The organism is Streptosporangium saharense (genome assembly GCF_014203715.1).
GTDB lineage: Bacteria > Actinomycetota > Actinomycetes > Streptosporangiales > Streptosporangiaceae > Streptosporangium > Streptosporangium saharense.
The window spans coordinates 54,946-394,557 of sequence record NZ_JACHJP010000007.1 but is presented as its reverse complement, the minus strand read 5'-3'; the positions used below and the strand labels follow the sequence as shown (position 1 = coordinate 394,557).

The 339,612-nt window shown below is 70.0% G+C and carries 311 protein-coding genes, 4 tRNA genes, 1 rRNA gene, 1 pseudogene and 1 riboswitch (1 of these 318 only partly in view); of the genes and pseudogenes, 165 read left to right on the top strand and 152 right to left on the bottom strand.

Annotated features, from left to right (window positions below; genetic code table 11):
- Nucleotides 1–88 (top strand): 5S ribosomal RNA (rrf, locus tag FHS44_RS29305); the annotation flags it as partial.
- Between the two features lie 131 nt (nucleotides 89–219).
- Here the strand turns inward: rrf and FHS44_RS42455 are convergent.
- Nucleotides 220–687 carry an Lrp/AsnC family transcriptional regulator gene (locus FHS44_RS42455; protein WP_184720445.1) on the bottom strand — a complete coding sequence of 156 codons (468 nt, stop codon included), beginning with the start codon at nucleotides 685–687 and terminating at the stop codon, nucleotides 220–222.
- 120 nt (nucleotides 688–807) lie between these two features.
- On the opposite strand from FHS44_RS42455, the gene FHS44_RS29295 reads away from it, so the two are divergent.
- Both FHS44_RS29295 and FHS44_RS41185 read left to right on the top strand, forming a co-directional pair.
- Nucleotides 808–1,695 carry a phenylalanine 4-monooxygenase gene (locus FHS44_RS29295; RefSeq protein WP_184720443.1) on the top strand — a complete coding sequence of 296 codons (888 nt, stop codon included), beginning with the start codon at nucleotides 808–810 and terminating at the stop codon, nucleotides 1,693–1,695.
- Between the two features lie 277 nt (nucleotides 1,696–1,972).
- Nucleotides 1,973–2,797, top strand: a complete 825-nt coding sequence (locus tag FHS44_RS41185) for a serine hydrolase (RefSeq protein WP_312863852.1) — start codon at nucleotides 1,973–1,975, stop codon at nucleotides 2,795–2,797.
- On the opposite strand, the gene FHS44_RS29285 is transcribed toward FHS44_RS41185, so the two are convergent.
- From FHS44_RS29285 to hisN, 6 genes are all read right to left on the bottom strand, one after another.
- Nucleotides 2,770–3,489 (bottom strand): response regulator transcription factor, encoded by a 720-nt coding sequence (locus FHS44_RS29285; protein WP_184720439.1) that lies wholly within the window; start codon nucleotides 3,487–3,489, stop codon nucleotides 2,770–2,772. The two genes, FHS44_RS41185 and FHS44_RS29285, sit on opposite strands and share 28 nt — an antisense overlap.
- A gap of 24 nt (nucleotides 3,490–3,513) precedes the next feature.
- Nucleotides 3,514–4,290 carry a phosphate ABC transporter ATP-binding protein PstB gene (pstB, locus tag FHS44_RS29280; protein ID WP_184720437.1) on the bottom strand — a complete coding sequence of 259 codons (777 nt, stop codon included), beginning with the start codon at nucleotides 4,288–4,290 and terminating at the stop codon, nucleotides 3,514–3,516.
- A 15-nt stretch (nucleotides 4,291–4,305) separates the two neighbouring features.
- Complete coding sequence (gene pstA, locus FHS44_RS29275) at nucleotides 4,306–5,196, bottom strand: phosphate ABC transporter permease PstA (RefSeq protein WP_184720435.1); 891 nt, start codon at nucleotides 5,194–5,196, stop codon at nucleotides 4,306–4,308.
- On the bottom strand, nucleotides 5,193–6,173 hold the full coding sequence (pstC, locus tag FHS44_RS29270) for a phosphate ABC transporter permease subunit PstC (RefSeq protein ID WP_184720433.1): 981 nt from the start codon (nucleotides 6,171–6,173) through the stop codon (nucleotides 5,193–5,195). Before pstC ends, pstA begins: the two co-directional genes overlap by 4 nt.
- A gap of 4 nt (nucleotides 6,174–6,177) precedes the next feature.
- Entirely contained in the window at nucleotides 6,178–7,299 is a 1,122-nt protein-coding gene (pstS, locus tag FHS44_RS29265) for a phosphate ABC transporter substrate-binding protein PstS (RefSeq protein ID WP_184720431.1), read from the bottom strand.
- 345 nt (nucleotides 7,300–7,644) lie between these two features.
- The gene (gene hisN, locus FHS44_RS29260; RefSeq protein ID WP_184720429.1) at nucleotides 7,645–8,448 is read right to left on the bottom strand and encodes a histidinol-phosphatase; all 804 of its coding nucleotides are present in this window, start codon (nucleotides 8,446–8,448) and stop codon (nucleotides 7,645–7,647) included.
- A gap of 121 nt (nucleotides 8,449–8,569) precedes the next feature.
- On the opposite strand from hisN, the gene FHS44_RS29255 reads away from it, so the two are divergent.
- A complete protein-coding gene (locus tag FHS44_RS29255) occupies nucleotides 8,570–9,013 on the top strand; it encodes a DUF4442 domain-containing protein (RefSeq protein ID WP_184720427.1) in 444 nt (147 codons plus the stop codon).
- A gap of 11 nt (nucleotides 9,014–9,024) precedes the next feature.
- On the opposite strand, the gene rsgA is transcribed toward FHS44_RS29255, so the two are convergent.
- Together rsgA and aroA are read right to left on the bottom strand one after the other, a co-directional pair.
- On the bottom strand, nucleotides 9,025–10,038 hold the full coding sequence (rsgA, locus tag FHS44_RS29250) for a ribosome small subunit-dependent GTPase A (RefSeq protein WP_184720502.1): 1,014 nt from the start codon (nucleotides 10,036–10,038) through the stop codon (nucleotides 9,025–9,027).
- A gap of 40 nt (nucleotides 10,039–10,078) precedes the next feature.
- Complete coding sequence (gene aroA, locus FHS44_RS29245) at nucleotides 10,079–11,356, bottom strand: 3-phosphoshikimate 1-carboxyvinyltransferase (RefSeq protein WP_184720425.1); 1,278 nt, start codon at nucleotides 11,354–11,356, stop codon at nucleotides 10,079–10,081.
- A 60-nt stretch (nucleotides 11,357–11,416) separates the two neighbouring features.
- Between aroA and FHS44_RS29240 the strand changes: the two genes are divergently transcribed.
- Together FHS44_RS29240 and FHS44_RS29235 are read left to right on the top strand one after the other, a co-directional pair.
- The gene (locus tag FHS44_RS29240) at nucleotides 11,417–12,175 is read left to right on the top strand and encodes an SOS response-associated peptidase (protein ID WP_184720423.1); all 759 of its coding nucleotides are present in this window, start codon (nucleotides 11,417–11,419) and stop codon (nucleotides 12,173–12,175) included.
- 175 nt (nucleotides 12,176–12,350) lie between these two features.
- Nucleotides 12,351–12,683 (top strand): TraR/DksA family transcriptional regulator, encoded by a 333-nt coding sequence (locus FHS44_RS29235; RefSeq protein WP_184720421.1) that lies wholly within the window; start codon nucleotides 12,351–12,353, stop codon nucleotides 12,681–12,683.
- 3 nt (nucleotides 12,684–12,686) lie between these two features.
- Here the strand turns inward: FHS44_RS29235 and FHS44_RS29230 are convergent, their stop codons facing one another.
- Nucleotides 12,687–13,424 (bottom strand): class I SAM-dependent methyltransferase, encoded by a 738-nt coding sequence (locus tag FHS44_RS29230; RefSeq protein ID WP_184720419.1) that lies wholly within the window; start codon nucleotides 13,422–13,424, stop codon nucleotides 12,687–12,689.
- Nucleotides 13,425–13,704: 280 nt separating this feature from the next.
- On the opposite strand from FHS44_RS29230, the gene FHS44_RS29225 reads away from it, so the two are divergent.
- The 6 genes from FHS44_RS29225 (at nucleotide 13,705) to FHS44_RS29200 (ending at nucleotide 18,750) form a co-directional block, all read left to right on the top strand.
- Nucleotides 13,705–14,310 carry a sigma-70 family RNA polymerase sigma factor gene (locus FHS44_RS29225; RefSeq protein WP_184720417.1) on the top strand — a complete coding sequence of 202 codons (606 nt, stop codon included), beginning with the start codon at nucleotides 13,705–13,707 and terminating at the stop codon, nucleotides 14,308–14,310.
- Nucleotides 14,311–14,344: 34 nt separating this feature from the next.
- The gene (rsrA, locus tag FHS44_RS29220) at nucleotides 14,345–14,611 is read left to right on the top strand and encodes a mycothiol system anti-sigma-R factor (protein ID WP_184720415.1); all 267 of its coding nucleotides are present in this window, start codon (nucleotides 14,345–14,347) and stop codon (nucleotides 14,609–14,611) included.
- A 53-nt stretch (nucleotides 14,612–14,664) separates the two neighbouring features.
- Nucleotides 14,665–15,609 carry an NAD-dependent epimerase/dehydratase family protein gene (locus FHS44_RS29215; RefSeq protein WP_184720413.1) on the top strand — a complete coding sequence of 315 codons (945 nt, stop codon included), beginning with the start codon at nucleotides 14,665–14,667 and terminating at the stop codon, nucleotides 15,607–15,609.
- 233 nt (nucleotides 15,610–15,842) lie between these two features.
- A complete protein-coding gene (locus FHS44_RS29210) occupies nucleotides 15,843–17,192 on the top strand; it encodes an HD-GYP domain-containing protein (protein WP_184720500.1) in 1,350 nt (449 codons plus the stop codon).
- Entirely contained in the window at nucleotides 17,189–18,481 is a 1,293-nt protein-coding gene (locus FHS44_RS29205) for an HD-GYP domain-containing protein (RefSeq protein WP_184720411.1), read from the top strand. The genes FHS44_RS29210 and FHS44_RS29205 overlap by 4 nt, the downstream gene beginning before the upstream one ends.
- 56 nt (nucleotides 18,482–18,537) lie before the next feature.
- Nucleotides 18,538–18,750, top strand: coding sequence for a biotin/lipoyl-binding carrier protein (locus FHS44_RS29200; protein WP_312863850.1), 213 nt, complete (start codon nucleotides 18,538–18,540; stop codon nucleotides 18,748–18,750).
- Between the two features lie 8 nt (nucleotides 18,751–18,758).
- Here the strand turns inward: FHS44_RS29200 and FHS44_RS29195 are convergent, their stop codons facing one another.
- Complete coding sequence (locus FHS44_RS29195) at nucleotides 18,759–19,139, bottom strand: thioesterase family protein (protein ID WP_184720407.1); 381 nt, start codon at nucleotides 19,137–19,139, stop codon at nucleotides 18,759–18,761.
- On the opposite strand from FHS44_RS29195, the gene bsaP reads away from it, so the two are divergent.
- Together bsaP and FHS44_RS29190 are read left to right on the top strand one after the other, a co-directional pair.
- Nucleotides 19,099–19,347: a biotin synthase auxiliary protein BsaP gene (gene bsaP, locus FHS44_RS42835; protein ID WP_446697306.1), complete on the top strand. Its 249-nt coding sequence runs from the start codon at nucleotides 19,099–19,101 to the stop codon at nucleotides 19,345–19,347. The two genes, FHS44_RS29195 and bsaP, sit on opposite strands and share 41 nt — an antisense overlap.
- 248 nt (nucleotides 19,348–19,595) lie before the next feature.
- Nucleotides 19,596–21,224 (top strand): serine/threonine-protein kinase, encoded by a 1,629-nt coding sequence (locus FHS44_RS29190; RefSeq protein WP_184720405.1) that lies wholly within the window; start codon nucleotides 19,596–19,598, stop codon nucleotides 21,222–21,224.
- A gap of 30 nt (nucleotides 21,225–21,254) precedes the next feature.
- Here FHS44_RS29190 and FHS44_RS29185 read toward each other — a convergent pair whose 3' ends face one another.
- The 5 genes from FHS44_RS29185 to FHS44_RS29165 all read right to left on the bottom strand — a co-directional run bounded on the left by FHS44_RS29185 (nucleotide 21,255) and on the right by FHS44_RS29165 (nucleotide 26,762).
- The gene (locus tag FHS44_RS29185) at nucleotides 21,255–22,907 is read right to left on the bottom strand and encodes an acetolactate synthase (RefSeq protein ID WP_184720403.1); all 1,653 of its coding nucleotides are present in this window, start codon (nucleotides 22,905–22,907) and stop codon (nucleotides 21,255–21,257) included.
- 141 nt (nucleotides 22,908–23,048) lie between these two features.
- Nucleotides 23,049–24,044: a biotin synthase BioB gene (gene bioB, locus FHS44_RS29180; RefSeq protein WP_184720401.1), complete on the bottom strand. Its 996-nt coding sequence runs from the start codon at nucleotides 24,042–24,044 to the stop codon at nucleotides 23,049–23,051.
- Between the two features lie 31 nt (nucleotides 24,045–24,075).
- Nucleotides 24,076–24,792, bottom strand: a complete 717-nt coding sequence (gene bioD / locus FHS44_RS29175; RefSeq protein ID WP_184720399.1) for a dethiobiotin synthase — start codon at nucleotides 24,790–24,792, stop codon at nucleotides 24,076–24,078.
- 19 nt (nucleotides 24,793–24,811) lie between these two features.
- Nucleotides 24,812–25,531, bottom strand: a complete 720-nt coding sequence (locus FHS44_RS29170) for a GntR family transcriptional regulator (protein WP_184720397.1) — start codon at nucleotides 25,529–25,531, stop codon at nucleotides 24,812–24,814.
- Nucleotides 25,532–25,604: 73 nt separating this feature from the next.
- Nucleotides 25,605–26,762 carry an 8-amino-7-oxononanoate synthase gene (locus FHS44_RS29165; RefSeq protein WP_184720395.1) on the bottom strand — a complete coding sequence of 386 codons (1,158 nt, stop codon included), beginning with the start codon at nucleotides 26,760–26,762 and terminating at the stop codon, nucleotides 25,605–25,607.
- Between the two features lie 67 nt (nucleotides 26,763–26,829).
- On the opposite strand from FHS44_RS29165, the gene FHS44_RS29160 reads away from it, so the two are divergent.
- On the top strand, nucleotides 26,830–28,293 hold the full coding sequence (locus FHS44_RS29160; RefSeq protein WP_184720393.1) for a sensor histidine kinase: 1,464 nt from the start codon (nucleotides 26,830–26,832) through the stop codon (nucleotides 28,291–28,293).
- A 78-nt stretch (nucleotides 28,294–28,371) separates the two neighbouring features.
- Here FHS44_RS29160 and FHS44_RS29155 read toward each other — a convergent pair whose 3' ends face one another.
- Together FHS44_RS29155 and FHS44_RS29150 are read right to left on the bottom strand one after the other, a co-directional pair.
- Nucleotides 28,372–28,626 carry a WhiB family transcriptional regulator gene (locus tag FHS44_RS29155; protein ID WP_184720392.1) on the bottom strand — a complete coding sequence of 85 codons (255 nt, stop codon included), beginning with the start codon at nucleotides 28,624–28,626 and terminating at the stop codon, nucleotides 28,372–28,374.
- Between the two features lie 282 nt (nucleotides 28,627–28,908).
- Nucleotides 28,909–29,928: a diacylglycerol/lipid kinase family protein gene (locus tag FHS44_RS29150; RefSeq protein WP_184720390.1), complete on the bottom strand. Its 1,020-nt coding sequence runs from the start codon at nucleotides 29,926–29,928 to the stop codon at nucleotides 28,909–28,911.
- 77 nt (nucleotides 29,929–30,005) lie between these two features.
- On the opposite strand from FHS44_RS29150, the gene FHS44_RS29145 reads away from it, so the two are divergent.
- Entirely contained in the window at nucleotides 30,006–30,425 is a 420-nt protein-coding gene (locus FHS44_RS29145; protein WP_312863849.1) for a hypothetical protein, read from the top strand.
- Here the strand turns inward: FHS44_RS29145 and FHS44_RS29140 are convergent.
- From FHS44_RS29140 to sodN, 3 genes are all read right to left on the bottom strand, one after another.
- Nucleotides 30,422–31,201, bottom strand: a complete 780-nt coding sequence (locus FHS44_RS29140; RefSeq protein ID WP_221461415.1) for an RNA polymerase sigma factor SigF — start codon at nucleotides 31,199–31,201, stop codon at nucleotides 30,422–30,424. The two genes, FHS44_RS29145 and FHS44_RS29140, sit on opposite strands and share 4 nt — an antisense overlap.
- A gap of 17 nt (nucleotides 31,202–31,218) precedes the next feature.
- Nucleotides 31,219–31,644, bottom strand: a complete 426-nt coding sequence (locus tag FHS44_RS29135) for an anti-sigma factor (RefSeq protein ID WP_376771617.1) — start codon at nucleotides 31,642–31,644, stop codon at nucleotides 31,219–31,221.
- A gap of 193 nt (nucleotides 31,645–31,837) precedes the next feature.
- Complete coding sequence (gene sodN / locus FHS44_RS29130) at nucleotides 31,838–32,239, bottom strand: superoxide dismutase, Ni (protein ID WP_184720386.1); 402 nt, start codon at nucleotides 32,237–32,239, stop codon at nucleotides 31,838–31,840.
- An 89-nt stretch (nucleotides 32,240–32,328) separates the two neighbouring features.
- Here sodN and FHS44_RS29125 point away from each other — a divergent pair, with 89 nt between their 5' ends.
- A complete protein-coding gene (locus FHS44_RS29125) occupies nucleotides 32,329–32,634 on the top strand; it encodes a S24 family peptidase (RefSeq protein WP_312863848.1) in 306 nt (101 codons plus the stop codon).
- On the opposite strand, the gene FHS44_RS29120 is transcribed toward FHS44_RS29125, so the two are convergent.
- Nucleotides 32,601–33,134: a CGNR zinc finger domain-containing protein gene (locus tag FHS44_RS29120; RefSeq protein ID WP_184720382.1), complete on the bottom strand. Its 534-nt coding sequence runs from the start codon at nucleotides 33,132–33,134 to the stop codon at nucleotides 32,601–32,603. The two genes, FHS44_RS29125 and FHS44_RS29120, sit on opposite strands and share 34 nt — an antisense overlap.
- 290 nt (nucleotides 33,135–33,424) lie before the next feature.
- Here FHS44_RS29120 and FHS44_RS29115 point away from each other — a divergent pair, with 290 nt between their 5' ends.
- Together FHS44_RS29115 and FHS44_RS29110 are read left to right on the top strand one after the other, a co-directional pair.
- Nucleotides 33,425–34,615, top strand: a complete 1,191-nt coding sequence (locus FHS44_RS29115) for an NAD(P)-dependent malic enzyme (protein ID WP_184720380.1) — start codon at nucleotides 33,425–33,427, stop codon at nucleotides 34,613–34,615.
- Between the two features lie 298 nt (nucleotides 34,616–34,913).
- On the top strand, nucleotides 34,914–36,275 hold the full coding sequence (locus FHS44_RS29110; protein ID WP_184720378.1) for an NsdA family TPR-like regulatory protein: 1,362 nt from the start codon (nucleotides 34,914–34,916) through the stop codon (nucleotides 36,273–36,275).
- Nucleotides 36,276–36,437: 162 nt separating this feature from the next.
- On the opposite strand, the gene FHS44_RS29105 is transcribed toward FHS44_RS29110, so the two are convergent.
- The 5 genes from FHS44_RS29105 to FHS44_RS29085 form a co-directional block, all read right to left on the bottom strand.
- A complete protein-coding gene (locus FHS44_RS29105; RefSeq protein ID WP_184720376.1) occupies nucleotides 36,438–38,057 on the bottom strand; it encodes a trypsin-like serine peptidase in 1,620 nt (539 codons plus the stop codon).
- A gap of 509 nt (nucleotides 38,058–38,566) precedes the next feature.
- Nucleotides 38,567–40,186, bottom strand: a complete 1,620-nt coding sequence (locus FHS44_RS29100) for a trypsin-like serine peptidase (protein WP_184720374.1) — start codon at nucleotides 40,184–40,186, stop codon at nucleotides 38,567–38,569.
- Nucleotides 40,187–40,634: 448 nt separating this feature from the next.
- Complete coding sequence (locus tag FHS44_RS29095) at nucleotides 40,635–41,804, bottom strand: trypsin-like serine peptidase (protein WP_184720372.1); 1,170 nt, start codon at nucleotides 41,802–41,804, stop codon at nucleotides 40,635–40,637.
- A 135-nt stretch (nucleotides 41,805–41,939) separates the two neighbouring features.
- The gene (locus FHS44_RS29090) at nucleotides 41,940–43,106 is read right to left on the bottom strand and encodes a trypsin-like serine peptidase (RefSeq protein WP_184720370.1); all 1,167 of its coding nucleotides are present in this window, start codon (nucleotides 43,104–43,106) and stop codon (nucleotides 41,940–41,942) included.
- Between the two features lie 228 nt (nucleotides 43,107–43,334).
- The gene (locus FHS44_RS29085) at nucleotides 43,335–44,915 is read right to left on the bottom strand and encodes a trypsin-like serine peptidase (protein ID WP_184720368.1); all 1,581 of its coding nucleotides are present in this window, start codon (nucleotides 44,913–44,915) and stop codon (nucleotides 43,335–43,337) included.
- A gap of 318 nt (nucleotides 44,916–45,233) precedes the next feature.
- Between FHS44_RS29085 and FHS44_RS29080 the strand changes: the two genes are divergently transcribed.
- The 3 genes from FHS44_RS29080 to FHS44_RS29070 all read left to right on the top strand — a co-directional run bounded on the left by FHS44_RS29080 (nucleotide 45,234) and on the right by FHS44_RS29070 (nucleotide 48,015).
- The gene (locus tag FHS44_RS29080; RefSeq protein ID WP_221461414.1) at nucleotides 45,234–45,800 is read left to right on the top strand and encodes an SSI family serine proteinase inhibitor; all 567 of its coding nucleotides are present in this window, start codon (nucleotides 45,234–45,236) and stop codon (nucleotides 45,798–45,800) included.
- A gap of 355 nt (nucleotides 45,801–46,155) precedes the next feature.
- Nucleotides 46,156–47,049 carry a hypothetical protein gene (locus FHS44_RS29075; protein WP_184720364.1) on the top strand — a complete coding sequence of 298 codons (894 nt, stop codon included), beginning with the start codon at nucleotides 46,156–46,158 and terminating at the stop codon, nucleotides 47,047–47,049.
- A gap of 9 nt (nucleotides 47,050–47,058) precedes the next feature.
- Complete coding sequence (locus FHS44_RS29070; protein WP_184720362.1) at nucleotides 47,059–48,015, top strand: zinc-binding dehydrogenase; 957 nt, start codon at nucleotides 47,059–47,061, stop codon at nucleotides 48,013–48,015.
- A 6-nt stretch (nucleotides 48,016–48,021) separates the two neighbouring features.
- On the opposite strand, the gene FHS44_RS29065 is transcribed toward FHS44_RS29070, so the two are convergent.
- From FHS44_RS29065 to FHS44_RS29045, 5 genes are all read right to left on the bottom strand, one after another.
- A complete protein-coding gene (locus tag FHS44_RS29065) occupies nucleotides 48,022–48,732 on the bottom strand; it encodes a PadR family transcriptional regulator (protein ID WP_184720360.1) in 711 nt (236 codons plus the stop codon).
- Complete coding sequence (locus tag FHS44_RS29060; RefSeq protein WP_184720358.1) at nucleotides 48,729–49,526, bottom strand: DUF4097 family beta strand repeat-containing protein; 798 nt, start codon at nucleotides 49,524–49,526, stop codon at nucleotides 48,729–48,731. The genes FHS44_RS29065 and FHS44_RS29060 overlap by 4 nt, the downstream gene beginning before the upstream one ends.
- Nucleotides 49,527–49,596: 70 nt before the next feature.
- On the bottom strand, nucleotides 49,597–49,776 hold the full coding sequence (locus FHS44_RS29055; protein WP_184720356.1) for a DUF6104 family protein: 180 nt from the start codon (nucleotides 49,774–49,776) through the stop codon (nucleotides 49,597–49,599).
- 89 nt (nucleotides 49,777–49,865) lie between these two features.
- Nucleotides 49,866–53,534, bottom strand: a complete 3,669-nt coding sequence (locus tag FHS44_RS29050; RefSeq protein ID WP_184720353.1) for a multifunctional oxoglutarate decarboxylase/oxoglutarate dehydrogenase thiamine pyrophosphate-binding subunit/dihydrolipoyllysine-residue succinyltransferase subunit — start codon at nucleotides 53,532–53,534, stop codon at nucleotides 49,866–49,868.
- 170 nt (nucleotides 53,535–53,704) lie between these two features.
- The gene (locus FHS44_RS29045; protein WP_184720352.1) at nucleotides 53,705–54,370 is read right to left on the bottom strand and encodes a B3/B4 domain-containing protein; all 666 of its coding nucleotides are present in this window, start codon (nucleotides 54,368–54,370) and stop codon (nucleotides 53,705–53,707) included.
- Nucleotides 54,371–54,617: 247 nt separating this feature from the next.
- Between FHS44_RS29045 and FHS44_RS29040 the strand changes: the two genes are divergently transcribed.
- The 6 genes from FHS44_RS29040 (at nucleotide 54,618) to FHS44_RS29015 (ending at nucleotide 59,829) form a co-directional block, all read left to right on the top strand.
- Nucleotides 54,618–55,628 carry an ABC transporter substrate-binding protein gene (locus tag FHS44_RS29040; protein ID WP_184720349.1) on the top strand — a complete coding sequence of 337 codons (1,011 nt, stop codon included), beginning with the start codon at nucleotides 54,618–54,620 and terminating at the stop codon, nucleotides 55,626–55,628.
- A complete protein-coding gene (locus tag FHS44_RS29035) occupies nucleotides 55,625–56,413 on the top strand; it encodes an ABC transporter ATP-binding protein (protein ID WP_184720347.1) in 789 nt (262 codons plus the stop codon). The genes FHS44_RS29040 and FHS44_RS29035 overlap by 4 nt, the downstream gene beginning before the upstream one ends.
- Nucleotides 56,406–57,278 (top strand): ABC transporter permease, encoded by an 873-nt coding sequence (locus tag FHS44_RS29030; RefSeq protein WP_246436173.1) that lies wholly within the window; start codon nucleotides 56,406–56,408, stop codon nucleotides 57,276–57,278. Before FHS44_RS29035 ends, FHS44_RS29030 begins: the two co-directional genes overlap by 8 nt.
- Complete coding sequence (locus tag FHS44_RS29025; protein ID WP_184720345.1) at nucleotides 57,275–58,612, top strand: LLM class flavin-dependent oxidoreductase; 1,338 nt, start codon at nucleotides 57,275–57,277, stop codon at nucleotides 58,610–58,612. The genes FHS44_RS29030 and FHS44_RS29025 overlap by 4 nt, the downstream gene beginning before the upstream one ends.
- Entirely contained in the window at nucleotides 58,609–59,145 is a 537-nt protein-coding gene (locus FHS44_RS29020) for an NADPH-dependent FMN reductase (protein ID WP_184720343.1), read from the top strand. Before FHS44_RS29025 ends, FHS44_RS29020 begins: the two co-directional genes overlap by 4 nt.
- Nucleotides 59,146–59,322: 177 nt before the next feature.
- The gene (locus FHS44_RS29015) at nucleotides 59,323–59,829 is read left to right on the top strand and encodes a flavin reductase family protein (RefSeq protein ID WP_184720341.1); all 507 of its coding nucleotides are present in this window, start codon (nucleotides 59,323–59,325) and stop codon (nucleotides 59,827–59,829) included.
- A gap of 55 nt (nucleotides 59,830–59,884) precedes the next feature.
- Here FHS44_RS29015 and FHS44_RS29010 read toward each other — a convergent pair whose 3' ends face one another.
- Nucleotides 59,885–60,943 carry an NAD(P)H-dependent amine dehydrogenase family protein gene (locus tag FHS44_RS29010; RefSeq protein ID WP_184720339.1) on the bottom strand — a complete coding sequence of 353 codons (1,059 nt, stop codon included), beginning with the start codon at nucleotides 60,941–60,943 and terminating at the stop codon, nucleotides 59,885–59,887.
- Between the two features lie 467 nt (nucleotides 60,944–61,410).
- Nucleotides 61,411–62,052 (bottom strand): dioxygenase family protein, encoded by a 642-nt coding sequence (locus tag FHS44_RS29005; protein ID WP_184720337.1) that lies wholly within the window; start codon nucleotides 62,050–62,052, stop codon nucleotides 61,411–61,413.
- 219 nt (nucleotides 62,053–62,271) lie between these two features.
- Here FHS44_RS29005 and FHS44_RS29000 point away from each other — a divergent pair, with 219 nt between their 5' ends.
- Nucleotides 62,272–63,264 carry an AraC-like ligand-binding domain-containing protein gene (locus FHS44_RS29000; RefSeq protein ID WP_184720335.1) on the top strand — a complete coding sequence of 331 codons (993 nt, stop codon included), beginning with the start codon at nucleotides 62,272–62,274 and terminating at the stop codon, nucleotides 63,262–63,264.
- 460 nt (nucleotides 63,265–63,724) lie between these two features.
- On the opposite strand, the gene FHS44_RS28995 is transcribed toward FHS44_RS29000, so the two are convergent.
- Complete coding sequence (locus FHS44_RS28995) at nucleotides 63,725–64,810, bottom strand: alcohol dehydrogenase catalytic domain-containing protein (protein ID WP_184720333.1); 1,086 nt, start codon at nucleotides 64,808–64,810, stop codon at nucleotides 63,725–63,727.
- 2 nt (nucleotides 64,811–64,812) lie between these two features.
- Entirely contained in the window at nucleotides 64,813–65,007 is a 195-nt protein-coding gene (locus tag FHS44_RS28990) for a ferredoxin (protein ID WP_184720331.1), read from the bottom strand.
- A 196-nt stretch (nucleotides 65,008–65,203) separates the two neighbouring features.
- Between FHS44_RS28990 and FHS44_RS28985 the strand changes: the two genes are divergently transcribed.
- Nucleotides 65,204–65,836 (top strand): class I SAM-dependent methyltransferase, encoded by a 633-nt coding sequence (locus FHS44_RS28985; RefSeq protein WP_184720494.1) that lies wholly within the window; start codon nucleotides 65,204–65,206, stop codon nucleotides 65,834–65,836.
- Here the strand turns inward: FHS44_RS28985 and FHS44_RS28980 are convergent.
- The 6 genes from FHS44_RS28980 to FHS44_RS28955 all read right to left on the bottom strand — a co-directional run bounded on the left by FHS44_RS28980 (nucleotide 65,743) and on the right by FHS44_RS28955 (nucleotide 73,283).
- Nucleotides 65,743–66,597 carry an enediyne biosynthesis protein UnbU gene (locus FHS44_RS28980; RefSeq protein ID WP_184720329.1) on the bottom strand — a complete coding sequence of 285 codons (855 nt, stop codon included), beginning with the start codon at nucleotides 66,595–66,597 and terminating at the stop codon, nucleotides 65,743–65,745. The two genes, FHS44_RS28985 and FHS44_RS28980, sit on opposite strands and share 94 nt — an antisense overlap.
- Nucleotides 66,594–68,240 carry an FG-GAP repeat domain-containing protein gene (locus FHS44_RS28975; protein ID WP_184720327.1) on the bottom strand — a complete coding sequence of 549 codons (1,647 nt, stop codon included), beginning with the start codon at nucleotides 68,238–68,240 and terminating at the stop codon, nucleotides 66,594–66,596. Before FHS44_RS28975 ends, FHS44_RS28980 begins: the two co-directional genes overlap by 4 nt.
- A gap of 310 nt (nucleotides 68,241–68,550) precedes the next feature.
- A complete protein-coding gene (locus FHS44_RS28970; protein ID WP_184720325.1) occupies nucleotides 68,551–69,492 on the bottom strand; it encodes a DUF1702 family protein in 942 nt (313 codons plus the stop codon).
- Between the two features lie 729 nt (nucleotides 69,493–70,221).
- Nucleotides 70,222–71,262, bottom strand: a complete 1,041-nt coding sequence (locus FHS44_RS28965) for a prenyltransferase (RefSeq protein ID WP_184720322.1) — start codon at nucleotides 71,260–71,262, stop codon at nucleotides 70,222–70,224.
- A 31-nt stretch (nucleotides 71,263–71,293) separates the two neighbouring features.
- Nucleotides 71,294–72,007, bottom strand: coding sequence for a class I SAM-dependent methyltransferase (locus FHS44_RS28960; RefSeq protein WP_184720321.1), 714 nt, complete (start codon nucleotides 72,005–72,007; stop codon nucleotides 71,294–71,296).
- A gap of 31 nt (nucleotides 72,008–72,038) precedes the next feature.
- Nucleotides 72,039–73,283, bottom strand: a complete 1,245-nt coding sequence (locus tag FHS44_RS28955; RefSeq protein WP_184720319.1) for a glycosyltransferase family 4 protein — start codon at nucleotides 73,281–73,283, stop codon at nucleotides 72,039–72,041.
- Between the two features lie 267 nt (nucleotides 73,284–73,550).
- Here FHS44_RS28955 and FHS44_RS28950 point away from each other — a divergent pair, with 267 nt between their 5' ends.
- Nucleotides 73,551–74,579 carry a GDP-mannose 4,6-dehydratase gene (locus FHS44_RS28950; protein WP_184720317.1) on the top strand — a complete coding sequence of 343 codons (1,029 nt, stop codon included), beginning with the start codon at nucleotides 73,551–73,553 and terminating at the stop codon, nucleotides 74,577–74,579.
- Between the two features lie 46 nt (nucleotides 74,580–74,625).
- Here the strand turns inward: FHS44_RS28950 and FHS44_RS28945 are convergent, their stop codons facing one another.
- From FHS44_RS28945 to FHS44_RS28935, 3 genes are all read right to left on the bottom strand, one after another.
- Nucleotides 74,626–75,363, bottom strand: a complete 738-nt coding sequence (locus FHS44_RS28945; RefSeq protein ID WP_184720315.1) for a TraR/DksA family transcriptional regulator — start codon at nucleotides 75,361–75,363, stop codon at nucleotides 74,626–74,628.
- A 213-nt stretch (nucleotides 75,364–75,576) separates the two neighbouring features.
- Nucleotides 75,577–75,942: a hypothetical protein gene (locus FHS44_RS28940; protein WP_184720313.1), complete on the bottom strand. Its 366-nt coding sequence runs from the start codon at nucleotides 75,940–75,942 to the stop codon at nucleotides 75,577–75,579.
- An 80-nt stretch (nucleotides 75,943–76,022) separates the two neighbouring features.
- A complete protein-coding gene (locus FHS44_RS28935) occupies nucleotides 76,023–79,139 on the bottom strand; it encodes a bifunctional cytochrome P450/NADPH--P450 reductase (protein WP_184720311.1) in 3,117 nt (1,038 codons plus the stop codon).
- Nucleotides 79,140–79,214: 75 nt separating this feature from the next.
- Between FHS44_RS28935 and FHS44_RS28930 the strand changes: the two genes are divergently transcribed.
- Nucleotides 79,215–79,781 (top strand): TetR/AcrR family transcriptional regulator, encoded by a 567-nt coding sequence (locus FHS44_RS28930; RefSeq protein WP_184720304.1) that lies wholly within the window; start codon nucleotides 79,215–79,217, stop codon nucleotides 79,779–79,781.
- Between the two features lie 72 nt (nucleotides 79,782–79,853).
- Nucleotides 79,854–82,028 (top strand): SF1B family DNA helicase RecD2, encoded by a 2,175-nt coding sequence (recD2, locus tag FHS44_RS28925; RefSeq protein WP_184720302.1) that lies wholly within the window; start codon nucleotides 79,854–79,856, stop codon nucleotides 82,026–82,028.
- A 33-nt stretch (nucleotides 82,029–82,061) separates the two neighbouring features.
- Here recD2 and FHS44_RS28920 read toward each other — a convergent pair whose 3' ends face one another.
- The 5 genes from FHS44_RS28920 to FHS44_RS28900 form a co-directional block, all read right to left on the bottom strand.
- On the bottom strand, nucleotides 82,062–83,267 hold the full coding sequence (locus tag FHS44_RS28920) for a cytochrome P450 (RefSeq protein WP_184720300.1): 1,206 nt from the start codon (nucleotides 83,265–83,267) through the stop codon (nucleotides 82,062–82,064).
- Between the two features lie 176 nt (nucleotides 83,268–83,443).
- Nucleotides 83,444–84,436: an Lrp/AsnC family transcriptional regulator gene (locus FHS44_RS28915; RefSeq protein ID WP_513767268.1), complete on the bottom strand. Its 993-nt coding sequence runs from the start codon at nucleotides 84,434–84,436 to the stop codon at nucleotides 83,444–83,446.
- 78 nt (nucleotides 84,437–84,514) lie between these two features.
- Nucleotides 84,515–85,189 (bottom strand): FadR/GntR family transcriptional regulator, encoded by a 675-nt coding sequence (locus FHS44_RS28910; protein ID WP_184720295.1) that lies wholly within the window; start codon nucleotides 85,187–85,189, stop codon nucleotides 84,515–84,517.
- A 37-nt stretch (nucleotides 85,190–85,226) separates the two neighbouring features.
- Nucleotides 85,227–86,246 (bottom strand): MBL fold metallo-hydrolase, encoded by a 1,020-nt coding sequence (locus FHS44_RS28905; RefSeq protein ID WP_184720293.1) that lies wholly within the window; start codon nucleotides 86,244–86,246, stop codon nucleotides 85,227–85,229.
- Nucleotides 86,247–86,360: 114 nt separating this feature from the next.
- A complete protein-coding gene (locus FHS44_RS28900) occupies nucleotides 86,361–86,969 on the bottom strand; it encodes a TetR family transcriptional regulator (protein WP_246436230.1) in 609 nt (202 codons plus the stop codon).
- A 624-nt stretch (nucleotides 86,970–87,593) separates the two neighbouring features.
- On the opposite strand from FHS44_RS28900, the gene FHS44_RS28895 reads away from it, so the two are divergent.
- Nucleotides 87,594–88,028, top strand: a complete 435-nt coding sequence (locus FHS44_RS28895) for a hotdog family protein (protein WP_312863847.1) — start codon at nucleotides 87,594–87,596, stop codon at nucleotides 88,026–88,028.
- Between the two features lie 13 nt (nucleotides 88,029–88,041).
- Here the strand turns inward: FHS44_RS28895 and FHS44_RS28890 are convergent, their stop codons facing one another.
- Nucleotides 88,042–89,601 carry a hypothetical protein gene (locus FHS44_RS28890; RefSeq protein ID WP_184720289.1) on the bottom strand — a complete coding sequence of 520 codons (1,560 nt, stop codon included), beginning with the start codon at nucleotides 89,599–89,601 and terminating at the stop codon, nucleotides 88,042–88,044.
- A gap of 281 nt (nucleotides 89,602–89,882) precedes the next feature.
- On the opposite strand from FHS44_RS28890, the gene FHS44_RS28885 reads away from it, so the two are divergent.
- From FHS44_RS28885 to FHS44_RS28860, 6 genes are all read left to right on the top strand, one after another.
- On the top strand, nucleotides 89,883–90,986 hold the full coding sequence (locus tag FHS44_RS28885; RefSeq protein WP_184720287.1) for an ABC transporter ATP-binding protein: 1,104 nt from the start codon (nucleotides 89,883–89,885) through the stop codon (nucleotides 90,984–90,986).
- Entirely contained in the window at nucleotides 90,979–91,641 is a 663-nt protein-coding gene (locus tag FHS44_RS28880; RefSeq protein ID WP_184720285.1) for an ABC transporter permease, read from the top strand. Before FHS44_RS28885 ends, FHS44_RS28880 begins: the two co-directional genes overlap by 8 nt.
- Nucleotides 91,638–92,309 (top strand): ABC transporter permease, encoded by a 672-nt coding sequence (locus FHS44_RS28875; protein WP_184720283.1) that lies wholly within the window; start codon nucleotides 91,638–91,640, stop codon nucleotides 92,307–92,309. The genes FHS44_RS28880 and FHS44_RS28875 overlap by 4 nt, the downstream gene beginning before the upstream one ends.
- A 38-nt stretch (nucleotides 92,310–92,347) precedes the next feature.
- Nucleotides 92,348–93,280 (top strand): ABC transporter substrate-binding protein, encoded by a 933-nt coding sequence (locus FHS44_RS28870; RefSeq protein ID WP_184720281.1) that lies wholly within the window; start codon nucleotides 92,348–92,350, stop codon nucleotides 93,278–93,280.
- Between the two features lie 73 nt (nucleotides 93,281–93,353).
- Nucleotides 93,354–93,845 (top strand): flavin reductase family protein, encoded by a 492-nt coding sequence (locus FHS44_RS28865; RefSeq protein ID WP_184720279.1) that lies wholly within the window; start codon nucleotides 93,354–93,356, stop codon nucleotides 93,843–93,845.
- Nucleotides 93,846–93,943: 98 nt separating this feature from the next.
- Complete coding sequence (locus tag FHS44_RS28860; protein ID WP_184720277.1) at nucleotides 93,944–94,309, top strand: YciI family protein; 366 nt, start codon at nucleotides 93,944–93,946, stop codon at nucleotides 94,307–94,309.
- A 6-nt stretch (nucleotides 94,310–94,315) separates the two neighbouring features.
- Here the strand turns inward: FHS44_RS28860 and FHS44_RS28855 are convergent, their stop codons facing one another.
- Nucleotides 94,316–94,822 (bottom strand): MarR family winged helix-turn-helix transcriptional regulator, encoded by a 507-nt coding sequence (locus FHS44_RS28855; RefSeq protein WP_184720275.1) that lies wholly within the window; start codon nucleotides 94,820–94,822, stop codon nucleotides 94,316–94,318.
- 122 nt (nucleotides 94,823–94,944) lie between these two features.
- Between FHS44_RS28855 and FHS44_RS28850 the strand changes: the two genes are divergently transcribed.
- Nucleotides 94,945–96,225: a multidrug effflux MFS transporter gene (locus FHS44_RS28850; RefSeq protein WP_184720273.1), complete on the top strand. Its 1,281-nt coding sequence runs from the start codon at nucleotides 94,945–94,947 to the stop codon at nucleotides 96,223–96,225.
- Here the strand turns inward: FHS44_RS28850 and sppA are convergent.
- The 4 genes from sppA to glgB all read right to left on the bottom strand — a co-directional run bounded on the left by sppA (nucleotide 96,194) and on the right by glgB (nucleotide 104,164).
- Complete coding sequence (gene sppA, locus FHS44_RS28845; protein ID WP_184720271.1) at nucleotides 96,194–97,894, bottom strand: signal peptide peptidase SppA; 1,701 nt, start codon at nucleotides 97,892–97,894, stop codon at nucleotides 96,194–96,196. The genes FHS44_RS28850 and sppA overlap by 32 nt on opposite strands.
- Before the next feature lie 45 nt (nucleotides 97,895–97,939).
- On the bottom strand, nucleotides 97,940–99,844 hold the full coding sequence (locus FHS44_RS28840; protein WP_184720269.1) for a S8 family peptidase: 1,905 nt from the start codon (nucleotides 99,842–99,844) through the stop codon (nucleotides 97,940–97,942).
- A 164-nt stretch (nucleotides 99,845–100,008) separates the two neighbouring features.
- Nucleotides 100,009–101,619 (bottom strand): glycosyl hydrolase family 18 protein, encoded by a 1,611-nt coding sequence (locus FHS44_RS28835; protein WP_246436171.1) that lies wholly within the window; start codon nucleotides 101,617–101,619, stop codon nucleotides 100,009–100,011.
- A gap of 328 nt (nucleotides 101,620–101,947) precedes the next feature.
- On the bottom strand, nucleotides 101,948–104,164 hold the full coding sequence (gene glgB / locus FHS44_RS28830) for a 1,4-alpha-glucan branching protein GlgB (RefSeq protein WP_184720267.1): 2,217 nt from the start codon (nucleotides 104,162–104,164) through the stop codon (nucleotides 101,948–101,950).
- A 186-nt stretch (nucleotides 104,165–104,350) separates the two neighbouring features.
- Between glgB and FHS44_RS28825 the strand changes: the two genes are divergently transcribed.
- Nucleotides 104,351–105,082 carry a DUF4328 domain-containing protein gene (locus FHS44_RS28825; RefSeq protein WP_246436228.1) on the top strand — a complete coding sequence of 244 codons (732 nt, stop codon included), beginning with the start codon at nucleotides 104,351–104,353 and terminating at the stop codon, nucleotides 105,080–105,082.
- A 1-nt stretch (nucleotide 105,083) separates the two neighbouring features.
- On the opposite strand, the gene FHS44_RS28820 is transcribed toward FHS44_RS28825, so the two are convergent.
- The 3 genes from FHS44_RS28820 to FHS44_RS28810 form a co-directional block, all read right to left on the bottom strand.
- Nucleotides 105,084–105,584, bottom strand: coding sequence for a hypothetical protein (locus FHS44_RS28820; RefSeq protein ID WP_184720263.1), 501 nt, complete (start codon nucleotides 105,582–105,584; stop codon nucleotides 105,084–105,086).
- A gap of 230 nt (nucleotides 105,585–105,814) precedes the next feature.
- Nucleotides 105,815–107,044 carry a glycosyltransferase gene (locus FHS44_RS28815; protein WP_184720261.1) on the bottom strand — a complete coding sequence of 410 codons (1,230 nt, stop codon included), beginning with the start codon at nucleotides 107,042–107,044 and terminating at the stop codon, nucleotides 105,815–105,817.
- A gap of 274 nt (nucleotides 107,045–107,318) precedes the next feature.
- On the bottom strand, nucleotides 107,319–107,825 hold the full coding sequence (locus FHS44_RS28810; RefSeq protein WP_246436170.1) for a DinB family protein: 507 nt from the start codon (nucleotides 107,823–107,825) through the stop codon (nucleotides 107,319–107,321).
- Between the two features lie 384 nt (nucleotides 107,826–108,209).
- Between FHS44_RS28810 and FHS44_RS28805 the strand changes: the two genes are divergently transcribed.
- Genes FHS44_RS28805 through FHS44_RS28795 form a run of 3 tightly spaced genes read left to right on the top strand, consistent with a single transcriptional unit; the run spans nucleotide 108,210 to nucleotide 111,116 of the window.
- Entirely contained in the window at nucleotides 108,210–108,428 is a 219-nt protein-coding gene (locus tag FHS44_RS28805; RefSeq protein WP_184720259.1) for a hypothetical protein, read from the top strand.
- The gene (locus FHS44_RS28800; protein WP_221461410.1) at nucleotides 108,421–108,759 is read left to right on the top strand and encodes a hypothetical protein; all 339 of its coding nucleotides are present in this window, start codon (nucleotides 108,421–108,423) and stop codon (nucleotides 108,757–108,759) included. The genes FHS44_RS28805 and FHS44_RS28800 overlap by 8 nt, the downstream gene beginning before the upstream one ends.
- A 35-nt stretch (nucleotides 108,760–108,794) precedes the next feature.
- The gene (locus FHS44_RS28795; RefSeq protein ID WP_221461409.1) at nucleotides 108,795–111,116 is read left to right on the top strand and encodes an ATP-binding protein; all 2,322 of its coding nucleotides are present in this window, start codon (nucleotides 108,795–108,797) and stop codon (nucleotides 111,114–111,116) included.
- Between the two features lie 44 nt (nucleotides 111,117–111,160).
- Here the strand turns inward: FHS44_RS28795 and FHS44_RS28790 are convergent, their stop codons facing one another.
- Together FHS44_RS28790 and FHS44_RS28785 are read right to left on the bottom strand one after the other, a co-directional pair.
- A complete protein-coding gene (locus tag FHS44_RS28790; RefSeq protein ID WP_184720257.1) occupies nucleotides 111,161–112,279 on the bottom strand; it encodes a right-handed parallel beta-helix repeat-containing protein in 1,119 nt (372 codons plus the stop codon).
- Between the two features lie 370 nt (nucleotides 112,280–112,649).
- Nucleotides 112,650–113,378 (bottom strand): MFS transporter, encoded by a 729-nt coding sequence (locus FHS44_RS28785; protein ID WP_184720255.1) that lies wholly within the window; start codon nucleotides 113,376–113,378, stop codon nucleotides 112,650–112,652.
- 1,229 nt (nucleotides 113,379–114,607) lie between these two features.
- Here FHS44_RS28785 and FHS44_RS28780 point away from each other — a divergent pair.
- The gene (locus FHS44_RS28780; RefSeq protein WP_184720253.1) at nucleotides 114,608–115,111 is read left to right on the top strand and encodes an AfsR/SARP family transcriptional regulator; all 504 of its coding nucleotides are present in this window, start codon (nucleotides 114,608–114,610) and stop codon (nucleotides 115,109–115,111) included.
- A 41-nt stretch (nucleotides 115,112–115,152) separates the two neighbouring features.
- Here FHS44_RS28780 and FHS44_RS28775 read toward each other — a convergent pair whose 3' ends face one another.
- Nucleotides 115,153–116,151: a hypothetical protein gene (locus tag FHS44_RS28775; protein WP_184720251.1), complete on the bottom strand. Its 999-nt coding sequence runs from the start codon at nucleotides 116,149–116,151 to the stop codon at nucleotides 115,153–115,155.
- Nucleotides 116,152–116,256: 105 nt separating this feature from the next.
- Nucleotides 116,257–116,838, bottom strand: a complete 582-nt coding sequence (locus FHS44_RS28770; protein ID WP_184720249.1) for a hypothetical protein — start codon at nucleotides 116,836–116,838, stop codon at nucleotides 116,257–116,259.
- Nucleotides 116,839–117,237: 399 nt separating this feature from the next.
- Here FHS44_RS28770 and FHS44_RS28765 point away from each other — a divergent pair, with 399 nt between their 5' ends.
- Nucleotides 117,238–118,440 carry a serine hydrolase domain-containing protein gene (locus FHS44_RS28765; RefSeq protein ID WP_184720247.1) on the top strand — a complete coding sequence of 401 codons (1,203 nt, stop codon included), beginning with the start codon at nucleotides 117,238–117,240 and terminating at the stop codon, nucleotides 118,438–118,440.
- On the opposite strand, the gene FHS44_RS28760 is transcribed toward FHS44_RS28765, so the two are convergent.
- The 9 genes from FHS44_RS28760 to FHS44_RS28720 form a co-directional block, all read right to left on the bottom strand.
- On the bottom strand, nucleotides 118,434–119,990 hold the full coding sequence (locus FHS44_RS28760; RefSeq protein WP_312863854.1) for a copper resistance CopC/CopD family protein: 1,557 nt from the start codon (nucleotides 119,988–119,990) through the stop codon (nucleotides 118,434–118,436). The genes FHS44_RS28765 and FHS44_RS28760 overlap by 7 nt on opposite strands.
- Before the next feature lie 358 nt (nucleotides 119,991–120,348).
- Nucleotides 120,349–121,059 carry a YcnI family copper-binding membrane protein gene (locus tag FHS44_RS28755; protein WP_184720243.1) on the bottom strand — a complete coding sequence of 237 codons (711 nt, stop codon included), beginning with the start codon at nucleotides 121,057–121,059 and terminating at the stop codon, nucleotides 120,349–120,351.
- A complete protein-coding gene (locus FHS44_RS28750) occupies nucleotides 121,056–122,426 on the bottom strand; it encodes a pyridoxal-phosphate dependent enzyme (protein ID WP_184720241.1) in 1,371 nt (456 codons plus the stop codon). Before FHS44_RS28750 ends, FHS44_RS28755 begins: the two co-directional genes overlap by 4 nt.
- Complete coding sequence (locus FHS44_RS28745) at nucleotides 122,417–123,256, bottom strand: ABC transporter ATP-binding protein (RefSeq protein ID WP_221461408.1); 840 nt, start codon at nucleotides 123,254–123,256, stop codon at nucleotides 122,417–122,419. The genes FHS44_RS28750 and FHS44_RS28745 overlap by 10 nt, the downstream gene beginning before the upstream one ends.
- Nucleotides 123,250–124,284, bottom strand: coding sequence for an ABC transporter permease (locus FHS44_RS28740; protein ID WP_184720239.1), 1,035 nt, complete (start codon nucleotides 124,282–124,284; stop codon nucleotides 123,250–123,252). The genes FHS44_RS28745 and FHS44_RS28740 overlap by 7 nt, the downstream gene beginning before the upstream one ends.
- Nucleotides 124,284–125,327 carry an ABC transporter substrate-binding protein gene (locus FHS44_RS28735; RefSeq protein ID WP_184720237.1) on the bottom strand — a complete coding sequence of 348 codons (1,044 nt, stop codon included), beginning with the start codon at nucleotides 125,325–125,327 and terminating at the stop codon, nucleotides 124,284–124,286. The genes FHS44_RS28740 and FHS44_RS28735 overlap by 1 nt, the downstream gene beginning before the upstream one ends.
- A 241-nt stretch (nucleotides 125,328–125,568) precedes the next feature.
- The gene (locus tag FHS44_RS28730; RefSeq protein WP_184720235.1) at nucleotides 125,569–126,876 is read right to left on the bottom strand and encodes a maltokinase N-terminal cap-like domain-containing protein; all 1,308 of its coding nucleotides are present in this window, start codon (nucleotides 126,874–126,876) and stop codon (nucleotides 125,569–125,571) included.
- Between the two features lie 4 nt (nucleotides 126,877–126,880).
- Entirely contained in the window at nucleotides 126,881–128,584 is a 1,704-nt protein-coding gene (gene treS / locus FHS44_RS28725) for a maltose alpha-D-glucosyltransferase (protein WP_184720233.1), read from the bottom strand.
- Nucleotides 128,585–128,627: 43 nt separating this feature from the next.
- Nucleotides 128,628–130,715 carry an alpha-1,4-glucan--maltose-1-phosphate maltosyltransferase gene (locus FHS44_RS28720; RefSeq protein WP_184720231.1) on the bottom strand — a complete coding sequence of 696 codons (2,088 nt, stop codon included), beginning with the start codon at nucleotides 130,713–130,715 and terminating at the stop codon, nucleotides 128,628–128,630.
- 368 nt (nucleotides 130,716–131,083) lie between these two features.
- Here FHS44_RS28720 and glgP point away from each other — a divergent pair, with 368 nt between their 5' ends.
- The 15 genes from glgP to FHS44_RS28645 all read left to right on the top strand — a co-directional run bounded on the left by glgP (nucleotide 131,084) and on the right by FHS44_RS28645 (nucleotide 151,735).
- Nucleotides 131,084–133,666: an alpha-glucan family phosphorylase gene (gene glgP / locus FHS44_RS28715; RefSeq protein ID WP_184720229.1), complete on the top strand. Its 2,583-nt coding sequence runs from the start codon at nucleotides 131,084–131,086 to the stop codon at nucleotides 133,664–133,666.
- A 266-nt stretch (nucleotides 133,667–133,932) separates the two neighbouring features.
- Entirely contained in the window at nucleotides 133,933–134,172 is a 240-nt protein-coding gene (locus FHS44_RS28710) for a hypothetical protein (protein ID WP_184720227.1), read from the top strand.
- Nucleotides 134,169–134,882: an RNA polymerase sigma factor gene (locus FHS44_RS28705; protein WP_184720225.1), complete on the top strand. Its 714-nt coding sequence runs from the start codon at nucleotides 134,169–134,171 to the stop codon at nucleotides 134,880–134,882. The genes FHS44_RS28710 and FHS44_RS28705 overlap by 4 nt, the downstream gene beginning before the upstream one ends.
- Nucleotides 134,879–136,813: a M48 family metallopeptidase gene (locus FHS44_RS28700; protein WP_184720223.1), complete on the top strand. Its 1,935-nt coding sequence runs from the start codon at nucleotides 134,879–134,881 to the stop codon at nucleotides 136,811–136,813. Before FHS44_RS28705 ends, FHS44_RS28700 begins: the two co-directional genes overlap by 4 nt.
- A gap of 74 nt (nucleotides 136,814–136,887) precedes the next feature.
- A complete protein-coding gene (locus FHS44_RS28695) occupies nucleotides 136,888–139,047 on the top strand; it encodes an amylo-alpha-1,6-glucosidase (RefSeq protein ID WP_184720221.1) in 2,160 nt (719 codons plus the stop codon).
- Nucleotides 139,048–139,149: 102 nt separating this feature from the next.
- Nucleotides 139,150–140,217, top strand: a complete 1,068-nt coding sequence (locus FHS44_RS28690) for a glycosyltransferase family 4 protein (protein WP_246436168.1) — start codon at nucleotides 139,150–139,152, stop codon at nucleotides 140,215–140,217.
- Between the two features lie 52 nt (nucleotides 140,218–140,269).
- The gene (locus FHS44_RS28685) at nucleotides 140,270–140,611 is read left to right on the top strand and encodes a hypothetical protein (protein ID WP_184720217.1); all 342 of its coding nucleotides are present in this window, start codon (nucleotides 140,270–140,272) and stop codon (nucleotides 140,609–140,611) included.
- On the top strand, nucleotides 140,608–141,843 hold the full coding sequence (locus FHS44_RS28680; RefSeq protein WP_184720215.1) for a DUF6395 domain-containing protein: 1,236 nt from the start codon (nucleotides 140,608–140,610) through the stop codon (nucleotides 141,841–141,843). The genes FHS44_RS28685 and FHS44_RS28680 overlap by 4 nt, the downstream gene beginning before the upstream one ends.
- Nucleotides 141,840–143,411 (top strand): flavin monoamine oxidase family protein, encoded by a 1,572-nt coding sequence (locus FHS44_RS28675; RefSeq protein WP_184720213.1) that lies wholly within the window; start codon nucleotides 141,840–141,842, stop codon nucleotides 143,409–143,411. Before FHS44_RS28680 ends, FHS44_RS28675 begins: the two co-directional genes overlap by 4 nt.
- Nucleotides 143,412–143,462: 51 nt before the next feature.
- On the top strand, nucleotides 143,463–143,981 hold the full coding sequence (locus tag FHS44_RS28670; RefSeq protein WP_184720211.1) for a YbaK/EbsC family protein: 519 nt from the start codon (nucleotides 143,463–143,465) through the stop codon (nucleotides 143,979–143,981).
- Between the two features lie 131 nt (nucleotides 143,982–144,112).
- A complete protein-coding gene (locus tag FHS44_RS28665; protein WP_184720209.1) occupies nucleotides 144,113–146,272 on the top strand; it encodes a serine/threonine-protein kinase in 2,160 nt (719 codons plus the stop codon).
- Nucleotides 146,269–148,317, top strand: coding sequence for a serine/threonine-protein kinase (locus FHS44_RS28660; protein WP_184720207.1), 2,049 nt, complete (start codon nucleotides 146,269–146,271; stop codon nucleotides 148,315–148,317). The genes FHS44_RS28665 and FHS44_RS28660 overlap by 4 nt, the downstream gene beginning before the upstream one ends.
- 61 nt (nucleotides 148,318–148,378) lie before the next feature.
- Nucleotides 148,379–149,674 carry a serine/threonine-protein kinase gene (locus tag FHS44_RS28655; RefSeq protein WP_184720205.1) on the top strand — a complete coding sequence of 432 codons (1,296 nt, stop codon included), beginning with the start codon at nucleotides 148,379–148,381 and terminating at the stop codon, nucleotides 149,672–149,674.
- Between the two features lie 309 nt (nucleotides 149,675–149,983).
- Nucleotides 149,984–150,763 (top strand): electron transfer flavoprotein subunit beta/FixA family protein, encoded by a 780-nt coding sequence (locus FHS44_RS28650; RefSeq protein ID WP_184720203.1) that lies wholly within the window; start codon nucleotides 149,984–149,986, stop codon nucleotides 150,761–150,763.
- 18 nt (nucleotides 150,764–150,781) lie between these two features.
- Nucleotides 150,782–151,735, top strand: a complete 954-nt coding sequence (locus tag FHS44_RS28645) for an electron transfer flavoprotein subunit alpha/FixB family protein (protein WP_184720201.1) — start codon at nucleotides 150,782–150,784, stop codon at nucleotides 151,733–151,735.
- A gap of 87 nt (nucleotides 151,736–151,822) precedes the next feature.
- Here the strand turns inward: FHS44_RS28645 and FHS44_RS28640 are convergent, their stop codons facing one another.
- From FHS44_RS28640 to FHS44_RS28630, 3 genes are all read right to left on the bottom strand, one after another.
- Nucleotides 151,823–152,260, bottom strand: coding sequence for a BP74-related protein (locus tag FHS44_RS28640; protein ID WP_184720199.1), 438 nt, complete (start codon nucleotides 152,258–152,260; stop codon nucleotides 151,823–151,825).
- Nucleotides 152,261–152,450: 190 nt separating this feature from the next.
- Nucleotides 152,451–153,641 carry an MFS transporter gene (locus tag FHS44_RS28635; RefSeq protein ID WP_184720197.1) on the bottom strand — a complete coding sequence of 397 codons (1,191 nt, stop codon included), beginning with the start codon at nucleotides 153,639–153,641 and terminating at the stop codon, nucleotides 152,451–152,453.
- A 131-nt stretch (nucleotides 153,642–153,772) separates the two neighbouring features.
- Complete coding sequence (locus FHS44_RS28630; RefSeq protein WP_184720195.1) at nucleotides 153,773–154,279, bottom strand: TetR/AcrR family transcriptional regulator; 507 nt, start codon at nucleotides 154,277–154,279, stop codon at nucleotides 153,773–153,775.
- A gap of 112 nt (nucleotides 154,280–154,391) precedes the next feature.
- On the opposite strand from FHS44_RS28630, the gene FHS44_RS28625 reads away from it, so the two are divergent.
- Nucleotides 154,392–155,555, top strand: a complete 1,164-nt coding sequence (locus tag FHS44_RS28625) for a cysteine desulfurase family protein (protein ID WP_312863846.1) — start codon at nucleotides 154,392–154,394, stop codon at nucleotides 155,553–155,555.
- A 37-nt stretch (nucleotides 155,556–155,592) separates the two neighbouring features.
- Nucleotides 155,593–156,663 (top strand): tRNA 2-thiouridine(34) synthase MnmA, encoded by a 1,071-nt coding sequence (gene mnmA, locus FHS44_RS28620; protein WP_184720190.1) that lies wholly within the window; start codon nucleotides 155,593–155,595, stop codon nucleotides 156,661–156,663.
- A gap of 5 nt (nucleotides 156,664–156,668) precedes the next feature.
- On the opposite strand, the gene FHS44_RS28615 is transcribed toward mnmA, so the two are convergent.
- The 5 genes from FHS44_RS28615 to FHS44_RS28595 form a co-directional block, all read right to left on the bottom strand.
- On the bottom strand, nucleotides 156,669–157,376 hold the full coding sequence (locus FHS44_RS28615; RefSeq protein ID WP_184720188.1) for an RraA family protein: 708 nt from the start codon (nucleotides 157,374–157,376) through the stop codon (nucleotides 156,669–156,671).
- Between the two features lie 60 nt (nucleotides 157,377–157,436).
- Nucleotides 157,437–158,078: an MBL fold metallo-hydrolase gene (locus FHS44_RS28610; RefSeq protein WP_184720186.1), complete on the bottom strand. Its 642-nt coding sequence runs from the start codon at nucleotides 158,076–158,078 to the stop codon at nucleotides 157,437–157,439.
- A 20-nt stretch (nucleotides 158,079–158,098) separates the two neighbouring features.
- A complete protein-coding gene (locus FHS44_RS28605; protein WP_221461406.1) occupies nucleotides 158,099–159,169 on the bottom strand; it encodes a transglycosylase SLT domain-containing protein in 1,071 nt (356 codons plus the stop codon).
- Nucleotides 159,166–159,459, bottom strand: coding sequence for a prefoldin domain-containing protein (locus FHS44_RS28600; RefSeq protein ID WP_184720184.1), 294 nt, complete (start codon nucleotides 159,457–159,459; stop codon nucleotides 159,166–159,168). Before FHS44_RS28600 ends, FHS44_RS28605 begins: the two co-directional genes overlap by 4 nt.
- 116 nt (nucleotides 159,460–159,575) lie before the next feature.
- On the bottom strand, nucleotides 159,576–160,283 hold the full coding sequence (locus tag FHS44_RS28595) for a hypothetical protein (RefSeq protein ID WP_184720183.1): 708 nt from the start codon (nucleotides 160,281–160,283) through the stop codon (nucleotides 159,576–159,578).
- A 221-nt stretch (nucleotides 160,284–160,504) separates the two neighbouring features.
- On the opposite strand from FHS44_RS28595, the gene FHS44_RS28590 reads away from it, so the two are divergent.
- Both FHS44_RS28590 and FHS44_RS28585 read left to right on the top strand, forming a co-directional pair.
- On the top strand, nucleotides 160,505–161,008 hold the full coding sequence (locus FHS44_RS28590) for a hypothetical protein (RefSeq protein ID WP_184720182.1): 504 nt from the start codon (nucleotides 160,505–160,507) through the stop codon (nucleotides 161,006–161,008).
- A gap of 142 nt (nucleotides 161,009–161,150) precedes the next feature.
- Nucleotides 161,151–162,008, top strand: coding sequence for a helix-turn-helix domain-containing protein (locus FHS44_RS28585; protein ID WP_221461405.1), 858 nt, complete (start codon nucleotides 161,151–161,153; stop codon nucleotides 162,006–162,008).
- A gap of 67 nt (nucleotides 162,009–162,075) precedes the next feature.
- Here FHS44_RS28585 and FHS44_RS28580 read toward each other — a convergent pair whose 3' ends face one another.
- The gene (locus FHS44_RS28580; protein WP_184720181.1) at nucleotides 162,076–162,432 is read right to left on the bottom strand and encodes a hypothetical protein; all 357 of its coding nucleotides are present in this window, start codon (nucleotides 162,430–162,432) and stop codon (nucleotides 162,076–162,078) included.
- A 32-nt stretch (nucleotides 162,433–162,464) separates the two neighbouring features.
- The gene (locus tag FHS44_RS28575; protein WP_184720180.1) at nucleotides 162,465–162,797 is read right to left on the bottom strand and encodes a hypothetical protein; all 333 of its coding nucleotides are present in this window, start codon (nucleotides 162,795–162,797) and stop codon (nucleotides 162,465–162,467) included.
- Between the two features lie 234 nt (nucleotides 162,798–163,031).
- Here FHS44_RS28575 and FHS44_RS28570 point away from each other — a divergent pair, with 234 nt between their 5' ends.
- On the top strand, nucleotides 163,032–166,742 hold the full coding sequence (locus tag FHS44_RS28570; protein ID WP_184720179.1) for an nSTAND1 domain-containing NTPase: 3,711 nt from the start codon (nucleotides 163,032–163,034) through the stop codon (nucleotides 166,740–166,742).
- Here the strand turns inward: FHS44_RS28570 and FHS44_RS28565 are convergent.
- The 5 genes from FHS44_RS28565 to eccCa form a co-directional block, all read right to left on the bottom strand.
- Nucleotides 166,739–168,901, bottom strand: a complete 2,163-nt coding sequence (locus FHS44_RS28565) for an MMPL family transporter (RefSeq protein WP_184720178.1) — start codon at nucleotides 168,899–168,901, stop codon at nucleotides 166,739–166,741. The two genes, FHS44_RS28570 and FHS44_RS28565, sit on opposite strands and share 4 nt — an antisense overlap.
- 33 nt (nucleotides 168,902–168,934) lie before the next feature.
- A complete protein-coding gene (locus FHS44_RS28560; RefSeq protein WP_184720177.1) occupies nucleotides 168,935–169,489 on the bottom strand; it encodes a TetR/AcrR family transcriptional regulator in 555 nt (184 codons plus the stop codon).
- A gap of 175 nt (nucleotides 169,490–169,664) precedes the next feature.
- On the bottom strand, nucleotides 169,665–170,663 hold the full coding sequence (locus tag FHS44_RS28555) for a dioxygenase family protein (protein ID WP_221461404.1): 999 nt from the start codon (nucleotides 170,661–170,663) through the stop codon (nucleotides 169,665–169,667).
- Nucleotides 170,664–170,907: 244 nt separating this feature from the next.
- On the bottom strand, nucleotides 170,908–171,174 hold the full coding sequence (locus FHS44_RS28550) for a hypothetical protein (RefSeq protein WP_184720174.1): 267 nt from the start codon (nucleotides 171,172–171,174) through the stop codon (nucleotides 170,908–170,910).
- Between the two features lie 107 nt (nucleotides 171,175–171,281).
- Nucleotides 171,282–175,274 carry a type VII secretion protein EccCa gene (gene eccCa / locus FHS44_RS28545; protein WP_184720172.1) on the bottom strand — a complete coding sequence of 1,331 codons (3,993 nt, stop codon included), beginning with the start codon at nucleotides 175,272–175,274 and terminating at the stop codon, nucleotides 171,282–171,284.
- A 158-nt stretch (nucleotides 175,275–175,432) separates the two neighbouring features.
- Between eccCa and eccD the strand changes: the two genes are divergently transcribed.
- The 10 genes from eccD (at nucleotide 175,433) to FHS44_RS28495 (ending at nucleotide 184,123) form a co-directional block, all read left to right on the top strand.
- Nucleotides 175,433–176,872, top strand: coding sequence for a type VII secretion integral membrane protein EccD (eccD, locus tag FHS44_RS28540; protein WP_184720169.1), 1,440 nt, complete (start codon nucleotides 175,433–175,435; stop codon nucleotides 176,870–176,872).
- A 279-nt stretch (nucleotides 176,873–177,151) separates the two neighbouring features.
- Nucleotides 177,152–177,520, top strand: a complete 369-nt coding sequence (locus tag FHS44_RS28535) for a YbaB/EbfC family nucleoid-associated protein (RefSeq protein ID WP_246436166.1) — start codon at nucleotides 177,152–177,154, stop codon at nucleotides 177,518–177,520.
- Nucleotides 177,521–177,875: 355 nt separating this feature from the next.
- Nucleotides 177,876–178,184, top strand: coding sequence for a WXG100 family type VII secretion target (locus FHS44_RS28530; protein WP_184720167.1), 309 nt, complete (start codon nucleotides 177,876–177,878; stop codon nucleotides 178,182–178,184).
- A gap of 37 nt (nucleotides 178,185–178,221) precedes the next feature.
- Complete coding sequence (locus FHS44_RS28525) at nucleotides 178,222–178,530, top strand: WXG100 family type VII secretion target (protein ID WP_184720165.1); 309 nt, start codon at nucleotides 178,222–178,224, stop codon at nucleotides 178,528–178,530.
- 82 nt (nucleotides 178,531–178,612) lie between these two features.
- Nucleotides 178,613–178,999 (top strand): hypothetical protein, encoded by a 387-nt coding sequence (locus tag FHS44_RS28520; protein WP_184720157.1) that lies wholly within the window; start codon nucleotides 178,613–178,615, stop codon nucleotides 178,997–178,999.
- Nucleotides 179,000–179,010: 11 nt separating this feature from the next.
- Nucleotides 179,011–180,348: a hypothetical protein gene (locus FHS44_RS28515; RefSeq protein ID WP_184720155.1), complete on the top strand. Its 1,338-nt coding sequence runs from the start codon at nucleotides 179,011–179,013 to the stop codon at nucleotides 180,346–180,348.
- A gap of 25 nt (nucleotides 180,349–180,373) precedes the next feature.
- On the top strand, nucleotides 180,374–180,850 hold the full coding sequence (locus FHS44_RS28510) for a hypothetical protein (protein ID WP_184720153.1): 477 nt from the start codon (nucleotides 180,374–180,376) through the stop codon (nucleotides 180,848–180,850).
- A 13-nt stretch (nucleotides 180,851–180,863) separates the two neighbouring features.
- Nucleotides 180,864–182,198, top strand: coding sequence for a WXG100 family type VII secretion target (locus FHS44_RS28505; protein ID WP_184720151.1), 1,335 nt, complete (start codon nucleotides 180,864–180,866; stop codon nucleotides 182,196–182,198).
- Between the two features lie 14 nt (nucleotides 182,199–182,212).
- Complete coding sequence (locus tag FHS44_RS28500) at nucleotides 182,213–183,319, top strand: hypothetical protein (RefSeq protein WP_184720149.1); 1,107 nt, start codon at nucleotides 182,213–182,215, stop codon at nucleotides 183,317–183,319.
- Between the two features lie 60 nt (nucleotides 183,320–183,379).
- Nucleotides 183,380–184,123, top strand: a complete 744-nt coding sequence (locus FHS44_RS28495; protein WP_184720147.1) for a hypothetical protein — start codon at nucleotides 183,380–183,382, stop codon at nucleotides 184,121–184,123.
- Nucleotides 184,124–184,141: 18 nt separating this feature from the next.
- Here FHS44_RS28495 and eccB read toward each other — a convergent pair whose 3' ends face one another.
- Nucleotides 184,142–185,593, bottom strand: a complete 1,452-nt coding sequence (eccB, locus tag FHS44_RS28490) for a type VII secretion protein EccB (RefSeq protein WP_184720146.1) — start codon at nucleotides 185,591–185,593, stop codon at nucleotides 184,142–184,144.
- A gap of 203 nt (nucleotides 185,594–185,796) precedes the next feature.
- Here eccB and FHS44_RS28485 point away from each other — a divergent pair, with 203 nt between their 5' ends.
- Genes FHS44_RS28485 through FHS44_RS28475 form a run of 3 tightly spaced genes read left to right on the top strand, consistent with a single transcriptional unit; the run spans nucleotide 185,797 to nucleotide 187,324 of the window.
- Nucleotides 185,797–186,102 (top strand): hypothetical protein, encoded by a 306-nt coding sequence (locus tag FHS44_RS28485; protein ID WP_184720145.1) that lies wholly within the window; start codon nucleotides 185,797–185,799, stop codon nucleotides 186,100–186,102.
- Entirely contained in the window at nucleotides 186,099–186,899 is an 801-nt protein-coding gene (locus FHS44_RS28480) for a hypothetical protein (protein ID WP_184720144.1), read from the top strand. The genes FHS44_RS28485 and FHS44_RS28480 overlap by 4 nt, the downstream gene beginning before the upstream one ends.
- 5 nt (nucleotides 186,900–186,904) lie before the next feature.
- On the top strand, nucleotides 186,905–187,324 hold the full coding sequence (locus FHS44_RS28475) for a YbaB/EbfC family nucleoid-associated protein (RefSeq protein ID WP_246436211.1): 420 nt from the start codon (nucleotides 186,905–186,907) through the stop codon (nucleotides 187,322–187,324).
- Here the strand turns inward: FHS44_RS28475 and FHS44_RS28470 are convergent.
- Nucleotides 187,321–188,148 (bottom strand): hypothetical protein, encoded by an 828-nt coding sequence (locus FHS44_RS28470; protein WP_184720142.1) that lies wholly within the window; start codon nucleotides 188,146–188,148, stop codon nucleotides 187,321–187,323. The genes FHS44_RS28475 and FHS44_RS28470 overlap by 4 nt on opposite strands.
- On the bottom strand, nucleotides 188,145–188,444 hold the full coding sequence (locus FHS44_RS28465; protein WP_184720141.1) for a hypothetical protein: 300 nt from the start codon (nucleotides 188,442–188,444) through the stop codon (nucleotides 188,145–188,147). Before FHS44_RS28465 ends, FHS44_RS28470 begins: the two co-directional genes overlap by 4 nt.
- 154 nt (nucleotides 188,445–188,598) lie before the next feature.
- Here FHS44_RS28465 and FHS44_RS28460 point away from each other — a divergent pair, with 154 nt between their 5' ends.
- Nucleotides 188,599–189,012, top strand: a complete 414-nt coding sequence (locus FHS44_RS28460; RefSeq protein ID WP_184720140.1) for a YbaB/EbfC family nucleoid-associated protein — start codon at nucleotides 188,599–188,601, stop codon at nucleotides 189,010–189,012.
- Between the two features lie 72 nt (nucleotides 189,013–189,084).
- Here FHS44_RS28460 and FHS44_RS28455 read toward each other — a convergent pair whose 3' ends face one another.
- Together FHS44_RS28455 and FHS44_RS28450 are read right to left on the bottom strand one after the other, a co-directional pair.
- On the bottom strand, nucleotides 189,085–191,253 hold the full coding sequence (locus FHS44_RS28455) for a protein kinase domain-containing protein (RefSeq protein WP_246436164.1): 2,169 nt from the start codon (nucleotides 191,251–191,253) through the stop codon (nucleotides 189,085–189,087).
- Between the two features lie 120 nt (nucleotides 191,254–191,373).
- On the bottom strand, nucleotides 191,374–192,528 hold the full coding sequence (locus FHS44_RS28450) for a S8 family serine peptidase (RefSeq protein WP_184720138.1): 1,155 nt from the start codon (nucleotides 192,526–192,528) through the stop codon (nucleotides 191,374–191,376).
- 116 nt (nucleotides 192,529–192,644) lie between these two features.
- Here FHS44_RS28450 and FHS44_RS28445 point away from each other — a divergent pair, with 116 nt between their 5' ends.
- The 15 genes and pseudogenes from FHS44_RS28445 (at nucleotide 192,645) to ilvC (ending at nucleotide 214,474) form a co-directional block, all read left to right on the top strand.
- On the top strand, nucleotides 192,645–193,673 hold the full coding sequence (locus tag FHS44_RS28445; protein WP_184720137.1) for a methionine synthase: 1,029 nt from the start codon (nucleotides 192,645–192,647) through the stop codon (nucleotides 193,671–193,673).
- Nucleotides 193,674–193,834: 161 nt separating this feature from the next.
- On the top strand, nucleotides 193,835–196,015 hold the full coding sequence (gene ligA / locus FHS44_RS28440) for an NAD-dependent DNA ligase LigA (protein ID WP_184720136.1): 2,181 nt from the start codon (nucleotides 193,835–193,837) through the stop codon (nucleotides 196,013–196,015).
- 157 nt (nucleotides 196,016–196,172) lie between these two features.
- The gene (locus FHS44_RS28435; protein WP_184720134.1) at nucleotides 196,173–198,254 is read left to right on the top strand and encodes a putative bifunctional diguanylate cyclase/phosphodiesterase; all 2,082 of its coding nucleotides are present in this window, start codon (nucleotides 196,173–196,175) and stop codon (nucleotides 198,252–198,254) included.
- A gap of 148 nt (nucleotides 198,255–198,402) precedes the next feature.
- Nucleotides 198,403–198,702 carry an Asp-tRNA(Asn)/Glu-tRNA(Gln) amidotransferase subunit GatC gene (gatC, locus tag FHS44_RS28430; protein WP_184720132.1) on the top strand — a complete coding sequence of 100 codons (300 nt, stop codon included), beginning with the start codon at nucleotides 198,403–198,405 and terminating at the stop codon, nucleotides 198,700–198,702.
- A complete protein-coding gene (gene gatA, locus FHS44_RS28425; RefSeq protein WP_184720130.1) occupies nucleotides 198,699–200,189 on the top strand; it encodes an Asp-tRNA(Asn)/Glu-tRNA(Gln) amidotransferase subunit GatA in 1,491 nt (496 codons plus the stop codon). The genes gatC and gatA overlap by 4 nt, the downstream gene beginning before the upstream one ends.
- 52 nt (nucleotides 200,190–200,241) lie before the next feature.
- Nucleotides 200,242–201,330: an AAA family ATPase gene (locus tag FHS44_RS28420; RefSeq protein WP_184720128.1), complete on the top strand. Its 1,089-nt coding sequence runs from the start codon at nucleotides 200,242–200,244 to the stop codon at nucleotides 201,328–201,330.
- Nucleotides 201,327–201,893 (top strand): hypothetical protein, encoded by a 567-nt coding sequence (locus FHS44_RS28415; protein ID WP_184720126.1) that lies wholly within the window; start codon nucleotides 201,327–201,329, stop codon nucleotides 201,891–201,893. The genes FHS44_RS28420 and FHS44_RS28415 overlap by 4 nt, the downstream gene beginning before the upstream one ends.
- Nucleotides 201,894–202,064: 171 nt before the next feature.
- Nucleotides 202,065–203,570, top strand: coding sequence for an Asp-tRNA(Asn)/Glu-tRNA(Gln) amidotransferase subunit GatB (gene gatB / locus FHS44_RS28410; protein ID WP_184720124.1), 1,506 nt, complete (start codon nucleotides 202,065–202,067; stop codon nucleotides 203,568–203,570).
- 190 nt (nucleotides 203,571–203,760) lie between these two features.
- On the top strand, nucleotides 203,761–204,129 hold the full coding sequence (locus FHS44_RS28405; protein WP_184720122.1) for an SH3 domain-containing protein: 369 nt from the start codon (nucleotides 203,761–203,763) through the stop codon (nucleotides 204,127–204,129).
- A 241-nt stretch (nucleotides 204,130–204,370) separates the two neighbouring features.
- Nucleotides 204,371–206,455, top strand: a complete 2,085-nt coding sequence (locus FHS44_RS28400) for a VanW family protein (RefSeq protein ID WP_184720120.1) — start codon at nucleotides 204,371–204,373, stop codon at nucleotides 206,453–206,455.
- A gap of 431 nt (nucleotides 206,456–206,886) precedes the next feature.
- A complete protein-coding gene (locus FHS44_RS28395) occupies nucleotides 206,887–207,795 on the top strand; it encodes a 2-hydroxyacid dehydrogenase (RefSeq protein ID WP_184720118.1) in 909 nt (302 codons plus the stop codon).
- Nucleotides 207,796–207,972: 177 nt separating this feature from the next.
- Nucleotides 207,973–210,801 carry a putative bifunctional diguanylate cyclase/phosphodiesterase gene (locus FHS44_RS28390; protein ID WP_184720116.1) on the top strand — a complete coding sequence of 943 codons (2,829 nt, stop codon included), beginning with the start codon at nucleotides 207,973–207,975 and terminating at the stop codon, nucleotides 210,799–210,801.
- A gap of 291 nt (nucleotides 210,802–211,092) precedes the next feature.
- Nucleotides 211,093–212,847 (top strand): annotated as a pseudogene (locus FHS44_RS28385) (acetolactate synthase large subunit); the annotation flags it as partial.
- A gap of 73 nt (nucleotides 212,848–212,920) precedes the next feature.
- Nucleotides 212,921–213,445, top strand: coding sequence for an acetolactate synthase small subunit (gene ilvN, locus FHS44_RS28380; RefSeq protein WP_184720112.1), 525 nt, complete (start codon nucleotides 212,921–212,923; stop codon nucleotides 213,443–213,445).
- 39 nt (nucleotides 213,446–213,484) lie between these two features.
- Nucleotides 213,485–214,474: a ketol-acid reductoisomerase gene (gene ilvC / locus FHS44_RS28375; RefSeq protein ID WP_513767224.1), complete on the top strand. Its 990-nt coding sequence runs from the start codon at nucleotides 213,485–213,487 to the stop codon at nucleotides 214,472–214,474.
- Nucleotides 214,475–214,533: 59 nt separating this feature from the next.
- Here the strand turns inward: ilvC and FHS44_RS28370 are convergent, their stop codons facing one another.
- Nucleotides 214,534–215,334, bottom strand: coding sequence for a CAP domain-containing protein (locus FHS44_RS28370; RefSeq protein ID WP_246436162.1), 801 nt, complete (start codon nucleotides 215,332–215,334; stop codon nucleotides 214,534–214,536).
- A 208-nt stretch (nucleotides 215,335–215,542) separates the two neighbouring features.
- On the opposite strand from FHS44_RS28370, the gene FHS44_RS28365 reads away from it, so the two are divergent.
- Complete coding sequence (locus FHS44_RS28365) at nucleotides 215,543–216,910, top strand: MFS transporter (protein ID WP_184720104.1); 1,368 nt, start codon at nucleotides 215,543–215,545, stop codon at nucleotides 216,908–216,910.
- Here FHS44_RS28365 and FHS44_RS28360 read toward each other — a convergent pair.
- A complete protein-coding gene (locus FHS44_RS28360) occupies nucleotides 216,891–217,436 on the bottom strand; it encodes an FHA domain-containing protein (protein WP_184720102.1) in 546 nt (181 codons plus the stop codon). The genes FHS44_RS28365 and FHS44_RS28360 overlap by 20 nt on opposite strands.
- Before the next feature lie 88 nt (nucleotides 217,437–217,524).
- On the opposite strand from FHS44_RS28360, the gene FHS44_RS28355 reads away from it, so the two are divergent.
- The 3 genes from FHS44_RS28355 to FHS44_RS28345 are packed head-to-tail and all read left to right on the top strand — an operon-like array spanning nucleotide 217,525 to nucleotide 221,380.
- A complete protein-coding gene (locus tag FHS44_RS28355) occupies nucleotides 217,525–218,061 on the top strand; it encodes a PadR family transcriptional regulator (RefSeq protein ID WP_184720101.1) in 537 nt (178 codons plus the stop codon).
- Nucleotides 218,058–218,765 carry an ABC transporter ATP-binding protein gene (locus tag FHS44_RS28350; RefSeq protein ID WP_184720099.1) on the top strand — a complete coding sequence of 236 codons (708 nt, stop codon included), beginning with the start codon at nucleotides 218,058–218,060 and terminating at the stop codon, nucleotides 218,763–218,765. The genes FHS44_RS28355 and FHS44_RS28350 overlap by 4 nt, the downstream gene beginning before the upstream one ends.
- Nucleotides 218,762–221,380, top strand: coding sequence for an FtsX-like permease family protein (locus FHS44_RS28345; RefSeq protein WP_184720097.1), 2,619 nt, complete (start codon nucleotides 218,762–218,764; stop codon nucleotides 221,378–221,380). The genes FHS44_RS28350 and FHS44_RS28345 overlap by 4 nt, the downstream gene beginning before the upstream one ends.
- Before the next feature lie 43 nt (nucleotides 221,381–221,423).
- Here the strand turns inward: FHS44_RS28345 and FHS44_RS28340 are convergent, their stop codons facing one another.
- On the bottom strand, nucleotides 221,424–222,305 hold the full coding sequence (locus tag FHS44_RS28340; protein ID WP_184720094.1) for a hypothetical protein: 882 nt from the start codon (nucleotides 222,303–222,305) through the stop codon (nucleotides 221,424–221,426).
- Nucleotides 222,306–222,513: 208 nt separating this feature from the next.
- On the opposite strand from FHS44_RS28340, the gene serA reads away from it, so the two are divergent.
- Entirely contained in the window at nucleotides 222,514–224,103 is a 1,590-nt protein-coding gene (gene serA / locus FHS44_RS28335) for a phosphoglycerate dehydrogenase (RefSeq protein WP_184720092.1), read from the top strand.
- Nucleotides 224,104–224,602: 499 nt separating this feature from the next.
- Here serA and FHS44_RS28330 read toward each other — a convergent pair whose 3' ends face one another.
- Nucleotides 224,603–225,292 carry a C40 family peptidase gene (locus FHS44_RS28330; protein WP_184720090.1) on the bottom strand — a complete coding sequence of 230 codons (690 nt, stop codon included), beginning with the start codon at nucleotides 225,290–225,292 and terminating at the stop codon, nucleotides 224,603–224,605.
- Nucleotides 225,280–225,509: riboswitch (cyclic di-AMP (ydaO/yuaA leader) on the bottom strand. (Overlaps the previous gene by 13 nt.)
- A 133-nt stretch (nucleotides 225,510–225,642) precedes the next feature.
- Here FHS44_RS28330 and FHS44_RS28325 point away from each other — a divergent pair.
- Nucleotides 225,643–226,689, top strand: a complete 1,047-nt coding sequence (locus tag FHS44_RS28325; protein WP_184720088.1) for a 3-isopropylmalate dehydrogenase — start codon at nucleotides 225,643–225,645, stop codon at nucleotides 226,687–226,689.
- A gap of 184 nt (nucleotides 226,690–226,873) precedes the next feature.
- Nucleotides 226,874–227,968, top strand: coding sequence for a branched-chain amino acid aminotransferase (locus FHS44_RS28320; protein ID WP_184720086.1), 1,095 nt, complete (start codon nucleotides 226,874–226,876; stop codon nucleotides 227,966–227,968).
- Nucleotides 227,969–227,974: 6 nt separating this feature from the next.
- On the opposite strand, the gene FHS44_RS28315 is transcribed toward FHS44_RS28320, so the two are convergent.
- A complete protein-coding gene (locus FHS44_RS28315) occupies nucleotides 227,975–228,628 on the bottom strand; it encodes an O-methyltransferase (protein WP_184720084.1) in 654 nt (217 codons plus the stop codon).
- A gap of 281 nt (nucleotides 228,629–228,909) precedes the next feature.
- On the opposite strand from FHS44_RS28315, the gene cimA reads away from it, so the two are divergent.
- Nucleotides 228,910–230,490 (top strand): citramalate synthase, encoded by a 1,581-nt coding sequence (gene cimA / locus FHS44_RS28310; protein ID WP_184720081.1) that lies wholly within the window; start codon nucleotides 228,910–228,912, stop codon nucleotides 230,488–230,490.
- Between the two features lie 54 nt (nucleotides 230,491–230,544).
- Here cimA and FHS44_RS28305 read toward each other — a convergent pair whose 3' ends face one another.
- From FHS44_RS28305 to FHS44_RS28295, 3 genes are all read right to left on the bottom strand, one after another.
- Nucleotides 230,545–232,173, bottom strand: coding sequence for a heparinase II/III family protein (locus FHS44_RS28305; RefSeq protein WP_312863844.1), 1,629 nt, complete (start codon nucleotides 232,171–232,173; stop codon nucleotides 230,545–230,547).
- A gap of 393 nt (nucleotides 232,174–232,566) precedes the next feature.
- Entirely contained in the window at nucleotides 232,567–233,181 is a 615-nt protein-coding gene (locus FHS44_RS28300) for a cysteine hydrolase family protein (RefSeq protein WP_184720080.1), read from the bottom strand.
- Nucleotides 233,182–233,465: 284 nt separating this feature from the next.
- Nucleotides 233,466–234,419: a GlxA family transcriptional regulator gene (locus tag FHS44_RS28295; RefSeq protein WP_184720078.1), complete on the bottom strand. Its 954-nt coding sequence runs from the start codon at nucleotides 234,417–234,419 to the stop codon at nucleotides 233,466–233,468.
- A 71-nt stretch (nucleotides 234,420–234,490) separates the two neighbouring features.
- Here FHS44_RS28295 and FHS44_RS28290 point away from each other — a divergent pair, with 71 nt between their 5' ends.
- Nucleotides 234,491–235,087, top strand: a complete 597-nt coding sequence (locus tag FHS44_RS28290; RefSeq protein WP_184720076.1) for an HD domain-containing protein — start codon at nucleotides 234,491–234,493, stop codon at nucleotides 235,085–235,087.
- 47 nt (nucleotides 235,088–235,134) lie between these two features.
- Here FHS44_RS28290 and FHS44_RS28285 read toward each other — a convergent pair whose 3' ends face one another.
- Genes FHS44_RS28285 through FHS44_RS28255 form a run of 7 tightly spaced genes read right to left on the bottom strand, consistent with a single transcriptional unit; the run spans nucleotide 235,135 to nucleotide 238,236 of the window.
- Entirely contained in the window at nucleotides 235,135–235,509 is a 375-nt protein-coding gene (locus tag FHS44_RS28285) for an antibiotic biosynthesis monooxygenase family protein (protein WP_184720073.1), read from the bottom strand.
- A 41-nt stretch (nucleotides 235,510–235,550) separates the two neighbouring features.
- The gene (locus FHS44_RS28280) at nucleotides 235,551–236,114 is read right to left on the bottom strand and encodes a hypothetical protein (protein ID WP_184720071.1); all 564 of its coding nucleotides are present in this window, start codon (nucleotides 236,112–236,114) and stop codon (nucleotides 235,551–235,553) included.
- A gap of 5 nt (nucleotides 236,115–236,119) precedes the next feature.
- On the bottom strand, nucleotides 236,120–236,878 hold the full coding sequence (locus tag FHS44_RS28275) for a DUF6286 domain-containing protein (protein WP_184720069.1): 759 nt from the start codon (nucleotides 236,876–236,878) through the stop codon (nucleotides 236,120–236,122).
- On the bottom strand, nucleotides 236,875–237,294 hold the full coding sequence (locus tag FHS44_RS28270; protein ID WP_184720067.1) for an Asp23/Gls24 family envelope stress response protein: 420 nt from the start codon (nucleotides 237,292–237,294) through the stop codon (nucleotides 236,875–236,877). Before FHS44_RS28270 ends, FHS44_RS28275 begins: the two co-directional genes overlap by 4 nt.
- Nucleotides 237,291–237,479 (bottom strand): hypothetical protein, encoded by a 189-nt coding sequence (locus FHS44_RS28265; protein WP_184720065.1) that lies wholly within the window; start codon nucleotides 237,477–237,479, stop codon nucleotides 237,291–237,293. Before FHS44_RS28265 ends, FHS44_RS28270 begins: the two co-directional genes overlap by 4 nt.
- Nucleotides 237,476–237,742 carry an Asp23/Gls24 family envelope stress response protein gene (locus tag FHS44_RS28260; protein ID WP_184720063.1) on the bottom strand — a complete coding sequence of 89 codons (267 nt, stop codon included), beginning with the start codon at nucleotides 237,740–237,742 and terminating at the stop codon, nucleotides 237,476–237,478. Before FHS44_RS28260 ends, FHS44_RS28265 begins: the two co-directional genes overlap by 4 nt.
- Nucleotides 237,739–238,236 carry an Asp23/Gls24 family envelope stress response protein gene (locus FHS44_RS28255; protein ID WP_184720061.1) on the bottom strand — a complete coding sequence of 166 codons (498 nt, stop codon included), beginning with the start codon at nucleotides 238,234–238,236 and terminating at the stop codon, nucleotides 237,739–237,741. Before FHS44_RS28255 ends, FHS44_RS28260 begins: the two co-directional genes overlap by 4 nt.
- Before the next feature lie 244 nt (nucleotides 238,237–238,480).
- Between FHS44_RS28255 and FHS44_RS28250 the strand changes: the two genes are divergently transcribed.
- Both FHS44_RS28250 and gltX read left to right on the top strand, forming a co-directional pair.
- On the top strand, nucleotides 238,481–239,257 hold the full coding sequence (locus FHS44_RS28250) for a fumarylacetoacetate hydrolase family protein (protein WP_184720059.1): 777 nt from the start codon (nucleotides 238,481–238,483) through the stop codon (nucleotides 239,255–239,257).
- A gap of 28 nt (nucleotides 239,258–239,285) precedes the next feature.
- Entirely contained in the window at nucleotides 239,286–240,617 is a 1,332-nt protein-coding gene (gltX, locus tag FHS44_RS28245) for a glutamate--tRNA ligase (protein WP_221461431.1), read from the top strand.
- Here the strand turns inward: gltX and FHS44_RS28240 are convergent.
- Complete coding sequence (locus FHS44_RS28240; protein WP_184720055.1) at nucleotides 240,511–241,833, bottom strand: MATE family efflux transporter; 1,323 nt, start codon at nucleotides 241,831–241,833, stop codon at nucleotides 240,511–240,513. The genes gltX and FHS44_RS28240 overlap by 107 nt on opposite strands.
- Nucleotides 241,834–241,889: 56 nt before the next feature.
- Between FHS44_RS28240 and FHS44_RS28235 the strand changes: the two genes are divergently transcribed.
- Complete coding sequence (locus FHS44_RS28235; RefSeq protein WP_184720053.1) at nucleotides 241,890–242,429, top strand: PadR family transcriptional regulator; 540 nt, start codon at nucleotides 241,890–241,892, stop codon at nucleotides 242,427–242,429.
- Between the two features lie 7 nt (nucleotides 242,430–242,436).
- Here FHS44_RS28235 and FHS44_RS28230 read toward each other — a convergent pair whose 3' ends face one another.
- Nucleotides 242,437–243,885 (bottom strand): MFS transporter, encoded by a 1,449-nt coding sequence (locus FHS44_RS28230; protein WP_184720051.1) that lies wholly within the window; start codon nucleotides 243,883–243,885, stop codon nucleotides 242,437–242,439.
- Between the two features lie 149 nt (nucleotides 243,886–244,034).
- On the opposite strand from FHS44_RS28230, the gene FHS44_RS28225 reads away from it, so the two are divergent.
- Entirely contained in the window at nucleotides 244,035–244,367 is a 333-nt protein-coding gene (locus FHS44_RS28225) for an ArsR/SmtB family transcription factor (protein WP_184720049.1), read from the top strand.
- A 182-nt stretch (nucleotides 244,368–244,549) separates the two neighbouring features.
- On the opposite strand, the gene FHS44_RS28220 is transcribed toward FHS44_RS28225, so the two are convergent.
- On the bottom strand, nucleotides 244,550–246,526 hold the full coding sequence (locus FHS44_RS28220; RefSeq protein WP_184720047.1) for a M3 family metallopeptidase: 1,977 nt from the start codon (nucleotides 246,524–246,526) through the stop codon (nucleotides 244,550–244,552).
- A 173-nt stretch (nucleotides 246,527–246,699) separates the two neighbouring features.
- On the opposite strand from FHS44_RS28220, the gene FHS44_RS28215 reads away from it, so the two are divergent.
- The 3 genes from FHS44_RS28215 (at nucleotide 246,700) to FHS44_RS28205 (ending at nucleotide 247,000) form a co-directional block, all read left to right on the top strand.
- A tRNA-Gln gene (locus FHS44_RS28215) sits at nucleotides 246,700–246,771 on the top strand.
- 64 nt (nucleotides 246,772–246,835) lie between these two features.
- A tRNA-Glu gene (locus FHS44_RS28210) sits at nucleotides 246,836–246,911 on the top strand.
- A gap of 16 nt (nucleotides 246,912–246,927) precedes the next feature.
- A tRNA-Glu gene (locus FHS44_RS28205) sits at nucleotides 246,928–247,000 on the top strand.
- 147 nt (nucleotides 247,001–247,147) lie between these two features.
- On the opposite strand, the gene FHS44_RS28200 is transcribed toward FHS44_RS28205, so the two are convergent.
- Nucleotides 247,148–248,893, bottom strand: a complete 1,746-nt coding sequence (locus tag FHS44_RS28200) for a hypothetical protein (protein ID WP_184720045.1) — start codon at nucleotides 248,891–248,893, stop codon at nucleotides 247,148–247,150.
- 51 nt (nucleotides 248,894–248,944) lie between these two features.
- Nucleotides 248,945–249,661, bottom strand: coding sequence for an IclR family transcriptional regulator (locus FHS44_RS28195; protein WP_184720043.1), 717 nt, complete (start codon nucleotides 249,659–249,661; stop codon nucleotides 248,945–248,947).
- Nucleotides 249,662–249,730: 69 nt separating this feature from the next.
- Between FHS44_RS28195 and leuC the strand changes: the two genes are divergently transcribed.
- From leuC to FHS44_RS28175, 4 genes are all read left to right on the top strand, one after another.
- Nucleotides 249,731–251,110 (top strand): 3-isopropylmalate dehydratase large subunit, encoded by a 1,380-nt coding sequence (gene leuC / locus FHS44_RS28190; RefSeq protein WP_184720041.1) that lies wholly within the window; start codon nucleotides 249,731–249,733, stop codon nucleotides 251,108–251,110.
- A 12-nt stretch (nucleotides 251,111–251,122) separates the two neighbouring features.
- Nucleotides 251,123–251,710 carry a 3-isopropylmalate dehydratase small subunit gene (gene leuD / locus FHS44_RS28185; RefSeq protein ID WP_184720039.1) on the top strand — a complete coding sequence of 196 codons (588 nt, stop codon included), beginning with the start codon at nucleotides 251,123–251,125 and terminating at the stop codon, nucleotides 251,708–251,710.
- Nucleotides 251,689–251,943 (top strand): SCO5555 family protein, encoded by a 255-nt coding sequence (locus FHS44_RS28180; RefSeq protein ID WP_184720038.1) that lies wholly within the window; start codon nucleotides 251,689–251,691, stop codon nucleotides 251,941–251,943. The genes leuD and FHS44_RS28180 overlap by 22 nt, the downstream gene beginning before the upstream one ends.
- A 142-nt stretch (nucleotides 251,944–252,085) precedes the next feature.
- Complete coding sequence (locus FHS44_RS28175) at nucleotides 252,086–252,385, top strand: HU family DNA-binding protein (RefSeq protein ID WP_184720036.1); 300 nt, start codon at nucleotides 252,086–252,088, stop codon at nucleotides 252,383–252,385.
- Between the two features lie 106 nt (nucleotides 252,386–252,491).
- Here the strand turns inward: FHS44_RS28175 and FHS44_RS28170 are convergent, their stop codons facing one another.
- Entirely contained in the window at nucleotides 252,492–252,695 is a 204-nt protein-coding gene (locus tag FHS44_RS28170) for a hypothetical protein (protein ID WP_184720034.1), read from the bottom strand.
- A 24-nt stretch (nucleotides 252,696–252,719) separates the two neighbouring features.
- Complete coding sequence (locus FHS44_RS28165; protein ID WP_184720031.1) at nucleotides 252,720–253,478, bottom strand: TetR/AcrR family transcriptional regulator; 759 nt, start codon at nucleotides 253,476–253,478, stop codon at nucleotides 252,720–252,722.
- Nucleotides 253,479–253,710: 232 nt separating this feature from the next.
- On the opposite strand from FHS44_RS28165, the gene FHS44_RS28160 reads away from it, so the two are divergent.
- Nucleotides 253,711–255,168, top strand: a complete 1,458-nt coding sequence (locus FHS44_RS28160; protein ID WP_184720029.1) for an MFS transporter — start codon at nucleotides 253,711–253,713, stop codon at nucleotides 255,166–255,168.
- Nucleotides 255,169–255,238: 70 nt separating this feature from the next.
- Here the strand turns inward: FHS44_RS28160 and cofC are convergent, their stop codons facing one another.
- On the bottom strand, nucleotides 255,239–255,931 hold the full coding sequence (gene cofC, locus FHS44_RS28155; RefSeq protein WP_184720027.1) for a 2-phospho-L-lactate guanylyltransferase: 693 nt from the start codon (nucleotides 255,929–255,931) through the stop codon (nucleotides 255,239–255,241).
- A gap of 66 nt (nucleotides 255,932–255,997) precedes the next feature.
- On the opposite strand from cofC, the gene FHS44_RS28150 reads away from it, so the two are divergent.
- From FHS44_RS28150 to FHS44_RS28135, 4 genes are all read left to right on the top strand, one after another.
- Complete coding sequence (locus tag FHS44_RS28150) at nucleotides 255,998–256,726, top strand: lysophospholipid acyltransferase family protein (RefSeq protein WP_246436161.1); 729 nt, start codon at nucleotides 255,998–256,000, stop codon at nucleotides 256,724–256,726.
- 4 nt (nucleotides 256,727–256,730) lie between these two features.
- Complete coding sequence (locus FHS44_RS28145; protein ID WP_184720025.1) at nucleotides 256,731–257,741, top strand: NAD(P)H-dependent glycerol-3-phosphate dehydrogenase; 1,011 nt, start codon at nucleotides 256,731–256,733, stop codon at nucleotides 257,739–257,741.
- Nucleotides 257,742–257,861: 120 nt separating this feature from the next.
- Nucleotides 257,862–259,088, top strand: a complete 1,227-nt coding sequence (locus FHS44_RS28140) for a trans-sulfuration enzyme family protein (RefSeq protein ID WP_184720023.1) — start codon at nucleotides 257,862–257,864, stop codon at nucleotides 259,086–259,088.
- A 40-nt stretch (nucleotides 259,089–259,128) separates the two neighbouring features.
- Entirely contained in the window at nucleotides 259,129–260,238 is a 1,110-nt protein-coding gene (locus FHS44_RS28135; RefSeq protein ID WP_184720021.1) for a D-alanine--D-alanine ligase family protein, read from the top strand.
- A 1-nt stretch (nucleotide 260,239) separates the two neighbouring features.
- Here FHS44_RS28135 and FHS44_RS28130 read toward each other — a convergent pair whose 3' ends face one another.
- On the bottom strand, nucleotides 260,240–260,686 hold the full coding sequence (locus FHS44_RS28130; RefSeq protein ID WP_184720019.1) for a DUF3515 domain-containing protein: 447 nt from the start codon (nucleotides 260,684–260,686) through the stop codon (nucleotides 260,240–260,242).
- Nucleotides 260,687–260,703: 17 nt separating this feature from the next.
- A complete protein-coding gene (locus tag FHS44_RS28125; protein WP_184720017.1) occupies nucleotides 260,704–260,937 on the bottom strand; it encodes an Lrp/AsnC ligand binding domain-containing protein in 234 nt (77 codons plus the stop codon).
- A gap of 51 nt (nucleotides 260,938–260,988) precedes the next feature.
- On the opposite strand from FHS44_RS28125, the gene FHS44_RS28120 reads away from it, so the two are divergent.
- The 3 genes from FHS44_RS28120 to thiD all read left to right on the top strand — a co-directional run bounded on the left by FHS44_RS28120 (nucleotide 260,989) and on the right by thiD (nucleotide 263,961).
- Nucleotides 260,989–261,945, top strand: coding sequence for a thiamine-phosphate kinase (locus tag FHS44_RS28120; RefSeq protein ID WP_184720015.1), 957 nt, complete (start codon nucleotides 260,989–260,991; stop codon nucleotides 261,943–261,945).
- Between the two features lie 98 nt (nucleotides 261,946–262,043).
- A complete protein-coding gene (locus FHS44_RS28115) occupies nucleotides 262,044–263,096 on the top strand; it encodes a hypothetical protein (RefSeq protein WP_184720013.1) in 1,053 nt (350 codons plus the stop codon).
- A gap of 43 nt (nucleotides 263,097–263,139) precedes the next feature.
- On the top strand, nucleotides 263,140–263,961 hold the full coding sequence (thiD, locus tag FHS44_RS28110; RefSeq protein WP_376771616.1) for a bifunctional hydroxymethylpyrimidine kinase/phosphomethylpyrimidine kinase: 822 nt from the start codon (nucleotides 263,140–263,142) through the stop codon (nucleotides 263,959–263,961).
- Here the strand turns inward: thiD and FHS44_RS28105 are convergent.
- Both FHS44_RS28105 and rpmB read right to left on the bottom strand, forming a co-directional pair.
- Nucleotides 263,945–264,520, bottom strand: a complete 576-nt coding sequence (locus FHS44_RS28105) for a hypothetical protein (protein WP_184720010.1) — start codon at nucleotides 264,518–264,520, stop codon at nucleotides 263,945–263,947. The two genes, thiD and FHS44_RS28105, sit on opposite strands and share 17 nt — an antisense overlap.
- Nucleotides 264,521–264,638: 118 nt before the next feature.
- Entirely contained in the window at nucleotides 264,639–264,824 is a 186-nt protein-coding gene (rpmB, locus tag FHS44_RS28100) for a 50S ribosomal protein L28 (RefSeq protein WP_012894387.1), read from the bottom strand.
- A gap of 260 nt (nucleotides 264,825–265,084) precedes the next feature.
- Here rpmB and recG point away from each other — a divergent pair, with 260 nt between their 5' ends.
- The 9 genes from recG to FHS44_RS28055 all read left to right on the top strand — a co-directional run bounded on the left by recG (nucleotide 265,085) and on the right by FHS44_RS28055 (nucleotide 271,953).
- Complete coding sequence (gene recG / locus FHS44_RS28095) at nucleotides 265,085–267,256, top strand: ATP-dependent DNA helicase RecG (RefSeq protein WP_184720008.1); 2,172 nt, start codon at nucleotides 265,085–265,087, stop codon at nucleotides 267,254–267,256.
- A 330-nt stretch (nucleotides 267,257–267,586) separates the two neighbouring features.
- A complete protein-coding gene (gene rsmD, locus FHS44_RS28090) occupies nucleotides 267,587–268,156 on the top strand; it encodes a 16S rRNA (guanine(966)-N(2))-methyltransferase RsmD (RefSeq protein ID WP_184720006.1) in 570 nt (189 codons plus the stop codon).
- 16 nt (nucleotides 268,157–268,172) lie between these two features.
- Nucleotides 268,173–268,649: a pantetheine-phosphate adenylyltransferase gene (gene coaD / locus FHS44_RS28085; RefSeq protein ID WP_184720004.1), complete on the top strand. Its 477-nt coding sequence runs from the start codon at nucleotides 268,173–268,175 to the stop codon at nucleotides 268,647–268,649.
- A gap of 66 nt (nucleotides 268,650–268,715) precedes the next feature.
- The gene (locus FHS44_RS28080; RefSeq protein ID WP_184720002.1) at nucleotides 268,716–269,270 is read left to right on the top strand and encodes a YceD family protein; all 555 of its coding nucleotides are present in this window, start codon (nucleotides 268,716–268,718) and stop codon (nucleotides 269,268–269,270) included.
- A 1-nt stretch (nucleotide 269,271) separates the two neighbouring features.
- Entirely contained in the window at nucleotides 269,272–269,451 is a 180-nt protein-coding gene (gene rpmF, locus FHS44_RS28075) for a 50S ribosomal protein L32 (protein WP_179824792.1), read from the top strand.
- A gap of 209 nt (nucleotides 269,452–269,660) precedes the next feature.
- Nucleotides 269,661–270,395 carry a ribonuclease III gene (gene rnc / locus FHS44_RS28070; RefSeq protein ID WP_184720001.1) on the top strand — a complete coding sequence of 245 codons (735 nt, stop codon included), beginning with the start codon at nucleotides 269,661–269,663 and terminating at the stop codon, nucleotides 270,393–270,395.
- A gap of 36 nt (nucleotides 270,396–270,431) precedes the next feature.
- The gene (gene mutM, locus FHS44_RS28065) at nucleotides 270,432–271,298 is read left to right on the top strand and encodes a bifunctional DNA-formamidopyrimidine glycosylase/DNA-(apurinic or apyrimidinic site) lyase (RefSeq protein WP_184719999.1); all 867 of its coding nucleotides are present in this window, start codon (nucleotides 270,432–270,434) and stop codon (nucleotides 271,296–271,298) included.
- A complete protein-coding gene (locus tag FHS44_RS28060; protein ID WP_184719998.1) occupies nucleotides 271,295–271,570 on the top strand; it encodes an acylphosphatase in 276 nt (91 codons plus the stop codon). The genes mutM and FHS44_RS28060 overlap by 4 nt, the downstream gene beginning before the upstream one ends.
- Before the next feature lie 188 nt (nucleotides 271,571–271,758).
- The gene (locus FHS44_RS28055) at nucleotides 271,759–271,953 is read left to right on the top strand and encodes a hypothetical protein (RefSeq protein ID WP_184719995.1); all 195 of its coding nucleotides are present in this window, start codon (nucleotides 271,759–271,761) and stop codon (nucleotides 271,951–271,953) included.
- Between the two features lie 173 nt (nucleotides 271,954–272,126).
- Here the strand turns inward: FHS44_RS28055 and FHS44_RS28050 are convergent, their stop codons facing one another.
- Nucleotides 272,127–272,909: an alpha/beta hydrolase gene (locus tag FHS44_RS28050; protein ID WP_184719993.1), complete on the bottom strand. Its 783-nt coding sequence runs from the start codon at nucleotides 272,907–272,909 to the stop codon at nucleotides 272,127–272,129.
- 126 nt (nucleotides 272,910–273,035) lie between these two features.
- Here FHS44_RS28050 and smc point away from each other — a divergent pair, with 126 nt between their 5' ends.
- Together smc and ftsY are read left to right on the top strand one after the other, a co-directional pair.
- Entirely contained in the window at nucleotides 273,036–276,713 is a 3,678-nt protein-coding gene (gene smc, locus FHS44_RS28045) for a chromosome segregation protein SMC (protein ID WP_184719991.1), read from the top strand.
- Nucleotides 276,714–277,110: 397 nt separating this feature from the next.
- Entirely contained in the window at nucleotides 277,111–278,289 is a 1,179-nt protein-coding gene (gene ftsY, locus FHS44_RS28040; protein ID WP_184719989.1) for a signal recognition particle-docking protein FtsY, read from the top strand.
- A gap of 45 nt (nucleotides 278,290–278,334) precedes the next feature.
- On the opposite strand, the gene FHS44_RS28035 is transcribed toward ftsY, so the two are convergent.
- The 3 genes from FHS44_RS28035 to FHS44_RS28025 are packed head-to-tail and all read right to left on the bottom strand — an operon-like array spanning nucleotide 278,335 to nucleotide 281,278.
- On the bottom strand, nucleotides 278,335–279,162 hold the full coding sequence (locus tag FHS44_RS28035) for an ABC transporter ATP-binding protein (RefSeq protein WP_184719987.1): 828 nt from the start codon (nucleotides 279,160–279,162) through the stop codon (nucleotides 278,335–278,337).
- Entirely contained in the window at nucleotides 279,159–280,226 is a 1,068-nt protein-coding gene (locus tag FHS44_RS28030; RefSeq protein ID WP_184719985.1) for a FecCD family ABC transporter permease, read from the bottom strand. Before FHS44_RS28030 ends, FHS44_RS28035 begins: the two co-directional genes overlap by 4 nt.
- A complete protein-coding gene (locus FHS44_RS28025; RefSeq protein WP_184719983.1) occupies nucleotides 280,223–281,278 on the bottom strand; it encodes a FecCD family ABC transporter permease in 1,056 nt (351 codons plus the stop codon). Before FHS44_RS28025 ends, FHS44_RS28030 begins: the two co-directional genes overlap by 4 nt.
- Nucleotides 281,279–281,401: 123 nt before the next feature.
- Here FHS44_RS28025 and FHS44_RS28020 point away from each other — a divergent pair, with 123 nt between their 5' ends.
- Complete coding sequence (locus FHS44_RS28020; RefSeq protein ID WP_184719981.1) at nucleotides 281,402–282,400, top strand: ABC transporter substrate-binding protein; 999 nt, start codon at nucleotides 281,402–281,404, stop codon at nucleotides 282,398–282,400.
- 18 nt (nucleotides 282,401–282,418) lie between these two features.
- Here the strand turns inward: FHS44_RS28020 and cds1 are convergent, their stop codons facing one another.
- On the bottom strand, nucleotides 282,419–283,495 hold the full coding sequence (cds1, locus tag FHS44_RS28015; RefSeq protein ID WP_184719979.1) for an L-cysteine desulfhydrase Cds1: 1,077 nt from the start codon (nucleotides 283,493–283,495) through the stop codon (nucleotides 282,419–282,421).
- Between the two features lie 282 nt (nucleotides 283,496–283,777).
- On the opposite strand from cds1, the gene FHS44_RS28010 reads away from it, so the two are divergent.
- Complete coding sequence (locus FHS44_RS28010) at nucleotides 283,778–284,365, top strand: sigma-70 family RNA polymerase sigma factor (RefSeq protein WP_184720471.1); 588 nt, start codon at nucleotides 283,778–283,780, stop codon at nucleotides 284,363–284,365.
- Nucleotides 284,366–284,372: 7 nt separating this feature from the next.
- Here FHS44_RS28010 and FHS44_RS28005 read toward each other — a convergent pair whose 3' ends face one another.
- Nucleotides 284,373–285,209, bottom strand: coding sequence for a DMT family transporter (locus FHS44_RS28005; RefSeq protein WP_184719977.1), 837 nt, complete (start codon nucleotides 285,207–285,209; stop codon nucleotides 284,373–284,375).
- Between the two features lie 85 nt (nucleotides 285,210–285,294).
- Here FHS44_RS28005 and relB point away from each other — a divergent pair, with 85 nt between their 5' ends.
- The 7 genes from relB to fmdA all read left to right on the top strand — a co-directional run bounded on the left by relB (nucleotide 285,295) and on the right by fmdA (nucleotide 290,471).
- Nucleotides 285,295–285,870 (top strand): type II toxin-antitoxin system RelB family anti-toxin, encoded by a 576-nt coding sequence (gene relB / locus FHS44_RS28000; protein WP_184719975.1) that lies wholly within the window; start codon nucleotides 285,295–285,297, stop codon nucleotides 285,868–285,870.
- Between the two features lie 141 nt (nucleotides 285,871–286,011).
- Nucleotides 286,012–286,317: a hypothetical protein gene (locus FHS44_RS27995; RefSeq protein ID WP_184719973.1), complete on the top strand. Its 306-nt coding sequence runs from the start codon at nucleotides 286,012–286,014 to the stop codon at nucleotides 286,315–286,317.
- Between the two features lie 27 nt (nucleotides 286,318–286,344).
- On the top strand, nucleotides 286,345–287,217 hold the full coding sequence (locus tag FHS44_RS27990; protein WP_312863843.1) for a polysaccharide deacetylase family protein: 873 nt from the start codon (nucleotides 286,345–286,347) through the stop codon (nucleotides 287,215–287,217).
- 30 nt (nucleotides 287,218–287,247) lie between these two features.
- Nucleotides 287,248–287,883 (top strand): DUF2461 domain-containing protein, encoded by a 636-nt coding sequence (locus FHS44_RS27985; RefSeq protein ID WP_184719971.1) that lies wholly within the window; start codon nucleotides 287,248–287,250, stop codon nucleotides 287,881–287,883.
- Nucleotides 287,884–288,079: 196 nt separating this feature from the next.
- Complete coding sequence (locus FHS44_RS27980; RefSeq protein WP_184719969.1) at nucleotides 288,080–288,358, top strand: FmdB family zinc ribbon protein; 279 nt, start codon at nucleotides 288,080–288,082, stop codon at nucleotides 288,356–288,358.
- Between the two features lie 123 nt (nucleotides 288,359–288,481).
- On the top strand, nucleotides 288,482–289,129 hold the full coding sequence (locus tag FHS44_RS27975; protein ID WP_184719967.1) for an AmiS/UreI family transporter: 648 nt from the start codon (nucleotides 288,482–288,484) through the stop codon (nucleotides 289,127–289,129).
- Between the two features lie 94 nt (nucleotides 289,130–289,223).
- Nucleotides 289,224–290,471 carry a formamidase gene (gene fmdA / locus FHS44_RS27970; RefSeq protein ID WP_184719965.1) on the top strand — a complete coding sequence of 416 codons (1,248 nt, stop codon included), beginning with the start codon at nucleotides 289,224–289,226 and terminating at the stop codon, nucleotides 290,469–290,471.
- Between the two features lie 133 nt (nucleotides 290,472–290,604).
- On the opposite strand, the gene FHS44_RS27965 is transcribed toward fmdA, so the two are convergent.
- On the bottom strand, nucleotides 290,605–290,835 hold the full coding sequence (locus tag FHS44_RS27965) for a DUF397 domain-containing protein (RefSeq protein ID WP_184719963.1): 231 nt from the start codon (nucleotides 290,833–290,835) through the stop codon (nucleotides 290,605–290,607).
- A 497-nt stretch (nucleotides 290,836–291,332) separates the two neighbouring features.
- On the bottom strand, nucleotides 291,333–293,186 hold the full coding sequence (gene typA, locus FHS44_RS27960) for a translational GTPase TypA (protein ID WP_184719961.1): 1,854 nt from the start codon (nucleotides 293,184–293,186) through the stop codon (nucleotides 291,333–291,335).
- A 215-nt stretch (nucleotides 293,187–293,401) separates the two neighbouring features.
- Here typA and FHS44_RS27955 point away from each other — a divergent pair, with 215 nt between their 5' ends.
- The 5 genes from FHS44_RS27955 to FHS44_RS27935 all read left to right on the top strand — a co-directional run bounded on the left by FHS44_RS27955 (nucleotide 293,402) and on the right by FHS44_RS27935 (nucleotide 299,350).
- Complete coding sequence (locus tag FHS44_RS27955; protein ID WP_184719960.1) at nucleotides 293,402–294,163, top strand: alpha/beta hydrolase; 762 nt, start codon at nucleotides 293,402–293,404, stop codon at nucleotides 294,161–294,163.
- Nucleotides 294,164–294,249: 86 nt separating this feature from the next.
- The gene (gene pta, locus FHS44_RS27950; RefSeq protein WP_184719958.1) at nucleotides 294,250–296,289 is read left to right on the top strand and encodes a phosphate acetyltransferase; all 2,040 of its coding nucleotides are present in this window, start codon (nucleotides 294,250–294,252) and stop codon (nucleotides 296,287–296,289) included.
- Nucleotides 296,286–297,440 (top strand): acetate kinase, encoded by a 1,155-nt coding sequence (locus tag FHS44_RS27945; protein ID WP_312863842.1) that lies wholly within the window; start codon nucleotides 296,286–296,288, stop codon nucleotides 297,438–297,440. The genes pta and FHS44_RS27945 overlap by 4 nt, the downstream gene beginning before the upstream one ends.
- A gap of 516 nt (nucleotides 297,441–297,956) precedes the next feature.
- Nucleotides 297,957–298,868 (top strand): coiled-coil domain-containing protein, encoded by a 912-nt coding sequence (locus FHS44_RS27940; RefSeq protein ID WP_184719956.1) that lies wholly within the window; start codon nucleotides 297,957–297,959, stop codon nucleotides 298,866–298,868.
- Between the two features lie 71 nt (nucleotides 298,869–298,939).
- On the top strand, nucleotides 298,940–299,350 hold the full coding sequence (locus FHS44_RS27935) for a hypothetical protein (RefSeq protein ID WP_184719954.1): 411 nt from the start codon (nucleotides 298,940–298,942) through the stop codon (nucleotides 299,348–299,350).
- On the opposite strand, the gene FHS44_RS27930 is transcribed toward FHS44_RS27935, so the two are convergent.
- Nucleotides 299,336–299,683: a MerR family transcriptional regulator gene (locus FHS44_RS27930; protein ID WP_184719952.1), complete on the bottom strand. Its 348-nt coding sequence runs from the start codon at nucleotides 299,681–299,683 to the stop codon at nucleotides 299,336–299,338. The genes FHS44_RS27935 and FHS44_RS27930 overlap by 15 nt on opposite strands.
- 179 nt (nucleotides 299,684–299,862) lie before the next feature.
- Here FHS44_RS27930 and FHS44_RS27925 point away from each other — a divergent pair, with 179 nt between their 5' ends.
- The 4 genes from FHS44_RS27925 to FHS44_RS27910 all read left to right on the top strand — a co-directional run bounded on the left by FHS44_RS27925 (nucleotide 299,863) and on the right by FHS44_RS27910 (nucleotide 303,831).
- Nucleotides 299,863–300,762 (top strand): aldo/keto reductase, encoded by a 900-nt coding sequence (locus FHS44_RS27925; RefSeq protein ID WP_184719950.1) that lies wholly within the window; start codon nucleotides 299,863–299,865, stop codon nucleotides 300,760–300,762.
- A gap of 255 nt (nucleotides 300,763–301,017) precedes the next feature.
- Nucleotides 301,018–301,674, top strand: a complete 657-nt coding sequence (locus FHS44_RS27920) for a TetR/AcrR family transcriptional regulator (protein WP_184719948.1) — start codon at nucleotides 301,018–301,020, stop codon at nucleotides 301,672–301,674.
- Nucleotides 301,675–301,715: 41 nt separating this feature from the next.
- Nucleotides 301,716–302,123 (top strand): MerR family transcriptional regulator, encoded by a 408-nt coding sequence (locus FHS44_RS27915; protein ID WP_184719946.1) that lies wholly within the window; start codon nucleotides 301,716–301,718, stop codon nucleotides 302,121–302,123.
- Nucleotides 302,124–302,319: 196 nt separating this feature from the next.
- A complete protein-coding gene (locus FHS44_RS27910) occupies nucleotides 302,320–303,831 on the top strand; it encodes a peptidoglycan D,D-transpeptidase FtsI family protein (protein WP_184719944.1) in 1,512 nt (503 codons plus the stop codon).
- On the opposite strand, the gene FHS44_RS27905 is transcribed toward FHS44_RS27910, so the two are convergent.
- On the bottom strand, nucleotides 303,819–305,618 hold the full coding sequence (locus FHS44_RS27905; protein ID WP_246436201.1) for an ABC transporter ATP-binding protein: 1,800 nt from the start codon (nucleotides 305,616–305,618) through the stop codon (nucleotides 303,819–303,821). The genes FHS44_RS27910 and FHS44_RS27905 overlap by 13 nt on opposite strands.
- Nucleotides 305,619–306,015: 397 nt before the next feature.
- Between FHS44_RS27905 and FHS44_RS27900 the strand changes: the two genes are divergently transcribed.
- Entirely contained in the window at nucleotides 306,016–308,496 is a 2,481-nt protein-coding gene (locus tag FHS44_RS27900) for an ATP-binding protein (protein ID WP_184719940.1), read from the top strand.
- A 593-nt stretch (nucleotides 308,497–309,089) separates the two neighbouring features.
- Entirely contained in the window at nucleotides 309,090–309,866 is a 777-nt protein-coding gene (locus FHS44_RS27895) for an AMP-binding protein (protein WP_184719938.1), read from the top strand.
- Between the two features lie 290 nt (nucleotides 309,867–310,156).
- On the opposite strand, the gene FHS44_RS27890 is transcribed toward FHS44_RS27895, so the two are convergent.
- Nucleotides 310,157–311,137 (bottom strand): ArsR/SmtB family transcription factor, encoded by a 981-nt coding sequence (locus tag FHS44_RS27890; protein WP_184719935.1) that lies wholly within the window; start codon nucleotides 311,135–311,137, stop codon nucleotides 310,157–310,159.
- 65 nt (nucleotides 311,138–311,202) lie between these two features.
- On the opposite strand from FHS44_RS27890, the gene FHS44_RS27885 reads away from it, so the two are divergent.
- Nucleotides 311,203–312,384, top strand: a complete 1,182-nt coding sequence (locus FHS44_RS27885; RefSeq protein ID WP_184719933.1) for an MFS transporter — start codon at nucleotides 311,203–311,205, stop codon at nucleotides 312,382–312,384.
- 5 nt (nucleotides 312,385–312,389) lie between these two features.
- Here the strand turns inward: FHS44_RS27885 and FHS44_RS27880 are convergent, their stop codons facing one another.
- From FHS44_RS27880 to FHS44_RS27850, 7 genes are all read right to left on the bottom strand, one after another.
- Nucleotides 312,390–312,929 carry an RICIN domain-containing protein gene (locus FHS44_RS27880; RefSeq protein WP_221461400.1) on the bottom strand — a complete coding sequence of 180 codons (540 nt, stop codon included), beginning with the start codon at nucleotides 312,927–312,929 and terminating at the stop codon, nucleotides 312,390–312,392.
- Between the two features lie 138 nt (nucleotides 312,930–313,067).
- Entirely contained in the window at nucleotides 313,068–314,030 is a 963-nt protein-coding gene (locus FHS44_RS27875) for a LacI family DNA-binding transcriptional regulator (RefSeq protein WP_184719931.1), read from the bottom strand.
- Nucleotides 314,031–314,171: 141 nt separating this feature from the next.
- Nucleotides 314,172–315,521, bottom strand: coding sequence for a 3-carboxy-cis,cis-muconate cycloisomerase (gene pcaB, locus FHS44_RS27870; RefSeq protein ID WP_246436159.1), 1,350 nt, complete (start codon nucleotides 315,519–315,521; stop codon nucleotides 314,172–314,174).
- A gap of 256 nt (nucleotides 315,522–315,777) precedes the next feature.
- Nucleotides 315,778–316,257 (bottom strand): DUF6941 family protein, encoded by a 480-nt coding sequence (locus tag FHS44_RS27865; RefSeq protein WP_184719929.1) that lies wholly within the window; start codon nucleotides 316,255–316,257, stop codon nucleotides 315,778–315,780.
- Nucleotides 316,257–316,643, bottom strand: a complete 387-nt coding sequence (locus FHS44_RS27860) for a hypothetical protein (protein WP_184719927.1) — start codon at nucleotides 316,641–316,643, stop codon at nucleotides 316,257–316,259. The genes FHS44_RS27865 and FHS44_RS27860 overlap by 1 nt, the downstream gene beginning before the upstream one ends.
- A 39-nt stretch (nucleotides 316,644–316,682) precedes the next feature.
- Nucleotides 316,683–316,949, bottom strand: a complete 267-nt coding sequence (locus FHS44_RS27855) for a hypothetical protein (RefSeq protein WP_184719926.1) — start codon at nucleotides 316,947–316,949, stop codon at nucleotides 316,683–316,685.
- A 43-nt stretch (nucleotides 316,950–316,992) separates the two neighbouring features.
- Nucleotides 316,993–317,706 carry an HAD family hydrolase gene (locus FHS44_RS27850; protein WP_184719924.1) on the bottom strand — a complete coding sequence of 238 codons (714 nt, stop codon included), beginning with the start codon at nucleotides 317,704–317,706 and terminating at the stop codon, nucleotides 316,993–316,995.
- 141 nt (nucleotides 317,707–317,847) lie between these two features.
- Between FHS44_RS27850 and FHS44_RS27845 the strand changes: the two genes are divergently transcribed.
- On the top strand, nucleotides 317,848–319,308 hold the full coding sequence (locus tag FHS44_RS27845; RefSeq protein ID WP_184719922.1) for a benzaldehyde dehydrogenase: 1,461 nt from the start codon (nucleotides 317,848–317,850) through the stop codon (nucleotides 319,306–319,308).
- A 95-nt stretch (nucleotides 319,309–319,403) separates the two neighbouring features.
- Nucleotides 319,404–320,501, top strand: coding sequence for a glycerophosphodiester phosphodiesterase (locus tag FHS44_RS27840; protein WP_184719920.1), 1,098 nt, complete (start codon nucleotides 319,404–319,406; stop codon nucleotides 320,499–320,501).
- A 6-nt stretch (nucleotides 320,502–320,507) separates the two neighbouring features.
- On the opposite strand, the gene FHS44_RS27835 is transcribed toward FHS44_RS27840, so the two are convergent.
- Both FHS44_RS27835 and FHS44_RS27830 read right to left on the bottom strand, forming a co-directional pair.
- On the bottom strand, nucleotides 320,508–321,035 hold the full coding sequence (locus FHS44_RS27835; RefSeq protein ID WP_184719918.1) for a cysteine dioxygenase: 528 nt from the start codon (nucleotides 321,033–321,035) through the stop codon (nucleotides 320,508–320,510).
- Nucleotides 321,036–321,090: 55 nt separating this feature from the next.
- Nucleotides 321,091–321,978 carry an amidohydrolase family protein gene (locus FHS44_RS27830; RefSeq protein ID WP_184719916.1) on the bottom strand — a complete coding sequence of 296 codons (888 nt, stop codon included), beginning with the start codon at nucleotides 321,976–321,978 and terminating at the stop codon, nucleotides 321,091–321,093.
- Nucleotides 321,979–322,209: 231 nt separating this feature from the next.
- Between FHS44_RS27830 and FHS44_RS27825 the strand changes: the two genes are divergently transcribed.
- Complete coding sequence (locus tag FHS44_RS27825; protein WP_312863840.1) at nucleotides 322,210–323,163, top strand: LacI family DNA-binding transcriptional regulator; 954 nt, start codon at nucleotides 322,210–322,212, stop codon at nucleotides 323,161–323,163.
- Between the two features lie 63 nt (nucleotides 323,164–323,226).
- Here the strand turns inward: FHS44_RS27825 and FHS44_RS27820 are convergent, their stop codons facing one another.
- Entirely contained in the window at nucleotides 323,227–324,603 is a 1,377-nt protein-coding gene (locus tag FHS44_RS27820) for a carbohydrate-binding protein (RefSeq protein ID WP_184719913.1), read from the bottom strand.
- A 312-nt stretch (nucleotides 324,604–324,915) separates the two neighbouring features.
- Nucleotides 324,916–325,284, bottom strand: a complete 369-nt coding sequence (locus FHS44_RS27815; RefSeq protein ID WP_184719911.1) for a phage holin family protein — start codon at nucleotides 325,282–325,284, stop codon at nucleotides 324,916–324,918.
- 166 nt (nucleotides 325,285–325,450) lie between these two features.
- Between FHS44_RS27815 and FHS44_RS27810 the strand changes: the two genes are divergently transcribed.
- The 3 genes from FHS44_RS27810 to FHS44_RS27800 all read left to right on the top strand — a co-directional run bounded on the left by FHS44_RS27810 (nucleotide 325,451) and on the right by FHS44_RS27800 (nucleotide 326,664).
- Nucleotides 325,451–325,735, top strand: a complete 285-nt coding sequence (locus tag FHS44_RS27810; RefSeq protein WP_312863853.1) for a hypothetical protein — start codon at nucleotides 325,451–325,453, stop codon at nucleotides 325,733–325,735.
- 52 nt (nucleotides 325,736–325,787) lie between these two features.
- Nucleotides 325,788–326,186, top strand: a complete 399-nt coding sequence (locus FHS44_RS27805; RefSeq protein WP_184719907.1) for an OsmC family protein — start codon at nucleotides 325,788–325,790, stop codon at nucleotides 326,184–326,186.
- A gap of 404 nt (nucleotides 326,187–326,590) precedes the next feature.
- Nucleotides 326,591–326,664, top strand: a tRNA-Lys gene (locus FHS44_RS27800).
- A gap of 26 nt (nucleotides 326,665–326,690) precedes the next feature.
- Here FHS44_RS27800 and FHS44_RS27795 read toward each other — a convergent pair.
- The 6 genes from FHS44_RS27795 to FHS44_RS27770 all read right to left on the bottom strand — a co-directional run bounded on the left by FHS44_RS27795 (nucleotide 326,691) and on the right by FHS44_RS27770 (nucleotide 333,480).
- Nucleotides 326,691–327,167 (bottom strand): ABA4-like family protein, encoded by a 477-nt coding sequence (locus tag FHS44_RS27795; protein WP_184719905.1) that lies wholly within the window; start codon nucleotides 327,165–327,167, stop codon nucleotides 326,691–326,693.
- Nucleotides 327,164–328,132, bottom strand: coding sequence for a hypothetical protein (locus FHS44_RS27790; RefSeq protein WP_184719903.1), 969 nt, complete (start codon nucleotides 328,130–328,132; stop codon nucleotides 327,164–327,166). Before FHS44_RS27790 ends, FHS44_RS27795 begins: the two co-directional genes overlap by 4 nt.
- Nucleotides 328,133–328,154: 22 nt before the next feature.
- Nucleotides 328,155–328,796, bottom strand: coding sequence for a response regulator (locus tag FHS44_RS27785; RefSeq protein WP_312863839.1), 642 nt, complete (start codon nucleotides 328,794–328,796; stop codon nucleotides 328,155–328,157).
- A complete protein-coding gene (locus tag FHS44_RS41180) occupies nucleotides 328,790–329,764 on the bottom strand; it encodes a sensor histidine kinase (RefSeq protein ID WP_184719900.1) in 975 nt (324 codons plus the stop codon). Before FHS44_RS41180 ends, FHS44_RS27785 begins: the two co-directional genes overlap by 7 nt.
- Nucleotides 329,765–330,279: 515 nt before the next feature.
- Nucleotides 330,280–331,308 carry an aldo/keto reductase gene (locus FHS44_RS27775; RefSeq protein ID WP_184720461.1) on the bottom strand — a complete coding sequence of 343 codons (1,029 nt, stop codon included), beginning with the start codon at nucleotides 331,306–331,308 and terminating at the stop codon, nucleotides 330,280–330,282.
- A gap of 12 nt (nucleotides 331,309–331,320) precedes the next feature.
- A complete protein-coding gene (locus FHS44_RS27770; RefSeq protein ID WP_184719898.1) occupies nucleotides 331,321–333,480 on the bottom strand; it encodes an MMPL family transporter in 2,160 nt (719 codons plus the stop codon).
- Nucleotides 333,481–333,601: 121 nt separating this feature from the next.
- Between FHS44_RS27770 and FHS44_RS27765 the strand changes: the two genes are divergently transcribed.
- Both FHS44_RS27765 and FHS44_RS27760 read left to right on the top strand, forming a co-directional pair.
- Nucleotides 333,602–335,023, top strand: a complete 1,422-nt coding sequence (locus FHS44_RS27765; RefSeq protein ID WP_221461398.1) for an MFS transporter — start codon at nucleotides 333,602–333,604, stop codon at nucleotides 335,021–335,023.
- A gap of 124 nt (nucleotides 335,024–335,147) precedes the next feature.
- On the top strand, nucleotides 335,148–335,783 hold the full coding sequence (locus FHS44_RS27760) for a MerR family transcriptional regulator (protein WP_184719896.1): 636 nt from the start codon (nucleotides 335,148–335,150) through the stop codon (nucleotides 335,781–335,783).
- A gap of 74 nt (nucleotides 335,784–335,857) precedes the next feature.
- Here FHS44_RS27760 and FHS44_RS27755 read toward each other — a convergent pair whose 3' ends face one another.
- Genes FHS44_RS27755 through FHS44_RS27745 form a run of 3 tightly spaced genes read right to left on the bottom strand, consistent with a single transcriptional unit; the run spans nucleotide 335,858 to nucleotide 337,747 of the window.
- Nucleotides 335,858–336,883 (bottom strand): lactonase family protein, encoded by a 1,026-nt coding sequence (locus FHS44_RS27755; RefSeq protein ID WP_184719894.1) that lies wholly within the window; start codon nucleotides 336,881–336,883, stop codon nucleotides 335,858–335,860.
- Between the two features lie 26 nt (nucleotides 336,884–336,909).
- Complete coding sequence (locus FHS44_RS27750; protein WP_184719892.1) at nucleotides 336,910–337,338, bottom strand: MaoC/PaaZ C-terminal domain-containing protein; 429 nt, start codon at nucleotides 337,336–337,338, stop codon at nucleotides 336,910–336,912.
- Nucleotides 337,331–337,747 carry an FAS1-like dehydratase domain-containing protein gene (locus tag FHS44_RS27745; RefSeq protein ID WP_184719890.1) on the bottom strand — a complete coding sequence of 139 codons (417 nt, stop codon included), beginning with the start codon at nucleotides 337,745–337,747 and terminating at the stop codon, nucleotides 337,331–337,333. Before FHS44_RS27745 ends, FHS44_RS27750 begins: the two co-directional genes overlap by 8 nt.
- A gap of 198 nt (nucleotides 337,748–337,945) precedes the next feature.
- On the opposite strand from FHS44_RS27745, the gene FHS44_RS27740 reads away from it, so the two are divergent.
- A complete protein-coding gene (locus tag FHS44_RS27740; RefSeq protein ID WP_184719889.1) occupies nucleotides 337,946–338,704 on the top strand; it encodes an AfsR/SARP family transcriptional regulator in 759 nt (252 codons plus the stop codon).
- 40 nt (nucleotides 338,705–338,744) lie between these two features.
- Here FHS44_RS27740 and FHS44_RS27735 read toward each other — a convergent pair whose 3' ends face one another.
- Nucleotides 338,745–339,194 carry a MaoC/PaaZ C-terminal domain-containing protein gene (locus FHS44_RS27735; protein ID WP_184719887.1) on the bottom strand — a complete coding sequence of 150 codons (450 nt, stop codon included), beginning with the start codon at nucleotides 339,192–339,194 and terminating at the stop codon, nucleotides 338,745–338,747.
- On the bottom strand, nucleotides 339,191–339,612 hold the 3' portion of the coding sequence (locus FHS44_RS27730) for an FAS1-like dehydratase domain-containing protein (RefSeq protein ID WP_184719885.1). It continues 43 nt past the right edge of the window; only the last 422 of its 465 coding nucleotides appear in the window; its start codon lies off the right edge, out of view; its stop codon occupies nucleotides 339,191–339,193. Before FHS44_RS27730 ends, FHS44_RS27735 begins: the two co-directional genes overlap by 4 nt.

The window sequence follows — 339,612 nt, the reverse complement described above, 5'->3', positions numbered from 1 at the left end:
CGGTTACATTCCGAACCCGGAAGTTAAGCTCTTCAGCGCCGATGGTACTGCACCGGGGACGGTGTGGGAGAGTAGGTCGCCGCCGGACAATCTTTATAGGGGAGGGTCACCCGTTGACGGGTGGCCCTTCCTTTGTTTTCGTGTGTGGACAGTGTGTGGGGGGCTGCGGTCCCCCTTTTTTTGTGCCCAAAAACAGGGCCGTTCCCTGGACTGTGCTTTCTAGGTGTTCGGGGCGGTCTGTAGGAGGGGTTCGATTCGGTAGGGGACCTGGACGGACAGGGCGATCGTCGTGTCCGTGCGCTGCACCGCCGGCGAGGCCAGGATCCTGGCGATGATCTCCTGGAGGTCGGGGGTGCTCCTGGCGACGACGCGGCAGAGGAGGTCGGCCTGGCCGCTGGTGCCGTACACCTCAAGGATCTCTGGGACGGGGCGTAGGGCCTCGACGGCCTCGGCGAGGCGTCCCTGGGCGATCTGCAGGGAGACGAACGCCAGGATGGGGTAGCCGACTCCCTCAGGGGTCACGGTCGGGCCGAAGTCGGCGATCACGCCGCGGTTGATGAGCTTCTCGACACGGGCCTGGACCGTGCCTCTGGCGACGCCGAGCAGGCGGGCCAGCTCGGTGAGGCCTATGCGGGGGTTGGCGCGCATCGTCACCAGGAGGCGACTGTCAAGGTCGTCTATGGACACCGACTCAGACTAGGCGATATGACCAGTCATAGATAGGTCTGACCATGCGATCTTGCGCGGATCGCGTAGTAAAACTGCTCGCTCTTGTCAACGTTTCTTGGAATTGCTGTCATTTTGTATATGTTCGAAGAAGCACAGTACTTCGCACCGGTGGCGACCCGCGACGACGGCACGGTGGAGGTCGAGCTGGCCGCCAGTCATCCCGGGTTCGCCGATCCCGTCTATCGTGCGCGGCGCAACGCGATCGCGGCGCTGGCGGTCGACTATGTGCCGGGCACGCCTATCCCGACGGCCGAGTACACCCCGCAGGAGCACGAGGTGTGGGCGTTGGTCAGCCGCGAGCTGGCGACCAAACACCGCGTGTACGCGACGGCGGAGTATCTGGATGCCGTCGAACGGCTCGGTCTGCCCGGAGACAGGATCCCGCAGCTCCAGGAGGTCAGTGAGCTGCTGTATCCGCTCACCGGCTTCCGCTACATCCCCGCGGCGGGGTTGGTGCCGCTGCGTGAGTTCTACGGTGTGCTGGCCGACGGGTTCTTCCACTCGACGCAGTACATCCGGCATCACTCGACGCCGCTCTACACGCCGGAGCCGGACGTGGTCCACGAGGTGATCGGGCATGCCAACTCGCTGGCCTCGGACCGGTACGCGCGGCTGTACCGGGTGGCGGGTGAGGCGGCGCGCCGGGTCGAGAGCGACGCGGCGCTGGAGTTCGTCTCGAAGGTCTTCTGGTTCACCCTGGAGTTCGGCGTGATGACCGACCAGGGCGAGCTGCGGGCGTACGGCGCGGGCATCCTGTCCTCCTACGGGGAGATCGAGGAGTTCCGCGGGATGGACATCCGGCCGCTGGACATCGCTCGTATGGGCACCACTCACTACGACATCACGAAATATCAGGATGTTCTCTTCCGGGCTGACTCTCTGGACCATCTTGAGGACGTGGTCGGGGGATTCTGGGCCACGTGTGACGACGAGTCCATCGCCAGACTGGTCGCCGACGCCCGCTGAGGGAGCCGCTTCAACGGAGGGGAAGCCGGTCAAGGACTTGTCCACCCTTCGGGCTGGGTTTGTCCGCGTCGGCTTCCACCCTCGTCCCGTGGGATAGACCTCGATCATGGACTGGGGAAGCCCCGATCTGACGACGAGGATGACACGCCGGATCGCCCTGGCGGCTGCCGTACTGACAGTGGGGTTTACATGGGGATGCGGGCCCGTGGGCGGGATGTCCGCCAGAACTGTCACCTCTCCCACCCCGTCGGCAAGCCCAGCGCCTTCGACGAGTCCGGTGGTGCGGCAGAGGGCGCCGAAGGTCGTGGCGGCGAGGGTCACTCGGGAGCTTGACCGGTTCCTCTCCGGGCGGGGCGTGCGGGTCGCGGCCGCGGTGCGTGATCTCGGCACCGGGCGTTCGTACGTCTACCACGGTGAGCTGCGGCTGCCGACGGCCAGTGTCTCGAAGATGGACATCCTGATGGCGCTGCTGCTCGACACGCCCTGGCACGAGCTGGACGCGCGGGCCAGGCGGGACGCCGAGAGGATGATCCGGCTCAGCGACAACGCGGCGGCCGACCGGCTCTACGAGCGCATCGGCCTGCACGACGGGCTGGCGCGGGCGAACCGGAGGTTCGGGCTCGGGAACACCTACGCGCCGGCGGGACGGTGCGCGGGGGTGTACTGCTGGGGCATCACGCAGACGGTCGTGGCGGACCAGATCAGGCTCGTCCGGATCCTGGCCGGGCACGGGGACCTGCTGCCCGAGCGGGACCGTGAACAGGTGCTCAGGCTGATGAGGAACGTGGTCGCCAGACAGGCGTGGGGCATCAGTGCGGCGGCCTGCGACGGGAGCCGGGTGGCGTTGAAGAACGGCTGGCTGCACCACATGGCCAACAGGCTCTGGGCCATCGCCAGCGTCGGCCTGATCCGGGAACCCGGCCACGACTACGCCGTCGCCGTACTGACCGAGGACGGGGCGAGCAAGGCCGCGGGCATCGCGGTGGCGGAGGGTACGGCCAGGCGTGTCCTCGCGGCCTTCCGCGGCGGAGGATGCGCGAACGGCGCCGGTCGTCCGCCGACCGGCGCCGAGGATCAGACGGTCTTGTCGACCAGTCGGTAGCCGACGCCCCTGACGGTCTGGATCAGCTGGTCGTCGGTGTCGCCGAGGCGGGCCCGCAGACGTTTGACGTGCACCGCGATGGTGTTGGTCGAGGTGGTGTCCGTGGAGTTCCAGACGTGACGCATGATCTGCTCCCGGGTCACCGTGCGATGCGCGTTGCGCATCAGGTAGTGCAGCAGCTCGAACTCCCGCAGCGGCAGATGGACGGTCCGCCCGCTGACCTTGACCTGGTAGGCGTTGACGTCGAGCTCCACGTTGCCCACCACAAGCGTACGGCGCATGCCAGACTCTCCGGAGAAGGCGGCCTGTACCAGAGGAAGGAGTTCAGGCACGCGGTACGGCCGGGCCACACACGCGGTGGCTCCGGCCGAGAGTGCCTGTACGGCTTGCTCGGCGTGGTTGTCTCCCACGCCCAGCAGGACGGGTACCGCCCGCGACAGCCGTACGGCGCGGATGAACTCCACCGCGCCGATGATCGGCAGTGAGGCGCTGACGAGTACCACGTCGGGTTGGAGCGCCCCGGCCTGCAACAGGGCCTGGGCGCCGTCGGCGACGCCCATGACCTCGATTCCCTCGCGTTCGAGGGCGTTGGCCAGACCCTGGACCAGAGCCGATTCCGGATCCGCCACCAGCAGCAGGGGCGCCGTCCGGGTGTCCCCGCTCACCTCGGGTGCCGTCTGCGGCTGGATCACCCGGGTCCTCCTTATGGGGTTGGTTTATCCGAAGCGGCCGGTGATGTAGTCCTCGGTCGCTTTCTGGCTGGGGTTGGTGAAGATGCGGGACGTGTCGTCCATCTCGATCACGCGGCCCGGCTGGCCCTGACCCGCGAGGTTGAAGAACGCGGTACGGTCGCTGACCCGGGCGGCCTGCTGCATGTTGTGCGTCACGATGATGATCGTGAACTGGTTCTTCAGCTCGGACATCAGGTCCTCGATCGCCAGGGTGGAGATCGGGTCGAGGGCGGAGCAGGGCTCGTCCATCAGCAGGACCTCGGGCTTGACCGCGATGGCCCTGGCGATGCACAGGCGCTGCTGCTGTCCGCCGGACAGGCCCGCTCCCGGCTTGTTGAGGCGGTCCTTGACCTCGTTCCAGAGGTTGGAGCCCTTCAGTGAGGTCTCCACGATGTCGTCCATCTCGGACCTGGCGTACCTGCCGTTGAGCTTGAGGCCGGCCGCCACGTTCTCGTAGATCGACATGGTGGGGAACGGGTTGGGGCGCTGGAAGACCATGCCGATCATGCGGCGCACCGAGACCGGCTCGACGTCGGCGGCGTAGAGGTCCTCGCCGTCGAGCAGGACCTTGCCCTCGACGCGCGCGCCGGGGATGACCTCGTGCATGCGGTTCAGCGTCCGCAGGAAGGTGGACTTGCCGCATCCGGAGGGGCCGATGAAGGCCGTGATCGACTGGGGCTCGATCGTCATCGAGATGTCCTCGATGGCCTTGTGCTTGCCGTAGTACGCGTCGAGGCTCGAAACCTGGATCTGCTGGCTCATCTGCGACGTTCCTTCCTATCGCCTGGCCGGCGAGCGCCACCAGCCGATGAGGCGCGCCACCAGGTTGAGCAGCATGACGATCAGAATGAGGGTGAGCGCTCCGGCCCATGCCCTGTCGATGGCGACGTCGGTGGGACGGCGCGACTGGTCGAACACATAGAGGGGCAACCCCATCTGCGGCCCGTCGAAGGGGTCGGTGTTGATGGAGTCGGTGAAGAAGACGGTGAGCAGCAGCGGCGCCGTCTCACCGGCGACACGGGCGATGGCCAGCATGATGCCGGTCACGATGCCGGTGAACGCGGTGGGCAGGACGACCTTGACGATCGTCCGCCACTTGGGCACGCCCAGGGCGTAGGAGGCCTCGCGCAGGTCGTTGGGGACCAGCAGGAGCATCTCTTCGGCGGAGCGCACCACGGTCGGCATCATCAGGATCGACAGGGCCAGGGCGCCCGCGAAACCGGAGAACGGCATGCCCAGGGCGAGGATCCAGAAGGCCAGGATGAACAGGCCGGAGACCACCGAGGGGATGCCGGTCATGACGTCGACGAAGAAGCTGATCGCCCGGCTCAGTCGTCCGCCTCTGCCGTACTCGACGAGGTAGATCGCGGTGAGCAGGCCGACGGGGATCGAGATGACCGAGGACAGCAGGACCTGTTCGAGCGTGCCGATGATGGCGTGGTAGGCGCCGCCGCCCGCGTCCCTGGCACCGATGTTGCGCATCGAGTGGGTCAGGAACTCCATGTTGAGCCTGGCGAAGCCGTTGCTGAGCACGAGCCAGAGGACGGACAGCAGGGGCACGACGGCGATGGCGAACGACAGGTAGACGAGTCCCTGGACGATCTTGTCCTTGACGCGTCTTCCCGTGGAGATGCGCCGGATCGCGGGCGCGTGCTGGATCGCGGTCATGCGGCTGCTCCGGAGAACTCCTTGCGGCGGGCGACGATCAGGCGTGCCGCCGTGTTGACCAGCAGCGTGATGATGAACAGCACCAGACCGGAGGCGATCAGCGCGCCACGGCCGATCGGACCCGCCTCGGCGAATCCGTTGGCGATGTTGGCGGCGATGCTGTTGCCCTCGGGGGCGAGGATCTGGAAGCTGATGCCGAACGTCGCGGGGAAGATGAGGGCGACGGCGATGGTCTCACCCATGGCGCGGCCGAGGCCGAGCATGGAGGCGCTGATGACGCCGGGACGTCCGAAGGGCAGCACCGCGGTCTTGATGACCTCCCAGCGGGTCGCGCCGAGGGCCAGTGCCGCCTCCTCGTGCATCCTCGGCACCTGGAGGAACACCTCCCGGGAGATCGCCGCGATGATCGGCAGGATCATGATCGCGAGGATGATCGAGGCGGTCATGATCGAGTGTCCGCCGACCGAGTCGCCGCCGAACAGCGGGATGAACCCGAGGTATTCGTGGATGAACTCGTAGGGGCCCTGGACGAGCGGGACGAGGAAGATGACGCCCCACAGGCCGTAGATGACGCTGGGCACCGCGGCGAGCAGGTCGATGACGTAGCCCAGGACACCGGCCAGGCGGCGGGGGGCGTAGTGGGAGATGAACAGCGCGACCCCGACGGCCACCGGCACGGCCATGACCAGGGCGAGGAGCGAGCTGAGCAGGGTGCCGAACGCCAGGGCCGCGATACCGAAGGACGGCTCGGTGTTGTTCGGGGTCCAGGTGAGGGTCCCCAGGAAGCTTCCCTGGTTGGCCTGGAGGGCGGGAACCGCCTCGACGATCAGGAAGACGGCGATGGCCGCCATGATCGCGAGCAGGAGGATTCCGGCGCCCGTCGAGGCGTAACGGAAGGGAGCCTCACCTCGGCTGCGCCGCGAGGCGGACCGGCCGGTGGCCGACCCGCCGTCGCGAGTACGAAGTGACGTCGCCATCGACTTAGGAGATCGCCTCGACGGCGGTACGGACCTTGGCGACCAGCGTCGCCGGCAGCGGGGCGTAGCCGAGGTTGCCCAGCGCCTGCTGGCCCTCGTCGCTGGCGGTGTAGGTCAGGAACGCCTTGACGATCTTGGCCTGGTCCTCGGGGAGGCCCTTCTCGCAGGTGATCTCGTAGGTCACCAGGACGATCGGGTAGGCACCGGCCGCGCTGGTCGCGTAGTCGATGTCCAGCTTCAGGTCGTTGCCCTCACCGGCGATCTGGGCGGCCTCGACCGTCTTGCCCGCGCTCTCCGGGGTCAGCTCGACGAACTCGCCGGAACCGTTGGCGACCTTGGCCTTGGACAGGCCGGAGTTCTCGGCGTAGGACAGCTCGACGTAGCTGATCGCGCCGGCGCCGGTCTTGACCGCCTGTGCGATGCCGTCGGAGCCCTTGGCGCCCTGCCCCTTGGCCTCGGCGGGCCAGGCCTTGGCGGGCTCGTACGGCCAGCCGGCGGTCTTGGACAGGAACTTGGTGAAGTTGTCGCTGGTGCCCGACTCGTCCGAGCGGTGGAAGGCCTGGATCGCCGTCGAGGGGAGCTTGGCGTCGGGGTTGTCCTTCTTGATCGCCGCGTCGTCCCACTTGGTGATCTTGCTGTTGAAGATGTCACCGATGGTCTTGGGCGAAAGCTGCAGGTTGTCCACGCCGGGCAGGTTGTAGACCACGGCCACGGGGCCGATCACCATGGGAAGGTTGATCGCCTTGCCGGTCTTGCACCGGGCGTCGGCCTGGGCGGGCTCGCCCTTGTCGGCCTTGAGGGCCGAGTCGGAACCCGCGAAGGCGACCGTGCCCTGGATGAAGGCCTGGACGCCGGCGCCGGAGCCGCTCGGCTGGTAGTTGAGGCTGACCCCCGAGTTCGCCTGCTGGAAGTTCTTCTTCCACTCGTCGATGGCGTTGGCCTGCGCCGAGGAGCCGGCGGCGTTGATCGTGCCGCTGAGGCCGCCGCTGCCCGAACCGGCGGACGAGGGGTCGGTGGCCGGAGGCGCGGCGCTGTTGGTGGCGCCGTTGTTGTTATCGGTGCCGCACGCAGCGAGCGAGAGCGCGCCAACAAGGGTGACCGCGGCGAGCCGGCCTGCATACTTCACGGTTGGGTTCCTCCCACTAAGTCCTTCAACGTTCAGGAGGTTAGGGAGGCAAGGTGACTCAAAACCGGTAGAAAGATGAACGCAAAATGAATGCATCCGGTCGCTGTCGTGGCGGTCTCTTTGGCCGCGCTTGGAACGTTCTTCCGGTACGGCGGGCATGCGGCGGCCCAGGTGAATCGACCAGACGGGGTCTAACCGGATGAACGGTTCCTGGAGGGGCGTGAACGGCAGGCCAACGCGTCAGGTGAACGGCTGGTGATCACCGGGGCGCCCGGCCGTGGCTGACTGCCTCGCCGGGCGCGGGGAAACGGTCCTTCCTGGCGGTCGTGGCCGCGGGACCGAAAACTAGATGGGCAGGGTGAGCGGGCCGCCGCCGAGGCGCTTGAGGGTCTCGCTGTGCAGGGAGCCGTTGCTGCACACCAGGCTGCCGCCGTCCAGGCCGGGGACTCCGGACAGGTCGGTCCAGATGCCGCCCGCCTCCTCGACGATCACCGTCAGCGCCGCGATGTCCCAGGGGGACAGCTCGGGCTCGGCGGACAGGTCAACGGCTCCCTCGGCGACCAGCACGTGGGACCAGAAGTCGCCGTAGGCGCGGCTGCGCCAGACCGCCCTGTTCAGGTCGAGAAACTCGGGGAGCCTGCCCGCCTCCTCCCAGCCGCCGAGGCTGGAGTAGGAGAAGGAGGCGTCCTCAAGGCGGGTGACCGAGGAGACCTGGCAGCGGCTGGCCTTGGTGAGGCTCTTGCCCGTCCAGGCGCCGCTGCCACGGGCGGCCCACCAGCGGCGGCCGAGCGCGGGGGCGGAGACGAGGCCGACGACGACCCTGTCCTGGTCCATCAGGGCGATGAGCGTGGCCCAGACGGGGACGCCCCGCACGTAGTTCTTCGTGCCGTCGATGGGGTCGATGATCCAGGAGCGGGCGCCGTGCCCGGTGTTGCCGAACTCCTCGCCGATCACCGCGTCACGCGGCCGGGCCCGGCCGAGCGTGTTGCGGATGGCCTCCTCGACCGCGCGGTCGGCGTCGCTCACCGGTGTGAGGTCCGGCTTGGTCTCGACCCTCAGGTCCACGGCCTTGAAGCGGCGCATGGTCAGGTCGTCGGCGGCGTCGGCCATGACGTGCGCAAGGCGTAGGTCGTCGTTGTAGTCCGTCACGTTGGGCCACGCTATCGCGTCACCGGTCGGTTATAGGAGATGGGGGAAGATCCGGGGGAATTGTGGCGCGTCACGCGGATGGTCGGGAACATCGAGGGTTACCGACGAGTAGCATGCGGACATGACGTTCGACGTGGGTGCCTTCATGCTGCAGAGCGTTCCGTTCGCACGGACGCTGGACATCACCTTCGACAGGATCGAACCCGGGCTCGCGGTCGCGCGCATGCCCGACCGGCCCGACCTGCGCAACCACGTGGGCGGCCCGCACGCGGGGGCGCTGTTCACCCTCGCCGAGTCCGCCTCCGGTGCCGCGATGCTGTCGGCCTTCGGCGACCAGCTCACACGGGCCACCCCGCTGGCCGTTGGCGCGGCCATCCGCTACGTGAAGCTGGCGCTGGGCGAGGTCGTCGCCGAGGCACGCCTGGCGGCGTCGAGGGAGGAGGTCGTGGCCAGGCTGGACACCGGTGAGCGGCCCGAGTTCGAGGTCGCGGTCACGGTCAGTACGGCGGACGGCACCCCGGTCTGCGAGGTGGGCGTCACCTGGACCCTGCGTCCCAACCGCTGAGCCGTACGGGCTCAGTCGTCGTCGGCGGCGCCCTCGCGGCTGGCGAGCAGGCGGCGCAGTGAGACGAGGCGGACGGGGTCGGCGTGACCCGTCTCGACCCAGGCGTCGAGGGCGCACTCCTCACCCAGGTGGGTGCAGCCCTTCGGGCACTCGACGGTGCCCTCGACCAGGTCGGGGAAGCCCGCGAGGACGGTCTCGACCGAGACGTGCGCCAGCCCGAAGCTGCGCACCCCGGGCGTGTCGATGATCCATCCGCCCTCGGGCAGCTCAAGGGCGACGGCCGAGGTCGAGGTGTGACGGCCCCTGCCGGTCACCGCGTTGACGTGGGAGACGGCCCGGTTGGCGTCCGGGACCAGGGCGTTGACCAGGGTGGACTTGCCCACGCCCGAGTGCCCGACCAGCACGCTGACCCGGTCGAGGAGCCGCCGCCTGACCTCGTCGAGGTCCCCGCCCTTGTGCAGCACCACGTACGGCACGCCGAGCGGGGCGTAGAGGGAGACCAGCTCGCCCGGGGAGGCCAGGTCGGCCTTGGTGAGGCACAGCAGCGGCTCGATGTCGGCGTCGAAGGCCGCGACCAGCATCCGGTCGATCATGCGGGGCCGGGGCGGCGGGTCGGCGAGGGCCGTCACGATCACGAGCTGGTCGGCGTTGGCGACCACGGGACGCTCGATGCCGTCGGTGTTGTCGGTGTCGTCGGCGGAACGCCGGAGCATGGAGCTGCGGGGCTCGACGCGGACGACGCGGGCCAGTGTGTCGGAGTTTCCGGTGACGTCGCCGACCAGGGCGACCCGGTCACCGACCACGATGCCCTTGCGGCCCAGCTCCCTGGCCTTCATGGCGACCACGATCCGGTTGGTCTTCTTCCTGCTGGACGGCTCGACCAGGCAGGTGTATCGGCCCCGGTCGACCGCGATGACGAAGCCCTCGACCGCGTCCTCGTGCGCAGGACGGATCCGCGTCCGGGGCCGGGAGCCCTTGCCCGGCCTGATCCTGACGTCGTCCTCGTCGTACTCCCGTTTTCTCAGTTTCGCCGCCTCGATCCGCCCTCGGCCCGGTGTCCGGTCATCAACGCGACTCCCGCAGCATGTCGGCCCACATGGAGGCGAACTCGGGGAGGGTCTTGCCGGTGGTCGCGATGTCCTCGACCTCGACGCCGGGCACCGCCAGGCCGATCACCGCGCCCGCGGTGGCCATCCTGTGGTCGGCGTAGGAGTGGAAGACGCCGCCCTTGAGCGGACGCGGCCTGATCTCCAGGCCGTCCGCCGTCTCGTTCGCGTCGCCGCCGAGGCCGTTGATCTCGGCGACCAGGGCGGCGAGGCGGTCGGTCTCGTGCCCGCGGATGTGGGCGACGCCGCTGATGCGGCTCGGCGAGTCGGCCAGCGCGGCCAGCGCGGCGATCGTCGGGGTCAGCTCGGCCACGTCGCGCAGGTCGGCCTCGATGCCGTGGACGCTTCCGGTGCCGGTGACCGTCAGGCCGAGCGGGGTGTGCTCGACCGAGGCGCCCATGTCGGCCAGCAGGCCCCTGAGCTGGTCACCCGGCTGCGTCGTGCGCTCGGGCCAGCCGGGCACGGTGACCGAGCCGCCGGTGATCATCGCGGCGGCCAGGAACGGCGCCGCGTTCGACAGGTCGGGCTCGACGGTGAAGTCCCTGGCCAGGATCGGCCCCGGCTCGACCCGCCACACGTCCTGCTCGGAGTCGTCCACGTGCACGCCGTACTCGCGCAGCATCGCGACGGTCATCAGGATGTGCGGCTGCGAGGGGATGGGCGGGCCCTGGTGCCGTACCGTGACGCCCTTGTCGAAGCGCGCCCCGGCCAGCAGCAGGCCGGAGAGGAACTGTGAGGAGCCCGAGGCGTCGAGCGTGACCTCGCCGCCGGTCAGCGGGCCACGCACGGTGAACGGCAGCGCGTCGCCGCTCACCTGGGCGCCGAGGGCGCGCAGCGCGCCCAGGATCACTCCCATGGGACGCTTGCGCGCGTGCGGGTCGCCGTCGAAGGAGACCTCGCCGTCGGCCAGCGCTGCCATCGGCGGCACGAACCGCATCACCGTGCCCGCGAGCCCCACCTCGATGTGCGCCCCGGCGAGCACCGGGCCGGGGGTGACGGTCCAGTCGGCGCCGGAGGCGCTCTCGCCGGACGGGGTCATCGTGGCGCCGAGCGCCCGCAGGGCCTGGGCCATCAGGTCGGAGTCACGGCTGCGCAGTGCCCGCCGTACGGTGCCTGGGCCCTCGGCCAGCGCGGCGAGCAGCAGGGCGCGGTTGGTCACCGACTTCGACCCCGGTAGGGAGACGGTCGCGTGGACGGGCGCGGTCGCGGTAGGTGCGGGCCACAGCGGAGCGGACATGGGCAAAAGCCTACCGGGATGAGGACCCCGCGCCTTCGAAGGCGTGGCAAGGTGGGGGATATGTGCGGGAGATACGCATCTACGCGACCGAAGCAGGAGCTGCTTGAGGAGTTCGAGGTCGAACTGGACGGCGCCGCGGACGAGGACCTCGGGGCTGACTACAACGTCGCGCCGACCAAGCCGGTCTACGCCGTGCTCAGCCGTGTGCCCAAGGAGGGGCCCGGCGACCGGGCGGTGCGCCAGTTGCGGGTCCTGCGGTGGGGGCTGGTCCCGGCCTGGGCGAAGGACCCGTCCATCGGCTCGAAGATGATCAACGCGCGGGTCGAGACGATCGCGGAGAAGCCGTCCTTCCGCAAGGCGTTCGCCCAGCGCAGGTGCCTGCTGCCCGCGGACGGCTACTACGAGTGGGCGGTGCTCGACGAGGATGGGACGGCCAGGAGGCCGAAGAAGCAGCCCTACTTCATCCACCCCACCGACGGCGAGGTCATGGCGATGGCGGGGATCTACGAGTTCTGGCGCGACAAGGGCAGGGCCGAGGACGACCCGCTGGCGTGGCTGACGACCTGCGCGGTCATCACCACCACGGCACGTGACGAGCTGGGCGCCATCCACGAGCGGATGCCGATGCTGATCGAGCGGGACCGCTGGGCGGAGTGGCTCGACCCCGGGGTCCCCGAGGCCAAGGAGTTCCTGGTGCCCGCGGTCTCCGCGACCCTGACGGCCTATCCGGTCTCCAGCGCGGTGAACTCGGTGCGCAACAACGGCCCCGAACTCGTGGAGCCGCTCCCCGAGGAGGAACGCGGCCAGGCGCTGTTCTGAAAAATCTCGGTAAACGGTGTGGAAACCCTCCGTGGTGGGCATCCGCTGAGGGAGCGATGCCTCACGGCGCCACAGGTGGGGCAGCCGCCCGCAGATCCCATCGTCTTGCCGCCTGACGGGAGAAGTCGGGGAAATCCCTTCACAGGCCGCCCTCATCCTGCGGAGGTGCGGATTCGTGGACGCCACGACCGTGCGCATGCGCCTGGAGAGCATGCTCGCCGAGCTTGACCGGTCCATCGGGGTCCTTCGGGGGGATCCGTTGACCGGGTGGGAACGTTCCCCCGCAGACGCCGGGTCCGTCCTGACCGACGCCGACCGGACCCTGGCCATGCTGGAGGCGGCGACCGAGCAGCGCCGCGCGGTCGCCGAGGCGCTCAGACGCCTCGACGAGGGGAGCTACGGCCGCTGCGCCGACTGCGGCCAGGCCGTACCTGAAGGCAGGCTTGAGGCGCGTCCCGAGGCCGCGCGCTGCGTGCGGTGCCAGGCGCGGCGCGAACGTCGTCGCTGAAGGTCACACCCGCCTGGCGCTGGCGACCAGGTGGATGCCTACCGTGTCGTCGTCGTCGGGGTGGGCCTCAAGCTCGGTGTTGACCAGCCAGGTGAGCGCCCGTGAGTCGGAGGCCAGGACGTGGTCGACGGTCGAGGGGGACAGCACGGTGCGGGGCCGTATCCACTCGACCTCAAGACCGGCGTCGGTGAGCAGCTCGCGGAGCTGGCCGCTGCTGAAGCAACGGGTGATGCTGCCGTCCGGCCAGGGCACGAGCATGACCTCGTCGGTCTGGCGCAGGTGGGCCCAGTAGTTCTGCTCGGCGAGGATCGCCATCCCGAGCACCAGGGAGTCGACGCAGACGAGCGCCCGCCCGCCGGGGCGCAGCACCCTGGCGACGTCGCCCATCGCGGACTCGGCCATCAGCTCGACCGACATCGCGCGTTCCTCGGCGAGCACGGCGTCCATGCTCTCGTCGGGCAGGAAGCGCAGGTCGTCGGCGCGGACCTGGCGGACCTTCGAGACGTCGTGCAGCGCCTGTCCCTCGACGGCCCTGCGGAAGTCGACGACCTCGATCACCCGGTGCCCCGCCCTGGCGGCCTGGGCGGACCACCGGCCCCTGCCACCCGACAGGTCGAGGACGGTCGAGGGGCTCTCCGGCAGCCAGCGGCTCAGTTGCTCGGCGGCGACGGCTCGGTAAAAGGTCCAGTACGGCCCGAGCGTTCCTGAGCCGTTCAGCTCTTCGGCCGGGATGGGCAGCACAAGCGGCTCCTGGCGTCTGGTTTCCGGTGGTCTCCAGTACCTACCGGTACGTATGGTTTTCCCCACACCGGGGTGTTCGTCACCTTCTATCTTGTGGGAACAGATGGCCGGGCGGGGGTGTTGCAGCGGACAACACAGATCCTTTCGGGAGGTTGGCAAGCCGATGCTCGCCTTGATCGAACCCGTCGTCCGCCCCGGTGATCGGTCATTCCCTGCTGAGCGGGTATTCTCCGCTCAGTACGGCGTCCCGCGTCAGCAGGACTCCGGCGATACTAAGGGGGTGGGTCCGGTCCCTGCGACAGACGAGGAGACTCTGGAGCAGCGGAGCGCGCGGTTCGAACGGGATGTCATGCCCTATCTCGACCAGCTTTACTCCGCGGCCCTCCGGATGACCCGGAACCCGGCGGATGCCGAAGACCTCCTCCAGGAGACCTTCGCCAAGGCCTTCGCGTCCTTCCACCAGTTCCAGGAGGGCACGAACCTCAAGGCGTGGCTGTACCGCATCCTGACCAACACCTTCATCAACAGCTACCGCAAGAAGCAGCGGGAGCCCAAGCAGTCGGGCGCGGAGGAGATCGAGGACTGGCAGCTCGCCAGGGCCGAGTCGCACACCTCGGGCGGCCTGAAGTCGGCGGAGATCGAGGCGCTCGAACACCTCCCCGACAGTGACGTCAAGCAGGCGCTCGCCGCACTGCCCGAGGAGTTCCGCATCGCGGTCTACCTCGCCGACGTCGAGGGCTTCCCCTACAAGGAAATCGCCGACATCATGGGCACTCCCATCGGGACCGTGATGTCGAGGCTGCACCGTGGCCGACGTCAGCTGCGGACGCAACTTGAGGACTACGCCCGTGAGCGTGGTCTGGTCCCCGCGGAGGGTGCGAAGTGAGCGAGCACGGCGACTTCTGTGGCGAGGTGATCGCATGAGCTGTGGAAAGCCCCACGCCACCGACTGCCGGGACGTCCTGGAGAAGGTCTACACCTACCTGGACGGCGAGCTGGACGAGGGCAACTGCGCCGACATCCGCGTGCACCTGGACGAGTGCAGCCCCTGCCTTGAGGAGTACGGCCTTGAGCAGGTCGTCAAGCAGCTGATCGCCAAGCACTGCGGCTGCGACAAGGCCTCCGAGGACCTGCGGGCCAGGGTGCTCAACCGGATCGACCAGGTCCGCTCCGAACTGACGGGCTGACCTCCTAGGATCTCTCGTACGGCTGTGGCCACACGAGACACCTGGGGGTTGGCATGCGGATACTCGTCACCGGTGGGGCCGGGTTCATCGGTTCCACGCTGGTCGACCGGCTGCTGGCCGATGGTCACGAGGTCACCGCCGTGGACGACCTGTCCGGCGGTGACCGGGCCAACCTCACCGCCGCCGCGCAGAGCCCGCGCTTCGCCCTGCACGAGATGGACATCCGCGACCCGGCCCTGACCGGCCTGGCCGCCGAGTTCAGGCCCGAGGTGATCTGCCACCTCGCCGCGCAGATCAGCGTGCGCAAGAGCGTGGCCGACCCCGTCCACGATGCCAGGCTGAACGTCGAGGGAACCGCCTCCGTGCTGACCGCCGCCCACCACGGCGGCACCCGCAAGGTCGTCTTCGCCTCCTCGGTCGCCGTGTACGGCAGGCCGTCGGTCATCCCGGTCCCGGGGGACGCGGCCACCGACCCGCGCTCGCCGTACGCGGCCTCCAAGCTCAGCGCCGAGACCTATCTGGCGACCTTCAGGGCGTTGTACGGCATCGAGTACACGACGCTGGTGCTCTCCAACGTCTACGGCCCGCGTCAGTCGCCGCAGGGGGAGGCCGGGGTCGTGGCGATCTTCACCGACGCCCTGCTCAACGGCACCCCCACGGTGGTGTACGGCGACGGCACCCAGACCCGCGACTACGTGTTCGTCGAGGACGTGGTCGACGGCTTCGCGCGGGCCTGCGGGCAGGCGGGTGACGGTCGCAGGTTCAACCTGGGCACGGGCGTCGAGACGACGGACCGGGCGCTGCACTCCCTGGTCGCCGCGGCGGCCGGTGCCCCCGACACGCCGGACAGCGCCCCCGCCAGGCTCGGCGACCTGCCGGCGATGGCGGTCGATCCCGCCCCCGCGTTCGAGGGGCTCGGCTGGCGGCCGGGGACGGACCTGGCGGCCGGGCTGAAGGTCACGGTCGACTGGGCGAGGGCCCGGCACGCGACGCCGTAACCGGAACACTCGGATCGCGGGCCGTACGGGATGGTCTGTGATGGCTTGGGGTGATGGATTGGTTACGCTTTGCTTGCGATTCCACGTCTGCCGTTCTTGGCAAGGTCGACTTCTGTAGCCTGAGTGGGAAATCGACATGGAGGCAGCGCATGTTGAAGGAAACGGTCACCCCCATCCGACTGGGGATCTCCTGGACCTGAGCACGCGCGCGTAGGACCCCAAGGGTGGCCGCTTTGCGTGGACTGCCGTGGTTTGCCAAGGTCTATTTGGTCGCTGTGATCGGGGCGGCGTGTGCGCTGCTCGGATACAGCGTGGCGGGAAGCGATCGTCTGGAGTGGCTCGACTGGTCGAACCTCCTGGTGCTGGCCCTGCTGTTCCTGGTGTGCGAGTCGGTGCCGACGCTGCTGAACGTCAAGCAGGCCGCGGTCTCGGTCAGCTTCTCGGCCGCGCTCGCCGCCGTGGTGCTCGTCGGGCCGCAGGGCGCCGCGCTGGTCGGCATGACGGCCGTCTTCAGCGTGCGTCCCGGGTTGCCGCTGGTCAAGCGGCTGTTCAACGGCGCCCAGTTCGCCATCTGCGGTTACGCCGCGGGCTGGGTCTACGAGTCGCTCGGGGGTAAGGCCAGGCTGCCGGACATCGCCGGGTTTGACGCGCTGATCGTGCCGTTCGCCGGGGCCGCCGCCGTCTTCGTGCCGCTCAACTTCGTCCTCATCGCGATCGTCCTGGTCGTCACCGGGCAGGCCGACCAGGTGCCCCCGCTGCGGGGACTGGCCCAGTTCATGGTCTCCTACCTGGGGTACGCCACCTTCGGGCTGCTGATCGCCGGGCTGTGGGCCACGGTCAACTCGATCTCCGCGGTGCTCGTGCTGCTGCCGCTCTTCGTCGCCCGCTGGGCCTTCGGCCAATATGTCGCCCAGCAGCGTTCCTACGACGCGACGATCGCCGCGCTGTGTCAGGCTGTCGAGACCAAGGACTACTACACGCGCGGCCACTGCACCCGGGTCTCGCTGGCCTCGGGGATGATCGCCCAGGAGATCGGCATGGGCTCGGAGCGGCTGCGGGCGATCCGCTACGCCGGGATGCTGCACGACGTGGGCAAACTGGGCGTGCCGACCAAGGTGCTGCAGAAGGACGGGCCGCTCACCGAGGAGGAGTACGCGGCCATCCAACTGCACCCGATGCGCGGTCTGGAGATCGTGCGGGGCATCGACTTCCTCGACGAGGCGTTCGCCGGGATCATGCACCATCATGAGCGGCAGGACGGAAAGGGGTACCCCATGGGCCTGGCCGGGGAGGAGATACCGGAGTTCGCCCGGATCATCGCGGTCGCCGACGCCTTCGACTCGATGACCTCCGACCGCTCCTACCGGGGCGCCCGTCCCGTCGAGGTGGCCATGGCCGAGCTGCGCAAGGGCGCGGGAACCCAGTTCGACCCGGAGATGGTCGTCGCCTTCACCAGGGCCGTCGACCGGCACGGCTGGGAGGCGCCGCGCAAGGTCGTCGCGCCCCCCGAGGACGCGGCGGAGACGACCACCAAGGACCACGACGACCCGACGATGCCCATCCAGGTGGTGCCCGAACGGTGAGCAGCACCACCACGACCACCCTGGCCGCGAGGACGTTCCGGCGACTCGACTCCGGCCAGCTCCTGCTGATCTGCGCGGCCGGTCTGCTGGCCGTCGCCGGGGTGGCGCACACGGCCGCGACCGGCCTGACCGAGCCCAGGGCCGCCATCGGCTTCGGCGCGCTGATCGCGGCCGGTGAGCTGGCCAGGCTCACGATGCCGGGCAACAGGGAGGTCGCGCCGATCGGCGCCGCGGCGGCCCTTGGCTACACGCTGCTGCTGGACATGGGGGGCGTCCCGGCCAGGCACACGGCGTTGCAGGTCATCGCGGTGCTGACGGTCGGCATGATCGCCGGGGCGCTGCCGCACCTGGCGGTCGGCAGGCCGCCGAGCCCGGACGCCATGGCGCGCAGGCTGTTCACCGGCGCCCTGCTCGCCCTGGCCTACCGCCCGCTGGCCGGGCCGCTGTTCGAACTGGCCAAACGTCCGGAGGGCGGCTGGTGGCCGGCCCTCGGGGTGATGGCCCTGCTGGTCCTGGTGATGGTGCTGATCGACGTGCTGCTGGCCGCCGTCCTGCGGGCCGAGCAGGTGCGTGCCGCCTTCGGCGTCGCCGTACAGGACGAGCTGCGGATGGCGGCTCCGTTGTGGGCGGCGGTCGCCGCGTCGGGCATCCTGCTCGCGCTGGCCTCGCACAGCATGGACATGGCCGCGTTGCTGGTCTTCGCCGCGCCCCTGCTGGTCACCCAGGTGGCCTTCCGCAAGTACGCCGGGATCAGGGCGACCTACCTGCAGACCGTCAGGGCGCTGGCGCGGGTGACCGAGGTCGGCGGCTACGTCGAACCGGGACACTCCCACCGGGTCAGCCGCCTGGCCGTGGCGACCGGGCGTGAGCTGGGCATGGCCGAGCCGGAGCTGCTCGACCTGGAGTACGCCGCGCTCATGCACGACATCGGGCAACTGTCGCTGCGTGACCCGATCCCGGGTGGCGCCACGGTTCTCACCGAGCCTGACCAGGCGAAACGCATCGCCGAGCTGGGGGCCGAGGTGATCCGCCAGACCGGGGTGCTCGACCGGGTCGCCGAGATCGTCCGGCGTCAGTGCGACGGCTGCGCGGAGAACCCGCCCATGGCGAGCCGGGTCATCAAGGCGGCCAACGCCTACGACGACCTGGTCGGCGGCTCCGTCGACCGTGACCGGGCGGGGGCCGCGCTCGAACGGCTCCACCTGGGCACGGGGGAGGAGTACGACACCGAGGTCGTCGAGGCGATGACCCGTGTCGTCGGCAGGCTGGCCTGTCTCAACAGGCTCTGACCGTCAGACTGGGTGTACGGCCGAGTTCTGGATCACAGTGATGGATGGGAGTTCAGGTGGCTGAAGTGCACGCCGAGATGGTGGCCAGCGTCTGGAAGGTCCTCGTCGCCGAGGGCGACAGCGTCGAGGACGGTGACACCCTGGTCATCCTTGAGTCCATGAAGATGGAGATCCCGGTCATCGCCGAGGACGAGGGGGTCGTCGCCCGGCTCGGGGTCGCCGAGGGCGACGTCATCCAGGAGGGCGATCTCATCGCCGTCATCGAGTAGGTCGGGGGTCAGCGGGTGAGACCGGCGAGGAAGCGCTCGCGGTCGACGACCACCCGCTCGACCGTGCCCGTCGCGACGACGGCGTCGCGGTCACGGGCGGTGAAGACGAACGACAGGCGACGGCCCTCGACCGAGGTGAGCTCGGCGCTGATCTCGACGTGGGCGCCGATCGGGCTCGCGGCCAGGTGCTCCAGCGTGACCTTCGTTCCCACGGAGGTCTGGCCGGGGCCGAGGGCGTCGCCGATGGCCTGGACGGTCGCGCGTTCGGCGAGGGCGAGCAGCCGCGGGGTGGCCAGCACGGGGACGTCCCCGCTGCCGACCTTCATCGCGGTGTCGCTCCTCTCGACCATGATGAGCAGCCGGGCGCGCATACCGGGAGCGAGCGTCATGCGGGCCAGCATAGGGTCTGATCCCGTGACCCCCTACTGCGACCACTGCGGTCGTCCCACGGACGAGGGAGACCACGCGGCCTGTCTCGCCGCCCGCGCCTTCGAGCCGCCCCGCTACTGCTCCCGCTGTCGCCGCCGGATGGTGGTTCAGGTGACCGTGCGTGGTTGGTCGGCACGCTGTTCGGAACACGGCTCCCTGAGCGGCTGATCACGGCCTTCCTGACCTGCCGTTTCCCGGTTGTGGCCGCCAATGTGCCTTCGTTCTCCGGTAGGTAAAGCCACAATCTGTACAATTAGCGCAAAGATTTTGAGATTTGTGCGATGCTACGGCACGCGCCTTTAACGAGCTGTCCCGGCACACAGGGTTTCGTTACTTCGCCGTGACGTTGCCGCGATACAAATCCGCTTTGTTGGAGAGCCCTGAGGCGGGAGCGGAGAGGGTTACGGGGGATTTTCATGGTGGCCCAAGGCACGACGCTGGCGGGGCGGTATCGCCTGGATACCCGCATCGGCGCCGGCGGTATGGGCGAGGTCTGGCGTGGTGAGGACGTCGTCCTGGCCAGAACGGTCGCCGTCAAGGTGCTGCTGCCCGGCCGTACCGACGACCCTGGCTTCCTGGTGCGGTTCCAGGGCGAGGCCAGGGCGATGGCGACGATCAACCACCCCGGAGTGGTCGAGGTCTACGACTACGGGGTTCACGAGGTTCCCGGCGCGGGGGCGACGGCATACCTGGTGATGAAGTTCGTTGACGGGGAGCCGCTCGACCGGCTGCTCGCACGTCTGGGGAGCATCGCGCCGGGGGCGGCGATGGAGCTCATCGCCCAGGCGGCATTGGCCCTGCAGGCCGTACACGAGCAGGGCATCGTCCATCGGGACATCAAGCCGGGAAACCTGCTGGTCCGCTCGGACGGCACGCTCGTGCTCACCGACTTCGGCATCGCCAGGTCGGACGCGGCGAGCAGGCTCACGGACGCGGGCATGGTGCTGGGCACCGCCGCCTACTGCGCGCCCGAGCAGGCAGAGGGTGCGCCCGTCACCCCGGCGGTGGACATCTACGCGCTCGGGGTGGTGGCCTACGAGTGCCTGACGGGGCAGCGGCCCTTCGACGGTGACACGCCGGTCACCATCGCGCTCAAACACATCCGCGAGGCGCCCCCGCCGCTGCCGCCGCACATCCCACCCGGGGTGCGTGCCCTGGTCGAGCGGGCGCTGTCCAAGGACCCCGCCCGTCGTTTCCCGAGCGGTGCCGCGATGGGCGCCGCCGCGAGGCAGGCCGCCGCCCCCTCCCAGCAGTCCGGTACGGCGGGCACCCCACCCCCGGTCCCGCAGCTCGGACCACCGGGAACGGCACCTCCGACCCTGCCGCCGACGGGGCCGCTGACAGGGCCGCCCCAGGACGTCTCCCCACGGGGTCCGGCCACCGAGGTCGCCGCCACCGGGCGTGGCCGCCGGGCCTTACACAAGCCGCGGCGCAGGGGGGGAATGGTCGCGGTGCTCGCCCTCGCGGGGGTGGCGTGCGCGGGGCTCGTCGGGGTCGCGATCAACGCGATGGCCGCGGGGGAGACCACTCCGACCAAGGAGAACCTGGGCATGACGGTCCCAACCGTCACCGCCACGAAGCCTGCGACGAAGCCACCCAGGCACACGACCACCCCGCGGACGGCGACACCGACCCAGGACGACGAGCCGAAGCCCACTCCGACCCCGACCCCCACTCCGACGGAGACCGACTCCGCCGAGCCGGAGAAGACGCCGACGGAGAAACCGACGACCAAACCGACCGACGGGCCGAAGCCCACCTCGTCCCCCACCCACTCGCCGAGCGCGACCGCGACGCCGGTGGTGAAGAAGAAGGTGCCGAGCGTGATGGGCCTCAGCCAGGACGCGGCCAAGGAGGTGCTCAAGAAGGCCGGGTTCAAGGCGGCCTCCAGCATCGGCCCCGACGTCGACATCAACCAGTGCATGAAGGTGGTCGAGCAGCGGCCGGGCGCGGGGACCATGTGGGACGTGAAGCGGCCGGTGGACATCACGCTGGTCAACGACACCTGCCCGCCGAGCCCGACCGCGACCCCCACGGCGTCGTGACCTGACGGCCCCGACGCTCTCGGGGCCGTCTCAGACGCCGGTCGTGTTACGGGGGTAGGCGATCTCCGGGTCGGTCGCGATGTTCACCATGTACGGCACGCCGGAGTCGAAGGCCCTGCGCAGCGCGGGACCGATCTCCGCAGGGTCGGTGACCAGCTCACCGCCCCCGCCGAGCGCCGTCACCACCTGGTCGTAACGGCACTGCGGCTGCAACTCGGCGGCCACGTCGTAGCCGTACAGCATCCGCATGGGGTGCTTCTCCAGACCCCAGATGCCGTTGTTGCCGCAGATCATCACCACGGGCAGGCGGTGCCGTACGAGCGTGTCCACGTCCATGAGCGAGAACCCGGCCGCGCCGTCGCCGAGCAGCAACGCCACCTGGGAGGAGGGCCTGGCCAGGCGGGCGGCGATGGAGTAGCCGAGGCCGGTGCCCAGACAGCCGTAGGGGCCGGGGTCGAGCCAGTTGCCCGGCTGCCTCGGCTCGACGTACTTGCCCGCGTAGGAGACGAAGTCGCCGCCGTCGCCGATCACCACGGCGTCGTCGGCGAGGATCCTGTTCAGCTCGCCGTAGATCCGCATCGGGTGGATGGGGTCGGCGTCGGAGGCCAGCAGCTCGGCGTCCCCGGCGACCGCCGCGTCCGCGGCCTCCTTCAGCCTCGACAGCCACGGCGCGTACGCCTTGGGGGAGACGCCCGCCTCGCCGCAGGCCGTACCGAGACCCCAGAAGACCAGCGACAGGTCACCCGCGGCGGTGCCGGAGGGCTGCATGTGGGTGCCGAGCTGCGACGGCGCGTCGGTCAGGTGCACGACCCTGGCGAGCGGGGTGCCATTCTTGCCGCCGAACCAGCCGTAGGCGAGGCGGAAGTCCAGCGGGGCGCCCGCGACGATCACCAGGTCGGCCTGGGAGAAGGCCAGGCTGCGGGCCCGGGTGACCAGGAGTTCGTGGCCCGCGGGCAGGATGCCGCGGCCCTGCCCGTTGGGGATGACCGGCAGGCGGAACTCCTCGGCGAATCCTCTGGCGACCTCCTCCGCCCGGTCCATCCACACGTCGGAGCCGAGCACCAGCACCGGGCGCTCCGCCTGGGCGAGCAGGGTGGCGATGCCGGCGAGCGCGTCGGGGTCGGGTTCGAGTGGCGAGGGGGTCAGGGTCTCGGTCGCGTGGTCAGGCGGGGGAGCGGGGGCGAACAGGTCGTCCATGTGGAAGTCGAGGAAGACCGGCCCCCGGTGCGGGGCGAGGGCGGTCCTGAAGGCCATCTCCACGTCCTCGCCGACGGAGTCGGGTCCCGAGCCGGTGAAGGCCAGCTTGGTGATCGGCGCGAGCAGCGGCGGGTGGTCCATCTCCTGCAGCGCGCCCGAGCCCCAGCGCGACCTCGGCGCCCTGCCCCCCATGATCACGACGGGGGAGCCGTTGGCGTGCGCGGTCGCCACGCCGCTGACGCCGTTGGTGACGCCGGGACCCGCGGTGAGCACGGCCAGGCCCGGTCTGCGGGTCAGCCTGGCGGTCGCCTCGGCCGCGAAGACCGCGCTCTGCTCGTGCCGTACGTCGAGGATCGGCACGCCCTCGTGGACCGCTCCGTCGTACAACGGGAAGACGTGCCCGCCCGACAGGGTGAACATGGTCTCGATCCCGTAGGCCTTGGAGACGGCGACCGCGATGTCGCCCGCGTGCTTTGGAGACTCCATATCGCGCAACCTACCAGTCAGTCACTTAGCCGGACAGTGATTGGAATCCCTGCCCAGATTCCCCCCGAATAACGCGCTGACCACCTGTCACATGGGGGAATCCGCTCCCCGCGAGATGCCGGGAGCGGGTTCCCCCCGGGCTCACAGGGTCTCGGAGAGCGCCTTGATCGGCATCCGCAGGTCGGTCAGCAGACCGAGGTCCGCCTCGGGGGTACGGCCCAGCGTGGTGAGGTAGTTGCCGACGATGATCGCGTTGATGCCGCCGAGCATGCCGTCGCGGGTGCCCAGGTCGCCCAGGGTCAGCTCCCTGCCGCCCGCGTAGCGCAGGATCGTGCGCGGCAGCGCCAGCCTGAAGGTCGCGATCGTCCTGAGCGCCTCGGTGCCCGTCAGCAGCGGGAACGACTCGAAGGGAGTGCCGGGACGGGGGTTGAGGAAGTTCAGCGGGACCTCGTCCGGCTGCAGCTCACCGAGCTGCCCGGCGAACTCGGCCCGCTGTTCGAGCGTCTCGCCCATACCGACGATGCCGCCGCAGCACAGCTCCATCCCGGCCTCGCGGACCATCAGGCAGGTGTCCCAGCGCTCCTGCCAACTGTGGGTGGTGACGACCTTGTCGAAGTGCGACCTCGCGGTCTCCAGGTTGTGGTTGTAGCGGTGCACGCCCATCCCGGCCAGCTCGTCCACCTGCTCCTGGGTGAGCATGCCGAGGGAGCAGGCGACGTTGATGTCCACGGCCTGTCTGATCGCCTCGACGCCCTGGCGGACCTGGTCCATCAGCCGCCGGTCGGGGCCGCGCACCGCGGCCACGATGCAGAACTCGGTGGCCCCCGTCGCCGCGGTCTCCTTTGCCGCCTGGACCAGGGAGGGGATGTCCAGCCACGCCGCGCGGACCGGCGAGCTGAACTGCCCCGACTGGGAGCAGAAGTGACAGTCCTCGGGGCAGCCGCCCGTCTTGAGGGAGATGATGCCCTCGACCTCGACCTCGGGGCCGCACCACTTCATACGCACCTCGTGCGCGAGCGCCAGGAGGTCGGGAACACGCTCCTCGGGCAGCTCCAGGCATCGCAGAGCCTGTCCGGCGTCGAGCCCTCTGCCTTCCTCAAGCACCTGGACGCGGGCGATGTCGAGTATGTCGCTCATGCTGCTCCACTCTGAAGGCCGTCGTCTACGGCTAGAGCCTAAATGTGGATCTGAAGGCTGAGGAGTCGAAGCCGCCCCCCAACACGGGGGCCAAACCGGCGTGAGCCGTACGGGAAAAGGCCTCGCGGTCGAGGGAACCGGAGCCCTCGGGCAGCGCGCCCGCGAGCGGCCTGGCGGCCAGCATCTCCAGGTCGGCGACGTTGCACCGTTCGGCAAGACCGGGTTCGGCGGGCCAGGAGCCGATGACCACGCCCGCGAGGTCGAGGCCGCGTCCCGCCATCGCCTCAAGCGTCAGCGCGGTGTGGTTGAGCGTGCCCAGGGACGCCCGGGTCACCAGCAGCACCGGCGCGGACAGCGCCCTGGCGAGGTCGGCCAGGGTCGCCCCCTCCTCGTCGAAGCGGACCAGGAGCCCGCCCGCGCCCTCGACGAGCACCAGGCGGTGGGAGGCGGCCAGCTCCGCGACGCGGACGGCGGCCTGGTCGAGGGAGACCGGGGGCAGGCCCGCGACCCTGGCCGCCGCGGCGGGGGCCAGCGGGTCGGGGAACCTGGCCAGCTCGAAGGTGGTCGTCACCCCGGTCAGCCGGATGACGTCGTCTAGGTCGCCGGGATCGAGCGCGCCGACCCCGGTCTGCGCCGGTTTCACCACCGCGACCGAGGAACCCCGCTCCCTGGCGAGGGCGGCGACCGCGGCGGTGACGACCGTTTTGCCCACTCCCGTGTCGGTCCCGGTGACCACGAGGATGCTCATCCCCCACACCTTACGGACGTCAGGGACGGCGCAGGCGGGTGACGAACTTGTAGCGGTCTCCCCGGTAGAGGGACTGGGCCCACTCGACCGGGTTGCCGTCGGCGTCGAAGGCGTGCCGGGTGAGCAGCAGCATCGGCAGGCCCACGTCCACACTCAACACCTGCGCGTCGTACGGCGTGGCCAGCACGGTCTCGATGATCTCCTCGGCGTCCGTGAGCCGTACGTTGTAGGCGTTGTGCAGCGTCTCGTACAGCGAGGAGTGCACTTCCAGCTCACGCCTGAGCCGGGGGAAGCGCCGGGCGGACAGGTGGGTGGTGTCGATCGACATCGGCTCGCCGTTGGCCAGGCGGAGCCGGTGGATCCGCAGCACCCGGCCACCGGGGTTGATCGCCAGGCGTCGGGCCAGCGGTTCGTCCGCGGTGATGTAGCTGATGTCGAGGATCTTGGTGTCGGGTTCCAGGCCGACGGTCCTGAGGTCACCGGTGTAGGAGGTGAGCTGCAGCACCTGGGCGACCTTGGGATGGGCGACGAACGTCCCCTTGCCCTGGATGCGCACCAGCCGTCCCTCGACCACGAGTTCGGACAGGGCCTGGCGCACGGTCGTGCGCGACGTCTCGAACCGCACCGCGAGCGTCCGCTCGGGGGGAAGGGCACTGCCCGCGGCCAGGCTCTTGGTGAGCGCCAGCAGGCTGCGCTTGACGTCGTAATATTTCGGGATTCTGGGGGAATCTTCCGTCACGCTCGCACCTCGTCCGGAGGTTCGAGGCCGGCGGGACCCGTGTCCCACCCGCGGGCCCGCTCGTTTCGCTCACTCACATGGTCACCTTCATCTCGGCCACGGCGGTGAGCGCACCCCTGATCACCGCTAGATCGTCGGAACTCAGATTGGCCCGCGCGGTCAACCGCAGGCAAGAGCGGCCGACCGGTACCGAGGGCGGACGGAAGCATCCGACGCGCACCCCGTGTTCCGCACAGATGACGGCGGCCCGAAGCGCCGTCTCGGGTTGGCCGAGCACGATCGGGACGACCGCACCCGCCGGATCGTTGGTCTCCAGACCGAGGTCGCGGGCCAGGGCGGCCAGCTCCTTCGCTCTGGTGAGCACGTATCCGGGCAGTTCGGGCTGATTGTGAAGGATATCCACCGCGGCGAGTGCCGCAGCCACGCTCCCCGGAGCGAGCGCGGTGTCGAAGATGAAGGAACGGCCCGTGTTTATCAGGGTTTCGATGACCTCGGGGGCGCCGAGGACGGCCCCACCCTGGGATCCGAGGGATTTGGAGAGTGTGACCGTTCTCACAACGGTCGGCTCCCCGGCCAGGCCCGCGGCGTGCACCGCCCCCCGCCCCCCGGTCCCGAGGACCCCCAGGGAGTGCGCCTCGTCCACGACCAGCAGCGCGCCCTGCCGTACGGCTGCCGCGTGCAGATCGGCCAGCGGGGCCAGGTCGCCGTCGACGGAGAAGAGGGCGTCGGTGACCACGATCGCGTGCTCGGTCTCCCGGTCGGCGAGCGCCTTCTCGACGGCCGTCACGTCCCGGTGCGGGGTGACCGTCACGGGTGAGCGCGACAGGCGGCAGGCGTCCACGATCGAGGCGTGGTTGCCCGCGTCGGAGACCACCAGGGCGTCCCGGCCGAGCGCCGTGACGGCCGCCAGGTTGGCCAGGTAGCCGGAGGAGAACACCAGGGCGCCCCGCGCGTCCGTGAAGGCGGCCAGACGCTCCTCAAGGCGGGCGTGCAGCGCGGTCGAACCGGTCACCAGCCGGGAGCCGGTCGAGCCCGTTCCCCACTCGAAGGCCGCCGCGGACGCCGCCTCGGCCAGCCGCCGGTCTCCGGAGAGCCCGAGATAGTCGTTGGAGGCCAGATCGAGCAGGCTGTCGTCGCAGGCCCGGGGACGAAGGACCCGCCTGAGCCCCGCCGCCTCCCGCGCCACCGCGGCGGCGCGGAAGCGCGCCAGCGGATCGGGCCCATGTGTCATAGGGGCATTTTCCCAATGTGGTGTGCCCGATTCGCGTTGGGCCCCTCAAACCACGCATGATGCACGAGTGCCGACTCTAAGCGACCTGGCGGTTCGTCACACCGCGCTCGACGACGCGGACCTCGAGTGGATGCACTCGCTGGTCTCCGACTGGCAGCTCCTCGCCGACCTGTCGTTCGCCGACCTCATCCTGTGGATCCCGCTCCGGGAGGGCACCGGCTGGATCGCGGTCGCCCAGATGCGGCCGACCACGGGCCCCACCGTCTACCACGACGACATCGTGGGGATGACCGCGGCCAAGGGGGAGCGGGCGCTCATCGACACCGCCTGGAACGAGAGGCGCATCTGCCGCGAGGGCGACCCCGACTGGTCGAGCGGCGTGCCCGTGCGCGAGGAGACCATTCCCGTACGGCGCGCCGACCACTTCATCGGCGTGATCCAGCGCTCCACGAACCTCTCCTCGGCACGCACCCCGTCACGGCTCGAACTGACCTATCTGCAGAGCGCCTCCGACCTGGCCCAGATGGTGGCCGAGGGACGCTTCCCCTTCTCCGGCGCCGAGCCGATCCTGGTCCGCTCCCCGCGCGTCGGCGACGGGCTGCTCAGGCTCGACCGCGCGGGGCGGGTCACCTACGCCTCGCCCAACGCCCTGTCCGCCTACCGCAGGCTGGGGCTCAACGCGGACCTGGTCGGGGCCGAGCTCGGCCGTACGACGGCGAACCTGTGCTACTCCGACGAGCCCATCAACGAGAACCTGATGATCGTGGCCAGCGGCCGGGAGCCGAGGGAGACCGAGGTCGAGTCGGGCGGAACGGTCGTGCAGCTTCGGGCGATCCCGCTGGTCGTCGGGGGCGGGCGCATCGGCGCGCTGGTGCTCATCCGCGACGTGACGGAGCTGCGCCGCCGCGAGCGGGAGCTGATGACCAAGGACGCGACCATCAGGGAGATCCACCACCGGGTCAAGAACAACCTGCAGACGGTGGCCGCGCTGCTGCGGCTGCAGGCCAGGCGGCTGCAGGTGCCCGAGGGTCGCGAGGCGCTGGAGGAGGCGGTGCGCAGGGTCGGCTCGATCGCGATCGTGCACGAGACGCTGTCCCACACGCCGGAGGAGCAGGTCGACTTCGACGACATCGCCGACCGGGTGATCGCGATGACGGGGGAGGTCGCCGCCCCGGAGGCGCAGGTGGTGCCGCGTCGCATCGGGACGTTCGGGGTGCTGCGCTCGGAGATCGCGACGCCGCTGGCGATGGTCCTCACCGAGCTGCTGCAGAACGCGGTCCAGCACGGGCTGGCCCAGCGTCCGGGGAAGCTCCAGGTGATCGTCGACCGGGGTGCGGACCGGCTCGACGTGATCGTCTCCGACGACGGCAACGGCCTGCCGGAGAACTTCGACCTGGAGTCGTCGACCAGCCTCGGCCTGCAGATCGTGCGGACGCTCGTGGTCGGCGAGCTGTCGGGCAGGCTGGCGATCGAACCCCGCCAGGGCGGAGGCACCGAGGTGACGCTCAGCATCCCTCTCCCCGTGACCTGAGACCTCAGGGCCTGGTCATGGGGAGGGGGGCGCGGGAGCCGTCGTTCGGTTTGCTATGGTTCTGTCGGATCGCTGAAGTCAAGCGCTGATACGGGCACGGACGCGTGCCGTGCGACGCTTGAGGGCGCGGCGTTCGTCCTCGCTCAGGCCGCCCCAGACACCGGCGTCCTGACCGGACTCCAGTGCCCACTTCAGGCAGGCTTCGCTGACGCTACAGGTACGGCAGACCTGCTTGGCCTCTTCGATCTGCATCAGGGCGGGGCCGGTGTTGCCGATCGGGAAGAAAAGCTCGGGGTCCACGTCACGGCAGGCGGCTCGGTGGCGCCAGTCCATGCGTCCACTCCTTCGGAAGAGGAGCCCTTGGCTTCGGCTCCGGCGGTGTACTTTGTGAAGACTTTCACTAATCAGCGCGAATGATCACCCGAGCCTGGTTCGGTTCGGGGTCCCATTCACTTGATCGCCGGTGGCCCAGGAGCGATGTCTCCGCTCAAAGGTCCTACGTTCCGACGTCAATGTTGAGATTGTCAGCCACGCTCAGTACATGCAAGAGGTTTGGGAGAAGGTTTTGCCTGATATGCATGTCGGATGCGTCACACGATGACCGGATGTAACGGGTCAGACCACCACTTGTAATGCCTTCGGGATGGACCGGAAGGTCACCCGTTCGACCTCTCCGAGGTAGTCGCCGTCGAGCTGGAAGGCCACGGGCCGCTGCGCGCTCAGCGTGAACTCCCGCTCGTCGTGGAGTTGCACCAGGTGACGGCCGGTGGGCAGGGTCTCGCGCACGCCGATGATCTGCGGCATCAGATGGCACATCGCCGCGGGACCGAGATGCTGCAACCCCAGCAGGTCCAGGCCCGTTTCGAAACTCGCCCACGGCGTCGGGCAGACCGGCGTGGACCCCACGTAGGTCCAGGGCGAGGTGTTGGAGACGATCGCCATGAAGAGGCCGTCAGCGGGCGGAACCTCGGGCCCCTCGACCCTCATGGGGGCGTGCCGCCTGTCCGTCGACAGATAGTGGTGCAGCGCCGTGTTCACGTAGCGGGTGGGTGTGGCCTTGCGCCCGGCGCCACGCAGCCCCTCGACCGCCCTGATCACCTCGGCGTCATATCCGAGCCCGCTGCAGAAGGTGAAGTATCTGCGCCTGCCGTTCCAGGTCGCCTGGCCGAGCCCGACGGTCCTGCGCCTGTCGTCACGCAGGGCCTCCAGGATCGCGCCGACCGCCTCGACCGGATCGTTGGGCAGCCCGAGCGCCCGCGCGAAGACGTTGGCGCTGCCACCGGGGATCGTCAGCAGCGCCGGACGGCCCGCGGCCCCACCGCTCGCGTCGCCGTCATCGGAGCCGTCATCGGACGAATCTTCCCGTGGGGGAGTCTCGTCGTCGATCTCCTCGGTGACGTCCCCCGTGCCGAGCAGACCGTTCACGGCCTCGTTGACCGTGCCGTCACCGCCCAGCACGGCGACCACGTTGAAGCCGGAGCCATGGGCCTTGCGGGACAGATGGGCCGCGTGCCCGCGGTACTCGGTCTCCTCGACCGTCAGGTCCATCGTCGCGCCCAGTGCTCTGATCAGCACGTCCCGAGTCCGCTGGTTGGTCGTGGTGGCCTTGGGGTTCACCAGGAGCATCGCGCGCATAACGCCAGCGTATCCGCCGGGACCACGCCCACGGCGGCCAAGAAGGAAGCGAGATATCCCGGCGATAGGCTTTGGCCGTGCCGAATCCAGTGCCGGACCCCGTACCGGAGCACCGTCCGCTCACCCTCACCGTCGCCGCCGTCGTCATGGCGCTCGAAGGTGTCGTCACCCTGCTGCTCGGTGGCTACGTCGGCGTCGAGACGGTCGTCGGGCAGCCCTCCGACGCGGTGAGCTCGGCCTTCGTCGCGGGCTTCGGGATCCTGCTCGGCGCCGCGCTGCTCTGGGTCGGCCTGGGCATGCTGCGGACCGAGCGGTGGTCCAGAAGCCCCGGGGTGCTCGCCCAGATCTTCGCCGTCGTCGTCGGCGTCACGCTGATCCAGTCCGACCAGCGGACGATCGGCATCCCGCTGGTCGCCGTGGCGTTGATCGGACTGGTCGCGCTGCTGTCACCCCCGACGACCCAGGCGCTCTACGGGGAGCACCGGGACGGCGTCTAGTCCTCCGCCGTCAGCCCCTCACGGAGCTGGGCCAGAGTCCTGGCCAACAGGCGGGACACGTGCATCTGCGAGATGCCCAGCTCGGTGGCGATCTGCGACTGGGTCATGTTGCCGAAGAACCGCAGCAACAGGATGCGCTTCTCGCGAGGCGGCAGCCGTTCGAGAAGAGGCTTGAGCGACTCGCGGTACTCGACACCCTCAAGGGAGTCGTCCACGATGCCGAGGGAGTCGGCGACCGCGGGCGCGTCGTCGTCACCGGAGTCGGGCGCGTCGAGAGAGACCGTGGAGTAGGCGTTGGCCGACTCAAGCCCCTCAAGCACCTCCTCCTCGGTCATCTTCAGGAACGTGGCGAGCTCCCCGACGGTCGGGGCACGCCCCTCGCGCTGGGACAGCTCACTGATCGCCTTGGTGAGCGAGAGCTTCAGCTCCTGCAGGCGGCGCGGCACACGGACCGCCCAGCCCTTGTCACGGAAGTGACGTTTGATCTCGCCCACGATCGTCGGAGTGGCGTAGGTGGAGAACTCCACCCCACGGGCGAGGTCGAAGCGGTCGATCGACTTGATCAGACCGATGGTCGCGACCTGGGTGAGGTCGTCGAGCCACTCGCCCCGGTTGCGGAACCGGCGGGCGAGGTACTCCACGAGAGGAAGGTGGAGCTCGACGAGCTCGTCACGGATGCGCTGGCGCCGTGAGTCGTCGGGGGTCAACTCCGCCAGTTCCGCGAAAAGCAGGCGCGCGCGCACCCGGTCGGGCACCGCGTGGTCGCTGGCGGCCATGGCACGAGTCCTTTCCGTCACGCCGGCCTCGCCGCGCCTCGGCGCTTGCGTAGCACGATCGCCATGCGGTCGGGGGAGTCGGTTACGGCGTCCACGTCGTCGGCGAGCGCGGTGAGCACCATCCAGGCGAAGTCGTCGCGCTTCGGCGCCGCACTGCCGACCGTGCTGACCTCGACACTGACCTGCATCAGCTGCCCGGTCAGCTCGAACTCGGCCGTCAGGTCGGTGCCGGGGACGGCCTGCGTCAGCAGCATCGCGCACGCCTCGTCGACCGCTATCCGGAGATCCTCGATCTCGTCGAGCGTGAAGTCCAGTCGCGCGGCCAACCCGGCGGTCGCCGTACGCAGCACGGACAGATAGGCACTCGCGGCCGGCAGCCGGACGCTGACCACGTCACGGATCGCGCCCATGTCGACCGCGGGTGTCTCGGTGTGTTCGGTCACGTTCCTCCTCGCAGAGTCGCTGACTGCAACCTACAGCCCCACGACGGTGGTTGGCCCGCTTGGACTCGCGATCCGGGTGATTTGGCACCTCAAGAACACTTTAAGACACCAGAACGGGCTCCAAGAACAGGTCAGGCCCCGTGTGGTCGCACCCCACACGAGGCCTGGACGTGCCGATCATCGGGCTCCTGGCTCAGGCGGCCTTGGTCGCCCAGAAGATCTTCGAGATCTCGTCGATCTTGGCCAGGAGCTCGTCCGCCTGGGCCACGTCGACGGTGCCCTTGCCGCCCGCGGCGCCCGCGAGCTTGGTGGCCTCCCAGAAAAGCTGGTGAAGCTGGGGGTAGGCCTCCAGGTGCGGCGGCTTGAAGTAGTCGGTCCACAGCACCCACAGGTGGTGCTTGACCAGCTCGGCCCGCTGCTCCTTGATGATCAGCGCGCGGGTGCGGAAGACCGGGTCCTCGTTCGCGTTGTACTTCTCGATGATGGCCTTGACGGACTCGGCCTCGATGCGGGCCTGGGCCGGGTCGTACACGCCGCACGGCAGATCGCAGTGCGCGGACGCGACATGCCGGGGTCGCAGAAGTCGTGCAAGCATCGGAAAATCCTTCCTTGATGCTGAGATCAGCATGGTCCGTTACCGACCTTACTCGCCTTCAAATGCCGTATGGGATGGGGTTGAGCTCCGTGAGAGTGCGTGTCGAGGGAGACTCGATGCTGCCCGTGCTGCGCCCCGGCGACTGGCTCTGGGTACGGCGCGGCGCCCCCGTCAGGGCTGGGGATCTGGTGGTCGCGAGGCTCCCCTCCGACCCGGCGCTGCTCATCGTCAAGCGGGCCGCCTGGCGCGAGGGGGAGGGGTGGTGGCTGGAGAGCGACAACCAGCGCGCCCCCGGCCGCAGGGACAGCTGGGACTTCGGCGCCGTGCCCCCCTCGGCACTGGTCGGCCGGGTGGTGCTGCGTTACTGGCCGCCGCCCTTCCTGCGGGCCCGGTAGGCGGCCACGTTCGCCCTGCTGGCGCAGCGCTCCGAGCAGTAACGCCTCGACCGGTTCGACGAGGTGTCCAGGAAGGCCCTCCTGCAGGGGGCCGCCTGGCACAGGCCAAGCCTGCTCACCCCCAGGTCGGTCACCAGGGTGGCCAGGCCCATCACGGCCCCCACGGCGTACTGCTCCGCCGTACGGCCGCCTTCGGTGAGGTGCATGTGCCAGCGCTGGCCGTCGTGGCCGGAGATCTGCGGCTGCACCGGATGCCGGATCAGCAGGGAGTTGAGCCGCTCGACCACCTCGGCCTCGTCACCGGCCTGCGCGGCCTCGAAGACGGCGACCAGCTCCGCGCGCAGGTCCCGCAGCGCGTCGAGGTCACCGCGGGTGAGGCGCAGACCCGGCCGGTGACGACCGCCCTCCTCCAGCAGCGCGCGCAGGCCCTCCAGACCGGCCAGCCGGTCCGGATTGTTGATCAGCAGTACGGCCAGCTCGGCGTAGGAGGTCAGATCCATCGGACGGTTCCGTCGTAGTAAGCGTTGGCGACGGGGCCGCATCCTACAGGCGCGGCCCGCCCGTCACCATGTAACGAAAGAGGCCCTCCGCCATGTAACGAAAGTAAGTGGCCCCTGTCCCCTGGTGGGAGGGCGCGCTGTGGCAGAATCGAGCAACGGGTGACCCCCGTACCCCTCCAGACGGCCCCACGAGCAGGCCCCGAGCGACTACCGAAGCCCGGGCCAGGCCCGCGGTGGCGCGTCTAAGAAGGACCAATCCGTCTGAGTCTGACTGAACTACAGGGGTCGCTGTGGCTGTCACGCCATCTTCCATCTCTCTTGAATCCCTCGATCTCGATCCGGCCTTCGCCCTGCACCGCGGGGGCAAGCTGGAGGTCCGCTCGACCGTTCCCGTCCGCGACGCCGACGACCTGGCTCTGGCCTACACGCCCGGTGTCGCGAAGGTCTGCAGCGCGATCGCCGACGAACCCGACCTCGTCAACGACTACACCTGGGTCTCCAACGTGGTCGCCGTCGTCTCCGACGGCACCGCCGTGCTCGGCCTCGGGGACATCGGCCCCGCCGCCGCCATGCCGGTCATGGAGGGCAAGGCCCTGCTGTTCAAGCAGTTCGCCGGGGTCGACGCGGTGCCGATCTGCATCAGCTGCACCGGTGTCGACGAGATCGTCGAGACCGTCGTGCGCCTTGCCCCCTCCTTCGGAGGCGTCAACCTGGAGGACATCAGCGCCCCCAGGTGCTTCGAGATCGAGGACCGGCTGCGCGAGCTGCTGGACATCCCCGTCTTCCACGACGACCAGCACGGCACCGCGATCGTCGTGCTCGCGGCGCTGAAGAACGCCGCCCGGCTGACCGGGCGCTCGCTGGGCGACCTGCGGGCCGTGGTCGCGGGCGCGGGCGCCTCCGGCGTCGCCGTGAGCCGCATCCTCCTCAACGCCGGCATCGGGGACATCGCGGTCGCCGACTCCAAGGGCCTCATCCACGAGGGCCGCGAGGGGCTCAACCCGGTCAAGGAGGCCCTGGCGCGCGACACCAACAGGGCGGGCCTGCGCGGCTCGACCGAGTCGGCGCTGGCCGGGGCGGACGTGTTCGTCGGCCTGTCCGGTTCGACAGTCTCCGAGGAGGCCGTCGCCTCGATGGCGAAGAACTCCATCGTCTTCGCGCTGTCCAACCCGACCCCGGAGGTCCACCCGGAGGTCGCCAGGAAGCACGCCCACGTGGTGGCGACCGGCCGCTCCGACTTCCCCAACCAGATCAACAACGTGCTGGCCTTCCCCGGCGTCTTCCGCGGGGCGTTCGACGTCCGCGCCACGGCCATCACCGAGAACATGAAGGTGGCCGCCGCGGAGGCGCTGGCCTCCGTCGTCGGTGACGACCTGTCCGCCGACTACGTGGTCCCGAGCCCGTTCGACGAGCGGGTGGCCCCCGCGGTCATCGCCGCCGTCGCCGAGCAGGCCCGTCTCGACGGAGTCGCCCGCAGGTAGCGACCCCCAGTCTCAGACCCGTTCTGTCCGGGTCAGTCCTTCCCGTCCGCCGGCCGGGACCTGCACAGGTCACCCCCTTCCAGCTCCACCGGCGGACCACCCTCGTGGGGACGCCCCTCGCCCGATCGGCGAGGGGCGTCTTTTGCTTTGCGAATCCATGAGGAATGTTCACGGAATGTGCTATAAAAATGGCGTTCCGTTACCTACTCGCGTGAGAGGCATGCGGGGCGGGTTGCCGGTGGCCGTCACAGACGGCCGTGTCCCCAGTGCTCAGACAGTTCTCACGGTGAGGAGAGCGATGGAACGCGAGCCGAACCGCGCACTTCAGCGGCTTATCGCCGAGTCGGGTTTCACCCACAAGGGGCTTGCCCGCAGGCTCAACGACCTCGGGGTGACCCGTGGCCTGTCCGGCCTGAAGTACGACCACAGTTCCGTGCTGCGCTGGATCGGCGGCCAACGACCGAGAGGCCCGGTCCCCGTGCTGCTCGCGGAGATCTTCTCCCTCCGGCTCGGCAGGGCGGTCGGCGTCGAAGACCTCGGCCTGCCCGCCGTCTCCACCCCCACCGACCTGGGGCAGGAGTTCACCCACACGTGGCAGGAAGGGATCGCGACCGTGACAGCACTGTGGCGCGGGGACGTCGAACGACGCAGGTTCCTGCTCGACTCCACCTTCGCGATCGGCGCGGGCTCGACCGGTGCCCTGCGCTGGCTGACCCTGCCCGTCGAGGGACACCCCACGGCCAACGGCCCCCGGCGGGTCGGGATGGCCGACATCGCCGCGATCAAGGAGGTCACCCGGTCCTTCGGCGAACTCGACAACAGGTTCGGCGGCGGCAGGGTCAGGTCGGCGGTCGTGAAGTACCTCGACACCGCAGTCGCCCCGCTGCTCGGCGAGGGCTCCTACGCCGAGACGACAGGCAGGGCGCTGGCCTCGGCCGCGGCCGAGCTGACCAGGCTGGCCGGATGGATGGCCTACGACCTGGAGCAGCACGGTCTGGCCCAGCGTTACCTGATACAGGCGCTGCGGCTGGCCAGGGAAGCAGGCGACCACGGCCTCGGGGGAGAGATCCTCGCGGGGATGAGCCACCAGGCCCTGTACATCGGACAGCCCGCCCACGCCCTCGACCTGGCCAGGGCCGCCCAGCTCTCGGCCCGCCGCGCCGGGATCTACGCCCTGCTGGCAGAGGCCCACGTCGTCGAGGCCCACGCCCACGCCCTGCTTGAGGACCGTGTGGCCTGTGGAGCCGCCCTGCACGAGGCGGAGACGGCCTTCGACAGGCGTGAGACGGGGGAGCGGCCCGACTGGATCGCCTACTTCGACGAGGCCTATCTGTCGGCCAAGTTCGCCCACTGCTTCCGCGACCTAGGCGACGGGGCGGCAGCCGTACGGCATGCGCAGCGGTCGTTGGACATGGACGGCCGCTACGTCAGAGGTCGGATGTTCAACCTGGCATTGCTGTCAGCGGGGCTGTTGCAGAGCGGGGATCTGGAGCACGCCTGCGTCGCGGCGACCGAGGCGCTCGACCTGGCCGTGGGGCTGCAGTCGGCGAGGACCCGGTCCTACGTGGCGGACCTGCGCCGCAGGCTGGCCCCCTTCGCCGGGAACAGAACGGTCGCTGAGCTGGACGTTCGTGCAGGAGAACTCGTCTCCGCTCCCTGACAGGCATTCCTGACGTCGTACGGCGGGCAGGGGCGCACGGACTTTACAGCGGACATGACAGAAGAGACCCGGCGTGCGCATCGCCGGGTCTCTTCTGTGTGGAACAGGGTGAGCCGGAGGGCCTGGACCCTCCGGCTCAGTGGATCATCGGATCCTTACGGCTTACTTGTAGAGCTCGCCGTTCGGGCCAACGATCTTGCCGGACCAGGTCGCGGCGGCCTTCTTGTAGATGTCGGCGGTCTCGCCGTCGAAGTAGGCCGAGGTGACCAGGTCGTAGCGGCCGTTCTTGTCCTGGTCACCGAACTGGCTGGTGACACCGTTGACGAAGCCGAGACGCTTGGCGTTGTTGTACTTCAGGACCCAGGGGCCACCGTCGGCGCCGGGGGTGAGGGCACCCTTGACGCCGATGTGCTCCTCGATCTTCTGCGCGGCGGAGACGTACACCTTGCCGGAGGTCTTGCCGTACACCCACTTGGGGGTGATGCCGGTGTAGGGCTTGTCACCGTCGGGGTGCGGGCCCTCCGGGTAACCGAAGATGTACACGGCCTGGCCGGTCTTCTGGTTCCACGCGAAGCCCTGGCCACCGACGTTGTCACCGAGGCGACCGGCGTCCTTGGAGATCTCGATGTGGTAGGTCTTCAGGTACCACTTGGTGGTGGTCACCGTGGTGGAGTTGACCCACTTCAGGATGAAGTACTGGGTCTGGTACCACTCGATCTCGGTGCCGTTCTTGTCCTTCTTGGCGGTCAGCTCGCCCAGGAACTTACCGGCGGCCTTCTCCGCGAGGAGCTTCTTGTAGGTCTCCTGGCTGATGGAGTCCTTGTCCGCGTAGGCCTTCTCGCCGTTGTCGAACTTCGAGGTGAGGTTCGGGGCCTTCTGGTAATCGTAGGAGCTGACCTCGACGGTCAGCAGCTTGACGCCGTCCTTGCCCTTTTCGGTCAGGTAGGGCTTGACCGACTCCCACGTGAAGTGCTTCTGCGGGGGGTTGACGGTCTCGACCGTGGTCGCGACCGTGTCCTCCTTGGAGTACGGGCCCTCGGGGCCGTACTTGGCGAGGCCGGCGGCGCCTTCCTCGGCGGAGACTTCCTTGACGTCGACGTACTTCGAGCCGACGAACTTCTTGTACTCGTCCTGGGTGACGACCTTGTCGCCGCCGTAGAAGACACCGTTGTAGACGGTGACGAACGCGTAGTCGCGGTCGTAGTCCTCGTAGACGTCGAAGTCGTAGTGCGTCCAGGCGGTCTTACCGACGTAGATGCCGTAGGGGGTCTTGCCCTGGTAGTAACCCGGGACGAACACCCAGTTCTTCAGCACCTCGGCGTCGCCGACACCGGCGGTGTCGTAGACGTTGTGGGCGGCGGTGACGACCAGGTTGCGGTACTTCGACTGGATCGAAGCGCCGGAGGCCCAGCGGTTCTTGCCCTGCTTGTCGGTCCAGAACACCTTGCCGATGTTCTTCGGCAGGTTGATGTTCTTGACCTTGGACGCGACGACCTTCTCCTCGCCCGTCGGCAGCACGGAGCCGGGCTTGCCATCGGGGGAGTAACCGCCGCCGGACTTCCAGGAGGTCGGAGCGGCGTCGTGGTAGTAAGCCGTGGCGCTCTTCAGAGCGGCATTGTTGGACTCGGTCCAGTAGTTCACGACCGAAACCGCGTCAGCGTTGTTGTTCGCCAGCGGGTCGGTCGCCAGGTCCGGGGCGGCCTGGGCGGTGCCGGCCAGGCCAGCGGCCAGCAGACCAGTGGCGAGAACGGCGCCACCGGCAGGGAGGAGGATGCGCTTCAAGGGAACTCCTTGGTCTGATGTGGAACGCATCTTGCGTCCCATGCGTCAGTAAAGGGATAGCCAGGAACATACAGTGTCGATCTTGAAGAGCGGAAGCCGGTTGGCGAAGCCGCGAAGCGCCCAAACCTCCCGATATCATTCTGTTACCTTTATGGAGTCGTGTCGTCTCCCTGGTGGTTGCTGGCGATCTACAGTGTTTTTGCAGATCAACTTGACTATGTTGTTGGTGTGTCTGAAGTGGCGTATTCGTCCCAATACTTTGGGTTACATTGCTTGATGTGATGCAGATCACATCAATCTGATGGCACCGAATCCGGGCGATTCACGTCTAACGAGCCTCGCTCGGAGGGTCGTGAGCCACTGAACCTCGGTCGCGAAGGGCTCCTCCGGCACGAGTTTTTGGGCATGACAAAGGGGCCCGGTGTGCGCACACCGGGCCCCTTCGTTGTGGAGCTGGGTGAGTCAGGGGTTTGGACCCCCTGACTCGGAGACCGTCAGGTCCCTAGGGCTTACTTGTAGAGCTCGCCGTTCGGGCCAACGATCCTGCCGGACCAGACGTTCGCGGCCTTCTTGTAGATGTCGGCGGTCTCGCCGTCGAAGTAGGCCGAGGTGATCAGGTCGTAGCGGCCGTTGCCGTCCTGGTCACCGAACTGGCTGGTGACACCGTTGACGTAGCCGAGACGCTTGTTGTTGTTGTACTTGAGGACCCAGGGGCCACCGTCGGCGCCGGGGGTGAGAGCACCCTTGACGCCGATGTGCTCCTCGATCTTCTGCGCGGCGGAGACGTACACCTTGCCGGAGGTCTTGCCGTAGACCCACTTGGGGGTGATGCCGGTGTAGGGCTTGTCACCGTCGGGGTGCGGGCCCTCCGGGTAGCCGAAGACGAAGACGGCCTGGCCGGTCTTCTGGTTCCACGCGAAGCCCTGACCACCGACGTTGTCACCGAGGCGACCGGCGTCCTTGGAGATCTCGATGTGGTGGGTCTTCAGGAACCACTTGGTGGTGGTGGCGGTGGTGGACTTGACCCACTTCACGATGAAGTACTGGGTCTTGTACCACTCGATCTCGGTGCCGTTCTTGTCCTTCTTGGCGGTCAGCTCGCCCAGGAACTTGCCGGCGGCCTTCTCCGCGAGGAGCTGCTTGTAGGTCTCCTGGCTGATGGAGTCCTTGTCCGAGTAGGCCTTCTCGCCGTTGTCGAACTTCGGCGTGTGGTTCGGGGCCTTCTGGTAGTCGTACGAGGTGACCTCGACGGTCAGCAGCTTGACGCCGTCCTTGCCGTCCTTGGTCAGGTACGGCTTGACCGACTGCCACGTGAAGTACTTCTGCGGGGGGTTGACGGTCTCGACGTTGGTCGCGACCGTGTCCTCCTTGTAGTACGGGCCCTCGGGGCCGTACTTGGCGAGGCCGGCAGCGCCCTCGTCAGCGGAGACTTCCTTGATGTCCACGTACTTCGAGCCGACGAACTTGTCGTACTCAGCGGGAGTGACGACCTTGTCGCCGCCGTAGAAGACACCGTTGTAGACGGTGACGAACGCGTAGTCGCGGTCGTAGTCCTCGTAGACGTCGAAGTCGTAGTGCGTCCAGGCCGTCTTACCGACGTAGATGCCGTAGGGGGTCTTGCCCTGGTAGTAACCCGGGACGAACACCCAGTTCTTCAGCACCTCGGCGTCGCCGACACCGGCGGTGTCGTAGACGTTGTGGGCGGCGGTGACGACCAGGTTGCGGTACTTCGACTGGATCGAAGCGCCGGAGGCCCAGCGGTTCTTGCCCTGCTTGTCGGTCCAGAACACCTTGCCGATGTTCTTCGGCAGGTTGATGTTCTTGACCTTGGTCGCGACGACCTTCTCCTCGCCCGTGGGGAGGACAGCGCCGGGCTTGCCGTCGGGCGAGTAACCGCCGCCGGACTTCCAGGAGGTCGGAGCGGCGTCGTGGTAGTAAGCCGTGGCGCTCTTCAGGGCGGCGTTGTTGGACGCGCTCCAGTACTGAGCGACAGAGGTCGCAGCGGCGTTGTTGTTCGCCAGCGGGTCGGTCGCCCAGTCCGGGGCGGCCTGGGCGGTGCCGGCCAGGCCAGCGGCCAGCAGACCAGTGGCGAGAACGGCGCCACCGGCAGGGAGGAGGATGCGCTTCAAGGGAACTCCTTGGTCTGATGTGGAACGCTCTTGCGTCCCAAGCGTCAGTAAAGGGATGACTGAAACATACAGGGGCGATCTTCGTAAGCGGAAGTCTCTCCGTTCAGTAAAGTCGCCGGTCAACCCCTCCGGGACCGGTCCAAGGAGGCGCGGTGAAGGTGTGGCTCATGTGGCTCAAGTGAGGCATAGTGCCTATTTCGGCAGATCAGCGAAATGTTGATATTGAAGATCAAGATCGTTTTCCGGAGGGCCCTCCGGTTCCAGTCCCGGATGTTGTGTGACGCAGATCACAGTTTTCGATGGCACCAAAACGGCTCGAACTACGTCTAACGCGCCCGTAGTCAACCTGTCGTGGAATCGTCACTCACTGGGAAGTCGGACAAAAAGGACGCGAGGCCCGGCGGATGCCGAGCCTCGCGCTGTGTGAGGAGAGAAAAAGCCTCAGGTTCTACCGGTAGAGCTCCCCGTTGGGGCCGACGATCTTGCCGGACCAGACGTTGGAGGCCTTGCGGTAGATGTCGGCGGTCTCACCGTCGAAGTACGGCGAGGTGATCAGGTCGTAGCGGCCGTTCTTGTCCTGGTCGCCGAAGAGGCTGGTGACGCCGTTGACGTAGCCCAGGCGCTTGGCGTTGCTGTACCTGACGAGCCAGGGGCCACCGTCGGCGCCGGGGGTGAGGGCGGCCTTGAGGCCCACGTGCTCCTCGACCTTCTCGGCGGGCGAGACGTAGACCTTGCCGGTGGTCTTGCCGTACACCCACTTGGGGGTGACGCCGGTGTAGGGCTTGTCGCCGTCGGGGTGCGGGGCCGCGGGGTAGCCGAAGACGTACACGCCCTGGCCGGTCCGCTGGTTCCAGGTGAAGCCCTGACCGCCGACGTTGTCACCGAGGCGACCGGCGTCCCTGGACAGGCCGATGAAGTAGCTGCCACCCCTGGTCCACTTGGGCCCGGTGAACCTGTCGTACTCACCCTTGGTGACCTTCTTCTCGCCGTTGGCGAGGACACCGTTGTAGACGGTGACGAACGCGTAGTCGCGGTCGTAGTCCTCGTAGACGTCGAAGTCGTAGTGCGTCCAGGCCGTCTTACCGACGTAGATGCCGTAGGGCGCCTTGCCCTGGTAGTAGCCGGGGACGAAGACCCACCTGTCGAGGACCTTGGGGTCACCCACGCCCGCGGTGTCGTAGACGTTGTGGGCGGCGGTGACGACCAGGTTGCGGTACTTCGACTGGACCGAGGTGCCCGAGGCCCACTTCGCACGCCCGCCGGCGTCGACCCAGAAGACCTTGCCGACGGTCCTGGGCAGGTTGATGTTCTTGACGACGGCCGGGGCGGCCTTCTCCTCGCCGATGGGAAGCACGGAGCCGGGCTTGCCGTCGGGGGAGTAGCCGCCACCGGACTTCCAGGAGGGCGGGGTGCTGTCGTGGTAGTAGGCCGTGGCGCTTCTGAGGGCGGCGTTGTTCGACGCGGTCCAGAAGTCGACGACGGAGACCGCCGCGGCGTTGTTGGCGGCCAGCGGGTCGGTCGCCCAGTCCGGGGCGGCCTGGGCGGTACCGGCCAGACCGGCGGCCAGCAGACCTGCGGAGACGGCGGTACCGGCGACGGGAAGGAGGATGCGCTTCAAGACTGCTCCTTGCGCTGCTTGAGTGCAGGCATCGGAATCATGGGACGACAAAAACCTATGCAGACAGGTAAGGACAAAAGTTGATATAAGGCCGCCTTAAGGTTCTCTTAAGGTAGCCATAAGGCTCAGATAAGGTCAGAAGGCACGCTGTCGGTCGGCGTACTCGTAGACCACGTAGGTCGACTGGATGAAGTACGGCGAGGAGATGCGGTCGTACTTCTTGTCGGTGTCGGTGTCCCACGCGAAGCTGTTGACGCCGTTCAGATAGCCGACGCCCTGCTTGGGATCGTAGTAGATCAACCAGGGTCCACCGCTCGCTCCACCGGTGAACGTGCAGCCCAGCGAGATGCCCACCTCGACCAGCCGGGTCGGCGCCTTGGTCTGGTAGGTGCGCCCGTCACACCACAGCATCCGCTGCCCGTCGTACGGCCTGCTGCCGTCGATGTTGGGCGCGGCCGGATAGCCGAAGGCGAAGACGGACAGGCCGACGCCGCGGTTGACCATCAGGCCCTGGCCGCCGACGTTGTCCTCAAGACTGCCGACCGGCTCCATCTGGTAGGTGTTCGCCGTCTTGCCGGGCTTCCAGACGAACCCGTCGTGCACCGTCACGAAGGCGTAGTCGTAGTCGTAGTCGCCCTGGGCGGTGAAGTTCTCGTGCAGGTTGAGCGAGTGGCCGACGTAGATGCCGTAGGGCGTCTTGCCCTGGTTGTAGCCCGGGATGAAGATCCAGTAGTCGGCGGCCTTGCCCTGCTTGGGGTCGTAGGCGCAGTGCCCGGCCGTGGCGACCAGGTGGTGGTTCTTCGAGGCGACGGCCGAGGCGGAGCACCAGTACTCCTTGTTGCCGATCTTGAAGAAGACCTTGCCGACCGTGCGGGGGAGGTTGCTGTCCGAGGGCTGCTTCTTCGTCGGCAGGACGGGGCTGACGACCGGGGAACCCGCCTTGGAAGACTTGGAGGTGCTGTAGGTGACGGCCTTGACCGCCGTGCCGCCGCTGGCCGTACCGGACGGGGTCGGGGAGACCGGGGCGGATGAGGCCTTGCTGCCGTCGCTGGGCTTGACCTCGGGGGTCGCGGGGTTGTTGTTCTGTGCCTGCTTGAGCTTGGCGGGGCTCCAGTACTCGGCGATCCGCTTCACGTCCGCGCCGGTCCTGGTCAGCGTGACGGAGGTGATGCTGCTGGCCACGGCCTTCTCAGCCCGGGCGCCCGCGGCGTCGGCGCTCCCGGCGAACGCGGACACGACGAGCGCACCGGAGGCCACGAGGGCACTCAGGGTGGTCGTCAGCCGCCTCGCACGGGGGGACATGGCGGGCGTATTCCCTTCTGGGGATCAAGGGCCGAAAGCGGGTCGTAAGGGGTGATTTTTCCAGATCAATTTGGTTTTGGGCAGCTTGGTGGGGTGATCTGCTTTGACACCGCTGGCGGAAAGTTTTGCACTGCTACTGAAGAGAGTATGCATCTCCGGACATAAACCTCCCGTCAAGTGGGGGAAGACCCGCCCGAGGGCGGGTCTTCCCGTTCACGAGGTTCGCCCTCAGGTCGGGAACTTCCCGGTCCAGAGGTTGGCCGCGTACTTGTAGATGCCGTAGGTCTCACCGTTGAAGTACGGCGTGGTGACCCGGTCGTAACGGCCGTTCTTGTCACTGTCGAGCGTCAGGCTCACGACGCCGTTGAGGTAGCCGGTCCGCTTGCTGCTCTTGTACTGCAGCAGGAACGGGCCGCCGCTGGCGCCGGGGGTGAAGGCGCACTTGATGGCCTGCTGCTCCTCGGCCTTGAACTGCGCGACGACCGGGGCCGCGCCGGTCGTGCCGTAGCACCACTTCATGGTGTGACCGCTGTAGGGCTTGTCGCCGTCGAGGTGGGCCGAGGCGGGGTAGCCGAACGTGAAGACCTTCTTGCCGGTCTTCTGGTTCCAGCTGAAGCCCTGACCGCCGACGTTGTCGCCGAGACGACCCGCGTCCGCCAGGAGCACCACGTAGAACTTCGTGTGGAAGTAGAGCTCCTTGACCGTGGTCTTCACCCAGGTCTTCACGAAGTACTGGGTCTTGTACCAGGCGATCTCGGTGCCGTTGACGTCCTTGGTCGCCTCCAGCTTGCCGAGGAACTTGCCGTCGGCCTTCTCCTTGAGCAGCTTGTTGTACTGCTCCTGGCTGATGCCGACCTTGCCCTTTTCGTCACTGAGGCGCTCGAACTTGGCGCCGTTGTTCAGGCCGGTCGGGGCCTTGCTGTAGGTGTAGGAGTCAACCTCGACCGCGGTGAGCTTCACACCGTTGCGGCCGTCCTTGATGTAGTCCTCAAGGTACTTCGAGGCGTCGGCGGGCTTGCCGACCGTCTCGACCTCGGGGTCGGCGGTCTTCTTCCAGAACGGGCCCTTCTCGCCGTACTTGGAGTAGCCGGCCTCGTACTCGTCCTTGGTGATCGCCTTGTCCTCGGTGTACTTGAAGCCCTTGGCGGCCTCGTACTCCGAGATCGTGACTTCCTTGACGCCCGTCTGCTTGATGCCGTTGTAGACGTTGACGAACGCGTAGTCGTAGTCGTAGTCCTCGTAGACGTCGAAGTCGTAGTGGACGTTGACCTTCGCGCCGACGTAGATGCCCCAGGGAGCCTTGCCCTGGTAGTAGCCCGGGATGAACACGAAGTTGCTGTAGGGCTTGTTCGTGTCGGTGTCGTAGACGCAGTGCCCGGCCGTGGCGACCAGGTTGCGGTACTTCGACTGCACCGAGGTGCCGGAGCACCAACGCTCCTGGCCCTTGTCGTCGAGGAAGAAGACCTTGCCGACGGTGATGGGGAGGTTCAGGTTCTTGGACCTGCCCGCGCTCTTGCCGCTCTCCCCGGTGGGGGCGATGGTTCCGGACTTGCCGTCGGCGGAGGCCCGCGAGGCGCCGGTCCTGAGCTTGGCGGAGACGGTGCCCTCGGAGACGTAGGTCTTCGCCGACTTCAGCTTGGAGGGGGTCCAGTAGCCCGCGATGGCCTTCGCGTTGCCGGACGCGGCAAGAGTGATCGTCTTGCGGTCGGGGGCGGCCTGCGCCGAGGTCGCGAGGGTCGCACTGACCAGGGAGGTTGCCGCGACGGCACCGCCGAGGGGGAGGATCAGGTGCTTTGCTCGGAAGTTCAATCTAGCTCCTTCTTTGTCATGAGTCGCTCGGGACGCAACCCACGCATGCGTAAAGAGACAAGTGCTGACCGTACTAGGCAAAGAACGGTTAAAGGACTACAAAGCGGACATCACATGGGACCGATATGATTTCGTTACCAAACGGGTGGAACCGAATTCGCAAGATCCACGTCCGATCTGTCCTTCTTTGACGGAGACGGGCGCGGACGGGCGTGCGAGGCCATGAGCTGCGAAAACGCGAGAGTCGGTCGTTGCCGGAGCGGGATGGGTGCGGGAGGCTGAGCCGCACTCGGCGTCACACGACATTCGGGGGAATCCTTGCGACGTCTCACCCGCCTGGCAGCCGCCGGGCTCCTGGCCCTGTCCCTGACAGGCCCCCTGTCCGGTACGGCTGCCGCCTCGCCACCACCTCGCGAGCCCGACCGCACGACGGGCGGCCCCTCACGGCCGGAACCGCCCACGGGAGGACCGTTCCGACCGGCCCCGCCGTACCCGGGGGAGGTCGTGCCGATCGTTCCCGGGCCGGTCAGGCCGATCGGGGTCAGGCCACCGAGCAGGGCGAGGGCGTTCGTCCTCACCTTCGCCCGTGGCGAGAGTCCGACGCCGGTCACCCGGCACGTCCTGCTCACGTGCGATCCGCCGAAGGGCACGCATCTCGACCCGGTCGGGGCGTGCGGCGCGCTGGTCTCCGCCAAGGGGGATCCGGGGTCGCTCGCACCCCTGTCCGGCGTGGTCTGCACGATGCGGTACGACCCGGTCACGGTGACCGCCACCGGAACCTGGGACGGGAGGTTCGTCCGTTTCGTGAAGACCTACGGCAGCGGCTGCTCGCTGTACGCCGCGACCGGCGCGGTCTTCTCCTTCGGAGAGCGCTCACCGCGCTGAAGCGTTGACCCCGGTGCGGGACCGGCCCGCACCGGGGAAAAAACCATTCCCTCCACCGGAGAAAGAAAAAGCGCGACCTTACCAAGTGGTTGACGGAGAAAAGCCCACTTTATGGTCGCGAGCGGGTGGATCAGCAGGTGGGAGCACGTCCCAGGGCTGCCGGCCGTACCACGGGAAACTTCGGCACCACCCGCTTCTGCGGTATCCGTGGAAACCGCGGTCCCGATTCTCCCGCCCATGAGTGTCGCGAGACGGTGACACATCGGTTCCGATTTGTGATCGGGATGATCTAGGCGCGAGCGTCAAACGCCCCGAAGATGGGCGAAAGTCGTAATTTCGTGAAGGCAGTACGAACGTGGTCGGGGATCCGAACGACGTCATCGAGGCCGGGGGACCAGCGGGTTCCCGACGCTGGATCGGGATCGCGGTGCTGGCCGCGCTCGTGGTCGTCCCGGTCGTCAGTCTGCTGGTCAGCAGGGATCCCGGGCTTCCACCCGTCCCCGATCCACGAGCCACCGTTTCGGGCACGGTCTCCACACCGGTCGCTGCGGCGACCCCGACCAACGTGCTCTATCCCAAGCCACGCTCCAAGGGCGACAGGAAGATCCTGGACGTCGTCTTCCCCGACGGCACCAAGGCGGAGATCACCTATCCCGCCGACCTGCGCCTGGCCGAACTGGGCGTACGGCCCGCACGCGGCGGCTGGCTCGACGGCTACTTCAGCCTGTACCGGGAGCTGACCGTTCCCCCGGGAGGGCACGAGGAGGTCTCCCAGGGCGGTCCCATGATCCGCGAGCTGGCCGGCAACAGCACCCTCTGGCAGGCGGCGAGCCCCACGGAGGGGCAGGTCATGCTGTTCGACTTCACCCCCTGGTACGTCACGCTGCGCGACCAGAAGAACGGGATGACCTTCGAACAGCGGCAGTTGTGGGCGAAGAACCTGCACGGCGAAGTGACGAAGGACGGCTACCTCGTGCTGGAGGGCTCCTCTCCCGTACGGCTCGCCGAGCCGGGCCAGATCTTCAGGGGCGGGATCGCCGGGCCGCGGCTGTGGTTCGGCGGATTCGGCGGGCCGCTGGTCGTGGTCGCGCCCATGCCGCACTGTGACACCGCCTCGATCGGCCCGATTGAGGCAGGTCAGGGCGTCTCGAAGAGCGTCTGCAGGAACGGGGTCTACGTCGCCGCCTCTGGTGAGCGGGGAGTCGTGGAGCGGGTGATCGCCGAGGTCAGGGGCAAACTGGTTCGGTAGGGTGCGGCCATGTTCGCCGTAACCGCCACCCGGACCGACCCGGATGACCCGCTCGCCGGCCTCGCGCTCGGGCAGCGCCCCGACCCCGAGGCCCAGGACGGCTGGACCGTCGTCACGGTGCGGGCCGCCACGCTCAACCACCACGACCTGTGGACCCTCAGAGGTGTGGGGATCCGCCAGGAGAGGCTGCCGATCGTCCTCGGCTGCGACGCCGCGGGTGTCGACGAGGACGGCAACGAGGTCATCGTGCACGCGGTGGTCGGTGAGGGACCCGACGAGACGCTCGACCCCCGCAGGTCGCTGCTCTCCGAGGTCCACGACGGCACCTTCGCCGAGCGGGTGGCCGTGCCCCGGCGCAACCTGGTGCCCAAGCCCGCCGCGCTCAGCTTCGAGGAGGCCGCCTGCTTGCCGACCGCGTGGCTGACCGCCTACCGGATGCTGTTCGAGAAGGCGGGTCTGGAACCCGGCTCGACGGTGCTCGTCCAGGGGGCGGGCGGTGGCGTCGCGACCGCGCTGGTCGTCCTGGGCAGGGCGGGCGGCTACCGGGTCTGGGTCACCAGCCGCTCGGAGGACAAGCGGCGCCGCGCCCTGGAACTGGGCGCCGACCAGGTCTTCGACAGCGGCGCCCGGCTGCCGGAGCGGGTGGACGCGGTGATGGAGACCGTCGGCCAGGCCACCTGGGCGCACTCGCTCAAGGCGCTGCGCCCGGGTGGCCGGATCGTCGTCTCGGGTGCCACCAGCGGAGCCGTACCCCCCGCCGACCTCAACAGGGTCTTCTTCCTGCAGCTTTCGGTCGTCGGTTCCACCATGGGCACCCGCGAGCAGTTGGGCAGGCTGGCCCGCTTCCTTGAGCAGACCGGTGCCCGCCCGGTGATCGACCGGGTGCTCCCGCTGGCCGAGGCCCGCTCGGGGTTCGCGGCCATGCGGGACGGCGACGTCTTCGGAAAGATCGTCTTCACGCCGTAAGAAGGGTCAGCGCAGGGCTTCGCGGATGCGGCGGGCGGCGTCGTAGAGCGCGTCCTGCGCGGTGGCCAGTGTCTCCTCGGTCACCCTCCCCGCCGCCGTGTCCTGACGGACCTCCTGGACGAACTCGGCCAGCATCTGCCCGAGCTGGTCGTCGGCGTCCGAGGGGCCGTGACCGGTGAAGCTCTCCGCCCAGTGCTGCTTCCACTCGCGTCGCCACTCGTGGGCCTGGCGCTTCCACTCGTGTTTCTGCCGCTGCCACTCGGCCTTGTGCTCCCGCCAGGTCTCCCGCTGCTCCTGCTTGATCCGCTGCTCGTCCTGTTTGACGCCCTGACGCACCTCGCGGGCCATCTGGGTCAGCTCGTCACGCAGTGACCTGACGGTGTCGCGCACGTCCTCCTTGACCTCGCGGGCGATGTCGCGGACCGACTCGGAGATCTCCTGTTCGAGGTCGGCGAGTTCGTCACCCCTGGCGTTCAGCTCCTGCTCACCCTGCTCGGTGAGGGTGAAGACCTTCTTGCCGTTCACCACCTCGTGGGTGACCAGGCCCTCCTCCTCCAGGCGGGCCAGACGCGGGTAGATCGTGCCGGGCGAGGGCGAGTAGACGCCGAGGAAACGGTCCTGGAGCAGCCGGATCACCTCGTAACCGTGGCGCGGGCTCTCCTGGAGCAGTTTGAGGAGGTAGAGACGCAGCCGCCCGTGGCCGAAGACCGGGCTCATGCCAGTGCTCCCTTCAGCAGGGTGACGTCCGCGGAGAGGGTCGTCGCCGTCAGCGAGGCCATGCCCCCGCCGATCCGGCCACGCAACGACTTCGCTCCCGGCTGGCTGCCGTGGCGCAGCTCGGAGAAGGCGGTGTCGATCCTGCCCGAGGTCGAACGGATGGTGACGTCGGTCTCGACCGTGGGCGGAAGCCTGAGCACGATCTCGCCGGAGACGCTGTTCAGCGTCACGTGACCGGTCGGCGGAAGGTCCAGGTCCGCGGTGATCCGGCCGGAGACGGTGGTCGCGGTCAGGCGGCGGGGCGTGCCCTGGGCCACGGTCAGCTCACCGGAGACGCTCTTGAAGGAAAGGTCGCCGACCAGGCCGCGGCTCTCCACGGTCCCGGAGACGGTGTCGGCGATGATCTCGCCGCTGACCCCGTCGAGCACGATCTCGCCGTTGACGCTCTTGACCGAGGTGCGGTTCTCGAAACCGGCGACGACCGCTGAGGCGGAGACCACTCCCGCGCTGACCGGGCAGTCCTTCGGCACGGTCAGCGTCAGCGTGGTCTCCCTGCGCCCGGGTTGCAGCCAGCCGAGCAGACCCTCCCAGGTCAGGTCCTTGTAGGCGACGCTGAGCGTGCCGTCGTCGTCGTGCGTGACGATCAACGGCGGGGTGCCGATGTCGGTGACCTCAAGGGTGGGTGGTCCCTCGCTGGCCAGCACCGCCAGCCTGCCCGCCACAATCCGCACGTTGAGCTTGCGCACGGTCTCGAAGGTGAGCTGCTCGGGTTTTTCGATCGTCCACTGCCGCATGATTCGTGACCTCCTTATGGAGACACGATATGTCGCGTTGTAGGCAGTGGTCAAGATATATCGCGTTTGTCTACTCGTCTTCGTCGTCGTCCAGGCGGGCCAGCCAGGTCGCCAGCCGTTCCACCGGGATCTCGAACTCGGGGTTCAGGTCGACGAACTCGCGCAGCCGCTCGGCGAGCCAGGTCAGACTGACCTCCTCCTCGCCACGGCGCGTGACGAGCTCCTCGATGCCCCGATCGGTGAAGTACATCGTCGTCCTCTCTCAGCTCACAACGGGACCCAAAGGGGAAGTCCCCCACAGGATTCTCCTGCGGGGGACTTCCTCCATGTGCTTCGGCCCTAGTCGAAGACCTCGTTCAGGATCTGCTGCAGCTCCGTCTCGTGCGTGGAGTGCGAGCCGGTCGCCGGGGAGGAGTTCGCCTTGCGGGAGATCCGCCTGAGCCTGCGACCGCCGAACGCGTCGGGGTGCTCGACCATCTTCATGGTCAGGAACGGCCACGGGCCCATGTTGGCGGGCTCGTCCTGCGCCCAGGCCACCTCGACGTTGTCGCCGTAGCGGGCCAGCTCGGCCTGGAGCGGGTTCGCCGGGAACGGGTAGAGCCGCTCCAGACGGACGATCGCCACGTCGTACCTGCCCTGCTTCTCCCTGGCCGCGGCCAGGTCGTAGTAGATCTTGCCGGAGCACAGGACGACCTTGCGGACCTGCGCCGGGTTGACCGTGGTGTCGCCGAGCACGGGCCTGAACGACCCCGAGGTGAACTCGCTGACCGCCGAGACCGCGGCCTTGTGCCGCAGCAGCGACTTGGGCGTGAACACCACCAGCGGACGGCGCCGGTTCGACATCGTCTGCCAGCGCAGCAGGTGGAAGTAGTTGGCCGGCAGCGTCGGCTGGGCCACGGTCATGTTGTCCTGGGCGCACATCAGCAGGAAGCGCTCGATGCGGGCCGAGGAGTGGTCGGGACCCTGACCCTCGTAGCCGTGCGGCAGCAGCAGGGTGACGCTGGAACGCTGGCCCCACTTCTGCTCGCCCGCGGTGATGTACTCGTCGATGACGGACTGGGCGCCGTTGACGAAGTCACCGAACTGGGCCTCCCAGGTCACCAGGGCCTCGGGGCGCTCCACGCTGTAGCCGTACTCGAAGCCGAGCGCGGCGTACTCGCTGAGCAGCGAGTCGTAGACGTAGAACTTCGTGGTGCCCTCGTTGAACGTCTTGAGCGGGGTGTGCTCGGCACCGGTGATGCGGTCGACCAGCACGGCGTGGCGCTGGGTGAAGGTGCCGCGCCGGGAGTCCTGGCCGACGAGCCGGACCGGGTGGCCGTCGATCAGCAGCGAACCGAAGGCCAGGGTCTCACCCGTGCTCCAGTCGACGCGGTCCTCGGCGACCATCTGGCCACGGCGCTGGAGCACCGGCAGCAGCCGCGGGTGGACGGTGAAGCCCTCCGGCAGGTTGAGCTGCGTGTCGATGATCCGCTTGACCGTCTCCTCGGAGATGCCCGTCGGGGTGTCCTCGTGGGACCACGGGATGGTCTCCATGGTGTCGGGACGGGCGAACTCACCGGTCGGCTGCTTGACCGCCTCGCGGGTCTCGGCGAAGGCGTTCTCCAGCTTGGCCTGGTAGTCGCGCAGCGCGCTCTCGGCCTCCTCGACCGTGATGTCGCCCCGGCCGATCAGCGCCTCGGTGTAGAGCTTGCGGGTCGAGCGCTTGGCGTCGATCAGGTCGTACATCAGCGGCTGGGTGAAGCCCGGGTTGTCGGTCTCGTTGTGGCCGCGACGGCGGTAGCAGATCAGGTCGATCACGACGTCCTTGCGGAACGCCTTGCGGTACTCGAAGGCCAGGTTGCCGACCCGGACCACGGCCTCGGGGTCGTCACCGTTGACGTGGAAGATCGGCGCCTGGATCATCCGGGCCACGTCGGTCGCGTACACGCTGGAACGCGAGCTGGCCGGGCTCGTGGTGAAGCCGACCTGGTTGTTGACCACGATGTGCACGGTGCCGCCGGTGCGGTAGCCGCGTAGCTGCGACAGGTTCAGCGTCTCCGCGACGACGCCCTGGCCCGCGAAGGCCGCGTCGCCGTGGACGAGCACGGGCAGGACGCTGAAGCCCTCCTCGCCGCGTTCGAGCAGGTCCTGCTTGGCGCGGACCACACCCTCAAGGACCGGGTCGACCGTCTCCAGGTGGGAGGGGTTGGCCACGACGGAGGCCTTGAGCTTGGAGCCGTCGGGCGAGACGAAGTCGCCGCTGGCGCCCAGGTGGTACTTCACGTCGCCGGAGCCGTGGGCGCTGCGCGGGTCGATGTTGCCCTCGAACTCGCCGAAGATCTGGCCGTAGGACTTGCCGACGATGTTGGCCAGCACGTTCAGCCGACCGCGGTGGGCCATGCCGATGACGGCCTCGTCGAGGTCCTCCTCGGCCGCGGCCGAAAGCACCGAGTCGAGCAGCGGGATCAGGGACTCGCCACCTTCGAGGGAGAAGCGCTTCTGGCCGACGAACTTCGTCTGCAGGAACGTCTCGAACGCCTCGGCGGTGTTGAGCCGCTCCAGGATGCGCAGCTGCTCGGTGCGGTCGAGCTTGGCGTGCGGCCGCTCGACCCGCGCCTGGATCCAGGCGCGCTCCTCGGGGTTCTGCATGTGCATGTACTCCACGCCGATGGTGCGGCAGTAGGAGTCACGCAGCACGCCGAGGATCTCGCGCAGCTTCATCAGGGGACGGCCGCCGAAGCCACCGGTGGCGAACTCGCGCTCCAGGTCCCACAGGGTCAGCCCGTGCGACTTGATGTCGAGGTCGGGGTGCTTACGCTGCTTGTACTCAAGCGGGTCGGTGTCGGCCATCAGGTGACCGCGGACCCGGAAGGCGTGGATCAGCTCGATGACCCGGGCCGACTTGGCCACGTCGTCGTCGTGGGTGGCCGAGATGTCCTGGACCCAGCGGATCGGCTCGTACGGAATCCGCAGAGCCTCGAAGATCTCGTCGTAGAAGCCGTCCTCGCCCAGGAGCAACCGGTGGATCTGGCGCAGGAAGTCGCCCGACTGGGCGCCCTGGATGATCCGGTGGTCGTAGGTGCTGGTGAGCGTCATGACCTTGCTCACCGCGAGGCGGGAGAGCGTCTCGGGAGAGGCGCCCTGGTACTCGGCGGGGTACTCCATCGCGCCGACACCGATGATCGTGCCCTGGCCGGGCATCAGGCGCGGCACCGAGTGGACCGTGCCGATGGTGCCCGGGTTGGTCAGCGAGATCGTGGTGCCCGCGAAGTCCTCGACGCCCAGCTTGCCGGACCGCGCCTTGCGCACGATGTCCTCGTAGGCGACCCAGAACTGGCGGAAGTCCATGCCCTCTGAGGCCTTGATGGAGGGCACCAGGAGCTGGCGGGTGCCGTCGCTCTTGGCGACGTCGATGGCCAGGCCCAGGTTGACGTGCTCGGGCTTGACGAGCACTGGCTTGCCGTCCACCTCCGTGTAGGAGTGGTTCATCTCCGGCAGGACCTTGAGGGCCTTGATGACCGCGTACCCGATGAGGTGCGTGAACGACACCTTGCCGCCACGGCCCCGCGACAGGTGGTTGTTGATCACGATGCGGTTGTCGATCAGCAGCTTCGCCGGTACGGCGCGCACGCTGGTCGCCGTCGGCACCACGAGGCTTGCCTCCATGTTGGCGGCCGTACGGGCGGCCGCGCCACGGAGTCTGACTTCCTCGGTACCGGCGGGCAACGGGGTCTCCTGCTTGGGTCGGTCTGCCGGTGCTGAGGTGGGCTTCGGCGTGGGGGTTGCCGGAGTGGCCGCGGGAGTCACCGGGGCCGCAGCGGAGGTCGGGGGAGCGGGAGCGGCGGGAGCCGCCCCGGAGGGCACGGCTCTGCCGGCCCCGGAGTCAGGGCTGTAATCAGCGAAGAAGTTCCACCAGGCACGGTCCACGGACTCGGGATCCTGGAGGTACTTCTGATACAGCTCGTCGACCAGCCATTCGTTTTGACCAAAGGCTGCCAGCGGGTTTGTCCGCGACGACTCAGACGACACGGCGGAAATCGCCCTCTTCCGCAGATCGGCGTTGATGATAGAGAACCTGTCCAAGGCTACTCGCCCGGACCCGGACCTGCGCCAGTCTGACCGCAGCTCCCCGGCTGATCCTCTCAGGACAGCTCAAAACGGTCACCCCCGGGGGGTCCATCTGGGTGGTACGGGTCTGGTCACTCATGCTCGACGAGCCTGGACTCGACCGTGACGCCCGGCGTCACCGTCTCAAGCAGGGCGGTCAGTTCCTCGCCCGCCGCGCGCAGTTCGTCGAGGGACATCGGGGCCAGGCGTTCCAGCAGGAACAGCGCGTCGGTCGTCTCCTCGGTGATCCGGGTCCGTACGCACTGCCGCCAGTTCCACCGCCTGCAGGTGACGCCCAGGTCGTCGCGCCAGACGACCTCGCCGATCTCGGGGGTGTCGATCACGGTCTCGCCCTTCTCGACGACCTCGAACGGCTCGTCGCCCACGGCCCTGACCAGCCTGGCGGCCCCGGCGTAGCGGCCGAGGTCCTCTCCTCCGATGGGGAGCCCGTGCCTGACGCTCACCGTGTTGTAGGCGTCGACCACGAGGTTGATCTCCGGCAGCGGCATGCGCCTGACCAGCGCGTCGACGGACGGCCTCGTCCGCTGGGGTTTGGCGCCGAACGCACGGTAGGCCTCGCGCCAGGACTTGATCCTCGGGTCCTCGGCGGACACGGCCTCCTTGGCCGCCGTCGCCAGCCAGGCCCTCGACCTGTCGTCGGTCGGGCCGTTGCGCAGGCCGTACACCGTCATGGCCAGGACGGCGAAGTCCGGCCGCAGCGCGCTGACGGCGGGGTCGACCTGGATGTCCTCAATCACGGGTCTCAGTCTAGGTTGTCGCCTCCGTGCGCCCGCCGGGCATGACTGTCACATACTTCTCACGTACGATTCCATGCAAAACAAGTAGGAAATATTGACTAGGCGTGGAGTGGTGCGTAGCTTCTCCGGTATGGGCCTCTATCTGACCCGGTGTGCACATGTCGACTTCTGTCGCGTGTTCAGTGCTCAGTGTCCGTGATCACGAACCGACCCTCGTCCCCCCTCCTTCATCTCTCAGGAAACGTTCGTGATCAAGTTCAGAAACGTCCCATTTCTTGTGCTGCTCGCGCTCGGTCTCGCCGGTTGCGGCGCCGAGGCCGCGGCCAAACCCGGTGCGCCGGAGACCCTGGAGCTGCGCTACCAGGGCAGCGTCGGCGCCGTGACCTTCCCCGAGCTGGCCGAGGACCTCGGCTACCTCGCCCCTCTGAAGCTCAAATGGATCGGTAACACGATCTCAGGACCGCAGGACATCCAGGCCGCCGCGACCGGGCAGACCGACTTCGGCGGCGCGTTCAACGGCGCCATCATCAAGCTGGCCGCCGCCAAGGCGCCCATCAAGGCGGTCGTCGGCTACTACGGCAGCGACGCCGACAGCTACGTCGGCTACTTCGTGCCCGACGGCTCGCCGATCAAGGGTCCCCGAGACCTGATCGGCAAGAAGATCGGCGTCAACACCCTCGGGGCGCACCTGGAGGCCGTGCTCAAGGAGTACCTCAAGCGCGGTGGCCTGACCCCCGAGGAGATCAAGCAGGTCGAGCTGGTCGTCGTGCCCCCGATCAGCACCGAACAGGCGCTGCGCCAGGGCCAGATCGACGTGGCCGCGCTGAACGGCGTCCTGCGTGACACGGCCCTGCAGCGCGGCGGCATCCACGCCCTCTTCAAGGACATCGACCTGTTCGGCCCCTTCACCGCGGGCAGCTACGTGCTCACCGACAGGTTCGTCGCGCGCAACCCCAACACCACGAAGAAGTTCGTCGAGGCGGTCGCCAAGGCCGTCGAGTGGACCCAGACCCACTCAAGGGAGGAGTACGTCGCCAGGGCGGAGGCGATCATCGCCAGGCGGAACCGCAACGAGGACACCGCCGCAATCAAGCTCTGGAAGAGCAGCGGGGTCGCGGGCAAGGGCGGCGTGATCGACCCCAGGGAGTTCCAGATCTGGATCGACTGGCTGCAGCGCGCCGGTGAGATCAAGCCGGGTCAGGTCAAGACCGAGGACCTCTTCACCAACGCCTACAACCCGTTCGGAGGCAGGGGATGAAGCTCCAGATCCAGGGTGTCGGCAAGGAGTTCGCCGTCCGCGGCGCCGACCGGCCCTTCACCGCCCTCGACGACGTCAACCTCGACGTACGGGCCGGGGAGTTCCTCACCCTGGTCGGGCCGAGCGGCTGCGGCAAGTCAACCCTCCTTGACCTGCTCGCCGGGCTCGCCGTACCGAGCAGGGGCAGCATCCTTCTCGACGGGACCCTGGTCGAGGGGCCGGGACTCGACAGGGGAGTCGTGTTCCAGCAGTACGCGCTCTTTCCCTGGCGCACGGCGCTGTCGAACGTCGAGTTCGGCCTTGAGGCGAAGGCCGTACCGAAACGGGAGCGCGCCGAGCGGGCCAGGACCTATCTGGAGCTGGTCGGGCTGAGCGGGTTCGAGGAGCGCTACCCGCACGAGCTGTCCGGGGGCATGCGCCAGCGGGTGGCCATCGCCAGGAGCCTGGCCTTCGACCCCGACGTGCTGCTGATGGACGAGCCGTTCGCCGCGCTCGACGCCCAGACCCGCGAGTCGCTCCAGGAGGAGCTGCTGCGGATCTGGCAGCGGACCGGCAAGACGGTGGTGTTCATCACCCACGGCATCGACGAGGCCGTCTACCTCGGCCAGCGGGTCGCGGTCATGACCTCAAGGCCCGGCCGGATCAAGCGGGTCCTCGACATCGACTTCGACAGCCGCGAGGGCGACCTGCGGGCCGACGCCCGCTTCGGCGAGTACCGCCACGAGGTGTGGACCCTGCTGCGCGACGAGGTCGCCGCGGCGAGCGAGGTGGTCCCCGTTGGCTAGCGTCTCGGTCACGACGTCCCAGGTGCTCGCGCGCGAGGCGCTCCAGGAGGCGTCCCGTACGGCGGGCACCGCCCCCGGCCTCCTCACCCGCCTGCTGCGTGGTACGGCGCGCGCCGCCGTCGCGGTGGGCAGGCGCACGGCCGCGATCGTCGCGCTGGCCGCGATCTGGGAGGTTCTGCCGCGTCTCGACGTGGTCGATCCCACCTTCCTGCCGCCGCTCTCGCAGGTCCTGGTGGCCTGGTGGGACCTGCTGCTCTCGGGCGAGCTGCTCGACCACACCCAGGCCAGCCTGGTCAGGTCCCTCGCGGGATGCGCCCTGGCCATCGTCGCCGCCATCCCGCTCGGCCTGCTCATCGGGTGGTACCGGCCGGTAGCCGACTTCCTCAACCCGCTGCTCGAACTGTTCCGCAACACCGCCGCGCTGGCCATCCTCCCGGTGTTCGTGCTGATCCTGGGGCTCGGCGAGACGTCCAAGGTCTCGATCATCCTGTACGCCTGCGCCTGGCCGATCCTGCTCAACACGATCGCCGCGGTGCGCGGGGTCGATCCGCTGCTGGTCAAGTCGGCCAGGTCGATGGGGCTGCGGCCGTTCAGGCTGTTCCAGAAGGTGATCCTCCCGGCGGCGGTGCCGACCATCTTCACCGGCATCAGGCTGGCGGGGGCCTACTCGATCCTCGTGCTCGTCGCCGCGGAGATGGTCGGCGCGAAGGCCGGTCTCGGCTACCTGATCAACTACGCCCAGTTCAACTTCCGGGTGCCCGAGATGTATGCCGGGATCCTCACGATCTCGGTGCTCGGCCTGCTCCTCAACCTGCTCCTCGTCCGTCTGGAGCGCCGTTTCTCGACGTGGAGGGTCTCCCGATGACCGAGCGCAGGCTCCATCTCAACGCGTTCCTGATGGGCGTCGGCCACCACGAGGCCGCCTGGCGGCACCCGAGCGCCGACCCCGGGCTGATCGCCGACGTACGGCACTACCAGGAGCTGGCCAGGATCGCCGAGCGGGGCAGGCTGGACTCGGTCTTCCTGGCCGACGGGCTGGCCCTGTGGGGCAACGTCCGGCACAACGCCCTCGGCGGTCTAGAACCGCTCACGCTGCTGGCCGCGCTGGCCGCGGTCACCGAGCACGTCGGCCTGATCGCGACCGTCTCGACCACCTACAACGAGCCGTTCCACGTGGCGCGCAAGTTCGCCTCGCTCGACCACATCAGCGGCGGCAGGGCGGGCTGGAACATCGTCACCTCGGCGACCGAGGCGGAGGCGCACAACTTCGGCGTCGAGCGCCCCTCGCACGGCGACCGCTACGCCCGCGCCACGGAGTTCCTTGAGGTCGTCACCAAGCTGTGGGACAGCTGGGAGGACGGGGCGATCCTCAACGACCGGGCCACGGGCCGCTACGCCGACACCGGCAGGATCCACGCCCTCGACCACGTCGGGACCCACTTCAGGGTCAGGGGACCGCTGAACACCTCCCGCTCCCCGCAGGGCCACCCGCTGCTGGTGCAGGCCGGATCGTCGGAGGACGGCAAGGAGTTCGCCGCCCGCTTCGCCGAGGCCGTGTTCACCGCCCAGCAGACCCTGGCCGAGGGGCAGGAGTTCTACACCGACCTCAAGTCCCGTCTCGCCCGGTACGGCAGGAGCCCCGACGAGGTGCTGGTCCTGCCCGGCATCTCGCCGATCATCGGCTCGACCCAGGAGGAGGCTCTCAGGCTGGAGGGGGAGCTCCAGGATCTGATCATCCCCGAGTACGGCGTGCAGCAGCTTTCCACCATGCTCGGCGCCGACCTGTCCGGCCACCCGCTGGACGCGCCCCTGCCGGAGCTGCCCGAGCCCAGGGACGGCCAGCAGAGCAGGTTCAAACTCGTCACCGACCTCGCCAGGCGGGAGCGGCTGACCCTGCGTCAGCTGATCGGCCGTCTGGCGGGAGGCAGGGGGCACCGGGTGGTCGCCGGTACCCCGGAACTGATCGCCGACCAGATCCAGGAATGGTTCACCAGCGGCGCGGCGGACGGCTTCAACATCATGCCGCCCGTCCTGCCGAGCGGCCTGGCGGACTTCGTCGACCACGTCGTGCCCGAGTTGCAGGCCCGTGGCCTGTTCAGAACCGAGTACGAAGGCCGCACCCTGCGCCAGAACTACGGACTGGCGCGACCGGTGTCCCGTTTTGAGCAGTTCAAGCAGAAGGTATCGGTGGCCTCATGAGCATCGTGACAGTGGTGGGCAACCCGCGGACCGGGTCGCGCACATACACAGTGGCCGTCCAGGCGGCGCGGGCCGTGGCCGGTCGGATCGGCGAGGGGACCGAGGGGGAGGCGGGCGAGGTCGTCGACCTGTCGCTCCTGGCCCCCACGCTGCTCGCCCCACAGGCCTCGCCCGAGGTGGAGGCGGCCCTCGATCTTGTACGGCGGGCGAGCGTGCTGGTGGTAGCGAGCCCGACCTACAAGGGCACCTACACCGGCCTGCTCAAGGTCTTCCTCGACCGCCTTCCCGGCGGTGCGCTCACCTCGGTCGTGGCGCTCCCGCTGCTGGTCCTGGGCGACGCCAAGCACAGCCTGGCCGTCGAGGTGCACCTGCGCCCGCTCCTGGTCGAGCTCGGCGCGACCGTGCCCACCCCCGGCCTCGCGGTGATCGAGTCGCAGATCCCCGCCCTGGACGAGGTGCTCGACCCCTGGGCCGACAGGGTCGCCCCACAGGTGCGGGCGGCGCTTACGGCGATCTCGGCGGCCTCGGCGTGAGCGCGGAACGGGGGGAGTCCCCGATGAGCTCGGGAAGAGAAGGCGTTATGAATAGGTTGCGAATCATAAGCGTGGTTTACGCCCTGGAGGAGGAGAAGTGACCGAGCGGAACGTCGCAACCGGTTCCGGGGTCCTCTCCGGCGTTCCCGAGGAGGAACGGCGCCCGGGGGAGGACTCATGACCGAGACCCTGCCGGGACGGGCCGTGGACGCCGACCGTTTCCGCCAGGCGCTGGCCGTACACGCGGCCGGTGTCGTGGTGATCACCGCGCAGACGGAGGGGGTTCCCGTCGGCCTGACGGCCACGTCGTTCTCCTCGGTCAGCCTCGCGCCCCCGCTGGTCTCCTTCTACGTCGACCAGGCCTCGACCACCTGGCCCTCGCTCAGGCTCGCCGAGCACTTCGCGGTGAACGTGCTGGCCAGCGACCAGGCGGAGCTGGCCTCCAGGTTCGCCCGCAAGGGCGTCGACCGCTTCGCCGCCCCCACCGAGTGGTGGAACGGCCCCCAGGGGGTCCCGGTCCTCGGGGGAGTCTCGGCCCAGCTCGTCTGCGTTCCCCACTCGACCGTGGACATCGGTGACCACGTCCTCGTCGTCGGCCTGGTCACCGAGACCAACCTCGTCTCCGACGACCGTCCCCTGCTCTATCACCGGGGCAGGTTCGGCCGCTTCACGCCGCACACCTGACCGTCGGGCGGGGACGCCCCACCGGGCGCCCCCGCCTGTCAGGTCAACCGTCTTCTCACGCCAGCCGTACGGTGCCCCGCCCGGTGGGCAGGGGGAGGTCGAGGATGGTGCGGATGCCCGGCGGCGCCGCGCACAGGGCGGCCACCGAGTTGACCGCGTGCGCCGCGGCCCCGGCCAGGCCGTGGGAGATCTCGTCCACGGTGACCGTCATCTGCGGCACGCCCTCGATGTGGACGGTGAAGCCCGGTGCCGACCAGCGGTCGACCTTGGTGGCGTCCGCCTTGTAGACGCACTCGACGGTCATGAAGGGACGGCCCCTGACCAGCCCGCTGAACGTCCAGCGGGAGGCGCAGACCGTGCCCTTCCTGACCACGCCCGCGGCGATCTCGAACTCCTCTGAGGCGAGGTCGAACTCGTCGCTCTCCTCGACCTCGTCGAGGGCCACGCCGAGGGTGCTCGCCACGAGCTGGACGCTCTCGGCGAACAGCCCGCGCTGGTAGGCCCGGAAGGGGCGCACCGCGGCCGCGTAGTCCTTGGCCGAGCGGGTGAAGCCGAACAGGTCGACCACGAGCTGACGGGACGGGTGCCCCCTGAAGTCGGAGGACTCGCGGACGTAGACGTGGTCGATCCTGGTGGACAGGCCGCTCAGCGCGAGCGGGAGCATGTCGCTCACGAAGCCGGGGTTGATGCCGGTGCCGTGCAGGGAGGAGTTGCCCGCGGCGCAGGCGGCCTCGATGCGCCCGACCACCGCGGGGCCGTAACACCACGGGTAGACGAACCCGGTCGTGGTCACGACGTTCTTGCCCGAGGAGAGCAGGGCGCAGAACGTCTCCACGTCCAGGGACGGATCACCTCCGAAGGAGGAGGCGGGCAACGGCATGTGCAGCACGCAGTCGGCGTCGAGAGCGAGGATCCGCTCGACGTCGTCGGTGCACAGGACGCCGGTCTCGGGCAGTCCGACGAGCGGACCGGCGTCGAGACCGACCTTGTCGGGGTCGTAGACGAGCACCCCGGCGAGCTCGAACTCGGGGCGACGGATCAGGGTGCGCAGGGAGTATCTACCAACGGCGCCCGTGGCCCACTGGACCACGCGGAGGGGCGGCGATGGGGGCATGGGGGCCTCCAGCCCGGGGTCTTTGGGCAGGGCCGTACTCGGAGGAGTTGCATCGTTTTTACCCTCGCCCGGTAGGAGCAGAAACTTTAGCAGAAATTCATACGCTCGATCACTATCCGCGACGGTCTGACATCCTGTCGTTTTCCTCCATGCTTAGAAGGGCACGGATGCGACCATCATGGCCCATGACGTGCGAAGAAGGCACCGTTCGGGGTCTGGAAGCATGTTCTGGTGAGGCGTGGGCGATATCCCACCAAACATCTCTGATGCGACATTTCCGGCAGGCATCTTGCTTGACAAGCGCCTTGACAGACGATGTGTCACGGCCCTTCTGGAACGGTCCTGAGTTATGTCCTCCAGACGCCGAAGTTATGGACGGGGCCGGGTCGCCGCTCCGCCTGGCTACGGGATAGGCGGAACGACGACCCGGCCGGTCCAAGGAGGCCGTCAGGAGATCAGACGGACCGTCAGGGGACGTTGAGCACGAACTCGTAGGAGGCCGTACGCCCACCCGGCACGGTCTGCACGTTCATGAGGAGACGCGGGTCGTAGATCGTGTCGGTCTGGTTGCGCGGCTCACCCGGGAAGTAGAGCTGCGTGGTCAGGATGGGCCTGTTGGGCGCCTGCAGCTTCACGTGGATGTGCCGGGTCCGGCCCGGGTAGAGGCCCGGGACGATCGTGGTCAGCGAGAAGGCGCCGTTGGCGTCGGTGAACTGGTGGCCACGGAACTTGAAGCCGTAGTTGTCGTAGTTACCGGCGTTGTCGGCCTGCCAGAAGTCCAGCAGCACCTTCACCAGCGGCTTGCACGAACGGCTGTAGACACGGCCGGTCACCGTCAGCTTGGTGCCGCTCGCGCCCGCGGGGACGATGTTGCTGGTCAACGGAGAGTTGGGCTTGAAGTACGGCCCCTCCGTCTGCGCGATGGTGGTCGAGCCGCCGGGAGTGCAGGCCAGGGGCAGGGCCTGCCCCTGCAGCGCGGAGGCGGGACCCGCCATGGCGCCCGCGACCACCGGGGCGGCGATCGCGCCCAGGCCGACCGCCGCGACGAACTGCTTGCGGCTCAGGCCGGACTCCATTTCCTCTTCTGGGGTGAGAGGAATCTCGGACATCGAGGTTCTCCTTCGGCGAGGTGTGACCGTGCTTGGGGGGTGCGCACGGCTCCAGATGTGTATATCCATTCGCCTGACTGGCGAGGTTGACTCTAAGTGCCAGTCTTTTGTCAGGGCGTGCCGGGCATAACGCCATGTTGGATCTGAATGGGATTGCCGCCGAGTAGAAACCAGGGGTGAAGCTAGGGTCATCGCCTCATTAACGCCGAGGAGAGCGTCATGCCCACACTCGTCAGTACGGCCGGCCTGCCCCCGAGGGAGCAGGTCGAGTTCTGGCGTAATGTCGTGTCGGACGCCTTCGGCCCGCTACAGCTGCGGGCCGGGGACACCGGGGGATTCGCCGGCCGCATCGCGAGCCGTACCCTCGGCCCCGTCCAGGTCAGCGACGTACGCGCCCCCGCACACGTGGTCAGTCGTGCCGCACGGCACATCACCACAAGGGGAGGCAGGGAGAACTACAAGTTCTGCCTGCTGCTGCGGGGCTCCGGAGTCATCGAACAGGCGGGACGCCGCGTCGTCGCGAGCGCCGGAGACCTGGTCTTCTATGACCTCAGCCGTCCGATGGAACTCGTCCTCGACGCGCACCACCTGCTCGCCCTCACGGTGCCGCGCTCTGCCATCCCGTTACCTGCGGCCCACGTGGCCGACCTGGCGGGCACCCTGCTGGCCAGCAGGCAGGGACCGGGGAGACTGACCGTCTCCTTCCTGACCTCCCTCGCAGCCGAGGGAGACGCCGTAGACGGGCCACACGGCCAGTACCTTGGGGAGGCCATCGTCAACATGGTGACCTCGGCTCTGAGCGAGCGGCTCAGCGGTGAGTCGCCGGTGCCCGGCGCGGGTGCCGAGCTGCTGCAGTGCATCACCGACTGGATAGAGCGCAACCTGCACCGCCCGGACCTGTCGCCCGCGGTCATCGCGCACGCCCACCACGTCTCGGTGCGCCAGCTTCACCGGATCTTCCACGCGGCCGGCATGACCGTCGCCGCCCACGTGCGAACCCGCAGGATGGACCGCTGTCGCAGGGAACTGTCCACGGCCCACCTGCGGGCCGACCGGGTCAGCTCCATCGCGGCACGCTGGGGATTCTCCGACGCGGCCTCCTTCAGCCGGGCCTTCCGGCGGATCTACGGCTGCGCGCCCAGCGACTACCGAGCCGCCCTCGCCGACGAGGACGTCGAGGACGGCGGTACGGCCCAGCGCCAGCCCGCCTGACCGGCGGACGACCACTCGGGGACAGTGCCCTGACGCCCACAAGGCGAGAGAGCGGTACCCCGAGAACCCGCATCCACCCGGTGGGGGGCGGATGCGTGGGCACGGCCTGCGTTCAATCGAATGGATGGACGCAGGCCGTGTCCTGCTGTTTTTGCGCCGCCTGGCGGCGGCGCGGGCTTGGGCGCCTGAGGTCGGTGACTTCCCTCGTCGCTCCTCCGCTGCGCTCCGTCGCTCCTCAGTCCAGCTCACCGACGCGCCCAAGCCGGACACTCCTCACGCACAGCACCGGTAACCCCAAAGCCAACCCTTCACGGCTGGCGGCTGGCACCCCAAGCCAGAACCTTCAGGCGCGGCGCCGGTAGCCCCGGGCCGAAACTCTTCGTGTCCCGTATCTGTGTCCCAAAGCCGAAACTCTTTGCGCTGGAGATCGGTGGGGCCGTAAAGATGAGGGTTTTTCGGGCTAGTCCATGAGGATGATTTGGCGGAGGGGTTCGCCGGTTTTCAGTGCATTTATGGCTCCATTAAGGTTTGAGAGTGGAAGGCGAGTGGTAATCATGCTTTCCAGGTCAAGTTTGCCTGCTTTGTAGAGCTCCGCGAGGAAAGGGAAGTCCCTGCGGACGTCGGCTCCGCCGTACAGGGAGCTGAGGATGTTCTTGCCCTCGAAGAGCAGGTTGAAGGCGCTCAGCGGGACGAGGTCGTCGGCCGCGCCCGCGCCGACCACGATGACGTCGCCGCCGCGCCGGGTCGCCTTCCAGGCGGTCATGATGGTCGCGGATCCGCCGACCGCCTCGAAGCCGTGGTCGAACCCCCGGCCTCCGGTGAGCGTGCGGATGGCGTCGGGGAGTTGGTCGGGGGTGACGGTGTGGGTGGCGCCGAGCTCGCGGGCCAGTTCGTGCTTGGACTCCAGCGGGTCGATCGCCAGGATCGTCCTCGCCCCGCAGACGCGGGCGCCCTGCACCACGGACAGGCCGACGCCGCCGCAGCCGACCACGGCCACGGTCGAGCCCGGTCTGACACGGGCGGTGTTGATCGCGGCCCCGACGCCGGTCGTGACGCCGCAGCCGATCAGCGCCGCGATCTCGAAGGGCAGCTCGGGGTCGATCCTGACCGCGCCCTGCCAGGGGACGACGATCTCCTCAGCCCAGGTGCCGCACCCGGCCATGCCGTAGGCCGGGGTCCCGCCGTCGTAGCGGAAGCGGGCGTTGACGAAACCGTCCTTCATGTACGTCATGCACAGGAACGGCTGGTTCGCCCGGCAGTTCGGGCAGTCGTCGCAGGCCGGGGTCCAGTTGACGACCACGTGGTCGCCGGGGGAGAGCGAAGTCACCCGCTCGCCGGTCTCGACGACCACGCCCGCGCCCTCGTGGCCGAGGACGATCGGCAGCGGCATGGGCAGCACGCCGTTCATCACCGAGAGGTCGGAGTGGCAGACACCGGTCGCCCTGATCCTGACGCGGACCTCGCCGGGGCCGACGGGGGCGAGGGTGAGGTCGTCGCGGATGTCGAGGCGGTCGTCGCCGACGGCGTGCAGCAGCGCGCCGCGCACGACTAGCTGCCCTCGATGGACAGCGCGGCCTTCGGGCACGACCGTACGGCGTGCCGGACGCGGTCCCACGCCTCCGGTGGCGGTTCCGGCAGCAGCACGTGAAGGTGATCGTCATCGTCGAGCTCGAAGACCTCGGGGGCGAGGCCGGTGCAGACGGCGTTGGCCTCGCACACCATGGAGTCGACCGTGACCTTCATCGTGAACCTCCTACGCGCGGGACAGGTCAGAGAGGGAACCCGCCCCTGGATCAGACCGTAAGCCCTGCGTGGCCCGCCTCACCCCGAGGGGGCGCTGGTTCACGGTGCAAAGTAGAACATGTTGCATACCGACCGGCAAGGGTCGTTCGGAATGTTGTTCGGTCCCCGGTAGCCTGCTCCGGTGAGCGACGCGACCATGCCCCGGGACCTGCTGAACGCCGCCCTCGGCGCCAAGGGGTTCATGCCGCCCGACGAGGGTCTCGCCCTCTTCGAGACGGCCGTCGTGTACGGCTCGCGCGGCCCGATCTGCGAGATCGGCACCTACTGCGGGAAGTCGGCCGTCTACCTCGGGGCGGGGGCCAGGCTTGCCGGTTCCGTGGTCGTCACCGTCGACCACCACCGGGGCTCCGAGGAGATCCAGCCCGGCTGGGAGCACCACGACCCCACGCTGATGGACCCGCGCTTCGGCAGGATGGACTCCCTGCCGACCTTCCGGCACACGATCGCCGCCGCGGGTCTCGAAGAGGAGGTCGTCGCCGTCGTCGGCCGCTCTGAGCGGGTGGCCGCGATCTGGAGCACCCCGCTGGCCATGCTCTTCATCGACGGCGGCCACTCGCGGGAGCCGGTGACCGGCGACTACGAGGGATGGGCGCCGCACGTCGCCCAGGGCGGGGCACTGGTCTTCCACGACATCTACCCCGACCCGGCCGAAGGCGGCCAGGAGCCCTACCGCGTCTACCTGCGCGCCCTCGACTCCGGAGCGTTCCGGGAGGTCAGGCGGGAGGGCTCGCTGCGCGTCCTGGAACGCGTCGGCCCCGGAATCGGCTGACCCCGCCCACGCCGTACGGCCAGGCACACCCCCCGCAGCACGCAGACCGTCAGCAGGGCGACCGGGGGGCTGGGCAGCGCCAGATACAGCGCGGCGGCACACAGACCGAAGACGACCTGGTCACGCGGCCGGGACGGCGTCGTGCGGACGTCGGGCAGCACGAAGCAGGTGAGCAGGACGAACGCCGCGCCCGTCACCGGCAGCGGACCGAAACCCATGACCGGCCCGGTCAGGACCACCCCGCCCGTCCAGGCCAGCACCAGCGGCAGCCGCCCGGAAGGCCGCAGGCACGCCAGCCCCAGCGCCAGGAGCGCCAGCGGCACGAGCGGGTGCAGCGCCTCCGGCACCCACGCGGTGAACTGGTACGGCGGCGCCGTCTCGACCCCGGGGCGCAGCGAAGCGACGGTCACCCCCAGGGCGACCGGGTTCACGAAGGGCGTCCCCGAAGGCCCGGCCCGCAGGGCGTATCTGCTCGCGACCCCGACCAGGGCGGCCAGCGCGACCCCGGCCAGGTGGGCCCCGCCGTACAGGAGCATCGCGCACAGCAGGCCCTCGACGTAGGACGGCAGGAGGAAGGCGCGGTCGGTCAGGTAGCGGGGCCTGTCGCGAAGCGCCCACGCCCGCACGGTCTCCAGCGCCACCTCGGCGGCCACGCCGGTGAGGACACCCACGACCGGCGCGAGGTAGGCCTGCTCGAACCCGAGCAGGAGGTGCCCGGCGAGGGTCACCACGGTCACCGAGACCGCCAGGCGGCGCGTCACCGGCGCCTCACCTCCGACACGCCCCGCGAGGTCAGCAGGAGGTCGTGCCAGCCGGGGTCGAGGGAGACGGCGGCGGTGCGCGGGATACCGCACTCGTCACGCCAGGACAGGCTGACGGGCAGGGCGGCCTCGCCCGTGTCGGCCTCGCCGAGACCGAGGAGCAGCTCGGGCGCCGAGGAGGCGGGGTAGAGCTGCCGGGCGAGCGTGCCTCCGCCCGGCAGCCTGAGCCTGGCCTGCGCCCCGATCGCCGGACGGGTCATGCCGCCGGTAACCGTGCCGCAGGGACCGGCGGGCAGGCGGGGGCGCAGGCCGACGAAGGGGGCGGTGACGCCGTGGTTGCGGTACAGCGTGGCCGGGGTCGTGAGGCCGGAGACCGCGACGTCGAGACGGCCGTCGTCGTCCACGTCGCCGACCGCCAGGGCCGTCGCGTCGCCCCCCGGCGCCACCGGCCCCGCCACACCCGCGCCCCCGGCGAACAGGGCGACGCCCCCCGGCGCCTCGACCGCGTACATGATCTCGTCGTGGCCGTCGTTGTCGAGGTCGGCGGCCCTGACGTCCCACGATGGCCCGACACCGCCGAGCCCCAGCTCTCCCGCCCGGTCCTCGTACGGCGCCACGCCCGCGTGAAGACGTTCCCGCAACCCGGGAAGGGCCGTGGAGACGAAGACGGGGCCGCGTCCGACGAGGATGTCCTGGGTGCCGTCCGCGTCGAGGTCGGTGAAGGCGACCCCCGTGCCGGTCGAGGAGTCACGGCCGAGGACGGACGACCTCGGCGTGGTCAGGCCCCGGGTGCCCGACGCCGTCCGGAAGGAAGCCCTGCCCGGCGCGGATTCGTTGACCAGCAGCACGTCGGGGCCGAGGGCGTTGGCCACGTACAGCTCGGGCAGCCCGTCGCCGTCGAGGTCCTGGACGCCGAGCGCGAGGGTCCTGCCCGTCCGCCCGGCCTCGCCGAACGCGTCCTCCGCTTCGGTGAAGGCGCCCGTCCCGGTCCCGAGGTAGAGCCGCACCCCGCCGCCGTCGTGGGCGTCCGGTGCCCGGTCGCGTACGGCCCCGCCCGGGGGCAGGTGGTCGCCGACGACCAGGTCGAGGTGGCCGTCGCCGTCGAAGTCACCCACGGTCATGGCGGCCGTGTTCCACGGCTGTGGCCGTACGACCAGGTCGCGGTGGCCGAAGGCGGCGGCGGAGGGGCGGGTTCCCGGCAGGCGGACGAACAACGAGGGCGAGCGGCCCCGGTAGGAGACGACCAGGTCCTGCCTGCCGTCCTCGTCGAGGTCCGCGGGCAGGCAACCGGTCGGCGTCCCGCGCGGCCCGGGGGCGGTCAGCCTGAAGGGGCGGTAGCCGCCGTGCGTTCCCGGCACGGGCGCCACGCTCACCCCGCCGCGACGCGGATCCGTCAGGCAGACGTCGTCAGAGACGAGCTCACCGTCGAGGTCGAAGAGCGCGACCCCTGCGGCGGGACCCCAGCCCCCGGCCTGGCCGGGAGGACCGAGCCGGTCGGCGACGAAGGAGAAGGTGGCCGCGGGGGAGGGGCTGGACGGCTCGGCCGTCCCGGTCAGCACCCATCCGACGGCGACGACGGCCAGGGCTAGGAGGGGGAGCAGGGGGCCGGGCGGCACCGGGAGCATCGGGAGTGTCGAGGGCACAGCGGTCGCCGTGTCCCTGCGCCTGTCCGGGCGCGTCCGCGAGGTGGGGGTCGTGTCTCCACGCCTTTCGTGGGTGGTTGCCGAGTTCCTGTGTGCCTTTGGGGAGGACACCGTGGTTTCGCGTGCTTCCCGAGGCCGTGTCCCTCGCGTCTCCGGGGTGGAGGTCCGGTCCGTGTCCTTCCTGGGCGGCTGTTGGGGCTCCGCGTGTCTTCTGGGAGGGTATGTCCCGTTTTCGGGGTGGGTGTCGTTTCCGTGTGCCTTCCCGGGACGGCGTTGGGTTCGGTGCGCTCTCTGGGGGGAGCGGGTGGTGTTATGAGTCGCGGTTGCGTCTTGCCCAGGCCTTTCTGACTCCGGCTCGCCATGCCTGGTAGTGGTCGCCGGTGTGGGCGTTGTGGCCGAGGGCGACGAGCGCGGTGTCGGTCCAGTTGCTCGCCTCCTCGACGCCGACCTCGCACAGGGCGAGTACGGCGTCGGCGGTGTGCTGGGGCACGGTCCCCGAGATCAGGTGGGCCGAGCAGGCGAAGGCGGCGCCCTGCACGAGGTGGGCGCGGAAGCCGTCCTCCGACGCGGCGGCGCTCAGCCGTTCCAGCTCGCCGGTCCGCGCGCCACCCGCGTAGGTGGCGGCCAGCCCGATCCCGCTCCACAGGTCGGCGCGGCGGCCGAGCGGGAACTCGGCCACCCGCAGGATGACGTCCTCGACACCCGCGCACTCGTGGAACCAGAGCATCCGGCCGACCCCCTGGTCGAAGATCGCCCTCCTGGTCCGGTCGAGCAGGCCCGCCGTACGCTGACGTCCGACCGTCCTGTCGGCGGCGTGGAAGCCCTGGTGGAAGCCGAAGCCGTCGAAGGCCAGCCAGCGCAGCAGCGGATGGACGGAACGGATGCCCCACATCGGGCGCATCCCCAGCCGGGCGTACCCCCGGCCCGCACCCAGATGGATCAGGTGCGGGTAGCGCACGCCCTGGCCGCTGAGCAGGCTCCTGAGCCGCCTGCCGCCGGTCGCGGTGAGCACGTCGAGGGTCGCGCAGGCCATGCCCGCCCCCTCGTAGGCGTAGCCGCGCAGCTCCTCGCGCAGGTCGTCGATCCGCTCGGGCACGCCCGCGATCACCGCGTTGTGCCCGGCGACGTACGCCTGACCGGCGGTCTCCAGGTGCTCCCTGGCCGGGCCGAGCCGGAAACGCCGCACCCCGAACCCGATCCTGGCCGGGTCCTGCCAGAGCAGCCAGGGCAGGCCGCGTGGCCTTGGCGGCATCAGCTCGGCGGGGGACAGGGTGTCCGTCAGAGCGGGGAACAGGGCCGGGGAGTGGATGGGGCCGGTGGCATCCTCGGAAGGCTGCCCCTCGGAAGAAGACCTCTCGGCGGACGGACCTTCCGAGGACGACTCCTCGGCGGGCGGGCTTTCTGCGGCTGGCCTCGCGGACGGCCTGTCGGTGGGTGGGCCTGCAACGGCTGGCCTCACGGAGGGCGGGCCTTCAGAGAACGGCCTAGCGGAGGATGGCATCTCGACAGACTGGCCTTCGGAGAACGGCCTCTCGGTGGGCGGGCCTTCGGCGGATGGCCTCTCGGTGGGTGGGTCTTCAGCGGCTGGCCTCTCGGAGGACGGTCCCTCGGCGGACGGCCTGGCGGAGGATGGCATCTCGACAGACGGACCTTCGGAGAACGGCCTCGCTGAGGACGACCCCTCGACGGACGGGTCTTCCGAAGACAGGCTCGCGGAGGACGGTCCCTCGGAAGAGGGTCCCTCGGCGGGTGGGGGCTGCTCCGGGGGTGGTGTCTCCTCGGGTGTGTCCCGGACCTCGGTCTTCGGCTCCGGGGCCGGTTCGGCCTCCGCCGTACGGGAAAGGCCGGGTGCGACGACCGTTGTCGCGCCTCCGTCGCCCCCCGTGACCTCTCCCTTGCCCTCCGTGTCGCTCACGTGCCCGAACGTAGTGAGCCGTCCCCGAGCCTTCAAGCACCGCCTCGGATTACGGCGAAGAAACCGTCAGGCGGGGGAACCGGCGTGGCTGCAGCCGCAGTCCTGGGCCGGGCGCTCACCGAGGATGCTTCCCGCGTCCCTGAACAGGCCGGAGGCCGGGGTGTGGCCGTACAGGGCGTCGGCGGCGAGCACCACGGCGGCGGCGGTGTAGGCGGAGCGCTCGTGCGGGAACCACTTCTCGTTCGTGAACTGCCAGCCGGTCCAGTAGGAGCCGTCCTCGTGCCTGAGGCGCTGCATGTCGGTGAAGATCCGCAGCGCCTCCTCCCGGTCGCCGAGGGCGTCCAGGGTGAGCACCAGCTCGCACGACTCGGCGCCGGTCACCCACGGCTGGTCGGAGACGCAGCGCACCCCGAGGCCGGGCACGACGAAGACGGCCCACTCGGCGTCGAGCCGCGCCCGCGCGGCGGGACCCCGCACCGCGCCGCCGAGGACCGGGTAGTACCAGTCCATCGAGAAGCGGCTCTTGTCGGCGAACGCCTCGGGGTGGGCGGTGAGCACGTGGGCGAGCCGGTCCGCGGCCAGTTCCCAGTCGGGCTGCGGGTCGCCGAGGCGCTCGCCGAGCAGCACGCCGCAGCGCAGTCCCTGGTGGATGGAGGCGCAGCCGGTCAGCAGGGCGTAGGCAGCGGGCCTGCCGTCCGCGGCGCGTTCCCAGACGATCTCGCCCCGGGTCGTCTGCAGCCCGACCACGAAGTCCAGCGCGGACCTGACGACAGGCCACATCTCGCGGGCGAAGCCGACGTCACCTGTGACCAGCAGCTCGTGCCAGACGCCGACCGCGACGTAGGCGGCGTGGTTGGACTCCCCGCCGCGCTCCACGGCCTGGCCGCCGACCAGCTTCATCGGCCACGAGCCGTCGACGCGCTGGGTGCGCACCAGCCAGTCGTAGCCCCTGCGCACGGGGCCGGTCAGCCCGGCGACGCCCATGGCCATCAGGCACTCGACGTGGTTCCAGGCGTCCACGTGCCCCTCGGGCCACGGGATGCCGCCGTCGGCCTCCTGTACGGCGGCGATGCTCAGGGCGGTCTCGACGACCGGCTCCCATCTCACCGGCCGCTCCCGGTGGCGGGGCCGTACGGACTCATGCGGGTTTCCGCACGTAGAGCACCACGCTCTTGCCGATGAACGGGTTCAGCAGCGTCTCGGCGATCCGGGTGACGGCCGGGCGCTTCATGATGTCCCACACCAGCAGCTCGTGGTAGGCCTTGGCCAGCGGGTGGTCGTCGTTGCCGACGCCGACCGCGCACTTGATCCACCAGTACGGCGCGTGCAGCCCGTGGGCGTGGTGGTGGGAGCCGATCTCCATGCCGACGGCCTTCAGCTTCGCGCTCAGCTCGGCCAGGGTGTAGATGCGCACGTGCCCGCCGGGGGCCGTGTGGTAGGCCTCGTCGAGCGCCCAGCAGATGCGCTCCGGCAGGAAGCTAGGCACCGTGATCGCGGCCCGGCCGCCCGGCTTGAGCACCCGGAAGATCTCCCGCATCGCGGCCATGTCGTCGGGGATGTGTTCGAGCACCTCGGCGGCGATCACCCGGTCGAAGGTGGCGTCCTCGAAGGGCATCTTCAGCGCGTCGCCGGTCACGGTCTCGCCGACGGCGCCCTCGGGCACCTCGCCCTCCTTCTCCATCGCGGCGAACATGCCCGCGACGCCTTCGAGCTCCTCGGCGTCCATGTCGAAGGCCACCACGTCCGCGCCCCTGCGCAGCACCTCGAAGGCGTGCCGTCCCGCCCCGCAGCCCAGGTCGAGGACGCGCAGGCCCGGTCCTACGGGCAGCCGGTCGAAGTCGACGGTCAGCACTTGCCGCTCCTAGTGAAGAAGGTGAAGCCGGTCACCGGGGGCGGTGGGCGGCGATGGCCTCGCGGTAGGCGTCCACGGTGCGCTGGGCCACGACACGCCAGGTGTAGCGCTCCATGACCCGTTCGTATCCCCTGCGCCCGACCTCGGCCCGCTCTTCGGGCGAGTCGAGCAGGCGGCGCAGTACGGTGGCCAGCTCCTCGGGGTCGCCGGGCGCGACCTGGACGGCGGCGTCGCCGACGACCTCGGGAAGCGCGCCGGTCCGTGAGGCGACGAGCGGGGTGCCGCAGGCCATGTGCTCGACGGCGGGCAGCGAGAAGCCCTCGTAGAGGGAGGGCACGACCGAGACCTCCGAGGTGGCGATCAGCTCGCCCAGCTCGGTGTCGGAGATGCCGTGCACGAACGTCACCCGCTCGCGCAGGGAGAGTTCGGAGACGAGCTTCTCTGTCGGGCCGCCCGGGGTCGGCTTGCTGACCACGGTGAGGTTCACCTCGCGCTCGGTGGCGAGCTTGGCGACCGCCCGCAGCAGGGTGGCCACGCCCTTCATCGGGGAGTCCGCGCTGGCCACCGCGACGATCGAGCCGGGCCGTTTGGGCAGCTCGGGTCGCGGGTGGAAGTAGCGGGTGTCGACGCCGAGCGGAATGAGCCGCATGTTGGACTGCGGCACGTTGAAGTCGCGGTGGATGTCGGCCAGCGAGGACTCGCTGACGGTCAGGATCGGGTTCAGCCTGGGGGCGACCCTGGCCTGCATCCTGACGAAGCCGTACCACCTCCTGAGCGTGAGGCGCTTGCGCAGCGGTGCCTCACGCAGCTCGATCCTGCGGTCCACGCTGATCGGGTGGTGGATGGTGCCGACCACCGGGAACAGCTTCTGGATGTCGAGCAGGCCGTACCCGAGCGTCTGGTTGTCCTGCACCACGTCGAAGTCGCCGACGCGTTTGGCCAGCTCACGGCGGGCCCGCAGGGTGAAGGTCAGAGGCTCGGGGAACCCGGCGGTCCACATGGTGCCGACCTCAAGGAGGTCGATCCAGTCGCGGTACTCGCCGAGCTTCGGGGTGCGGAAGGGGTCCTCGTCGCGGTACAGGTCCAGGCTGGGGATCTTGTTGAGGACGACCCCCTCGTCCAGCTCGGGGTACGGCTGACCGGAGAAGACCTCGACGTGGTGGCCGAGGCCGACCAGTTCGCGGCTCAGATGACGAAGGTAGACACCCTGTCCGCCGCAGGTCGGTTTGCTCCGGTAGGACAGCAACGCGACCCGCAGGAAGTCCGCATCCGGCACGGCAACCCCTTCCTCAGCCTGTCCGGAAGGGGACAGGTACCGTGAAAGATGACCTCAGTATTCGGATCTTACCATTCGGTATCTCTCTTCCACCTAATGTGGAAACGGTGCTAAAGCCACTTCTGTCGCGCGCCAACTGCGGCGTCACACCAACCGAGCGACGTTCGGTGGAACGTGTTCTAGGGTACTGGGGCCCTGAGTCGTGTCCGGCGACGGGCGTGGCGGTACATTCGCCGTCACACGGCTTTCACGAGCGAGGAGGACGCGTTGGCCAGGCGCGCGCTGATCACCGGTATCACCGGGCAGGACGGTTCCTATCTGGCCGAGTGCCTGCTCGATCGGGGCTACGAGGTCTGGGGGCTCGTCAGGGGACAGGCCAACCCCCGCGTCTCCCGGGTGCGCAGGCTGTTGCGGGACGTCGCCCTCGTCCGCGGCGACCTCCTCGACCAGGGATCGCTGATCTCCGCCGTCGAGAAGGTCCAGCCCGACGAGGTCTACAACCTGGGCGCCATCTCGTTCGTGCCGATGTCGTGGGAGCAGGCGGAGCTGACCGGCGAGGTCACCGGGATGGGCGTGCTGCGCATGCTGGAGGCCATCCGGGTCTGCTCGGGCGTCTCCTCGTCGAGGACGCCCGCGGAGTCCGGCCAGATCAGGTTCTACCAGGCGTCGTCCTCGGAGATGTTCGGCCAGGTCAGGGAGACCCCGCAGACCGAGATCACCCCCTTCCACCCCCGCTCGCCGTACGGCGTGGCCAAGGCTTATGGGCACTTCCTCACCCAGAACTACCGCGAGTCGTACGGGATGTTCGCGGTCTCCGGGATCCTGTTCAACCACGAGTCCCCGCGCAGGGGAGCGGAGTTCGTGACCCGCAAGGTCTCCCTGGGGGCGGCCCGCATCAAGCTCGGGCTCGCCGACCACCTGCGCCTTGGCAACCTGGAGGCGTGCCGGGACTGGGGGTACGCGGGCGACTACGTGCGGGCGATGCACCTGATGCTCCAGGCCGGTCAGCCGGAGGACTACGTGATCGGCACCGGCCGTACGCACACGGTCCGCGAGCTGGTCGAGGCGGCCTTCGCCGCGGTGGGCCTCGACTGGGAGCGCCACGTGGTCACCGACCGCTCGCTGCACCGCCCCGCCGAGGTCGATCTTCTGTGCGCCGACCCGAAGAAGGCCCGCGAGCAGCTCGGCTGGGAGCCCTCGGTCTCGTTCGAGGAGCTGATCGCGATGATGGTCGAGTCCGACCTGAAGCTGCTGTCGGAGGGCGGCGACCCCGACCAGGACTCCTCCTGGCCCTGAGTCCGACGGGGACCCGTCCGTGGAGACGGGTCCCGGGTGTGGTTGGTCAGCCGTTCTCGTGGCGGCGCTGGCAGTTCATGCAGAAGCGCGCCAGCGGGCGGGCCTTGAGCCGCTCGAACGGGATGCCGGAGCCGCAGCCGTCGCAGCGGCCGTAGGTCAGCTCGGCGATCTCCTTCAGCGCGGTGCGCAGGACGGAGGCGCTGCGCTCGGCGGAGACGATGTCGGCCAGCAGACCCGACTTCTCCGACACCTGGACCGAGTCGTCGCCGACCGCGGCCTCAAGCTCGGAGAGCTGCCTGGTCCACCGCATGAGCTGCCCTTCGAGCTCCTCACGGATGGAGTCGAGCTGGACACTGCTGAGGTGGACGTCGGAGATCATGGTGTTCTGGTCCTTTCTGAGGTTCGGGAAGCTCGCCAGGGCCGGTCCGGCGGGGAGGACGCGCGAGGTGTCGCAGTCGTCGCAGTGCCGGGTGTGCGGCTCCTGCCGCAGCCGCCGCAGCGCGATGAAGACCCCGCACTGCTCGCAGGTGCCGTAGACCCCGAAGTCGAGCCGTTCGATGGCGGCCTCGATCTCCGTGGCGGTCCTCGCCGCGCGGGCGGCCCGCCTGGCGGACAGGGAGACCGGTTCGTCCCCGGCCCCCGTCCCGGTCTCGGGTTCGGTCTCGGTCATGACGTCCCGCGCGGCGGCGAGCCGCTCGTGCAGGAGGGCGCGCAGCTCCTCCAGATGTGTCGTGTGACGCTGGTAGTCCTCAAGCAGCCTGCTTGTCGACCTGATGTCGCCCATGGGACATCGACTCCTTGGATGACTCACGGCGGCATGGCCATGACATGGCCGCCACCGGGAAAGCCGGAACTCGAAACGGCTGTGGAACCCCGCCCTGGCCACCGCTCGACGCGGACTCGTCGGGGTAAGGGAGAACTCGTCAGAGCAAAGCTCGTCCAAGTACGAAAAAACGGGAAAAGGCGGCCTCAAGCCGCGTGTCCCCTGTGGTCACCGTCAGACGTACGGCGGGCTGCGTGAGGTGACGGCGCGCTGGACGTCGTGCCTGGGCGCCGCGGCGGGGCCGGTCGGAAGCCAGGCCGAGGGCAGCGGCCCGGGGGCCGTGACCACGGCGCCGACCGCGAGGGAGGAACGGAGCTGTCCCGGCGTCGGCAGGTGCTCGGTCCCACCGGCGAGCAGTCTCGGGGCGGTCGACCGGGTGGCCGTGTCGGCGCCGGGAACCCAGAAGCTGGTGCCCGTGTCCGTCGGTCTCCAACCACCGGACCACGGGGAGGGGGAGACGGCCGCCATCAGGACGACGAGGAGGAGACCCACCGCCATCGCCGCGGTGGGCCTGGGTGTGCCCCACCGCGGTTCCCTCATCACCTCGACCATAGTCGACGTTCTGCGAAAGAGCACTTCACATATGGGATGGAATGCCCTTTCCATCCCGGGAAGCAGGGTCAGGCGAAGACGTCCTGCTGGTAGCGGCCCTCGGCCTCAAGCTCACGCAGCCACGCCTCGCCGTCGCCCCCGGTCCTGCCGTGGTGGATCGCCGCCAGGGCACGCCGTACGGCGGGGGCCATGTGGAGCCCGTCCCCGCAGACGTAGACGTGGGCGCCCTGTTCGAGCAGCTCCCACACCCGGTCCGCCTCGGCCGTGACCGCGTCCTGGACATACTTGAAGGGGTGCCCTTCGAGCGCGGAGAAGGCCGTGTGCATCCGGGCGATCCCGGCCTCCTGCCAGCCGAGCAGCTCGGCGCGGTACAGCCAGTCGTGCTCGGGGTGGCGGCAGCCGTAGAAGACCTCGGCGGGACCGGAGGCCCCGGCCAGGGCCCGCTCCTCAAGGAAGCCGCGCAGCGGGGCGAACCCGGTGCCGGGGCCCACGAGGACCACCGGCGTCGCCGGGTCGTCGGGCAGCCGGAACGGCGGGCTGGGCACCCGTACGTATCCGTAGAAGACGTCACCGGGCTCCAGGCCCGCCAGATAGGCCGAGCACATGCCCCGGTAGGCGCCGCCGCCCGACCACGAGGGCCCCTCGACCAGGCCGACGGTGATCCTGACCCTGCGCGGGTCGGCCAGCGGCGAGGAGGAGACCGAGTAGTAACGCGGCTTGATCGGCCCGGCCATCTCCAGGAAGACCGGCAGCGGCAGCGTGACCGCCGGGAGCCGCTCAAGCAGCGTGAGCACCGAGACCCGCTTGGCGAGGATCTCGTCGGCGTAGGAGGCCTCAAGCTCGGCGAGCTGCCCCCTGGTCCACGGGCACCCGGTGTGTTCGGCCAGCGTCGCGAGGTCGGAGCGGGTCGCGACCTCCTGGAGCTCGGCGAACTCGGTCAGCAGCAGCCCTGCGGTCACCGGGGTGTCCACGGGCAGGTGGGTCGTGCTCCTGGCGCGCAGCCGTACGACCTGGTCGCGGGGGACGTGGAGCTGACGCAGCGCCCACTCGACCAGCTCGGGGGCGTTCTTGGCGAAGACCGCGATGTGGTCACCGGCCGTGTAGGACGTGCCCTCTGGCAGTTCGGCCACGATCGAGCGGACCCCGGGCCTGGGCGCCTCGCGGGAGAAGTCCCACAGGCCGGTCGGGTCGCCGGTCAGCTCCTCGGTCGAGACCACGGTCAGCGGGACCGCCTGCGGGGAGACGACAGCGGGACGCACGTCGGCCTCGGTGAGGACGTCCATCTCGTAGCGGGGACCGGCCTCGGCAGCCGACGCGCCGTACTCCGCCGCCAGAGCCGCCCACAGCGCGGCGGTCCACGCCGAGACGTCGCCGTCGAAGTCACCGTCGGCGTCCGCCTCCCCCCGCTCCACGAGGGGTACGGCTCCCGCCGCGGTGAGCTTGTCGAAGACGCGCCTGGGGAAGTCCTGGTAGGTCGGCCACTGGGTGTTGCCGCAGCCGAGCAGCGCGAAGCGCACCCCGTCCATGGCGGGCAGGGCCTCCAGGGCGTCGAAGCGCTGGGCGTTGTCCGGCGCCTTGCCGTTGTAGGTCGAGGTGATCACCACGAGCAGCCCCTCTGAGGGCGGCTCAAGATCGTCGAGGGTGGTCAGCGTGGTCGCGAAGCCGGAGCGCCCGGCGACCTCGGCCAGCCGTTCGGCGACGTCGGAGGCGGTGCCGAGGTTGGAACCGTACGCCACCGTGAGGCCGACTCCCGTCACGGCCACCTCGACCGGCTGTTCCTGGACGGTCTCGGCCGTCTCGGCCACGCCCCTCTCGTGCGCCCTGCGCTCCCGCACCCTGAGGGTGAAGTCCTCCGGCTTGAGGGTGAGCATCTGCTTGACCTTCATCCGGTAGGCGTCCGGGTCGGAGATCGCGAACCGCTGGAGCACCATGGCCAGCGCCAGCTTCGCCTCGGTCAGCGCGAACTGACGGCCGATGCAGGCCCGTTCGCCGTTGCCGAAGGGCTTGTAGGCGGCAGGGTGGTGGCCGGTCCTGTTCTCCGGGAGCCAGCGGTCGATGTCGAACTCCTCCGGCCGCTCCCACGCCCGGGGGTTCTTGTGCAGCGGTCCCAGCAGGATGACGGCCGTCTGGTCCTTGCGCACCGGGTAGCCGCCGATCTCGGTGTCCTCGAAGGACTTGACGGCGAACGCCGGGATCGGCGACCAGCTCCGCAGCGTCTCCTCAAGGATGCGCGGGATGACGTCGAGCTTCATGATCGTGTCGTAGGTCGGGACGGTGTCTCCGGGCAGCAGCCGGTCGACCTCGGCGTAGGCCCTGGCCAGCACGTGCGGGTTGCGCAGCAGGTTGTACAGCGCGAACGACAGCAGGCCGCTGGTGGTCTCGTGCCCGGCGATCAGGAAGGTCAGGACCTGGTTGCGGATGTTCTCGTCGGAGAGCCGCTCACCGCTGCGCGGGTCGGCGGCCTCAAGCATCAGGCCGAGCAGGTCCTTGGCGCCGCTCCCGCCCGTGCTCCTGCGCCGCCGGATGACGTCGTCCACCAGGTCCTGCATGACCTTGATGTCGGACCGGTAGGCCGTCTCCTGCTTCTTCTTGAGCTTCGTGACGAAGGGGAGCTGCCGGTTGCGGAGCATCGCCTCGGTCAGCGTGCGGCCCATCGCCTGCAGGAAGGGATGCAGCTCGGGTGAGTCGAAGGAGTTGAACCGGTAGTCGAACCCGGTGAGGGAGATCGTGTCCAGGGTGAGCCTGGTCATGTCGTCGGGGACGTTGACCTCGTCGGAGACCGCCCACTTGTCGACGAGGTTGCGCGCGACCTCCAGCATCTGCGGGAAGTAGGCCTTCATCGAGCGCTGGCTGAAGGCGGGCATCAGGATGCGGTGCGCGTGGCCCCAGACCGGCTCGTCGTGGCGGGCGGTGAACAGCCCGTCGCCGCCGAAGTCGCGGACGATGGACAGCGGCGGGTCGATGCCCTTGTAGAAGCGCGTCTCGTCGCACAGCTCGGCGACCAGGTCGGGGCCGTAGACGAACAGGACCTTGCGGCCGAGCAGTTCGAGCTGGAAGAGACCCTCCTCCCGGTACTCGGCGGCGAGCTTCTCGAAGTGCGCGTCGGGCGAGTGCGCGGGGACCTGGAGCGTGTTGCCGAGCAGTGGCAGCCCCTGGGGGGAGGGGATGGAACGCGTCGCCGACATGCGGACTCCTCCTTTACCAGGCGGCATCCGGAACCGCCAGCCATACACCGTATGTCTCAAGCTACCATACGGTGTATGGCAGTGAGCGCGCGAAGGGGACAACCCCTGACAATCCAGGAGATCTACACGGCTGTTCTGCGGATGGTGGGCGAAGGCGGGGTCGAGGGCCTGTCCATGCGGAAGCTGGCGGCCGAGCTCGACGTCAACCCGATGTCGCTCTACCACCACGTGGAGAGCAAGGACGCGCTGCTGCGCGGAGCCTGTACGGCCGTCGCCCAGGGACTGGCGCTGCCCCCCGACGACGGCACCCCCTGGCAGGAGCAGCTACGCGCGCTGGCCCACGCCTACCGCTCCATCGCGCTCTCGCACCCGGCCCTGTGGTCCTACGTCAACAGCCACCCCGACCTCGTCGAGCAGGAGGAGGGCATGTGGGTGGTCTTCAACCGGGTCCTGGTCGCCGCCGGAGTCCCCGCGGCGGAACTGCTGCGGATCCGCACGGTGCTCTACACCTTCGTCTCCGGCCTGCTGACCGCCGAGGCCGTTGGCCTGCTCGCCGAACTGGACCCGGCGGGGGACGCCGAGACCACCTTCGACGCCGCCGTGGATCTCATCCTGGACGCGCTGGAGGCCCGCGCCACCTGAAACCTGTCACAGCCGCCCGCTAGTGTCCCTGGAAAAGGCCCTTGTGAGAGACACGATTCCGGGGAGCGCACGGTGACCGTGCTCGCCACACCGCGTGCGACGGAGCTGGAAGCCTCCGTCGAGCAGCTCGTCTACGTCCGCGACGACGAGTACACCGTCGCGCGGATGAGCACGGACGACCCCCGGGACGGCCCGGCGAGCTTTGTCGCCTCGGGGCGGGCCCTGGCCGGGGTGCAGCCGGGCGAGACGCTCAACCTGACCGGCGAGTGGGACGAGCACCCCCGCCACGGCAGCCGCCTGCTGGTCACGCGGTGCGAGCGGGTCGTCCCCTCGACCGTGCGCGCCATCAGGCTCTACCTCGGCTCCGGCCTGGTCAGGGGCATCGGCCCCCGCCTGGCCCACGCCATCGTCAGCCACTTCGGCGAGCGGACGCTCACGGTCATCGACACCGAGCCGGAACGCCTCACCGAGGTCGTCAACATCGGCGTGACCCGGCAGGCGCAGATCGTCCAGGCGTGGGCCGAGCAGAAGGCGGTCGCCGAGCTGATGGTCGTCCTGCAGGGCTTCGGGATCAGCCCGCTGCTCGCGTCCAAGATCTACCAGGTGTACGGCAACGACGCCCGCGAGGTCCTCACCACCGATCCGTACCGGCTGATCGGCCAGGTCAGGGGCATCGCCTTCCACACCGCCGACCGCATCGCGCTGCGTTCGGGGGTGCCCGAGCACAGCCCGCGCCGTCTCCAGGCCGCCGTGCTCGACCGCCTGGAGACGGCCGCCGCCCGCGACGGTCACTGCTACCTGCCGCTGACCGTCCTGCTGCCCTCCGCCGCCGCCCTGGTCGAGCAGGAGGAGGAGTCCGTACGGCGGGCCGTCGACGCGCTGGCCGCCGAGCGCGCGGTCGTCGTCGAGGAGTCACCGGCGGGGCCGGGGCTCGTGGCCTACGCCAAGGAGCAGCACGGCCGCGAGGTCGCGTTCGTCTCGCACCTGGCCAGGCTGCTGCGGGCCAGGTCGACGCTGCCGCTGCGGCCCTTCCCCGACGACGGGGACCTGCAGGAGGACCAGCGGGCCGCGGTGAACCTCGCGTTGACCAGCACCGTCTCGGTCCTCACCGGTGGCCCCGGCTGCGGCAAGAGCCACACGGTCCGGGTGGTCGCGTCGACCGTGCGGGCGATGGGCGGCAGCGTGACCCTGACGGCGCCGACCGGCAAGGCGGCCAAGCGGCTGTCCGAGCTGACCGGCCTGCCCGCGATGACCGTGCACCGGATGCTCGCCCAGCGGCCCGACCCCGAGGAGGGGACCCTCTTCCAGCGGCTGCCGACCGAGGCGGACCTCATCGTCGTGGACGAGGCGTCGATGCTGGACCTGCAACTGGCCACCCGCCTGGTCGCGGCGATCCCCACGGGCACTCACCTGTTGCTGGTCGGCGACGGCGACCAGCTCCCCAGCATCGGCCCCGGCAACGTGCTCGGCGACCTGCTCGACGTCGAGGAGGTCCCGCGCGTCCGGCTGACCCACGTCTTCCGGCAGGCCCAGGACAGCGGCATCGTCCGCGCGGCCCACCGGATCAGGTCGGGACGGCTGCCCGACCTGCCCGGCGGGGGCGGCTTCTGGTTCGAGGAGCTGGACGACCCCGAGCGGGTTGCCGACCGGGTCGTCCACCTGGCGACCGAGGCCATCCCCCGCAAACAGGGCGTCGGCGGCGACAAGGTGCAGGTGCTGTGCCCGATGCGCAAGGGCGCCACCGGCACGGCCGAGCTCGGCCGCAGCCTCCAGGAGCGCCTCAACCCCGCACGCGAGGGTACGGCGGAGCACTGGTCGGGGCCGTCGGTCTTCCGGGTCGGCGACCGGGTCATGCCGATCCGCAACAACTACGACAAGGGCGTGTTCAACGGGGAGACCGCGACCGTCACGGCGGTGCTCCCGCAGGACCGGGTGCTTGAGCTGCGCACCGGCGACGGGGAGGCCGTCCGCTACACCTTCGACGAGCTGGACGAGCTGACCCACTCCTACGCGATCAGTGTGCACCGCTCCCAGGGCAGCGAGTATCCCTTCGTGGTCGCGCCGATCGTGGCGGAGGCCGGGGGAGTGATGCTGCGCAGGGGCCTGCTCTACACCCTGGTCACCAGGGCGAAGGCGTGGGTGGTCCTGGTCGGCCAGCGCGAGGCGCTCGAACTGGCCGTGCGCCGCCTCGGCCCCCGCCGCAACACCGGCCTCGCCCTGCGCCTCGCGCTGAGCCTGCGCTCCTGAGGGATACGGCGACCGCCGTACCCCTCAGAAGACTCAGGTGAGCGTGACCGGCAGTTCCTTGATGCCGTTGATGAAGTTGGAGCGCAGCCGCCGGGCGGGACCCGCCTGGGCCAGACGGGGCAGGCGCTCGGCGAGGACCTCGAAGAGCACCCGGAGCTCCATCCTGGCCAGGTGGTTGCCGAGACAGAAGTGGGCGCCGCCCCCGCCGAAGCCGATCTGCGGGTTGGGGGTGCGGCCGATGTCGAAGACCTCGGGGTCGGCGAACACGTCCTCGTCCCGGTTGGCGGAGCCGTAGAACACCACGACCTTGTCGTTCTCCCTGACCTCCTGCTCGCCGATCACCGTGTCGGCGGTCGCCGTACGGCGGAAGAGGTTGACGGGGGAGACCCAGCGGACGATCTCGTCGGCGGCCGGGGCGGCGAGCGCGCGGTCGGCCAGCAGCCGCCTCCACTGCTCGGGGTGCTCGAAGAATGCCAGCATCCCGCCCGAGGCCGCGTTGCGGGTGGTCTCGTTGCCCGCGACCACGAGCAGCAGCACGAAGAGGTCGAACTCGTTCTCGTCGAGAGTCTCCCCGGTGACGTCCGGCAGGAGCAGCCGGGTGGCGAGGTCCTCGCGGGGGCGCTCGCGCCGCTCGGCCGCCAGGGCGTTGGCGTAGGCGTACACCTCGGCCGCCGCGGCCTGACCCGCCGAGGGGCCGGAGGAGTACTCGGGGTCGTCGGCGCCGATCATCTGGTTGGACCAGTTGAAGATCTTGTCGCGGTCCTCGACGGGGGCGCCGAGCAGCTCGCAGATCACGTAGAGCGGCAGCGGGGCCGCGATGTCACGCACGAAGTCCACGGTCGGCAGGCCGGTGACCTCGTCGAGAAGTTGGTGGCAGATGTCGCGGATGTGCTGTTCGAGCGCGCCGATCATGCGCGGGGTGAAGCCCCGGTTGACCAGGGAACGCCGCCGGGTGTGCTCCGGCGGGTCCTGGTTGAGCATCATCAGCCGCTGGAGCTCGCGCTGCTCCTCGGGCATCTCGTCGAAGAGCGCGAGCCTCCTGCTCGACGAGAACAGGTCGGAGCGCCGTGACACGTGCACCACGTCGGCGTGCCTGGTCACCGCCCAGAACGGCGGCCAGCCCCGGTCCGGCTCGCCCTCGTGCAGGTAGACGGGCGCGTTGGCCCGCAGCCAGCGGAACTGGTCGTGGGGCGCGCCGTCACGCGCGTAGACGTCCTTGTCCACAAGATTGATGTCCATCGAGTCCCTCCTAGGGCGAACCGTACGTGTATCTCTCCTGTGGTGCGGCGGCCTCCCGGCAACGCGGACCGGTTGCCTCAACGAGGACACAGCGTTCCCGTCCGGTCAAGCCGACGCCGGGGGAGAGGAGGGTCTCCGAGATCCGGGGGCGACCGTTCTTGGGAGGTTCCCGCGGCTCAGCCGATCGGACCCGCCCAGCGGTCGACGAGGCCGTCCCGCTTGATGATGAAGCCGCGTTTCACCGGCAAAAGCGTCATGGTCGTCTCGATCGCCCTGATGCCGCTCAGCCCGCCGATCTCCCTGAGAATCTCGTAGAGCTCCGACCGGCCGGGGACGGCCACCTGGGCCACGAGCTGGTGGTCGCCCGCGACCGCCAGGACGTATCTCACCTTCGGCATCCTGGCCAGGGCGTGGCCGACAGCCTCGACCTCCCGCTCCGCGACCCGCAGCCAGAGCGCGGCCTCGATCGGCAGCCCCAGGTAGGCGGGCTCGATCTCCGCGCGGATGCGCAGGATGCCCCGGCGGAGCAGGGAGTCCAGCCTGCGGCGGGCTGTCGACTCGCTGATCCCGGTGGCCGCCGCGATCTCGGCGTGGGTGGCCCTGCCGTCCGCGGCGACCGCGGCGATGATCCGCTCGTCCTCGGCGGAGGGGGTCTCACCGGCGCGCTGGAAACGCTCGGGCAGCGGCGTCCACTGTTCGAGGAGTCCCTCGACCTCCTGCGGGGTGAGCACGTCCACGTGCCACTCCTGGGGAGTCTTGAAGTAACGCAGCGCGGGATAGGTCGTGCTCTCGACCACCCCGTCGATCGCGGGGATGTCCCGGAAGATCAGATCGACCAGCGCGTCGTCGGCCACGCACAGCTCGGCGGTGCAGTCCGCGGAGCCGGAGACCAGCGAGACGAACCGCGTTTGGGGCAGCTCGGCCAGCGCGGTGCCCACGTCGATCACCGAACCGGGCCGGCAGCGCAGCCTCAGGATCGCCGAGCCGATCCGGCGGTCGTCGACCACCCCGACGACGGACAGGACGCCCGCCTCCGTCAGCCGGGTGGCCCGCCTGGCCACGTTGCGGGTCGACTCGTCCAGCACTCTTCCGATGCGATCCCAGGTGGCGCGTCCGTTCACCTGAAGGGCGGCCACCACCCGTAAGTCAGCTCCATCGAGTGGCTGCATGGGGGTTCATCCTCGTCGTCGGGGGATTGTTCCGCCCCAAGAGTACGGCTTTGTGATCTTTTATGATGCGATATCCGCTCAGGCGAGCACGCTACGAAGCCACTCCTCGACTCCGGCAACATGGACCATGGCCCAGGCACGCGCGACCTCGGGCTGGCGGGCGGCGATGGCCTCGTAGATCGCGGTGTGCTGCTCGCGCGTCCTGGTCAGGGCGTTCTCCCTGGTCAGGGCCCGCCAGAGCCTGGCCCGGGTGGTCGGTCCCGACAGGCTCTCGATGAGGGAGCACAGCACCGCGTTGCCCGATCCCGCCGCGATGCGCCGGTGGAACTCCAGGTCGTTGGCGGTCAGCTGCTCCACGCTCGGGTTCTCCGGCAGCCGGGTGAGGATCTCGTGCAGCTCGGCGATCTCGGCCTCGGTCATCCGGGTGGCGGCCATCGCGGTCGCCTCGGGCTCCAGGATCCGGCGGACCTGGAAGAACTCCAGCGCCGTGTCGTCCTGGTGGAAGTCGACGACGAACGCCATCGCGTCCAGCAGCAGACGAGGCTCAAGGCTGGTCACGTAGGTGCCGTCGCCCTGCCGTACGTCCAGCACGTTGATCAGCGCCAGCGCGCGGACCGCCTCGCGCAGGGAGTTGCGCGACAGACCGAGCCGCTCGGCCAGGTCCGCCTCCTTCGGCAGCCTGCCGCCAGGGGGGATCTCGCCCTCCAGGATCATCTGCTTGATCCTGTCGATAGCGGTGTCGGTGACCGCCACGCCTCACCCTCCCTGGGCACGCTCAGACATCGGATGTCTATGAGTGTACGGCGAAGCGCACCATATCTCCCTTGGGGGCACGGCGGACCTGTCCCCGCACCTCAAGGGCGCGAAGGTGGGCGGCGGCCTCGGCGGCGGCCAGACCGCGCAGCATGGAGGGCAGGTCGTCCCAGGGGCGCTTCCAGGTCATCCTGGAGGCGATCTCCCAGATGGTGAGGGGCTCGCCCGCCTCGGCCAGCAGGGTGGTCAGGGCGGTGAGCTTCTCCTCGTGGTGCGTGCCGATCTCCCGCGCCCGCCCCGCCGTGTCCTGAAATATCCACTCATGGGCGGGGAGGGCTTCGAGCGTCCCCAGCCCCGCCACCTTCTCCAGCGAGGCCAGGAAGTCGCCGAGCGGGTCCATGTCGGTGCGGTCGTAGGGATAGATGCCGATGTGCGGGGTGATGCGCGGCAGCACGTGGTCCCCGGTGAAGAGCCGGTCGGCGTCCTCAAGGTGCAGGCAGATGTGGCCCGGGGTGTGCCCGGGAGTCCAGACGGTGCGGAGCCTGCGCCCGGGAAGATCGACCAGGTCGCCGTCGCCCAGCGTCCTGTCCGGCGTCGCGGGCGGCTCGGGTCGGTAGGCGGTCGCCGCCTCGACCTCGGCGGCGCCCGCCCCGGCCCGGCGCAGCATCCCGGCCCGCTCGACGCGCCGGACGCTCTCCCCGGTCTCGTGCATGGACCTGATCAGCGCGGCGTCGGCCTCGTGCATGGCGATCCACGCCCCCGACTCCTGCCGCACCTGACCGGCGAGCCCGGCGTGGTCGGGGTGGAAGTGGGTGACGACCACGCCCCTGACCTCGCGGATGTCCATGCCGGCAGCGGCCAGCCCGTCCCGCAGGGCGAGCCAGGCGTCGGGGTGGTTCCAGCCCGCGTCGACCAGCACCGGCCCCGAGGGGGACTCGAGCGCGTAGATCAACGTGTATCCGAGGGGGTTGCCGGGGATCGGCACGGGGACGCTCCACACCCCGCCGCCGAGGTCGGTGGGACGCTGTTCGCTGTACGGCCTGCGGAGGGATTTCAACGGTGACGCTCCCTGTCTGTCGGCGCCGTCCCGGCGGCTCCCACGCCCTCGGGCGCACCGCTCCAGAACGTTAGTCTGTTTCGCCTCGCCTGCGACAGTAACGCGTTCCACCTCTCACGGCGAAGGCGGGGTGGGGAAATCGGCGAGCAGCCTGGTCGCGGTGATCTCCAGATGGCGCTGGACCTGCTCGTAGGTCCGCTGCCCCCTGAGCATCGCCAGCAGCTCGTGCACCCAGACGCTCGCCAGCGATCCCGCCAGGACGCGCTGCTCCTCGCTCGCCGTCCGCTCGTCGAGGTCGTGCCCGGAGACGCGCAGCAGCAGGCCGGTCACGCGCTCGGCGAACGGGGTGTCGATCTCGGCCATGATCAGCGAGCGGACGAGGGCGTCGGCCAGTTCGGGCTCGCGCATCAGGCCGCGGGTCGCGCGCATCAGCACGTCGACGGCCCGTCCCGAGGGGGTGGAGGTGGCCGGTGGTCTGCGCTCGATGCTGCTCTCAAGGAGGTCGATCTCGTCGCTGACGACCGCGACGACCAGGTCCATCTTCGAGGGGAAGTAGCGGTAGAGCGTGCCGAGGGCGACCCCCGCGCGCTCGGCGACCGTGCGCATCTGCATGGCCTCGACGCCGCCTCTTGAGGCCAGGGCCGCGGCCGCCTGGACGATGCGCCTGCGCCGCTGGTGCTGACTTCGCGCGCGGACGCCGCTCGGAGCCGGTTCGCTCTGCATGCCGGGTGTCCCCTCGCTCGTGGCCGGTCCTGTGCCGCTCGTGGCGGGGGTCTCGCCGGGGCGCGGGGCGAGCGGGGAGCCCGTGGCCGCATGCGGAGTACGCATGAGAACACGTTATCTGATCTTCGCCCGCTTCGTTGGGTTACCCGTCAGTTACGGGGGATCTCTGTCCGCACATGTCACACGTGTTATGACAACATGCCGTCATCGTGGGCCCGGTATGGGCCGGGATGAAAAATGGAATTGGTTCTACTCGGGGGTGTGATGGCCCTCGGGTACTGGATTTTCGCCCGGAGGAGGGGAAAAACCAGCCCGACATCCGCGAGCCGTACCCTCCGGAAGGCGGGCCAGGGGGAGGGGCCGCCCTCTTCTGGAAAGGTTTGCCGGGGCGGACACCGGAACCCGGAACATACCGGGGGTGGCCGTTCCCGCGCCGCTCGGGCCGCCGGGCCGTACGGCGTGACACCTCGTGGGGACACGGCGGTCACGGCGGGGACCCGCGGCCTCGCCGTGTGCCGTGACCCCCGGCGCCGGGGCGTGATGGTAACTGCCGGAAGGTGCGTGGGCGGTGGCGGTGTCGTGGACCGCCCACCTGAAGGAGTGGGTATCGGTATGCCGTTGTGTGTGACGTACCGCCAGCAGGACGACGAGTCGGCCCGCAGGAGTGGGCCTCCTGAGGAGGGGACGGCCGTCGGGACCGTCCTGCCCGGCGCGACGATAGCGCTGACCCCGTCCGCGACCACCCTGGCGACGCCCTCGACGGCGGACATCACCCCGCTGCGCCGTACCCCCCTTGAGGGGCCCGCGGGAGGACCGCTCAACATCCTGACCACGATGGGGCTCGTCGAGCGGTACGTCACCGACTGGGCCGGTCCCGAGGCGCTGGTCCGCGGCATCAACGTCAAGCTCGGCCTGCCCGCCCAGACCGGGGAGACGCTGGTCCTCACCGGTACCGTCGTGTCCCGCGAGGGCGAGGAGTTCACGGTGCGGGTCCTGGGCGCGGTCGGCCCCGGGGAGCACGTCTCCGGCACCGTCCGCCTCGCCTTCCCCGACCACTGAGTACGGCCGGGCGTCAGGGCGTCAGCGGGGTGGGCATCGCGAAGAAGACGAGCATCGCGATCGCCACGCAGATCAGGCAGATCACGAAGCCGAACAGCTCCCACGCCCAGTCGTGACGCTGCTCGCCCCGCCTGACCCGCCCGCGCCTGCGGCGCGGCCTTCCGGTCGTGCGCGACGGGACCTCGACGGCGTTCCCGATGGCCTGTGCCTCGTCGGAGAGGGGGGCGGGCGCCACGGCAACGGTGTCGTCGCCGGGCGTGTCCGTCTCCTCCGAGCTCGGGTCCGGCCTCTTCGCGTGCCGGGCGCGGTCGCCGGGGGTGCCGAGCTCGTCGGCCCGCAACGGCCAGCCGGGCAGTGCGGGCCGTACCGCCTCGGGCTCGGGGAGAGCGGGGACTGCGGCGGCCAGGTCCTCGGCCCGCAGCGGCCAGCCGGGCAGCGCCTCGGCCTCGTCGGGCGGGGCCGTCTCCCTGGGGGCCGCGGCGACCAGTTTGTCGGAGTGCCGCCCCGGCCTCGGCTCCGGGGTGAACGGCTGGAACAGGTCCTCGGCGCCGCCCTCCCGAAGGGGCGCGGGCGCGTCGTCGAGCACGTCCCCCGGGATCGGGGCGGCCAGCGGCTTCGCCCCACGAGGCTTGGGCCGCTGGAGCTTGCGGCGGGGAGTGCGCGGGACGATCTCGTCGAGCGCGTTCAGCACCGAGTCCTTGAGCCTGGGCATTGGCTCGGTCGTCGCCTCGTGCGCGGAGACGACCTCGGGGTCGGGCGCGGAGAAGGGGTCGGGGAAGCGGTCCGGCGTGGTCGTGGCCGGGAAGAAGTCCGCGGGGGAGAACGGTGGCGGCAGCTCGGGCGCGGAGAAGACACTCGTGCTGGTCAGGGCGTCGGTCTCGGCGAGCGGCAGCGGCCAGGCCGGGGGCGTCGGCCACAGCGACCTGAGCGGCACCGAGGAAGTGGACGCCGGAGCGGGGGGAAGCGCCCTGGGGCCGGGAAGCCCGAGGACTGCCGCGCGCAGCACGGGGGGAAGGACACCCCACGGGGCACGGACGAGCACGTCCCTGATCGGGGCCACCCCGAGCGCGCCGAAGGCGTCGGCCAGGTGGGCCGGGACCCTGGCGGAGGCCAGGGCGAGTTCGAGGGCCTGGGCGAAACGGCGGCAGGCGCTCACCGTCAGCTCGTCGGCCGTGTCGGCGGCCACGTCGAGCACCCAGGACAGCTCGGCGGTGTCCATCTCGCACACGCCGGACAGGTACAGCACCTCGCGCTGGTGCGGGCGCAGGTCGCGCAGCACCCGGTCCACGAAGAGGGAGACCGGGTCGGTGCCGGGCTGCGGGGCGGCGTGGACGACGTCGCGCTGGTGGATCTCACGGCGGGCGAGCGCGTACAGCGCGGCGCGCGGCGGCTGCGCGGCGGAGAGGGCGTCGGGGGAGGGGACGGCGGCGAAGACGGCCGCCAGCGCCGTGGCGGCTGCTCCCGGATCACCGAGCTGGTCGTGGCAGTAGGCGAACAGCCCGGCGGCATGCGTGTCATAGAGCTCGGTGATCAGTTCGCCGCGCGAGCGCTGACCGAGGATCGGTTGGTTCACGAGACCGGTTCCTCTGGGGTCGTGGTGAGGAGCGTGGGCGAGAAGCCCGTGGTGCGTGTGACTGGAGGGGTCGATGTCCACGATATGGGTAATCGTGGTGAGACGCCGAGATTCTGGGCACTATTGGGCGCACTTTTGCTCGATATCTCATGACTCTGGGCGACGCGATCCGGGGGGAGCGGGTCGAATGTCGGAGGACCACCGTAGGCTGTCGGTCGGACAGATCATGGGGCAGTTGTGGCAGGGGGGCCGCGGCCCTGCCGAGAAGCATGAGGTTGCGCATGATCACATTTGACGAGGTCACCAAACGCTACGCGGACGGGACCGTGGCCGTCGATCGACTCACCCTCGAAGCACCCACCGGGGAGATAACGGTCTTCGTCGGTCCCTCGGGATGCGGCAAGACCACCTCGCTCCGCATGATCAACAGGATGATCGACCCCTCGGAGGGCCGCGTCCTCCTCGACGGCGTGGACGTCACGACCATCGACCCGCCGACCCTGCGCCGGGGCATCGGCTACGTCATCCAGCAGGCGGGCCTCTTCCCGCACCGCAAGATCGTCGACAACGTCGCGACAGTCCCCTACCTGCTCGGCTGGGACAAGAAGAAGGCCCGCGACCGCGCCATGGAGCTGCTCGAACGGGTCGGGCTCGACCTGAAGCTCGCCGGGCGCTACCCCTTCCAGCTCTCCGGAGGCCAGCAGCAGCGCGTCGGCGTCGCCCGCGCACTGGCCGCCGACCCGCCCGTGCTGCTGATGGACGAGCCGTTCAGCGCGGTCGATCCCGTCGTGCGCACGAGCCTGCAGGAGGAGCTGCTGCGGCTGCAGGCCGAGCTGAACAAGACCATCGTCTTCGTCACCCACGACATCGACGAGGCCGTCAAGCTCGGTGACCGGGTGGCCGTGCTGCGCGTCGGCGGCCACCTCGCCCAGCTCGACGACCCCGCCACCCTCCTGTCCAGGCCCGCCGACGACTTCGTCCGCGAGTTCCTCGGCCGCGACCGGGGCATCAGGCGCCTGTCGTTCGTCTCCGGCCACGAGGTGGGGCTGCGCGCCGACCTCACCGTGCCGGTCTCCACGGAGACGGCCGGACTGCGTGACACGGCCGAGCCCTGGCTCGCGGTGCTCGACGAGGACGGCAGGCCGCTCGGCTGGGCCAGGACCGATGACCTGCCCGCCTCGGGGACGCTGGCCGGCGTGCCGCTGGCGCCGTACGGCACGTTCGACAGGGGCCGTGACTCGCTGCGCGCCGCGCTGGACGCGACACTGCTGTCGCCCTCGGGGTGCGCGATAGCGGTCGACGACGCCGGGCGCGCCGAGGGCGTGGTCACCCGCGAGGCGCTGAGCGAGGCGCTCGACCGGGTTGCCGGGGGCGCCCATGCGTGAGGAGCCGCTGGTCCGCTGGGACTGGATCGGGCGCAACTGGCCCTCCATCCAGTCCCTGCTTGAGGACCACGTCGTCATGTCGCTGGTGCCGATCGTCGTCGGGCTGCTCGTCGCCCTGCCGCTCGGGCTTGCCTGCGTCCGCTGGCGCGGGATCTACCAGCCGACCATGAGCCTGATGAACGTGACCTACTCGCTGCCCTCGCTGGCCGTCTTCGTCATGCTCATCCCGGTCACCGGCCTGGCCACCAGGGCGACGGTCATTGTTCCCCTCGTCTTCTACTCGCTGGCGGTGCTGATCCCCGCGGTCGTGGACGGGCTCGGCTCGGTGCCCGACCACGTGCGTCAGTCCGCGGTCGCCATGGGCTTCACCCCGCTGCGCAGGCTGCTGCTGGTCGAGCTGCCGATCGCGGTCCCGGTGGTGCTCGCCGGGCTGCGGGTGGCCGCGGTCTCCAGCATCAGCCTGGTCAGCGTGGGCGCGCTGGTCGGCAGGGGCGGCCTCGGCTACCTGTTCATCGACGGCTGGCAGCGGCAGTTCTACACCCCGATCATCGTGGGCGTGGTGCTGGTCGTGCTGCTGGCCGCCATCGCGGACGCGCTGCTGGTGCTGGCGCAGCGGCTGCTCACACCCTGGTCGCGGGCGAGGGGGACTGCGTGAACTGGCTTGTCGACTTCTTCGGCGACCCTGCCAACTGGTCGGGTCCCGACGGCATTCCGGTACGGCTGACCGAGCACCTGCAGTTCTCCACGGTCGCGTTGCTGCTGGCCATGCTGGTCGCGCTGCCGCTCGGGCTGTGGATCGGGCACACCGGCAGGGGAGCGCTGCTGGTCGTGCTGAGCGCCAACGCCGCCCGCGCCCTGCCCACACTCGGCCTGCTGGTGCTGGTCGTGCTGCTGGCCGGTCTCAGCACCGACCTGCCGGTGCTGATCCCGCTGGTCGCGCTGGCCGTGCCGCCCATCCTCGTCAACACCTACGAGGGCGTCAGGGGCGTCGATCCCGACCTGCGGGACGCCGCGTACGGCATGGGCCTGCGCGGCGGCCAGGTCCTCGGGCGGGTGCTGGTGCCGGTCGCGCTGCCGCTGATCCTGCTGGGCCTGCGGCTCGCGGCGATCCAGGTGGTCGCGACCGCGACCGTCGCGGCCTTCGTCGGCCTGGGAGGGCTCGGGCGTTACGTCGTGGACGGCTTCGCGACCAACGACTACCCGCGCACGCTCGGCGGGGCGGTGCTCGTGGCCCTGCTCGCCCTGCTCGTCCAACTCGTCTTCGTCCTGATCCAGAGACTGCTGGTCTCACCGGGGGTGAGGCGGCGCAACGCCGTACGGTAATGTCTCCTTTACCTCCCGCCATAGAAGGGAAAAGCACGATGAAGCGCCTTTTCAGCACCGTGGTGGTGGCCCTCACCGCGGCGCTCACACTCAGCGCGTGCGGAGGTGGTGACCCGCTCACCAACACCTCCCCGACCCCGGCCGACTCCGGGGCCGCGTCGTCGTCAGGGGGCGGCGGGAGCAAGAAGGTCGTCGTCGGCTCGGCCAACTTCCCGGAGAACGTCCTGCTCGCCGAGATCTACGCCCAGGCTCTTGAGGCCAAGGGCGTCCAGGTCGAGAAGAAGCTCAACATCGGCAGCCGCGAGGTCCTCTACGAGCAGGTCAAGGGCGGTGGCCTGACGATCCTGCCGGAGTACATCGGCTCGCTGCTCGCCTTCGTCGACAAGTCGACGACCGCCAAGAGCAAGGAGGACATCCTCGCCGGGCTCAAGGAGAAGCTTCCCGCCGAGCTTGAGGTCCTCGAACCCGCCGCCGCGGAGGACAACAACTCGCTGACCGTGACCAAGGAGCTGTCCCAGAAGGTGGGCCTGACCACCATCGAGGACCTGGTCAAGGTCGCCAAGGGCTACACCGTCGGCGGTCCGCCGGAGTTCCAGGCCCGCCAGGAGAAGAACTTCAAGGACACCTACGGCCTGGAGTTCAAGGAGTGGAAGAAGACCGGTGACGCGACCGCCGACGCCATCAAGGACGGCACGATCCAGGTCGGCAACGTCTTCACCACCGACCCCAAGGTCATCATCAACGGCCTGATCTCGCTGCAGGACACCAAGCACGCCTTCGGCGCCGACAACGTCGCGCCCCTGGTCAACAAGGCCGGGGTTGACGAGACCGTCACGAGCACGCTGAACGCGGTCTCCGCCAAGCTCGACACGGCCGGTCTGCTCACGCTGATGAAGCGCGTCTCGATCGACAAGGACGACGCCGCCACGGTCGCCAAGGACTGGCTGACCCAGAACGGCCTCGCCTCCTGATCCACGGCCCCCGTCATCCGGCCCGTACCGCCCCGCGGTACGGGCCGGGTGCCGTTCTCGGGATGATTGCCCCATGAACGAGTTCGTCGAGGCCATGGGACAGGTGCCGACCGCCGTGACGGTCATCACGGTCAAGGATGACCGCGACGACGTGGGGGCGACCGTCGGCACCTTCACCTCGGTCTCGCTCGATCCGCAGCTCGTCATGGTGAGCATGGACAGTGGCGGCTACCTCAACGAACTGCTGCTGCGCCGCGACCGCTGGGCGGCCAGCGTGCTGTCGTCGGGGCAGAAGGCCATCGCCAGCCGGTTCGCTACCGCGGGCCGTCCCGGCGCCCGGCTCCTGCTGGCCGGGACCCCGCACCACCGGGGCGCGCTGAGCGAGGCGCTCGTCGTGGACGGCGGCGTCACCGCCCTGGAGGCCGAGACGCTCAAGGTCGTCCCCGCCGGGGACCACACCCTCTTCGTCGCCAGGGTCCTGGCCGTCGACTACGTCACCCCCGGTCTTTCCCCTCTCGTACGGCTGCGCGCCCGCTACCGCCCGGTCGGCGAGTCCACCAGATAGGCCAGGGCGGCTCCCTGGGTCGTGTCGATCTGAGGGACGCTCGTTCGACCTATGGGTGCGAGGGCCGAGAGGCGGTCCCGCCTGACGAGGAGGACACGATGGCGAAGTACCTGTTGATCATGCGGGGCACCGACGAGTCGAACGCGGCGATGATGGCCGACATCGACGAGCTGATGGCCACGACCCGCACCTTCATCGAGGAGACGATCAAGGCGGGCGTTCTCCTCGCGGCGGAGGGGCTGGACGACCCGGGCCAGGGCGTCGTCGTCGACTTCAGCGGCGAGACTCCGGTGGTCACGGACGGGCCGTACGGCGAGACCAAGGAGCTGTTCGGGGGTTTCTTCCTGCTCGACGTCGCCTCGAAGCAGGAGGCTGTCGAGTGGGCCAAGCGGGTCCCGGTGGCTCGCGGCGCCAAGATCGAGATCCGACGGGTGCCCGGGGACGACGAGGCCCCGCGGGCTTAGACGGTCTCAGGGGGCCGTCATGTCGCGCAGGCCCGCCTCCATGACCTCGACAAGCTGGGTGAGGCCGTCGATGATCTGGGCGCGCTGCTGGGGGGTCATGCCGCTGAGGAGGCGCACCTCGACGGCGAGCTGCTGGGGGAAGAGCGTGTTCACGACCTCGCGGCCCTCGTCGGTGAGGCGGACCAGGGCCGTCCTGCGGTCGGCGGGGTTGGCGGTGCGGCTGATGTAGCCCCGCCGTTCCAGCTTGGCCAGGGTCTTGCTCAGCGCGGCGGGGGAGCGGCTCATCTTTCTGGCGAGCTGCCTGGCGATCGTCGGCTGCTCGGTGTACCGGAGGATCAGCAGCACGTCCAGCTCGGGAGAGGTCACCGAGGCGCCGTCGAAGAGCGGTTCGACGGCCAGGTCGAGCAGTGCCTGGACCCGTTTCAGCGGGCCGACGACCTCCATCGAGGAGGTGTCGAGTCCGGGGTAGGCCTGCCGCCATCGCTCGTACACGTGGTGGGAGGGGGCTTGCATGAGCCCTCCAATTCGTTAACCTGTAAACTACTGATATCCGTTAACTAGTTAACTACCTGTTGCCGATGTCGCCCATCGTAGCGGCACCGCCTCCCCCGGTGGCGAGAAAGCAGTTCGCACCCATGCCCAAGGATCCCCTTCTCGTCGCCCCCGCGGCGACCGTTGAGCGATCGCAGGAACGCGTCGGGCGGCTGCTCGTCGTGCTCGCCGCGCTCGGCGCCGTCGCCCCGCTGGCCACGGACATGTATGTCCCCGGCTTCCCAGGCCTGGTGAGGTCCCTCGGCACGACCGGGTCGTCGGTGCAGCTTTCCATGACGGCCTTCCTCATCGGCCTGGCCCTCGGGCAGATCCTGCTCGGCCCGGTCAGCGACGCCGTGGGCCGTCGCCGGGTGCTGCTGTGGGGCTCGGCGCTGTTCACGGTGTTCTCGCTGGTCTGCGCGCTGGCCCCGAACATCGACGTGCTCAACGTGGCCCGCCTGCTCGAAGGTGTCGCCGGGGCCGCGGGCATGGTCGTCGGCCGGGCCGTACTCACCGACCGCTTCCACGGGACGCCCGAGGCGCCGCGCCACTTCGCGACCCTGTCGGTGATCGTGTCCATCGCCCCGATCGCCGCCCCGGTGCTCGGCGGGGCCATCCTCGGGTTCGCCTCCTGGCGGGTCGTCTTCGCCGCGCTCACGGGCTTCGGCGTCCTGCTGGTCCTGGGCGTCCTGGCCTGGGCGCCGGAGAGCCTGCCCGCCTCCCGCAGGCACTCGGGCGGGGTGAGCAGCACCTTCAGGGCCATCGGCGGGCTGTTCGGCAGGCGTGCCCTCATGGGGTACGTCCTCACCTCCTCCTTCTCCGGCGCTGCCCTGTTCACCTACATCGCGGGCTCGGCGTTCGTCTTCCAGGACGTCTACGGCGTCTCGCCCACCCAGTACAGCCTGATCTTCGCCGTCAACGCCCTCGGCATGCTGGTCGGCGGGATCGTCTTCGGCCGGATCGCCTCCCGCGTCGGGATCAACGCCCTGCTGGTCGCGGGCCTGGGCATCGCCTTCGTGGCGACGGCCGTGCTGCTCCTGGTGCTCGTCACCACCGGCGGCGGGCTCGTCGTCACCTGGGTCTGCCTCTTCCTGGTGATCATCGGCTTCGGGCTCGTCCTGCCCGCGAGCACGACCATCGTCCAGGCGCTCGGTCACGACGCTCCAGGAGCGACCTCCGGCCTGCTCGGCGGCACCCAGTTCGTGCTGGGCGCCGCCGCCTCACCGCTGGCCGGTCTGTTCGGGACCGACAGCGCGACGCCGACGGCCGCGGTCATGCTGGTCGCCCTGGTGCTGTCGGTCCTGGCGCTGGCGTTCGCCCGTCCGTGGCAGGGCCACGGTGAGACCGTACGGCTCAGCGGATCGTCCACGACCCCGGGAGCATGAGCGGCCCGTAGGACGGCAGGCCGAGCTCGGTCGCCAGGTGGGCCAGCGGCCCCCACGCCTCAAGCCGCAGCCGGGTCAGCGCGGCGGCCCTGTCCTCGCTGGAGTCGGCCGGGCGCAGGCGCTCGATCGGGTTGAGCCGGGGATAGCTGCGCACCGGGGCGTCATCGGCCAGGCCGCCCTTGCTCCTGGCCAGGGCGAGGGCGTCCTCAAGGCCGCCGAGCACGTCGACGAGCCCGCCCTCGTGAGCGTCGGCGCCGGTCCAGACCCGGCCCTTGGCGAGCTCGTGGACACGCTCACGTGACAGACCGCGACCTTCGGCCACCTTGTTGACGAAGTCGTCGTAGACCCGGTCGAGCCAGACGTTCACCCGCTCCCACTGGGCCTCGGAGAAGGCGTGCGTCGAGGAGAACATCCCGGCGTTCGCGCCCTCGCTGACCGTCTCCGAGGAGACGCCGAGCTTCTCCAGCAGGCCGCCGATGACGGCCTTGCCGCCGAACACGCCGATGGAGCCGGTGAGCGTGCCCGGCTGGGCCACGATCGCGTCCGCTGCCATCGAGACCATGTAGCCGCCGGAGGCCGCGACGTCGCCCATCGAGACGACGACCGGCTTGCCCGCCCTGCGGGTGAGCACGACCTCACGCCAGATGGCGTCGGAGGCCACGTAGGACCCGCCGGGGCTGTCGACCCTGAAGACGACGGCCTTGACGTGCTCGTCGCGCCGGGCGGCGCGCAGCGCGGCGCAGACGGTGTCTGACCCCATCGCCTCGCTCCCGCCGAGGGGGCTGCGCCCGCTGCGGCCAAGCCGGATGGGACCGCTGCCGTGGACCAGGGCGACCGTCTGGCTCCCCGGATGCGGGATCTTGTCCGCGATCGGCCCCTTGGCGTAGCGGCCGACGTAGAGCAGCAGGGACTCCTCGCCCGCCGCCTGCTTCACCTCGTCGTAGACCTCGTCGCGGTAGGCGAGGCGGTCGACCAGCCCGGCCTCGACCGCCTCGGCGCCGATGAACGGCCCCCGGTCGACCAGCTCCCTGACCTTGGTGGGTTCGAGGCCGCGTCCCTCGGCGACGCCCGCGACGACCTGCTCGACGACCGACTCGGTGATGCGGCCGAGCGACTCGCGGTGGGCGTCGGTCATGTGGTCCTGGGTGAAGGTGTTGGCGGCCGTCTTGTACTCGTGCCGCTGACCGAGTTGGTACTCCACACCGAGCTTGGTGAGCGTGCCCCGCAGGAAGCGCTGTTCGAGGGCGACGCCGGTCAGCCCGACGTCCCCCGAGGGCTGCAGGTAGACCCGCTCGAAGGCGGAGGCCAGGTAGTAGGGCACGGTGCCCGCCCCGAACTCCCCGAACGTCTCGGCGAAGGCGACCGTCAGCTTGCCCGCCTCCCTGAGCCGGGTCACCGCCCGCCGCAGCTCCTGGACCGTCGCCAGGCCGAGCGGCCGGGTGCCGATCTTGACGATCAGCGCCCTGACCCTGGGATCCTTCGCCGCGCGCCGCAGCCCGGACAGCACGTCGGCGAGGCGCGTCTTGCGCATGGACAGGATCGCGCCCAGGGGGTCGGCGGGAGGCCCCTCGAAGAGCCCCTCGGTGAGGTCGAGCTCAAGAACGAGCGGGGCGGTCCGCCGCTGCCTGAACCGGTCGACGGTGTCGATGATCACCTTGGTCGCATCCATGCTGACACCCTAAGCGACGTCTCCGCCCGCCGGGCCTTCGGAAACTCAGGTACGGCGGGCGTTGACACGTTTGCTCAGCAGCGAGGCCGACGCCGAGGGGAACGATCCCCGCAGCCGCCTGTCCTCGGCGACGGTGAGCGCGTCCCTGACCGTCGTGGTCCCGCTCACCTTGGCGGTGAGGTTGACGGAGCCGTTGGCCCAGTTCAGCCAGGCGGCCAGCAGTTCGCTCTCGAACGTCGAGCGCTTCGTCCTCTTGGCGGGCTTGAGCACCTTGCGGGCAGTCGCCGGGGTCGAGGCCCCGGTCAGCTCGGGGAAGACCCTGCTGGCCCTGCCGACCATGCCGAGATAGCACCGGAGTGTCGCGTCCGTCAGCGTCCCCTTGCCGGGACCGAACTCGGCGGCCCACCCGGCGGCGCTCAGCGTCTTCTTCGACGTGCCGCGCACGCACATCGCGGGCTTGGCGGGCGCCACGGGGGCCGGGTCCACCGGGCTCGCGGTCACGGTCACCGTGACGGTCACCGTCGGCAGCGGGATCGGCTCGGGCGCCTGCGTCGGCGCGACGGGCGGGGTCTGGGCGCCGGGGTCCGGGCTCGGGTCTTCCCCGACGGGGTCGCCGGGCTCCTGGGTCACCCCGGGGGAGGGGGCGGTGCCGGTGAGCGCGCCGTACAGGTCGAGGCGGGGGACGGTAACCCCCGCGTAGGCGATCGGGCGGCCGGCGGCGGTGAGCCTGCCGGTGAGCGCGTCGGCCGAGGCGTCCGCGCCGGTCTCCGCGGCCCGCTGCGCCAGTACGGCCAGCGCCCCGGTGACGTGCGGGGTGGACATCGAGGTCCCGCTGTAGATCGCGATCCCGCCACCGGGGACGGAGGAGTCGACCTCGACGCCGGGGGCGAACAGGTCGAGGACGGAGCCGTGGTTCGACCACTCGGGGACGCGGTCGGCGTCGTCGGTCGCGCCGACGGTCACCGCGCCGGACAGGCAGCCGGGCACCCCGGCGCCCACGGATCCCTCGTTCCCCGCGGCGGCCACGGTCGTGACGCCCCTGGCGCGCAGCGCGTCGAGGCGCCCCTTCATCTCCTGGACCTCGGGTTCGCCGTCGCAGGAGCCGTCGTAGAGGCCGCCGCCGAGGCTCATGTTGACCGCGACGAGGCCGGGGACGGTGTCCTTCAGCCGGGTGAGGTACTCCATGGCGAGCAGAAGCGAGGACTCGTAGGCCGTGATGCAGGGCGCACCGGTGTCGTCGCAGTCGTCGAGACGGCTGAAGACCTGGACGGCCACGATGTCCGCCCCCGGCGCGACGGCGTGGGCGATGCCCGTGACGTGGGTGCCGTGCTCACACAGGTTGACCTGGCCGTCCACACAGGCGGGGACGGTGGCGTCGGCCGCGCGCTCCGAGGTGTCGGTGCCCTGCCCGTTCTGGCACAGGGATCGGACGCCCTCGTCCACGACGGAGAAGCATGCCTGCCGTACGACCTTGCCGCCGAGAGCGGGGTGGGCGGCGTCGACACCGGTGTCGACAACCGCGATGGTCGTGCCGCGCCCGTCGGCTCCCTCCGCGTGGGCGCGGTCGGCCCCGACGAGCGTCAGGCCGGAGGCGAGCGAGCTGGGGGAGTAGGTGCGGTCCCTGCGGATCGAGACCACCCGGGGGTCCTTGGCCAGCTCGGTCAGCGACTCACCGGTGCCCTGCACGACGATGAAGGAAGTGTCGCCGGGCTGGAGCACCACGTCGGTCTCCGGCAGCGACCGTGCCTCCCCGGCGACCTGGTCGGCCTGGGCGGGGGCGGCCAGCTCGACGATGGCGCGGGCGCCGTCCTCGTCGGCGGCGAGCCCGGCCTCAAGCTTCGGCGCGGCCGGGGGTGGCTGTTCCTCGGCGAGAGCGGCGAGGGCATGGGCCGGTACGGCGGGGGCGCCGCTGAGCACGATCACCAGCGCCACGAGGGCTCGAAGTCGCACACGTCCTCCGGGGGGATCCGGACAGCTCCGGGCAGTTGATCATGCGCTATGGAGTCTAAATAGTGATTTGTCGCCCGTGAATAGCGTGTTCTGGATTTCTCAGTCCCGGACATGGCTCGACCCCCCGCGGCGTGTCGCACACGGAGGGCCGAGTGTCCGAAATATTACTTGAGTCCGTTGGCGAGTGCGGTGATGAGCTCACCGTTGGGGGTGTCGCCGCTGGTCTCCCAGAAGAACGCGCCACCGAGGCCCTGGTTCTTGGCCCAGGTCATCTTGCTGGTGATGGTGGCGGGGGTGTCGTAGCTCCACCACTGGCCGTTGCAGAAGGCGTAGGCCGTGCCGGCGATGGTGCCGTTGGAGGGGCACTTGGTCTTGATGACCTTGTAGTCCTCGATGCCGGCCTCGTAGGTACCGGGAGCGGCGCCGGTGGCGGTGCCACCCGGGGTGGACTGGGTCACGCCGGTCCAGCCACGGCCGTAGAAGCCGATGCCGATGAGCAGCTTGCTGGCGGGGATGCCCTTGCTCTTCAGCTTCTGGATGGCGGCGTCGGTGTTGAAGCCCTCCTTCGGAATGCCCGTGTAGGAGGTCAGGGGCGAGTGCGGAGCCGTCGGGCCCTTGGCGTCCCATCCACCGAAGAAGTCGTAGGTCATCGGCATGAACCAGTCGAGGTACTGGGTCGCACCGGCGTAGTCGGCGACGTCGATCTTGCCACCGTCAGCACCGTCGGCGGTGATGGCGGCGGTGACCAGGGCGCTGGAGCCGAACTTGGCGCGCAGAGCGGCGACGACCTTCTTGAAGGCGTCGGGGCCGCTGCTGTCACAGGTCAGGCCACAGGCGTTCGGGTACTCCCAGTCGACGTCGATGCCGTCGAAGACGTCCGCCCAGCGCGAGTCCTTGACCACGTTGTAGCAGGAGTCAGCGAAGGCGGTCGGGTTGGCGGCCGCCTGGGTGAAGCCACCGGACCAGGTCCATCCACCGAAGGAGTAGATGATCTTGAGGTTCGGGTAGGCCTTCTTCAGCTTGCGGAGCTGGTTGAAGTTGCCACGCAGCGGCTGGTCCCAGTTGTCGGCGACGCCGTCGACGCTCTGGTCGGCGGTGTAAGCCTTGTCGTAGTCGGCGTAGGAGTCGCCGATCGCGCAGCGGCCACCGGCGGTGTTGCCGAAGGCGTACAGCAGGTGGGTCAGCTTCGGCGCGGTGCCGCTGGTGACCAGGTTCTTGACGTGGTAGTTACGGCCGTAGACGCCCCACTCGGTGAAGTAACCGACGACCTTCTTGGCCCCGCCAGGGCCGGTCGGCGTCACCGTGGGCGTCACGGTCGGGGTCACCGTCGGCGTCACCGTGGGGGTCACGGTGGGCGTGACGGTGGGGGTGACCGTGGGCGTCACGGTCGGCGTCACCGTCGGCGTCACGGTGGGGGTGACGGTCGGGGTCGGCGTGGGGTTGGCGCCGTCACAGGCGCCGCCGTTCAACTTACAGTTCGTCACACCGGAGACACCGCCGGGAGAGCCGGTGAAGCCGAAGCTCACCGAGGCGCCCGCGGCCAGCGCGCCGTTCCATGACTTGTTGGCGAAGGTGTAGTGGTTGCCGCTCTTGGTCATGTCGGCGTCCCACGCGGAGGCGATCGACTTGCCGGCGGGGAGGTCGAACTCGACCTTCCAGCTGGTCAGGGCGGTCGATCCCGCCTTCACCGTCACGTTGCCCTGGAAGCCGGTGCCCCAGTCAGAGGTGGTGGTGTAGGTGGCGGTGGCGGAGGTGGCGGCCGTCGCACTACCCATCCCGATCCCAATCGGGACTAGCAGCGCTGTGGCTGCGATCAAGGAGCCGATGGTCATTCGTCGCAAGGGTCGCTCCAGGTCAAAGAGTTCCTAGCCCCCGAATTCATAGGAAAGTTTCCTATTAGTTTCCAGAGCGTAGGTTCTCCTCCGTGGGCGGTCAATGGCTCGCTGACCGATATAAGGCGGATTTAAGGTTCGTGGAAGCCTCGGCGGACCCGGCCTGAACGGAAAAGGGCCGGTCACACGCTGCGTGACCGGCCCGGCCCGGACGAAAAAATCTTCCCGCGACGTTGACGCGGCGGTTGTCCCGCCGGTCAAGGCGCCCGCGTCAGGGGCGGCGCTTCCCCCGCGGGGCCTCCTTCACGGTCTCCTCGGTGGCGATCTCCGAGACGGCCGGCCCCCCGTGCCTGAGCCAGACGGCCCCCAGCGGCGGCACCCGCAGCCGCGTCGAGTACGGCAGGCCGTGCCACTCCTCGTCAACCGCCTCGACCGCGCCCATGTTGCCCACCCCGCTGCCCGCGTAGTCGTAGGCGTCGGTGTTGAGCGCCTCCTCCCACGGCCCCGGCAGGGGCAGCCCGAGCCGGTAGTCCTCGTGCGGCGCGCCGGAGAAGTTGACGACGCAGGCCAGCGCCGAGCCGTCGGGGGCGTAGCGCAGGAAGGAGAAGACGTTCCCCTGGGCGTCGTCGGCGTCGATCCAGCGGAAGGCCTCAGGGGCGTCGTCCTGGGTCCACAGCGCGGGCGTCTCCCGGTAGATCCGGTTGAGATCGCGCACCAGCCGCTGCACCCCCTTGTGCCCGTCGAAGTCGAGCACCCACCAGTCGAGACCTCGGACCTCCGACCATTCGGACCCCTGCCCGAACTCACCGCCCATGAACAGCAGCTGCTTGCCGGGATGGGCCCACATGAAGGCGAACAGCGCGCGCAGGTTCGCGAACCGCTGCCACTCGTCGCCGGGCATCTTGCCGAGCAGTGACCCCTTGCCGTGCACCACCTCGTCGTGCGACAGCGGCAGCACGAAGTTCTCCGAGTAGGCGTACATCAGGGAGAAGGTCATCTGGTGGTGGTGGTACTGCCGGAAGACCGGCTCACGCGCCAGATAGGCCAGGGTGTCGTGCATCCAGCCCATGTTCCACTTGAACCCGAAGCCCAGTCCGCCGAGGTGCACGGGCCGGGAGACCCCCGGCCAGGCTGTCGACTCCTCGGCGACGGTGATGATGCCCGGCTGGTCCCGGTAGACCAGCGCGTTCATCTCCTTGAGGAAGGCCACCGCGTCGAGGTTCTCCCGCCCGCCGTACTCGTTGGGCGTCCACTCACCCTCGCGCCGCGAGTAGTCCAGATAGAGCATCGAGGCGACCGCGTCCACCCGCAGCCCGTCCACGTGGAACTCGCGCAGCCAGTACAGCGCGTTGGCGACCAGGAAGTTGCGCACCTCCCTGCGGCCGAAGTCGAAGACGTAGGTGCCCCAGTCGGGGTGCTCACCCCTGGCCGGGTCGGCGTGCTCGTACAGCGGGGTGCCGTCGAACCTGGCCAGTGCCCAGTCGTCCATCGGGAAGTGCGCGGGCACCCAGTCCACCAGCACCCCGACGCCCGCCGCGTGCAGGCTGTCCACCAGGTGACGGAAGTCGTCCGGGCTGCCGAACCGGGACGTGGGCGCGTAGTAGGAGGTCACCTGGTAGCCCCACGAGCCGCCGAACGGGTGCTCGGCCACCGGCAGGAACTCCACGTGCGTGAACCCCATGTCCACGACGTAGTCGACAAGCTCCGTCGCCAGGTCCCGGTAGGACAGGCCGGGCCGCCACGAGCCCAGGTGCACCTCGTAGACGCTCATCGGCTCCTTGAGCGCGTTCGCCTCCGCGCGCCGCCGCAGCCACTCCTCGTCGTGCCACTCGTAGGAGGAATGTTCGACCACCGAGGCCGTGGCGGGCGGGACCTCGGTCCGCCTGGCCATCGGGTCGGCCTTGGCCCGCCACACGCTGTCGGCGCCGAGCACGTTGAACTTGTAGTGCTCGCCCTCGCCGAGCCCGGGAACGAACAGCTCCCACACCCCCGACCTGCCCAGCGAGCGCATCGGGTGGGCGGTGCCGACCCAGTGGTTGAAGTCGCCGATCACCTGGACACCCCGCGCGTTCGGCGCCCAGACGGCGAAGGCCGTACCCTCCACGTCCTCGTGCCGCATGACCCGCGCCCCGAGCACCTCCCACAGCCGCTCGTGGCGCCCCTCGCCGATCAGGTGCAGGTCCACCTCACCCAGCGTCGGCCAGTGCCGATAGGAGTCGGCCATCTCGTACGGCTCCGCGCCCGGATAGGTGACCCGGAACCGGTAGTCGGGAATCTTGTCGACGCCGGGGACCGTCACCGCGAACACCCCGTGGGCCAGGTGCTCCATGTCATAGGTGTGATCGTCCACGACGACCTGGACCTTCTCGGCCAGCGGCCGCAGCGTCCTGACGGTCACGCCCCCGGCCCCCGGATGCGCGCCGAGGATCGAGTGCGGATCGTGGTGGGCTCCGCCCGCGAGCCGCTCAAGGTCCAAGTCCGCGTTCATGGATCACTCCCGTAGATCGGTATCCCCTAACCCTGCCCTACTCGGGCGTTACGACCCATGCCCTTGTCCGCTATCACCATGCGTGTCGCGAAAATGTGTGGATACGCAGTGAGAAAAGTCCCGATTGTCGTCCTAGGCGATGCGCCATACTGGCCGTTGGTTCCGATGATCATCCAGGGGGTGACGATGCACGGGAACACGGCGGGGACCCCCGTTCCTCCGCGCCCGCACCACTGGCCGCCGGCCGACGAGACGGCCTTCCCCCCGCCACCCCGTCCCCTGCGGCCCGTCAAGGGGCTGGCGACAGCCGTACTGGCGCTGCTCGGACTCGACACCCTCGCGGGCGGCGCGCTGGCGGTGGTGTCCGACCCCCTCGCCACCGCGGCCGAGATCGTGGGGGAGAGCGCGGTCCCGCTGCTGTCGAACTCCACGCTCCTGTTCGTCCTGACGCTCTCCCGATATCTCGTCCGTTTCTGCCTGATCGTCGTCTTCCTGGTCTGGCTGGTACGGGCCCGCCTGAACGCCGAGACCCTCACCCGCGTCCCGCACCGCTGGTTCAAGATCTTCATCGTGATCGGCTGGGTGCTGCCGGTCGTCGGCTGGTGGATCCCCAAACAGATCGTGGACGACATCTGGGCCGCCTCCCGCCCCGGCGGCGTGCGGGGGGAGAGCATCGGCAGGCAGCGGCACTCCTGGCTGGTGTGGGCCTGGTGGATCGCGTGGCTGCTGGCCTTCTGGGTGGTCCCGCTGTCGTCCGTGGCGCTGCGGTCCCTGGCCGGGCGCCCACCGGAGGAGGTGGGCGCGCTCGTCGGGTTCGGCCTCGACCCGTTCACCTGGGTGCCGACGCTGCTGGCCGCCGCCCTGCTGGCCCTCGTCGTGGTACGGATCACCCGCTTCCAGGAGACCCGGGCCCGATAGCTCAGCGGCTGCTGCCGACCCGGCCCATCGGGACGGGGCTCTGGCACGACCCCCTGATGAAGGTCTCGCCGTCGACCGCCTCCGCCCCCGGCAGCGTCTCCAGGTGCTCGAAGGCCGTCGCGTACGGCAGGGCCCGCTCCTTCGGGGCCGCGAGCCGCCGGGTCAGCCACTGCGCGAACCGCCCGTGGGCCGTGACCACCGTGGCGAAGGCCACCGCCAGCGCCGCCAGCACCGGCAGCCGCTCCTCACTGGCCAGCAGGATCGACTGGGCGTCGGAGAACCCGGTCCTGGCCGAGGCCCAGCCGGTGGCCACGACCGTCACCCACCTGCCGCCCCGCCTGACCCCGGGCCGCGCGGTCGCGGTGATCGCGGCCGGTACGGCGAGCACGACGAAGGCGACGACGATCATCACCGTCGCCCCCAGGGTGAAGGAGGTGTCCACGCCGACGGCGACCCCGCGCATCAGCAGCTGGGCCACGAGACCCCCAACCAGTCCGGCCACCAGCGCCCCTATCGCCGCAGCCCACACCACACGACCTTGCGCCACATCCCCATATCGCATTTAAAAGGATTTAGAGGGATTTTCCTGGCGTGGCAATCCCAAAAACAGATCCGGAACCTCCTTGTGACCCACCACTTTGGAACGGTCCCCCATTCGTGGTGGTCGCGAGCGTGTGGGACGCCTTCATCGATGGGCGAGCTCGACCTTGAGGGGCCGTGACCTCCGGGAGGTCAGCCTGCGGACCCGGTCAGGCCAAGCAGGAGCTTCGCGGCCCGGTCCGCCCCGTCGGTGCGGACCGTCCCGGCCACGACGGCCGCGCGGGCACCAGTCTGGGGGGCCAGGGCGATCTTGAGTGCGGCCGACAGTGACTCGGCGGTTGGCGTCGGACCGTCGTGTCCCGTGCCGATGCCCAGCTCGGTCACCCGGCCCGCCCAGTACGGCTGGTCCGCGACCTGGGGCACGATCACCTGCGGTGCTCCGGCGCGGGCCGCCGTAGCCGTGGTGCCCGCGCCGCCGTGGTGCACGACGGCGGCGACCCGGCCGAACAACGCCTGCTGGTTGACCTCGCCGACGACAAAACAGTCGTCCCGGTCGTCGATCGCGGTCAGGTCGGCCCAGCCGCTCCCGAGCAGAACCCGGCGGCCCCGCGCCCGAACCGCCTCGATGACGGCCCGGGAGATCTCCTGGGCGCTCGCGCCCCGCATCGGCATACTGCCGAAGCCCACGTACACCGGCTTCTCCCCGGCGGCCAGGAACGCCTCCAGATCGGCCGGAAGCGGCCGCTCGTCCGGCCGGATCCACGCGCCGGTCTGCGTCACGTCGAGCTCCGGCGTCTCCTGCCAGGGGCCCAGGACCGGGTCGGTCGCCAGGAACGGGCGGCCGGTGAAGACGTGGTCGCGGATGCCGTCCACCGGCGGTAGGCCGACCGACACCCGATGCCTGTTGATCGTCTCGCCGAACAACGCGTCCTTGTGCTCGGCGTCGAGGGCCCACAGCTCCCGGTTGCCGGTCACCCCCTCGGGGATCACCTGACCCGGCCAGGGGCGAGGCGCGTGATGGGATGACGGCAGGTAGGACGGGGAGAGGGACGTGAACACGTAGGGCACGCCCAGCTTCTCGGCCGCCGCCCGCGCACCGGCCACGGCGGGGAACGAGCCGGTCGCCACCACCGCGGCACGGTCCCCGGCCGCCCCGGTGACCGCCTCGTAGGCCATGGCGGTCAGCTCGGCGGCGATACCGGCCAGGCCCGCCTTCGCCTTGTCGGGGATCGCCCCCGTCGCCAGCGCGCGGATCGGCCAGCCCAGGGGAGTCAGCGGCACGCCGACACCGTCCAGCAGCTCCGCGAAGTCCGGAGGCGCGCACACCCGAACCTCGGCGCCGAGCGCCCGCAGCCGCACCGCCAGCCCCGCCATCGGCTCGACGTCCCCGCGCGACCCGTAGGTCACCAGCACAACGCGCATTCCACGGCCCCCGATCTCCGTACCTTCCGGTGTCGAAGGGGGATTGTGCTGCACCACCGGGGTCTTGTGGCAAGCCCCACCACCCGCTATAGCTTGGTAGTGACGGGAGGCATATATCCCCCTTGCCCTTTTGGTTTCCCTGTCCGGCAGGGGCCCTCTTCCGCCTCAGTTGACCGGGCTCACCCATACTCCCTACTGGCCAACTCCGCTACGTGTTCTGCTACCCACGACCAACAGCGCTGCCCGCCGTACCGGATCGGGTAGAGCGGGTGGGTCACTCGCCGACGGCGCCGTCGAGGCGTTCGCGGAGGAGGTCGGCGTGGCCGTTGTGGCGGGCGTACTCCTCGATCATGTGGACGAGGATCCAGCGGTGCGAGACGTCCTGGCCGTGGCGCTGCTGTTTTCCGATGGCGTCGAGCGGTACCCGGGCCGAGATCTCGCGGGCTACCTCGACCTCGGCCCGCCAGGTGGCGAAGGCCTCCTCCGCGGAGGCGGTGTCCACGTCGTTGAAGTCGGCGTCGTAGTCGTCGTCCCTGCGGTAGATGAAGGGAACGTCCTCGCCGTTCAGCACCCGGCGGAACCAGACACGTTCCACATGGGCCATGTGACGGACCAGGCCGAGCAGCGACAGGGACGACGGCGGCACGGAACGCTCACGGAGCCGCTCCTCTGACAGCCCGGCGCACTTGACGGCCAGGGTCTCACGGTGCCAGTCGAGCCAGCCGTCCAGCATGGCGCGCTCATCGGCGACGAACGCGGGGGAAACGCGGTTGTCGGTCAAGACTTGTGGTCCTCTCATCTGATCGGTCCGGATAACCACCGTCCAGAGTCTCACGGCGTCGTCGTACGGCTCGCAACCGCGGTCCGGGCACCGGTGGCTTTTCCGCTGAGATATCGCGAGCTTGATGCCTTCGGTGTCCGTTGTCTGCCGGAAAGGGGGCGGCGTCGGAATGTGGGGTGGGAAAAGGGCTTTCCTGGGGTGAATGACCAGGTGGGGAGGTGCGGTGATTGCCGGTTATTGGTCTGCTTTCATCCTGTTTAGGGCTAACCGTTTGTTTTTCCGGTGATGTTCGTAGGCGAGGGTGAGCTTTCCATTGTTCCGAAGGGCCGTCTCACATATGCTCCGTGCAAGTCACATGTACGGCCAAGCCGACTGGAGGCAGGCATGGCTCGTTCCTGGGAGGCTGACCCGTCCGCGTTGTTCCTGCGGGGGCTGGGAAAGTCGGCCAAGGAGCTCGACCATTCCGACGGTCGAGACGAGTGCCCCGAGATCTGGCAGCTCGACAACGGTGACATCGCGGTGATCGGCAGAGATCTCACCGCCGCCTACAGGTCGCGCCTGCCCGAAGGCGTCTCCTTCGCGCCGGGCATCGCCGATGTCTGACCTCCACGCTCCCCAGCCCATTCCCGCCCAGGGGGAAAGGCTCCTCAGAGAGGCCTACCGGCGCGACTTCCGGCAGCGGGAGGCGGTTCTCCGTGACCGCGACTCGTGGAAGCTCGAACGGCGCCAGCACGTCGAGGAGCAGGCCGTCCCCAGCTACGACGCCTCCCGCCTCGGCGGCCGGACCCTCTACCGCGTCCTCTGCACCGACGGCACCGCTCCCCGCCCCGTCAGGTGCTGGGAGGACTACATCAGGGGCCTCTACGAGACGGGCGAGGATGTCAGGTCCTACGTCGGCCTTTCCTCGTTCACGGCCGGGTCGAAAACGGAGTAGCCGTCAAAAAGTACAGAGAAGACGAAGAGCACCCCGTGTCGGGGTCCTCACGTGACGTCGTCCACGGCGGCAGGGTCAGGGGTGTCTCCCCGGCCCCGGTGCCGCGTCAGCTGCCCGCCGATGTGCGGGGCTTCGTCAACCGCGTCGAGGAGTTCGAGCGGCTGAACGCGGTCCTGACCGGTGAGGACGGTGACCCGCGCGTCATCTCGGTGTGCGTGATCGCCGGTACGGCGGGCGTGGGCAAGACCTCGCTCGCGCTGCGCTGGGCCCACCAGATCCAGGAGCGCTTCCCCGACGGGCAGCTCTACGTCAACCTGCGCGGCTACGACCCGGGCGAGCCGGTGACCGCCTACGACGCGCTGCACCGGTTCCTGGTCGCCCTCGGTGTCCGCGCTCCCTCGGTGCCGCAGGACCTCGACGCCGCGGCCGCGCTCTACCGCTCCCTGCTGGCCGGTCGCAGGATGCTCGTCGTCCTCGACAACGCGGCAATGGTGAGCCAGGTCCGTCCCCTGCTGCCCGGCAGCGCGGGCTGCCTGGTCGTCGTCACCAGCCGCAGCCGGCTGTCGATCCTCGCCGTGCGCGAGGGGGCGCACCGCCTGACGCTGGGCACGCTTCCCGAGGCGGAGGCGGTCGCCCTGCTGCGGGCCGTCACCGCCGGATACCGTCCCGAGGACGACGAGGCCAAGCTCACCGAGCTGGCCAGACTGTGCGCCCGGCTGCCGCTCGCCCTGCGGATCGCCGCGGAACGGGCCGTCAGCTACCCCCACATGCGGCTGGACGATCTGATCGCCGACCTGCGTGACGAGTCCGCCCTGTGGGACGCGCTGAGCACCGGCGACGACGAGGAGGCAGGGGCCGTACGGACGGTGTTCGCGTGGTCCTACCGCGCGCTGCCCGAGCAGGTAGCCCGGCTCTTCCGGCTGCTCGGCCTGCATCCAGGTCCCGAGTTCGGGCTGTACGCCGCGGCCGCGCTCTGCGGGCTGACCCCGAGCAGGACACGGCAGCTACTGGACTCCCTGGTCGGCGCCCACCTGCTCGAACAGGCGACGCCCGGCCGCTACCAGTTCCACGACCTGCTGCGCGCCTACGCCGCCGACCAGGTGCAGCGGGACGGCTCGTCCGACGACCGGGAGTCCGCGCTCCGCCGCGTCCTGGAGTGGTACCTGCACACCGCCGGTGCCGCCCAGAGCTGGATCAGCCCCGCAGAGGATCGCGTACGGCTCGCGCCCCCCGAGGAGGGTGTGCGTCCGCTGACCTTCGCCGACTACGACGCGGCCGTCGACTGGTCGGAGCGTGAGCACGCCAACCTCCTGCAGGTCGCCAGGACCGCGACCTCGGCCGGATACGACGAACTCACCTGGCAACTGGCGGTCGTGCTGGCGAACATCCAGCCGCCCTCGGCGCCGGTCGCCGACTGGCTCGAGGTCGGCAGGCTCGGCCTGACCGCGACGGAACGGCTGGGCGACCGGGCCGCGCAGGCGCGGCTGCTCACCGAGTTCGGCATCGGCTACGTCCGGATCAACCGGCTGGACGACAGCCTGGAGAGCCACCGCAGGGCGCTGGAGATCCGGACCGAGCTGGACGACCGGATCGGCCAGGCCCACTCGCTCAACCTCATCGGACTGGTCAACCTGCGCAGGAGGCGGTTGGACGACGCGGCACGGCACTTCGAGCGGGCCGTCGTCGCGTTCAGGGAGCAGGGCTCGGCGCACTGGGAAGCGACCACCCTGGCCAACCTCGCCAGCACCCACTACCACGCGGGACGGCTCACCGAGGCGGAGCAGGCCGTACGGCGCGCACTGGAGATGCACCGCTTCCTTGAGAGCAGGCGCGGGGAGGGCAACGCGCTGCGGCTGCTCAGCGACGTCCAGCGTGAGCAGGGCGAGGTCGAACCGGCCCTGACCTCGGCGCACGAGGCGGTGGAGATCGCCCTGGCCCTCAGGAACCACCGGCTTGAGGGCTTCTGGCTCATCGCCCTCGGCAACGCCCAGCGGGCGGCCGGGCAGTTCACCGAGGCGCTGTCCTCCTACCAGCGCTCTGCCACGCTCCACCGCCGCCTCGGCGACCGCAGCAGGGAGGCACTTGCCTGGTACGGCGTGGGCAGGACCTACCGCGCGCTCGACCGGCACGCCGAGGCCGCCGACTTCCACCGTCAGGCCGCCGCGGCCCACCACGCGCTCGGCGACGCCTGGCACGAGGCTCTGGACCTCGACGCCCTCGCCGAGGCCCTGGTCGAGGACCCGGAGGCGGCCAGGCGGCACCGGACGAAGGCGCTCGGCCTGCTCACCGACTACGACGACCCCCGGGCTGTCGCGTTCCGCCACCGGATCGAGCGGCGGATCACCTCGGACGACTGAACGGCTCCCGCCGTGCCAGGACGGGAGCCGCTCACCGGTCGGGATCAGGCGCAGGTGAGGCCAGACTTGGGCTTGGGGCCGCACGGACCCCGGTTGCCGCCGCCGTCCACGACCGAACCGGGTCTGGCCCAGATGAGGAAGCCGCCGTTGGCCAGGCCGATGTTGCCGGTCACGGTGAGGGTGGGCTGGGTGATGGCCCCGGTGAACAGGTGCAGGCCGCCGCGGACGGTGTTCCCGCCCAGGTCGGTGAGCTTGCGGGGAGAGGTGCCGTTGGCGTAGAAGACGTTGCCGGAGACCGGGTCGGGGTTGAGTCCGGCCAGGTTCTGGTTGACCAGCAGACCGACCGTCCTGTTGCTGTGGAAGACGTTGTTCTTCACGGTCGTGAGGCCGAACCCACCGGTGCTCAGCAGCCCGACGGAGTTGTTCATGAAGACGTTGCCGTCGAAGGTGGTCTTCTTACCGCCCCTGACCTCCAGGGCGGTGTCGGTGTTCCTGAAGAGGTTGTCCTGGAAGACGTCCTCTCCGGAGTCGGCGGCGACGGTCACCGGGAAGTTGTCGAAGACCGTCCCGTTGTAGACGCCCCCGGACCCGGCCGTCGTCAGTTTCCCGTCCGTCAGCGTGCTCGACGCCACCGTGATCCCGGGGGAGTCCTGGACGCTGACCTGCCCGTGCACGACACACTGCTCGACGGTCGCCGTGGACGCCACGACCGTCAGGCCCGTCAGGAGGCAGAGGGCCGGGTTGCTGCCGCTCACGGTCAGGGTCGCGTTCCGCGCCCGGGTCGCCCCCGCGGTGACCTGCACGTCCGAGAGCGTCGCCGCCGCGGTGCCGTCGGTGGTGGCCGGTTGCACGGTCACCGCATCCGCGCCCGTTCCCATGATCATGCCGTTCTTCACGGTCACGTTCGAGGCCCGTACGGTGAGACCGTTCCCGGCCAGGACGTGCCCGCCCAGGTCGAGGGTCACGCCGTCGGTGGCGATGGTCAGCCCGCTGTCCACGCAGAGCAGGTCGGTGGTGAGGGCGGCGTCCGCGGTCAGCGTGTCGCCGCAGTTCACCGCCGCCACGCTCGCCTGCGCCGGTACGGCCCCGGCGACCAGCAGGACACAGGCCAGCAGCGCCCCCGATCCGGATAAGATTCCCTTTGTTTTCCTTCCGTGATCCATGTTCACTTCTCCAGACTTTCGGTGAGTTTCTCCGTGTGCTTTTTCCGAGCCGATGAGAAGGTTTTTCCGGCTGGATGGACCACCGTCAAGATTGCCTCTCTCCCGGCGATCGCGGAAGTCAGTGAACTGGTTCTTCACGGTTTGTGGAATCAATCCGTTCCGGGGGTGGCGCCCGTGGCGTGTGTTGTGTCACGAGGACTATGGGGCAGCCGAAACACCTGGTGCGTCGCGGAGCCGTACGGGCGGTGACGGTGTGACCGGATTGGCCCCGGTGAGCGCCCGCCCCCCGGTTCGCGGCGGCCGTACGGCTCTGCCCTGGTGATTTCCTGGTTATCGCGAAACGCTATGGGAAAACCTTATGAACACTCATTCACCCCACGGTCCTCATTTTTTCTGAGCCTTTTCTGTGAAGGGTCGTACGGCCCCGCCGCAGGAGAAGACCGGTGACGAACCCGACGGCGAGCACCCCGGGATCGCGGACCACCTGGGTCAGTCTGGTCCGCAGTGTCGTCCAGTAGCCGGTTCCGCTCCGGTCGCCGTGCTCCGCGGGGGGCAGGTCGAGGCCCGTGACGAGCAGGATGGACACCGCGAAGGTGGACGCGTTCAGGCCGAGGGCGACCCGGGGATCGACGAGGGCCACGAGCACGCCACCGACCAGCGGCCCGGCCGCGTAGCCGACGTTGAAACAGACCGCCATCGCGGCGAAGGCCCGGGGCAGGTCCTCGGGGCGGACCATGCGCGGGATGGAGCTTCGCCCCGCGGGCAGGAAGATCGTGTTGAGGGCGGTCGCCACCGCCACCAGGGGGAGGTGCGTCGCGAGCCCGAACGGCAGGACGGCGGCCAGGAGGAAGGTGACCGCCTGTCCGGCGTCGGCCAGAATCATGATCTTTTTGGCGTCGAGGGTGTCGGCGAGCGCGCCCGCCAGGGGACCGGCGAGCCGGGGCAGCGAGAGAGCCAGCAACATGAGACTGACCGCCCCTGTCCCGTGCGGAGCACAGAGCACCACGAGGGCGACATGCGCCACCTGGTCCCCTCCGAACGAGGCGACCCTGGCCCCCCAGAAACGCCGAAAGTCCCGAGACTCAGGAAGAAAACCCATCGGCCGCCCTCTATAGACGATTACCGGAACTGGCCAGCGTATTGGTCCCCTCTCGGTTTGAGAGTGCAGGTCACGGGATCGCCGTAGCTGGCCGATCTCGACGGAGAAAAGAAGCCCCTCATGGCAGGAGGGGCAGTTAAGATTTGCACGTCTCCGGGAGTTCTGCTGTGTCGCGGTGATGTTGTCATCCCGTACGCTGAGCTCCTTGGTAGGAGGATCGCGCCTCGATTGAGCCGAGTTTCCGCTGCCTCAGCTTGGCCTGGAAAACAGTGTTGCCTTGTGTAAGAACGATGTCTACCTCAGCTCAGTCACTGGCATCGGGGCGGTCACCGCATGGTGCCATATCCGTGAGCAGTAATCCTGCTTCCCTGGCTTGGTATCCCACCCGGAGGTGGTTTCACGGACCGAGAAGAACACAGGTCACCATGTTGGTTTTCAGCGATCGTCTAACTCGGCGAACGTAAGCGGTACGGGGCGAACGTTCAAGCCATGACCGCCTCCGGCGACAGTCTGATCCTGGCCTTCGACCGAGGGCGCCGACGTGCTCACCTTAACTGCCAAGGATGTATCGGTAGGGCGATATTCGTCCTATCGAGACCGACACAAATTGGTCTCGTGGAAGGGAGCCAACTTTGTCGTACCCGGCTGTGTGTTTCCGTCGAGCAGGTGAACGCGCCGATGAAAGCCTGACATTTGCTGCGCGAACTCCGATGCTGCCATAGCGTGCACGCCAGATCACAAGACCGTCCCGGCCGACAGCTCAAGGAAATCTGCTATGGGACTGGCTTGCCAATTCCATCTGTCACTTGCGGATATGACAGTGGTATCAAAAGTGGTCACTGTGAGTGAGGCTTGGCAAGTGCCTAGATGGTAATGTAAATACTTGTGGGGTAACGTTCCCCTATATCGAGGTGTGCATGACCCTTTTCAGGATGCTTGGTACGGTTGACATAGGAAAAATTGGTAATCCACCTGCGTCGAAGCCTTCTGGGATACCCAAGGGATTGTTGCTTACCCTCCTTCTCACCCCAGATTCCTGGGTAATGCGGTCCACTATCATTGAGCTTCTCTGGGACAGACCGCCGAAATCCGCGGAGGCGAACCTGCGGACATACGTCTTTGCTGTACGGCGATGGCTGTCCGCTCACTCGTTGGAGCATCGACTGACCACCATCCGGGGCGGAGCCCATCAGCGTGCCGCATACCGGGTTTCAGTGGCCCCTGAGGATGTGGACACGATCATCTTCACCGAACTTCTGGAGAAGGGGCGACGACTGCTCCGAGGCGGCCACCGAGAGGAGGCAGCCAACACGCTGAATCGAGCGGAGTCGCTCTGGCGCGGTGCGGCGGGCGCGGACGCGCAGGGCTCTGAGCGCCTTCAGGCCAAGCTCGATCTGCTGAACGAACTGCGGATTGAAGCGTCCAGCCTGCTCAACGAGGCGATGATTCTGCTTGGTGATTTCAGACCGCTCAGCCATCGGATCGAAAATCTGCTCACTGAGCATCCGCTCCATGAACGGCTCTGGGCGCAGCTGCTGAGAGTCCGCTACCTCATGGGAGAGCCCACCAAGGCTCTGGACACCTATCGACGGGCGAGCATGACCCTCCGTGAGGAGCTTGACGTGACGCCGGGGCCACTCCTGCAGCGCCTTTACCAGGCGGTTCTCTCTCATGACGACGAGATGATGAGATTTCCCCGACGGTTGCCGATTCTCGGTGCGGAACAGAACTGACCAGCCTCGACACAGCCAATGCCTCTCGGCGACATCTTCTCTCACTCGGTTCTTTCGAGGCTTCCCAACCATCGTTCCCTGATTTGGCCGGAGTGGTCGTTGAGTACTTCTCGTGCTGTGGCGAGACGGGCTCGGAGCAGATCGGCGATCCAGTGCAACGATGCCTCGTTGGACTTTATGAGGCGTTGCTGATATTCGGAGTACAGCGCTTTTCTGAAGCCCCCGTAGTTGGTGGCCGACTGGCATCTCTCATCTGCAGCAGCAGTTTTTTTCTCGACCGTTTTCGCAGGTTCGTTCTCCCTGGTCGCCCATCGTGGGTCCTGTCGCGCGTCCGCCGGACGATCGTAGACGTAACCGGCCGCACGCATACAGGAACTCCAGGCCTTGTCGGCCGTACGCAGTCTGGCGTCGGCATAGGCCTGTTCCGCCGCGTCGGCGGCGAAACTTCCAAGTTGTCTATCGGCAAAGGGAGCCACTGGGGAACGCCCATCCGGGGAGACTTCTCCGCGGTTGAGCAGTCTTTCCACGGCGGAATTGCATCCGCCGGGCGGAACGTGTTTCCCGTTAGCTATTTTGACTTCTCCTGAGAAAACGGCGCCCTGTAACCCTCTGACTATAGGGAAAGGGCGTAGGCCACTGGCCGCGGAGGCCTCTTCCAGGAGCTGTCCCGGCGGTCCGGAATACCCGTAGCGACTCACCTGTTTTGCGCCGAGCCAGCCGAGGAAAGCCGCGTTCCTGGGATAAAAGACCGGTGTCTGTGCAGGCAGTGCTACCTTCAATCCGTACTGAGCCATGCATGCCACAAGCAGAGTCCCTCTGACCTGTTGTATGACCGTGCGTTCCTCGGCGTTGAGATCGTAGGCATCGAGGGGGAGCGTCAGATCGCGTTCGGATGTGATGGCGCCTACTGTTACGGGGATGGCGGTCTGCTGAACTGGGACCTGTTCTGGTGCGAGGACCGTTCCGCAGCCGTTTGCCATGAGAGTGACGATGGCCACTATTGCGAGGGTGACAGCGGCCCTAACCCCTGCTTTCGCCACACCTTGACCTTTCTGAACTGCGTTTTCACCGCCTGAAATCTTCGGGTGCCGAGCCGAAGCCACCGCCTTGGCCCGGCACCCAGGAAGTGCGATTAGCCAGTTCTCCTAGAAGGGGACTTTCGGGCCATACTGCCAGCCGAGGTGCTTTCCGTTTTCAAAGTCATATGGGTTGACGTGGCCCCGAATGTAGGTCGCCTGATCCTTCCTGACCGCCGAGGTATAAGCGCCATCAGTTGACAGGACAGTCCGGTACTGGTTTCCGTTCCAGCCGCACCAGTGAGGGTTTCCCGAATTGTCCCACCAGCCAGTGGTGATCTGCTCGTTCACTGCGGGATTGTAATACACATCTTTTGTCCAGCCATAGGTAGTTCCGCTTCTCGTGGTGGCAACTTTGACGTAGAGATCACTTGTCCCATTGGAATTGTAATGGGAGCCAGCGAGATTCGTTCCCGCGACGCCGAGGGTTTCCGGGTCGCTCACTCCACCGCTTCCACAGGTCACCGTCGCCGCGAGCAGCGAGGCATCCGCTCCGCCTGGACTGTCGCCCTTGGAAACGGGGGCCGGATCGGACACGGCCTGCTTGGAACCGGAGTCCGGGCCGTTGTCCGCGTATGCGGCACTCTGAACGCCGGCGACGGTGACGACGGTGAAGGCAAGGAGCAGAGCAGCTCCACGCTTGTAGAACATGGAAGTTCTCCTCGAAGGGAGGAATAGAGACGCCTGCCACTCTAGGAAGGAAGCGCATATAAAATGTACACAACGGTATGTAGTTGGTGTGAGTCAATGAGCGACGGGGAGGGGTGGGTGATGGAAGAAGCTGGTGAATGGATGAGGCTTGGCGTTTGGGCTGTGCAATATTAACTGATTTTGGATAATTAGTGTTCGCCGTCTCTCCTTTTTCTGGCCTTTATGTCCTGCTAGTTCAGGTCACAGGAGTGGTCGATGGAGTGTTGAGATGCGCTGTGCTGGCTCAGCGGTACGTCAGGGAACGTGCTCATGGGCCGAGGCAGGAAATGTCGGTGGGGGATGGCAGGGTTGGGGGACTCCGTACCGGTGGGCGGGAGCCCTGATCATGGAGGCACGACGATGACATCCTCTCCGTTGCGAGCGGGGCTCGACCGGGTGAGCCAGGCGATGGCCGCGCGGGTCGAGAAGGGCGAGTTGCCCGGCATGGTGCTTCTCGTCTCCCAGGGGGACGAGACGCTGGTCGAGCCGATCGGGGTGACGACGCTGGGCGGTGACGAGCCGATGCGGCGCGACACGATCTTCCGCGTCGGCTCGATGACGAAGGCGGTCCTCGCCGCTGCCACCATGACGCTGGTCGAGGACGGCACGCTGCGGCTGGACGAGCCGGTCGACCGGCTGCTTCCCGAGCTGGCCGGGCGCAGGGTGCTCAGGCGCCTCGACGGCCCGCTCGACGACACGGTCCCCGCGAGGCGCCCGATCACGGTCGAGGACCTGCTGACCTTCCGCATGGGCTACGGCCTGGTCTTCGGGACCACCCCCGACTCGCCGTATCCCACTGTCGATCTGCCCTACCCCGTCATCGAGGCGGCCAAGGAGCTCGACCTCGTCACCGGCCCGCCCGACCCCCGCACGCCGCACGACCCCGACGAGTGGATGAGGCGTTTCGGCACCCTGCCGCTGATGTACCAGCCGGGGGAGCGCTGGCAGTACAACACCGCGTCCCTCGTGCTCGGCGTGCTGGTCTCCCGTGCCGCGGGCACGTCACTCGGCGACCTTTTCAGGACACGGCTGTTCGAGCCGCTGGGCATGGCCGAGACCGGTTTCCACCTGCCCGCCGAGCAGCTCGGCAGGCTGCCGGTCCACTACATGAGCGGCCCGACCGGTGAGCTGACGCCGCAGAACCAGACCACCCCGGAAGACTGGACCAGAGAGCCCGCCTTCCCCTCGGGGGCGGCCGGTCTGGTCTCCACCGTGGACGACTACCTCGCCTTCGCCCGCATGCTGCTGGCCGGGGGATCCCACGGGGAGCGGCGGGTGCTGTCCAAAAGGTCCGTCGAGCTGATCACGACCGACCACCTGACGGCCGAGCAGCGGACCACCGGCGACATCGTGCTCGGAGGGCAAGGCTGGGGGTACGGCGTGTCCGTCGTCACCGAACCGGACGAGATCTCCGCCGTCCCCGGCCGCTACGGCTGGGACGGTGGCTACGGCACCGTCTGGTTCAACCACCCCGCGAGAAACCTGGTCGTCATGGCCATGACCCAGACCTCAGACTTCCTCTTCAACGGCTCCCTGGCCGACCTGGGCAGGCTGGATCAGTGAGTCCGGTAGGGGACGGTCAGCACGTAGGTCGCCGACTCGGTCAGGCGGACCGCCAGTCTGAGGTGCCACAGGCCGGGTCTGGGCACGCTCAGCCCACCGCTGGCGAACCGCCCCGCGCCGTCAGGGCGGAACGTGACGTCGATGGGGCCGAGCCGTTCCTCCGGCAGCGACAGTTGTCCGCTGACCTCGGTGACACGCTGGTCACCTGAAAAGGTGAACGCGACGCTCTGGGGGCCGGGAAGAGTCGGGGTGACGACCAGGCGCGCCCGCACCGGCCCCGCCTGGACCGTGGTCTCGAACGGCGGACCGTAGACGCTCACGGCGGGCGGCGACATCACCAGGGTCGAGGTCACGGCCAGCACGGCGAGGTTGAGGGCCAGCTCGACCGCGACGACCCGCCGGACCAGGGGCCGCGACGCGGTCTGGACCCGGCGTAGCGTCAGGCGTCTGACGACGGCCGCCGCGCTCAGCGCCCCGGCGAACAGCGCCAGCTTGACCAGCAGCAGCACGCCGTACCGCGTGCCGGTCAGGGCGGCCAGGGAACCCACCTCGCGCCAGGCCTGATACACCCCGGAGACCACCAGGACCCCCACCAGCGCCAACGCGACCGCCGACCAGCGTCGCAGGATCCCGTACGGCTCGGCGGGCGGGGCCAGCGCGAGCAGGACGAGCACGGCGAGCCCGCCGACCCACAGCGCCATCGCCGAGATGTGCGCGGTGAGGGAGAGCACCGCGAGCGGGGAGTCGTCGCCGTAACCCGCATGCCCGAGCGCGGCCTCGGTGGCCACGATCCCCAGGGCGGCGAGCCCACCCGCGACGGCGGCCCAGCGGCGTGGCAGGTGGCGCAGCGCCACGGCCCCGGCCAACAGCAGGACGAGCCTGAGCACCGTCAGCCCGCCGTACGCGTAACCCATGGTCGAGGCCAGACTGTCCCAGCGCAGCAGCGCCGCGAACCCGTCACCGGAGGCCCGCGCCCCCTGGGTGAGCAGCAGGACGACGCTCGCGGAGAGGACCAGCCACCATCCCGTCCAGAGCAGCCCCCGGGGCGCCCGGCGCCGCAGCGCGGCGGGCCACAGGACGACGAGGAAGAATCCGCCCCCGACGAGCGCCGCGAGCCCCACCGTCTGCGCGGTGTGGGCCAGCCCCGTCACGTAGTCGAGCAGCGGCGTGGCCCCGGCATCCGTGCTGGGAGCCGGGGCGTCCGGTGCCCGCCCGACGCCGAACTGCAGGGACCCGCCGACCGGATGGGTGTCGGCCGAGACCACGTGCCAGCTGACGATGTAGGTCCCCCCTGGAAGCCGGGGCCGCAGGCCGACGACCACACTCGACCCGGTCCGCCCGTTCCTGGCATCGGCCAGATCGACCCGCCGACCCCCCTCGTCCAGTACGGCTACCGCCGCCCTCTCGACCCGCACGGGCTCACTGAATTCCAGGGTGATCACGGCCGGGGACACGGGCAACGCGGCGTCGTAGGGCGGATCGCTGCGAAGGAGAAAGGCATGCGCGTACGCCGGGGAGACGCCCACCCCCAGGACGACGACCACGAGCACGACCAACGCAAGGAGGCGCCTCGCCGTACGGGCGGTGTCGCGATGAGTTCGAGCAGGTCGGAAGGCCGGGAGGTGTCGTGTCACCCGCTTCGCCGTATGGACGAGGAAGGAAGCGCGGTGACGAGTTCGAGTGGGTTGGAGGGCCGGGAGGCGCCGCATCATCCGCTTCGCCGTACGGACAGGGGGTGCGGGTGGGCAGCGCGGCGATGGGTCCGAGCGGGTCGGCGTGGGGAGGAGTCGCGCCGTACGGACAAGGAAGGACAGGCAAGGAAAGGCGGGGCGGATGATGTCGCGATAAGGCTGCGCAGGTCAAGGGCGGTGTCACGGCTGAGGGTGGCCGGTGTGGTGAGGTGTCGTGTCACGTGTCCTGCCGTACGGCGGGCGCCGAGGGCCGCGCGGACAGCGCCGTGGTCACGGCGACGACGAGGCCGAGGAGGCCGGAGGCCAGACCGGCCAGCCCCAGCCACAGCGCGGGACCGGCACCGGGATCAGCGTCGGGAGACGGCCGCCGGACACCGTGGGCCCCCAACGCGTGACTGCCCTGCTGGGCTCCCGGGGATTCCGAAGCGGAAGGGGGTGACAGGAACAGCACCGGGGCGGGGTGGTCGAGGGTGGTTGTGCCGTCGGCGGAGCGTTCGTCCCAGCGGACCGTCGTACCGTCGTCGTAGGTCTGCGTCGCCGCCAGCACCAGCTCGTCCGTCGCGGGCAGCGGTCCCGCCGAGAGCTGGAACTCCTCGAACTCGTCCGGCCCGATGCCCGTCCCGGAATCGGCGGTCCAGGTGACCGAGGTGACGGCCTCGCGCAGCCGCGTCAGACGGGCCTTCCAGCCGGGGTGGGGTTTGACCCGGACCACGGCGAGCGGTGTCTCCTCGGGCAGCAACAGCCGGATCTGGGTGGTCGCGGCCTTCGGCGACTCGTTGGGCACCCGGACCGTGAGGACGGCGAACCCGCCCTGTTCCGCGTGGTCGGCGACCACCGTGATGTGGGCGGAGGCGGGGAGAGCGGGCAGCGCGACCAGGGCGAGGACCGTCAGCGCCCCGACCACGGCCAGCCGAAGCAGGAGGTTCATCGCACGTGTTCCCTGGTGAGGAGCCCCTCCGCCCTGCCGTCCACCAGGACGACGACCACCTCGGCGGCCTTGAGGGCGTCGAGCGCCACGTCGGCGGGCTCACCCGCGCCGACGGCGGGTGGCGGTGCCTCCAGGTGGGCGCCGACCGGATCGGACGGGTCGGCCCCGCCCGTTTCGAGGAGCCGCCGCAGTCCGGCGGCCGAGACGCTTCCCGCGACCTCGGGGGCGACCACCGGGGGCTTCGCGGTCACCACCGGCACCGGGTGCGGGACGCCGTCGAGCGCCTCAAGCGCCTCCCGGACCGGCACGGCGCGGTGCACGTGCGGGAACCGGTCGCGGGGCGGCACCCGTTCGAGCAGATCCCGTACGGCGGGCCCGTCCCCTTCGTGGTCGAGGAAGCCGTAGTGCCGCATCCACCCGTCGTCGAAGACCTTGGACAGGTAGATGCGCCCCGAGTCGGGCAGCAGCACGACGACCAGGTCGTCAGGGCCGAGCCTCGCCGCCACCCGCAGCGCCGCGACCACGGCCGTGCCCGCCGAGCCGCCGACGAGCAGACCCTCCCGCCTGGCCAGGTCGCGGGCCGTCAGCAGGGACTCGCGGTCGGAGACGCGCTCGAAGAGATCGACGAGGTCCTGGTCGTAGGCCTCGGGCCACAGGTCCTCCGTCGTCTCGGGATGCCGGAAGTGCCCGACGCTCTCCACGAAGTAGGGCCGTCCCTCACCACCGGCGTAGACCGAGGACTCGGGGTCGGCGCCGACCACGGTTACCCGGCCCTGGCTGACCTCCTTGAGGTAGCGGGCGGTGCCGGTGATCGTCCCACCGGTGCCGACCCCGGCCACGAAGTGGGTGACGCGGCCGTCGGTCTGCCGCCAGATCTCGGGGCCGGTCGAGCGGTAGTGGGCCAGCGGGTTGAAGGCGTTGTTGTACTGGTCGGAGAGCCAGGCGCCGGGAGTCTCCGCGGCGACACGCTCGGAGACCGAGCGCACGTGCTCGGGATGGCCGATCGGCACGTTGCCCGGGCAGACCAGCACCTCGGCGCCGTAGGCGCGCAGCACCGCGATCTTCTCCGCGCTGCTCTTGTCGGGGATGACGAACACGCATCGGTAGCCGCGCTGCGCCGCCACCATGGCCAGGCCGACCCCGGTGTTGCCCGAGGTCGCCTCGACGATGGTGCTCCCCGGCCGCAGCAGCCCGCGCGCCTCGGCGTCCTCGACCATGGACAGCGCGATGCGGTCCTTCACGCTGCCACCGGGGTTGAGGTACTCGACCTTGGCGTAGACCGGGCAGGAGAGCCCCTCGGTGACCCGGTTGAGCCGGACCAGCGGCGTACGGCCGACGGCGTCCACCAGGGAGTCGATCACGTCCATGCGTCAGCGCCCGCGCCGAGGAGGTCCAGGATGTGACGGCGTTGCACCCGCAGCTCCGCCTCGTCGGTCAGCCGGGGCCGGGGCGCGGTGACCGGGACGTCGGCGAGGACCCGCGCGGGGCGGTCGGACAGCACGATCACCCGGTCGGCGAGCCGTAAGGCCTCGTCCACGTCGTGGGTGACGAGGATCGCGGTGAACCGCCTGGCGAGCCAGAGGTTCAGCAGTTCGCGCTGCATCGCGAGACGGGTCAGCGCGTCGAGCCTGCCGAGCGGCTCGTCGAGCAGCAGCAGTTCGGGCTCGTTCACCAGCGCGCGGGCCAGGGCGGCGCGCTGCGCCATGCCGCCGGACAACTGGCTGGGATAGGCGTCGGCGAACGCGGAGAGCCCGACCAGTTCGAGCGTCTCGCCGACCCGGTCGCGCTGCTCACCCAGCTTCCCCCTGGCCTGCGGGCCGACCTCGACGTTGCGGCGGACCGTACGCCAGGGGAACAGGGTCGGGTCCTGGAACACCAGCGCCCTGCTCGGATGGGGACCCTGGATGGGCCTGCCGTCAACGAACAACCGGCCCCTGGTGGGGGTCTCAAGGCCCGCGAGCAGCCGTAACAGCGTCGACTTGCCGCTGCCGCTCGGGCCGACCACGGCGGTGAACTCCCCGGAGCCGATCGTCAGCGTCAGGTCGTCGAGCACCGGCAGCGGCCTGCCGTGCAGGGCGTACTCGTGGGTGACCCCCGCGACGCGCACCCCGCCGACGGTCACCGTACGGCCCGCGACCTCGCCGCCCGCCGTGCTCCCGTTCGTCCCGCCCGCCCCGTTCACCGAGTTCCCTACCACCTGACCAGGTCCTTCTGCCAGCGCAGCGCCCGGCTGCGGAGTTTGAACAGCACGGTCATCGCGCCCGCGCACAGCACGATCATCAGGACGATGGCCCCGTACATCCGGGGATAGGCGGCCCAGCCCTTGGTCCACTGGATGTACCAGCCGAGGCCGTCCTTCACCCCCAGCATCTCGGCGACCACCAGCGTGATGAACGACGAGCCGAGCCCCATGAACAGCCCGACGAAGATCTGCGGCAGCGCGGCGGGTACGGCGACGCGCCACACCAGGTAGCCGCTGCCCGCGCCGAGGGTCTGGGCGACGTCGTAGTAGGCCCGCCCGACCCCGGAGATCCCCGAGCGTGTCAGCACCGTCACCGGGAACCACACGGCGATGGTCATCATGAAGACGCTGCCGCTGTAGGTGCTCGGGAAGATCACCAGGATCAGCGGCAGCCACGCCGTGGCGGGCACCGGGCCCAGGCTCATCAGGATCGGGTGCACCCAGTAGTCGGTCCTGCGCCACCACGCCATCGAGATGCCGGTCAGCACCCCGGCCACGGCCCCCAGGGTGAAGCCGATCACCAGCAGCCGCAGCGAGTTGAGGAAACTGCTGACCAGCAGGTCGTGGTCGTTCCACATGGCCTCCCACAACCCCTGCGGGGAGGTGAAGTACGGCACGCTGAGCCGGTCGGTCTTCGCGGTCGAGACCTCCCAGAACACGAACCAGTAGCCGGAGGCCGCGAGCCAGGGACCCCAGTGCCTGATCCGTTCCGCCACCCGCGCGACCAGCGCGAGGACCAGCACCGCAAGGGCCACCAGCGCCGCGACGACCCCCAGGGCCGAGGTGTACGGCACGTCCTGCCGGTCAGGGAGCAGGAGGGTCAGCGCCGCGGCCACCGCCCACACGAGCACCGCGAAGTAGGCGGCGACCGGCGGCCGGAACCCGACACCCCGCCCGCCCTTCCCGTACGGCCCCGCCGTAGAGCCGCCGGAGCCGCCGGAGTGCCCGGCCCGCTCGACGTCGCCGATCGCCGAGGCCGTCATCAGAACGAGAGTCCCAGGTCCGCGTACGCCTTCTCGGCGAGCTTGGCCACGTCCGTCTTCTTGTCCAGATAGCCGGTTCCCTTGAACTTCTCGACGCTTGGCCCGAGCTCCCCCTTCAGGCCCTTGGCCGACGGGTCGAAGGCGTAGGTGCGCAGCAGCGTCTCGATCGTCGCCTGGTCGGCCGCCACGTACTTCTTGTCCACCTCAAGCCTGGCCGTGGCAGTGATGTTGTTGCCGACCCAGCGGCTGCCCTCCGCCCAGGCCGTCACGAGCTTGCGCGCGGTCTCGGGGTCCTCGCGCAGCAGCCGCCCGTTGACGGCGACCGCGCAGCAGTAGTGCTGGGCGTTGGGCCCCTTGCGGTTGTTGGTGAGCTCGATCCCCTCGCCCCTGAGGGTCGGGAGCAGGGCGTTGGGATCGGAGGCGGCGACCGCCTGCACCTCGCCGGAGGCGAGCACCTGGCCGAGCTGGTCACCGGGGAAGACCCGCCACTCGACGTCTTCGGACGGGTGCAGTCCCGCGTCGAGCAGGTCGAGGGAGAAGAACGACATGGCCGAGTCGCCGATGGCGGCGACCCCGATCGTCTTGCCCTTCAGTTGGGCGGCCGAGGTGATGGAGCCGTCCTTGGGCACGATCAGGCGCAGGCAGCCCTCGTGCAGCCCGGCGGCCAGCTTGGCGTCGACGCCCTGCTCGATCGGCTTGAGCCAGCTGAACAGGATGCCGGGGGCGGCGTCGATCTTCCCCGCCCCGACGGCGTCCTTGATCTCGTCGGCACCGGTCTTGACGATCTCCACGTTGAGACCGTGCTTGGCGAAGATGCCCTGGGCGTGGGCGGCGTAGAGCGGGGCCTCGCAGACGCCTCCGCCGTACCCGATCTTGATGGTTCTGCCCGCGGCGGCGCGGGGGGCGGTCCTTGAACCGCTGGAGGAGGTCCAGACGGCCAGCAGCCCGCCACCGACGACGGTCGCCGCCGCGACCCCGCCGCCTACGAGCAGGGAACGGCGGGAGAAGGGATGTTCGTCCTGGGTTTCGGGGGTCTCTGACATCTCGCTGTCCTTTTGTGCTCGTACTGTCGGCGCTCTCACGTGGGGGAAGGTGACAGGAACGGCGGTCAGACAGGACAGAGGGCGCTCGCCACCCGGCAGAAGTCGATGTGGCCTCGCCGGATCAGCCAGGCACTGCGCATCATGTGATCAGGCTACGCACGGCCCCTCAGATTTACAAGTTTTCCTACCTGTTTAATTGGTATTTAGGATGGATGTACCTTTCACGCTTTCGCGGTGGGGCTCAGCGTTCGAAGGCGGCCATGGGGATGGGAAGCCAGGTGGGGCGGTTGCGGGCCTCGTAGCCGACCTCGTAGACGGCCTTGCTCAGTTCGAGGGCGCGCAGCAGGACGGTGTCCTGGGGGTGCAGCCTGCCGCCGCCCGCGGCGTAGCCGTCCAGGAAGGCCGAGCGGTTCAGCGTGGCCCAGTCGGCGGCCCTGGGGAGCAGCGCCGCGGCGTTCGGGTTGTCGGCGAGCAGGTGGCGGGCCGCGTACTCGAAGGAGCGCAGCATCCCGGCCACGTCGCGCAGGGGAGACGACAGCGCGCGGCGCTCGGCCAGCGGCTGGCCCGGCTCACCCTCGAAGTCGAGGACTACCCAGTCGGTCGTCGTGCGCATCACCTGGCCGAGGTGGTAGTCGCCGTGGACGCGCTGGACGGGCATCTCGGAGACCACGTCGGCCATCCGCTGGTAGGCGTCCTCGACCACCCGGGCGTGCTCGGCCAGCGCGGGCACCTCGGTGACCGCCTGGGCCAGGCGGCGACGCTGGTCCTCGACGAGCTGCTTGACGTCCTGGGACTCCATCACGTCGGTGGGGAAGGCGGCGGCCAGCTCGTGGTGGACCTCGGCGGTCGCCACACCCAGCCGGTAGGCCTCGGAGCTGAAGTCGCCCCCCGCGTGTGAGGCCAGGGGGTCGAGCGAGGCGTACAGGTCGCGGACGCTGGCCAGGGCCAGCGACCAGCCGTCGTTTGCGGTCGCCAGGAACTCCTGCGTCATCGCCAGCGTGGTCGTCTCGCCGTCGAGGTCGGTCTCGATCCACCCGTACGGCTGCGCGATGTGCCCGGCGCCGTGCCGGGCGAGGGCGGTGACGATCTCAAGCTCGGGGTTGGTCCCGGGGATGAGACGGCGGAAGAGCTTGCAGATGTAGGTCTCGCCGTACACCAGGGAGGTGTTCGACTGCTCGGCGCCGAGGACCAGGCTGCGCAGGGAGGTGTCGATCGAGACGCCGTCGAGGTGGCGGAAGCGTAGGGGTCCGAGGTCGCGTCCCTCGGCCATTCCGGTGAGCAGGGCCCCGGTGAGGTCGGGGTTGTAGACGGCGTCGTAGTAGTCGCCGCCTATCTTGGCGTGGCTGTAGCGGCCTGAGGTGTCGCCGTCGGTGCCGAGCAGGAGCTGGTAGCGGTCGCGCTCCCCGGCCTGGCGCACCGCGATGATCAGGTGGCGGAGGCCGGGGCTCAGCTCGACGTCGGACTCGACGCCGAGCTCGTCTATCGGGCGCCCCTTACCGGCGAACCATCGCTGATGGGTGATCCAGCCGGAAAGGAGCTCCGTCAACACGGTCTTACGCCTCCTGTGATGCGGGTGGCAGGGTGAACCAATAGAACCCATGCCCAGGAAGCGTCAAAAGATACGGAAGTTCGCCAATCGGCGGGAACGGAACTCCACCCATCGTCTCGACCGGGACAGATCCCTCGAAACGCCGCAGGTCGAGCTCGACCGGCTGCGGGAAGCGCGACAGGTTGTTCACGCACAGCATCCGGTCGTCGCCCAGCTCACGCACGTAGGCCAGGACGCTCGGGTTGGAGGAGTTCAGCTCGGTGTAGGCGCCGAGGCCGAAGACCGGGTGGCGCTTACGGATGTCGATCATGCGCTTGGTCCAGTGCAGCAGGGAGCCGGAGCTCTTCTGCTGCGCCTCGACGTTGATCGCCTGGTAGCCGTAGATCGGGTCCATGATGATCGGGAGGTACAGCCTGCCCGGGTCGCAGTTGGAGAAACCGGCGTTGCGGTCGGGGCTCCACTGCATGGGGGTGCGCACCCCGTCACGGTCGCCGAGCCAGATGTTGTCGCCCATCCCGATCTCGTCGCCGTAGTAGAGCACCGGCGAGCCGGGCAGCGAGAGCAGCAGCGCGGTGAACAGCTCGATCTGGTTGCGGTCGTTCTCCAGCAGCGGGGCCAGGCGGCGGCGGATGCCCACGTTGGCCCGCATCCTGGGGTCCTTGGCGTACTCGGAGTACATGTAGTCACGCTCGTCGTCGGTGACCATCTCCAGCGTCAGCTCGTCGTGGTTGCGCAGGAAGATGCCCCACTGGCAGTTCTCCGGGATCTTCGGCGTCTGGGCCAGGATCTCCGAGATCGGGTAGCGCGACTCACGCCGCACGGCCATGAAGATGCGCGGCATGAGCGGGAAGTGGAAGGCCATGTGGCACTCGTCGCCCCCGGTCGCGGGGTCGCCGAAGTACTCGACCACGTCGGCGGGCCACTGGTTGGCCTCGGCCAGCAGCACCCGGTCCGGGTAGATCCGGTCCACCTCGGCCCTGATCCGCTTGAGGTAGGAGTGGGTCCTGGGCAGGTTCTCGCAGTTGGTGCCGTCCTGCTCGAAGAGGTACGGCACGGCGTCGAGCCGGAAGCCGTCGATGCCGAGGTCGAGCCAGAACCGCAGCACCTCCAGCATCGCGTCCTGCACGTCCGGGTTCTCGTAGTTGAGGTCCGGCTGGTGGGCGAAGAAGCGGTGCCAGTAGTACTGCTGACGGACCGGGTCGTAGGTCCAGTTCGAGGTCTCGGTGTCGACGAAGATGATCCGGGCGTCCTTGTACAGCTCGTCGTCGTCGTTCCAGACGTAGAAGTCGCCGAACGGTCCCTGCGGGTCGTGCCTGGACGCCTGGAACCACGGGTGGGCGTCGCTGGTGTGGTTCATCACCAGGTCGGCGATGACCCGCATGCCGCGCTTGTGGGCCTCGTCCACGAGCTTCACGAAGTCTCCGAGGTCCCCGAACTCGGGGAGGATCTTCATGAAGTCCGCGATGTCGTAGCCGCCGTCACGCAGCGGGGACTCGTACAGGGGCAGCAGCCACAGGCAGTCCACTCCGAGCCACTGGAGATAGTCCAGCCGGTCGATGAGACCCCGGATGTCTCCGGTGCCGTCTCCGTTGGAGTCGGCGAAACCCCGGATGAGCACCTCGTAGAAGACGGCGCGCTTGAACCAGTACGGGTCGCGCGGCTTCTCCTCGTCGAAGGTGTTCGGAATTGGCTCAGGTACCTGACTCACCAGTGGACTCCCCGCTGTTTGCCGGTATGCGTACCCGGCCGGCTCACCGCTGGTTCGCCGTGGCACGCAGAGTGAAGATGTGTGCTGACTGGATATAAGGGTCGAGACGCACGTAGTTGGACTGCCGCCAGCGGTACGACTCACCGGATAGCTCGTCGTCCACGACGAACTCGGCGTTCCAGTCGAGGCCCAGGGCGGGCATGTCCAGCGAAACCGTCGCCTCGTGGGTGCGGTGCGGATCGAGGTTGACGACAGTCAGGACCACGTCGCCCAGGCCGTGCCGTCGTGTGGCCGTGTCGTGGGCGTCGGGCAGCCGCTTGGAGAAGCAGACCACGTCCGGATTGTCGACGCTGTGGAATCGTAGGTTACGCAGTTCCTGGAGCGCCGGGTGTGCTCTTCGCACCAAATTAAGTTGCGTGATCAGTGGAGCCAGGCTACGGCCCTCTCGCTCTGCACTGACCCAATCGCGAGGTCTGTACTGATATTTCTCACTATCTAGGTATTCTTCGCTACCCGGGCGAACTGGGACATTCTCCGCAAGTTCATAACCCGCGTACACACCCCACGTTGGCATGGCCATCGCCGCAATGATGGCTCTAATCCGGAATGCCGCGACTCCCCCATGCTGGAGGTATTCGTGAAGAATGTCCGGAGTATTCACGAACACGTTGGGCCGGAGGAAGCTCGACGTCCCGTGGGAAAGCTCGGTGAAGTACTCCTCGATCTCCTGCCGGGAGTTGCGCCAGGTGAAGTACGTGTACGACTGGTGGAAGCCGACCTTGCCCAGCGCGTGCATCATCGGCGGCCGGGTGAAGGCCTCGGCGAGGAAGAGCACGTCGGGGTCGGTCGCGTTGATGTCGGCGATCAGCCGCTCCCAGAACGCCACCGGCTTGGTGTGCGGGTTGTCCACCCGGAAGATCCGTACGCCGTGGTCCATCCACAGCCGGACCACCCGCTTGACCTCGGCGTAGATGCCCTCGGGGTCCTTGTCGAAGTTCAGCGGGTAGATGTCCTGGTACTTCTTCGGCGGGTTCTCCGCGTAGGCGATCGAGCCGTCGGCGCGGATGTTGAACCACTCCGGGTGCTCCTTGACCCACGGGTGGTCGGGGGCGCACTGCAGGGCCAGGTCGAGAGCGATCTCCATGCCCAGCTCACGGGCCTTGGCCACGAAGGCGTCGAAGTCCTCGAAGGTGCCCAGGTCGGGATGGATGGCGTCGTGGCCGCCCTCCTCGGAGCCGATCGCCCACGGCGAGCCCGGGTCGTACGGCTCGGGCGTCAGCGTGTTGTTGCGGCCCTTGCGGAAGCTGTGCCCGATGGGGTGGACGGGGGGCAGGTAGACGACGTCGAAGCCCATCTTCGCGACGGCCGGCAGCCGGTTCGCAGCAGTCTTGAAATTTCCGGACTTGGGGGCTGTGTCCTCTTCGACGATCGCCCCCTCGGAACGCGGGAAGAACTCGTACCACGACCCGTACAGCGCCCTGCGGCGATCGACCCGCACCAGCCGCCGCTGCGACCTGGTCACCAGCTCACGCAGGGGATGCGCCCGCAGCAGCTCCGCCGTCTCCGGCAACTGGGCCACCACGAAACGGGCCCTGGGGTCGAGCGCCGCGTCACGCAGCTTGGCCGCCACCGCCTGCAACGCGGCCCGGTGCCCGCACACGTGCGCCGACGCCGTCTTCTTGCCACCCTTGCCCGCCGGCTTCTTCGGTTCCTGGCCCGCCGGTGCGCAGTCCGCAGGCCGTACGGCCTTGGCGGCTCGGTCGAAGAGCCGGGCGCCCTCCTCGCACATCAGCTCGGCGTCCAGGTCACGGGGGATCTTGATGCCCGCGTCGTGCAGCCAGGTCGCCATCGGGTCGCCCCACGCCTCGACGCGGAAACTCCACTCGCCCTCTGCGGGCAACGTCACCTCGACGCCCCAGCGGTCGGTGCCCGGCGCCAGCTCACGCATCGGCAGCAGCGGGCCACGCACACCGTCGGGGTTCGTCAGCACGACACCCGCGGCGACCGCGTCGTGCCCCTCACGGAACACGACGGCGGTGATCTCGAAGGTCTCACCCGCGGCCGCCTTCGCGGGGTAGCGCCCGCACTCGACCGTTGGCTGGATGTCCTGGATGGGAATTCGTCCGATCATCGCGTCTCAAGGTAGCGACGGCACACCCGGTGCCGCCGAAAAAGTCGGCAAGGATAGATCTTCGATTCGTCAAAAGCCCCTGGTCACCGGCCTCGATGCAGGACAATACCCTGCCGCCGCACCGACGGTCGGTCACCCGGGGGGTGGGGCGTCGCGACCCACTGATGCGTTGCCCCAATAGTCCATCTTCATGCGCGTAGGTGGAAGAGTGCGGGACCTCTTACTGTTCGGCGAGTTGTTCCCGGGGAGTGGCCTCCCGGTCGATCAACTGCCCTTGGATGTGTTTGGAGCGGATTGATAGTGGTGAGGGGGAGACGCGTGAGTGTCCGGGTCGCCGTCATGGCGCTGAGTAACTAGGGTCTGGCAGCGTGAGAGCAATCCGTAGGTTCACTGTCCGCACCGTCCTTCCCCCGGAGCTGGCCCCCCTCGGCGAGCTTGTCCACAATCTGCGCTGGTCGTGGCACCCCGAAACACTCGATCTGTTCGCCGAGGTGGATCCCGCGACCTGGGACCGGGTCGGTTACGACCCGGTCGCGCTGCTCGGCGCCGTCGAGGCGAGCAGGCTGCGCGAACTGGCCGCCGACCGCCGCTTCCTCAGGCGGGTCGCCGACGCCGCCGACGATCTGCACGAGTACATGACCGCGCCCCGGTGGTACCAGACCATCCCCGACGCGCCGCGCGCCATCGCCTACTTCTCCCCGGAGTACGGCATCGCCGCCGCGTTGCCGCAGTACTCGGGTGGCCTGGGCATCCTCGCGGGCGACCACCTCAAGGCGGCGAGCGACCTCGGGGTGCCGATCCTGGCCGTCGGCCTGCTGTACCGGCACGGCTACTTCACCCAGTCGCTCTCCCCCGAGGGGTGGCAGCTTGAGCACTACCCCTCGCTCGACCCGGGAGGGCTGCCGCTGACCCTGCTCAAGGAGCAGGACGGCACCCCGGTCCGCGTCACGGTCAGCCTGCCCGAGCAGCGCCCGCTGTACGCCCAGGTCTGGGTGGCCCAGGTCGGCCGCGTCCCGCTGCTGCTGCTCGACTCCGACGTCGCCGAGAACGACAACGCCGCCCGCGACGTCACCGACCGCCTGTACGGCGGGGGCACCGACCACCGCCTGCTCCAGGAACTGCTGCTCGGCATCGGCGGCGTGCGCGCGATCCGGGCCTACTGCCGGGTCACCGGCCACCCCGAGCCCGAGGTCTTCCACACCAACGAGGGGCACGCGGGCTTCCTCGGTCTTGAGCGCATCCGCGAGCTGACCGAGGCCAGGCTCTCCTTCGACGAGGCCCTCGAAGCGGTCCGCGCGGGCACGGTCTTCACCACCCACACCCCGGTCCCCGCGGGGATCGACCGCTTCCCGGCCGAGATGATCGCCCGCCAGTTCGGCGGCGGCAACGCCTGGCCGACGGTCCCGGTCGAGCGCATCCTCGAACTCGGCGCGGAGGACGAGCCGGGCAAGTTCAACATGGCCGCGATGGGCATGCGCCTGGCCCAGCGGGTCAACGGCGTCTCCGAGCTGCACGGCGAGGTCAGCAGGGAGATGTTCCGCGGCCTGTGGCCGGGCTTCGACGCCGACGACGTCCCGATCGGGTCCATCACCAACGGCGTGCACGCGCCGACCTGGGTCGGCCGCGAGATCATGGAGCTCGCGGGCAGGGAGCTGCCGACCCTGGTCGAGCGCGCCCAGGGCTGGGAGGGCGTCAACAAGATCTCCGACGTGGACGTCTGGGGCATCAGGAACAGGCTCAGGGCCCGCCTGGTCAACGCGGCCAGGGAGCGGCTGCGCAGGTCCTGGCTGGCCAGGGGCGCCTCCCGCGCCGAGCTCGGCTGGATCGAGGACGCCCTCGACCCCAACGTGCTGACCATCGGCTTCGCGCGCAGGGTGCCGTCCTACAAGCGGCTCACCCTGATGCTGAACGACCAGGAACGCCTGCGCGAGCTGCTGCTCAACCCGGAGAAGCCGGTCCAGATCGTGATCGCGGGCAAGGCGCACCCCGCAGACGAGGGCGGCAAGAAGCTCATCCAGCAGATCGTGCGCTTCGCCGACAGCGAGGACGTACGGCACCGCATCGTCTTCCTGCCCGACTACGACATGGCCCTCGGCCAGTTGCTCGTGCAGGGCTGCGACGTGTGGATGAACAACCCGCTGCGGCCCCTTGAGGCATGCGGCACCTCCGGCATGAAGGCCGCGCTCAACGGCGGCCTCAACCTGTCGATCCGCGACGGCTGGTGGGACGAGTGGTTCGACGGCACGAACGGCTGGGCCGTACCCACCGCGGACGGGGTGGCCGACCCCGACCGCCGCGACGAGCTTGAGGCGCACGCGCTCTACGACCTGATCGACCACGAGGTGGCCGACCGGTTCTACGACAGGGCCTCGGACGGCCTGCCGCTGCGCTGGCTGGAGATGGTCAGGCACACCCTGACCTCGCTCGGCCCCAAGGTGCTGGCGGGCCGGATGCTCCGCGACTATGTGATCGGCCTGTACGCGCCCGCCGCCGAGTCCGCCCGCGCGCTGTCGGTCGACGGCTACGACCCCGCCAGGCACTTCGCCGCCTGGAAGCTGCGGGTCCACCAGGCGTGGCCGGGGGTGCGGGTCGAGCACGTCGAGGCGGCCAACCTGGGCGACACCCCCGAGGTCGGGGCCTCCCTCGAACTGCGGGCGACCATCGCCCTCGGCGAGCTGCAGCCGTCCGACATCCGGGTCCAGGCGGCCTACGGGCTGGTCGGGCAGCACGACGAGATGGTCGGGCCGTCGTATGCGGACCTGACCCTGGAGGCGGAGGCCGACGACGGCAGGGCCGTCTTCAGCGGGACGATCCCGCTCGACCGCACCGGCTCCTTCGGATACACCGTCCGGGTGGTGCCGGACCATCCGCTGGTGGCCACGCCCGCCGAGCTCGGCCTGATCGCGGTTCCCGAGGAGCCGGTCGGCATGACCAACGGCACCCTGCGGTGATCCCGGCCCCGTGACGCCCCGGACCTGATCCGGAAATCCGTCTTTCCCACCGCAACGCCGCAGCCTGCTGCTTTACTGGCATTACCGGTGTTCGTGGCCCACCGGGCCGCCCCCGCCTCCGACGCGGGCGTGGCCGGGTGGGGCCCCGCGCACCGCCGTGGTTCAGGTCGACTCCGGCCAAAGATTTCTCGTCGTCGAGGCCTTTTCAAGGCACGGGAGACCGGTGCAGGGCGCACCGGTCGTTCCGGGTCGAAGGGACGGTCTCGATGATGAGTGATCCGGTCGTTCTCGCCTTGGTGGCGGGCGCGGTCAGGCTGGTGGTCTCGGTGGTCCTGTACCGCATGCGTTCGACCGGCGGGAGTCAGGCGCGCGGCCAGGTCACGGTGGTACGGGTACGGGCCGGTGAGGGGCCCGTGCTCATCGGCCACAGGACGGGCGAGGGGACGCTCATCGTGTGTCTCCACGAGTCCCCGGCGTCCGGCCTCCGGCAGAGGGACGAACGATGACGGAACGGGACGTCGCACGACCGGAAGACACACGATCCGAGGACAGGCCGGACGGGTTCGGGGAGTTCTACCGCCTGACGTCCGCGCGCATGCTCACCAGGGCGACCATGATCTGCGCGAGCAAACAGGACGCCGAGGACGCCGTCGCCGACGCCTACCTGGAGGCGTTCAGGCACTGGGACAGGATCGGCGGCTACGAGCCGAGGGCCGCCGAGCGCTGGGTCCACACCACGATGCAGCGCCGCTGGTGGAAGACCGCCGGCAGACGCAGGCGGGGGGAGGCGCGGGAGCTCCAGGTGCCGGTACGGCCCTGCTCCACCCCGGAGGAGACGGCCGAGGTCTCCATGGTCCTGTCCGCGCTCGGCTCACTGGCCGAACGCGAGCGGATCGTGGTGCTGGCCCACTGCGTGTACGGCATGTCGCACAAGGAGATCGCCGAGCGGCTCGGGATCAGGAGCTCGCTGGTCGCCCTCGTCCTCTTCCAGGCACGCCGCAGACTCGAACGGCTGACGGGACTGAGCGGACGGCACGGGGGACCCGGCCAGCGCTTCGCCCGCCTGCTCGGCGTCCAGGACGGCGAACCGCTGGCCGTACTCCTGCGTGGGACCTGGGAGTGGCTGGGCGAGGCGTTCGAGGCGCAGGGCACCGCCCTCGACCGCGTCCGCGACGCGATCGAGGCGGCGCGGGACCGGCGCGGGGGGCGGCCGTGATCGTGGTGCGGGCGCTGCTGGCGCTCGGCCTGCTCGCGGGCCTCTACCTGCTGTGCCTGGTCCTCGTCCTGCTCGACGTCGGCGCCCTCGTCCTGCTCGTGTGGGGCGCCCTCGTCGAAGGCAGGCCGCTGCAGGCCGGGATGGTGATGACGGCGCTCACCACGATCCCGGCGCTGTGGGTCCTGCGCGGCCTGTTCGTCACCGGGGCCGAGGCCCCGGAGACCCCCGGCGGGGTGTCCGTCACCCCCGAACAGGCGCCCGAGCTGTGGGCCGCCGTCACGGAGCTGGCCGGGCGGCTCGGCACCCGCCCTCCGGCGACCGTACGGCTGACCGCCGAGGTGAACGCCGAGGTGACCGAGGAGACGAGGCTGCTCGGCCTCGTCGGCGGCAGACGGCACCTGTACGTCGGGCTGCCGCTGCTGGCCGGTCTGACGGCCGGTGAGCTGCGCGTCGTGCTCTGTCACGAGCTGGGCCACTACGCGCACGCCCACACCAGGCTCGGCGCGATCACCTACCGGGGCCACCTGGCGCTGCGCGTCACCCTCGACCGGCTCGAACGCTCCCGCAGCCCGCACCCGTCGGCACGCGGCGGCAGACGGCAGAACGTCCCCGTCTCCTGGATCTGGTGGCCGTTCGTCGGCTACGCGATGCTCTACTTCTGGATCTCCTCGGCCGTCAACCGGCGCCAGGAGCTCCAGGCGGACGCCGCGGCGGCGAAGATCGCCGGGGCCGGAGTCGCGGCCGAGGCGCTGTGGCGGGCCCTGGTCGTGCTGCCGGTCGCGTGGGGCGAGTTCCGCGGCGGGCACCTCGACCCCATGCACGCCAGGGGCTACCTCCCCGACGACCCGCTGACGGTGTTCGCCGCCATGCTCGCCGCGCCCGGCTACCGGGCCAGGATCACCGGGCTGGCACGGGCCACGCCGTCCGGCAGGACCTCGCGCTACGACTCCCACCCCAGTCTGGAGCGGCGCCTGCGGGCCCTGGGCGGGCGCGGGAAACCCTCGGGCGGGAGCCGTACCCCCGCGTCGGAGGCCGGGTTCGGGGTCGAGCCCGATACCGTACGGCACTGCCTGTTCCCGGGGGCCGAGGAGGGGCGGGCCGTGCTCGCGTGGGCGGAGTGGGTCGAGCTGACGACCGAGACCCTGGCGACGGAACCCGTGAGAGGCCTGGTCAGGGCCGCCCGCAGGGTCGGCGGCGCCGCGCGGCCCGCCCTGGCGACCGTCCTCGACCTGCTGGCCGACGGCCACGCGGGACGGCTGGCCTCCTGCCTCGACCCACCCGAGGAGAAAGCGGCTCTGGCCCGGCTGGACGCGGCGTTGTTCGCGCTGGTCGGGCAGGCCCTGGTGGTGCGGGGACGGGCCGTCTGGGAGACGACCTGGACCGGGCAGAGCCGCCTGGCCTGGACCGGGCGGGGCAGGGCGGTCGCGGCGGGCGTCACCGTCGGGGAGGTCCGCGCCCTGGTGACGGCGGCCGTCTTCGGCGGAGTCCGCGAGGTCAGGCGGCTGCGCCTGCGGCTGGGCGCGCTCGGGGTCGATCCCGCGGCCTGGCTCGGCCACGACGCCGAGGGGACGCGTCAGGCCGAGGAACCCGTCGCAACGATGAGCGTCACCGTGGCCGTTGACGCCGAGGAGAGCCAGGAGGACCGCAGGCAGTTCAGGCTCCGTCTCGCGGGCGCCGCGCTGGTCGGCGTCCTGTTCCTGGTGACCGCCCTGTCGTCGATGTCGGGCGACCACGAGGATTCCGAACCCGCGAGCCCTCCCGCCGGGGTGTTCGTGACGCCGTGGCGGGGGCTGAACCCCGGCCTGCCGTCGCCCTACGTCGTGCCACCGGAGCTGCTGAGGCCGGGACTCGACCCCGAGACCGCCAGACGTCTCGACGAACTCCTGGAGCGGGGGCTCGTCGAACACCACGAGGACGCCGGGAAACGTTAGCCCATCGCCCGGTGACACACCTGTGAACAGGCAAGACACGCCATGGAAGCGTTCTTTCCCCGAGGGGGCGGGGAATGGTGCAGGAAACGAGGACCTGGACCCCGGAGAGTGCATTGAACGCCTGGACGTTCGAAGGACAGCCCGGAGCACTGGGCGACACCACGGTGACCCTGGTCGAGGGGGGCTCCTTCTGCGTGTGCTCGCGGAGCGGCGACATCATCCAGGGCGGACCGCAGGGGGTCTACCACGCCGACACCCGGCTGCTGTCGCGCTGGGAGCTGCGGGTGGACGAGGCCCCGGTCGAGGCGCTCAGGGTGCTGGCGGGCGAGCCGTACCACGCGACGTTCGTGGGCAGGGCGGCGCCGCGTCCCGGGCGGGTCGAGAGCAGCCTGCTGGTGATCAGGGACCGCTACGTCGGCGGCGGCCTGCGTGAGGACCTGATCCTGCGCAACCTGTCCGACGAGCCCGCCGGGTGTGTGCTCGACGTGCACGTGGCCTCCGACGTGGCCGACCTGTTCGAGGTGAAGGCGGGCCGGATCAGGCACGTGACGGACGTGGAGGTGACGTCCGACAGGTCGGGGCTGTTGATCTTCTCGGCCACCAGGTCGCGCGGGACGAGGGTGGTCACCGACCCCGCGCCGTTCGCCGTGCCCGGCGTGCTCATCTACCGGGTCGTCGTGCCCGCCCGTGGCGAGTGGAAGGCGACCTTCCAGGTCAACCCGATCCTGGAGGGGGAGGAGTCGCCCGCCTGGTTCTCCACGCACCACCCGCTCGAACACGCCGAGCCCGCCAGGCGCCGCGCCGACTGGGAGCGGCTCAGCCCCTCCTTCACCACGACCAACCGCGCCCTGGCCCAGGTGATCCACCGCTCACGGGAGGACCTGGGGGCGCTGCGGCTCTTCGAGCCGGAACGCCCCGAGGAGCCGCCGACGATCGCGGCGGGCGCGCCCTGGTTCATGACGCTGTTCGGCCGTGACTCGCTGCTGACCTCGTGGATGGCGCTGCCGCTCGACCAGTCGCTCGCGCTGGGCACCCTGCGCCGCCTGGCCAGGCTCCAGGGCAAGGTGGACGACCCGCTCACCGAGGAGGAGCCGGGCAAGATCCTGCACGAGCTGCGCTTCGGCGTGCAGACCGGCGCCTCGCCGCACGGCGGCCACGCCTACTACGGCTCGGTGGACTCGACCCCGCTGTTCGTGATGCTCCTCGGGGAGCTGCGCAGGTGGGGGGTGCACGAGCAGGCCGTCGAGGAGCTCATGCCGTACGCGGACGACGCCCTCGACTGGATCACCAGGTCCGCCGACCCGTTCCTCTCCTACCAGCGCAGGACCGACCACGGCCTGGTCAACCAGGGTTGGAAGGACTCCTTCGACGGCGTCAACTTCGCCGACGGCACCCTGGCCCGTGCCCCGATCGCCCTGGCCGAGGTGCAGGGCTACGTCTACGCCGCCTACATCGCCCGCGCCCACTTCGCCCACGAGGTCGGCGACACCGACCTGGAGAAGGAGTGGAGCACCCGCGCGACCCGCATCAGGGAGGCCTTCAACGAGCGCTTCTGGCTGCCCGACCGGGGCTACTACGCCATCGGGCTCGACCACGCGGGACGGCCCATCGACAGCCTCGCCTCCAACATGGGCCACTGCCTGTGGACGGGCATCGTGGACGAGGACCGCGCCGCCTTGGTCGCCGAGCATCTGCTCTCCCCGGAGATGTTCACGGGGTACGGCGTGCGCACCCTGGCCTCCAACATGGGCGCCTACAACCCGATGAGCTACCACAACGGCTCGGTCTGGCCGCACGACAACGCCCTGATCGCGGCGGGCCTGATGCGGTACGGCTTCGCCGAGGAGGCCAAGCGGATCGCCTTCGGCCTGCTCGACGCGGCCGAGGTCTTCGGCTGGCGGCTGCCCGAGCTGTTCTGCGGCTTCGACCGCGCCGACTTCTCCTGGCCGGTGCCGTACCCCACCTCCTGCTCGCCGCAGGCGTGGGCGGCGGCGGCGCCCATCCACCTGGTGCGCACCCTGCTGCGGCTCGACCCGTGGATCCCCAGGGGCCGGGTGTGGGTCGATCCGGTCGGCCTCGGCAAGCTGCGCATCACCGGTCTTCCCCTTGACGACTCCCGCGTCACCCTCGACGTGGACGGCCCGAACGTGTCCGTCACGGGCCTTCCCGAGGGCGTCACCCTGATCAACGAGCCGCGCCGCCCGACGGCGGCCGCCCTGAGATACGCCCCCTGAGGTTCTTCACTCCACTCGGAATTCGGATTTCGGCGGGCCGGACGGCCGTAGGTGAGGTTGAGAATGATCGCCGCGACTGGTGTTTCCCGAAGGCGTGACGCGATGCGCGTCGTCATGATCGCACCCCCCTGGTACGACGTCCCACCCCTGGGCTACGGGGGCATCGAGGCGATGCTCGCCGAGCTGGTCTCCGGGCTGTCCCGCAGGGGGCACGACGTCACCCTGATCGGGGCGGGCAGGGCCGGGACGGCGGCCAGGTTCCTGCGCACCTACGACGCGGCGCCCTCCGAGCGGATCGGCGAGCCGATGCCCGAGGTGCTGCACGCGGCCAAGGCGTACGCGCTCGCCCTGGACATCGACGCCGACATCGTCCACGACCACTCGCTCGCCGGGCCGCTGAGCGCGGCGGCCAGGGCGGTGCCGACGCTGGTGACCTGCCACGGCGCGATCGAGGGCGAGTTGGGCGAGTACTACCGGGTGCTCGGCCCGGCCGTGTCGATGGTCGCGATCTCCGAGGCGCAGCGGCGCTTCGCGCCCGACCTCAACTGGGCCGGGGTGGTCCACAACGCCGTCGAGACGGCCTCCTTCCCCTTCAGGGAGCACAAGGAGGACTGGGTGCTGTGGCTGGGCAGGCTCAACGCGGACAAGGGGGCGCACATCGCCATCGACGTGGCCAGGGAGGCGGGCCGCGGGATCGTCCTGGCGGGCAAGCTCACCGAGCCCGCCGAGCACGACTACTTCGAGCGGGAGATCAAGCCCAGGCTCGGTCCCGACGCCGAGTACGTCGGGCAGGCCGACGCCGCCCGCAAGCGCGAGCTGCTCGCCGCGGCCCGCTGCCTGCTCTTCCCCATCCTCTGGGAGGAGCCGTTCGGCATGGTCATGATCGAGTCCATGGCCTGCGGCACCCCCGTCGTCGCCCTGAAACGGGGGGCGGTGCCCGAGGTGGTCGCCGACGGCGTCACCGGGCTCGTCAGGGAGACGGTCGAGGAGCTTCCCGAGGCCCTCGAAGCGGTCGGGGCGCTCGATCCGCACGCCTGTCGGGCCCACGTCGCGGGCAACTTCGACGTGGAGGTCATGACCGCGGGCTACGAGCGGATCTACCGCCAGGTCATCGCGACCCCGAGGGAGCCCGCCGGAGGAACCAGAGATCTGGCGTTGCCTGTGACCTGAAACGCTGAAGAGCGTCCTGGTAGATCGTATTTTGCCGGTATCGTGCCTGGCTATGGTGCGCTTAAGGAAGCGCGCGCTGCTGCCCGCCTGGCTGCGGCGCGCGGTGCTCGGCTGGTTCGACGCCCGCTACATCTCCAGAGCCGACCACCGGCAGGACATCAAGGACGCGCTCTGGGAGGTCCAGACGCTGGGCCGTGAGGTCACCGCGTTGCGCGCCGAGGTGGACAGGCTCAGGGCGCAGGTGGCCAAGGCGACCCCGGAGCAGGCACGGGTCAACCGCTGGGACGACGCCCACCGGCTGTCCCAGGAGACCGCGGCCGCCATGGAGCGGGTCCTGCAGAACGAGGTCCTCCTCTGGCAGGCCGTGGACAGCCGTGGGACGGGTGCCCCATGAGGGTGACCTGGACCACCGAGGGCGACGCCATGCGCCTGGACTTCCGGCTCGACGCCGAGGACTCCATCACCGGCTTCTGCGCAGACGGCCAGCCGCTGAAGATGGCCACGAACTCCTGCCGGGTCGAGCTGCCACGCGTCCCCCGCGAGGTCCACCCCGACCTGCGGGCGCTGGCGGCCTGGACTGTCGTCGCGCCGTGGACCCGCCGTACGGTCACCTTCGACGGGCCGATCTCGCCGGGCCTGGCGGCGGCCCTCGCCGAGGGCTGGGGTGTCGAGGCGGGGCCGGTCGGCGGGACGCCGCGCTCGGGAGACAGGCTGGCGGTCTCCTACAGCGGCGGGGCCGACTCGGTCGCGGTGGCCGCGATGCTGCCCGACGCGCCGTTCGTGCACTTCCAGCGGGTCTCCCACCCGCGCGTGCCCAACCGCTGGACCCACTACCGCGCCGACGTCCTGGCCCGCCTCGCGGAGAAGACGGGCAGGGAGCTGACCGTGGTCCGCTCCGACCTGGAGTTCACCCTCGCCGAGCCCCGCCCCGGCTACCCGGAGCACCACGCCGTCGCCGCGGGGGCGCTGCTGCTGGCCGACGAACTCGACCTCGGCGGCCTCGCCTTCGGCTACGAGCTCGGCTCGCGCTGGCTCGGCGGGGACCGCTACCTGCTCAGATACACCCCGGACAACCCGATGTGGGCGCCGCACGGCGCCTGGGGCAGGGCGTTCGCCGCGGCGGGGGTGCACATCGTGCTCCCGGTCGGCGGGGTGAGCGAGGCCGTGACCATGCGCCTGGCCCTGAACTCCTCGCTGCGCGAACAGGTCCGCTGGTGCCTGCGGGGCGTCGACGGCCCCTGCGGGACCTGCGGCAAGTGCCTCTACAAGGAGCTCATCCAGGCCGCCGTCGAACGCCGCCCGCTGCGCACCGCGGTCGGCCCCAAGCGTCCCGTCGCCCGCAAGTGGCAGGAGCCCCCGCCCTATGGCGGGCAGGAGATGATCGAGTACGGCTGCGCCAGGGTGCCCGGCGTCGAGGGCACGGTCTTCGGCAGGGCGGCCGGGTTCCTCGGCGCGACCGAGGCCTCCACGGCCTGGCTCGACCGCTGCTACCCCCCGGCCGTCGAGGAGATCCCCGAGCCGTGGCGCAAGCAGGTCCACGACTTCATGGCGGCCGAGGTCGGCTTCATGAGCAGGGACGAGGCCCGCCGCGTCGAGAGCTGGGGAACGGCCCAGGGGTCACGGTGAGCGAGCAGGGGACGCTGACCCGGAGGGCGTTGCTGGTCGGCGTCGGGGCTGCGGGCGGGGCGGGCGCCATGTACGCGGCCATGGGCGCGCTCGGCCTGGCCCCCGGCGCCCACGAGACCCGGCCCGAGGACTACGTGCCGCCCCGGGCCTCCGACTTCTCCCTCAGCGGCAGAGGCGCGGCGAAGGTCGTCGTCCTCGGCGCCGGGGTCGCCGGGCTGACCTGCGCCTACGAACTGGGCAAGGCGGGCTACGACTGCACGGTCCTGGAGGCCGCGGACCGGGCGGGCGGCAGGAACCTCACCCTGCGCCGGGGGGACCGGCTTCCCGAGAACGGCGGCCCGGCCCAGACTGCCGACTTCCAGGAGGGGACCTACTTCAACGCGGGCCCCGGCCGTATCGCGCCCTGGATGGTCGCCATGGACTACTGCCGCGAGCTCGGCGTGCCCATCGAGACCTTCGTCAACAACAACGCCTCCGCCTACGTCTACACCCACGGCATGAAGGCCCCGGTCAGGGCCAGGACCGCCCGCGCCGACATGTACGGCTACGTCGCCGAACTGCTGGCGAAGGCCAGCCACGCGGGCGCGCTCAACCGCAGGCTGACCAGGGACGACAGGGAACGGCTCGGCGAGTTCCTGCGCCGCTTCGGCGACCTCGGCCCCGACCTGTCCTACCGGGGCTCGACCCGCAGGGGCTTCACCGCCTACCCCGGCACCGACGACGGCGTCCCGCTCGGCGCCCCCGGCTCGCTGGCCGAGGTCTTCGCCGCGGGCATGGGCAGGGCGATCACCATGGACTTCGGCTACGACCAGGCGACGCCCATGTTCCAGCCGGTCGGCGGCATGGACGCGATCGTGAAGGCGCTCACCCGCGCGGTCGGCCAGGACCGGATCAGGACGGGCGCCCGCGTCACCGGCCTGAAGAACCTGCCCGACGGCGTCGAGGTGACCCACACCGGGGGCACGCTCCGGGCCGACTACTGCGTCACGACGCTGCCGCCGCACCTGATGGCCCGCGTCCCGCACAACCTGGGCGCCCAGGTCACCGCGGCACTGCGCACCCCGGTCCCGGTCGCGGCGGGCAAGATCGGCCTGGAGTACGGCAGGCGCTGGTGGGAGATCGACGAGCGCATCTACGGCGGCGTCACCGAGACGGACCTCGACATCACCCACATCTGGTACCCCTCGCACGGCTACCACTCCGCGGGCGGCCTGGTCGTCGGCTACTACAACACCGAGGAGAACGCCGAGCTGTACGGCAGGCTCTCCCACGCCGAACGCCGCGCCCGCGCCCTCACCCAGGGCAAGAAGATCCACGGCGAGAGATACCGCGCCGACCTGCGCTCCAGCGTCTCCATCGCCTGGCACAGGCAGCCGCACATCGAGGGCGGCTGGGTCCGCTGGCCCTCCTACGAGGGAGCCTTCACCCTGCTGCGATGCCCGGCGGGACGGGTCTACTTCGCCGGGGACTGGCTCACCCACCTGGTCGCCTGGCAGGCGGGGGCGATGGAGTCGGCGAGGCGGACGGTGACCGACCTGCACACCCGGGTCGTACGGGCCCCCGCCTGACCGGCCGTACAGTCTCAGGAACGAAACAGCGAGTGATTGGGGACAGGGGCCATGGGGATCGGAACGCTTGACTGGGTGCCCGCGGAGGAGCGGCTCGACCTGCTCGCCGAGCCGGTCGCGCGGGTGGTCGCCGGGCTCGGCGCCGAGGTCGCCGAGATCGACCCCGGCCTCGCCGACACGGCGGCCTTCTGCGAGCGGTACGGCGTCGGCATGGACGAGTCGGCCAACTGTGTGATCGTGGCCGCCAAGCGGGGCGGGGAGGTCCGCTACGCCGCGTGCATGGTGCTCGCCACCACCAGGGCCGACGTCAACGGCGTGGTCAGGCGGCACCTGGACGCCAGGAAGATCTCCTTCGCCCCGCAGGACGACGCCGTCGGGCTGACCGGGATGGAGTATGGCGGCATCACTCCGCTCGGCCTGCCCGAGGAGTGGCCGGTGCTGGTGGACGAGGCCGTCGCGGCCCATCCGGGGGTGGTGATCGGCAGCGGTGTGCGCCGGTCGAAGCTGGCGGTTCCCGGCTCCCTGCTGGCCGGTCTGAAGACCGCCCAGGTGATCAACCTGGCGAACTGACGCCGAAAAGAGATTGAGTGTTACCCCGGTTTGGGAAACCGTGGAGATCTGGCACACGTTATCCCATCGGAGAATATGGCCTGATGGTTCATCTCATGGGTGGGGTTTAAGCCGGTATGGTTTTTCATGCCATGAATCAGGACGACCGACTGGGCCCGTACCGACTGCTCCGGCGGCTCGGTGAGGGCGGCATGGGCGTTGTGCACCTGGCCGTCGATCCCCAGGGGCGGCAGGTGGCGGTGAAGGTCCTGCGCTCGGAGGTCGCCGGTGACGACGTCGCGCGCCGCAGACTCTCCCGTGAGGTCGAGACCATGCGGCGGGTGCGCACCGAGCACATCGCCGAGGTCCTCGACGCCGACGTGACGGGGCACCGCCCCTACATCGTGACCCGCTACGTTCCCGGCCAGCCGCTGGACGACCACGTCAAGCAGGAAGGTCCGATGGACCTGCCCGCGCTGCTCAAGGTCGCCTACGGCGTCGCGTCCGCGCTGGCGTCCGTGCACTCCGTCGGGGTGATCCACCGCGACCTCAAGCCCGGGAACGTGCTCATCCTGGACGGCAGGCCCGTCCTCATCGACTTCGGCATCGCGCAGGCCGTGGACGCGACCCGGCTGACCCAGACCGGCATGTTCATCGGCACGCCCGGCTACCTCGCCCCCGAGATCATCGAGGGGCACGAGGCCGGACCCGAGGTGGACGTGCACGCCTGGGCGGGCACGATGGTCTTCGCGGCCACCGGCCAGCCGCCCTTCGGCAAGGGCACGCTGGAGATGATCTTCTACAACATCACCGCGGGCCGGGCGAACGTGGACGCGGTCCCCGAGGCGCTGCGGCCCGTGCTGCGCGCCGCGCTCCAGCGCGACCCCGCCAGGCGTCCCAGGGCCGCGGAGCTGGCAGCCCAGATCGAACGGCTGATGGCGTCGTCCCCGGGACGGCCGAGCCCGCCCGACGACGTGCCCACGGTCACCGGCTTCGAGGGCCGCTCCACCGATCTCGGGCAGCCGACCGGCCCTTATGTGCCGACGGGCCTGGGCGCCACCCCGGGTGTTCCCCGGGCCACCGACCCCGGCCAGGCGACGGGCGCCTACGTGCCGACCGGTCTCGGTCCGCGCCCCGGCCCCGTCATCGACCCCGGGCCGCCGACCGGCCCCTACGTGCCCACGGGCCTGGGGCCCCGCCCCGGCGAGCGCCGTACGGGAGAGCGCACCGACCCCGGTGACGTGCCGACCCCGGTCGCCTCGCGTCCCGGCACGTCCAAGCCGTGGCCGCCGAACCCGACGCCGAACCCGGCCCCTCCGCCACCCGACTACGTCTCGCTGCTCGGCGAGCAGCAGCAGGGTGGCGACCCCTGGCCGACCCGCAGGGTGACCCCCGAGGAACTGCGCCAGGCCACGGCCCAGTCAGCGCCGCAGCAGGCTTTCCACGAGCAGCCGGGAGGCCTCTCCCCGGGCGGTGACGGCGACATCCCGACCCAGCGGGTCAGGCCCCACGAGCTTGAGCAGCTGCGCAACCAGATGCAGCGGCAGCACCCCCAGGGCCAGGCCTCCTTCGAGCGGGCACCCCAGCCGGGGCGCCACCACACCCCGCAGACCGCCGCCACTCCGCAGCAGCCCTACCAGGCGACGCGGATGCAGCCCTACCCGGAGGAGCGCCAGGAGTGGCGGCCCGCCGCTCCCAGCCCCGCGCCGCGGAGTTCCGCCGTGTACGGCGTCGCGGGCGCCCTGCTGCTGGTGGCCGTGACGGCCGCCGCGGTCATCGCACCCGTCCTGGTCGCCGTCGTCGTCATCCCGGCCGTGGTCCTGCTGCGCGCCGCCGACATCGCCCAGCCCGCGCTCAACGGCCGCAGGCAGGCGTCGGAGGGGGCCGCCGACGTCCTGCGGGTGCTCGGCCAACCGGCGGCCCTGGCCAAGTCGGCGGGCATCACCCTCGCGCTCGTACCGTACGGTCTCGTCCTCGGCCTCCCCGTGACGCTGCTGCTCACGGTGCTGGTCAGGACCCTGTCACCGGCCGCCGCGCTCAGCTGGGGCGCCGCGGTCGCGCTGTGGACGATCTGCGCCGGTCCCGGAGTGGAGGGCCCCAGACGGCAGATGCGACGTACGCTGGCATCACTGCTGCCTTCACGCGGAGCGGCCGTCGCCGTGACCTTCGTGCTGGGAGCGGTCGCCGTGTTGGCGCTTCTGCTGGCGGTCGGCACCTTCAGGGGAGGGGTGTCGCGGGCGCACTGGGCGCCCCTCGACGTCGGAACGGTGGTGGGGGAACTGCGCAATCTACGGGACAGGGCGACACGATGACGACGGGGGAGACGCAGGCTCCGGAGCGGCTCGGGCCGTACCGGCTGCTCAGGCAGATCGGCGAGGGCGGCATGGGTGTCGTCCACCTCGGGCTCGACGAGGACGGCCGCGAGGTGGCGGTCAAAGTCCTGCACCCGCACGTCGCGGCCGACCTCAAGGCCCGCGACCGGCTCACCCGCGAGGTCGAGACCATGCGGCGGGTGCGCAGCGGGCAGGTGGCCGAGGTGCTCGACGCCGAGCTGACCGGCGCGCAGCCGTACATCGTGACCCGTTTCGCGCCGGGCCGCACGCTTGAGGAGATCGTCCTGGCCGAGGGGCCGCTCGCCCCGCAGGAGATCATCAAGCTCGCCCGCGGCCTGTGCGCGGCGCTGGTGGCGATCCACGCCGCCGACGTCGTCCACCGCGACCTCAAGCCGTCGAACGTGATGATGGTCAACGGGGAGCCGCTGGTCATCGACTTCGGCATCGCGCACCTGGTCAACGCGACCCGGCTGACCCAGACCGGCATGTTCGTCGGCACGCCCGGCTACCTCGCCCCGGAGATCATCAGGGACTCCGAGATCACCCAGGCCGCCGACGTGCACGCGCTGGCCTCGACGGTCTTCTTCGGCGCGACGGGCAAGCCGCCGTTCGGCACCGGCAGCTTCGAGGTCGTCTGCTTCAACATCATGGAGGGCCGGGCCAACATCGACCTGGCCCCCGCCTGGCTGCGCGGCTGGCTCAGGCGGGCCCTCGCGGTCGATCCGAAGGCCAGGCCGAGCGCGCAGGCGCTGCTGCGGATGGCCCGCGACCTCGACCCCACGCTCACCGTCTTCCACGAGGACGCGCCGCCGAAGGCCAACGACGGCGGCACCAGGGTGCTCAGCGCCGACGGCACCCGCGTCCTGGACGGCCCGCCGCCGGTCGTGCCGCCGCCCACGGTTCCGCCCTCGACGCCGCGGCCCCCGGTCACCGGGACGCGCGTGCTGTCCGAGCAGTCCCCGGAGCGGCCCCCGGTCCCGCCGCCCACGGACGGCACCCGGGTGCTGCCGCAGGACGGGACCTACTCCGACCTGCTGCCCCCGGTGGAGTACGCCAAGCCGGAGCGGCGCGAGCGCAGGCCGCGCGAGGAACGTTCCGAGCCCCAGGCCGGGCGTTCCACGGCCGGGTCGCCGCCGCCGTACGTCCCGGCGACGCCTCCGCCGTACGTTCCCGCCCCGCTGTCCGTGCAGCGGCGGGTCGCGCCGCCGCCCTACCCCGACCAGCGGGTCGCCGGATACCCGGCGCCGCAGCCGACGGGGCAGGGCGCGCCGTTCGCCCCGCCCCAGCAGGAGCCCAGGCCGTACGTCCCGCCGCCCGCGCCGCAGCCCCTGCCGAGGGAACAGCGGCCCCGCTACCGCACGGGGCACCCGCTGGCCGCGGCGCTGCTGCTGACGATCCTGGTCGGCCTCGCCTGCGTGCTGCCCGTGGTGGTGAGCGCCTTCGCCCTGGTCGCCGTGCTCTGCCTGCGGGTGGGGGAGTACCTCTTCGGTGACCTGGCCGAGCGCCGTTCCGTGCGCGGCAACAGCGCCGCCGACCCGCTGCTCGCGCTGGTCGGCACCCCGTGGGCGTTGATCAAGGCGTTCCTCGCGACGCTGGTCACCGCCCCGCTGGCCGCGATGTTCGGCATGTGCGTCTGGGGCGCCCTGAGGTTCGTCGGGCACATGGGCCCCAACCCCGCGGCGGCCTACGCGGCGGGGGCGTTCGTGGCGGGGCTGTTCGTGCTCCCCGGCGGAGGTAAGCCGCGCAAGGCGGTCGCCCGCGCGCTGACCGGGGTGATCCGCAGCCCGGGGGCGGCGATGGTGACCACGATCATCCTGGGCACGCTCGCGTTCTTCGTCGTGATGGGCGCGCTGACGCTGGTCCCGTCCTTCGTCCCCTGGGAAGAACCGTCGAAGGTCGTCAAACAGGTGACGCGGGCCTGGCAGCAGCAGGTGGAGAACGGGCAGATGGGGGCGGTCGACCTCGTCCGAGGTCTGTTCAACGATCTGATGGACAGCCTGGGCCTCGGGTTCATCTCCTTCTGACTCCCCGTGCGGGAGCGGCCCGGCTGAGGCACGATGAGGGAGACTGGCCGGAAGGAGCCGCATGGGAGCGACCGAGGGTGACCGCCTTGGCCCGTACCACCTGCTGTCCACGCTCGGCGCCGGAGGTTTCGGCGAGGTCCACCTGGCGCTCGACCCCGACGGGCGGACGGTCGCGGTCAAGATCCTGCATCCGCACGTCGCGGCCGACGCCACGGCCCTGTCCCGACTCGCCCGCGAGGTCGAGACCATGCGGCGGGTCCAGGGGCCGCACGTCGCCGAGGTCCTCGACGCCTCGATGGAGGGCACCCGCCCCTACCTGGTCACCCGCTACGTGCAGGGCCGCCCGCTCAGCGCGCTGATCGCCGCCGAGGGCGCGGTCGTGGGTGACGATCTCGTACGGCTCGCGCACGGCCTGGCGCGGGCCCTGGCGGCCGTCCATGCCGCCGACGTCGTCCACCGCGACCTGAAGCCCGCCAACGTCATCATGGCCGACGGCGAGCCCGTGGTGATCGACTTCGGCATCGCCTCGGCCCTCGACTCCGCCTCGGTCACGGCCTCGGGGACGGTGGTCGGCACCCCCGGATACCTGGCCCCCGAGGTCATCGAGGGCGGCCAGAGCGGTCCCGCCGCCGACCTGTTCTCCTTCGGCACCACGCTCGCCCACGCCGCCACGGGACGGCACCCGTACGGCACCGGCCCGGCCTCCGCGGTCGGCTACCGCGTCGTCCACCACGAACCCGACCTGGAGGGGGTGCCCGGCTGGCTCGAACCGGTGCTGCGCGAGTGCATGCGGCGCGACCCGGCCGCCAGGCCCACGGCGGCGCAGGTGCTCGAACGCCTCGGGATCGAGGCCCCCGAGGTGGGCGAGGTGTTCCCACGGCCCCGGCGGGCCTTTGCCGTACCGGGCCTGGCCTCGGGTCCTTCGGGTTCCTCGGGTGGCGGCGCGGTGGAGACCGGGGTGCACGCGCTGAGCACCCGGCAGTGGCGTCCCGGGCAGCGTCCGCCGTCGAACAGGCTCTCTCCCGAGGAGGCGCTGCGGCGCCGCAGGGTCGTGGTGCACCGCCGCTGGGTCGTCGGCACGGGGCTGTTGACCGCGCTGGCCGCGGCGACGGCGCGGACCCCGCTGCCCGAGCTGTCGCTGTTGCTGCTGGTGTCCTACGGGCTGGTGGTGATCGTGGACGGGGGGATCGCCCTTCTCGCCCGCAAGGACCGGGGCCGGGCGATCGTCGATCTGGCGGGTGGCGCGGGAGCCGTCATACTCTGGGCCGTTCTGGGCACCTTCTTCAGCACCCTCACCCTCGCGCTCGCGCTGGGCACGGTCCTGTTCGTTCTGGTGGCCATCCTGGTGTCGAGCTGAGGGACGTGACCCCCGGCCGCAAGTTCCGGAACATAGTTCGGTATGGTGGGGGTGTGTGACCGGTTGGCCGGTGCGGCCGTCGGCGTCAGCCGTACGACCTGGGAGGTTGCTCCTAAGCTACCGATCGGTAACATGGTGCTGGAGGGCAGGGGCGGGATCTCCCGGCCGTGCCACCCGCTGCCGTTCCGCCCACGGGGACCTGGCAGTCTTGGCATCGCGTGCACGTGCCCCGCGTGCGCGTAGGGAACATTCGGCGCCAACCGCAACGACGCGGTGGCGCACGCGAACACGGGAGGTCGGCCACCGGCCATGAACATCGTCGTCTGCGTGAAGCAAGTCCCCGACACTGCGACCGAGCGCAAGCTGCGGTCCGATGACAAGACGATCGACCGCGACGCCGCCGACGGCGTCATCAACGAGCTGTGCGAGTACGCGGTCGAGGAGGCGCTGCGCCTGAAGGAGGCACACGGGGGTGAGGTGACCGTCCTCACGATGGGCCCCGACAAGGCCAGCGACACCATCCGCAAGGCCCTGGCCATGGGCGCGGACAAGGCGGTGCACCTGGTCGACGACGCGCTGCACGGCTCCGACGCGCTGGGCACCTCCTACGCCCTGGCGCAGACGCTCAGGAAGATCGGCTTCGACCTGGTCGTGCTCGGCTCGGAGTCGACCGACGCCCGCACCGGAGTGCTCGCCGCCATGCTGGCCGAGCGCCTCGGCGTCCCGCAGCTCACCTTCGCCAACAAGGTCGAGGTGGACGGGTCGGCGATCACCGTCCAGCGCGTCACCGACTACGGCTACGACAGGGTCGAGGCCTCGCTGCCCGCCGTCGTCTCCGTCGTCGAGAAGATCAACGAGCCGCGCTACCCCTCCTTCAAGGGCATCATGGCCGCCAAGAAGAAGCCGGTCGAGAAGCTCGGTGTCGCCGACGCCGAGATCGACGCCGCCCAGGTCGGCCTCGCGGGCTCCTGGAGCGAGGTGGCCGACTTCGCCGTCGCCCCGCCGCGTGCCGCGGGCACGGTCGTCAAGGACGAGGGTGACGGCGGTGTGAAGGCCGCCGACTTCCTCGCGTCGAAGAAGTTCGTCTGAGAACGGGGGTTGCTTGATATGTCTGAGATTCTCGTTCTGGTCGAGCACGTCGAAGGTCAGGTCAAGAAGGTCACGCTCGAACTGCTGACGCTCGCCCGCACGCTGGGCACGCCGTCGGCGGTCTGGGCGGGCCCCGGCTACTCCGCCGAGGCCCAGGCGAAGCTGGCCGAGCACGGCGCCGAGAAGGTCTACGTCGCCGACTCCGCCGACATCAGCGACTACGTCGTCGCCCCCAAGGCCGAGCTGCTCGCCCAGCTCGTCTCCGAGAAGTCCCCGGCCGCGGTGCTCGTCGCCGCGACGGCCGAGGCCAAGGAGATCGCGGGCCGCCTGGCGATCAAGATCGACTCCGGTGTGCTGACCGACGCGGTCGGTGTCGGGGACGGCCTTGTCGCCGACCAGTCGATCTTCGGTGGCGGCGTCAACGTCCACTCGCGCGTCACGAAGGGCACTCCGATCATCGCGGTCCGCCCCAACGCCACCCCGGTCGAGGCCGCGGCGGGCGCGGGCACCGAGGAGCGGGTCTCCGTCACGGTCTCCGACGCCGCCAGGGCCGCCAGGGTCGTGGAGCGGGTCAAGGAGGAGAAGGGCGCCCGTCCTGAGCTGACCGAGGCCGCGATCGTGGTCTCCGGTGGCCGTGGCGTGGGCTCCGCGGAGAACTTCGCGGTCATCGAGAGGCTCGCCGACTCGCTCGGCGCCGCAGTCGGCGCCTCCCGCGCCGCGACCGACGCGGGGTGGTACCCGCACCAGTTCCAGGTCGGCCAGACCGGCAAGACCGTCTCCCCGCAGCTCTACATCGCCGCGGGCATCTCCGGCGCCATCCAGCACCGGGCCGGGATGCAGACGGCCAAGACGATCGTCGCCGTCAACAAGGACCCCGAGGCGCCGATCTTCGAACTCGCCGACTTCGGTGTCGTGGGCGACCTGCACCAGGTCGTCCCGCAGCTGACCGACGAGATCAGCAAGCGCAAGTAGGGCAAGGAGCGGCGTCGCACCCGGGTGCGACGCCGTTTCCCTTTTCAGATGGAGTTCCCAGGCGTCCCCCGACGGCCTGGAGCCTTCTTAGGGGGCCGGGACCTCGCGCACGAGCTGTGAGCTCCAGGGGCACCAGGTGTTGCCGGGCAGGAACGCGCCGCCCACCTCGGACAGGTGCTCCTCGACGTAGCCGATCGAGGCGTCGCACACCTCGGTCGCGACCTCGAAGAAGCCGACCGTGTCGGGGTCGTAGTGGTAACTCCAGGCCGGGTTGTAGGACTCGGTCCCCGTGACGATCTTGCCGATGACGCTGGGGTTGTCGGTGGTCACGCCGTTCACCAGGTCCCTGGCGTGCTGGATCTTGGTGGCGTCGGTGAGCTTGAAGACGAACGTGTCGGTCGCGTCGGTGAACTCGAAGTAGGCAACGGAGTCCGTGGTGGCCTGCTGGGCCTGGGCCGCGGTGCCGGACAGGGCGAGCGTCGCGGCCGCGACGAGGGCGGTGACCACGGGAAGAACTGGTCGCACGGGTGTCTCCTGTTCTGACGGTTCGTGTTGACGACGTACTTGACAGGCAGTGCACTACCAGTCAGAACTGTAGATCAACGATCAACGAGACGTACAGGGGATTTCCCTCTTTGATCCTCTGTTCCGACGTTGTTCGCACGTCAGACATATACGGATTTTGGCCCTCCGGGATGCGGAGGGCCGGAATCCGTCAGGCGGCCATGGACAGCTCGCGCTCGCGTGTTTCCTCCTGGGCGGAGGGCGTGGCCGGGCGGGGCAGGAACCGGGCGGCCAGCGCGATCAGCACCCCCAGGACGACGGCGAGGCCGAGCGCGGTCCTGAGCGTGGTCGCGTGCGAGACGAACCCGATGATCACCGGGCCGAGCAGCAGCCCGGCGTAGCCCATCGCGCCGGTCTGGGCGATGGCCGGGCCGGGGTTGGCCGTCGCGCCACCCGCCAGGGACAGGGCCATCGGGGAGACCGTGGCGACCGCGACGCCGACCAGGAGCATGGCGCCGACGGCGACCAGGGCGGTCGGCGCGCTCAGCACCACGGCGAAGGTGGCCGCGGTGGACAGACCGGCGGTGACGAGCATGCCCCGGGCGCCGAAGCGGGCCCTGACCCGGTCGCCGGTGAGCCTGCCGAGAAGCATGCCCGCCTCGAAGACCGGGTAGCCCAGCGCGGCGACGGCCTCCGCGGCGCCCAGGGTGTCACGCAGGTACAGGCCGTTCCAGTCGGCGATCGTGCCCTCGACCATGAACGCGCAGAAGGCGATCACACCGAGCAGGTAGACCACCGGCGGCATCCTTCTGCGGCCCGCGGCGGCGGCCTTCTCCGACAGGACGGGGTCGGGCAGGTAGGAGCGGCTGACGAAGACCAGCACGGGGAGCGAGACGAGCGCCACCATGATCAGGTGGGTCGTGAACGACAGGCCCGCCGCGATGGCCACGGTGCCGAAGAGGCCCGCGGAGATCGCGCCGACGCACCAGCCCGCGTGCATGCCGTTCATCAGCGGCCTGCCGTAGGCGCGTTCGACCGTCGAACCCTGCGCGTTCATGGCGACGTCGACAGCGCCGAACGCCATGCCGAACAGCGCCGCGGCGCCCAGCAGCAGCGGATAGGTCGGAGCCAGCGCCAGCAGGGCAAGAGTTACCGCGCACAGGGGAGCGCCGACCCGCAGGACGCTCCGGCTGCCAAGCCGTGCCATCACCCCGCGCATCGACTGCATGGTGACCAGCGCTCCCAGCCCCCACACGAGGAGCGTGACGCCGATCGACGCCTCGGACAGGCCGAGTTTGTCGGACAGCGCCGGGATACGCACGGTCATCGACCCGCAGAGCAGGCCGGCCAGTACGAAGGTGAGAACCGCCCCGGTTCGGGCTGTCCTCAGGTCGCGGGTCATCACGGGATCCCTTCAAAGGAGGTTTCAACGGTTGTCAGGTGGGGACACACGAGTCGGTCGCTTCCGCACGCGGAAGCGACCGCCAGTGTTTTCGGGGTTTCCGGGGGTTTCCGGGGGTTCCGGGCCGCGCGTTACGCGGGCAGCAGGGCCAGCAGGCGCCGCTTCAGCTCGGTGTAGCGCTCGTCGTCGTAGAGGGTGGGGTCGTGGCTGGCCACGTCCCACACGCCCTCGCAGGCGAGACGCACGATCTGGGCGGCCGCCGGGTCGGGCTCGGTTTCGAGCCCCTCACGGTGCCAGCGGGCCATCGCCTCACGCAGGGGGGCGAGGAGATAGGGGTTGCCCGAGGCGCCGGTGACCACGGCCCAGCGCCGCAGCCTTCCGCTTCGCACGGCGGCGAAGGTGGCGTCCAGATAGTTCTTTGTGTAGGTGTCGTGCCCCTGGGCGGCGACGAGCTGGTCGAAGTCTTCGATCAGCCGCTCGACCATGCCTCTGATCAGGGCTTCCTTGGTGGCGAAATGGTAGAGCAACCCGCCCTTGCTGCAGCCCGCGCGCTCGGCGACGGCCGCCAGGGTGAGCGCCTGGGAGCCCTGGTCGCACAGCAGATCCTCTGCCGCGTCCAGTAGCTCCTCCCGCCTCATGCCAAGGACTGTACCGTCCGGACGGTACAGTGGTCAAACCGGGGGATGGGGTTCCCTCCGGGCATGGTTACCCTTGGAGGGCACAGGCGATCTGGGGAAGGGAAGTGCGGCAGTGGAGTCCGCCTATCTCGATCACGCGGCGACCACGCCGATGCTTCCCGAGGCGGTCGAGGCGATGACGGCTCAACTGGGCCGGGTCGGCAACGCGTCGTCGCTGCACACCGCGGGCCGCCGTACGCGCCAGGTCGTCGAGGAGGCGCGCGAGAGCATCGCCGAGGCGCTCGGCGCCCGGCCGAGCGAGGTCGTGTTCACCTCGGGCGGCACCGAGGCCGACAACCTCGCCGTCAAGGGCCTCTACTGGTCACGCAGGGCGAAGGGCGCCAACCGCATCCTGATCAGCGCCGTCGAGCACCACGCCACACTCGACCCCGCCCACTGGCTCGGCGACCACCAGGGCGCCGTCGTCGAACCGCTCGAAGTCGACGAGTACGGCCGGGTGCACCCGCAGACCCTGCGCGCCGCCATCGAGCGCGACCCCGGCAGTGTCGCCCTGGTCAGCGTCATGTGGGCCAACAACGAGGTCGGCACCGTGCAGCCGGTCAGGGTGCTCGCCGCGATCGCCCGCGACCACGGCATCCCCTTCCACACCGACGCCGTCCAGGCCGTCGGACAGCTCCCGGTGGTCTTCGCCGACGCCGGGGTCGACGCCCTCACCCTCTCCGGGCACAAGGTCGGCGGCCCGATGGGCACCGGCGCGCTGCTGCTGGCCAGGGGGATCGACCCGGTCCCCGTGCTGCACGGCGGCGGCCAGGAGCGCGACGTGCGCTCGGGCACCCTCGACGCCCCCTCGGTGGCAGGCATGGCCGCCGCGGTGCGGATCGCGGTCGCCCGCCAGGCCGAGACCGCCGTACGGCTGACCGCGCTCCGTGACGACCTGGTCACCAGGATCCGCCAGGCCGTACCGGACGTGATCCTCAACGGTGACCCGGTCAACCGGCTGCCGGGAAACGCGCACTTCTCCTTCCCTGGCTGCGAGGGCGACGCGCTGCTCATGCTCCTGGACGCCAAGGGGGTCGAGTGCTCGACGGGCTCTGCCTGCTCCGCCGGTGTGGCCCAGCCCTCCCACGTCCTGCTCGCCATGGGGGCCGACGCCGTCAGGGCGCGGGGCTCGCTGCGCTTCACCCTCGGGCACACCTCGACGCCGTCCGACGTGGACCGGGTCACCGGTGTCATCGCGGGCGTCGTCGAACGCGCCCGCAGGGCGGGCCTGACCTGACGGAGAGGGCTCTCACGCGGGTACGCTCAAGGGTGTTATGAGACTTCGCGTGCTTGCCGCCATGTCCGGCGGCGTCGACTCAGCGGTGGCCGCCGCCCGCGCCGCAGAGGCCGGTCACGACGTCACCGGCGTCCATCTCGCCCTGTCCGCGAACCCGCAGTCGCATCGCACCGGCGCCAGAGGGTGCTGCACGATCGAGGACTCCAGGGACGCCCGCAGGGCCGCCGACGTGATCGGCATCCCCTTCTACATCTGGGACATGGCCGAACGGTTCCAACGGGACGTGGTCGAGGACTTCGTCAGCGAGTACGCCGCGGGCCGTACGCCCAACCCGTGCCTGCGCTGCAACGAGAAGATCAAGTTCGAGGCGGTCCTTGACCGGGCCCTCGCGCTCGGCTTCGACGCCGTGGCCACCGGCCACCACGCCCGGCTGGTTGACGGCGTGCTCAGCCGCAGCCCCGACGAGGGCAAGGACCAGTCCTACGTGCTCGGCGTGCTCACCAGGGAGCAGCTCGGCCACGCCATGTTCCCGCTCGGCGACTCGACGAAGGCGCAGGTGCGCCAGGAGGCGGCCAGGCGCGGGCTCATGGTGGCCGACAAGCCCGACAGCCACGACATCTGCTTCATCGCCGACGGCGACACCCGGGGCTTCCTCGAAAGGCGTCTCGGCACGGCCCCCGGGCCGATCGTGGACGCCTCCGGCGAGGTGGTCGGCAGCCACGAGGGCGCCTACGGCTTCACAGTCGGCCAGCGCAAGGGCCTGCACATCGACCGTCCCGCCCCGGACGGCCGCCCGCGCTACGTGCTGTCCATCGAGCCGGTCTCCAACACGGTCACGGTCGGGCCGCGCTCGGCCCTTGAGGTCACCACGGTCGAGGCCGTGCGCCCGGTGTGGAACGGCCCGGTCGCCGCGCCGTACGAGCCGCTGGCCTGTATGGTCCAGCTTCGCGCCCACGGCGAGGTGTACGGCTGCCGCGTCCAGGTGTCCGGTGAGCAGGTCCACGTGGCGCTCGACAGCCCGGCGACCGGGGTGGCCGCGGGGCAGGCCGCCGTGTTCTACCTGGAGGACACCGTGATCGGGTCCGCCACGATCGCCAGGGCGGCCTGAGCCCGTCATTCCTCGATGGCTCCGCCGACCATGCGCAGGTGGGCGCGGAAGGTCAGGGAGGGGTCCTCGGCGCGGGCGGCGAGATAGGCGCCGAAGGCCACCTGCTCGCGCAGCGAGACGCCCTCGCGGATGCGTTCGGCCTGGCGTCGTTCGACGTCGCGGATCGCCTCGGCGAGCGTGAACAGCTCGTCGGCGCGGTCCGCGGGGACGAAGATCACACCGTCGTCGTCGCCGAGGACCAGGTCGCCGGGGCCGACCGTCCACTCCCCGACGACGGCGAACTCCAGCGCTCCCTCGGGACGCTCGTCCAGGCGCAGGGGACCGGTCGGGACCGACCCCAGGCTGAAGACCGGCAGCCCGATCGCCCGGATGTCGGCCGTGTCGCGGTGCAGCCCCCAGATCACGACCCCTTCGAGCCCGGCTGAGCGGGCTTCGAGGACCACGAGGTCGCCGATGCAGCTCTCGTCGAGCCGTCCGCCGTTGTCGGCGACCAGCACGTCACCGGGCGCGGACAGCTCGCACGCCTCAAGGAAGACGTCGACGCTGCCCGCGTGCCTGGCCGGGCGGACCCGTCCGGCCAGACGGCCGCCGGGCACCACGGCCCGCGTGCCCGCAGGGGCGCAGCGCACCGGGACCCCGGCGCGCAGGCAGCCGTCCGTCAGATGCGCGGTGGTCAGCGTCTCGAACCGCCGCCGTAGCTCCTTGGGGTCCATGCCGCCCTTCCTCTCGCTCGGGAGATCGCGTCGCCTCCCACGGTAGGGCCGGACCCCCGGCTAGGACAGGGTGACGGACTCGCCCGGCGCGAGGCGGCGGATCTCCGCGCCCTGCCTGTCGGCCTCCGTCTCCAGCCACCTGTCGACCAGGCCGAGTCCGAGGTCGTTGAGCAGGCCGTCGTGGGTGGAGTAGGCCCTGGCCGGACGGACCTCGCGGAGGTAGTCGACCATCTCGGCGAGTTTCATCCACGGCGCGTTGGTCGGCACGAGCAGGGTGGGGACCTCGGTCCCGGGCGGGGTGAACGCGTCGCCGGGGTAGAAGACCTCCTCGTCCACCAGGAATCCGACGTTGCTCACCACCGGTACGTCCGGGTGGTTGACGGCGTGCCACTCCCCGACGACCCGTACGGCGAAGCCCGCCGTCTCGAAGGTGTCGCCGTGCCGTACGGCATGGATCTTGGCCGGGACGTCGGTCAGGGTGGCGGCGACGGCCTCGTTGGTCCAGATCTCCAGGGACGGCTCGGCCTCGGCCGCCCTGCGCAGCCGTTCGGCCTCCACGTGGTCGAAGTGCTCGTGGGTGATGAGCACGGCGCGGGCCCCCTGGAGGGCGGACGCCTCGCTGAAGGCCCCGGGGTCGATCACCAGGGCCGAGCCGTCCTTCTCAAGGCGGACACACGCGTGCGTGAACTTCGTCAGCTCCATCGTCCCAGCCTAGGACTCGCTCAGTAGCCGACGTAGCCGGAGCCCGTCTTGCTGCCGACGACGCCGGGGACGTTCGAGACCGAGCCGTAGCGGCTGATCGCGTAGCGGACCCCGGCGATGATGTTGTCCACCGGGTTGTAGATGTCGCCGTGCCCGGCCAGCTTGTAGCTGTTGAAGGTCGGGTCGATGGTCTGCATCAGCCCCTTGGACGGGATGCCCGCGGCGGCGTTGGAGTCCCAGAGGTTGATCGCGTGCGGGTTGCCGCCCGACTCGTGCATGATGATCATGTTGATGTCGGCGGGGTTCATCTTCTCCGGCGGGTACCCGTGGGCCCTGAGGATCTCCAGCGCCTGGTCGATCCACTCCTTGAGCTTCCCGGACGGCGCCGGGCCACCACCGGGCGGGGGAGCGCCGCTCGGGCCGTAGCCCCCGGGGGAGGATGACACCCCCTGCTCGGTTTTCGGGTCGAGGTGCGGGCGGTAGCCGACGGTCCTCTCCCACACGACAGTACGGCCGGGCCCCGGGACGAACGACTGGTCGCCGGGGGCCGGGATGTCGGCGAAGGAGATCTTCCGCTCGGCCATGTGCTTCTTCACGTCGGTGAGCGCCTGGGTGACGGCCTTGTCGGCGGCCTCGACGTGCGGGCGGGCTCCGGCGACTGCGGTGTTGACCAGCGAGGTGATGTGCGGCTGGAGATCCTTCTCCTCGGCCTTCGGGTTGGCCCCCCGGTAGGAGGCGACGTCGTCGAGGAGGGTCGAGCAGATGGCGCGGACCTTCGCCTCCGAGCTTCTGAGCACCCTGGCCGCCGCGTCGAGGGTGTTGGCGCAGTTGGCGAGGGCGTCGTGCAGGCCGTCGGCGGCGCGGCCGTACTTGCGCATGTAGGTGTCGAAGGCGTCGGCGGACTCGCCCTGCCAGGCGGCGTCAACGGTGGTGACGGCGCCGCCGAGCTGCCCGGCGTACTCGATGAGTTTGCCCGCCGTACCACGCCAGCGGGTGGCGACCGCGCTGACGGCGTCGGCGTCGGCGTCTACCTTGTTCATGAGATCGGAGAGCGCGCTCCCGCCGGGGAGCGCCGAGACGGCCTCGGTCATCCCGCCCCGCCCGCGCGGTTGGCGGTACGGACGTTGTCCTCGATGTCGTTCAGGGCGTGCTCGACGTCCTTGAGCTTGCCGGTGACGTTCGCCAGCTCCTCGTCGATCGTCTTCTCGATCCCGTCGAGGGCCGTGGCCAGGTTGGACGCGTCGGTGAGCCTGCCGAACATCGTCGAGTCCGTGCCCTTCGCGGGATACGGATCTCCCAGGTCCCCGAACCGCCCGACCAGTTTCTTGACGGTCGTACGGCACTGCTCAAGCGCGTCGTAGTTGTAGTCGATCCCCGCCACTCCAGCGCCCCCTTAGCAAGACCGGCGAACCGATCATAAGGGGCAGATCGCCCACAAGGGGAAGGGCGGCCCCACCGGCACCGGGTGAGAACCGCCCGACCCATCTCGTCGTGCTGTTACCTGGCCGCGGTGACGGAGACCGTGGTGGTGTAGGTCCGGTACGGCGTGACCAGCTCGGTCGCCTCAAGCTGGTAGATGCCGGGGATGCACGCCCTGCCCAGGACGGGCAGCACGAAGCGGCCGTTGCGGTCCGCCCTGACCCGGGAGTTTCCTCCGAGGCTGGTCGCCTGGCAGGCCTCGTTGAGGCTGTTGCTGGTGAACCGGACGAAGCCGTTCTCGGCGAAGGAGTGGCCGGTGATGACGAAGGCGATGTTGCCGTCGGCGTCGGCGACGGCCGGGGTGGCCCTGATCGAGCGGAAACCGTTGTCGGGCTGCGACTGGCCGATGGTCACCCTGGTGGAGAAGGTGCGGTAGGGCGGCTGGATCTCGGTGGCCTCGATCCGGTAGACGCCGCTGACGCAGCCACGGGCCGCCCCGACGAGGTTGAAGTAGCCGTTGCGGTCGGTCCGCAGGATGATCCGCCTGAGGTTGGTGTCGCTGCACGAGGCGTTCAGCGACGTGCTGTTGACGGCCACCTTGATCAGAGCGGGGAAGGACCAGCCTTCGACGACGAAGGCGACGTCACCACCGGTGGTGGGGGAGACGACCGACGGTGTCGCCGTCAGCACGGGGTCCGCGTCCGCCTGGGCGGCCGATGCCGGGAGGGTGCCCATGAGGGAGGTGGCGGCGACAACGGCGGTGAACATGAGGCGCTTGAGATTCATGAATTCGTTTTCCTCGCGTTATTCTCGATGGTTCCTTGGTGCTCGTTGACGTGCACCAAATGATCTTCTTGGTGACCACCGGTTCAAGCCCGCTTTTGGCGGCAACGAAAACGAAAAAGTCTGTAAATAAATCGCCTGTTCCCCGACCTTTGTGACAAAGGCCTCGAATTTCATGCGCATGTCGATCGGCCTGCCGTACGGCGCGGAAGGACACTGGTCGTATGAACCGGCGTGATACGGGTGCGGCAGCGGAACGGGTGGAGTTCGCGGGTGCCGTCTACGGCTCGTTGCTGGCGGCCTCCGTGATCGCCGGGGCGACCGCGCAGGGCGGCCCACCACCGGCGGCCGAGCTGGTGACGCTGCTGATCAGCACCGGTGTGGTGTTCTGGATCGCCCACGTCTACGCCGAGATCATCAGCAGGGGCTATCCCGGCAGGCCGCTCACCTGGGCGAACCTGCGTTCGGCGGCCAAGGACGAGTGGCCGCTCGCGCAGGCCTCGATCCCCCCTGCCATGGCCGCCGCCTTCGCCTCGGGGCTTGGTGCCTCGGACGTGGTCACGGCCTGGGTGGCGCTGGGCGTCGCGGTCGCGGGTCAGGTCACCTGGGCCGTCACCGCCACGGTCAAGGCCCACTCCTCGACGGGCGTCGTCATCTTCTCCGGGGTCGTCAACCTCGTTCTCGGCCTGGCCATTGTCGCCCTCAAAGCCGTGATCGCCCCGCATTAATGCTTTCTGGATTAATCGGACTTTTATGGAGGTGTTGCCGTAGGGGCATTGTCGTCGTGGTCGCTGAACTACTCTCTGCGGAAGTTGCCTTTGGAAACTTCCTGAGGTAACTACCAAATCAAGTTACGAGAGGACGGAACAGTTGACCGCCGACACAAGTCCCACCGTGCGCAGGCGTCGTCTCGCTTCGGAACTGCGACGGATGCGGACGGAGAGCGGGCTGAGCATGCAGGAGGCCGCCGACCGCCTGGGTTTCGCGGCGGCCTCCATCAGCCGCATCGAGACGGGCAGCAGAGGGCTTCGGGTGCGCGACCTGAAGGCGTTCCTCGATCTGTACGAGGTCCCCGAGCAGGAGAGGGAGGCGCTGACCGTGCTGGCGAGGGAGGCGCAGCGGCGGGGGTGGTGGACGAGCTACGGTGACGTGCTGCCGGGTGAGCACGCGACCCTGATCGGCCTCGAAGCCGAGGCGACCTCCATCCGGGGATACGAGCAGACGCTGGTCCCCGGTCTGCTGCAGACCGCCGACTACGCGCGGGCCGTCATCGGGGCCTGTCGGCCGGACGGCACGCCGGAGGAGGTCGAGCGTCTGGTCACCGTCCAGATGGAACGGCAGCGGCGGCTCGTGGGGGACGGCCCGCTTGAGCTGTCGGTCGTTCTCGGCGAGGGGGTCCTCCGTCAGCACGTGGGGACGGCGCTGACCACCGCCGAGCAGCTCAGGCACCTCGCCGAGGCGAACCGGCGGCCGAACGTCGTGGTGCGGGTCCTTCCCTACCGGGCCGGGGCCCATCCGGCGCTGGCCGGGTCCTTCAGCGTCGTGGGTTTCCCCGAGGAGGGCGATCCGGACGTGGTCTACCTGGAGAACCTGGCCGGTGGCGTCTACCTTGAGGGGACTCCCGACATCACGAAATATGCCGATATTTTCGGTCGACTCCATGCCGCGGCCCTCAGCCAGGAGGACAGCGTGGCCATGCTGCTGGACGCGTCGGCGAACCTGGCATAGGAACGTTCGTCGGCCGACGCCGAAACCCCTGCGCGAGGCCCGCGTGTCCCGCGCAGGGGGCGATCGGCTAGCAGTCCTCGGAGGACGCGGCGATGTAGAGGCTACGGCCGGTGGGGACGGTCCAGGCCCAGCCGTAGTCGATGGTCTTCGCGGTGCGGCCGGGGACGTGGACGGGGCCGTAGTCCACCCAACTGGGAATGTCCACGCAGACGTATCTCCCGCCGGAGCACTCGTTGTAGACGTCGACCTTGTTCCAGCTGTTCTGCGTGTACCACGGCCCGTGCTGGACGCCGCAGGCCGCCGCCCCCGTCGCGCCTGTCGAGGACGTCGTGGCGGCGGAGGCCGCGCTTGTCGCCAGGCCGGTGCCGGTGAACGCGAGGACCGCGAGCGCGGCCACGGCGGTGATCCTGATGCCTGCAATCATGATTTTTCTCCTTTTTTGTTGAAATGTCGGGATTAGCAGCCGTAGACGCTGTTGCCCTCGTTGATCGAGGTGGGCGCGTAGGTCACGTCAAGCCACTCGTAGGCGTTGAGGGTGTAGCGCGGAATGGGGAACCAGGCGGGCCGGTCGGGGATGGCGATGCACACCGTCCGCCTCGCGCCGCACTCGTTCTGGAGAAAGACGTGGCGGTATCCGGCGCGGGTGTACCAGGGCTCGTGCTGGACGTTGCAGGCCGCCACGCCGGTCGCCGTGCCGGTCGTCGTGGCGGCGCCTGCGGTGGTGGGCGCCGCCGTCAGTGCCGCGGCGCCGGCGAGCGCCACCAGGCCGATCATGATCTTTCTTTTCATGTTCGCTTCTTCCTTGGCGTTCTGAGGTGTCCGCCCGCGTGGCCGATGTCGAAAAGGCGCGTGATTCACCGGGCGGAACACACCGGATATCCCGGGTCGCGACGTCGTCGCAGGCCGGGGGGCTTACGGCTTCGAGTCTTGGCGGCTCGGGAATTGTCCGGAACCCTCGTTCGTCACCACAGACAAACTTGATGTGCTGGTTTGCCGTGTCCGAACTGCATCCGGGGAGATGGGTTGGGGGAACGCGCAGGACGCCGTGAACGGCCGGTCGATCCCGCCGACGGTCCGGTGGCCGCCTTCGCCGTGGCGTTGCGCAAGCTACGCGAGGAGGCGGGCGGCCCGACCTACCGCGCCATGGCGGCACGCGCGCACTTCTCCGCCGCGACCCTGGCCCAGGCGGCGGCCGGGGAGAGACTGCCGACCCTGCCCGTCGCGCTGGCCTACGCCGAGGCGTGCGGCGGGGACGGCGAGGAGTGGCGGGCCAGGTGGGAGGAGGCACGGGCCGCCCAACGCGAACACGCGGCCAGGGACGGCGGGAGCGCGCGGGCGCCGTACCGGGGGCTGGCGAGGTTCGAGACCGAGGACCACGACTACTTCTTCGGCAGGTCCGCGCTGGTCGAGCGACTGGTGACGCTGCTGGAGACGCACCGGTTCCTGCTGGTCGTCGGCCCCTCGGGATGCGGCAAGTCCTCCCTGCTGCGCGCGGGGCTGGTGCCGTCCCTGCGCGGGCGCGCCGTACGGGTGATGACACCGGGAGCGCACCCCAGGCTGAGCGGCGAGGCCGTGGACGTGCTGGTGGTCGACCAGTTCGAGGAGACCTTCACCCTGTGCGAGGACCCGGCGGAGCGCCGGAGGTTCGTCGAAGAGCTGGTGGCGGCGGGACACACCCGCGTGGTGCTGGCCGTACGCGCCGACTTCTTCGACCGGTGCACGCACCATCCGGACCTGGTCGAGGCCGTCAGGGACGCCACCGTGCCGGTCGGGCCGATGAGCGGGGCCGAGCTGCGTGAGGCGATCGTCAAACCCGCGACGGCGGCCGGGCTGATCGTGCAGCGCGAACTGACCGCGCGGATCCTCGACGAGGTCGGCGGGCAGCCCGGCGGGTTGCCGCTGATGTCGCACGCCCTGCTGGAGACCTGGCGCCGCCACCACGGCAAGGCCCTGACCGTCGAGGACTACGAGGCGGCGGGCGGCATCCACGGCGCCGTCGCCCGCACCTCGGAGGAGCTCCACGCGCGGCTCACCCCCGAGCAGCGCGAACGGCTGCGCCACCTGCTGCCGCGCCTGGTCACCCCGGGGGAGGCGGGCGCCCAGGACACCCGGCGCCCGGCGAGGCGCGCCGAGCTGGTCACCGGACGGCCTGACGACCCGAGTCCGCTGCTGCTGGAACGGCTGGCCGACGCCCGCCTGATCACCCTCGACGAGGAGACGGCCGACCTGGCGCACGAGGCGCTGCTGACCGCCTGGCCCCGCCTGCGCGGCTGGGTCGAGGAGGACCGCGAACGCCTGCGCGTGCACCGCCGCCTCACCGAGGCCGCCGACGCCTGGCAGGCGCACGACCGCGACCCCGGAGGTCTCTACCGTGGCCTGCGCCTTTCCCTGGCTCGGGAGCACCTCGCCGGGCGGCTCGACACGCTCACCCCGCTCGAACGGGACTTCCTCACGGCCAGTACGGCGGGCCGCCGTGGCGAGCGCCGCAGGAGCAGGCTGCGGACCGTCCTCATCTGCGCGCTGGCGACCGTCCTGGTGATCACGGGGTCGCTGGCCTGGCAGCAGAGCCGCACCCACGACCGGCAGGAGCGCGAGGCGCACGCCCGCCGCGTCGCCGGGGCCGCCGCGAGCCTGCGCCAGAGCGACCCGAAGCTGTCCATGCGGCTCAGCCTGGCCGCGTGGCACCTGGCCGACCTTCCCGAGACACGCGCGAACCTCCGTACGGCCAGCCTCCAGGCACAGCAGGACACCTTCACCGACCCCCAGACCGGGCCGGGAACCATGCGCTGGCTCAGCCAGGACGGCCGGTCCCTGTTCAGCGTCGGCGCTGACCGGACCGTCCGCTGGGACCTGGAGACCCATCGGGCCGTCGCGACCACGCCGGGTCCGGCCGGGTGGCTGGCCGACACGGGGGAGGGCCGGGGAGACCCACCCTGGCTGCCCATCCTGCGGCCCGCCTCCGCCGAGGAGGTCAGGGTGACGCCGCGGGACATGGCGACCGGCCGCGAGGACCCGGCGCCGCTCGACAACGTCAACCGGGGGGTGGAGTTCTCCCCGAGCGGACGGCGCCTCGTCACCTACCGGGCGGACGGCTCCCGCTACCGCGTCCGTGTCTGGGACACCGCCACCAGACGGCTGGTCGTCGAAACGGACCTCCCGAGGAAGGAGTCCACCAGACGGCCGTGGGAGTGGCCGTCCGCCCTCATGTTGCTGCGCAGGACGCAGGACGGGCGCCAGACACTCGAACCGGACGCCCCGGACGCCGCGCTCAGCGCCGACGACACGACGATGGTCCTGTGCGTGCCCGGCGCGCCGGTGCGGGTGTGGGACCTCAGGACGGGCCGTGATCTGCACGTCCCGCGCCTGCCCGTGCTCTCCTTCAAGCAGTGCCAGGAAGAACGTCCACTTCTGTCCCCCGACGGGCGGCTGCTGGTGCTGGCCACCGGGGCCGAGGTCCGGCTCTGGGAGCTGCCCTCGGGCAGGGAGCTTCCCCGCATCGACGAACCCGGCGTGGACGAGATCGGTTTCAGCGCGGACGGCGCCTTCCTGGCGACGGCCAACGCCGACGAACTCCTCGTGTGGCGGGTCGACGTCCTGGACGCCCCGGTGTTCCGCCACCCGCTCGCCGGTGAGCACGCCTTCGACATCAGGATCGACCCGGCCGCCGACCGGGTGCGTTACCTCGCCGGGACGCCCAACTCCCGTTCGTGGCCCGCGACCGTCAGGACGCTGCGGCTGAACTCCGTCGTCAACGCCGACTGGCGGGACGAGAGCGCCACCTCCGCCCTCTTCAGCCCTGACGGAAGCACGCTCGCCACCATCTACGCGAACCGGGTCGAGCTCCGTGACGTCAGGACCGGACGGCGGCTTCCCGGTCCTCCTCCGGTCCCCTGTGAGACGCCGGATCCCGGATGTCACGTGATTGCGGCGTTCCGGCCCGACGGGAAGGTCCTGGCCTACGGTGACACCCACGCCAGGCCGTTCAGGGCCGAGCTGTGGGACCTCGCCGGGCGGCGCGTCGTCGGCAGGGCCGATCCCTCCACCGGCGCAGGGTCCCTCGCCTACACCCGGGACGGGGCGTCCCTGCTGGTGAGCGGGTCGCCCACGGGCGGCTCGCTCACCCTGTGGGACCTGGGCCGGGGAGTCGCGACCACGACCGTCCCCGGCCTCGACGGCAGGATCGCCCTGGACCCCGCCGGGCGGTTACTGGTCACCTCGGAGGGCCGGGTCGCCGACCTCGCAGCCGGGCGCGTCGCCGTACGCGCGAGTGGTCCCCGTCCGGCCAGCGCGCTGGCCTTCAGCCCCGACGGCAGGTTCCTCGCCGCCGGGGACCAGACGGGACAGACCGTCCTGTGGGACGGCACCGTACGGCGCCAGCTCGGTGGGCTGACCCCCACCTCGCCGGACGCCTTGAACTGGGTCAGCGCGCTGGCCTTCTCCGCCGACGGGAGCGTCCTCGCGGTCGGTACGGTCGGCGGTGCGACACAGCTGTGGGACACCGCGACCCGGCAGCCGGTCGGGGCGCCCATCACCACCCCGGCCGGGTTCGTCGCCGCGCTGGCCGTCGATCGCGACACCCTGTACGTGGCCGGGGAGCACGTTCCCCTCGGGCGCTACGACCTGAGCCCGGCCGCCGCGGCGGGAACCGTCTGCCGACGGGCAGGCCAGGGGCTCGGTCCCGATGACTGGGCGGCCTACTTCCCCGGCTACCCCTACCGGTCGACCTGCGCCTAGGACCCCGTGAGGACCGGCGGCACGGTCTCCTCCGTCCGGTGGTTGAGGCTCTCGCCCTCGATGTCGAGGTTGGGCAGGACGCGGGCGAGGGGCCGGGGCAGCCACCAGGCGGAACGGCCGAGCAGCGACATCACGGCGGGCACCAGCGTCATGCGGACGACGAAGGCGTCGATGAGCACGCCGATCGCCAGCGCGAAGCCCATGGACTTGATGATCGGGTCGTGCATGAAGACGAAGCCGCCGAAGACGGAGGTCATGATGAGCGCGGCGGCGGTGACGACGCGGGCGTTGTGGCCCAGGCCGTTCACGGTCGCCTGCTGGGCGGTGTCGCCGTGGACGAAGTCCTCCCGCATGCGCGAGACCAGGAAGACCTCGTAGTCCATGGCCAGGCCGAACAGGATGCCGATGAGCAGGATCGGCAGGAAGCTGACCAGCGGTCCCGGCCTGCCGACGCCGAGCAGGTCCGCCAGGTGGCCCTGCTGGAAGATGGCCACGGTGATGCCGAACGTGGCGCCGATCGTGAGCAGGAAGCCGAGCGCGGCCTTCAGCGGGACCAGGATCGACCGGAAGACCAGCAGGAGCAGCAGGATCGACAGGCCGACCACGAGCAGCAGGTAGACGGGCATCGCGTCGGCGAGCTTCGCCGAGACGTCGATGCCGATCGCGGTCACGCCGGAGAGCGCGATGTGGGCGCCCTCGATGCCGTTCAGCCGCTCACGGATGGTGTGCACGGTCTGCTCGGTCGCGGCGTCGGCGGGACCCGTCTTGGGGATGACGGTCAGCAGCGCGGTCGTGCCCTGGGGGTTGGCCTGCGGCGGGGCGACGGCCAGCACCCCCGGGGTGGTCTGGATGGCGGTCGCGGCCTGCTTGGCGGCGTTCGCGGTGGCCTGGGCGTCGTCGCCGGTGACGACGGCGATCAGACGGCCGTTGAAGCCGGGGCCGAACCCCTCGCTGATCAGGTCGTACGCCCTGCGGGCCGCCGAACCCTCGGCCGCGGTGCCCGCGTCGGGCAGCGCCAGGCGCATGTCCCTGGCGGGCAGGGCGAGCGCGCCGAGCACGATGACGGCGACGACGAGCACCGGGACGCGCAGGCGGGTGACGAGCCGTCCCCACCGGAAACCCATGGCCTCGCGCCCGTCACCTGAGTCGCCAGGCGCCTTTCCTGCTCGCTGTTTACGGGGCAGTACGCGCGCGCCCGCGAAGCCGAGGATGGCGGGCAGCAGGGTGAGCGCGACGAGTACGGCCAGCGCGACCGTCGCCGCGGCGGCCAGGCCCATGACGCTCAGGAACGGGATGCCGACCACGGCCAGGCCCGCGAGGGCGATGATCACGGTGGCCCCGGCGAAGACGACGGCGGAACCGGCGGTGCCGGTGGCCCGTCCCACGGCCTCCTCGGCCTCCAGGCCCTCCGCCAGGAACTGGCGGTAGCGGGAGGTGATGAACAGGGAGTAGTCGATGCCCACGGCCAGGCCGAGCATCAGCGCCAGGACCGGGGCGACGGTGCTCAGCTCGACCACGCCGGACAGGGAGAACAGGCCCGCCATCCCGGCTCCGACGCCGATCAGGGCGTTGAGCAGGGTCATGCCCGCCGCGACCAGGGAGCCGAAGGTGACGACGAGGACGACGGCGGCGACCAGGACGCCGAACGCCTCGGTCGAGCCGATCTCCACCTCGGCCTTCATGACCTCGCCGCCGTGCTCGACCCGCAGGCCCTGGACGGAGGCCCCGGCCTTCTCGTAGGCCGCGCGCTGGGCGTCGGTGACCTTGTCGAGGGGGCTGGCGAACTGGACCTGGACCAGCGCGTGGCGGCCGTCGGGGGAGACGGCGCCGACCTGGAAGGGGTCGAGCGCGGCGAGCACGCCGGGTACGGCGGCCGCCTCACGCACGATCGGCGCGACGGCGGCCGGGTCGAGTCTGCCGCCCTCGGGCGCGGCGACGACGATGGTGCCGGTCGTGCCGCCCGCCTGCGGGAACTGCCGCCGCAGGGAGTCGAGCGCCCGCTGCGACTCGGTGCCGGGCATGGTGAAGTTGTCGGTCGTCGGCCCGGAGAACGCGGCGGCGGCCCCGCCGAGCAGGGCGAGCAGGATCAGCCAGGCGGCGAGCACGCGCCCGCGCCTGCGGAAGGAGAACCGGCCGAGCCGGTACAGCACAGCAGCCATGGAGAAGGAGGGGTCCGTTCAGCGAGGTGGAACTCAGGGGTGGTCGGGCGCGCGGCCCAGGGTCCGTAGCGCGCCGCGGATCATCTCGGCGCGCAGGACCTCCTCGGGCACGCCGAGGTCGTCGGCGGCGGTGACGGAGACGGCGCCCAGGACCATGTGGGCGGCCACCGTGTCCGGGGGCGCGGTCGAGCCCCCGGCCAGCGCCGTCAGCAGCAGTTCGACGACGGCGGGGACGGCGCCGAGCGCCGGGTGGGTGGTCATCATGGGGATGTCCTGGAACAGGACCCGGACTTCGAGCCGGAAGCGCAGGGCCAGGTCCACGAAGCCGGTGACGGCCTCCCGCGCCGCCGCCGCACCGTCCAGGCCGGTGAGCCGGGCCCTCAGCGCGGCCAGGCCCTCGCCCGCCGGGGTCAGCAGCTCGGTGAGGATCGCGTCCTTGCTCGCGAAGTGGTAGAGCAGCGCCGCCTTCGAGCAGCCGGTGACCTGGGCGATGTCGTGCAGCGAGGTGCCCTTGTAACCGCTCTCCGCGAACAGTCGCAGCGCCGAGCGCAGGATGTGCTCGCGCAGCGCGGAAGGGGGACGTGCCATACCCCCACAATAACTGTCCGATCGGTCAGATCTGACCGATCGGACAGGAATACGGGTGTGATCTCTGACAAACCAGCCCGTCCTGGTGATCCACCCAGGGAACGCCCGGGACCGTCACGGGCGCCGGGCACGCCGCCGGTGGGATGCGGCGTGCCGGAGGGTCGGACGTTCGGCGTCAGGACCCCGGGGAGGGGGAGGGAGTGGGGGTCGGCGTCCCGGGAGGGGCGGTGGGGAACGGCGGGAAGGGGCCGCCCGGCCAGTCCTGCCCGTCGTGCACGGCGTCGGGATCGACGCCGAGGGTGATCGAGGCGCTGATCCCCCTGGCCACGTGCCTGCGGTCGTACTGCACGCTGAGCATGCCGTCGGCGGCGGTGTCGCCGGTGTAGAGCATGTCCTGCGCGTTGGTGGTGCGGGGCTTGGTGTTGGTCGAGTACGGCCTCAGCGCGGAGACTGCCTCGATGAGCTTCTCGGGGAAGTAGAGCTGGCCGGTGTGGCAGTCGTTGCCGCCCAGGTAGGCGCCGTGCCGGAAGACACCGTTGACGTGCACCTTGACGTGGATGTGGATCGCGCGGCCGATGTACCAGCCGGGGAAGGCGCTCCTGAAGGTGACCCAGCCGTTCCTGTCGGTCATCTGGAAGCCACGGAAGTAGGTGGTGCTGCTGTCGGGCTCGGCGTGCATGCCGCCACCGGGGCCACCGGTGGGGAAGGCCGTCGGGAACCCGGTGGGGGCGTCGGTCGGGAAGGCCGTGGGGAAAGCGGTCGGGAACCCGGGGCCGTCACCGGAGGAGGACTTCTCGTAGCTGGAGTAGATGCCGAGGGCGTCGCAGTGCCAGATGTCCACGGCCTTGTTGCGCAGCGGCCTGCAGTTCTCCGAGTCGACGATCCGGATGCGCAGCAGCAGCGGGACACCCGGCTTGTGCTCGGTGATGTCCGACCGGTACTTGTCGTAGTCCAGGTAGTAGGGACCCTCGATGGTCTCCTTGGACAGGGGCAGGCACAGCTTGCTCGTGGGGGTGGGGATGGTGGGAGTGGGGGTGTGCGCCGAACCGGCCGTCGTGCTCGCGGACGCGGAGGAGGCCAGGTAGCCGGCGCCAAGCCCGGCTGCGGCGATGCTGACCCCGCCCGCGATGAGGAGTTCCCGACGGTTCGGTTTCTGTGCGCTGGTTTCTTCCATGCGCACGAACATTAGGGGCGTTGTGTGAAAAAAGTCTAAGAAAAGGGGTGGGGATCTGAGGCGACGTAATGGAAATGTGATCCTCCCCGAAGTGGTCGGCGGAGGGTATTAATCAAATCTTATATATGAAAGATATGGTTCGGACGCTTGCGTTTACCCCATGTCAATACGAGGGTTTTTCCGCTGACATCCTGCCGGGGGCGCCCCGCCGTACCGCGTGGGAGGACGGGGCGCCGTGCTTCGCTCAGCCGCGCTTCCAGCGCCACTGCCCGTTGGGGTAGCGCGTGCACGTGTACCTGCGCTTGGTGACCTTGGCGTAGCCGTACCTGCCGTGGGCGGCGGCGGGGCAGTAGGCGCCGGGGGTGACGCAGTTCCAGTGGTTGCCGGAGCGCTGGTAGGTGCACGAGGCCGTCGCGGCGGCGGGCGCCGCGGTGGCCACCAGGGTGGAGGCGGTGGTGGGGACGAGCACGGAGGCGGCCAGGGCCGCGGAGACCACGAGACGTCTGAGCAAGGAGCGCTCCCAGCATGCGGGGGACGAACGGTGAACACTGAGGAGACGCTCCTTACATATCCCCAGGTTGGCCTATAAGTGTGTCCTTATTGGGACAATTTCAGGAGTCACTGGCCGGTCTCCTCGGGGGGTGAGAGGAAGGCCGTCTGCGTCAGGCGGGAGCCGTACCTCCGGTCGACGAAGTAACCCCGGCCAGGCGGCAGCGGATGGGGGCGGACATTGCCGAACAGGAAGCCCTCGTCCCTGTTGCCGGACAGGATCACCGCGGGGCTGGCCATGTCCTTGACCCGCTGGATGATCGGGTCGAACATCGCCCTGCCGACGCCGCCCATCGCACGGGACATCACCAGGTGCAGTCCGATGTCCCGGGCCTGCGGCAGCAGCTCGGCCAGCGGCAGCAACGGGTTGGAGGAGGTCGCGACCAGGTCGTAGTCGTCCACCACGATGTACAGGTCGCACCCCTGCCACCAGCTCCTGTCCCGAAGCTGCTCGGGGGTGAGGTCGGCCGGGGGCAGCCGCTTGAGCAGCGCGCCGCGGGCGTCGTTGATCAGGGCGGTCGCGGCGGCGCTTGAGGCGGCGTAGCCGATGCGGTGCTCGGTCGCCGCCGAGTCGAGCAGTGAGCGCCGGTAGTCGATCACGATCATCATGGCCTCCTGCGGCGTCTGCCGGGCGACCAGCCCCTCGGTGATGACGCGCAGCAGGTTCGACTTCCCGCTCTCGGTGTCGCCGACCACGATGAAGTGCGGGTCGGCCTCGAAGTCGAGCATCACCGGCGACAGCGTCGCCTCGTCGATGCCGAGCGGGATCCGGGCGCGCCCGGTCTGCTCCGCGCCGGGCAGGGTCGCCGCGGGCAGTACGGCGGGCAGCAGCCGGACCGGCGGGGCGGGCGGTCCCTGCCAGGCGTCCCTGACCGCGTGGACCAGGGCGCGCACCCCGGTGGACAGGTCGTCGGCCTTCCTGACGCCGTCGATCCTCGGCAGCGCCGACAGGAAGTGCAGGCCCTCCTTGGTGAGTCCCCGCCCTGGAACCCCCTCGGGCACGGCCAGCGCCGACTTGCGGTTGACCTCCGACTCGTAGGCGTCGCCGAGCTTCAGCTCGACCCTGGTGCCGAACAGGTCCCGGATGCCCGGCCGGAACTCCGACCACTTGTTGGTCGCGGCGATCACGTGGACGCCGTAGCCGAGGCCGCGGGCGGCCAGGTCGGTGATGACGGGTTCGAGCGACTCGAAGTCCTGCCTGACCGTGAGCCAGCCGTCCACGACGAGGAACACGTCGCCGTAGCCGTCGCCCTCCGCGCCGTCGGCGAGCCGCTGCCGGTAGGCGGTGATCGAGTCGATGCCCTGCTCGGCGAAGTCACGCTCGCGCCGCTGGAGCAGCGCGGCGACCTCGGCGACCGTACGGCGCACCCGGTCCCCGTCCAGGCGGCTGGCCACCCCGCCCACGTGTGGCAGCGCCTCAAGCGCGGCCAGCGAGCCACCGCCGAAGTCCAGGCAGTAGAACTGCGCCTCGCGCGGGGTGTGGGTGAGCGCCATGCCGGTGATCAGCGTGCGCAGGACCGTGCTCTTGCCGCTCTGCGTGCCGCCGACGAGGCCGACGTGGCCCGCCGCGCCCGACAGATCCAGCCAGAACGGGTCGCTGCGCTGCTCGAAGGGCTTGTCGATGACGCCGATGGCGGCGTGCAGCCTGCCCCGGCCCGCCCAGCTCGGCGTGCTCAGCCCGAGCTGCGGGGTGACCGAGAGCTGCGGGAGCAGGTGGGCCAGGGTCGGCGGGTCGCCGAGCGGCGGCAGCCAGATCCGGTGCGCGGCCGGTCCCTGACCGGTGAGTCTGCCGACCACCAGGTCGAGCAGGCTGGCCGCGCCCCGCTCGACGGGGATCTCCCCGGTCGTCAGCTCCTTGGGCGGCTCCTCGACGACGGGGACCGGAGCGAAGCCGGGACCGTACTCGACGACCTGCCGCAGGCCCGCGCTCCCGCCGCGCGCCGCGGAGGACATCGGGTCCGGCTGGTGGGGGCCGGAGACGTAGGCGGCCTTGAACCGCGTCATCCCGGTCGTTTCGAACTTCAGGTAGCCGTTGCCCGGCGCCGAGGGCAGCTCGTAGGCGTCGGCCACCCCGAGCACGACCCGGCTCTCCATCGCCGAGAAGGTCCGCAGGCCGATCCGGTAGGACAGGTGGGTGTCCAGGCCGCGAAGGCGTCCCTCCTCAAGGCGCTGGGAGGCCAGCAGCAGGTGCACGCCGAGCGAACGGCCGAGCCGCCCGATCATCACGAACAGCTCGATGAACTCGGGCTTGGCGGTCAGCAGCTCGCTGAACTCGTCGATGACGACGAACAGCGTCGGCATCGGCGCCAGGTCCACGCCCTGCTCGCGGGCCCGCTCGTAGTCGCGCAGGGAGGCGTAGTTGCCCGCAGAGCGCAGCAGCTCCTGGCGGCGGACCATCTCGCCGTGCAGCGCGTCGTACATGCGGTCGACCAGGGGAAGCTCGTCCTCAAGGTTGGTGATGACCGCCGAGACGTGCGACAGGGTGTCCAGGCCGAGGAAGGTCGCGCCGCCCTTGAAGTCGACGAGGACGAAGTTCAGGATCTCCGACGAGTGGGTGATCGCAAGTCCGAGCACGAGCGTGCGCAGCAGCTCGCTCTTGCCGGAGCCGGTCGCCCCGATGACCAGGCCGTGCGGCCCCATGCCGCCCTGGGCGGACTCCTTGATGTCCAGCTCGACCAGGCGCCCGTCCACCCCGAGGCCGATCGGCACCCGCAGTCGGTTGCGTCCCGCCCTCGGCCGCCAGGTCACCGCGGGGTCGAGCAGGGTTGGCTCGCCCACCCCGAGCAGGTCGGTGAGCGAGGTGTTGACCGCGAGCGCGTCCTGCGTCTCCCCGCCCTTGGCGGTCGAGGCGCGCAGCGGGGCGAGCTGCCTGGCCAGGCCCTCGGTGCGCAGGAAGTCGAGCCGGTCCGGGTCACCCAGCCGGGTCGAGCTGACCTTGCCCGCGTGGTCGATCTTGACCATGAAGAACCCGTCGGGACGCACCTCGATGCGCAGCGTGTTCTTCTCCTCGATCGGCCCCGCCGAGCCGGACAGGTCGATCACGGTGACGCCCTGGATGGCGTCCGTGCCGAGCTGCGAGTCGTGCGGCACGTGCCCCCCGTCCAGGATCAGCACGTGGTACGGCAGGGCGTCCGGCGAGGGTCCCGGCTTGAAGCGCGCCCGCTCCTTCAGCGTCCCGCCGAGCAGCCGGTCGAGCTCGGCGAGGTTGTCGGTCATCAGCCGCACCTGGCCCGCCGCGTCGGTCTCCTCGGGGTGCAGCGCGTGGGGCAGCCACTTGATCCACTCCCACTGGGCCATCCACTCCTCGCCCGCGCACACCATGATCCGCATGTCGTCGGGGGAGTGGAAGACGGCGGTCTGGGCGATCATCGCCCTGACCAGGTCGCGCACGGCCACCGGGTCACCGGTCAGGTTGACGCGGGCGAAGGAGTGCAGGGCGACGGCGACCGGAAGCTGGGAGACCGTCGAGTGCGCCCTGACGAACCTGCGCAGCGCGCCCGCCGCCAGGGCGTCCAGGTCCTCGACCGGCTTGGAGTCCGGCGGGATGAGCTGGATGGCGAGCTTCTGCACGCCGGTGCCGAGCCGTACGGTGCCGAAGTCGTCGTCGCGGGGACGGCGCTCCCAGAGGCGGGGGCCGAGGGCCACCCACCACAGGGAGTCGGGGGAGGGGCTGCTCCACTCAAGGGCCTCGCGCTGCTGTCTGGCTGCCCGCCGTACCTTCTTGCGGACCTGGGCGAGGTAGCGGAAGTAGTCCCTGCGCAGCCCGTTCAGCCGGTTCTTGCGCTCACCCGCCTGGCGGCCGAGCTGACCCACGGTCATACCCATCATGGAGACCGCGAACAGACCGCTGGCCACGTACATGATCGGGTTCCCGTTGCCGCCCGCGGTGAACATCAGGCCCATCCCCGCGGCGCCCGCGGCCATCGGCAGATAGGTGAGCAGACCGGTCAGCCCCTGCGGCTGCACCTCGGGGATCTCCGGGGGAGACTCCAGCAGAATCTCACCTCGTGGGGGCTTGGGCGGGGGACGGCGCTCGGGGCGCCGTACGACGACGATGCTCACCCTGGAGGTGCCTTCCTAGGTCGGTTTGTGCACATCTGTGGCGGAAGCGATTGCCGACGGATGTCGCGCGTGATCCCTACTCTCCCCGCTACCGTATCCGGCATATCGGTGGTTTCTGTGATGCTCCACGATGCTTGCAACCAAGAGGGAGGACGACCGTGAGGTCGCTGGCTCAGCCCCCCCAGGGGGCCGTCACACCGGGTCTCCCAGCTCAGACCGCCGCCCCGCTGCCTCCCCTGTGCCACGTCACGATCGTCGCCCCCCGCAGGAAGGCCGATCTGGCGCTGCCCGCGGACATCCCGCTCCCGCACGTCCTGCCGGGCCTGCTGCGCGCGATGGGCGAGGTGGGAGGCGAGTCCGCCTCGGCCCCCGGATGGGTGCTGCAACGGCCGGGCGGAACCCCCCTCGACATCGGCCAGAGCCTGGGCGCGCTCGGCGTGCTCGACGGGGAGGTGCTCTACCTGCGGCCCCGCGAGGCCGTGCTGCCCCCGGCGATGTTCGACGACGTGGCCGACGTCGTCGCCACCGGCTTCCGGCAGGCGCCCGGCGGCTGGGGCGCCAGGCACACCCGCCTGGTCGGGGTCGGGGCCGCGACCGCGCTGCTGACCGTCGGGGCGCTCGTCCTGCTGTTCTCCGGCCCGCCGTGGCGGGTCACCGCGGTCTTCGCCGGGGCCTTCGCGCTGCTGCTGACCGTCGCGGGCGGCCTGCTGTCCAGGGCGGTCGGTGACGCGCCCGCGGGCGCGATGATCGGCTGCGCGGCGTTGCCGTACGCCTTCCTCGCCGGGTTACTCGCGCCCGCGGGCGCCACGGGCCTGGGCGGACTCGGCTCGGCGCACATGCTGGCGGCCTTCGCGACGACGGGCCTGGTCGCGACCATCGCCACCCTCGCCGTCGCGGACGGCGTCCAGGCCTTCCTCGGCGTCGCCATCGCCTCGGCGACGGGGGCGATCTGCGCGGCCGTGGTGATGTTCACCCAGGCGTCCCCGGCCGGGGTCGGGGCGGTCGCCGCCGCGGTCCTGCTGGCGTGCGGGCCGCTGTTCCCGATGCTGGCCTTCAGGTTCGCCGGTCTGCCGATGCCCTCGATGCCGACCAACTCCGAGGAACTGCGGGCCGACAACCAGCGGATCGACGGCCCGTCCATCCTGGAGCGCACGGCCCAGGCGCAGCGCTACGCCACCGGCCTCGTCGCCGGGGTCGGCCTGGCCTCGGTGGTGACGCAGGTCTACCTGGCCTTCGACCCCGGCTGGGTCGCCCTGGCCACCTCGATCACGCTGTCGCTGACGCTCCTCATGCGGGCCCGCGTCTTCCAGGGAACCGGCCAGCGGCTCTGGCTGCTGCTCTCCGGCGTCTTCGGCCTCGCCGTACTGGCGTTCTCCAGAGCCATAACCGGCGGCGGCGTCGCCCTGGCGGTGGCGATGGGCCTGCTGTGCGTCGCCCTGGTGCCCGCGAGCATGGGCCTGTGGCTGCACTCCAGCAAACCCTCCCCGTTCTGGGGCAGAGCCGCCGACATCCTGGAGATCATCCTCATCGTCGCCCTCTTCCCCCTGGCCTTGGGAGTCCTGGACATCTACACCTGGATCCGAGGCCTTGCGGGCTAACAGTTCACGCCGCCGCGCGTGAAGGGTTGGAGGTACCGGTGCCAAGTGTGAGGGGTGTCCGGCTTGGGCGCGTCGGTGAGCTGGACTGAGGAGTGACGGAGCGAAGCGGAGGAGCGACGAGGGAAGTCACCGACTTCGGGCGCCCAAGCCCGCGACGCCGCCAGGCGTCGCAAAGCAAGCACTGCGCAAAGCAAGCAGGGAGCGATCATGACTTTTGGTGACTTCGCCAATATCGACGTTGAAAAGCTGCTGGCTGGAAACAGTTCGCAATTCCTGAAAATGGAGGGTCTCCAGCGGCAGATCGCCACGCTCGTCGGGCGTGCCCAGGACGAGGACGGCCTGGTCATGGTCGAGTACGCCGCCGAGGGGTTGCGGGAGCTCGAACTGCACCCCAAGGCCATGCGGCTCAGCTCGGGTGAACTCGCGGAGAGGATCAAGGCGCTCGTGCACGAGGCGTCCGAGGACCTGCGCGGACAGCTTGAGGAGGTCATGGGCGGGGCGTTCGGCGAGCGGGACAATCCGCTGCGGATGATCGACGATCCGGAGGAGGCCCTGGGGCGGGTCAAGGAGGCGGAGGCCACCTACGACCGGACCTTCCAGGACGTGATGGGGGAGCTCGATCGCATCCGGCGCCGTCTCGAACTGTGATGTCACGGATGCATCGTTCCAAATTACGGAACGTCGATGATTTTCGGCTGACTTCTTTCCGTGAGGGCATAGTCACGCACCTGTCTGGCCTGCCCGTTTATGCATTAGCGGCCAAATGTTTACTTTTCCGTAATATAAATACATGTTAGCTATGTGATCCATGATGGCTAGCATGCCGTCTGATGATGTTCGTCGGGGTAGTCCTTTCTGTCCGCTCGTGTGGCGTCTCTGTCCGTCCGGGTGGCATCGCGTGGGCCGTACGGTCCGCACGGGGGCGTGACACCACCACGGACAAGCAGGTCCTACGCCACGGAGGTAACCGATGTCGCTGGAAGATGATCTGAGGAATCTCGGCGTGAGCCCCGCGCAGATGAAGAAGGCGGGTGGGCTCGCCGCGGACACCGCGCAGTACGTCGAGGGCCTGCGCAAGGGCGTCCTGACGACCACGCAGGAGCTGACGGCCTCTGGCTGGTTGGGCGCGGCGTCGGCCAAGTTCCTGAAGGCGATGAACGAGTGGGACAGGCAGATGGCGCTCGTGCGGGAGGACCTGGACAAGATGAGCCGTGACCTGGGTGAGAGCTCCATCACCTACGCCGCGGCCGAACAGGACGTGGAGGCCGGTATGAACCGGGTCGACGCGCTCATCAACGCCAACGCCAGGTAACGACCCCCAACCCGCAGACGAGGACGGAGAAAACAGGATGTCCGGCTACGAGGACTATACGAAGGTCAACTTCGGAGAGATGGAGAGGGTTCAGGAGAACCTTCTCAAAGTCGTCACTGCCATGGACACGGCGACCGACGAGCTCATGACCAAGCTCGCGGCAGAGCTGGGACCGGCCTGGCAGGGTGGCGCGAGCGCCCTCTTCGAGGAGCACAGGAAGATCTGGGACGCCGCGGAGCAGGAGATGGGGCGCCAGCTCAACGAGGCCGCCCAGGCCCTGGGCACCGCCAACGCCAACTACAGGGCCGCCGAGGCGCGGAACAAGGCTATCTGGAGCAACCGCTGACACGGTTCCCGTGTGAGCCGACGCCCCCTGGCCGTCGCCGTACGCGACGGCCGGGGTGGCGCCGGGCACGCCGAGGAGAGGCATGAGCGCATCGGAGTGGCCGAGTCTGGACGACGTGGCGAACGTCACCGAGTTCGACACCTTCCAGATGAGGAAGGTCGCGCAGGAGCTTGAGGACTACGTCCCGGGGTTCACCGCCCCCGCGTTCTCCGAGGGCTACACGACGGGGTCGGCGGCCAGCGTCGAGACCAGCGGGAACCTGAGCGGCCACGAGGTCGGTGAGTGGCCCGCCGCGCGGACGTTCGGCAAGACGGTCGCCGCGGGGGCCGCGACGGACGGCAGGATCGCGGTTCTCGCCCAGGTCTACGCGGAGTTCGTCGCCCAGTACAACGAGGTCATCAAGGCGATCAGGGCGAGCGCGAAAGAGTACGACGGCGCCAACGCCGCCGGTGGCGCCGGGAACGGGTGACAGGGGGAGCAGTGGACACCCAGAAACGAACCGTGCGGGTCCGCTCGGCCGCGGCGCCCGTCCAGGGGGAGGTTGTCGATCCCTTCCCGGCGATCGACAACTGGCTCGCGAACACCTCGCCCGCCGACATCGAGAACGCGGGCTTCGGCTTCGCCAAGGGGGCCGCCACCCTCGAACTCGTCACCGGCGCCATCGAGCGCAACGCGGCCAAGCTCGCCGGGGTCTGGGGCGGCCCGGCCGCCGTCGAGACGCACAAGGCGCTGCGCATGCTGCACACGACGGGCACCGAGCTGGCCGCCGTGATGAAGGAGGTCGGCACCGTCCTGCGGCTGTACGGCGGTGTCCACCTGCCCGAGGCACGCGAGGAGATCGGGAAGCTGCGCACGACGCGCGCCGAGGCGCTGAAGGTTGGCCCGCAGCCGCCCGAGGCGGACGGGACGACCGCGGCGCGCGACCTCCTGAAGAAGCTCAACGGGCAGATCGTCGATCTCTACGCGAAGATCCCCGAGGAGTTCACCTACACCCTTCCCGCCGCCGCCGAGCCGCAGGGAACCGGTGGCTACACGAACACGAACTACTCCTCGGTGGGGCAGCCGACCGGATCGCGGGGCAACGGGAGCACCTCGCGGACGGACGTCGGGCCCTGGCAGGGAGGCGGCTCGTCGGCGGGCGACCCCACCGGCAACGGCTCGCACGGCCCCGGCGGCACCGACGGCGGCTCGAACGGTCATCCCGGTAACCCGAACAACCCAAACAATCCGAGCGACCCGGGCAATCCGAGCAACCCGGGCACCGGCTCCCCGGGAAACCCGGGAAACCCGGGAGACCCGGGATCGTCCGGCCCGGGCAACCCCGGTGCCCCGGGTGGCACGGACGGCTCCGCTCCGGGAACCGGCCCCGGAACCGGCTCGGGCTCCGGCGCGGACGGTACGGCCCCGCCCGTGATCGGTGGGAACGAGACCACCTTCGACGGCGTCAGCACCACCCACAGCCCGGGATCGACCGAGGTCGCGAGCTTCGTCCCCACCAACACGGTCGCGCCGCCCACGATCCAGCAGCCCACGGTCCTGCCCGTCACCCCGGTCACGACGTCGGGCCCGCCCCTCGCCCCCACGGTGATCGGCGGCCCCGGCTACGGAGTCGGCGGAACCAGCGGAATCGCGGGAGCCGTACCGGGCGGACTGTCCGCGACGGGCAGGGGCGGCGCGTCGATGATGCCGCTCATGCCGATGGGCGGCGGGGTGGGCGGTGAGTCCGAGGAGCAGGGCCAGGAGCGCACGACCTGGCTGTCGGAGGACCACGACGTCTGGAACTCCCGTGGCGACGTCATCCCCCCGGTGATCACCTGACCCGCACGTTTTTCGGAGGTACGGCATGGCGATCGAACTCGACCCCGACTGGCCCGGTCTGACCGTCAAGAGCGACAGCAGCGGCAAGGGCGGTCCCGAACTGGACCGCGCCGCGATCAAGGAGATCGCCGGGCAGTTGGAGAAGGCGCTGCAGAAGCTGACGACCGCGACGACGCCGCCCGCGACCGCGGTCGCCACGGCGAAGGGGCAGACCGCCGAGCTGCCGGGACCGCCCCCGGGGGCCGGGACGCTGCCCGACCTGCAGTTGCAGGCCGCGCTCAGCGACGTCCACCTCGGCAAGTGGATGACCGCCCAGCAGTTCACCATGGCGATCAACACGGCCTACTCGGTCCTCGTCGGGGAGCGGGGGCAGAAGAGCGGCCTGTACGCGGCGACGACCGAGCAGTACAAGGCCGTGATCGACACGCTCTACGAGATCGCCAAGTCCTACGACGGTGCCGAGGTGGCGAACGAGGGCACGGCTCCCAAGTCGGGCGCCTGACAGGGAGGCCAGCATGGCGCAAACAGGTTCCAATCGTCTCAAGTACGGCATCGAGCCGCAGGAGACGTCGCTGTCGATCACGCTCTTCGACAGCGTCATGGACCAGGTCAGGGACTGGGTCGACGACACCCACCCGGCCGCGGTGAAGCGGGCGGGTGACTACTACGTCGCCGCGCACGACCTGCTCCAGGACGCCGCGGTGACCCTCAAGCAGCGGGCGACCGACCTGGCTGGGAAGTACAACGGGACCGAGAGCGTCGAGGCCCAGAAGGAACTGCAGCGGCTGCACGCGAGCATCCGCGAGCTGGCGGGCAAGATGCGGCAGGTCGGCACCACGCTGCGCGGCTACTCCGAGACGCTCTCCTGGGCCCAGCGCAACATCGTCACCAAGCGGGGCCAGGACTCGCGCTCCGACCACGACACCGACTGGGCGGACAACATCCCGTTCTACGGCATGTACCGCGTCGAGGACCGGGCCAGGGACCGGTTCAACGAGATCAACCAGAAGATCATCCAGCACTACAAGGAACTGCCCGACGAGGTGCAGTACGCGCTGCCGACCCCGGTGCAGCTCCCGATGCCCAAATATGACGACGTCACCCTGCCGGGAGGGCCGAAGGGAACGGTCACCGGGCCGGGATCGGGCGGCTACGACGGCACCTCGACCCGGCTGTCCGTCAACGACCCCACCAACGGCCTGGGACTGAACGGCTCGGACCTCGGCGGTCTCGACGGCCTCGACGGCGCGGGCGGCCCCGGTGACCTGGGCGGTCCCGGTCAGGACGGTACGGACCCATCCGGGCAGGGGCCGGGCTCGATCGACGGGTTCCCGCCGGGCCCCGGGACCGACGGTTCGGGCTCGGGACCGGGCTCCGGGGTCGGCGGCCTCGACCCGAACGTCATCAACCCCGGGTCCCTTGACGGCTCCCTGCCGGGCGTCGGCGCGAACGGCACCGGCACCGGCACCGGCACGACCACCCTCGCGGGCCTGGGCGACCCCGCCAACCTGGGCCTGACGAACGGCACGATCGGGCAGCCGAACGGCCAGGGGGCCTACCCCTTCTCCAACGGCCTGAACGGCAACGGCACGGGAACCGGCCCGGGGATCGGTGTCGGCGTCGGCGCGCCGAACGGCATGGGTGGCACCGGGGGGTTCGGCGGTGTCGGAGGCGTCGGCGCGGCCGGTGGGCTCAGGGTCGCGGGCGCCTCGGGGATGCCCATGGTGCCGTTCGGCGCCGGAGGCGCGGGCGCGCAGGAGAACCAGGAGCAGGAGAGCACCACCTGGCTCCTGGAGGACGACGAGGTCTGGGGCAGCGGTGGCGACACCATTCCCCCCGTGATCACCTGATGTGAGGAGTGGGAATGGGCGACACGCCGCTGGGCGATCTCTCGCTCGGGGTCGGCGGTCCCGTCAAGGCCGTCTCGTTCACCGACGAGCAGCTGAAGAACCTCGGTACCGATTTCGGCAGCCGCGCCAAGGACGTTGACGGCCTCATCCACGGCACCGGTTCGATCGGCATCGACCCGCCCGCCTTCGGCGTGCTCGGCATGGGACTGAACTCCGCCCACGACCGCGCCCGCGACGGCGCCGTGAACCTCCTCAAGGTGGGCAAGGAGGCGATCGACTCCTGGAACGAGGCCCTCAAGAGCTCGGCCGCGAACTACAAGGCCGCGGAGGAGGCGAGCACTCCCAAGGAGAAGGGCCCCGGCGGACCCGGTGACCTGGGCGGTGGCCTCGGTGACCTCGGCGGCGGCCTGGGGGGCGGTGGTCTCGGCGGTGGCGGTCTCGGCGGCGGTCCCGGTGGCCTCGACGGTCTCGACAACCTCGACGACCGCCTCAAGAACCCCACTGACGACCTGAAGCTGCCCGGCGACGACCTGAAGTTGCCCGGTGACTCGGGCAAGGACCCCAACCTGCCCGATCCCGACCTGCCCGACGACCCCGGTAAGAACCCGAACCTGCCGGACCCCAACCTGCCCGATCCAGGCAAGACGGATCCGAACCTGCCGAACCCGAACCTTCCCGACCCCAAGCTGCCCGGCACCGACCTGCCCGACCCCAGCAAGACGGACACGAACCTGCCGGGACTCGGGGTGGACGACCCCACCAAGACGGCCCTGTCCTCCTACAACCCGCCCAACCTGGGCAACCCGGGCGACGTGACGACCACGCAGCCGAGGCTGCCCGGCACGACCACCTGGACGGGCGACACGGCGGGACCGGGCTCCTCCGGCAGGGCCGGTTCGTTCTCCGGCGTGGGCGGCAGCGGGTCCCTCCCGCTCGGCGGCCTGCCCGGCACCGGGACGGGCGGCGGTGGCGCGGGCGGCATACCGATGATGCCGATGATGCCCGGCGGCGGGGGCGGCGACCAGGGACAGGAACGCGAGAAGAGCACCTGGATGTCGGAGGACGAGGGCGTCTGGGGTGGCGACGAGGACATCGCCCCTCCGGTGATCGGCCAGGAATGAGACGTTTGATGCCGCGGAAGGGAACGGGCCGTGCCGTACGAGAGTGACCGATGGGGATTCATGGCGTTGATCCCCGCGGGGACCGCCGCCGCGGCCGTCCTGAGGCATCCCTCGGCCTACGCCATCGTCGCGTCGGTCGGCCTGCTGATCTCCAACCCCGGGGACATGGCGAAGGCGGCCGGGGAGTGGCGTGACCCGAAGGGGTCGGGCGGGGTCGACATCGACACGCTCAAACAGCAGTTGGTCGAGCTGAAGGAGAAGGCCAAGAAGGAGGGCAAGTGGGAGGGGGACGCCGCGACCCTCTTCACCGGCAACGTCGACGACTTCGTCGCCCAACTGGACAACGTCAAGAGGTTCCGGGAGGGGACGGCCGACACCCTCGACCAGACCGCGGCCCTCTACCACGGGACCTTCCAGTTCGCCACGCTCGTGATCGGCGCCCTGTCCACCGCGGCGGTCACCTCGCTCGTCCTGATGGCCTATCCGCCGTTGCGGGCGGGCCTGATCCTGGCGATCGACCGCTTCCTCAACGCCCTCGACGCCGCCCTCAAGGCCGTGCTCAGGAAGAAGCTGATGGCGGTCGGGGCGGTCGGCGTGGTCCTGATGCTGGTCAACGGCCTGCAGCAGGACCAGGCGCGGCTGTTCTACGGCATGAAGGCGATGCCGGAGCAGAAGGCCGACTTCACCCAGGTCAGCCTGCAGTACGACAAGAACACCGGACTCACCACGAAGCCGGACACCTCCGCCCTCCAGGTCCAGCAGCCGAAGGGCGGCGGCATCATGTCGAGCATCCTCGGCATCTGACGGGCTCTGACGGCGGCGTCACTGCCGCTGCTGGGTCCCGGGCGTCTGGGGCCGGTCGGCCTGCACCGGCTTCCTGGCCGCCGCGACGTCGAGCGCCGGTCCCTCGGGGATCAGGTGCACCAGGTGCGCGGGCAGCGGGGCGATGTCCTGCGTCGTGTAGCCGAGCCCGGTCAGCGCCTCCGGCGAGGTGACGGCGTGCCGCCGCCCCTGGTCGTCGAGCAGGTAGAGCGACCGGATCGCCTCAAGCCTGCCGTCACCGGGCAGCAGCCCCAGCAGGGCGCCCCCGCCGTACGGCAGGACCACCTGGTCGACCACGTCCTGGTTGAACCAGCCCTTCGGCGGCGCGGGGACGGAGACCGTGCTGCCGACCGTCAGCAGCGCCCTGACCGAGCCGCGTTCGGTGTCGGAGTAGACGGCGCAGACCGGGTCGGTCGGAGGCGGGGTGACGATCGTGGGCATGGCCTGCGGAAGGTCGCCGCCGCCCATCGAGGTCGCCGACCGCCTGGCCCCGGTCGCGGTGGCCGGGTCGAGCTCGATCGCCCTCACCGGTGCCCTGCCGTACGCCTTCTTGCTGTCGGGGTTCTGCAGGAGCAGGGCGGCCTGCGCGGGCGTGAGCGGCGCCAAGCCGTCGGCGAGCTGGACGTACCACTTGGCGCCTCCGCCCGCGACGGGCGGGACGGTGAAGACTTTGCCGACGACCGATCCGCGACCGTCGGGACCGCGTGTCTGGCGGCCGAGACCGGGGACCGAGGGGGAGCGGAAGTCGGGCCCCGTGGGCAGCGCGTTGAGCCAGGCCAGCGGGACCTGGCGGGGCCGCTCCTCGGTCAGCGCCCGCGCCCCCTCGGTGGAGACGCGCATCCGCTGGTTCGACCAGAGTAGCCAGGCCTGTCCGTCCTGCTCGACGAGCATGGCCTTGTCCTGCCCGATCGGAGCGCCGCCGACGCCGAACCCCCCGACCAGCGAGGTGTACGGCCTGCGCTCGCCGTTGGTGTCCGTCCCCTCGACCACGCAGGCCGACCAGGGGGAGCGGACCAGGCGGTCGCGGGCGGGCAGCGACTCGGGGGCGCCGGGGATGCCGACCAGCGTGCCGCGCGGGTAGCGCGACAGCGACGCCGAGCTGACCAGGCGCACCTTCACGTCCTGCTGGCCGACCAGCAGCCGCGCCGAGGCCATGTTGACGACCGGGATCATCGTGCCCTGGGGGGCGCTGTAGACGAACGTCGCGCCCGTCTCCTCCTCGACGACCACGGTTCCCGGGTCGGTGAGCGCGGTCGCGTTGCCGGGCCGCAGCAGGCCGATCACGCCGAAGACGGCGGCGACCAGGACGGCGACCAGTACGCCGCCGAACATCGCCACGTTGTGTCTGCGCATGGGTGATTCCGGCAGGTCGGGCTCGCCCTGGAGCAGGGCGGTGCCCAGACGCTGCGTCATCAGCCGGTACGCCTGGTAGAGGTCACGCCGGGTCTGCATCCCAACCCCCGTATCGCCGGATGCGTCCCCCCCAAGCATAGAAGGATGATCTTGAAGATGGTCCCTTTTGTGGTGGATGTAAACAGTTGTCGTCCAGGGCCTTTCCGATCATGGAAGGACCGTTGAACAAGGCCCGGGAAGACGCGGAAGGTGGGCCCGGCGGTGATAGGAGATACAGGACGACCGCTGATCAAGGAGGACACATGGCGCTGGACATCCATGTCACGTCCGATGCGATTCGGGCGCTGCACACCGAGGTGACGGACACCACCGTCCCCAAGGTCAAGGAGCTCGGCGGGCTGCTGGAGAGCACCGACGTCCCCTTCCCCGGCTGGGGCGCGGCCGGTGAGGTGGCGATCGGGATCCAGTACCGCAGGGTCCAGAAGCAGATGGAGGAGAAGTTCACCCAGGCCCTTGAGGTCCTGGCCTCCTGGCAGGAGGGTCTGCTGACGGCCGAGGCCAACTGGCGGACCGCCGAGTCGGCCAGCGGTGTCGTCGTCCGCCGATGAGCCCCTCCAACAGACCCGCCTGGAGTACGGCGACCCGCAGCGCCAAGGGCGTCGTCCTCCACTCCTCGAAGATCCTCAGCAGCCTGGAGAAGGGCGCGCGACTCGCGCCGACCCTGTGGGCGGGCGTGGCCATCGCGGGAACCGCCGTCGCCAACGTGCCGGGGATGGCCAACGCCTACAACAACTGGGAGTCGCTCCACTCGCGCCTGGACACCCTCAACAAGAGCTTCCTGGCCTCCCTGCGGGAGAAGGAGAAGGAGGGGTGGATCGCCAAGGACCGCGAGGCGTTCAACCACGCGGTCCAGCAGTACCAGGAGGCGGTGGAGAGCCTGCGCGCCTACGTCAAGGCGGTCGCCGGGATCGTGGACGAACTGGGTGACGCCTACCGCGCCTACTGGGCCGCGCTCGCCGCGCTGGCCGCGCGCCTGATCGCCCTCCTGCTGATCGCCGCCGCCATGCTGACGACGCCGTTCGCGGGCTCGGCCGCGCTCAACCTGAGGCTGCTCGGCACCCTGGCCAGCAGGATCATCGCCGCCTCGACCGCGGGGCTGGTGAAGGTCATCGCCGCGGGGGCGAGCAGCGTCTCGCTGTTCTTCTCCGGCAAGGCGTTCTGGCAGATGTTCAACCTCGCGCCGACCGGTGACGCGAAGGTGGACTTCACCCAGGCCATGATCGTCACCGGGAACCTGCCCTCCTTCCAGAAACCGCCCCCATCACGACCGGGGCAACCGGCCCAGCTCCCGCCCTCGGCGGGCTTCCAGTGGCTGGCCCCCAAGAGAGACCTTCCGGAGCCGTGACACAGATGAACCGCAACCTCGACGACCTGCGCCTGGACACCCCGGAAGGGCTCGACGAGTTCGTACGGCGCAGCGACGCGATGCTGAGCAGGCTCGGCGACGCCCACGCCGAACTCGACGCGGTCACCGGGGAGGGCGAGGCGGCCGACGGCATGGCACGGGCCGTGGTGGACTCCACGGGCTCGCTGCGGCGCATCACCCTCGACCCCAGGATCGCGCGCCTGGACGTCGCCACGATCGCCGAGGCGGCCACGGAGGCGGTCCGCGCGGCGCAGGCCGACGCGCGACGCCGTACCGAGGAACTGATCAGCGAGGCGACGGGCGGCGAGCCGGTCACGCTGGACATGGCCGCGGCCCGCCGCCAGCTTGAGGAGATCGGTGAGGACCTGGCCCGCACCCTGCGGGACCTGTCCGCGGGCTTCTAGCGCTGCGGCTGATTGCCCGTGATCTTGTCGAGCGTCGCGTCCACCTTGGGGTCGGGCTTGTTCGTCGCGGGCTCGCCCACCTCGCGCTTGGGGGCGATCCAGGACGAGGGCGGCTCCGTGGACAGGACGATCTTCTTGAAGTCGACCTTCGTGCCACCGGTCGGCGTGACGTTGTGCAGGTCGCTCATCCGCTCCATGAGGGAGGTCAGGGCGGAGCCCGCCAGGGCGAGATAGCTGCCCAGGAGCATCGTCATCTTGGCCGTGAGGCCGTTGACGACGTTGCCGAGCCGCTGGAGCTGTATCTGCGCGGCGGCGGCCGTGGCCGGGTTGGCCATGCTCATGCGCCGGGCGGCGACCGCGTAGAGCAGCACGGTGCCGGAGAGGGTGGCGATGCCCTTCCAGTAGTCGTAGTACGCCTGCCGGAGCGCCTCCATCCGGCCCTCCATGGTGTAGCAGACGCCGCTGAGCTTCTGCAGTTCGCCACAGAACAGGACTGTCGCGTTGAGGAACTCCTCCCGGTCGTCGGCCTGCCAGTCGGCACGGGTCAGGAAGACCGCGTTGCCGATGAGGGAGGGGTAGGCGACCTCAAGGGCCTTGGCCAGGGAGTTCCAGTTGGCCTTGGCGTCGTTCATTCCCGGGGTGTTGGCCACGGCCGTGGTCACGATGGCCACCGCGGTCGCCAGGCTGGGGATCAGCTGGTTGCTCGTCTTGAGCGTCTCGATGGCCTTCTGCGCGGTGGCCGCCATCTCCCCGCGCGCCGCCCACTTCGCCGCCCGCTCCGGGTGGACGAGACTGACCGTCGGAGGTGTCGGAGGCGTCGTCACGAATAGGTCACCTCGTTCGCCTTCTCGGCGTTCTTCCAGTTCTGCTTGATGGTCTCCAGGGCGGCGATCCAGGCGTCCAGTGCGCCGATCGCGTCCTCGACCATCTTCTTGATGTCCTCCTGCCTGGCGTTGTACACGCTGCCGAAGGGCAGGCCGAGCACCCCGAACCCGGGGAAGTCGACGTCGGTGCTGTCGACCTTCGTCTTGAGCTGCTGGAACTCCGGTATGACCCGTTCGGTCAGGTTGCGCTGGACGTTCGCGATACAGGCTGAGGTGACATGGATGTTCTGACTCATCCGCCGACGTACCCCCGATGGTTCAACCCTTGGACATCTGCTTGTTTCGTGTGTTTTGGGTGATCTTTACGGTACCGTGTGGGTTTTCTGGTGTCAGGAGTGATTTCGGTTATCTGATGTCACTCATCGTCAGGAGACCGTCAGGGGGAGCACGGTGTTCGATTCCGCCGACTTCGGGCTGGAAGACCTGGAACGCATCAGCAGGGACGCCGAGCGTCAGATGCTGCGTCTGGCCGAGATCGAGGGCGAGCTGGGTGAGGTGCGCGGCACGGGGACCGGCGCCGACGGACTGGTCGGCGTGACCGTCGGCCCCTCGGGCAGGGTCGAGAAGATCGACCTCAACCCCCGCGTCATGCGCCTGGACAGTCACGCCCTGGCGGAGGAGCTCATGCGGGCGGTCGGGGCCGCGGAGGACGACAGGGAGCGCAGGACGAGGGAGATCCTGGAGAGCGCGGGGCTCCCGGACACCCCGGTGAACGCGGACGACACGAGCGAGCGGATGGCGGTCGCCTACGAGTTCTTCGCCAACTCCGTCGACGCCCCCGACGGACGCTTCGAGCGCCGCTGACGGACCTCACGAAACAGTGGCCCTCGCCGATGCGATCGGCGAGGGCCACTGTTCTTTCTCAGTTGGAGTGTGTCATCCGCAGTTGGCCGGCGGAGCGCTGGCGCTGTCGGCGGGGACACCGCCGCTGAAGCTCACGCACTTGCCCTTGGCGGGCAGGATCACCGGACCCGCGTAGTACTTGTAGTCTCCACGCTCGGTCTTGCTTCCACCGCCGGTCACCGTCAGGGTGGCCCAGACCGGGGTCGCCTTCCCGATGTCGGTGCTCTTCATGGTGACCACGCAGTTCGCGCCGGTCGAGGAGTTGTAGAGCTGGTGGACGGTCCCGCCGTTGAAGGACGCGGAACGCTGCACGTAGAAGCCCGCCCCACAGACCTGCTGCGGGGTGTAGGGGTTGGCCTGCGGCTTGGGCGCCTCGGTCGGAGGCTTGGCCGGGGTGGGCTCCGCGGGCGGCTTGGGCGGGGTGGACGTGATCGGCTTCTCGGTCGGCCGCTCAGGAGTGGGCTTCGCCTCGGGCTTCGCGGTCCTGGTCGGGCGCGGCCGTACGGTCCTGGTGGGCTCGGGGGTCGGCGTCGGGCTCGCGGTGCGGGTGGGCGCCGCGCTCGCCGTGGGCGTCGGCTGGGGCGACGGAGCCGAGGAGGCGGTCGGACTGCCGCTCGGCGAAGGGGACGGGTCGGTGGTCGCGCTGGGAGAGGCCGTGGGGCCCTCACTGGGAGACGCGCTGGGCGACCCGCTGGGACTGCTGGGAGTCGCCGTGGGGGTCACGGTGACGGTGACGGTCGGGGTCGGCGTGTGGGCCGGGGTCGGCTCCGCCGTCTGGCTCGGCTTCTCCGTCGGCTTCGCCGAGGGCTGCGCGGTCGGCGCGGTGCTCGGCGGCGCGGGAACCGCGGTCGGCGGCAGCGGAGAGGCGGGCACGGTCGGTACGGCGGGCGGCGGGCTGGCGAACGAGGTCAGCGTCGGCACCGGCGGCTCACCCGTCGGCGCGTCCGTGGTCAGGTTCAGCGGGCCGACATCGGGAACCTCCGGGTCGGGCGTCGCACCCCACGGCACGGTCACCTTGCCCGCGGGGTCGTCGCCGGTGCCCTGCTGCCCGTTGCCGCCCGTGCCGTTCGTCGGGTACGGCTGCCGCCCCCCGGCCTGGTCGACCAGGGCGAGCGGGTTCCCGGCCGTCCCGTCGGCGGAGGCCTTCTCGACGTTGTTGAGCGAGGTGTAGTTCCCCGCGGCCCAGATGCCCGCCCCCGCCAGCACGGCGACCGTGCCGACGCAGGCGGCCAGCAGCAGCCCGCCGGGCTTCTTGCGCTCCGCGGAGGAGGCCGCGCCCTGCAGCACGATGGGCGGCTGCGCCGGAGCGGTCTCCTTGGGCAGCGGCGGCGCGCTCCAGCCCGCGGACACCGTCGGCTGCGAGGCGACGGCGTCCTGCTCCTGGGGTACGGCCCGCGCGACGGCGTCCCCGGTGATGGCCGTCCCGGTGAGGGCGGGCCGGTCGCCGAGCAGTTGCAGCATCGCGGCCTTGGTGTCGGGGCGCTGCTGCGGCTGCTTGTCCAGGCAGGCGATCAGGAGGGTCGTCAGCGCGGGCGTGAGCCCGGTGAGGTCGGGGGAGCCGTTCAGGACGGCCTGCGGGTCCCCGCCGAAGGGCGCCCTGCCGGTGGCGGCGTAGGCGATGGTCGCGGCCCACGCGAACAGGTCGGCCGGCCTGCCGGGAGCCGGGGCCGGGCCGCCGGTGAGGTTGGCGTGGACCACCTCGGGGGCGTGGTAGTCGGGCTCGGGGCCGCTGACGCCGAGGGCGGTGTCGCGGACGCGCGGCCCCTCCGCGCTCAGCACCACGGCGTCGGGGCTCAGCCCGCCGTGGGCGAGACCCGCCAGGTGGATGGCGGTCAGGGCGGTGAGGGTGCCGGACGCGAGCCGTTCGAGGGCGTCGGGGTCGAGCGGCCCGTCGGCGGTGACCGTCTCGCGCAGCGAGCGGCCCTCGACGTGCTCGTGCACGACGTAGGGGGAGTCGTCGAACCAGCCGACCTCGACGAGCTTGGCGGTGTGGGCACCGGAGATCCGCTTGGCGGCGTGCAGCCGGTTGGTGATCCGCTCCCGCGTCTGGGGGTCGGCCCCGGGCAGGGCGGGCAGGAGGCGGATGACCCGGGTGATCTCCTGATCGGGAAGCCGCCCCAGGTAGACGGTGTGACCGGCGGCGTCGCTGAGACGTCCGGTGAGGAGGTAGACACCAATCCGTTCTGGATCTTCAGGTGTCAATGGGTTGAAATCCCCCATCGGCCATCCTTCCAACTCAACTATCGATAAAGACTGCTATAGGTCGATCTAGGGCTATCAAAGCAAATCTGATCAGTGAAGTTCACATGTTTCACAGCTCTTTCACGTCTGTTCTCCCGGATGCCCTGGTCGCCATCCCCTCCGCCGCCCCTTCGGCACCGCGAACCGGAACACAAGAGCGAGCAGGGCTCCGGCGAGGCAGAGCAGGGCGACCCACAGCGTGATCGAGACGCTCAGCGCGTCCTCGGGGGGCGTGCGCCGGATCGCGTCGGCGGCCAGCGGGGCGGGCTCCTGCGGCGCCAGCGCCACCTCGTCCGAGGCCATGATGGTCGAGATCGCCAGCAGCGGGTTGACCATCCCGGCGCCGCTGCCCGTCCCCGAGGTGCCGTCCGCGGTCCGCGCGATGCGCCAGCGCACCTGGTCCTTGTTCAGCCCCGGATAACGGGCGCGCACCAGCGCCGCGACCCCCGACACGTAGGCCGCCGCGAAACTGGTGCCCTTCTCCTCCTCCACGTAGGACCGCCCCGGCCAGGTGCTGGTGATGTCACTGCCGGGGGCCAGCACGGTGACGGGGGTCGTGGCGTTGGAGTAGTCGGCCCTGCTCCCGTCCGGATTGGCCGCGCCGACCGAGATGACCCCGGGATAGGCGGCCGGGTAGGCCGGGGAGGGGGTGCCGTCCTCCTTGTTCACGTTGCCCGCGGCGGCGACCACGACCACGTCCTTGGCCAGCGCGTACGCGACCGCGTTGCGCAGGTCGGGCTGGTCGCTCGCCTGGATGGAGACGTTGATCACGTCGGCGCCGAGCTGGGTCGCCTTGACGATGCCCAGGGCCAGCCTGCCCAGGTCGCCCTCGTCCCCGAGGGGCTGCTTGAGGGAGATCAGCCTCGCCTCCGGCGCGACCCCCGCGAAGGGCACCCCCTTGAACCTGGCCCCGCCGATGATGCCCGCGACCGCGGTGCCGTGCCCGACACAGTCGGCCTTGCCGGTGCCGGTGAGGTCGATCGCGGTGACCCGGGAGAGCTGGGGATGCGTGACGTCCACGCCGCTGTCAACGATCGCGACTGTCACCTTCGCGCCCCTGGTCAGCCGCCACGCCTGCGACAGGTTGAGCCGCCGCTGGCCCCACGGCTCCGCGATGCTCGTCGTGCCGCGCTTCGGGGCGCACCTGGCGGGCTCCGCCGCGGCGGGAACGGCGGGTACGGCCGCCGCCGCCACGATCACGACGGCCGCGGCGATCCGTGCCGACTTCTTCACCATGTGTCCCCCAAGACCGGTGATGTCCGGCAGAACCCTACTGAACCCGATCAAGCGCCGTCACGGGGTCGGACGGTCCTAAGCTGACTGCCGGGACCGAACGAGGGCGGGGAACGGGCATGGAAGAGCAGGCTGCCGGCAACACGGCGGGATACCCGTGGGGCGAGGCGACCGCGACGGGCGTCGGGTCGCACCCGGGGGAGGACCACGAGGAGGCGGTCAGGGTCGTCCTCGGGGAGCTTCCCGGCCTGCCGTACCTCCCGGAACTGCCCGGCAGGGGCGTCGGCGCCGACATGGTTGGGCGGTCCGCCTCCCTGCTGGTGGAGCTGGCCGTCGAGGTCCAGCCCTCCGGGTGGCGCTTCGCCGACCGGCCGGGACGCGACGCCAAGCGGGCCCGCGACCACCTGCTGCGCGACCTCGACGCCCTTGAGGAGGCGGTCCAGGGATACCGGGGACCGTTCAAGATCCAGGTGGCCGGGCCGTGGACGCTGGCGGCGGCCGTCGAGCTGCGCCACGGCGACAGGACACTCGCCGACCCGGGCGCGGTGCGCGACCTGGCCGCGTCCTACGCCGAGGGGCTCGCCGCGCACGTCGCCGACGTGCGCAGGAGGGTGCCGGGAGCGACGGAGATCGTGCTGCAGCTCGACGAGCCCGGCCTGCCCGGCGTGCTGGCGGGCACGGTCCCGACCGCCTCTGGCTTCGGACGGCTGGCCGCCGTCGAGGCCCACGACGCCACCGAGCTGCTCGGCTCCGTGCTGCCCGAGGGGGTCTTCCCGGTCGCCCACTGCTGCGCGCCCGGGGTGCCCTTCGGCGTCCTGCGTGGGGCGGGCTTCCGCGGCGTCTCGCTGGACGCCTCCCTGCTCAGGAGGCGTGAGGAGGACGCGATCGGCGAGACCGTCGAGGCCGGGATCGCTCTCTTCCTCGGCGTCGTGCCCGGCGTGGACGCGCCGCTGCCCGACATCGGGGTGGTCGCCAGGCCGGCGGCGGAGCTGTGGCGCAGGCTCGGCTTCCCCGCCGCGACGCTGGCCTCACAGGTCGTGCTCACCCCCGCGTGCGGCCTGGCCGGGGCCTCACCCGCCTACGCCAGGGCCGCCCTGTCCACGTGCGTGCGGGCGGCCCGCGTGCTGCGCGAGGACCCCGGCGAGTGACCTCCCCGCCCGCCGTACGACTGCGGCGGAAGTGGTTCGCGGAGTTTGTCCGTGGAGGTCGTCCCCGGGGCTTGTCCATGTGCGGGTAACGGCGCCGCGCATTGTCGGTGGTCGGCGATAGCGTTCTCCTCGTTCGTGGTTGAAGAGGGGAGAGTCCTGCGATGGGCGCTGAGGTCGAGGGTGTGCCGGTTGCGGCGCTTGAGCGGCACGCGGAGCTGGCCGAGCTGGCCGAGGAGGCCAACTGGCGTTACTACGTGCTCGACTCGCCGACCGCGAGCGACGCGCAGTACGACGGGTGGATGCGCGAGCTGCTCGCCCTTGAGGAGGCGCACCCGTCCCTGCGCACGCCGGACTCCCCGACGCAGAAGGTCGGCGCGCCGATCTCCAGCGACTTCACCCCGGTCGCCCACCTGCAGCGGATGGAGAGCCTGGACAACGCCTTCAACGCCGACGACCTGGTCTCCTGGCAGGCCAGGGCCGAACGGCTCGCCGAGCGCGACATCGCGCCCTACCTGTGCGAGCTGAAGATCGACGGCCTGGCGATCGCGCTGGTCTACGAGAAGGGCCGCCTGGTGCGGGCCGCGACCAGGGGCGACGGCCGCGTCGGCGACGACGTCACGGCGAACGTGCGCACCATCGCCGACGTCCCCCACCGGCTCACCGGCCCTGACGTGCCCGACCTCGTCGAGGTCAGGGGCGAGGTCTACATGCCGGTCGAGGGCTTCGGGAAGCTCAACGAGCAGCTCGTCGAGGCGGGCAAGCCGCCCTTCGCCAACCCCCGCAACTCCGCGGCGGGCTCGCTGCGGCAGAAGGACCCCAGGATCACCGCGCAGCGCCCGCTGCACATGATCGTCCACGGGGTCGGCAAATGGGAGGGCACGCCGCTGCCGACGACCCAGTCGGCGGTCTACGAGCGGCTCAGGGAGCTGGGCCTGCCGGTCAGCGACCTCTACCGGGTCGTGGACGACCTCGACGGCATCAACGCCTTCATCGAGTTCTACCGCGAGCACCGCCACGACCCGGTCTACGAGATCGACGGCGTCGTGGTGAAGATCGACCGCATCGAGATCCAGCGCAACCTGGGCTCGACCAGCAGGGCGCCCCGCTGGGCCATCGCGTACAAGTATCCGCCAGAGGAGGTCAACACCAAGCTCCTGGACATCCAGGTCGGGGTCGGCCGCACCGGCCGGGTCACGCCGTACGGGGTGATGGAGCCGATCGTGGTCGCGGGCTCGACGGTCGAGCGCGCCACCCTGCACAACGCCTCCGAGGTCGTGCGCAAGGGCGTGCGGGTCGGCGACACCGTGGTGCTGCGCAAGGCGGGCGACGTCATCCCCGAGATCGTCGGCCCCGTCGCCGACCTGCGCGACGGCACGGAGCGCGAGTTCGCGATGCCGACGCACTGCCCCGAGTGCCACACGGAGCTGGCCTACGAGAAGGAGGGCGACGCCGACCTGCGCTGCCCGAACACCAGGGCGTGTCCGGCCCAGCTCCGTGAGCGCATCTTCTTCGCGGCGGGACGCAGGGCCTTCGACATCGAGGGGCTCGGCTACGTCGCGGCGACCGCGCTGACCCAGCCGCTGCCGCCGCAGGAGCCCCCGGTGCGCACCGAGGCCGACCTGTTCGACCTGACCATCGACAGGCTGCTGCCGATCAGGTCCGTCGTCCGCGACCCCGACACCGGCCTGCCCAAGACCGACCCGGAGACCGGCGAGCCCAAGGTCGTCACCTTCTTCGCCAACCAGAGCGGCGAGCCGAGCAAGAACGCCGAGAAGATGCTTGAGGAGCTTGAGCGGGCCAAGGACCAGCCGGTCTGGCGGGTGCTGGTCGCGCTCTCGATCCGGCACGTCGGCCCGCCGACCGCGCAGGCCATCGCCGCGGAGTTCCGCTCGATCGACGCGATCGCGCAGGCCACCGAGGAGGAGCTCGCCGCGGTCGAGGGCGTCGGCCCCCGGGTCGCGGCGGCGATCCACGACTGGTTCCAGGTCGACTGGCACCGGGAGATCGTGACCCGCTGGAAGCAGGCCGGGGTCCGCATGGAGGACGAGCCTCCCGCGGACCTGCTTCCGCGGACGCTCGAAGGCCTGACGTTCGTGGTGACCGGAACGCTCGCGTCCTTCACCCGTGACGAGGCGGGCGCCGCCCTTTCCGCCCGGGGCGGAAAGGTGTCCGGTTCAGTGTCGAAAAAGACCTCTTTCGTGGTGGTTGGGGAGAACGCCGGCTCCAAATATGACAAGGCAGTCAAGCTCAAAGTGCCGATTCTCGACGAGGATGGCTTGCGGGTCCTGCTGGAGGAGGGGCCGGAGGCGGCGGCCGCGGTGGCGGTGAAGCCGGAGGAGTGACCACGGGGGCGAGAGGCCGACCAGGGGAAACGACGAGCGGGGGCCGTTCCGTGCCGGGCGCTTCGAATGGCCGGTAACGGAACGTGCGCAATTGGTTCCGCGAAGTGGCCCAGAGGCCGTACTCTCCCATAGTGAACTAATGGGGGTTTTGTTACTCATGGCCGACCCAAATGACACGCGCGACACCGGTCCGCGTGTGGGCTCACCGTTGTGGGCCTATCTCACCGCCGTCATCACGATCGGGTTCGCCGCCCTCGTGCTGGCCCAGTTCCTGACGAGCCCCGCGCAGCTGACGGGGCTCGCGCGCAGCCCGATGTTCTGGATGCTGGCGGTCCTGGTCGTCCTGGGCGAGCTGCGCCCGGTGATGTTGTCGTCGTCGATGACGGTCGGGGGCACCTACCCGTCGACGATGTTCACCTTCGCGGCCCTGCTCCACTACGGGCTGCCGGTCGCGGTGCTGATGCAGGCGATCGGCATCGTCGTCAACAGCGCCGTCACCCGCAAGGCGTGGCACCGGGTCATGTTCAACGTCTCCCAGACGACGCTGGCGCTCACGGCGGCGGGGGTCGTACTCGCCGTGTTCTGCGGCCACTCGTCCTCGGCGATGTCCTGGGTGCCCGACGGGCGTGACCTGCTCGCGATCGGCCTGGCCGGGCTCGCCTACTTCGCGGTCAGGGCGCTGCTCGTCTCCTGCGCGGTCGCGCTGCACGAACGGCGCTCCGTCTACCGGGTGATCAGGACCACGATCGGCCACCAGAGCCTGGTCTACGCGGGCCTGCTCGGCCTGGCGCCGCTGGTCGTGGTCGTGATGAACGACTCCCCGGCGCTGGTCCCGCTCTTCCTCGCGCCGATGGCCGCCGTCTACTTCACCGCCACCCTGTCCGTACGGCGCGACCACCAGGCCACCCACGACGGGCTGACCGGGCTGCCCAACCGCAAGATGCTCGTGGTCAGCACCGAGGAGGCCATCGCCGAGGCCAGGACGGGGGAGAAGGTCGGGCTCTTCCTGCTGGACCTCGACCGGTTCAAGGAGGTCAACGACACCCTCGGCCACCCGGTCGGCGACCGGCTGCTGCAGATCGTGGCGCACCGGCTCACCCACAGCGTGCGGCCGGGCGACGTGGTGACCAGGCTCGGCGGCGACGAGTTCGCGGTGCTGCTGCCCTCGGTCAGGAACGCGACGGCGGCCAGGGAGGTGGCGGCGCGGCTGCGGGTCGCCCTCACCGAGCCGGTCAGGCTGGAGGGCATGACCTTCGACCTGGACGCCTCGGTCGGCATCGCCCTCTACCCCGACCACGCGCCCGACTTCGAAATGCTGATGCAACGTTCCGACGTGGCGATGTACCTCGCGAAGGAGGCGCGCACCGGCGTCGAGGTCTACGTCGCCGAGAAGGACCGCAACAGCCCCGAGCGGCTCAACCTCATGGGCGACCTGCGCCGGGCCATCGACCGCCGTGAACTGCGCCTGTACTACCAGCCCAAGCTGGAGCTGACCACCGGCCGGGTGCGCGGGGTCGAGGCGCTGCTGCGCTGGCGCCACCCGGAGCGCGGGATGATCTCGCCGGGGGAGTTCGTGCCGATGGCCGAGCAGTCCTACCTCATCAGGCACCTCACCCAGTACGTCATCGACGAGGCGCTCGAACAGGCAGCCCACTGGTGGCGGATCGGGCTGAACGAGCGGATCTCCGTCAACGTCTCGGCCCGTGACCTGCTCGACTCGACCCTCCCCGAGCTGCTGGAGATCGGGCTCGCCCAGTACCACCTGCCGCCGGAGGCGATCCAGCTTGAGGTGACCGAGCGCGTCCTGATGACCGACCAGGCCTACACCGCCGACGCCGTGCGCGCCCTGAACGCGCTCGGGGTCGAGCTCGCGCTGGACGACTTCGGCACCGGCTACTCCTCGCTGGTGCGCCTGCAGCGCCTGCCGGTCTCTGAGGTCAAGATCGACGCCTCGTTCGTCAGGAGGCTCGGCGAGTCCGTGGACGACGAGCGGATCGTCCGCTCCATCGTCGATCTGGTCCGCTCGCTGGGGCTGCGCTCGGTCGCCGAGGGCGTCGAGTCGGACGAGGTGGCCGCCCGCCTGACCGACATGGGCTGCGAGCTGGCCCAGGGACGGCTCTTCACCGAGCCGATGCCCGCCGCCGACGCGACAGTCTGGCTGAGCGAGCACCGGGGCAGGGCCGTACCCGACCTGGGGTTCCTGCCGGGCAGCGAGGTTCTCGACCCCCAGACTGCCTGATTCACCCCTCTCCCACGGTGTTCCGGTGGCACACGGGCCACGGGAACACCGTGGGAGGGGGGCGCGGGTTGTTGGGTCAGGCACGCCAGGTGACGAGCCCTAGGATGACAGTGTCCAATTGCCATTCACGAAACGGGTTCAACGACTCATGTCCGCCATAACCCGCGACGAGGTCGCTCACCTCGCCAGGCTGTCCCGGCTGGCGCTGGCCGACGAGGAACTCGACCACTTCGCCGCGCAGCTCGATGTGATCATCGGTGCGGTCGCCCGCGTCGCCGAGGTGGCGGCCGACGACATCCCGCCGTCCTCGCACGCGCTTCCGCTCACCAACGTCTACCGCCCGGACGAGGTACGGCCCGGCCTGACGCCGAAGGAGGCGCTGGCCGCCGCCCCCGCCGTCGAGGACGACCGCTTCCGTGTTCCGCGCATCCTCGGGGAGGAAGCATGAGCCTCGTCCACACCTCCGCCGCCGAGCTCGGCGCGCTGGTCGCCAGTGGTGAGGTCTCGGCCGTCGAGGTCGCCCAGGCCCACCTCGCCCGCATCTCCACGGTGGAACCGCAGGTCAACGCCTTCCTGCACGTCGACGCCGAGACGACGCTCGCGCAGGCCCGCGCCGTGGACGCCCGCATCGCGGCCGGGGAGCGCCTCGGCCCGCTCGCCGGTGTGCCGATCGCGCACAAGGACGTCTTCACGACCACGGACATGCCGACCACGGCCGGTTCCAAGATCCTTGAGGACTACCGCCCGCCGTACGACGCGACCGTGACCAGGCGGCTGCGCGAGGCTGGACTGGTGATCCTCGGCAAGACCAACCTCGACGAGTTCGCGATGGGCTCCTCGACGGAGAACTCGGCCTACGGCCCCACCCGTAACCCGTGGGACCTGTCGCGCATCCCGGGTGGCTCCTCCGGTGGCTCCTCGGCCGCGGTCGCCGCTTACGAGGCCCCGCTGTCCACCGGCACCGACACCGGCGGTTCGATCCGCCAGCCCGCGGCGGTCACCGGCATCGTCGGCATGAAGCCGACCTACGGTGGTTCGTCCCGTTACGGGCTGATCGCCTTCGCCAGCTCCCTGGACACGCCCGGCCCCTTCGCCCGCAACGTGCTGGACGCCGCGCTGCTGCACGAGGCCTTCTCCGGGCACGACCCGCTGGACTCGACCTCCATCGACGCGCCCGTGCCCTCGGTCGTCGAGGCCGCGCGCAACGGCGACGTCGCGGGGCTGCGCATCGGCGTGGTCAAGGAGTTCGGCGGCGACGGCTACCAGGCCGGGGTGCTCGCCCGCTTCCACGAGAGCGTCGAGCTGCTCGAATCCCTCGGCGCCAAGGTCGTCGAGGTCTCCTGCCCGTCGTTCACCACGGCGCTGCCCGCCTACTACCTGATCGCGCCGTCCGAGGCCTCCTCCAACCTGGCCCGCTTCGACGCCATGCGGTACGGCCTGCGCGTCGGCGACGACGGGACGCGCAGCGCCGAGGAGGTCATGGCGCTGACCAGGGCCGCGGGCTTCGGTCCCGAGGTCAAGCGGCGCATCATCCTGGGCACCTACGCCCTGTCCAGCGGCTACTACGACGCCTACTACGGCCAGGCGCAGAAGGTCCGCACGCTGATCGCCCGTGACTTCGAGGCGGCCTTCAACCAGGTGGACGTGCTGGTCTCGCCGACCACGCCGACCACGGCGTTCCCGATCGGCGAGCGCGCGGACGACCCCATGGCGATGTACCTCGCCGACCTGTGCACCATCCCGACCAACCTGGCGGGCAACGCGGCCATCTCGGTGCCGTGCGGCCTCGCCGACGAGGACGGGCTGCCCGTCGGCCTGCAGATCATGGCCCCGGTGCTCGGCGACGACCGCTGCTACCGGGTGGGCGCCGCCGTGGAGCGGGCCCTCGAAGGTCGCTGGGGCGGCAGCCTGCTGTCCAAGGCCCCGGTGCTCTAGGCGACAAGTAGCTACAAGCAGGGCGAGAAAGGAAAACAGGGGGAAAGGCGGCATGATCACTCGGATCGAGATAGACGGGTTCAAGTCATTCTTGAACTTCGTCCTCGACGTGCCGCCCTTCCTGGTGCTGGTCGGCCCGAACTCCAGCGGCAAGTCGAACCTGTTCGACGCCCTGGACTTCGTCGCCGCCGAGGTCACCGGCCAGGGCGGTCTGATGGCCGCGTCCAGGGGCCTGCCCGTCGAGCAGTTCCACCGGGTCGCGCGGGGGACGCCCGTGCCGGGGTTCGTCGTCTCCGTCGAGACCCTGCTCACCCCCGAGCCCGGCGCGCTGCTGCCGGTCAGGTTCGACGCGGGCGCGGAGATGGTCCTGAAGATCCCGAGGTCGAGCGGGGTCGTCGTCAGCCACGTGGCCAGCCAGCTCCCCGAGGAACTGCTCGAACTCATGGTCGAGGACCCCGATCCCGAGGTCACGCCGGGCCGTACGGTCTCGGCGTGGCGGCGCTACGCGCCCGTGCCGCAGGCCATGCGCAGGCGCTGGTCGGCGGAGGACCGGGGGCCGCTGGCCACCGACGGCCGCAACCTCGCCGCGGTGCTCGGGCGGATGGCCGGTACGGCGGCGCTCGCCGACCTGACGGCCGACCTCGCGGGCATCGTGCCCGACGTGGTCACGCTGGTGCCCAGGACCGAACGGGAGGACTGCTCCTTCGAGGTGGTGGTCGAGGGCCAGGGAAGCGTCCCGGCGCCCCTGCTGTCGGACGGGACCCTGCGGATCCTGGGCCTGCTGGCCGCCCTGCACGACCCGGAGCATTCCGGCACCCTGCTGGTCGAGGAGATCGAGAACGGCGTGCACCCGGCGCGGCTCGGCGAGCTGCTGCGGCGGATCAGGCAGCGGATCACCCAGCCGGGCGGCGTCGAGCCGTTCCGGCAGGTGATCCTCACCACCCACTCGCCGGTTGTGGTCGCCGAGACCTACCGGGCCGACCCGGACGCGCTGACCTTCCTGGACACCGCGGTCCGCGTCGATCCCGACCGGGACCGGGTCTCGCGGGTGACCGTGGCCAAACCCGTCCAGCAGGACGGCGAACCGGGCACGTTCGTCTCGCCCAGGCAGCTCGGCAAGTACCTCGGGACGGCGGCATGAGCCGCCCGCTGGTGCCCGGCCTGATCGCCAGGGGAGAGATCGAGGAGGGCTTCCTCGGCATCGTGATCTCCCGTCAGCTGCGCGAGCTCACGTGGATGTCCCCGCACACGGTGGACGTCGGGGCGACCGAGGTCGTCTCCTCCGGCAAGGAGAACGTGGTCACGGCGCTTGAGGAGCTCGCGGCCGACTGCCACCTGCTCTTCACCCACGACGGGGAGCGCGAACGCGGCAAGAGTGACGGCGTCCGCTACCACTCGCACTACCTGGTGCCCGTGATCGGGCTGGGGGAGACCGAGCGGTGGCCGCTGGCCGACCGGGGGATGTGGGCCAGGTTCGAGGGCAGCGACCTCGGCCTGCTGCCCTCCCGCCCCCGCGACGTGGAGCGGATCACCGACCCGGAGGCCGTGCTCGCCGCGACCGTCCCCCACAGGGGAAAGCCGGTCGGCGACTACCTTCGCTACGTGGGGCACAACGTGGACCTCGCCGTGCTGGCCCAGGTCCCCGGCTACGCCGACTGGGTCGCCGAGACGAGGAACGCACTGAAAGCACTTGGTTACCTGTGAGCGGGCGGGACCCCGGCACAGCGGGCGGAGCGGCGCACCGGACGTGGGCGCTCCGCGGAGGGAACGAGGAGGGTGATCGGCCGATGAGCGCGCGAGAGCCCGACGCAGTGGGCGGAGTGGCGCGCGAGGCGCGAGTCCCCCGCCCGGTCAACGAGGATTGGTGAACGACCGATGAGCACGGAAACGCTGATGCCGTACGACGAGGCGCTTGAGCGCTTCGAGCCGGTGCTGGGCCTGGAGACGCACGTCGAGCTGGGCACCCACTCGAAGATGTTCTGCGCCTGCCCGACCACCTTCGGCGCCCCGCCGAACACCCAGGTCTGCCCGGTCTGCCTGGCGCTGCCGGGCGCGCTGCCGACGGCCAACGCCGCCGCGATCGAGTCGACGATCCGCATCGGCCTGGCGCTCAACTGCTCCATCGCCGAGTGGTGTCGCTTCGCCCGGAAGAACTACTTCTATCCGGACATGCCGAAGAACTACCAGATCAGCCAGTACGACGAGCCGCTCTGCTTCGACGGCTACCTCGACGTCGAGGTGGACGGCAGGACGGTGCGGATCGAGATCGAGCGTGTCCACCTGGAGGAGGACACCGGCAAGTCCACCCACGTGGGCGGCGCGACCGGCCGTATCCACGGCGCCGACTACTCGATCGTCGACTACAACCGCGCGGGCATCCCGCTGGTCGAGATCGTCACCAAGCCGATCCCCGGCACCGACCGGCTCGCCCCCGAGGTCGCCCGCGCCTACGCCACCGAGCTGCGCGAGGTCATGCGCGCGCTCGGCGTCTCCGACGTGCGCATGGAGGAGGGCTCCATGCGCTGCGACGTGAACGTCTCCCTCATGCCGCGCGGCGCGACCGAGTGGGGCACCCGTACCGAGACCAAGAACGTCAACTCGCTGCGCAGCGTCGAGCGCTCGGTCCGCGGTGAGATCTCCCGCCAGGCCGCGATCCTGGCCGAGGGCGGCACGATCACCCAGGAGACCCGGCACTTCCACGAGGACACCGGCACCACCACCTCGGGCCGCTCGAAGGAGGAGGCGCAGGACTACCGCTACTTCCCCGAGCCCGACCTGGTGCCGATCGCCCCGGACCCCGCGTGGGTGGCCGAGCTGAAGGCGGCGCTGCCCGAGCTGCCGAGGGTACGGCGCCTGCGCCTCCAGCAGGAGTGGGGCGTGTCCGACCTGGACATGGAGTCGATGCACAACATCGACGCCATCGACCTGGTCGAGGCGACCGTCGCCGCCGGTGCCCCGCCCGCCGACGCCCGCAAGTGGTGGATGGGCGAGCTGGCCCGCAGGGCCAACGAGGCGGGCGTGCCGCTGGTCGAGCTGGCGATCACCCCCGACCAGATCGCCAGGGTGTGCGCGATGGTCGCCGGGGGAGCGCTGAACGACAAGCTGGCCCGCCAGGTGCTCGAAGGCGTGCTGAACGGCGAGGGCACCCCCGACGAGGTGGTCGCCGCACGCGGCCTGCAGATCGTCAACGACGAGGGTGAGCTCTCGGCGATCATCGACCAGGTGCTGGCGGACAACGCCGCAGCCGCCGAGAAGGTCCGCGGTGGCAAGATCGCGGCGGTCGGCGCCCTCGTCGGCGGCGTCATGAAGGCCAGCAGGGGCAAGGCGGACGCGGCCCGTGCCCGCGAACTCCTGCTGGAGAAGCTCGGCGTCTCCGAGTAACTTTTCCGCTGCTTTCGACTGGTTTCAGTCGGCGAAAGGTCCCACCGGTTCGGTGGGGCCTTTTTGTTATGTGGTAATCCACTTTTTCCCACTAAATGCGCATTGACTGGGGTTGTTAACTCCTTGCACAGTAATCACATTCGTCTCCCCCTTCTCTCTGGTGCCGCACAGCCCGAGATCGGAGAATTCCATGAAGAGACAACTGGCGCTGCTCGCCGTACTCTCGGCTGCCGTCTGCGGGACGTCGGCCGTCGTCACGCCCGCGCAGGCCGCCGTTTCCGCGACCGCGAGCGCCCGGGCGATCGACGCCGTCGTCATCGCCAACGGCGTCCGGCTGAGATCGTCCCCCAACGGGAGCTGGGTGATCGGTTACCTCTACTACGGGGATTACGGGCAGATCCTGAGCGTCAGCTCGGGCACCTGGTGTCAGTTCAGGCTCCGCGGAAGGTCGGCCTCCGGACTGCCCTCGGGAACCGTCGGCTGGGCGTCCTGCTCCTACTTCGCCACCGAGGACGGACTGCGTTTCTCGAACACGGCAGTCGACGCCCTCGGCTCCTGACCGGGCCGGGCCCCGCCGTACAGGACCATCTCCCGAGCCTGTACGGCGGGCCGCTCCCGGGGCGCGGGAAAGCACCTCCGCGGTGCCGGAAAAGACGGGAAAGGGCTCTTGCGCAGCACGAACCGTGCTGCAAACCCGCCATGCCGAGGTGATTTGTTACCACTCACCAAGGGTGCCTGCGGACGGTTGTGGTTTAGGGTTGCCGGAAGCGGTGGCCACGAAGCAGGAGGAGCCTGAGGCAGTGCGGAACGGAGCGTCGACAGATCCGCCGACAGACCCGTTCTCTGCGGTGCCGCTGCCCTCGCACCCCGTCCCTCCCGGCGCCCGCGACCCCTCGCAGCCACCCGGCAGCAGGCCCAAGGGCCGTTCGAAGCTGCCCCCCGGCGTCTCACCCGACATCTTCGGCCCGACCGGTTCGCCCGGCCTGCTCGGCATGGGCGGTGCGGGAGGCCAGCAGGGACCCGTGAGCCCCGGTGGCCCCGGCCTCGGCGCGCCGGGACCATCCGGTTCGCTCGGTTCGCCCGGTTTGCCGCCACCGACCCCCAAGCCGGAGCCGTGGCGGGTCGCGGCTCCCCAGAACCCCGCCCCCGGTGACGCCGGACCTCCCGGGCGAAGGCCGTCCCGCGCGGAGGGAACGCCCCCGCGCCGTCGCGGACGCGGCCTGCTGCTGGCCCTGGTGCTCCTGGTGCTCGGCGGCCTGGCCTACGTCGTTCCCGCGATCGTCATGGCCGGGAAGATGCTGCCCGGCACCAGCGTCAGGGGCGTCGACATCGGCGGGCTGACCGCGACCGAGGCCGCCGACCGGCTCAGGGACAAACTCGCCGCCCCGGCGGGCAGCCCGATGACCGTGCGGGCCGCGGGCAAGGAGTACACCCTCGACCCAGAGGAGGCGGGGCTTGAGTTCGACGTCGTCGCGACGATCGACCAGGCGCCCAGCGACTTCCCCTCGCCGGGAGAGGTCTGGCGGGCTCTCACCGGGACCGACGACCTGGGGCCCAAGGTCTCCGTCGATCCGGAACTCATGAAGACCGCCGTCAGGGGGCTGGCGAGGAAGATCGACCTCAGGGTCAGGGACGGCGCGGTCACCTTCAAGGACACGCGCCCGGTGGCCGTGGCCCCCAGGGACGGCCGCAGACTGGAACAGAAGGCCGCGGCGGACGCCATCGCGAAGGCCTTCCTCGGCACGCCGGGCACCATCGACCTGCCCGTCTCGGTGATCAAGCCCAGAGCCACCCCCGAAGCCGTCGAGAAGGCCACGACCGAGGCGGCCAAGGCCCTGTCAGGCCCGGTGACCCTGGTCCGCGGCGACAGACGGGCACAGTTGACGGTCGGGACCCTCGCCGCCCACCTGACCTACGAACCCGACGACACGGGCGACATGCACCCGGTCTTCGACGCCAAGGGCGCGGTCGCCGACCTGGAGAACGGCCTCGTCGATCCGGGGCTGGCCCCGAAGGAGCCCACCTTCGAGATCGTCGGCAACAGGCCGAAGCTGGTCTCCGGTCGCAAGGGCCAGGGCGTCGACACCGAGAAACTCGCCGACGACATGGCCGCCCTGCTCGCCAAGGGCGGCGAACGGACCGTCCAGGTCACGCTCACGACCGTCGAACCGAGGCTCACCGACGCGCAGGCGCGGGCCCTCGGCATCAAGGAGAAGATCAGCGAGTTCACCACGCCGTACGTCTGCTGCCCGCCGAGGGTGACCAACATCCGCACCCTGGCCCGCATCATGGACGGCTACATCGTCAAGCCCGGCGAGACCTTCTCCCTCAACGGCGTCATCGGCGAACGCGACACGGCCAGGGGATTCGTCCCGGCGCCGATGATCCAGGGAGGCAGGCTGGTCGACTCGGTCGGCGGCGGCATCTCCCAGTTCGTCACCACGATGTACAACGCCGTGTTCTTCGGCGGCCTCGAAGACGTCCAGCACGTGCCGCACGAGTTCTACATCTCGCGCTACCCGGCGGGCCGCGAGTCCACGGTCTCCTGGCCGGAACCCGACTTCCGCTGGCGCAACGACTCCAAGTACGGCGTGCTGGTGAAGACGTCCTTCACCAACAGCGGCGTCACGGTCGCCTTCTGGAGCACCAAACGCTACGACATCGAGTCGATCTCCTCGGAACGCTACAACGTCACCCCCTTCAAGAGCGTCACCGAGAGCGGCCCGAAGTGCATCCCCATGGAAGGCCAGCAGGGCTTCACGATCGACGTCTGGCGCATCTTCAAACAAGACGGCGAAGAACTCAAACGCACCAAACAAACCACCATCTACCGCCCCGAACTCAACCTAAAGTGCGTGACAGGCGGAACCCCCCAAACAGAGTAGCTGTGCCCCTTTGCGACGCCTGGCGGCGTCGCGGGCTTGGGCGCCCGAAGTCGGTGACTTCCCTCGTCGTTCCTCCGCTGCGCTCCGTCACTCCTCAGTCCAGCTCACCGACGCGCCCAAGCCGACACTCTTCACGCTTGCCACCGGTACCCCAAACTCTTCACTCCTGGCGCCGGAGGTATTCGAACCGGTTGTGTGGGGACTGCTTTTGACTTGGCCTTACCGGTGCCGTGCGTGAGGAGTTTGGCTTGGGCGCGCCGACGCTTGGACTGAGGAGCGAAGGAGCGCCAGCGGATGAGCGACGAGGGAAAGCGTTGGCCTCAGGCGCCCAAGCCCCGCGGCGCCGAAGGCGCCGCAAAAGCAAGCACAGCCCCGCGCCGCCGCAGGCGCCGCAAAACAAGCACCCCAGGCGCCGCAAATAAGCTACCCCCATGAAAATCTGGGTCCCCTCGCAGGCCGCCGCTGATGTTGTTCGTGATCTTCCCGGGGTGGAGTGTGTCGTCTACGACGGGACGGGGCCGGTGCCCGAGGGGGTCGAGGAGGTCGAGGTCTGGGTTCCGCCGTTGATCCCGCCCTCGCGGGTGTCCGGACTGCTCGGTGAGATGCGTGGGCTGCGGCTGCTGCAGACGGTCACGGCGGGGGTGGACGCCTACCGGCCGCATCTGCCGGAGGGCGTGGTGCTGTGCAACGCGCGGGGGGTGCACGACGCGGGCACGGCGGAGTGGGCGGTCGGGGCCATGATCGCGGTGCTGCGGGAGTTCCCGGGGTTCGTCGCGGCCCAGGAGCGGGGGGAGTGGACCTACCACCACACCGGTGTGCTGGCCGACTCGACCGTGCTGATCGTCGGGTACGGCTCGATCGGCCAGGCGCTGGAACGGCGGCTCGACGGGTTCGAGGTGGACGTGGTGCGGGTCGCGCGGAGCGCGCGGGAGGGCGTCCACGGTCAGGACGAGCTGCCGGAGCTGTTGCCGAAGGCGGACGTGGTCGTGCTGCTGGTGCCCGCGACCCCCGCGACCACGGGGCTGGTCGACGCGGCCTTCCTGGCGGCGATGAAGGACGGCGCCCTGCTGGTGAACGCGGCCAGGGGCGGGGTTGTCGACACCGATGCCCTGCTGGCCGAGCTGGAGCGGGGCAGGCTGGTCGCCGCGCTCGACGTGACCGACCCGGAGCCGCTGCCCGCCGGTCACCCGCTGTGGTCGGCGCCCGGGGTCTTCATCACCCCGCACATCGCCGGGAGCAGTCCCGCCTCAGGACGTCGTCTGCTGAGGCTGCTGCGCTCCCAGCTGCTGCGTCACCTCGCCGGGGAGCAGCTTAAAAACGTGATCACCGGTTCGTACTGACCGGGAAAGGATTCCCGACCGTGGCTGCCTCGTGACCTCGGGTGCGTACGGTGAACTACTGCGAGACCGATCGCTCGCGCGGTTATCGGATCGGTGACGACTCCGGCGTTGTCACCATCCGCGTCGACCGGAGAGCACACACTGATCGTGTGCTGTCGTGGACGCGGACGACGAAGGATGACGCGTTCTCGACGGCAACGCGCGCACGGCAAGCGGAGGACCGCCGCGCACGCGAGACGAACCGACACCGATGGGCAGACGACATTGATCCGCTGGCGTGACCCCCGGGTAGCGCTGACCGCCGCGGCCCTGACAGGCGTGGTGGGGCTGGTTGCCGCCCTTCTCACCGGTGCCGCTGTTGTGATCGTCGGTGCGGTCGCCGGCGTTACGGCCGCGGCCCTCGCGGCGGTCTCGCTGTTCGCCGCGGCCCGCCGTCCGTCCGAGCGCGCCAGCGCGCTCGCCTGGCGCTGGCTCGCCGCCGGCAGTGCCACCTGGCTGGTCGGCATCGGGGTACGGCCACTGGCCGACGGGACGCCCTTCGTGGTGACGTTCGCCGATCTCGTCCTGCTCGCGGGCACCGCGATGCTCGCCGTCGGCACCGGTCTGTGCGCGGTCAGGCACGCGCGTGGCCAGGCGCTGTTACGCGACCTCGCCGACGCCTACGTCTGTGCGGCCTCGATCTTCGTCATCGGCTGGGTGCTGCTGTTCGGCCCGGCCTACCGTGACGCGGGGGACGCGGGCACCTTCGCGGTCACCCTCGCCTCACCGCTGCTCTGCCTGGTCCTGGCCTGCGCGGTCGGTCCGGCCGTCGTGCCCGCCAGGCGTTCGGCCTGGCCGGTCGGGCTCGCGGCGCTGGCCGTACTGGCCGCTGTCACCGCGTCCGAGACCGTCACCGCGCTGGCCAGGCTGACCGGCGACGCGCCGCCGCTCGGCCAGGTGTGGCTGGCGCCCGCAGCCTTCCTGCTGCTCGCCGCTGTCGCGTGGAGCGACCGTACGGCCCGCACGGAAACCCCGGACGAGACGGCCTGGGACACCACCTCGGAGGAGACGGCAGAGGAGCCCGCGGAGGAAGCGGAGGAGGCCGCGGAGCCGGAGCCGGAGGAGGAGTTGGTCGGGCAGACGGCCTCCTCGCTGGTCTCGGCGGCGCCGCTGGTCCTGGTTGTGGCCGCCGCGATCGTCGTGCTCCTGCGGGTGCTCGGCGGCGGCGTCCAGGGGCCGGTGCCCGTGCTGGCCCTGGTGTCCGTCTCGGTGGTCGTCGTCCTGGTGCTGCGTCTCTTCGTGGTGCTGATGGAGATCGGCGGGCTGCGGCGCCTGGTCGACCTCGGGGAACGGCAGTTGCACGACCTGGCGGAGAGCACCGGGGATGTGGTCCTGCTGTGCGACTACGACGGCGTGGTGCGTGAGATCGGCGAGGGCGTCGAGACGACGTACGGCTACCGCCCAGAGGAACTGGTCGGCGGGCGGATCTTCGACTACATCCACCCCGAGGACGTGCCCGCCATCCAGGTGGCGATGCGCGCGATGAGCCTGGACGAGGAGCCGGAGGAGGGGGCCGGGACCTGCATGGTCGCCTGCCGGGTCAGGGCCTCGGACGGCACCTGGCGGCCGACGGAGTCGGTCGCGACCCGCAGGGTCCGCGGTGAGGAACTGCTGCTGGTGACCACCAGGGACGTCAGCGACCAGGAGGCCCTGCGCAACCAGGTCGCCCACCTGACCTTCCACGACGGCGTCACCGGCCTGCCGAACCGGGCCTACTTCGAGGAGCGCACCCGGGAGGTGCTCGCCCGTCCCGGCGTGTGCCCCGCCGCCGTGGTCTTCCTCGACCTGGACGGCTTCACCGCGGTCAACGACTCGGTCGGTCACGCCAGCGGCGACTACCTGCTGGGTCAGGCGGCCCGCAGGTTGCGCGCCGCCGTACGGGCCGATGACACGTTGGCGCGGTGGGGCGGGGACGAGTTCGCGGTGCTGCTCGAAGGGGCGGCGGACGCCCAGACGGCGGTGGACATGGCCGAGCGGCTGGTCCGTACGGTCTCCTCCGAGCCGTTCAGGGTGGCCGACCGCGACGTCGCGCTGACCGCGAGCGTGGGGGTCGCCTTCGCCGACGAGGACGTCTCCTCGGCCGACCTGATCCGCAACGCGGACGTGGCGATGGCCCGTGCGAAGGAGCTGGGAGGGCGCCGGGTCGAGGTGTTCGCCGCGCACATGCACACCGATGTGGTCCGGCGTCTGGAACTGGCCGCCGACCTGCAGCGGGCGCTGCTGGAGAACCAGTTCGCGATCGAGTACCAGCCGGTCGTCGATCTGGCCACCTCGCGCGTCACCGCGGTCGAGGCGCTGGTGCGCTGGTGGCGGGGGAGCGCGTTCGTGCCGCCTGAGCTGTTCCTCGGCCCGGCGGAGGACACCGGCCTGATCGTGCCGCTGAGCGAGTGGATCCTGCGTGAGGCCTGCCGGGAGGTCGCCACCTGGCACGCCTCCTCGTGGAAGATCGGCCTGTCGCTGAACCTGTCGGCCCGTCAGATCATGGCGCCGCGCTTCGTGGAGAGCGTCGAGTCGGCCCTGTCGGAGAGCGGCCTGCCGCCCAGCGCGCTGACCCTGGAGGTCATCGAGGAGATGCTGGTCGAGGACGCCGAGGAGATCGTCAACCGCCTGTCCGAGCTCCGCGAGCTGGGTGTACGGCTGGCCATCGACGACTTCGGCACCGGCTACGCCTCGCTCGCCCTGCTGCGGCAGCTCCCGGTCGACATGATCAAGATCGACCCCTCCTTCGTCTCAGGACTCGGACGCGACGAGACGCTGACCCTGCTGACCCGCACGATCGTACGGCTCGGCCACGACCTCGGCCTGATCGTGGTCGCCGAGGGCATCGAGCGCCCCGAGCAGCTCGAACTGCTGCGGGAGATGGGCTGCACCAGGGGGCAGGGCTTCCTGGTCGCGCGGCCGATGGCGGCACGCGGGGTGGACTCCCTCATGCACAGCGACATGCCGAGCATGCCGAGCGGCGTCTGACGGACCCGGCGTTCTCGCTGGTCAGCGACCCGGGGTGAAAAAAGCCCCGTCCAGGTTCCCACGCTTTTCCGTCTCGGATAATGAGACTCCCGTCCCATGAATTTGACGTGGGACCTGTGTGTCGGCCAAGGTGGACCCATGCATCACCGTGGGATTCTCGTAGTACTTCGCCGGCGCGCAGGCCGATAGCGAAGCACCTCGTCCTGCGCGCCGCCCCAGCTCCGCCATCCCAGGCGGGATGGGGCATTTTTTATGCCGTTGTAGAGCTCAACCCCATCACACACGCTCAGCCACACAAGGAACGAGCCGATGACCGAACAGATGACAGGAGCCCAGGCCCTCGTGAGGGCACTGGAGAACGTCGGAGTCGACACTGTGTTCGGGATTCCGGGCGGCGCGATTCTTCCCGCCTACGATCCCCTATACGACTCTGTCAAGGTCCGGCACGTGCTCGTACGGCACGAGCAGGGCGCCGGGCACGCCGCCCAGGGCTACGCCCAGGCCACGGGCAAGGTCGGGGTCTGCATGGCGACCAGCGGCCCCGGAGCCACCAACCTGGTCACGCCGATCGCCGACGCCTACATGGACTCGGTCCCGATCGTCGCGATCACCGGCCAGGTGACCAGCGCTGCCATCGGCACCGACGCCTTCCAGGAAGCCGACATCTCCGGCATCACCATGCCGATCACCAAGCACAACTTCCTGGTGACCGACCCCGCCGACATCGCCAGGACGATCGTCGAGGCCTTCCACATCGCGGGGACGGGTCGCCCGGGCCCGGTGCTCGTGGACATCTCCAAGGACGCCCTAACCAACAAGACCGTCTTCCAGTGGCCCCCGGTGATGCAGCTCCCCGGCTACCGCCCGGTGACCAGGCCGCACTCCAAGCAGATCCGCGAGGCGGCCAAGCTGATCGCCGAGGCCAAGCGCCCCGTCCTGTACGTGGGCGGCGGCGTGCACAAGGCCAGGGCGGCGGCGGAGCTGCTTGAGTTCGCCGAGCTGACCGGCATCCCCGTCGTCACCACGCTGATGGCGCGCGGCACCTTCCCCGACAGCCACCGCCAGCACCTGGGCATGCCCGGCATGCACGGCTCGGTGCCCGCCGTGGGCGCGCTGCAGCGCGCCGACCTGCTCGTCGGGCTCGGCGTCCGCTTCGATGACCGCGTCACCGGCAACCTGGACAGCTTCGCGCCGTTCGCCAAGGTCGTCCACGCCGACATCGACCCGGCCGAGATCTCCAAGAACCGGCACGCCGACGTCCCGATCGTCGGCGACTGCAAGGAGGTCATCACCGAGCTGATCAACGCGGTGCGCAACGAGAACCGCAAGGGCGACTACAGCGAGTGGTGGCGGCAGCTCGACGCCTACCGGGAGACCTACCCGCTCGGCTACACCGAGTTCGAGGACGGCTCCATCGCCCCGCAGTACGTCATGCAGCGGCTGAGCGCGATCGTCGGCCCCGACGCGATCTACACCGCGGGCGTCGGCCAGCACCAGATGTGGGCCTCCCAGTTCATCGGCTACGAGAACCCCGGCTCCTTCATCAACTCCGGTGGCGCGGGCACGATGGGCTTCGCCGTCCCCGCCGCGATGGGGGCGAAGATGGGCAGGCCCGACACCACGGTGTGGGCAGTGGACGGCGACGGCTGCTTCCAGATGACCAACCAGGAGCTGGCCACCTGCGCCATCGAGGGTGTGCCGATCAAGGTCGCGGTCATCAACAACGGCAACCTCGGCATGGTCAGGCAGTGGCAGACGCTCTTCTACAACCAGCGCTACTCCAACACCAACCTGCAGCAGGTCCGCCGCATCCCCGACTTCGTGAAGCTGGCCGAGGCCTACGGCTGCGTCGGGCTGCGCTGCGAGCGCCCCGAGGACGTGGACGAGGTCATCAAGAAGGCGATGGAGATCAACGACGTGCCCGTCGTGATCGACTTCGTCGTCCACGAGGACGCCATGGTCTGGCCGATGGTCGCGGCAGGGACCAGCAACGACGACATCAAGTTCGCCCGTGACATGGCGCCCCTCTGGGACAGCGAGGACTAGCGGTGGGCGAGCGGACCGACAGGCACAGCGGTGCTCCGGCGTACGGCCGGGCGAGCCGGGCGAAGGGAATGGCATGAGCAGGCACACGCTCTCCGTGCTGGTCGAGAACAAGCCGGGCGTGCTCGCGCGCGTCGCGGCGTTGTTCAGCCGTCGCGGATTCAACATAGACTCGCTGGCGGTCGGGCCGACCGAGCACGAGGACATCTCCCGGATGACCATCGTGGTCAACGTCGAAGACCTCCCGCTTGAGCAGGTCACCAAGCAGCTCAACAAGCTGATCAACGTGCTCAAGATCGTGGAGCTCGACCCGGCACAGGCCGTGCACCGTGAACTCACCCTGATCAAGGTGCGGGCCGACGCCGAGAACCGTTCGAGCGTGCTTGAGTTGGTCAACCTCTTCCGGGCGCGCTGCGTGGACGTGGCTCCGGACGCCGTGACGATCGAGGTCACCGGCACTCCGGACAAGCTGCAGGCCTTCATCAAGCTGCTAGAGCCGTACGGCATCAAGGAGCTTGTCCAGTCGGGCATGGTGGCCATCGGCCGCGGTGCCCGTTCCATCACCGACCGTTCTCTCCGGGCCCTGGACCGGAGCGCGTAGCCGTACGAGCCGTACGAGAAAACCCGAAAGGTTAAGCGAGTGACTGAGATCTTCTACGACGACCAGGCCGACCTGTCGATCATCCAGGGCCGGCACGTGGCCGTCCTGGGCTACGGCAGCCAGGGCCACGCCCACGCCCTCTCCCTGAGGGACTCCGGCGTGGACGTCCGGGTCGGTCTGCCCGAGGGCTCCAAGAGCCGCGAGAAGGCGGAGGCCGACGGCCTGCGCGTTCTCACGCCCTCGGAGGCCGTCGAAGAGGCCGACCTGACCATGATCCTCGCGCCGGACCACATCCAGCGCCACCTCTACGCCGAGCACGTGGCCCCGAACCTCGTCGAGGGCGACGCGCTGTTCTTCGGCCACGGCCTCAACATCCGCTACGGCCTCATCGAGGCGCCGCAGGGCGTGGACGTGGCCATGGTCGCTCCCAAGGGCCCCGGTCACCTCGTCCGCCGCCAGTACACCGCCGGTCGCGGCGTGCCCTGTCTCGTCGCCGTCGAGAAGGACGCCAGCGGCAACGCCTGGGACCTGGCGCTGTCCTACGCCAAGGGCATCGGCGGCACCCGCGCGGGCGCGCTGAAGACGACCTTCACCGAGGAGACCGAGACCGACCTGTTCGGTGAGCAGGCCGTGCTGTGCGGCGGCGTCTCCGAGCTGATCAAGGCCGGGTTCGAGACGCTGATCGAGGCCGGTTACCAGCCCGAGGTCGCCTACTTCGAGTGCCTGCACGAGATGAAGCTGATCGTCGACCTGATGTACGAGGGCGGCATCCACAAGATGTACTGGTCGGTCTCCGACACCGCCGAGTACGGCGGCTACTCCCGTGGCCCGCGCGTGGTGACCGACGAGACCAAGGCGGAGATGCGCCGCATCCTGGCCGAGATCCAGTCGGGCGAGTTCGCCAAGGAGCTCGTCGAGGAGTTCGACAGCGGCCAGAAGAAGTTCACCGCCTACCGCGAGGAACTGGCCGAGCACCCGATCGAGAAGACCGGCGCCAAGCTGCGTCCGATGATGAGCTGGCTCAAGTAGTCCAGACGACGCGAGGCCCGTGCCCCCGCGACGGGGGCACGGGCCTTTCGCGTGGGAGATCAGTGCTTGGCGAAGTCCTGGGTCCAGTAGGGGCCGCGTGAGCTGTTGGCCATGCCGATCCCGATGTGGGTGTAGGCGCAGTTCATGATGTTGCGCCGGTGACCCTCACTGTTCATCCAGGCGGTGACCACCGCGGCCGGGGTCCGCTGGCCCCAGGCGATGTTCTCCGCCCACGCCGACAGCGGACTGAAGCCGGACGCCTTGATCCGGGCGGTCATGGTCCTGCCGTCCTTCGAGGTGTGGCTGAAGTAGTTCTTGGCCGCCATGTCGGCCGAGTGCGCCTGGGCGGCCGCGCGGAGCCTGGGATCGTCCTTGAGCGCGGGGCAGCCACCGGCCTGCCGCCTGGCGTTGGTCAGCCGCAGCACCTCCTGGACGGGCTGGGGGATGGCGGTCCCCGCGGCGGCGGGGGCCTTCGCGGAGCAGGACAGGGTGGCGCTGCCCGAGCGGCCCGTGTTGCCCTGATAGTCGGTGACGACGGCGTAGTACACACCGGGGGCGCACTGCGCCGTCACGGTGACCCGCCCGTTGACGCCCCGCAGGGAGGCGCTCCTGACGACCGGGTCGGTGCCGGTCTTCTCCTGCATGATCCGGATGCGGACCAGGGCGCTCCCGGAGCACCCGACCCGCAGGGCGGAGGCCTGGATCCTGCCCGCGGAGGTCACGTAGGGGGCGTTGGCGTACACGCGGCACTCCGCCCGCTGCGTCGTCGTCGCGGCCTGGGCGCTCTGAACTGCGGTTACCGGCAGGCCGAGTGCCACCAGGCTCCCGGCACAGGCGAGTGCCCCCAGCGGTCTGCGCATGTTGTTTCCTCCAGATTGTTGGACACTGGATGGTTTCCGCATTCTGTCGGGGTTACGGGGCCCGTGTCACCAAGTTACGGAGAATAATCATGGGTTCCAGGTAAACCAGAGTGACCCACGAGGCGTCGGCGGGCAGCCGTACGACGATCCGGAAACGTTTCCGTCCTCAGGGCCCGCCGCCCGCGGGACCGTGCGCTTGAATGTGGCCATGGTCACGCCGGCGCCCGTCCCCGCACCCCTGGCCGTCCCCCGGGCGGTGCGTGTCGGCTACGGCGTCGGATCGGTCTGCACCGGGACGTTCTCCACGGTCCCCGGCCTGCTGCTGCTGTTCTACATGACGAACGTGCTGGCCGTTCCCGCGTGGGCCGCCGGGCTCGTGGTCTTCCTGCCCAAGGTGCTGGACCTGGTCCTGGCCCCCTGGGTCGGGCGGTGCTCCGACCACACGGTCTCCAGGCTCGGCGCGCGGCGCCCCTGGATGCTGGTCGGCACGCTGACCCTGCCCGTGGCCTTCGCGCTGACCTTCGCCGGGCCGCCGCTCACCGGCCTGCCCGCCGCGCTGTACGTCGCGGTCTGCTACCTGGCGACCGCGACCGCCTACGCCTTCTACGAGGTGCCCTACAAGGCGATGGCCGCGGAGATGACCGACGACTACCACGAGCGTTCGGCGCTGCTGCAGTGGAAGATGGTCTTCGTCGGGGGCGCGATCCTGCTGTCGGGCTCCTTCGCCCCGGCCATCGCGGGCGGCGAGGTCGCCGGTTACCGGCTGATGGGCCTGCTCGTCGCGGGCGTGCTGCTGGTCTCCATGCTCGCCTCCTTCTTCGGTACGGCCCGCGTCCCCGGCCCCGAGGTCACCGAGGCGCGTGGGGCGGGTCCCTCGATCAGGGCGCAGTTCGCCGAGGCCCGGTCGAGCGGGGCGTTCATGCCGCTGCTCGCACTCGGCTGCGCGCAGATGTTCGCCGCCGGGGTGCTGCTCGCGGGCGCGCCGTACTTCGCCACCTACATCCTGGGCGACCCGGGGGCCGTCACCACGCTCTTCATGTGCGTCGTCGGGCCGCTGCTGGTCACGATGCCGCTGTGGGTGCGGTTGTCCAGGCGCTACGACAAACGGGGCGCGATGGCCCTGGGCTCGGCGTTGTTCGCGGCGGGCGCGGCGGGAACGGCTCTCTCGGGAAGCCTGGGACCCGTGTACGCGCATCTGTGCCTGCTCGTCGTCGGTGTCGGCTACGCCGGGCTGCAACTGCTGCAGGTGTCGATGCTGGCCGACGTCGTGGCCCACGACACGCTGGTGACCGGTGGGCGGCGCGCCGGTTCTTTCACCGGGCTCTGGGCGGCGTGCGAGACCGTGGTCTTCGCGCTCGGCGCGCTCGTGCTCGGCTGGCTGCTCGGCGCCGCGGGCTTCGTCGAGTCGGGCGGGACGAACCCGGTCGCGCAGCCGGAGACCGCGATGGCGGCCACGCTGTACGGCGGGACCCTGCTGCCCGCCGTGTTCGCCGGGATCAGCCTGCTGCTGGCCCGGCGCTACCCCCTGACCGCGCAGGCGCTCGCGGCGAAGAGGGTCAGCCCAACTGGGGAGTGATCACCAGGAAGACGCAGTCGCCGAAGGACACGACGTCCCCGGGACGGACCTTCGCGGGGCCGACCAGCCGCCAGTCGTTGAGCCGGGTGCCGTTGAGCGAGCCGAGATCGACGACGATCCAGCCCTCCGCGTCACGGCGCAGCTCGGCGTGGACCCGGGAGACGGTCAGGTCGGCCAGGACCAGGTCGCAGGCCGAGCCCCGGCCGACCACGTAGCGGGTGCGGTTGTCCCCGGGCAGCGCGAGCCTGGGCAGCCTCGGGCGCCGCCAGGCCGACTCCACGCGTTTGGTGAAGTCGGAGGCGGAGGAGACGATCTCGGTGACCATCCGACGGAAGCGGCCGCGTTGCGGCAGATCAGCGACCAGGTTCTCGAGCTCGCCCTGACTCTGGGCGCGCAGGGCCATGTCCACCCGGCCGAGGAACGTGTCGTGCGAGAGGTGACCCTCGACGGCGCGGTCACGAAGCTCGTTGATCGCACGATCGCGGTCCCCGTCGGAGGCGCGGGCCGGGGGATGCGTCGAGCTCATCCCCCGAGTATCCGCCCCAGCGGTGGAACCTGTCCAGAATATGCGGATCTCTTGCGACAGCCATACCGGGTATGCATACTCAGTATTCATGGCGATCAAGCAAGGACTCCTCGCTCTCCTGAGCCGGGGACCCCGCTACGGCTACCAGTTGCGGGCCGAGTTCGAGGCGTCGACGGGGGCGACCTGGCCCCTCAATATCGGCCAGGTCTACACGACGCTCTCCCGCCTTGGGCGCGACGGTCTGGTCGCGCCGGGCGAGCAGGACGAGCAGGGGCGGGTCGTCTACACGATCACCGAGGCCGGTCTGGCCGAGATGGAGCGATGGTTCAGCACCCCCGTCGCCCAGTCGGACCGGCCTCGGGACGAGCTTGTCATCAAGCTCGCCATGGCGGTCGCCGCGGGCACCGACGTACGGCCCGTCATCCAGGCCCAGCGCGTGGCGACCATGCGCACGCTGCAAGGACTTACCCGTGCGAAACGGGCGAACGCGGAGAGTCCAGCGCAACGGCTGGTCATCGACTCCATGATCTTCCAGTCCGAGGCCGAACAGCGCTGGCTCGACCACTGCGAGGCCGTGCTCGCGGCCTCGTCCCAGACGCATCAGACGCAGGAGAGACAACCATGAGCTCAGAACCGGTCCTACGGCTCGCGGACGTGACCCGCGTCCACGGCGACGGGCCGCAGGCCGTACGGGCGTTGCGAGGGGTGAGCCTGGACGTCACAGCGGGGGAGCTGATCGCGGTGATGGGCCCCTCCGGCTCGGGCAAGTCGACGCTGCTCAATCTCGCGGGCGGCCTGGACACCCCGACCTCGGGCGAGGTGGCCGTCGAGGGCACGTCGCTGACGGGCATGCGGGCGGGGGACCTCGCCGGGCTGCGCCGCCGTCACGTCGGCTACGTCTTCCAGGATCTGAACCTGATCCCCTCGCTGACCGCCGTGGAGAACGTCATGCTCCCGCGCGAGCTGGACGGCGTCAGGGCGGGCCAGGCCCGGGGAGAGGCGAGGACGGTGCTGGCCGAGGTCGGCCTCGCCGACGTCGCGGACCGCTTCCCCGACGAGATCTCCGGCGGCCAGCGTCAGCGGGTCGCCATCGCCCGCGCGCTGGTCGGGCAGCGGCGGCTGATCCTGGCCGACGAGCCGACCGGCGCCCTCGACACCCCGACCGGCGACGAGGTCCTCCAGCTCCTGCGCACCCGCTGCGACGCGGGAGCGGCGGTCCTCCTCGTCACCCACGAACCCCGCTACGCCGCCTGGGCCGACCGGGTGGTCTTCCTGCGGGACGGGGAGATCGCCGACGCGACCTCCGCTCCCCTGGAGAGCGCCCGATGAGCGCCCTGCTCGCCGCGCTGCGGATCTCCCGCAGGGACATGTGGCGCGCCAAGGCGCGCAGCGCGCTCATCGTGGTCATGATCGGCCTGCCGGTCCTGGCCGTCACCGCCGCCCTCACCCACTTCGCCACCCGCGACCTGACGTTCGAGGAGCGGGTGCCCATGCGCCTGGGCGCGGCCGACGCCAGGGTGGCCGACACGAGGGAAAGCGTGCCGATCAGGCAGGATGTGACCGGCGGGAACTGGGAACCACGCAGTGACAAGCCGCTCGAACCGAGGTCCCGGGAGCGGATCCAGGCCCTGCTCGGTCAGGGGGCGCGGGTCATCCCGTTCCGCTCGACCTCCGACGACTACTCGGCGGGCGGTCGGTACACCGGCATCAACGTCGTCGAGCTGGACCTGCGGGATCCGATGACGAAGGGCATGTTCCCCCTGCTGCAGGGGCGCTACCCGCAGAGCGCCGACGAGGTCGTGGTCACCGCCTCCAGGAAGGTCTCCGTCGGGACGACGATCCGCTACACCCGCCGCGGCGTGCCGAAACACGTGGTGGGCAGGGTGGTGGACCAGCAGACCGAGTACGGCGGCTCGCTCATCGGGCCGCCCGGCTCGCTGTTCCCCGCCCCGTCCGGCGACTCCCACACGTGGGACACCTGGCTGGCCGACCTGCCGTCCCCGCCCACCTGGACGGAGACGCTCCGCCTCAACCAGGCCGGGCTCGCCGTGACGTCCCCCGCGGTGCTCGCCGACCCGCCGCCGGTGGGGGACGGCCCGGGGCAGGCCCTCGACGACCACATGAGATCGGCCTGGACCGTCTCGGGAATGGTCGCGGCCGTCTCGGGGATCGCGCTTGCCGTGATCGAGGTCGTGCTGCTCGCGGGCCCCGCCTTCGCCGTCGGCATCCGTCGCCGCCGTAGGGAGCTCGCGCTCCTGTCCGCGCAGGGCGCCTCCGCCCGCCACCTCAAGCTGGTCGTGCTGGCCGACGGGCTGACCCTGGGGCTGGTCGCCGCCGTCCTCGGTTCGGTCCTCGGGGTAGGCGTCGCCAGGGTGGCCGCGGCCGTCATCGGGATCTGGCCGGACGGTGAGCTGGGGCCCTTCGAGGTGCCCGTCGGGCAGATCGCGCTGGTCGCCGCGCTCGGCCTGGTCAGCGGGGTCGTGGCGGCCGTGGTGCCCGCCGTGCAGGCGGCCAGGACGGACGCGGCCACGGTGCTCGCGGGCAGGCGTCCCACGGCGCGTGACCGGGCGGGCCGTCCGCTGGCGGGCCTGCTCCTGCTCGTGGCGGGGACGGCGACGATGCTCTACGGGACCGTGAGCATCGAGGCGCCGATCTATCTCGGTGGGACGCTGGGGCTGCTCGGCCTGGTCATGGTGACGCCCTGGCTGGTCAGGCGGATCGGTGGACTGGCCGGAGGGCTCCCGCTGCCCCTGCGGCTGGCCGCCAGGGACGCCTCCCGCAACCGGGGTCGTACGGCTCCCGCCGTCGTCGCGGTGCTGGCCGCGGCCGCGGTGTTCGGCACGGTCGCCGTCGGCGTCACCAGCTCGGCCGCGACGGCGGCGCGGGGGCCCTGGCCCTACTACCCGCAGGGCACGACGATGGTCTGGGGGGACGAGGTCCCCAAGGAGACCTGGGACAGGATCAGGTCGCTCCTCACCGAGGCGTTCCCGGGGACGACGCCGATCGAGACCTACCAGGCCCTCGACGGCGAGGGCAGGGCGCTGGACTTCGGCATGGAGCGTCGTCTCTGTAAGAACTGCTTCCTGCGGTCGGGGCCGCTGCGTGCCCTGCCCGTCGGCGGCCCCGACCTGCTGCGCCTTCTGCTGGGCCGTACCGACCGGGTGGCGGAGGCGGCGCTGGCCGAGGGCAAGGCGGTGATCTTCGATCCGGGCGCGGTCGGGAACGGCGAGGTCCGGCTGAACGTCACGGCTTTCGGAGCAGGGGGCGACGAGGACCCCACGGTCACCATGCCCGCGGTCGGGATCACCGTCCAGGGGCCCGCCCCCGTGCTCGGGGTCGCGCCGGTGGCGGCGGTGACCGGGGCGGGCTACGTCCCCGGTCCCAGCGGGTTCGTCATCCGTCAGGACGGCGCCCGCCTCGACCCGGAGCGGGCGCGGCGGCTCAGGGAGTCGGTGCGTGCGCTCGCCCCCGATGCCGGGGTTGAGGACACGGAGAACGTCGAGTCCGACAGGTTCGATTTCACCCTGTGGGTCATGGGGGCGCTGGCCTCGCTCGTGGTGCTCGGCGGCACGCTCGCCGCCGCGGGTCTCGCCGCCGCGGACGCCAGGCCCGACCTGGACACGCTCTCCGCGGTCGGGGCCAGACCCCGCACCCGCAGGACGGTGGCGGCGGGGCAGGCGGTGTTCGTCGCGGGCCTCGGGGTGCCCCTCGGCCTGCTGATCGGCCTGCTGCCCGGGTTCGCCATGTCGAGCCAGACGGCCCTGCAGCGCGACGCTCACCCGGAGGCCGGGTTCAACGGGGTCGCCTATCCGGCACCGGGGATGGTCTTCAGCGTCCCGTGGCTCACCCTCGTCGCCGTCGGCGTCGGGCTGCCGCTGCTGGCCGGGCTGATCGCCCTGGTCTTCGCCAGGACCAGGGTCACGATGACCCGCAGGCTGGGCTAGGTGCTTGGCGGCCCGTCCGGTGACGGGCCGCCGAACGCCGTCGTCAGCCGGGGGTGTTGGCGCAGACCACGTGGGCGCCGATCTCGATCATCCGCTGCTCGCTGCGCGCGTCGGCGACCCTGGCCATCAGGATCGGCGCCTCGCTGGCGGCGAGCTGCGGCAGCCGGGCGCGCACCCCCCGGTGGATGTCCCTGACCACGTCCTCGGCCGCCGACATGTGCACCTTGACGTGCAGCATGATGCCGGGCGCCCCCGAGGAGGTCTTGGCCTCGGAGATCCACACGTGGTGGACGAGCGGGTAGTCGGCGAGCACGTAGGAGATCGCGAACCGCAGCGCGGGCAGGATCGGGTGCGTGCAGCGCCCGTAGCCCGGATCGACCATCTGCATCGGCCCGGAAAGGTGGGGCCGGGGCGCGGGGATCCACGGCTGGGCGGCGGGCGCGGCCGGCACGGGGGTGGGGCCGGTGCGCTGGCCTGCCGCGGGAGCCACCGGGGGCGCCGAGGCGCGGGAGACCGTGGCCATCGCCCCGGTCGCGTACGCCGTCGGGGCCGTGCTCGACAGCGCGGGCGTCGGCCCGGTGCGGGTGGAGAGCAGATGGCGCTGGAGATCCTCGATCGGTACGGCCGCGGCCGCCGGGCCCGCGGCGTCGATCACGATCTCGCGAACGCCGGTGACCCGCTGGATGTCGAGGATGGTGTCGGCGTCACACGCTGAGAGGGCGTGGTTGCCGCGGTGGCGCGCGTAGGTGCTCTGCGAGGTGTAGCCGAGCAGCACCCGTTCACCGGCCTGGGTCGTGCCGAGCACGACCGAGCGATCAGGGCGCACGGCCACGAGGAGCCCGAAGTCGGCCAGCGCCGCCAGCAGCCGGTGTGGACTGCCGTGTTGCGCGAGTACGTCGCCGAGAGCGGGGTTCCCGATGCTCATACAAGGAACCTTAGGTAGTGAACCACGGCTTATCAGGGTAATCGCGAAGTTTTATCTAGATCAAGACCAACATGAATTTTCTAGGCATAGAAGGTGTACGGAGTGGGTAACCGTCTCGGATCCCGGGACACTCGTGAACGCGTTCACAAGCGCAGATAGACTACGTGAGGTCCGTCCGCAGCCTCCACGTCTCCAAAGGATCCAGCCCGTGAACAAGCCCGTCGTACTGGTCGCAGAGGAACTCTCCGAGGCAGGTCTCGCCGTCCTGGGAGCCGACTTCGAAGTCCGCCACACCGACGGCGCCGACCGCGCCCAGTTCCTGCCCGCCCTCGCCGACGTGGACGCGCTCATCGTGCGCAGCGCCACCCAGGTGGACGCGGAGGCCATCGCCGCCGCGCCCAAGCTCCGCGTCGTCGCCCGCGCCGGTGTCGGACTCGACAACGTCGACGTTGAGGCCGCGACCAAGGCAGGCGTCATGGTCGTCAACGCGCCCACCTCCAACATCACCAGCGCCGCCGAGCACACCGTCGCGCTGATCCTCGCCTCGGCCCGCAACGTCGCCCAGGCCCACGCCGCGCTCAAGGGCGGCGAGTGGAAGCGCTCGAAGTACACCGGCGTCGAGCTGGACGAGAAGGTCATCGGCATCCTGGGTCTCGGCAAGATCGGCCAGCTTGTCGCGCAGCGCCTGCAGCCGTTCGGCGTCGAGCTGATCGCCTACGACCCCTACCTGCAGCCCGCCCGCGCCGCGCAGATGGGCGTCAGGCTCGCCTCCCTTGAGGAGGTCCTGCGCGAGTCCGACTTCATCACCGTGCACCTGCCCAAGTCCAAGGAGACCATCGGGCTCATCGGTGACCGTGAGCTGCACCAGGTCAAGCCGTCGGTGCGCCTGGTCAACGTCGCCCGTGGCGGCATCATCGACGAGGGCGCCCTCTACTCGGCGATCAAGGAAGGCCGTGTCGCGGGCGCGGGCATCGACGTCTTCCCCAAGGAGCCCGTCACCGACAGCCCGCTGTTCGAGCTGGACCAGGTCGTCGTCACCCCGCACCTGGGCGCCTCGACCCACGAGGCCCAGGAGAAGGCCGGCACCCAGGTCGCGCGCAGCGTGAAGCTGGCCCTGGCGGGCGAGTTCGTGCCGGACGCCGTCAACGTCCAGGGCGGCGCCGTCGCCGAGGACGTCAAGCCCGGCCTGCCGCTCGCGGAGAAGCTCGGCCGCGTCTTCACCGCCCTCGCCGGTGAGGTCGCCACCAAGCTCGACGTCGAGGTCCGTGGCGAGATCGCCTCCCAGGACGTCCGCGTGATCGAGCTGGCCGCCCTCAAGGGCGTCTTCACCGACGTGGTCGAGGACTCCGTCACCTACGTCAACGCTCCGCTCCTGGCCAAGGACCGCGGCGTCACCGTCGAGCTGGTGACCAGCGCGGAGAGCCCCGACTGGCGCAACGTGGTGACCGTCCGCGGCGTCCTGGCCGACGGCCGCGCCGTCTCGGTCTCCGGCACGCTCTCCGGCCCTCGGCAGATCACGAAGATCGTCGAGGTCAACGGCTACCAGATGGAGATCGAGCCGACCGACCACCTGTCGTTCTTCACCTACGACGACCGTCCCGGCGTCGTCGGCATCGTCGGCCGCATCCTCGGCGACCACGGCATCAACATCGCCTCCATGCAGGTCGCCAGGGACGCCAAGGGCGGCAAGGCCCTCATCGCGCTGACCGTCGACTCGGCCATTCCGGTCGAGGTGCTCGACCAGATCGGCGGCGAGATCGGCGCCGACAGCGGCCGCTCGGTCGACCTGGCCGACTGACCGCACAGCACGGCTTCCACGGCCGCCGTCCCGGTTCACGGGGCGGCGGCCGTCCGTGTTTCCACCCCAACCGGTGTCTCAACATGTGAGAAGCCTGTACGAGGGGCGAGACGGATTTCGGAAGGCCGGGTATTATGGCTGGTAATGCGCCAGGTTCTCGTACTTATTACCTGCCGCGGCGAGGCCTGACACAGGGGCGGGCCGGCAACTCGCCGCGGTGCGATGGCGTCCGCCGGCCCCACTTTCCCGCCGATCCGTGATCCGGATCCGCGACCCCGATCAGGATCCGTGACCAGGGTCCGGCCCCCGTCAGCTCCGTACGAACGAGACGAGAAGCGTCATGTACGACATGTATCCCTGGAACCGTCCCGAAGACGATGAGAACGAGGCCGTCCAGGCCCTGCAGACCGCGCTGGACCGCCGCGACAACGGCGGAGTGCCCCCGCACTCCTGATCCCTTTCCTGGGCGGTGCGGCGCCCGGGACCGGGAAGGCGCGGGTCAGGTGGCGAGAGCCGTACCCGCCTGGGCCGACTGCCTGATCGCCGTGTCCAGCTCGGCCCGCTCGTCGGTGAGCTTGACCCCCTTCGGGTCGGGCCGTACGGCTCCCGCGAAGCTGGCGCGGCGCCAGGCCCGCAGCTTCTCCACCTTGACCACGTCGCCGCTGCGCGGGGCGTGGACCATGTAGCCGGGCTTGATGATCATGCCGACGTGACCGAGGTTGTGGAAGAAGACCAGGTCACCGGGTTTGAGGTTCTTCCAGGAGATCTTCCTGGAGAACGCGGAGTACTGCTGGGTGGTCGTGCGGGGCAGGCGGATGCCCGCCGCGCCGTACGCGCGGAGCATCAGGCCGGAGCAGTCGAAGCCGCCCCTGCCCGTGCCGCCCCAGACGTACGGCGTGCCGCGCTTGGACATCGCCCACTTCATCGCCTTCTTCCAGGCGGGGACCTTCTGTGCCGCCGTGGAGAACCCGGCGGGGGCGGCCTCGCTGACGGGGGCGGTGAGCGGGGTCCTGGAGCTCTCCGCGGTGGGGGCCGGGCCCGCGAGGGTGAATCCGGCGACGGCGAGCGCGAGGAGAGGGGTGGGGGAGTCCGCCAGTGCGACAGCGGGCGTGGCGAGGATGGTCGAGCCGGTGACGATCAGGGTCAGGACACGGGGGTAGGTCTTGCCGTTCAGGATCGTTCCTTCCATAGGGCCGGCCGGGTGAGCTGTCGGGCTCGGGCGTGAAGGCCGCCCTACGGCGCGGGGGAGCGCCGATTCGCCCCGAGGGGCCTCGTGGAAAACGCCGGGAACGTGCTCCGTCGGACGGAGTGCGGCTCGGACGCCCCGCGGACCCCGGAAGTGGTTCCCCGGCTCCGCGCTGGCCGTTGTAGGGGGGTGGCCTGCGCGAATTAGGCGACGATGTGAATGGCCAGGACCTTAACGAAACGGTCAAAAGATCGCAAACAGGACAAAACTTTCGCGGCGCCGTCAAAGGGGCGGTGTCCGAGGGGTGAGATTGATGGTTCGCTTGCCGAGACAGAGCAGGTAGGGTGCCCGGTATGGATTCGCGCAATGTTCGTCTGGCCGTCATCCCTGGAGACGGGATCGGAACCGAGGTCGTCACCGAGGGCCTGAAGGTCCTCGAAGCCGTCGGAACGAAGGTGGAGACCACCACCTACGACCTGGGTGCCGGGCGTTACCACAGAACCGGTGAGGTCCTCCCCGACGTGGTCCTCGACGAACTCCGCGGATACGACGCGATCCTGCTCGGCGCGGTCGGCGACCCCAGCGTCCCGCCGGGCATCCTGGAGCGCGAACTGCTGCTCAAGCTCCGCTTCGAGCTCGACCACTACGTCAACCTGCGCCCGGTCAAGCTCTTCCCCGGCGTCGCGACCCCGCTGGGCGGCTCCCGCCCCGAGGACATCGACATGGTCGTCATCCGCGAGGGCACCGAGGGCCTCTACGCGGGCGCCGGTGGCGTGCTCCGCCGCGGCACGCCGTACGAGATCGCCACGCAGGAGTCGCTGAACACCGCCTACGGCGTCGAGCGCGTCGTCCGCTACGCCTTCGAGAAGGCGCTCGGCAGGCCGCGCAGGAAGCTTTCGCTGATCCACAAGACCAACGTGCTCACCTACGCCGGTGACCTGTGGGCGCGCACCGTCGACCGGGTCAGCCTTGAGTACCCCGACGTCACGACGGACTACTACCACATCGACGCCGCCTCGATGTTCTTCGTCACCCAGCCCGAGCGGTTCGACGTGATCGTCACCGACAACCTCTTCGGCGACATCATCACCGACCTCGGCGCCGCCGTCGCCGGTGGCATCGGCCTCGCGGCCAGCGGGAACATCAACCCCGACCGCACCGCGCCCAGCATGTTCGAGCCGGTCCACGGCAGCGCCCCCGACATCGCGGGCCAGGGCAAGGCCGACCCGACCGCCACGATCCTGTCGGTCGCCATGCTCCTGGACCACCTGGGCCTGACCGAGGAGGCCGCCAGGGTCGAGAAGGCCGTGGCCGAGGACCTCGTCGAGCGCCAGGCCGCGCGGGCGAGCCGTACCACCCGCGAGATCGGCGACGACATCACCGCGCGAGTAGCCGGCTGACAGCCGCCTGCCCGATTTTCCGGACGCGCCCGGTGGCTCAGTGGAGCCACCGGGCGCGTCTTTTTTCGTTCGTCTTCCCGAGCGGGCTGCCGGATTTTGGCCTGTATGCAGTAGTTTTCCGGTGCCTGCTCCGTTCCAGAATGGACCGTAGGTGCACTCCGTCACGAAGAGAAGGATCCCCGCCATGACCACCGCTCAGAAGCTGACCTTCGACGTGCAGCTCTCCGACCACGCTCGTTCCACGGCCGAGCGCGAGCAGGTACTGGCGGATCCCGGATTCGGCCAGACCTTCACCGACCACATGGTCTCCATCGACTACACCGAGGGGGAGGGCTGGCACGACGCGCGGCTCGTGCCGTACGGCCCGCTCAGCCTCGACCCGGCGACGTCGGTCTTCCACTACGCCCAGGAGCTCTTCGAGGGGCTCAAGGCCTACCGGCAGGAGAACGGCTCCATCGCCTGCTTCAGGCCGTACGCCAACGCCGACCGTTTCAACCGGTCGGCGCTGCGCATGGCCATGCCGGAGCTGCCGCGGGAGGCGTTCGTCGAGTCACTCGAACTGCTCGTCCAGACCGACCGCGAGTGGGTGCCGACCACCCAGGGCCACAGCCTCTACCTGCGCCCCTTCATGATCGCCACCCAGCCCGCACTCGGCGTCAACTACCCCTCGCGGACCTACCGCTACATGGTGATCGCCTCTCCCGCCGCGGCCTACTTCGGCGCGGCCAAGGCCGTCTCGGTCTGGCTGTCCACCGAGTACACCCGCGCGGCCCCCGGCGGCACCGGCTTCGCCAAGTGCGGCGGCAACTACGCCGCGGCCTTCGTCGCCCAGCGCCAGGCCGTCGAGCAGGGCTGCGACCAGGTCGTGTGGCTCGACGCCAACGAGCACCGCTACGTCGAGGAGATGGGCGGGATGAACCTGTTCTTCGTCTACGGCGACCGCCTGCTCACCCCGGCGCTGACCGGCACCCTCCTGCCCGGCATCACCCGCGACTCGATCCTCACCCTGGCCTCCGAACTCGGCCTGACCGCCGAGGAGGGACGCCTGTCGATCGAGGAGTGGCAGGAGGGCTGCGAGTCCGGCGAGCTGACCGAGGTCTTCGCCTGCGGCACCGCGGCCGTGGTGAGCCCGGTCGGCTCGGTCAAGGGCGCCGACCGCGCCTGGACCGTCGGCGACGGCACCCAGGGCCCGGTCACCGCCAGGATCCGCGAGGCCCTGGTCGGCATCCAGTACGGCTCCCGCCCCGACACCCACGGCTGGGTGCACAAGATCTGCTGAGGTTGGTCAGTTCTTACGGATCATGGTGAGGCCGTCGGCGATCGGGAGCATCAGTGACGTCACCCGGCCGTCGGCCGCCACCAGGTCGTTGAACTCGCGGATTCCCCTGGTCGCGGCGTCGTCGGCGGTCGGGTCCGCGACCCTGCCCTTCCACAGGGTGTTGTCGACCAGCAGCAGCCCGCCCGGCGCGAGCCGGGACATGAGGATCTCGTAGTAGACCGGGTAGTTCCCCTTGTCGGCGTCGACGAAGGCCAGGTCAACGGGCCTGTCGGCGGGCAGCTCACGCAGCCGCTCCGCGGCCGGGCCGAGTCTCAGGGTGACCCGCCCGGTCACGCCCGCCTTCTCCCAGTAGCGTCTGGCGATCGCCGTCCACTCCTCACTGATGTCGAAGCAGGTCAGGGTCGCGCCGGGCCGCAGCCCCCTGGCCAGGCAGATGGACGAGTAGCCGGTGAAGGTCCCCACCTCCACCACGTTCTCCGCCCCGCTGAGCTGGGCGATCATGGTGAGGAAGCGCCCCTGGTCCGGGGAGATCTGCATGCCCGCCCGGTCACCGGCCACCTCCCTGGTCTCCAGGGCGAGCGCGTCGAGGACGTCGTCGGGCCGCGTGGTGTGCGCGAGCAGATACTGCCCCACGGCCGGGTCCAGATAAGTCGCCTTCATGCCGGCCATTCTCGCTGGTCAGGCCGGCTACCGCGAGCGGTTCCCTGATGTGCCAGGCGGACGCGTGGTCCAGATCCTGAGATCAATGTGTCAAGTGGTGGCTGCGTGTGGCAGACTCCAAAGCACCATGTTCTACGGTCTGCTCATTATCGGCAGGCGCGCTGGCTGACACAGGACACCGCCAGCGCGCAGACCTCTCACGTCCGTGAGGGGTTTTTTTGTTTCTCAGAGCCGAGAGAGCGCGCGGCGAATCACATCGAAACCCCGCGAAGGAGACTGAAATGGCCGACGACCGCTTCCACGTGTACGACACGACGCTCCGTGACGGCGCCCAACAGGAGGGCCTCAACCTCACGGTCGTGGACAAGCTGGCCATCGCCCGCCACCTGGACGGCCTGGGCGTCGGCTTCATCGAAGGCGGTTGGCCGGGTGCCAACCCCAAGGACACAGAGTTCTTCAGACGGGCTCGAACAGAGCTCGATCTGAAGCACGCGCAGCTCGCCGCGTTCGGCGCGACCCGCCGGGCCGGTGTGAAGGCCGCCGATGACCCCTTGGTCGCCGCGCTGCGCGAATCCGGCGCGCCGGTCGTGACCCTTGTCGCCAAGAGTCACGACCGGCACGTGGAGCTGGCCCTTCGCACGACTCTCCAGGAGAACCTCGCGATGATCCGCGACACGGTTTCTCACCTTCGTGCGGAGGGCCAGCGAGTCTTCCTCGACGCCGAGCACTTCTTCGACGGATACAAGTCCAACCCAGCCTACGCGCTCGAAGTCCTGCGCACCGCCGCCGAGGCGGGCGCCTCGGTCATCGCCCTGTGCGACACCAACGGCGGCATGCTCCCCGACGAACTCGCCGAGGTCGTCGCCGCGGCCGTCGAGACCTCCGCCAGGATCGGCATCCACTGCCACGACGACACCGGCTGCGCGGTGGCCAACACCCTGGCCGCGGTGAAGGCGGGCGCCACCCACGTGCAGGGCTGCGCCAACGGCTACGGTGAGCGCTCGGGCAACGCCAACCTGTTCACCGTGATCGCCAACCTCCAGCTCAAGCGGGGCTTCGACCTCGTCCCGAGGGAGGCGCTGGCCGACATGACCCGCATCGCGCACGCGATCACCGAGGTCACCAACGTCACCCCGAACTCCCACGCCCCCTACGTGGGCGTCTCCGCCTTCGCGCACAAGGCCGGGCTGCACGCCAGCGCCATCAAGGTCGATCCCAACCTCTACCAGCACATCGACCCGGCCCAGGTCGGCAACGACATGCGCATGCTCGTCTCCGACATGGCAGGCCGCGCCTCCGTCGAGCTCAAGGGCCGCGAACTCGGCTACGACCTGTCGCCGGACACCTCGCGCGTCCTCGTCGACCGGGTCAAGGAGCTTGAGTCCAAGGGCTACACCTTCGAGGCCGCCGACGCCTCCTTCGAGCTGCTGCTGCGCGACACCGTCGCCGGTGACCGGAAGCGGCGCCACTTCGAGGTCGAGTCGTGGCGGGTGATCGTCGAGCGGACCCGCGACGGCGAGCTGGTCAGCGAGGCCACGGTCAAGCTGCACGCCAAGGGCGAGCGGATCGTCTCGACCGGCGAGGGCAACGGCCCGGTCAACGCCCTCGACAAGGCAGTACGGCTCGGCCTGGAGAAGCTCTACCCCGAGCTGGCGTCCGTCGAGCTGATCGACTTCAAGGTGCGCATCCTGGAAGGCACCCATGGCACCGACGCCGTCACCAGGGTGCTCATCACGTCGAGCGACGAGACCGGCGAGTGGGCGACCGTCGGTGTCGACGAGAACATCATCGAGGCCTCCTGGCAGGCCCTTGACCAGGCCGTCACCTACGGTCTGCTCAGGGCGGGCCACATCGCCGACTGACCTGATCTCACACGTTGGGGTACGGCGTGAGCCGTACCCCAACGTCGTGGAAGGTCAGGCCAGGTCGGCGGCCGAGACCTTGAAGGTGACCTGTCCCTCGGAGGTCTGCAGCCGCACCCTGCCGCCGGAGCAGGAGACCTCGGGGTCGCCCGTCCCCGGCACCACGACGGTGAGCAGCGCGCCCTCCGTCGCCGGGGACAGGACCGCGGGAGCGGCCTGCTTGCTCAGGTAAGCGGGGGAGACCCAGCCCTGGAAGGGGTTCTGCTGGCCGGAGACCACCCGCTGCCCGTCGACCGGCTTGCAGGAAGGCATGGACAGCTGGACCAGCGTCGCCTTCCACCCGGACTTGTCCTTGACCACGACCCGGCCGCCGCCGTTAGAGACCGGGGACAGCTCACGGGCGAAGTGCCAGACGTTGCTGACCTTGGAGCCCTTGGGAACCGTGTCCAGCACCGCCATCACGTCGCTGCCATGGTTGACCAGCACGGACCGGGTCCTCGGCACGCCGTACGCCCTGTCGGTGAGTCTGTAGCTCTGCCTGTCCTGGCCGAGCGAGGACCTGCTCAGGGCACTGGCCGTCTTGGGGCGGAACGGGGCGCCGACCACGGCGAGGGTGTTGTGCGCCTCCGGCGACATGGTCCAGCGCCGGTAGGGGGTGTTCTCGTAGGAGTCGAAGCCCACGTCGACCAGCACGTCACGGCCCTGCGCGTAGTAGGTCACGCCCAGGTGGTCCTCGTGGCCGTGGAACCTCAGGCCGGGGCCGAACCGGATGGAGTAGAACGCGGAACCGGGGTCGTCCCAGGCGGTGCGCCCGTAGACGTAGCCGTTGCCGAAGACCCGGACCGTCTTCTTGGGGTGGGTGTAGCCCGAGGGCCGTACGTCGGCGCCGCCGTCACCGATCGGGACCATGAACCCGTTCGGCTGGGTCGAGTGGGAGATGAAGTCCTCAAGGGACTCCCACCTGGCCCTGATCTCGGCGGGGACCTTCCTGCCGCACTCCTCGATGCGCTCCATCGCGACCTTGAGACGGTCGTAGACGTAGATCGCGTATCTCGGGGCCTGCTCACGCAGCACGCCCTGGGAGTCGATGTCGAGTTTGACGGTCACGGTCAGCCGCTTGAGCGCCAGGTTCGACCAGGTCGCGTTCTTGAAACGGCAGCCGATGCCGAACAGCGCGATGTCCTGGTCCATCCCGTGGTTGTGCCCCTTCTCGTACAGGGCGGGGTTGGAGAGCATCCTCGCGTGCTCGGCCAGGCTCTTCGACAGCCACGGCTCGTTGACGTGCCTGCTCAGACACGTCAGGGCGGGGGCGCGCAGCGCGATCGGGTGCTCCTGCCAGGCGTACGGGCTCGCCTTGGGCCCGCCCCCCTTGGGGTTGTCCTCCACCCAGTCCTTGGCGATCTCGGTGGCCCGGGTCAGGTAGGCCTTCTCCCCGGTGGTCTCGTAGTCGGAGACCAACCGGCCCATCCAGCGCAGCGAGTGGAAGACCATGCTCCAGGAGCGGTTGCGGTACGGGTCGGCCCGCCAGTTGACGTCCTTGCCCACCTTCACCGGGGGCCGCCCGACGAACTCAAGCCTGCCCGCCATGATGTCCGCCGAGGTCGGCGTCGCGGGCAGCCAGTCTCCCTGGCACTCGGCCGTACGCTTGATCGTGTCGGCCTGTGCCGTACTGGTCGTCGTCACCCCGCCGACCAGGGCGAGAGCGAACGAGACAATCAGCGCTGTTGGGGTTTGGGCCTTTCCCCGCGCACTCCGTCGCTTCGCTCCTGCGTTTCTCAGTCCAAGCACCGACGGCGCCCAAACCAAAACCCTCACCCCCACGCCAACGGCCGAACCGGGACTTCCAACCCCGGGACGCCTACGCCGTCTTCTCACTCCGGGCGTTGACGCGCTGAAGTCAGACTGTTCGCCGAGAAGGGGGCGCTGGACGGGCTCTGTCCGTGGGGTGTCCAGGTCGGGTTAGTTTAGCGGTGCGTCAGCGGGGAAAAGCGGGTCCTCTGGTTTCTTTGTGGCTTCTGTGACCTTTTGGGGGGCAAGGGGCGCACGAAGCGCCCCCGGCAGTACGTTTCGCGCCGATCAGGAGGTGGCGCGGGCGATCTCGGTGCTCGCCCAGATGTTGGGACGGGCGAGCGGCTCACCGGCCTTGACCGCGTCGATCCACTCCGCGGTGGTCACCACGGAGGCGAAGTTCGAGGCCATCACCACCAGCACGTGGTTGTGCACCTCCTCGGCGGTCGCGGTGCCCGCGCTGTTGGACAGCGGAACCGTACCGGTCGCGTCGGACAGGAACTCCACGGTCAACCCCAGGTGGGCGGCGTCCCTGGCTGTCGACTCGTCGCAGTTCTGGGTCATGTATCCGGCGACGGCCAGCGTGTCGATCTCCTTGGCGGCCAGCCACTCCGCCAGATCGGTCCCCGCGAAGGCCGACGCCAGCGTCTTGTCCACCAGATGGTCGTACGGCTCGCGCCCGATTTCCTCGCGCAACTCCCAGGAAGGGCTCCCGCCCGCGAACAGCGGGGACTCGGCCGGGGCGGTGTGCCTGACGACCACCACCGGGACGCCGTGCGCGCGGGCCACCTCCGTGGCGGCCACGATGTTGGCCAGGCTCTCCTGCCGGGGAGGGAAGGCGATCGGCAGGGCGCCGGTGAAGTACTCGTTCTGAACGTCGATGACGACGAGTGCTCGTTTCATGTCCCCAAGCTTGGCGGGGTTGGGCGTGCCAGTGTGATGGTTCTCTCGGCCATTGAGGATAAAAATCCGGCCCTGCTGTGCTTGTTTTGCGGCGCCTGGCGGCGCCGCAGGGCTTGGGCGCCTGAGGCCAACGCTTTCCCTCGTCGCTCATCCGCTTCGCTCCTTCGCTCCTCAGTCCAAGCGTCGGCGCGCCCAAGCAAAACCCCTCACACTTGGCGCCGGTACCCCAAAACCCTCACGCTTGGCACCGGGGCGCGCAGGCCGGTACTCCCAAACCAGAAACCTCAGGTGGGGCCGAAGGATTGGCGGTAGGTGGTGGGGGAGACGCCTAGCTGGCGGCGGAAGTGGGGGCGGAGGGCTACGGCGGAGGCGAAGCCGGATCTGCGGGCTACCAGTTCGACCGGGTCGGCGGTGGTTTCCAGGAGGCGTTGGGCGTGCAGGACCCGTTGGTGGAGCAGCCACTGGGTGGGGGTGGTTCCGGTGGCCTGGCGGAAGCGGCGGTCGAAGGTGCGGCGGCTCATCATGGCGTGGGAGGACAGGGTGTCCACGGTCAGTTCCCTGTCCAGGTTGCGCAGGGCCCACTCCAGGGTCTCGCCCAGTGGGTCGCCGGTCTCGGGGAGCGGTACCGGGTGGTCGATGTACTGCGCCTGGCCCCCGGCCCTGTGCGGCGGGACGACCATGGACCTGGCGATGTCGTTGGCCACCCGGTGGCCGTAGGTCCTGCGGACGAGGTGGAGGCACAGGTCGATGCCGCCCGCGCTTCCCGCCGAGGTCAGCACGTCACCCTCGTCCACGTACAGCACGTCGGGTTCGACGTTGATGGTCGGATACCGGGAGGCGAGCAGCGGGGCGTAGCGCCAGTGGGTCGCGGCGGGCCGTCCGTCGAGCAGCCCCGCGGCGGCCAGCACGAACGTGCCCAGGCACAGGCCGACGACCGTCGCGCCCCTGTGATGAGCTTCGCGAAGCGCCTTGAGCGCGTCGTCGGCGGGCGGCCGGTCGAGCGGGTGCCGCCAGGTCGGCACGATCACCAGGTCGGCTTCGTCAACGGCGTCCAGACCGTACGGTGCCGACAGCGCGATGCCCGCGTCCGTCCGCACCGGGCCGCCCTCGGCGGAGACCGCCCGCACGTCGAACTCCGGCGCCCCGGCCCGCCGTTCGCCGAAGACCGCGATCGGCACGGAGGCCTCGAACAGCGGGATCTCGTCGAACATCACCACGGCGATCGTCCTGAACCCCATGGCGGGATCCTATCGGTGGCTGTCCTTCCGGCCACTCGTGGGCCGTCGGAGGCCACGGCAGGCTGGGCCGTATGAGATACGCCGACATCGTGGTCCCGGAGACCCCGGCCACCCGCGCCGCCCTTGAGGTGGCGACCGCATACTGTTCGCCCGCGCTGCTGAACCACTCCGTGCGGGCCTACCTGTGGGCCGCGGCGTACGCCGCCATGAACGACATCGCCTTCGACGCCGAGCTGCTGTACGTCTCCTCGATGCTCCACGACCTCGGCCTCGTCAGGGAGTTCGACAGCCACACGGTGCCGTTCGAGGAGGCGGGCGGCCACCTCGCGTGGGTCTTCTGCGCGGCGGCGGGATGGCCGGTGGAACGGCGGGTGCGCGCCTCCGAGGTGATCGTGCGCCACATGTGGGACGAGGTGGACGTCGAGAAGGACCCGGAGGGACACCTGCTCGAACTGTCCACGGGCCTGGACATCTCGGGAAGAGGACCGGAGGCGTTCCCCGAGGCGCTGAGGACCGAGATCCTGGAGCGCCACCCCCGCCTCGGGATCGCCGACGAGTTCGTCGCCTGCTTCGAGGACCAGGCGAGACGCAAGCCCACCAGCCTGGCAGGACGGTTCGTCCACAACGGCTTCGCCGCCCGCGTCGCGGCGAACGTCCTGGACAGGTGACACGCGGCGGGTTGAAAGCCGTGCCCGCCGCGCTCACGGGACGGTGGTCAGGAGCCGTTCTTGGGGCCGGTGCTCTGGACGACGTCGAAGGACCAGAGGGTGGAGTCGGTCGCGGCGGGGCCGCCGTGGCCGTGACCCTGACCGTGGCCGTGTCCCTGGCCGTGTCCCTGCTGGCCCTCGGTAGAGGCCTGGGCGTGGCCTCGCTGGAAGGCCTGGCTCTCGGTCCAGCGCTGGAAGTCCTCCTCGGACCGCCAGCGGGTGTAGACGAGGTACTGGTCGGTGCCCTCAAGCGGGCGGAGCAGTTCGAACCACTCGAAGCCGTCGGCGGCCTCGACCATCCCGGCCCGGCCCGAGAAGCGGCGTTCCAGCTCCTCACGCCGTTCGGCGGGGACGGTCAGCACATTGATCTTCACAACGCTCATGAACTCATCCTGCCCCACGGGGTCGACGCCGGGCTGCGAGGCTAACGCCTTTCCAGGTTCACCCTGGTGATGGCCGGTACGTGGGCCAGTTCGAGGGCCTGGCGCATGTGCGGGATGGCACGGCGGCCGAGTTGCTCGCGCAGCGCGCTCATCGGCAGGTCCTCGTCGGCGACGACGCGCAGCCGTACGGCCGGATGGGCTTTCGTGCCGACCATCGCGGCGCTGGCGCTCAGGACGGCGGGGTGGGCGCCGACCTCGTCGGCGACCGCGTCGGCGACGGTCGAGCCGCGCACGTCGGTGGTCCCGCCCGAGCTGTGCTGCAGACGGAGGTCGCCCAGCTTGTCACGCCGTCCCTGCACGAAGAGCCAGCGCAGCCCGAACAGGGCCAGCACGACCGCGGCCAGGGCGATCGCCCACCACAGCCACGGCGAGTAGGTGGCGAAGGCGGTCCGCACCGGGTCGTTGACCAGCGGTTCGTCCCCGGGCGCCACCGCCCTGGGCAGCGCGTGCGTGCCCCTGGCGAGTGTGTAGCCGCCGAGGAGCAACAGCAGCAAACCCATGATCAACAGGCCGATCCTGTTGCCGCGTCCGGTCTTCCTGTTCACGGCGCTCACTCCCCTCGCAGGCGCACACGCACCGGGTAGTCCTTCAGCGGGCCGAGGGCGGCGATCCGCGTGGTCACGGCCCGTTGTACGGCCTCGGCGAGCCCGGCCGGCTCACGCAGCGGGCTGTGGGCCGTCACCTCGGCGGTCTTGCCCCGCAGCTTGACGCGGGCGCGGTCGATCCCGGGCACCTGCTCGGCGGCGTGGGTCAGGGCACGGGTGAAGCCCCTCGGCTGCATGCCGATGATCAGTTCCGGGTCGCCCGTCCTGACCGGGATGAGCCTGGGCCGTCCCGGGATGAGGGCCAGCAGCACCAGCAGCAGGCCGAGCAGGGCGGCGACCCCGGCGCCGAAGAGCACCCTGGAGTCGTCCCACCTGGTCGTGGACGCCCAGGAGAGCATCCGGTCGTACGGTATCCAGCGCAGTGGGCGGCCGAGCAGCGCGGAGATGACCTCCGCGGCCACGAGGGCACCCAGCGCCGTCATCAGCACGGCGGTGATGACGGCGGGGACCACCCGGCGCGGACGGAAGGCCCTGACGGCCGCCCGGTCCGCGGCATGGTTCCTCGGAACCCGCGCGGGCGGGGAGGTCTCCTCCGTGACCTCCGCGCCGGGTGCGGTGAATGTCCCGGGGGCGGGACCCGCCCCGGAGACAGGATCCGGGACGGGCCTTTCCCCCGAGGTGGGGCTCTGGGTCCCGGGGATGGGGACGGTGTCGTCCTCCGCTCCCCAGGAGCCTGAAGGAGGGTTCGAGGGAGGGATGGTCATCCTTCCTCCGGTGGGGTCTGTGGGGGCGGTCCCTGCTCCTCGGGGGAGGGGACCACCCCGGTCACGTCGAGGTCGATCTGGCCGACGGACAGCCCGGTCAGCGTGTGGACACGCTCGCCGACGTGCCGCCGGATCTCCTCGGCCGTCTCCAGCAGCGGGGCCGGGTAGTCGACGGAGACCTCGAGCTCCAGCAGCGCGAGCCCTCCGTCGACGGTGGCGTGGGTGTGTTTCCCGAAGGTCAGCGGCCCCCGCTCGCGGACCTCCCGCACCCGTTCCACCTCCCTGGCCGCGCAGGCCGCGATGCGGGTGACGACCCGCTCGGGGATCTCCGTCCTGCCTCTCAGCTCAGCCGGTACGGCGGGCCGCGAGGTGGCCGGTGTCCCAGAGGGAGCCGTCACGTCGGCCGGTGCGGTCATCGTCGTCTCGTCGAGAGCCGGGAGACGTCGATCTCGCCGCCCTCGGCGATGCGGCCGATGAGGAAGCCGACGGCGCCGAGCACGAGCACCAGCAGGAAGGCGCCGAGGCCGCCGAACGCGGCGGCGAAGCCGAGGGCGATGCCGACGGTCAGTCCGGCCACCGACCAGATTGGGAACTGGTTCATCGAATACCTCCGATATAGACGTTCACGGGACGATCCCCGACCAGGGGCGCGAGCGCGGCCCGCACCTCGTCGGCGATCTCCGGCAGCGGTCGTGTCGGCAGGGCGACGATGGAGATCTCGACCTCGTCCTCGCGCAGGGCGACTCCGGAGACCCGCTCTCCCGGCAGGTAGGTCGCCACGGTCCCGAAGGGGCCGCCCGACAGGTCGGCCACGCCGGGGCAGCGCCGTACGGTGTCGGCTATCTCGTGGGCGAGTTCGGTCACTGGACGCGCGGTTCCTGCTCGGGCTGGTCCTGTTTCTCGTTGCCGTCCTTGTCGCCGGGCAGGTGAACGTCGTCGACCTTGATGTTGACCTCGGTCACCTCAAGCCCGGTCATGCGCTCGACGCCGGTGATCACGTTGCGGCGTACGGAGGCGGCCAGGTCGGGGATGGCCACGCCGTACTCGACGACCAGGTCGAGATCGACGGCGGCCTGCCGCTCGCCCACCTCGACGGACACGCCCTGGGTGGCGGTGCTCTTGTCGCCGCCGACGATGCCGCGTACGGCGCCCAGTGCCCGTGCCGTGCCGACGCCCATGTTGTAGACGCCGTTCACCTCTCTGGCCGACAGGCCCGCGATCTTCGCGACGACCCCGCTGTCGATGCTGGTGGTCCCCTTGGGAGTCACCAGGCCTCCCTGGCTCGCGGCGACGTCGGTCCGAGCCTGCGCGGGGTTGCCCTCGCCCCTCGGCCTGTTAACCGTGTTGGCTTCGGTCACGTCGATTCCCTCCCCCGAGGGGAAGACGCACTGCTTCCCCGGAAGTTACCTATGGCTCCTCATACCCCCCATATGGGCACTAACCAGCACATACCTCTTCTTGGCGAAAACATATATATGGGCATTTAGGGTCTTTGTTGATCTTTTTGAAGTTGAGCGCTTTATGCGTGCTTTGGGGGAGTGATGGACAGGAGGAGGGGCGTGGACGGTCCGGTGGGACGCGGGGCCCTACTAGCCTTGTCGTGTGCGTATAGCGAGGTTCTCCACAGGTGAGGGTGTCGGGTTCGGCGTGGTCGAGGGTGGGCCAGGCGAGGAGTTCATCTCCGCGATCTCCGGACACCCGTTCGGCCCGATCCAGTTCACCGGCGAGCGACACTCGCTCTCGCGGGTCAAGCTGGTGGCGCCCATGCTGCCCAGCAAGGTCGTCGCGATCGGCAAGAACTACGCCGACCACGCCAAGGAGATGGGTGGCGACGTCCCCGGCGAGCCGCTGGTCTTCCTCAAGCCCTCGACCTCGGTGATCGGGCCGGGAGAGTCCATCTCCTACCCGACCGGCCTGAGCAGCAGGGTCGACTACGAGGGCGAGCTGGCGGTGGTCATCGGCAGGCTCTGCCGCGAGGTCCCCGCGGAACGCGCCCACGAGGTGATCTTCGGCTACACGTGCGCCAACGACGTCACCGCCCGTGACCTGCAGAAGAAGGACGTGCAGTTCACCCGGGCCAAGGGCTTCGACACCTTCTGCCCGCTCGGCCCCTGGATCCAGACCGAGCTGGACGCGGCCGACGTCGGCATCACGACGACCGTGAACGGCCAGGTCAGGCAGAGCTCCCGCACCTCCAAGCTCATCTACGACATCCCCACGCTGATCGCCCACGTCAGCGCGGTCATGACCCTGATCCCCGGGGACGTGATCCTGACCGGGACGCCCGAAGGGGTCGGCCCGCTGGACGTCGGCGACGAGGTCAGCGTCGCCATCGAAGGAATCGGCACTCTCACCAACCGGGTGGTCTCCCGTGATTAGGGTTCGTTTCGCCCCGTCCCCCACCGGCATGTTCCACGTCGGCGGCGCGCGCTCCGCGCTGTTCAACTGGGCGCTCGCCGAACAGGCGGACGGCAGGTTCGTGCTGCGCATCGAGGACACCGACGCGGCCCGCAACCGCCCCGAGTGGACCGAGGGCATCATCTCCGCGCTGGCCTGGATCGGCATCAGCGAGAAGAGCCCGATCTTCGAGGGGCCCTACTTCCAGTCGTCCTACGCCGAGCAGCACCGGGAGGCCGTGGCCAAGCTGGCCGCCGACGGCCGCGCCTACTACTGCACCTGCACCCGCGAGGACGTCAAGGCCCGCACCGGCTCCGAGCACCAGGGCTACGACGGCTTCTGCCGCGACCGCGGCCTGACCGAGGGCGCCGTACGGTTCCGCACCCCCGACGAGGGCGTCACCGTGGTCGAGGACCTGGTTCGCGGCACCGTCGAGTTCCCCAACAACGCGATGGAGGACTTCGTCATCGCGCGGGGCGACGGCTCGCCGCTGTTCGTCCTGGCCAACGTGGTCGACGACGTCGAGATGCGCATCAGCCACGTGGTCCGCGCCGAGGAGCACCTGTCCAACACCCCCAAGCAGCAGCTCCTCTGGGAGGCGCTCGGCCTCACCCCGCCCGTGTGGGCGCACGTGCCGGTCATCGTCAACGAGAAGCGCCAGAAGCTGTCCAAGCGCCGCGACAAGGTCGCCCTTGAGTCCTACCGCGACGAGGGCTACCTGCCGGAGGCGATGGTCAACTACCTGATGCTGCTCGGCTGGGGAACCGGCGAGGACCGGGAGATCATGCCCTGGTCGGAGATGGTCCCGCGGTTCAGGCTTGAGGACGTCAACCCGTCCTCGGCCTTCTTCGACGAGAAGAAGCTGCGGGCCTTCAACGGCGAGTACATCAGGGCGCTGCCCCTGGAGGAGTTCGTCGCCCGCAGCGAGCCGTGGCTCGAACCCGGCTGGGACCGCGAGACCTACGCCAGGGTCGCCGAGCTCGTCCAGACCCGCATCGCCGTCCTGTCGGAGATCAGGGACAACGTCGACTTCCTCTTCCTGGACGAGCCCGTCTTCGACCAGGCGTCGTGGGACAAGGCCATGAAGACCTCCGCCGCGGAGATCCTCACCGGCTATCTCGCCCGCCTGGAGACGGTCGCGACGGACCCCAACTCGCTCAAGACGGCCCTTGAGGAGGTCGGCGCGGAGCACGGCCTCAAGCTTGGCAAGGCCCAGGCGCCGGTCCGGGTGGCGATCACCGGCCGGACCGTCGGCCTGCCGCTGTTCGAGTCGATCGAGGTTCTCGGCCGGGAGCGGTCCGCGGCCCGGATCCGCGCCGCGCTCGCCAGGCTCGAAGCCTGAGGGGCGGGACCGGGGCGAGGACGAGTGTGAGGGCGACGGCGGCCCCCGCCGCCATCGCCACCCAGACCCCGGTCGCCCCCATCAGGGGCTCCAGACCGTAGGCGCAGGAGAGCTGGACCGCGAACCCCGCGAGGGTCGCGGCCAGCAGCCTGCCGCCCCTTCCCGTCGCCTGGAACGCCCCGCCGACGGCGATCAGGCCGCCGAACGGGACGAGATACAGCGGCATCCAGCGCAGGAAGTCCGTGGCCGTGGCCGCCACGGCGGGATCGTCGGTGAACAGGCCGGTCACCCACCGCGCGGACAGCGCGAGCACGACCCCGACGACCAACCCCGTCAGCAGGCCGTACGGCAGGGCAGGCCCCGCCTCGCCCGAGCGGGCCGTCTGGATGGTGCTCGCCTGGCGGAGCGCGTAGAACGCCATCACCCCGGCCAGCATGATCTTCATGCCGATGCCGTAGCCCGCCAGGGCCGCCACCCCGAGGCCGCCGACCACCCCGACCATGGCCATGCCGACGAGCGCCCTGGCCAGGAAGTCCCCCGACAGCGGAAGCCCGGCCCCGAGGATCTCGGCGGCGTCACGGCGGTTCGGGCCCTGCCGCCCTTCGCGGGGCGTCCGCCGTACGAGAAGGGTCAGGGAGAGCGCGAGCGTCGCCGCGCGGGCCAACACCGTCGCCCAGGCGGCCCCCTGGACACCCAGGCCGAACGTGTAGATGAACAGCGGGTCGAGGACGATCACCAGCGCGTTGCACAGCAGCGCGACGCGCATGGGGGTCGCGGTGTCGCCCCGCCCCTTGAAGATCCCGTCGGTGAGCGTCTGGGCGTAGAAGACGGGGAGCCCGGCCAGCGAGACCAGGTAGAAGTCCGCGGTCAGCGCGGCCGTCGTCGCGTCGTCGGTGAAGAGCGCCGCCAGCGGCTCCCGGGCCAGCACGCCGGGCACCGTGACCGCCAGGCTGACGACCGCCCACAGCAGCCACGCCGTACGGATCACCGGCGTGAGCGGCCGCCTGCCGTCGCGCCTGCCGACCACGATGGTCGTCCCGGTCCCGACCGCCAGGACGATCCCCAGGGCGAGGTGTTCCGTGGTGGTCGCGACCGTCACCGCGGCCACGGCCGGTCCGCCGAGCCCCGAGACCCAGAACAGGTCGATCAGGCCGACCGCGACCACGGCGGTCAGCAGCTCCACGTAGACCGGCAGGGCCAGGCGTATCAACGCCATCGCTATACCTCTTTTCGAGTTATCTCGTTTAGAGGTATAGCGATACGATGCACCCCATGGCAAGCGGCGATCTGACCCTGTCGATCCTCGGACTCCTCGGGGAGGGACCGATGCACGGCTACGAGCTCAAGGGACGGATCCTGGAGCTGAGCGGCCACCTGCGTCCCGTCAGCGACGGCGCCCTCTATCCCGCGATCACCCGTCTGGAGAAGGCCGGGCTCGTGGCGCGGCACGAGGAGGAGGGTACGGCGGCGGCCCGCAGACAGGTCCTCACGCTGACCGAGGCGGGCAGGGCGGAGCTGCGGCGCAGGCTCGCCGAGCCCGCCGACCTCGACATCAGCGACCAGACCCGGTTCTTCGGGCTGCTTGCCTTCCTGGAGCAACTGCCCGACCCCGCCGCCCAGGCGAAGGTGCTGCGCCGCCGCCTCGACTTCCTGGAGACCCCGGCGGGGTTCTTCTACCGGGACGGCAGGCCCCTGCGCGCCGAGGAGGTCACCGACCCCTTCAGGCGGGGCATGCTGCTGGTCGCCAGGGCCACCACCGCCGCGGAACTGGGGTGGCTGAGAGAGACCCTGGCGGCCCTGGAGGAGGCCTGACATCCGGTCAGAGGGGCGCGCGCTCCGGAGCGGCGGCGGGGGAGACGGCGCGGGCGGGCCGGGGCAGGCCGAGCGTGACGAGCAGCCCGGCGACCATCCCGGCCGCGGTGAGCAGCACCACGAGGAACCCGCCGTCGGCGGTGGCCGCGCGCAGCGCCTCGGGGGCCACCTCGTCAACCCCGAGGTCGGCGACGACGGTGAAGACCGCCAGGCCGATCGCGTTGCCGATGTTGAGCGCGGTGGAGACCATGCCGTTGGCGACGCCCTGCTCGTGGTCCGCGACGCCGGTCGCGCCCGCGATCCACATCGCGGTCCAGACGACGCCCTGCCCGACGCCGGAGACGACGAGCCCGGGAACCAGCAGCCCGTAGCCCGCCTCGGCGTCGAACCCGAGGGCGAGCGCCGCCGTACCCACCACGCCGACGGCGAAGCCGATCAGCAGGGTGGTACGGGTGCCGATCCTGGTGGCCAGGCGCTCACCGAGCTGGGTGCCGGTGGCGATGGCGACGGAGGGCACCAGGAAGGCGAGGCCGGTCTGCAGGGCGCTGTAGCCGTGCACGCTCTGCATCAGGACGGTGAGGAAGTACGGCAGGACACCGAAGGTCGCCATGTAGACGAAGGTGACGGTCATGCCGACGGTGAGACTGCGGTTGCGGAACAGGCGGAAGGGCATCAGCGGGTCGGCGCTGCGGGACTCGATGACCACGAAGGCCACCGAGAGCACCACGGCCAGCGCCAGCGCGCCGACCACCGGCGGGCTGCCCCAGCCCAGCTCGGGGCCCTCGACGAGCGCGAAGACCAGCAGCGTCGATCCTGCGGTCGCGCTGAGCGCGCCGGGGAGGTCGAACCTGCGCCGTTCCCGCCCGGCCGGGTCGCGCGGGATGACGAACAGGGCGGCCAGCGCGACGAGCCCGGCCAGGGGGACGTTGACGTAGAAGACGGCGGGCCAGCCGAAGCTCTCGGTGAGCAGGCCGCCGAGCAGCGCGCCGATGGTCAGTCCGCTGGCGCCCGCGCCACCCCAGATCGCGAGCGCCCGGTTGCGCTGCGGTCCCTCGGCGAAGAGGTTGTTGATCAGCGACAGGGTGGACGGCAGCAGCAGGGCGCCCCCGACGCCCTGGACGGCACGGGCGACGATGATCGTCACCGGGGTGGTGGCCAGGCCGCCCGCCAGCGAGGCGACGCCGTACAGGGCCAGGGCGAGCACGAAGACGCGCCGTCGCCCGAGCAGGTCGGCCGCGCGCCCGCCGAACAGCAGGAAACCACCGGCGAACACGACGTACGCGCTGACCACCAACTGTTGGGTCTGCCCAGGAAAACCCAGGTGGGAGCCGATCTCGGGAAGCGCGACGAACACGATGTTGAGGTCGAGCGCGTAGATCAACTGCGCCAGGGCGAGCAGGGTCAGGATCCAGCCGAGCCGTTTGCGGTTCCCACTCGGCGCGGGTGACTGTGACATGAGGGTGCCCCTTTGTCGGTGTTGTTTGTGGATGTCGGCCGACAACACGCGGAGGTCATTGGTACGTAGTTTTACGTATAGTCGTACGGTTCCACAAGTCGGGGTCCTTTGCGAAACTCACCGTTCGTATGTCTGGCTACAGTGGGACCATGAGCTACCGCCACCCCGGTCGCGACCAGATCCGGATCGAGGACGTCCTGTCCGCGCTGGGAAACCGGCTACGCCTCGACGCCGTCCGCGTGCTCGACGCCGGAGGGGAGCACAACTGCACGAGCGTCCTGAACGTGCTGGGCGTGACGGCGAAGTCGACCATGACGCACCACTGGCGGGTGCTACGGGACAGCGGGGTGATCTGGCAGCACCCCTCGGGGCGGGAGAACATGCTCACCCTGCGCCGCGAGGACCTCGACGCCCGCTACCCCGGCCTCCTAGATGCCATCCTCACCGGCGCCACCACCGACGCGGCCCAGACCCCCTCCTAGATCCGCCCCGGTGCCCCCCACGCCGCAGTGAAGGGTTTGGGGGTACCGGCGCCGTGCGTGAAGAGTGTCGGTTCGGGCGCGCCGACGCTTGGACTGAGGAGCGAAGGAGCGAAGCGGATGAGCGACGAGGGAAAGCGTTGGCCTCAGGCGCCCGAACCCCGCAGCGCCGCAGGCGCTGCAAATCAGCAGAGTCCGCGGCGCTCCAGCAACGGCTCAATCCTCGGAGCGTGCCCCCGAAAAGCCTCGAAGGCCTCCATGACGTCCACGGAGCCGCCGACGGACAGCAGGGTCGTTCTGAAGTGGTCGCCGTTCTCGCGCCGGAGGCCCTCGTTCTCCTTGAACCACTCGACGCTCTCCGCGTCCAGCACCTCGCTCCAGATGTAGGAGTAGTAACCGGCGCTGTAGCCGCCGACGCCGCTGGAGAAGATGTGCGCGAAGTAGTTGGTCCGGTAGCGGGGCCGGACCAGGTCGAAGGCGATTCCCGCGCTCTCCAGGGCCTGGGCCTCGAACGCCTCGGGGTCCTCGACGCCCTGGCTGGGGGCCAGTTTGTGCCAGGCCCAGTCGAGGAGCGCGGCGGCGAGATACTCCACGGTCGCGAAGCCCTGGTTGAACTTCTCGGCCGCCTTCATCTTCTCCAGCAGTTCGGCGGGCACCGGTTCGCCGGTCTCGTGGTGCCTGGCGAAGTTGGCGAGGACGGAGGGCCAGGTCGCCCACATCTCGTTGACCTGGGAGGGGTACTCGACGAAGTCCCTGGGCACCTCGGTCCCGGAGACCCTGGGGAAGCGGACGTCGGAGAACAGGCCGTGCAGGGCGTGGCCGAACTCGTGGAAGGCCGTGGTGACCTCGTCGAAGGTCAGCAGCGTCGGCCCTTCGGTGGGCTTGGTGACGTTGAGGTTGTTCATCACCACCGGCAGGTGGCCGAACAGGTGTGACTGGTCCACGAGGTTGTTCATCCACGCGCCGCCGCGCTTGGTCGGCCGCGCGTACGGGTCGAGGAGGAACAGGCCGAGCTGTGAGCCGTCGGCGTCGAACACCTCGAAGGTCCGTACGTCCGGGTGGTATCCGGCGAGGTCGTCACGCTCGGCGAAGGTGATCCCGTACAGCTCGCCCGCGGCGTGGAAGATGCCGTCGCGAAACACCCGGTCCAGTTCGAAGTAGGGGCGCAGTTCGGCGCCGTCGAAGTCGTAGCGCGACTTGCGCACCTTCTCCGCGTAGAACGACCAGTCCCACGGCTCGATGGGGAACCCGGCCTCCTGGGTCAGCGCCTCGGCCTCGCGGCGGGCGTTGGCGACCGCGGGGCCGACCAGTTTGCCGAGCATCTCCTCGACGGCCTCGGTGGTCTTGGCCGTCTGGTCGGCCACGGAGTAGGCGGCGTGGTCGGGATAGCCGAGCAGGGCGGCGCGTTCGGCGCGCAGGGCGGCCAGCCGTACGGCCAGGTCGAAGTTCTCGGGGGCCCGGTTCACCGAGAGCTCGTAGAGCCGTCTGCGGGTGTTCCTGTCGGTCAGTTCGGCCAGGGCGGGCTGGTTGGTGAAGTTGAGCAGCGGCAGGACGTACTCGCCGTCCTTCTCGATGGCCCTGATCGTGCTCTCGGAGAGCCCGTCGAGCTCGGCGGCGTCCTTGACGACGAGGGCGGAGGCGGTCGAGGCCTTCAGCAGGTTCTGGGAGAAGGCGGTGGCCAGGCGGGTCAGCTCCTCGTTGAGCTCCCTCAGGCGCTGCTGCTCGGATTCGGACAGGTCGGCCCCGGCCCTGACGAAGTCCACCCGGTACTTCTCCAGCAGCCATGCCTCCTGGGGATCGTCGGTCGAGACCTGCCTGATCCGCTCGTAGAGGGCGCGGTTCAGCCGGATGGCGTCGCCGTGCTTGGTCAGTTTGGGGAAGACCTCGGTCTCGATCTCCCTGATGCGGTCGGTCGCGTCGGAGGCGGCGACGGTGGAGAAGACGGTAGTCGTCCTGTACAGGACCTGCCCCGAGCGTTCGAGTGCCTCGATGGTGTTGGCGAACGTGGCGGGCTCGGGGTCGGCGGTGATCGCCTCGACCTCCCGCAGTTGCTCCGCCATGCCGTACTCGAAGGCGGGCAGGTAGTGCTCCTCCCGGACCCGCGCGAAGTCCGGCAGCTGGTACGGCAGCGCGCTGGGGGCGAAGAAGGGGTTCTCAGCCAAGGTACGGGCTCCTCACGTGGGACCGGATCGGATCGGGGCGTCCTGCAGCAGCGTCGCACAGCCCCCTGCCGGGGGACAGCGGCGGCCTTCCCGGCAATCGTTTTGGCCTTGACCCCCAACCTGGGCTATTCTTTCGGAGTCGCCAGCGAGCCCCGCAAGGGGGTCAAGCGCGGTGGGGTATGGTGTAATTGGCAACACGACTGATTCTGGTTCAGTTATTCTAGGTTCGAGTCCTGGTACCCCAGCTGTGTCCCCCCTCTCGGGGGACGCCGCGGATTCCGTCTCATTGGAATCCGACGACAGTGTCACGGTCCCGTCGTCTAGTGGCCTAGGACGCCGCCCTCTCAAGGCGGTAACGCCGGTTCGAATCCGGTCGGGACTACCACTGTCAGCTAAAGCAAGGCTCCGTCGTCTAGTGGCCTAGGACGCCGCCCTCTCAAGGCGGTAGCGCCGGTTCGAATCCGGTCGGGGCTACCCAGGTGAACCCCTCGGAAGCATGGGCTTCCGGGGGTTTTCTGCATTTCCGGGAAAAACCGTTTACGAAAGTGATCGTTCTTCCCGGCGGGAAATCAGAAAAGCCCCCGTGGTGCGCCCCCGAACGGAGGCGCACCACGAAGGGCGTCAGTTGTGGTTGGAGCGGGCCTTGAACAGGGCGCGCTTGGCGGCCTTGCCGACCTGCTTGTCAGGGTGGGCCTTGCCGATCGCCTCCAGGAGCTCCTCCAGGTGGGGGTGCGGCACCTTCCAGATCACGTCGAGCAGGTTGACGAGGTTCGGCACGTTGCCGATGTCGTCCAGGCTGCTGACGAACTCGGGGCGGCCGAGGCCCGCCGAGATGGTCAGCATGTCGAGGATCAGCCAGTGGGTGTCGGCCTGGGTGGGCGGCGGGGCGTCCTCGACGCCGAGCTGGGCCAGGTGCGTGGCCGCGTAGGGGCGCAGGGAGGGCTCGTCGAGGGCGTCCTGCCAGGCGGGCACCGCGACCTCGCCGAGCGAGCCGACCATGCTGGCCGCCTGGACCCTGACCAGGGCGTCCGCGTCGTCCTCGGCGGCGGCCTCAAGCAGCTCCCTGGCGGCCTTGGCGGGCTCGCGCAGCTCCATCCAGGCGGCGAACTCGGCGTCGGCCTCCTCCTCGGGCAGCTCCGCGCTGAAGGAGAGCAGGTCGAGGGCCGTCATCGCGTCGATGGCGGGGCGGGCGTCCAGCTCGATGTCGGAGTCGTCGGCCAGGTGGACGACACCCTCCATGCCGAGCGGCGTCAGCCGTACCTGGTCGTGCTCGACCTCGACCATGCCGTAGCCGGCGAGCCAGTCGAGCACGGGGGCGAGCGGGTCGCCGTACTGCGCGACGGCCGCGGCCCAGGCCTGGGGACCCTGGTCGTCGAACTCGGCGACGGCCTCCTCAAGCTCGGTGCGCAGTTCGGCCAGCGGCTTCGAGCCCGTGGCCAGCAGCACCCTGACCAGCAGTGCCCTGGTCAGGCCGGACAGGGCGATCGTGGCGTCCTCGTCGTCGAGCTCGGGGTCGCCGTAGTCGATCGAGTGCAGACCGGCCAGCCAGGCGTCCAGGACGTCGTCGTCCTCCTCGAAGGGCCACTCGGCGGTGTCGGGGTCGGCGCTGACGGTGTCCTCGCCCTCCGGCTGGAGGAAGTCGAGGTCGATCGCGAGGTTCCAGATGTTCCAGAGCGCGGGCACCGAGTCGGCCAGCGACGCGTCGTCCGTCTTGGGGACGGGCAGGGCGAGGGCGGCGAGGGCCTCGGTGATCTCCGCGTCGGTGAGCAGGCTCGTCTCGCCGACCCGGCGCTCTGAGCCGACCCACACCGCCAGGTCGCGGGCCTTGGTGATCAGCCTGACTCCCCGGGCGGCCGCTGCCAGCTCGCTGTCGGGACGGAGCCGGATCGTGTCCAGCTCCGCGAGCTCGTCGGCGAACGGCTCGAAGTCTCCCAGTCCGTCGATCTCGTCCTCTTCGTCTTCTTCGTCGTACTCGTCGTCCTGTTCGGCGACGAGGTCCTCCATCGCGTCGACGAAGTCGTCCTCGATGTCGTCGAGTTCGGCGAGCAGCTCCTTGAGCGAGGCGGACCCCGCGCTCAGCCTTCCCGTCTCGGACAGGAAGGTCAGGTAGGCGCGGATGGCGGGCACCATGCCGTCGGCGGCCGCGTCCGGGTCCTCGACGACCTGGGGCATCCGGTCGAGCAGGACGGCGCGCAGGTCGGCCCGCCTCCACCGGCCGACGTCCCCCGAGGCGATCAGCCGATGCCACAGGGCGACGGAGCCCACCAAATTGGAATCGCTGCCGGGCGCGTTCTCACGCGCCCAGAGGATGAAGTTTTGGAGCAGGGGACGCAGTTCAGCGGCGGCTGCCTCAATGCGATCTGTCACCTACCCAGCCTAGGGGGCCGGAAGGGTGCTCGCCTCCTCATATCGTACGGCTCAGTTGGCCCGTCGCATCGACTCGGTGATCCGTTCGGCGGCGGAGACCACGGGGGCGGCGTGCAGGCGGCCCGGGGTGCGGGTCAGGCGCTCGATCGGGCCGGAGACGGAGACTGCGGCGATGACCTTGCCCCCGGTGCCCCTGATCGGCGCCGAGACGCTGGCCACGCCCTGTTCGCGCTCGCCGACGCTGTGCGCCCAGCCCCTGCGGCGGACGCTGGCCAGGGTCGCCGCGGTGAACTTCGCCCCGCGCAGGCCGCGGTGCAGCCGGTCGGGCTCCTCCCAGGCGAGCAGGATCTGCGCGGCCGATCCGGCGAGCATCGGCAGGGCGGAGCCGACGGGGACGGTGTCGCGCAGCCCGCTGGCGCGCTCGGCGGCGGCGACGCACACCCGCTCGTCTCCCTGGCGCCGGTAAAGCTGGGCGCTCTCGCCGGTCAGGTCGCGCAACTGGGTCAGCACGGGGATGGCGACCGCGAGCAACCTGTCCTCACCGGCGGCGGTGGACAACTCCGACAGCCGGGGGCCGAGCACGAAACGTCCCTGCGTGTCGCGGGAGACGATGCGGTGGTGCTCAAGGGCGACGGCCAGCCGGTGGGCCGTGGGGCGGGCCAGGCCCGTGGCCTGGACGAGCTGCGCGAGGGACGCCGGGCCGGCTTCAAGGGCGTTGAGCACGAGAACGGCCTTGTCGAGTACGCCGACTCCGCTAGAGTTGTCCATACACCGATACTGCCGTCTCGACATATGAGAAAGCAAGTGGGGTGCGGAAAGCGATCGCAAGGAGGCGACATGGGCCGCACGCTGGCGGAGAAGGTCTGGGAGCAGCACGTGGTGCGACGTGCGGAGGGAGAACCCGACCTGCTCTATATCGACCTGCACCTCATCCATGAGGTGACCAGCCCGCAGGCGTTCGACGGCCTGCGCATGGCCGGGCGTCCCATCCGGCGTCCCGAGCTGACGATCGCCACCGAGGACCACAACGTCCCGACGGTGCTCGGCCCGATCTCCGACCCCGTCTCGCGCACCCAGGTTGAGACCCTGCGCAAGAACTGCGCGGAGTTCGGCGTGCGGCTGCACCCGATGGGCGACGCGGGCCAGGGCGTCGTGCACATCATCGGCCCGCAGTTCGGCCTGACCCAGCCGGGCATGACGATCGTCTGTGGTGATTCTCACACCTCGACCCACGGCGCGTTCGGCGGCATCGCCTTCGGCATCGGCACCTCCGAGGTCGAGCACGTGCTGGCCACCCAGACGCTGCCCGCCTACCGCCCCAAGACCATGGCCATCGAGGTCTCCGGCGAGCTGCCCGCCGGGGTCACCGCCAAGGACCTGATCCTGGCGATCATCGCCAAGATCGGCACCGGTGGCGGCCAGGGCTACATCGTCGAGTATCGCGGCGAGGCCATCCGCAAGCTCTCCATGGAGGGCCGGATGACCGTCTGCAACATGTCGATCGAGGCGGGCGCGCGGGCGGGCATGATCGCCCCCGACGAGACGACCTTCGAGTATCTCAAGGGCAGGCCCCACGCCCCCGTCGGCGAGGACTGGGACGCCGCCGTCGAGTACTGGCGGTCGCTGTCGAGCGACGAGGACGCCGTGTTCGACACCGTCGTCGAGATCGACGCCTCGGCGCTGACCCCGTTCGTCACCTGGGGCACCAACCCGGGCCAGGGTGCCCCGCTGGGCAGCGTGGTCCCGGCCCCCGAGGACACCGACGACCCGGCCGCCACCACCCGCGCGCTGGAGTACATGGGCCTGACCGCGGGGACGCCGCTGCGCGAGGTCGCGGTGGACACGGTCTTCGTCGGCTCCTGCACCAACGGCCGCATCGAGGACCTGCGCGCCGCCGCCGAGGTGCTGCGCGGGCGCCAGGTCGTCACGCGCACGCTGATCGTCCCCGGCTCGATGCTGGTCAAGCTCCAGGCCGAGCAGGAGGGGCTGCACGAGGTGTTCAAGGCCGCCGGTGCCGAGTGGCGCGAGGCGGGCTGCTCGATGTGCCTGGGCATGAACCCCGACACCCTCTCTCCCGGGGAGCGCAGCGCCTCGACCTCCAACCGCAACTTCGAGGGGCGTCAGGGCAAGGGCGGCCGTACCCACCTGGTCTCCCCGCAGGTCGCCGCGGCGACCGCCGTCACCGGAAAACTGACCGCGCCCGCCGACCTGGCCTAGGAGAAACTCACAATGGAAGCCTTCACCGTCCACACCGGCCGGGCCGTACCGCTGCGTCGCAGCAACGTCGACACCGACCAGATCATCCCCGCCGTCTGGCTCAAGCAGGTCAGCAGGACCGGGTTCGAGAAGGGCCTGTTCTCCGCCTGGCGCGAGGACCCCGGCTTCGTCCTGAACGACCCCGCCTACGCCGGGGCCTCGATCCTCGTCGCCGGTCCCGACTTCGGCACCGGCTCCTCGCGCGAGCACGCCGTCTGGGCCCTGCAGCAGTACGGCTTCCGCGCCGTGATCGCCCCGCGTTTCGCCGACATCTTCCGTAATAATTCCACCAAGATGGGGTTGCTCCCGGTGGTCCTGCCCGCCGCCACGGTCGAGGCGCTGCAGGCGGCGGCGGAGGCCGACCCGACCCTGGAGATCACCGTGGACCTGGCCGAGCGCCAGGTGCGCTGGGCGGGGGAGACCGCCGGTTTCGAGATCGACGACTACACCCGCTGGCGCCTGATGGAGGGTCTCGACGACATCGGGCTGACCCTGCGCAACGCCGACGCCATCGCGACATACGAGAATGGTCGGCAGCCATGGCTGCCGACGACCGTCTGACACGTTCAGAAGACGACCTGGCCCGGCGGTTGCGCGACGCGCACCGCCGGGTCCGTGTGTTGACCCTTCCCCAGGAGCAGCGGGCGCGTCTCGCCAGACGCCTGCTGACGATCTGTGACCTCGCCAAGCACGATCTTCCCCGTGCAGCGGGGCGTCTTGATTTATTCCTTCTCGACCTTGATGCTCTGGTTTCAGATACGCCAAGTGCTGGAAACATTGCGGAAGGTGATTGAGTCGTAGGGCTCCGTCCCCTAATTTCAAGCGGGCAAGGGGTTTCTCGCTCTGTTGAGACCTCAGGCCGTGAACAACCGGGTGAGACGGGCTACCTGCCTCATGACCCACTCCCAGACATCGGTAGCAGGGGGAGCAACCTTTATGAACAAGAAGGAACTCGTCGAGGCGATCGCCGATCGCGTCGGTGACAGGAAGACCGCGACCGAGGCCGTCAACGCGGTGCTCGACACCATTCAGAAGGCCGTCGCCAGCGGCGACAAGGTCTCCATCACCGGCTTCGGCGCCTTCGAGATGGTGCACAAGCCCGCCCGTTCCGCGAGGAACCCTTCGACGGGCGCCGAGATCAAGGTCGCCGAGAGCTGGGGTCCCAAGTTCCGTCCGGGCTCCGACTTCAAGGAGCTCGTCAACGTGGAGGGGAAGAAGGCCTCGAAGAAAAGGTAGGGCCTGCCCGGGCGCCGGGACTCCCGTCACGGGAGCCCGGCGCCCGGCTTTGTGCGCACCTGCGGGACCGCGCGGGCCTTGGGGCGGCAGCCGTACGGCGGGCGGATCAGGTGGGGACCGGGAACGTGGACAGCGTGACGTAGGTGATCCGGCCGCCGTCGAGGACGACGTTCACCCGCTGCCCCACCCGCAGAAGCCGTAGCGGCCCGGCGTCGAAGGCCGCGGCGTCGAACGGGATCTCCGTCCCGTCGTCGGAGTAGACGGACCCCGACCTGGTCACCGTGTCGAAGATCCGTACCGTCGCCTGCACCCGGTCATCGTAACCCCGCGCTCCTCACTCGGCGGGTCGCGGGTGCTCGGCGGCGTAGGACGCGAGCCCCCGGATGATGATCTCTATGCCGAGGTCGAACCGCTCGTCGTTCGTCCGCTGGAGCATGACGTCGGAGAGCTCGACGAGGTTCGGGAAGCGGTCGGGCGGCAGTTCCCTGAAGTAGCGTTCGAGCGTCTCCCTGATCTCGGCCCAGGACCTCTCGCTCACCGGCTGGTCCCTGGGGCTCTCGTCGACCTCCTCCTGACGGTCCTCCCAGACGCTCTCCTCGAAGGCGAAGCCGTTGATGAAGGTGGAGATCATGTCTCCCGCCGCGCCCGCGAGGTGGTCGGGCAGGCCGCCCGCGCGGAAGAGGGCGAGCAGTTGCTCCAGGTGGGGGAGCGCCTCGGCGCTGAAGGGGAAGCCGGTCATGGCGATCCTGGCCATGTCGCGGTGCTCGTGCAGTCTGGTCCGCCCGGTGCGGGCGTACTGCCTGATCTGCTCGCGCCAGTTGTCCGGGTCGGGAGGGGGCAGCTCCCAGTCGCGGAACATCCGTAGGTACATGAGTTCGAGCAGCTCGTCCTTGCTGCTGACGTGGGCGTAGAGGGCGGAGACCGCGACGCCGAGCTCGGCGGCGACCTGGCGCATGCTGAGCTTCTCGTAGCCCACGCGGTCGAGCACCGTGTAGGCGGCCTCGATGATCCGGTCACGGGTGAGCGGGATGCGGGCGGGCCCGGTCCTCCTGCGGGTCCGTTCCCATGGCAACGCGGGCAGCTCGTCACTCATGACGTCAGTGTAACGCCAAGGTGAACACTGCTCACTACACCGAACGTCGCTCGTTTTCACGACATATCTTGTCTTCGGCACCAATGCGACATATCTTAAGAACGCCGCACTGCTTGGCGAACGCCGTTCTTCGGGCGAACGCCGCTCGTGTATGGTGAACACTGTTCATCCAGGTTCATCCAGGTTCATTCAGGGCGTCCAGAGAACCCCTCCAACCGCAAGGAGTCCCCCCATGACCACGGGTGTGTCGGAACCGCTCAAGAAGGCGGCAGAGCCGCCCCTCTACCGGTGGCGCTGGGCCGCGCTCGCCGTCGTCCTGCTCGGCGAGGTGATGGACCTCCTCGACGCCATGGTCACCAACATCGCCGGGCCGACCATCAGGAACGAGCTGGGCGGCTCCGAGTCCGTCATCCAGTGGCTCGGCGCCGCCTACACGCTCTCGATGGCGGTCGGCCTGATCACCGGCGGCAGGCTCGGCGACATCTTCGGCCGCAGGCGGATGTTCGTCATCGGCGCCGCGGGATTCACCCTGGGGTCGCTGCTGTGCGGCCTGGCCCAGTCGCCCGAGTTGCTCGTCGGCGCGCGGGTCGTCCAGGGCCTGTTCGGCGCGATCATGCTGCCGCAGGGGCTCGGCATGATCAAGGAGATGTTCCCGCCCAAGGAGATGGGCGCCGCCTTCGGCCTGTTCGGGCCGGTCATGGGCCTGTCCACGGTCGGCGGCCCGATCCTGGCCGGATGGCTGATCGACGCCGACTTCTTCGGCACCGGCTGGCGCATGATCTTCCTGATCAACCTGCCGCTCGGCCTGGCCGCCGTCCTGATGGGGCTGCGCTTCCTGCCCGAGTCCCGCTCGCCGCACCCGCTCAAGCTCGACGTCCCCGGGGTGCTGCTGGCCTCCCTGGCCGGTGTGCTGCTGGTCTTCCCCCTGGTCCAGGGCAGGGAGAACGACTGGCCCGTGTGGGCCTTCCTGATGATGGGCGCCTCGGCCCTGGTCTTCGTGCTCTTCGGCTGGTTCGAGGCCCGCAAGAACCGGGCGGGCGGTGACCCGCTGGTCGTCCCCAGCCTCTTCCGCAAGCGTGCCTTCACCGGCGGCCTGGCGACGGGCCTGGTCTTCTTCTCCGCCATGTCCGGCTTCGCGCTGGTGTTCAACCTCTACACCCAGATCGGCCTCGGCTACTCGACGCTCCACGCGGCCCTGGTGATGATCCCCTGGTCACTGGGCATGGTCGCCGGGTTCGGGGTCGCGCAGGCGGTCGCCAGGTTCGGCCGCAAGGTCCTGCAGGGCGGCATCCTCGTCATGGCGCTCGGCATCGTGGGCGTCCTGCTGACGATCACCCAGGCGGGGGCCGGGGTGACGGCGTGGCAGTTCGTCCCCTCCCTGGCGGTCACCGGGCTGGGCATGGGCCTGCTGATGGCGCCCTTCTTCGACATCATCCTGGCCGGGGTCGAGCAGCACGAGACCGGCTCCGCCTCGGGCACGATGACCGCGATCCAGCAGCTCGGCGGCGCCGTGGGTGTGGCGCTGCTCGGCACGGTCTTCTTCGACCAGGCCGCGGCGGCCCTCAAGCCCGACTTCATCGGCGCGGCGGGCACGGTCCTGTGGGTGGTCGTGGGGATGCTCCTGCTGACCTTCGTCACGGCCTTCCTGCTGCCCAAGCAGGCCCGCGAGGGGGAGAACGCCGGGCACTGACCCCGCCACGCCACGTCCGCGGGGGCCCGCCGTTCGGCACCGAACGGCGGACACGGCGGGCAAGGGCGGGTCAGACGTCGGAAGGACGGGGAGCCCCCTCAGAGGGGGACTCCCCGTTGATCTTTTCGACCACCGCGAGGGTGCGGGGGCCGACCCCGAGGGACAGGGCGGTCTCCAGGTCGTCGGGGGTGTCCACGTCCCCGCGCACCGAGACGACCCCCTCAAGGCAGAGCTCCTTGGCACCGCGCAGCAGATGACGCTCGCGCGACTCGCCGCCGAAGCCGGGGGTGAACGGGACGCCGGGCCGTACGCCGTAGAAGGTCGTGCCGATCTCGGCCGCGTCGGGCAGGAACGCCTGGTCGAACTCACCGGCCGCGGCCAGCACCAGGGCGAGTTCGGCGGGCCGCAGCGCGGGCAGGTCGGCCTGGAGCGCGCCCACGGCGTCGGCGGGCGCGAGCCGTACGGCCTCGGCGGCGCCGTGACGCAGCGCCGCGTTCAGGCCCGCCTCAGGATCGCCGACCACGTGGGCGCCGACCTCGGCCAGCGCGGGCGCCGCGACCGGATCGCTCGTCACCACCACGACACGCGCGACCGCCGGGCAGGCCAGCGCGGCCTCGACGGTGTCACAGGCGATCGCCACGGCGAGGGCGGCCCGGTGTGGGCCCGCGGCCCTCGACAGCCGTGTCTTGGCGGCGACCAACGTCTTGACCGGCACGACGAGGGTCCAGGCGGAACTCTGCTGAGCAGGCATAGCCTTAAGCATCCCGCCTCGACATCCCGTACGGCCAACCGGGACACTTGGGGCGCACCCCTGCGTATGGAGGAGCTCATGAGACGTCCTGGCTGGCCTTCCCGGTTCTGGGTCACCCTGGCCGTCGCGATCGTCAAGCCGATCTCGTGGCTCCTGGTCAGGAAGGACTGGCGCGGGGCGGAACGGCTGCCCAGGAACGGCGGGATCATCCTGGCCGTCAACCACCTGTCGTGGCTCGACCCCATCCTGGTGGCCCACTACCTCTACAACAACGGCCGCTGGCCGACGATCCTGGCCAAGTCGGGGCTGTTCTCGGTGCCGCTGCTCGGGCACGCGGTGCGCGGGCTGATGGCCATCCCGGTCCACCGGGGCAGCGCGGAGGCCTCCCGCTCGCTCGCCGAGTCGGAGCGCAGGATCGCCGAGGGCGCGTGCGTGATGTTCTATCCCGAGGGCACCTGCACCCGCGACCCCGACCTGTGGCCGATGGAGGGCAAGACCGGCGCGGCGCGGCTGGCCCTGGCGACCGGGGCGCCGGTGATCCCGGTGGCGCACTGGGGGGCCCAGGAGATCCTGCCCTACGGCGGCAAGCGGCCCAGGATCTGGCCGAGGAAGACCTTCCACGTGCTGGCCGGGCCGCCGGTCGACCTGCGAAGTACGAGGGCCTTCCGCTGCACGCCGACGTCCTGCGCGCGGCGACCGCGGACATCATGGCGGCGGTCACGGCACAGCTCGCCGAGCTGCGGGGGGAGAAGGCCCCGCCGACACCGTTCAAGCGTCCCTCGGACCACTGACTTCGACGTACGGTGATGAAATGACCAAGGCGGCTGTATTCGGCACGGGTTCGTGGGGCACGACATTCGCGATGATCCTCGCGGGCGCGGGTGGCAAGACCGTTCTGTGGGGCAGGCGCCCCGAGATCGTCGAGGCGATCGACCGCCGCCACGAGAACCCCGACTACCTGCCGGGCGTCCGCCTGCCCGAGACCCTGCGCGCGACCACCGACCCGGCAGAGGCCCTGGACGGGGCCGACTTCGTGGTGCTCGCCGTACCGTCACAGACCTTGCGGGCGAACCTGGTGGGCTGGAAGCCGTACCTCCCGCAGGACGCGGTGCTGGTCAGCCTGATGAAGGGCATCGAGCTCGGCACGACCAAGCGGATGAGCGAGGTGATCCACGAGGTCGCCGAGGTGCCGAAGGAGCGGGTCGCCGTCGTCTCCGGCCCCAACCTGGTCGGGGAGATCGTCAGGGGACAGCCCGCGGCGGCCGTGGTCGCCTGCTCCGACGAGCGGACCATGGAGCGCCTCCAGGAGGCCTGCCACCTGCCGCCGTGGTTCCGGCCCTACACCAACCCGGACGTCGTCGGGGTCGAGCTCGGCGGCGCGGTCAAGAACGTGATCGCCCTGGCCGTCGGCGTCTCGGCGGGGATGGGGCTCGGCGACAACGTCGGGGCCATGCTGATGACCAGGGGACTGGCGGAGATCTCCCGCCTCGGCGCGGTGCTCGGCGCCGACCCGCACACCTTCGCCGGACTGGCCGGAATGGGCGATCTCATAGCGACCTGTACATCCCCATTGTCCAGGAACCGTACCTTCGGTGAGAATCTTGGCCGAGGGATGACGCTGGCCGAGGTCGTCGCCGCGACCAAGCAGACCGCCGAAGGGGTCAAATCCTGCGAGTCGGTTCTGGAACTGGCCAGGAAGCACGATGTCGAGATGCCGATCACGGAGGTGGTTGTGGCCGTCGTGCACGACGGGTTGCCTCCCGAGGAGGCCGGGAACCTGCTGATGTCGCGAACCCTCAAACCAGAACGGTACGGCGTTTGACCTCCCTGTCGTCCTCGCCGCCGAGGACACGGGAGAGGAGGCCCGGGATCCCGCCGACACCGCGAGGGAGGGAAGCGCCGTCGCCCCGCCCCGGGATCGGAGCACCCCGGCGCGAATACGGTGAGCCGACGCATCCGCAGACCCAACGGTGAGAACACCCGTGCGGTCCACCTGCCCCCCTTGACCGACCCCCGGCAGAGCCCGCTCGGCCTGCCGGTGTGGCGCAGCTCCGACTGGGGCTTCGCGGACTCGGCCGAGAGAAGCTCGGGCTCCGTCCACGATGAACACGGTGAGGTGGACAACCCCACGACCGCCGCCTTCGCCGCCGCGGTCGCCTCGCTCGAAGGGGCGGCGGCCCCCAAGGACGTCGCCGGGCAGGCGTTCGCCTCGGGGATGGCCGCGATCACCGCGGTCCTGATGACCTTCCTGCGCGCGGGGGCGCACATCGTCGCCCCGGCCCCCGTCCACGGCGGGACCTACTCGTTGATCACCAACGTGCTCTCGCGCTTCGGCGTCTCGGCGGGCTTCGCGGACTACGGCGACCTCAGCAGGGTGAACGCCGAGGTCAGGTCGAACACGAAGATCATCTACGCGGAGACCCTGTCCAACCCGACGATGGCCGTCTCCGACATCCGCGGCCTGTACCGCATCGCCCGCAGGGCGGGGGCGCTGCTGGTCGTCGACTCGACCTTCGCGACCCCGGTCGTCTGCCGCCCGCTCGAACACGGCGCCGACCTGGTCGTCCACTCGGCGACCAGGTATCTCGGCGGTCACGACGACTGCGAGGGCGGCGTCGTGGTCGGCCGTCCCGACCTGATCACGCAGCTCGGCGAGGTCCGCGTCGACACCGGCGGCACGCTCTCGCCCGACGACGCCTTCCTGCTCCGCAGGGGGTTGGCGACCCTCACGCTGCGGGTGCGCAGGATGTGCTCGACCGCGATGGTCTTCGCCGCTGCGGTGGCCAAGCACCCCGCGGTGCGCCGGGTCGACTACCCCGGCCTGCCGGGACACCCCGGCCACCAGCTCGCCAGGCACCTGTTCGACTCCGGTCCCGAGGGCACGAGGTACGGCGCCTGCGTGACGGTCACCCCGCACGGCGGCTACGACGCGGGTGTCGCGCTGGCCGACGGCCTCGGGATCGCCTCGATCGCCACCTCGGTCGGCGGCACCAGGACCAAGGCCACACACGTCGCCTCGACGAGCCACCCGCAGTTCGGCGGGGACGCCGCGGCGGTCCGCTTCTCGATCGGTCTTGAGGACGCGGAGGACCTCATCATGGACGTGACGAGAGCGCTGGACGCCCTTCTCGACCAGAGGGACCCGGATCGGGACGATAGGCGCGTCTGACACCCGGGATGACGGCCCAGAGGGGGTACATTCGGTCATCATGAGCGAGCAGCGCGAAACCCGCCCGCGGGTTGCAATCGTCTTCGGTGGCCGCAACTCCGAGCACGGCGTCTCCATCCTCGGGGCGGGGAGCGTCCTTGAGGCCATCGACCGGTCCAAGTACGAGGTCGTCCCCGTGGGCATCGCCCAGGACGGCCGGTGGGTGATCGCCGCGGGCGAGCAGCGCTACGCGATCGAGGACGGCGCGATGCCCGTCGTCGACGCCACGGGGACGGCGCTCGCGCTGCCGTCGGGCGGTGAGGCGCTGGTCGCCTACGAGGCGGGCAGCATCCCGGTCGACTTCGGCCAGGTGGACGTCGTCTTCCCCGTGATGCACGGCCCCTTCGCCGAGGACGGCACGATCCAGGGGCTGCTGGAGATGGCCGGGGTCCGCTACGTCGGCTCCGGGGTGCTGGCCAGCGCGGTCGGCATGGACAAGGGCTACATGAAGATGGTGCTGGCCGCCGCCGGGCTGCCGGTCGGGCCGTACGTCGTCGTGCGTGACCGTGACTGGCGCACCGCCCGCGAGCGGGTGCTCAAGGAGGTCGAGGAGCTCGGCTGGCCGGTCTTCGTCAAGCCCGCCCGCGCCGGGTCGAGCCAGGGCATCTCCAAGGCCAACGACCGCCAGGAGCTCGAACGGGCCGTGGAGTTCGCCCGTGAGCACGACCCCAAGGTGCTGGTCGAGGCCGCGATCGTGGGCCGCGAGATCGAGTGCGCCGTGTTGGAGTCGCCCGGCGACGAGGCGCCGAGGGCGAGCCTGCCCGGTGAGGTGCTGGTCCACGGCGACCACGAGTTCTTCGACTTCGAGGCCAAGTACATCGGCGACGAGATGTCCCTTGCCGTGCCCGCGGACATCCCGGCCGAGGTGGCCGAGGAGCTGCGCGCGATGGCCGTGCGCGCCTTCGAGGCGCTGGGCTGCGAGGGCCTGTCCCGGGTGGACTTCTTCTACACCGAGGACGGCGGGCTGGTCCTCAACGAGATCAACACGATGCCCGGCTTCACCTCGGTCTCGGTCGCGCCGCAGCTGTGGGCCGCCACGGGCGTGCCGTACGCGGAACTCGTGGACCGGCTGATCCAGCTGGCCCTGAACCGTGAGCCGGGTCTGAGGTAGGTCAGCCCGTCTGGGGGAGGGCCGCCTTGATCGGCTCGGAGAGGTCGACCAGGACGTTCCCCGGGACGTGCTCGCGGGAGATCGTCACCTCGACGTAGGCCTGCCTGCCGATCGCGGTGAACAGCGCGGGCCTGACGGGGTCGTTGAACCACGCGACCCCGTTGATCTCCGGCACCTCGTCGGTCGCCGCCATGGTCACCGGCCGCGTCACCCCGCAGCGCAGCGCGATCCGCGCCTGCCCCCACACCGCGACGTACGGCGAGGCGGGCGTGGACTCGACCCGTTCGACACCGTCGAGCGTCCTGGGCAGCCGTCCGCCGAGCGCCTTGCACGCGGCCGCGGCGGCCCCCTCGGGAGCGGGAGGATCCACGCGGACCGCGCCGCCGCATCCCGCCAGGAGCAGGGGGAGACAGGCGAGCGCGGCCCAGCGGGCGGACCGGAGTGACATGGGGTTTCCCGGTGAGGTCAGATATGGACGATGGGACACGTAAGCGTACGTGTGATGCCCTCCACCGCCTGAATCTGGGCCACCACCATCTTGCCGAGCTCATCCACATTGCGGGCTTCGGCGCGGACGATCACGTCGTAGGGACCGGTTACGTCTTCGGCCTGCGTGACACCGGTGATCAAGGCGATCTGCCCGGCCACGTTCGCCGCCTTGCCGACCTCGGTCTGGATCAGAATGTAGGCCTGCACCATAACGTCCTCCCGGGCGATTGGATCAGTGCCGAAGGGCCACCGTACCCTGTGATGAACGGGAGGTGTGTCATCACAGTCGGAGATCTCGGCGAATTCGGAGTTGTTGCACGTATAGCCGAACGCTTGCCACAGGGTGGGACCGTGCTCCTCGGTCCCGGGGACGACGCCGCGATGGTGAGGTCTCCTGACGGACGGGTCGTCGTGACGACAGACTTACTGATCGAGGGTAGGCATTTCCGCCGCGATTGGTCCAGTGGCTATGACATCGGTCGTAAAGCGGCGGCTCAGAATCTTTCGGACATCGTTGCCATGGGGGCGCGGCCGACCGGCATCGTGGTCGGGCTCGGGCTGCCCGCGGACGCGGCCACCGGCTGGCTCGACGACCTCACCGACGGCTTCCGCGACGAGTGCGACCTGGTCGGCGCGAGCGTGGTCGGCGGTGACGTCACCCGCTGCGACCTGGTCGTGCTCGGGGTGACCGCGCTTGGCGACCTCGGCGGGCGCGCCCCGGTCACCCGCTCGGGCGCACGCCCCGGCGACGTGGTCGCGGTCGCGGGACGGCTCGGCCACGCCGCCGCCGGGCTCGCGCTGCTCGGCGCGGGCGAGACGGGTCCCGCCGAGCTCCTCGACGCCCACCGCCGCCCGATGCCCCCCTATACCCGCGGCCCCGAGGCGGCGGCGCTCGGCGCGACCTCGATGCTGGACGTCAGTGACGGGCTGCTGCAGGACCTCGGCCACGTCGCGGAGGCGAGCGGGGTGGGGATCGTGCTCCTGCCCGAGGCCTTCGTGATCCCGGCGCCCATGGGGAAGGCCGCCCAGCGGCTCGGGGCGGACCCGCTGGAGTGGATCCTCTCCGGTGGCGACGACCACGCGCTCGCGGCGACGTTCCCCCGGGGCGTACGGCTGCCGCCGGAGTGGGCCGTGGTCGGCCACGTCGAGGCGGGCGAAGGCGTGCAGGTCAGGGGGCGTTCGACGGCCTACGAGGGGTGGGATCACTTCAGGGAGTGAATTTTCCCACTTACTGTGACATTCGTTAAAATTGCGACAAACGGTTATTGAAATGGTATGAAGTTGGGCGGCCGAGATTCCCTAGAGGAAGGGGCGACATGGGCCGCCATGGTGGACATGGGGAAGACGTCTCCCGCAACCGGGGGAAACGTGAGCCGGAGTCAGCTCCGGAGCCCCCCCAACCGTCCGACCCCCGCGACGAGCTGATCGGGCGCCGGCTCCGTCCCGAGGAGTCCGCGATCACCGAACCCGCGAAGGGGTTCCTCGGATCTGGCTGGTCGGCCACGTCCGAGCTGTCCGACCCGGTCTGGCCGGGTGAGGAACGCCGACCGAAACGACGCGTCAGGATGGTGCTGCTCACCGCGGTCGCCGTCGTGGCCGTCCTCGGCGGAAGTGCCGCCGCCATCCAGCTGACCGGCGGTTCCGCCGACCCGACCACCGCCTGCCCGCCCGGCGGATGCGCCGTCGCCGCCTCGCAGCGGCCCGTCCCCGAGGACACCCTCGCCGACCCGGCCGACCCCGAGGACCCGGTGCCGACGGAGGGACCGACGGAGGAGCCCACCGAGGAGCCCGCGGAGCCCACCGGTCCCGCCACGGAGAAGCCGGAGCCGCGGACCCCCGCGCCCGCCACCACCCAGCACCGCCCCGGCCGTACCTCGGAGGCGAGGCCGAGCCCGACGCCCAAGACCGACCACACCCCGCGCCGTACCCCGCAGGCGAGGCCGACCGAGGACCCGGAACCGGCCCCCGAGCCGACCGGTGAGGCGCTCGTGCCCGGCGACCGGACACACGGGCCCAGCGAGACCCCGGGTGTCCCCGAACCGACCGCGACCCCAACCCCGAGCACTCCCGTCGCTCCGGGGGTCACCGTCGGGTTCGGCCTGGTCAAGGAGAAGGCCCAGACCTACACGGCCCAGCTCGTCATCGCCGCGGACGGCAAGCTCGACGGCCTGACGCTGAAGATGCCGGTCGGCGGCGAGATCACCGCGCTGAGCGGCGCCGAGTGGACCCAGGAGGGCGGGGTCCTGGTCCTCGACTCGGCCAAGGACCTGGACCCCGGGGAGAACCTGGTCGTCACCTTCAGCGCGGAAGGCCAGTCGAGCACCCCCAAGACCTGCCAGAGCCCCCAGGCCGACTGCGTGGTCGTCTGATCCGGTACGGCGGGCATGCCCGGGAGCTGGTTGGATGGGGCTCATGACCGATTCCGCCCCTCCCCGCGTGCTGACCGTCGCCGGATCCGACTCCGGCGGCGGCGCGGGCATCCAGGCCGACCTGAAGACGATGCTGGCCCTCGGCGTGCACGGCATGAGCGTCATCGCCGCGGTGACCGCCCAGAACTCGCTGGGCGTGCAGGGCTACTGGGAACTGCCCGCGGAGGCGGTCCGCGCCCAGCTCGACTCGGTGCTCGGCGACATCGGCGCGCAGGCGGTCAAGACCGGGATGCTCGCCTCGCCGACGCTGGTCGAGACGGTCGCCGAGGTGCTCGCCGGGGTCGAGGCGCCGGTCGTGGTCGATCCGGTCGGGGTGTCCAAGCACGGCGACACCCTGCTCGTCCCCGAGGCGGTCGAGACCCTCAAGACACGGCTGCTGCCGGTCGCGACCGTCGTGACCCCCAACCTCTGGGAGGTCGCGCAGCTCACCGGCGTCAAGGTCGAGGACGACCGCGACCTGCGCGAGGCCGCCGACGCCGTCCTCGCGCTCGGCCCGGCCTGGGCGCTGATCAAGGGCGGCCACCTGCCGGGGGAACCGGTCGACCTGCTGACAGACGGCACCCGGGAGTTCCGCTTCGGCGCCGAGCGCCACGACAACCGCCACACCCACGGCACCGGCTGCACCCTGGCCTCGGCCATCGCCTCCTACCTGGCCCTCGGCGAGGACGTCCCCACCGCCGTGGAGAAGGCCAAGACCTACGTCACCGGAGCCATCGCCAACGGCTTCGCCCTCGGCGCCGGCATAGGCCCCGTGGACCACGCCTGGCGCTGGCGTCAGCCGTACGGGGTCACAGGGACTCCGTGAGAAGGCGGCGGAGGACCTCCACGGTTCGGGAGGCGTGTTCTGCCTCCTCGCCGGTTCTGTGGTTCGACGCGACGGCGTCTGCCAGGGCAGCCAGCTGGTTCTGCGGCAGGTAGCCGTTCCCGAGGCGCAGGTGGAGCTGGACCTTGGGGCCGCCCTGGTCCTGGGCCATCAGGTGGGGGACCTCGCGCCCGGTCCTGCGCCTGCTGTCGCCGGTTCCCGTGTACTCGGGGGTGGAGCCGAGCCAGACGTGGGCCGTCGAGAGATCCGCCCTGCGGGTCCTGAACAGGCCACGGACCTCCAGCACGCTTCCGGTGAGCGTCGCCCTGAAGCGGAAGGCGGAGATGAGCCCGACCAGGAAGACCGTCGCGACCCCCGCGGGGATCAGCAGGAACAGGTAGCCGATCCGGAACGGGGAGTAGTCCGCGGGATAGGGCATGTTCCGGTCGGGCGCCATGAGGATCATGAACAGCGGAATCCCCACGAAGGGGATGACGAGGATCGTCAGGAGAATCTTGGAGCCCGTGCTCGCGCCGGCGCTCAGCCTGAGGGGGGTACTCACCCGCCCGACATTAGCCAGCCAGGGCCCTGGCTAAGAGAAGAATGTCCGGAAAAGGCACTGGAGAACACGACGCGGCCCGGTGCCCCTCTCGGGGACACCGGGCCGCGGGTGCGTCTGGCTAGCGGGTGACCTTGCCGGCCTTGATGCAGGAGGTGCAAACGTTCAGCCGCTTCGGCGTGCCGTTCACCACTGCGCGCACGGGCTGGATGTTGGGGTTCCAGCGGCGGCGGGTGCGGCGGTGCGAGTGGGAGACGTTGTTGCCGAAGGTCGGCTTCTTAGCGCAAACATCGCAGACGGAAGCCACGGTTCGCTCCTTAGATCAGTCGAGAGGCTCGATCCGCCGCGTCGGCGGCGGTCATCGGGCATGCCGGGACGACCGGCTGGCCAGACGAGAATACCCGACGCTTGGCCTCACATGACAACACGGACCGCCATGACCGACCGAACGGGGATAGTCCCAAGGGTCAACCGTAGCGCATTTCCGGCAACCGTCAGACGGCCCTGCCGGGCCCGTCCGCGTGGCGTCGCGGCGATTCTGTCGCACGAACGCGGTAGAAACTTGGGGTGACGAGCTTCGACGAGCCGCTGACCAAGGCGCTTGACCCCAAGACCGCCAAGCTTCTGGAGAGCGTCCTCGACCTGCGCACCGTGGGCGACCTGCTGCGGCACTACCCCCGCCGCTACGCCGAGCGCGGTGAGCTGACCGACTTCGAGGACCTCCAGCCCGACGAGCACGTCACGGTCGTCGGGGAGGTCACCAGGGCCATGCGCAGGCCCATGCGCAACAAGGGCGGCACCTGGCTGGAGGTCGAGATCGTCGACGGCCGCCGGGGCAAGATCTACCTGTCCTTCTTCGGCAGGGCCTCCCACATCGCGGAGACCCGGCTGAAGCCGGGCGTCAGGGGCATGTTCGCCGGCAAGGTCGGCGCGTTCGGCCAGGGCGACAAGCGCAGGTGGCAGCTCTCGCACCCCGAGTTCGAGATGTTCGACGAGAGCCAGGACGGCGCCGAGAGGTTCGCCGCCGCGCTGGTGCCGATCTATCCGGCGGGCAAGGACGTGACCCCCTGGGCGATCCGCAGGGCGCTCGGCGTCCTGCTCGACACCCTGGAGCCCCTCGACGACCCGCTCCCGGCCGACCTGCGGACCAGGAACGGCCTCCCCGGGCTGGCCGAGGCGCTCACGGCCGTCCACCGGCCCCGCGACCACGCCGACGTCTCCAGGGCGCGCAAACGGCTCAAGTACGACGAGGCCTTCCTCCTCCAGGCCGTGCTGCTGCAGCGCCGCGCCGCCGCGGCCTCCTGGCCCGCGACCCCCAGGCCCGCCCGCGCCGACGGGCTGCTCGCCGACTTCGACGCGCGCCTGCCGTTCCAGCTCACCGAGGGACAGCGGACCGTGGGCGAGGAGATCGCCGACGACCTGGCACTGGCCCACCCCATGCACCGGCTCCTGCAGGGCGAGGTCGGCGCGGGCAAGACCGTCGTCGCGCTGCGCGCCATGCTCCAGGTGGTGGACGCCGGAGGCCAGGCCGTGCTGCTCGCGCCGACCGAGGTGCTCGCCCAGCAGCACCACAGGTCGATCACGGCCATGCTGGGCGACCTGGCGACGGGCGGCATGTTCGGCGGTACGGCGGTGGCCCTGCTGACCGGCTCCCTCGGCGCGGCGGCCCGCCGTACGGCCATGCTCGACGCCGCGTCCGGCGCGGCCGGGATCGTCGTCGGCACCCACGCGGTCCTGCAGGAGCGCGTGCAGTTCGCCGACCTGGGGCTGGTCGTGGTCGACGAGCAGCACCGCTTCGGCGTCGAGCAGCGCGACGCGCTCAGGGAGAAGGCCGGGGGAGGGCGCCCGCACGTGCTGGTCATGACCGCGACCCCGATCCCGCGCACGGTCGCCATGACCGTCTTCGGCGACCTCACGGTCTCCACGCTCACCCAGCTTCCCTCGGGGCGCGCGCCGATCACCACGCACGTGGTCCCCGCCGCCGAGAAGCCGCACTTCCTCGACCGCGCCTGGAGCAGGCTGCGCGAGGAGGTCGAGCTGGGACGGCAGGCCTACATCGTCTGCCCCCGCATCGGCGACCTCGAAGGCGACGAGGGCGACCTGTCGAAGGACGACGACGAGCGCCGCCCCCCGCTCGCGGTGCTCGACGTGGCCGAGATGCTCTCCCAGGGGCCCCTGCACGGGCTGCGTACGGCGGTGCTGCACGGCAAGCTGCCCCCCGAGGAGAAGGACGCCGTGATGCGGGCCTTCGGCCGGGGTGAGACCGACGTCCTGGTGGCCACCACGGTCATCGAGGTCGGCGTCGACGTGCCCAACTCCTCCGTCATGGTCATCATGGACGCCGACAGGTTCGGCGTCTCCCAGCTCCACCAGCTCCGCGGCCGGGTCGGCCGGGGCGGGCTGCCGGGGCTGTGCCTGCTGGTGACCGACGCCCCCGGCGGCACCCCGGCCAGGCAGCGCCTCGACGCGGTCGCCTCGACCCTCGACGGCTTCGAGCTGTCCCGCGTCGATCTCGAACAGCGCCGCGAGGGCGACGTGCTGGGGGTCGCGCAGTCGGGCCGCAGGTCGTCGCTGAAGCTGCTGCAGCTCCTGCGGGACGAGGAGGTCATCCACGCCGCCCGCCTCGACGCGGAGGGCGTGCTGGAGAGCGATCCTGAGCTCGCGGGCAACCCGATGCTGCGCATGGAGATCGACAGGCTGCTGACCGACGAACGCGCCGAGTATCTGGAGAAGACCTGAGGTTCCCCGGCCCCTGAAACGCCCGAAGGCGGGGACGGCCTCCCCCCGAATGCCGTCCCCGCCTGGGCCCGCTCCCGGGTCAGGTGCCGAGAGCACCGGCGTGCGGAAGGGCTCACGATCACGCCGGTCGGCCTTCTCATGGGTCGCCGAAGGCCGCAGGACTCATCATGCAAGCAGTCGCGACCCGGGGGAACGACCCTTGCGCTTTCGTCGCCACTCCTTGCCCACTCTTGACCTAGATCACCTCCCCGGACCCATTTGACCTGCGGTTATGTGATGCGTCGCGACACGCCGGGCTGTGCCGTACGGCGTCGCTGGGACAATGGGCCGGTGAGTCGAGTCATCGCGGGAAGCGCAGGAGGGCGGCGGCTGGCCGTGCCGTCAGGGCGGGGGACCCGCCCCACGAGCGACCGGGCCAGGGAGGGGATCTTCTCGACCGTCGGGTCACTGTTCGGCCCCCTGGACGGCGCGCGGGTGCTCGACCTCTACTCGGGATCGGGGGCCCTCGGGCTTGAGGCGCTGTCCCGGGGTGCCGGGCACGCCCTGCTCGTCGAGTCGGACGCCAGGGCGGTCAGGACGATCAGGGCCAACATCGCCTCCCTCGGGCTGCCCGGGGCCGAACTGGCCGCCGACCGCGTCGAGCGGGTGCTCGAACGGGGGACGGCCGAGCCGTACGACGTGGTGTTCGCCGACCCGCCGTACACACTGGAGGCCGAGGCGGTCGACGCCGTGCTCGGGCAGTTGCGGGACGGCGGCTGGCTGGCACCGGACGCCCTGGTCGTCGTGGAACGCGAGAGCCGGGGCACAGACCTGGTGTGGCCCCGTGGATACGAGGAGGACAGGGTCCGTCGTTACGGGGAAGCGGCCGTTTGGTACGGTCGCGCCGCCGGGAATCCATAGGGCAGGGGGTTTCGCCTTGCGTCGCGTTGTCTGTCCGGGATCGTTCGATCCCGTTACCAACGGCCATCTGGACATCATCGGTCGGGCCTGCCGGCAGTACGACGAGGTCGTGGTCGCCGTCCTGATCAACATCGAGAAGAAGAGCCTGTTCACGGTCGAGGAGCGCATCGAGATGCTCCAGAACGTGACCAAGGAGTACGGCAACGTACGCGTGGACAAGTTCCACGGCCTGCTGGTGGACTACTGCAAGCAGCAGGAGATCCCGGCCATCGTCAAGGGCCTGCGGGCGATCAGCGACTTCGACTACGAGTTGCAGATGGCCCAGCTCAACTACCGGATGTCCGGGGTCGAGACGCTGTTCATGGCCACCGGTCCCGAGGTGTCGTTCCTGTCGTCGAGCCGCATCAAGGAGATCGTCCGGTACGGCGGAAGCGTGGCGGGGCTGGTCCCCGACCTCGTCCAGGAGCTCCTGGTCGAACGGCTCAGGGGCTGACCCCTGGTATCCTCTTGTTTCTGCCTTGCACGACGGCGTTGATTCGCCATGCCTGATGAGAGTGGAATGACTCCGCACAGCCTTGACCCCCGCGCCCCGTGGGTGGTCTCCACCCATGACCTGGGCCGGAGACCGGGGACGATGCGTCGGATGCATCTCACTCTCCCGGCACCGGCGGACATCGGCGTTGACATGATCGGCGTCCCCAGGGGCGCCGATGTCGAGCTGGACATCCGGCTTGAAGCGGTCATGGAAGGTGTGCTCGTCACGGGCACGGCGCAGACCCCGCTGCGGGGGGAGTGCGCACGCTGCCTGGAGGAGATCACTTCGGAAACCGAGGTGAGCTTCCAGGAGCTGTTCTTCTACTCGGCGGAGGATGCCGCCGAGGACGACTCGCTTCTCGCCGGAGAACTGCTCGATCTCGAACCTGCGTTCCGAGACGCGGTGGTGCTCACACTGCCGCTGAGCCCGGTCTGCAGCGACGACTGCTCCGGGCTCTGCTCGGAGTGCGGGATCAGGCTGGCCGACGCCGAGCCTGATCACGGACACGAGGTCATCGACGCCCGCTGGGCCAAGCTGCAGGGTCTGGTTCCGGAACATAACAACGATCAGGAGAGCTGACGTGGCTGTCCCAAAGCGCAAGATGTCGCGGAGCAACACTCGCTCCCGCAGGTCGCAGTGGAAGGCCGCCGCGGTTTCGCTCGTGAGCTGCCCCCAGTGCCGCTCGCCGAAGCGTCCGCACGTGGCGTGCCCTTCCTGCGGCACCTACAACCGCCGTCAGGTGATCGAGCCCTCCGCCTGATCGCACTCTGACCGACGGACACCGGCCGGTTTCCTCCGGCCGGTGCCACCGTTCGCGATCCACATGCGATGGCGGTCCGCCCGCGGCTGTGGTGGACGCCGGGTCCGCGGTGACGCGTACCCTCCCGGCGCCCACCACATCTTCGGGCATCTCTCATTCCCTTCTTTCGCCATCGCGCATTCCACCGCAAGCGTGCGAGGAGAAGAAGCATGGGGATGAGCAGTGTCAAGCCGGTGTCCGTCGAGGTCGTCGGCGACGAACTCGACAAGGTCCTTTCCGTCCGCCTGGACCCGGCGATCCTGGAGCGGGCGCTGACGCACCGCTCCTACGCCTACGAGAACGGCGGCCTGCCGACCAACGAGCGCCTGGAGTTCCTCGGCGACTCCGTGCTCGGCCTGGTCGTCACCGACACCCTCTACCGCAACCACCCCGACCTGCCCGAGGGGCAGCTGGCCAAGCTCAGGGCCGCGGTGGTCAACATGCGCGCCCTCGCCGGCGTCGCCCGCACCCTGGGCCTGGGGCGCTTCCTGCGCCTCGGCAGGGGTGAGGAGGGCACCGGAGGGCGCGACAAGTCCTCGATCCTCGCCGACACCCTTGAGGCGCTGATCGGCTCGGTCTACGTGGACAAGGGCCTGGACGAGGCCTTCCGCGTCGTCCACCTGCTCTTCGACCCGCTCATCACCCGTTCGGCCTCACTGGGCGCCGGGCTCGACTGGAAGACCTCGCTGCAGGAGCTGACCGCCTCCGAGTCGCTCGGCGTGCCCGAGTACCACGTCGAGGAGAGCGGCCCCGACCACGCCAAGTCCTTCACCGCGGTCGTCAGGGTCGGCGGCGAGGAGTACGGCTCGGGCTCGGGCCGTTCCAAGAAGGAGGCCGAGCAGCAGGCGGCCGAGACGGCCTGGACCCGCATCCGCGAGGACCGCGACAAGCGCGAGGCCGGCTGACCCGCGAGCCGTACGGCACGAACCGAAGGAGGGGGCATGCCCGAACTGCCCGAGGTCGAGGTCGTACGGCGCGGCCTGGAACGCTGGGTCCGTGGACGCGTCGTCGCACGGGCCGAGGTGCTGCACCCGAGGGCGATCAGAAGGCACGTCCCCGGCGCCGAGGAGTTCGCCGCTCGGCTCAAGGGCCGCACGGTCGGCTCCGCCGAACGCAGGGGCAAGTACCTCTGGCTGCCCCTCGACGGGACGGACGCCATCCTGGCCCACCTCGGCATGAGCGGCCAGCTGCTGGTCGTGGAGCCGGACACGCCCCCTGAGAAGCACCTGCGGGTCCGGGTCTCCTTCACCGACGGTGGCCCCGACCTGCGCTTCGTCGACCAGCGGACCTTCGGGCACGTGCTGGTGACGCCGCTGGCCGAGGCGGGCGGCAGGCAGGTGCCCGAGCCGATCGTCCACATCGCGGCCGACCCGTTCGAGGAGCACTTCGACGAGGAGCTCTTCGCCCGCCGCCTGCGCGCCCGGCGGACCGAGATCAAGCGGGCGCTGCTCGACCAGTCGCTGGTCAGCGGGGTCGGCAACATCTACGCCGACGAGACGCTCTGGCGGGCCCGCCTGCACGGCGCCAGGCCCACCGGGGCGCTGACCGGGCCGAAGACCTCCGAGCTGGTCGTCGCGGCCCGCGAGGTGATGACCGAGGCCCTGGCCCAGGGCGGCACGTCCTTCGACAGCCTCTACGTCAACGTCAACGGGGAGAGCGGCTACTTCGACCGCTCACTGGCCGTCTACGGCAGGCGGGACGAGCCCTGCCCGCGCTGCGGCGCCCCGATCGTCAGGGAGTCGTTCATGAACCGTTCCTCCTACAGCTGCCCCCGCTGCCAGCCCCGCCCGAGAGGGACGACGGCATGACGGACGTACGGCTGACCGCCTGGGTCAGGGGGCGTGTCCAGGGGGTGGGATTCCGCTGGTGGACGCGGGCCAGGGCGCTGGAGCTGGGGCTTTCCGGCTGGGCGAGGAACACCGAGGACGGCCGGGTCGAGGTCGTCGCCGAGGGCGGCCGCGAGGCCTGCGAGGGGCTGCTCTCCCTGCTCAGGGCGGGTGAGACCCCGGGAAGAGTTGACACTGTCGTGGAACGCTGGAGCGATGCCAGGGGAAATCTTGCCGGTTTCGTTGAGCGCTGATGCTTCCTTAAACCACCCAAAATAAGGTATATTTTACTGTCGAGAGTGCCCACTGGTGCATCCACACGGAGCGTTCAACTTGACCGCCCCTTCCGCCGGTGCGACTCTTGATAAGAACCACGCGCACCCCTCCCGCGGCAAGAAGTGCGCGAACCAGTCTGGTCACTCAGCGTGGAGGACCCTTTACCATGGCGAAGGCTCTACTCGGCCACGTCGGCGGTCCTGACCCTCGGATGGTCTCGGAAATGCGCCGTCTCCAGCAGCGTATCCGTGATCTAGAGGCAGAGCTCACCCGGCTCCAGGCCCAGAACGACGAACTCGCGGCCGGCACCCGCGACGAGGCGTTCACCCGCCTGCAGGATCGTGAGCCGGTTCTCACTTAGAGACCGGGACGAACCATCATTGTCCAGGGGCGCCTCGCCGGGGCGTCCCTTGCCATGCCGACCCCTGACGCACACGGCGTCACGGGGCGAGCACGGCGAACCACCCACATACGGCAGGCGGATCACGTGGCGAGAAGCCCGGGCCGCCGCCGTACGACGAGAAGACTCACGGATCACAGATGACGTGAGAAGAAGGCGAACTGCTCGGGGAGCACACGGACCCGGTACGCCGTGTCCTGGCACCCCGAGGAGATTCCCCCCTCCGTCGCCGCGCCGAGCGCCTTGAGCCCCTTGAGCATCGTCTCCGTCTGCGGGGCCCTGTCGTCACGCTCACCACAACCGAGCCAGACAGGGATGTCCACCAGGTCGCGCAACGGCGCCCGCGCCGCGGTGACGGCCGGTGAGGCGGCGGCCACGGCGGCGACCCGGCCCGACCCGAGCTGCGCGGCCAGCCTGAGGGCCTCGGCCCCGCCCGCCGCCCACCCGAGCAGCCCGACCTTGCGGGTGTCGAACCCCTGGGTCTCCAGATGCGGCAGCACGGTCCCGACGACGTCCGCCGAGGGCCAGTCGTCGATCGCGGCGACCGCGAACCGCCCCCCGCTCGCCGCCAGGTAACGGTCGGCGGAGTAGAGGTCGAGTGCCGCGCGGGCGCTCTCCGCGCCCTCGGGAAACATGATCACGACGGGGACGCGGCCCTGCGGGGCCGGTGGCAGCGCGACGATCACCGCGCGGTTCTCGACCCTGCTCTGCCGCCGCTCCCCGGGTCGTACGGCGGGCGGATCGGGGACGCCTCCGCAGACGACGCGGGCGTAGGCGTCACGGAAACCGTCCGGCCCCATCGCGAGCGCGACCCCGCCGAGGCCGAGCGCGGTCAGCCCGCCGCCGACAAGGAAAGCCCGCCGTCTGAGACGGCCGTCCCCGCCGTGCGGGGAGCTCTCGCCGCGTTCCGCATCCATGCAGGGCACCCTAGGCGGTGGACGGGCGGGCGCGGGTGAAGAACGGTAGTCTTCCCAGGCGAGAGCGACCGGGCAGTCTGGGAAAGCGCGGGTGAACACGGGTGGACACGGCGGGCGGGGGGTGACATGTATCTCAAGAACCTGACCCTGCGCGGGTTCAAGTCCTTCGCCTCGGCCACCACCCTCAGGTTCGAGCCGGGCATCACCGCCGTCGTCGGCCCGAACGGCTCGGGCAAGTCCAACGTGGTCGACGCGCTGGCCTGGGTGATGGGCGAGCACAGTGCCAAGTCGTTGCGCGGCGGCAAGATGGAGGACGTCATCTTCGCCGGGACCTCCTCGCGGGCTCCGCTCGGCCGTGCCGAGGTCACGCTCACCATCGACAACACCGACGGCGCGTTGCCGATCGACTACACCGAGGTCACGATCAGCCGCCTGATGTTCAGGGCGGGCCAGAGCGAGTACGCGATCAACGGCGACACCTGCCGCCTGCTCGACATCCAGGAGCTCCTGTCGGACTCGGGCATCGGCCGTGAGATGCACGTCATCGTCGGCCAGGGCCAGCTCGACCAGGTGTTGCACGCGGGCCCCGAGGACCGTAGGGCCTTCATCGAGGAGGCCGCGGGCGTCCTGAAGCACCGCAAGCGCAAGGAGAAGGCGCTGCGGAAGCTCGACGCGATGCAGGCCAACCTGACCCGCGTCCAGGACCTCACCACCGAGCTGCGCAGGCAGCTCAAGCCCCTCGGCCGCCAGGCGGAGATCGCCCGCAGGGCCGCGGTCATCCAGGCCGACCTGCGTGACGCCAGGCTCCGCCTGCTCGCCGACGACGTGCTCACCCTGCGCACCACCCTGGAGAGGGAGACCGCGGACGAGGCCGCCGTGCTGGCCCGCCGTACGGTGGTCGAGACCGAGCTTGAGCAGAACCAGGTCGCGGAGGCCGAGCTTGAGGCCGCGGAGGCGGACGCGCAGCCGCGCCTGGCCGCCGCCCAGGAGACCTACTTCCGCCTTTCTTCCCTGCGTGAGCGCCTCAGGGGCCTGGCGGGTCTGGCTGCGGAACGGCACCGCAACGCCACCGACACCACGGTCGAGCGCAGGGGCCGCGACCCGGAGGACTACGAGCGCGAGGCCGAGGAGATCCAGGAGCAGGAGCGCGTCCTTGAGGAGCTGCTCGACCAGGAGCGGGACGCGCTGGCCCAGGCCGTGGCTGGACGTTCGGAGAGCGAGGCGGCCCTCGCGGCCGAGGAGCGCCGCCTGTCCGCCGAGGCCAGGGCCGTCGCGGACCGGCGCGAGGGGCTGGCCAAGCTCAGGGGCCAGGCCGGTGCGGCGCGCAGCAGGGCGGGCGCGGCCGAGGAGGAGATCGGGCGGCTGAGGCTCTCCCTTGAGGAGGCCGCGCAGCGCGCCGAGCACGCCCGCGCCGAACACGAGGGCCAGGAACGCTCGGAGCCGGAGACCGACCCCGCCCTCACCGAAGAGCTGGAGATCGGCCTTGAGGCCGTCGAACAGGCCAGGCGGGCCGTCGAGGAGGCCAAGGCCGTCGCCGACGGGGCCAAGGCCGCGGTCGCGGGCCCGAACGCCGCCCTGGCCTCCGCCAAGGCCGCCGTCGGCGTCGCCCGCAAGGCCGACCAGGAGGCCCAGCGTCAGGTCGCCGCCCTCGAAGCCAGGCTGGAGGCGCTCCAGCTGAGCCTGGCGAGCGGCACGGACGGCGCCGCCGCGCTGCTGGCCGCCGACCTGGCCGGGGTGCTCGGTCCCGTGGCCACCATGCTGACCGTCAGCCCCGGCGCGGAGACGGCAGTAGCCGCCGTGCTCGGCGCCTACGCCGAGGGGGTCGCCGTCGAGTCCCTGCAGGCCGCGGCGGACGCGATCGACTTCCTCGGTCGCCGCGACGGGGGCAGGGCCGCCCTGCTCGTCGCCACGGGCGGGGAGCACCACCACAGGACCGACGTGCCCGTGGCGGGCGGGCGGTGGGCGGCTGACCTGGTCACCGTGCCCGACGCGCTACGGGCCGCCGTCACGCACCTGCTGGCCGACGTGCTCGTCGTCGACGACCTGGAGACGGCGAGGAAGGCCGTCGAGCAGTGGCCGGAACTGCGGACCGTCACCCGCTCCGGCGACCTGGTCGGCTCCTACGCCGCCAGGGGAGGCTCGGCGGGCGGAAGCTCCGCCCTCCAGATGCGGGCCGCGCTCGACGAGGCCGTCGCCGCCCTGGCCACGGCCGGGCAGGCCGCCGAGCGGGCCGGCATCGCCATGGAGGAGGCCGCGGAGGCCGAGGCGCAGGCACAGCTCGCCGTCGAGGCCGCCCAGGCGGGCGTCGGCGAGGCGCAGACGGGCGTGCAGACCGCGCAGGCCGGGGTGAACGCCGCCCAGGCCGCGCTCGACCAGATCAGGGCCAGGCAGCGCGACGCCGACCAGCGGGCCGCCGCGACCGCGCGGCGACTGGCCCAGCTCGGTGCCGCCGCCGACGCCGCCGCCGCGGAACGCGAACGGCTGGCCAGGGCCGTACAGGCCGCGGAGGAGGCCAGGCAGCGCGACGCGGCGGGGCTCGCCGAGCTTGAGGAGCGGCTCGCCGCCGCGACCGCCGAGGTCGAGGCGGAACCCGAGCCGACCACCGAGATGCGCGACGAACTCGCCGAGATCTGCGCCGCCGCCAGGCAGACGGAGATGGAGGCCCGCCTCGCCGTACGGACGGCCGAGGAGCGGGTCAAGAGCATCGCGGGCCGGGCCGACGAGCTGCTGCGCGCCGCGGAGCGGGAGCGCGAGGAGCGCGCCAGGGCCACCGAGCTGCGGGAACGGCGGCGCAGGCAGGCGCGGGTCGCCCAGGCCGTGGTCCGCGGCACCGAACTGACCCTGGGCCGCCTGGAGACCTCCCTCACCGTGGCGGCCGAGGAGCGCGACGAGGCCGAACAGGCGCGCGGGCAGATCGACCAGTCGCTCAAGGCGGTCAGGATCCGCGTCAGGGAGCTGTCCGGCGAACTGGACAAACTGGTCAACAGGGCACACGGCAGCGAGGTCGCCAGGACGGAACGGCGCCTGCGCCTGGAACAGCTTGAGGCGAAGGCCGTCGACGAGTACGGCGTCGAACCGGACACGCTCATCGCGGAGTACGGCCCGGCCGAACCCGTCCCGACCGTGGAGGGCGACCCCGTCCCCTACGTGCGCGAGGAGCAGGAGAAGCGGGCCAGGGCCGCCGACCGGCAGATGGCGCAGCTCGGCAAGGTCAACCCGCTGGCCCTTGAGGAGTTCGCGGCCCTTGAGGAACGGCACGCCTTCCTCACCTCCCAGCTTGAGGACCTCAAGAAGACCAGGCGCGACCTGATGCTCGTCGTCAAGGAGGTGGACGAGCGGGTCGAGCAGGTGTTCGGCGCGGCCTATGCCGACGTCGCCCGCGAGTTCGAGCAGATCTTCGGGCGGGTCTTCCCCGGTGGGGAGGGCAGGTTGCTGCTCACCGACCCCGAGGACATGCTGACCACCGGCGTCGAGGTCGAGGCCAGGCCACCCGGCAAGAAGGTCAAGCGTCTTTCGCTGCTGTCCGGCGGGGAACGGTCGCTGACCGCGGTCGCCTTCCTCGCGGCGATCTTCAAGGCGCGGCCCTCGCCGTTCTACGTGATGGACGAGGTCGAGGCGGCGCTCGACGACACCAATACCCAGCGCCTGCTGACGCTGTTCGAGGAACTGCGGCAGACGTCCCAGTTGATCGTCATCACCCACCAGAAGAGGACGATGGAGATCGCCGACGCGCTGTACGGGGTCTCGATGCGGGGGGACGGGGTGAGCCAGGTGATCAGCCAAAGGCTTCGGGAAAGTGGGTGATTTCGCGATGCCTTCGGCATCGCGGGCTTGCTGTGCTTGCTTTGCGACGCCTTCGGCGCCGCAGGGCTTGGGCGCCTGAAGTCGGTGACTTCCTTCGTCGCTCCTCCGCTGCGCTGCCCTGCCTCTTTGCGACGCCTGGCGGCGTCGCGGGCTTGGGCGCCTCAAGTCGGCTCTTTCCCTCGTCGTTCGTCCGCTGCGCTCCCTCTCTCCTCAGTCCAATCGCCGACGCGCCCAAGCCGGACACTCCTCACGCACGGCACCGGTACCCCAAAACCCTTCACGCATGGCTCCGGGAAGGCCCGAGCCGTCATGATGGGGGTGAGCAGTCAAGATCAATGAGGGGTGACTTGACCCGGGGGGTCGGAGCATTCCGGGGGGTCTGGAAAACTGTGGTCTTGTGGATGGCTATCTCGGCATAATCGCGATCATCGTCGTAGTCGCCCTACTGGCGGCGGGCGGCATGTTCCTGTTGCTCAGGCCGCGGGGCAAGTCGGCTCCTCCGGTGGAGCCGCCGGAGGTGCGGCCCGTTCCCGGGGAGGAGCAGGCACCTTCCGTGGGGGTCGCGGAGGACGACGACGCGGCGACCACCACCCTTCCGCCGCCGGTCAAGCCCGCCGAGCCCATGGTCGTCCCCCCGGCCGTCGAGATCCCGCCGCCGTCGGCGGGCCGCATGGTACGGCTGCGCGCCCGGCTTGCCCGTTCCCAGAGCACCCTCGGCAAGGGCCTGCTCGAACTGCTCTCCCGGGACCGTCTCGACGACGACACCTGGGACGAGATCGAGGAGACCCTGATCACCGCGGACGTCGGCGTCGCCCCGACCCAGGCGATGGTCGAGGAGCTGCGGACCAAGGTCAAGGTGCTGGGGAGCAGGACGCCCGCCGAGGTGCGCGGGCTGCTCAAGGAGCAGCTGCTGACCCAGATCGGCGCCGACCTGGACCGCACCCTGCACGTCAAGCCGCACGGGGAGCGTCCCGCGGTCGTGCTCGTCGTCGGCGTCAACGGCACCGGCAAGACCACGACGACCGGCAAGCTCGCGCGTTCGCTCATCGGCGACGGCAAGAAGGTCGTGCTCGGCGCCGCCGACACCTTCCGTGCCGCCGCGGCCGACCAGCTCCAGACCTGGGGTGACCGGGTCGGCGCCGAGGTCGTGCGCGGTCCCGAGGGCGGCGACCCGGCCTCGGTCGCCTTCGACGCGGTGGCCAAGGGCATCGAGGACAAGGTGGACGTGGTCATTGTCGACACGGCGGGCCGCCTGCACACCAAGACCGGCCTGATGGACGAGCTGGGCAAGGTCAAGCGGGTCATCGAGAAGAAGGCGACGGTGGACGAGGTCCTGCTCGTCCTCGACGCGACCACGGGTCAGAACGGCATGCGCCAGGCCCGGGTGTTCGCCGAGGTCGTGGACGTCACCGGCATCACCCTGACCAAGCTCGACGGCACCGCCAAGGGCGGCATCATCATCTCCGTCCAGCGTGAGCTGGGGGTCCCGGTCAAGCTGGTCGGCCTCGGCGAGGGGCCGGACGACCTGGCGCCGTTCGACCCCGAGGTCTTCGTGGACGCCCTCCTCGGCGACTGAGAGACGACGCCGGGACGCGGTGGTCGCCGCGTCCCGGTGCGGGCATCAGTCCTTCAGGAGTGCCCCGTTGCGCCGGGCGCGCTCTCCCGTGGCGGGCAGCGAGCCGATGGGAACGACCATCGGGGTGCCCGCGACCGGGTCCTCGATGACCCGGGCGGCCAGGTCGAAGACCTCCGCGAGCAGGTCCTCGGTGAGGACCTCGGCGGGGGGACCGGCGGCGACGACCTTGCCCGAGCGCATGGCGACCAGGTGGTCGGTGTAGCGGGCGGCGAGGTTGAGGTCGTGCAGGACCATCACCACCGTACGGCCGAGCTCCCCGTGCAGGCGGCGGACGAGTTCGAGGACCTCGATCTGGTGCGCCAGGTCGAGGAAGGTCGTCGGCTCGTCGAGCAGCAGCAGGTCGGTGCCCTGGGCCAGGGCCATCGAGATCCAGGCGCGCTGGCGCTGACCACCGGACAGTTCGTCGAGCGGGCGTTCGCCCAGGTCGAGCAGGCCCGTCATGGACAGGGCCTCGTTGACGGCCAGTTCGTCGCCCGAGGACCACTGCCGGTACCACGTCTGGTGCGGGTGCCGTCCCCTGGCCACCAGGTCGGCCACGGTCAGCCCCTCGGGGGCGGTGGGGGCCTGCGGCAGCACCCCCAGGATCTTGGCCACCTCCTTGGTCGGCATCCTGTCGATGCGCTTGCCGTCCAGCAGCACCTCGCCGCCGGACGGCTTCAGCAGCCGTCCCAGCGCGCGCAGCAGCGTGGACTTGCCACATCCGTTGGGTCCGATGATCGTCGTCACCGTCCCGGCCTCGATTCCGAGGTCGAGTCCGTCAACGATGACGCGGTCGCCGTACCCGAGCTTGACGTCGACGGCTCGTAGTCTCAAGATCGTGCCTTTCTGCGTGCGCGGACGAGGAGATAGATCAGATAGGGGGCGCCGAGGACCGCGGTGACCACGCCGACCGGAAGTTCGACGGGGCTGAACGCGGTCCGCGCGACCAGGTCTGCGGCGCCGGTGAGGACGGCGCCGGTGAGCGCCGAGACCACGAGCGGGGGCTGGGCCGCCCCGGCCAGGCGCAGTGCGATCTGCGGCGCGGCCAGGGCGACGAAGGTGATGGGTCCCGCCGCCGCGGTCGCGAGGGCGGCCAGCAGCACGGCGGCCAGGATCATCAGGCTCCTGGTGAGGTCGGGGCGCACCCCGAGCCCGGTGAGGGTCTCCTCGCCGAAGCGCAGCGCGCCGAGCGAGCGGGTGCCGACCAGGGTCGCCGGGACCAGTACGGCCAGCGCCACGGCGACGGGGACCACGTGCTCCCAGCCCCTGCCGTTCAGCGAGCCGGTGATCCAGACCATGGCGCGTCCGCTGTCGTTGACGTCGCCGACGGTCAGCAGCCAGTACTTGACGTTGGTGAACACCACGGAGACGCCGATGCCGACGAGGACCAGGCGGTAGCCGTCCAGGCCGCCACGCCAGGCGAGCGCGTAGACGGCCAGAGCGCCCACGCCGCCGCCGAGCAGGGCGAGCAGCGGGATCCCCACCGAGGCCAGCGTGCCGCCCGCCCCGCCCGCGGCGCTCGACGTGGCCACGATGGCCGCGACCACGCACACGCTGGCGCCCGGGGTCACCCCGAGGATGTCGGGGCTGGCCAGCGGGTTGCGCGCGACGGCCTGGGTGATCGCCCCGGCCAGGGCAAGCGCCGCGCCGACGAGGACACCGGTGAGCGCGCGGGGCAGCCGCAGCTCCATCACCACGAGGTGGTCGGGGCCGTCTCCCACGACGGCCCTGGCGACCTCGGCCAGGCTCATCGGGATGTCGCCGAGCCGCATGCCGAGCCCGGTCAGCAGTACGGCGGCGGCCAGCAGGACCAGCGCGGTCAGGGCCGGGCGCGGGCGCAGCCGCCAGGAGGTGGGACCGGCCCGCAGTGCCGGGCCGTACGCGGAGGAGGGGGTCACAGGCGGACCGGCTTCCTGCGGCGGACCAGGGCCACGAAGAACGGCGCGCCGAGCAGGGCCAGCACCACCCCGGCCTCAAGCTCTCCCGGCCTGGCGACCACCCGTCCCGCCACGTCGGCGAGCAGCAGCGCCGCCGCGCCGATCATCCCCGAGTACGGCAGCAGCCACCGGTGGTCGGGGCCGGACAGCGGGCGGGCCAGGTGGGGGACCATGAGGCCGACGAACGCCAGCGAGCCGCACGCCGCGACGGCGGCGCCGGTGAGCAGCGTGATCGCGCAGACGCCGACGGCGCGGGTCAGGGCGACGTTCTGGCCGAGGGACCTGGCCACGTCCTCGCCGAGGGCGAGCGCGTTGAGGCCGGGGGCGTTGACCAGCGCGAGCAGGAGGCCGACGGCGACGAACGGCAGCACCTGGACGACGGTCTCGGCGCCCCGGCCCGCGATCGAGCCGGTCTGCCAGAACCGGAAGACGTCCATCGCCTGCTGGTCCAGCAGGACCAGGGCCGAGGTGAGCGCGTAGAGGAAGGCGCTGACCGCCGTGCCCGCCAGGGCCAGGGTCAGCGGGGTCGGGCCGCCGGGGCCGCCAACCATGCCGAGGGCGAAGACCCCGGCGCTGGCGGCGAGCGCCCCGGCCAGGCCGAACCAGATGTAGCCGTACAGGCCGGTGACGCCGAGCGTCATGATGGCGAGCGCCATCGTGAACGCAGCGCCCTGGGTGACGCCGAGCAGTCCGGGGTCGGCCAGCGGGTTGCGGGTGTGGCCCTGCATGAGGGCGCCCGCGACGCCCAGGGCGATCCCGGCCATGACGCCGACGGCGGTCCTGGGCACGCGCAGCGACCGTACGACGATGTCGTTCTCCGTGCCGGTCGCGCCGGTCAGGGCGTGCCACACGTCGCCGGGCGGGACGGGCTTCGCGCCGACCGCGAGGCTCAGCAGCACGGCGACCAGGAGAAGGGCGAGCAGCCCGGACACCACGAGTGATCTACGGGCCCGCAGAACCGTGGAGCCACGCCGGGGGGAGGGGGTTCGCGCGGTGATCGTCGCCGTGCTCACGCGCGCTCCTCTCGCCTGCCGGAGACCGGGACAGGGACCCTGATTGCCGGGCTCCGAACGAGTATGACAGTTTAGGCATGCCTAATCTAATTTAGGTATGCCTTACCTTGGGGGGACGTCCTGATGAGAAGGTTGCGCGCCGTGGCGCTCGGGGTGGTGGCGGCCGTGCTGTCGGCGGGGCTCGCCGCCTGCGGCACAGGCACGACGACCGCCACCACGGCGGGTTCCACGGACAAACCGGTGAGCGCGGAGGGCTTTCCCCGGACGGTGAAACACGCCATGGGGGAGACCACGATCCCGGCCAGGCCGGTGCGGGTCGTGGCCCTCGACCAGAGCTTCGTCGACGCGGTGCTCACCCTGGACACCGACGTCGTCGGGTTCACCACCTACCGGGCGATCGACGACAAGCTTCCCGACTATCTGACCCCGGTCCTCGGCCACGCCAAGGACGCCGTCTCGGTCGGCACGCTCGAACAGCCGAGCCTGGAGCGGATCATCGCCCTCAAGCCCGACCTGATCGTCTCGGCGAAGGTCCGGCACGAGGCGCTGTACGACAAGCTGTCGAAGATCGCGCCCACGGTGTTCAGCGAGACCACGGGGGCGATCTGGAAGGACAACCTCAGGCTCGTCGGGAAGGTCCTGGGCAGGGAGGACCTGGCGGAGAGCAGGCTCAGGGCCTACCAGGACCGCGCGGCCGCGATCGGCGCCTCCATCGGCAAGAAGGAGAACGGGATGCCGACCGTCTCGGTAGCCCGGTTCGCCGGGGAGCCGACCGTGCGCCTCTACGTGGAGAACTCCTACTCGGGCCTGGTGCTGAAGGACGTCGGCTTCACCCGGCCGAAGGACCAGCCGACCACGACCGAGACCATCGCGGTCGACATCAGCCAGGAGAACATCTCCCAGCTCGACGCCGACCACATCTTCGTGGCGGCCTACCCCGACCCGGGGGTCGCGCCGATCAGGAAGAAGTTCGAGGCCAACCCGCTCTGGGACCGGCTCAGGGGGACCAAGCACGACGTCGCCGACGTCGTCTGGATGACCGCGGTCGGCATCCAGGGCGCCCACGCCATCCTCGACGACGTCGCGAAGGTCTTCGGGGTCGATCCGGCCAGGACCTCCTGAGCGGGAAATGAGCGGATGTCAGGGTTCGGCGAGGAAGGACCTCAGCTCCTCCAGGTGAGGGGCGATGTCCAGGCCGTGTTCGGCCAGCCAGGCGTCGTCGCCGTAGGTGCAGCGGTAGCGTTCGCCGCCGTCGCAGATCAGGGTGACGACGCTGCCCCGCTCGCCTGCCTCGCGCATCTCCCGCAGGATCCGTACGGCCGCCGCCACGTTGGTGCCGGTCGAGCCGCCCACGTCGCGGCCGGTGACCTCGCGGACCCAGCGCATGGCCGCGATGGACAGGGCGTCCGGGACCTGGATCATGCGGTCGATCACGGTGGGCATGAACGACGGTTCGACCCGGGGGCGGCCGATGCCCTCGATGCGGGAGCCGGGGGCGGTCACCGTGTCGTCCCCGGCGCACCAGCCCGGATAGAAGGCGGACCCCTCGGGATCGACGACCGCGAGCCTGGTCTGGTGCCGCCGGTAGCGGATGTAGCGGCCGATGGTCGAGGAGGTGCCGCCGGTGCCCGCGCCCACCACGATCCAGGAGGGCTCGGGGTGGGGCTCCATCTCCATCTGCTGGAAGACGCTCTCGGCGATGTTGTTGTTGCCGCGCCAGTCGGTGGCCCGCTCGGCGTAGGTGAACTGGTCCATGAAGTGGCCCCCGGTCTCAGCCGCGACCCTGCGGGACTCCTCGTAGATCGTCCCGGGGTCCCGGACGAGATGACACCTGCCGCCGTAGAACTCGATGAGGGCGATCTTCTCCGGGGACGTCGAGGCGGGCATCACCGCGACGAACGGCAGGCCGACCAGCCTGGCGAAGTAGGCCTCGCTCACCGCGGTCGAGCCGCTGGAGGCCTCGACGACCGTGGTCGAGGGCCCGATCCACCCGTTGGCCAGGCCGTACAGGAAAAGGGATCTGGCCAGGCGGTGCTTGAGTGAACCGGTTGGGTGGACCGACTCGTCCTTGAGGTAGAGGTTTACCCCCCAGTGCGTGGGAAGCGGGAAGACGTGGAGATGGGTGTCGCAGCTTCGATGGGCGTCGGCCTCGACGTGACGGATGGCCTCGGCCACCCACGAGCGGGTATATGGGTCATGCCTGTCCACGTATTCCATGCGTCCAAAAGTAGCGCCACCTGGGGATATGTGATGATGGACACAACCTCTACCATCTTCAGAGGGAGATGTTACGATAATGAGACTTGTCCGGCTGTAGGGCGTGTCGTGCCCGCCCTCGAAGCAGCCGACGACCAACCTCCTGACCAGGCGGAAGAGCTCTTAACGGCCCGCTTACGAGCCGCCTGCGAGCATTCGACAAGCCGCCGGAAAGGGCGTGTCGTGCCTGTGCCGGACGGTGGTGGGGGGAATCAGTACAAGGGGGAAGAACACGTGATCACGATGACCGAAGAGCAGCGCCAGGACTGGTTCGAGCGCGACGTCGTTCCGGTCACCAACCAGCTCTACGCGTCCGCGATGCGTTTGACCCGTAACTCCGCCGACGCCGAGGACCTCGTGCAGGAGACGGTGGCCAAGGCGTTCACCTCCTACCACCAGTTCCGGGAGGGCACCAACCTCAAGGCGTGGCTGCACCGGATCCTCACCAACAACTTCATCAACGAGTACCGCAAGAAGCAGCGCTCTCCCAAGCTCTCGGCGACCGAGGAGATCGAGGACTGGCAGCTCGCCGCGGCCGAGTCCCACATGTCCTCCGGGCTCAAGTCCGCCGAGACCGAGGCGCTTGAGCAGCTTCCCGACAGCGCCGTGATGAACGCGCTGCGCTCCCTGCCCGAGGACTTCCGCGTCGCGGTCTACCTGGCCGACGTCGAGGGTTTCGCCTACAAGGAGATCGCCGAGCGGATGGGCACGCCCATCGGCACCGTCATGTCCCGGCTGCACCGTGGCCGCCGCCAGCTCAGGACGATGCTTGAGGACTACGCCCGCGAGGAGGGCGCCGTCCGCCTGCCCGAGCAGCGTCAGGCCGCCTGAGGAACGCTCATCCCGCGGCGATCAGCGCGACCGCCGCGAGGGTGAAGCCGATACCCGTCATCTGCACGACGTTGAGCCGTTCCTTCAGGACGTATCTGGCCAGCACCAGCGTGCTCGCCGGGTAGAGGGAGACCAGCACGCCGACCAGGCTCAGCATGCCGCGCTGCTGGGCGAGCATGAACAGCACGTTGGCCACCATGTCGAGGATCCCGGCCGCCAGGATGATCCGCAGCGCGCCGGTGCCGGGCCGCAGCGTACGGCCGGTGGCCAGGGCCAGCAGCGCGATGAGGCCGATCGAGGAGAGCCGCGCGCCGAACAGCGGCCACATCCCGGCCTCCTCGGGGGCCTGCGCGAGCAGGACGAAGAAGCCGCCGAACCCCGCGCCTGCGGCCAGCGAGGTCAGCAGCGGCCCGTAGCCGCCCTCGGAGGCGCTCCGCGAGGAGTCACGGCTGACCAGCAGCACCGCGACCAGCGCCAGCGCCACGCCGCCGAGCGCCGTCGGCTCTGGCCGCTCACCGGTCGCCAGGCCGTACAGGACGGGCAGGGCGGCGGAGGTGGTCGCGGTGGTGGGGGCGACGACGGACATCACGCCGGTGGCCAGCGCCCGGTAGAAGAGCACAAGCCCGGCGGCGCCGGAGACACCCGCCGCCATGCCCCAGGCGAGCGCGGGAGCCGTGGGAACGCCGGGCAGCAGCGGCATCAGCGCGACCACCAGGGCGAGTCCGGCGCCCTGGGAGAGCACGACCACGGCCATCACCCGCGACCTTCGGGTGGCCAGGCCGCCGAAGAAGTCGGCGGTGCCGTACACCACCGCGCAGAGTGTGGCCAGGGCCACCGCGATCATCACTCACCTCGGTTCAATGGATTGCACTGTTAGAACAATATATGAGGTGCAAAATAGTGCAAACATAGTTCACTAGACTGGACTCATGGATCCCGAGACGATCACCGCGGCGGTCGCCAACAACGTGCGGGCCCAGCGGGCGCACCGGCAGATGACGCTCGACGAGCTGGCGGCCCGCTCCGGGGTGAGCCGCGGCATGCTCGTCCAGATCGAGCAGGGGCGGACCAACCCCAGCATCAACACCCTCACCCGCATCGCCGACGCCCTCGGGGTCACGGTCGCGCGCATGGTCGAGGTCTCGGACGTGCCCGCGGTGCGGATCGTCAACGCCGCCGACGTCGTCACCTTCCCGCACGGGAAGGCCAGCTCCGCGCGGCTGCTGGTCGGCACCGACGCCCCCTCGATCCTGGAGCTGTGGGACTGGCGCCTGGCCCCCGGTGACCACCACGACGGCGACGCCCACCCGCCGGGCACCAGGGAGATGCTCACGGTGCTCGAAGGGGAGCTGACCCTCTCGGTGTACGGCGGCAGCCACGTCGTGGGGGTGGACGACGCCGTGGTGTTCCGCGCGGACCGGCCACATCGCTACGCGAACAACGGGCAGGTCCCGCTCAGGTTCACGATGGTGGTGACCGAGCCCAAGGTGACGCCTGACCAATAGTGGGGAACCGGTGTCAGCGGACGACACGTGATCGCATCATTACCCCATGTCGCTTTCGCTGTCGCCCGCCGGTGTGCTTCCACCGGCCGAAGGGCGCGTGCCCCGGCCGTGCGCTCCGCCCTCCCGCGGGGGAGGCGCCGGGTGAGCGAGCACGCCGAAGCGATCGCCAGGCTCCGCGCCGACCTGGCCGGACTCGGGGTCACCGGCGCCTACGAGGTCGGCGACGACGGCACCCTCTCGGTGTGGATCGGGCTCGTCGTTCGCTTCCGGGATGGTTTCTACCGGTGGCAGGAAGGCCAGGTGAAACGTCGGCATCTGGGCACGGATCCGAAAGGATGCGCCATTCGCGTGGCGCGTCGCTATGGGGAACTCCAGGCAGATGTCCCATCCTGGTGGGACGAACTGGCCAGGAGTCTGCGGGGGGACGTGGCCGGAGACTATCCGTGACCCCGGCCGGCCTGGCGGGGGGAAGACGTGTGGCGATGGCTGGTCTTCACCGTGGTCGTCCTGCTGGGGGTCACGAGCTGTGAGCCTCCCGTCGCGCTTCTGAGCGACAGGGGTGATCCGTCCCCGTCCGTCTCCCGGCCGCCCGAGCCCTTCCCGCTCTTCGACCCCGAGGAACTGGCCGACAGGCTGGTCGCGATCCAGCGGCAGTGGCCGAGGAACAGCCTCCCCAGACCGCCCGCGGCACGCGGGGTGAACTGCGCGCGGACCAGGTGCGTGGCGCTGACCTTCGACGACGGGCCGGGGCCGTACACCGGGAAGCTGCTCGACATCCTCGCCGGGCACCAGGCCAGGGCCACCTTCTTCGTGCTCGGCAGGATGGTCGCCGAGGACCGGGGGGAGAACGTCCGCAGGATGGTCGTCGAGGGACACGAACTGGGCAACCACACCTGGGACCACCTTCCGCTCACCCAGCTCACGGAGAAGGCGATCAGGTTCGAGCTGACCAACACCCAGAAGATCGTCAGACGGCTGGCCGGGGTCAAGATGACGATGATGCGCCCGCCGTACGGCTCGACGGGGAAGCGGGTCGCGGCGGAGGCCTCCCGGCTCGGGCTCGCCCAGGTCCTGTGGAGCGTGGACACCCTCGACTGGCGCGACCGCGACACCCGGATGGTCACCCAGCGCGCCACCCAGGCCACCCCGGGGGCCATCGTCCTCATGCACGACATCCACGCCACGACCGTCGAGGCCGTGCCCGCGATCCTGGCCCAGTTCACCCAGCGCGGCTACACGTTCGTGACGCTCTCGGAGCTGTACGGCGTGCCCCGGCTGGTGCCCGGCAGGGCCTACACGAGCATGGGCGACGGGATCAGGGGGACCTCCTCCGCGGAGATTCCGTAACCGTCGTAGGCGCCTGGCACGATGGGCCGCATGGGTTTCAGCGGCTTCCCCGACGAGGGTCTTGTGTTCTACGAGGGTCTTGAGGCGGACAACTCCAAGACCTACTGGACGCGCAACAGGCGGGTCTACGAGGAGGCGGTGCGGGCGCCGATGACCGTGCTCGCCGAGGAGCTGGCGGCGGAGTTCGGGCAGGTGCGGCTGTTCCGTCCCAACCGCGACGTCCGCTTCTCCAAGGACAAGTCCCCCTACAAGACGCACCAGGGGGGTTACGCCCCCAGGGGCGAGGCGATCGGCTTCTACGTCCAGATCGACGCCGCGGGGCTGCTCGTCGGCGGCGGGCTGTACGCCGCGCAGGGCGGGCAACTGGCCCGTTACCGCCAGGCGGTCGACGAGGAGACCAGCGGGGTGCCGTTCGAGAAGATCGTCACCGAGGCGCGCCTCGCGGGCTACGCCATCGAGGGCGACCGTCTCAAGACCCGGCCGAGGGGCGTCCCCGAGGACCATCCCCGGCTTGACCTGCTCCGGCACAGGTCGCTGCACGCGAGCCGCCGTTTCGAGCCCGAGGCGTGGATCCACACCCCCCGAGCGGCAGCGCGGGTGCGGGAGGTCTGGCGCGACCTCACCCCGCTGGTCGAGTGGCTCGCCGACCACCTTCCCGCCGACTGACCGGTTCAGGGCTCCGTATTTCCTTGGTCTTGGTTCGTTTACGGCCCTGACCGCCTTCGACCGGCTGTCCGGCGTTTCGCGCCTCCGGCCCCTGACTGGACCCTTGACAGTCTGACCGGATTTCGGATAGTCCGGAAACATGGATCCGGGTCATTGCTGATTCGCGATGCCACCAGCCGGAGCGGGGGAGGCGCCAATGGCGACCTACGAGTATGTCTGCCGGGACTGTGGATACTTCGACGTCCGTCTTCCGATGGGAACCGCGCCGTCCGAGTACGGCTGCGCCACCTGCGGACACGAGGCCCGTCGCGTCTACTCCCCGCCGAACATCTCCTGGGTTCCCCCGGCGCTGGCGGCCGCGTTCGGCCGTGAGGAACAGAGCCGGGACACGCCAGAGGTCGTCACCACGCCGTCGCCGGGACGGCGGCGTTCCCAGCCACCCCACCCCGCTCTGGCGCGCCTGCCCCGGCCGTGAGGCCGGTGGATTGGGCGAAGGACAGCGAAGGCCGGGCACACATGGCCCGCGCCGCCGTACGGCGTGCTCGCAGTGTCTGCCGAGTGCCTGACGAGCGCCTGACGTGGGACAGGGGGTGTGGCAATGGCGACCGTGGGACTGCTTTACGTCGGCGCGGTGCTCTTCATCAACGGGATGATGCTGCTGGGAAAGATAGACGCGCGGGCGGCGGCCATCTTCAACCTCTTCGTCGGGGCGATGCAGGTGGTCATCCCCACCGTGTTGATCATCACCGCGAACAACAGGGCAGACGTGATCCTCGGCGCCTCGGGGCTCTTCCTGTTCGGCTTCACCTACCTCTACGTGGGCATCGGCCTGCTCGGCGGGTTCGACACCACGGGGGTCGGCTACTTCTCGCTGTTCGTGGCCATCATGGCGCTCGGCTTCTCCTACGCCAACTTCAGGATCGCCAATGACAAGCCCTTCGGCGTCATCTGGCTCTACTGGGCGTTCCTGTGGCTGCTGTTCTTCCTGCTGCTGGGGCTCAAGCGTGAGCACCTGACCGTCTACACGGGCTGGGTGACGGCGATCCAGGGCTGGGTGACGGCGGCCATTCCGGCCTTCCTGCTGCTCACCGGCTACTGGCAGAACTGGAACCAGAACCTGCTGGCCATCCTGCTCGCGGTGTTCGGCGTGGTGGTCTTCGGCGGGCTGTGGGTGCTGACGCGGAGACAGCGGGCGCTTCCCGGCGGCACCGGTCGCGCGGGAGGGGAGACGGCGGCGGCTCACTAGACCCGAGCGCACATGCGAGAGCTCCGAAGGAGGTGAGGTGGCCTGAACATCCGGCCAGCACGCACATCTCAAGGGACTCAAGGGAGGAGTCGTCATGCCGAAGGTCGTCTTCAGCGTGGATCAGTCGAAGCCGATGAGCCAACAGCAGGTGCCCGGGCACAACCGGTGGCACCCGGACATCCCCGTGGCCGCCATGGTCAAGCCGGGGGACGTGTTCCGTGTCGAGTGTCGTGAGTGGACCGACTCGCAGATAGGCAACAACGACTCGGCGAACGACGTGCGGGACGTCGACCTGTCCTACGCGCACATGCTCAGCGGACCCATCGGGGTCGAGGGGGCCGAGCCGGGAGACCTGCTGGTCGTCGACATCCTGGACCTGGGCCCGGTCCCGCAGGAGACCGGTGAGGTGCCGGGACAGGGCTGGGGATACACCGGCATATTCGCCAAGGCGAACGGTGGCGGCTTCCTGACCGACTACTTCCCCGACGCCTACAAGGCGATCTGGGACTTCAACGGCATATTCGCGTCGTCCCGTCACCTGCCCGGCATCAGGTACGCCGGAATAACCCACCCCGGCCTGTTCGGCACGGCACCGTCGGCCGAACTGCTCGCGAGCTGGAACCGGCGGGAGCAGGCGCTCATCGACACCGACCCCGACCGGGTCCCGGCGCTCGGCCTGCCGCCGCTCGCCGACCACGCCCTCGCCGGTCAGGCGACCGGTGACGTGGCGACCAGGATCGCCCGCGAGGGAGCACGTACCGTGCCCGCGCGCGAGAACGGCGGCAACCACGACATCAAGAACTTCACGCGCGGGGCACGCGTCTTCTACCCCGTCCACGTGAAGGACGCCAAGCTCTCCGGCGGCGACCTGCACTTCAGCCAGGGCGACGGTGAGATCACCTTCTGCGGGGCCATCGAGATGGGAGGCTTCATCGACTTCCACGTGGACCTCATCAAGGGAGGCATGGAGAAGTACGGCGTCAGCACCAACCCGATCTTCATGCCCGGCAACGTCGAGCCGCGTTACTCGGAGTTCCTGTCGTTCATCGGCATCTCGGTCGACCACGACACCAACACCAACTACTACCTCGACGCGACCGTGGCCTACCGCAGGGCGTGCCTCAACGCCATCGAGTATCTCAAGAGGTGGGGCTACACCGGCGAGCAGGCCTACCTGCTGCTCGGCTCTGCGCCCATCGAGGGCCGCATCAGCGGCGTCGTCGACATCCCCAACGCCTGCTGCTCGCTCTACCTGCCCACGGAGATCTTCGACTTCGACGTGCGCCCGACCAAGGAGGGCCCCGTCAAGGAGAAGCGCGGTCAGTGCGCGGTCTCGTCCTGACCCGGTGACCCGGAAGGGGCGCGGCGCGTCTCTTCCGCCAGGAGAGTCCTCCGGCGATGGGGCCGGGGGACTCTCCTTGTGCCTGGCGGTCCTTTCTCGGTCTCGCCCGGGAAGCCCCCGGCCACGGGCGAGGTCAGCGGTCGAACGCTGAGGTCTTCACGCCGTTGACGAAGGCGCGCCATCCGGGGGAGCTGAAGTAGAGGACGGGGCCCAGCGGGTCCTTGCTGTCGCGCACGACATGGGTGGCCTCCCGCTTGTGCTCGGGCCGGTGCGTGGCGCCGTCGAGTTCGGCGACCTCGACGCAGTCGCCTCCGTTGGGGCTGCTGAAACTCGACTTCCGCCACTGGAGATTGCTCAGGTCCATTTCTCCTCTACCATTCTCTTGATGCTGTCCTTTGGCATGCCGGTGATAAACCCGGAGGAAGGCAGCCCCAAAAGACCGCACTGCCCCCTGGCCCTTCGGACGGTTCAATGATGATGCGGTCGCAGACGCCGTTCTCATCACGTTACCCCGGTTTCGCCGCCGGGGGTGGCGGTATTCACCGTTCCAGCAGGTACGGCCTCGCGGCGGGATCAGGCGACATGGATTTCCGGAGAAAAACACGAGGTAGGTAACCGATCACTTCCGGTACGGCGGAGCCCGTTATCGAGTGGTTACCTGGAACTCCCGACATTTGAATCCGCGCACGTGGAAGGCCGTGTGTCCGGTAATCACAAGCGGAATTCGCGGCGGGGTGCGAAAAGCCGTGGGCCGTGGAAAGAGGGAATGGCGGTTCGCGTGGGGTTGGTGGAACCCGTGTGGCGCGGGGAAAAGGAAAAGGGCGCCCCGCCGTACGGGAACGCCCTTCTCTTCGGGGTTTCTCAGTTGCCGCGCTTGGCGCGGGCCGCGCTCCTGCCGCGGGTGGCGGCGTCGAGAACGACCTTGCGGATGCGCACGTTCTCCGGAGTGATCTCCACGCACTCGTCCTCGCGGATGAACTCCAGCGCCTGCTCAAGGGAGAGCTGACGCGGCGGGATGACCTTCTCGGTCTCGTCCGCCGTGGAGGAGCGCATGTTGGTGAGCTTCTTCTCCTTGGTGATGTTCACATCCATGTCGTCGGAGCGGGAGTTCTCGCCGACGATCATGCCCTCGTAGACCTCGGTGGTCGGCGAGACGAACAGCACGCCGCGCTCCTGGAGGTTCAGCATCGCGAACGCGGTCACCGGGCCCGAGCGGTCGGCGACCAGCGAGCCGTTGTTGCGGGTGCGCAGCTCGCCGAACCACGGCTCGTAGGAGTCGAAGACGTGGTGCACCAGGCCGGTGCCCCGGGTCTCGGTGAGGAACTCGGTCCTGAAGCCGATCAGGCCACGCGCCGGGACCACGAACTCCATCCGGATCCAGCCGGTGCCGTGGTTGGTCATGTGCTCCATGCGGCCCTTGCGCACGGCCAGAAGCTGCGTCACCGCCCCGAGGTACTCCTCGGGGCAGTCGACGGTCAGCCGCTCGACCGGCTCGTGCACCTTGCCGTCCACGACCTTGGTGACCACCTGGGGCTTGCCCACGGTCAGCTCGTAGCCCTCGCGGCGCATCTGCTCGACCAGGATGGCCAGCGCCAGCTCACCACGGCCCTGAACCTCCCAGGCGTCGGGACGGTCGGTCGGCAGGACGCGCAGCGAGACGTTGCCGACGAGCTCCTTGTCGAGCCTGTCCTTGACCATGCGGGCGGTGACCTTGGAGCCCTTGACCTTGCCGACCAGCGGCGAGGTGTTGGTGCCGATGGTCATCGAGATCGCGGGCTCGTCCACGGTGATCAGCGGCAGCGGGCGCGGGTCCTCGGGGTCGGCCAGCGTCTCGCCGATCATGATGTCCGGGATGCCGGCGATGGCGATGATGTCGCCGGGACCCGCCTCCTCGGCGGGCTTGCGCTCAAGCGCCTCGGTCATCAGCAGCTCGGTGATCTTCACCTTCTGGATGCTGCCGTCGGTGCGGCACCAGGCGACCTGCTGGCCCTTCTTGATGGTGCCCTGGTGGACGCGGCACAGCGCGATCCTGCCAAGGTAGGAGGAGGCGTCGAGGTTGGTGACGTGCGCCTGCAGCGGGGCGCTCGGGTCGTAGGTCGGCGCGGGGATGGTCTCCTTGATGACCTCGAAGAGCGGTTCGAGGTCGTCGGAGTCGGGCATCCCGCCGTCCTCGGGGCGGTTCAGCGAGGCGCGCCCGGCCTTGGCCGAGGCGTAGACGATCGGGAAGTCGATCTGCTCCTCGGTGGCGTCGAGGTCCATGAAGAGCTCGTAGACCTCGTCCACGACCTCCTTGATGCGGGCGTCGGGGCGGTCGACCTTGTTGATGCACAGGATGACCGGCATCTTGGCGGCGAACGCCTTGCGCAGCACGAACCTGGTCTGGGGCAGCGGCCCCTCGGAGGCGTCGACCAGCAGCACGACGCCGTCGACCATCGACAGACCACGCTCGACCTCGCCACCGAAGTCGGCGTGGCCGGGGGTGTCGATGATGTTGAGGGTCATGCCGCTGTGCTTGACGGCGGTGTTCTTCGCGAGAATGGTGATGCCCTTCTCGCGCTCAAGGTCGTTGGAGTCCATCACACGGTCGTCCACGTCCTGGTTCGCGCGGAAGGCTCCGGACTGCCAGAGCATGGCATCCACGAGAGTGGTCTTGCCGTGGTCGACGTGCGCGATGATCGCGATGTTCCGCAGGTCGTCGCGGCTGTTCAAAGGCATGTTTGAGTCTCACTCTGTGATCGTGGAAGCTGGCCGCGGACCGTGCGGCCTCTCTATTTTAGTTGATCCGCAACAATCGCTTTCACGTCGCCGTCGAACGCGCCCGGATGTTCACCTCCAGGACACCCCGCAAGCCTACGGAGCGGCCCTTTCCTCCGATATGGCGAACTGCCCGCATCCGGCGAAGCCACGGGACGAGGTCCTAAGCTCGGGACATGCCTCTAGCGCCGTCGTTCGCCGTGATGCTCAGAACCGAGGACAACGTGCGGATCGACGCCGCGCACACCCCGTCACGAGGATCGCGCGACCTGGGCATCGTACTCGCCCACGGCTTCACCGGTTCCCTCAGGGAACGTCCGACCCGCAGGATCGCCCACGTGCTCAGCGGGTTCGGCGGGGTGGTCTCCTTCGACTTCCGCGGCCACGGCCGCTCAGGGGGCGAGTCGACAGTCGGGGACCTGGAGATCCTCGACATGGACGCGGCGGTACGGCACGCCAGGGCGATCGGCTACCCCAGGGTCGCGGTCGTCGGCTTCTCCATGGGCGGGGCGGTGGCCGTACGGTATGCCGGGTGGCGGGCGGCGGCCGGAGAGGTCGACGCGGTGGTCACCGTGAGCGCGCCCGCGCGGTGGTACTACCGGGGGACCCGTCCCATGCGGCAGGTGCACTGGGCGATCGAACGCCCGCTGGGACGGCTGGCCGCGCGGGTCGGCAAGAGGACGCGGATCAGGAGCAGGGGGTGGGACCCGGTGCCCTCTGCCCCCCACGAGGCGGTCATAGACATCTCGCCGACCCCGCTGCTGATCGTCCACGGCGACGCCGACTCCTTCTTCCCCCTCGACCACGCCCACCAGCTCCACGACGCGGCGGGGGAGCCGAAGGAGCTGTGGATCGAACCCGGCTACGGCCACGCGGAGTCGGCGGCGACCCCCGGCCTGGTCCGCAGGATCGGCGAATGGGTCACGGCCAACGCCTGACCCCGGTGCTCTTCCGGTCGGGGCGGGCCGTACGGCATGGTTCGCAGCATGGTTTCGCGAGGCGGTCTCGCGGCACAGGAGGGCGTATGCGCAGCATCTACGTGGCGGGTCTCGGGCGCGGGGACGGCAGGCAGATCGTCGAACTCGGCCTGATGGAGCTGCTCGCCCGCAGGGCGCACAGAACCGGGATCTTCCGGCCGATCACCAGGGGGGACGACCGCACACTCGAACTGCTCGGTGAGCGCTACCGGCCCGCGGCCACGCAGTCGGGCGTCACGGCCGAGGCCGCCGCGGAGATCTACGCCGAGCACGGTGTCGAGGAGCTGATCTCCCGGCTGGTCACCCGCTTCCACGCGCTCGAACGGGAGTGTGACGCGCTGCTCGTGCTCGGCAGCTCCTTCGCCACCGACGACCTGCCGAGGGAGCTGGCGTTCAACGCCCGCCTCGCCGCGGAGTTCGGCGCCCCGGTGATCGTGGTGGTCGGCGCGCACGGCGACCACGCCGAGGAGATCGCGATGGAGATGCGCACCGGCTACCAGGTCTTCTCCGACCTCGGCAGCACGGTGCTCGCGGTCGTCGCCAACCGGGTGCCGAGCGGGACCATCGTCGATCCCGGGCTTCCCGTGCCGTGCTACGTCATCCCCGAGAACCCCTCGCTCTCGGCGCCGACGGTCGAGCAGGTGATGCGGGCCGTGGACGCCAGGCGCCTGCAGGGCGACGAGGACGCGCTGCGCAGGGACGTGCTGGGGTTCGTGTTCGGCGGGGCCACGCTGCCGGTCTTCCTCGAACACCTGACGGACGGGGCACTGGTGATCACCCCTGGCGACCGGGCCGACCTGCTGCTCGCCTCCCTCGCCGTTGAGGCCGCGGGCACGGTCAGGCCGTCCGGCGTGGTGCTGACGCTGGGCCAGGAGCCGACGAAGGCCGTGCGGGACCTCACCGCCCGCCTGGCCCCCGGGGTGCCGGTGCTCTCGGCCGCCGCAGACAGCTTCACCGTCGCCACGACCCTGGCCGGGCTTGAGGGGCGGCTGACGGCCGACAACCCCCGCAAGATCGACACGGCGCTGGGCCACTTCGAGTCCCACGTGAACACCGCCGACCTCGCCGACCGGATCGAGCTGGCCCGCTCCGAACGGATCACCCCGATGATGTTCGAGCACACCCTGCTGGAACGGGCCCGCTCCCAGCGGCGGCACATCGTGCTGCCCGAGGGGGAGGAGGACCGCATCCTGCGGGCCGCCGACATCCTCATGCGGCGCGGCATCGTCGATCTCACCCTGCTGGGCAGGCCGGAGGTGATCCGCAGAAGGACCGGAGACCTCGGCCTCGACCTGTCCGGCGTGACCGTCGTCGATCCCACGACCTCCCCGCTGCGCGCCTCCTTCGCCGACGAGTACGCCGAGATGCGGGCGCACAAGGGCATGACGCGGGAACGGGCAGAGGAGCTGATGGCCGACGCCAACTTCTTCGGCACGATGCTGCTGCACCGCGGCGCCGTGCACGGGATGGTCTCCGGCGCCGCGCACACCACGGCCGCGACGATCCTGCCCGCCTTCCAGATCATCAAGACCGTCCCCAGCACCTCGGTCGTCTCCTCGGTGTTCTTCATGTGCCTGGCCGACCGGGTGCTCGTCTACGGCGACTGCGCGATCAACCCCGACCCCGACGCCGAGCGGCTCGCCGACATCGCCATCTCCTCGGCCCGTACGGCGCGCCGCTTCGGCGTCGAGCCCAGGGTCGCGATGCTGTCGTACTCCACGGGCCACTCCGGCAGCGGCGCGGACGTCGACAAAGTGCGCAGGGCCACGGACCTCGTCAAGGAACGGGCACCCGACCTGCTGGTCGAGGGGCCAATCCAGTACGACGCGGCCGTCGACGCCAGGGTCGCCGCCGCCAAGCTGCCCGGCTCCCCGGTCGCGGGCCGGGCGACCGTGCTGATCTTCCCGGACCTGAACACCGGCAACAACACCTACAAGGCCGTGCAGCGCTCGGCGGGCGCCGTCGCGGTCGGGCCGGTGCTCCAGGGACTGCGCAGGCCGGTCAACGACCTGTCGCGGGGCGCGCTGGTCACCGACATCGTGAGCACCGTGGCCATCACGGCCATCCAGGCACAGGAACAGGGGTGACCGTGGCAGGGAAGACCGAGCGCGTCCTGGTGCTCAACAGCGGATCGTCGTCGGTGAAGTACGCCCTGTTCATCGGTGAGGAGCGGCTGGCCTCCGGCATCGTGGAGCGGATCGGCGAACCAGGCTCCCCGGTCGCCGACCACGAGGCGGCCCTGGACATCGTCGCCGGGGAACTGGCCGACCGGAACCTGGGCATCGACTCCCCCGAACTGACCGCGATCGGGCACCGGGTGGTGCACGGCGGTACCGACTTCACCGAGCCGACGCTGATCACCGACGAGGTGACGGCGAAGATCGAGGAACTGGTCCCGCTGGCCCCGCTGCACAACCCGGGCAACCTGGCGGGCATCGAGGTCACCCGGCGGCTGCGCCCCGACCTGCCGCAGGTCGCGGTCTTCGACACCGCGTTCCACTCCACGATCTCACCGGCCGCGGCGACGTACGCGATCGACAGGAAGCTGGCGGAACGGCTGCGGATCCGCCGCTACGGCTTCCACGGCACCTCGCACGCCTACGTCTCCCGCGAGGCCGCCGCGCTGGTCGGCAGGCCGGGCTGCAACGTGATCGTGCTGCACCTGGGCAACGGGGCCAGCGCCTCCGCCGTCTCCGGCGGGCGCTGCCTGGAGACCTCGATGGGCATGACCCCGCTCGAAGGGCTCGTCATGGGGACCCGCAGCGGCGACCTCGACCCCGGCGTCCTGCTGTATCTCGCCAGGACCGGAGGGATGTCCTTCGACGAGATCGACACGCTGGTCAACCGGGAGAGCGGCATGCGCGGCCTGTGCGGGGAGAACGACATGCGGACCGTGCAGGAACGGCTCGCGGCCAAGGACCCCGACGCCGAGCTCGCCTTCTCCGTCTACTGCCACCGGCTGCGCAAGTATGTCGGCGCCTACTACGCCGTGCTCGGCGTGGTCGACGTGATCGCCTTCACCGGAGGGGTCGGGGAGAACTCCCCGCTGGTCAGGCAGACGACACTGGACGGCCTTGAGGCACTGGGCATCGCCGTCGACCCGGAGCGCAACAGGCGGGGGAAGGGCGTCATCTCGCCCGACGGGACGGCCGTGAAGGTCGCGGTGATCCCCACGAACGAGGAGCTGGAGATCACCCGGCAAACTCTCGCGATTCTGCCTCGAACCAAACGCCCATAATTCGCGTCTACCTAAGTCAGATGGATGAGATCCGCCCCGGCGGTCCACGGGACTCGACCCTCCGCCAGAGGCGGCGGTCGTAGGACCCGCCCGGGTGGTGGCCCAGCGTCGCGGGGGCGTGCTGGGCCGTTCATCCGTCCGCAGGCGTGCTTGTACGGCTTTCGCCTGTACGGCTCGGCGGAAGCCGTACAAGCACGCGCTGACCCTTGCCACCTCTCCCACGTCGGACGGATCGGGGGGGACGGACCAGGCGTCAGGGGCGGAGGCGCCGAGACCCGTCAGCCCAGGCGCGCGGTGGACCTTTGGTGAGACCGAATCATGTTCGGCCGCGCAAGGCAAGGGGGAGGTCGGGGGGCCGGAGGGAGGATTGTGACCTATGTGACGATTGTTTAAACCCCCGCAGACTGGTAGATAGTTCGTCAATGGTGCGGGAGTTCCATCGTTTCTCTGACAGGCCTCAAGATCGTCTCCTATAGTTTCGCTCCGGCCGTGAGGGGGTCTGGAGGTGAGCGAAGCGTGAGATCGAGTCGCTCGATCACGCTGGGCGTCATGCTTTCCACCCTGCTCATGACGCCGCTCATGGCCGGGGCCGCCGTGGAGCGGGCCGCCAAACCCAACCCCGAGGCCGAACTGGCCAGGCTCACCCGCGAGGCCGACGCCCTCAACAAGAGGTACCGCGGGCAGGTGCAGAGCCTTGAGGAGACGCGGGTCCAGGCGAGCAAGGCGACCCAGCGGGCCAGGAGCCTGAAGCGCAGCCTGGCCACCGCGGAGACCGCCGTCACGCGCTTCGCCCAGACCGCCTACATGGGTGGCAACCTGGACGACATCAACCTGCTGTCCTTCCAGGGGGACCCGGGCACCACGCTCGACGGGGTCGCGATGCTGTCCTACCTCGCCGGTCAGCGCGCCAGCCAGCTCGGCCACCTCAAGGAGCTCGTCAAGGACGCCAAGGACGCGGAGGCCGCCGCCGAGGCGAAGATCGTCAAGCTCGGGGACGACATCACCAAGCTCAAGAAGGACCGCGTCCGCATCGAGAGCCTGCTCGCCAAGTACGGCTTCCAGCAACCCGGCGGCAGCGAGGGGCTCACTCCTCGCATGGTGAGCGTGCGCAACACGATTCTGCGGACCTTCCCGATGCCCTATCCGGTCGGCTGCCTGCGCCGTGGCGACCCCGGTGACCACGGCAGCGGCCGGGCCTGTGACTTCATGATGAGCACCGGTGGCCGCATGCCGACCGCCGAGGCCAAGGAACGCGGCGACCGCCTCGCCCAGTGGGCCATCGACCACGGCCGCGACATCGGGATCATGTACATCATCTGGCAACAGCGCTACTACGACATCCGCACCGGAACCGGCTGGCGAATGATGTCCGACCGAGGCGGCATAACCGCCAACCACTACGACCACGTCCATATCTCGGTCTTCTGATTCGCGGCGCCCAGAATTGCGTGAGCCGGATTAGGCTCGTTCCAGGAATGTGTTTCTTCCACGGAGGCGGCGTGGCCGATGAGGGTTCTGTTCGCGGGGTTTCCGATATGGCCGGCAGGGGAGGTCTGCTGGCTCTCTGGCTTTCCTCGGTTCTGGTCGCGAGGTTCCGTGACGGATCTCCCGTGCTGGTGGTGGCCCTGTTCGTCTGTATGGCGGCCAGTGCCGCATACTGCCTGTTCTGGCTGTACGCGAGGTGGCGCTTCGGTGGTCGGGAGAAGAAACTCCCCGAGGAAGAGGCCGCCGAGTCCCAGAAGTCTTTCTCGGACTCGTTGACGTTCCAGATCGCGCTTCTGGCCTATCTGCTAATCACGTTGAACGGATACAGCGACGACCTCTGGCTCTTTGTGACCTATGCTCCGCTTCCTCTGGTCCTCGCGTTCGACCTTCTGGAAAAGCTGTACGCCGTGCTACGGAACAGATGAGGACTTCAGGATGGTGGCGAGGGAGTTCCTGGACCGCTGGAGGGCGGTTATCTGGGTGTCGAGGTCCCGCAGGTGGGTCTGGAGGTAGTCCCTGACGCAGGGGTGGATGTCGGGGCCCGGGCCCTCGATGCAGGGCAGGATGTCGCGGATGGTGCGGGTGGGCAGACCGGCGGCGAGCAGGGCGCGGATGTGGCCGACGACCGTGGGCGCCTCGGCGGTGTAGTGGCGGTGGCCGCTCGGGCTGCGGTGTGAGGTGAGCAGGCCCTGCTCCTCGTAGTACCGCAGCAGCCGAACGCTCACGCCGGTCTCCCTGGCCAGCTCGCCGATCTTCATGCCGGTTGCTACGGGGCTGAAGGTCCGCACGGAGGTCACCTCACACGAGCGTCGATCGGGCAGGAAGGCCATCCCGTATAAGGCGCGAAACGGGCTGTCTCATCCGGAAACACCCGCGACGTGATCTGTCTCACACCCCCTTGAATCTCACACCGATGTGAGCTTCTAGCGTTTCCGGCATGACGAACAACACGGAAACCTTCACTCTCGGCGGTGACCTGACGGTACGGCGGATCGGCTACGGCGCCATGCGGCTTGCCGACGGACCCGACAGGCCCGCGGAGGCCTGGGCCGCGCCCATCTGGACGGCCCCCGCAGACCGCGCCGCCGCGCTGGCCGTACTGCGCAGGGCGGTCGAGCTCGGGGTCGGGATCATCGACACCGCCGACGCCTACGCGCTGGGCGCCAACGAGGAACTCGTCGCCGAGGCCCTGCACCCCTACTCCGAGAAGGTCGCGATCGCCACCAAGATCGGTGTCGTACGGCCAAGCCCCGCCGAGTGGATCCCGCTGGGCAACCCCGCCTACCTGAGGCAGCAGGCCGAACTGAGCCTGCGGCGGCTCCGGGTGGAGCGCATCGACCTGCTCCAACTGCACCGGATCGACCCCGAGGTGCCGCTGGCCGACCAGATCGGCGCGCTGAGGCAACTGCGGGAGGAGGGGAAGGTCCGCCACATCGGGCTGTCGGAGGTGACGGTCGAGCAGCTCAGGGAGGCCTCGGAGATCACGCCGATCGCCGCCGTGCAGAACATGTACAACCTCGTCACCCGTCAGCACGACGGGGTCGTCGACTACGCGGCCGAGCACGGCATCGCGTTCCTGCCGTTCTTCCCGATCGCGATGGGCGGGCACGCGGGTCAGGACAGCCCGGTCGCGGCCGTGGCGCGCGAGGTGGGCGCGACCCCCTCGCAGACCGCGCTGGCCTGGCTGCTGCACCGCTCCCCGACGGTCATCCCGATCCCCGGCACGACCTCGGTCGGGCACCTGGAGGAGAACGTCGCCGCGCTGAAGGTGTCGCTGTCGCGGGAACAGTTCGAGCGGCTGTCGGCGGCCGGTCTTGAGGCCGGGCAGGAAGGATGACGAAGTCGGAGGGGAAAAGGACGACGACTCGCGATTTCTGAGAGTTTTTCGCGAAACGCGGATTTCCATTCCCCGGCGCGGTTCCCGCATCGATGCGACGCCGTATTGGGCGGCGTTTCCCAGGGGGAAAGTCGAGATGGTCCGCCGCCCACCCAGAGCCGTCCGCCGGTGACCGTACGTGATGGTCGCCCCTCCATCGGTCGCCGGTAAAGATCATGACAATCACTGTCGGTTGTCATGGGGGATGATAGAGCGATGACGAACGTTTCCGGGGAGACCCTCCGCCGTCGTCCGGCCCAGCGCCGAAGCCTCGAACGTGTCGAGCGCATGCTGGACGAGTGCGCACGGCTCCTCGACGAGGTGGGGTACGAGGCCCTGACCACCAAGGAGGTCGCCCGCAGGGCCGAGGTGCCGATCGGCACGTTCTACCAGTTCTTTCCCGACAAACAGGGGTTGGTGCGCGCGCTCGCGCTGCGCAACCTCGACGCCTTCCTCGGCCGGGTCACGGCCAGGCTCACCGAGGTGCGGCTGTCCGACTGGACCGAGATGGTGGACCTTGCCATCGACGAGTTCGTCGAGATGAAGCGCACGACCCCGGGGTTCGCGGTCGTCGACTTCGGCGAGGTGCTGCTCGCTCCCGGAGGCCCGGTGATCGAGGGGACCGAGCGCACCCTCGACACGGCGCTGAAGAACAACGTCATCGTCGCCGACCGGCTGAGGACGATCATCACCGACCTGCTCGGTGTCCCGGGCGGACCCGGTCTCGACAGGGCGCTGGTCGTCGCTGTCGAGGCGGCCGACGCCGTACTCAAACTGGCCTTCCGCTCCCGGCCCGACGGCGATCCCGAGCTGGTCGGCGAGTGCAAGCGGCTGGTCCGCCGCTACCTGTCGGACCACCTGCCCGACAGTTGAGAGAAAAGGGATGATTTGACCTGGAGCACACTCCAGGTGGGATGCTGCCGGACGTGAGTGTCTACACGCCGGGACAGGTGGTCGAGGAGACCGGTTTCAGCCTCGACACCCTGCGCTACTACGAACGGATCGGTCTGCTGGGAAGAGTCGGCCGCAACGCGGCCGGACAGCGGAGGTTCACCCAGGACGACGTCGGCTGGCTCGGCACGCTCCGCTGCCTGCGGGACACCGGCATGCCCATCGCCGAGATGCTCCGCTTCGCGGAGCTGGTCAGGGCGGGCGACCACACCATCGCCGACCGGGTCGCGTTACTTGAGGCCCACGACCGGCGGGTCGAGGAGCAGGTGGCCAACCTGCGCGAGAAGCAGCGGGCGGTCCAGGCCAAGATCGGCTACTACCGCGACATCGCCGACCTGCCCCAGTGCGAACCACTCGGCGCCAGACGCTGATCAGGCCGTACGGCGACCCCGCCCGGCGGTCCGGTCGAGCGAGCGTCTGGAGCTGACGAGGCTGTACGGCGACCCGCCCAACGGCCTGGCCAGGTAGCCGCCTCGGGCTGGGGAAGTCGTACAGCGGCTTTGCTCCTCACCTGCCCCTTCTTTCCGCTTCGCCTGTTAAACCGGAAGCGGGACCGGGGGAGGGGCGATGGCCGCACCGCGCGCACGCCGGATCAACATTCCGCTTCGGCACGTCACGCTGACGTGCGGGGCCATGATGTTCGCGCTGCTGGCCAACGTGACCTACCTCCAGGGCTTCAGGAGCGACCGGCTCGGCGACGACCCGCGCAACCCCCGGCTGGCGATCATCCGGCTCGACGGTCCAAGAGGGAACATCCTGCTGCGCGACGGCACCGTCGTGGCGACCAGCGTCGAGAACGGCACCGGGACCGGGGGGCACAGGTACCGGCGCCTCTACCCGGGCGGGCAGCCGTACGCGCCGGTCACCGGGCACCTGTCGATCTACGGAGCGACCGGGCTCGAACGCGCGCAGGACGCCGTGCTGTCCGGCACCGACCTGCGGGTCAAGCTGCGCGCGCTGCTGGACGGCACGCGGGCGGGGGCGACGATCAGGCTCACCATCGACCCCGCGGCGCAGCGGGCGGCCTACGAGGCGCTGCGCGCCACGGGGAGGCCGGGGGCCGTCGTCGCCATCGAACCGCAGACCGGCGCGATCCTGGCCATGGCCTCCTATCCCTCCTACGACCCGAACGTCTACACCGATCCCGACGCCGCGGGTCTGGAGGAGGCCGACAGGCGGCTGCGGGACGACCCCCGCGAACCATTGCTGAACCGGGCTATCCAGCGCGACTACCCGCCCGGCTCGACCTTCAAGATCGTCACCAGTGCCGCCGCGCTCGGCTCGGGGAGATACCGGCCGACCACCGGGTTGCGCGCGCCCGCCGCGCTGCGCCTGCCGGGGACGGCCTCCTACCTGCGCAACGCGGGCGGCGCCACGTGCGGGAACGGCAGGACCCCGCTGGCCTACGCCTTCCAGCTCTCCTGCAACACCCCGTTCGCGAACCTGGGGCTGGCCCTCGGCCAGGAGACACTGCGCGAGCAGGCGCGGGCGTTCGGCTTCGACGCCGACGACCTGACGGTCCCCATGCCGGTCGCCAGGAGCGTCTACCCCGGGGACATGGACCGGGCGCAGACCGCCATGTCGGCGCTCGGGCAGTTCGACACCAGGGCGACCCCCCTCATGATCGCCATGATGTCGGCGGCGGTCGCGAACGACGGCACGCTGATGCGTCCCTACCTGGTCGAGGAGATCAGGCTGGCCGACGGCACACTGGTCGACGGGGCCGTTCCTTCGCCGTACCGCAGGACGCTCGACCCCGAGGAGGCCAACCGGCTCACCGCGATGATGGTCACGGTCACCAGGCCAGGTGGCACCGGGGAGGCCGCCGCGATCCCCGGGGTCGAGGTCGCCGCGAAGACAGGCACCGCGGAGAACGGGGTCCCGGGAGGCGACCACGCGGTCTTCACCGGCTTCGCCCCGGCCACCGCGCCCAGGGTCGCGGTCGGGGTCCTCGTCGAGCACGGCGGACCTGGCGGGCAGATCGCGGCTCCCATCGCCAGGGCCGTCATGCGGGCCGTACTCGCGCCGGTCTCTCCCGGCGAGGAACAGGCGGAGAGACCGCGAGGTCAGGCGGAGTAGGCCTCGGCCTGCAGGCCGTACAGGTCGGCGTAGAGACCGCCGAGGGCCATCAGGTGGCCGTGGGCGCCCTGCTCGACGACCTTGCCGTGGTCGAGGACGTAGATCCGGTCGGCGTAGCGGACGCTGGCCAGCCTGTGGGTGATCAGCAGGACCGTACGGCCGTCGGCGTGCTGCCTGACGCGTTCGAAGAGGGCGTGCTCGGCGCGGGCATCGAGGGCCGCGGTCGGCTCGTCGCAGATCAGCAGCGGGGCGTCCCTGTGGAAGCCGCGGGCGATGGCGATCCGCTGCCACTGCCCGCCCGACAGTTCCTGGCCGTCCGTGAACCGCCTGTCGAGCAGCGTGTCGTAGCCGTGCTTCAGCTCGGCCACGACCTGGTCGGCCCCGGCGACCTCCGCCGCCGAGGTCAGCGCCTCCTCACCCCTGTCGGTGCCCATGCCGATGTTGTCCCTGGCGGTCAGCGGCCAGCGGGTGTGGTCCTGGGCGATGACGGCGATGTTGCGTCTGAGCCCGTCGGGATCGACCCCCGCCAGGTCTGTCTCGTCCCACAGCACGCGCCCGCTCTCGGGCTCGTAGAGACCGGCCAGGAGCTTGGCCAGCGTGGTCTTGCCCGAACCGTTCTCACCGACCAGGGCGACCACCTCACCCCGGTCGAGGTGCACCGAGACTCCACGCAGCGCGGGCGTCTCCGAGCCGGGATAGGTGAACACGACGTCCTCGGCGGCGATCCGCTCGAACGTCGCCGGCGCCGTGTCCGGCCGCGCCGGGCCGACCCGCCGTTCCGCCTCCGCGCAGAAGTCGAGGAAGTCGGTGAAGTACAGCCCCTCCTCGTAGAGCCGGTTGGTGGCGAACATCAGGTTCGACAGGTAGGTCTGCCCGGACCTGATCGCCAGTACGGCGGTGCCCGCGACGGCCAGCGGCACCGAGCCCGCGGCCAGCAGCAGGCCGAGGGCCACGTAGACCAGGGCCGCCCCGAGCCCGCCGAGCGCCTCCCCGACCACCCTGGCGAACGTCTGCCGCCTGGCCAGGTCGAGCCTGACGTTCTGCTCCGCGGTCGCGACCGCGTCGTACATCCGCAGCAGGAAGTCCCGCATCGTGAAGGAGCGCACCTCGGCGGCGGCCGCCCGCTCGGCCAGCAGCTCCGAGATGATCCACTTGCGCCGGGCGACGGGGATGAACGCGTACATCGTGGTGTAGCGCATGCGCGCCGTACGCACCGCCGCCCAGGCGTCCGGCAGCACCGCGAGCACCAGCAGCGGCAGCAGGACCGGGTGGAGCACCCCGAGCACCCCGGCCGCGGAGGCGATGCCGATGGCGGCGGTCAGCACGTTGATGGCCGTGCTGACGATCGAGCCCGCCGTCGTGACCCCGCGCGAGGACGCGCGCTGGAGCGAGTCGTGGAAGTCGGGGTCGTCGAACGCGGCCAGACTCACCTGGCCGGTCAACCCGTAGAGCCGTTCCTCGGCGATCCTGCTCACCTGCGGTTCGAGCCGTGACTGCGCCCACCCCGCGCCCGCCTGCATCAGGGTGCGCAGGGTGCCCGCGACGCCGACCAGGACGAGGCTGGGCAGGGCGGCGACGACCCGCTCCGGCGTCGGCCCCGCCTCCAACAGGGCCGAGAGCACCCCGGTCGTGGCCAGCAGCCCGAAGGCGGTGAACACGCCGCCGAGCACACTCAGCCCGATCGTGGCGACGACGTCGCGGGGACTGGCCGCCCAGCCGAGCCGTACGGCCTGCGCGACGAGGGCGGGCAGCCTCCTGGAGAGGGACAGGAAGCCGACGTCGGCCATGGCGTCGGCGTGGCCGTACCAGTCGGAGAGGCTGATCTCGCCGAGCACCGGCGTGGACGTTCCGCCGGAACCGGAAGAGGAACCGGCGGGCGCGTCGGGGCGGCTTTCCGGAGCTTCGGGGGCGCGGCGCGGGGATGGGGGAGAGGCTGGATCGTGATCCGAGGATGTGTCCGGCATGTCTGCAGTGTGAATCGCCCCACCCGCGTCCGCCATCCGCTGGCCGGTCACGGTCAGTAGCGCCGATACGGGAGGCGAGTGTCACGCTGAATTCATTACGGTGTCCCAATAGGGGCAGTCAGGCAATCCGAGCATCCGAAATGGTGCTAAGCCTGGGCACGGCACGGTAATTGGTGTCACACTTTCTGTGACGGCTGCCCAGCGACCTCATTAAGAGCCGATGACACAGGACACCGCACACATTTCTCTCACCGGTGGGAACCTCCCCCTCGAACCCAACGACTTCGTCGGGCGTCAGATTGACGTCGAGGAGCTCGTTGAGTTGCTGGGTGTCGCCCGCCTGGTGACCCTGTGCGGGGCCGGAGGCATCGGCAAGAGCAGATTGGCGGTCAACGTCGCGGGCCGGTTGGCCGCGGGGTTCTCCGGCGGGGTGTGGCTGGTCGAGTTGGCGGAGGCGGCGAGCGACGAGCTGATCGCGCCCCGGGTCGCCGCCGTGCTCGGCATCAAGGCCGAGCCGTCCCGTCCGCTCTCCGAGACGCTGTTCGACGCGCTCGCCGACCGGCAGTTGCTGCTGGTGATCGACAACTGTGAGTCGCTCATCGACGAGTGTGCCCGCTTCTGCAGGACGCTCCTCACGATCTGTCCCGAGGTGCGGGTCCTCACCACCAGCCGAGAGCCGCTGCGGGTCGCGGGGGAGACCGTGTGGCGGGTGCCGCCGCTCACGCTGCCCGAGGCGGACGGCCACGAGTACGCCGCGGCCAGCGAGGCCGTGCAGCTGTTCGTCAGGAGAGCCAAGGCCGCGGTGCGCGGGTTCACCCTCGACGTGAGCAACGCCAACGAGATCGCCAGTCTCTGCGGGGCGCTCGACGGGATGCCCCTGGCCATCGAACTGGCCGCCGCGCTGTGCCGGGTGCTGACGGTCGAGCAGATCCACGCCCGCCTCAGGGACAGGTTCCGCCTTCTTTCCGAGGGAGACCGTACGGCTCCCGCCAGGCACCAGACGCTCAGGGCGACCGTCGACTGGAGCTACCAGCAGCTCAAGGAGCCGGAGCGGATCCTGCTGCGGCGCCTGGCCGTGTTCACCGGCGGGTGGACGCTGGAGATGGCCGAGCAGGTCTGCGGCGGTGACGGCCTGTGGGCCGAGGACGTCCTGAGCGTCCTGTGCGGCCTGGTGGACAAGTCCCTGGTGCTGGCGGACGCCGAGGTCGCGGGCGAGACGCGCTACCGGATGCTGGAGACGATCCGCCAGTACGCCGCCGAGCAGATGGAGGCCGCGGGCGAGGAGCACGAGCTGAGACGGCGGCACCGCGACCACATGGCCGTGATCGCCGGGCGCATGCACCAGCTGATCGTCAGGTCGCCTCGCCCGACCTGGTCGGAGATCTGCCCGATGCTGGTGCTGCTGGACGAGCTGCAGAGCAACCTGTGGGCCGCGGTCCGCTGGTCGGCCGAGGTGGAGGAGCCGGAGAACGCGCTGCGGCTGCTGGTGCTGCTGCGCTGGCCGACCATCGCGGGCGGCCGGTTCACCCCCGCCGACGAGTGGCTCGAACGCCTGCTGTCCGCCAAGTCCGGGGTGCTTCCCCCGCGCGTGCGCGCCGACGCCCTCGTCCTGCGCGGCCAGGTGGCCTTCGGCCAGGGCGATCCCGCCAAGGCGTTCGACACCTGCTCGGAGGCGGCCGACCTGTGCCGGGCGACGGGCCTGTACGGGCCGCTCAGCGGGGCACTGGCCATCCTGGCCTGGGTCGCCATCTACCGGCGGCGCCCCGACAAGGCCCGGCGTCTGCTCGACGAGGCGCTGGAGGCCGTGCGCAGGGTCGACGACCCCTGGCACGAGATGGTGATCCGCTCGATGGAGGGGACGTTCGCGCTGTCCGAGGGGCGGGCAAAGGAGTCGCAGCGCTCCTTCGAGGCCGCGCTGGCGATCGCCCACGGTCTCGACAACCACTGGGCGACCCCGGTCGCGCTCATCGGCTTGGCCCAGGTCGCCTGGACGCGGGGTGACCTGCTTGAGGCCCGCTCCCACTACGAGCAGGCCCTCGACCAGCTCAAGGACATCACCGCCCACTGGCAGACCATCACCTGTCTGTCCGGCCTCGGGCGGATCGCCCTGGCCCAGGGCGACCTCACGACCGCCCGCGCCAGGCTGACCGAGAGCCTGCGCCTGTGCCGCAGGACCGGCCAGCGGCTCGGCGTCGCCCGGCGCATCGAGACGCTCGCCCAGCTCGCCCTCGCCGAGGAGGACGACCACCGCGCGGTACGGCTGGCGGGGGCGTCCGCCGCGATCAGGCACGCGATGAGCGGCGGCGCCATGCCGTCCGGGTTCGGCGCGCGAATGGAGGAGCTGCTCCAGCCCGCCCGCGCCCGGCTCGGTGACGCGCTGGTCGCCCACCTGTGGACGCTCGGCAAGGAGATGTCCCAGGAGCAGGCGGTCCGTTACGCCCTGGAGGGCGAGGAGCGGGCCGAGGCGTCGCTGCCCGCCTCGGGCAGGATGCCGGTGGCCGCCCCGCTGACCACGCTCACCGGGCGAGAGTGGGAGATCGCCGAGCTGGTCGCCAGGGGGCTGAGCAACAAGGCCATCGCCGACGAACTGGTGATAAGCCCCGCGACCGCCGCCCGGCACGTGGCCAACATCCTGGCCAAACTCGGCTTCTCCTCGCGCACCCAGGTGGCCACGTGGGTCATCGAGCACAACCGCGTCTGACGGTGACAGATCGCCTACACACAGGAACTACACATCGGCGGCCACGGGATACGCCACAGATACACCTTGGGATACGCACTCCGGCGCATGCGGGGAAGCAGCAGGTAGCCGTACGTTTTCCTCGTGTTCGACCGATGACGCCCCGCCTTCCGCACCACACCCGCCACGGCGGCCAGGTACGGCAGGCCCACACCATCTCGGGCGTCTCGGTCGGGCACGTCGCGAACGTCGCGTGTCCCTCTCGACGGTCGAGGTCTCCTCGGAGGGGTGGGGACCGAAGGCCACGGGACACGCGGCAGCGGGTCCGAGCCGCGCAGGGCTCGGACCCGCACGCGTTGAAGGGGCTATGCGCCCCGCGCGGATTTCCCGTGAGCCGGACGGCCGGTGAATCCCGAGTCAGAGCCACGGAAGCCTCCGTCAATCGCGGAACCCTCCCCGGATCGAGGGCGTTTTCACAGGTCACACGCATTTCGGTGAAGCACGGAAACGCCTAATGGGGGAAAGGGCCATCGGAGGGATCTGGCCCGGATACACACTCATTTACATACATCTGTCGATGCGGCGCCGGAGATGCCGGCCGTACGGTCGTCGGCATGAGACCCACCTCCTCGTCCACAAGGGGCACCGTCACCGAGGCGGTGTTCGGCTGCGCGCACGAGCGAGGTGACCGGCCCGCGTTGATCGACCTCGGTGCGGGGGTGGTCTACAGTCACCGCCGCCTGGCCGAGGAGGTGACGCGGGGAGCCTCGGGACTGGTCAAGCGGGGCGCGCGGGGTCGGCAGGTGGCCGGGATCCACGTGGACAACGTGGCAGCCCACGTTCTCGCGGTGCACACGGTCATCGCGGCGGGCCTGGTCGCGGCGCCCATCGTGTCCGGCAACGGGCGGATGAGCGACCTGCTGGTCCGGCTGGACGCCCGCTTCCTGATCACCACTCCGGGGCTCGCGGAGAGCTCGTTGCAGGCGGCCGACGTCTCGCGGGTGCGTCAGGTGATCGCGTTCGGCCAGGCGCGTGACACCGTCGACTTCGCCGACCTGCTGCTGCTCGCCCCGGCTCCGCTGCCGTCTCTCGACCCGTCCGTGCAGCCCGCGCTGCGGGACGACGACGGCGGCGTGCTCACCCACGAGAACCTCATCTGGCGGATGTGCGAGCTGGACAAGGTCGTCGCGCTGGAGAAGTCGGACGTCCTGCTGGTGACCTGGCCGCTGACCTCGACCCTGGCGCTGACGACCCTGATCGGGCTGGCGCTGATGCGCGGTTCCCTGGTCGTGGTCGCCCCGGGCCTCGCCTCGCAGGAGTTGTCGGCGACGATCCACGACTTCGGGGTCACGGTGCTGACGCTGCTCGACGGGACGGTGCAGCGTGTGTGACGGCCGTGGGAGGGCGGACACGTGTTGTTATCCGACTATGCCTTGACGTTCCGCGCTGACAGATGCGTTGATTGGGGTACGGCCTCTGACAACGTTGTCATCCCTTTCATGGACCCTCCGGAGCCTCGCCCCCGAAGGGACGGCACGCCCATGTGACAACGGTTGGACGGCCGTGGCGAGCCCTGCCCACCTGACCTCCTACAGCGGGGGCGGACAGGGGGCACGACGGGCTCGCGGACGGGCCGAGGTCCTCTCCCGGTGGACGGGGCCGGGGAGGCTCGGCGGTCAGGTCATGACCGGGGCGCCGAGGGGCTGACCAGCGAGTCGCCCAGCGCGGTGCGGTGGTACAGCACGCCGCGCCCCACCCGGTTGGCCGTCACCAGGCCCGCCCCGCGCAGGGCGGCCAGGTGACCGCCGACGGTTCCCAGGCTCAGGCCGAGCAGGCGGACGAGCTGACTGGTCGTCGCGGGAACCGCCAGTTCGAGCAGGACACGGGCCCTGGTCCTGCCGATCAGCGTGGCCAGGCCGTCCGGCGTCTCGTGCGGGATGCCCGTGCCACGCGCCGGATAACTGATCGCGTACGGCCAGGCGTGTTCGAGGTAGGAGCTGATCCCCGAGACGAAGGGGGACGGCACGAACAGCAGCCCCCGTCCCTCAAGGGCGACCTCCTGTTCGGCCGGGGTGACCTCGATGACCCCCTCGGGGCGCCAGCGCACCCGGGGACTGAGGTCGTCGAGCGCGGCGGCCCAGCCGTAGGTGGCGAGTCTGCCCGCCCGCTGGACCACGTCCCGTTCCAGGATCGCGTGGACGCGTGGCCAGATGGGGGAGACGATCCGGGTCCAGACCGCTTCGAGGGCGTCGGCGAACAGCCCGACGACGTCCGGTGAGAACAACACCTCAAGGACGGCGCCCGCAGGGCGGGGCATGCCCTCCAGGTTCCTGGTGATCTCCCGGTGCGCCTGGGCCGCGGGCGTCGCCCGTACGGTCGCCAGCTCCGTTTCCAAGGAGGTGTTCACCCCGTCCGGCGGGGGCGCGGGGAAGTCGATGTTGTAGTGCCCCCCGCGGAACAGCCCGACCATCGGACCGAGCCCCGGCCGCTCCACCAGCAGCCTGCCGTACGGCTCGCGGGCCTGACGGATCCAGGAGCGCCACACCCCGGCCTCCCACCTGCCGGACAGCAGCCAGAGCGCCTGTTTGGTCACCATGAGCGGGGAGATCGCGAACCTGCTGGTCACGATGTCCTGCGGGCTGACCTTGATGAGATATCCCATTCATCACCTTTCGGGAATTGTCGAAAGGTTAGCCCGTGGCCCCGGCGCCGCCCAGCATCGTGCCCATGGTTCTCACGGGGAAAGAGGGCGCGACCTACGCCGAGGTCTTCGCCGACGGGCGGTTCCGGGTGCTGTTCGGCAGCTTCACGCTTCTCGTCGTCGGGGACCAGGTCAAGATGCTGGCCCTGGCGGCGCTGGTCTACGCCAGGACCGGCTCGCCCGGCCTGTCGGCGACGGCCTACATGCTGGGCTTCCTGCCGTACGCGGTCGGCGGGATGTTCCTGCTCTCCCTCGCCGACCGGATCAGGCCGCGTGCCCTGATGATCGTCGGGGAGCTGGTCAGGGCGGTGACGTGCCTGCTGCTGGCCTTCACCGGGATGCCCGTCTGGACGATGCTGGCGCTGGTCCTGGTCACCGGTCTGTTCTCCCCGGTCTTCGGGGCGGCCCGCAGTGCCCTGCTGCCCGAACTGCTGCCCGGTGACGCGTTCGTCCTGGCCAGGTCGGTGCTGTCCATGACGTCGGCGGGGGCGCAGATCGGCGGGCTCGGGCTGGGCGGCGCCCTGCTGGCTACGGCGGGGCCGACCGGGGCGCTCGCCGCGACCGCCGTACTGTCCGCGCTCTCCGCCCTGGTGCTGCGCGTCGGGCTCACCGACCTGCCCGCCCGAGGTGTACGGCGGGGCGGCGCGGTCGGGGAGACGCTGCGGGTCAACCGGGACCTGCTCGCCGACCCCGGGGTGCGTGGGCTGCTGCTCGCCCAGTGGCTGCCCGTCTCGTTCCTGTCGGGGGCGGAGGCGGTGCTCGTCCCCTATCTCGGGGAGACGGCCGGGATCGCCCTGGCCGCCGCGTGCGTCGGACTGGCGGTCGGCAACCTCCTGGCGGGCCGGTTCGCCGCGCCGTACACCCGGGAACGGCTCGCGGCACCTCTCGCGGTGCTGTCAGGGGTGCCGTTGCTCGCCTTCGCGTTCGCGCCGGGACTCGCCGTCTCCGGGCTGATCCTGCTGCTGGCCACCGCGGCAAGCGGCGCCTGTCAGCTCGGCCTGCAGCGCAGGTTCGTCGAGGCGGCGCCGGAGCAGGTCAGGGGGCAGTCGTTCGGGCTGGTGGGCGCGGGGCTGATGACCGGGCAGGCGGTCGGCGCCGCCCTGGTGGGGGGAGTCTCCGAGGTCGTCGCGCCGCATCTGGCGATCACCGGGGCGGGTGTCGCCGTGATCATCTCAGGGCTCCTCCTCTGGCGGCACCTGCGGCCGTGACCTGCTCAGGCGAGGCGCCACTCCTGGTTGGGCTGGCCGTAGACACAGGTCCACTGCTGGACGTTGGCGCCGTCGTCGGTGCTGACCCCCGTCACGTCCAGGCACTTGCCGCTGTGCCGGGCCACGAGGATGAAGTAGCCGTCGTCCCGCTGGACGAGCTTCCACTCCTGGTTCGGCTGGTCGTCCAGGCAGGTCCACTGGTGGACGTTGGCGCCGCTCCGCAGGCTGACGCCCTCGACGTCGAGGCACTTGCCGCTGTGGGCCGCCCTCAGGGTGTAGTAGCCGTCGCTCGTGGCAACCAGGTTCCACTCCTGGTTGGACTGGTCGTCGCCGCAGGTCCACTGCTGGACGTTGGCGCCGGTCCGGGTGCTGACGCCCTCGACGTCGAGGCACCTGTCGCTGTGCCGGGCGACCAGGCTCGCCCTGAACCCCGTCCTCGCCGCCGACTCGCCGTCCACGGCACCGGCCGAAGACGGGCCGACGAGGGGAAAGGCGATCATGACGGTGGCCAGGGCAATGGCACGACCTGCGCGGATGAGTCCCATCGCGTCTCCCGAGGTGCTCTGAAAGATCAACCCGCACTTCGTAGCACGGATGACGGAGCGCTTCGGCGAGTCACGCCGCGTGACGGTGCCGTGTCGCGTCGCCGTACCGACATCCGGCCCAGAACACCCCGCGCGCGGTCAGGGGGGAGGCAGTTCTCCCGACCCCCGGGGGATGAGCCTGGTCGGCAGCTCGACGTGCTCGGCGGGCCCTGGATCGCCCTGGATGCGACGGAAGAGCAGTTCGGCCGCGGTCCTGCCGAGCCCGGCCGGGTCCTGGGCGACCACGCTCACTCCGGGCACCAGCAGGTCGGCCAGCTCGAAGTCGTCGAAGCCCACCATGGGCAGCCGCTGTCCGGTGCGTAGCACGGCCAGGGTCACCCGGCCGTTGCCGGTGAACAGCGCCGTCGGCGGGGCCTGTGCCGTGAGCATCCTGGCCAGCGCGGCCCCGGCCCGTTCCGGGGGGCCCGTCGCGATCAGGGACTCGTCGGCGGGCAGGCCCGCCTCGGCCAGGGCCCTTCGGTAACCGCGCAGGCGTTCCGCGGCGGTGAAGATGGACGCGCTGTCGCCGATGAAGGCCACGCGGCGGTGGCCGTATCTGAGCAGATGCGTCACCCCGGCGCACGCGCCGCCCGCGTTGTCGCAGATGACGGTGTCGGCGTCGAGGCCTCCTGGCCGGTCGGCGAAGACGGCGGGGGTGCCCGCGTCCAGCTCCGGCCTGAGGTACTCGTGGTCGGCCCCGGCCGGAACGATGATCAGGCCGTCGACCCGCCGGGAGCAGAAGGTGAGGACGAGTTCGCGCTCCCGCCGGGGGTCCTCCCCGGAGGAACCGCTGAGCAGCAGCGAGCCGTACCCGAGGGCCACGTCCTCGACCGCCCTGCTGACACCGGAGTAGAACGGGTCGGCCACGTCCTCGATCACCAGGCCGACGCTTGAGGTACGGCCGCCGCGCAGCCCTCTGGCGCTCTCGTCGCGGCGGTAGCCGAGCCGTTCGATGGCCGAGCGCACCCGCTCCGCGGTCACCGCGTTGACCCCGCGCTCGCCGTTGACGACGCGGGAGACGGTCTTGAGCGCCACCCCGGCCGACGCGGCGACGTCCTTCATGGTGGGGCGACCTCGGGAACCGCCCGTGGCGGGACGACGGTGCGGGCGGTCTGTCACGGCCCGATCATCGCCTAAACCCCTGCTTTCGACAACGTTGTCCCGCAACAGACACCCCCGCCCCCTATGTCTAGGTTATGGCTGTTATGGCCTGTCCGTATGGGCGCGTAGTGCCCGGTCGACGAAGGCCTCGGCCGAGCCGAGATAACCGGTCGGGTCGAGGGCGGCGTCCACCTCGCCGGGGGTCAGATCGACCTCGGGGTCGGCCAGCAGCGTCTCGCGCAGCGTGTCGCCCCCGTCGGCGGCCCGCGCGCACGCGGCGTCGACCAGAGTCCTGGCCCTCGGGGCGCCGCCGAGCTTGACGACGACGTGCTCGGCCATCATCAGCCCCCGTGTCGCCCCCAGGTTGGCCCGCATCCGCCCGGCGTCCACGGTCATCCCCTCAAGCGCCTCGCGCAGCCAGGCCGCCGCGCTCCCGGTCAGCCTGAGCAGGTCGCTGAGCGTCTCCCACTCGGCCTGCCACAGACCGGCCGCCCGCTCGTGCTCGTGGAGCATGCCGCCGAGCGCGGTGGCGACCAGCCCCGGGACGCGTTGCACGCAGGCCAGCGCCGACATCGCGCCGACCGGGTTGCGCTTGTGCGGCATCGTGCTCGAACCGCCCCGGCCCGGCGCCGACGCCTCGGCCGCCTCGGCGACCTCCGGCTGGGACAGCAGCTTCACATCGGTCGCGATCTTCCCGAGCGTCCCGGCCGCGGTGCCGAGGGCGCAGGCCAGGCGGGCGATCGGGGTGCGGTCGGTGTGCCAGGGCAGGACCGGCTCGACCAGCTCCAGCTCCGCCGCGAGGTACGGCAGCACCTCGTGGCCGCGTCCACGCAGCACGGCCAGGGTTCCTGCGGCTCCGCCGTACTGGACGGGCAACTGCAGGTCGGACAGCCCGGCCAGGCCGTGGTTCACCGCGCTCAGCCAGCCCGCCGCCTTCAGCCCGAAGGTGATCGGTACGGCGTGCTGCAGGATCGTGCGTCCCGCCATCACGGTGTCGCGGTGCTCGACGGCCAGCCGGGCGCACGCGCCCGCGCACGCCGACAGGTCGGCGGTGAGCGGCGCCAGGGCGCGCGAGGCGACCAGCATCGAGGCCGTGTCGTTGACGTCCTGGCTGGTCGCGCCATAGTGCACGAACCGCCGGACCTCGGGTCCGACCCGCTCACGCAGTGCGGCGACCAGGGGAATCACCGGATTTCCCGTGGGCACGGCCGCGCGGCCCAACTCGGCGAGGTCGAAGTGCTCGGGCTCGCAGGCTTCTCGTACGGCCGAGGCCGCCTCCCACGGCACCAGTCCGGCCTTCGCCTGCGCGGTGGCGAGTGCCGCCTCGACGTCCAGCATCGCGGCCAGCCAGGCGGCGTCCGACACCTCGGGCGTCGCGCCGCCCCTGGCGAACATCCCCGAGAACAGTCCATGGCGCGCTGACGAGGTCATGGTCACCTCCAGAAATGTCATGGCGACAGCCTGTCACGCGCACGGGGGAGCGTAGGGACAAATAGAAAAGACCTCTTTGGGGCGGAAGTGCCCTCCTTCCCAGATGTTGGCCGTATCGGCAACTGTCCACATGTGGGTTGGAGGCATCAACGCGGCCTTCGATGCCTTTCCGAGAGCCTGGAACCGGGACTTTGGGGCGGTCCTGAAACGCGTCTACGCGAGCACTGGGGAAAGCGTCATCCCTACTTCCGCCGAGTACCGGATGAAACTCACCGTCTCAGGCGGTCCCGGAGGAGGCGTTTTCCTCTCGATCGGATTCGGATCTGACCGCGAAAGAGACCTCGGCCAGTTCCTTCTCGTCAACCTCCAGCGACCACCGGTAGTGGTGCCCTGGCTTGAGCAGCGCCGCGATCCCTGGAAGAGAGACGGCGAGGTTGCTGTGAACCTCGACCTTCCTGGCGATGGCGTCCTCGTCTGACGGAGTATGGGCTGACATGGCGATCTGCCCTTCCAGCACCAGCGGCTTCGGCTCGCCATCGTTCTCCGCCGGGGCGAGGACAGGGGCGCCGTCACCGTCGGTCAGTCGGAGAGTGAAAGGGTGAATCTTGTCGGCCTCTTCCCAGGAGGCGCGGAAGAAGATGACAAGGGCGAACGGTGTGATGCGGGGACCGATGATCGCCCAGTCCGCACCCAGCATGTTGAGTTTGCCGGATGCGTCCGGCTGGGCCGCGTCGGCCAGCATGAGAAAGGCTTGCATCAAGCGCTCACTCGCACCGGGCTCTGCTCGACACTGACGTACATGTGCGGCGTTGCCTTGGTACGACGAAGAGCAGGCCCGACAAGGGCGACGAGAGACTTCTGCCCGTTCGTCCACACCATGTCCAACTCAAGGGACGAGGGTCTGGAACAGGGCGCCGCCACCGTCTCGACGACACGCACCGTCGGGTCCAGCCACGATTCCAAGCGGGCACGCGTCCTGCGCACGACCTCGGTGAGGCTGTCGCCGCTCTCGTCGAGTCTCCTCAGGTCAGGGGAACCGGCCTGCCAGCCGTTGCCGGTATGACGGAACACGACATGAAGTGTGCGCGCCGGCCGCGTGATCTCCACGGCTCCGATGTCGCTTCCGCTCGTGTCCGGTCTCATGTCCACACCTGTCATCATGCCCAGTTTTCCAGCTGTCGCCTACTGCTCGTAGGCGGTGCCGAGGCGGTACGTTCCTTCAGTCTTGTCGATTTCGTACAGCCATGCTTGGAACCTGATCCCGTCGAAGGTCTCGCCACGGACGAGCAGACGCCAGCCGTAGCGTTCGTGGTACTGCTCCTCACCCTGGACATTCTTGCCATAGATGAGGGACTCGCGGACATCCTCGCCCGTCAGGTTGTGCTTGCTGCGGATCTTGCTCTCGATCCCGTCGGGGATGACGATCTCCGCTATGTGGACCCGCCGCACAGGACAGGAGTCTGACACAGGGGCGGTTCCGGGAACGGGCCTTTCATGATGGCTCAGAGGCGGTGCCGAGGATTGAGGTGATTACGGTGGGGGTGTCGGACAGGTCGGGGAGGACCAGTTCGGCGCCTACCTGGCGTAGGGTCGCCTCGTCGCTGGCTCCCGTGGCGACCGCGACGACCCTGGCTCCGCCGTGGTGTCCGGCGCGGACGTCGTGCGGGGTGTCGCCGACCAGGACGGTGCTGTGCTCGTCGAACGGCTCGCCGTACTTCTCGGCCGCCCGTAGTTGTGCGAGCCGTACCAGGGGGGCGCGTTCGCCGTGGTCGAGGCCGTAGGCGCCGACCTCGAAGTCCACGTACTCGTCCAGGGAGAACGCCGCGAGCTTGCTGATCGCGATGGGCCGCATGTTGCCGGTGAGCACGGACTGGACCACGTCGGTGCGGTTCGCCAGGGCCTTGAGCGCCTCCCTGGCGCCGGGCAGGACGCGGCCGTGTTCGCGGATCTCCTGGATGCGTGCGCCGAAACCGGTGGCGAACTCGTGGCAGAGACGCTGGAGCAGCGGCTCCGACGTCTCGATGCCGTGCATCAGCAGGGTCTCGGTGATGATGGCCCGGTCGGTCCTCCCGGCGAAGGAGGGAACCCCGTGCGCGGCCAGGGTCTGGCCCGTCACGGTGGTGAACGCGCTCTCGTAGATCGTTCTGGTCAACGGGCCGACGGCGAGCAGGGTGTGGTCAATATCCCAGAGGACAAGAGTGCGCACGAATCACATCGTATGAGGTGTTATCACCATCGGTGAGAAGACCGTGGTCAGCAGCCGTCCTGTATGTGTAAGTTCGTTCTGCGGACGAATGTTCATTTTTGAACGTCCCGCCACCGCCATGCCTCGACGACGGGAGATCCCATGACGCTGATGGACGCAAAGACGTGGACGGGACTGGTCTACGGGGACGGGTGGACCACTCCGCACGGCGGGGACGCGGCGGTCGTCGAGCCCGCGACCGGCGCCGAGCTGGGGCGGGCCGGCGTGGCGGACGCGCGGGACGTGGCGGCGGCGGCCGTGCTGGCCGTACGGGCTCAGCGGGAGTGGGCGGCCACCTCCTTCGAGGAGCGGGCGGCGGTGCTGCGGCGGGCGGGGCGGCTGTTCGAGGAGCACGAGCAGGAGATCCAGGACTGGCTGGTCCGCGAGGCCGGGTCCGTCCGCGCGAAGGCGGGCGTCGAGACGCACATCGCGGCCCAGGAGTGCTACGAGGCCGCCGCGCTGGCCTCCCAGCCGCTGGGGGAGATCCTGCCGACCGCCAAGAAGCGGCTCAGCATGGCCCGGCGCGTCCCCGTCGGCGTCGTGGGGGTGATCTCGCCGTTCAACTTCCCGCTGATCCTCGGTATCCGCTCGGTCGCCCCCGCGCTCGCGCTGGGCAACGCGGTGATCCTCAAGCCGGACCCGCGCACCGCGGTCTCCGGTGGCTTCTCGATCGCCCGGGTCTTCGAGGAGGCCGGACTGCCCAAGGGGCTGCTCCACGTGCTGCCCGGCGGCGTCGAGGCGGGCCAGGCGCTGGTCGGCGACCCGCTGGTTCCGGTGATCTCCTTCACCGGTTCGACCTCGGCCGGACGCGGGATCGGCGAGGCGTGCGGGCGGCTGCTCAAGCGCGCCCACCTGGAGCTCGGCGGCAACTCCGCGCTGATCGTCCTTGAGGACGCCGACCTCGACCGGGCCGTCTCCGCGGCGGCGTGGGGCTCGTTCCTGCACCAGGGGCAGATCTGCATGACGACGGGCCGTCACCTGGTGCACTCCTCGATCGCGGAGGAGTACGTCGCGCGCCTGGCGGAGAAGGCCGAGCGCCTGCCCGTCGGCGACCCGGCCGGAGGGCAGGTCGCGCTCGGCCCACTGATCGACGCCGGGCAGCGTGACAAGGTCCACGCCCTGGTCACCGGCAGCGTCGAGGCCGGGGCGAGGCTGGCGGCCGGGGGCACCTACGAGGACCTGTTCTACCGGCCCACGGTGCTCGCCGACCTGCCCGTGGGCGCCCCCGCCTTCGCCCAGGAGGTGTTCGGCCCGGTCGCGCCGGTCGTGCCGTTCTCCACGGCCGAGGAGGCCGCCGCGCTGGCCTCCGACAGCGAGTACGGCCTGTCGCTGGGCATCCTCACCGGGGACGCGATGCGGGGCCTGGCGCTGGCCGACCTCATCCCCACCGGGATCGTCCACGTGAACGACCAGACGGTCGACGACGAGGCCGTGGCGCCGTTCGGTGGCCTTGGCGCCTCGGGCACGGGCTCGCGCTTCGGCGGCGCCAGGGCCAACGTCGAGGCGTTCACCGAGACCCGCTGGGTGACGGTGCAGGGGGAGATCGCGGGCTACCCCTTCTGATTCTGAGGCGGGTCCCCCGGGCGGTCACCCGGGTGTGCGGTCGCCGTCGTGTCCTTGGCACCCGGCGGCCACCTTCCCGGCCTACCGTTCAGATCATGATCCGCAGGCTCTCGGCCATCGCGCTGGCCGTCCTCGTCACCGGTAGCGCCGTGGTCCTGGTCCAGCAGCCCCGGCCCGCGACGGCCGAGCGCCGGGCCCAGGACCCCGTCGTCATCGGCCACCGGGGCGCCAGCGCCCACCGCCCCGAGCACACCCTGCTCTCCTACGAGACCGCGATCGCGCTCGGCGCCGACTACATCGAGCCCGACCTGGTCTCGACGAAGGACCACGTGCTGGTCGCCAGGCACGAGAACGAGATCGCCGCGACCACCGACGTGGAGAACCACCCCGAGTTCGCGGCCCGCCGTACGACCAAGACCATCGACGGGCGGGCCGTCACCGGGTGGTTCACCGAGGACTTCACCCTGGCCGAGCTGAGGACGCTCAGGGCCGAGGAGCGCATCCCCGACCTGCGCCCGGAGAACACCGCCTTCGACGGGCTCGCGCAGATCCCGACCTTCGAGGAGGTCGTACGGCTGGCGCGGCGCAGCGGCGTCGGGGTCTACCCGGAGACCAAGCACCCCAGCTACTTCGACTCCGTCGGCCTGTCGCTTGAGGAGCCGCTGCTTGAGGTGCTCGGCCGGTACGGCTGGCGCGGGCGGCACGACCCGGTGTTCATCCAGTCGTTCGAGACCGCGAACCTGCGGGATCTGCGGAAGCGGACCAGGTTGCCGCTGGTCCAACTGGTCAACGCGACCGGCGCGCCGTACGACTGGACGGCGGCGGGGGATCCGCGCACCTACGACACCATGGTCAGCCCCGCGGGGTTGCGGGAGGTCGCGGGCTACGCGGACGGGATCGGGGTGGACACCCGGCGGGTCGTGCCGCTCGACGCGGAGGGACGCACCCAGCGGCCGACGCCGCTCGTCCAGGACGCGCACCGGGCGGGACTGCTGGTGCACGCCTGGACGGTCAGGCCGGAGAACTCCCAGCTCCCGGTGGACTTCCGGGCCGGGAACCCGGCCAGTCCCGTCTACCCACGGGCGACGGGTGACGTGGCCGGGTGGCTGGAACGGCTCTACCGGCTTGGACTCGACGGTGTCTTCTCCGACGACCCCGGCGTCGCCAGGGCCGTCAGGGATCGAATCCGGTAGGAGCGGCTACGCGACGGCGGCCGCGCCGGCCTCCTGGAGGTCGTCGTCCAGCGGACGCAGCTCGTCGGCGTAACTCACCGAGACGCGGCGCATCACCCCGGTGTCGCTGATCGAGTACTGACCCAGACGCCACAGCGGCGGCGAGTAGGCGTGGATCGAGACGCTGCCGTGCACGGCCCCGGTCAGCCGGTGGATGTGGTCGGGCCCGAAGGAGAACGACTCACCCGCCGAGACCACCGTCTCCAGGTGCTCGCCGCCGATGCGCGGGTTGCACTCCAGCAGCGTTCCCGCGACCACCCGGACCGCGCCCGAGGAGATGTCGTGGTCGTGCCAGCCCGTGTCGTCCTCGGGGCGCCAGCACAGCAGCCACACGTCCACGTAGGCGTCCCGGTAGAGGGAGGCGTAGTGGCGGCCCCCCTCCTCGGGGAAGTCCACCTGGTCCTCCCAGCGTGACGGGTCCGCCGCCAGCTCGTCGACCAGGTCGCGAAGCTCACGCCGGTCGAGGGCGCGCTCGGGCAGGGCGTCGAAGCTCATCGGATGCCTCCCAGGAGACGGCAGCGCCCGCTGCCCTGGGACTTGTTCACGTTCACTAGCGCGACTCCTTTCGGTTCAACAGACGGCTGGGATTGGTGACCGCGATGGCGTGCCTGGCGGCCTCGCCGAGCGCGGGGTCGGGTGCGGTCGCGTACGGCTGGTCGGAGCCGTTGACCACGACGTCGATGCCGAGCTCACGGATGACGGCGTCGATGGCGCGGGGACCGTAGGAGGAGGTCTCAAGGAAGGTGTCGGGATCGACCTGGCCGCGACTCTGCCCGCCCCGGTTGATCAGGCGTTCCGAGTGCAGCGGCGCGAGCCCGGCCAGCAGGGCGAAGCAGACCCGCAGGTCGGGGTGGCGGGCGCGGCCGAAGGCGGCGAAGGCGTACCACGAGGCGTGCATCTGCTGGACGTACGGCACGACCGCGGGCCACCAGCCGGGCCCGACGGGCGTCCTGGCGGGGCCGGGGTGCACGAAGAGCGGCAGGTCTCGTTCGGCGAGCACGTCGAGCAGGGGAGCGACCTCGGCCAGCCCCGCCGCGTCGCCGACGGCCGTGGCGGGTAGCTGGAGCCCGGCGAGCCCCTGGTCGAGGGCCTTGGCGAGCCTGTCCGGGTCGATGTCGCCGAGGCAGGCCGCCGCCCACGCGCCGAAGGGGGCGGGCAGGGCCAGGGCGTCGTCGTGGTAGGCGTCGATGAGGGGCCAGGCCTCCTCGGGAGGCAGCGTCTCGATGCCCAGTGGGCTGGAGAGCGAGACCAGCGCCAGTTCGAGGTCCTCGTTGCGCGCCAGCCGTACGGCCAGGTCGTGGTCGGTGGGATCGACCTCGTAGGGGGGCTCGCCGTCCAGGTGCAGGGTCCAGCCGTCCAGGCGGGGCGGTGCCGTACGGCGGCGCAGCGCGTCGACGAACGCGGACGTCCACAGGTGCTGATGCACGTCGACGGACACTTTTTCTCCCCTCCCTTTCGAGGTATTCCCTACCTAGAATATAGGTAACGGGTTTGACCTTACTACGCCGGGGGGTGACACGGTTCAGTGAACCGCTTCAGTGAAGCGCTTCACCTTATGGGAGTCAATGCCCCGAACCATCCCGATGTACTGCAGACCCCTGTTCAGACGGGGGTTCCGGCATAGGGTGGACAAGTGCCCCAGCCACGGAAACGAGCGACTATACGTGAGGTGGCGAAGGCCACCGGTCTCTCCCCGGCGTCGGTCTCCTACGCCCTGCGCGGCATGCAGGTGTCCGAGGAGACCATCGAGCGGGTCCGGCGCGTGGCCGCCGAACTCGGCTACGAGGCCGATCCGATCGCCCGCGCGCTGGCCAGCGGCAGGACCGGGATGATCGGCCTGCTCTGCGGCTCGCTTGAGGACCTCTGGCAGCAGGCCCTGGCGGTCGGCATCGGCAGGGCGCTGAAGGACAACGACCGCTACGCGCTGATCCTGGACGCCGCGGGCGACCCCTACCGGGAACGGACCCTGGCCAGGCAGCTACGCGACCAGCGGGTGGACGCCATGATCGTGCAGCCGGTCGATCCGGCGGCCGAGGTGTGGCCCGAGCTGTGCGAGAGCCTGCCCGTCGTCTCGATCGGCGACGGCCTGGCGGGCTCGCGGACCGCGGGGGAGGTCGTCTTCGACAACCGGGCCGGGGTCACACTGGCGCTCGAACACATGCGGGAACGGGGACACGGGCGCATCGCCGTACTCACCCCGACCAGGGCGAGCACCCCGGACCGGCCCGCGGACGTGCACGTGCTGGCCGAGGCGGCGCGGCTGGGACTGGACATCGAGGTCGTCACCGCGCCACAGGCGCTCACCGCGGCGACCGGGGTGGCCGACACGATGCTCGCGGACGGGCACCGGGCGTTCTTCTGCTTCGCGGACTCGATCGCCTACGGCGTCTACGCGGCCTCGGCGGAACGGGGGCTGCGCATCCCCGCGGAGGTGTCGGTGATGGGCTACGACGACCACCCGATGTCGGGGCTGCTCACCCCCGGGCTCACCACGGTCGACTGGGACATCGACGGCATCGTCCGCGCGGCCGTGCGCACGGTGGTGGCAGCGGCAGACGGCAACACCCGGCGCCGCCGGATCGTCCAGGCCCCCGAACTGCGCGAACGCGGCTCGGTCGGCTGAACGCGGGAGGGCCCGGCGCCGAGGCGCCGGACCCTGGGTGGAGCCGATGGATGGGAACCGGTGTCAGACGCGCTGCCAGAGGGCCGGGACGTTCGGCGGCTCCCAGCCGGGGTAGGCGGTGTGCGACTGCAGGCAGCGGTAGGTCGAGCCGCCGTAGGTCACGGTCGAACCGGCGGTGTAGGCGGTGTAGGCCGCCCAGGTGCCACCGGGCTGCTGGGTCGTGGTGGAGGTGGGCGTCGGGGTCGGGTTCGGGCCGCCGTTGGTGGTGACCAGGGTGAGGCCGTACGCCGACAGGATCGGGTTGACCGGCTGGAAGTAGGTCGTGCCGCCGGAGGAGCAGTTGCCCGTGCCGCCGGAGGTCACGCCCTGGGCCTGGTCGCCGGAGATGAACGAGCCGCCGGAGTCACCGGGCTCGGCGCAGACGCTGGTGCGGGTGACACCGCTGACGGTGCCCTCCTGGTAGGTGACGCTGCTGTTGAGCTGCTGGACGGTGCCGCAGTGCCAGCCGGTGGTCGAGCCGGAGCGGCAGACCGAGGAGCCGACCTGGGCGACGGTCGAGCCGTTCACCGGGATCGTGGCGCCGTTCTGGACGACGACGCCGCGCGGGGTCCAGTTGGAGTTGGTGGCGATCCAGGAGTAGTCGCTGCCCGGGAAGACCGAGCCCTGGAAGGTGCCCTGCGCGACCCGGTTGGAGCCGGTGGTCGTGGCGCCCGTCCGGCCGCAGTGGCCGGCGGAGACGAAGCCGCCCTGGCTGCCGCGGGTGGCGGAGAAGCCGATCGAACAGCGGCTGCCGCTGCCGATGTAGTAGGCGTCGCCGCCGCGCAGGTCGTAGAACGTCCTGGGCTTCTCGCTCGACTGCTCGACCTTGACCAGCGCCTTGTCCACGCCGCTGGCCTGGACGAAGGCCTGGCCCGCGGCGACGCTGGAGGCCAGCACGACCACGGTGTTGTTGCGGACGTCCACGTGCCAGGCGTGCACCGAGGCGGGCTTGGCCTCGGCGGCGCGCCGGTCGAGACCGGCCTGGGCGGTGTTGAGCGCGGCCAGGGAGTGCTTGACCAGCTTGGCCTGGGCGCCGGTCTTGAGGATGGTGGTCAGCTGCTTGGAGTCGTTGGTCGCGACCACCAGCTCGGAGGTCGGGCCGGTGACCCAGGTGCCGGCGTAGGCGGCGCCGAGCTGCTGGGCGACGACGGGCTCGACCTTGGAGGCCGCGCTCTCGTTGACCAGGCGGGTGGTGGCCTGCTCACCGGTGATGCCGAGGTCGCGGGTGAGCGCGGAGACCAGCTCGGGAGCGGGCTTGACGACGGCGGCGGCCTGGACCTTCGCCTCGGAGTAAAGGGGATCGGCGCTGGCGGCGCCGGTGGTTGCGGAGGCGAGGGCGGGGGTCGCTACCAACGCGGCGGCGAGCGTGACGCCCACTGCCACGGCATTTCTGCGGAGCATGTGATCTCTCCTCGTGTCGGGGGGTGCGCCGTCAACGTAACGGTTCGGACACGAGGAAAGGGTCTCCCAGAACTCCCCTATCGCTGTGCTATGAAGATTTAACGGTCATGACTTGTCAAAGGGTGACAACGTTAGTCAACTTCATTGCCCTGATCTGGTACGGCGGGCGGAGGGTGACGGGGCGGTGACGCCGTGCCCATCGGGGAGCCCCCATGCCATGGTCTGTTACCCCGGCCGCTTCGGCTACCCCTGTCTTTTCCTCTCTTTGGGGAACGCCCGAGGGTCCTTGGCGTTCCCCGGAGGGAGCCGGGATCAGTCGCCGAGGACCAGGTCGAGCAGCCAGCTGACCAGGCCGACGATGATCGCGCCCCAGAAGGCGGCGCCGAAGCCCTCGACGTGGAACGACAGGCGGAGCTGCTCGGCGATCCAGCTTGTGAGCAGCAGCAGGCCCGCGTTCACCACCAGGGCGAACAACCCCAGCGTGAGCACGTAGAAGGCACAGCCGAGGACCTTGATGATCGGCTTGAGCACCGCGTTGACGACACCGAAGACCAGGGCCACCGCGATCAGGGTGACGATCTGGCTGCTGGTGGACGACGCGGACACCGTGATGCCGCTCACGAGCTGGGTCGCCGCCCACAGGGCGGCCGCCACAGCCAGGATCTTGATGATGATTCTCACGTTCGGGCATCCTCGCATGGGGGTCGGAAGGACATACCTGGACACTAAACAGTCTGGGACGCGTCGGCGCGGCTGTTCGGTCACGGATTCGGGCATGGGCGGCGCCGTACGGGGGCAGAACATGAATGATCGACGCGATCTGGGGGCAGAAGGCCGCGTGAAGGAGGTGGGGCAGTTGGAGACGGACCAGCTGGAGGCGCTGTCGGCCCAGGAACTGCATGATCGGGCTGTCCGCTACGCCGTGCGCCACGGAGACTTCGCCTTCCTGTGGGAGCTGCTCAAGGTGATTCCCGCGGCGGAGGCCTCGACCGGGAACGAGGACGAGACGGCCAACGACCTGAGCCGGGTCTCGGCGCTGCTCAGCGACGCCATGGCCTCCGGCGAGGGGGAACTCGGCGACGCGCTCCGGCCTTTCTACATCGAGTATCTGTCGCAGCATCCCGACGCCTGAGACGCCCACCCGCGTGGATAGGGTTGGCCCTGGAACCACGGGAGGAGCGGTCATGGCGCGGGTGAACGTCGAACGGACCGAGAACGGCTTCGTGGCCCGCAACGACCGCGGAGCCGAGGTCGTCATGGGCAGCGGCGACGAGCAGGGGGTCTTCACCCCGGTCGAACTGCTGCTCGCCGCGCTGGGCGGCTGCAACATCGTCACCGTCGAGCCCCTCACCGCCAAGCGCGGTCACCGGCTCGTGCGCCTGGCTATGACCGTCCAGGCGGAGAAGGTCGAGCCGACGCTGCTGGGCCCGATCACCGTGACCTACGACGTCGAGCTTCCCGAGGGTGACGACGAGGCCGACGAGGTCTTCCGTGCCGTGGCCAGGCGTGTCGAGGAGAAGTACTGCACCGTGAGCCGGGCGCTGCGGGGGCAGACCGAGGTCAGGCTCGAACTTCCGGAGTGACGACTCCTCCCTGAGGAGGACGCCCGGTGATACCGGGTCATCTCCGGGTGTAGGCCCAAAATCAACCCTCGGATGACGTGCTCGTTACGTTCGCTTCTGTACTGTTGAAGCAGGTCAAGGGGTTCTGCGAAGCCCGGGGGGAGCTACAGCAGGGACTTTTCACCGGAAACGGACGCGAGGGGGATCGCGTCCTAGAGCGGAGCCGCCGGAGTCTTGGGGGAGGCGAAGGTGGGCCCGCGTTGAGGCCGGGGCCGGATGGTTGGGGGACCATTCGGTCCCGGGTCTCTTTCCAGGCGAGGGCCGGGCGGTTGGGGGGCCGCCCGGTCCTCGCCTTTCTGTTCGATGGGCTGTTTCTCCGATGTGCGCCGCCGTCCGGGAGGCTGCTAGAGTTACCTCCGTCGCAGGCGCCGCTAGCTCAGTTGGTTAGAGCAGCTGACTCTTAATCAGCGGGTCCGGGGTTCGAGTCCCTGGCGGCGCACCGCAACGAGAACGAGGTCCGGGTCGTCACGACCCGGACCTCGTTTCGTGTTTCTCGGCGAGAGCGGCCGCCGGTGCGTTCCTGGGGGCTCCGACGATGGTGCGGATGGTCATGTGGATCAGCAGGCCCATCGGGGAGAGCAGGAGGGTGAAGACCAGGAGGGGGCCCATCAGGAGGGGGTGGATGCCGCGTTCTCTGGAGTCGAGATACATCCAGCGGGCGATGAACAGGTCGAAGGCGATGACGTGGGCCCACAGGATGGCGGCGCCGTCCCGTTGTCCGAAGAACGCGGTGATCAGGTCCAGGTCGGGCCTGCTGACCACCTCCCACAGGGCGGGGAGGCGCGGTATCGCCAGCACCAGATAGACCGCCAGCGGGGGCAGGATGATCCACGGCGAGGAGATGATCCGGTGGGTGATCGACCAGGCCGGGGCGAAGACCATCAGCGCCCAGAACGGGACGGTCATCGGGAAGGTGATGGCGAAGAGCGTGTCGACCGTCATGACAGGCCCTTCCCCACGGCCGCGGGCACGAGCGGCTGCCTGCGGCCGAACGCGACGACCAGTCCCGCGGCCACGACGACCGCGCCGACCAGGGCGGCCAGGGCGGTCAGCGTGAGGGAGTCGGGGTAGATCAGCGGCTGGGCCCGGCGCGCCTGCCAGGTCAGCAGCACCACGAGCCCGGCGTAGCCGAGTCCCGCGATCCACACCAGGCCCAGCCGTACGCGCTCGGGGGCGAGGAGGGGCAGGCGGCGGGAGAGCGCGGTGAGCAGGAACGCCAGCACCGGCATCACCTGCAGCGCGTGCAGGCCGACGGCGTGGGGGACGCGCATGTCGCCTCCCGTGGTGCTCCAGCCGAGGATCGGCATGCCGGGACCGCCGTCGGGGACGCCGACGCTGTGCGCGCCCGCGGCCAGGCTTCCCGCGGCGGCGGCCTCGCCGCGCCCGGTGCCTCCCACCATGTAGTAGGCGACCATCATGCCGAGCAGGCAGACCAGCAGCCCGAAGCGCAGCCCCGCCGTGGTCACCCGGTCGTTGGCCTGCTGGCGCAGCGCGAGCACCGCGATGACCGTGGTGACGACCGCGAGCACCGTCACGAGCGTTCCCATGACCCCGAAGACGGCGGCGTCCTGGGGGGTGCTGATGTTGAAGTGGCTGTGCCTGCCCCGCGCGGCCTGCACGACGATCAGCCCGACCCCGACCGTGCTGAGCCCGACGATCGCGGTGCCGGTCTTCCTCGCGAGTTCCGGCGTACGGCTGAGCATCGGCAGCAGCCAGGCGAGCGTCAGGCTGTAGACCATGAACGACAGGGCGAACTTGAACGGCTTGAGCCAGACGGAGGCGCCGTCGAGGGTGCGCTCGTCGATGAGCATGCCGGCCGCGCTGAACACGGCGAGGCCGGTCAGCGCGGCACTGAACACGACGAGCGGACGGTGCCAGCCCGAGACGAGACGGAGGGTGCGCGTCACGGCACCTCCCAGCAATGGATAGTCATGTATCGATAGTACAGCGATCCATAATTTGCTTCACGCTGGTGAGAGGGGGTGTGGCGTGCGCCGACCGCAGGAGCGGATGGGTGGGAGCCGTCCCGATCGCCTTGTTGACCGCGTCGATCCTGGAGACCGCCGACAGCTTGCCGAAGATGTTGCGCAGGTGCCGTTTGACGGTCCCCTCGGTGATCGCAAGCTGGACGGCGATCTGCCGGTTGCTGAGCGCCTTGGCGACCAGCGCCAGGACCTCCTGCTCACGCTCGGTGAGAACGCCCTGCGGCGCGGAGCGCGGAGCCGGGGCGATCGCCTGGGAGACCAGCACCGTCACCCCGTGACGACCCGCGTGCACACTGCGGATGGCCACCAGCAGCTCCTGGCTGCGGATGGCCTTGTGCAGGTAACCGTGGGCACCGGCCGCCAGCAGGTCCTGGACCAACTGGGGGTCGTCGTGCATGCTCAGGATGATCACTTTGGGCGGCGGCGATATCTCCAGGAGGCGGGGCAGGGTCCGCGCGGGATGGTGGTTGGGCATCTCCACGTCGAGGAGCACGATGTCCGGCCTGGTGTGGGCGGCGAGCGAGATCACCCCGGGACCGTCCGACGCGTCCCCGACGACGTGGAAGTCGTCCTCCGCCCTCAGCACCTGGCAGAGGGCGTCTCTGAACAGGGTGTGGTCGTCGGCGACGAGGATCCGAATGCGATCATTTGATTCCGGCATGACATAGCTCCTGGAAGCGGGACCCATATCCGGAGCCGCGTGCCTGCGGACAGGCGGCTGGCGAGGTGGAAAACCCCGTGTAGTAGCTCGATGCGCTCTCTCATGGAGGAGAGTCCGGCGCTGTTCTCCTTGTCCTTGACGATCAGACCCGTGCCGTCGTCGTCGACCGTCGCGAGAAGGTCCCCTGAGACGATGTCCACCCGGGTGACGACCTTCGTGGCCCTGGAGTGCGCGAAGGCGTTGCGCATGCCCTCGCGGAGCACCGCGAAGATCTCGCTCTTGTAGTGGTCGGGCAGCAGCCGCTCGTCCCCATGGACGGCGACGTCCACCTCGGTCTCCGCGGGCGCGGCGTCCCTGGCGAACTCCTTCAGGGCGATGGCGAGAGGCGGTTCCGCCACCCGGAGCCTCAGCCCGGAGACCAGCCTCCTCGCGCCCTGGGAGATCTCGAAGAGCGCCTGGCGGATGTTCCTGATCTCCATCTCCATGCCCGCGGCCTGGCGCTGGCTCTCGAACAGGTCGAGGTGGAGGAGGGCCATGCTGACGCCGCTGCCGATCCAGTCGTGGATCTCCCGCGCCAGACGGTGACGGTCGTCGATCTGCGTCTCGTGGATGCGGTCGAGCGTCATGACGTCCCGCTGGGCGGACAGGACCTGGGTGAGCGCGAGAATGCCCCGGTTGAGGGTCGTCAGGAAGGCCTTGCGCAGTTCCGCCTCGTCCGGATGGCCGTCCAGGATGGCGGGCAGGCGGTCACACGCCGCGTCGAACAGCTCCGACCAGCCGAGCGCGGCCTCCAGAGGGTCGATCTGGCTGGTGGCGTGGGCGGGTAGTTCGGTGAACCTCGGGCGGCTCCTCCGCTCCCCGGTCCTGAGGGCCTCGGCGCACTCGGTGAGCACCAATTCGGCCTGTAGCCGACATTCCTCCCAGATCTCAGGGCTTCTGACCAACGGGCTTGAGAGTGCCCGCAGCCGGTTCTCGTACGCTTCAAGTATTGCTGAACTGTTTAACGTGAATCGTTGGTGAGGTGTGAGAAGTGCGCCGATACTGGTCCCTTGCATCGTCATCCCCGTGCATTTCAATGGACGAACTTCGAGCATGGACGGACCGGTCCGCTACGGCTGGTCTGGCTGCAGTGAAGTAAGCGAACCATGGAATGCATTGCTGGTCTTGTTCCCCCGAACGCCAGCGTAGCCGGTCCTGCTTCCAACATTATCTAGGCAAGGCGTATCCCGTGCAACGTTAATGACACTCCTAAAACAAATTAGGACTGTATTCGTGCTACCACGGTCCGTGCTGACAGCGGGTGCGGCCGCCGGCAAACATATAGACGGGCTCATATTTCAATTGCCGACGGCCGCTTCCGGCTGGGATTGTGCTATGTCATTACAGCCGAATCATATTTCATGAATTTTCAACGACGCCGTCTGGCCTGGTCTTCCAGGGCCGGATGACGCCAACCGGCGTCGTGCGGGTTGAGCGTGACGCCGGGCGGGACGATCCTGTCGATCTCGTCGAGGACGTCCGCGCCGAGCGACACCTCCGCCGCGGAGAGCTGGCTGTCGAGGTGCTCCGCCGTACGGGGGCCGATGATCACCGAGGTGACGGCCGGGTGCTGGAGCACGAAGGCGAGCGACAGCTCGATCAGGCTGACGTCCGTCCGCTCGGCCAGCTCGGCGAAGGCCTCGACGGCCTCCAGTTTGCGCTGGTTCTCGGACAGCCGCATGTCGTAACGCTCGGGCAGCACGAAGCTGCGGATGGTGAACGGCAGCTCCCGGTCCTTGCGGTAGGTCCCGCTCAGCCAGCCGCCCGCCAGTGGGCTCCAGGTGATGACGCCGGTGCCGAGCTTCTCGCACACCGGGAGCACGTCGCCCTCGACGCCGCGCACCAGCAGTGAGTACGGCGCCTGCTCACAGACGAAGCGCTCCCTCGCCCGGAACTGCGAGGTCCAGTGCGCCTCGACGAGCAGGTGGGCGGGGAAGGTCGAGGTGCCGAAATAACGGATCTTCCCGGCGCGGACCAGGTCGGTGAGCGCGCCGAGGGTCTCGTCGATGTCGGTGGTGAGGTCGGGACGGTGGATCTGGTAGAGGTCGATCCAGTCCGTGCCGAGACGGCGCAGGCTGTTCTCGACCTCCTGGAAGATCCATCGCCGGGAGTTGCCCCGCGAGTTCGGGTCCTCACCCATGGGCATGTGGCACTTGGTGGCGAGCACCACCCTGTCCCGGGCGCCCAGGTCGGCCAGCGCCCTGCCGACGAGTTCCTCGGACTCGCCCCCGGAGTAGTTGTCCGAGGTGTCGAGGAAGTTCACGCCCGCGTCGAGCGCCGTACCGATGATCTTGGTGACGTCGCCCTGGTCGGAGGTGCCCCAGGACCCGAACATCATGGTGCCCAGGCAGAGCTTGCTCACCTTCAGGCCGGTACGGCCGAGCACGCGGTATTCCATCGTGGTCACGGGTCACACTCCTGCGGGACGGGGAGCCAGGTCGATCTCGTCGGCGTCGCTGACCTCGCGCACGCCGAACTTCTCCCACACCCGTCTGAGCGGGGCGGGCGCCCACCACGCGGCCCGGCCGAGCAGGCGCATCGTCGCGGGAACGAGCAGGCCGCGGACGATCGTCACGTCGACGACGACCGCGATGAGCAGACCGACACCGGCCATCTTCATGAACGTGATGCCGGAGATCACGAAGCCGCCGACGACCACGACGAGCAGCAGCGCGGCACTGGTGATGATCCTCGCCGTGTGCTGGACGCCCAGGGCGATGGACTCGACCGGGTCGCCGGTGCGCTCCATCTCCTCGCGGATCCGCGACAGCAGGAAGACCTCGTAGTCCATGGCCAGGCCGAAGGCGATGGCCACGATCAGTACCGGGAAGTTGACGTCGATCGCGCCGACCGGGACGAAGCCCAGCACCCCCGAGAGCCAGCCGTCCTGGAAGATCAACTTGATGGCGCCGAAGGAGGCCGACAGTGACAGCAGGTTGAGCACGATCGACTTCAGCGGCAGCACCACGGACCCGAAGGCCAGGAACAGCACCACGAAGGAGACCACCGCCACGAACAGCGCCATCCACGGCATCCGGGAGATGACCATGTCGACGATGTCCACCCGGGAGGCGGGCATGCCGGTGAAGGAGGCCTTCGTTCCCTGTGGCGGGGGGACCGCGCGCAGTTTCTCGACCATCGTGCGGGCCTCGCGCGACATCGGGTCGATCGAGTAGCCGATGGCGAGCCTGGCCTGCTCGGTCGCGGTGCCGGTCACCCGCGCGCTGTCCACGTTGGCGACCGCGTCGAGCCTGCGGGCGTAGGCGTCGAGCGCGGCGGTGTCGGCCTCGCCCTCGACGACCGAGGTGACCAGCTTGGCCGGGTCGTGCGAGAAGTCGGCGGCCAGCTTCTGGGTCACCAGGCGGGCGTCGGCCTGCGCGGGCAGCACCCAGTCGCCGGGACGCGCCCAGTTGACGCCGAGGAAGGGCAGGCCGAGCCCGACCAGCACGACCACGATGACGGCGGTGAAGGCGAGCGGGCGCCGCATGACGGTGTGGGTGAGCCGGTACCAGCGGCCCTCGGTCGGCGGGACGGCCGCGCTCTGGTTACGGCGCTCCTTGCGGGAGTTCACCCGGGGCCCGGCGTAGCGCAGCACCGCGGGCAGCACGGTCAGCGTGGCCAGTACGGCCAGCAGCGTGACACCGGCTCCCGCGAAGCCCATCGAGAGCAGGAACCGGGACGGGAAGACCGTCAGGCCCGCGAAGGACATGGCGACGATCAGGCCGGAGAAGGCGATGGTGCGGCCCGAGGTGATCATGGTGCGCCGTACTGCCTCGTCGACCGAGTGGCCGTTGCGCATCTCCTCCCGGAACCTGTTGACCATGAGCAACGCGTAGTCGATGGCCAGGCCGAGGCCCAGGATGCTGATCACCTGGATCGCGAACGTCGAGATGTCGGCGAAGAAGGTGACGAAGCGCAGCACCGCGAACGAGCCGAAGGCCGCGGTGAAGCCGATGAGCAGCGGCAGCGCCGCCGCTATGAAGCTGCGGAAGATCAGTACCAGCAGGATGAGAAGTATGGGGACCGAGAGCGCCTCGGCGAACAGCAGGTCGCGCAGCGTCTGCCGGTTCACCTGGTCGGTCATCGAGGTCAGGCCGCCGAAGCGGACGGTCAGGCCGTCCACCTTGAGCTTGTCCTGGATCGCGCGCAGTTGGAGCACGCGCTGCTGGTCGTTGCTGGAGTTGAGCTGGATCGCGACGTAGGTCGCGTGCTTGTCCTTGGAGACGAAGTCGGGCGACTTGGTCGTCCAGTAGCTCTCCAGGCGCACGATGTCGGTGCGGGGGACCGCGGCCAGGGCGCTCTGCAGGGGGCCGGAGAAGGCGGGGTCGTCCACCGTCTTGTCCGGGCTCTCGTAGAGCGCCACGATGTCGTTCGCGTACCTGCCGAGGGGGGCCGCGACGATCTCGTCTGCGTGCACCGACTCGCTTCCCGGGTCGTCGAAGCCCGCGCCGCCACCGAGCCTGCTCAGCACGCCCGATCCCCACCCGCCGGCCACGACGGTGAAGATCAGGGTGCCGATGACGACCCATAGTCGGCGTCTCGCGGCGAACCTGCCAAGTGCGGAGAACATCGGTCCCCTCCCATTGGACGCCAGTGGATAGTGGATATCACTACTATCGATAAGAACCCGATAGTGATAATATCTACTATCTGTGTGAGTCTTCGCAAGGTCCTTGAGATGGAGGCGTCTTGTGAATGTGCGAGGCGGCGGCCTGCCCACGTTCCTGATCACCGGGGTTGCGGCCTTCATGGCGTCGATGGACAACCTCGTCGTCACCACCGCGTTGCCAACTATTCGTGACCGCTTCAACGCGTCGCTTGAGAGCCTTGAGTGGACGGTGAACGCCTACACCCTGACGTACGCGATCTTCCTGCTCACCGCGGCGATCCTCGGCGACCGTTTCGGGCGGCGCAGGGTCTTCGTCGGCGGCGTCACCCTGTTCACCCTGGCCTCGGCCGCGGCGGCCATGGCCACCTCCGCCGAGATGCTCGTGCTGGCGCGGGCCGTACAGGGGGTGGGAGCGTCAGTGATCTTCCCCCTGGCACTGACCCTGGTCGTGCAGTCGGTCCCGCAGGAGCGCAGGGGCATGTCGATCGCCGGGCTCAGCGGCATGAGCGGACTGGCCATCGCCATCGGCCCGTGGATCGGCGGCGTGATCGTCGAACTCGGCGACTGGCACTGGGTGTTCTGGATCAACGTCCCCATCGGACTGGTCCTGGTGCCGCTCGCGCTGCGCTTCCTGAGTGAGAGCCACGGCCCCTACGGCCGTCTCGACGTCCGGGGAACCCTGCTGGTCACGCTCGGGCTGCTCGGCGTCGTCTACGGCATGGTGCGCAGCACCACCCTCGGCTGGGGGAGTCCGCAGGTGATCGTCCCCGTCGTGGCCGGGGCGGCGCTGCTTGTCTGGTTCGTCGTCTTCGAGGGCAGGGTCCCCAACCCGGTGATGCCGCCGAGGCTGTTCCGCAGCCGGGGGTTCACCCTGTCCAACCTGGTCGCGCTGCTCGTCCAGGGCGGCATGTTCGGCGCGGTCTTCCTGCTGACGCAGTTCCTGCAGCACGTGCTGAACTTCTCGCCCATGGGGGCCGGGCTGCGCACGCTGCCGTGGACGATGATGCCCGTCCTCGTCGCCCCGCTCGCGGGCATGTTCGGCGAGCGTATCGGCGTCAGACGGCTCATGGTGGCCGGGGCTGTCCTGCAGGGCGGGGCGCTGGCCTGGTTCGCGCTGGTCGTCTCGCCCGAGGTCTCCTACCTCGTGCTGCTGCCCGCGATGGTGGTCGCCGGGCTGGGCATGGGCCTGTTCTTCGCGCTCAGCGCCCGGCAGACGCTCGACTTCGTCTCCGTCGAGGAGGAGGGGATCGCCTCCGGCGTCAACAACTCCATGCGGCAGGTCGGCGTGGTCATGGGCATCGCCGTACTGTCGGGACTCTTCGCCTCCACGGGTGGCTACGCGTCACCGGAGGAGTTCGTCTCCGGCCTGCGGCCCGCGCTGTGGGCGGGCACGGCCATCCTCGCCCTCGGCGCCCTCGCCGCCCTTCTCACCCCGGCCCGTCCCCCCGCTCCGGTCGCCCGGATCGAGGAAATCAAGCCGCTCAGAACCGTGGAAAGTGGATAGCGGAGAGTTCGCTGTCTATCCTGAAGCGATTCGTTGCGGTCAAGGCCGTTCCCCCGGTCCTCTCCGGCCACTGCGGCCCCGGAGAGGGCAGCCGGGGGACGTGGCAGGGGGGAGGAGGAGAGGTATGCGGATCGCGGAGCTGAGCCGTCGCAGCGGGGTGCCGATCCCGACGATCAAGTACTACATGCGGGAAGGGCTGCTGCCACCGGGTGAACGGACCAGTCCGAACCAGGCGCAGTACGAGGAGACCCACCTGCGCAGGCTCAAGCTGGCCAGGGCGCTGGTCGAGGTCGGCGGCCTGAGCATCGCCGCGGCACGCGACGTCCTCACCCTGATGGACTCGCAGATGAACAGCCTCAGCGCGCTGGGAAAGGCGCAGTACGCCCTGACGACCCGCCGCGACCACGTCGAGGACGAGGCCTGGACCGAGGCGTCCCGCCAGGTGGACGAACTCATCGCCAAGCGGGAGTGGCGGGTCGGTCCCCGCAACCCGGCCAGGCTGAGCCTGACCGAGGCGCTGGCCACCATGCACCGCCTGCGGCAGGACGACTACTTCGCCCTGCTGGGGGAGTACGCAGAGACGGTCGGCCACCTCGCCGAGCTGGAGATCACCGCGATCATGGGCAGGCCCGACCTCGACAGCATGGCCGAGGCCGTGGTCATCTGGACCGCGATCGGCGACGCCGTGGTCTCCTCCCTCAGGCGCATCGCCCAGGAGGCCGAGACCGCCCGGCGCTTCGGCGGTTACGTGGACGACTAGGCGCTCGCCGTACGAAAACAAACAGGCACCGGACCGCGATCGGTCCGGTGCCTGTGTTGTTGTACGGCTTCGCTTTAGAGAGGGAGCAGGCAGGCGGCGCCGGGGACCTCGACGGTCGGGGCGCCCTCGGCGGAGAGCAGGCCGGTCCCGGGATCGACGGTCAGGGCGATGACCGCCCCCGCCGCCTGGTTGGCCAGGTGCAGCACCGTGCCCGACGGGTCGAGCACCAGGTCCCACGGCATCGTGCTGAACGCCTCCTCGGAGAACCTGAGGTTCTGCACCGGTTCGAGGTGTTCGCCGTCCTTGTCCACCCGCAGCACGGTGAGGCTCTCGTGGCCTCGGTTGGCGACGTAGAGGAACCGGGCGTCCGCAGAAAGGACGATCGCGGAGGGGGCGTTCCAGCCGTCCTCGCCCTCGGGGAGCGTGGGGGCCGAGCCGACCGTCCACAGGGCGCCCGTCGAGGGGTCGTAGCCGCAGACCGTGACCGTGGAGACCAGCTCGTTGACCACGTAGAGGTGGGTGCCGTCCGGGTGGAAGACCAGGTGCCGGGGGCCGTTGCCCGCGCCGAGGTGCACCTGGCTGTGCGGGACCAGCAGCCCCTCTTCGAGGCGGTAGACGTACAACTGGTCGTTGCCCTTGTCCGGCACGAGCACGCGCGTGCCGGTCGGGTCGGGGACCGTCACGTGCGGGTGCGGGCCGAGCTGGCTCAGCTCGTTGGGGCCGGAGCCCAGGTGCTTGACGGACTGCCGCACCGGGCCGAGGCTCTCGTCGTCGTTGACCGGGAAGACCACGACCTCCCCGGAGTCGTGGTTGGTCGCGTAGACGTGCCCGGCGTGGACGAGGAGGTGGATCGTCCCCGCGCCCTCGGCCGACTGGTCGTTCAGCGGGGTCAGCGACCCGTCGTCCCCGACCGTCAGCGCGAACACCCGGCCCTCCGGGGCGTTGCTCGCGGCGTACAGGGTCCGTCCCGACGGGGACAGGGCCAGGTGGAACGGGTTGACGATGTCGGTGAAGGTGCCGGTGACCGCGCCCGCCTCGATGACCGTGATCCCCGTCGCGGGAACCTCGGTCCAGGAGTAGGCGCCCACGAAGGTCGGCATCGCGGAGTTCCTCTCTGTTGTCTGGGTCAGTTGAGCGTGACGACGGCGCGGGGACGGGCCAGGACCTTCTCGCCGCCGCAGCGGACGGTCAGGTCGATCCGCACCCGGGAGCCGTCCAGTTTCTCGGCGACCACGCCGTCCACGACGAGCTCGACGCCCTCCTCGTCGTCGGGGACGACGACGGGCCTGGCGAAACGGCCTCCGCACTCCAGTACGGCCCGGCGCCCCGCCCAGTCGCTGACCAGCCGCATGGCCACGCCCATGGTGAGCATGCCGTGCGCGATGATCGTGGGCAGGCCCGCCCCGGTCGCGGCGCGCTCGCTCCAGTGGATGGGGTTGAGGTCGCCGGAGGCGCCCGCGTAGCGCACCAGGTCGCCCCTGCGGATCACGTGCGTCAGCCGGGGAAGCGCGGTCCCCGGCGTGACGGCGTCATATTGGGGCCGCGGTTCAGTCATCGCCCTGCGCAATCAGTGTCGAGGTGGTGGTGCAGACGTGCTCGCCCGCCACGGTGTGCAACTCGCTGGTGAGGGTGACCATGTCGGTTCCGCCGACGCGGCCGACCTCGCTGATGGTGACCGTCACGGTCAGCTCGTCGCCGTCCGTGATGGGGCGCCGGTGCTCGAAGCGCTGCTCGCGGTGGAGCAGACGCGTCAGGTCGAGCCCCAGCTCGGGGTCGCTGACGACCTCGACCTCCGCGCGCAGGGTGAGCGCGATGGCGAAGGTCGGGGGAGCGGCCGGGTCGTCGTCTGTGTCGCAGCTCGTGTCGCCGATCGCGGCGGCGAACTCGCGGATCTTCTCGCGGCCGACCAGGTAGGGAGCGGTGGCCGGGTAGACCCGGCCGGCGAAGGCCGGATTCAGCGGCACCTCGACCTCCTCGACTTGAGGGTGGTTTCGGGAGGGAGACGTAAATCACGCCGGAGGGGCTGGACACGTCCCACCTGCTGCTCAGGGGGCGCTATGTCTCTTTGGAGACACCTGATGTGTCTTTAGCGCAGTATCACTATTTGCTGTGACATATGCAGACTCTCCTGCGTCAGGTCATTTTCCTGGGGGGGAGAGAACATGATCAACTTTTCCATCCTCGGCTCCTTCGAACTGCGGACCCGACAGGGGGTCTGGGTCCCGCGCGGGCCCAAGGTCCGCAGGCTGCTCGCGTTGCTGCTGCTCAGACCCGGACAGGTCGTCGACATCGACACCCTGGCCGAGGAGCTGTGGGACGGGGCGCCGCCGAGGACCGTGGTCGCGACGATCCGCACGCACGTCTACCACCTGCGCCAGATGATGGCCAAGGAGAGCGGCGAACCGGGGCTCGCCGACCTGCTGACCACCGAGCCGACCGGTTACCAGCTCCGGGTGACGGAGGACCAGGTGGACGTCCGTCACTTCCAGCGGCTGGTCGCCGACGGCAGGACCGCCCTGGTCGCGGGCCGTACGGCGGAGGCGGCACACCTGCTGCGCGAGGCGCTGGGCATGTGGCGGGGGGCGCCACTGACCAACGTCCCGCTCGGTCCCGTCCTGACCCGTCACGTCGCCCACCTTGAGGAGAAGCGGATGCGGGCCATGGAGCTGTCCGTCGAGGCGGACATGCGTCTGGGCCTGCACCGCGAGCTGATCCCTGATCTGCGCGGCCTGGTGGCGAGCAACCTGCTCAACGAGTGGTTCCACGCCCGCCTCATCGAGGCGCTGCACCTGTCGGGCCGCAGGGGCGAGGCACTGCTCGCCTTCCGCGACCTGCGCAGGGTCCTGCACGAGGAGCTCGGCCTGGAACCGTCCGCGGAGCTCCAGCGGCTCCACCACGAGATCCTGGCCGCCGCCGGGTGAGCCCCCGCCTCCTCTCCCTTCACGGGACAGGAGGCGGGCACTACCGCAGCGCCACGATGGTCTTCGGCATGGTGAGCACCTTGCCGCCGTCGCTTCCGCCGAGCCGTACGGCCACGCTGAGCCTGAGCCTGGGCGGCTCCAGCTTCTCCATGACCGTGGCCTCGACCGTCAGCTCGACCCCGACCCCGTCGTTGGGCACCGGGACGAGCCTGGGGAAGCGGCCGCCGAAGTCGACGACCGCCCCGGCGTCACCCGCCCAGTCCGTCAGCACGCCCAGCGCCAGGCCCATGGTGAACATGCCGTGCGCGATGGGACTCGGCAGCCCCATCGCCACCGCCGTCCTGTCGTCCCAGTGGATGACGTTGTAGTCGCAGGCGGCGCCGCCGTACCTGACGAGATCCTTGCGCTCCACCCGGAACGTACGGCCCGGCAGCCGGAAACCCGGCTCGATGTCCTCGTAGCGGGGCCGCGCGGCCGTCTCGACCGTCACGGGACGTCACCGCCCTCCTGGTTGAAGATGACGAACGTCGACCTGCCGGTGCACACGTGCTCGCCGTCGGCCGCCTTGAGCGTGCTCTCGTAGGTGACGACGTCGTTGCCGCCGACCGAGTCCACGCCCGCGAGCCGTACCGTCACGGTCAGCACGTCCCCGGCGTGGATGGGCCTGTTGTAGGCGAAGCGCTGCTCGCGGTGGACGAAGCGGTTCTGGTTGGCCGCGCCCAGCTCGGGGTCGTGCACGGCGTCGTGCTCGGCCTCCAGGGTCAGCACCATGGGGAAGCTGGGCGGGGCGATGATGTCCGGATAGCCGAGGGCCCGCGCCGCCTCGGTGTCCCAGCAGGCGGCGTTGCCCTCCCGGACGGCGGCGGCGAACTCCTTGATCTTCTCCCTGCCGACCTCGTAGGGCGCGG

Excerpts from the sequence above, each read along its gene's own strand:
- FHS44_RS29295 (WP_184720443.1), top strand. The coding sequence starts at position 808 with ATGTTCGAAGAAGCACAGTACTTCGCACCGGTGGCGACCCGCGACGAC.
- pstB (WP_184720437.1), bottom strand. The coding sequence starts at position 4,290 with ATGAGCCAGCAGATCCAGGTTTCGAGCCTCGACGCGTACTACGGCAAG.
- pstA (WP_184720435.1), bottom strand. The coding sequence starts at position 5,196 with ATGACCGCGATCCAGCACGCGCCCGCGATCCGGCGCATCTCCACGGGA.
- pstC (WP_184720433.1), bottom strand. The coding sequence starts at position 6,173 with ATGGCGACGTCACTTCGTACTCGCGACGGCGGGTCGGCCACCGGCCGG.
- FHS44_RS29255 (WP_184720427.1), top strand. The coding sequence starts at position 8,570 with ATGACGTTCGACGTGGGTGCCTTCATGCTGCAGAGCGTTCCGTTCGCA.
- aroA (WP_184720425.1), bottom strand. The coding sequence starts at position 11,356 with ATGTCCGCTCCGCTGTGGCCCGCACCTACCGCGACCGCGCCCGTCCAC.
- FHS44_RS29240 (WP_184720423.1), top strand. The coding sequence starts at position 11,417 with ATGTGCGGGAGATACGCATCTACGCGACCGAAGCAGGAGCTGCTTGAG.
- rsrA (WP_184720415.1), top strand. The coding sequence starts at position 14,345 with ATGAGCTGTGGAAAGCCCCACGCCACCGACTGCCGGGACGTCCTGGAG.
- FHS44_RS29215 (WP_184720413.1), top strand. The coding sequence starts at position 14,665 with ATGCGGATACTCGTCACCGGTGGGGCCGGGTTCATCGGTTCCACGCTG.
- bsaP (WP_446697306.1), top strand. The coding sequence starts at position 19,099 with ATGATGAGCAGCCGGGCGCGCATACCGGGAGCGAGCGTCATGCGGGCC.
- FHS44_RS29195 (WP_184720407.1), bottom strand. The coding sequence starts at position 19,139 with ATGACGCTCGCTCCCGGTATGCGCGCCCGGCTGCTCATCATGGTCGAG.
- FHS44_RS29190 (WP_184720405.1), top strand. The coding sequence starts at position 19,596 with ATGGTGGCCCAAGGCACGACGCTGGCGGGGCGGTATCGCCTGGATACC.
- FHS44_RS29185 (WP_184720403.1), bottom strand. The coding sequence starts at position 22,907 with ATGGAGTCTCCAAAGCACGCGGGCGACATCGCGGTCGCCGTCTCCAAG.
- bioB (WP_184720401.1), bottom strand. The coding sequence starts at position 24,044 with ATGAGCGACATACTCGACATCGCCCGCGTCCAGGTGCTTGAGGAAGGC.
- bioD (WP_184720399.1), bottom strand. The coding sequence starts at position 24,792 with ATGAGCATCCTCGTGGTCACCGGGACCGACACGGGAGTGGGCAAAACG.
- FHS44_RS29165 (WP_184720395.1), bottom strand. The coding sequence starts at position 26,762 with ATGACACATGGGCCCGATCCGCTGGCGCGCTTCCGCGCCGCCGCGGTG.
- FHS44_RS29155 (WP_184720392.1), bottom strand. The coding sequence starts at position 28,626 with ATGGACTGGCGCCACCGAGCCGCCTGCCGTGACGTGGACCCCGAGCTT.
- FHS44_RS29150 (WP_184720390.1), bottom strand. The coding sequence starts at position 29,928 with ATGCGCGCGATGCTCCTGGTGAACCCCAAGGCCACCACGACCAACCAG.
- FHS44_RS29140 (WP_221461415.1), bottom strand. The coding sequence starts at position 31,201 with ATGGCCGCCAGCGACCACGCGGTGCCCGACCGGGTGCGCGCGCGCCTG.
- sodN (WP_184720386.1), bottom strand. The coding sequence starts at position 32,239 with ATGCTTGCACGACTTCTGCGACCCCGGCATGTCGCGTCCGCGCACTGC.
- FHS44_RS29120 (WP_184720382.1), bottom strand. The coding sequence starts at position 33,134 with ATGGATCTGACCTCCTACGCCGAGCTGGCCGTACTGCTGATCAACAAT.
- FHS44_RS29110 (WP_184720378.1), top strand. The coding sequence starts at position 34,914 with ATGGAACGCGAGCCGAACCGCGCACTTCAGCGGCTTATCGCCGAGTCG.
- FHS44_RS29090 (WP_184720370.1), bottom strand. The coding sequence starts at position 43,106 with ATGTCCCCCCGTGCGAGGCGGCTGACGACCACCCTGAGTGCCCTCGTG.
- FHS44_RS29070 (WP_184720362.1), top strand. The coding sequence starts at position 47,059 with ATGTTCGCCGTAACCGCCACCCGGACCGACCCGGATGACCCGCTCGCC.
- FHS44_RS29065 (WP_184720360.1), bottom strand. The coding sequence starts at position 48,732 with ATGAGCCCGGTCTTCGGCCACGGGCGGCTGCGTCTCTACCTCCTCAAA.
- FHS44_RS29060 (WP_184720358.1), bottom strand. The coding sequence starts at position 49,526 with ATGCGGCAGTGGACGATCGAAAAACCCGAGCAGCTCACCTTCGAGACC.
- FHS44_RS29055 (WP_184720356.1), bottom strand. The coding sequence starts at position 49,776 with ATGTACTTCACCGATCGGGGCATCGAGGAGCTCGTCACGCGCCGTGGC.
- FHS44_RS29035 (WP_184720347.1), top strand. The coding sequence starts at position 55,625 with ATGAAGCTCCAGATCCAGGGTGTCGGCAAGGAGTTCGCCGTCCGCGGC.
- FHS44_RS29025 (WP_184720345.1), top strand. The coding sequence starts at position 57,275 with ATGACCGAGCGCAGGCTCCATCTCAACGCGTTCCTGATGGGCGTCGGC.
- FHS44_RS29020 (WP_184720343.1), top strand. The coding sequence starts at position 58,609 with ATGAGCATCGTGACAGTGGTGGGCAACCCGCGGACCGGGTCGCGCACA.
- FHS44_RS29015 (WP_184720341.1), top strand. The coding sequence starts at position 59,323 with ATGACCGAGACCCTGCCGGGACGGGCCGTGGACGCCGACCGTTTCCGC.
- FHS44_RS29010 (WP_184720339.1), bottom strand. The coding sequence starts at position 60,943 with ATGCCCCCATCGCCGCCCCTCCGCGTGGTCCAGTGGGCCACGGGCGCC.
- FHS44_RS29005 (WP_184720337.1), bottom strand. The coding sequence starts at position 62,052 with ATGTCCGAGATTCCTCTCACCCCAGAAGAGGAAATGGAGTCCGGCCTG.
- FHS44_RS29000 (WP_184720335.1), top strand. The coding sequence starts at position 62,272 with ATGCCCACACTCGTCAGTACGGCCGGCCTGCCCCCGAGGGAGCAGGTC.
- FHS44_RS28990 (WP_184720331.1), bottom strand. The coding sequence starts at position 65,007 with ATGAAGGTCACGGTCGACTCCATGGTGTGCGAGGCCAACGCCGTCTGC.
- FHS44_RS28985 (WP_184720494.1), top strand. The coding sequence starts at position 65,204 with ATGCCCCGGGACCTGCTGAACGCCGCCCTCGGCGCCAAGGGGTTCATG.
- FHS44_RS28970 (WP_184720325.1), bottom strand. The coding sequence starts at position 69,492 with ATGCCGCCAAGGCCACGCGGCCTGCCCTGGCTGCTCTGGCAGGACCCG.
- FHS44_RS28945 (WP_184720315.1), bottom strand. The coding sequence starts at position 75,363 with ATGGGCGACATCAGGTCGACAAGCAGGCTGCTTGAGGACTACCAGCGT.
- FHS44_RS28940 (WP_184720313.1), bottom strand. The coding sequence starts at position 75,942 with ATGAGGGAACCGCGGTGGGGCACACCCAGGCCCACCGCGGCGATGGCG.
- FHS44_RS28935 (WP_184720311.1), bottom strand. The coding sequence starts at position 79,139 with ATGTCGGCGACGCGTTCCATCCCCTCCCCCCAGGGGCTGCCACTGCTC.
- FHS44_RS28930 (WP_184720304.1), top strand. The coding sequence starts at position 79,215 with ATGGCAGTGAGCGCGCGAAGGGGACAACCCCTGACAATCCAGGAGATC.
- FHS44_RS28920 (WP_184720300.1), bottom strand. The coding sequence starts at position 83,267 with ATGGACATCAATCTTGTGGACAAGGACGTCTACGCGCGTGACGGCGCG.
- FHS44_RS28915 (WP_513767268.1), bottom strand. The coding sequence starts at position 84,436 with ATGCAGCCACTCGATGGAGCTGACTTACGGGTGGTGGCCGCCCTTCAG.
- FHS44_RS28900 (WP_246436230.1), bottom strand. The coding sequence starts at position 86,969 with ATGCAGAGCGAACCGGCTCCGAGCGGCGTCCGCGCGCGAAGTCAGCAC.
- FHS44_RS28885 (WP_184720287.1), top strand. The coding sequence starts at position 89,883 with ATGATCACATTTGACGAGGTCACCAAACGCTACGCGGACGGGACCGTG.
- FHS44_RS28880 (WP_184720285.1), top strand. The coding sequence starts at position 90,979 with ATGCGTGAGGAGCCGCTGGTCCGCTGGGACTGGATCGGGCGCAACTGG.
- FHS44_RS28870 (WP_184720281.1), top strand. The coding sequence starts at position 92,348 with ATGAAGCGCCTTTTCAGCACCGTGGTGGTGGCCCTCACCGCGGCGCTC.
- FHS44_RS28865 (WP_184720279.1), top strand. The coding sequence starts at position 93,354 with ATGAACGAGTTCGTCGAGGCCATGGGACAGGTGCCGACCGCCGTGACG.
- FHS44_RS28860 (WP_184720277.1), top strand. The coding sequence starts at position 93,944 with ATGGCGAAGTACCTGTTGATCATGCGGGGCACCGACGAGTCGAACGCG.
- FHS44_RS28855 (WP_184720275.1), bottom strand. The coding sequence starts at position 94,822 with ATGCAAGCCCCCTCCCACCACGTGTACGAGCGATGGCGGCAGGCCTAC.
- FHS44_RS28850 (WP_184720273.1), top strand. The coding sequence starts at position 94,945 with ATGCCCAAGGATCCCCTTCTCGTCGCCCCCGCGGCGACCGTTGAGCGA.
- sppA (WP_184720271.1), bottom strand. The coding sequence starts at position 97,894 with ATGGATGCGACCAAGGTGATCATCGACACCGTCGACCGGTTCAGGCAG.
- FHS44_RS28835 (WP_246436171.1), bottom strand. The coding sequence starts at position 101,619 with ATGGGTAGTGCGACGGCCGCCACCTCCGCCACCGCCACCTACACCACC.
- glgB (WP_184720267.1), bottom strand. The coding sequence starts at position 104,164 with ATGAACGCGGACTTGGACCTTGAGCGGCTCGCGGGCGGAGCCCACCAC.
- FHS44_RS28825 (WP_246436228.1), top strand. The coding sequence starts at position 104,351 with ATGCACGGGAACACGGCGGGGACCCCCGTTCCTCCGCGCCCGCACCAC.
- FHS44_RS28815 (WP_184720261.1), bottom strand. The coding sequence starts at position 107,044 with ATGCGCGTTGTGCTGGTGACCTACGGGTCGCGCGGGGACGTCGAGCCG.
- FHS44_RS28805 (WP_184720259.1), top strand. The coding sequence starts at position 108,210 with ATGGCTCGTTCCTGGGAGGCTGACCCGTCCGCGTTGTTCCTGCGGGGG.
- FHS44_RS28800 (WP_221461410.1), top strand. The coding sequence starts at position 108,421 with ATGTCTGACCTCCACGCTCCCCAGCCCATTCCCGCCCAGGGGGAAAGG.
- FHS44_RS28790 (WP_184720257.1), bottom strand. The coding sequence starts at position 112,279 with ATGGATCACGGAAGGAAAACAAAGGGAATCTTATCCGGATCGGGGGCG.
- FHS44_RS28785 (WP_184720255.1), bottom strand. The coding sequence starts at position 113,378 with ATGGGTTTTCTTCCTGAGTCTCGGGACTTTCGGCGTTTCTGGGGGGCC.
- FHS44_RS28770 (WP_184720249.1), bottom strand. The coding sequence starts at position 116,838 with ATGTTCTACAAGCGTGGAGCTGCTCTGCTCCTTGCCTTCACCGTCGTC.
- FHS44_RS28765 (WP_184720247.1), top strand. The coding sequence starts at position 117,238 with ATGACATCCTCTCCGTTGCGAGCGGGGCTCGACCGGGTGAGCCAGGCG.
- FHS44_RS28755 (WP_184720243.1), bottom strand. The coding sequence starts at position 121,059 with ATGAACCTCCTGCTTCGGCTGGCCGTGGTCGGGGCGCTGACGGTCCTC.
- FHS44_RS28750 (WP_184720241.1), bottom strand. The coding sequence starts at position 122,426 with ATGGACGTGATCGACTCCCTGGTGGACGCCGTCGGCCGTACGCCGCTG.
- FHS44_RS28740 (WP_184720239.1), bottom strand. The coding sequence starts at position 124,284 with ATGACGGCCTCGGCGATCGGCGACGTCGAGCGGGCCGGGCACTCCGGC.
- FHS44_RS28735 (WP_184720237.1), bottom strand. The coding sequence starts at position 125,327 with ATGTCAGAGACCCCCGAAACCCAGGACGAACATCCCTTCTCCCGCCGT.
- FHS44_RS28720 (WP_184720231.1), bottom strand. The coding sequence starts at position 130,715 with ATGATCGGACGAATTCCCATCCAGGACATCCAGCCAACGGTCGAGTGC.
- FHS44_RS28710 (WP_184720227.1), top strand. The coding sequence starts at position 133,933 with ATGATGAGTGATCCGGTCGTTCTCGCCTTGGTGGCGGGCGCGGTCAGG.
- FHS44_RS28705 (WP_184720225.1), top strand. The coding sequence starts at position 134,169 with ATGACGGAACGGGACGTCGCACGACCGGAAGACACACGATCCGAGGAC.
- FHS44_RS28695 (WP_184720221.1), top strand. The coding sequence starts at position 136,888 with ATGGTGCAGGAAACGAGGACCTGGACCCCGGAGAGTGCATTGAACGCC.
- FHS44_RS28690 (WP_246436168.1), top strand. The coding sequence starts at position 139,150 with ATGCGCGTCGTCATGATCGCACCCCCCTGGTACGACGTCCCACCCCTG.
- FHS44_RS28685 (WP_184720217.1), top strand. The coding sequence starts at position 140,270 with ATGGTGCGCTTAAGGAAGCGCGCGCTGCTGCCCGCCTGGCTGCGGCGC.
- FHS44_RS28680 (WP_184720215.1), top strand. The coding sequence starts at position 140,608 with ATGAGGGTGACCTGGACCACCGAGGGCGACGCCATGCGCCTGGACTTC.
- FHS44_RS28670 (WP_184720211.1), top strand. The coding sequence starts at position 143,463 with ATGGGGATCGGAACGCTTGACTGGGTGCCCGCGGAGGAGCGGCTCGAC.
- FHS44_RS28665 (WP_184720209.1), top strand. The coding sequence starts at position 144,113 with ATGAATCAGGACGACCGACTGGGCCCGTACCGACTGCTCCGGCGGCTC.
- FHS44_RS28660 (WP_184720207.1), top strand. The coding sequence starts at position 146,269 with ATGACGACGGGGGAGACGCAGGCTCCGGAGCGGCTCGGGCCGTACCGG.
- FHS44_RS28655 (WP_184720205.1), top strand. The coding sequence starts at position 148,379 with ATGGGAGCGACCGAGGGTGACCGCCTTGGCCCGTACCACCTGCTGTCC.
- FHS44_RS28650 (WP_184720203.1), top strand. The coding sequence starts at position 149,984 with ATGAACATCGTCGTCTGCGTGAAGCAAGTCCCCGACACTGCGACCGAG.
- FHS44_RS28645 (WP_184720201.1), top strand. The coding sequence starts at position 150,782 with ATGTCTGAGATTCTCGTTCTGGTCGAGCACGTCGAAGGTCAGGTCAAG.
- FHS44_RS28635 (WP_184720197.1), bottom strand. The coding sequence starts at position 153,641 with ATGACCCGCGACCTGAGGACAGCCCGAACCGGGGCGGTTCTCACCTTC.
- FHS44_RS28630 (WP_184720195.1), bottom strand. The coding sequence starts at position 154,279 with ATGAGGCGGGAGGAGCTACTGGACGCGGCAGAGGATCTGCTGTGCGAC.
- mnmA (WP_184720190.1), top strand. The coding sequence starts at position 155,593 with ATGAGACTTCGCGTGCTTGCCGCCATGTCCGGCGGCGTCGACTCAGCG.
- FHS44_RS28615 (WP_184720188.1), bottom strand. The coding sequence starts at position 157,376 with ATGGACCCCAAGGAGCTACGGCGGCGGTTCGAGACGCTGACCACCGCG.
- FHS44_RS28610 (WP_184720186.1), bottom strand. The coding sequence starts at position 158,078 with ATGGAGCTGACGAAGTTCACGCACGCGTGTGTCCGCCTTGAGAAGGAC.
- FHS44_RS28605 (WP_221461406.1), bottom strand. The coding sequence starts at position 159,169 with ATGACCGAGGCCGTCTCGGCGCTCCCCGGCGGGAGCGCGCTCTCCGAT.
- FHS44_RS28595 (WP_184720183.1), bottom strand. The coding sequence starts at position 160,283 with ATGAATCTCAAGCGCCTCATGTTCACCGCCGTTGTCGCCGCCACCTCC.
- FHS44_RS28590 (WP_184720182.1), top strand. The coding sequence starts at position 160,505 with ATGAACCGGCGTGATACGGGTGCGGCAGCGGAACGGGTGGAGTTCGCG.
- FHS44_RS28580 (WP_184720181.1), bottom strand. The coding sequence starts at position 162,432 with ATGATTGCAGGCATCAGGATCACCGCCGTGGCCGCGCTCGCGGTCCTC.
- FHS44_RS28575 (WP_184720180.1), bottom strand. The coding sequence starts at position 162,797 with ATGAAAAGAAAGATCATGATCGGCCTGGTGGCGCTCGCCGGCGCCGCG.
- FHS44_RS28565 (WP_184720178.1), bottom strand. The coding sequence starts at position 168,901 with ATGGCTGCTGTGCTGTACCGGCTCGGCCGGTTCTCCTTCCGCAGGCGC.
- FHS44_RS28560 (WP_184720177.1), bottom strand. The coding sequence starts at position 169,489 with ATGGCACGTCCCCCTTCCGCGCTGCGCGAGCACATCCTGCGCTCGGCG.
- FHS44_RS28555 (WP_221461404.1), bottom strand. The coding sequence starts at position 170,663 with ATGGAAGAAACCAGCGCACAGAAACCGAACCGTCGGGAACTCCTCATC.
- FHS44_RS28535 (WP_246436166.1), top strand. The coding sequence starts at position 177,152 with ATGGAGGGTCTCCAGCGGCAGATCGCCACGCTCGTCGGGCGTGCCCAG.
- FHS44_RS28525 (WP_184720165.1), top strand. The coding sequence starts at position 178,222 with ATGTCCGGCTACGAGGACTATACGAAGGTCAACTTCGGAGAGATGGAG.
- FHS44_RS28520 (WP_184720157.1), top strand. The coding sequence starts at position 178,613 with ATGAGCGCATCGGAGTGGCCGAGTCTGGACGACGTGGCGAACGTCACC.
- FHS44_RS28510 (WP_184720153.1), top strand. The coding sequence starts at position 180,374 with ATGGCGATCGAACTCGACCCCGACTGGCCCGGTCTGACCGTCAAGAGC.
- FHS44_RS28505 (WP_184720151.1), top strand. The coding sequence starts at position 180,864 with ATGGCGCAAACAGGTTCCAATCGTCTCAAGTACGGCATCGAGCCGCAG.
- FHS44_RS28500 (WP_184720149.1), top strand. The coding sequence starts at position 182,213 with ATGGGCGACACGCCGCTGGGCGATCTCTCGCTCGGGGTCGGCGGTCCC.
- FHS44_RS28495 (WP_184720147.1), top strand. The coding sequence starts at position 183,380 with ATGGCGTTGATCCCCGCGGGGACCGCCGCCGCGGCCGTCCTGAGGCAT.
- eccB (WP_184720146.1), bottom strand. The coding sequence starts at position 185,593 with ATGCAGACCCGGCGTGACCTCTACCAGGCGTACCGGCTGATGACGCAG.
- FHS44_RS28485 (WP_184720145.1), top strand. The coding sequence starts at position 185,797 with ATGGCGCTGGACATCCATGTCACGTCCGATGCGATTCGGGCGCTGCAC.
- FHS44_RS28480 (WP_184720144.1), top strand. The coding sequence starts at position 186,099 with ATGAGCCCCTCCAACAGACCCGCCTGGAGTACGGCGACCCGCAGCGCC.
- FHS44_RS28475 (WP_246436211.1), top strand. The coding sequence starts at position 186,905 with ATGAACCGCAACCTCGACGACCTGCGCCTGGACACCCCGGAAGGGCTC.
- FHS44_RS28465 (WP_184720141.1), bottom strand. The coding sequence starts at position 188,444 with ATGAGTCAGAACATCCATGTCACCTCAGCCTGTATCGCGAACGTCCAG.
- FHS44_RS28450 (WP_184720138.1), bottom strand. The coding sequence starts at position 192,528 with ATGGTGAAGAAGTCGGCACGGATCGCCGCGGCCGTCGTGATCGTGGCG.
- FHS44_RS28445 (WP_184720137.1), top strand. The coding sequence starts at position 192,645 with ATGGAAGAGCAGGCTGCCGGCAACACGGCGGGATACCCGTGGGGCGAG.
- ligA (WP_184720136.1), top strand. The coding sequence starts at position 193,835 with ATGGGCGCTGAGGTCGAGGGTGTGCCGGTTGCGGCGCTTGAGCGGCAC.
- FHS44_RS28435 (WP_184720134.1), top strand. The coding sequence starts at position 196,173 with ATGGCCGACCCAAATGACACGCGCGACACCGGTCCGCGTGTGGGCTCA.
- gatC (WP_184720132.1), top strand. The coding sequence starts at position 198,403 with ATGTCCGCCATAACCCGCGACGAGGTCGCTCACCTCGCCAGGCTGTCC.
- gatA (WP_184720130.1), top strand. The coding sequence starts at position 198,699 with ATGAGCCTCGTCCACACCTCCGCCGCCGAGCTCGGCGCGCTGGTCGCC.
- FHS44_RS28420 (WP_184720128.1), top strand. The coding sequence starts at position 200,242 with ATGATCACTCGGATCGAGATAGACGGGTTCAAGTCATTCTTGAACTTC.
- FHS44_RS28415 (WP_184720126.1), top strand. The coding sequence starts at position 201,327 with ATGAGCCGCCCGCTGGTGCCCGGCCTGATCGCCAGGGGAGAGATCGAG.
- gatB (WP_184720124.1), top strand. The coding sequence starts at position 202,065 with ATGAGCACGGAAACGCTGATGCCGTACGACGAGGCGCTTGAGCGCTTC.
- FHS44_RS28405 (WP_184720122.1), top strand. The coding sequence starts at position 203,761 with ATGAAGAGACAACTGGCGCTGCTCGCCGTACTCTCGGCTGCCGTCTGC.
- FHS44_RS28395 (WP_184720118.1), top strand. The coding sequence starts at position 206,887 with ATGAAAATCTGGGTCCCCTCGCAGGCCGCCGCTGATGTTGTTCGTGAT.
- FHS44_RS28390 (WP_184720116.1), top strand. The coding sequence starts at position 207,973 with ATGACGCGTTCTCGACGGCAACGCGCGCACGGCAAGCGGAGGACCGCC.
- ilvN (WP_184720112.1), top strand. The coding sequence starts at position 212,921 with ATGAGCAGGCACACGCTCTCCGTGCTGGTCGAGAACAAGCCGGGCGTG.
- FHS44_RS28370 (WP_246436162.1), bottom strand. The coding sequence starts at position 215,334 with ATGCGCAGACCGCTGGGGGCACTCGCCTGTGCCGGGAGCCTGGTGGCA.
- FHS44_RS28365 (WP_184720104.1), top strand. The coding sequence starts at position 215,543 with ATGGTCACGCCGGCGCCCGTCCCCGCACCCCTGGCCGTCCCCCGGGCG.
- FHS44_RS28360 (WP_184720102.1), bottom strand. The coding sequence starts at position 217,436 with ATGAGCTCGACGCATCCCCCGGCCCGCGCCTCCGACGGGGACCGCGAT.
- FHS44_RS28355 (WP_184720101.1), top strand. The coding sequence starts at position 217,525 with ATGGCGATCAAGCAAGGACTCCTCGCTCTCCTGAGCCGGGGACCCCGC.
- FHS44_RS28350 (WP_184720099.1), top strand. The coding sequence starts at position 218,058 with ATGAGCTCAGAACCGGTCCTACGGCTCGCGGACGTGACCCGCGTCCAC.
- FHS44_RS28345 (WP_184720097.1), top strand. The coding sequence starts at position 218,762 with ATGAGCGCCCTGCTCGCCGCGCTGCGGATCTCCCGCAGGGACATGTGG.
- FHS44_RS28340 (WP_184720094.1), bottom strand. The coding sequence starts at position 222,305 with ATGAGCATCGGGAACCCCGCTCTCGGCGACGTACTCGCGCAACACGGC.
- FHS44_RS28330 (WP_184720090.1), bottom strand. The coding sequence starts at position 225,292 with ATGGAAGGAACGATCCTGAACGGCAAGACCTACCCCCGTGTCCTGACC.
- FHS44_RS28325 (WP_184720088.1), top strand. The coding sequence starts at position 225,643 with ATGGATTCGCGCAATGTTCGTCTGGCCGTCATCCCTGGAGACGGGATC.
- FHS44_RS28320 (WP_184720086.1), top strand. The coding sequence starts at position 226,874 with ATGACCACCGCTCAGAAGCTGACCTTCGACGTGCAGCTCTCCGACCAC.
- FHS44_RS28315 (WP_184720084.1), bottom strand. The coding sequence starts at position 228,628 with ATGAAGGCGACTTATCTGGACCCGGCCGTGGGGCAGTATCTGCTCGCG.
- cimA (WP_184720081.1), top strand. The coding sequence starts at position 228,910 with ATGGCCGACGACCGCTTCCACGTGTACGACACGACGCTCCGTGACGGC.
- FHS44_RS28300 (WP_184720080.1), bottom strand. The coding sequence starts at position 233,181 with ATGAAACGAGCACTCGTCGTCATCGACGTTCAGAACGAGTACTTCACC.
- FHS44_RS28295 (WP_184720078.1), bottom strand. The coding sequence starts at position 234,419 with ATGGGGTTCAGGACGATCGCCGTGGTGATGTTCGACGAGATCCCGCTG.
- FHS44_RS28290 (WP_184720076.1), top strand. The coding sequence starts at position 234,491 with ATGAGATACGCCGACATCGTGGTCCCGGAGACCCCGGCCACCCGCGCC.
- FHS44_RS28285 (WP_184720073.1), bottom strand. The coding sequence starts at position 235,509 with ATGAGCGTTGTGAAGATCAATGTGCTGACCGTCCCCGCCGAACGGCGT.
- FHS44_RS28275 (WP_184720069.1), bottom strand. The coding sequence starts at position 236,878 with ATGACCATCCCTCCCTCGAACCCTCCTTCAGGCTCCTGGGGAGCGGAG.
- FHS44_RS28270 (WP_184720067.1), bottom strand. The coding sequence starts at position 237,294 with ATGACCGCACCGGCCGACGTGACGGCTCCCTCTGGGACACCGGCCACC.
- FHS44_RS28265 (WP_184720065.1), bottom strand. The coding sequence starts at position 237,479 with ATGAACCAGTTCCCAATCTGGTCGGTGGCCGGACTGACCGTCGGCATC.
- gltX (WP_221461431.1), top strand. The coding sequence starts at position 239,286 with ATGTTCCACGTCGGCGGCGCGCGCTCCGCGCTGTTCAACTGGGCGCTC.
- FHS44_RS28240 (WP_184720055.1), bottom strand. The coding sequence starts at position 241,833 with ATGGCGTTGATACGCCTGGCCCTGCCGGTCTACGTGGAGCTGCTGACC.
- FHS44_RS28235 (WP_184720053.1), top strand. The coding sequence starts at position 241,890 with ATGGCAAGCGGCGATCTGACCCTGTCGATCCTCGGACTCCTCGGGGAG.
- FHS44_RS28230 (WP_184720051.1), bottom strand. The coding sequence starts at position 243,885 with ATGTCACAGTCACCCGCGCCGAGTGGGAACCGCAAACGGCTCGGCTGG.
- FHS44_RS28225 (WP_184720049.1), top strand. The coding sequence starts at position 244,035 with ATGAGCTACCGCCACCCCGGTCGCGACCAGATCCGGATCGAGGACGTC.
- FHS44_RS28195 (WP_184720043.1), bottom strand. The coding sequence starts at position 249,661 with ATGGACAACTCTAGCGGAGTCGGCGTACTCGACAAGGCCGTTCTCGTG.
- leuC (WP_184720041.1), top strand. The coding sequence starts at position 249,731 with ATGGGCCGCACGCTGGCGGAGAAGGTCTGGGAGCAGCACGTGGTGCGA.
- leuD (WP_184720039.1), top strand. The coding sequence starts at position 251,123 with ATGGAAGCCTTCACCGTCCACACCGGCCGGGCCGTACCGCTGCGTCGC.
- FHS44_RS28180 (WP_184720038.1), top strand. The coding sequence starts at position 251,689 with ATGGCTGCCGACGACCGTCTGACACGTTCAGAAGACGACCTGGCCCGG.
- FHS44_RS28175 (WP_184720036.1), top strand. The coding sequence starts at position 252,086 with ATGAACAAGAAGGAACTCGTCGAGGCGATCGCCGATCGCGTCGGTGAC.
- FHS44_RS28165 (WP_184720031.1), bottom strand. The coding sequence starts at position 253,478 with ATGAGTGACGAGCTGCCCGCGTTGCCATGGGAACGGACCCGCAGGAGG.
- FHS44_RS28160 (WP_184720029.1), top strand. The coding sequence starts at position 253,711 with ATGACCACGGGTGTGTCGGAACCGCTCAAGAAGGCGGCAGAGCCGCCC.
- cofC (WP_184720027.1), bottom strand. The coding sequence starts at position 255,931 with ATGCTTAAGGCTATGCCTGCTCAGCAGAGTTCCGCCTGGACCCTCGTC.
- FHS44_RS28150 (WP_246436161.1), top strand. The coding sequence starts at position 255,998 with ATGAGACGTCCTGGCTGGCCTTCCCGGTTCTGGGTCACCCTGGCCGTC.
- FHS44_RS28145 (WP_184720025.1), top strand. The coding sequence starts at position 256,731 with ATGACCAAGGCGGCTGTATTCGGCACGGGTTCGTGGGGCACGACATTC.
- FHS44_RS28135 (WP_184720021.1), top strand. The coding sequence starts at position 259,129 with ATGAGCGAGCAGCGCGAAACCCGCCCGCGGGTTGCAATCGTCTTCGGT.
- FHS44_RS28130 (WP_184720019.1), bottom strand. The coding sequence starts at position 260,686 with ATGTCACTCCGGTCCGCCCGCTGGGCCGCGCTCGCCTGTCTCCCCCTG.
- FHS44_RS28125 (WP_184720017.1), bottom strand. The coding sequence starts at position 260,937 with ATGGTGCAGGCCTACATTCTGATCCAGACCGAGGTCGGCAAGGCGGCG.
- FHS44_RS28120 (WP_184720015.1), top strand. The coding sequence starts at position 260,989 with ATGAACGGGAGGTGTGTCATCACAGTCGGAGATCTCGGCGAATTCGGA.
- FHS44_RS28115 (WP_184720013.1), top strand. The coding sequence starts at position 262,044 with ATGGGCCGCCATGGTGGACATGGGGAAGACGTCTCCCGCAACCGGGGG.
- thiD (WP_376771616.1), top strand. The coding sequence starts at position 263,140 with ATGACCGATTCCGCCCCTCCCCGCGTGCTGACCGTCGCCGGATCCGAC.
- FHS44_RS28080 (WP_184720002.1), top strand. The coding sequence starts at position 268,716 with ATGACTCCGCACAGCCTTGACCCCCGCGCCCCGTGGGTGGTCTCCACC.
- rnc (WP_184720001.1), top strand. The coding sequence starts at position 269,661 with ATGGGGATGAGCAGTGTCAAGCCGGTGTCCGTCGAGGTCGTCGGCGAC.
- mutM (WP_184719999.1), top strand. The coding sequence starts at position 270,432 with ATGCCCGAACTGCCCGAGGTCGAGGTCGTACGGCGCGGCCTGGAACGC.
- FHS44_RS28060 (WP_184719998.1), top strand. The coding sequence starts at position 271,295 with ATGACGGACGTACGGCTGACCGCCTGGGTCAGGGGGCGTGTCCAGGGG.
- FHS44_RS28055 (WP_184719995.1), top strand. The coding sequence starts at position 271,759 with ATGGCGAAGGCTCTACTCGGCCACGTCGGCGGTCCTGACCCTCGGATG.
- FHS44_RS28050 (WP_184719993.1), bottom strand. The coding sequence starts at position 272,909 with ATGGATGCGGAACGCGGCGAGAGCTCCCCGCACGGCGGGGACGGCCGT.
- smc (WP_184719991.1), top strand. The coding sequence starts at position 273,036 with ATGTATCTCAAGAACCTGACCCTGCGCGGGTTCAAGTCCTTCGCCTCG.
- FHS44_RS28020 (WP_184719981.1), top strand. The coding sequence starts at position 281,402 with ATGAGAAGGTTGCGCGCCGTGGCGCTCGGGGTGGTGGCGGCCGTGCTG.
- cds1 (WP_184719979.1), bottom strand. The coding sequence starts at position 283,495 with ATGGAATACGTGGACAGGCATGACCCATATACCCGCTCGTGGGTGGCC.
- FHS44_RS28010 (WP_184720471.1), top strand. The coding sequence starts at position 283,778 with ATGACCGAAGAGCAGCGCCAGGACTGGTTCGAGCGCGACGTCGTTCCG.
- FHS44_RS28005 (WP_184719977.1), bottom strand. The coding sequence starts at position 285,209 with ATGATCGCGGTGGCCCTGGCCACACTCTGCGCGGTGGTGTACGGCACC.
- relB (WP_184719975.1), top strand. The coding sequence starts at position 285,295 with ATGGATCCCGAGACGATCACCGCGGCGGTCGCCAACAACGTGCGGGCC.
- FHS44_RS27985 (WP_184719971.1), top strand. The coding sequence starts at position 287,248 with ATGGGTTTCAGCGGCTTCCCCGACGAGGGTCTTGTGTTCTACGAGGGT.
- FHS44_RS27980 (WP_184719969.1), top strand. The coding sequence starts at position 288,080 with ATGGCGACCTACGAGTATGTCTGCCGGGACTGTGGATACTTCGACGTC.
- FHS44_RS27975 (WP_184719967.1), top strand. The coding sequence starts at position 288,482 with ATGGCGACCGTGGGACTGCTTTACGTCGGCGCGGTGCTCTTCATCAAC.
- fmdA (WP_184719965.1), top strand. The coding sequence starts at position 289,224 with ATGCCGAAGGTCGTCTTCAGCGTGGATCAGTCGAAGCCGATGAGCCAA.
- FHS44_RS27965 (WP_184719963.1), bottom strand. The coding sequence starts at position 290,835 with ATGGACCTGAGCAATCTCCAGTGGCGGAAGTCGAGTTTCAGCAGCCCC.
- typA (WP_184719961.1), bottom strand. The coding sequence starts at position 293,186 with ATGCCTTTGAACAGCCGCGACGACCTGCGGAACATCGCGATCATCGCG.
- FHS44_RS27955 (WP_184719960.1), top strand. The coding sequence starts at position 293,402 with ATGCCTCTAGCGCCGTCGTTCGCCGTGATGCTCAGAACCGAGGACAAC.
- pta (WP_184719958.1), top strand. The coding sequence starts at position 294,250 with ATGCGCAGCATCTACGTGGCGGGTCTCGGGCGCGGGGACGGCAGGCAG.
- FHS44_RS27930 (WP_184719952.1), bottom strand. The coding sequence starts at position 299,683 with ATGAAGATCGGCGAGCTGGCCAGGGAGACCGGCGTGAGCGTTCGGCTG.
- FHS44_RS27925 (WP_184719950.1), top strand. The coding sequence starts at position 299,863 with ATGACGAACAACACGGAAACCTTCACTCTCGGCGGTGACCTGACGGTA.
- FHS44_RS27920 (WP_184719948.1), top strand. The coding sequence starts at position 301,018 with ATGACGAACGTTTCCGGGGAGACCCTCCGCCGTCGTCCGGCCCAGCGC.
- FHS44_RS27915 (WP_184719946.1), top strand. The coding sequence starts at position 301,716 with ATGCTGCCGGACGTGAGTGTCTACACGCCGGGACAGGTGGTCGAGGAG.
- FHS44_RS27910 (WP_184719944.1), top strand. The coding sequence starts at position 302,320 with ATGGCCGCACCGCGCGCACGCCGGATCAACATTCCGCTTCGGCACGTC.
- FHS44_RS27905 (WP_246436201.1), bottom strand. The coding sequence starts at position 305,618 with ATGGCCGACGTCGGCTTCCTGTCCCTCTCCAGGAGGCTGCCCGCCCTC.
- FHS44_RS27900 (WP_184719940.1), top strand. The coding sequence starts at position 306,016 with ATGACACAGGACACCGCACACATTTCTCTCACCGGTGGGAACCTCCCC.
- FHS44_RS27895 (WP_184719938.1), top strand. The coding sequence starts at position 309,090 with ATGAGACCCACCTCCTCGTCCACAAGGGGCACCGTCACCGAGGCGGTG.
- FHS44_RS27890 (WP_184719935.1), bottom strand. The coding sequence starts at position 311,137 with ATGGGATATCTCATCAAGGTCAGCCCGCAGGACATCGTGACCAGCAGG.
- FHS44_RS27885 (WP_184719933.1), top strand. The coding sequence starts at position 311,203 with ATGGTTCTCACGGGGAAAGAGGGCGCGACCTACGCCGAGGTCTTCGCC.
- FHS44_RS27880 (WP_221461400.1), bottom strand. The coding sequence starts at position 312,929 with ATGGGACTCATCCGCGCAGGTCGTGCCATTGCCCTGGCCACCGTCATG.
- FHS44_RS27875 (WP_184719931.1), bottom strand. The coding sequence starts at position 314,030 with ATGAAGGACGTCGCCGCGTCGGCCGGGGTGGCGCTCAAGACCGTCTCC.
- pcaB (WP_246436159.1), bottom strand. The coding sequence starts at position 315,521 with ATGACATTTCTGGAGGTGACCATGACCTCGTCAGCGCGCCATGGACTG.
- FHS44_RS27865 (WP_184719929.1), bottom strand. The coding sequence starts at position 316,257 with ATGCAAGCCTTTCTCATGCTGGCCGACGCGGCCCAGCCGGACGCATCC.
- FHS44_RS27860 (WP_184719927.1), bottom strand. The coding sequence starts at position 316,643 with ATGAGACCGGACACGAGCGGAAGCGACATCGGAGCCGTGGAGATCACG.
- FHS44_RS27845 (WP_184719922.1), top strand. The coding sequence starts at position 317,848 with ATGACGCTGATGGACGCAAAGACGTGGACGGGACTGGTCTACGGGGAC.
- FHS44_RS27840 (WP_184719920.1), top strand. The coding sequence starts at position 319,404 with ATGATCCGCAGGCTCTCGGCCATCGCGCTGGCCGTCCTCGTCACCGGT.
- FHS44_RS27835 (WP_184719918.1), bottom strand. The coding sequence starts at position 321,035 with ATGAGCTTCGACGCCCTGCCCGAGCGCGCCCTCGACCGGCGTGAGCTT.
- FHS44_RS27820 (WP_184719913.1), bottom strand. The coding sequence starts at position 324,603 with ATGCTCCGCAGAAATGCCGTGGCAGTGGGCGTCACGCTCGCCGCCGCG.
- FHS44_RS27805 (WP_184719907.1), top strand. The coding sequence starts at position 325,788 with ATGGCGCGGGTGAACGTCGAACGGACCGAGAACGGCTTCGTGGCCCGC.
- FHS44_RS27795 (WP_184719905.1), bottom strand. The coding sequence starts at position 327,167 with ATGACGGTCGACACGCTCTTCGCCATCACCTTCCCGATGACCGTCCCG.
- FHS44_RS27775 (WP_184720461.1), bottom strand. The coding sequence starts at position 331,308 with ATGGAATACCGCGTGCTCGGCCGTACCGGCCTGAAGGTGAGCAAGCTC.
- FHS44_RS27770 (WP_184719898.1), bottom strand. The coding sequence starts at position 333,480 with ATGTTCTCCGCACTTGGCAGGTTCGCCGCGAGACGCCGACTATGGGTC.
- FHS44_RS27760 (WP_184719896.1), top strand. The coding sequence starts at position 335,148 with ATGCGGATCGCGGAGCTGAGCCGTCGCAGCGGGGTGCCGATCCCGACG.
- FHS44_RS27755 (WP_184719894.1), bottom strand. The coding sequence starts at position 336,883 with ATGCCGACCTTCGTGGGCGCCTACTCCTGGACCGAGGTTCCCGCGACG.
- FHS44_RS27750 (WP_184719892.1), bottom strand. The coding sequence starts at position 337,338 with ATGACTGAACCGCGGCCCCAATATGACGCCGTCACGCCGGGGACCGCG.
- FHS44_RS27740 (WP_184719889.1), top strand. The coding sequence starts at position 337,946 with ATGATCAACTTTTCCATCCTCGGCTCCTTCGAACTGCGGACCCGACAG.